The sequence below is a fragment of the Kitasatospora sp. NPDC001132 genome (assembly GCF_053598415.1).
Window position 1 is genome coordinate 1 of record NZ_JBSFKF010000001.1, and the last position, 461,373, is coordinate 461,373.

Sequence of the window (461,373 nt, forward strand, 5' to 3'; positions counted from 1 at the left end):
CCCCGGGGGCCGGACAGGGACCACCGGAGTGACCCACGAGGGCCCGTGCCGCGCAACCGCGCGACACGGGCCCTCGCCCCGTTCCCGACCGGCCGGGACGCAGCCGTCCGGGCGCATCATGCTCTACTGCCGGCATTCGCCGACCGCCGGCGAACCGGTGGCCGGCTCGCAGCATCCCCGCCGGCTGCCGCAAGCGCCCCGCTCGGGGCGCCGGGATGCCATGACATCAAAACGTAACGCTTCCGTGAAAAGTCGTCAGGCGTAAAGCCTTCCCCAACTCCTGTTCAATCTGGCATGTTTCCTTCAAATCCCGCGCGATCCCCCTCACGCACGGGTCGAATCGGAGGACACGTGTCACCCCTGATATCCCGGCGGCTCGGCCGCCCGGCCGCGGCCCTCGCCGTACTCTCGGCCATGGCGCTCGCCACCCCCACCGCGTTCGCGACCGCCGCCACCGCGACCACCACCCCCACCGTCCCCGGCGCGGTCTCCGCACCCGGCGCCCAAGCGTCCGGAGCCCAAGCGTCCGGCGCCCAGGCCCCCGGCGCCCAGACCCCCGCCGTCGCGGGCACCGCGGCCGGTTGGGCCGTCGGCACCCGCGCCTACCTGGTGATCAGCGCCCCGGCCGACGTCGCCGCCGCCAAGGCCGCCGTCGCGGCCAAGGGCGGTACCGTCTTCGCGAGTTACGACCAGATCGGCGTCATCGTCGCCCACTCCACCAGCACCGGCTTCGCCGCCGCGCTGCGGACGGTCACCGGCATCCAGCAGGTCGGCGCGACCCGCACCTCCGACGTGCCGGCCGATGCCTACAGCCCGGCCCTGCCCGCCAACCCCGCCCAGGCGGTCACCACGCTCACCGAGTCCAACCGCTGGGACATGACCCAGATCAAGGCCGACCAGGCCTGGAACGTCACCACCGGCTCGCCGTCCGTCAAGGTCGGCGTGCTCGACACCGGCGTGGACGACCAGCACCAGGACCTCGCGCCGAACTTCGACGCCGCCGACTCGGTCTCCTGCGCCTACGGCAAGCCCGACACCCGCAGCGGCGCCTGGCGCGACGTGGACACCCACGGCACCCACGTCGCCGGCACCATCGCGGCCGCGAAGAACGGCAAGGGCGTCATCGGCGTCGCGCCGGGCGTGAAGATCGCCTCGGTCCGGATCGCCGAGCCGACCAGCACCCTCTTCTTCGCCGAGAACACCGTCTGCGGCTTCGTCTGGGCAGGTGACCACGGCTTCAAGGTCACCAACAACAGCTACTACACCGACCCGTGGCAGTTCAACTGCCCGAACGACCTCGACCAGGCGGCCCTCATCGAGGGCGTCAAGCGCGCCCAGGAGTACGCCGAGGGCAAGGGCTCGCTGCAGGTCGCGGCGGCCGGCAACTCCAACTACGACCTGGCCAACAAGACCACCGACACCGCGAGCCCGAACGACTCCACCCCGACCACCCGGACCATCAGCAACGCCTGCCTCGACATCCCCACCGAACTCCCCGGCGTGGTGACCGTCGCTGCCACGGGCAGCGGCAGCGGCAAGGCCTCCTACTCCAACTTCGGCCGGGGCGTCATCGACGTCGCTGCGCCCGGCGGCGACGGCGCCACCGGCGTCTACTCGACCCTGCCCGGCGGCAAGTACGGCACCAAGAGCGGCACTTCGATGGCCTCCCCGCACGTCACCGGCGTCGCCGCGCTGATCGCCAGCGCCGACCCGACGCTCACCCCGGCCGACATCCGTGCCCGCCTCGCGAGCCAGGCCAACGACCTGGCCTGCCCCGCCTCCGACAGCCGCTGCACCGGCACCACCGCCAACAACGGCTTCTTCGGCGAGGGCCAGGTCGACGCGCTGAAGGCCGTCGGCGGCGCCACCCCGCCCACCGGCACGTACTTCGAGAACACCGCCGACGTGGCGATCCCCGACAACACCACGGTGGAGAGCCCGATCACCGTCACCGGCGTCACCGGCAACGCGCCCGCGACGCTCAAGGTCGGCGTGGACATCAAGCACACCTATCGAGGTGACCTCGTCCTCTCCCTCGTCGCCCCGAACGGCACGGTCTACCTCCTGGAGGACTTCGTCGACAGCGACAGCACCGACAACGTCGCCAAGGCCTACACCGTCAACGCCGCCGCGAGCGCGGCGAACGGCACCTGGAAGCTCCGGGTGAAGGACGGCGCCGCCGGCGACACCGGCACGATCGACGCCTGGAACCTCACCTTCTGAACCGCCTGAACCGTCTGAACCTTCTGAACCATGCGAACCGTCCCGGCCGCCCGACGCCCCACGGCGTCGGGCGGCCGGTGCCGCGAGCGGGACGCCGACGGCCACCTGGGTGGCGTACCCGGCGACGCCGCGTCGAGTCAGCGCGTTTCAGCGCGTTTCAGCGGGTCCCCACGTCCAGCGTCCAGTAGTGCTGGAACTCGGTGCTGCCCGTCGGCCGGGCCTGGTGGTAGTAGCCCACGCCGGCTTCCAGGGCCGCGCAGTTGAGGATGAGGTTGCGGTGCGCCCAGTGCCATGTCGAGTCCCGCTGCATCCAGTACTCCACGGCCTGGGCGGGACTGGGGGCGGGCTCGGGCTGCCCCTGCTGGAAGTAGACGTTCTCCCCGCGGTAGGTGTGGTAGCCCGCGAGGTCCATGGGTTCGCCGTCGTCCCACACCAGTTTCCCGTCGGGCCCCCGATGCATGTTCGTGTCCAGCTGGACCTGGGCGCTGGGAACGGTGGACAGGTAACTGCTGTGGTCGTACGCGGTGTTCCTGAGCTGCTGGGAGAACTGGAAGGGGCTGGGGCAGGCGCTCGTCTTCGCCTCTCCCTGCGGGTCCGGTTCGAGAAGGGGGTACAACTCCGGGTGGGTCCGTGCCCGGTTGACGAGGTCGAAGAGCTCCTGCTCCAGCGGATCCGGCGCGGGAGCGGCGCCCGAGGTGATCTGTCCGATCATGCCGCTGAAGTACTCGGCGAACCACAGGTTCCCGTCCGGTCCGGACGCGATGGCGTACGGGTGGCCGTCCGCGGTGGGCAGCGGGTACTCGGTGACGGATCCCGTCGAGGTGATGCGCCCGATCCGGTTGCCCGTGGACTCGGTGAACCACATGTTCCCGTCGGAGCCGAACGCGATGGCGTACGGGGAACTGCCCGGGTTGGGCAGTGGGTGTTCGGTGACGGATCCCTTCGATGTGATCCGCCCGATCCGGTCGGCCCTGGACTCGGTGAACCACAGGCTTCCGTCCGGGGCGGCCGCGATGCCGGTCGGCCCGCTGTCGGGGGTCGGCAGGGAGAATTCGGTGACGGATCCCGTCGGGGTGATCTGCCCGATCGTGCCACTCCAGTAGTCGGTGAACCAGAGGTTTCCGCCCGGTCCCGCCACGATCCCCAGCGGGCGACCGCCCTCGGTGGGCAGGGTGAATTCGGCGATGTCCCCGGCCGGGGTGATGCGCCCGATCGTGCCGTCCCAGTACTCGGTGAACCAGAGATTGCCGTCGGGCCCGGCCGTGATGCCGAACGGGAAGGCATCCGAATGGGGCACGCGGAATTCGGCGATGTCCCCGGCCGGGGTGATCCGCCCGACCGCACCGCCGAAGTACTCGGTGAACCACAGGTTGCCGTCGAGCCCGGCCGTGATGCCGAACGGGAGGCTGACCGGGGTGGGCAGCGGGTACTCGGTGACGGATCCCGTCGGGGTGATCCGTCCGATGCGGCTGCCGGTGGACTCGGTGAACCACAGGTTGCCGTCCGGCCCGGCCGCGATCCCGAGCGGATGGCTGTTCTGTACGGGCAAGGGGTATTCGGTGATGGACCCGCCCGGGGTGATCTGCCCGATCACACCGTTGTCGTATTCGCTGAACCACAGGTTGCCGTCCGGCCCCACGACGATCCCGGTCGGCCCGCTGTCCGCGGGGGGCAGATGGAATTCGGTGACGGACCCGTCCGGGGTGATCTGCCCGATCTTGCCGCTGAGGTACTCGGTGAACCACAGGTTCCCGTCCGGTCCCGCCACGATCCCCGAGGGCTGGCCGCCCGCGGTGAGCACGGGGTGCTCGGCGATGTCCCCGCCCAGGGTGATCCGTCCGATCTGGTTCCCGGCGCCCTCGACGAACCACAGGTTGCCGTCCGGCCCTGCCGTGATGTCCCACGGGGAGCTGTCCGAGGTGGGGACGGGGTGTTCCGTGATGTTCCCGCCGGTGGTGATCCGTCCGATCCGGTTGCCGGTGGACTCGACGAACCACAGGCTCCCGTCCGGCCCGGCCGTGATCCCCGTCGGGCCGCTGCCCGCGTCGGTCAGCGGGTGTTCGGTGATGGACCCGTCCGGGGTGATCTGCCCGATCACACCGTTGTTGTACTCGGTGAACCACACGTTGCCGTCCGGCCCGGCCGTGATGCCCCACGGGAAGCTGTTCGGGCCGGGGACGCGGTACTCGGTGACGGCACCGGCCGGGGTGATCCGTCCGATCATGCCGCCGTCGTACTCGGTGAACCACAGGTTCCCGTCCGGGCCGGCCGTGATCCCGGTCGGCCCGCCGTCCGGAGTGGGCAGGGGGTACTCGGTGACGGCCCCACCCGGGGTGATCCGCCCGACCAACCCCCGGTCGTACTCGGTGAACCACAGATTGCCGTCCGGCCCGACCGCCAGGTCCCAGGGGTAGGAGGAGCTGCCCGGGGTGGACAGGGCGTACTCCGTGACGACCCCGGGGAGCGCCGCGGCCGGCGCGCCCGCCCGGAAGGAGTGCGGCAGACGACCTCGACGAAGGCCGCGCAGGGTGAAGGGTGTGGGTGTGGGCATGGGAAAACCTCATCCGCGTCCAATGCGGCACCGGCCCCGGTACGGGGACGTCGGCGCGGCGCAAGTGGCCGAGTGGCCGAGTGGCCGGGTAACCGAGTGGCCGAGTGGTCGAGCAACCGGGTAACCGAGTGGCCGAGCCGGGCTCGGTGCCGAACGGCGGGGCCGATCCGGGACGAGCCGTTCGTGGTCGCATCCCCGGCCCGCCCCGCGTGCCCCCTGCCCGCACCGTGTGCGGCGAGCACGGCGGGGATCGACACCCGTCCTGCTTCCGCTTTCAGCCTGTTACCCCGTGTGGGTGATCGCAACTTGCGCGTTCCCGGGGCCGCTGAACGGAGCCCCGAGCGCACTCGATGAGGAAGCCGAAGTGCCGCGGCGAGCAGGTCCGGTCGCCACCGGCGCGTCGTGCGGCGTCCGCCGGCCCGGATGGTGAACGTGATCTGTCGAGGCCGACGTGGAGGTGGCGATGAGAGTTGTGTTCGTGCACGGGGCGTGCGTTCGGGACGGGTCGTGGTGGTGGCACCGCACCGCCGGGCTGCTGCGGGAACGGGGAGTGCCCAGCGCGGCCCCGGCGCTGCCCAGCTGCGGTGAGACGGGCGTGCCCGGCGGCCTCGGCGGGCCGGGTCTCCCGGAGGACGTCGCCGCGGTGCGGGAGATGCTGAGGGCGAGCGACGAGCCGACCGTCGTGGTCGCCCACAGCTACGGCGGTATCGTCACCGCCGAAGCCGCCGCAGGAGTCGGGTCGGTGCGCCACCTGCTGCTGGTCTCCAGCTACCTGCCCGAGGTCGGGCAGAGCCTGTCGCAGTTCGGCGACGGCCACCCCGCCCCCTACCTCGACGTCGACCCCGACAGCGGCACGTTCGGGGTCCGCCCGGAGTCGCTCGCGGGCACCTTCCTGCAGGACTGCGACCCGGAGGTCCAGGAGCAGGCGGCCGACCACCTCGCCCGGCAGAGTCTCCAGGCGACCGGGCAGCCGGTCGGCGCGGCCGCATGGCGGCAACTGCCCTCCACCTACCTCGTCTGCGCTCAGGACCGGGGCACCCCGCCGCGGCTGCAACGCGAGTTCGCCCGCCGCGCCGGCCGCGTCGTCGAGCTCGATGCCGGCCACCACCCGTTCCTGTCCCAGCCCGCGGCGGTCCGGGACCTGCTGCTGAGCCTGTGACGACAGCCGTGGGGGAGAACCGGGCCGGCGATCGGAGGAAGAAACCGGAGGAGGCCAGTCTCGGCGGCCGTTGGGTCGGTTGCGGGACCCTGCGTGCCCGAGGGCACGCCGGTGCTCCGGCCGGTCCGCGGTGGCTTGCCAAGCTCGGGGCGGTGTCTCGGCGGACGTGGTGAGCGAGGTTGTGAGCGAGGTGGCGAGCGTGGTCGAGGTCTGGGTCGGGGAGTCGTCGGGGCTCCGCGAGCACGCGACCGGGGCCGTCAAGGCGTTCGTCAGGCAGTATGGGCGATGTCCCCCGAAGCCGTTGCGAGAACACCCACGACGAGGACGAGTTGCTGACGTTCCATGACTTCCCGGCCGAGTGCCGGGCCCACCCGCGCTCGACCCGTCCGATCGGGTCGACGTTCGCCGGTGCGGGCCGCCCGGCCGTGGCGGCCCCGGCGGTGGCGGCATGAACAGGCCGACCAACGGGGCACTGCACCACGTCGAGATCTGGGTGCCGGACCTGGAGCGGGCCGTCGTCTCCTTCGGCTGGCTGTTGGAGGCCCTGGGCTACACGCTCTTCCAGAGCTGGAGCAACGGCCGCAGTTGGAAGCTCGGAGCGACGTACCTGGTCTTCGAGCAGTCTCCCGCCCTCACCGCCGGCCGGCACGACCGGTGCCGGCCCGGGCTGAACCATCTGGCGTTCCACGTCGAAGACCACCACACCGTGGAGGCACTGGCCGCCGAGGCGCCGCGGCACGGCTGGAACCTGATGTTCCCCGACCGCCACCCGCACGCCGGCGGCGAACAGAGCTACGCCGCCTACCTGGAGAACACCGACGGCTTCGAGGTCGAACTCGTCGCCGTCAACCCGCACGAACCGGACTGACGACGATCACCCCAGCCACAGGTCCGGACGACAGGCCCCGCCTCCCCGGGCCGGCTCTCCTGCCCGGTCCCCGTCCGGGGGCTTGCACGCGCGGCCGGAGGCGGCGCCTGGTACCCGGTGTCGAAGGACGGAACCACGGTGCAGTTGTGGGAGCTTGCGACACCGGGACGAGCCACGACACCGGCTCCGCACGCCCGGCAGCGGTCGTCCACGGCTCGCGGCCGTTCTTGACGAAGCCGCACGCGTGGCGGGTCTGCTCCCCTATCGTCGGGTGGCATGGGGAGCTTGGGGGACGGCGGGTTCGGCGGTGCGGTGCCCTACTCGGGCGTGCCGCCGGTGTTCGAGGACCGGACGCCGGACGCGTGCGTCGTGGTGCCGGGCATCATGGGCAGCGTCCTGGAGGACGCCGCGACGGGCCGCCCGCTGTGGGGTGTGGACCTCGGGATGCTGACGGGTGCGTCGGCCGGTGAGGGGCTGTTCGGTGCGCTGCGGGCGGACGAGTCGGAGCGGGCCGCCGACGCGGACACCTTCCGGCGGGCGCCGCTGACCCGCGTTCGGGCGACCGGGCTGCTGGCGAAGCCGTGGTGGCTGCCCGTCCTGGAGGGCCTGGACCCCTACGGCGAGGCCGTCAAGAGCCTGCGGCAGGTCACGCTGGCGCCGGAGGCGGTGGCGCCGTTCCCGTACGACTGGCGCCTCACCGTCGCCTACAACGGGGCGGTGCTCGCCCGCGCGGCCCGCGCGCACCTGACCGGTTGGCGGGAGCGGGTCGCCGCCCGGCCCGAGTGGCGGGCCGCCGGTGGGCGGCAGCCGCGGCTGCTGTTCGCCGCGCACTCGATGGGCGGGCTGGTGGTGCGGGCCGCGATGGAGCAGGACCCCGAACTCGCGGCCGACACCCGGGCGGTGGTCACCGTCGGGACCCCGTTCCTCGGATCCGTGAAGTCCGTCCTCACCCTCAACCTCCTGCACGCCGGGGCGAAACCGGCCAGGCTGCTGCGACAGGTGCAGGCGATGGCGGCGACCCTGCCGGGCGTCCATGACCTGCTGCCCGGCTACCGCTGCCTGGACCGCGGACTGGACGTCGACCGCCTCACCCCCTCCGATGTCGCCCGGCTCGGCGGCGACGAACACCTGGCCGCCCGCTCGCTCGACGAGCACACCCGCCGCTGGGAGCACCCGTTCGCGATGCCCGGGCACCGCGCGATCGTCGGCGAGGCGCAGGCCACCGTGCAGACCCTCGACGAACAGCAGCGCGCCGGGCAGGCGGTCGCCGTCGGACGGCACCACTCCTTCGACGCCGGCGAGGACGGCGAACTCGTCCGCGACCCGGCCACCGGCATCCCCGCCCGCCGAGACTCCCGCGGCGACGGCACCGTCCACACGCCGTCCGCCCAGGCCGGCGGCACCGAGGCTCGCACCTACGTCTTCGGCCAGCACGGCACCCTGATGCGCCACGACGACGTCCTGCGCCAGCTCCGCAACATCGCGCTGGAACGCCCCCAGGGGCCTCGCCTCTCCGGCACCAGCGCCGGGCCGGGCCTGGAGACCCCGCAGCTCGGCGGGACGTTCGGGCAGCCGCTCACCCTCCACGCGACCGGCCTCGACACCCCGGCCAGGGGGAGCCTCACCGTCCGCAGCGCCACCACCGGCCGCATGGGCCACCCCCTCACCCTCCGCCGCGACCCCGACCGCACGGACGGCGCCCTCGCCGCCCGCTTCACCGCCGACGCGCCCGACCTGTACCGCGTGACCCTGGACGTCGAGGACCACGTACCGATCACCCAGCTCGTCCTCGTCAGCCCACCCGACGCCTGAGCCGCAAACCCCGCCCGACGCCCGACCCCGCCCGACGCCTGAATCGGAAACCCCGCCTTGGCCACACCCGTCGGCACCGACCGGAACCCGACCGAACCGCCCCCCGAGGGCGGCGGGATCGAGCTGTTCCCGGTGAACTTCACCGCCTACCGGCAGCACCCCGCCCTGGACACCGAGGCCCACGTCCGGGCGATCGCCGACCTGCTCGCCCCCTATGGTCCGCGCGTCAACAGCTGGACCACCCCCGAGGACGAACGGGACCGGCAGGCCGTCGAGGACCGGCTCGGCGAGTGGAAGCGGCCCGCCGCCTCCCGCGGCGGCAACACGGTGCTCTACTGGGTCGGCCACGGCAGCGCCGAACACCTCGCCCATCACCGCACCCCGGCCCCCATCGACGACGGGATCTCCCCGGAGGAGGTCGCCCGCGCCATCGGCAGCCGCCAGATCCACCCCGAGAACGAGGACAGTTGGGCGATCGTCGTCATCGACGCCTGCTTCTCCCGGGACTTCGCCCAGGAGGTGCACCGGATCCTCCTCGACAGGAAGTACCGCGACGCCGGCCGCTACCTGCTGCTGTCCACCGCGGCCGAGGGCTACACCGAACTCGGCGCCTTCACCGGCGCCCTCCGCCGCGTCCTGACCGTCACCTTCCGCGGGAAGCCCGACATCGGCCTCGCCGAACTGGGTGTCGAACTCAACCGCGAACTCCGCGGCGGCTACCGCGGCGACCGGGCCGTGCCCGGCGACCGGCTGGTGCGGCTCACCCCCGATGCCGCCACCTCCGTGTCCGCGCCGCTGGACCAGCTCGCCGAACTCCAGGCCGTCATCGACCGGTTGCCCACCGACGAGCAACGCCACTTCCTCCCCAAGGCGTCCGGCGCCGAACTCGGCGAACTCGCCTGGTACTTCCACGGACGCACCGAGGAACGCGACCACATCCTGCGCTGGTTGGCCACCGCCACCCGTGGCGCCCTCGTCGTCACCGGTCCCGCCGGCTCCGGCAAGTCGGCCCTCCTCGGCCACGTCCTGCTGCACACCCGTGCCCGGCTGCGCGACGTCCTCGTCCGCCACGGCCACCTGACCGCGCTGCCCGCCGAAGTGCCGTGCCCGGACGACCCGTTCGACCTCGTCGCCCACCTCTCCGGCCTCAGCCTCGCCCGCACCGTCCGGCTCCTCGCCGAAGCCGCCGGCCTGCCCGACCTCGCCCGGCAGGCCGACGACGGCCAGCCACCCGCCGTCCTCGCCGCCCGACTCGTCGCCCGGCTGCGCGCCCGGCCGACCCGGCTGACGCTGCTGTTCGACGCCCTCGACGAAGCCGAGCAGCCGCTGCTCATCGCCGACCTCCTCCTGCGCCCCCTCGCCGCCCTGCCCGCCGTCCGGGTCGTCATCGGCACCCGCCGCTCCACCCACGAAGGCCCCGACCAGCCCGCCCCCACCGACACCGACATCCTCGACGCGCTCCGCCCCCGGCCGACCCGTCGCGAGGCCGGACCGTGGGCTGACGTCGAACCGTGGGCCGACGTCGAACGCGTCGAGGTGAAGCAGGACCCGAAGGCCCTCGCCGGATACCTGCGCGCCAAGCTCGCCGCCGCCAGACAGCGCGGCGCCCTCGACGCCGACGACACGACCATCGAGGACGTCGTCCACCGGCTCGTCACCGACCACCGGCAACACGGCGCCGAACCACAGCAGTTCCTCTACGTCCGCCTTGCCGCCCACGAACTCCTCAACGACCCGGGCCTGCTCGCCGACCCCACCCCCCTGATCGGCCGCACCCACCGCCACCTGTTCACCCGCGCCCTCCAGCGACTCCACCGCACCAACCCGGACTACGCCCCGCTCCTGCGCGCCCTCGGCCTCGCCCAGGGCCGCGGCCTGCCCGCCCAGGACGGCATCTGGGCCCTCGCCGCCGACGCCCTTGCCGCAGAAGCCCTCGCCGCCGCCGCCCTTGCCGCAGAAGCCCTCGCCGCCGACGCCCTCGACGGCCGCACCGACACCGGCGCCGGCATCCCCGAACTGCTACGGGACGCCGCTCCCTACCTCACCGTCGACCACGAACACGAGCAGAGCGTCTACCGCCTCGCCCACCGCACCTTCACCGAACACTTCACCGCCGCCCCGGACACGGCTCGTGGCCACGCCCTCCTCACCGCCGCCCTCGCCCGGCACGGCCGGCAGAGCCTGGGCGCACAGGAGGACGCCACCGCCCCGCCGGCCGCGGTCGTCAGCCCTTACATCCACCACCACCTCGCCGCCCACGCCCGCCTGGGCCACGCCGCCGGGGCCCTCCACGCCCTCGCCGACCACACCGAGGTCCTGGACGCCCTCGACCTCACGAGCATCACCGCCGCGGCCTTCGACCACGGCCTGCCCTCCCACGAACTGCCCCCGGCCATCGCCGGAACCGTCCTGCTCCAGCACCGCGCCCGCGACACCGCCGCCACCGAGCAGTCGGCGGGCAGTACGGCCGGCTGGCGGCGTTGGTGGCGCCGGCTCGGCACCAGCTACATCCAAGGCGCCCCGCCCCCGCCCGAAGCACCTCTCCGCAACCCGCGCGGATGGCCTCCGGAACTGACCGTCGGCGAAGTCCGGCAACGTCAACTCCACCTGCAACTCACCGGCCACACCGACAAGGTGACCGCGGTGGCGGTGTTCACCGCGCCCGACGGCACTCCGCGGCTGGCCTCGGCCGGCGCGGACCGGACGGTGCGGATCTGGGACCCGGCGACCCGCGCCCAGGACGGCCCCTCCCTCACCGGCCACACCGACAAGGTGCGTGCGGTGGCCGCGTTCACCGCGCCTGACGGCACCGTGCGGCTGGCCACGGGCGGCGACGACGGGGCGGTGCGGATCTGGGACCCGACCATCGGAACCCAGGACGGAGTACCCCTCACCGGCCATGGCAGCGCAGTCGCCGCGGTGGCGGTGTTCACCGCGCCCGACGGCACTCCGCGGCTGGCCTCGGGCGGCGCGGACCGGACGGTGCGGATCTGGGACCCGGCCACCCGCGCCCAGGAGGGCCGGACCCTCACCGGCCACACCGACGAGGTGAACGCGGTGGCGGTGTTCACCGCGCCCGACGGCACCGCGCGCGTGGCCACGGGCAGCGACGACAAGACGGTGCGGATCTGGAACCCGGCCACCGGCGCCCAGGAGGGCCGGACCCTCACCGGCCACAGCGGCGTCGTGCTCGCCGTGGTGGCGTTCACCGCGCCCGACGGCACCGCGCGCGTGGCCACGAGCGGCGGCGACGGGACGGTGCGGATCTGGAACCCGGCCACCGGAGCCCAGGAGGGCGACACCATCACCGGCCACAGCTTCGGAGTGGCGGCGATGATGGTGCTCACCGCGGCCGACGGCACGCCGCGCGTGGCCACCGGCAGCTACGACGGGGCGGTGCGGGTCTGGAACCCGGCCACCGGCACCCTGGAAGCCGTACCCGCCACCAGCGACGACCACTGGGTGAGCGCGGTGGTCCAGTTCACCGCGGCCGACGGCACTCCGCGCCTGGCCACCGGCGGCGAGGACCACTCGGTGCGGATCTGGGACCCGGCCGTCCGCCCCCAGAACGGCGAACCCGTCGACGACGGCATCTACGGAGTGATGGCGGTGGCGGTGTTCACCGCGCCCGACGGCACCCCGCGCCTGGCCACCGGCAGCCACGACAAGGCGGTGCGGATCTGGAACCTGACGACCGGCAGGCAGGAAGGCGCGCCCCTCACCGGCCACACCAGCTGGCTGCGTGCGGTGGCGGTGTTCACCGCCCCCGACGGCACCCCGCGCCTGGCCGCCGGCGACGGCGACGGGACGGTGCGGATCTGGAACCCCGCCACCCGCGCCCAGGAAGGCGTGCCCCTCACCGGGAACGGCAGGGGGGTGGATTCGCTGATGGTGGTCACCCCGGCCGACGGCACGCCGCGCCTGGCCGTCGGTGACGGCGACGGGAACGTGCGGGTCTGGAACCCGGTCACCTGCACCCAGGAGGGCGGCCCCCTCACCGGGAGCACCAGCGGGGCGCGGAAAGCGGCGGTGTTCGCCGCGGCCGACGGCACTGCGCGCCTGGCCGTCGGCGGCGGTGACGGGACGGTGCGGGTCTGGAACCCGGCCACCGGCGCCCTGGAAGGCGCACCCCTCACCTGCCACGACCACTGGGTGAGCGCGGTGGTGGCGTTCGACGCGCCAGACGGCACGGCGCGGGTGGCCAGCTGCAGCATCGACAAGACGGTGCGGATCTGGGACCCGAACACCCGGACCGGGCAGACGCTGTCCCTGGCGGACGGAGTCGAGGCACTGGCGGTGGGCCACGGGCTGCTCATCGCGGGCACCCGGTCGGGCTACTTCGCGATCGACATCTCGTCCCTGCCCACCGACCCCGCCGGCACCGGCACCCCGGACGCCCCGCTGTGACCACCCCGACATCCCGCACCGCGGCACCGGCGGCGGGGATCCGAGCGGTCGGTCCTCGGCCCGGGCGCATGCGCAGAGCCTCCTGACCCGCAGGACGCCGGGTCGGGAGGCTCCGTGCTTCGGGGAGTGCCGGGCGGGCTCAGCTGTCGTGCCGGAGCGAATCGCCGGTCGGCGCCGGTCATCCACCACGGGTTGGGCGGGTCAGCGTCCGCGGACGTTGACGACCGGCATTTGGGCCCGGTGAGCGGCTTCGATGCCTTCGGCGCTGTAGTCGAAGACGAGGCATTCGGTTGCGGGTACGGCGAGCCGCCGGGCAGCGGTCAGGAACAGCTCGGGGGAGGGCTTTCCGCGCGACACGTCCTCGCGGGTGATGACCGCGGAGAAGATCCCGTCGAGGCCGGTCGCCTTCATCGTGGGCAGGACGGTGTCCGCGGACGCCCCGGAGGCCAGGGCGAGGGGCAGGTGCCCGCTGAAGGACTCGACGAGCTGCTTGACCCAGTGGATCGGCTTCACCCGGTCGAGGTGTTCGAGGTAGGCCGCGCTGCAGCGGTTGTCGATCTCCTGGAACGGGGTGGTCACGACGACCTGCTGTTCGGCGGCGAGCATGGCGACGGCCTCGTCGAACGAGGCGCCGGCGTGGGCGTCGTACCACGCCTGGTCCAGGGTCAGGCCGAGCTCGCCGAGGGTCTGGCGGCGGGCGAGGAAGTGCGCCTCGTGGGAGTCGACCAGAGTGCCGTCGAAGCCGAAGATGGCGGCGGACACAGTCATGACGATGAGTTCCGTTCCTGGTGGGCGGTGGTGGCGGACTCCCGGGAACGTCCCCGGAGAGCGATGTGGTCGGGGACGGCCCTCGGCGGCTGCATCCGGGGGTCGGGCCCGGGGGCTCCCCAGACCACGGACAGGGGCTGAACGCCGGCCCAGACGGGAAGGGCGTAGTCCTCCTCGTCGTCCCCGGGCGGCCCGGTGCGGATCTTCACGGAGGCTTCCGCGAGCGGCAGGGCGAGCACGGTGGTGGCCGCGAGTTCCTTGGCGGTGGGGAGCCGGGCGGAGTCCCACTGGCCGGGGGCCAGCTGCTCGGTGATGGCCCGCAGGCCGGCCAGGCGCTCCTGCGGGTCGGTGACCGGGGGGGTGCCGTAGACCATGGCGCACCGGTAGTTGACCGAGTGGTGGAACACGGAGCGGGCCAGCACGATCCCGTCCAGGTGCGTGACCGTCCCGCAGACCTCGCCGCCGGTGTGCAACGACCGTGAGCCGGTGGAGCCGTGCAGGTAGAGCGTGTTCGGCTTCCAGACAGCTGATGACGGGACCGAGTGTGCGGCCCGAGAGCACGGAACATGCTCTCCAGCCGGCGGTCTTCGCCGGTCGGGACGCCCGGGAGGTCGACCTGCCGACCTACCCGTTCCAGCGCCGGCGGTACTGGCTGGAGACGGCCGAGCGGCCCGCCGGGCCGGTGGCGGCTTCGGAAGTGGACGCCGAGTTCCGGGCGGCCGTCGAACGCGAGGACCTGACGGCGCTGACCGGGGACCTGTGCCTGGCGCAGGACGCCACGCTGCGCTCGGCCCTGCCCGCGCTCTCCTCCTGGCACCGGCGCCGCCGTGAGGAGTCCGTGGCGGACGGCTGGCGCTACCGGATCACCTGGCAGTCCGTCCCGGACCCCGCGGCGCCCGTCCTGGCCGGCACCTGGCTGGTGGTCCTGCCGCAGGAGCCGTCCGCCGACCCCGCCGTCGAACTGGCGCTGGACGCCCTGGCGACGCACGGAGCCGACGTCGTCCGGCTGACCGTGTCCGACGGCGAGGACCGGCAGGCGCTGGCCGGGCGGCTGGCCGAGGCCCTCGCCGGCCTCGGCGAGGTCGGCCCCGGCGGCGTGCTGTCGCTGCTCGCGCTCGACGAGCGGCCCCACCCCGAGCACCCGGGCCTGCCGCTGGGCCTCGGCCGGACCCTGACCCTGGTGCAGGCGCTCGGCGACGCCGGAATCGCCGCCCCGCTGTGGTGCGCCACCCGGGCGGCGGTCTCCACCGGCGCCCAGGACCCGCTGCGCGGCACCGCGCAGGCGCAGGTCTGGGCCCTGGGGCGGGTCGCCGCCCTGGAACTGCCCGCCCGCTGGAGCGGCCTGGTCGACCTGCCCGACGGCGTGTCGGCCGCGGACGGCCGGATCGCCCGCCGCCTGGCCGCGGTGCTCTGCGGCGCCACGGCCGAGGACCAGGTCGCGGTGCGGGCCGGGGGCACCTACGCCCGGCGGATGGTGCGGGCCCCGCGCCCGGCCGGCGCCGCGCCGCGGCCCTGGCAGGTGCGCGGCACCGTGCTGGTCACCGGCGGCACCGGCTTCATCGGCGGCCGGGTGGCCCGCGCGCTCGCGGCCGACGGTGCCGAACACCTGGTGCTGGCCAGTCGCGCCGGCGCCGCCGCCGAGGGCGCCGAGCAGCTGCGCGGCGAACTGGAGGCGCTGGGCGCCAAGGTGACGATCACCGCGTGCGACCTGGCCGACCGGGCGGCGGTCGCCGAACTGGTGGCCACGCTGGACGACCTGGCGCCGCTGAGCGCCGTGGTGCACGCCGCCGGAGTGGGCGGCGCGCCCGCGATGCTCGCGGACACCACCGAGACGGACGTCGCCGCCCTGCTGGGCGCGAAGGCACTGGGCGCCGCGCACCTGGACGAATTGCTGGGCGAACGCCCGCTGGACGCCTTCGTGCTCTTCTCCTCTTCGACCACCGCACCCCGGTCGCGGACGTGGTGACCGGACACCGCGTCGGCCGACCACAGCGACCGGGGACCTTCGGCCTGGAAGACAGGTACCTCCCGGCCCCAGCGGACACCGGGCCGAGACGCTGGGATGAAGGCAGCGCGGTACCGGTGGACATCGGAACCGCGTTCGCCACCGTCCGAGGGAGCAGCGCATGAAGGCCGCCGTCGTCCGTGATTTCACCGCACCGTTGGTCGTCGAGGAGCGTCCGGTGCCGGAGCCGGCCGCGCACCAGGTCCGGGTGCGGATCGAGGCCTCGGGCCTGTGCCACACCGACATCCACGCCGCCCACGGCGACTGGCCGGTGAAGCCCGGCCCGCCGTTCGTTCCCGGGCACGAGGGCGTCGGCATCGTCGAGGCCGTCGGCGCGCAGGTCCGCCATGTCCGGGTGGGCGAGCGGGTCGCCATCCCCTGGCTCGCCGACGCCTGCGGGCGCTGCGACCAGTGCGTCTCCGGCTGGGAGACCCTCTGCCTCCAACAGCACAACAGCGGCTACTCCGTCGACGGCGCCTACGCCGAGTACGCGCTCGCCCACGGCGACTACGTCGTCCCCGTGCCCGACGGCATCGACCCGCTGGACGCCGCCCCGCTCTCCTGCGCCGGCGTCACCACCTACAAGGCCCTCAAGGTCTCCGGCGCCCGCCCCGGCACCCGCGTCCTGGTCTCCGGCATCGGCGGCCTCGGCCACCTCGCCCTCCAGTACGCCCGACTCTGCGGCGCCGAGACCATCGCCGTCGACGTCACCGACGACAAGCTCGCCCTGGCCCGCGAGCTCGGCGCCGACCACGTCCTGGACGCCCGCACCCAGGACGTCGCCGCCGAGGTCCAGGCCCTCGGCGGCGCCCACGCCGCGATCGCCCTCGCCGTCAGCAACGCCTCCTTCCAGGCCGCCTACGGCGCCCTGCGCCGCGGCGGCACCCTCGTCCTGGTCGCCCTCCCGGCCGGCGGCAAGCTCGAACTCCCCGTCTTCGAGACCGTGCTGAACGGCACCAGGGTGATCGGCTCGATCGTCGGCACCCGCGAGGACCTCGCCGAGGTCTTCCGCCTGCACGCCCTCGGCCGCACCCGGGTCATCCGCGAAACCCGCCGGCTGGAGGACGTCAACACCTGCTTCGACGAGGTCCTCAGCGGCAGGGTCTCCGCCCGCCTGGTCTTCGACCTGCGCTGACCGAGGCCCGGTCCGCGATCCACAACCCGGGGGAACAGGAAGGGAACGACATGAACGAGACGGTGGAACAGCGGCGGATCGTGGTGGGCGTCGACGGATCGGCTTCCTCCCGCGCCGCCCTGCGGTGGGCGGCACGTCAGGCCGCCCTGGTCGGAGCCGCGGTCGAGGCGGTGATCACCTGGGAGTACCCGGCCGTCTACCACTGGGGCGTGCCCGTGGCCGACGTGGACGACGGCGTCGTCGCGGGGTACGCCGGAAAGACGCTCGCCGAGGCCGTCGCGGAGGAGACGGGCCCGCAGTACCCGGTCGAGGTGCGCGAACGGGTGGAGTACGGCAACCCCGCCCAGGTCCTCCTGGAGGTCGCCGAGGGCGCCGAACTCCTGGTCCTCGGCAACCGCGGCCACGGGGGCTTCGTCGGGGCGCTGCTCGGCTCGGTCAGTCAGCACTGCGTCCAGCACGCCTCCTGCCCGGTCGTCGTCGTCCGGGACACCGAGCAGACCGAGCAGGCCGGGCGTGACGAGCAAGCTGACGGGCCGACCGCCGGCCGGTGACCCGTACCCGCGGCCGACGGGATCTCGGGCGGCCGGGCCGGCGGGGGTACCGCCGGCCCGGCCGCGTCAGGGGATCAGCGCTGTTGCCGTGAGCCTTGGACCGTCACCCGCCGGGCGCTGCGGCTTCGAGTTCCTCGATGGTGCCGGACATGACGGTGCGCAGGTGCTGTGTGAGGTGCTCGGTCGGCCAGTCCCACCAGGCCAGCGCGAGCAGGCGGGTGACGTCGGGCGCGCTGTAGCGGGTGCGGATGAGCCTGGCGGGGTTGCCGCCGACGATGCCGTAGTCGGGGACGTCGTCGACGACGACAGCGGCGGACGCGACGATGGCGCCGTGGCCGATGCGGACTCCGGGCATCACCACGGCGCCATGGCCGACCCAGACGTCGTTGCCGACCACCGTGTCTCCGCGGCCGGGCAAGCCGGTGATGAGGTCGAAGTGTTCGGCCCAGCCGCCGCCCATGATGGGGAACGGGAAGGTCGACGGGCCGTCCATGCGGTGGTTGGCCCCGTTCATGATGAACCGCACCCCGGTCCCCAGCGCGCAGAACTTCCCGATGATCAGTTTCTCCGGACCGTAGTGGTAGAGCACGTTACGCGTCTCGAACTCGGTCGCCCCGTCCGGGTCGTCGTAGTAGGAGTACTCACCGACCTCGATCAGAGGCGATGTCACCAACGGCTTCAGGAGGACCACGCGCGGCTGCTCCGGCATCGGATGAAGAGTCGAAGGGTCCGGCGGGACGGAACTCACGGCAGCACCACTCCGGATCACGTGCGAAGACATGGACGACGCATCCATGATCGCAGCCTGCACGGTCGCCCACGGCTTTTCGGCGAATGTCCGCTGCGCCGAACCCGCCCCCGGGGGTCATCGCTTCGCCGAGGATCGGCTCGACACGAAGGTACTGCTCGATCACGTCGGCATCGGGTGTGGCTCCGCGGCTTTGCCGGTGACTCAGCAAGCCCCGAGCACCGAGCCAGTGGCTCAGTGCTCCCTCAGTACCGAGGCCAGCAGCCCCGGGAAGCTGGCATCCAGTTCCGGGCGGCGCAGCGCCATGATGCGGTTCTTGCCCTCCTGGCGAGTGGTGGTGACGCCGGCCTCGCGGAGGATGCGCCAGTGGTTGGAGAGGGTGGACCGCGGCACCGTGAGCCAGTCGGGGCTGCAGGCGCTCTCGCCCTGGGCCGCCATCCAGCGGACCAGCGCGAGGCGCACCGGGTCACCGAGCGCGTGCAGCACGGCGGCCAGTTCCAGATCGTCTGTCATGGCAGTAGTATGCCGATCGTTTCGATATTTCGGGAAAGTCGAAACGATCTTCAGTGGCCCATCACGTCTGCCCTCCGGAGCGTTCGTCATGCCTGCACTCGACACCCTCGCCCGCGTCTACGTGGACGACCTGGACACCGCCCTGCCCACCTTCGTCGCCCTCGCCGGCGAGCCGCCCCGGTTGCGGTTCGAGTACCGCGACCTGGAACTGGCCAGCGTCGGCGGCTTCCTGCTGATCGCCGGCACACCCGAGGCGCTCGCGCCGTACCGGGACACCCACGCCACCGTGCTGGTCGACTCGCTCGACGAGGTCCTCGGCAGCGGCACCCTGCTCGACGGCCCCAACGCCGTACCCACCGGCCGCAACGCGACCCTCCGGCACCCGGGCGGCGCGATCATCGAGTACGTGGAGTTCGCTTCCGCCTGACCGACCCGCGCGCGCACCCGGGCCACCCGTCCGGTTGGCCCGTCTGAACGCCGAGATCGACTCCTCGGCCGTGCACGGCCTCCAGCTCGCCGAGTCGCTCCAGCGAGGGGCCCACTGGCAGGCCGGCTCGATCAAGTGCTGCCTCCGACTCCCCGCCGACCGTGCCGGGCGCCGGGAGGTTCTCCGGCGGATCCGGGCCGGGCCGAACTCGTACGCGCGGTGACGGCCCTGACGAGTCCGCGGTCCCGGCTTCGCACAGGCGGCGTCTCCGTGGCTGGTCAGGCCCTGGTGGCGGAGGTGTGGAAGTAGTGGCCCTTGTCGAGGGGGCGGCCGCCGGGTAGGGATTCCTGACAGCCGGGCCGAAGCCAAGGAGGACTCGCATGTTCACCACCCGTCCGACCCTGCAGGGCACCTTCGGCATGGCGGCCTCGTCCCACTGGCTGGCCACCGCGGCGGCGACGGCGGTGCTGGAGGACGGCGGGAACGCCTTCGACGCCGCCGTGGCCGCGGGGTTCACGCTCCAGGTCGTCGAACCGCACATGAACGGCCCGGCCGGCGAGGTGCCGATCATCCTCGCGCCGGCCGGGGGACGTCCGCAGGTGCTCTGCGGCCAGGGCGGAGCGCCCGCCGCGGCCACCATCGGGCACTACACCGCGCTCGGCCTGGACGAGGTGCCCGGTACCGGGCCGCTGGCCGCCACCGTCCCCGGCGCCTTCGACGCCTGGCTGCTGCTGCTCCGCGACCACGGCACCAAGCGGCTGTCCGAGGTGCTCCGGTACGCCATCGGCCATGCGGAACACGGCTACCCGGCGCTGCCGGCCATCGGGGCGGCGGTCACGGCGGTCTGCGGGCAGTTCGAGCAGCACTGGCCGAGCTCGGCCGCGCTCTACCTGCCGGACGGCCGTCCGCCGGCCGCGGGCACGCTGCTGCGCAACGTCCGTCTCGCCGATACCTGGAGGCGGCTGCTGGCGGAGGCGGAGGCCGCCGGGGCGGGGCGGGAGCAGCAGATCGACGCGGCGCGGCGGGTCTGGCGAGAGGGGTTCATCGCGGCCGCGCTGGCCGAGTTCGCCGCGCGCCCGGCGATGGACACCTCCGGCGTGCCGCACGCAGGGGTGCTCACGGGCGACGATCTCGCGGCCTTCGAGGCGACGTACGAGGAGCCGGTCAGCCACGAGTGGGGCGGCTGGACGGTCTGCAAGCCCGGGCTGTGGAGCCAGGGGCCGGTCTTCCTCCAGCAACTCGCCCTGCTGCCGGACGACTTCGGGTCGAAAGGACCGCAGTACGGCGGGGCGGAGTACCTCCACACGCTGATCGAGGGCGGCAAGCTGGCCATGGCCGACCGGGAGGCCTGGTACGGCGACAACCCCGAACGCGCCGGCGTCACCGTGGCCGACCTGCTCGATCCCGTCTACAACGCCGAACGCCGCTCGCTGATCGGCGAGTTCGCCTCCGCCGAGCTTCGCCCCGGCCGGCCCGGCGGTCGGCCGCCACGAATCGGCCGACGCGCCGTCTCCGCCCCGGGGGCCGGTGACTGGGCGATGGCGCTCGGCGGCGGCGAGCCGACCGTCTCCGGCCCCGGCGGTCCCGGCGAGCCGACCGTCTCCGGCCCCGGCGGCCCTGGCGGCCCCGGCGATCTGCGGGGCCAGGGTGGTTTGACCACCGCAGCCGACGGGGCCACCAACGGCGACACCTGCCACGTCGACGTGGTCGACCGCTGGGGCAACATGGTCTCCGCCACACCCAGCGGCGGCTGGCTGCAGTCCAGCCCCGTCGTCCCGGACCTGGGTTTCCCGCTCGGGACGCGACTCCAGATGGCGCGGCTCGAACCGGGACTGCCCAACTCCCTCACCCCGGGCCGCCGTCCGCGCACGACGCTGTCCCCCTCGCTGGCACTGAGGGACGGCGAGCCGGTGCTGGCCTTCGGCACACCGGGCGGCGACGCCCAGGACCAGTGGACCCTGCACTTCTTCCTGGCCGTCGCCCTCCGCCCGGCCGTGCGCGGCGGCCTCGACCTCCAGGGCGCCGTCGACGCCCCGAACTGGCACCAGGAGAGCTTCCCGTCCTCCTTCCACCCCCACGCCATGGACCCGGCCCGGGTCGTCGTCGAGGCGCGGATCGGCGACGCCGCCATCGCCGAGCTGCGCCGACGCCGGCACCGGGTGCGGGTCGCCGGGCCGTGGAGCGAGGGCCGCGTCTGCGCGGTGGCCCGCGATCCGCGCACCGGGCTCCTGTCGGCCGCCGCGGACCCGAGGGGCATGCAGGCCTACGCGGCCGGACGGTGACAGGCGCCGCCGGAATGCGCGGCGGCCCGAGGACGTACCCGTCGCCGTGGCGACACTTGCGGGCGGTGCGGGACGGGTAGGGATCCTCAGGGGTACGGCCCGAATTCCGGTGCGGGGTACGGGCCGAGGTGATGTGTCCGACCCGATGTGAGCCCAGGAGCAGGAGTATGGCGTTCTCGCGAGGAGATGTCGCCGTCGTCACCGGCGCTGCCGGCGGTATCGGCCGGGCGGCGGCCCTGCGGCTGGCCCGGGCGGGCTGGGTGGTCGCGGCGGTCGACGTGGACGAGGCGGGTCTCGACCGCCTGGCCGCGGCGGCGTCGGGGGTGCGCCCGTTCGTCTGCGACGTCACCGACGGGGCTGCCGTCGCCGCTGTGGTCCTCGACGTGGGGCGGGAGTTGGGCCCGCCGCGTCGGCTGGTGCACTGCGCGGGTGTCGCCGTGATGGGGCGGTTGCTCGACCGGGATCCGGCGGACACCCTCCGTGTGATGGATGTCGTGTACGGCGGCACACTGCGTGTGGTGCGCGCGGTGGTGCCGTCGATGGTGGCCCGGGGTGGCGGTGAGGTGGTGCTGTTCGGGTCGATCGGTGGCTGGGTGCCGGTACCGCTGGGCGGCGGGTACGGCGCGGCGAAGGCGGCGGTGCACTTCCTCGCCGAGATCGTCGCGGCGGAACACCGTGCGGACGGCATCCGGGTCCTGTGCGTCTGCCCGCCGGCCGTGGAGACTCCGATGCTGGACCGGATCCGCGTCGAGACCCCGCAACTCCTCGGCCCACGCCGGGGATTGAGTGCCGAGGCGGTGCTGGACTCGATGGACCGGGCGCTGGCGCGTGGCCGGTCGTGGGCGTTCCCGGGGCGTGGGACCCGGGCCCTGTGGACGGCCCGTCGCCTGGCGCCCGGGGCGCTCAGCGGGATCGTCGCCCGGGTGCTGGTCGGCAAGTAGGGCGCCGGCCGCGGCTACCGGTACCTCCCCGAGGCCGCGCAGACTTACGGGCTGCTCGCGATCGGCGTGGTGATCTCGGCCCCTCCGTCGGGGCCTTTGTCGCACTCACCCCCTCTGGTGGGCCATCCTTGTGCACCGGGCCTGCTTTCGGCAGGGCAGTCATCCTTCTGCGCGGCGAGGTGTCCCATCAGTAAGAAGAACGGATCGACGCTGGCCGTATGGCTTCGCGGTCTCGATGCGGCCGAGTTGGAGCGGGTCCTGGCGGCGCGTCCGGACGCCGTGTCGCGTCCGGAACCGCGGTCGGTAGGGGAACTGGCGGACCGGCTCCAGCGCCCGGCGTCCGTGGCGCTGGTCCTGCCCCGGCTCGCGCTGCCGTGCCTCCAGGTCGCGGAGGCCGTCGCCGCACTGACGGCCGTGAAACGGGACGATCTGGCGGTCCTCCTGGACGCCACGCACGGTGACCGCGCCCACGCCTTGGACGCCGTCCTGGAGGCGCTGGCGGATCGCGCTCTGGTGTGGCCGGCCGGCAACGGGCTGCTGCACATGGCCGCGCCGCTGCGGAACGCGTGGGGCGCGCCGCTGGGACTCGACGCACCGCTCGTACAACTGCTCGCGGGCTCGAACTCCGACGAGCTGGGCCGCATGTTGGCGAAGCTGGGCATCAAACCCGCCGCCAACAGGAAGGAGATGCGCCTGGCGGCGCTGATCGACCATCACAGCGATCCGGCCCGGGTCGCCGCGCTGGTGGCCGAGGCGCCCGCGGCCGTCCGAAAGCTCCTGGAGCGGTGGGCACATGAGGCACCGGAGCGACCCGGATTCATCGTGTTCGGGGCTCCGCGGGCCGGCTCCGAGCCCGGCGAACAGTGGGCGGTGGAGCGGGGGCTGCTGATCCGGGACCGGCACCGGTACGGGCCGGCCCGCATGCCCGCGGAGGTGGCACTCGCACTGCGCGGCTCCGACTGGCACGCCCCGTTCACACCCGCCCCGCCCAGCGTGCGGTCGGTGCCCGCCACCGTCTCGGACATCGACCGGGAAACCGCAGCCGCCTCGATGGCGTTCGCCGCCCACGCCGTGTCCGTCCTCGGGGTGTGCGCCGCCGCTCCGCCGGCCCGGCTCAAGGCCGGCGGGATCGGCGCCCGCGAGCTGTCCCGGATCGGCAGAGCGGCGAAGTGCGACGAGATCCTGGTACGCGTCGTGCTGGAGGCGGCGAGCGCGGCCGGACTACTGGCCCGGGACGGCGACCGGGTCGCGGCGACCGCGTCCTACGACAACTGGGCCGAGCAGGAACCGGCCGACCAACTCGCCGTGCTGCTCCAGGCGTGGTGGGCGCTCCCGCTGACCCCCGGCGGGAGCCGCGACGAGGACGGGAAGGCTCTACCGGCGCTCGCCGCGGCTCCGCCCTGCGGAGGCTGCGTGCAGGCCCGGCACGGGCTGCTCACGGCCGCGTCGCAGCTCCCGGTCGGTGAAGGCGCGGCGGACTCGGCGGACCTGGGAGTGCTCCTCGGGTGGCTCCGCCCGCTCGTCGACGAACTCCCCCAGGACACCACGCCGTTCGCCACCCTGATCCGGGAGGCGGAACTGCTCGGCGCACTCGCCCTCGGGGCCGTGTCCCCGATCGGGGCCGCCCTGCTCGCCGACGACACCCAGGCCCTGACCGACGCCTGCCGGCGACTGTTGCCCGCCGCCAGCGGGACCGCCCGCTTCGGCAGCGATCTCACGGCAGTGGTCGCCGGCACGCCGTCGGCGTCCCTCCTCGCGCTGCTGGACTCCGTCGCGGACCGGGAGACCGCCGGTGCGGCGTCCGTATGGCGGTTCAGTCCGGGAAGCGTCCGCCGCGCCCTCGACGCCGGCCTCACCCCCGACTCCCTCACAGCCGACCTGGCCGCCATCGCCGTCGACTCGCTTCCCCAGCCGCTCTCGTACCTGATCCACGACACCGCGCGCAGCCACGGTCGAGTGCGCATCGTCTCCGCGGCCTGTGTGATCCACGGTGAGGAGCCCGCTCTCCTGGCCGAACTGGCAGCGCACCGCAAGCTCACCCAGCTGGGCCTGCGGCTGTTGGCGCCGACGGTGCTGATCAGCCGGACCCCGCTCGACAAGACGCTCGCGGCACTACGGTCCGCGGGCTACGCCCCCGTCGCCGAGAAGCCCGACGGGTCCGTCCGCATCGAGCGGGCCCAACGCCCCCGCGCGGCGGGCACCCTCCCAACCCCGCGCCCGTCCGGTGGCGGGTCCCGCACCCAGCGGGCGGACGCCCGCACCACGGACGCCCGGACGGCCGTCGACCTGCCCTCCCTCGCCGTCCGGCTTCGGGGCGCCCCGCAGGACATCCCGGAGCCGGACCCGTGGGACGACCGCCCCTACGACAGCGACACCGAGGAGATCATCGCGGGGCACGCGCGCAATCTGTCCTTCACCGACGTCCGCCAGTTGGCCCATGCCGTCAACGACGGCCAGGCCGTCACGATCGAGTACGTCGCGACCTCGGGCAGCGCGACGGTCCGCACCCTCAGCCGACTCGAACTGGACGCCCCCTACCTGCACGCCTGGTGCCACCTGCGGAACGACGAGCGGATGTTCACCATCTCCCGCATCCACGGGGTGATGCCCGCGTAGCCCCGGGCGGGATCGACACCATCCCGAAGAAGCGCCCGGGTGCGGTTCCGGTGTGCGCTCAGCGTGGTCCGCCGCGAGAGCGCCCGGCTCTTCGGCGATGCCCGGCGACGGCGGTCCGCAGGGACCCGCCTCAGTAGTAACGGTGGTTCGGCTTGTCCATCCACCCCTGTAGGCACGCACGCCGAGCTTGCGGTGGAGCTGCTCGATGTGGATCCGGCGCGGGGGAGTCGGTCCGGGCCGCCGCGCAGACCCGCACGGCCTGGCCCCCGAGGGGCTGCGCGGCGTCCCGGACGTTCACCCGGTGTACGCGACGGGAAGCGCGAAAGCGTTGTCGTTCGGCGAGGTGGACGGGACCTTCCCGGGCCCGGCCCGCCACCTCGTCCGGTCGCGGACTCCGAGGTCGACGGGCGTTTCGACTCCGGGGTTCTGGGCAGCGGCTCGGCAACGGAGAAGTAAGGAGGGCCCGATGTCGACAGGAGAACTCGTCGCGATCATCGTGCCGATCGCCGTCGTGGTGGTCCTCGTTGCCGCGGTGCTGTGGTTCGTCAACCGCCGCCGCCGGCTGCGGGAACGATTCGGCCCCGAGTACGAACGGACCGTGAACCGGTCGGACAGCCGGATCGCGGCTGAACGCGAGCTGCGGGAGCGCGAGACGCGCCACCGGGAGCTGGACATCAGACCGCTGCCGACCGAGGCGAGGCAGCGCTACAGCCGGGACTGGATCCAGGTGCAGCAGGAGTTCGTCGACCGGCCGGGTACGGCGGTCCAGGACGCCGACCGCCTGGTCACGACGCTGATGCGGGACCGCGGCTACCCGACGGAGGACTACGAACAGCGGCTGCGTGATCTGTCGGTCGAGCACGGCCGCACCCTGGAGCACTACCGCGCCGCGCACGCCGTCAACACCCACGCCGGCCGCGGCGAGGCCACCACCGAGGAGCTGCGGGGGGCGATGGTGCACTACCGCGCGCTGTTCGACGAGCTCCTCGACGGCGAGCCGGAACGGGGCGGGACGGAACGGGGCGGGACGGAACGAGACGGAACGGAGCGACCGAGATGACTCCGATGGAACACGACGACGAGCGACGGACGTCGACCGAGGACATCCTCGCGGGCACGACGGCCGACGAGCAGCCGCAGACGCGGGAGACGCAGGAGCGGGCCGTATACCCCGGCGAGGCGACGGGGAAGGAGCCGGGCACGGACGACACGGCCGGTGGAACGGAGACGGCAGGGGCGGGGGCAGCCGGAGGAACGACCGGCCGGACGGCCGAGGGCGAGGTGCCCACCGACGGTGGGGGCGAGCGGGAGGAGCACAAGCGGGAGGAGCGCGAGTCCCTCCTGCCGCCGGACGAGGCGGACGAGCTGCGTTCGCGCTGGCAGGAGGTCCAGACGCGCTTCGTCGACGCGCCCCGCGAGGCCGTTCGCGACGCGGACGAGCTGGTCGCCGATCTGATGCGCCGTCTGGCCGAATACTTCGCCGGCCGCAAGCACGGGCTGGAGAGCCAGTGGAACCGTGACGGGGAGGCCGACACGGAGGAGCTGAGGGTGGCGCTGAAGCAGTACCGCGCCTTCTTCGACCGACTGCTCAGCAATTGAGGACCGGGCGGCGGCCTTCACCGGACCGGTGTCCTCCCCGTAGAGGCGCTGATCCGGTGGCGCAGGTGCTCGGCGAGCAGGCTCCCGGCACGGCTGCGAGTGTGAGAGCTCCCGCTTCCAGCAGTCCCCGCTCTTCCTGCCCCGGGCAGTGGGATTCGGGTACGCCGCCGGGCGCTCCACCACCCCGGTCCTGCGAGGCCGCGGCGGACACCGACGCACCCGGTCAGCCGGCCTCGGGCAGGCGGACGTGCAGGACGCCGTCACCGTCGGTGCGGGTCTCGAAGCGGGGCTGCGGGGCGGTGGCGGGCCCGCCGACGTTCCAGCCGTCGGTGAGCCGGAACAGGCTGCCGTGCCAGGGGCAGCGCACGCACCCGTCGACGACCTCGCCCTCGGTGAGCGGTCCGGCCATGTGGCTGCACCGGGCCGCCAGGACGTGGACGGTGTCCTCGGACTCGCGCACCACGAGCAGGGGGACGTCGCCGATGGTGCGCCGGACGGGCAGGCCCACCTGGAGGTCGGCCAGGCGGCCGAGCGGGTGCCAGCCGGGCCCGACCAGGTGGGCGACGGGTTCGGTCTTGTTCGTTCCCGCGCCCTGCCGGTAGGCGACGTGGCCGCCGAGGTAGGCCCCGGCGGTCGCGGCGGCGGCGCCGGTGAAGCCGAGCACTCGGCCGAGCCCGTGGTGGCCCCGCCCCCGGGCGGCCCACGAGCCGCCGTACAGGGCGATCGCCGCGCCGACGCCGAGGGCGTGCACCAGGCCGGTGCGCATCTGCTGTTCGTGCTGTTCGGCCCAGTCGACCCAGCCGCACCAGGCGGCGGGGACGGCGGTGATCACACCGAGCGCCACCAGGAGGTGGGCCGGCCGGCGGGCGCCGGGTGTCAGGTCGAGGACGGCCGCGCAGGTCCAGGCGCCGATGGGGATCTGGACCAGGGCGGGGTGCAGGGGATGGCCGAGCGGGAGCCCGTGCAGCACGTCGCGTGCCCGGCCCAGCGGCAGCGCCCGGATGATCCGTCTCAGCGGCTGGGTCACGGAGTCGAGTCCGTCGGCTTCCGCGAGCGCGTCGATCGCCTTCAGCAGGCGCTCGGTGGCGCCCCGGGAACGGTGGTCGGCGGTGTCGCCGACGCAGGTGAACAGGCTCCTCGTCATGGACCCCAGCCTGCGGGTGGGTCCGGCCGCGGGCACGGCGGCGTGGGCCGTGCGGAGCAAGCTCCGCCGGCCGGACGTTCCGGCGGGGCCCGGACCCGCCGATAGCTGTCGTCACCGCGTCGGCACGGTGTGGTGGCGGTCTCGGTGTCGGCCCGGTCGGCGTTGACTCGGTGTGACGGGGGTGGGGCTTCATCGCGAAGAACTCGTGCGAGCCGTGCGTGGCCTCACGCCCGACCTCGGCGTTCGGTGAGTCGATCCTCGCGTCGCCGGGGCCGCGGCGCGCTGGGGAGAACTGCCGTCTTCCCCGGGGGCAACCCCCCAGGTCGGATCCGGTGGCCGGCCCCCCGGCCGACGGCGGCCCGCCGAACGTTACGGCGCCGCCGCGCCCGCCCGGACCGCGGGGCACCCTCGGCGGGCAGGCCTCCCGGAGCGTCGGGCTGCCACCACGGGGGTGACGGAGCGCCGCGCGCCGTGTGGGGGCGGCCGGACCGGGGGAGCCTCGTGCGATGGAGAAGGACATCACCGTACGGGTCGACGGCGCCGTGCACCGGCTGACCGTCGACACGCGTACGACGCTGCTCGACGCGCTGCGGGAACGGCTCGGAGTGACGAGCCCGAAGAAAGGGTGCGACCACGGACAGTGCGGCGCGTGCACGGTTCTGTCCGAAGGACGTCGCGTACTGGGCTGCCTCACGCTCGCGGTCACCCAGGACGGCGCCGAGGTGGTCACCGCGCAGGGGCTCGCCGACGGTGGCCTGCACCCGGTGCAGCAGGCCTTCATCGACTGCGACGCGCTCCAGTGCGGTTACTGCACCCCCGGGCAGGTGGTCTCCGCGGTCGGGGCGCTGGAGGAGTTCGCGCGGGGCTGGCCGAGCGCCGTCACCCGGGGCCCGGGCGCACCGCGGCTGGAGCGCGCCGAGGTGGCCGAGCGGATGAGCGGCAACCTGTGCCGCTGCGCCGCCTACGTCAACATCGTCACCGCCGTGCTGCAGGCGGCCGGGCAGCTTCCGACGGGGCAGTCCCCGGCCCGGCGGGCCACCGAGCCGGAGGTGTCCGGATGAGACCGTTCGACCACCACCGCCCCGCCGACGCCGCAGCCGCCGTGCGCAGCGTCGCCGGCGACCCGGACGCGGTGTTCCTCGGCGGTGGGACGAACCTGGTGGACCACCTCAAGCTGGGGGTCGTGCGGCCCGCCCTGGTCGTCGACCTCGCCGGTGTCCTGCCGGCCGGGGTCGAGGAACTCGGCGGGGGAGCCCTGAGGATCGGTGCGGGAATGAGCAACAGCGCGCTCGCCGCGCATCCCCGGGTCCGTGAGTGGTTCCCGGTGCTGTCGCAGGCGCTGCTGTCAGGGGCATCGGGGCAGTTGCGCAACATGGCCACCACCGGCGGCAATCCGCTGCAGCGCACCCGCTGCGTCTACTTCCAGGACGTCACCACCCCGTGCAACAAGCGGGAGCCGGGCTCGGGCTGTTCCGCGATCCGGGGGTGGACCCGCCACCACGCGATCCTCGGCGCGTCCGAGCACTGCGTCGCGGTCCATCCCTCCGACATGGCGGTGGCGCTGGCCGCGCTCGGGGCACGGGTACGGGTGCTCGGGCCGGACGGCGAGCGCACGATCCCGTTCGTCGACCTGCACCGGCTGCCCGGCGACACCCCCGAGCGCGACACGGTGCTCGAGCACGGTCAGCTGATCACCGCGATCGACCTGCCGGCGCAGCCGATCGCCCGCCGCTCGGCCTACCGCAAGGTGCGCGACCGGGCCTCGTACGCGTTCGCCCTGGTCAGCGTGGCCGCCGCGCTCGACGTCCGGGACGGGGTGGTGGTGGACGCGCGGGTCGCCTTCGGCGGCGTGGCACACGTGCCGTGGCGCGCGTACCGGGCGGAGGAGGTGCTGCGGGGCGCTCCCGCCTCGGAAGACGCCTTCCGGGCCGCCGCGGACGCCGAGCTCGCCGCCGCCCGGCCGGCCGAAGGACTGGGCGGCGGCAACGCGTTCAAGATCCCGCTGCTGCGCCGCACCCTCGCCGCGACTCTGCGCGGCCTGGCCGGAGAGGACACCCCGTGACGTTCCCCCACGAGCCGGCCGCCGTCGGCCGCGACCTGCCCCGCCGGGACGGGGCCGTCAAGGTCCTGGGCACCGCCACCTACGCCCACGAGACTCCGTTGGCGGACGCCGCCCACCTGCACGCCGTCCAGGCCACCGTCGCCCGGGGACGCGTCACGGAGCTGGACACCGCCGCGGCCGAGGCGCTCGACGGGGTGGTCGCGGTGCTCACCCACGACAACGCGGAGCGCCTGGCGTCCACCGCGGACCGGGAGCTGGCGGTCCTGCAGGACGCGGAGGTCGCCTTCCGCGGCCAGGTCGTCGCGCTCGTCGTCGCGGACAGCTCCGAGGTGGCGAGGCACGCGGCCGCGCTCGTCCGGGTCGGCTACGCGCAGCAGGCGCACGACGCCGAACTGCGGGCCGACCGCGAGGACCTGTACGCACCGCGGAAGGTGAACCCGGATCTTCCCACCGACACCGTCGAGGGCGACGTGGACGCCGCGATGGCGGCCGCGCAGGTGAGCGTCGACGAGACGTACAGCACCGCGATGTACCACAACAACCCGATGGAACCGCACGCCACGTCGGCCCTGTGGGATCCGGCGGGTGAGGGCTTCCTCACCCTGTGGGACTCCACCCAGGGGGTCCATCCGACGCGGTCCGCGCTGGCATCGCTGTTCGGTCTCGACGAGGCACGGGTGCGGGTGGTCTGCCCGTACGTCGGGGGCGGGTTCGGTTCCAAGGGGCAGCCTCACGTCAACGTGGTGCTCGCCGCGCTGGCCGCGCGGGCAGTGCCCGGCCGGGCGGTGCGGCTGGCGCTGACCCGGCAGCAGATGTTCGCCCTGACCGGCTACCGCACCCCGACCATCCAGCGCTGCCGGCTCGCGGCTGACCGGGACGGCAGGCTCACCGCCGTCGCGGTCGACGCCGTCGAACAGACGTCGCGCATCAAGGAGTTCGCCGAGCAGACCGGCGTCCCCGCGCGCATGATGTACGCCTCGCCGAACCGGCGCACCACGCACCGGCTGGCCGCCCTCGACGTGCCGGTGCCGTCCTGGATGCGCGCCCCGGGCGAGTGCCCCGGGATGTTCGGCCCCGAGGTGGCGATGGACGAGCTGGCCGAGCGCCTCGGCCTGGACCCGGTCGACCTGCGGATCCGCAACGAGCCCGCCGTCGAACCCGGCTCGGGCAAGCCGTTCTCCAGTCGCGGCCTGGTCGGCTGCCTGCGGGAGGGCGCGGCGCGGTTCGGCTGGTCGCGGCGCGATCCCCGGCCGGGCGTGCGCCGTCGGGGTGACTGGCTGGTCGGTACGGGCGTGGCGGCCTCCACCTACCCGGTCAGCCGGATGCCGAAGTCGACGGCGACGATCCGGCGGGAGGGCGGGGGCTACGTGGCCGAGATCGGTGCGGCCGACCTCGGTACCGGCACCTGGACCACGCTGGCGCAGATCGCCGCGGACGCGCTCGGCGTGCCGGTGGCCCGGGTGGAGGTGCGGATCGGCGACACGGACTACCCGGTGGCGTCGGTGGCCGGGGGCTCCTCGGGCATGACGACGTGGGGCTCGGCCGTGGTCGAGGCCGCGCGCGCCCTGCGCAGCCGGTACGGGGCCGAGCCGCCGGACGGGGCGCGGGCCTCCGGCAGCGTCGGACCGCCGGACGAGCGCTACGCGATGCACGCCTTCGGGGCGCAGTTCGCCGAGGCGCGCGTCCATGCGGACACCGGCGAGGTGCGGGTGCCGCGCCTGCTGGGAGTGTTCGCGGCCGGCCGGATCATCAACCCCCGCACGGCGCGTTCGCAGTTCGTCGGCGGGATGACGATGGGGCTGTCCATGGCCCTGCACGAGAACGGAGTGCTCGACCCGCGAACCGGCCACGTGGTCAACCACGACCTCGCCGATTACCACATCACGACCAACGCGGACGTCGACGGGATCGAGGCGCACTGGCTCGCCGAGCACGATCCCCACGTCAACGCCGTGGGGTCCAAGGGCATCGGGGAGATCGGGATCGTCGGGACGGCCGCCGCGGTGTCGAACGCGGTGTGGCACGCCTGCGGGGTGCGGGTGCGGGACCTGCCGATCACGCTGGACAAGGTCCTGCCCGCGCTGGAGGAGCGGGCCGGGCGGTGACGCCGCGGGGCGCCGTCACAGCCGGCCCGGGCTCGCAGGGGGTCAGCCGCTGGAGCAGGTCCGCAGGCGGACCTGCTCCTCCAGGCGGGCCGGGCTGTCGCGGCCCGGCCCGCCTGGACCGTCGTGACGGCCCGGCCGGCCCGGCTCCTTGGGCGCCGGGCGGTCACGATCGTGGTCGACAACACATCTCTGCACCCCGACGAGGCCGCGGTACGGGACATCGAGCACCTCGCCCTCTGACCGGGGGCGGCCCGGCAGCTCCGCCGCCCTGCCCGTCGCCCCGGCCGGTACGCCCCAGCAACACGGCCAAAGTGGGGTGATGTCCCCGGTTTGGTAGGGTCGGACCACCACCGGGGGGTAGTCCCCGTTTTCCAGGGGGGAAGAACGTGCCGGCTCCGACACTTGCTCCGACGCTTCAGGACCTGTCTCCCGCAGACCTCGACGTCACCATCGACCCGTACCCCGCCTACGCGGCACTGCGCGAGAAAGGGCCGGTCCACCGGGTGCTCGTCCCGGGATCCGGCGAAGCGTGGCTCGTCGTCGCCCGTGACGAGGCCCGCGCCGCCCTCACGGATCCCCGGCTGAGCAACGACATCCGGCACTCCTCCTCCTGGACCGACGACGGGGGCCACGCCCTCGGGGTCAACATGCTCCAGAGTGACCCGCCCCAGCACACCCGGCTGCGCGAACTGGTCGCCGGCACGTTCACGGCCGGTCGGATCCGGGCGCTGCGCCCCCGCATTCGGGAGATCGCCGACACCCTGATCGACGCCCTGCCCGAAGCGGGTTCCGTGGACCTCGTCGCCTCCTACGCCCTGCCGCTGCCGATGACCGTCATCTGTGAACTGCTCGGCGTACCGGAGGCGGACCGCGCCGACTTCCACGCCTGGTCCACCGAACTGGTCGCGCCCAGCTCCCCGCAGGCCGCCGGCGCGGCGGCCGGCGCCATGACCGGCCACCTCACGGCCCTCATCGAGGAACGCCGGACCAGCCCGCGCCAGGACCTGCTCAGCGCGCTCGTCACCCCGGCCGCCGACGGGCTCTCCGCCGAGGAACTGCTCGGGATGGCCTTCCTCCTCCTCGTCGCGGGGCACGAGACCACCGTGAACCTCATCTCGGGGACGGTCCTCTCCCTGCTCACCCACCCCGAGCAGCTCGCCGCCCTGCGCGCCGATCCCGGCCTCGTCGACGGCGCGATCGAGGAGACCCTCCGGCATGACGGCCCGGTGGAGTCCGCGGCCTTCCGCTACGCCACCGAACCGGTACGGGTCGGCGACACCACCATCCCGGCAGGCGACAGCGTCCTCGTCTCCCTGGCCGCGGCCTCACGCGACCCGCGCCACTTCCCCGATCCGGACAGGTTCGACGTCCACCGCAAGCCCGCCGGCCACCTCGCGTTCGGCCACGGCATCCACCACTGTCTCGGCGCCCCCCTCGCCCGGCTCGAAGCCGCCATCGCCCTGCGCACCCTGATCGAGCGTCGCCCGCACCTCGCCCTCGACGCCGACCCGGCAGACCTCGTGCGGCGGCCGAGCACCATGCTGAGGGGACTGACGAGCCTGCCGGTGCGCTTCCACGACGCGAGCGACGCCGCAGGCTGACACGCTCCCGTGGGCGCGCCGGTCGCGGGGCTTCCGGCGCCGATCGCCACACCCCCGCGTGCGGAACCACTCGCCCACGGGCCCGTCACCCGGAGCCGCCGCCCACTGGACGGCGCACCGACCGGGAGCTACGCCGCCGTGGCGCCTTCGGCGTCCAGCAGCTCGGTGAGCGACGCCCGGTGCAGGGCCGTGACGGGTTCGAGCAGGTCGGGATGGCGCAGCAGCACGGCGGCTTCGCCGTCGTCGACTCCGGGGTCGATCAGGCGCCGCAGGCCCTGGTCGTGGGCCCGGGCCTGGGCGGGGAGCATGGCAGCGGTCAGCATCCGGTGGGCGCGGGCGGCGAGGGCCGGTTCGGCCAGGAGGCATGCGGCCCAGCTGACGACGGTCTCGTCCACCCAGGTGCGCCAGGCGGCGTCCGCAGGTTCGGCGTCGTTGCCGGTGAGCCAGTCCAGCCGGTCCGACCCGCCGGGGCCGAGCAGGTGCAGCAGTTGTACGTCGAGGTCGCCGGGGTAGCGCAGGTGGGCCGCGACGGTGGTGGCCTGAACGGCCTGGGCCTCGGCCAGCGCGGCGTTGAGCGCGCCTGCCGGTGGCGGGTAGGCGATCAGTAGCCAGCGGCTGGAGGCGGCTATGACGGGGGCGAGGTCGGTGGGCACGGCGATCGGTCCCTCGGGGGCGGGCTCGCCGGTGTCCGTGGGTCGGGGCCGAAGCGAGCTGCTCGGTGTGCGGGGCTTCGCTGCCCTGCTGCTCGCCGACCAGTGTAGGCGGGACGGCGCGGCCGGCGGCATGACCGGCGTCACGCCCTACCCCACCGGACGGTGCGGGGCCGTCCGGTCGGGCGGTCGGGCGGTGCGGCTCAGGACTTGCCGCGGCCGGTGACGAAGTCGCGGGCCCGGTCGACCAGCCCCGCGCCCGGGGCGAGCAGCTTGCTGGCGCCCGGGCTGCTCGGGGCGGCCGGGTGCGGGCGGGTGGGGGCCATCGCCTTCGCGCGGCGGATCTTGTCCCCGAGGTCGTTCAGCTGCTCGGGCGTACAGGCCTGGGCCAGCCTGGGGAACAGATTGTCCTCCTCGTCCTGGACGTGGGCGGACACCTCGTCCATGAGCTGCCGCAGTACGGGGCTCATCTGCGCGTCGGCCGTATCCATCCGCTCCAGCTTCTTGAGGATCTTCTCGACCCGGGCGTGGTCCTCGAGCTCCTTGTCCGCGAGCCCGTCCCCGCCCTGGATGTGCTCGCGCACCGCCGGGTAGAGGTACTGCTCCTCGGCCACCGAGTGCCGCACCAGCTCGATGGTGACCTGGTCCACCAGGTCCCGCAGCTCCTGTCCGTGCCCGGGCATCACCCGGATCCGGCCGAACATCTCCTCCACCTCCCGGTGGTCGGCCTTCAGCTCCTCGATCACGTTTCCGTCGTGCCCCATCGTGTTTCCGCCTCTCGTCGTGGCCGGGTCCGCACCCGGCCGGAACGAAGTGATCCCCGGCCCGGGCGGGCCCACGCGGGTGAGCCGCACGCAGCTCACCCGATCGGCTCCGCACCGCGCCTCGGACATGCGGCCCGCAGCGGCTCCTGCCTGGACGTGCCCACTTCGAGTACCGGTGCGGGCACGGACAGGATCAGCTGACTGTGCGTGCCGGTGGTGTTACTCTCCTAAGAGAGAGCTGACTCTCACTTGTCGGCCGGACGCCATGGCGCCCGTCCTGGCCCGGGCCCGCAGGGGAGAACGGTTCCGCCCAGCGTTCGCTGCTCTTGCGGCCCTTCGGCCGGTGAGGAGAGACCATGACCGCCCCCGCACCGCAGTTACCCTTCGAGCGTCCCAACGCCCTGGACCTGGCGCCGCTGTTCGCGCGCCTGCGCGAGGCAGGCCCGATCACGCGGGTGACGACGCCCGCCGGCGACCCGGCCTGGCTGGTGACCCGCTACGAGGAAGCCCGGGAGATCCTGAGCGACACCCGGTTCTCCCGGTTGCGCCCCGACGTCGAGGGCGCCCCGAGGATCTCCGCCTCGGCGCTGCACACCCGCCCCGCCCCCACCCCCGAGGAGGAGGACCGCGAGCACGCGCGGATGCGCCGGATGCTGGCGCCCGCGTTCAGCGCGCCGCGGATGCGCCGGATGGGGGAGAGGATCGCGGAACTCGCCGCATCCTGCCTGGACACGATGGAGGAGGAGCGTTCCCGGGATCCGCGACGCGCCGTCAACCTGCACGACCACCTGTCGTTCCCGCTGCCGGTCATGGTGATCTGCGAGCTGCTGGGCGTGCCGGTGGAGGACCGGGGCCTGCTGCGCGGCTGGTCGGAGCGGATCGCCGCGCTGTACGGCGGCGCCGACGGGGCCGCCGCCATGGCCGAGTTCGAGGAGTACGTGGCCGCGATCGCCGAGGAGAAGCGCCGGCACCCGGGGCAGGACGTGATCAGCGACATCCTGGCCGTGCAGGCGCAGGACCCCTCGTTCACCGAGGAGGAGATGACCCGCCTGGCGGTGGGGCTGCTGTTCGCGGGCCACGAGACCACGTCGACCCGGATCGACCTGGGGGTCCTGTTCCTGCTCAGCGACACCGGCCGCCGCGACCGCTTCGCCGCCGACCCCGACGGGTCGGCCCGCGCCACGGTGGAGGAGGTCCTGCGGATGGCCGCGCCCGGCGCCCTGGGCCTGACCCGCTACGCCCGCGAGGACGTCACCGTCGGCGGGGCGGCGATCGCTCGGGGCGAGGCGCTGCTGGTGTCGATCAACGCCGCGAACCGGGACGGGCGGGCGTTCGAGGAGCCGGACGCCTTCGACCCGTCGCGTTCCCCCAACGCGCACCTCGCCTTCGGGTACGGCGGCCACTACTGCATCGGCAACGCGCTGGCCCGTACCGAGATGCAGATCGCGCTGACCGGGCTGTTCCGGCGCTTCCCCGGCCTGCGGCTCGCGGTGGACGCGCGCAGCCTGCGCGACCACTCCGAACGGCTGGCGGGCGGCATCGGCGAGGTGCCGGTCCTGTGGTGAACGGGGATCAGCCGCGAGAGCGGCCGGCCGCGCGGGTGACGGCGGACGCCTCGCGGTGCGTGTCGTCGGGGCAGTGCGCGGTGACCGCGCCGTCGGTGTTCGACCAGGACGAGGCCGGGCAGGTCGTGGTGCTGGCCGCCGAGCCCGTCGGGCGGGCGGCGGAACAGGCCCGCGAGGCGGCCGCCAGGTGCCCGGTCACGGCGCTCCGGTGGCATCCGGCGGGCTGAGCGGCGGCGGTGCCGGCCGCCCGGCGGGGCGGCCGGCACCTGCCTCGACGTCAGGGCGTGCGGGGGCGCAGCGCGGGGGCGGGACAGGGCAGTGGACGGGCCCCGGCGGGGGAGAGGCCGTCGAGGACCAGGGCCAGGTACCGGCGCCAGCCGTCCTCGCCCGGGCCGATCGTCCACAGCACCGAGACCAGCATGACGACGATGCGGTGCAGGTCGTCGGGTACGAGGTCGGCGCGGATCGCGCCCGCGCCCTGACCGCGCGCCAGCAGGTCGTCGAGGGCGGCGAAGAACTCCTCGCCGGTCGCCGGGGTCAGGACGCCGGCGGCCCGGGCGGCGGCCAGGACGTTGAAGTCGCCGGCCACCGACTCCAGGGCCGCCGCCAGCACGCGGGCCAGCCCGGACGCGGGGTCGGGGTCGTGGGCGGCGGCCTGGATGACGGGACGGACGTTCTCGCCGAAGCGCTGCTCCAGCACGGCCCGCAGGAGCGCGGCCTTGTCGGGGAAGCGTCGGAAGAGCGTCGCGGGCCCGACACCGGCCCGGCGCGCCACCTCGTCGAGGTGGGCTTCGGGGCCCTGTTCGGTGAAGACCTCCCGGGCAGCCCGGATGATCTTCTCAGCGTTGCGGGCGGCGTCGGCGCGCAGCAGCCGGGGAGCGTCGGGGACCATCCCCGCACCCTATCCAAGGGCCGCCGGGCGGCTCGCCGTGGAGCCGCCGGGCCGTCGAGCTGTGGAGCTGCCGAGCCGTCGAGCTGCCGGGCGAACCGGCCCGCGGCCACGTCCGACCACGGCAGCGGAAATCCATTGGGAGACACCCGCCCCGAGCAGCCACACTGACCGCATGCCGCACGAAGCCGATCAGTTCCTCGCCGACCTCGACCTGCTCTCGCACCCGGAACGCCAACAGCTCGTCGCCCGCACGGCCCGGCAGCTCGCCTCCGACGGCGAGCTCCCCGGGCTGCTGTCCGACCTAGAACGCTCCGGCGTGTACGGCCGTCGGCTGGCCGCGCTCGCCGCGTCGGCCGGTCGCGCCACCGGCTACCTCACCGAGCGGCTGACCGACCCCGACCCGGTGGTCCGCGGGTACGCCCTGCGTGCCGCCCGCACCCACGGCATCCCGGACGAGGCGATCGAGGCGGCCTTCACCGGGGCCTCCTGCACCCTGCGCCGGCAGCTGGCCCGGGTGGTGCGGCAGGGCCGCCGGCACCGGCTCGCCGAGCGGCTGGTGGGCCGTCTGCGCGCCGAGTGGGGCGACGCCGAGGCCGCCCGGCTGCTCTCCGCCTGCAGCCCCGCGTTCGTCGCCCGGACGCTGCCCGACCTCGCGCACGCCGCGCCGCTCGCACCGCTGGCCGCACGCTTCCCGGACGAGGTCCTCGACCACCTGGAGCAGGTGATCGCCGAGCGCCCCGAGACGCTGCGGCTCGGTCAGTGGCCCGCGCTCGCCGACGTCCTCGGCACGATCGCGCGAACCCGCCCCGAACGGCTCCTCGGCCTCCTGGAGCGGTTCGGCCCGGACCTCCCGCTGCGCCGCCACCACCTGCCGGCACTGGCCGCCGCGGACGCCGAACGCACCGTCCGCATCCTCGCCGACCCGCGGCGCGGCGCACTCGGGCCGTACACCGCACCGCCCACGAGCGGCACACTGCGCCGACTGGTGCGCGCCGACCCGCCCTCGCTGCCCGCCCTCGGCCGCCACTGGCTGGCCGCGCCCCGCTGCTTCGTCGCCCTGCTGCGCACCCTTCCGCCGGGCCGGCGCGACGCGTTCCTCGACCTCGTGTACGACGGTGCCCTGCCGCGGGAGGGCGAACTGCCCGCCCTGCTACCGCTGTTCCCGCACGCCCGCCGCCACGCCGAGGCGCGGCGGCAGGCCGCCGCGCGCCTCGCCGAGGGCCGCCCCTGGGCCCGGATCGCCCCCGTCCTGGCCTACCTGCCCACCGAGGAGGCCCAGCCGCAGCTGCGGGCGGCCCTGTCCCGCCCGGACGCCGACGACCGCGCCGCCGCCTGGACGGGCCTGCTCGCCAACGCGGCCGCCTCCGACGACCGGGCCGCCGTCCAGGACGCGCTCGCACTGCTCCCGCGGCTGCGCCACGAGCAGGACCCGGTGCGCTGCGCGGCGCTGACCGCACTGGTCCAGGTGCCCGCCCGGTTGCTGACCCCGGCGGCGGTGCCCCACCTCGACGCCGCCGTGCAGGACGCGGTGGACGCCCGTGACTGCTCGTACGCCACCCGGGCCGCCCTGCAGCGGCTGGTCGCCGAGGTGCTGCGCGAGCACGCCCTCGCCGACGGGTCCGAACTGGTCGACTGGGCACTGCGGAGCCTGCGGCGGATCGCCGGGCAGAGCGGCACGGTCGAACTCGGCCCACTGGAGCACCGGCTGCGCCGGGGCCAGGAACACTCCGTGTTCGCGACCCTGCGGCCATGGCTGGACACCATGGCCGACACCGCGGAGTACTGGCTGCTGTTCACCCTGACCCGCTCGCTCGGCCGCCGCGCCCGGGGCATCCCCGAGCTGCAGGAACTCCTCCTGCACGCCCTGCAGTTCGGGTCGGACGCCGCGTTCACGAAGGCCGCCGGCCTGTGGCTGGACGACCCGCGCACCCGCGGCGCCCGGGTCGCCGAGATCCTCGAACTCGAGCCCTCCGCCGCCGTCCTGTCGCCGGTGTGCGAGGTGCTGGTCGAACAGCGCACCGACCTCCTCGACCCGCTCCTCGCCCCCGAACCGCCGTACGGGAGGTTCCTGAAGCACCCGCAGCGGGCGGCCCTGCCCCCCACCTGGTCGGCGAGCCGCTGGACCCCGCGCCAGTGGCGGGCCACCGCCCTGCTCGCCGCCACGGCGGCCGGCGACCCGACCCTGCCGCTGCACGCACGGGCCGCGGCCGTCCGCGCCGCCGCCGCGATACCCGAGTACGGCGAGGCGGTCGTCCGCGCCCAGCTGGACTCCGCCGAGGTGGTGCTCGCCGAGGCGGCGCTCGCCGCACTGGTCTGGACGGACCGGCCCGCCGACGCGCTGCGCGACCTGCTCGCCCACGCGGGCGGCGACCGCGCCCGGGTCGCGATGTACGCGGCCACCCGAGCCGCCCGGTTCGCCCCGCCCCACGAGCTCGCCGAGCAACTCGGCGCCCTGCTGTCCGGAACCCACGGCAGCAAGGTGACCAGCCGCAAGGAGGCGGTGCGGCTCGCTGCCGAGCACCTGCCGCCGCGGACCGCCGCCGACCTACTGGTGGCCGCGTGCCGCGTCGAGGGCCAGCACCACGACGTGCGCGCCGCCGCGGTCGCCTTCGCGGCCGGCCTGCTGGACGCCGAACCGGTCTGGGACCTGCTCGCCGAAGCCGCCGAACAGGCCCCGCCGCCCGTGCGCCGCGCCGTCCTGCGGGCCGACCCGGCGCACCTGCCCGAGGCCCACCGCGCCCGCTACGCCCGCCTGGTGGCCTCCGTCGCCGCCGCGGCCGACCCGGAGGTCGCGGCGCCGGCCCTGGCCGCACTGCCGCGGTGGGCCGTCTGGGCCCCGGAGACCGCCGACGTGGCCCGACGGGCCGTCACCGATCCGGCGAACCGCGGCGGCTGGCAGCAGGCCGCGGGCGCCGTCCGCGCGCTCGCCGCCTCCGGCCTGCCGCACCCGCTCGGCGGCGCCGCCCCCGGCAGCCTGCTGCACCGCACCCTCACCGAACTCGCCGCCGCCACACGGACGGACGACCTCCACGCCGCCGACGACCGGGACCTCCCGGCCCGCCGGAGGCTCACCCACCTCGCCGACCTCCCCGCCGACGACCACTACCGGCCACTGCTCGCCGGCACCGCCGACCTGCTCGCGGCCGAACCCGGCCTGGCGGGCGTCCGAGCGGCCGCGCTGCGCCGCCTGGTGGACCCGGCGGCCGGCCCCCAGGCACTGGCAGACGCGCTCGGCACCCTCGCCGACGCCCACCGGGGCCGCCCGGCGGCGGCCGCGCTCACCGCGCTGACGCTGCTGCGGGAGCACGCCTCCGGCCCGCTGCCGCCGCCCGGGACACTCGACGCGCTGGCGCACACCGCCCGCCGCGACGACACCGACCCGGCCGCCGGACTGTTCGCAACGGCGCTGACCGAGGCGTTCGGGGACCGCCTCGGCTGGCCCCGGGAATGGCGGGCCCTGCTGCGCGAACTGCGCAGCCACCCCTCGGCGGACGTCCGCGAGCGCGCCCTCGCGGCCGTCATCCACCGGGAGTGACCGACGGCCGGCCCACCCGACGTACGGCCACCAGCCGGGATCCCGGGGCTGTGACGGGACCGGGCGAGCAGGCTGTCCTCCGTCGACCGTCAGGTCGCCCTCCCCGACGTGTCTCACCCCGCGCCGGCCGCCCCGGCGGCCGGCGCGGACAGCACGTCGAGTTCGTGGCCGATCGCCTCGCGCAAGGCGTCGTGCTCCGGTCCGAGCACGCTCGCGGGATCGCGCCAGTTCTCCGGGGGATACCGCCACACCGGGTGGCCGACGAGGTCCGGGCTCTCCCACTCGAACCGGGGCCAGACATGTGCGTGGAGGAAGTCGTCGGTGTTTCCGAGGATCTCCAGGTTCACGCGCCGGAACTCCGGGTCCAGTCGCCGGCAGGCCCGCTCCACGGCCTCACCCAGCCGGTCCATGTCCGACAGGAAGGCCATCCGCTTGGTCCGGGGAAGATCGGACAGACGCCGCACAGCGGGCTCGTCCACCAGGAGAACGGAGTACCCGGGCAGGAACTGCACGTCACCGATCACCGCGAACCCGGCGTCAAGCCGCCGGAGCACAGTGGGGTTCACGCCTTTCAGGGCGCTGCCGATCCTGTCGTCCCGCCAATCGCCACCCATGACGGCGCAGCCTATACAGGCACGCGCTGTCGATCGCTTCCGACGCCCGGCGACTCCGAACGGGTCCCCCTCGACGCTCGTGCGAGTGACGACTCGTGGCGTGGAAGCGAGCTGAGGCTGTCCTGACGCGCCAGTGCGCAAGGGTTCGGCCACGACTTTTTCTTGCGGACGCGGAGGCGATCGTGACTGCCGGACGGAATGTTGGTGTGGGGTGGCTGGTTCGGGTGGCCGCGCCGGTTGTGCTGCTGGCGCTGGCGACGGGGTGCGGCGGTGGCGGTGGCTCGTCCTCCGGCACGACGCCCGCGTCGACCCAGTCGACCGCGGAGACGCCCGCGCCGACGGCGTCGTCCGGCTCGAATCCGAGTCCGAACGCGATCGCCACGCTCTTTCCCGGCAGCAATGGCGCCCCGGCGGTGACCAAGGCGCAACTCCCCGCCACGCAGCTCGGCGGGCACACCGTCGAACCCGTGGTGCTCGCCGGACGTCCCAGCACCCCTGAAAGCGGCACCGCCGCCGCCTCCGCCTCCGCCGCGGGCACGACGGCCGCCGCCGCCGCCTCCGCCGCCGGCACGACGATCGGGGCCGTGCATCTGTCGGCGGGAAGCTTCTCGGTGGCCGACAACCCGTGTACCGGAAGGACTCTTCACTCCGGGGACACCTGCACTCTGACGGTCGCGTTCCGTCCGACGACCGTCGGCACGCAGAGCGCCGAACTCACCGTCTACACGACGGCCGACGCGGTCTACCGCGTCGAGCTGGTCGGTGAGGGGCTGGAGCCTTCGCTTTCACCTTCGCCATCGGAGAACTCGCCCACGCACGAGAGCACGTCCTCGGCTGCGTCGCCCCCGGCTGTGTCGCCCCGCGCCACGTCGCCGGCGGCCACGTCGCCGCACGCCACGTCGCCCTCGGCCGTAGCAACGGAGAGCTGAGGCGTCAGCCGAGCGTCTCGATGCGGATGTCGTCGTCGTCCCGCAGGACCACGGTCACGTCCTCGGGCTGGCGGCGGTCGTACGAGACGAGGTAGTAGCGGGCGTTGGACTTGGCGAGCAGGATGAACCCCCGGTACTGGTAGCGGTACGGCCCGCCCGAATCGCCGAGGTCCGTGAAGTAGATGCCGCTGGCATCGTGGGTGATGAGGGAACGGGAGTAGATCAGGACGCTGACCCGTCCCGCGAATCCGGCTTCCGAGTCGCGAACGGCCTGGCCGTCCCCGGCTTCGTCCGCGTAGTGCGCCAGGGAGGTGGCCGTAGTACGACGACGTGTAGGTGCTGCCGATGTAGCACAGCAGGCCCACGACGACCGATCCCGGGGCCACGACGTAGGCGGCCTTCTCCAGGAACGCCTTGCTCCGGTCGTCCGGCGGCTTGGCCGCGGGTTCGGTGGCGGCCGCGGTGTCGCCGGTACCGCGGACGGTCCCGGCGCGTGCCACCGGCCGGCGGACCCGGCGAGCCGCGCCCCTGGCGCGAGAGGAACGCTCGGTACCGGTCATCCAGTTTCATGCCCCCACAACGAGACACCTCGTGCTTCGGTCGCGGACGGCCCGACGCCGGTGCGGGGGTCGGGGCTCCTGGTCGGTCGGGGAGGGTCAGCCGAGGGCGCTGACGACGGTCTTCGTCGCCTGGGCGATCAGGGCGTCGTCGGAGGTGGCGCCCGCCTTGCCGCGGTCGGACAGAACGACGATCACGATCGGGCTGCGCCCGCCCGATGGCCACGCCACGGCGACGTCGTTGCGGGTGCCGTAGCCCGCGTTGCCGGTCTTGTCGCCGATCCTCCAGTCGGCGGGCACCCCCGCGCGGACGTACGGGCCGCCGGTCGTGTTGCCGACCAGCCAGTCCGTCAGCAGTCCGCGCCGGTCCTCCGGGAGGGCGTCGCCGAGCACGTAGCGGCGCAGGTCGGCGGCGAGGACGCGCGGCGTGCTGGTGTCGCGGGTGTCGCCCGGGGTGGCTTCGTTGAGGGTGGGTTCGGTGCGGTCGACGTTGGTGGTCGAGTCGCCCAGGTCGCGCAGGGACCGCTGGACGGCGGCCGGGCCGCCGAGTTCGGCGGTGACGAGGTTGGCCGCGGTGTTGTCGCTGTACTGGATGGAGGCGGCGGCCAGGTCGCGCAGCTTCATGCCGGTCGCCACGTGCTGCGAGGTGACCGGCGCCCACGCCAGCACGTCCTCCTGGCGGTAGGGGACGACCTTGTCCAGGTCCGCGTCGGATGCCTTCCGTAGCAGGGCCCCGGCGGCGAGCGACTTGATCGTGGACGCGAACGCGAACCGCTCGTCGGCCCGGTGGGTGATCTCCCGGCCGCTGCCGGTGTCCACCGCGAACACGCCGAGCCGGGCGCCGAACTGCTGCTCCAGTGCCGCGAAGGAGGCTTCCGCCGAGTCGGTCGCGGGCGCGCTCGCCACCGCCGCGCTCGGGGCCGTCGCGCTCGGGGCCGTCGTGCCGGGGGCCGACGCAGTCGAGGCGCTGCCCGCCGGGCCGCACCCGCCGATCAGCGCGGCCACGAGCAGGGCCACCGCGGGCAGCGCGGTGCGGGGGCGGTGGAGGGCGTGCGTCATCGGTGGTCTCCCAGGTGGTTCGTGCCGTCGCGGTCACGTTGCCGTCGCGCCGTCGCGCTCAGCTAAACAGGCCGCCGACCCCCTAGTCCAAGACCGCAATCGTGAAGCGGACGATAGGAAAACACCTATGATTGCTGGCCATGGACCTGCTGGGGCACCTCCGCCACTTCCGCGCCGTCGCCGAGGAACGGCACTTCGGCCGCGCCGCCGAGCGCCTGCGGATCGCCCAGCCCTCGCTCTCCCAGCGGATCCAGCGCCTCGAACGCGAACTCGGTGTGACCCTGTTCGACCGCGGCCCGCGCGGCGTCGACCTCACCCCGGCGGGCCGGTTGCTGCTCGCCGAGGCCGAGGAGACGCTGGACAGCGCCGCCCGCCTCCTCGCCACCGCCGCCGACCTGCGCAGCGGACGGGCCGGCACCCTGCGCGCGGCCGTCCCGCCCGAACTCGGGCCGGCCGCCCTGGCCGCGCTGCTCACCGGCTTCGAGACCGCCTCCCCGGGCACCCGGCTCGAACTGCGGGAACTGCCGGTCGCGGCCGTGGTGCGCGAACTCGCCCAGCACACCGTCGACGTCGCCGTCGTCCGCCACCCCTGCCCGGCCGACGGACTGGCCTTCGGCCCCGTCCTGCACCAGCCGCTCGGCGTCCTGCTCGCCGCCCGCAGTCCGCACGCCGACCGCCCGGAGCTCGCGGTGGCCGAACTGACCGGCCTGCGCCTGGTCCTCTTCCCACGCGCCGCGGCCCCGGCCCTGTACGACGAGGTCCTCACCACGCTGACCAGGCACGGCTGCACCCCCGAGGCCGTCGTCGATCCGCCGGGACCGGACGTCGCGGGCGCGTTCGTGCTGACCGGCAGCGCCATCGCCCTGGTGCCGCGCACCACACCACCACCGGGTACGGTCTGGCGTCCGCTCACCGGCACCCCGCTGGCCTGGCGGACCTCCACGGCCTGGCCGGCCGGGCGGGGCGGGCCCGCCGTCCGGCTGTTCGCCCAGGCCGCCCACGAGGCGCTGACCGGACCCGGCGGCCTGCTGCCCCAGCCGCCCAACCGCCCGCTCTACCCCCGGCCCGCAATGGAGTTCCCGCTGTGACCAGCGACCGCACCGCAGCCGACCGCACGGCTGCCGACCGCACCGCAGCCGACCGGACCCGAGCCGACCGGGCCCCGCACAGCCGGGCCGCGCGCACCCGCATCGCCGCGGCCTTCGCCGACGCGGGCGTCACCGGCTGGCTGCATGCGCGCGACCTCGACACCGGCGCCGAGATCGCCCTCGGCGCGGACACCGTCGTCAGCACCGCCAGCGTCCACAAGGTCTGCCTGCTCGTGACGCTGTACCGCGAGGCCGCCGCCGGACGGATCGACCTGACCCGGCAGGTCGACGTGCCCGCCGCCGGCCGCACCCCCGGGGGGACCGGCCTCGGCGCCATGCTCGACCCGGCCCGCCTCTCCCTGCGCGACCTCGCCTACCTCACCGCGGCCGTCAGCGACAACACCGCCGCCGACACCCTGTGGGACGAGATCGGCCTCGACACCGTCAACCGCACCATGGCCGACCTCGGCCTGAGCCGCACCGTCGCCGTCCACAAGCTCCGCGACCTGATCGCCGCCCTCGCCGAGGACACCGGCCCGGACTCCCCGGTCGACCCCGCGGTCGTCGCCCGCCTCAGGGTCCTCGACCCCGCCTTCACCAACCACAGCACCCCCCGCGACATGACCACACTGCTCGCCGCCCTCTGGCACGGCGACGCCTGCCCCGGCGACCACGGCGCCGCGCTGCGACGTCTCCTCGGCCTCCAGGTCTGGCCGCACCGCCTGGCCTCCGGTTTCCCCTTCGACGACGTCCGCGTCCACGGCAAGACCGGCACCCTTCGCACGCTGCGCCACGAGGTCGGTGTCGTCGAGTACCCCGACGGCGGCCGCTACGCGCTCGCCGTCTTCACCCGCGCCGCCGCCACCGCCATCACGCTGCCCGCCGCCGACGCCGCCATCGGAACCACCGCCCGCCTCGCCGTCGACGCCCTCCGGGCACGGGCGGCAAGCGGCGCGACGGGCTGACCGCGGCGGAGCTGCCGGGCACGGGCCCGCCGGTGAATCGCGGACCGCCGAAACGCCGGTGCCGGCGCCTGCCCGGTCCTGAGGCCGTCGCGCGACCGCGACGAGTCCCGTCGTCCCGTCGGCGTTCTCGGCGGCGTGGGTCCGGGCCGTCCGCAGCGTGGTGATCAGCGCTGGCGGCCCTGTCGGAGTCCCCCGCGCCCTTGCGTGCCCGGTGGCAGCGCCGCCCGGGTCCTCGGCCGAGGCCACGCCACGCCGTGGCCTCGGCCGCCGAGTCCTTGACGCCCGCCACGACACGCTTCGGCGATGCCGGCCGGGTCGCGGGCTCCGAAGAGGACGGGTGATCCTGTTGCTCCGGTCCACTACAGGACCCGGCGGGCCGGGCCGGCCTTCGGACGAGGAGTCGAGATGGACACAGAGCGGGCCGTGGCGAGGCACTGCCTGGTGACCGGTGCGAGCGGCTACATCGGCGGCCGCCTGGTGCCCGAGCTGCTCGCCCGGGGACACCGCGTCCGCTGCTTGGTGCGCAACCCCGCCCGGCTGCGGGACCAGCCGTGGCGGGCGGACGTCGACATCGCCCCCGGCGACGTGAGCCGGCCCGAGACCCTCGCAGCGGCCTTCGAGGGCGTCGACGTGGCCTACTACCTGGTGCACTCCCTCGGCACCGGACCGGCCTTCGAGGCCACCGACCGGGCGGCGGCCCGTGCGTTCGGAGCCGCCGCCGCGGCCGCGGGCGTCACCCGGATGGTCTACCTGGGCGGTCTCGTCCCCGCCGGGGTGCCCGAAGCGGACCTCTCGCCCCATCTGCGGTCCCGCGCCGAGGTCGGTCGGATCCTGCGCGGCAGCGGTGTGCCCACGGCCGAACTGCGTGCGGCCGTGATCATCGGCTCCGGCAGCGCCTCGTTCGAGATGCTCCGACACCTCACCGAACGCCTGCCCGTGATGGTCACGCCGCGGTGGGTCTCCACCCGGATCCAGCCGATCGCCGTCCGGGACGTCCTGCGATACCTGGCCGGCGCCGCCGGTCTGCCACCCGGAGTGAACCGCACCTTCGACATCGGCGGCCCCGACGTCCTGACGTACGCGCAGATGATGCACCGCTACGCTCGGCTCGCCGGACTGCGACGGCGTCTCATCGTCCCCGTGCCGGTCCTCACCCCCCGCCTCTCCAGCCACTGGGTCGGCCTCGTGACCCCGGTGCCGAACTCCATTGCCCGTCCGCTCGTCGAGTCCCTGCGCCATGAGGTCGTCTGCGGCGAACACGACATCGCCCGGTGGGTGCCCGACCCGCCGGAGGGCCTGACCGGTTTCGACCGGGCCGTGGCCCTCGCCCTGCGCCGGATCAAGGACGCCGACGTCGCCACCCGCTGGTCCTCGGCCTCCCTGCCCGGCGCCCCCAGCGACCCGCTGCCCACCGACCCCGACTGGGCCGGCGGCAGCCTCTACCAGGACCTCCGGGAACGCACCGTGACCGCGTCACCCGCCGCCGTCTGGCGGGTGATCGAAGGCATCGGCGGCGACAACGGGTGGTACTCCTTCCCGCTCGCCTGGGCCCTGCGCGGCTGGCTCGACCGGCTGGCCGGCGGCGTCGGCCTGCGCCGGGGCCGGCGCGACCCCGCCCGGCTGCGGGTCGGCGACTCGCTCGACTTCTGGCGGGTCGAGGAGATCCAGCCGGGCCGGCTGCTCCGGCTGCGCGCCGAGATGCGGCTGCCCGGCCTGGCCTGGCTCGAACTGTCCGTCACACCGGACGGTGAGCACCGCACGCGCTACCGCCAGCGGGCGCTCTTCCACCCGCACGGCCTGGCCGGCCACGCCTACTGGTGGTCGGTCGCGCCGTTCCACACGGTGGTGTTCGGAGGAATGGCCCGCAACATCACCGAACGCGCCCGCCAGGAGCCGTGACACCGCCCGGACCACCCGGTCACGCCGGACCCGCCGTCGAGGCCGACCACCATCGCACGGTCCCGCGCGGCGGGGCGGTGGCCGCCGGGTGATCCGGTCGAACAGGTCCGTCAGCGCCTCGCTGACGTCCCGGCCGAACTCGGAGAGCCGTAGGCGACCCGGGGCGGCGTCGTCGGCCCCGCCTTCCGCCGGACCAGGCCGTCCCGGGCCCACGCGGTCCTCCCGCCCGGCGGTGGCCGGCTCTCGCGGGCCGGCTCCCAGGGGGACCGGGCGTCAGCTCCGGGGGCGCCGGGCGAGCCGGACGTCGGTGAGCGCGGTCGGGGCGCCGCCGAGCCACCAGGTGGGGTCGGCACTGCCGTCGGTGGTGCGGCCGTCTCGGTGGACGTAGTGGCGCACATCCCGCCCGGGCTCGGCGAACTCGCCGGCGAGGGCCCGCTGCAGCCACTCCGCGCCGAACCGGAAGACCTCGGCGGCCACGCCCCCGAGCGGGTGGAACTCGTCCTCGTAGACCCGCAGTTCCTTCGGCGCCCGGACGCGCTCGAAGCTCTCCAGCGCCTGGCCGAGGTCGGTGAGCTCGTCGAACTCGCCGATCCCGTAGAGCACCGGGCAGGTGATGTCGGCCACCAGGTCGCCCAGTGGCATCCGGTGGGCCAGGTCGCGGTCGAAGGCCGCTTCGTCGGTGTACCCGGCCATGTACATGTAGTTGTTCTTGAAGGTCGGCTGGGCGCGCTCGAAGATGGTCGCGAAGTCGCCGGTGACGGCCTCGAAGGCGGCGAGCGCGGCCAGGCGTCCGTCGACGGCGGCGGCCCGGGATCCCCAGTAGCCGCTCATCGAGATGCCGAACATGCCGATCCGCTCGGAGTCGACCTCCGGGAGCGCGGCCAGGTGGTCGAGGTAACGGCCTATCGCCCGCTCGTAGTTGCCGAGGTCGACGGTCAGTCCGCCGGCGCGGCTCTCGCCCTGGCCGGGCCCCTCGATGGAGAGCGCGACCATGCCGCGCGAGGTGTAGTAGCGTTCGGCGGCCCAGATGTAGTCCTCCTTGATCATGTCCATCCCGGGGCCGAGGATGACGGCCGGCGCGTTCTCGACCGGCCGGGCCGGCAGGTGCAGCAGGGCGTGGATCCGCGAGCCCTCGAAGTCCAGCTCCACCCGCCGCACCCGGCCGTCGCGCAGTGCGCCCAGGCGCTCCACGCAGTGGTTGGCGCGCGCACGCATGGCCGTCTTGCGCGGGTCCGCGGCGTCGAAGATCGAGTACTGGGCCCGGCCCCACATCACCGCCGCCCTCAGGTAGAGGTCGGCGGCGGTCTGGGCGAAGCCGCCGCGCTCGTGGTGGGCGGCACGCTCCTCGGTCTGACCGGCCACCGTCGCCCACGCCTTGGGCAGCATCGCACCGCTCCTGACCAGCGCGAAGACCTTGGCGAAGTCGGTGTGGTCGTGGCCCAGCTGCTCCATGGTCCCGACGGCCTCGGGGTGCAGCGCGTCGAAGCCGCCCTGGGCGAGGGCGGTGTCCAGGGCCCAGCTCTGGCCGGTCGATCGGATGGTCATGGGTCTCCTCCTGGGGCATTTGTTTAAGTACTTAATGAGTAAGTACTTAGTCATTAAGTACTTAAGTTAGGCTGGTTGTCAACCCGACGAAAGGACCACCATGAGCAGCACACCGCCCACCGAGGACCGTGCCGAAGCACTCGACCGCCTGGCCCGCGCCGCCTACCGCCTCAGCGCCGCCGACGCCCGGCTGCGCGGGCGCGCCACCCGAACCCCGGGCGCACTCTCCCTCACCCACGCCCGGGCCCTGCGCGTCCTGGCCGAGCAGGGCCCCCTCACCATCGGCGGGCTCGCCGCCGGCACCGAGACCACCGGCGCCGCCACCACCCAGCTGGTCAACGGCCTCGTCGCGGCCGGCTACGTCACCCGCACCCGCCAGCCCGAGGACAAGCGCTCCGTCCTGGTCGCCCTCACCGACGCCGGCCGGGCCCGGCACGGCCAGCGCCAGAAGGTGCTGACCGAGGCCCTGCACGCCGATCTGGACGACTGCGACGACGTCGCCCTCGACCAGGCCACCGAAGTGCTCCAGCGGCTGTCCGCCGTCTACGACCGGCTCTGAGTCCACCGGGCCCGCCATCGCACCCGGGGCGTCAAGTCCTCCGTCGGCGGACGAGGTTGACGGGGCCTCGCGGGCGCCTGCGGGCACCGCCGGCCCGGCGCCGTGCCGCGGGCCCGACGGCACCGGGTGCTACCGGGCGGTCTCTTCCTGCCCGTCCGGGACGACGTGCACCGCGGCTTCCTCCGCGCCCGCGGCGCCGCCGTCGACGCCGACGTCGGACGCGGGGAGGCCCTTCTCCGTGTCGGGGCGGGTGCCCTCGTCGGGGGCCACCAGCCGCCCGGCGCGGCGGGTCCCGGTGGCCCGGGGGTCGACCGGCTCGCCCTCTCCGTCGGGCAGGTCGCCGATTCCGTCGTCCTCGTCGGGCCGGACGTCGGGCTCCTCCTGGGCGAGGCGTTCGTCCAGCGTCTCGCCGTCTCGCTGCTCGGCGGCCGTCACCCCCACCTTGCCGACGCCCAGCGGTTTCTCCGGCGGCGAGTAGCCCTCGTCGAGCAGGTCGTCGTAGTCGCGCTCGTCCACCGCGTCGTCCATGTCCAGGGGCGCGGCGTCCGCCTGCTCCTCCATGTTCCCGGTCGGCTGGTAGACGTCGTCCCCCCTGGCTTGGTCGCTCATGTCCCCGCCTCTCCGTTGTGCGGCGCGCCTTCGCGCGCCGGCCTCAGCTCTCGCTCGGCTGTTCGGTCTTCCCCTCGGTCCCCTCGGCCGTCTCCTGCCGGTCGAGGTGCCGGCTTCTGCCCGGTTCGACGGTGGTGGCGTTGCCGTCCTCGCCGTCGTCCGGTGCACCGTCGCCGCCGGGCGGGTGGATCGGGTGCTTCTGGTCGGTGTCGTCGAGCGGAACACCACCGGCTCCGCCCTGCGGGATGTCCTCCACGACTCCTCCTCGTTATGCTCGAGTACGGGCGGTCCCGGACCGCGCCTCCGCGCGTGTACCCGGCCGACCTCGGCGAAACCACCTGGACCCGGCGGCGCGGAGCGGCCCTCGCCCGTGGCGGCGAGTCGTCCGCGGGGTTGACCAGCCGGGCGGCTACCCGGCGAACGACGGATCGGTGCCGGTCAGTTCGCGGCTGGCCGCCCACAGCCGGGCGGCGGTGGCGGTGTCCTTGAGGTGGTCCCAGACGGGTTCGGTTCGCGGGGTGCCGCGCAGTCCGAATGCCCGGGGGCTCCACATCCGGCCGCCGCGAACGCCCGGGTCGAGCACGGCCCGGACGGCGGGCCACGCGGCGGCGTCCTTGCCCTGCACGACGAGGCCGAGCGGCAGGTGGCGCAGCCGTTCGCCGGCGGTGCGGACGTGGAGGGGCGGGCGCGAGGGGGTGAGGGCGTCGAGCGCGCCGCCGGGGTGGACGAGGACGCTCAGCGTGCTGCTGCGGGCGGCGCGCAGGCGGCGGTCGAGTTCGAGGGCGAAGAGCATCTGGGCGAGCTTGGAGCGCGCGTAGGTGCGCTTGGGCCGGTAGTCGCGGGTGCTCTGGAGGTCGTCGAGGTCCAGGCGCTCGGACTTGGCGGCGAAGCTGCCGGTGGTGACGACCCGGCTGCCGGCAGTGGCCGCGAGCAGGGGCGCCAGGTGGTGGGTCAGCGCGAAGTGGCCGAGGTGGTTGGTGGCGAGCATCAGCTCGTGCCCGTCGGCGCTCTCGCGGCGCGGCGGGTGGTCGAGCGCCACGCCGGCGTTGTGGACCACGGCGTCGAGCCGGTCCGGCCCGAGCGCGTCCACGGATGCGCGGAGCGAGCCGAGGTCGGCCAGGTCCAGGGGCAGGTGCCGCACGTCGGCGCCGGGGACGCGCGAGCCGATGGACGCGATCGCCGCCCGCGCCCTCGCCGGGTCGCGGCTGCCCAGCACGACCGTGGCCCCGGTGGCGGCGAGCTGCTCGGCGACGAAGTACCCGATGCCCGCGTTTCCGCCGGTGACCAGGAAGCGCCGCCCCTCGGCGCGGGGCAGCCGGTGGACGTTCCACGGACGGGTCTCGGATACGGAGGGCATGGCGTGCTCCCGGTGGTTCGGCGTCGTTCGGTTCGGCGCGGTGCGGTTCGCGCGGTCCGTACGCTCCCAGGCGCCGCTCACAACTCACCGGCAGTCGGCTGTCCCCGCGCTGACAGCGGGTCGGCCCGCCGCCCGGGTTCGACGGCCCGCTCGGACGATGACGTCGCTCCGGGGCTGCGGAACCCGCCGAGGGCGGTCGCCCGGCCGTGCCCCGAAGCGTCGCCGGCATGACACCGGCCGAGGGACTCGGGTTCCGCCTCCGCTCCGACGAGGAACGGGCCGCTCGCGTGTGGACCCGTCCGCCGCAGGGCCGCCGTACCGGGATTGCGTCCGTGGCGTCGGGTAGGCGCACGGGTGCGCCCGAGAGGACCGGCACCGGCCGGGCCCGTCAGGGGCGTGGAAGGAGCGCCGGAACCATGGGCGAGGAGACCGGTCACATCACCGGAACCAAGGACAAGGACTACAACCTGATCTGGTACGTCGAGGCGTGCCTCAAGAACGCGCTGCGACTGGAGAGCTACCTGCGGGACGCCGAACGCGACGGCGACGACGAGGTGGTGGAGCTCTTCCGCAAGGCGCAGGCGGACAGCCGCAAGGGTGCCGAGCTGGGCAAGGAGCTGCTCGCGGCCCGCCTGGCCCCGGCGGGGGCCCGCGGTGACTCGGACCGCGTCGCCGCCGCGGGCACTCCGGTGCGCACCGCCGGGGACGCACTCGGGGGTGCCGGCGGGAACGCCGGCGACCTCCCGGCCGACGGAGGGAGCCGGACCGGTGACACGCCGGCGTCCGAGAGCCGTGCGGGTGATCTGCCGCAGGACCCGACGACCCCGTAGGCATCGCGGACGGTGCAGGGCGGGCTGCCGTGGTGGCCCGGCCTTCCGTACCCGTCGCCGTGCGCGGGGTGCAGGGCGGGCGCCGCCGCCCGGCCGGGCGAACCCCGTCCGGCCTCGGCCGGTCGTCCAGGAGCGGCAGCCCGGTCCGCGGCGTCGGTCCGGGGCCTCGCGGACCGAGCCCCGGAGCCTGCCCGACCGTCTGCCCGACCCCCGCTTCGGCCGCGAAGCCACCCGGGGCCCGTACGCCGTTTCCCCGGCCGGGGACCGGGCAGCCGCCGGTGGACGGCGGCGCGGGACGTGGGCGCCGGACGTGGGCGCCTGATCCGTTGGGGCGCCGAGCCCGGAGCCTTCGGCGCCTACCCTGCTTCCCGTCGGAGCAGCCGCGGCCGTCCCCGGGCCCCGCGTCGGCGACCCGGGCGCCCGTCCGGAACACGAGCAAGGCGAGGTGACGTGATGAAGGCCCTGACCTGGCACGGCAAACGGGACGTGCGCATCGACACGGTGCCGGACCCGGTGGTGGAGGACCCGACCGACGTGGTCGTGGAAGTGACCTCCAGCGGCCTGTGCGGTTCCGATCTGCACCTGTACGAGGTGCTGGGACCGTTCCTGGAGGAGGGCGACATCCTCGGACACGAACCCATGGGCATCGTGCGCGACACCGGCCGCGAGGTCACGGCGCTCGCACCGGGAGACCGGGTCGTCGTCCCCTTCAACGTGTCCTGCGGCACCTGCTTCACCTGCCGACAGGGCCTGCACTCCCAGTGCGAGACGACCCAGGTCCGTGAATTCGGCACCGGCGCAGCGCTGTTCGGCTACACGAAGCTCTACGGTCGGGTCCCGGGAGGACAGGCCGAGCTGCTCCGGGTGCCGTTCGGCAACACCTTGCCGATCAAGGTGCCCGACGGGCCGCCGGACGACCGCTTCGTGTTCCTCTCCGACGTCCTCCCCACCGCGTGGCAGGCCGTGAAGTACGCCGACGTCCCCGAGGGCGGCAGCCTCGTCGTCCTCGGACTCGGACCGATCGGCGACATGTCCGCGCGGATCGCCGCCCACCTCGGCGTGTCCCGGGTGATCGGCGTCGACCTGGTGCCGGAACGCCTGGAACGCGCCCGCGCCCACGGGGTCACCGCGCTCGACCTCGAGGAGCACGGCAAGGACCTCGCCGACGTCATCCGCGACCTCACCGACGGCCGCGGCCCCCACGCGGTGATCGACGCCGTCGGCATGGAAGCGCACGGCTCGCCCGCGGCCGCACTCGCCCAGCGGATGACCACGCTGCTCCCCAACCGGCTCGCCGCCTCCCTCATGGAGCACGTCGGCGTCGACCGCCTGCACGCACTGCACCTGGCGATCGACATCGTCCGGCGTGGCGGCACCATCTCCCTGTCCGGCGTCTACGGCGGCATGACCGACCCGCTGCCGCTGCTGACGATGTTCGACAAACAGATCCAACTGCGCATGGGCCAGGCCAACGTCCACCGTTGGGTGCCCGACATCCTCCCGCTGCTCCTGGACGGCGATCCGCTCGGCGTCGACGGCTTCGCCAGCCACCACCTGCCGCTGACGGAGGCGCCGCGCGCCTACGAGATGTTCCAGCAGAAGCAGGACGGCGCGGTGAAGGTGCTCTTCCGGCCCTGACGAGCCAGGACCGGCCCGACGGCGTCCCGAAGACGCCACGCTCGCGAACCCGGAAGGAGTTCCCCGTGGAGTACCGCCGACACGAGCACCACCGCCCGCCGGACCGAGGACGTGGCGGCGCCAGGACGGCCCGCACCGCCGACCGCACCGCCGTCGTCACCGGCGCGTCCCGGGGCCTGGGCCTGCTCATCGCGCGCGAACTGGTCCGCCGTGGCTGCCGGGTCATGCTCTGCGCCCGCGACCCGGCCGAACTGGCCCGGGCCGAACGGTACCTGCGCGACGAGGGAGCCGCCGTCGCCGCCTGTGCCTGCGACCTGAACGACTCCGATGCGCCCCGGCGCCTCCTGGCCGCCACGCACGAACGCTTCGGGCCGGTCGAGATCCTCGTCAACAACGCCGGTGTCATCCAGGTCGGCCCCTTCCAGGCCCTGCGCGAGGAGGACTTCCGCGAGGCCATGGAGACCATGCTGTTCGCCCCGCTGCGTCTGACGACCGCCGCGCTGCCCGACCTGCGGGCCCACGAGGGGACGCTGGTGAACGTCACCTCGGTCGGTGGCCGCGTCCCGGCTCCGCACCTGCTGCCGTACGTGGCCGCGAAGTTCGCCGCCACCGGGCTCTCCCAGGGCCTTCGGGCCGAGCTGGCGGCCGACGGTGTGCGGGTGACCACCGTGATCCCGGGCCTGATGCGGACGGGCTCGCACACGGCAGCCCGGTTCCACGGTCGCCCCGCGGCCGAGTACTCCTGGTTCGCCGCCGCGGCCGGCCTGCCGCTGCTGTCGATGGACGCCGAGCGCGCCGCCCGAGCGATCGTGCGCGCGGCCGACCGCGGCCGACCGGAACTCGTCCTCACCCCGGCGGCCAAGATCGGTGCCCGCGTGCAGGGCCTGGCTCCGGCGACGACCGCCCGACTGATGGGTCTGGTCGCCCGCCTCCTCCCCGGCCCCGGCGCCGATCCGGCGCACGGGGTGGTCGGCAGCCGAGCCGCCGGATCCGCTCGGCTCCCGGCCTGGGTCACCGTACTCGGCGACCGGGCCGGACGGCGGTTCAACGAGCCGCGACCCGACCGGTGACCCCGCCCGCCGGCAATGCGCGACCCTGATGCCTCGGCGGTGAGTCGCCGGTGAGGACGCGGGTCCGCTTCCGCCGTCCACAGCGTGGAGCCCCAGCCCTCCGAAAGGGGGCGTAGCCGGGCTCGGGCACCGCGCGCCGAGCCCGTGACACGCGCACGCGCATCCGGGTGACACGCGGTCCCTACGACTTCCGCCCCCAGCGCTTCCTCGACGCACCACCGGATCCGCAGCATCTGATCCCGCAGGGCGGCGGCGACGCGGCCACCGGCCACCGCTGCCCGGGCGAGGAGGTCGTGGTCGCCCTGCAGGAACTCCTCGCGCCGCGGCTGGCACGGCTCGACTACACGGTGCCCGACCAGGACCCCACCATCGCGCTCAGCCGCGTGATCGCCCGGCCCCGCAGCGGCTTCGTCGTCGACCTGGCCTGAGGTCCCGGGCGCACCGGCGCCGGCCGGCGTGTTCGTTCCGGAGCGGTGGTGCGAGTGCGTGCACTCGGGATGAAATGCAACAAGACAGGCTAAACGTGAATTCAATGTCGTATGTCGGGTACAACCCTCCTGTGGCGACCGTGTCGACGGTCCGGTCGTCCCGCACCCCGGTTGGGGTGCACCGGGACCGCGCTTGAAGAAGCCAGGCACAGGTCCTGGGGGAAGAGGCCCGGGGCGCACGAGGTGCGGCTCCAGCACACGTCGCCGGGCGTTCACCCCGATGCCCAGGAGCGATCACGTGTCCATCCACCTGGAAACCACCGACAGGGAAACCACCGACAGGGAAGCCGTGCCCGCGGGGCTGCCGCCGGACCTGCCGGGACGGCCGACGGCGGCCGCACTGCGCCGCATGGGGAAGTCCGAGGCAAGGGAGCTGAGCGACGCGCTGTTCGAGCGGCTGGCCGGGCTGGCCCGGGAGAGCCACGCCTACAGCTACGTCCGCGGCACGATCATCGAGCTGAACATGCCGCTGGTGCGTTTCATCGCGGCCCGGTTCCGGCACCGCGCCGAGGACATGGAGGACATCCTCCAGGTCGGCACGATCGGCCTGATCAAGGCCGTCGACGGCTACGACCCGCGGCGCGGCGTCGAGTTCGTCACCTACGCCATCCCCACCATCGCCGGCGAGATCAAGCGGTTCTTCCGCGACACCTCCTGGCCGGTGCGGGTGCCGCGCAGCATGCAGGAGCTCTATCTCTCCGTCACCCGCGGCTCGGACCGGCTCGAGCAGGAACTCGGCCGCCTCCCGCAGCCCGGGGAGATCGCGGAGGATCTCCACCTCACCGTGGAACAGGCCACCGAGGGCCTGATGGCGGGCCGGGTCTGCCGCCCGAACTCGTTGGACGCGCTGCGTGACGGGGACACCGACGAGGCCGGCAGTGCCCTGCTGGACCGCCTCGGCGGCTGTGATCCCGGTATCGAGCTCGTGGACTTCCGTATCGCGGTGCGGCCGCTGCTGGCCCGGTTGCCCGAACGCGAGCAGACCGTCCTGAAGCTGCGGTTCTGGGACGGTTGGACGCAGTCCCGGATCGCCGAGCGGATCGGGGTCTCTCAGATGCACGTCTCGCGGCTGCTCAGCGCCACGCTGGCCTGGCTGCGGGAGGAGCTGGAGGACCGCGGCGCCCCCGGGTGGGCGGACGAGCCAGAGGAGGGCTGAGGCCCCGGAGGTGGCCCACGCGCAGTGGCGTGGGCCACCTCGCCTCACCGGACGCCGGGTCCGCGGGTTAGAGGGCGCGCCGTCCGGGCACCCGCCCCGGACGAAGCAGGGGGCGGACCGCGAAGACAGGAGAAGACCCGGGAGCGGCTGGGCCGCCACCGACGACGAAGCGGAGAACACGATGGCCGTCCGTCATGTCCTGATCGACCGACCGCCCGGGGACGTGTGGAAGGTGCTGGCCGACCCGCGCTGCTACGCCCGGTGGGTCCCGGGCACCTCCCACACCGAACCGGCCGACGGCAGCTGGCCCCGGACAGGCGCCCGCCTGCGCTACACCGTCAGGGCCGGCCCCTGGCACCTGAAGGGGCACACCGTCGTGCGCCGCTGCGAGGAGCCGGAGCGCCTGGAACTGGAAGCCGTCGCCGGCCGCCTGGGCACCGCGCGCATCGCCCTCGAACTGCTGGCCTGGGGCGGCGGCACCCTCGTCATCGTCGACGAACACCCCTTGCAGGGACCGGGCAGCAGCCTGCACACCGCCCCGTCCGAGGCACTGCTGCACCTGCGCCACCGCAGCATGCTCTCCCGCCTGGCCGACACCGTCGAGAACGCCGGGCACCGGTCACCGGCACGAGGAGGCGCGGCATGAACGACGCCGTCGTGATCGGTGCCGGACCCAACGGACTGGTCGCCGCGAACGTCCTCGCCGACGCCGGCTGGCAGGTCGAGGTCCTCGAAGCCCAGGACCACCCCGGCGGCGCGGTCCACAGCGACCGCGGCGTGCACCCGGACTACGTCCACGACGTGTTCAGCTCCTTCTACCCGCTGGCCGCGGCCTCCCCCGCCATCCAGGCACTCGCCCTCCAGGACTACGGCCTGACCTTCAGCCGCGCACCCACCGTGCTGGCCCATCCCCTGACGGACGGGCGGTGCGCCCAGCTGCGTCAGGACGCGCAGGAGACGGCCGAGCTGATCGGCCGCGACTTCGGCCCCCACGACGCCCAGGGCTGGCAACGGCTGTCGGAGCTGTGGGAGCGCCTGGACCCGTGGCTGATCCGGGCGATGTTCGCCCCCTTCCCACCGGTGCGCGCCGGGCTCGTGCTGGCCGCCCGGGTGCGGGCCGCCGGTGGCCTGCGCCTGGCACGGTTCGCGACCCTGCCGGTGCGCCGCCTCGCCGAGGAGGAGTTCGACACCCAGGGCCCCGCGCTGCTGCTGGCCGGCTGCGCCCTGCACGCCGACCTGCTGCCGGAGTCCCCGATCAGCGGCGTGTTCGGCTGGTTGATGGCCATGCTCGGCCAGCAGTACGGCTGGCCCGCTCCGGTCGGCGGCGCCCGCGCGCTCACCGACGCCCTGGTGCGCCGCCTGGAAGCGCACGGCGGACACGTACGGTGCGACGCCCGCGTGGAAGGCGTCCTGGTACGCTCCGGGCAGGCGATCGGCGTGCGCACCGCCGGTGGCGAAACCGTCCGGGCCCGGTATGCCGTACTGGCGGACGTGGCCGCCCCCACCCTGTACGGCGGCCTCGTCGGCTGGGACCGCCTTCCCGCCCAGCTGCGCCGGGACCTGCACCGCTTCCAGTGGGACTTCTCCACCGTGAAGATCGACTGGGCGCTCGACGGCCCCATCCCGTGGAGCTGCCCCGATGCGGCCCGCGCCGGCACGATCCACCTGGGGGCGGACCTGACGGAGCTGAGCGACTACGCGCTCCAGGTCATCACCGGACGCGTCCCCGCCCGGCCGTTCGGACTGCTCGGCCAGATGACCACCACCGACGCCTCGCGCTCGCCCGCGGGCACCGAGTCCGCCTGGATGTACACCCACGTCCCCCAGCGGGTGTCGGCGGACTCCGGCCCGGACGGGCTCACCGGCCGCTGGGACGGGCACGAGAGCGCCGTGTTCGCCCGGCGGATGGAGGCCCAGGTGGAACGGTTCGCCCCCGGCTTCGGCGACCGGGTGGTGAACCGGCGCATCCTCACCCCGCCCGTCCTCCAGGGCCTGGACGAGAACCTGGTCGGCGGCGCCATCAACGGCGGTACCACCGCGCTCCACCAGCAAGCCGTCCTGCGTCCCGTCCCCGGCACCGGACGGCCCGAGACGCCGATCCAGGGCCTCTACCTCGCCTCCTCCTCCGCGCACCCGGGCGGCGGGGTCCACGGCGCCTGCGGCGCCAACGCCGCCCGCGCGGCCCTGCGGGCGCGCCGACCCGCCGTACGCCGGATCGCGGGGCCCGTGCTCACCGCCGCCCAGCGCGCCCTCGCCCGGCCGACAGGGGCCTGATGTCCCGGTCCCGCCGGGATGGCCGGGGTTTCGATGGGGCCCGCCCGTCGGTCCGGGGAGGTCACGCCGTGGAGCATCGGGCAGCGCCCAGGTGAACTGCCGACACGGTGCGAGATGGAACGCCGCACCCGGGGGAGGCTCGTCGGGCGACTGGTGGCACCTTTCGAAGCCGGGGCGCGGTGCTCCCGTCGAGGCGGGGCAGGGGCCGGCCATTTCTCGCAGCACCCCGGCGCGTGACGGCGAACCGTGCTCCGGCGCCCCGCCGATCCCGGGCGGGCCGAGTATCCGATCGGAGTACTGATGGACGAGTCCAACCGCGTGCGCAAGACGACCGAACAGCTGCCCGGTGCCCCCGGCCCGCAGGCGCCGCCCGTGGCGGAACCGACCGAGCCGCGTGCGCCGCTGCCGCCGAAGCCCGACCAGCAGGCGCCTGCGGCGGTGTCGGCGACAGGCCGTGCCGCTGGCACGGAGGCCGCGCGGGCCCAGAACGGCGGGTACCTGACCACCGCGCAGGGCGTCCGTCTGCCGGACAGTGACCACTCGCTCAAGGCCGGCCCCCGTGGCCCCGTGTTGCTGCAGGACCATCACCTGCGCGAGAAGATCATGCACTTCGATCACGAGCGGATCCCGGAGCGGGTGGTGCACGCCCGCGGCGCCGCGGCGCACGGCGTCTTCCGCGCGTACGGCACGGCGGCGGACGTGACCAGGGCGGCGTTCCTGGCCGAGGGCGTGGAGACGCCGGTCTTCGTGAGGTTCTCCACCGTACTGGGGTCACGCGGCTCGGCGGACACGGTACGCGACACCCGCGGGTTCGCCACCAAGTTCTACACCGGCCAGGGCGTCTTCGACCTGGTCGGCAACAACATCCCGGTGTTCTTCATCCAGGACGCGATCAAGTTCCCGGACATCATCCACGCCGGCAAGCCGCACCCGGACCGGGAGATCCCGCAGGCGCAGAGCGCGCACGACACGTTCTGGGACTTCGTCTCCCTGCACACCGAGGCCACCCACCACACCCTGTGGAACATGTCCGACCGCGGCATCCCGCGCTCCTACCGGATGATGGAGGGCTTCGGGATCCACACCTTCCGCCTGGTCGACGCCGAGGGCGCGACCACGCTGGTGAAGTTCCACTGGAAGCCGAAGGCGGGCGTGCACTCGCTGGTGTGGGAGGAGGCGCAGCTGATCGGCGGCACGGACCCGGACTTCCACCGTCGGGATCTGGCGGACGCGATCGAGGCCGGGGCGTTCCCGCAGTGGGAGCTCGGCATCCAGACGTTTCCGGACTCGCCGGAGCAGACCTTCGAGGGCATCGACCTGCTCGACCCGACCAAGATCGTTCCCGAGGAGCTCGCCCCGGTCCGGCCGATCGGCCTGATGACGCTCGACGCCAACCCCACCAACTTCTTCGCGGAGACCGAGCAGGTGGCCTTCCACCCCGGCCACCTCGTCCCCGGCATCGACATCACCGACGACCCGCTGCTCTCCGGTCGGCTCTTCTCCTACCTCGACACCCAGATCACGCGACTGGGCGGTCCGAACTTCGCCCAGATCCCGGTCAACCGCACCCACGCCCCGGTCAACGACATGCTCCGCGACGGTTTCCACCAGGACGCCGTCCACAGCGGCGTCGCGCCGTACAAGCCGAACTCGCTCGACGGCGGCTGCCCGTTCTTCGCCGGCCCCGCCGACCGCGCCTTCGTGGAGCACCCCACACCGATCGCGGCCGGAGCCAAGGTCCGCGAGGCGCCCGCCTCGTTCGACGATCACTTCAGCCAGCCCCGGCTGTTCTGGCTGAGCCTGAGCCCGGTGGAGCGCGAGCACGTGATCGCCGCCTACACCTTCGAACTGTCCAAGGTCTACGAGCAGGCGATCAAGGAACGCGTACTGACCGTCCTGGCGCGGATCGACGACGAACTCTGCCGGGAGGTCGCCACCGGCCTCGGCCTGCCGGCACCGACCGCCGCCGCGCCCGCCGACGTCACCCCCAGTCCGGCCCTGTCCCAACTCGGGCAGCGGTGGCCCGCGACCGGCCGGGTGCTGGGCATCATCGCGGACGGTGGCGGTGACCCCGCCGTGGTCCTCGGAATGCGCGACGCCGCGCGTGCCGCGGGCCTGCTGCCGCTGGTCATCGGTCCCACGGGAGCGCCACTGGCCGACGGCCTCGGCGTGCAGCGGACCTTCGCCGCCGCCCGCTCCGTCGAGTTCGACGCGCTCCTGGTGGCCCACGCTCCCGGGCCGGGGGCGGATGACCGCGGCGCACGGGACGCCAAGTCCGGCGCGGTGGCGGGCGGCCAGCGGACGGTCGACTCCCGGGTCGTCCTGCTGGTGAACGAGGCCTACCGACACGCCAAGCCGATCGCCGGTCTCGCGGACGCCCGCGCCCTGTGGGCCGCGGCGGGGGTCGATCCGCACGCACCGGGCGTGTCCATCGAGACGGACGGCGGGCGGGCCGTCTCGGCGCTGGTGGAGCAACTCGGCACGCATCGTGTCTGGGAGCGCTTCCCCGTGGCAGGTTGAACCCTTGCGGGCCCGCCCGCGCCGGAGACCACCGGTGCGGGCGGGAACTCGGCTGTCACGGGAAGCCGCTGCTACGGCGCTTGCGCGGCGGACGGCCGCGGCGGGGGACGCAGGTGGTCGTGCAGGAGTCGGAGGGCGGCGAGGACGCTCGCGTGCTGGATGTCCTCGCGCCGGTCACGGGGCGGGTCGGGTTCGGCCGTGACGGTGGTGCGGTCGGTGGCGAGGGCGACGTAGACCGTTCCCACCGGGCGGCCGTCCTGCGGGGCAGGGCCGGCGACACCGGTGGTGGCGAGGCCGTAGGTGGCGCCGGTGACGGCGCGGACCTCCTGGGCCATTCGGGCGGCGACCTCGGGATGGACCGCCCCGGTCGCGGCCAGCAGCGAGGCGTCCACGTGCAGGAGGGAGGTCTTGGTCTCGGTGGCGTAGGCGACGACGCCGCCGAGGAAGGTGCGCCCGGCGCCGGGCGCGTCCGCCAGCGCGGTGGCGAGACGACCCGCGGTGAGCGATTCGGCGACCGCGACGGTGTGGCCCGCTGCCGCCAGGGCGCCGGTGATGTGCCGCACCAACGTCCCGGTCGGATCGAGGCCCGCGCGGCCGACCGGGAGCCGGTCCTCACCGTCGGTGGCGGGGGAGTCGGGCTGTCGTCCGGTGCCGGGCCGGGGCGTCATGGGCTCGGCCGTTCAGCTTTCGACGAGGACCGCGGCCTCGACGAGGCCGCCCCGGAGGTGGAAGATGCCGGTGCCTGGGACTGGTCCATGGTGCCGCGTGTGCCCGGCGGGAATGACGGGAAACGCACCGCCCGTCGTGGCGTGAGGACGGGGGCGCGGACCCCCGGATCGCACAGCCTTGGGGGCCGCGGCGCTGAAGGAGACCTTCGGCTGCGACGGCCAGCCCGCGTCCCAGCACACGGTCGGCTTCGACGAGCTCGCCGAGTTCGGCGGCCTGCCCGACGCAGATGCGCTGGACCAACACCATGATCAAGACCCTGTCGCCCCAGCTGCTCACCAGCGTCTGATCCGCCGGGCTCCGGGGCGCGTCACCGGATCGTCCGGTCCCGGCGCCCCTCCGGTTCGAGTACGGCGGGCGGCAGCCCGTCGAGTGCGGTCAGGACGTCGACCGGGTGGACGGCCAGCAACCGAGGATCGGGTTCGTGGCCGCCGGCGTCGCCGGGGCGCGACCCACCGTCGGGTCCGCCCCGCCAGATGGCGATGTGGCGGGGCGAGGACGGCGGGCCCCAGAGGCGGGGAGCGACCGGACCGAACAGGGTGACGGACGGGGTGCCGAGGGCCGTCGCGAGGTGGGACAGGCCAGTGTCGCCGGCCACGACGGCGCGCGCTCCGGCGACCAGGGCGGCCAGGACGGGGAACGGGACGTCCCGCTCTCCGCCGAACACGGCCCCTTCCGGCAGCCCGGCGTCCCGGGCCACCCGGTGGGCGAGCGCCCCCTCGCCCGAGCCCGCAGTGATCACGACCGGCACGCCCGACGAGTGGACGGCTCGGGCGACGGCCGCGAACCGTTCGGCGGGCCAGCGTCGGCTGCCGGCGTCGGCTCCCGGATGCACGAGGACGGCGTGCGGGGCGGGCGAGGGCGACTCGGGGGCGGGAATCAGCAGGTCGGCCGGGTCCGCCGCGATGCCGTACCACTGCACCAGGCGGCACCAGCGCTCGCGTTCGTGCTCCTCCTCGTCCCACTGCGGACCGGCCAGTGCGGGCGGTCCGACGCGCCCGAAGCCCCACACCTGCCGTGGGCCGAGAGCCTGGAGCACGGCGTGGCTGGCGGGGCCGTTGCCGTGCAGGTCGACGGCGAGGTCGGGTGGCGGACCGGACCACGCCAGCCGGGAGGGGACCCCGCGCCCGGCGGCGGTGGTGCCGAGCAGCCGATCCACGCAGCCGGTTGCCAGGACGGCGCCGGAGAGCCGGGCGGGTGCGGCCAGCGTGATGTGGTGGTCGGGCAGGGCCCGACGCAGTCCGCGCAGGACGGGCACGCCGGTGAGCAGGTCGCCGAGGCCCAGGGCCCGGAGCACCAGGACCCGCGGACGGTGGGCGCCCTGCCGGGACGTACGCCGCCGGGGCACCGCCTGGCCGGGCGTCACCGCGCCGGCCACGGGCCGCCGCCCGTCGCGGCGGCTGCCCGCCGGGCGAGCGAGGTGGTCGAGTGTCCGTCGAGGTAGGGCAGTACGACGGCGTGGCCGCCCCAGCTGCGCAGGACGGCCCGTTCGGGCAGCGTCTCGGCTGTGTAGTCGCCGCCCTTGACCCACAGATGGGGCCGCAGCAGACCGAGCACGCGCTCGGGCGTGTCCTCGTCGAAGACCGCCACCGCGTCGACGCAGCCGAGGCCGGCCAGGACCCTGGCCCGGTCCTCCGCGGAGTTGATCGGACGCCCGCGGCCCTTGAGCCGCCGGACGGAGGCGTCCGAGTTGAGGCAGACGATCAGGCAGTCGCCGAGCCGCCGGGCGGATTCCAGGAGGGCCAGGTGTCCGGGATGCAGCAGGTCGAAGCAGCCTCCGGTGGCGACCACCGCGCCTCCGCGGGAGCGGACCGCACGGGCCAGCCGGGTCGCGTCGGGCGCGACCGGATCCTCGGTGGTGGAGGCCGGGGGCGTGTGCCGCCAGAGTGCGGGATCGCCCACGCCGCCGCGGGCGATGAAGTCCGTGGCGGCCGTGACCCCGCGCTGCACGGCCTCTTCGGGGAGGGCGCCGTCGGCGAGCGCGGTGGTCACGGTGGCGGCGAAGCAGTCCCCGGCTCCGCAGGTGTCGCCCGTCGCCTCGTACGGGGCGGGCAGCAGGATCGGGCTGTCGGGGCCGCGGCTGAGCAGTGCGCCGAGGGGGCCGAGGGTCACCGCGACTCCGGCGGCTCCCCAGCGCCGGGTGAGCAGGGCGGCTCGGCGGGTTTGCGAGGGAAGGTCCTCGCCGGGAGGCTCGTCGGGGGCGAGGGCGACCGTGAGCAGACGGGCTTCGGCTGCGTTCGGGGTGGCCAGCCGGACACCGGGCACCGGTGGGCCGCCACGGGGGTGGGGGTCCCACACCACCGGGAGGTGGCCGGTCGCGGTGGCCAGTTCCGGCCGGAGCCGGTCGGCCGTCCGCAGGCCGTAGTCGGAGACCAGGACCGCCCCGGCGGCCGCGATCGCCTGTCGGGCGGTGTCTCCGGGCGCGCCGGGCACGCCGCCGCCCCGGTCGATCCGCACCAGTGGCCGTCCGCCGACGCGGACCCGGGTCTTGACCGGCAGGTCGCCGTCCAGCGGGAGTTCGACGAGGGTGACCCGGTCCGCGAGCAGGTGGCGCAGCTCGGTCGAGGCGTCGCCGTTCCCGACCGCGGTCACCAGGACGACCTCGCGGCCGCTGCCGGCCGCGAGCCAGGCGGCCAGCGCCGCACCGCCCGGCCGGTGCCGTTCGGCCGTCACGTCCACCACCGGCGCGGGCGCGTCGGGGGCGAGCCGGGTCGCGTCCCCGTCGATGTCGCAGTCGAGCAGGCTGTCGCCGACGACGACCAGCGGACGGCGTCGGTTCGTGACCCGGGTCTCGGCGGTGCTCATGCCGACTCCCTGGAGGGGCGTCCCCCGTCGCCGCCGGTGCGCGCGACGGTGGTGCGGGTCGGCAGCAGGTACGGCCGTGGGCGGGCCAGCGCCGCGTCGAAGGCCTCGCACACCAGGTGGAGGGCGATCAGGTGGACCTCCTGGACCGTGGCGGTCCGGTCGGCCGCGACGGCGAGGACCTCGTCGGCGGCGGCCGCGAGCGGGTTGGGTGCGGGGCCGGTCATCGCCCAGACGTCGAGACGGCCGCGCCGGGCCGCCTCGGTGGCGCGCACCAGGTTGGGACTGCGGCCGGAGGTCGACAGCAGCACCAGTACGTCGCCCGGTCGGCCGTGGGCGGCCACCTGGCGGGCGAACACCTCGTCGAAGCCGTAGTCGTTGCCGATGGCGGTGACGCTGGACGTCTCGGCGTGCAGCGCGATCGCGGAGAACGGGGGCCGCTCGGCCGCGTAACGGCCGACCAGCTCGGCGGTGAGGTGCTGGGCCTGGGCGGCGCTGCCGCCGTTGCCGGCCGCCAACAGCCTGCCGCCGGCGGGCAGTCGCCCGGCGAGGGCGGCGCCCCATGAGGTGAGCAGGGGCAGCTGGTCGGTCCGCAGTCGACGGACGGCCTCCTCCAGGGCGAGGCAGTGGCCGGTGGCCGGCCGCACGTCGGGCTGGCGGTCACGGGATCGGGGTGTCATCGCACGACTCCCGTCATCGGGTGGACGGTGGGGCGGGCCGTGGCGAGGACGTCGAGGTAGACCGCCTCGCTGCGGTCGGCGACGGCCCGCCAGGTGTAGTTGGCGAGCACCCGGCGGCGGCCGGCGGCCCCGTAGGCGGCGCGGACGGCGGGTGCGGCGAGCAGTCCGGCCACGGCAGCCGCGAGCTCCTCCGCCGAGCCGGGCGGTACCAGTCTCCCGGTGCGGCGGTCGGCGACGGTGTCGAGGTGCCCGCCGACGGCGCTGGCCACGACCGGGACACCGCAGGCCATGGCCTCCAGCGGTACGATGCCGAACGGCTCGTACCGGGCCGGGCAGACCACGACGTCGCTGTCGCGCAGCAGTCGGGGCATCCGCTCGCGGGGTACGGCGCCGAGCAGGGTGAGGCGGTCGGCGACGCCCAGTTCCACGGCGAGAGCCCGCAGTCGGCGGGCCTCCGGGTCGGCGGGCAGCCGGTCGGCCGGGGGGCCGCCGGCGACCAGCAGGTGGACGCCGGGCAACCGGGTGAGCGCTGCCACGGCGGTGTCCGTGCCCTTGCGAGGGACGAGCCGGCCGACGGTCAGCAGCCGCGGCGGCCCTGCGGGCGGGCGGTGCCGGGCGGGGCCGAACCGGTCCGGGTCGACGCCGCAGGGCGCCACCCGGATCCGATCGGGTGGCAGGCCCATCAGGAGCAACTCCCGCACCTCGTCCCGGCAAGTGGCGATGACGGCGGCGGCCGACAGACCGACGGCGGTCTCGGCCTCGATCCGGTGGGGCGGGCTGGTGTCGGCCGACCCCTGGTACCGGCGCTTGACCGTGCCGAGCGCGTGGTAGGTGTGGACCACCGGCACGCCGCGGTCTCGGGCGCCGCGCAGCGCGGCCAGGCCCGACATCCAGAAGTGCGAGTGCACCACGTCGGGCGGGTCGCTGTCCCAGTGCTCCGCCAGACGGTCGCCGAATTCCGGTATGTGGGGCAGCAGTTCGTCCTTGGGCAGGGCGTGGGCCGGGCCTGCGGGGACGTGGTGGACGGTCACTCCGGGCCGCAGGCGCACGTGTGCCGGCAGGGTGGGCGAATCACGCCGGGTGTGGACGGTGATCCGGTGGCCCCGGTCGGCGAGCGCGTCGGCGAGGGCGGCGACGTGGACGTTCTGACCGCCGGCGTCGACTCCGCCCAACTCCGCCAGCGGGCTCGCGTGTTCGGAGACCAGGGCGATGTGCAGAGGGGGTGTCGTGGTCATCGGGTCAGCTCCTCGATCAGGTGTTCCCAGTCGTTCAGGAAGCGCTTGAGGCCGTAGCGTTCGAGTGCCGCCCGGCGGGCCCGTCGACCGTCCGCATCGGCGGCGGCCGGATCGCGAAGGTAGCGGCGGGTCGCCTCGGCGAGCGCTTCCGGCCGGGTGCAGAGCACTCCGGCACCGGGCGGTACGGCCCGCACCACCTCGGTGGTGGCGAGTGCCACCACCGGCATGCCGAGGTGCATCGCCTCCAGCAGCGACAGTCCCAGCGACGTCCACCGGACGGGGTGCAGATAGGCGCGGCGACGGGCGAGTTCGGTGTGCAGGCGGGCCTGCGGCAGCTCGTACGTCCGGCAGCGTTCTTCGGGGAGGCCCAGGTGCCCGGCCAGGCCGTCGGTGCGCATGCCGAACACATCGAGCGGGGCGGCGGCCGAGAGCATCGGCAACAGGTCGCAGCCGACGGTGCGCCCGCGCCGGACGGGCTCGTTGACCACCACGGCGGCTCGCTCCAGCTCGCCGGTGTACCGGTGGCCGGGGTCGACGATCCCGTGCTCCACGACGGTGGCCGGGGCCCGGCCGTTGTCCCAGAACAGGCGGTTGAAGTGGGTCACGTGGACGATCGGCACCCGGGCCTGGTCGGCGAGCGGATGGCGGGTGTCGGGCACGTTCCCGTGCGGGCTGTTGTGCTCCAGGTACAGGGCCGGCACGTCCCGTCCGGGCCGGCGTCCGAGCCAGCGCTCGGCGAGGTCCTGTTCGTGGGGCCGTTGGAGGACCACCAGGTCGACGTCGGCGCGGCGGAGCTCGTCCGGGGAGAGCTCGACGACCGAGGAGGGCCAGTCGAAGGTCAGGGCCCGCCCGAGCCCGTCCGGCCCCCGCCCCGGGAGGACCGGGACGAGGTAGCGGTGCGGTCCCTGGACGAACGCCGTCGTCCAGGATCCGTGGACGTGCCACAGCAGGATGTTCACGGGGCCTCCTCGGCGCGGCGCAGCAGATCATCGACGGCGCGGACGATCTCGGGCCCGGTCAGCGAGTCCAGACAGGGGTGGCCCGGAACCGGGCAGGTCCGGGCGCGGGTGCCGGCACAAGGGGCGTCCTGGTGCCCGAGCAGCACGTGCGGCACCCCGTGGGGGCGCCATCGCTCGGCCGGGACGACGGGAGCGAACAGGCAGACGACCGGCGTGCCGACGGCCGCCGCGAGGTGGGCGGGACCGGTGTTCCCGACGACCACGGCGTCGGCTCCCCGGAGCACTCCGGCCAGCTCGCCGAAGTCGGTGCGCCCGCCGAGGTCCAGAGCGTACGGGCCCGCCACCTCCGCGGTGAGTTCCTTGTCGCCCGGGCCACCGGTGACCACCACCCGGTGCCCCGCCGCGCTCAGGGCCCGGACCACGGCGGCGGCGGTGGCCGGGCCGGGAGCCCGGGCCGGGACGGCAGCACCGGGGTGGACCACCACGTACCGGCCGGGGCCGGTCAGCGTACCCGTGTCGGTGGCCCGCCGGATGCGCAGCCGGCCGTCGTCCCCGGGCGGGAGGGCGAACCCGGCCGCTTCGGCGAGGTCGAGCGCGGCCAGGGCCTCGTGCCGACCCTCCGCGCGCCGGTGCCGCAGGTCGAGCAGCATCCCCGGGTAGTCCTCGCCGTCGGCCGCGATGCCCCGCACGCCCGCGAGCCGCAGCACCAGGGCGGTGGGCAGCGGGCTCTGGTGGAAGGAGGCCAGTACCAGGGCCCGGTCGAAGCGGTGCGCGGCGAGGTCCGCGACCACCGTTTCGATGTCGTCGGCGCGGACCGGCGGCGGGTCGAATCCCACCCAGGGGGCGTCCCAGACCAGGATCCGGTCGACCCCGGGCAGCAGCTGGGCCGCCGGCAGGCCCCTCGGCCCGCAGAGCAGGGTCACCTCCTGCGAGCCGTGGGCCGCCGCGCGCACCGCGGGCCCGGCGAGCAGTACGTCGCCGGCGCTGTCCAGCCGCACCACCAGTGTCCTCATGACGGGCGCCCGGTGAGCGGTCCGAGCAGGAGCCGGACGGCGCAGACGAGGTCGGCCGCCCGTTCGTGGGCCGCGGCGATCTCCTCCGGTCGGGTGACCGGGCTGGGAACCAGCACGCCGCGGGCTCCGGCGGCCCGGGCGGCCTCCACGTCGGAGCCGATGTCCCCGATCACCGCGACCCGCGCCGGCGGGACGCCGAGCGCCTCGCACGCGGCGAGCACCAGCCCGGGCGAGGGCTTGCGGCATCCGCAGCCGTCCGACGGTCCGTGCGGACAGACCGCCCAGACCTCGAAGGGTCCGAGCAGCTCCTCGACCCTGGCCCGTACCGCGTCGTGGCGGGCACGGTCGAGCAGGCCGCGGGCGACGCCCGACTGGTTGCTGACCACGCCGACGGCCACACCGGCCGTCCGGAGCAGCGCCAGCGCGGGCCGCGCGCCGGGAACGGGCCGGACCAGGCCGGGGTCGCCGTTGTACGGCACGTCCTCGACCAGGGTGCCGTCGCGGTCGAAGAGCACCGCCGCCGGTGCCCCGGGCAGCTGTGGGGCGGGCCGTCCCGTGTTCGGACCGGCGTACAGCCAAGGGCCGGAGGCCGGGGTGACGAGGGCCATCACGTCGTACTCCTTGCTCCGCCCGGTTGCCGGGCCGCGGACGGAACGGGGGGCGCCCCGCCGGAGGGCCGACGTACCGCGGGCCCGTTCGCCGGGGAGTGCGTACGGCGCTCGGCCCCGCGGTGGCGCACCAGGCCGCGCACCCAGTGGTAGCAGGCGGCCGGCGGGATCGCGACGCTGGTGGCGAGCATGGCCGCGACCTCGTCGGCCGTCCGCGGACCCGGCGCGATGCGGGCGAGCGCGAACTCGCCGGTGCCCAGCAGCCACGCGCCGCCGAGCAGCGCCGCTTCCCGGTGGCGGCCTGCCAGGACGCAGACCACGGCCCCCGCCGCTGCCGCGGTGACGGCGAGGTGCCGGGGCAGCCGGCCCCGCGGAGCGTCGGCGCGTCGCCACCAGCCCCGGCCGTGCAGACGGGTCATCAGCACGTCGTCGCCGTTGCCCGCCTGGAGGCGCAGGGAGGTCCACGGGTCCGCGGGGCGCACCGGATGGGTGGTGGTCCGCCGCCCGCGCTCCAGCCGCCACCCGGCGTCGAGGACCCGCAGCGCCAGATCGGCGTCCTCGCGGAACGCCCGGCGGAAACGTTCGTCGAAGCCGTCGACCTGCTCCAGGGCCTCGCGCCGGTACGCCATGTCCGCGGTGATCCACGCGGCCCCGGCGAGGCCGGCCGTGGCCCGCTCCCAGTCGGTGGGGCGGCGGTCGGCCGGAAGCGGCACGACGATCCGGCCCTGGACGCCACCCGTCCGCTCGTCCGCGGCGGCGAGATCGGCGGCGAGGTCACTCGCCCAGGTCGGGCCGGGCACGGTGTCGTCGTCGAGGAACGCCACCCAGGGTTCGGTCGTCACCCGCCAGCCGGCGTTGCGCGCGGCTGCGGGACCGTTGCCGCCGCCGGCGACGGTCACGACGCGGTCGCGCAGGATCTCGGGGACGGAGGCGTCCAGTGGCGGGGGACCGGGGCGCGGCCGGTCGTCGACCAGGACCACTCGCTCGGGCGCGGGCCCTTCGGCCGCGGCCAGCGCGGTCAGGCAGGCGGCGAGGCTCGGCCGTCCGAGCGTGGGGATGACCACGGCGTAGCGCGTCACGGCCGCACCTCCCCGGTGCCGGCGAACATCGACGCCCGCCGGACGGCGAACGGCCCGAGCGCCAGCAGGTCGACGGGCGAGGAGCCGAAGCACTCCAGGGCGTCGCGGGGGCTGTCGACCATCGGGCGACCCGCCGTGTTGAGGCTGGTGTTGACGACCACCGGCAGGCCGGTGAGCAGTTCGAACTCCTCCAGCATGCGGGCGGTGGACGGGTCGTCGTCGGCGTCGACGGTCTGGATCCGCGCCGTGCCGTCCACGTGGACGACCGCGGGGATGCGTTCGCGCCACTCGTCGGCCACCCGGTGCACGAAGAGCATGTACGGGCTGGGCAGCGGCCCCTCGAAGATCTTGGCCGCGCGGTCGGCCAGGACCATCGGCGCGACCGGCCGGAACTGCTCGCGGCCCTTGACGTCGTTCAGCCGCTCCAGATTGGCGGCGTGTCCGGGGTGTGCGAGCAGCGAGCGGTGCCCGAGGGCCCGCGGCCCGAACTCGGACCGGCCCTGGTACCAGGCGACGATGCCGTTCTCGGCGAGCACCCGGGCGGCCTCGGCGGCGATCGAGGCCGGGCGTTCGTACGGTACTCGGGCCCGGTTCAGCCACGCCTCCAATTCGGTGTCCGGCCAGGAACGGCCCAGGTCCGCGCCGGGCATCGGTGCGGGTTCGTCGCCGTGGACGGCCGCCAGGTACAGGGCCGCGCCGAGCGCGGTGCCCGCGTCCCCGGCCGCGGGCTGCACCCAGACCCGGTCGAACGGCCCCTCCTGGGCGATCCGGGAGTTGGCCACGCAGTTGAGTGCCACGCCCCCGGCCATGGTGAGCAACCGGTCCCCGGTGCGCCCGTGCAGCCAGCGCGCCAGGTCGAGCAGGACATCCTCCAGCACCCGTTGTGCGGAGCAGGCGAGGTCGGCGTGGAGCGGTGTCCAGTCGCCGCCCGGCGGCAGCGCCGGCGCGAACTCCTCCCACGGCACGGCGGTGGCCCGGAAGCCGCCGTCCCCGGTCGGGTGGACGTGGCGGCGCAGCGCCTCCGCCATCCGCGGCCGGCCGTAGGACGCCATCGCCATGACCTTGTACTCGTCGCTGGAGCGCAGGAAGCCCAGGTGCTGGGTCAGCTCTTCGTACACCAGACCGAGCGAATGGGGCAGCTCCTGTCCGGCCAGTGGTTCCAGTCGATTGCCCCGTCGCCGGGCGGCCAGGTGCGAGGTCGCCTCGCCGCGCCCGTCGAGGACCAGCACGGAGCACGTGTCGGCTTCCCCGTCGGCCGCGAACGCGCACGAGGCCGCGTGCGCCACGTGGTGCGGTACGAAACGCACCTGCTCCGGGTGCAGGCCGGGCAGCGCCTCGGCGAGGAACGAGGGGGCCACCCGGGCGTAGTGCTGCCGCAGCTCGTCCCACGGGTCGTCGAGGCCCAGCGCGTCGGCCGGCCGGGCGAGGGCCGGGTCGTACGCGTAGGCGACGAAGTCGAGGTCGGCCGGCTGCAGGCCGGCTCGGGCGAGGCACCAGCGGGCGGCCTGTTCGGGGAGTTCCCAGGCGGAGAAGGGCAGTGGTCGTTTGCCGTGCTTGCGTCTGGAGAAGCGTTCCTCCTCGGCGGCGCACACCGTACGGCCATCGATGACCAGGGCCGCTGAGGGGTCGTGGAACAAGGCGTTGATACCGAGTAGGCGCATGCTTCCTCTTTCGGGCGGGGCCGTTCCCGCCGGGCCCCTCCTGCCCGGGCCTGCGGGATGGGACCTCGGACGGTCCGCGTCAGGCCTCGGGGTGCTCGCGGAACCAGGCGATCGTCCTCAGCAGCCCCTCCCGCACCGGGGTCCGCGGCTCCCAGCGCAGCTTGCCGCGGGCCAGGGTGATGTCGGGCCGGCGGACGGCCGGGTCGTCGATCGGGCGCTCGATGAACTCGATGGGGGAGCGGGAGCCCGTGAGCTCGATGACCAGTTCGGCCAGTGCCAGCACGGACATCTCGGCGTCGTTGCCGAGGTTGACCGGTCCGGACAGTTCGGACTCGGCCATGGCCACGATGCCCTCGACGGTGTCGTCGACGTACGTGAGCGAGCGCGTCTGGCTGCCGTCGCCGCTGACGGTGAGCGGTTCACCGGCCAGCGCCTGCCGGATGAACGTCGGCACGGCCCGGCCGTCGTGGGACCGCATGCGGGGACCGTAGGTGTTGAACAGCCGCACGATCGCGGTGTTCACGTCGTCCGCCCGGCCTTCCGCGGTGGTCAGCGCTTCCGCGAAGCGCTTCGCCTCGTCGTACACGCTGCGCGGGCCGATCGGGTTGACGTTGCCCCAGTAGCTCTCGCTCTGCGGGTGCTGGAGCGGGTCGCCGTACACCTCGGACGTGGACGCGAGCAGGAAGCGCGCTCCGTGCCGCCGGGCGAGCTCCAGTCCGTTGCGCGTGCCCAGGCTCCCGGTCTCCAGGGTGTGCACCGGCAGCCGCAGGTAGTCGGCGGGGGAGGCGGGGGACGCGAGGTGGAAGACCATGTCGGTGGGCTGTGCGATGTCCAGGCCGTCGGCGACATCGGCGCGGTGCACGACGAAGCCGGGCCGGTCCAGCAGGTGCGCCACGTTGGCCGGTGATCCGGTGCAGTAGTCGTCGACGCAGGTGACGGCATGGCCCCGGGCCAGCAGCGCCGTGCAAAGGTGCGAGCCGACGAAGCCGGCCCCGCCGGTCACCACGGTGTGTTTGCCGCTCGTTCGCACAGAGTTCATGGCGTGTCCATCCTCAATCGGGGACGTGGCAGCACGAACAGCATCTGTGGCTGCCGAGGAGGACGCGACCGGGGCCCGCGGTCGCCCGTGCGGAATGACGGTGCCCGCGCCCGCGCCGCGCGGCGAAACGGCCGCAGCGGCGGCGCGGGGGCGGGCCGCCACCCGGGTGATCCTGGCTGGAAGGGCCGACCCTCCGGGGGAGCGGTGGGGCAGGGCCCGTCCGGTCGGCGCGTCCGGTCGGCGCGCTGCCGGCGCTTTTCGGCGCGGTCAGTGGCACCCCGGGGTCCGGCGGCGACCTCGCGCCGGCCGCTGAGCCATGCCGGTCCGGTGGGCCGGCCCCCGCGGGATCAGGCGGGTGCCGACGCCACCCGGGGCAGGGCCGACGGCCGGCGCGCCAGGACGCCCCCGGCGACGGCGACCGCGACCACCAGGCCGCCCGTCAGCAACGCCGTCCGGGCTCCCAGCACCTGGATCAGCAGGCCGAGCAGCGGCGGGCCGCCGAGTGCCCACCCGGTGCTGATGCTGCGCCACGCACCGAGCACCCGGCCGCGCAGATGCGCGGGCGGGTCGGTCTGGAGAAGGGTGGAGACGGCGGTGTCGGAGAGCGACTCCAGGACCGCCATCGGCAGGACCAGCAGGAGCAGCGGGAGCAACGACGGTGCCAGCGCGGCGGTGGCCTGGAGCAGCGCACCGCTCGCCGTCACCCACGCCACCAACCGGACGGTGGGTCGGCGCAGCCGGCCGGCCAGGACCGCTCCGGCCGCACCACCGACCGCGAGTACGGCCGACACCGTGCCGTACGCCCCCGGACCGGCGTGCAAGGAGCCGGTGACGAGCGAGGCCAGTGTCAGCTGGTAGTTCCGGCCGAGGAGGGAACTCAGCGCGCACATGGCGGCGAGCGCCACCAGGCGGGGACGGCCGAAGAAGTAGCCGATGCCGTCACGCACGCCCCTGCCGCCTCGGGTCCGGCCGTCCGCCTCGTGGCCGGGGCTCGGGGCGTCCTGGTCGTCGGCCGCGCCGGGGAAGGGCCGCAGGAAGGGGATCGCGGTCGCGACGAGGGCGAAGGAGACGCCGTTGACCGCGTAGGCGACGACGGGGCCGAGCGGAGCGAAGGTGAGGCCGGCCAGGGCGACGCCGCCCAGACGGCCGACACTGTGGGCGACCGAGCCGACCGCGATCGCGGACGGCACGTCCTCCCGCGGGACCAGGTCGTTGCCGAGCAGCGCGCAGGCCGGACCGTCCACGGTGGCGACCAGGCCGGTGAGCAGCCCGAGCACCAGCAGCAGCGGCACGTTCAGCACACCGACCGCCAGCAGCACAGCGGTGGCGACGGCGATGGCGGCCAGGGCCGCCTGGCTCACCGCGGCCGTCACCTTCCGTGGCCAGCTGTCGACCACCGCGCCGCCGACCAGTCCGAGCAGCAGCGCGGGCGCTGCCTGCACGGCCAGGGAGAGACCCGTGACGGCCGCCGAGCCGGTCAGCTGCAGGACCAGGAGGTTCTGCACGGTCAGCTGCATCCAGGTGCCCGCGTTCGACAGGAGATTCGCCACCGTCCACCAGCGCATCGAACGGTGACGCAGCGAGCGCCAGGGCGCACGGTCGTTCCGGGGCGTCGGCAGGCCGGCGGCCGACGCCGATGCCGGGTCGGCCGCCTGGGCCGGTGAGGCGGATGTCCGCTGGTGGGGAGGGCATGCGGCCGGGGTCGGGTGGGCGGCGGGGGACGCGGGCGTGTTGGAATGCACGGTTCTCTGGGGGTCGGACGGGCAGGATCGGCCCCCGTCCGGCACGGCGTGGTCCCGCGAGCGGCACGGAGAACCGGGGCGGCCGTGGACGGTCGCTCCGAAGCGCGGCACGGGACGCCGCGTCGCCCATTGTCGGCAGCCTTCGCGTCAGAGGGAAGGGAAGGAGCCCCGTCGGCGACGAACACACCGTCAGTCCTCTTGCCAGGGCTGCCCTTGCGGTCGGGGTGGCCTTGCTCACACCGTCGTTGGTCGCTCTCCGTGACCTCCTGCTGTCCGGGCGGGGATGTCCGGGCGGGGACGGCCGGGCGTGAGCGGCGTGGTGCCGTCAGGCCTGCAGCAGCATGGCGACGGCCCGCCCCTGCCCGTCGCGGCAGGTGATCACGTTCAGCCCCTCCGGGTCGACGCGCAGGGCGAGGACGGGTCCGTCGGGCTCCAGCTGCCAGCCCTCGGAATGCTTCACGGCTCCGCAGGCGGCCCGTCCGTCCGGGCTCGCCTCCTGCTCCCGGTCTCCTGCCTCGGCGAAGTCCTGAGCGAACCGTACGGCGGACTGGTTGTCGGCCAGCGCGTGGACCAGGAGGACTCCGGAGCAGGTGTCGAGGAAGTCGACGTCCTCGTCCGCATCGACGGGGTAGGCGTCGTCCAGGCGCAGCAGGGCCGCCGTGATCCCGGGCTCGTCCGGGTCGGCGTCGAGGATCAGGTACGCCACCAACCGTGGGACCTCGAAGGCGTAGCCGTCGTTGCCCTGCGGGTCACCGACGTGCAGGGTCGCGCCGGCGGGAACGCGCAGCTCCGCTCGGCGCACCGGCCATGGCGCGGCGGGGTCGAGGCCGGCGTCGAGTGCCGGAAGCGCGGCGAACAGATCGGGCAGGACGTTCACGATCACTCCTTCGTCTGGTGTCCGACCAAGGACGGTGACCGGCAACGAATGGTTCCCGACGCCGTGACGGCCCACGAGCTGCCGGTACGGGGCGGAGCTGACCAGGGGACTCCTCCCGGGCGCGGGTCGAGGCGGGGCACCGGCACACGGCCCCGGTGAGGTTCGCACGGGGGCCATGCGGACGGGGTGGCCGGGCCGGTGCCTGAACGGCGGCTCAGGAGGCCATGGTCAGCCCTGCCGCGCCGCCGCCGCGGCTCAGCACGACCGACCGGATGTGGTCCAGGGCCTGGGCGTAGTCGGCTCGGCCCGGTTCGCGGCGGACGGCCTCGGTCAGGTCGAGGACCCTGTAGGGCGGACCGAGGTCCGTCAGCTGGGGGAGGAACTCGGCCTTGGTGACGGTCCAGCGCTGCCCGGGCGCGGCCGGCGGAGAGAAGGTGAACCGGGCGATCGAGCTCCAGTTCCCCCGCGGGTCCTCCGCGCCGGTGGGGTTGAACATGTGTCCGGCGAGCTGGTCGCCCAGGCCGTAGACGATCCAGGTGTCGTTGATCTTCTCGTAGGCCTGCGGGATGTGGGCGTGGGTTCCGAGGACCAGATCGATGTCCGGCCGACCGGGGCTCCGCCCGGCGGCCAGGTCGCGGGCGAGGGCGAGCTGCTGCTCGTCCGGGGTGTCCTGCCACTCGGTGCCCCAGTGGACACTGACCACCACGATGTCCGCCCCCTGTTCCCGGGCGGCCCTGGCGTCGGCGAGGATCCGCTCCCGGTCGATGAGGTTGACCGCCCAGGGGCGGTCCTTCGGCAGCGGGATGCCGTTGGTTCCGTAGGTGTAGGCGAGTTGGGCCACCGTGGCGCCACCTGCCGTGACCAGTGCGGGGCGGCCGGCCTCGTCGGCGCTGCGAGCGGATCCGGTGTGCTTCAGACCGACGGCGTCCATGGCGTCGAGCGTGCGCCGGATGCCGTCGGGCCCGTCGTCGAGGGTGTGGTTCGAGGCCGTGTCGCAGGAGGTGTAGCCGGTGTCCTTGAGCGCCTGGGCCACCTGCGGGGGCGACTTGAACGACGGGTAGCCGGTGAAGGGCCCGCCGTCGGCGCCGTACACCGTCTCCATGTGGCAGATGGCCAGGTCGGCGGCGCCGACGACCGGCTCGACTCCGGCGAGCATCCGGGTGAAGTCGTAGCCGTTGCCCCCGGCGTCCTCCCGGGCCTGCCGGATGATCTCGGTGTGTGGCAGCACGTCCCCGGTCGCGACCAGTGTGAACGCCCGTGGCCCCGGCGGGGTCGGCGCGGCCGTGGTGCCGGGATCCCGCGGCGGCGACGGCACGGCCTGCCGGGCCTGCGGTGCCCCGCACCCCGCGAGGGCGAGCAGGAGGGCGCCGGCGGTGGTGAGGATCTCTCGGCGCGGGAATCGCATCATCGGCTCATCTCATGATCGACAGGTGTGACGGTCCGACTATGCGAGCCGTCGACCGGCCGACGCGGAACCCGCGCCCTGGGATCACCCGACGGGGCCAGCCGCCCCGCGCGACGGCGCCGCGGCCGCACGACGCGGCGCCCGGGAGGACCGGCTCCCGCGACCGGTCCAGCCCGACGGTGTCGAAGCGGGCGGCGGTCTCGGTGCCGACCGGCCTCATGCTGCGGCGTTCCCCTGTTTGCCGGACGCCGGCGTCGGCCTGCCCGGCCTGCCCGCCTGCACGGCTGAAGGCGGGCGGGCGGGTCGACCGGGGCCGGCTGGTGAGGCCGTCGGGCGTCATGCGCTTGTCGGCGCGTTGCTGCGGGGTCTCGTCCTTGCTGCCGAGGGCGGTGAAGCTCTCGCCGGTGGGCGCGTGGACGCCTCGTCCGGCGGTGCGCGTGGCGCGGCGAGGAGGCGGCGCGGTTTCGTGCGCTGGGGGGCGTCCGCCAGTGCGCGCAGCGGCAACCTCCGCGACCACGACGGACGAGACTCCTCACTTGAACGGTCCGTGTGGAACGTCGAACGCCCCGTACGGAACGTCGGACGTCGCAGGTAAACGGCAGGGAGGTCGTTGTGTCCTTGGTTCGTCAGCGTATGGTCCGCGGCTGGCGCGCGGTGCTGGCCGCGTTCGCCGGGGTGGTCCTGGTACTGGCCGGCACGCCCGGTCCGGCGCAGGCCGCGGAGACGGAGTGGATCAGTCTCGACGGAAATCAGTCACGGGTGCTGTCGGCGGTGTACTCGGTGACGATCAGCGGTGCCACGTACGACGTCGCCCGGGGCACGGACAACAACATCTGGTTCCGCTACAACGGTGGGAGCTGGCACCCGCTCGGCGGAAACAACGCCTCCCGGACCACGTCGCCGCCGCGCATCGTCGAGTTCCCTCCGGGGCGCGCGATGGTCGTCATCCGAGGCACGGACGGGGAGATCTGGTACAGCCAGGCGAACAACGGGTCCCTGAACTTCTGGACGGACTGGGTGCGGCTCCCGGCCGGTGCCAACGCGATCGGCAGCCCGATCCTCACCATCAGCTCGGCCACCCGGGACCTCATGATCGAGGCACCGAACGCCTACCGGCGCATCAACACCACGTTCCTGAGGAACTACAACGGAACACTGACGTCCAGCGGCTGGCGGGTGGACTCGCACGCGCTCCTCGGCACCAACGCCACGGACATCGAGGGTGACAGCCAGATCGCCGTCTACGGCACCGAGTACTACCGATCGGTGCTGCGCAGCTTCTTCACGGGAACCGACCACCACGTGTGGCGCGAGACGACGGATCCCACGACCGGCGCGGTCCTGGATCTGTCCGAGGTGAACGGCGGTGGCGAGTGCGCCAGCGGCGTGGGGGCGGCGCGACTCGGGAACCAGTCCACCGTGGTCGGCCCCGGTCAGCCGGGCTACGCCGAGCAGCAGCGCGTCATGATCTCCTGCATCGGAAACGACGGATACGTGTGGGAGACCACGTCGAGCGACGGCGGCCGCACCTTCGACGGCTGGCGCCGCCCGGCCGGTTCTCTGGCCCCGTCGGCCTCGACACCGGCGGTGTACCCGACGCCCCTGGGGAACGCCTCGTGGACGATCACGATCAGGTGGAACGGCGCCAGGAGCGGCCTGTTCCCCGACAACGCGGCGGTCTCGAAGCGCATCTGGTAGATCTTGCCGGAAGTCCTGCGGAAGCACGGCCGGAAGCCCTTCCGGCCGTGCTTCCCGCTGTGCGGTGGATGCTCCCGGCGACCGCCGACGAGTGGCGCACGGGTGTACCGGTGAACCGCGCGGCGGTGGTCGGCCGTCGGATAGCTCTGTGATCGACCGCCAACACCCTTTCAGGTCCGCAGCGTGGAGGGTGCGCGCGCGGCGCTTCCGGGGCCGGGGGCCGACAGCGCCGCCGACCCCGGCCGTATCGAGGTGATCAGTACGGGCTCGGGCGGTTCTCCCGAGCCCAGTGCTGCTCGGCCTCGCTCGCCGGCGAGGGCGGGGCCATGCCGTCGATCATCCAGAGGTCCCGCGGCGTCTCGTCGATGTGGAATTCGCAGTACAGCCCGCGGTCCTTGGTGTGCGGCGCGAGGAGTGCGGCGAGCGCCTCCCGGGTGCGCCCGCGCATGTCCGGGTCGCTGGTGTGCCGGGCGATGTGCTCGACGACGATGCGTACGGCGTCCGGCGTGGGCTCGCCGCCCACGTAGAACGAGTCCGCGTCGATCTCGTGGAAGAGCACCACGACGTAGAACTTCGGCAGCCCGAAGCGGGTGTACAACCCGGTGATGTCGTCGGCGAGTTGCTTCTTCTGCGGCGGGGTGTAGGTGCCGGGAGGGTGGTAGACGTGCCAGAGCGGCATGGTTCTCCTCGGTGCGGTGGGGTGCGGCTTCGGACGTGCTGGCGGTTCAGCGGCGGATGGCGATGGCGAGGCCTTCCACCGGTCCGGACAGCGCGGCCTTGATCGCGCGGGTGGCGTCGTCGACGAGGATCTCGCTCTCCCCGCGCTCGACGCCGTCCAGGACGATGCGGGCGACGTCGGCGACCGAGATCTTCTCGACCGGGATGGCGGCGACCATGTCGGTGTCCGCGAAGCCCAGGTGCACGCCGACGACCTGGGTGCCCTGGGCGGCGAGTTCGAGGCGCAGGGAGTTCGTCAGCGACCACAGGGCGGCCTTGGACGCGCCGTACGCGCCGGCTCCGGCCCCCCAGGACAGCAGGGAGTGCATGTCGACGAGGGCGCCTCCGCCGCGGGCGGCGAGCACCGGCGCGAACGCCCGGGCGATCCGCAGCGGGCCGAAGATGTTGGTCTCGAACGTCTCCCGGACCAGCCGCAGGTCCGCGGTGAGCAGCGGCCCCGGGTGCAGGACGCCGGCGTTGTTGAAGACGAGGTCGACGTCTGCTGCGCGCTCGGCCAGGGCGGCGACGGAGACGTCGTCGGTGACGTCCAGGGGGAGGGCCTCGACCCGCTCGTCCGGGCTCGGGGCGGGCTTGCGGGCGGTGGCGTAGACCTTCTTGGCCCCGCGCCGGAGCAGTTCCTCGACGAATGCCTTGCCGATACCGCGCCGGCCTCCGGTGACCAGTGCGACAGAGCCTTCGATCACGGTCATGTGCGTTCTCCTCGCTCTAGGATGGCGTTTAGATTATTATCATCATCTATATGGTCGCGGAAGTAGGATCCTCAAGAGCTCCAGAAGGCTCAGGACGAAGAAGGGACCGCCGACCATGCCCCGCGTGTCACGAGCCGAGGCCCAACAGCACCGGCAGCAGGTGATCGACCACACCTCCCGGCTGATCCGGGAGAAGGGCGCCGACGGGGTCAGCGTCCCCCAGGCCATGGCCGCCGCCGGGCTCACCCATGGCGGCTTCTACCGCCACTTCTCCTCGAAGGACGACCTCGTCGTCCAGGCCCTCCAGGCAGCCTTCACCGAGCGCCGCGAAGCCATGGACCGGGTCTCCGAGGCCGCTCCCTCCGACCGGGCCGGCCGGTCCGAGTTCCTGACGCGCTACCTCTCCGACCTTCATCGCGACACCCCCGCCGGCGGCTGCGCCGCCGCCGCCCTGGCCGCCGACGCCGCCCGCGCCGAACCCGGCGCCCCGATCCGCACGGCCTTCACGGCGGGCCTGCTCGATCTCGTCGACGGCTTCCAGCAGCTCGGCGGCGACGCGGACGACCGCGGCACCGCCCTCGCCGAACTGTCCACCCTGGTCGGCGCCATCCTCCTCGCCCGCGCGAGCGACGACCCGGGCCTCTCCCAGGAGATCCTCACCGCCGCCCGCCGACACCTGGACGCCCCGGACTGAAGGGCAGATGGTTTGCTTTTCCAACCCTCCAGGCCTCTGGTAAGTTCGATTTTCCAACCCGATGCTCCGGTCGGTTGGCTCCCCGGCCCCCAGGTGGCGTGCCTGCCGTCACGAGGGGCCCGAACGAAGGAGTGGACATGTCCGTCGGCCGAGTGTCGACCCGTACCCGCATCACCGAGCTCCTCGGCATCGACCACCCGATCGTGCAAGGGCCGTTCGGTGGCGGCTACTCCACCGTCCGCCTGGCCGCCGCCGTGTCCAACGGCGGCGGCCTGGGCTCCTACGGCGCCCACGTCCTCGCCCCTTCGGACATCGCGGCCACCGTGGCGGAGATCAAGGCCCGCACCGCGCGCCCGTTCGCGGTGAACCTCTGGATACCGCAGCCCGGCGAACGCGAACTGGCCATGACCGAGTCCGAGTTCGCCACCCACCTCGGGCGGCTCCGTCCGTACCTCGACCGGCTCGGCCTGCCCGACCCGCAGTTCCCCGCGTCGTTCGGCCAGGACTTCGAGCAGCAGGTGGACGCGCTGCTGGAGGCCCGGCCGCCGGTCTTCAGCTTCGTCATGGGCATCCCGCCCGGGAACGTCCTGGCCGAGGCCCGGCGGCGCGGCATCGTCACCCTCGGTACGGCGACGACCGTCGACGAGGCGGTCGCGCTCGACGAGGCGGGGGTCGATGCCGTCGTGGCCTCCGGGGCGGATGCCGGGGGCCACCGAGGGGCGTTCCTGCGGCCGGTGGAGGAGTCCCTGGTCGGGACGTTCTCCCTCGTCCCGCAGGTCGTGGACGCCGTCTCGGTACCGGTCGTCGCCGCCGGCGGGATCGCCGACGGCCGCGGGATCACTGCCGCACTGGCACTCGGCGCCGACGCCGTCCAGATCGGCACCGGATTCCTCGCCACCGACGAGTCCGGCGCGAGCCCCGTCCACAAGCGGGCCCTGCACAGCCCGCAAGCCCGCGTCACCGTGCTGACCAGCGCCGTCTCCGGCCGCCAGGCCCGGACCATCGCCAACCGGTTCGTGCGGGACATGGCCCTGCACGAGGGCGACCTTCCGCCGTATCCGGTCCAGGGTGCACTCACCGAGCCCATCCGCCGCGCGGCCGTCGAACGGGGGCTCCCCGACTACCTCAACCTCTGGGCCGGGCAGGCCGCACCGCTCACTCGACCGCGCACGGCCCAGGAATACCTCGCCGCCCTCGTCGAGGAAATCCGGCCCCGCGTGTAACGGCACGTTCCCTCCCGTGCGGCCCCCGCGCGGCCACCCTCTCTCATCACACGGGACGGACCCCGTGCTGTCTTCGACGTCGGCCACCACTCCGACCGCCACGGAAACCGCCGCAGTCGACGAGTGGTTGGCGGACCTGGAGTTCCTGGTGACCGCGGACCCGGAACGGGTCATCGCGCTGCTCGATGTGGTGTCGAGTCCGGCGGCACGGGTGGGGGCCGCGGTGTACGGGTGTCGGCGGAGCTGCATCGTACGGCCGGTGCGGGCGTGCGGCGGCAGTTGCTGGCGCTGGACGCAGCCCGGTACGGGGAGCGGGAGTTGTCCGCGCGGATCGCCGCGGTCGTGGGGGAGGGCGAGCCCGCCGGGCGGTGGAGCGTCGAGTGGTCCAGCGGCTCCCCGCTCGACCCGCGGTGCGGGCCGACCCCGAACGGCTACCTGGGTCAGACGACGGTGATAGCGACGTCGGTCGTGGACGGTCGCACCCTGGCTGTCACGGGCCGTTACGGCGGGGCGGTGGCGGTACGGGATCCGGTGACCGGCCGGCAGGTCGGCGCCTGTCCGACCGGGCCCGGCTCTTGGATCATTCCGGCCCGGCGGCGGTCCAGCCGGGGGTTGTGAAGCGCGGGGTGAGGGAGTGGCTCTCCACCTCCGTGCCGCAGGCGCGGCAGACGACGGCCGGGTCGAGTGTTGCGCCGCAGGAGTGCTCGAAGACGGTCGGCGGCACGTCGTTGAGGTGGCGGTCGCCCCAGCGCAGCAGCATCAGCAGCACGGGGCGCAGTTCCTCGCCGGCCGGGGTCGGGCGGTACTCGTACCGGGTCGGGCGGTCGTTGTACTGGACCTTCTCCAGTACTCCGGCGTCCACCAGGCGGCGCAGCCGGGTGGTGAGGATGTCACGTGGCGCCCTGATGTTGCGGGCGATGCCGTCGAAGCGGTGCACCCCGAAGAAGACCTCACGCAGGACCAGAAGCGAGTACTTCTCCCCGACCACTGCGAGCGCGTCGGCGATCGAGCAGGGGCGGGGGGTTGCGGCTGTGGTCATGTCGTTCATTGTAAGGATCTCGGTTGGCTTTTCCAACCCGCTCTCCTATAGTGAGTCTGGTTTTCCAACTCGCTGGTGGAGGTGGTGGGCACGGACGGGCTGATGGTCAGTGTCCATGCCGCACAGCGGCCGGGCGGGGCCGAGAGCATCGCCGCCGTGAACGACTTCACCTCCGGCCTGCACAGCCCTGCTCGTCACCGGCATGGCTTGGCTGCTCAGCGCCGCGGCCGTCGTACTTTCCCGACCGATGACCACCTTCGCCCATGCCCTGCACCAGCGCGGCGCCCGCTGTGCCCCGCAGGCGATGTGCGAGGCCGACGGCCTCGCCAACGCCACCATCCTGGAGGTACTCACGTGAACGACCCCAGCACCCGGACCACCTTCACACGTGCCGGCGTCACCCTGACCGAGGGCACCGCCGCCGGCAACGGTCACTCGATCTCCTACCTCGCAGCCGGTCCGGAGGACGGTCCGATGCTCGTCTTCGTCCACGGCTGGCCGGCCCACGGCCGCACCTGGAAGCACCAACTGACCGCCTTCGCCGCGCTCGGTTTCCGCGTGATCGCGCCCGACCTGCGCGGCTACGGAAGCTCGACCGTGCACCAGCGGCGAGACGCGTACGCCCAGGAACACCTCGTGGGCGACATGGTGGCCCTACTCGACCGGCTCGGCCGCGAACAGGCCGTCTGGATCGGACACGACTGGGGCAGCGCAACCGTCTGGGGCCTCGCCGCTCACCATCCCGAGCGCTGCGCGGCCGTGGCCAGCATCTGCGTCCCGTACCGCACGCTCGAACGGGGGGTGCCGGCTCTTCTCGAACACGTCAACCGCTCGATCTATCCGCCGGACACCCACCCGTACGCCCAGTTCGACTACATGCACTACTACGCGTCCGAGGCGGAGCGAGCCGTGCAGGTCCTCGACGCACGGCCGGCCAACAGCGTGAGGGCCTTCTTCCGCGGGGGCGTTCCGGCCGTTCACGGCAAGCCGGGACCGACCTCGGAGATCACCCGCAACGGGGGATGGTTCGCAGGCGCGGACGCGGTCCCGGACCTCCCGCCCGACACCGGCGTCCTGGACGAGGAACTGCTCGCGGACCTGACGTCCTCGCTGACCGGAACGGGATTCGGGGCCTCGATCGCCTACTACCTCAACGACGAAGCCAACCGCGCCTACAGCGACACCTCGCTGAACGGCGGACGGCTGGACATGCCGGTCCTGTTCCTCGAAGCGTTCTACGACCAGGTCGCCGACACGTCCGTGTCCCGGCTCGCGGAGCCCATGCGGCGCTACTGCACCGACCTCACCGAGGAATCCATCGAGGCGGGCCACTGGGCCCAGCTCGAACAGCCCACCGCCGTCAACGCCGCGCTCGCTCGCTGGCTTGCCACAAAGACCCCGAGCCTGTGGCCCCAGCCGACCCACCCGCCCAGGACCTGACACCACGTCGGCGATCGCAGCCGCTGGGCCGGGCCACGCCGCCGTCGACCGGCGCCCTGCCACATGACTCCCGGACCCACCCTGAACGAGCTGATCGCCGTCGCGGGCGCCCGATGGGCGATCGAGGAGTGCTTCCAGACCGCCAAGGGCCAGTGCGGCCTGGACGACTGCCAGGTCCGCCGCTACCCCGGCTGGTATTGGCACATCACTCTCGCCAGGCGGCCCACGCCTACCTCACCGTCCTGCGCGCCCAGCAACTCGAAAAGGGGTCGGAGCCGCTCGAACGCCAGACCTGATATCGCTCACCGTCCCCGAGATCCGCCGGTTGATCACCGGCCTCACCCGGCCCGTCCGCCGCAGCATCGCCCACGTCCTGCACTGGTCCCACTGGCGCCGCCGACGCCAACACCAGGCCCGCACCAGCCACTACACGACGAGGCCACAGCCCAGGGGCTGAAGCCTCGTCACCCTAACCGCCGTTGCAGTACTAGGCCGTTCCGAACCACTCCTCGGCGAGGGCGTCCAGCGTTCGCGCCGAGGGATTCAACTCCCGTAGGTACCACGGCAGATCGCTGTACAAGTGGAGCAGGGTGTACGCCATCAGCAGCCGGGGCTCGAAGCGGCGGCCGTAGGCGTCCAGCAGCCGGCCGAGCAGGTGCGGGTCGGCCCGGGTGGTGAAGAGCCCGACGGCGACCAGGTCGTAGGCCGGGTCGCCGATCATCGCGGGCTCGAAGTCGACCAGGCCGGTCAGGCGCCAGCCGTCGGCCGGGTCGGTGAGCAGGTGCTCGCGCATGAACTCGGTGTGCAGCAGGGCGCGTTCGGGGGCGGCGGGGAGCGGGGCGGCGGCGAGGAAGTCCGGGATCTGCTCCAGCCAGTCCTCCGTCAACCCGCGGTCGCGCTGGCGGGCGACCGCGCCCGCCCGTTGGCCGGTCAGGAAGTCCGGCCAGTCACCGGGGCCGAGGGTGTCGGCGAGCGGCCCCGGGTCGAGGGCGTGCAGTGCGGCGAGCGCCTCGCCGCACTCGCGGGCGATCCGCTCGCGGTCGGCCCGCGGGATGCGCGGCCAGGCCGGGGCGAGGCCCTTGCCCGGCAGCCGGGACATCAGGACGTGCCGCCAGCCGTTGACGTACTCGCCGGCCGCGTGGACGGACGGGGTGGGGACGGGCAGTGCGCCGTCCAGCCGCGAGAGCACGCGTTCCTCGACGATGCCGTCCCGGGCACTGGCGGCCGGGAACAGCTTCAGCACGAGCGCGTCGCCGACCGCGTAGACCGGGACGGAGCCCTCCGCGAAGCGTTCCAGGGGTAGGCCCCCGACGCCCAGCCGGGCGCAGAGCGCCTCGGCGCCGGGGCGCATCACCGTCTCGTCAGGGACGACCGCGTCCCACTCCTCGTCCGTCAGCACCAAGGGCAGCACGGGTCCACCGTAGGCAGGCGAACGGGCTTGGCGCAAAGGCCTTTCAGCGCTCTTCCCGGCGGGTCCCGCAGGTCTCCACGTCCGACGGGACCGGCTCGGGACCGGTGTCCGGGTCGCGGGTGAGCGGATAGCGGGCCTCCGGGTCGGCCGCGCCGGCGCGGTCGGCGGCGTTGTATAGGGCGCAGCGGGACAGTGAGAGGCAGCCGATGCAGCCGGTGAGCTTGGCCTTGAGCCGCTGGAGTTCGGCGATCTGCTCGTCGATCCGGTCCTGCCAGGACTCGGCCACCCGGTCCCACTCGGTGCGGCTGGGGGCCGGGCGGTCGGGGAGGCGGTCGAGGGCGACCTTCGCCTCGTCCAGCGAGAGGCCGACCCGCTGGGCGGCGCGGACGAAGGCGATCCGGCGCAGTGTGCCGCGGGTGTAGCGGCGCTGGCCGCCGGTGGTGCGGTGGCGTGGATCAGGCCGAGGCTCTCGTAGTGCAGCGCGGAGGCGGCGAGGCCGCTGCAGTCGGCGAGTTGGCCGATGGTGAGCGGATCGCTGTGGTGAGGTCCGGGGGCGCGGCGGCCGTCTGGGAGGGCGGTCATGGGCACCCATCGCAGCCGCTGCCTCGAGTCGACTTGAAGTTGCACGATCGGGGGCATGACGACGAACCCGACGGCCGAGGCCGGGACCGGCACCCGTTTCGAGGACCTGCCCGCCCTGATGGGCCTGATGACCGGCGACGAGAAGCACGGCCCCGCCGCCACCTCCACCCTGGTCGCGCTCTGGGTGCTCTACGACCGGGTGCTGCGGGTGGCCCCGGAGACCGCCGACGCGCAGGACCGCGACCGCTTCCTGCTCTCCAAGGGCCACGGCCCGATGGCGTACTACGCCGTGCTGGCGGCCAAGGGGGGGGGTAGGCCGTCGGCCAGGGACCGAACTCGGAAGGCATCTTCCGCCACTGGGCGCTGCAGCGGAACCGCCAGGTCACGCCCTCGAACTGCTCCCGAAGCCGCTCGGGGTGCGGTCCGAACCTCCCGATCGGCAGATAGGAATCGATCAACTTCCGCTGCTTGTCCGTCAGTTGCCTGCGCGTCACGACCAACCGTTCTACCGGGCTCTGCTCTCAGGTGAGGGCAGAACCCGAAGACTGATCGCAACCTCACACAGCTAAGGCCGCCGGCCACCTGCGCGCGAACAGCCCCGCGCCCCGGTCCGCGCCCAAGCCCGTCCGGCCCGCCGTCGAGGCCGAACGCCCCTCCCGCGGGGTGGCTGCCCGTCTGCGGTCCGTCCTCGCCCGGCCGTTCCGCACCGGCCCCGACACCGGGCATTCCGCCACCGCGCCCGCCCCAGGCCCTTCCGCCGTCAAGCGGCTCTGACCCCGGAGTTCTCCCCTGCCCTCCCACCACCACCTGCCGACCGCCCTCACCGGGGTCTCCGAGCGAATCCGCAGTGCCCGCAGCAGCCTCGACGCCCTGCATCGGCCCGCCACCCTGGCCACCGCTCCCGCACACATCGAGGCGCTGCGCCACACGCACCTGGACATCGTCCTGCTGGCCGCCGACCTCACTGCGACCCGCGCTGTCGGCGAGACGCCGCATCCGGCCGTCACCGGGCTGGGGAGGATGGGGCGATGGGGAAGGCGAGGGGCTGGTCCAGGCGTCACGTCCGGCGTGTTTGAGGATTCAATTGCATGGTCCACAACTCCCAATCCCTGGCAGGACACTGGCCGGATCCGGACCTAGCGTGGAGGCAGAGGAACCGCAATTCCGAACACCACGCGCAGCGACCAAAGGAGAACCGACCATGGCGCCGCAGGACGACCGGGCCTTCCCCAGCTTCGCCAAGTTCATGGACTCCCTCGCTTCGGCCCGGCACGAGGACTTCGTGCTCCGGGCGGTGGCGGGTACGACCAACGCGGAGGACTTCTCCGCGGCGGCAGAACACGTCAGGAACCTCTACGCAGGTGTCGAGGTCACTCACAGTTTCGTCGACGACAACGGGCAGGTCTTCGACTGTGTCCCGATCGCCAGCCAGCCCGCCCTCAGGGGCGCCTTCAGCGTTCCGCCCGAGCCCCCCGACGCCCCGGACGCGGCCGGGCCACGGGGCGCCGGTCAGGGCACGCCGATCCAGCCGCAGCTGCGGTCCGACCGGCTGGATAAGTTCGGCCACGCCATGTCGTGCCCGCCCGGCACGATCGCGATGCGCCGCGTCACCCTGGAGGAGGTGGCGAGGACCGGCGGCGTGCAGAACTTCCACCGGAAGTATCCGCAGGGGAAAGGCCGCCACCCCCGACTGAGCCCTCCTGAGGCCGCCGCGGGCACCCACAAGTACGCGCACGCCTTCCAGGGGGTCGACAACCTCGGCGGTCACGACTTCATCAACGTCTGGGACCCCAACGTCGGGTCGGAGGTCTTCTCGCTCTCCCAGCACTGGTACGCCGGCGGCTCACCCGTGCAGACCGTCGAGTGCGGCTACCAGGTCTACCCGGGGAAGTACGGCACCACCCAGCCGGTCCTCTTCATCTACTGGACGGCCGACGGTTACCAGAACACCGGGTGTTACAACCTCGACTGCTCGGCGTTCGTCCAGACGAACAGCGCCTGGGCCCTCGGCGGCACGATCTCCCCGGTGAGCGTCTCGGGTGGCCCGCAGTACGAGCTCGAGGTGTCCTACTACCTCTCGGGCGGGAACTGGTGGCTCTACCTGGGCGGCACCCAGGCGAGCAACGCGGTCGGCTACTACCCGGGCTCGCTGTTCGGCAGCGGCCCGCTCGCGACCAACGCCCAGGACATCGACTACGGCGGCGAGGTGGTGAACAACGTGGCGTGGCCGCCGATGGGCAGTGGCGCGTTCGCCGACGCCGGCTGGCAGTTCGCCGCCTACCAGCGCGACATCTACTACTTCGCGACCGACAACACAGCCCAGTCGGCGAAGCTGACCGGCGTCCAGACATCGCCGAACTGCTACACCATCACGGTCGGCAATGCTCCCGATCCGTGGAACGAGTACTTCTTCTTCGGCGGCCCGGGCGGCACTGACTGCACCTGACCCGGCCGTTACCGACGGCGGAGCACCCCTCGCGCTCCGCCGTCCAGGCCTCCCCGCAGTGGGGGAGTGGGAAGTCGGCGGGCCCGACCTCCCACTCCGACCCTTGCGTATCGACTACCCGAGTCGGTGGCGTAGCCAGGTGCACCGCCCTACGGGACGAAGCTTTCGCCCTGGCTTTGTTCACGACTCGTGAAGTCAGATGTTCACGGGTTTGGGAGGCGCCCGCGGACCGGACGACCCGATGTTCACGAGGACGGGAGTCACCCGCCGGCGCTCGGCAGCGCGGTGGTGGCTGCCACCTGCGCCCGTGGCCAGCGCTTTTGTCCTGGGCCCCGAGCGGGCGGTAGTCGGCGTCCTACCGGTCACCAGCGAGGTGCTGCCCGTTCTCGTGAGCATCCGGTTCAGGTGCTGCCTCCCGAACTGCCGTCGAAACGCTGCTCTGCAAAGTGAACAGAGCCGAAGGCGTTCTTCTCCCGGCAGTGGCAGCAGATGCCCGCGGCCCAGTTCATGGCCGTCTTCGGTCCGTATGCGAGCCGGATTCAGCAGGTCCTGGACCGGTTCGACCCTACGGTGGTCGCACTGGCCGCTTCGCACGTCGGCGACCGGGACGACGAACTTCCCCTTCGGCCGGAGGAGTTCACTGCATGACCCATCCCGTTTTCCTTTCTGCCGCTGGTGCGCGGAAGTCGGTTTTCGCCGGCGCCGACATCTGCCGCGAGGCCGGCTTCACACTGTCGGCCGGCGGCAACCACCAAGGGCTGATCACCCCAGGCGACGGCCTGCTCGGCCCGTACTACGGCAACGGCCGGGCCAAGCCGGTCAGTGACCCGATGGGCACCCTCCCCACCCGCGACCGGTTCGCGTTCATCACCCCGAGCGGCGGGTACGACCTCTCGAAGGTCCTGTTCAGGATGCTCCAGCCGCACGAGATCGGCCGCGCGATGTCCTTCGCGGACGACTACATCGCCACATGACCGACCCAGAGAGGGATCACCATGAGCACCACCTCGACCGGCCCCGCTCCGCTCCGCTCCGCCCGCACCGTGCCGCCTCGGCGCACCCGCGCCGCCGCCGCAGGTTCGGCTGGCGCGTGCTCGGGAGGTGTTGGCCGGTCCGCGCCCCCAGGTAGCTGTCAGTCCGAGGTGGTCAGGTACTCGCCCGGCGGGATTCGGCTGATCGTGTCCATGGTGAATGCTCCCACGGCCATGGCGGCCGCTCCGGCGATCGCGCCCAGGGAGGCGAGCGTCGGGCCGTCGTGGTTCGGGATGTCGCCCGTGGACAGGTAGGCCCCGATCAACGTGCCCATCAGGACCCGCTCGATGTTCGGTGCGGCGTCCGGACCCATGCCTCGTGCACTGCCCTGGACGATGCCGGCGATGGTGACGGCCAGTTGACTGGCATCGGGTCGGCCTGCGATCTTGGCCGCCTGGTCCGCCGCCCGGTTCGGTGTCTGGCTGTTCTGGAACACCAGCCGACCGAGCTCGCCGAGTTCCTCGACGTCCTGTTCGGTCAGGCCGGCCATCGCCTGGAGCCGGAGCAGGTGGTAGCGGAATCTGTGGTTGTTCACGTCTTCGACGAAGAACTGGGTCATCAGGCCGAGGGAGTCGTCAGCCTGCGGGAAGTCGGACATGGTGCTGCCCCTCGGGTGCGGCGGCTCGGGCCGGTGCAGGTCATGCCTGCTCCCGGCGCGAGAGCGGGCGGATCGTCCGTCGAAGACACTATGGGCATCCGCCCGGCCCCGCCCGCTTGTCTGAGCCAACCGTGGGCACACCGTCAGGTCCAGCACCCGCCGCGGCTGCCGCCACTGGCCCGCAACGGGGCAGTGGCGGTGTTGCCGACGGTCGAGCACCACTGCACGACGTCCAGCGGGAACCGCAAGCTCGCCGCGGTCGGCACGTTCTACGAGTTTCACGCCCGGGGCGGCATTGAGGTCGCCGGGCTGCGCGGACGCCACCACGGGGAGGACGCGGCGGACGTCCTGGTCGGCGCGGTGAACGCGGTCTCGCTCGCCCTGGGAGCGGAGGCGGCCGTCGCGGGCCAGGCGGACGAGGTCCTGTCCGGTCTCCTCGAAGGCGTCGACCCAGTCGGTGTGTCCGGCGAGCGGTTCGCCGGGGCGGGAGAGTTGGCGGGTGTCGAGGGTCATGAGGCGGCGCATCCTGGTGGTCAGGGCGGTGGCCCGTTCGGGTGCGAGGGGTGGAGGCGTGGGGCGTTCGGCGGCGAACTTGGCCCACACGTCGCCCTGTTCGTACCAGTCGGGGCCGGCGGCGCGGAGCATGGCGGAGACGAGGACGACGAAGGTCTCGGTGCGGCCGAGTGCGGGCGGGTCGGGCTTGGCGGCACGGGCCATGAGGCATCGGCTGTCGGCGTGGAAGAGTCGGTGGGCGATCTCCATGGCCTCGGGGCCGCCGAACGCGTCGGCCTCCGGTTCGTGGACCACGGTGACCCAGCCCGAGACGAGTCCGACGTCGACGAGGGTGTCCAGGAGCGCGGTGGCGACGGGGGCGGGGGCGGCGGCGCGGTAGCGCAGCCGTAGTCCCTTCTTCCGCATGTACCACCAGTCCTCCAGCGCGCCGGAGTTCTGGGCGTGGGTGAGGACGGGGGTCAGGTGGTGGGCGGTGATCTGTTCGACGGCGCCGGGGGCGGCGAAGGTGAGGTTGTGTTGGATCCAGCCGGTGGTCATCGAAGGAGTCCTTGGTCAGGAGGTCAGGAGGTCAGGAGGCAGGCGTCCCAGCTGGTTGCGGGAGCGGTGCCGGTCGCGGGGGCGAGGAGGGCAAGCGCCGTGCCGGCGGCGCCCTCCAGGAGTCCGGGTCCGGCCGTTGCGAGGAGGTGGTGCGCCTGTTCGTCGGGGTCGGTGTGGGGCGGGTGCGCGGTGTCGAGCAGTAGGGAGGCCGCGGAGCGCAGACGGGCCGAGTTGTGCGGGAGGGCATCGGAGGCGGCGCGGTGGGCGATGTGGGCGAGCCCGGCGAAGCCGTGGCAGGCGGACAGGTCGGTGGTCGCGGCGAGCGCCTTCGGGTCCACCAACGCGGCAGCGAGGAAGCTCTCGGCATCGTGGCGCAGACGGGAGTCGTCGAGGGCGCGGGCGGCGAGCTGCTGGGCGCGTGCGACGCCGGCAGTGCCGTAGCACCAGCTCGGCCGCTGCGGGGCCAGTGGCACGCGGGCATCGTCGTCGCCGTCCAGGTGGCCGGGGGTGATCCAGTATGGCCAGGAGTGGCCGTCGCGCCAGTGCTCAAACCAGGCCAGGATGGCGCGGATCGCCTCGCGCTGGCCGTCCACCTCGACACCTCGCCGTAGCGCGCCCGCACCGCCGGGTCGGCGAGGCCCGGGTGCGGAACGTGTCGGGCAGCGGGAGCGGCCGTTTGGTCGACCAGGTCGGCCGGGCAGTCGTACGTGAAGCCCTCGGCGCGCAGGTAGTCGATCGCCCGCGTCACTGCCGCCCGGCGCTCTGCCGGGTCGGTCGTGGCGGAGGGAAGCCGGTGGTGGGTCTGCTGAGCTTGTCGTTTTACCTCCGGTGATCATCTTCTGTTGCGTTCGGACTCTCGCCTGCCTGTTCGCTACTGGTTGGTGCCCAGGGCGAGTCCGACGTCGTAGGTGGGGGCTTGGTGGCGGTTGGGCTGACCGGGTGGGCGTCCTGGGCCGGGTCGGGAGGGTCTCGCAACAGCAGTTGGACAGGGCAAGGTCGTGCGGATGTTGCGGAACCCTCGCCGGACCCGGGCGGGGGTGAGGCGTTCGGAGGGCTGGGGTCGCTCCCAAGGTCGGCGAAGGTCGGAGGACAGGGTTCTGGCGAGGCGGAGCTGGGTGTGGGCGGCCAGGACCAGGTGGGTCCAGCGGTCGGCCGCAGCGGGTTCGCGCAGGCGGGGACGGGTCCGGCCCAGGGTCTGCTTGAGGAAGCGGAAGGTGTGCTCCAGGTCGAAACGCCGCAGGAACGCGTGCCAGGCGGTGTCGGTGTCCGCGACGGAGGGTGTGGGATCGGAGAACCACAGCCAGACCGGCTTCGGGGTGCCGCCGGAGGGCAGGTGGTCGACGTCGAGGCGGATCAAAGTCCCCTCGATGGTTGGGAGTTGGCCCTGATGGTTGCTCCAGGCGGAGCGTCGCCACACGCGGGGGTGCAGACGGTGCCAGACGCGGACGCGGACGGTGCCGTAGCGGCGGGTGGTGTGCTTGCCGTCACTGTCGGGGTCGCGCCAGGTCGCGGGGTCGGCCAGTGCGAACCGGGCTCCGTGACTGCGGGGTTTGCCGCCTTTGGGGCCCACCCGGTAGTCGTCGGGCACGGGGTTGAAGAAGATCCGGTCGGAGCGCATCCGCACCACGATCTGGACAGGCAGGTCCCGCAGGAGGTAGGCCAGGCGCGGGCCGTCGTAGCCGGCGTGCGCCACGACCAGCACCGGCGGGTCGCCGGGCTTCCAGTGCCCGGCGTCGAGGATGCCGTGCAGGACCACTCGCAGTTGGTCGGCCGTGACGGCCGCGGTGTCCGAGCCGGGTCCGAGACGCTTGGCGTCCAGCAGGGCCGTCCACGACGTCGAGCCCGACTCCAGGGCGGCAACGAAGGAGTAGGGCCAACCGGGCACCATCTCGTGCGTGTTCTCACGACGGCCGTAGGTGTGACAGGAGGAACGGCCGTCGCTGGTGTTGGCGTCCGGCCGCAGCCAGGCGGACACGTCGACGGCGAGCACGATCCGTCCACCCGGGCCGCGGGGCACGCTTCGGGCCGCGCTCGCGGCCCGAAGGCGGTCAGCGTCAAGGTCGCCCCGGTTCAAGGCGGCGTAGAGGAAGGCATGCGAACGCCGGTGCTCGGGCGCCAGGGCCAGCTCGACCAGGGCGCGGACCGGACCGTCAGCGCACAGCAGGGCATCCGACAGCTCGAACAGCGCGTCCCCACGGCGGGGCATCGAGGCGTACAAGTCCATTCGAAAGGAGGACAGTTCCGAGATTGCCTGCTGGCGAACGGCTTCAGACCACAATCGATACCGACGGCCTCCGGCTCTGTTGTGCGACTCGACATCACACAGCGTGAGACGGAGGTCGTCGCCCTGTCCGGCAAATCCCCATGTGGGTGACCGGCTCGAACAATCTCGAGTTGATCACCGAAGGTAAAACGACAAGCTAAGCACATGCTCCGCAGCCGGTAGCCCGTTCAGGTTCCTGACGGTGGACGCCCCCGTGCCGGGCGGCGCTCCTTGGACGACCCCGCGATTTGGCGGAATCGGATCGGACAGGATATCACAAGTCACTGGCAGCAGCCGGAACTTGCGGACCGGCAGCCGGCCGGATGCGCCCGTCGAACCAGACGGGGAGGACAACAAGGAGATCTCCATGGATCGAGTTCCGGCGGACCGAGTCGACTACGAAGACGACGGTCTCCACTACCTGGACGGCGCTCCTTTCACCGGAGTCGCGTTCACGGAGAAGGGTGGCGCCCTCAGGTCCGAGGCGACCTACCGGGAGGGTCTGCGGTGGGGGCCGACGAAGGAGTGGTATCCGTCGGGGCAGCCCATGGTGGACTCGGCGTTCGTACGGGGGGCGCTGCATGGACGGGCTCGGGAGTGGCACAGGAACGGGCAGCTCGCGGAGGACGGCGAGTACGAGTACGGCATCGCGCTGTGGGCGAAGCAGTGGGATGAGAACGGTGTCCTCGAGGACGACCACACGCTTACGGAATCCAACTCGGACCATCAGACGCTGCTGCGCTTCCGGGCGCTCTACGGCGGAGCGTCGTGACCGTGACGGAGCTGCCACTCACCCCGACGCACGCCCCGAATGCCGGCCACGACACCCGCCCCTTCGCGCGAGTCGCCGGTTTACGGCGGCTTCATACCCCGGATGTCGGGTCCGATGAAGAACTTCGCGATCAGGACCAGTGCGCACAACTGGGCCAGTACATAGGCGATCTGTGCGGAGAAACCGCGGAGCTGGTAGATCCAGAGCAGCAGTCCGAGGCGGCTGGGCCACAGGCGCCGCTCGGCATGGAAGGTGTCCGCGTCCATGGCGAGGCCGGTGAGGGTCAGCACCAGGAGCATCTGGCAGATGGAGATGGCCCCGTTGCCGAGCGGCTGGTCGGTGATGAGGTTGCCCAGGATCCCCACGCCGATCAGCAGGGTGTAGACGGCGACCAGGCTCAGGGCGCGGGCCGGACCGCGGCGGCCGGGCAACAGGCGCCAGAGCCCTCCCAGGACCAGGCCCGCGCCTGCCGCGGCGAGCTCCAAGGTCAGGAACAGCCTGACCATGTTGGGTGCCCCGAAGGAGTCCTGCGCGGTGTACATCCATTGAGCCTCCTCCGCCCGGTAGGAGAACCAGACGATGACGAGAGTGCCCGGAAGGCCGAAGGCGGCCGCCAACAGGGAAGCCCGGCGGGCGTTCTCCCACCACCTGGCGTGTGGGCCCCAGCTCAGGGCGACGTCCGTGATCGTGTACTGGCCGGGTAGCCAGGTCCGTGCCGTGCCAGCGGTTCCGGTCGGCGTTCGCCAGCGGTGCAGCGCGCTCAGCTCCCGTTCCATCGCGTGCCGTTCCTTCTCCGCCGCCTGTCGGCTCGCGGCCCCCTCGATCTTCCCCATGTCATGGAGCTCGTCGGTCAGCTCCCGGTAGCGGCGGGCACGCATGATGAGGCTTTCGCGGCTCGCCTCCGTGATCGCTTCGCCCAGCGTCGGAGTGTCCCCCCTTCCCTCGAGGTGATGGGCCAGGACCGCCCACCGCTTCCCGACCGCCAACAGGGCGTAGAGCCCGACGATGTCCAGGACGAGCCAGAAGACAGCCACGGCCTGGCTGCCTGCGAATGAGTTCTGGCGGTAGGCGACCACGGCGCCGAAGAACACGACGAGCAGGAGGCGGTCCAGCCTGGTGGGATACGCGCGCGGCACGGGGAACGCCAAATCCCTGGCCCGTAGCAGGGCCACGATGGCGATGCCGGTCAGCACCCAGGTCGAGGAAGCGCACCACGAGGGGATCTGGATCGCGTAGGACACCAGACGCTCGCTCAGGAAGGACCGGTGCAGCCAGCCGTACTCCGGCACCGCGCGGTTGCTCAGCCAGCTGGCCCGCTCCCACCCGCGGGCCTGGGTCCACCACTGCCAGCCCAGCAGAAGGAGGGTGACCACGGCGAGTCCCGATCCGACCCGGCGCAGTCGCCAGGGTGACGCCTGTGGCCGGATCAGCCCGCCCTCACACGCGAGCCGCCAGATCCACAGCGCCAGGCCCGTCAGCCACAGCCACAGGAGCGCCGCGGTCATGGCCACCAGTGGGACGAAGCCGTGGACGGGCCCGGTCCCGGAGAGGGAGAGCTTCTGGGGAAGACCGAACAGGGACGGCCAGGTGGCCACCAGGCCGCCGGCCGCCGCCACCAGCGAGGCGGCCAGCAGCACCGACCTCCTCGGACGGGCGGTGGCCGTCAACGCCCAGCCGACCAGAATCCCGGTCAGGACCATCCAATGTTGCTCGAGGAACGCGTACTGCGGCAGCAGGAACGTCAGGATGATGACGGCGCTGACCACACCCCACTGCAGCAGGGCCGTGCTGCTGCAGATCTCCAGCCCGGTGGCCACGGAGTCCACCCCCGTGGCCTCGGCATGGGCCGGCCGGCGGCGGGCTCGTAGAGCGGCCACCGCGACGACGGCGGAAATGACCAGCCACCAGGCGGCCTGCCCGATCTTGTTGCTGACGAGAAACGGTGCGATTTTGCCGCTCACCGCCGCCCACGCGCGTTGCCACGGGGGAGCCACCTGAACCGTCAGCAAGGGGCTCGCCCCCTGAGGCCGGCCGAGGTCGGCCCACATCATCCTCCCCTGGCCGGCGGTCGAGGGTTCGGGCACCACGCGGAGTGCCTCCAGGCCGCCCAGATCGACCACGACCGAGTTCCAGCGGGCCCCTGCCAGAGCCGTCGGCGGAACGAGGGACAGCTCCCACTTGGGGCGCTGCACATCGACGTCCCACGGCCCGACGCGGAACGTGCCGCCGTGGTCGAACCAGAAGGTCGTCTTGTACTCGACCTTGACCGAGTCAGGCTCGATGCTCACCGCCGGGTTGGACGAGCGCCACTCGTATTGGCGCAGGTACTGCTTCGGGGGCCGCCCCGACTCCTGGCCGTCGCGCAGGAGACAGCGCATCGCGTCGCGGTAGGCAACGGAACTCTTCTGCAGCAGCAGACCGTCGGCGTACGCCCAGGACCTGGGTACGCGGACGGTCATGGTTCCCTGGGCCTCGGCCGTGTTGTGGGCGTGGTTGGCGAGCGTGAGATCGACGTCCACCTGGGCCGCGGTCAACTGCTCCGCATGGCAGCTGCTCGCGGACGGGGAATCCGCTCGGGCGGCGGACTGTCCGCCCCAGAAGATCAGGAGAACCAGCAACGGCACGGCGCACAGTCGCCACCGGTACACCACGGTGCTGCGGGGTCTCGGGTCGCGACCGTGCGACGGCGGCGAGGTGTTCGTGTCCACCTCGCCGCCGTCCTCGTTCTTCAACGCGGTGTGCTCCCGCTTCCCGGGCACCCGCTGATCGGGCTGCACTGCAGGATCACCTGGTAGGCGTGGCTCTCGGCCTCGCCACTGCCGCGCCCGTTCTTCACGAACCGCCACTGCGAGGGCTTGGTGTGACCGGTCGCGTCCGCCTTGTCGACCCGGATCTGGAGCGTGCGTGCCGCGAGGTCGTGGGTCTCGACCAGGACCTCGTCGCTCGCGACGGGAAAGTGTTCGTGCAGCAGGCACAGGCCGAAACGGTCGAGATTCCCGTGCTTTTCCAGTACGTCCACGAGATCGCGCACGAACTGTCTGTCCTGTGGACCCAGTCCCCTGGCTTCTTCGAACTTCGGAAGTGGCTGCCCGGGAGTGGTCGTCGGATTTCCCATGAAGTGCTCCTCAATGTCGTCTGAGTGGCTTTCGGAATCCTAGGTGGGGCGATAAACAGCGGCAAGCCAACACCCCGGTGGGATGGCCGGCACCCCCGGGCCGCCGCTCCTGGTAACGCTCGGCGACTCCGGGGTCCTGGCAGGCACGATGCCGGGCCGATCGCAGTGACGGCAAGCACACCACCCGCCGCTACGGCACCGTCCGCGGCCGCGTCTGGCACCGTCTGCACCCCCGCGTGTGGCGACGCTCCGCCTGGAGCAACCATCAGGGCCAACTCCCAACCATCGAGGGGACTTTGATCCGCCTCGACGTCGACCACCTGCCCTCCGGCGGCACCCCGAAGCCGGTCTGGCTGTGGTTCTCCGATCCCACACCCTCCGTCGCGGACACCGACACCGCCTGGCACGCGTTCCTGCGGCGTTTCGACCTGGAGCACACCTTCCGCTTCCTCAAGCAGACCCTGGGCCGGACCCGTTCCCGCCTGCGCGAACCCGCTGCGGCCGACCGCTGGACCCACCAGGTCCTGGCCGCCCACACCCAGCTCCGCCTCGCCAGAACCCTGTTCTCCGACCTTCGCCGACCTTGGGAGCGACCCCAGCCCTCCGAACGCCTCACCCCCGCCCGGGTCCGGCGAGGGTTCCGCAACATCCGCTTTGGACGACTGCACCGCGTCGGCCGGATGGAGCAGACGGTCACCCAGCTCTCGCCGGCCTGAGCCCTTGGCTGCGTGCGCGGCTTGCTGGAACACGAAGTCGGGCATGCCCCACGTGGCCGCGGCGTGGTGCGCTGCGGCTTCCGCGCCGGGGCCGGGGTCGATGTGGGAGGGCAGCGGCAGAGCGGGCGGTATGCGGCGCAGGTGAGGCCCCTGGGGCGTGTCGACGACGAGGGTGAGGCTGTTGGGGTCGTCGTGTTCCACGAAGCGGTACAGGGTCGATGTCGGCTGTTCGATCACAAGTGTTCATCAGACCTGCTGGTTGGCGTTCTGCGTGCCGGTTTTCGGTCCGACGTTCGGTCAGCGCAGCAGGTCGGTGATCTCGGTGACGGCCTGGCGGGCGGTGCGGCCCACGCCGATGAGGGTGGCGGAGGCGGGGCCGGTCCAGTCGCCGTAGCCGAGGAGGTGGACGCGCGGCTCGGAGGTGGCTCGGGTGCCGGTGGTGGTGATCCGGCCGCGTGCCTCGGTGCGCAGGCCGAGTGGGGCGAGGTGGGCGAGGGCGGGGCGGAAGCCGGTGCACCAGATGATCGCGTCCGCGGGCCAGACCTCTCCGTCCAGCCAGTACGGGCCGGTGGAGGTGAGGGCGGTGAACATGCGGTGGTCGGTGAGGAGTCCGGCGTTGCGGGCGGCGCGCACGGGTGGGGTGGCGACGATGTCGCCGAGGTCGGAGATGCGCGGGCCGCCGTCCTGGACGCGGCGGGTGGCGATCTCGAAGAGGGCGCGGCCGTCGATCTCGTCGGGCAGGAGGCGGGCGGGGCGGCGGGTGACCCAGCGGACGGCGGCCGCGGCCCCGGTGAGGTCGGCGGCGATCTGCGCGCCGGAGTTGCCGCCGCCGACCACGACGATGCGTTGGCCGGTGAAGTCGGAGGCCCGATGGTAGCCGGTGGTGTGGAGCTGGCGGCCGGTGAACACCTCGCGGCCCGGGACGGCGGGGACGAAGGGGCGGGTCCAGGATCCGGTGGCGCTGATCAGCGCGCGGGTGTGCCAGGTGCCGTCGTCGGTGTGCACGAGTAGGCCCCCATCGCCGGCTTCCGTCACCGAGGTGACGGAGACCGGGCGGTGAACGGGGAGTTCGTACCGCTTCTCGTACTCGGCCAGGTACTCGGTGACGTGCTCGGCGTCCGGCCACTCCGTTCCGGCCTGGCCCGGCATCGGGCGGCCGGGCAGCGACGAGTACGCGGCCGGGGAGAACAGGCGAAGGCTCTCCCAGTAGTGCTGCCACGCGCCGCCCGGCGCCTCGGAGGCGTCGAGGATGGCGAAGTCGAGTCCGGCGCGCCGCAGGTAGTAGCCGGCGGCGAGCCCGGCCTGGCCGCCGCCGACCACCACCACGTCGGTCGTCTCCGTCACGAAGGGATCCCCGCGCCGGATTCCACGGGTGCCGCGCAGGGCGGGCACAGGATCTGGCGGGCGACCGTCTTGCCGGCCGGACCGAGAGCCGGCCCGCGCCGCACCGCCGTCGCCTCGGTGCGGGCGTGGTCGGCGCAGACGCCGGCGCCGCAGCCGCGACAGACTCCGACGGCGGTGCTGGTCGTGTCTGCCGAACGGCACTCCAGGCAGTGCATGGGGGTCAGGACTCCTTCGCCGCGGTGGTGACGGCAGTGGGGGCGAATCGCTTGCGCCAGGCCAGGGAGACGTAGACGAGGGCGATGAGGACGGGCACCTCGATGAGGGGGCCGACGACGCCGGACAGGGCCTGGCCGGAGGTGACGCCGAAGGTGGCGATGGCCACGGCGATGGCGAGTTCGAAGTTGTTGCCGGCGGCGGTGAAGGCCAGGGTGGCCGTCCGGTCGTAGGCCAGGCCGAGGGCCTTGCCGAGCGCGAAGGTGCCGAACCACATGATCGCGAAGTAGGCCAGCAGCGGCAGGGCGATGCGGGCGACGTCCAGCGGCTGTGAGGTGATGGTCTTCCCCTGGAGGGCGAAGAGGATCACGATCGTGAACAGCAGGCCGTACAGGGCCCAGGGGCCGATCTTCGGCAGGAATGTGTGCTCGTAGGTCTCGCGGCCGAGCTTCTTCTCGCCGAGGCGGCGGGTGAGGAAGCCGGCGAGGAGCGGGATGCCGAGGAAGACCAGGACGTTGACGACGATCTTGGCGACGGAGAAGTGCAGGCCGTCCTGTTCGAGGCCGAGCCAGCCGGGCAGGACGTCGAGGTAGAACCAGCCGAGCACGCCGAACATGGCGACCTGAAAGACCGAGTTGAGCGCGACGAGGACGGCGGCGGCCTCGCGGTCGCCCCAGGCGAGGTCGTTCCAGATGATCACCATGGCGATGCAGCGGGCCAGGCCGACGATGATCAGGCCGGTGCGGTACTCGGGGAGGTCGGGCAGCAGGAGCCAGGCCAGGGCGAACATGACGGCGGGGCCGAGCACCCAGTTGATCACCAGGGAGGAGGCCATGAGCTTGCGGTCGCCGGTGACGGTGTGCAGGCGGTCGTAGCGGACCTTGGCGAGCACGGGGTACATCATGACCAGCAGGCCGAGGCCGATGGGCAGCGAGACGCCGCCGACCTCGACCTTGGCGAGGGCGTCGTTCAGGCCGGGGATCAGGCGGCCGAGTCCGAGTCCGAGGCCCATGGCGAGCAGGATCCAGACCGCGAGGAAGCGGTCCAGGAAGGAGAGCCTGCCGACCGGTCCGGCCTCGGGGTGGTCCGGGGGAGCGGTGGTCTTGGTGGCCGTCACGGGCAGGCCCTTTTCGTGTCGGCGCACGCGGTGGCGCGGGCGGTGGCGGCGAGGTCGCCGAGGAGGCCGGCGAGGCCGTCCAGGGCGTCCGCGCGGAGCTTGTAGTAGGTGAAGCGGCCGCAGGGCTCGGTGTCGACCAGTCCGGCTTCGCGGAGGATCCTGAGGTGGTTGGACAGGTTGGTCTGCCGGGCGCCGGTCTCCTCGACCAGGTGGCTGGTGCAGAGGGCCTCGCGGGCGAGCAGGGTGAGGATCCGCATCCTCAGTGGGTCGGCCACGGCCTTCAGCACGTCCACCAGGCTAGTTGTATCACTCTCTACTGACATCACCATGTAGTGATACGTTAGTCGATGTCGGCGGCACTTCCAAGCCCACCGTCGAGTTCACGGGTCGAACCGCCCGTAGGTGCCGCAGCCGCAAGGGTGTGGCGCCGCTGGGGGTCGAGGCTGGGCATCTTGCGCATTCGGCGCGTGGCCGGCTGCCGCAGTAGCCCAGGGCTGGACGCGGGGGAGCTCGCCGGGCCGGGGTGCCGTGATGAACCGGCCGGTGCGGGTGGGTGTCGACGATGGCGCCGTCGTGTGGGCGGCAGGGCAGGCCGGCCTCCGCCGCAGGAGGGGGTGGCGTGTCGGTTGGGGCTCTTGAGTGCCCGCTGCAGCCCTGGATGCTGCGCCGACGGTGCTGCTGCCGCCCGAAAGCCGACCGTGTGCGCCCTCTCAAGGGTGGGTGTCACCTATGCCGGGCCGGCTTTCGAGGCCGGCACTACGAAGACTCCCTGTGCCGCGCCGCCTCCGCGGGAGGGTGTCGGTCCATCGAGTACCGGCCCGGGGTGGGGTCAGTCGTGGGCGCGGCTCAGGATCCAGACGCCGTAGGTGTCGTTCGCGGGGTGTAGTTGGTAGGTGCCGGCCCGCAGGTCGACGCGCAGTCCGGCGGCGGTCAGGTCCGCCTCGAACTCCGCCGCGGTGTAGTTCCTGGCGTGCGGCGGCGGGTCTTGGAGGTGGAATCCGACCAGGATGCGGCCGTTCTCGCCGAGTACGTCGCGCATCGCGCGCAGCGCCCCGCGTTCGGTGCCCTCGGCGAGGTAGACGATGACGTTGCCGACGCAGACCACCAGGTCGAACGGGCCGTCGTCGGGGCCGAGTTCGAGGATGTCACGTTCCTCGATCGGCAGTCCGGGGTAGGTCTCCCGGGCCTGCCGGACCAGGCCCTCGTCGGGTTCGATCGCGACCACGTCGTGCCCCCGCCGCCGGAGCGCGGCGGCCACCCGGCCCATTCCGGCGCCGGCGTCGAGCACCCGGGCGCCGCGCGGCAGGAGCGTGTCGGCGAGCCTGGCCTCGCCGTCGACGTCCTCGCCGGCGGCGATCAGCTCGGCGAACCGCTTGCCGAAGCCTCCGCTGCTTCCCGCTTCCTGCCAGCGGGTTCGCCGCGTCGTCATCGGTAGGGGCTCTCCGTGTGGCAGCGTGATCCTGTCCATGTCCCGAATCCTAAGACGGTGCCGTCGACGCGGGTCATGGCGCCTGGGGCGCCTGCCACGGGCCCTGGAGCGTGCGGCCCCGGTTGCTGACCGGTGGCCTGTGGCGCACGCTCCCGATCTGTTGAACGGAGTGCCTGCGATGGAGGAAAGCGCGACCCCGCCGACCGTCTACCAGGTCCACGGCCACACCGCCCCCGGAGGCGATGCCCGGGTTCGGGCGGCCACGCAGACCATCCCCGTCGACGGCTGCTGGGGGAGCGCCCCGAGCGGCGCACCGGGCCCAGCCGACCTGCTCCACCAGAACCTGCGCCGGTTCGGCACCGTCTACAACACCCTGGCCGCCGTGTGCGACGTCGACGGCACCGTCGTACCCGTCGCCCCGCCCGCTGGGTGAACACGCGCCCGGGCGGTCTGGGCGGCCCACTGCCTGGTGGTCTCCTGCTTCGGCGTCGACCTGCCCTCGGAGGACTCGCCATGGCGGGTGGTGGCCTCGATCCGTGAGGATGCCTGTCGTGACCACCGACGCGGACCTCGCGCTACAGCGTTCGACGCGCTCGATGCCCCTAGTCTTCGGGGCCGGCACCGCCATCGGCGTGCTGGGCGGGAAGATCGGCCTGGGTGGCGCGGAGTTCCGCCTGCCGCTGCTGATCGGCCTGTTCGGGTTCGCCGCGCTCTCGGCGGTCATCCTGAACAAGGCGATGAGCCTGGTCGTCGTGCTGACCGCCCTGCCCGCCCGGCTCGCCGCAGTGCCGGCCTCGCAGCTGGCCGCGCACTGGCCGGTCGCGGTCAACCTGCTCGCCGGGAGCCTGCTGGGCGCCTGGGCCGGGGCAGGCTGGGCGGTGCGGATGCGCAGCGCCACCCTCTACAGGGTGCTGGCCGCCCTGATGGTGCTCATGGCCGCCGCCCTGCTGGTCACGCACGCCGCCACCCTGGGCGCGCTCGACCTTCCGCCGTGGGTCCGGGTGCCCGGCGGGGTCGTGGCCGGGTTCGGCATCGGGGTGGTCGCGGCGATCATGGGGCTGGCTGGCGGCGAGCTGCTGATCCCGACGATCGTGCTGCTGTTCGCGCTCGACATCAAGACCGCCGGGAGCCTGTCCCTGCTGGTGTCGCTGCCGACCATGCTGGTGGCCTTCGCCCGATACAGCCGCGACGGCAGCTTCGCCGTCCTCGGCGCCAATCTGCGCTTCACCGCCGTGATGGCCGCGGGCTCCGTCGCCGGCGCGGTGCTGGGCGGCCTGCTCCTGGGGGTGTTCCCCGACCTGGTCCTCATCCCCGCGCTGGGGGTGATCCTGCTCGTCTCCGCCGTCAAGCTCGCCCGGCACCACTGAGTCCGGGTGGCCGGTGCGTGTGCGGCTGGATGGGGGAACCCGAGGCCATCCGGGGCTTCGGGCGAGGGCGCTGCTCTCGTCATTCACATCACTGTCGACTGACATCACCATGTAGTGATACGTTTGTCGGCGTCGGCAGCCGTTCCGAGCAGACCGCCGAGTCCAGCAGCGCAATCGGTCTGCGGACACCGCAACTGCCGCAAGGCCGTGCCGCGGGTGCGACCGTCCCCGCCCGGTCGTGTCGTACGGCACCCCCGTCTTCGAGGAAGAGCGAGATGACCACCTCCGCCGTAGCCTCCGTGCTGTTCGTCTGCGTCCACAACGCCGGCCGCTCCCAGATGGCCGCCGGATTCCTGGCCCACCTCGCGGGCGACCGCGTCGAGGTCCGCTCCGCCGGCTCCATGCCGGGTGACCAGGTCAACCCGTCCGCCGTCGCCGCCATGGCCGAGGTGGGCATCGACATCTCGGACCAGAAGCCGAAGATCCTCACGACCGAGGCCGTCCAGGCATCCGACTACGTGATCACGATGGGCTGCGGCGACGCCTGCCCGTACTTCCCCGGCAAGAAGTACCTCGACTGGAAGCTGGACGACCCGGCCGGCCAGGGCGTCGAAGCCGTCCGCCCCATCCGCAATGAGATCAAGACCCTCATCGAGAACCTGATCGCCGAGATCGACGCCAAGTTGGAGGGCTGACCACATGAGCGACGTCCGTAACGTGATCATCATCGGTTCCGGCCCGGCCGGGTACACGGCCGCTCTCTACACGGCCCGTGCCTCCCTCAAGCCGCTGGTCTTCGAGGGGGCCGTCACCGCCGGTGGTGCGCTGATGAACACCACCGAGGTCGAGAACTTCCCGGGCTTCCGGGACGGCATCATGGGCCCCGAGCTGATGGACAACATGCGGGCCCAGGCCGAACGCTTCGGCGCCGAGCTGATCCCCGACGACATCGTCGCGGTCGACCTCACCGGTGACATCAAGACCGTCACCGACTCCGAAGGCAACGTCCACAGGGCCCGCGCCGTGATCGTCACCACCGGCTCCCAGCACCGCAAGCTCGGCCTGCCGAACGAGGACGAGCTCTCCGGCCGCGGCGTCTCCTGGTGCGCCACCTGCGACGGCTTCTTCTTCCGCGACCAGGACATCGCAGTGGTCGGCGGCGGCGACACCGCCCTGGAGGAGGCGACCTTCCTCTCCCGCTTCGCCAAGAGCGTCACGATCATCCACCGCCGGGACACCCTGCGCGCCTCCAAGGCGATGCAGGAGCGCGCCTTCGCCGACCCGAAGATCCGCTTCGAGTGGGACAGCGCGGTCGAGGCCATCCACGGCGACCCGAAGCTGAGCGGCGTCACCCTGCGCACGGTGACGAAGGACGGGGGCACCACCGGCGAGACCCGCGAGCTGGCCGTCACCGGCCTGTTCATCGCGATCGGCCACGACCCGCGCACCGAGCTCTTCAAGGGCCAGCTGGACCTGGACGCCGAGGGCTACCTCAAGGTCGAGGCCCCCTCCGCCCGGACCAACATCCCGGGCGTCTTCGCCGCCGGCGACGTCGTGGACCACACCTACCGCCAGGCCATCACCGCCGCCGGCACCGGCTGCTCGGCCGCCCTGGACGCCGAGCGCTACCTGGCCGCGCTGGAGGACGTGAGCAGCAGTGAACTCGACGAGGCAGTCGGGGAGTTCGAGCCGGCCATCTGACGGCTGCCGCTCCTCCTGCTCGGCCCGGGCGGGCAGCCGCCCGGGCCGCCGACAGGCTTGCGGAGCCACTCATGGCCGGTGCCGCCGTCACCATCATCGACGAGACCTCCGCCGCCAACGTCCTGGGCAGCGACAAGCACGTGCTGGTCGACCTCTGGGCCGCCTGATGCGGGCCTTGCCGTCAGATCACCCGGGTTCTGGAGTAGATCGAGATGCGAAGTGCGGAGACAAGCCCACCATCGCCAAGGTCGACGCCGACGCAAACCCGAAAGCACGCTCAACTCCCGGTGTGCTGTCACTGTCAACCCTGCTCGTCTTCCAGGGCGGGTAGACCGTCAAGATCATCAGTGCTGCCCGCCCCAAGGCTGCTCTCGTCGCCGAGTCGGCCGAGCTCATCTGACTGCCGTAGCCGAGCATGATCCCGGACTGCACGCCCACGCGGCCGTTGCCGGAAGTACTGCTCGGGCTGGGCCCTGACAACACGGTGATTCTGGTTTGCATCCGGTCATGCACGAGGCGTCCAGCTGACGGCAAGGCGCCACTCAGGTACCGGGAGGTCCCCGTGGTACTGGTCGCCCACCCACCTGAGGAGTTCTTCCGGTGGGGCCCACCTGTCCCGCACGGTGGAGTGGAGAGTGCGCTCAAGTTCCGGCGTGAATGCCTCTTCGGTGACGGCCTCGGCAGCGCTGTTGAGGAGCAGCAGTTCGGTCTGAGCCACCATGAGTACGTACTGGGCGTCGAGGTAGTAGCTCCGGCACCGGTAAACCTGTTCGTTGCTTTCTTCCAGTGTCAGACCGTGGTCGACCTCTAGGCGGTACATGACGGATTGCGCGAGGAGTTCGGGCTCGGCCGTGGGGATGAACCCGAAGGCCCCGTTGGGAAGCTTCTTATGGGCGCCCCGCAGCGCATCGCTGACGTGTTCGTTGTTCTTCTCCCAAGCCACCAGGGAGAATCGATGGGCGGTGTCCGGGCGCTTGCGTCGGGTCCGTGTGGTCACAGCGAGTCCGGACCATTTCGTCCGCTCGCCCATGAGGCTGGTGTCCCGTCGGCATGTCAGGCACTGTGGCGAGGACCAGGCGACCACTGCCAGCGACCGTCCTTCGGCAGCCGCCGAAGGGGCCGCGCCAGGGCATCCGCCGGTTCTCGCGGCGGCACCCGACGACTACCTCCCGGGCTCCGTGAGTACTCCGGTCTGTTCCGATGGACCGTCAGAAAACTCAGCATTGGGTCAGCGTCAGTCCTGTCAGGCGCTGTCGCGGATGGCCGAACGATGTCACGCGTCGAGTGCGGAAGCGAGTGCCGACAGGGGCACTTCTGGGTGAGCGCAGGGGGACTCCGGCTCGGGGTGCGGCGGGCCCGGCCGCCGCACCCCCGATTTGCAAACTCCCAGGTCAGCGCACGTTTCCCCGCGGCTTGAGGGGGATTCCCGGGAGCTCCGGGGCGGGCAGGCGGTCGCCCGGGTAGCCCTCGACGGCGCCGAAGCGGTCGGGGTTCGCGGAGCTCATCCACTCCTCGCGGGCTCGGGTAATGTCTTCGTGAGACCGCCCGATGAAGTTCCACCACATGACGATCCGCTCCTCGAACGGGGTGCCGCCGAGCAGGACCAGCCGGGCGTCGGTCGCCGCGGTGTTGGTGAGGGTGAGGGTGTGGCGGCCGGGGGCGACGTAGCCGAGGTCGGCGGGGTGCAGCGGGGTGTCGAGGAGGCGGATCTCGCCGCTGTCGACCAGCAGGCCGTGTTCGAAGGCGGGGTCGACGTCGAGGGTGACGGTGGTGTGCGGGCGCACGGTCAGTTCGGCGCCGAGCAGCGGGGTGAAGGTGGGGACGGGGGAGGTGTCGCCGGCGAGGGAGCCGAGGAACACCCGTGCCTCGCCGCCGTCGAGGGCGACCGGGGCGGGCACGTGGTGGTGGAAGTCGCGTCCGGTGTGGCGGTGCTCCTCGGGCAGGGCGACCCACAGCTGCACGCCGTGCAGGACGGTGGTGGCCGGGGTGGAGACCTCGGAGTGGGCGATGCCGCGGCCGGAGGTCATGAGGTTGACCTCGCCCGGGCGGACGTACGCGTGCACGCCGAGGCTGTCCCGGTGCTCGATCTCGCCGGTGAACAGCCAGCTCACGGTCTGCAGCCCGGTGTGCGGGTGCGGGGCGACGTCCATGCCGCCGGTGGTCGCGACGTCGTCGGGTCCGTAGTGGTCGACGAAGCACCAGGCGCCGATCGTGGTGCGGGAGCGCTGCGGCAGGGTGCGGCGTACGGTCATCGCGCGCGGGCCGCCGAGCGGTACGTCCCGGGCGGGCAGGACCTCCACCCGCGGGTCGGCGGCGGGGGTCCCGGCGCGGTCGGTCTGGACGCGGTCGGTCTCGGCGGTGCTCACGGGTGGGTCCCTCCCGGGTGTCAGTTAGTTCTATATTCAACTATCATGCCATGGCAGAGTGGCGGACGACAGTTGCGATCAGCCTAAGGAGTCCAGGTGAGTGATGTGACGGTGGTCCCGACGGACCGGCGGGTGTTCATCGACAAGGAGAGCCCCCAGGCGTACCGGGCGATGCTGGCGGCCGCCGAGGCGGCGCGCGAGGTCGCGGCCGCGGCGGGGCTGGACCGTCGGCTGATCGAACTGGTCAACCTCCGGGTGTCGCAGATCAACGGCTGCGCCTACTGTCTGCACGTGCACACCAGGGCCGCGATCCGCGAGGGCGAGAGCGCCCAGCGCCTGGGCGTGCTCGCCGCCTGGCGCGACACCGAGGTGTTCAGCGACCGCGAGCGGGCCGCGCTCGGGCTGGCCGAGGCGACCACCGCCCCGGCGGACGCGGCGCTCCAGGAGGCCGCGTACGGCGTGGCGCGCCAGGTGCTGAGCGACGAGGAGATCTCCGCGGCGGTCTGGGTGGCCATCGCCATCAACGCCTTCAACCGGGTGTCCATCCTGAGCAAGCACCCGGTCCGCCCGGCCGCGGCCCGGTAGCCGCGCGCGCCGGGGGGTCTCCACCCTCCACCGACGGGCCTCCGCCGTCCGGTGGAGGCCCTCCGTTGGCCGGTGTACGACCGACTCCTCCCGGCGGGGGATGACGGACCGTCAGCGATGCGGCGAGGCTGGGCGGCGAGGGCGAGGAACTGCTCGCCGACGGCGAAGGTGGGGTCGCATGGCACGTCGTACGCTTTCCGCGCTGGTGGGGGCGGTCTGTCTGGCGCTGGCCGGGCCGGTCGTCTCGGCCGGCGCCGTCGAGCCCGCGGGCGGGCAGCCGGGCGCCGGTGACCCGAGGGCGGCCGCCCTGCGGGCGGTGACGGGCGCCGGTGCGGTCGGGGCGATCGCGGAGGTCAGGGACGGCAACGGGGTCTGGCGCGGGGCGTCCGGCGTCTCCGACCTGGCCACCGGCGCACCGGTCCGCGCGGACGGGCGGTTCCGGGTCGGCAGCGTCACCAAGGTGTTCACCGCCACCACGGTGCTCCAGCTGGTCGGGGAGCGGCGGATCGGCCTGGACGACCCGGTCGAGCGGTACCTGCCCGGGCTGGTCCCGAACGGCGACCGGATCACCGTCCGCCGGCTGCTCAACCACAGCTCCGGCCTCTGGGACTCCACCAACGAGAAGGGCGGGGTGTTCCCCGACCGGACGGACCCGGCGGGCATCCGTGACTGGCTGGACCACGGCGGCCTGACGCGGCACATCACCCCGGCCCAGGTGGTCGCCTCCTCGGTGGCGCACCCGCCGGCCTTCCCGCCGGGCACCCGCTTCGGCTACTCCAACGTCAACTACACCCTGCTCGGCATGATCATCGAGAAGGTGACCGGGCACGGCTACGCCCAGGAGGTCACCGCGCGCATCCTGCGCCCGCTCGGCCTCACCGGTACGTACTTCCCGGGCACGGCCACCGGCATTCGGGGCCCGCACGCGCACGGCTACTGGACGCTGCCCGGAGGCCCCGGCCCGCAGGACCGCGGCGACCGGGACGTCACGGTCGCGAGCCTCACCTGGGCGAACTCGGCCGGTGAGCTGATCTCCACCCTGGGTGACCTGAACCGCTTCCATCGGGCCCTCCTGGACGGCCGGCTGCTGCCGCCGGCGCTGCTCGAGGAGATGACCACGACCACCCCGATCGTGGTCGACGGCGGACCGTCCTCGCTGGGCTACGGGCTCGGGCTGGCCCGCTGGGAGCTCTCCTGCGGTCCGGTCTACGGGCACGACGGCTCGGTGCCCGGCTACAGCACCCAGCTGTGGAGCTCGGGCGACCGGCAGGTGTCGCTGTCCGTCACCCCGCGCGGCGACGAGGCGCAGTTCGTCGCGCAGCTGCAGGCGGAGGGCGGCTTCCTGGAGCAGGCGTTCTGCGGCACCGGGCGGCGGGGGAGCGGCGCGGAGGCGGCGGGGGTGGCGGGGGTGGCGCAGGGGCCGACCGCCGTGGCGCCGAAGCTGGGCTGACCGCCCGCCGTTCCCGCGGCTCCGAAGAGGACGAGTGCCCGGGGGAAAACGGGTGGCGTCGGCGTGGCCGGGTGGTGAGACTGCACCGGTGAACGCCTTGCCGCTGCTGCCCGTACCGGACCCGCGCGCCCACTTCGTCGCCCCCGACTACGCGGGCATGGACGCCCTGGTCGCCGACCTGGCCCTGCCGGCCGGGGCGTTCAGCTCCGTGATGAGCGCGTTGGAGACCTCCCGGGAGCTCATCCGGCACTCGTACTTCCGCTACGAGTTCGCCACCGTCGCCGTCACGCACGCGCTCTTCGCCCTGGAGCAGGTCCTCGCCGAGCGGCTGGCCGTCGCCGGGCCGCTCCCGGAGCTGATCGAACGGGCCGTCGCCGAGGGGCTCCTCGGGGACGGCCCGGCCGCCGAACTCGGCCACGGCGTGCGGCTGCGCGACCGGCTCGCGCGGGGCGCGGCGACGAGTGCCGATGTGGGTCCGGAGCGGGCCGCCGGGCTGACCCTCGCCGTCTTCGCCGCCGTTACCGCGCTGCTCCGCCCGGTTGCGGCGGTGCGCCACCTCCCGCCCGCGTCCTGAGTCCGGCGTCCTGAGCCCCGCGAGCGGTTACGGGCCGGAGTTCCACCCGGTGGCCAGGGTGCGTACGGTGATCCACACACCATCGGAGAGGGGCTGGGGTCATGGCGGGAACGGAAGAGGGGCCGGAGACGGTGCTGACCACCGAACGGCTGGTGGTGCGGCAGTGGACCATGGCGGACCAGGACCGCGCCTTCGACATCTACTCCCGGTCGGAGGTCGCCCGGTGGATCGGCCGGACTCCGCGCGCCATGACCGGGCCCGAGGAGGCCCGGGCCTTCGTCGAGCGCTGTCGGAAGCGCTCCGTCGATCCGCGCTACGGCGCCTGGGCGATCGAACGGCGTGACACCGGGGTCGTCGCCGGTACCGTCCTGCTGGTGCCGCTGCCGGACGGCGACGGGGAGATCGAGGTCGGCTGGCACCTCCATCCCGACAGCTGGGGGCAGGGCATCGCCACCGAGGCCGCCCGGGCCGTCCTGGCCAAGGGATTCGCCGACGGCCTGACCGAGATCCGGGCCGTGCTGGCCCCGGACAACGCTCGGTCGGCGGCGGTGTGCCGGCGCCTGGGGATGACCAGCACCGGGCTGACCGACCGGTGGTACGGCCGGGAGTTGGCGGAGTTCCGCATCACCGCCGACCAGGCGGCAGGCATGGGGGACGTGGGTGCGATGACGGATCCGACGGATGTGACGCTCAACCTCTGGCGTCGGCCGCTCGACGAGGTACCGGCCGAGGTGTGGGACCGCACCGAGCTGACGGTGCTCATCCTCGCCGAGACCGGGATCAGTGAACTTCCCTCCGGCATCGGCCGGTTGACCGCGCTGCGGACCATCGACCTGGGGCACAACAGGCTCGCCGAACTGCCCGTCGAACTCTTCGACCTCACCGGGCTCGGGGACTTCCTCTACCTGCACGACAACGCGCTGACCGTCCTGCCCGAGGAGCTCGGCCGGCTCACCGCGCTGCGCTACCTCAACGTGGGTGAGAACCGGCTCGCCGAACTCCCCGCCGCCATCGGCGGGTTGGCCTCGCTGGTCGAGCTGCGCGCGCAGCACAACCGGCTCACCGCCCTGCCGGAGTCGATCGGCGAACTCCGCTCACTGCGTGAACTCTGGCTGCGCGGAAACGAGTTGACCGGCCTGCCGGAATCGGTCGGGCAGCTCGGCGAGTTGCGCGAGCTGGAGCTCCGGGAGAACGCGCTCGCCGAGGTCCCCGCCGTGCTCGCGGGGCTTCCCCAGCTGCGCCGCCTCGACCTGCGCGGCAACCGGATCACCGAGCTGCCCGACTGGTTGGCCGATCGGGGCGCGTTGCCCGCGCTGGAGAAGCTGGACCTGCGGTGGAACGACGCGCGGCCGTCGGCCCGGCTGGTGGCGGAGCTGGCCGCGCGCGGGTGCGTCACGCTCTTCTGAGCCGGGCGGCCTTCCGGGCCCGGGCGGCGCCGTCCGTAAAAGACCGGCACCCACCGGCGCGGAGCTGCTACCGTGGAACGCATGAAGCGCGCTGCACTCGTCACGACGACGCCGGAGAGAGTCCCGGCGCGCTGACTGCTGACCTAGTCCGAAGCCCCGGGGCGAGTGCCCCGGGGCTTCGCCGTTCCCGGACCCACTCGCCCGCAGACCCGAGTGGAGACCACCGCCATGCACGACCACCCGATGCACGACCACCGCAAGCTCGGCCGTGAACTCGACCTGTTCGACACCGACCCGCTGATGGGCTCCGGTCTGCCGTACTGGCTCCCCGACGGCGCCGCGATCCGCCACTCCCTGGAGGAGTTCATCCGCGGCCGCGAGCGCCGCGCCGGCTACCGCCACGTGTACTCCCCGGTGCTCGGCAAGCGGGAGTTGTACGAGATCTCCGGCCACTGGGCGCACTACCGCGAGGACATGTTCCCGCCCATGGAACTGGGCTCCGAGGAGATGGTGCTGCGCCCCAGCCTCTGCCCGCACCACGCGCTGATCTACCGCTCCCGCTCCCACAGCTACCGTGAACTACCCTTGCGCATGGCCGAGTTGGGTGGCATGTACCGCTCCGAGCTGTCCGGGGTGCTGGGCGGACTGACCAGGGTCCGGGCGATCCAGCTGAACGACGCCCATGTCTTCTGCACCCCCGAGCAGGCGGCCGACGAGGCCGTCGCCGCACTGGAGTTGATCCGCGAGGCGCACCGGGCGCTGGGTGTCGTCCCCGTCCGCTACCGGCTCTCGCTGCCGGGCGAGGGCGGCAAGTACGTGGCGGATCCGGCGCTCTGGGAGCGCGCCGTCGCGCTGCTCACCGAGGTGCTGGAGCGCTCCGGGGTGCCCTTCGAGGCGGCGGAGGGCGAGGCCGCGTTCTACGGGCCCAAGATCGACGTGCAGATCGCCGACGGCGCCGGGCGCGAGTTCACCCTCTCCACCGTGCAGATCGACTTCCATCAGCCCGAGCGGTTCAACCTGCACTACATCGGCGCGGACGGCGCCAAGCACCGCCCGGTGATGGTGCACCGCAGCGTGATCGGGAGCGTCGAGCGCGTGGTCGCCCACCTGATCGAGCTGTACGGCGGTGCGTTCCCGGCCTGGCTCGCGCCCGTCCAGGTGGCGCTGCTGCCCGTCTCCGAGGCCGAACTGCCGCAGGCCGAACGGTTCCGGCAGCGTTGTCTGGACCTCGGACTGCGCGCCGAGGTCGCCGGTCCCGAGCACGGCAGTCTGGGCGCCCGGATCCGGGAGGCCAGGCTGGTGCCGTACCAGGCGGTGATCGGGGCGAAGGAGGCCGTGGACGACCGGGTCGCGCTGCGGCTGCGGGACGGTCGCCGGCTGGAGCCGCTGCCGGCCGAGGAGGCGTGGGCGCGGATCGGCGCGCTGGTGGCGGCGTGCGACTCGGAACTCTGGGCGGAGGGTGCCGAGCGCTGAACCGGGGGCCGCGACGGTGGCGGCGGCGCCGCCACCGTCCGGCACGCCGGTGGCCGTCCGGCACGCCGGTGGCCGTCCGGCACGCCGGTGGCCGTCCGGCACGCCGGTGACCGTCCGGCACGCCGGTGGCGTCCGTACGACTAGTGCGGCGCGCGGTGTGTCGGCCGGGCGGCGGATGGCGGCCGACCGTCGAATGGGCCCGGCGGCCGAGGCGATGGCCGCCGCTGTCCCCACCCGTACGGAGGTACCCCGATGCGCAACCCCCGTGGCCTCGCCGTTCCCGCCCTGGTCGGCTCGCTCGCCCTTGCCGGGGCCGTGGCCGCCTCCCCGGCCGGCTCGGCGGAACTCCGCCCGCTGCCCATCCCGGCCGTCCAGTACTGCGCCGCCGTGCTCGGGCACGTCCCGGGGGCCGACACCGCCTCGCAGACCCTCGGGCGGGCCTGCTCCTCGGACTTCAGGACCGATCAACTCGCCCAGGCCGGTGCCGGCTTCGGGTCCTTCGGGCTGATGGGGCGGCCCTTCCCGCCGATGCAGTAGGTCCAGCGGGCGCGCCCCCCGGCCCGCACCGCGCCGCACGAGACACGAGCCCCGTGCTGTGCGGGCCGGGGGTCAGTCAGTAGGACGGTGCGACCGGGCGGCGGACCGCTCGCATGCGGCGCGGCGGCTCGGTGGCGCGGGCCCACGGGGCGGCGCTCGGTGACCGACGCCGGACGGGCGCTGCTCGCCGAACTGGATGCGCTGGCGCGGGCGGTGCAGGACGAGGTGCTCGCGCCGCTGGACGCCGGGGAGCGGCGGGCCCTGCAGGAGTTGCTGCTGCGGGTCCACGACGGGACGGGGGAGTGGCGCGGCGGCCCTTGACCGCCCGGGCCGGTCGGCCGGCTCAGGCCGTGGGCTGCCCCGGGCGGCGGGCACCGGCGAACTCGCCCGCCCAGCGCGGGACGTCGAGCACCTTCTCGACCCGGGCGACCAGGGTGCCGGTCCGCTCGGCGTGGATCATCGCGCCGTCGCCGACGTGGATCCCGACGTGGTGCAGCGGAGCGTCGGGGCGGGAGAAGAACAGCAGGTCGCCCGGGGCGAGCGCGTCGAGCTCCACCGGGGCGCTGAGGTTGAACTGCGCGCCCGTGTAGTGCCCGAGTTCGACGGTGCCGTGGCTGGCCCGGTACCAGCAGTAGAGCGACAGGCCGCTGCAGTCGAACCCGACCGTCTTCTCGCCCAGGCACACCCCGTTCAGCCAGCCGTTGTCGGCGTCGCAGAAGCCGAGGCTCGCGCCCAGTCGGTCGCCGCCGCCCCAGGCGTACGGCACGCCGAGCTGGCTCGCGGCCACGTCGGCGACCCGGCGGCCCAGCGCGGCGGCCGGCAGCGATCGGGCGGCGTCGGACGTGGCGTCGGACGCGGCCTGGGCGGCCGGGCCGAGCGCCGGAACGAGGCCGGCCCCGAGCGCGAGGCCGAGCATGCGGCGCCGACGGACTCCGGAGGCCTGGTCGAGGCCGGACGGTTGGGGCTGCATGACGGTGCCTCCCGGTGCTGTGGCGGTGGCGAGGGGTGGGCGCTCGGGGGGCGTGGTACCCGGGCGCACGTACCAGCATTCCGCTCCGGCGGGCCGCTCCGCCATCACCCGCAATGGTGAATCGCGGACGCAACGGCCCGAAAGCAGAGGGGAGTTCGCCGGTGAACGGTCCGGCGGCCGTTCAGAAGGGGCCGACGACGAGCGCGAACGTTCGGTCGGGGTCGAGGGCCGAGGAAGCCCCGGCGAACCCGTCGGGCCGGCCGTAACGGGTCAGCGGGCGGGGCCGTCGGACGGCCGCGTGAGGATGAGGCCGCCGGCGCGGTCGAGGACTTCGGCGCGGGTGCGGCCGGGGTGGTCGGCGGCGAGGAAGTGGTTGCCGATGGCGAGGCAGAAGGCGAGCAGGCTGCGGGCCTCGATCTCGTCGGGGTCGGTGCAGACGGTGCCGATGGCTTCGCGCAGCAGGTCCATGCGCCGGTTGTCCACGCGGCGCAGGCGTTCGGCGACGGTCCCAGGAGGCGTTCCAGGGGGCGTTCGCCGCCGTGGGCCGCGAGGCCGGCGAGGCGGTCGTGTTCGACGACCGCGAGGTCAGGCCCCGCGAGGTGCGCACCCTGCTGTCGCGGGGATGAGCGGCCGCCGGCGCCGGCGTGTGACCGGGCGCCCGGCGGGGGAGACGGCTGCTCCGTCGCGCAGTCCAGGACCCGGCCGTCGGCCGTGCCGACGAGCGGACGCCCGGGCCCGGGGACGGCGAGCAGGGGCGCGTCGGGGTGAAGGCCGGCGCGTGCACCGGGAAACGCGTCCGGAGCACGGCCCGGCATCCGAGGTCCCCGGTGCCGTACACCCCCACCGTCGCCGTCCGGGCGAACCCGCGTTCGACCGCCACGGCGAGCAGGCCCCGCCCCTCGTCGGGCACGGCGAGGACGGGGGGCCGACCTCGGCGAACGGGCGGTCGCCGAGCACGCGGAGGACACGGAGCGGGAGAGGTTGTGGGGAAATCCTCCCAACCGGCGCCGTCGTCAAGCGCGGTTGACGCTCGGCATGGCCATCGGGCCGTGGCGGCAAGGAAGTTGGCCGTGGCGACCCTACGCTTGGGCCATGAAGCAGCACATCGTCACGTTGGTCCTCGGCGGCCTCCTGCTCGGCATCGTCGCGTTCGGCGCGGGCTGGTTCGCGGCGGACTCCCGGCAGACGGCTCCGGCGCCGACGTACATCATGGTCACGCCGGAGCCGGTCGCCACGGGCGGCGCGGTCTCGCCGCCGCCTTCGGCCGGCGGCCGGTAGCGCGGCCGGTGGATCGGTCGGGGGGTCGGTCGGCGGCTACTGCCTGACGGCCCAGAAGCGGTCGGCCATGTTGTCGTAGGCGACCGACCCGGACAGCGCCTGGGCCGGCTCCTTCCAGAGCATCTGCCACTGGCCGTCGCCCGGGTCGTTGTCCACGATCACCTCCAGGCCGCGTGCCGTGTTCACCCAGCTGCTCGCCTGGTCGCGGAACCCGTAGTCGGCGAAGTACACGGCGGCGTCCTCGTGGAAGAGGTTGAACTGGAGGCGGCGGCCCCCCAGTTCTTGTCGGCGTAGAAGCAGTAGTAGGACGGTTCGGTGGCCGGGGTGGGGCAGTTCTTCCAGTCCGGGCCCCGGGGTGTGTGGCGGCGGTGGTCGCCGCTCCAGGCCGGCGCCTGCGCCTGGCCGGGGAGGGGGAGTACCACCACCGCCCCGTCGGGGTAGCTGACCTCGTTGGCGGCGGTCTGCCTGCCGCCCCGGCTGGGGGCGAGCTGGGCGTCCACCGATCGCTGCAGCGCGTCGCGGTCGCCGTCGCTGAGGGCGGTGATGACGGTCCGCTGGTCCCCGGGAGGGGTGTGCGCGGAGGCGGCCTGTACGCCGAGGGGCGCGGCCAGGAGTACGAGGGCCCCGGCCGTACGGACGAGAAGTCGGCGGACTCGAGAGTGCGTCATATGCCAAACGTAGCCGTGCACATACTGCCGGTAACCTGACTTTCTCGATCAGGCGGCGCGTGCGCGGCAGGGGCGCGCCGGTGCGTACGCGCCCCCCGATCGGGCGAACCTGCGCGTCACTCCCTGGGCGGGTGGCCGGCGGGTCCAGGAACGAGCGGCGCGACGACCCGCTCGGCCGGGCCGGTGGTGCCGTCGTCGTCGTTCTCGTCCGAGTTCACCGAGGCGGTGATCGAGCCCGTCGCCCAGGAGGCCAGGCCGAGGATCAGGAAGAGGACCAGCAGGCCGCGCCCGGCGCCGCTCAGGACCAGCGGCCGGGTGGCCGAGGCCGGGCCCTGCGGCTCGCTGCCCGGCTCGTCGCCGAACAGGCGCTTGGGGTAGGCGGACGAGATCATCACCAGGTAGGCGGCGTAGCGCATCCGGTAGCGCACGATCGCGGCCGTCGCCTCGAACAGCGGCTGCGGCATCCGGCCGAGGACCAGCACCACCAGCCAGACGACGAACGACACCGTCCACCACCCCGCGTTCACCAGGGCCTGCACGATCGAGGCCGGGATGACCAGGACGATGCGGAACAGCACGGCGAGCCGGTTCAGCTCACCGGGCCGCAGGCCGACCTGCACCGGGTAGTCGGGGACCTCGAACCGGAACGGCGGGTAGCGGTCCACGGTGAGCATCAGGTACGCGGTGACCCGCGTGTCGTACGGGAGGAACGCGGTCAGGTAGTCCGCCACGAAACCGGGCAGCCGGCCCAGCACCAGCGCGCCGAACCAGCCGATGACGGTGACGAAGAACCCCACCACCGACAGCACCCACACCACCACGAACTGGGGGATCAGCAGCAGCGCCCGCAGCAGCACCGTCCAGCGGTTCTGCGGGCCGGGGGCCGGCATGTCCAGGACCGGGAGCCACTCGCGGCTGACGGCGGCGGGGGGAGCCTGCCACATCCGGGCCTCCACGGTCTCGGGACGACGGGACCCGGCCGTCGGGCGTTGCCGGGTGCCCTCCGAAGATCGCAGCAACCCGCCCGTCCCGCCCGTCCTGCTGCGCCGGACGGGGCAGCAGGACGGGGCAGCAGGACACGCGGGACGGGCCGTGGCCGATCGGGGCGTGGCCGGTGGCGCCCTGCGGGTCGGCCGGTCAGCCGATCCTCGCGCAGAGCGGTTCGGCGGAGCCCCGCTCGATGCTCAGCGTGCGGTAGCCGGTGGCACTGATGTCGACGGTGTAGACGCCGTCGACGGTGTAGAGGTCGCGGGGCAGGTTGCCGCCGTCCGGGCCGACGCCGAGCAGGATCGGGCCGTGGGCGTGCCAGGTCTGGGAGTTGTCGGCGCGGTAGTCGACGACGGCCCGGCCGCCGGCGTCCGCGTCGTACGAGGCGCCGGTCGCCGTGTTGGTGAGCCGCAGGACGAGGGCGCCCCGGAAGGCGGCGCGGCGCACGGTGGTGCCGTCCGGGGCGTACTCCAGCACCCGCCGCTGGACCTCGTCGACGACGGGCTCCATGTGCACGGGGAAGTCGCAGCGGGAGCCGGCCGGGAGGTCGAACGCCCGTGTGGGCGAGGGCTCCCACCCGCCCTGGCCGGTGACGGCGCCGGCGGGGGCGACCGCCAGGCCGGTGAGGGTGACGGCGGTGACGGCGGCCAGCGCGGCGGACGCGGCGGTGGACAGGATTCGGCGCATGATCGGTCCTCCTGGCGAGGTGTCGGGCGTTCGGAGGCCCAGCGTGGCAGGCACCCCTGACCGGATTCTCACCACGAGCCCGGCACTGCTGCCGTCCGGCCCGCACGCCGATCGAGATCGTGCCTCCGGAGGTCTCCTCGTACGGCCGTTCGGGGTTCTAGGGTGGGCCGCCATGGAGTTCCGACTGCTCGGATCGTTCGAGGCCGACCACCGGGGTGAGCCCGTCCTGGCGGGCAGCCGCCGCCAGGAGCGGTGCCTGCTGGCCGTCCTCCTGCTGGAGGACGGCCGGGTCGTCAGCACCGACCGGCTGATCGACCTGCTCTGGAGCGGCAACCCGCCCGGCTCGGCCCGCGGCACCGTCCACACGTACATCGGACGGCTGCGGGCCCGGCTGCGCCCGTACGGCGTGGTGATCGAGACCCGGCACGACGGGTACGTCCTCGCTTCCGGTCAACACAACGTCGACGTACGGGAGTTCACCGACCTGACCACCCGGGCGGCCGCCACTGGCGACCCCGGTGAACGGCTGCGCTGCCACGACCGGGCGCTCGCGCTCTGGCGCGGGCCGCTGCTCGCGGACGTCGTCGACGAGGCGCTGCGCGGGCGGCTCGGCCGTCGGCTGGCCGAGCTGCGGCTGTCCGCCCTGGAGCAGCGGGCCGAGATCCTGCTCGCCATGGGCCGACACGAACAGGTGCTCGCCGACCTGACCGCACCCGACCTGACCGCACCCGCTCCGGCCGCGCCCGCTCCGGCCGCACCCGCCTCGACCGCCCCCGCTCCCGCCGCCCCCTCGGCCGGGCCGCCGCCCGCCGCGCCCGCCGAGACCCCGACCGGCCTTCCCGCCGACGACCTGCTGCCCCGCGAGCGCCTCGTCCTCGCCCTGATGACCGCCCTCTACCGGGCCGGTCGGCAGACCGAGGCACTCGCCCTCTACCGCCGCACCCGGCGCGTGCTGGTGGACGGCCTCGGGGTCGAGCCCGGCGCCGAACTCGCCGCCCTGCACGACCGCATCCTGCGGGCCGACCCCCGGCTGGACCGTCCTCCGGCGCCGCTGTACGCGGTGCGGGTCGGCGACCAGTGGCTGCCGTGGAGCGCGGGCGGCCACCCCGCGCTGGAGTTCTGCAACACCTACGCCGGCTGGGGCGCCGAGCCGGGTGCCGCGCCGGCTCCCGGGTCGGACTGGCTGCGCGGCTACCCCACGCTCGCCGTCTGGGCCGGCCACCACGACCTCGCCGACGAACCGGTCGTCGAGGCGTTGCTCCGCGGGGCGGCGGAGCGGCCCGAGGAGGCGGCCGGCGTGCTCGCCGACGCCCGCGCGTTCCGGTCGGCCCTCTACACGGCCCTGACCGACCCGCAGGACGGCTCCGCGTTCGGCGCGGTGGCGACGGTGGTGCAGGAGGCCGGGCGGTCGGCGGTCTTCACCCGGGGCGAGGACGGCCTGGCGCACTGGCGGCTGCCACCGGCGGCCGGCCTGCGACTGCCGCTGTACGCCGCCGCCCGTTCCGCCGCCGAACTGCTGGCCGACCCAAGGCGGTTCACCATCCGCCGCTGTCCCAGCACCGGCTGCGGCTGGCTGTTCCTGGATGCGAGCGGGCGGCGCCGCTGGTGCAGTCTGGCGACCTGTGGGACCCGTGCGGCCTCCTGAGTCTCCCGCGCCGTCCGCGCCGGTCCGGCGAGTGCACCCGGACTTTCCGATGCCTTGACGAATCCATGGCATTGACGGACCATCAAGCTGGCGCGCGCCACCTCCTCCACCGTTCCGCCCCCACGGACCCCCCAGGAGGACAGTCATGCGACTGCCCCGCCGAGGGAAGCCCGCCGCGGCCACCGCCGTGCTGCTGGCCCTCGCTCTCGCCGCCCCGCTCACCGCCCAGGCCGCCGCCACCGACCGCCCGCCGGCGCCCGCGTCCGTCACGGCCGACAGCGCCGCCGACACCGCGCGGCAGTACCGGCTGGACGGCCCCCGCACCGTCGCCGAGCGCACCGCCGTCGCCGCCACCGGCGCCTCCGTCGACGCCGTCCTGCCCGACGCGGTGGTGGTCACCGCCACCCCCGCCGAGGCCGCCCGACTGCGCGCGCTCGGCTGGTCGCCCGTCGCGCTGCCCGGCCCCCGCTACGGCGCCGAACCCGGGGACGAGGGCCTGGCCGCGCCGGTGTACGACTTCCCGCAGGCCGACGCCGGCTACCACAACTACGCCGAGGCCACCGCCGACATCGACGCGGTGGTCGCCGCGCACCCGGACATCATGAGCAAGCGCGTCATCGGCACCTCCTACGAGGGCCGCCCGATCGTCGCGGTGAAGATCAGTGACAACGTCGGCACCGACGAGGACGAGCCCGAGGTGCTGTTCACCGCCCACCAGCACGCCCGCGAGCACCTCACCGTCGAGATGTCCCTCTACCTGCTGCACGAGTTCGGCGACAAGTACGCCACCGACAGCCGCATCGCCGACGCCGTCAACAGCCGCGAGATCTGGGTGATCCCCGACCTCAACCCGGACGGCGGCGAGTACGACATCGCCACCGGCCGCTACCGCAGCTGGCGCAAGGACCGCCAGCCGAACATCGGCAGCAGCAGCATCGGCACCGACCTCAACCGCAACTGGAACTACAAGTGGGGCTGCTGCGGCGGCTCCTCGGGCTCCACCTCCAGCGAGACCTACCGGGGCAGCGCACCGGAGTCCGCCAAGGAGACCAAGGTGGTCGCCGACTTCGTCCGCAGCCGGGTCGTCGGCGGCAAGCAGCAGATCACCGCCGCCATCGACTTCCACACCTACAGCGAACTCGTGCTCTGGCCGTTCGGCTGGACCACCGCCGACACCGCCACCGGCATGACGGCCGACGAGTACAACACCTTCGCCACCCTCGGCCGCGGCATGGCCGCCACCAACGGCTACACGCCCGAGCAGTCGAGCGACCTCTACATCACCGACGGAGCGATCGACGACTGGCTCTGGGGCGCCCAGCGGATCTTCGCCTACACCTTCGAGATGTACCCCGGGGAGACCGGCAGCGGCGGCGGCTTCTACCCGCCCGACGAGGTGATCGACCGCGAGACCAGCCGCAACCGCGAAGCGGTCCTGCGCCTGGTGGAGACGGCCGACTGCGTCTATCGCGCGATCGGCAAGCAGCAGCAGTACTGCGGCATTCCGGCCTGACCCGGCGCCGCCGGTTCGGCCCGTTCCACGCGGGAAGTCGGCCGGTCCGACTTCCCGCGCGGCCTCGGTGGGTTCTCGGCCCGGACGGCCTCCCGCGCACGCAGGAGGCCGGCGCGGGTGTACGGGGACGAACACCTGGAAGAAACCCTTCATCCGGTTTCCGGGCGGTGCGAGGACGGCGGGCCGGAGATCGAACCGTCGGGCCAGGTCGGCGTGCGTGGCCGCCGAGCAGGTGGTCGGGTCTGACGGAATGTGAGGAAAGGGAGGGGTCGGCGGGATTCACCGACATCGCCGTGTCGGTCGCCGGTGGCGCGCAGCTAAGATACGGGGTGTTTGGTTTTGTTTTCCGGGAGTTCAGGGCGGGGTGGTTTCGGTGGTACGGCAGGAGCGGGCGCTCCGGACTCGTCGGCTGATCCTGGAGGCGGCGGCCTCGGTCTTCGACGAGTTCGGGTACGAGGGCGCGACCATCGGGGAGGTGGTCTCCCGGGCCGGGGTGACGCGTGGCGCGGTGTATTTCCATTTCGCCTCGAAGCGCGATCTGGCGCAGGGCGTGGTGGAGGAGCAGTTCGTCCAGGACGGAGTTCCCGAACGGAGCTGCAAGCTCCAGGAGTTCGTGGACACCGGGATGGTGGTCGCGCACCTGATGCCCCGTGACCCGCTGCTCAGCGCGGGTGCCCGGCTCTCGCTCGGCCAGGACCTCTTCGACGACCTGGGCAGCGGCGCCATCCCCGGCTGGGTCAGCCGGTTCGAGGTGCTGCTGACCGCGGCGGGTGAGCGTGGCGAGTTGCTTCCGCACGTCGTGCCGGCGGAGACGGCGTGGCTGCTCGTGGCCGCGTGGACCGGGGTGCAGATCCAGTCCCAGAAGCTCAGCGGCCGGGCGGACCTGGAGAAGCGGGTGTCCGCGCTGTACCAGCACCTGATGCCGAGCATCGCCGTGCCGGGCGTGCTCGGTTCGTTGCAGATGGGGCCCGACCGCGGGGCCCAGGTGGTCGCCGAGGCCGCGGCGGCCCGTGCGGCCGCGGAGGACGGCGGCCCGGTCGTCGACCCGGCCCCGGGCGGTGAGTCGCGCGGCAGCTCGCGCGGAACGGGCGGCCCCGTGCGCGCCGAGGTGCCGACGGAGATCGGCGTCGGCTGACGGCGGCCCACGCCCTCCTGCCCGCAGGACTCCTGACGGGTGCGGGCCGGCCGGCGGCGACGGGACCACGGGACCCGTGCGGAGCCACGCCTTCTGCAGTAACAAACAGCACGTTCGGTTTTCTACTGTCCCGGACACGGTCGGCGGTTGCGGCTGCCCGATCCCTGCCACACCGGACCGACAGCGGGCCGCCCCCGGTACCCGAAGGCACCGGGGGCGGCCCGACCGCCGTCACGGCGGGATTGTCGGCGTTACGCGACGGGCTGCTTGGCGGCAGCGCGGCGCCGGGACCGGTGGAGCGCCAGACCGCCGAGGGCGATCAGCCCGCCCCCGGCCAGGCTCGCGCTCGCGGCAGGGGTCGGGGAGCCGGTCGTCGGCAGCCCGCCCTTGCCGCCGCCCTGCGGCGGCACCGGGTGGTGACCCGGGTGGCTCGGGCAGCCGTGGCTGCCGCCGCCCTTGTGGTCGTGCCCCTTCGGCGGGCAGGGCGCGACGACGATGCAGAGCTCGACCGGCGGGCTCTCCACGACCTCACCCTGCGGGTCGCGGGCGGTGGCCCGGGCGGTGTTGGTGATGCTGCCCGCCTTCGCGTCCTCCTCGGTCACCGTATAGGTGCCCTGGCAGGTGGTGCTCTCGCCGGGGGCGAGGGTGGTCTGCTCGCAGGTCACGTTCTGGACCCGGTCGTCGTTGACGGCGACGTCGGTCAGCGTGGCGGAGCCGGTGTTGGTCACCGTGTACGTGTAGGTGACGATGTCACCCGGGAACACGGTCCCGTCGGCGTCGGACCGCTTGGTGACGGTCAGCGAGGACGCGCCGGCCGGAACCACCTTGACCGTGGCCTCGGCGGGCGGGCTCTGGACGGGTCGGCCGTGGGGGTCGGTGGCGTTGGCGTGGGCCGTGTTGGTGACGTGTCCGGCCTGGCCGTCGGCCGCCGTGATCACGTAGCTGCCGTGGCAGGTGGTGCTCTGGCCCGGGTTGAGGGAGGCCGCGCCACAGGTGACCGAGGTGACGTGGTCGTCGGTCACGGTGAGGTTGTTCACGACCGCGGTGCCGGTGTTGGTGACGGTGTACGTGTAGGTGACGGTGTCACCCAGGTGGAACGGCCCGGCACTGTCCGCCTTCTTCGCGAGGCTGAGCTGTGCCACACCCGCCACGGGCAGTCTCACCTCGCGCTGCGGGCTCAGCACCGTGTCGCCCAGCGGGTTGGTGGCGAAGGCCTCGGCCGTATTGGTGATGTGGCCGAGCGCCAGGTCGGCGTCGGTCACCACGTACGTGGAGTGGCAGGTGGTGCTCTGGCCGGGGTTGAGGGTGGTCGCGTCACAGGTCACCGGTGTGACGTGGTCGTCGGTGACGGCGACGTCGTGGAGCACCGTCGAGCCGGTGTTGGTGACCGTGTAGGTGTAGTGGACGGTGTCACCGACACGGACCGGTCCGAGGGTGTCCGCCTGCTTGGTCAGGTCGATGGAGGACGGCCCGACCACCGTGACCGTGGCCTCGGCCTCCGGCGAGGTGACCGGTTCGCCGTTGGACGTCCCGCCGGCGAAGACGTGGTTGGTGACCTTCCCGTCCTGGGCGTCGGCCGCCGTCACGACGTAGCTGCCGTGGCACTTGGTGCTGTCGCCGGGGCTGCCGCGCGGAGCCAGGGTGGTGGTGTCGCAGGTGATCCCGGTGACCCTGTCGTCCGTCAGCGTGAGGTTGGTGATCTCGGTTCCACCGGTGTTGTTGACCACGTAGGTGTACGGCACGGTGTCACCGACGTGGAACGGCTCCGGCGCGTCGACGTGCTTGGTCACCTCGAGCCCCGGTGGCGCCACCACGGGTACGTTCTCCGAGGACGGCGGAGAGGTGACCGGGCCTTCGTCGGTGGTCCCGGTGGCCTGCGCCGTGTTGTCGACGTGGCCGGCGGCGGCGTCCTCGGCGGTGACCAGGTACGTCGCCGTACACGTCGCCGTCTCACCGGGGGCCAGGGTGATCACCGGGCAGCTGATCGGCCCGACCTTGGGGTCGTTGACGGCCAGGTTGGTGATCGGCACGTTCCCGGAGTTGGTCACGACGAAGTCGTACTGGACCGGCGTGCCCACCGTGATCAACCCGGGCAGCGGCCGGTGCGCCTGCTTGACCAGGTTCAGCTCGGGCAGCGGCTGGTCGGTGCTGATCACCACGTTGCGGATCAGGTGCACGTCGGTGAACAGGCCGGTGGACCCGGCGAAGCCGAACTTGTACGTCGCGGGCAGCGGCTGCGGCGCGGGCGTCTGGATCACCTGGTGCGAGCCGGTGCCGTCGTTGAAGTCGACGGAGACGGTGAGCACCGGCGAGGGTGCCGGCGTCAGGTGCACGTTCACCCGGCGGCGCGAGGGCTCCAGCAGGGTCTGCGCCTGGTCCGGCGTCACACCGGGCGGCAGCGAGGTGAGCGGGCCCTGGAGGGTGCCGGGCAGGGTGGAGGGCCACGGGCCGGTGGTGGTGAAGTTGCTGGTCGTCGCGGTCAGGAAGCAGTAGCCGAGGAGGCCGTTGCCCGGCCCGCGGACGGTGACCATGTTGGCGCCCGGCGCGGGGATGCGGAAGCCCGTACCGGCGGGGGAGCGCTGGGAGCAGCCGTTGCCGCGCTGCTCCCAGTCGCCGAAGTAGTTGCCGAGCACGTCGAGCCCGACGCCCAGGTACCCGCTGTCGACGCCGGGCAGGAAGGTGAGGTTCGGGTTGTCGTCGGGGAGCTTCTGGGCGTAGCCGAGGCTGCCGCCGAAGGCGCCGGGGTGCTTGAGGGAGACATCGCCGTTGACCAGGAAGAAGGAGATGCCGTCGGCCGGGGTGGCGGGTGTGGTGCTGCCGTACTGCCACTGGTCGAAGGACACGTCCAGGCCGTTGCCGGCCGGCAGGGCCTGGTCGAAGAGGACCGCGCCGCTCTGGTCGTTGCCGGCATCGGTGATCCGCAGGTAGCCGAGGGGGGCGCTGTCCAGCGGGGGCACCGGGCCGATCTCGGGGACGGGGCAGCCGCCGAGCGGGCGACCGTCAGGCCCGAGCGTCGAGACGGGCGCGCCGGTGAGGCAGGCGGAGCCGACGGCGACGAACCGCGGGTCGGCGGTCGCACCGGTGAACGTCTCGTGGAGCAGCGGAGTACCGGTGGCCCGGACCCGCTCCGGCAGCGGCGCGGCGAGGTGGTGTGCGGGGGCGACGGCCTGGGCGAGTGAGGCGGTGAGGCCGGCGCCGACCAGGCCCAGGGTGGCCGCGGCGCTGATGAAGCGGGCCGTTCTGGCACGAAGCCGTGACGGTCCGCGGGAATGTCTGGTCATGCCGTTAATATGCGCGGTTGCTACGCACCGTTATCGCTGAAGTACTGTCAGTGGAGCTATCCAATCGCTCGGACGAGCGAGTCGGAGGGGGCGGCCTGATGGTTCACAGGGCGTCAGGGCGGCCCAGGGCCTTCCAGAATCATTCCCATGATCCTCGCTCGGTGGATGCGGTAGGGTGGCCGACGTCGATCGTGACCGCGACTCAGGAGGTGAGACCCATCAACGGAATGTCCGAGCGGGTGCTCCCGGAGCGCGGCCGAGCGGGCGCCGTCCGCGCATAGCGCGGCCGACGCGCCGACGCGGTGTCGGCCCTTGCGGGAGCCCTGACGGAGTCGTCAGCCCTCCTGTCTCCCCCAAGGGGTTCTCTTGCCGGTCTTCCCTTCCGCCTCCCTCCGTTCCTCGGTGGTCTCCCGGCTGCGCGCCGCCGGGTGCGTGTTCGCCGAGGACGAGGCGCGGATCCTGCTCTCCGCCGCCGCCTCGCCCGCCGACCTGGTCGCCATGGTCCGCTCCCGCGCCGACGGGCGGCCGCTCGAACACGTCGTCGGCTGGGCCGAGTTCGCCGGTCTGCGGATCGCCGTCGACCCGGGCGTCTTCGTCCCGCGCCGCCGCAGCGAGTTCCTGGCCGCCACCGCCACGGCGCTGACCGCTCCGGGCGCGGTGGTGCTCGACCTGTGCTGCGGCAGCGGTGCGCTGGGCGCCGCGGTGGCGGCCGCGGCGGCGCACCCGGTCGAGCTGTACGCGGCCGACATCGACCCGGGTGCGGTCCGCTGCGCCCGCCGCAACCTGGCCGGCGTCGCGGCGGGCGTCTTCGAGGGCGACCTGTTCGCCGCCCTGCCCGCGGACCTGCGCGGCAGTGTGGACGTGCTGATCGCCAACGTCCCGTACGTCCCGACCGGGGACATCGGCCTGCTGCCGCCCGAGGCGCGGCTGCACGAGGCCCGGCCCGCGCTGGACGGAGGGGCGGACGGGCTGGACGTGCTGCGGCGGGTGGTCGCCGAGGCGCCGCAGTGGCTGGCGCCCGGCGGGTCGCTGCTGTTCGAGACCAGCGAGCGGCAGGCGCCGACGGCCCTCGCGGTGACCGGAGCGGCCGGGCTGGCGGCGGTCGAGCAGTGGCAGGAGGACCTGGACGCCACCGTGGTCTCCGCGACGCTGTGCTGAACCGCCGGTCGGCGCAGGGGACTTCGAGTGCCGGAACCGGCCACCGCACCCCCGTGGCGGTGGCCGGCTCCGGAGCCGGTCAGATGTGGGCGCCGTACACGTGGTCGACCGGGATGGTGAGGAGCACCCGGCGGTCGGAGATCATCGCCTGGCGGTACTCCGCCCAGTCCGGGTGCTCCCCGGCGGCGCGGCGGTAGTAGTCCACCAGCGCCTCGACCTCCGGCCCGTCGGGGTCGGTGCCCGGGCCGGTCAGGGTGGCCACGCCCTCGGCGGTGGCCCAGGAGCGGCCGTCCGGCCCGGTCACCTCCAGGCTGGCCCGCGGGTCCCGGCGCAGGTTGGCGGTCTTGGCCCGCCCCTCCTGGGTGGAGATCAGGACGGCGTTCGCCGCCCGGTCGTAGAACGGCAGGACGGGGGAGAGCTGCGGCCGGCCGTCCGCCTTGATGGTGGCGAGGATGCCGAGGCGGCTCTGCTCGAGCAGCGCGTACGGGTCGAAAGGAGTGGCGGTCATGGGAGCATCATCGGCCTTCACACCGGTGTGAGGGCAAGGTCCGCCACGCGTGTTGGGCGAGGAGGCCCCGCATGACGGCACGGGCCGGCCGGGTCGGTGCGGGAGGTCGGGAATCCGTCTCGGCGTCCGGCGCGAGCCGCTGGGGTCGGGCGTGAGAGCGGCGTCGCGCACGCGGAGTTCCTGGACGGGCTGACCCACCGCGCGGGCGGTGCTACGGGCAGGGGGCGCACCCGTGATTCCGGACGGCCGGGGGCGGTGGCCGTAGCCGCTCCCGGAACGGGTTGTCGGTGGGGGCTGGTACGGTCCCGCGCATGAGCAACAGTGTGCCCTTCACGGGCGAGGAGAAGGAAATCCTTCATGCGGCGCTGGACCGGCACCGCGACGTGGTGCTGTGGAAGCTGGAGGGGCTGGACGACGAGCAGTTGCGCCGTCCGATGACGCCCTCCGGGACGAACCTGCTGGGGCTGGTGAAGCACCTCGGTGGTGCCGAACTCGGCTGGTTCCGGGAGGCGTTCGGCCGGGAGACGGGCCCGCTGCCGTTCGACATCGACGCCGATCCCGAGTCCGACATGCGGGTGGAGGCGCACGAGTCGACGGAGGATGTCCTGGCCTTCTACGCGCGGGCCCGGGCCGGTGCCGACGAGGCGATCCGGGAGCTCGCGCTGGACGACCTCGGCACCTCCTGGTCGGGCAACACCGTCTCGCTGCGCTGGGTGCTGGCCCACATGGCCACGGAGACGGCGCGGCACACCGGGCACATGGACATCCTGCGCGAACTGATCGACGGCGGGACGGGGGACCACGACCGGCGCTGACGGCTCGTCGGGGGCTCCCGTTCGACCTGTCCCCGGGTTCGAGCAGGGCACCCCGGTCCGGCGCTCAGGCCGTCGCTTTCCGGACGGCCCGGGCCAGCGCCCGCGCCGTCCGCCGGACGTCCGCCTCGGTGGTGCGCCAGTTGCTGAACGCCGCGCGCAGGGCGGGCCGCCCCGCGTAGTGGGTGGGGGTGAGGAAGGCCTCCTCGGCCGACTCGGCGGCGAGTTCGGCCAGCCGCTCCGGGGTCGGGTCCGCCGCCAGTGTGAAGCAGACCACGTTCAGCCGCACCGGCGCGAGCAGTTCCAGGCCGTCGATCCGGGCCACCTCCGCGCCGAGCGCCCGGGCACCGGCGACGCAGCGCTCCACGATCTCCCGGTGCCCGGCGCGGCCGTACGCCCGCAGGGTGAACCAGGCGGCGAGGGCGCGCAGCCGGTGGGAGTTCTCCGGCGTCAGGTGGACCAGGTCCGGGTGCTCGCCGAGAGGCCCGAGGTAGGCGGCGGCGTTCCGGAAGACCCTGGCCTGGAGGTCCGGGCGGCGGGTGAACTGCACGGCGCTGTCGTACGGCACGTTGAGCCACTTGTGCAGGTCGACGCAGACCGAGTCGGCGAGGTCCAGGCCCGCCACCAGCTCCGCGTGCTCCGGCGACAGCGCGGCGAAGGCGCCGAAGGCCGCGTCCACGTGCAGCCAGAACCCGTACCGCTCGCGGAGCGCGGCGATCGCCCGCAGGTCGTCGAAGTCGACGGTGTTGACCGTCCCGGCGTTGGCCACCACCACGCACGGCCCGTCCGCCTCGGCCAGCGCCCGCTCCAGCGCCGCCACGTCCACCGCCTCCCGGCCCGGCAGGACGGGCACCGCCCGCAGTGCCGCGCGGCCCAGGCCCAGCACCGACAGTGCCTTGGCGACGCTGGAGTGCGCGCTGCCGGACAGCACCTGCACCGGCCCCAGCGCGCCGGCGCCGTCCTCGGCGACGTCCACGCCGAGCCGCTCGCCCAGCCACTCGCGGGCGACCGCCAGCCCCACCGTGTTCGACATCGCCGCGCCGCTCACGAAGGTGCCGTGGTGCGCCGCCGAGAGGCCGAACAGCTCGCGCAGCCAGCCGACCGTCTCCCGTTCCAGCTGCTGACCGGCGGGATCCAGCGAGGAGTTGGAGTTCTGGTCCACGGCCGAGGTCAGCCAGTCGCCGGCGAGTGCCGCCGGTGTCGCCCCGCCCGTCACGAACCCGAAGTAGCGCGGCCCGGCGCTCGCCGACAGCCGGGGCTCCCAGCGCCGCTCGAACTCCGCCAGGGCGGCGCGCACCCCGCCGCCCTCGGTGGCGAGCGGGGTGACGGTGGGAGGTTGCGTCGGCCCGGCCTCGGGCCGTTCGGGCCGGGCGACCACGGGCCGCTCGTCGAGGCCGGCCAGGAAGGCGAGCGCGTGCCGCCGGGCCTCCTCCAGGATCTCGGGCAACCGGTGCAGATCGGCGGCGAGTTCGGGGTGCATGGCGTTTCTCCGTCGGTCGGTCGGGCGGTGTGCTGGAGGCTAGCCACCGGGGCGGGCGGCGTCGCGGTCCAATCCGGTGTGGGTGGCCTGAAACCTTCGACAGGTGGGGGGAATTCACGCCGCTCGGCTCGAAACCACCCCGGCAGTCGCAGTTCCAGCCGGTCCCTTGACCTCTCCGGAGGTGGCGAACGATGATCACCGTGCACCGCGAGCGAGTGAACGTTCCATTGTCCGACGAGTTCTCGATCCCAGGCTTCAGGGAGGTGCAGGGTTGTGCGTTCCACCACCGCTCCCGTGGCGGCGCCCGTGGCACAGGGGCGCGTTCCACTACTCGGTCACCTGCCGCAGCTGGCCGTCAGACGGGTCGAGTTCCTGCAGTCGATCAGGGCGCAGGGCGGCATCGTCAGGATATTCCTCGGGAATCGCCCGGTGTTCGTCCTGAACTCGCCGGAGGCCGTCCACGAGGTTCTCCTGACACAGAGCCGGAAGTTCGGCAAAGGGCTGCTGTTCGACGTCGCACGGCCTTTCATCGGCAACGGCATCATCACCTCCGAGCGGGATTTCCACATCCGCCAACGGCGGGCGCTCCAACCGGCTTTCCACCGGGACAGCATCGCCGCGTGCGTCGGCACGATGACCGACCTCGCCGAGGAGCAGGTGTCGGCGTGGCGCACCGGCGAGGTGATCGCCATGGACCTGGTGCTGCGCCGGATGATGACGGCCATGCTCGTGGCGACGCTGTTCAGCACCGAACGCCCGGACGGCGCCGCGGCCGTCGCCGAGCTGGGGGAACGCGTCGCCGAGCACCTGACCACGGTGATGCGCGGGGTCTTCGTGGGCACCCTGCTGCCCGCTCCGATCGCCTCCTCACCCGCGCTGGGGCACCGCAGGTACCTGGCCGCCGCCGAGGCGCTGCGCGAACTCGCGGACACCGCCGTCCGGCAGGCCCGACACGACCCCGACGACCGCGGCGACCTGCTGTCGATCATGTTCGCCGGCACCCCGGGCAAGCCCGAGGGGATGACCGACCTGGAAGCCCGCGACGAACTGCTCTCCCTGCTGATGGCGGGGGCGGAGACCACGTCCACCACCCTGGCCTGGGCGCTCCACGAGCTCGGCCGGCGCCGGGACCTCGCCGAACGGATGAAGGCCGAGTGCGACGCGCTGCCCGCCGGCGCCCTGCCCGGCCCGGCGACGCTCCCGTTCACCGACCGCTTCCTGCGCGAGGTGCTCCGGCTGCACCAGCCCAGCTGGCTGCTCATGCGGCGCGCCCTGGAACCGGCGCGGGTCTGCGGGGTCGACCTCCCGCGCGGGGCCGAGCTGATCTACAGCGCGCTGACGATGCACCGGGACCCGGCGTACTACCCGGACCCACTGCGGTTCGACCCGGACCGTTGGCTCGTCCGCCCGGAGAAGGACCTGCCGCCGGGCGCCTACGTCCCGTTCGCCCTGGGCAACCGGAAGTGCATCGGGGACCACTTCGCGATGACCGAGATGCTGGTCGTCCTGCGGTCGATCGTCTCCCGGTGGCGTCCGCGGCCGGTCGCGGGGCACCGGGTCCGGCCGGTGGTCCAGGCGCTGATCCGGCCCAACGCGCTGCCCATGCGCGTCTCGCCCTGGCCGGCCGGCTGAACCGTTCCCGTTCCGACCGGCCCCGTCCCGACCGGTCCACCGGCCCCGTCCCGACCGGCCGGCTCCGTCCCCGGGGCCGACCGGTCCCCTTCCCGGAGGTGCGCCACACCATGACATCGACGGCAGAGCCCCTGTCCCCGGACCAGGAGGCGCCGGCCCAGGCCGCGGACCTGGACTCCCTTCCCTTCCCGCCCCGGATCAGCCCGGACTTCCGGGACGCCCACGACCGCCACCTCGCCTGGCCGGAGTCCTTCGGCTTCCTGGCCACCGAAGCGGAGCGGGCCCACCACCTGAAGGGCCAGTTCCCGCTGATCGCGGCCATGTTCTATCCGAACGCGACCGGGAGCGAACTGGACCTCGGCGTCGACCAGCAGAGCTGGTACTTCCTGTTCGACGACGCGCTCGACGAACAGTGGGGCGCCTCGCCCGAGCGGGTCCGCCACCTGGTCGGACTCGTCCGGGAGGGCGTCACCGGCGAGGCGTCACCGCTGCCGCTGGCCGCCGCCTTCGCCGACATGCGCCGCCGCAGCTGCCAGGGCATGCCGGAAGACTGGATCCGGCGGTCCGAGGTCCACTGGTCCTCCTACCTGGAGCACCATGTCCACGAGGCGCGCAGCCGACAGTCCGGAGCGCCGCTGCCGCTGAGCACCTACCTGCGGGTCCGGCGCCACACCATCGGGGTCGCACCGGTCATCGACCTCGCCGAGCGGCTGTCCTCCTGCGTCCTGCCCGACCACCTGTACGCGCTGCCGCACCTGTCGGTCATGCGCGAGATGACGAAGACCTTCATCATCTGCGACAACGACATCGTCTCCCTGGAGAAGGACGCGACCCAGGGGGAGCAGAACAACCTGGTGCTCTGCCTGGAACGGGAACACGGCCTCACCCGGCTGGAGGCGGTGGACCGGGCGCTGCACCGCCGCAGCGAAGCCCTGGAGCTGTTCACCGGCGCCCACCGGGCCCTGCTCGACGCCACGGCGGCCGGCCGCCTCGACCCGGCCGAACGCGACCTGCTGCGGCGCTACTGCACCGAGACGCTGCAGACCACCATCCGCGGCGCCTACGACTGGCACCACGCCTCCACCCGCTACCACGGGTGAGGCCCCGCCGTTCCACGACCCGCGTTCCACGACCCGCGTTCCCCGGACCGATCCAGCTGAGGAGCCCGCACCATGCCCGACCGCCGCTCGGCGTCCTTCGTAGCCTCCGAACGGGACCGGACCTGCCCGTTCGACCCGTCGCCCGACCTCCGCCGGATGCGCGAGGAGGACGGCCTGCCGCGCCTGCGGGTGACCCACCCGGTGCGCGGCGACATCGAGGCCGTCGTCATCACCAGGTACGGCGACGTCCGGGCGGCGTTCGCGGACGAGCGCCTGGTGACGGGCAACGGCATCGACCCCTCGCTGCCGCGCACCCTGTTCAACCACCCGGGCTTCCTGCCCGCCTACAGCGGCCAGGAGCACAGCCGCCTGCGCCGGATGCTCACCGGCAGCTTCACCGTCCGTCAGGTCGAGCGGCTGCGCCCCGCGATCGAGACGATCGTCGCCGACCACCTCGACGCCATGGCGCAGCGCGGGCCGGTGGCCGACCTGGTCGAGGACTTCGCCCTGCCCATCCCCTCGCTGGCGATCTGCGAACTGCTCGACGTCCCGTACGGGACCCGGGCGATGTTCCAGCGCTGCTCCCAGGTGATCATGGACGGGACCGCCGACGCCGGGCAGCTGGTCGCCGCATCGGCCGAGTTGAACACGGCCATGGCGGAGATCGTCGCCCACAACCGGGCCACGCCCGGGGACGGCGTGCTGGGTGAGGTGGTGCGGCAGCACGGCGCGGAGCTCACCGACGAGGAGCTCGTCGGTTTCGGCACCACCCTGCTGGTCGGAGGGCACGAGACCACCGCGACGATGCTCGCCCTGAGCGTGCTGGCCCTGCTCCGCCACCCGGAGCAGCTCGCCGCGCTGCGCGACGACCCCGAGGTCACCGGCCCGGCCGTGGAGGAACTGCTGCGCCATCTCGCCATCCCCGCACCGCTCCTGCGCACCGCCGTGGCCGACGTCGAGGTCAACGGCCACCGGATCGCCGCGGGCGAGCACGTGCTGCTCTCCCCGCTGACCGCGAACCGCGACCCCGAACTCGTCCCCGAGCGCCCGGACGACCTCGATCTGCGCCGACGCCCGGTCGCCCAGCTGTCCTTCGGCTTCGGCGCCCACCAGTGCCTCGGGCAGCAACTGGCCCGGCTGGAACTGAAGGTGGCGCTGCCGGCCCTGCTGCGGCGCTTCCCCGCCCTGCGGCTCGCCGTCCCCGAGGCCGACCTCCGCTTCCGCGGGGGCTCGACGGTCTACGGCGTCGAGGCGCTCCCGGTCGCCTGGTAGCGGGTTCGTCGCGCAGGCCCGGCGGGGCTCAGCGGGCGGTGGCGCGCGGGAGTTCGGCGCGGCGGACCGCCGGGGAGGCGAGGGCCAGCGCGGCGCCGAGGCAGGAGAGGGCGCCGCAGCCGACGAAGACCGGGGCGGTGCCCCAGGCACCGATGGCGGCGCCGACCAGCGGATAGCTGAGCGGGGCGAGGCCGACCATGGTGAGCATCGTGACGGAGGTGACCCGGCCCAGGTAGGCGGGGTCGGCGGTGGTCTGGATCAGGGCGCCGTCCAGGCTGCCGAAGACGCCGGCACCCAGGCCCACCAGGGCGGCGAGGACGGCCGCCGTCCACAGCTGCGGCACGAGCGCCATGACCGCCGCACCGACGCTGCCCGCCAGCAGGGTGGCGGCCATGGTCAGGCCGGCCCGGGGAAGGCGCCCGACGACGGCGAGCAGCGCGGCGCTCGCGGCGGCCCCGGCGCCGAAGCAGCCGACGATCCAGCCGTAGCCGGACGGGCCCCAGCCGCGCTCGGCGTTGAGCAGCACCATGCCGACGTTGAGGGTGCCGGTGAGACCGAGTTCGCAGACGGCTCCGGCGGCGACCAGCGGGCCGAGCAGTGGGTGGCGGCGGATGTAGCGCAGCCCGTCGAGCAGGTCGGCGCGCGGGGTGCCGCGCCGGGGCGCGGCGGCGTCCGGATGTGCGTTGTCCGGGTGTTCGTCGTCTGACGGGGCTTCGAGCGGGCTGATCCGGACGGAGAGCAGGAGCGGCAGCGAGAGCGCGAACAGCAGTCCTGCGGTCGCGAAGGCGGCGGCCGGGCCGCCCAGGCCCATGGCCAGGCCGCCCAGCGGCGGTCCGGCGATCTGGCCGAGGCGCATCGCCAGCGAGCGCAGACCGGTGACCCTGGCCAGCTGGTCGGCGCGGGTGATCCGGGGCGGCAGGGCGCCGACGGCGGGGACGAACAGGGCGTCCACGCCACCGAAGACCAGCGCCACCGCGACCAGCAGCCAGAGCGCGGGCGCGGTCATCGCGATGGCGGCGGCCACCGAGAGGATCAGCAGACAGCGCAGGGCGTCGCTGCCGAGGATCACCCGGCGCGGGTCGAGCCGGTCGGCCAGGACGCCGCCGCCGAGCATGAGCAGGGCGCGCGGGGCGGCGCCTGCGGCCATGACCAGGCCGACCTCGGTGGGCCCGGCGGACCGCTGGGCGGCCCAGGCGAGGGCGGCGAAGTAGACGCTGTCGCCGATCAGGGAGGCGGTGTACGCGGCGAGCCAGCGCAGCACGTTGCCGTCGCGGTGGGCGGGCGGTGTGGCGCTCGCGCGGGGAAGGGTCGGTTCCGCGAGGGTCATCCGGGACTCCGGCGGTCGGGGACACGGCGGCGCCGGTGTCAGGGGCGGAAGGGGAACCCGTACAGGTGGACGGACACGTGCTGGCGGCCGGCGGTGTCGCCGGCCGTCCTCGCGGCCTTGCCGCGCTCCCGCCAGCGGCGCGAGAGGGCCTGCAACTCCTCGTTCAGTTCGGCGAGTTCGGGCGCGGTGAGATCAAGCATCCACTCGGAGCTGAACGCCGCGTCCGCCCATTCCCGGCCCCAGGCGGCGCTCTGGTCGAGGTAGGCGCGGTACTGGGCGGAGCGGGAGTCGACCAGGCCCTTGGTCACCGCGTTGACGGCGGCGGCGCCCTCGGGCGTGCCGGCGAGCTCGGACTCCCGGAAGCCCCAGCCCTCCTCGGAGGCGACCTGCCACCAGCGCTCCCGGCCGTCGGTGCTCCGGCCGCTCGCCTCGGTGACGAAACCCTGCTCGGCGAGCTTGCGCAGGTGGTAGCTGACCAGGGACGGCGCCTGGTCGGCCTGCTCGGCGAGCTGGGAGGCGGTCGCGCTGCCGGCGGCGTAGAGCAGGCGGTAGAGCTGCATCCGCAGCGGGTTGGTGAACGCCTTCAGACGGGACAGGTCGGTGATCCGGTCGGGCCGGGGCTCTTCGGGCATGCTTCGACGATAGATCTGAAAGAAAAATTGCGCAATGAAAATTTCGGATCTGGGGAGTGGGGCGGCCGTCAGCGCAGGGTGACCTCGCGGGGGCCGTTGAAGGGGGCCAGGGACAGGACGGTCCTCGGGGTGCGCAGGGCGTCGTGCTCGGCGAAGAGGCGGCGGACGGCGGAGAGGTCGACCGGGCCGACGGTCAGGTGGGCCACCTCGTCGTACGGCGCGTGGGGCGTGTTGGTGGAGCCGGTGCCCCAGGTGTCCCAGAGGAGGGTCTCGACCTTGTTCAGGGCGGCGAGGTCGAGCCGGGTGGAGTGGGCGACGAACCACTCGCCGTTGAGCGGGCCCTCCTCCGGCGGGTGGACGCCGAAGGAGTCGGCGGCGGCCCGGTCGGAGCGGATGGTGCGCCAGGCCCGGCCGGCGACCAGGAAGCGGTCGCGCGGGACGTCCATCGGGTCGAAGTCCACCCCCCAGGCGGCGGCGACCTTCGGGTCGGCCAGCTGAGGGTCGGCGAGCAGCCAGCCGCGACGGTCGTCCCAGTACTCGGTGGCCACGTGGTCGCAGTGGAAGCCGTCCGGGCCGAGGTAGTCCGCGAAGCCGCAGCGCAGCCGGGCCGGGACGCCGACGTGGCGGAGGAAGGAGCAGTGCAGCAGGGCCAGGTCCCGGCAGACGCCGACGAAGCGGTCGGCGGGCGCCCGGGGGTGGCTGAGCGGGGCCGGGTCGCGGTCGGCGATCAGGTGCAGGATGTCGTCGAGGTAGCGCGTCTCGGCGTCGTGGTGGAGCCGGTCGGCCGGGATGGGGTGGTGGAACAGTCGGCCTTCGAGCCGATGGATGATCAGGTTCCGGGCGATCCGGGCGAGTCGGCTCGGATCCTTGGGGAGTTCGGTGTAGCGGGGGAGGTGGGCGCCGGGGTCGGAGAAGACGCTCTGCCCGAGGTAGAAGGCGGGGAAGTCGGCGGAGGGCACGGGGGAACTCCCATGGGGCTTCGGCCGCATGATCGATGGCTGGGCCGCTGGTCCTCACCGTGGCAAATTTTGCGGGCGGTTGTCCAGAAGAGCCGGACGGGCAGGGGTGGTTCGGCTGGTCGGTGTGGTTCCTCGGGCGGGCGTCGTGCGGGCGATCGGGATGGGTCCGGCAGGCCGGCGGCGCCCGGTGGTCCGGCGGGCCGGGGGCGCCCGGTGGTTCGGCGGGCCAGGGCGTCCGGTGGTTCAGCGGGTCGGAGTGGGGACGCCGCCGCCGTCGACGTACTCGACCCGGACACCGGGCAGGCTCCGGGACCAGGCCTTGGCGAGCGGGGCGATCCGGGCGGCGGGGAGCGGGGCGGGGCCGAGGCCGATCGGGAGGTGGACGCGGCTGTCGGCGGTCCGGTACGGGTGCGGCCAGGCGTGCAGCCGGGTGGCCCCGGCCTCCTCCAGGGTGGTCAGCAGGGCGCGGATGCGGCCCCGGACCAGGCCGAGTGACTCCTCGTCGGTGTCGACCACGGCCCAGGCGGCGTGCCGGCGGTGCAGCGGGGGCGCGGCGAGCAGGGCCGGCCAGGGGGTTTCGGCGGCCGCACCGGCGGCTGCCTCACCGGCCTCGGCGGCCTCGGTGGTCAGTTCCCAGGCGAGGTAGAGCTCCTCGGCGAGCAGGTCGCGCAGCTCCGCGCCGACCTGGGTGGTGCAGCTGCGGACCGGGGCGGAGGGGGTGAGGACGGTGAGCGGGCCCGAGGAGGGAGGCGTCGGGTGGCCGGTGAGGGCGACGGGCCGGCGCCAGTCCCAGCTCGCCCAGGTCTCGGTGAAGCGCGGGAAGAGGTCGTCCTCGGGGTCGTCGGCCGCGTCCAGGACGGTCCGCGCGGCCAGCACCGACCAGGCGAGCGAAGGCAGTTGACCGAAGGGCGCGGAGTCCAGGCCGCGCGCCCGGGCCCAGGCCTTGACCTGGCGCGCCAACCGGACGAAGCGGGCGTGGCGGTCGCCGAGCGCCGTGAGGATCGCCTCGGCGTCCGTGACCGCGCTCAGCGCGACGGCCTCGGCCTCGCCCAGATCGGCACGGCGGTCGACGGCTAGGGCCGGATCGAGCGCGCCGGTGAAGACCACCACGAGGTCGACCGACAGGCCGTCGGCGGCCAGCCGGAGCCCCGGCACCCGGGCGCCGCGCACCTCGCGCAGCCCCCGGGCCCGCGGCAGCGCGGCCGCCACCCGGGCGCGGACGGCGGGCAGGTCGGCGGCACCGGGCAGCGCGACCACCAGGTCCAGGTCCCCTCCGTCGAGCTGGCAGCCCAGCCGCCGGGAGCCGACCGTGTGCACCACGCCCTCCGGCAGGGCCGCCGCGACGCGTCGGGCCAACGCCCGGGCGGTGTCGGTGTGTCGGGCCGACTCCGGGGCGGGCGAGGCGATCGGCTGCTCGGGCACCGTCCGCACCTCGCCCGTCCCCAGCGAGACCACCGCGCGCGGGCGCATCGGCTCGGCGCCCCGACGGGAGAGCACCACCAGCTCGCCCACCCGGGCCGGGACCGCGGTGAGCCGGGCCGCGCAGTCGGCGGCCGCGCGCTGCGGGTCCGCGCTGCGCCCGAGGGTCAGATGCGGGGTGAAGCCCTCCGCCCGGCCGCGGCAGCGGGGGAAGCGCCGCTCCAGCGCGTGCCGCAGCGCCGCCCACGGGGCGGGGGACGCGGCGGCCGGGTCCAGCCAGACGGTGGCGTCCTCGCGGTGCCCGAAGGTGTGCACGCCCTCCAGCCGCGCGGTGAACGGCGCCACCTCGGAGACCGCCGCGCCCAGCAGCGGCAGGGCGCGGTCGAACTCGGCCTCCGGGACGAAGCCGAACAGCAGGTTGACGTGCGGGGGCCAGCGGCGCAGCTGCGGGTCGTACGCCTCGCGCAGCCGCTGGATCGGCGGCCACAGCTCCTCGGGCGGCAGCCAGGCGACGGCGGTGCGGACGGTGGACGCGGCGTCCAGGACGCCCGGTGGGCGGCCGCCGGAGCCCTCGCCGTCGAGCATGAGGTCGACGGCCACGCCGTAGTGGTCGGAGGGGAGGAGCCCGTCCTCGGCCGGGCGGTCGCCGAGCAGGACGGCGGCGGTGGCGCGGGTGCCGTCGCCGCGGTGCAGGACGCGGTCCAGGCGGCCCGGCCGGCCGGTCAGCGAGGAGACCGCGGCGAGCGGGTTGGCCGTCGGGTCGAAGGTCGGGGTGTCGTCGGCGGGCCCGCGCACCTCGGTCCAGGCGTCCCGCAGGCCGAGCGCGGCGGCCGGTCCCGACGCGTCGGAGCGGGCGTCGTTGAAGTCCCCGAGCAGCAGCAGCTCGCCCTCGACCCCGGCCAAGCCCTCGGCCAGTCGGGCGAGTTCGGCCCGGCGCCGGCCGGCTCCGTCCGGTGAGTGGTCGCTGCTGAGGTGGACGGCGGCGACGGTCAGCGGTCCGCCGGCGGTCCGTACCGAGAGGGCGGTGACGGCCTTGTGCGGGCCCAGCGTGTGCCGTCCGGCCGCCAGCACCGGCAGCCGGCTGAGCAGCAGCAGGCCGTGGTCGTCGACCTCAGGTCCCATCGGGTCGGTGCCCAGGGTGTACCCGGCGCGGACCCAGGGCGCCGCCAGCAGCAGCGTGACCAGGGCGGGCTCGACCTCCTGGAGGGCGATGACGTCGGCGTCGGCGGCCGCCAGCGCGGCGAGCAGCAGGGGCCTGCGGCGGGCGGTGGCGATGCGGTCGGTGTCGTAGCGGTCCCAGAGGGTGTTCCAGGTGACCACGCGCAGGCCGGGGGCGGTCGGGGCCCGCGGACCGGCCTCCGCGGGCCGCCAGCCGCCGTCCGGGTGCCAGGCGTACGGGGTGGTCGCGGTGAAGAAGGGCGCGGGCAGCCGGGGCGGGTCGGTGCGGCGCCCGGCCTCGGTGCGGTCGAGCAGGTCGACGCCCGAGGCGCGGTCCCAGACCCGTACGCCGTCCGCCTCGACCCAGTGCACCCGGTGCCAGGGGATCTCGCCGGAGGCGGTGAAGGCCTCCAGCGGGACGCGCTCGGTGCGGTCGTCGCGCTGGCGCACGCCCAGGGTGAACCGGGCCGGGTCGAAGCGGGCGTCCCAGCGGATGCGCTGGCAGATCTGTTCGATGGGGCGCATCAGTCCTCCTGCTCGTCGAGCGTGCCCGCCGTGTCCTCCACCGTGCCACCGGGGCCGAGGTACCAGGTGCGGTGCGCCTGGCCGGGGTACGGCGGGCCGTAGCGGTGCAGCTGCGAGGCGAGCACCTCGGCGGGCACCGGGTGCGGCCGGACGGCGTTGCGGCGCAGCAGCTCCTCCGCGCCGACCACCGGCACGACCTGGGTGACCAGGGCGTCGCGGCGTTGGGCGACGGCGTGGACGAGGGAGCGCTGCTGTCGGTTGAGCGAGGTGGCGTCCCAGACGGCAGTGGGCCCGGTGGGGTCGCCGGGAACCAGGGCGGCCTCCAGTCGGGCCAGCCCGGCGCGCAGCACCTCGGCGTTGTCGCGCTGGTCGGCGCGCGATCCCCGGGCGGCACGCAGGTCGTCCAGGCTGATCCGGGCGGCGACGCCGCCGAGCCCGGCGGCGAAGCTGCTCTTGCCGCTGCCGGAGGGGCCGCAGAGGTGGACCAGCCGGGGGAAGCGGCCGTCGCGCCAGCGCCAGGTGGCCGCCACGGCCTCCTCGGCGGTGGCGATCCTTCCCAGGGCGTACGCCTCGCGAGCCTGGGCCCAGCAGCGGTCGGCGGCGTCGCGGTCCAGGCCGGCCAGCGCCTCGCGCAGGCCGGCCCGCAGCGGGGCGAGCGGGGCCTGGTCGAGCAGCCCGGCGTCCTCGGCGTACAGCGCCGACCAGGCGACCAGCTCGCGCTCCGCCCGGCCGGGGGCGGCGGTCGCGGCGACGGCGTGCAGCACCCCGAGGTCGGCAGCGGCGGAGAGCCTGACCAGCCCGGCGCGGCGCTCCTCGTCCGGGTAGGGCCGCTGGAGGGCCGGGTGCAGCCCGACCAGGTCGGCGACCCGCCGGGCCAGCGGCAGGCCGAGTGGCCCGGCCAGCCGAGGGGCCAGCGACTGGCGGGGGGCGGTGCGCAGCGCGGTGGCGAGCACGCCGGCCAGCCGGGCGTCGCCGCCCCGGCCGAGTTCGTCCAGCCGGGCCGATACCTGGGCCAACTCCTCGGGTGGGCAGGTGAGTTCAGGGAGCTCCAGGGCGGCTGCGAGGGCGGGGGGTTCGGGCAGCGCGCCGGACCGTACGGCCCAGAGCGCGGCGCCAGGGCCGAGCCCGTTCTCCACCACCGCGGCGTGCATCCAGTGGGTGTCGGTGCGCACGTGCCGCGGGCGCACCCACTTGGCGACCCGCTCGCCGAACTCGGCCCGGGGGAAGCCCCGGACGGTCCGCACCACGTACCCCTCCTGGCGGTCGAGGTCCAACCGCAGGGCGCGCAGGGCCCGTTCGTCGTAGCGACCGCGCCACAGCACCCGGGGGGTGGGGATGCCGAGGCGGCGCAGGAAGCGGACGGTGTCGTCCCAGTCCAGGCAATGGTCCCCGCCGTCGGGCCCGCCTGTCCCGCCCGTCGTGCCGCCCGTTCCGCCTGTCCCGCCTGTCCCGCCCGTCCAGACCGAGAAGCCGTAGAACCAGCTCTCCAGGTCGGTGTACGGGATCGAGTGCCGGGCGAACAGGTTCTCGCCGCAGATCCGCCAGCCGTCCGGGATGCGCGGGGCGATCCGGCCCTGGAGGCCCTTCACCCAGGCGCGGGAGGGGTGGTGGGCGGAGTCCAGCGAGCGGGCGTGCAGGCCGTCGCGGTAGAGGGTGGTGTTCTCGCCGTCCAGCTTCTCGGTGACGACGACCTCGGCGCCGGCCAGCGCGGACAGGTCCCCGGTCCGTACGTCGTCCGCCGCGGCGCCCGGTGACCAGGGCAGATGCGGCGTCCGGGGGTAGTGCACACGCATGTCCGGCTCCCTGGGCGTTCTTGATCCGGCGGACACTGTAGGAGCGGTCGCGAGGCCCGGGCCACCGATTAACCGGGGGGCCTCCGGTCGCAGGGGAGAGCCCGGCGGTACGCCATCGGCCACACCCAGGACATGCTCGTCATCCGCCGCGCCGCCCGCCCCTGACCCGCAGCCCGGGGGGCCGTCCCCGGTTGAACCGCCGCACACCCGTCGACGATGCCCTCGCACATTTCCGGACCTGCCCGCCCGCTCAGGGTGGAGGCCGCTCCGCCCGAGCGGCGGGGTCCGTCCGGCGCGGCGGGTCCGACCAGCGGCTGAGCCGGTTACGTCGCGGGCAGGACGCGTCGGCACCGGCCGTGAACCCAACGTGGCGTCATGTCGACAACTCCCCGGTGGCGGAACGCCGCCCGGTTCGCCGTACCCATGGCCGCCCTCCTCTCGCTGGCCGGCCCGCAGACCGCGTCGGCCGTCTCCCCGGCCGCCGGACCGCCGCCCTCCGCCGCGGCCTCTTGGGCTTCGCCGGGCTCATCAGCCCTGTCGGCCTCGCCCGCCGGCGCGGCGGCCGAGGTGCGGGTGCCCGCGCCCACCACGCGCCGCCCGATCGGCGCCACCTCGGTCCACCTGGTGGACACCGGCCGGCCCGACCCCTGGCGGCCGGACGCCGCCACCCGCGAACTGATGGCCACCCTCTGGTACCCGGCGCAGTCCGTGCGCGGCGAGCAACTGCCGTACCTCTCCCCGGAGATGTCCACCGCCCAGTACGGCACCCCGGACCTCGCCGCCGTGCGCACGGGGGTCAGGGCCCGCACGGGGGTCAGGGCCCGCACGGGGGTCAGGGCCCGCACGGTGCCGGCGCCCGGGCGGCACCCGCTGGTCGTGCTCTCGCCCGGCTTCGGCTACGACCGCTCCTCGCTCACCGCCCTCGCCGAGGACCTCGCGGCCCGGGGCTACGCGGTGGCCGCACTGGACCACACCTACGAGACGGCCCTGCAGTTCCCCGACGGGCGGATCGAGGCCTGCCTGATCTGCGACAAGGTGGACGACCGGCTGGCGGCCGAGGTGATCCGCAGCCGGGCGAAGGACATCGGCTTCCTGATCGACCGATTGACCGCGCCCGGGCCCGGCCTGGTCCGAGGCCTGCGGATCGACCGCGACCGGATCGGCGCGGCCGGCCACTCCATCGGCGGCGCGAGCGCCGTCGAGGCGATGCGCCAGGACGGACGGATCCGCGCCGCCGCCAACCTGGACGGCGACTTCTTCGTCCCGCTCCCGGTCGACGGCCTCTCCCGCCCGGTGCTGCTGCTGGGCGCGCAGCGCCACGCCGGCCAGTCCCCGACGGCGAACTGGGACGAGGCCTGGCGGCACCTGACCGGCTGGAAGCGCTGGCTGGACCTGCCGGAGGCCGGACGCCTGTCGTTCTGCGACGTGCACTGGCTGGTGGACGCCCTCGGCATCCGCGACCGACTGCCGCCCGAGGGCCTCGCGGAGCAGTACGGCAGCATCAAGGGCGACCGCGCGCTCGCCGCCACCCGGGCCTACCTCGGCGCGTTCTTCGACCGGCACCTGCTCGACGGCCCGGGCCGGCTGCTGGACGGGCCCTCGGCGGCCCATCCGGAGGTCCGCTTCGCCAAGTAGGCCCGCCGGCTCGGCGGATCCGTCCCGTTCTGCCCTGGTTCGCCCCGGTGCGCTCCGGCCCGCCCCGGGGGCCGGGGCGTCCTCGGCGAACGATTCCGGTCAAGATCGAGCCGGTCTCCGCCGGTCGTGTCCGGAGACGAACGTTCGGACGGGCGAAGAAGATCCGAACTCTTGCCCCGGTCGAATTAGTCATCTTAACTAGGCACCCATGGCCGTAGATCCACTGCGGTTCGTCATCGCCGGCCTCACCGGCATCCCTGTGCGCTGCCCCGGTTCGCCCATGCCCCGACGGGTGCCGACCACCCGTCATCCCAGAGCCCGGTGCGCGGTCGAAGCGGTCTGACCGGGCACCGATCGAGGCGATCCCTCCGTACCGCCGGGTCATCGACCCGCTGCCGCCACGCACCGCCGCCCCCACTGCGCCGTCGATCCCTGCAGTGACCCTCCCCTGGAAAGGTCCGGCTTTGTCGCAGACGCACCAGCCCCACGGCACCACCACCGACCAGGTGGACGCGCCTCCCGCGCGACAGGGCGGCGACCCGGCGGCGGCCGGAAGCCCGCTCCCGGAGCTGTCGCCGGGGCAGCGGCGGCTCTGGATGCTGGCACAACTGGACGGCGCCGACACGGCGTACAACGAGACCCTGGCCTTCGCCCTGCGCGGGCCGCTGGACCGCGCCGTGCTCGCCCGGGCGTTCGACGAACTGGTCTCCCGGCACGAGGTGCTGCGCACCCGGCTGGTCGCCACCGGGGGCGCCGTCCACCAGCTGGTCGGTCCGCCCGACTCCGGCTACGCCCTGGTGACGGACGACCTGACCGGGCTCCCGGACGCCGGGGCGCGCGTCGCCGCCCTCCAGCGGGCGGAGGCCGAGACGCCGTTCGACCTGGGCCGGGGCCCGCTGGCGCGCGGCCGGCTGATCGCCCTGGCCGAGGAGCACCACGTGCTGCTGCTGACACTGCACCACACGGTGTTCGACGGCTGGTCCATGAACGTGATCCTGCGCGAGGTCGGAACGCTGTACACGGCCTTCCGTGACGGCGCGGACTCCCCGCTGCCGCCGCTGTCCCTGCAGTACGCCGACTACATCCGCTGGCAGCGCGCATGGGCGGCCGGGGACGAACCCGCGGTGCAGGCCGCCCACTGGCGGGCGGCGCTCGCCGGCGCGCCGACCCTGCTCGAACTGCCCACCGACCGCCCCCGCCCGCCGGAACAGGACTACCGCGGCGGCCGGGTGCCGATCCTCGTCGACGGCGAGCTCGGCACCGCCCTCAAGGAGCTCGCGCGGCAGCAGGGCGCCACGCTGTTCACGGCCGTGCTGGCCAGCTGGTCCGTGGTGCTGTCGCGGTTGACGGGCCAGAGCGACATCGTCGTCGGCGTCCCGAGCGCCAACCGCCGCCGCGGCGGCTTCTCCGAGCTGGTCGGCTTCTTCGTCAACTCCCTCGCCGTACGGGTCGATCTGGCGGACTCGCCGACCGGATCGGCCCTGCTGAAGCAGACGCGCGCCGCGCTGCGGGCCGCCCTGCAGCACCAGGACCTGCCGTTCGAGCAGGTGGTGGAGCTGGTCAACCCGCCGCGCAGCACCGCCCACACACCGCTGTTCCAGACCATGCTCGCCTGGCAGCCCTCCCGGAACGGCGCGCTGGACCTGCCCGGGATCGAGGTCGAGCCGTTCCCGATCCCGTACGCCGCGGCCAAGTTCGACCTGGCCCTGTCGCTGGCCGAGGAGGAGGACGGCCGGGTGACCGGGTACCTGGACTACGCCTGCGCGCTGTTCGACCACGGGACGGTCGAGCGCTACGCGGGCTATCTGCGCCGGGTGTTGACCCAGCTGGTCGACCGGCCCGACCTGGGCGTGGACGACCTGGAGCTGATGGACGAGGAGGAACGCCGCCTGGTCCTGTCGCACTGGAGCGGAGCCGACCGCGCCCACCCCGACGACCGGGACGAGGCCCCGGCCGGGTTGGTCGAGCGCTTCCAGGCCCAGGTGCGGACCCGCCCCACCGCTCCGGCCCTGGTCTGCGCGGGGGAGCGGCTCGACTACGCCGAGCTGGACCGGCGCGCCAACCGGCTGGCGCACGCGCTGATCGCCCGCGGCGTCGGCCCGGACCAGGTGGTCGGCCTCCACTCCGGACGCTCGACCGAGCTGGTCGTGGGCGTCCTCGGCATCCTCAAGGCGGGCGCCGCCTACCTGCCGCTGGACCCGGGGCAGCCGGTCGAGCGGCTGGCCGCGATGGTCGAGGACGCGGCGCCGGCCCTGGTGCTCAGCGATGCCGACGACGCCGAACTCCCGTCCGAGGGCCGGCACTCCCTGCGCGCGGTCGAGGCCGAGGCGGGCCGCGACGACGCGCCGGAGGTCACGGCCGGGCCGTCGCAGCTCGCCTACGTCATCTACACCTCGGGCTCCACCGGCCGCCCCAAGGGCGTGGCGGTGACCAGGGGCAGCGTCACCAACCTCCTCGACACCTGGCTGGCGCGGTTCGGCGCCACCCCCGGCGAGGCGGCCTCCGCCTGGTCGAGCATCGGATTCGACGCCTCGGTGCACGAGTTGCTGCTGCCGCTCACCACCGGCGCCGTGCTCCACCTGGTCCCTGACGAGCTGCGCGGCGAACCGGAGGAACTGCTGGCCTGGATGCGCGAGCACCGCGTCGTGCAGGCTTTCCTGCCACCGTCCTACGTCACGTGGATCGACGAGGACCCCGGGGCCCGCCTGGCCGGGCTGGCGCTCCGTCAGCTGCTCACCGGAGTCGAGCCCCTGCCGGAGCGGGCGCTGCACCGCCTCCGGCAGGCGCTGCCGGGCCTGCGCGTCTGCTACGGCTACGGACCCACCGAGGCCACCCTCTACAGCACCGCCTACTCCGACCCGCAGCCGCTGGACCGGCCCTGCCCGATCGGCCGCCCCCTGGACAACACCCGCCTCTACCTGCTCGACCGCCGGCTGCGGCCGGTGCCGACCGGGGTGACCGGCGAGGTCCACCTCGGCGGGGCGAGCCTCGCCCGGGGATACCTGCACCGCCCGGACCTGACCGCCGAGCGGTTCCTCGACGACCCCTTCGTGCCCGGTGAACGCCTCTACCGCACCGGGGACCTGGCCCGCTGGCTCCCGGACGGCAACGCCCAGTACCTCGGCCGCGCCGACGACCAGGTCAAGCTACGCGGCTTCCGGATCGAGCCGGGGGAGGTCGAGGCCGCGCTGCTGGCCCTGCCCGGTGTGCGGGAGGCGGCGGTGCTGGCCGACCGCGACGCCACGGGCGAGCCGCGTCTGGTGGCGGGCGTGGTCCTGGGCGAGGGCCGGGAAGAGAGCCTGGGCGAGGGCCGGTACGACGGGCGGCCGCGCCGACCGCACGAGTGGCGTGCCGCCCTGGCGCGGCGGCTGCCGGACTACATGATCCCCGCGCTGTTCGTCGAACTGCCGCGGCTGCCGCTCAACCGCAGCGGCAAGCTGGACCGCGCGGCGCTGCTGGACGCCGCCCGCTCGGCGACCCGTACCCAGGTCAACACGGCGAGCCCGCGGGACCACGTGGAGATGGTGCTGCACACCATCTGGCGGCGGGTGCTGCTCCATCCCGGCATCGGGATATCCGACGACTTCTTCGAGCTGGGCGGCACCTCGATCTCCGCCATCAAGGTGGCCCTGGCCGTCCGCGAGGAGTTCGGCGATACCCTGCCGATCCGCGAGATCGTGCGGAACCCGACCATCGAGGCCCTGGCCGAACGGATCCGGGCGGGGGCGTCGGACACCGCGGCGGGCGCACCGGACGGCAGCCTGGTCGGGTTCCGCGCGGGGGACGGCCGGCAGCGGGTGGTCTGCGTCCATCCGGCCGGCGGCACCGCCTTCTGCTACCTGCCGCTGGCCACGGCACTGCCCGAGCGGGTCGGCGTCCTCGGGGTGCAGTCGCCCGGGATCAACCCCGGGGAGACGCCGCTGCCCACCGTCGAGGCCATGGCGGAACGGTACCTGGCCCTGGTCGACCCCCGGCCGGACGAGACGCTGGTGCTGTGCGGGCTCTCCTACGGCGGCCTGGTCGCCCACGAGATGGGGCGCCGGCTGGCCCTGGCCGGGCACACCCGGTTCAGCGTGGTGCTGCTCGACACCCACGGCACCGAGGACGCGGAGCGGCTCGCCTCGATCGAGCCGGTGCCGATGGCGGAGTTCCGCGACAAGCTCGTCCGGTTCAACGGGATGTACCCGGGGATCGAGGACGAGCAGATCGAGCGGTACTTCCGGATCTACAACCACAACCGGATGACCGCCCGCGACTACCAGGCGCCGCCCTCACCGGCCCGCCTGGTGCTGGTCGAGGCCGCCGGGGACGGGCCCGAGGAACAGGACCAGCTGCAACAGGCGCTGGATGTACGCGCGTTCTGGCAGCGGCGGGCCGGCGGCGGCCTGCTGGTCGAGCCGGTCGCCGGCGGCCACTGGGACCTGCTGGAGAGCGCGGCGGTGCCCCGGATAGCCGAGCTGATCGCCGCCGAACTGGACCGGTTCCCGGTGCCCCCGCCGCATGGACAGCCGTCCGCCGAGCCCGCCGTGGAGGCCTGATGCGCGCCGAGAGCGCCGCACCCGCCACGCCCCCGGCCACCGGCCTGGCCCGGGCCGTGCACGAGCAGGCCCTGCGCACCCCCCGTGCGGACGCGCTGGTCGACGGCGACGTGCGGCTGGACTACACGGGCCTGGACGCCGCCGCCGCGGCGGCGGCCCACGGGTTGCGCCGGGCCGGCGTCCGCCCCGGCCAGGCGGTGGCGGTCTCCCTGCCGCGCTCCTGGCAGCTGGTCTGCGTCATGCTGGGCGTCCTGCGGCTCGGCGCCCAGGTCGTCCCGCTGGACGCGCAGAGCCCGGCGGACCGCCGGCGCCACATCCTGACCGACTCGGGCAGCGTGGCAGTGGTCCACGGCGGGACGCCACCCGACGACCTGCCGGGCGGGCTGCTCGCGCTGGAGGCGGCGGCGCTGCTCGCCGCCGGACCGGCCGACGACGACACGGTCTCCACCGGGGCACCGGTGTCCTTCCTCTTCTACACCTCGGGCACCACGGGCCGCCCCAAGGGCGTGGAGGTGCGGGACGCCGGGATCCTGCGGCTGGCCGCCCCGGGGTACATCCGCATCGAGGAGGGGGCCCGCTACTCCTGCCTGTCCAATCCGGCGTTCGACGCCCTCAGCTTCGAGGTCTGGGTGCCGCTGCTGACCGGCGGCTGCTGCGTCGTCCTCGGTGACGAAGCCGTTCAGACGCCGCACCGGCTGGCGGCCTCCCTGCTGCGCGAGCGCATCGGCACGGCCTTCGTCACGGTGGCCCTGTTCAACGCGGTGGTGGACACGGAGCCGTCCTGCTTCGCCGGGGTCGGACAGCTGCTGGTCGGCGGCGAGCAGCTGAACGCCCGGCTGATCCGCCGCTGGTACCGGCACAACGCGACGGCCCCCACCCGGCTGCACAACGTCTACGGCCCCACCGAGGGCACCACCTTCGCGCTGTGCCACCCCGTCCCGCGCGACTTCGACGGGGACGTGGTCCCGATCGGGCGGGAGCTGCCGCAGACCGGGGCCGTGCTGGTCGTCCCGGACGGCGACCGGGCCGCGGCGCCCGGCGAGGTGGCCGAACTCCTCCTGTCCGGTGCCGGTCTGGCGGCCGGCTACCGCAACCTGCCCGAGGAGACGGAGCGCCGCTTCGTCCGGCTGCCCTGGTACGACGACGGCCGTACGACGCACTACCGCACCGGGGACCTGGTGCGCGCCGATGCCGACGGCCTGATCGAGTACGTCGGGCGCGCCGACCGCCAGGTGAAGGTCCGCGGCTTCCGGATCGAGCCCGGCGAGCTGGAGCGGCAGATCCTCGGGCACCCGGCGGTGCGGCAGGCGTACGTCTGCACCCGCAGGGCCGGGGAGCACGGCCCGAACGAGCTGCTGGCGTACGTCGTCCTCGGCGAGGACGTCCCGTTCGAGGAGTTCGACCGCCATCTGGCGGCCGGGCTGCCCGGCTACATGAGGCCGCATCACATCCACCTGGTGGACGCGCTCCCGCTGACCGCCAACGGCAAGGTCGACCAGGCCGCCCTGCTGCGCCGCGAGGACCGGCCCTGGCGCCGCCCGGAGAGCGACCGCGCGGGCGCCGAGGCCACCACCGACCGGCAGCGCGAGGTGCTGGCCCTGGCGGCCGAGGTGCTCGGGGTGCCGGACCTGCGGCTGGACGACCGCTGGATCGCCTCCGGCGGGGACTCGCTCAAGGCGCTGCGGCTGCGCTTCGAGGTGCGCCGGCGCTGGGGCTGCGAACTGCCCCAGGTCCGCGTCCTGACCGGGGACGTGGCCGGGATCGCCCGGGCCGTGGCGCAGGCCGGGCCGGCCGCCGGCTCGCCCTACCCGGTGCCGCCCGCACCCACCCGGGCGCGCTCGGCGCCCGCCACCAGCGAGCAGCAGCGCCTGTGGCTGCTGCAGCAGCGGGCGCCGCGCTCCCGGGCGTACGCGGTGGAGCTGGCCTTCCGGCTGGACGGCGCGGTCGACGCCGACGCCCTGCGGGCCTCGCTGCGGGAGCTGGTGCGGAGGCACGCGGCCCTGCGCACCGCCTTCCGGGCCGCGCCCGAGGGCCTGCGCCAGCTGGTCGGGGAGCCGTACGACCCGTGGACCCAACCCGAACCCGACTGCTCCCCGGAGGAGGTCGGGGTCGGCGGCGAGGACGGCGCGCGCGGCGAGGACGGTGTCCGCGCGGAGGACGGTGCCCGCGCCGAGGCGAATCGTTTCTTCGCCGCGTCGTTCGACCTGGCGCGCCCCCGGATGCTGCGCGCCCGCTGGCTGCCCCGGGACGGCGGCGGAGTGCTGCTGCTCCACCTGCACCACATCGCCGTCGACGGCTGGTCGCTCAACGTCCTGCTGGCCGACCTGTCGACCGGCTACCGGCACGCGCACGACGGCGCCGCCGAGGCCGCGCGCCCCACGGACGGCGCCCCGGCGCCCACCCCGCTCGACTACGCCGCCTGGCAGGCCGACTGGTTCGCCGACCCCGCCTACCAGGCCCAGCGTGCCGAACTGCGGGCCCACTACGCCCGGACGGACGACTCGCCCGACCAGGAGGCGCTCGACCACGACCCGCGGGACCCGGCCGACCCCCGGCCCGCCTCCGCGGCCCGCCTGCTGCACACCTCGCTGGACGTCGTACGGCGCGCCGCCGTGGACCGGCTCTGCGCCGAACTGGGCATGACCCGCTTCGAGTTGCTGCTCGGCGTCTTCGCCTGGAGCCTGTACGGGGTGACCGGCGCGGCCCGGCCGCGGATCGCCGCCCCGGTGGCCAACCGGCCGGTCCAGGAGTTCGAGGCCAGCGTCGGCATGTTCGCCAACACCGTGCTGCTGCCGCAGGCCGTCGCGCCCCGCGAGGACCTGCGCGGCCAGCTGCTGCGCCTGGGCGCCGACGCCCGCCGGGTGCTGGACCGCCAGGACGTGGCGCTGGCCGATGTCCTGGCCGACCGGGAGCCGGCCGGCGGCGACACCCCCTTCGACTACCTCTTCGTCCTGGAGAACACCGACTTCGCCGCGCTGGCCCTGCCCGGCTGCGCCTCCCGCCCGCTGTGGTGGGCCCCGGCCGAGGCCAAGTGCCCGATGACGCTGTCCGTGGTCGAGCACGAGGGCGGGCTCGACTGCCTGTGGGAGTACGCCGACGACCGCTTCGACGCCGCCGAGGTGGCGGCCGTGGCGGGCCTGTTCCGGCGCGGCCTGGACCTGCTCGCCGACGGTGGGACGGCGACCCCGGCCCAGCTCGCGGCACCCTACCGCCGCGGACTGCCGGAATCCGGCCGCGGCGCCTCGCCGGCGCTCGCCTGGACGACGGTGGCCGAGGGCTTCGCCCGGCAGGTCGCGCGTACACCCGCCGCACCGGCCCTGAATTCCGGAGGCCGGTCGCTGAGTTACGCCGAACTCGACGCCCACGCGGCGGCGCTCGCCGCCGAACTGCGGGCCGCCCACCCGCTGCCGGAGGAGGACGACCGCCCGTGCCGCGTCGCGCTGCACCTGCGGCCGTCGGTCGAGCACGTGGTGGCGCTGCTGGCACTGGCCCGGCTCAATGTGACCATCGTGCCGCTGGACCCGTCCTACCCGCCCGCCCTGCGCCGACAGGTGCTGGACCAGGCGGAGCCGCTGTGCGTGCTGCTCCCACCGGGCGGTGACCCGGAGTTCGACGCCGTCGACCCGGGCCGCGTCGCACGCCACCCGGTGGTGCTGTCACCCCTCACCACGGCACCCGCACCCGCCACCGCCCCGGCGCACCGCGGAGCCCGGCCGCTCTACACCCTGTTCACCTCGGGCTCCACCGGTGTCCCCAAGGGCGTGCAGGTGTCCGACCGCACCCTGGCCAACCTGCTGCAGTGGCAGGCCGAGTCGGGAGGACTGGCGGCCCCGGCGGCCACCCAGCAGTTCTCCATGCTCTCCTTCGACGTGTCCTTCCAGGAGGTCTTCGGGACGCTGTGCGGCGGCGGCTGCCTGCACCTGGTGCGGCCCGGCTGGCGCCAGGACGCCCCCGCACTGCTGGAACAGCTGGAGACGGCCGGGATCGAGCGCGTCTTCATGCCCTACGTCGCCCTCCAGCTCCTCGCCGAGCACGCCGTCCACCTGGGCCGCTACCCCTCCCGGCTGCGGGAGGTGGTCACCGCCGGCGAGCAACTGGTGTGCACCGACGCGATCCGCCGCTGGTTCGCCGGCCTGCCCGGCGCACGGCTGTTCAACCACTACGGTCCGACCGAGACCCACGTGGTGAGTGGCCTGTGCCTGGACGGCGACCCGTTCCGGTGGCCAGAGCGCCCCGCCATCGGCCGGCCGGTGGCCGGCGCGGTGCTCACGGTGGTCGACGAGGCCGACGAGCCCGTTCCCCCCGGCCGGGCCGGCGCCCTGCTGATCGGCGGCACCATGGTGGCGCGCTGCTACCTCGGGGACCCTCAGCTCAACGACACGCGCTTCGTCGAGCTGCCCGGCCTCGGCCTCCGCTACCGCAGCGGCGACCGGGCACGGTTCGACCGGCAGGGCCGGCTGCACTTCCTCGGCCGCGACGACGACCAGATCAAGCTCAGCGGACACCGGCTCGAACCGGGACAGGTCGAGGCGGCCCTGCTGCGGCACCCGGACGTCGTCAACGCCGTGGTGGCCCCCGACGGCGGCGAGCTGGTGGCCTGCCTGCAGTGCCGCGGCGAGGCGCCCACCGCCGAGGACCTCACCGCCCACCTGGCGCCGCTGCTGCCGGGACACGTCCGGATCGCCCGCTTCCGGGTCGTGGAGGAGCTGCCCAGGACCCCCAGCGGCAAGCTGGACCGCCGGGGCGCGCTGCGCTCCGCCGGGCGGGAACTGCGCCGGCCGACGGCCCGCGCGGCCGGCCTGACGGCACGCGAAGCCCTGCTGACCGAGGCGTTCGAGGCGGTCACCGGTCTGACGATCGCCCCGGGACAGACCTTCTTCGACGCCGGAGCCTCCAGCCTGGCCCTGATGCGCTTCCACCTCCACTGCACCGCCGAAGCGGGCCTGCGCTGCACCGTCGCCGACCTCTTCGAACACGTCACCGTACGGGCGCTGGCCGCCTTCCTGGACCGGCCCGCGACGGCCGCCGCCACCGCCCCGCCCGCCGCCACCGCCCCGCCCGCTGTGACCGCCCCGCCCGCCGAGGCCGCCCCGCCCGCCGTGGACGAGCCGATCGCGGTCGTCGGCATGGCGGTCCGGCTCCCGGGCGCGCCCGACCTCTCCGCGTTCTGGCGGATGGTCACCACGGGCGGCACCGGCATCGAACTCTTCGACGCCGCCGACGGCCTGGTCGGGGCGCGCAGCCAGTTGGACGGCCCACTGGACTTCGACCCGGAGCACTTCGGCATCAGCCGGCCGGAGGCCCGGCTGATGGACCCCCAGCAACGGCACCTGCTGATGACCTGTGTCGAGGCACTGGCACACGCCGGGATCGCCGACCCGTCGGGCCTGCGCGTCGGCCTGGTCGCCGGCGCCGGCGAGAACACCTACTTCCAGTCCATGCTCCGCGAGGCCGACCCCGAACGCCTGCCCGACGGCTTCCAGTTGGCCCTGCACCACGACAAGGACTTCCTCGCCACCAAGGCGGCCTACCACCTGGGGCTGACCGGCCCCGCCTTCACCGCCCAGGCGGCCTGCGCCAGTTCCCTGGTGGCCGTCCACGTCGCCGCCGGGATGCTGCGCCAGGGCGACGCCGAGGTGATGCTGGCCGGCGGAGTCCTGGTCGACCCCACCCTGACCGACGGATACCGCTACCAGCCGCAGCACATCTTCTCCGTGGACGGCCGCTGCCGGCCCTTCAGCGACGACGCGAGCGGCACCATCGGCGCCAGCGGCGTCGGCGTGGTGGTGCTCAAGCCGCTCCGCCTGGCCCGCCGCGACGGCGACACCGTCTACGCCCTGATCACCGGCTCGGCGCTGAACAACGACGGCTCCGACAAGCTGAGTTACAGCGCCCCCTCGCTCGCCGGGCAACGCGAGGTGATCCGCGCCGCCCTGCGCCGCAGCGGCCGCAGCGGCGCCGACCTCGGCTACGTGGAGGCCCACGGCACCGCCACCCGGCTCGGCGACCCGGTCGAGGTCGGAGCCCTGCGCCAGGCCTTCGACCTGGACCGCTCCGGCCACTGCGCGCTGACCTCGGTCAAGAGCCAGATCGGACACCTGGGCGCGGCGGCCGGAGTGGTCGGACTGGTACGGGCCGCGCTCGCCGCCCACCACGGCGTGATCCCGCCCAACGTCGGCTTCCACGCCCTCAACCCGCAGCTCGGCGCCGACCCCACGCCGTTCTACATCCCCACCGAGGCCCGGCCCTGGCCCGCCGACCGGGACCGCATCGCGGCGGTGAGCAGCTTCGGGATCGGCGGCACCAACGCCCACGCCGTGCTGGAGGCCGACCGGCCGGCCCCGGGGACGGCGGGCGCAGCGGCGCCGGACACCGCCGCGGCTCCCTGCCTGCTGCTCTCCAGCAGCAGCGAGGCGGGACTGCGCGCCGACGCCGCCCGGATCGCCGACTACCTGGAGGCCCGGCCCGCCGCCTATCCGCAGGTGCTGCGCCACCTCCAGGCGGGCCGTCCCGCCCGCCGCCGACGGCTGGCCGCGGTCTGCCCCGACGCCGCCTCCGCCGTCGCCTGGCTGCGCAGCGCGGGGCCGATCACGGACACGGGAGTGCAGGAGGCCCGTACCGGGGCACCCGTCCCGGGCGAAGGACTCACCGCCGAGGAGACGGCCGCGGCCTGGCTGGCCGGCGCGCGGATCGACTGGCCGGCCGGCCCCGCCCAGGCACCGTGGGACTTCCCGCCGCCCGCCTTCGCGCTGGCGGAGTTCGACTTCCCCCGCGCCACCGCGACCCCGGCCCCGCACCCGGCCCGCTCGGTGGTTCCGGCCCCCGTAGACGTCCCGCAGCGCCTGCCGGAGGACGCCTGGCTGCACCAGCCGCACTGGGCCCGGCTGCGCCGCGCGGGCACGGCGATCGGCGCGCCCACCTCCCGGCTGCTGGTGCTGCTCACCGACGGACCGGCGCCCCCGGACGCGGTCCGCGCCTTCGAGGCCACCCACGCCCGGGTGGTGCGGGTCCGCGCCGCCGAGGCGTTCGCCCGGCGAGGCGACGACTCCTACGAGGTCGACCCGGCCGACCCCGCCTCGCTCGGCCGGCTCCTCGACGCCCTGGCGGCCACCGGAGCGGGCGACGGCGGCGTCGACTGGCTGCACGCGCTCCCGCTCGGGATCGGCGGGCCGGTCGGCCGGGACAGCCTGGCCCGGGCCGGCTGGGCCTGCCTGGACACGCCGGCCGCGCTGCTGCGGGCCGCCGCCGAGTCCGCCGAGTCCGCCGGGCCACTCCGGCTCAGGCCGTGGTGGCTGTCCTACCGGGCGAGGCCGGTGGACGGCCCGGTGGGTCGGCCGGAAGCGGGCCTGCTGGCCGGCGCCGCCGAGGTGGCACCCCAGGAGGGAGCCCCGGCGGGCCACTGGGTCGACCTCCCCGGAGCCGACCCCGCCCACTGGGCCGCACCCCTGGCGGCGCTGCTCGCCGAGGCCGCGACCACGGAGGGCGCGGCCGGACTCCCGCGCCGGCTGGCGCTGCGCCGGGGCCACTGGTGGGAGCAGGTCATGCTGCCGGTGTCCACGGCCGGCCCGGGCCCCGCCGGACTGCCCGACCGGGGCGTGCACCTGGTCCTGGGCGGCACCGGGGGGATCGGCCGCGGCATCGCCGCCTGGCTGCTGGAGAACGACGCCGCCCGGGTCCTGCTGCTGGCCAGGCGCCCCCGGTTGCCGGAGGAGCTGACGCCCTGGGCCGGTCGGGTCGAACTGGTCGAAGCCGACCTCGCCGAGTCCACGCCCGAGGAGGTCCTGGCCCGGATCGGCCGTCACACCGAGCGGCTCGACGGCGTGATCCACGCCGTCGGGGTGGCGAGCGGCGGCATGATCACCCGGCGCGACGCCGGGGCGATGCGCCGCGGCTCCGCCGCCAAGCTGCAGGGCGCCCTGCTGGTCGAGCAGCTGATCGAGCGCTACCGGCCGTCGACGGCGGTGTACTGCTCCTCGATGTCCGCGGAGCTCGGCGGCGTCGGCCAGTTCGACTACGCGGCCGCCAACAGCCTGCTCGACGGCTTCGCCCAGTACCGGTCCGGCGACGCCGAGTCCACCGTCCGGCTCGGCGTGAACTGGGACGTGTGGAGCGAGACCGGTATGGCGCTGCGTGTGCCCCGGGTGGACGCGCGCCACCGGGCGCACCTCTCGGTCGGCCTGACGGTGGCCGAGGGCCGGCGGGTGTTCGCGCGGGCCGTCGGACTGCAGCTGCCGCAGGTGCTGGTCTCCACCACCGACCTCCACCAGTCCCGCGCGTTCTACGCGGCGCCCGGCGCCCGGGCCCTCGTGCCTGCCGACACGTCACCGGTGCCCGCCGAAGACGCCGACGCGCCCGACGCGTCGGGCGCGAGCGCGGCCGTCCTGCTCCGCGACTGGCTGTGCGACTGGCTGGACGTCGACCACATCGATCCCGACGCCCCGCTCTACGACCTGGGCGCCGACTCGCTGACCCTGCTCGACCTGATCGGCGTGGTGAAACGTCACCTCGACGTCGAGCTCGACGTCACGCGGTTCAGCCACCGGGTCTCCCTCACCGAGATCCTCACCCGCTTGTCCGAGGCGGCACCCACCGGGGCCGTCGCCACCGAGGACGTGGTCCCGGTGGTCTGGCAGCACGGCACCGGAGACGACGTGCTGTGCCTGGTGCACCCGGTCGGCGGCGACATCCAGGCCTACCGGTCCCTGGTGTCGGCACTGGGCCCCCGGCTGACCGTCTGCCTGATCGCCGATCCCGCGCTGGAACGGCCCGGGGCCGCGGACTGGACGCTGGCCGAGCGGGCCCGCCGCTACGCCGCCGCCCTGCGGTCCCGCTTCGCGGACGGCACCCGGCGGCTGCACCTGGCCGGCTGGTCCTTCGGCGCCTGGGCGGTGATGGGCATGGCCGCGGAGGCGGAGGCGATCGGCAGGCCGGTCCACGGCGTCCACCTGATCGACCCGCCGCCGCCCGGTTCCGGCGCGCTCTTCCAGGGCTACGACGACGCCCAGCTCCAGGCCGTGTTCGAACACGAACTCGGCCAGGGCGGGTCCGGGCCGGCCGGTCCCGAGGCCCACGGCTACGCCGAACGCCTGGTCCGGTGCTGCCGGGCCAACCTGCGGAGCATGGCCGAGTACCGGATGCCGCTGCTGAGCGCCACGCCCAGCCGGCTGTGGCTGGCCGGGCGACCGGTGCCGGGGCTGCCCTCGCCCGGGGCACCGGAGCGGCAGCGGGAGCTGTGGCGCCCGCACCTCCCGGAACCCAGCACCTGGCACCGGCTCGACACGACGCACTACGGCATCGTCCGCCCGCCCCATGTGCACGCGGTGGCGGCGGCGATCGACGCGGCCTCGGAGGACCCGCCCGGGGAGAGCGGCGACCACCCCCGGAGGTGATCCCGGCCCGCTCCCCGCCCCGGCGATCCGGGCCGCACCAGCCGCTCCCGTCCCGCACCGACGCCCCGCCCGACCATCGGAGACCGTCCCTCGTGAACCCCTACCAGTCCCTCCCCGCGCGCTCGTTCTGGCGCTCCGCCGTGGCCGAGCCCGACCCGCTCGCCATCGACGACCTGTGGACGCCCGCGTTCGAGATCGGGCAGGACGAACCGGTCCTCACCGCCGGGTCGTGCTTCGCCGCGCACATCGGCCGGGCCCTGCTGGAGCGGGGCATGAACTGGTACGACGCGGAACCGGCCCCGCCCGGGCTGACCGAGGAGGAACGCAGGGCGCGCCACTACGGGGTGTTCTCGTTCCGCACCGGGAACGTCTACACCGCCGCCATGCTGCGCCAGTGGCTCTCCTGGGCCTTCGGCCGCACCACCCCGCCCACCGAGGCGTGGCTGGAGGACGGCCGCTACCACGACCCCTGCCGCCCGTCCGTCGAACCCGGCGGCCACGCCTCCGCCGAGGAGGTGCTGGCCGCCCGGGCACGGACCCTCGCCGCCATCCGCGAGGCCGTCACCGAAGCAGGCTGCCTGGTCTTCACCCTGGGGCTGACCGAGGCGTGGCGGGACCGCGCCGACGGCACCGTCCTCCCGTCCTGCCCCGGCACCGTGCGCGGCACCTTCGACCCGGACCGTCACGTCTTCCACCAGTTCACCTTCGAGGAGGTCCGCCGCGACCTGACGGAGGCCGTGGCACTGGCCCGCGAGGCCAACCCGCGGCTGCGGGTCCTGCTGACCGTCTCACCGCACCCGCTGACCGCGACCGCCACCGGCGGCCACGCGCTCACCGCCAACACCTACTCCAAGTCGCTGCTGCGGACGGTGGCCGGGCAACTGACCCAGGAACTCGCCGACGTGGACTACTTCCCGTCGTACGAACTCATCACCGGCCTCCCGTTCCGCAGCCGGTTCTACGCGCCGAACCTGCGTGAAGTGACGCCCGAGGGCGTCGACTTCGTCATGCGCCACTTCATGGCCGGGCTGTCCCGGCCGGCGGCCGACGCGCGCCCGGCGGCCGACCAGCGCCCGGTCAGGACCGGCGCCCCGGCGGAGCCGAAGGGGGTGGACACCTGTGACGACGCCGTCCTCGACTACTACCGCCCCCGCTAGGTTCCTGCTGCTCGGCGACTCGCACGCGGGCCCGATCGGACGGGCCGCGAAGGCCGCCCGGATCCCCTTCCAGGGCGGTCCGATCGGTGCCGGACGCGAGTTCACCGACGACTTCTTCGAGCCGCGCGAGCACGACGTGGTGTTCCGCAAGGCCGAGGCCGACGCCCACTACCGGAGTTTCCTGGCGGACCTGGACGTGGACGGCCTCGGGCACCTCACGGTCCCGCTGGTGTGCACCTTCGGCCTCAGCTCGCACTTCGTCGCCACCCGGGAGAACTGGCACCTCTACCGCCGCGACGGCGGCTTCGCCCCGGGCTTCCTCACCGGACCGCTGTTCGACGCCGTCGTCCGCGCCACCGTCCGCGACGCACTGGCCTTCTACCGCCACGCACTCCGCCTCGGCCTGCGGGTGCTGGCCGTGCTGCCGCCGCAGCGGGTGCCGGAGCAGTCCGACCCGGCGGTGTTCATGGCCGCGCAGGAGACCGTCCGCAGCGCGCTCGACGAACTCGGCGTCGAACTCGTCGACCTCCGGGCCCGCACCACCGGACCGGACGGCCTCCAGCGCCCCGAACTGTGCGAGGCCGACGACTCCATCCACGGCAACCTGGCCTTCGGCCGGCTGGTCCTCGCGGACCTGCTGGCCCGCGGGCTGTGACAACACCGAACACCCCACCACAGGAGCAGGTCATGGAGCAGTACGAACTGGACGCCGTCAGGGCCGTCACCACCAGGCCCGCCAAGGAGTACCGGACCATCACCGTCGACCCCGTCACCCCGGTGATCGGCGCCGAGGTCACCGGCGTCGACCTCTCGCAGGAGCTGCCGGGCGAGCAACTGGCCGAACTGAAGCAGGCGTTCCTCGACCACCACGTGCTGGTGTTCCGCGACCAGCACCTGACGGACGAGGACCACAAGCGCTTCGCCGCGCACTTCGGCGAACTGCGCCCCGTCAACCCGCCCCCGGCCGACGCCGATCCGTACATCCTGGAGATCAGCACCGACGCGGCGGCCGAGAACGTCGCCGGCAACGGCTGGCACGCCGACGGCACCGCCGACGCCGAGCCCTCGCTCGGGTCGATGCTCCACATCACCCGCGTGCCGGAACCGGGCAGCGGCGGCGACACCCTGTTCGCCAACATGCACCTGGCGTACGAGATGCTGTCCCCGACGATGCGCGGACTGCTCGACGGCCTGACCGCCGTGCACGACGGCCTCGTCGCCTTCCAGGGCTACACGCCGCCACCGGGATACGTGATCCCCAAGAACGAGCACCCGCTGGTGGTGCGGCACCCCGAGACCGACCGCAGGATCCTCTACGTCAACAAGGCCTACACCGCGCGCATCCCCCAGCTGTCCGCCGACGAGAGCCGGGCCCTGCTCGACCTGCTCTGCGCGCTGCCGGCCCAGCGGCCCATGCTGACCTGCCGCATCCGCTGGACCCCCAACACGCTGGTGTTCTGGGACAACCGCTGCGTCCAGCACCACGCGACGTACGACTACCACCCGCACACCCGCTACGGCCGCCGGGTCGCCATCAACGGCGGGCCGCTCAAGGGCTGAACCGGCTCCGGCCCGGGCCGTTCAGCCCTTGAGCGGCCCGGCTCAGGCCGCGTCCGCGCGGGCCAGGCAGTCGGCGAGGCCGTCGGCCAGCCGCACCCAGGTGGCGCGCTCGCCGTGCTCGTCCCGCCGGTTGGAGTGCACCACCCGCACCACCGCGCGGACCCGGGCGAACGGGCAGGTCTCGGCATAGGCGTCCGGGTCCGCCGCCGCGTAAGCGGCCGCCAGGGCCGCCGAGTTGGCCAGCGCGTTCGCGTCGGCATGGGCCCGCACGTTGGCCGTGGTGTTGAGCTCCGCGTAGGTCTCGCCGTACCGGGTGGCCTCGGCCGCGTCGTAGCCGTTCGCCAGCGCGAAGGATCCGGCGGCGGCAGCGGCCGTGGCATGGGCCTCGGCGTACGGGTACGCGTGGTGGAAGAGCTCCCGCAACTCCGGTTCGAGGGCCGCACGCCACGTGGTCTCGTCGACCCGACGACCGCTCAGCGCACCCGCGTGCAAGGCCAGGACGGCCTCGATGGACGCGGCGGACCGGCCGTGCCGCTCGCTCGCCTCGGCCAGCACCGGGCCGACGGTGGAGCAGTGCCAGTCGTGGATCACTCTGAACGGCACCCGGCCGCTCAACCGCGCCAACTCCCGTTGCATCCGGCGCGCCCAGGCCCGGGCCGCGTCCGCGTCCATGCCGTCGCCCAGCACCTCCGACACCTGCGCCAGCCAGGCCGGCCCGGTTGGCCCGCCTCCTGTCGGGGCCGCGCCGCCGGAGGCCGGTGAGTCGGCGCCGAGTGAGGAGCGGGCGGCGGGAACGGTCTCGGCTGAGGTCATCTGGTCTGCTCCTGAGTGGTGGACGGTCCGACCCCTCGCCTACCCACGCGGACGACTCGGGTCACCTCGGCGTCGAGGTCCGCGCCGGAACGCACGAAGGGTGGTGGCCGGGCAGGACGCCTTCCCCGGCCACCACCCTTCTTCCGCTCAGGGCTGGTTCAGCCCGATCGGGATCAGGCCGCTCCTCCCTCAGCGGCCAGGAGGGGCATCAGCCAGTCGAAGTCGGTCAGCAGGAAACCGGTGGTGAGGTAGGGCAGCTCGGAGTCGAACTCTGCCGGTAGTGCCCAACCCTGGTGCTGGAGGTAGGGGTTGTTCCACGCCATCACGTGGCCGCCGCTGCCGGTGCTGTCCTGCTTCGGGCCTTCGGTGTGGTCCCAGCCGTCCCCGTGGCCGTGGCCGGGGTGGTGGTGGTCGCACTTCTCCTCGCACGGCGGGAGGCACCGGGCGAGCGCGGAGGACGGCGGGGTGGTCACCGGCGCGGTCCCGGGCGGGGAGTTCGGCGGCACGTAGGAGGCGGTGACGGTGTTGACGGTGTCCTCACTGATCAGGCTGGAGCAGTAGAAGGTCTTCTTCTCTCCCGCCGCCAGGTCGAACGACCCGGCCGCCACCTCGCAACTCCGCTCCTGGGCATCGTTCAGGGTGATGCCGGTCAGGTCCGCGGTGCCGTTGTTGGTGACGGTGATCTGCCAGAAGGCGAGGCACTTGTCCGGGTCGCACATGTCGGCGGGCCCGTTCCCCTTGCGCAGGGTCACCTCCTTGACCCACGGCCCGGTCCCGCCGGCACCGCAGTCAGCGGCATTGTCGGACTCGCAGACCTTCTTGTCGACGATCAGCGACGGGGTGCGGGTCACGTCGACGGTGGCCTCGGACGGGGGTGTGGTGATCGGCGTGCCGCCGGGGCCGGGGAACGACGCCGTCACGGTGTTCACCGTGCGCTGGGTGACGTTCGCCAGGTCGCAGAAGACCTGCCGCGACGCGCCAACCGCCAGGTCGAACGTTCCCGCAGCGGTCACGCAGGACGGCGAGACGCTGTCCGTGAGCGTGATCCCGGTGACGGGGACGTTGCCGGTGTTGGTGACGGTGATCCGCCAGTACGCGGTGCTGCCCGAAGGCACGGTGGTGCTCTTGGCCCACGGGCCCGGGCCACCCGCCATGCAGTCGGCGGCCTTGGTGGAGGTGCAGACCTCCTTGTTGATGCTGAGCGAGGGGACGGCGGGCGGGGTCACGTCCACGGTCGCCTCGGACGGCGGCGTGGTGATCGGCGTGCCACCCGGACCCGGGAACGACGCCGTCACGGTGTTGACGGTGTGTGCGGTGACGTTCGTCAGGTCACAGAAGACCTGGTGCGAAGCGCCCGGGGCGAGGCCGAACGTCCCGGCAGCGGTGACACACGACGGCGAGACGCTGTCCGTCAATGTGATCCCGGTGGCCGGGACGGTGCCGGTGTTGGTCACCGTGATCCGCCAGTACGCGGTGGCACCGGGTGTGAGCGTCGCGTTCTTCGCCCATGGTCCTGGGCCACCGTCCACGCAGTCGGCGGCGTTGGCCGAGGTGCAGACCTCCTTGTTGATGGTCAGCTGCGGCGCGCACTCCGGCCCGGGGGTGACCTGGAGGGTGACGGTGTTGGAGGTGACGGGGGTGCCGCCGTTGGTGACGGCGGAGGCCTGGTTGGAGACGGCGGTGACGGAGCAGTCGGTCGCGACCTTGGTCTCGAAGCAGATCTGCGGCGGGTCGCCGACGAAGGTCACCTGCATCTGCGGGTGGTTGTCGGGGGTGAAGGACGACTCGCTGGTCAGGGTGAGGTTGGCGATGATCTGGATCGGTGAGTCGCTGGTCGGTACGGACGAGATGTCCGCTGTCCCGGTGGCGGGGTCGAAGGGGAAGGTGCCGATGGTGGTCCCGTCGGCGGCCAGTACGGTCACCGAGGAGTGGGCGAAGTCGACGGTCGTCGGGTCGATGCCGATGAGGCTGACCGTTCCGTAGGACCTCACGTGTCCGGTCGCTCCGTCGCAGTAGTACGCGGAGGGGTTGATGGTGCCCCGGGCCTTGGTCTTGAGGCAGGGGGAGGCGCCGGTGACCGGGTCGATCGAGAACAGGTAGCCGGTGTCGCCGAGGCTGTACTTGCACTGGCCGTCGTAGGCGAAGCCGTACGGCCTGGTGTCGCCGCCGTTGACGTTGGGCGGGCCGTTGACGACGCCGTTGGTGCCGTACTGGGTGCAGGGGCCCTGGATCGTCCAGTCGTAGCAGTGCTCGGAGCTGTTGAGGGTCGGCGTGTTGCCCTGGTAGATCCAGAGCGGGAACTCGGTCTCCAGGTGGCCGTTGGGGGCGGTGATGGTCAGCGGCACCTGGAAGTTGGCCTCGCCGGGGGCGACGTTGGTGCTGAGCAGCGCTTCGAGGCCGGGGGGTGCGGCGGTGGGGTTGCCGGCCAGGTCGAAGCAGACGACGGTGCCGACCGGCGGGGTGACCTCCTGGTAGACACCGCCGACCACGGTGCAGACGCCGGTGACGGTGCCGGCCTGGTCGTACATCTCGAAGACGTTGTCGGCTCGGGCGGGGGCCGTGCCGAGCGGGGTGACCACGGTCTTGGGGGTGGTCCAGCCGCTGCACGCGGCGTTCGTCGACGGGTCGAAGCAGGACATCACCGTGGGCAGCGGGGCCAGTTGGTTGTCGGTGACGTAGATCTTGCCGTTGATGACCCGCATGATGCCGGCGTAGTCGCCGCTGAAGACCGCCTGGCCCTCGTTGGGCGGCAGACCGATGTCGAAGGTCCCGCAGGAGGCGTTGGTGGAGGGGTCGTAGCAGAGGATCTCACCGGTGCCGGAGACCGCGTAGATCAGCTGGTTCGGGGCCTGGACCACGCCGCCGATGACCAGCCCGCTGCCGCTCTGGAGGGCGGTGAAGCCGCAGCTGGCCTGGGCCTGGAGGTCGATGCAGCCGACGCCGATCAGGGCGAGGGTGACCCGGCTGATCGCGGCGTAGTAGAGCTTGGAACCGATCTGCACGTAGGTCGGGGTGCGGGTGCTGCCGAGGTCGCCGGTGGTCTCTCCGGCCACCGAGGAGTTCAGCGCCTGGGGCCAGGTGGCGGGGGCGCCGCTCGGTGTCGGGCAGGGGCCGTTGGTGAGCTGGTCGGTGCAGACCACGCTGGCGGGGTTGGAGAACCCGTGGTGGTAGATGTTCCAGATCTCGGGGGTGGCGACGCCGTTGATCGTCGCGGTGTAGAGGATGGGGGTGAAGCCGTCGCCGCCGGTGGCGGTGTTGACCGGGACGAACGGCGGCGGGATCTGGACCACCTGACCGGTCGCCGGTGCCGCGAGGGTCGGGTTGGTCGCCTGGACGACGTTGGTGGCGGCGCCCTGGTCGGTGCCGGAGAAGGTCGCGCCGCCGTCCGTGGACCACTGCTTGTCGAAGCCCGGGGGCACCTGGAGCGAACCGGGCACGTAGGACTGGGTCTGCGGTGTGCTGCCCGGCCCGCCCTGGATGGGGTCGGTGATCGTGGTGGAGACCGGGACCTTGTCGGGGTTGGTGGCGGAGACCACCCAGCGGACGGTGTCGCCGTGGGCGGTGTCGGTGGTGCTGCCGGTGGTGAGGTCGGTGCCGGTCTTCGTCAGGGTGACGGGCAGCTGACGGCCGCTGTGACGGCCGGCGCCGTCAGCGGCGTGCGCCGCGTGGCCGGCGGCGGCGGGGGTGCGCGCGGCACGGTCGGCCGGGTGGTCGGCGGCGTGTGCCGCGGCGGGCGCGGCGAAGGAGGCGGACGCGGTGGCGAACGCGAGGAGGAGGGGTAGCGCCGCCCGGGTGAGGCGGTCGCGGAGCGCTACCGGTCCGGGGCGTCTTCGCTCGCCTCCGCTGATGGGTGGACAGCGCCTCATGACGATTCCCTTCGATTGAGCGACCCGGTGTCACACGGTGTGCTGGGCAGTGGTGGTGATGCGGGCGGGCAACCGCAGGGCGGGTGCGTTCCGTGCACAGTCCGCCACCCAAGGTGACCGCACGGATGTAGTATGACTTCTGAAAGTGCGACAAATAGCTTTAATGCCTCCAAATGAGAAGGCATTCACTCCGGTGTGGGGGACAGCGGGCCGACCGGCCCCGGGGAGGCGGAAGGGCGGCCGGAGCAGTGCGCTCCGGCCGCCCTTCCTGTGGTGGTGTCAGACGAGGCCGGTGACCAGGAGGAGGTCACTGACCCGTTCGGCACCCGAGGTGACGGTGACTCGGTAGAGGCCCGGCCGGGGGAGGGTGACGACGGCTACCAGGGTCGCCTCGCTGAGGAGGAGTCGGGGCGTGGCGACGGTCGCCCCGGTGGCCTCGTCGACGATGCGGCAGGTGGTGCCCTCCGGCGGCGCGCCGTGCGCCATCAGCGGCCAGGGCTGCCCGGAGACGGCCGTCTCCGGGAGGGACAGACCGAGCCCGGGGCGCTGGAGGGCGCCCATGGCCGAGCGGGGCCGATGGGCGGCCGGCCGCCGGTCGGTGAGCGCGGACCGGACGAGCTCCAGGACGTTCGGATCCGAGGGGAGGGTGCCGTGCCGGCCGGACACGTACAGGACGGCGTTCGAGGCGGAGGGCGCGGCGGCGTCGCGGGGGACGAGACCGTCCCCGCCACGGTCCCAGCGGACGATCTCGCCGGAATCGCTCCGGTAAGGGCGGCCGTCGGCGTGGGTGCGCGGTGCCGTCAGCAGTGGCTCGACGCCGTCCTCGGTGAGCCGCAGGCCCTGGACGGTCGGCTGGCCGATGCCGACGACGGCGCGGGTGCGGGGGAGGAATGGTGCGCGCGACTCCGCGGCCCGTGCGGCCCGTGCGGCGGCGGCGAGGTCCGGGTCGCCGCCGAGGCGGCGGACGTCGTCGAGGTGGAGTCGACGCGGTCCGCCGTCGGTCTCGACGCAGCGGAAGTCCGGCAGCAGGTCGTACACCCCCGGCAGGGTGGCGGCCAGGCCGTGCAGCGAGCGCGGCAGGAAGCGGCGGCGGCCGCTGAGCATCTCGGCGACAGCGGGGGTGCCGTGGAAGGGCGTGCCGATGGTCACCAGGTCGCGGGTGAGCGCGGCGAGTCGGGAGTCGGCCGCCAGTGCCGCCCGGGCGACGAGTCCGCCGGTGGAGTGGGCGACGAAGACCAGCCGGGGTTTCTCGCCGGGCGCTGCTGCCCGGAGGCGGTGCGGGCTCGTCCGCCAGGCGGCCAGGTGGTGGTGGGCGGCCTCGGCCAGCAGCCGCGCGTTCACCTCGGCGGAGAGCCGCCAGTCGTAGGGGAAGGGTAGGACGGCGTCCTGGTGGGGGACGGTGGCGTGCAGGGCGTCGAGCAGGGGCTGGTAGGTCTCCAGGCCGCCGAGCGTCGAGAGCCAGGTCGGGGCGCGCAACAGGCCGTCGGGGCGCAGGCGCCCGGGCCTGCCCGCGCGCTCGGCGGGGGTGACCTGCAGCGGGGAGAGGTCCCCGAGAGTCAGCCGCAGGAGGTTGGTGGGTCTCAGATCGCCCCAGATGTGCCGGCCGGTCTCGGTGTCGAGGAGCGCACTGCCCATGAAGCCGGGAAGGAAGACGACGGCGTCGTGGGTGAGGTCGCGGGCCGCCGGGTGGCCGGCGGCGGGGGGCAGCAGTTCCTGGTCCACCTCGTACCGGAGCTGTTGGACCACCGCCGTGTTCCAGGCTTCGGGGTACTCGCCGTCCCGGCCGAGGTAGGTGTGGACGGCATCGCCGAAGTCCACGCTGGTGAGTGCGGGGCCCGACGGGTCGGTGTCGGTGTCGGCGTCGGTCGTGGTGACCGGGACGTCGACGCCGGTGGTCCGGGTGAAGTCCTGCAACTCCTCCGGGGTGAGGGTGTCGCGCAGGGCCGCGTCACCTCCGTCGGAGAGGTCGACGCCGGACTGCTGGGCGGCCAGGGCGACCAACTCGGGTGCGTCGTCGCCGAGTTCGGCGGCGATCTGTCGGACGAGGGCAGGACTCCAGGCAATGTCGCGCAGGTCCAGCCCGCTGACCGTGGCGAGGGTGCGGGCGCGAAGCTGCCGGGCATCGAGTGAGTCCAGCGAGCCGCCCGTCCTGTGCAGGCGCAGGAGGGCCACATTGATGGTGAGCAGGATGAACGTGTCCTGGATGGCTTCCGCCGCGAGCAGGGCTCGGTTGAGCAGATCGAAACCCAGGCCGAAGTCGCCACGGTTCGCGGCGATCTGGGAACGCAGGACGAGCATGGCCACGGTGAGGGTCGGGTCGCTCCCGTCGCCGAGAATGTCGTCGGTCATGGCGTCCGCTTCGTCCCAGCGCCCCAGGGAGCCCAGGGCGCCGATGTGCCGAAGGGCGAGTTGGGCATTCTCGGCCACCCGTTGGGGGCGTTCCTGGAGAAGCGCCACCGCCTCGTCCGGCTGGGCGTCGGCGAGGAGCCGGGTCGTTGTCCGCAGCGCCTGTCGGGCCCAGGTCTCGTCGTCGGCCTGCGCCCGGATCTCCGCGGGGGCGATGTTCCCCAACCGCTCGGCGAGGTAGGCCTGTGAGCGCGGTGGCAGCTCGTCGTAGGCCGGTTCCAGCAGTCGGCCCGCCTCTTCGTCCCACCGGTCGTCGAGGACCGCGGTCGGCTCGCCCAGGGCCAGCCGGTGGTACAGCTCCTCGACCCGGTCGCCGTTCTCCTCGTAGTGGGCGACGGCCCGCCGGTGGATCAGCTCCACGACCTCGGGATGGTCGTGCCGGAGCAGTGGCAGCATGACGGCGCGGACGTCCGCCCGGTGGACGACCGCGAACTGCCCCGGTACCTCCTCGACGAGGGAGACTTCCTTCCGGAACCGGTCGAACAGGTCCCATGCGCGGTCCTCGTCCACGGTGCCGAGGCCGCAGGGATCGGCCAGGACGTCGCGGATGACCTCCGGCGTGACCTTCCGGACGACCAGGCCAGGGCTGGCGATGCGGCGCAGGTCCGGGTCCTCCAGGTGGTCGAGGATGCGCCGGTACAGCACGCCCTGGACGGTCTCGGCCTCCAGCTTCTCCCGGAGCCGCTCGTGCAGCGCCGGGTCCCGCAGGGCGTCGGACTCGTGGCGTAGCAGGGCGGCGGCCAGCTTGAGGTTGAGCGGGCTCCGGCCGACCGTGTCGGTGACCAGGTCCAGCTCCTCGTCGGTGGCCCGGGTGAGTTCGGTGACGTGCCGGCGCAGGAAGCGGCGGGCCGTCGCCGGGTCGAAGCCGTCGAGCGGAAGGTGACGGAAGCGGGGATCGTCGACCGGCGCGCGGCCGGCGGCGATGACGCGCAGCTTCGGGCAGATCCAGCGCAGGCTGTCCAGGGCGTGCAGCAGGCGCTCCTGGGCGTGTCCGCCGCGGCGCTGCACCCGCTCGAAGGTGTCCAGGACGAGCAGCGGCGCCTGGCCGCCGAACTCGGACCCGAAGGCGGTCAGGAAGGCGCCGACCCTGCCGAGCAGCAGGTCGGTGTCCCGGGCCTGTGAGCTCCGGTGTTTGGACGAGGAGCTGCGGTCCTGCTCCGCACCGAGGTCGGCGGCGACGGCTCGGCGGAGGGAGTGCCCCAGGGCCTCGGCCCTGGGGGCCAACCCCGGTGCCAGCAGGGCGACCTGGCGGACGGCCTCGATGAGGACGGTCAGCGGGCGATCCGGCGCCAGCTCGGGACGCTCGAAGGTCAGGTAGAGGTGGGCGACGGAGCCCCATGTGGCGCGGTCCAGCAGGAAGCGCGACAGCAGGGTGGACTTGCCGACCCCGCCCGGCCCGTGGACCAGGAGCCAGGGGGAGTAGCCGTCCTGGCCGTCCACGTACCGGCCGAGTGCGCTCAGTTCGTCCCGCCGGCCCGTGAAGGTCTCGTCGGCGAGCGCCCGCAGCGGTTGCAGCAGCCGGGCGCGCTTGAGGTTCTGCTGCAGCTCGTCGGTGGACGGCAGGGTCAGTCCCCGGGCGGCGAGCGCGGTCCGGGTGCCGGGGGTGTCACGGAACCAGCCGACCACGGTGAGGGCGGCGTAGAGCTCGTCGAAGCCCTGTTGCTCCAGCGGGGGGTTCCGTTCGGCGAGGAACCGCTCGACCCAGTCGCGCGCGGCGTCGCGATCCGTGCGGGGCGCGGCGGTGAGGGCGGCCCGCAGGCGTTCCGGGCCGCCCAGGGCCTCGATGGTGAGGGTGCGCACCTCGGGGGTGAGCCGCCAGCGGCGGCCCTCCCGGGTGGTGACCCGTTCGCAGTCCCGGGTGAGGAAGTCCCGCAGGGACGCGTCGACTTCGTCCGCGCCCCTCTCGGCGGCGTCCGTCTCCACGGCGGCTGTCTCCACCGTGGCCGTCTCCAGGCTCTCGGCGGTGAACGCGCCGAGCAGGGCGGTCCGTTCGCGGTAGCCGGCGCGGGGCGGCAGGGTGATGGTCTCGGTCACCGTCGTCAACGTCCCTCGTAGAGGCTTCGGCCGAGGCCGACAGCCGTGTGCTGGATCGCGGCGGTCAGGGGGAGGCCATCGGGGAGGCAGGCGTCGAGGCCGGTCTCGTTCAGGAGCTTGGTGGTGAGGTCGCCGGCCGCCTCGGCGTCGATCGGGCAGCCGGCGTCCGCGGCGACCGCCTGGAAGTACTCGCGGAGGTCCTCGACGCCGATCGGGGCCAGCCGTTCCCTGGCCGCGTGCCACTCGATGTCGGGCGGCAGCCAGCCGTCGTAGGCGAGCAGGACGATCCGCAGCCGGTCCGCCATCTCCTCCTCGACCACCGCCTCGACCAGCCGGCTGACCGCGCGCAGGGCGGGCTCGGTGAAGCGGAGGGACTCCGAGTCGTCGAAGACGAGCCAGTGCCGGGGTCGCGCCGGGCCGGAGCGCTTCTCCTCGCGCATCAGCCCCCTGAGCTGGCTGACCAGCCGGTCGGCCTGCTGGTCCTCGGAGGAGTGGTGGTCGATGTTCATGTTCCACTCCCGGAACTCGTCGTTGAGGAACGCGGTCAGTTCGGCCACCCGGACCGGCTCGGTGTACTGGCTCATCCGGATCCGGCACGGGTCGATCCCCTGGCTGGTGAGCACGTGCTGGATGAGGAACCAGGTGAAGGTCCGCCCGGTCCGCGGACCGCCTTCGACGGTGAGCACGCGGTGGCCGCGGTCCTGGACCATCTCCCGCAACCGGTCACGGAGGGACTTCCGGTCGAAGAAGGCGCGCTGCCGGTCGTTGATCAGGCCGTGGCCGAACGGATCGGTGTGCTGCTCGGCCGCCTCCTCGCTGAGCAGGTTTCTGAAGACCACCGCGTTGGCCCGGGAGTTGGGATCGTCGGCGGCGGCCTGGACGAGCTTGCGCAGCCGCCCGGTCGCGGCTGCCAGCTCGAGGATTTCCGGCCAGGCGTCGAGCATCTTCTGCTGCCAGTGGATCTCCGCCGCTCCGATGCCCGCGAGGGCGGTGAGCTGCCGGGACTCGGGCTGGAGGCTGTAGGAGTCCATGAGTGCCTTGAGCAGCCACTTGGCTCTGAAGTCCTCATGGGGGAACGGGCGTTGGTCCAGCAGTGCCACCGGCTCACCTCACCCCGGCGGCGGCCAGGTCCGCGGCCACCCGTTCGATGCGCAGGCCCTCGTTGCGGAACTCCGACGCACTGAGCCGCCCTCCGGCGCGGGTGTAGCGCCGGTGCAGGGCCACCAACTGCCAGCGCTCGTCGAAGACGGGGGAGCCGGAGGAGCCGTACGCGGTGTCCGTCCAGTACTGCACGACCTGCTCGTCCACGTGCCGGACCACGTTGTGGCGGGCGGCGAGCTTCTTCACCAGCCCGTGCGGGTGCTGGATGATGCAGACCCGGTCGCCCTCGGCGACGGAGACCCGTTCGGGGAGCGGCACCACCAGGGCGTCCTCGGGCAGGGGGTCGGCGGCGCGGATCACGGCCCAGTCGGCCTCCGGCCGGCCGACGGCCGTGCCGGCGTCGCACCGGACGGTGCGGTAGGTGAGTTCCCTTCCGTCGAGGTCCTGCTCGTAGCCGAACCAGGCCTCGACCGCCTCGGCGGGTCGGCCCCCGGAGTGCAGCACGTGGTGGTTGGTCAGCAGCAGGTCGGGGCTGATCCGGAAGGCGGTGCCGTAGCAACTGCTGCCGTCGGCGTGGGTGACCAGCAGCCGACAGACGGCGGTGGCGAGTTCGGCGCCGCGGCGCAGGAACGCGACGTCCAGGAACTCGGAGGTGCGGAAGATCTGGCGTTCCTGCTCGTCCGGGTCCCGGAAGGCGGCCCAGGTGTCCGCCGGGGGCTCCGGTTCGGGGGCGGGGAGCACGGGTCGGGCGGCGAGCAGTTCGCGGATGCGGGTGGCGAGGGCCACGTCGGGGCCTGCGGCGATCCGTTCGAGCAGGGGGCGGAGCTTCTCCTGGTTCCGGGCGACGGTGATCAGGTCGAACCAGACGAGGGTCATCGGCTGGTCCCAGTTGATCGCGGCCGGGGGGATGCCCGCCTGTTGGGCCAGCTCCAGCACCGGGTTGACCCGGAAGTGGACGGACGCGAGCAGGTCGCGGAGCTCGACGGCACCGGGGTCGGTCCACCGGAAGGGGTAGCTGTCCAGGAAGTGGGGTCGCGGGGAGGGGGTCCCGCCCTGCGAGGGGATCGTCGTCGCCATGCCCTGTGTGTTCGCTCGTCGGAGAGGGGGGAGGGGGAGGAGGAGGGGAGGGACCGCCGCGTGGGAGGCTACGGTTGGAAGGCCCAGTACGCGCCGTCCGGGTGCGGGATCCGGGCCAGCCCGTAGCGCCGGGACGGTCCGTGGCCGTGGCGCAGCAGCCCGTGCAGGTCGGACAGGACGGACCGGTGGTCGCCGGGGTAGGAGTGGCCCATCAGGCCGGTGTCGAGGTGGGAGACGTCGACGGTGTCCAGGCCGGGGGCGACCACCAGGCCCGGTCCGGCCTGGCCCGCCCGCGGGTGTTCGGCCAGGCGGCGGGAGGCGGCGAGCGCCAGGTCGTTGGCGGAGACGTAGAGGGTGCAGCCGCGCGCCTGGCGGACGATCCGCGGCAGGAGCTGGCGGAACACCTCGGCGTCGACGTCGGGCGCGGTGAAGACGACCTGCCCGAGCCGGCCCGCTCCCGTGGGGAGGGCGGTGGTGTCCAGGTCTGCCAGGGCGTCGACGACCACTCGGTTGCCCATGCTGTGGGCGACGATGTGCAGCTCGTCGACGCCGGTGCCCGTCAGCACGTGCCGCAGGAACTCCTGGAAGTACGGGACGGCCCGGCGGGCGGCGTTGCCGTCGGCCGCGTAGTCCGTGACGGAGGCCTTGGACGGCCAGCTGTACAGCATGGGCAGGCCGGTGAAGTTCAGGTCGTAGGCGATCTGGGCGGCGCGGACGGCGGCGTCGGCGAAGGAGACGTTGTAGCCGTGGACGAACACCAGCGCCGACCGGGGACCGCCCCCGCCCTCCGGGAGGTGGTGGCCGCGGGCCAGCTCGGCGAACTCGTCGGCGGTGAGCGGGCTGACGTCGTCGAGGTGGGTGTCCCGGGCCGGGCTGGTGCGGAACCGAAGCCGCCACCAGCGGGGTTTCTCGACGGCGCCGACGCGGTGGTCGTCGGGGACGTTCACCCGGACCTGCCCGTACGACAGTTGCCCGCGCTCGCCGCCGTATGACGGCCGCGTCCGGGGGCCGCCGCTCCCGGTGACCGGCGCGCGGTCGGTGGCGTAGAGGACGGGGACGAGCAGCGACCGCGGCGTCGTGCCCCAGGAGGGCGGCGGCGCGTCCGGACCGAAGCGTTCCCGGCCCTCGGTGAGCGCGTCGAACTCGGCGGCCAGGAGGTCGCCCAGCGGCGGGTGCGCCTCGAAGGCGGCGGCCACCGCGTGGGCGGCCTCCTCGACGGCGTCCGGTGCGTCGGCCCCGGGCGCGCCGGGCCCGGCCGACGGCGCCTGGACGCGCGCGCTCTCCAGGGCGCGCAGCGCCACCAGGACCTCGGACTCCAGGCGTTCGCGCTCGGCTTCGGGCAGGCTGTCGGCCACCTTCGGCCAGACCCGGGCGACGGCCGGCTCGAGCACTTCCCACGCGTCCAACACCGGCCCCCAACTGGATCGTTCGCGATGAACCCGACGGTGCGACAACGGTATCGAACCGGATCGATCGCATCATAGGGCCCGGGTGGAGGGGCACTGTCACGAACGCGTGCCGGGTTCGACCTGATCGAGCATCAGGCAACCTGGCCGGCAGCCGGGAACTGCCCAAGCCCACCCGAGTGGAGTGGTGCACCGCGACCTCGGTCCGGGCGGTGAGCCGGTGCTGAGGGCGGCGGACGTTCGGTCGAAGCGGGTGCCGGGCCGGGTGTCAGAGCTGGCGGGAGTGCCCGGAGGCGTGGGCGAGGTCGTCCACGAGGGTGGGGGAGGGCTGGGGGATCTCGCCGTGGTCCTCGTCGTCGGAGTGGACGGGCAGCTGGTGGACGACGGCGGCGACGCGGGCCGGCAGGCGCAGCGTCAGGCCCTCGTGGCAGGCGGCGAGGGTCTCGGCCCACACGGCGGGCGGGAGCGGCCGGCCGGGCCGGGGCGCGGTCGGCGCGGCCCGGTCGCGGGGTTCGGCGGCGAGCCGGTCGGCCTGGTTGCGCCAGTAGTCGGAGTCGCGGAACTCGCCGCGGCTGGCATGCAGGAAGGACAGGCAGCTGGCGGCGGTGGTGCTGCCGCCACCGGCGGCGAACTGCAGCCAGAACTGGCAGCCGTCGTCGTGTCCGGTCAGGTGGAGCAGTGCCGCCAGGACGAGCGCGCCGCCGGGGTGGACGCGCTGCCGGTTGTTGGTGAGGGCCTTCAGGGAGTCGGCGGCCTCGGGCTGGGCGATGATCAGGGTCGCGGCGAGGTCGAGTTCGTGGCGGGCCTGGAGGTGTTCGGCGCCCAGGGGAGCCCGGGCGCGGACGAGACGGCGCAGGTCGGGGGCGGACACGCCGTCGGGCAGCTCGACCGGTTGATCGGGTTCGTCGTCGTACCCGTAGGGCCAGTTCCAGGGGGCGGCTGCCCGGCGGTCGTGTCCCCGTGTCACTTCATGTCCTCCGTGGTGGTTTCGGCGCCGAGGAGGCGGCGGAGCCTGGCCAGGCCCTGGCTGGTGGTGGTGCGGGCGTTGGTCTCGGTGATGCCGAGGTAGGTGGCGATCAGCGGGTAGTCGATCTCCAGCATGTAGCGGAGGACGATCATGTCGTACTGGCGCTCCGGCAGACGCAGGATCGCCTTGTAGAGCGCCTCGTAGTCGTTGTCGAGGTTCTCCAGGCTGATGCGGGCCTGGGCGTGGGCGCGCCGGATGGCGACGGCCCAGTCCGGGAGGACCGCCCTGGGCGGTGTCTGGCCGGTGCTCAACTCCCGGTCGGCGATGCACCGTTTGGCGATCATCCAGGCGTGGGCCTCGACGTCGGGCTGGCTCAGGACGCCGACCCAGTTCTGCCGCAGCTCCCGGCGGACGGCGCGGATCGCCTGGTCGACGAGTTCCGGGTCGTGCAGCCGCGCCCGGGCGACCGCACGCCAGGCCTTCTCGTGGCGCTCGCAGAAGGGTCGGTACGACAGTCGGTGGGTCGGCCGAACGGCCGCCCACTCGTCGTCACTGGTCAATGATCCTCCTCGTCGGCCCCAGGGGGGACGACGTTCGGCCGACCCGGGGTCGGGCACGGTGGGTCCGTGGAGGACTCGCCGTCCTCCTGCGGACATCCAATCGTTCCGGGGAGCCGAATGTGAAGGCAATCACAAAAAGGCTTATACGACCTGCCATATGACAAAAAGTTAAATGATGATCGGTCATATCTGACCGAAAGCGATCGGGTTAGGCTCTGGGTCGGCCGCACCGCGTCGAGCCGGGCAGCCCGCGCCCGGCGAGGCGGTCCGGCGCTTGATTGTCCGCGGCGAGGTGTGGGCATAGTGGACGATGGCCCGCGCCAGGGGTACGCCACGCCTCATCACGGGGTTCGTGGTGCGCGCCGGCCTGCGGGCGTGACAACAGCCGACGCAGGGGGAAACGCATGGCAGCAGAGCAGCACGACGACACCGTCACACCGCCGGACGCCGAGGTCACCCTCGCCATCCACCGCCCCCACACGGCACGGATGTACGACTACTTCCTCGACGGCACGACCAACTTCCCCGCCGACCGGGAGGCCGCCGGACACGCCCTCGCCGTCTTCCCGCAGGCCCCGTTCGCGGCCCGCGCCAACCGGGCCTTCATGCACCGCGCCACCCGCGCGCTCGCCCGGAGCGGCATCACCCAGTTCCTCGACATCGGCACCGGGATCCCCACCTCGCCCAACCTCCACGAGATCGCCCAGCGGACCGAACCGCGGGCCAGGATCGTCTACGCCGACAACGACCCCATCGTCCTCACCCACGCCCAGGCCCTCCTCCACAGCAGCCCCGAAGGGCGCACCGCGTACGTCCAGGCCGACGTCCGCGAGCCCGAGGCCCTGCTGGAGGCGGTCCGGGCCACCGGTGTGCTCGACTTCACCCGGCCGATAGCCCTGAGTCTCGTCGCCCTGCTCCACTTCGTCCCCGAGGGTGCCCACGAGATCGCCGAGACCCTCAGGAACGCGATGCCGGTCCGCGGTTCCGCCCTCGTGATGAGCCACTTCACCCCCGACTACGCCCCCCAGGACGCGGCCCGCATGGAACGGGTCTACCGCGACAACGGCAACCCCGTCCGGGCCCGCGACCACGACGAGTTCAGCCGGTTCTTCACCGGCTGGGACCTCCTCGACCCCGGCATCACCTCCACCCCCCGCTGGCGCCCCGAGCCGGACGACGAACGGATCAGCGACGCCCAGGCGTCCTGCCTGGCCGCCGTGGCCGTCCGTCCCTGACCGGCCCTCGACACCAGTCTGGCAGGCCGCCGCCCCCGATGTGAAAGGCCGTCGCGACGAATTCGCACCGGACCTCCGACCGCCGTCCGGAGGAGTCGGCGCCCCCGGGCCCGGACGGTGACGTCCGGGCCCGGACCGTGACGGCCTGGGTCAGGACCGGATGCTCGCTCCCGCCCAGGCGCGGTTGCCCAGGAGGGTCTTGATGTCCGAGGCGAGTCCGTTGTCCGGGTTCACCCGGAATCCGAGCTCGTAGAGGGTGTTCTTGTCCCAGTTGGTGGTGAGCAGCCGGACCGGGACGTCACCGGGGTGGGACTGGAGGGCGAGTTTGAGTTCGGCGACGACCCGGGGGTTGATCCGGGCGGCGGGGACGGTGATGTGGACGGGCGGCTTGGTGCCGAGCTCGGCGGAGGAGACGTCGAGGGTGGTGATCTCCTGCCCGAAGACGCTCAGTGACCCGTCGCGCTCGTTGAGCCGGCCGCGGATCGAGATCACGTTGTCCTCGATCATCTGCTCGGCCATCAGGTTGTAGGTCGCGGGGAAGAACAGCACTTCGACCGAGCCGTCGCGGTCGGCGAGGGTGATGATCGCCCATGCGTTGCCGGCCTTGTTGATCCGCCGGTCGACGCCGGTGATCAGCCCGGCGAGGCGCACCTCGCCCTCGGAGCGGCCGGAGCCGAGGAGTTCGGCGATCGAGGTGTCGCGGCTCTGGGACAGGATGTGCTCGGCGCCGTCGAGCGGGTGGCTGGAGACGTAGAGGCCGAGCATCTCGCGTTCCAGGGCGAGGAGTTGGCGGCGCGGCCACTCGTTCTCGGTGAGCTGGAAGTCCAGTCCGATGCTGGGCCCGCCGTCGCCGGTGTCAAGGGCGCCGAACAGGTCGTCCTGCCCGATGGCCTGTTGCTTCTTCACCCCGGTGACGGCGTCGATCGCGCTCTCGTGCACGGTGCTGAGCGAGAGCCGGGAGTGGCCGAGGGAGTCGAAGGCGCCGGCCTTGATCAGGGAGTCGACGGTGCGCTTGTTGCACACCACCAGTTCGACCTTGTCCAGGAAGTCGGCGAAGGAGGTGTACTTGCCCTGTTCGTCGCGGGTGCGCACGAGGGACTCGATCACGGGCACGCCGACGTTGCGCACCGCCTTGAGGCCGAAGCGGACGTCGCTGCCGACGGCGGTGAAGTCGACCACCGACTCGTTGACGTCGGGGGAGAGGATCTTGATGCCCATCTGCCGGCACTCGGCCAGGTAGACCGCCATCTTGTCCTTGTCGTCGGCGACCGAGGTGAGCAGGGCGGCCATGTACTCGGCGGGGTAGTTGGCCTTGAGGTAGGCGGTCTGGTAGGAGACCAGGCCGTACGCGGCGGAGTGCGACTTGTTGAACGCGTAGCCGGCGAACGGGACCAGGACGTCCCAGACCGCCTGGATGGCCTCGTCGGAGTAGCCGCGTTCCTTGCAGCCGGCGTGGAAGGGGACGAACTCCTTCTCCAGCACCTCCTTCTTCTTCTTGCCCATTGCCCGGCGGAGCAGGTCGGCCTGGCCGAGCGAGTAGCCGGCGAGGACCTGGGCGGCGCGCTGGACCTGCTCCTGGTAGACGATCAGGCCGTAGGTGGGGCCGAGGACCTCCTTGAGGGGCTCCTCCAGCTCGGGGTGGATCGGGATGATCTCCTGCTGGCCGTTCTTGCGCAGCGCGTAGTTGGTATGCGAGTTCATGCCCATCGGGCCGGGCCGGTACAGCGCGGAGACGGCGGAGATGTCTGCGAACTCGGTGGGCTTCATCAGGCGCAGCAGGGCGCGCATGGGGCCGCCGTCGAGCTGGAAGACGCCGAGGGTGTCGCCGCGGGCGAGCAGCTGGTAGGTGGTGGGGTCGTCGATCGGGATGTTGTCGATGTCGACGTCGACGCCCCGGTTGGCCTTCACGATCTTGATGCAGTGGTCGATGATGCCCAGGTTCCGCAGGCCCAGGAAGTCCATCTTGATCAGGCCCATGGCTTCGCACGACGGGTAGTCGAAGCCGGTGATGATGGTGCCGTCCTTGTCCCGCATGTGCAGCGGGATCAGGTCGAGCAGCGGCGTCGAGGAGAGGATCACCGCGGCCGCGTGCACGCCGGTGCCGCGGATCAGGCCCTCGATGCCGAGGCCGGTGTCGATGATCTTCTTGACGTCCGGCTCGTTCGCGTAGAGCCCCCGGATCTCGGTGCCCTCGTTGTAGCGGGGGTGCTTCTCGTTGAAGAGGTCGGCCAGCGGGACGCCCTTGCCCATGACGTCCGGCGGCATCGCCTTGGTGATCCGGTCGCCCATCGAGAAGGGGTAGCCGAGGATGCGGTTGGCGTCCTTGACGGCCGCCTTGGCCTTGATCGTGCCGAAGGTGTTGACCTGCGCGGTGTACGCGGAGCCGTACTTCTCGGTGACGTAGCGCACCATCTGGTCGCGCTGGCGGTCGTCGAAGTCGATGTCGACGTCCGGCGGGTTGATGCGCTCGGGGTTGAGGAAGCGCTCGAACAGCAGGTCGTGTTCCAGCGGGTCGAGCTGGGTGATGCCGGTCAGGTAGGCGACCATCGAGCCGGCCGCCGAGCCTCGGCCGGGGCCGACCGGGATGCCGTTGTCACGGCCGTACTGGCAGATGTCGGCGACCACGAGGAAGTAGGCGTCGAACCCCATCGGGGTGATCACGCCCATCTCCAGCTCGACCCGGTCCAGCACCTCCTGGCTCGGGTTGTCGCCGTAGCGGTGCTGGAGGCCGGCCGCGATCTTCTTGCGCAGGTACGAGGCCTGGGTCTCGCCCTCGGGCACGTCGAACTGCGGCATCCGGTCGACGTAGGTGAAGACCTCCTCGTACGACTCGACCCGCTCGGCGATCGCGAGCGTGTTGTCGCAGGCCTCCGGGAGGTCGCGGAAGAGCTCGCGCATCTCCTCGGCGGTCTTCACGTAGTAGCCGGTGCCCTGGAACTTGAAGCGGTTCGGGTCGTCCTTGTTCTTGCCCACGCCGACGCAGAGCAGGCTGTCGTGGGCGTCGGCCTGGTCGGCGGTCACGTAGTGCGAGTCGTTGGTGGCCAGCAGGGGGATGTCCAGCTGCTTGGCGAGCCGGAGCAGGTCCTCGCGGACGTCGCGCTCGATGTCCAGGCCGTGGTCCATCAGCTCCAGGAAGTAGTTCTCCTTGCCGAAGATGTCCTGGTACGCCCCGGCGGCCTTCACGGCCTCCTCGTACTGGCCGAGCCGCAGCCGGGTCTGCACCTCGCCGGAGGGGCAGCCGGTGGTGGCGATGATGCCCTCGGCGTTCGCGGCGATCAGCTCGCGGTCCATCCGGGGCTTCATGTAGTAGCCCTCCATCGACGCGAGGGAGGAGAGCTTGAACAGGTTGCGCAGGCCGGTGGCGTTCTGCGCCCACATCGTCATGTGGGTGTAGCGGCCGCCGCCGGAGACGTCCTTGCCGCCCTCGCCGTCCGCGCCGGTCGGGCGCTGGCCGCCGGGCGACCAGAACACCTGCTTCTTCAGGAAGCGCGAGGACGGTGCCACGTACGCCTCGATGCCGATGATCGGTTTGACGCCGGTCTTCGCGGCGGCGTGGAAGAACTCGTAGGCGCCGAACATGTTGCCGTGGTCGCTCATCGCGATGGCGGGCATGCCCTGTCTCTCCGCCTCGGCGAACAGCTTGCCGTTCTTCGCTGCCCCGTCCAGCATCGAGTACTCGGTGTGGACGTGCAGGTGCGCGAAGCTGTCGGACACGGCGCTGTGCTCCTGGGGCGGGTGTCGGGAGGGGGAGCGGTCCACGCTAGCCGATCGGCGGCGGCGACGCGCCGGGCGGGGGGTCGGTTGCGGGGACCTTGACGCATCCTTCCCGGTTCCCTGACGGGCTCTGCGCGTTCGCGGCGGATCCGGAACCACCGTCGACCGAACTCGCAGCGGGGAGTGGGCCGTTGCGCGCCGTGTAGGTGCCCGCGGAAGCCGGGGCGGGCCAAGTTCGCGGTTTTCCACGATGCCCGCGCGTGGTGGCCGCGTGCCGGTCTGTGACTGCCACCGCAGCCCGCACCGGGCCGGGCGGATCCGGCACAGGAGACCGGCCGTTCGCGGGCACTTCAGGAAGGACATTGCCATGAACAGGCGAATCCGTGCGGCCTCGCTCTGCGCCGTGCTCGCCGCCGCGGTCCTCGTCGGCGGTACGGCCCAGGCGTACGCGGCCTCCCCCGCCCAGGCGCCGGCCGCGGCGCCCGCGGCCGTCACGCCGGTGTCACCGCGAAGTGGGCGCGTGAGTCGGAGGGCTTCATGACCGGCACGGAGGGCTCGGTCACCTTCGCCGTGGCCGGGGAGCAGAACGGCGTCACGGTGCACTGGAACAACCCCACGGCCTCGTCGGCCGGGAACAGCTGTCGGACGAGCCCGAACGGGAACGCCGTCTCCTCCGGTACGCCGCGCGCGCGTCCGATGTGCATCGCGTCGCCGTCGGCCTGCTGCCGGACGATCGCCTCCAACGCGGTGCTCCGCCCTCTGCCGGCCACCGGCGCCGAGAGCAGGACCCAACGGCCGCCGCCCGCTCGGGCCGATGCCGCGACTGCCGCGGCCATGTCAAGCACCTCGTCGCGCTCCAAGAGCATGTGTCGACCAACCCCTTCGGCTGTTCGTCCCGCGGTGCCGGTCGGGGCTCGCGCCATCCGCCGGGATTCGGCCTCCGTGGCACCGGAGCCGATTTCCGCGGGAACACCGTGACGATCTCGTCCTGGGTCGATCTTCACCCGGGTGCGGGACTCGTCCGCTCATCGCGTGGAAAACGGCGCGATCGTGCGCGTGGCCGTGCTGGATCCCGCTGCTTCTATCACGTTTCACATACGAACTTTCCGCCGGCGGCGGTCCGCCGTGGAGGTGTGGTTCGGGTGGGAACGGTCCGGCCCGGCAATTCCTCGGACGTGTGTTCGGTGAGCGAGGGGGCGTCAGCCCGTCGGCCTGCCGCCCGTCTGCCAGTCCCTCGGGGACATGCCATAGGTCGCGCGGAAGGCGCGGCTGAAGTGGCTGGAGTTGGCGAAGCCCCAGCGCCGGGCGATGCCCGCCACGCCGAGTTCCGCGGCCATCGGGCGCAGCAGGTCCCGGCTGCAGCGCTCCAGGCGCTGGGTCCGGATCCACCCGCCGACCGTGAGGTCCTCCTGCTGGAACAGCTTGTGGAGGAAACGCACCGACATGAAGTTCGCCTCCGCGACGGTGGACGGCGAGAGGTCCGGGTCGCGCAGGTTGCGCAGGATGTGGTCCTTGACCCGCTCCAGCGAGGCCGCGCTCTGCGAGTCCTGCGGCCGGGTGCGCCCGGCCCGGTCGTCGATGAGCAGGGCCAGCAGGTCGAGTGCCGTGGCTGCGGCGCGGCGCCCGACGGCCTCCTCCAGCCCGGCCGCCTGGCGCGTCATCTGCCGGAGGTAGGTCGCCAGCAGCGCGGCACTGCCCTCGGTGCCGCTGAACGCCGTCGCGGTGAGCGCCCGCAGGTCCTTCTCCCGGACGTGGAGTTCCGCGCGGGGGAACTGGAAGGAGGTGAAGGCGAAGTCCTCGTCGATCCTCTTGCGGAACACCCGGGAGGTGTCGGTGAAGGAGAACTCGCCGGGCCGCACGAGCGTCTCCCTGCCGTCCTGCTCCTTGAGCGAGGTGCCGCGCTCCTGAACGGTGAGGATGAGCGTCGGCGAGTCGTCGTCGGTGAGCAGGTGCCGGTCGCGGGTCAACGTCTGGGGCCCCGCCTGGACCCGCGAGATCCGCACCGGGCCGAGTCGGCGGCCGGTGATCTCCCCGGGCGACGGCTCCTCCTCCAGGAGGTCCACCTCCAGCGGCACGAAGGTGTGGCACATCGCGTCGTGCCACGCCTCCGCCCGGTCGGAGGCGGACAACCGCGCGGTGGAGAGAGACGCGGGCACCGGGTTCCTCTCAGCTCGGTCGCCCCGGTTCGGGGATTCCGGGACAGCCTGCCGGTCGGCCCGCGGCGGGGCATCGCGTGAACACGTGAGATCAGGGAGGAACCGTCCCCACCCGCCTCACTTGAGGGCTCCGTCGGTCGCGGCGGTGGTGACGTGGCGCTGGGCGACGACCAGCAGGACGGCGGCGGGCACGGACGCCAGGACCGCGGTGGCCATGACGGCGTTCCACTGGTTGGTGTGGGCGCCGATGTACTGGTACACGCCCAGCGTGATCGGCCGGACCGTCTCCGTGGTGGTCAGGGTGAGGGCGAAGAGGAAGTCGCTCCAGGCGAAGAGGAAGGTGAACACCGCGGCCGTGACCAACCCGTTGGTGCTCAGCGGGAGCACCACGGAGCGGAGGATCCGCAGGCTGCCGGCACCGTCCACGCGCGCGGCGTCGACGATCTCCCGGGGGATGGTCCGCATGGACGCCCGCAGGATGACGATCGCGAACGGGACTCCCGCGGTGGAGTCGGCGAGGACCAGCCCGAGGTGGGAGTTCAGCAGCCCCAGGTCGCTGTACGCGCCGTAGAGCGCGTCGGCCACGACGACGCCCGGCACCATCTGGGTGACCAGGATGCCCAGCAGGGCGAGGTCGGTCCCGCGCGGCCGCAGCCGCGTCAGCGCGTAGGCCGCCGGGGCGGCGAGCGTGAGGCTGAACGCCGCGCTGCCGAGGGCCACGACGAGGCTGGTGACGAGGTTGCGCCCCTGGTCGCGCAGCGCGGAGGCGTAGCCGCCGAGGTCCGGACGGAGCGGGAACCACCCTCCCCGCAGGGTGTTGCCCGCGGGCTGGAGGGAGGCGTTGACCATCCAGTAGACGGGGAACAGCATCAGCGCGAGCAGGGCGATCCCGACGGCGGTGGAGAGCAGGCCGCGGCGGCGGCCGGACTCGCGTTTCACGGGCTCGCCTCCCGGGCGGCGCGGGCCCGCCGGTCGGCGCGCAGGTAGGCGAGGGCGCACACCAGCGACAGGACGACGAGCAGGTTGCCCGTCGCGGCACCGCGCCCGAAGTCGTACTGCCGGAAGGACAGTTCGTAGGACTGGGTGGCGAGGGTCTCCGTGGCGCCGGCCGGCCCGCCGCCCGTCACCACGAGGATGATGTCCAGCACCTTGAGCGTGTAGACCACGCCCAGCACCAGCACCACGCCCACCACGGGCCGCAGCAGCGGCCAGGTGATGTGGCGGAACGTCGCCAGGCGGCCGGCGCCGTCCAGCGCCGCCGCCTCGTACACGGGCGTGGGGATGTCCTGCAGACCGCCGTACAGGATCGCCGTGTTGAAGGGGATCCCGACCCAGATGTTGACGAGGACCACCGCCACCAGCGCCTGCGAGGTGCCGGTGAGCCAGGGGACGCCGGAGGACGAGAGGTGGAGGCCGCGCAGCACCGCGTTGACGACTCCGCTGTCGGGGTCGAGCATCCACCGCCACGTCGTCCCGGAGACGACCAGCGGCAGCAGCCACGGCAGCAGCAGGAGCGAGCGCAGCAGGCCGCCCAGCGGGAAGCGCCGCCGGAAGAACAGGGCGAGGGCCAGGCCGACGGCGAACTGCCCCAGGACCGAGCCGGCGGTGAACAGGACCGTGGTCAGCAGGGTCGTGGGGAACCGCTCCGAGGAGAGGACCGCCGCGTAGTTCCGCAGCCCCACGAACGGTGCCTCACCTGTGTAGAAGGTCGTGACGGTGTGGTGCCGGAAGCTCGTCACGACGTTCTCGGCGAGCGGGTAGCCGAAGAACAGCAGCAGGTACGCCGCGGCCGGCGCGAGGAACGTCCACCGGGCCCACCGCTCCCGGCGCCGTGGTGGGACCGGGTCAGTTGTCGGTCGCGAGCCGCTGCGCATGCCTGAGGGCTTCCTCCGGGGTCTGCTCGCCCGTCAGCGCGGACTGGATCGCGGTGTGGATCCCGGTCGCCGCCTGCGGCCACCTGACGCCGAGTTCGCCGGTACGGGCCCGCGCCGCCTCCACGCTCTTCACGAAGGCGGCCATCGAGGGGGTCCGCTCGGCGTACTGGGCGGCCACCGCGGTGCGGGACGGCACGGTGAAGTGCTGCCGGGCCGCGGTGAGCATGTTCGCCGGGCTGTTCAGGCAGGCGAGGACCTGGGCGGCCTTCTCCTGCCGGGCCTTGGAGGGGCCCTTCGGGACCGTCCACACCTCGCCGCCGAGCGGGGTGACCGGGGTCTGCCCCAGCTGGGGCACGGGCACCGGGGCCACTCCCCAGTGCAGGTTCGCGTCCTGGTCGAGGGCCGGGATCCGCCACGGTCCGTTGATCATCATGGCGGTCTTCCCGGCGACGAACTGGTCGTGGACGTCGGCCTGCGTCCAGTTCAGCACGGACTTCGACATGGACCCGCTGTTCACCAGGTCCACCCACAGCCGGAGCGCCTGCGCGGCCTGGGGAGTGTCCAGCTGCTTCTCGTCGCCGCCGTTGGACCACAGGAAGGGCAGGAACTGCCAGGTGCCCTCGAAGGTGGGGTTCGCGTCGACGGCCATGCCGTAGCGCCCGGGGCGGGTCAGCGCGGCGGCCGCCGCCTTCAGCTCGTCCCAGGTCCTCGGGACGGCGACACCGGCCTCTGCGAGCATGTCCTTGTTGTAGATCAGCGCGACCGTGCTGACGTTGGGGGCCAGCCCGTACACCGTGCCCTCGTAGGTGCCCGCGGACCGGATGCCCTCGGCGAAGCCGTCGGCGTCGATGCCGTACGCGTCCAGCGGGGTCAGCGCGCCGGTCCGGGCGATCTGCTGCAGGTCGGGGTTGTCGAGCATCAGCAGGTCGGGGAGGGTCCGCGACGACGCCTGCTGGAGGACCCTGGGGATGAGGGACGCCCCGGGGACGCTGGTCTGCTCGACCTTCACCCCGACGCTCCGGCCGCACGCGTCGAGCATCTCGCCCCACTGGGCGTGCTCGGACGCGTCGGTGTAGTAGTCGAGCGCGGTGATGGAGGTGACCTCACCCCCGGCCGAACCGGAGCCTGAGCCGGAACCGCTGCCGGAGCCGCACCCGGTGGCGGCGAGCGCCAGGAGGACGCTTGCGGTCAGGAGGGCGGCGGTCCGCCGCGCCGGCGGGCTGGCCGGTGAGAACATGCTGGTGCCTTTACCGAGTGACGGGGTGACCTGGTCGGTCGCCGGGAGGGACCGGACTGCGGGAACGCCGTCAAAAGCGGACCGACCGGCCCCTTCCGTTCGAACGCCCATTAAACAGGTCGCCGTCGGCGGCATGGTCGGCGCCCTCCTCGACGGCCCGCCCGCTCAGCCCTCGGGCAGCGACGCGACCAGGTTGGCGAGCTGGACCCGGGATCTGATCGACAGTTTCCGGAAGACGGCGGTCAGGTGGGTGTTGACCGTGTGCGGGGAGACGACGAGCGCCTCGGCGGCCGACCGGTTGGTGTGGCCCTGGGCGATGAGGTGCGCGACCTTCCGCTCCGAGGCCGTCAGGGCCCCCCACCCCTGGACGGGGCGCGGCGCGGCGGCCGCCTTCCGCCGGCCGGCCTCCGGTCCCTCCAGCGCGCGTCGCACCTCCTCGGCCGCGGCGTGGGCGCCCGACTCGGCGAAGGCGCCCCGGGCGTGAGCCAGCGCCGCCGTGGCGCGGTCCTTGCGCCCGACTGCCAGGAGCGCCCGGCCGAGGTCGGCGTACGCGGCGGCCCGGACCAGCCGGCGGGGGCTCTCCGCGAGCAGCTCCACGGCGTGTTCGAGCACGGCGGGGTCGTTCGCCACCAGCCCGCGGGCCTGGGCCGCGAGGCCGGCGGCGGTCGGCACCGACGGGTTGCGCCCGGCGTGGGCCTCGGCCTGCGCGGCCAGGTCCTCGGCGAGTTCGGGCGCCCCGCCGCGCAGGGACATCCGGACCGCGGCGTCGACCCAGTCCCGCAGCAGCCGCCAGCGCATGAAGAGTCCCTCCCGCTGGACCTGGCGGATCCGGTCGACGGCGAGCCCGAGGTCCCCGTCGGCCTCGGCGTGCACCGCCTCCAGGAAGCGCACCGCGGCCGTGTTGCCAGGGTTCGGCTTGACCGCCAGGCGTTCCCGCGCGGCGGCCAGGTGCTCCCTCGCCGCCTCCCGGTCGCCGCGCAGCAGGGCGAGCCGGGAGCGGATCACCCGGCCGTTCACCTGCTGGACGGGCACCCCCACCCCGTCCTCCAGGTGCTCCATGGTCTCGAAGCCGGCCTCTGCGTCGTCGAGCCGGCCGAGCCCCAGGTCGTGCTGGCCGCGGGCCCACAGCAGCATGGCCTGACGCGTCGTCCCGGCCTCGCCCGCCGGCCCCAGGAGCAGGCGTTCGGCCGCCGCGAAGTCGTCCACGTGCAGGTGCGCGACGATCTCCTCGGGGAGGAAGCCGGAGTCGATGGCGCTCAGCGCGGCGAAGCGCTCCAGCCCGAGCGCCGTCTCACCGGCGTTCAGCGCGATCTCGCCGAGCCCGGACAGGGCCAGGACGTGGGCCTCCCGGTCACCGGCGGCGGTGGCGGCGCGCAGTGCGGCCTCGCCGGCCTCCCGCGCCGCGACGAGGTCGCGGCCCCGGGACAGGGCCAGCGCGCGCAGGGCGGCCAGCCTGGCACAGATCTCCGGGGCGGAGCCGCCGGTGGTGAGCGCGGCCTCGGCCCGGCGGCGCAACTCCTCGGCGAGGTCCAGGGACCACAGCGTCCCGCCGAGGGCGGCCTGGAGCCGGCCGAAGGTCTCCAGTGGCGGCCGCTCGGCCAGCAGCCGGTCGCCCGCCGACAGCGCCTCCCGGTTCCGGCCGGCCCGGGTCAGGGTGAGGATCGCCTGCTCGCCCACGGCGAACTTCAGCGGCCCTGGCGACGGCACCAGTTCGAGGGCGCGCGTCATCAGGTCGGCCGCGAGGCCCGGCGTGACCGGCAGCACGTCCTCGGCCGCCCGCCGCAGCAGCGCCACGGCCTCCTCGTCCCCCGGCACGGCTCCCCGGAGGATGTGCGGCACCGCGTCGACCGGCCGCCCGCCCGCGGCGACCAGGTGGCGCGCGGCCTCGCGGTGCAGGGCCTTGCGGGCCGACGGCGGGACGTCGGCGTAGACCGCCTGGCGCAGCAGGTCGTGCCGGAACACCAGGTGGTCGCCGTCGTCGTCCAGGAGCCCGGCCCGTACGGCCTCCTCCAGCGCCGGGACCAGCGCGGCGGCCGGTCGGCCGCAGAGCGCGGCGGCGTCCTGGAAGCCGAACCCGCGGCCCAGCACCGCCCCCGTCCGGAGGAAGTGCAGGGTGTCGGGCCGCAGGGAGCTGAGCCTGCCGCGCACGCCCCCCACGAGCCCGGAGGGCACGGTCTGCTCCGCGGCGTCGGCGATCCGCAGCCCCGCCAGCGTCTCGACCGCCAGGAACGGGTTCCCGCCGGCTCCGTCGAGCAGGTCCCGTACCCAGGCGTCGGCCGCCGTGCCGAGGGCGTCGTCGGCCAGCTGGCCGATGGCCGCGCCGGACAGCGGGCCGAGGGCCACCGTGACCGTAGGAAGGTTGCCGGTCGCGGCCGCGACCACCTCCTCCGCCGGGCCGGCGGGCTCCTGTCGCGCGGTCAGCAGCCACAGCACCGGCGAGGTCCGCAGCCGGGTCGGGAGCTGCTGCAGGGCGAACCGGCTCAGCGCGTCGGCCCACTGCACGTCGTCCAGGCCGATCAGCACCGGCCCGCTGCCCGCCAGGGCCTCGACGGCCTCCGCCAGGCGCTCCACCAGCCAGATCCGCTGGTCGTGACGGCGGGCCAGATCGACGAAGGCGCCGTCGGACAACAGCGGCCGGTCGCCGTGCAGGAGACTGGCCGCCAGGGACGAGAGCGGCACGATGTGGTGCAGTTCCTCGGCCTTGCCCAGGCCGACCGCGAAACCGGCGGCCCCGGCCCGGGAGACGGCCTCGGCGAGCAGCGTGGTCTTGCCGATGCCGGGTTCGCCCTGGATCAGGGCCAGCCCTCCGCCTCCCGTGCGGGCCACCGAGGTGATCAGTGCCTGGAGCTGCTCGAGCTCGGCCTCCCGGCCGCGCAGTCCACTGCGGGACAGCGGACCGCCCGACCCTGCCATGTCCGCGCTCTCCCGTCGCACCCGTCCTGCTGCCGTTCGCAGCTTCCCGAGGGTACGCCGTTCGTGGCCGCCGCATCGTGGGCCCCGGGGCACCGCGGTCCGCGAAGGCCCGTCAGCGCGCCATGGTGGCGTGGGTGACGGTCGGCTCCCGGGTGAGCAGCGTGCGGGCGTCGGTCTCGAAGGCGTGGTCGGTGCCGGTGTAGCGCCCGTGGTGCTGGGCGCAGTGCTCCGACCACGACGTCACGGTGAACGTCTCGACGAACCGCTCCGGCCGGGCGGCGTCCCGGTACAGGCCCCAGGTGACCGCTCCGGTCCGGCGCCGGGAGGCCTCCACCCTCTGCATCGCCGCGGCGAAGGCCGGACGCTGCTCCGCCCGCACGTCGTACGTCACCGTCACCAGCACCGGCCCGTCCTGCGGCGCCGGCTCGACGGCCAGCCGGGGTTCGGGCCAGGCTTCCGAGAGCGTCGGGTCGTTCTGGCCGCCGAGCAGCGGCAGCAGCCGCAGCGTCAGCACCCCGCCGAGGAGGGCCACCGCCGCCAGGAGCATCGCCGGCGACACGCCGGCGTGCTGCGCCACCTGCCCCCAGAGCAGCGAGCCGAGGGCGCTGCCACCCTGGAAGACGAGCAGGTAGAAGGCGGAGGCGCGGGCCCGCACCCAGGCCGGCAGGGCGACCTGGAGGCTCGCGTTCAGGGTGGACAGCGCGGTGATCCACGCCGCTCCGGCCAGGACCAGGGCCAGGAAGGCCACCGGCACGCTGCCGCAGACGGCCAGGGCCACCAGCGCGCCCGCGAAGACGGCCCCGGCGAGCGCCAGCGAGCCGTTGCCGCCGATCCGTCGGGACACCGCCGGCAGCACCGCCGCTCCGGCGACCGCTCCCAGCCCGACGGCGCCCAGCAGCACGCCGTACCCGGCCGCACCGAGCCCGAGGGACTCGTGCGCGGACACCGGCAGCAGCGCCCACAGGGCGGAGGCGCCGGGCACGAACAGGGCGCTGCGCAGCAGGATCCGGCGGATCCGGGGTGCGCTGCGCACGTACCGGCCGCCGGCCCGCATGGCCGCCAGCAGGTGTTCGCGCTCCTGCCCCGGCCGCGGCGGCCGCTCCTGGTCCCCGGGCCGCCAACCGGCCAGCACCACCAGGATCGCGAGGAAGGAGGCGGCGTTGACGGCGAAGGTCCAGCCGACCCCGAGGGCGGCGACGAGGATCCCGCCGAGGGCCGGGCCGACGGCGCGCGCCAGGTTCATGTTCACCGCCCCCAGGGCCGCGGCCTGGCGCAACTCCTCCCGGGGGACGAGCGAGGGCTGCACCGCCTGCCAGGCCGGGCCGTTGAGCGCGTTCCCGCAGCCCAGGAGGAAGGTGAGGGCCAGCAGCGTCCAGGGCCCGAGCACTCCCGCGAAGGCCAGCGCGGTCAGCACCGCGGCCACCAGCGCCATGGCGGCCTGCATCGCCAGCAGCAGGCGGCGCCGGTTCACGAGATCCGCGAGGACCCCGGCCGGCAGGGCGAGGAAGAGCACCGGCAGGCCCGCGGCGAGCTGGACCAGGGAGACCTGGCCCGCGCCGTGGCCGACCAGCAGCCACTGCGCCCCGACGGTCTGCATCCAGCTGCCCACGTTCGAGGTGAACTGAGCCAGCCAGAGGTCACGGAAGACCCGTCGGCGCAACGGCGACCAGGCCGAACCGCTCGCGGTGCCGTGCTGTCCGCCGTCGGTCCCGGTCATCGACGCACCACTCGCTCGTCCTCTCTCACACGGCCCACCGGACGCCCGACGACGCGACGGTACGGGGGAGTCGACGTCGTCGGGCGGCCCCAGGAGAGCCCCTCGCTCCCTGTCCGGGGAACGCTAGGCGGCCCGGCGCCGACGGACTTGCCCGTCAGCGCCCACCGCTGTGCGGATTCTGCACACCTGCGTGCGCGCGGCCCCCGGAGCAGCGGGAACGTGCTTCGTGGGCACCCGTCCCGGTGGCCTTGCTACAGAGTGATGAAGCTTCGTGGGGCAATCCCTACGTCGGTCGGTGGTGACCCGGGCCGGTGCGCGGCGAGAATCGTCACGACGAGCCGCCGCCCATCTCCTCGGCGGGGCAGGCCCATGCCGCCCACGCCGACCGGCGCAACCCGGCCTGAACCCGCCCCCGCAGCCCAGTCGCGTCCGGCCGTCCGGCGCCAGTCGAAAGGTCGCCATGCCCTCCACCCGTCCCACCGTCGTGCTCGTCCACGGCGGTTGCTCCGACGCCAGTGCCTGGTTCGGCGTCGTCGTCGCGAGCGCGCCGGGGCCACCGTCCTCGAACTGCGCGACGCCTCGCACAGCGTGGCCGTCTCCCGGCCCACCGCGGTCGCGGAACTCATCCACGATGCCGGCAAAGCCGGTCGTGTACAGTCGGCGGATCTCCCGATCGAGGAAACCGCACCCGATGAACATTGAGGCGCTCGTCGTGGGCGCGGTCCACGTGCCGCTCGCCCCGGCCGGAATCCGTGCACGATCAGACCAGCGGCGCCGGCGCCCGGGCAGTACGGTCGATGGCGTGTTATCGGCTCGGGCGGACCGGAGTTCGGCTCGGCTCGGACCGGGTCCACGCCGGGGCGCGCAACGCCGTGCCGCGTCCCTTCGATCAGGTCAGGAGCGAAGAGTTGTCCGAGCCCACCCCGCAGCCTGACCGGCGCCCGGTGCTCGACCGGGCGCTCCAGGAGTTCCTGGACGCCGGAGCCGGCCGGTCCGCCGCGGAGCTGCCGGACCTCTCCTTCCTCGCCTGCGACCTCGCGCCGGGTGCCGGGTCGGACGGTTGGCCGGACGGCTGGCCGAGCGCTTGGTCGGACGAGTGGCCGGCCGACGGCGAGTTCGAGGACGAGTTCGAGGACGATCCGTGGGGCATCGAGTCGGAGTGGCTCGCCCTGCCCTGTGAGTCCGCGGGGCGGGTGCACGTCCAGGTGACCAGGCCCGTCGGCGCCGCCCGGCCCAGTCCGGTGGTGCTGTTCCTGCCCGGCCTGGGCTGGTCGCTCGGTGACGCCGACTGCTACGCCCGGCTGGTGCGGGAGTTCGCGCTGGGCACGGATGCCGCCGTCGTGTACGTGGACTACGCCCGGGCCCCGGCGGCGCGCTACCCGGTGGCCGTCGAGCAGTGTTACGCGGTGGCCCGGTGGATCCATGAGCACGGTCATGAGATCGGGTTGGCGGGGGAGCGGATCGCGGCTGTCGGGGATTCCGCCGGGGCGAACCTGGTGGCGGCGCTGACGCTGCTGGCCCGGGAGCGCGGTGAACTCCCGCTGGTCCACCAGGTGTTGCTCTGCCCGGTGACCGACGCCGACTTCGACACCCCGTCCTACCGCCGGTTCGCCACCGGCTACTTCCTGCACCGCGAGCACATGCGCCGGTTCTGGGACGACTACCTGCCCGAGCGGGACCGTCGGACGGAGGTGACGGCGGCACCGCTGCGGGCGTCCCTGGAGCAACTCGCCGGGTTGCCGCCGGCGTTGGTGGTCACGGCGGAGGCCGACGTGCTGCGGGACGAGGGCGAGGCCTACGCGGCCAGGCTCCGCGCGGCCGGGGTGCCGGTGGTGGCCACGCGCTACCAGGGGGTGATGCACGGCTTCCTGCTGATCGGCGGGATCCATCCCACGGGCACCACCCGGGCCGCGCTGATCCAGATCGTCGACACGGTGCACATGGCGCTGCACAGCCGGCCCTGGTGAGGTGAGGGCCGGCGGCGCCGGGTGTCAGAGCCGGTCGTCCGACGGCGCGGGGCGGTCCTCGGCCCGGTTGCCCAGCGCCCGCCGGGCCTCCTCGGCGGACGGGGTGTCACCGCCGGGCCGGGCCACCTCGGCCAGCCGCGCGGTGGGCCACCTCGTGGGCCAGGGCCGGGTCCGTCGCGGTGTCCGGGATCACGCCGGTGCCCTCCCGGTTGCCGCCCGAGACCGGGTTGATCGAGCGGGCCGTCGGGACGGTGGCCTCCAGGTGGGGGTGGAGGGTGAAGCCCCGGCGGGGGTTGGCGCCGCCGCCGCGAACAGGGCGGCGGGCGCGGTTGACCGGCCGCCCGGGACGGGACGCCGCCGAAGGCGTCGAGCGCCCTCGGCGGAGGCCCGACTTCGGTTCGGTGCGCGGACCGACCGCAGCCGGTGCACCGTCGGAACAGGCCCCGGCCGGCCACGTTCCTAGCCTGAGGACCGACACCGAGGGGCTCCGGAGGTCTGCTCCGGTGCCGCGCGTTCCAGTGGCGGCCAGTGCCGCGACCAGCAGGAGGAAGACCATGGAACAGACCGTCAGCGACAACGCGGAGAAGTCGCGCTTCGAGATCCGTGACGGCGGGGAGCTCGCCGGTTTCGCCGAGTACCACCGGTCCGGCGGCGAGATCGCCTTCATCCACACCGAGATCGACCCCCGGTTCGAAGGACGCGGCCTGGGCGGCGTGCTGGTGCGCGCGGCGCTGGACGCGGCGCGCGAGCAGGGGCTCGCCGTCCTGCCCTACTGCCCCTTCGTCCGGGGCTGGATCATCAGGCACCCCGACTACGCCGACCTCGTCCCGGCCTCGCACCGGGCGCGCTTCGGCCTCTGAGGCGTTCGGACGGTTCGCTTCCGGCGTGCCGGCAAGCGATCTCCCGCCGTTCTGCCGCCCTTATGACGCCGTTCTGACGCATGCCGACGGGCTCGGGCTCCGGGTGGTCCCCACCCGGGGTCCGAGCCCGTCCGGCGTCGCCCGCCCGGCGCGGCAGGAGCGGGCCAAGTGTCCACGGCCCCGGCCGGATCGGCGGGGCGTCACGCCGAGGACAGTAGCCCGCGGTCGGCGGGAGGTTCTGCCCGCTCCGCGCCGGGGACTGTTCCGACAGCGCACGAGCACGGCCACCCCGGCCCGTCGCCGACGGCAGTGCGCTGCCGGGCAACTGGCGATGCGTTGCGAAGTCCGTCCGCCCGTCGTCGGTTGCCTAGGTTTCGCTGGGCGGCCCGACCGGGCCGCGACCAGCCGAGGGATAGGCGAAACCCCATGCAGTTCGGGATATTCAGCGTCGGTGACGTGACGGTCGACCCGACCACGGGCCGGGAACCGAGCGAGCGCGAGCGCATCAAGGCGATCCTGGCCATCGCGCTCAAGGCCGAGGAGGTGGGCCTGGACGTCTTCGCCATGGGCGAGCACCACAACCCGCCGTTCGTCCCGTCCTCGCCGACGACCATGCTCGGGTGGATCGCCGCGAGGACCGAGCGGATCGTGCTCTCCACCGCGACCACCCTGATCACCACCAACGACCCGGTGAAGATCGCCGAGGACTACGCGATGCTGCAGCACGTCGCCGACGGCCGCGTCGACCTGATGCTCGGGCGCGGGAACACCGGCCCGGTCTACCCGTGGTTCGGCCAGGACATCCGCCAGGGCATCCCGCTCGCGGTGGAGAACTACGCGCTGCTGCGCCGGCTGTGGCGCGAGGACGTGGTCGACTGGGAGGGCCGCTTCCGTACCCCGCTGCAGGGCTTCACCGCCACCCCGCGCCCGCTGGACGGCGTGCCGCCGTTCGTCTGGCACGGCTCGATCCGCAGCCCCGAGATCGCCGAGCAGGCCGCCTACTACGGCGACGGCTTCTTCCACAACAACATCTTCTGGCCGCAGGAGCACACCCGGCGGATGGTCGAGCTCTACCGCGAGCGCTTCGCCCACCACGGCCACGGCACGCCCGAGCAGGCGATCGTCGGCCTCGGCGGGCAGGTGTTCATGCGGAAGAACTCCCAGGACGCGGTGCGCGAGTTCCGCCCCTACTTCGACAACGCCCCGGTGTACGGCCACGGGCCCTCGCTGGAGGAGTTCACCGAGCAGACCCCGCTGACCGTGGGCAGCCCCCAGGAGGTCATCGAGCGCACCCTCGGCTTCCGCGAGGCCGTCGGCGACTACCAGCGCCAGTTGTTCCTGATGGACCACGCCGGTCTGCCGCTGAAGACGGTGCTGGAGCAGCTCGACATCCTCGGCGAGGAGGTGGTGCCGGTGCTGCGCGAGGAGTTCGCCAAGGGCCGGCCCGCGACCGTTCCCGACGCCCCCACCCACGCCACGCTCCGGGACGACGCCCCCGCCGTGCCCGGGGACGACGCCCCCGCCACCTCCTGACCAGGACGGAGTTCTTCCCCATGGAACCGACCTCGCCGATCACCCTGGCCGTGGTCTCGGGCGGCCTCAGCCTGCCCTCCTCCACCCGCCTGCTGGCGGACCGCCTCACCGAGGCCACCTCCGCCGAGCTGGCCCGCTCGGGCCGTGAAGTCCGGGTGCTGGTGCACGAGTTGCGCCCGCTGGCCACCCCCGTCTCGCACCACCTGCTGTCCGGCTTCCCCTCGCCGTCCCTGGGCGACGCGCTGGAGCAGGTCAGCACGGCCGACGCGCTGATCGCCGTGTCCCCGATCTTCTCCGCCTCCTACAGCGGACTGTTCAAGTCGTTCTTCGACCTGCTCGACCCCGGCGCCCTGGAGGGCAAGCCGGTGCTGATCGGCGCGACCGGCGGCACCGCGCGCCACTCGCTGGCCCTGGAGCACGCGCTGCGTCCGCTCTTCGCCTACCAGCGCGCGCTCGTCGCTCCGACCGCCGTCTTCGCGGCCTCCGAGGACTGGGGCGGTACGGGCGACAGCCGCACCGACACCCTGCCGCGGCGGATCGAACGGGCCGGGGCGGAGCTCGCGGCGCTGACCCTCGCGGCCCTGGCGAATCCGCGGCGGGCCGACGGCCCGACCGTCACCCCCTCCGCGCTCGGCTTCCACTGACCCGGCGCGCACCCCGGGGGATCCGCTCCCGCCGTCACGAACCCGACGGCGGGAGCGTCCGCGTGTCCGGGCCGCCCGGTGCGGCCCCTGACCGCCGACCCGTCGACCGGGACTCTTAACATCATTTGGCACCGTTCGACGGACGCCGATGCCCGCGAGCCCGCGTGCCCGCCGTCCGACACCGAGGAGGAACGTCCATGCAAGCCCGGAAGATCGGCGCGGTCGCCGCGTCAGCGGTGGCGGTCCTGGCTGCCCGCGACCTCGTCCAGAAGAGGCACGCGCTGCTCCGGAACTTCCCGGTGGTCGGGCACGCCCGGTACCTGCTGGAGCGGATCGGGCCGGAGCTGCGGCAGTACATCGTGACCTCCAACGAGGAGGAGCGCCCCTTCAGCCGTGACCAGCGCACCTGGATCTACGCGTCGGCGAAGGAGGAGAACAACTACTTCGGGTTCGGGACCGAGGTCGACGTCGAGCACGTCCAGGGCCACGCCTACCTGAAGCAGCGCACCTTCGCCGGCACGCTGCCCGACACCCACGACCCGCAGGCCCCGCTGCCCTCGGCCAAGGTGCTGGGCGGGCCGCGCGGGCGCGCCAAGGCGTTCCGGCCGGCGAGCGTGGTGAACATCTCGGCGATGAGCTTCGGCTCGCTCTCCGGCGCGGCCATCACGGCGCTCAACAAGGGGGCCGCGCTGGCGGGCACGATGCACAACACCGGCGAGGGCGGCCTCTCCCCGTACCACCGCAACGGCGGCGACCTCGTCCTCCAGCTCGGCACCGCGTACTTCGGCTGCCGCGACGAGGACGGCAGCTTCAACCTGGAGAAGCTGAAGGAGGTGGTCGCCGGCGCCCCGGTCAAGGCGATAGAGATCAAGCTCTCCCAGGGTGCCAAGCCCGGGCTGGGCGGGATGCTTCCGGGCGCGAAGGTGACCCCGGAGATCGCCGGGATCCGCGGCATCCCGGTCGGCGAGGACTGCGCCTCCCCGTCGCGGCACACCGCGTTCGGCGACGTCGACTCGATGCTCGACTTCGTCGAGCTGCTCGCCGCCGAGACCGGCCTGCCGGTCGGGGTGAAGAGCGCGGTGGGGGAGACGGGTTTCTGGCAGGAGCTGGCCAGCCTGATGGCGCGCGGTGACCGCGGGGTCGACTTCGTGACGATCGACGGCGGCGAGGGCGGCACCGGGGCGGCGCCGCGGATGTTCGCCGACTCGGTGTCGCTGCCGTTCCGGATGGGCTTCTCCCGGGTCTACGGCACCTTCGCCGAGCTGGGGCTGACCGACGACCTGACCTTCATCGGCTCCGGCAAGCTCGGGCTGCCCGAGAACGCCGCGGTGGCCTTCGCCCTCGGCGCCGACATGATCAACGTGGCCCGTGAGGCGATGCTGTCGATCGGCTGCATCCAGGCGCAGAAGTGCCACACCGACAAGTGCCCCACCGGCATCGCCACCCAGAACCCGTGGCTGGCCCGCGGCGTCGACCCGGCGTCCAAGGCCGACCGGACCGCCAACTACCTGCGCGCCCTGCGCAGGGAGCTGCTGAAGGTCTCGTCGGCCGTCGGCGTCGCCCACCCCGGGCTGATCACCGCCGACGACGTCGAGATCCTCAACGGCGACTACGAGGCCCGCACCCTGGCCGGGGTCTACGGCTACAAGGACGGCTGGGGCGAGCTCGGCCCGCAGCTCGCCGAGGAGATCACGGCGCTGATGACCGCCCCGCGGACCGCCTGACGCCCCCTCACCGGAGCCGCGGTCGCGGCCCGAGCTCGGCCTCCAGGGCGCCCGCACCGACCCGGATCGGTGCGGGCGCCCTGCCATGACGGTCGGAAGCATGCGGGGAGATTGGTCCAGACCTCAAATGGTCCAGACCTATTGACGTGCCTTGCCGCCCCTCCTACGATCCGGTCCGGCACTGCTCCGCACATACCCCCACTTCACCCAGAGCCGGGCGTCACGCCCCCACGCGTCGGTCATGTCCATGACGCTCGGCGGAAAGGGAGCACAGCATGTTTCGTCGGAGATCACGCACGCCGCGCCCGTCGGGCGGGAGCGAGCCGCTCGGAACTCCCCGGCCGCGGCGGGCTGCCGTGGAGCGCGCGACGCGGATGGACCGGACCGGCCGCGCCCGGCCCGGGTCGACCGTCCTGCACCGCTCCCTCGCCGGGGTGAGCGCCGCCGCCGTCATCGGGGCCGGCCTCGCCGTGGCCGGCACCACCGTCACGGCCGGGGCCGCCACCCCCAACCTGGTGGCCAACCCCGGCTTCGAGAACGGACTCTCCGGCTGGACCTGCTCCGGCGGCACCGCCGCGGCCGTCGGCAGCCCGGTCCACTCCGGGGCCGCCGCGCTCCAGGCCACGCCGACCGGCCAGGACACCGCCCAGTGCAGCCAGACCATCAGCGTGCAGCCCGACTCCCAGTACACGCTGAGCGCCTACGTCCAGGGCAGCTACGTCTACCTGGGCGCCACCGGCACCGGCGGCGGCAGCGACCCGTCCACCTGGACGGCGAGCAGCGCCTCGTACGACCGGCTCAGCGTGGGCTTCACCACCGGGGCGAACACCACCTCGGTCACCGTCTACCTGCACGGGTGGTACGGGCAGCCCGCGTTCTACGCGGACGACGTGTCGCTCACCGGCCCCGGCGGCAGCAGCCCCTCGCCGACCGCCACCACGCCCACGACCCCGCCGCCCACCAGCACCCCGCCGACCAGCCCGCCGCCCACCAGCACCCCGCCGACCACCACCACCCCGCCGGGCGACACCTGCCCCACGAAGCCCAAGCCCCCCGGTAAGGTCCTCCAGGGGTACTGGGAGAACTGGGACGGCGCCTCCAACGGCGTCCACCCCGGCATGGGCTGGGTCCCCATCACGGACAGCCGAATGGCCGCTCACGGCTACAACGTCATCAACGCCGCCTTCCCGGTGATCCTCTCGGACGGCACCGTGCTGTGGCAGGACGGCATGGACACCAACGTCAAGGTCTCGACCCCCGCCGAGATGTGCCAGGCCAAGGCGGCCGGGGCGACGATCCTGATGTCCATCGGCGGCGCCGCCGCGGGCATCGACCTGAGCTCCAGCACCGTCGCCGACAAGTTCGTCGCGACCGTCGTCCCGATCCTCAAGAAGTACAACTTCGACGGCATCGACATCGACATCGAGACCGGCCTGTCCGGCAGCGGCGACATCAACACGCTGTCCGCCTCCCAGGCCAACCTGATCCGCATCATCGACGGCGTGCTCGCCCAGATGCCCGCCGGCTTCGGCCTGACGATGGCCCCCGAGACCGCGTACGTCACCGGCGGGAGCGTCAACTACGGCTCGATCTGGGGCGCCTACCTGCCGATCGTCAAGAAGTACGCCGACAACGGCCGGCTGTGGTGGCTCAACATGCAGTACTACAACGGCAGCATGTACGGCTGCTCCGGCGACTCCTACCAGGCCGGCACCGTCCAGGGCTTCACCGCTCAGACCACCTGCCTGAACAACGGCCTGACCATCCAGGGCACCACCGTCAAGGTGCCCTACGACAAGCAGGTGCCCGGCCTGCCGGCCCAGCCCGGCGCGGGCGGCGGCTACATGGACCCGGGCCTGGTCGGCCAGTCGTGGAACGCCTTCAGTGGCTCGCTGAAGGGGCTCATGACCTGGTCGATCAACTGGGACGGCTCGAAGGGCTGGAGCTTCGGCGACAACGTCAAGCGCCTCCAGGGGCGTTGACGTCCCGGTGGCACACTGCTGAGAGTCCCGCGGCGCGGGTCGCGGGCCCGGCGGTTGTTCGACGTTTTGTTCAATGACCGAGGGCCGAACCAGAACAACCCCGGTGCGCTACACCGGTAGCGCACGTCACACCCGTGAGGAGATGGTCGGGGACCTCACCGGGATGACGCCGCGGGAGCGGCTCTTCTCCGGGTGCGCGGCACAGCGGATGCCCTGGCCGGACCCGACGGAGGAGATCGACGGGATGGACGAGACGGACGAGAAGGACGAGGTGACCGTGGACGGGAGCGGGATGCGCGCGCTGGTGATCCACCGCTACGGCGGGCCGGAGGAACTCCGCGTCGAGACGGTGCCGCAGCCGCAGGCAGGACCGGGCCGGGTGCTGGTCGACGTCACCCTGGCCGGCCTCAACTACGCCGACCTGGAGTGCCGCACCGGCGAGTACCTCCGCTTCCCGCTGCCGGCGGTGCTCGGCGTCGACGTGGTCGGGCGGCGCCGCGAGGACGGCCGGAGGGTCGTCGCGCTGCTGCGCACCGGAGGCGGGTACGCCGAGGTGGCCGTCCCCGAGGCGGCGCACACCGTGGAGGTGCCGGACGACGTGGACGACGAGCAGGCGCTCGGGCTGCTGGAGCAGGGGGCGACGGCCTACGGCGCGCTGACCCTGGCGGGCCGGCTGCGGCCCGGCGAGGCCGTCGCGGTGACCGCGGCCGCGGGCGGGGTCGGCCACCTGGCGGTGCAGCTGGCCAGGGAACTGGGCGCGGGCCGGGTGGTCGGCCTGGCCTCCACCCCGGAGAAGCGGGAGTTCGTGCGCTCGCTGGGCGCCGACACCGTGCTCGACCCGGCCGACCCCGACCTGGCCGAACGGCTCGCGGAGTCGGGCGGGTTGGACCTGTTCCTCGACTCGGTCGGCGGCCCGGTGCTGCGCGCCGGGCTGGCCGCGCTGGCCCCCTTCGGGCGGCTGGTGTCGGTCGGGGCGCGCGAGGGGGTCGAGGACGGCTTCACGATGGGCGAGCTGACCGAGCGCTCGGCGGGGGCGCAGGGCTTCTGGCTCAAGCACGTCCTGACGGACCGGAAGCTGTTCGAGGGCGTCGCCGACCACATGTTCCGGCTCGCCGCCGAGGGACGGCTGGTGGCGCGGATCGACCGGACGGTGCCGCTGTCCGGGGTGGCCGGGGCGCACCGGGCGATGGCCGCGCGGGAGACCGTGGGCAAGGTGCTGGTGGACGTCCGCCGCGAGGACTGAGCGGTACGGGGGCGGCCGACCGGCCGCCCCCGGCGCACCGGGCCCGACGGCGCAGACCGTCGGGCCCGGTGCTGCGTCAGTACCCCGCGACCTCGTCCAGGCCGTGGCCGCGCAGCGGGACGAGGAAGCTGCGTTCGAACACCACCACGGTCTCGCCGGTGGACTTCGTCCCGGTGGTGCGGCAGCGCACGATGCCCTGCCCGGCGCGGCTCTTGGAGAGCCGCTTGGCGAGGGTCTCGGTCTCCGCGTAGAGCGTGTCGCCGGCGAACACCGGGTGGGTCATCCGGATGTTCTCCCAGCCCAGGTTGGCGATGGTGCGCCCGCTCGTCGAACGGGCGGTCATCCCGCCGACGATGCTCAGCGTCACCAGGCTGGAGACGATCGGCTTCCCCCACGGGGTGTGCTCGCTGTAGGCGGCGTCGATGTGCAGCGGGGCGTCGTTCATGCTCAGCATGCTCATCAGCACGTTGTCGAGCTCGGTGACGGTCCGCCCGGGGCGGTGCTCGACCACCTCGCCGACCTCGAACTCCTCGTAGTAGCGCCCGACCACCTCGCGGTAGCGGCGCTCGCCGATGCGCCGGTAGCCGGCGGGTTCGGTCGTGTCCATCGCGGCTGCTCCCGGGTCCTAGAGGTCTGCGGTGAGTTCCTTGACGTGGCCGGCGAAGTCGCGGATCATCCGCTCGTCCATGTCGGCGCGCATCATCAGTCGGAGCCCGGCCTCGCCCTTGGGCACGATCGGGAAGAACACCGCCGAGCTGTAGTAGCCGCGCTCGAAGAGCTGGGCGGACAGCTTGACCGCGCGCTCGGCGTCCCCGACGTCGACCCGGCGCACCGGCAGGCCGTTGCCCGCGAAGGCGGTCGGCAGCAGTTCGTCGAAGAGCTCGATGTTGCGGGCCAGCTTCGCCTGCAGGTCGGCCAGTTCGGGGGAGCGGTGGATGGCGGCGCTGGCCAGCGAGGCGCCGACCAGCGGCAGCGGGATGTTCTGCGACCAGCCGACCGGGCCGGCGTGCCGGTGCAGGAACTCGAACTGCTCGCGGTTGCCGAGCATCGCGACACCGCCGCTGGTGCCGAAGCCCTTGCCGAGGCTCGCGGTGATCACCGTCAGCGGGTTCATCTCCAGCCGGGAGCGGACGTAGCCCTCACCTCGCTCGCCCATGATGGACAGCGAGTGGGAGTCGTCGATGTAGAGGAACAGCCCGTAGCGGTCCTGGAGTTCGAGTAGTCCGTCGAGGGCCGCCGTGCCGCCCATCGAGTAGGCGCCGTCGGCCACGTAGGCGACCCGCGGGTACTTGCGGCAGATGTCCTCCAGGTAGTTCAGGTCGTTGTGCGGACAGGTCAGCACCAGCGACTCGTCCGCGCAGATCGGCTTCGTGTAGGCCATGCAGAAGTGGCAGAAGCGGTCGAAGACCATCACCCGGGGCCCGCCGCCGCCCTGACAGGTGCCGTCCAGGTGGCCGGAGGCGATCAGCGGCAGGATGCCGGCGGTGAGTGAGGTACAGGACGCCCCCGGCAGGATGTGGGCGCCGAAGAGTTCGCCCAGCTCCTCCTCCAGGCGGACCAGCAGGTTGTGCCGGATCCGGGTGGTGGAGATGACCAGCGAGGTGCTGCGGGACTCGGTCAGCGCCTCCACCGCGCCGGCCAGCAGCGCGGGGTGGTTGTTCAGGCCCAGGTACGAGCAGGAGACCATGTTGGCGAACTCGTGGCCGGTCTCGCGGACGATCAACCGGTTGTTCGACTCCGAGTCCGCCGTGATGCCGATCAGGCCGTTGGCGGCGGCCGCCTGCCAGACCGGGTCGGCGCTGGCCAGCATGGCCTCGGCGTTGCGGTACCGGCGTGGGCCGAGGATGGATTCTTCGGTCATCGTCACTTCTCCGTCGAGTGGTTCGGGGTGTCGGTGGGCGCGTGGCCCCGTGTGCAGGTGGTGGGGGGAGACCTCGGGCCGGGGCGGGTCGAACTGTTCGATCAGCCGCTGCGAGGCCTCGAAGAACGGCATGCCGACCATCACCCCGTCCACCACGGTGACCGAGCGGCCGTTCTCCAGACCCGCCGCGACCACCCGGCGGGCACGTTCCAGCAGCTCCTCGCCCGGGCTGAACACCTCGTTGATCAGAGCGAGTTGGCGCGGATGGACGGCGATCTTGCCGCTGAACCCGAAGTCCCGGGCGAGCCCGGCCTCCCGGCGCAGCCCGGCGAGGTCGGTGACCTCGAAGAACGGGGCGTCCATCGCCTCCACCCCGGCGGCGCGGGCGCTGTTGACCACCCGGCCGCGGGCGTGGGCCAGGGCCTCCCAGGAGAGCCGGGCGCCGACCGCGAAGGCGTAGTCGGCCGAGCCGAAGACCAGCCCGCGCAGCCGGTGCCCGGCGGCCGCGATGGCGGGCGCGTGCTCGATGCCCAGCGGGGTCTCCACGACGGCCAGGAACTCCGTCTGCGGGCAGTCCGAGGCGAGCGCGCCGGCGGCGATCTCGATGTCCCGGGCGGACTCCGCCATCGGGATCAGCACCAGGTCCGGCTTGACCCGGTACCGGGTGATGGCGATCAGGTCGCGCAGACCCTCCGGTCCGGAGAGGGTGTTGATGCGCACCGCGCTGCGCGCGAGCTTGGTGGACGGGAGGGTGAAGAACTCCTCGGCGAGCCGGCGGGCCTCCTCCTTTCGGGCGGGTGGGACCGAATCCTCCAGGTCGACCATGGCGATGTCGGCCCCGGACTGATGGCTCTTGGCGTACCGCTCCACCGCCATCGCGGGTGTCGACAGGAGGGAACGGCAGTACCGCGTGAACTTCATGGATATCTCCGAAGTCAGCGAAGGCTGCGGGTTCCGGTTCTATCCCACCGGCTTTGTTCGGCGCCGTGCGGCTGGACATTGAACACCAACTCGGAACAACCGACCCGCACGCACCATTGTTTGACGCCGACGGTCCTGTGCATGATGAATCAACGGGGGGGATGGCCGCGAGGCACGCGCGGCGCGCGTGGCGCGTGTGGCACACGAGGTTTTCAGGACACCGCTTCAACGGAGAAGGGGGCCGTAGTGCCGCGTCGGGAAAGTCCACTTGACCCCGGGGACGGGCCGCTGCTGCGCTTCGCGGGTGATCTGCGGGCCCTCCGGGAGCGGGCCGGAGGCCTGCCGTACCGTCAACTGGCCCTCCGCGCGCACTGCTCGGCGGCCAGTCTGTCGGTGGCGGCGGGAGGACGGCGGCTGCCCAGCCTGGCGGTCACCCTCGCCTACGTGCAGGCCTGCGGCGGGGACGTGCGGGAGTGGCAGCACCGCTGGCAGCTGCTCGCCGCCGAGCTGGCCGCCGAGACCGCGGCCCGGCGGCGCGCCCAGGACGTCGGACGGGCCCCCTATCCGGGCGCGGCCGCGTTCGAGGCCGTCGACGCCGAGCGGTTCTTCGGCCGGGAGGCGCTGCTGGGGCGGCTGATCGCCCTGCTGACCGAACGGCGGCTGGTGATCGTCTCCGGGCCGTCGGGGACGGGCAAGTCCTCGCTGGTCAGAGCCGGGTTACTGGCCCGCCTCGGCGGGGTTCCGGCCGCCGGTGCGGATCCCGGGAGACCGGCGGCCGGGGGCGGGGCGGAGCGGCCCCCGGCCGACGGCGGTGTCCCGGTGGCGCTGCTGACCCCCGGTGAACGGCCGATGGAGGCGTACGCGTTGGCCCTCGCCCGGCTCGGGCAGCGAGCCGGGGACACGGCGCGCGGCGGGGCGGGAGCGACGGCCGGGGATCCGGTGCTGGTGGTGGACCAGGGCGAGCAGCTGCTCACCCGCTGCCGGGACGCCGCCGAGCGGGCGCGCTTCCTGGACGCTCTGGTGGCGACCGCCACGGGCGGTCCTGGCGAGGCGCCGGACGGCCTGCCGCCGGCGGCGCCCGCCCGCTGCCGGGTGGTGCTGGTGCTCCGCTCGGACCAGTGCGGGCCACTGCTCGCCGAGCACCCGGGGCTGGCCGAGACGGCCGGGCGGCAGGGGATGCTGTCGGTGGGGCGTCCGGCGCCGGACGAGCTGCGGCGGGCGATCACCGAGCCGGCGGCACGGTCCGGCTGTACCGTCGAGGGCGCGCTGCTGGCCGTCCTCATCTCGACCGCCGCGCAGCAGCCGGGCGCGCTCCCGCTGGTGTCCGCGGCGCTGCTGGAGACCTGGCGGCGGCGCAGCGGCAACGCGCTCACCCTGGCCGGGTTCCAGGCCACCGGAGGCTTCGAGGGCGCGCTGGCCCGGACGGCGGAGACGCTGTACAACGGGCTGGACGTGTCCGACCAGGCGCGGGCGCGGTCGGTGTTCCTGCGGCTCGGCGGGGAGTTGGTCGGTGCCGGCGAGGAGGCCGCCGGTGGCGTGCCGGGCCTGGGCGAGGGGCTGGGGCCCGGCGGCGGGCCGGTGTCGGGCGGCGCGCTGGTGCCGGGCGGCGACGAGGGCACCCGCAAGCCGGTCCGGCGGGCCGAGTTCGACGACCCCGGGGTGCCGGAGATGGTGGAACGGCTGGTCCGGGCACGGCTCGTGGTGGTGGACCGGGACACCGTCGAGTTGTCCCACCACGCGCTGCCGCAGGCCTGGCCCAGGCTGCGCGGCTGGTTGGCGGAGGGCCGCGAGGCGCTGGGGGAGCAGCGCAGGCTCTCGGCGGCGGCCCGGGGCTGGGTGGCGTCCGACCGGGATCCGGAACTGCTCTGCCGGGGCGGCCGGTTGGAGCAGCTGATGCGGCGGGTGGCGGCCGGGGAGCTGGCCACGGCCGGGGTCGAACGGGCCTTCCTGGCCGCCTCGGCCCGGGCGGCCGTCGCCGACCGGCGCCGGGCGCAGCGGCAGAACCTGGCGGTGGCCGGGGTCGCCGCGGCGGGCGGGGCGCTGCTGGCCCTGGCGGGCGGGAGCCGGATCCGCCGGGCCTGGCGGTGGTGAGCGTCGGGCCGGGGCCTTCGCCAGGGGCGGCCGCGGGGCCTTCGACCCGGCCCGCGCGCCGACCGGCTCCGGGGGCGTCACACGGGTATTGATCAGTGCCGGAACAACGGAATTCGAACAACGGGCGAGGCGCGCGCGGGTGCGTCGGGAGAGCCCATTCGGTGCCGATCACGGTCCTTTCGCGGTTGTGGTGGTCCGGGCGGTTCGACAGTCGATCCCGGCCCTTCGAAAGGCGAATTCGACTGCCTGGCCGGTGAATTCCGGTACGCCGCGGTCGGCCGGAGCCGGTCCGGCGATTGATCCGCAGGAGATCGGCCGCTCCCGGATCGACGGGCCGCTCTCGTCCGCGGCGGAGCCCGGCCGCGCTCGGCTGACAGTGCCGCGTGGCAGAGTTCGCCCCATGAACATCGCTACCACGTTGCACAGTTGGGACGAGTCCGTGGCCCTCTTCGAGCGTCGCGGCCTGCCCGTCTCCTCGTACGAGAACCTCTACGAGGAGTCGTACGACGTCCACTCCGGCGCCCTGTCGATCGACGGGCACCTCGATCTCGACGCCACCGAGCCGTACGGCACCGGCTATGTCGTGGACGGCGACCTCGACGTCAGCGGCGCCGTCCTCAACCTCGACGACGGCTGCCCCGCGCTGATCGTGCTCGGCGACCTGCGGGCGGCCGCCGTCTACCTGGAGGGGGACGCCAAGTTGCTGGTCCGCGGCAGCGTCCACGTGGAGGCCTTCGTCGGCAACATGACCGACAAGCTGGTCATGCTCCACGGGGACCTGCACGCCCGGGTCACCGTGCTGTCCGCCGGATTCGAGCCCGATCTGGTCGAGGGCACCCTGTACGGCCCCGTCCTGGCGCCCGCCTACCTCGCCTCCGGCTACCCGGCGCTCGCCGGCGCCGAGGCGGTGCTGGTGCGCGAGGTCCTGTGCGCCGGCGCCGACGACGACCCCGACGGCCAGGGCGTCTTCGACACCCCGGGTGTCCACGGTGGCCGCCTGCAGAGCCGCATCGAGGCGGGCCTGCCCGTGACCGTGGCCGGCGGCCTTCCCGGTCGGTGAGCGGGATTTCGGGAGCGACCACCCCTCGCGGTGGCGCAGACTGGGGCGAGTACTTTTCACACCGGAGGATGGATTCTCATGGCTGACCGGCCCCTGACGCTGATGGCGGTGCACGCCCACCCCGACGACGAGGCCACCGGGACGGGGGGTGTCCTCGCCCGGTACGCGGCGGAGGGCGTCCGCACGGTCCTCGTCACGTGTACGGACGGCCGCTGCGGTGACGGACCGGGAGGGGTCAAGCCGGGCGAGCCCGGGCACGACCCGGAGGCCGTCGCCGCGATGCGCCGACAGGAACTGGATGCCAGCTGCGAGGTGCTGAAGGTCACTCACCTGGAGCTGCTGGACTACGCCGACTCCGGGATGATGGGCTGGGCGAGCAACGACGCGCCCGGGTCGTTCTGGCGCACGCCGGTGGAGGAGGGCGCCGCCCGCCTCGCCGAACTGATGCGGCGGTACCGGCCCGACGTGGTCGTCACCTACGACGAGAACGGGTTCTACGGCCACCCCGACCACATCCAGGCCCACCGGATCACGATGGCGGCGCTGGAGTTGGTCGAGGAGCCGGCGTCGAAGGTCTACTGGACGACGGCGCCGCGCTCGGCGATGCAGCGCTTCGGCGAGGTCATGCGGGAGTTCGGCGGGGACTGGGAGGAGCCGGACCCGGCGGAGGCGGCCGAGATGCCCGACATGTCGCAGATCGGCCTGCCGGACGAGGAGATCACCACCTGGGTGGACACCACCGCGTTCGGCGGCCGGAAGTTCGACGCCCTGGCCGCGCACGCCAGCCAGGGCGAGAACATCTTCTTCCTGAAGATGGGGAAGGAACGGTTCACCGAACTGATGGGCGTGGAGACCTTCGTGCGGGTCAAGGACACCACCGGCGCGGCCGTCCCCGAGAACGACCTCTTCGCCGGCCTGCGCTGACCCCGGAGCAGCGGTGTGCCGGCTGCGAGGCGGGCGGGCCTCGCAGCCGGCACGGCGTGGACGTGGTACCCGTGGGCGCATCCCGTCAGAGCGCCGCCAGGGCTATCGGGGCCACCGTCCTGAGAACCTTGAACGCGGTGTCCCAGAAGGCGTCGGCCTCGACGCCGGGGGAAGCACCCAGGGCCCCGCCGGCGCGGCCGCTGCGGTCGATCGACGGGGCGAGCGTCGGGAGCTGCGGGGTGGGGGTCCATGCCCGGTACTCTTCGCGGACGTCTTCCATGGTCATGGTCGCTCTTCCCTTCGTGGGTGGTGGTTCCGTCGGCCGGGCGGCCCGGGGCGGACCTGCTCGCAGGCCCGGGGCGGAGCCGTCCGGGACGGCCGGCAAGGGTCAGATGAAGCCTCCGATCACGGGGGGCGGGGCCGGCATGCAGCCGGGGGTGGGGGCACCGTCGCAGACCCAGGGCGCCGGGTCCGCGAAGCTGGGGCCGTAGAGCCCACCGGGGCCGTCCATGATCTGCGTGACCGGGTTCGCGTCGGTGGCCGCGCTCTCCTTGGCGGGGTTGGTCACCGGCTCGGACGGCTCGGGGCCGGCGATGAATCCGAGGTTCACGCTCAGGGACGACAGTCTCCCTCGCGGGCTGGGGTCGATGTCGGCGACTTCCTTGACCACCTTCAGGTCGGCGTCGTACCCCAGGGTGCGGTCGATCGGCGGCACCTGGGGCGGCGGCTGCTCGTACATGGTCCTGTCTCTCCTGTCCGGTGCTCCGGTGGCCGGTCGTGCGTGGCCGCGTCACCGGGCGGGGTGGCCGGCGCCGGACCTTCGAGGCCCGGCGCCGGCGCGGGGTGCCTCATCAGAGGAACGACTCGATCAGGCCGCCGCCGGCCTTGAGGAGGTTCGTCCAGTTGATGTCGGCCTCGACACCGGGGGAAGTGCCCAGGGCGCCGCCGGTGCGGCCGGTGCGGTCCACCGGCGGGGCCAGCTTGGGGAGCTGCGGCGTGGGGGACCACTCCCGCCGGTCTTCCTCGCGGAATTCTTCCTTGGTCATTTCTGCTCATCCCTTCTCGTCGTGTCGGTTGCACTCCGTTTGGTCGCGTTCCGTCCTCGGCGGGGCCCGTCGGGGCGGGGCGTCACAGGGCGGCGTAGCACATGCCCCGGGCCGGGCCGGGGAGGTCGGCACAGACCGACCGGGCCGGTGCGGCGCCCGGGTTGTCGGGCAGGCGGCCGGTGTCGTCCCGGCCGTCCCTGTGGACCGGCGGGGCGAGGACCGGCAGTCTGGGCGCGATCCTGGGGGCAGGTGCGGGGGTTCTCATGATCCGCCTCCTCCTGAGGGGTGGCGTGGGGCCGTTCCGTCGGCGTGGGTGCCGGCGGTGTCGGGGGTTCAGCTCTCCAGGAACTGGTGGGCCGGCGCCAGGGTGACGGGGTACTCGTCGCTGACGTCCATCGTGAACAGCATGGAGACCCGAGCACGCCTGTCGTTCTCGGGGTCGAAGAACGTCACCTTCACGTCCTGGCAGTCCGATCCCATGCGGCAGTACGGGCTCTTCTCGACCGTGATGGTGTCGATGCAGTAGAGCGAGATCGGCTCGCTGGGTGCCGTCGTGGTGCTGGGGACGGTCTGGCCCAGCAGAATGGCCTTGCTGATCGGACCGGCGATCGAGTAGGCATTCGTCCCGGCGGCGTTGAGCGCCCGGTCGGCGGAGGTCTGTCCGAGGTTGCGGAACTGGTAGTAGAGCTTGTCGAGGAAGGTGTCGATGGTCTTGCGGACGTAGTCCTCGTTGACCGTCAGGTGATCGTCCTGGGCCTGCTTCATGACGGCCTTCACCACCGCGTCCACCAGCTGCTTCTGGCGCCAGATGTAGATGCCACGGCTCTTGACCTCGATGACGGGCACGACCTGCCCGGAGAACAGCCGGACGGTCCGGTCGGTCAGCCGCCCGGGTATCGAGATCCGGGAGGCGTACTGGTCGTCCTTGTCCGGCTTGAGGTGCTGGCCGTAGTACGCGTCCCGGAACGACCGGTAGACCGTGGAGACCGGGCGAGCGGGCGAGGCGAGCGCCAGCAGGGCGTCCGCGAGCTTGGAGTGGTCGTCGATCATCGCCTGCACGTCCGCCTTCGTGGCCCCGAGGAACACGAGGGGGTCGCTGGCCCAGTCCATGCCCGCGGCGGGTTCGGCCTCCAACGCGTAGAGCGGCGTGCTGTCCAGGTTCAGCGTCCAGGTGACCTTGTCGGAGGCCCACGGGTTGGCGGTCAGGTAGTCGTGCAGCTGCTCGGCGCTGTAGGGATTGGCGGGCTGCTCCTTCGTCACGCCCGCATGGTCCGGGTCGGGCACCTGGACGGTCGGCATCAGCTGGCGGAAGCTGTCCCGGCGGGCCTCGGTGAGGAAGTCCACGCCGATCTCGCCGATCGCGTAGACCAGTGGGCGGTTGTTGGTGGAGGCGCAGGAGGGCCGGACGCCGCCGCCCGCGGGTGAGCCGCCCGGCGGCCCCGCCATCGACGGCCCGGCACCCGACAGCCCGGTCGTCGACGGCCCGCCGCCCTGGCACGCGCAGGGGGCCGCCGGGGCCTGCCCGAGCGCCGTGGCGCCGACTGGCGGCGGGGGCATGGCCGGGGCGGGCGCGTGCACCGCTTCGGGCGGCGGGACGGGGGCGGGGCTCGGGGGTTGGGCGCCCGCGGCGGTGGCGCCCGTCACCCCGGCGACGGCTGCGGCCGGAGTGACGGCTTCGAACGGTGCGCTCTGTGCGGCCAGGAAGGCCTGAACGGCCTCGGGGTCCGGCACGGCCTGGGCCGCGGCAGGGGCCGCTTGCGCGGCCCCTGCGGGCTGGGCGGCTTGAACGGCCTCGGGGGTGGCGGCGGGAACGCTCTGGGTGTCCATGGTGCTGGCTCCCTCGTGCGAGTCGTGTGGGGAGGTTCCGATTGGTGAGGGTGCGCCGACCGTGGCGACCCCGACCTCGGGGGAGAGGGTGGCGCGGCGGGTGGCCGCCGCCGTGGTTCCGGCGCGGACCGGGCGGTCCGTCAGGTCTTCCGCTCGGGTGATCAGCTCGTACGCCCGGGCCGCGTCCAGGTGCCCGACCAGCCGGCGCCGGCACTCCGGTGCCTCGGCGGGTGTACAGGGCACGGAGCGTGCGCCCCGCAGCAGGGCCCGGCCGACCGCCCGCGGGTCGGGCGTGCGCCCCGCCCGCACCTGCGCGCCGACCAGCACGGCGGCGACCCCGGACACCAGCGGTGTGGCGAAGCTGCTGCCGGTGAGGGCCGCGCTACCGCCGCCCGGGGCGGCGCCCTCGATGTCGCGGCCGGGGGCGAGCAGGCCGTGGGAGGCGTACGCGGAGCCCCAGTTGCTGATGTCCAGCGGCTCGCCGTCGGGGCCGGCCGCGCCGACGGCGAGCACCGTCGGGGTGGCGGCCGGCACCTGGGCGCAGTCGCAGCCGTCGTTGCCGACGGCCGCGACCACCAGGACCCCGCGCTCGTCGCACAGCCGCAGCGCCTTCGCCAGCATGGGCTCCGGCTCGGTGCCCCGGCCGATCTCGCCCCCGCTGATGTTGATGACGTGGGCGCCCTCCTGCACGGCGCGTTCGACGGCCCTGGCCAGGTCGAGTTGGGGCACCCGCCCCTCGCCCGCGTCCGTGAAGACCGGCAGGACCAGTCCGCGGCAGCGCGGGGCGATCCCGGCCAGCGGGCCGTCCGGCCGACCGAAGAGCAGGCCCGCGACATGGGTGCCGTGCAGCGACATCGGGCCGGAGCCGGCCGGTTCGGCGACGAGCGTGTCCAGCCGGGTGAGGTCCGCGCCCTCGAAACAGGGGTGCGACAGGTCGACGGGACCGTCCAGGACCGCGATGCACACCGCCGGGTCGCCGAGGAGTTCGTCCTCGGGGGCGCGGACGTCGCGCAGCACCGATCGGGCCTTCATGGGCATCGCCTTTCCGGTGTCGGGCGGGGCGTCGGGTGCGCTCCACCGGGGCGGCAGGTGGTGCCAGTCAACGGGCCGGGCGTCGCCCGGGTGTACCGGGGAGCGTCACGGTCGGCGGGCCGGTGCCGTCGCGGGCGCGTCGCGTCCCCGTGGTGAAGCCACCCCTGCCGTGCTCCGTGCCACGGGCCGGTGGATGCACGGACGGTGACCGTCGGCCAGCCCGTGGACCGGTCCGGGCGTCCGCGGTGAAACGGCAGCCGCCTCCAACACCCGTTCGGCGGCGGCCCATTCGGGTGTCGACCGGTCGGCCGGGGGCACGGTCGTGACGGTCGGCGACGACGGCCGTGACGCCTCCGCGACGTCACCGCGGCATCACCGCGATGCCGCCGCAACGTCCGTGCGACATCCGCGCGACGCCGGGCCGGGGCCGTACGGACACGGCGGTGACAGGCCTCGGCCGCAACCGGTGCACGCCCGAACGGGTGCGGGTGACGGCGCGGCGCGGCAGAGTGGGGGTGTGTTGTGGGACGGTCCGAGCATCGAACTGCTGCGGGGCTTCGAGGCCACCGACGCGGGGCACTGCGTCTCCCTCCCGGTGGGCGCGCAGCACCTGCTGGCCTTCCTCGCCCTGCACGACGACGGCGTCCAGCGCGGCGCCGCCGCCGAACGGCTCTGGCCGGACTGCACCCAGTACCGCGCGGCCGCGAACCTGCGCACGGCGCTCTACCACGCGCGGCGGCGCGGCCGGGCCATCCCGATCGAGAGCCCCGGGCAGTGGCTGCGCCTCGCACCGGTGGTCCGGGTGGACCTGCGCTCCGCGCGCCGCTCCGCGCAACGGGTCGTGGCCGGCGCGGACCGGTTGCCGGCCGGCTGCGACGACCTCGTGGACGACCTCTCCGCCGAACTGCTGCCGGGCTGGGAGGAGGAGTGGCTCACCCTGGAGCGCGAGCGCTGGGACCAGCTGCGGCTGTACGCCCTGGAGAGCCTGGCCCACCAACTGTGCGACGCGGAACGCTACTTGCCGGCACTTCAGGCCGCGCTGGCGGCGATCGCCATCGACCCCGTCCGGGAGACAGCCCACCGGATCGTGGTCGAGGTGCACCTCGCCGAGGGCAACCTCGCCAGCGCGCTGCGCTCCTACCAGCACTACCGCTCGTTCCTGCAGCGGGAGCTCAACGTCGCCCCGTCGCCGAAGATGACCGGGCTGGTGCGCAACCTCCAGCGGATGTGACGGCGCGAGTCCCTAGAGCGAGCGCAGGACGGAGAGCAGCAGGTCGACCTCCTCCGGGCTGTTGTAGACGTGCAGGCTCACCCGAACCGAGCTCTCGCTCTCGCCGGCCCGCGCCTGGCAGTGGCCGTCGGAGCGCACCATCAGGCCGTGGCTGGCGAGGACGAAGCCCAGGTCGTTGGAGCCGATCCCGCGGTGCCGGAAGGTGACGATGCCCTCGCGCTGCTGGACCGCGGAGTCCGCGGCCAGGCTCGACTGGCAGCCGAGGACCTCGTACGGGTCCAGGGTCCGCAGCCCGTCGGTGAGCCGGGCGGCCAGGGCGGTGTTCCACCGCCGGATGCGGTCCGGCCCGGCGGCGTCGAGCCAGTCCAGGGCAGCCTCCAGCCCGGCGATCCCACTGGTGTTGGGCGTGCCGCTCCAGCCGCCGGGGGCGAAGGCCGGGCCCCGGGTGTTGCGGGCCCAGACCGCGCCGGTGCCGGGCAGGGCCATCGCCTTGTGCCCGGAGAAGACCACGAAGTCCACGTCCAGCGCGGCGACGTCCACGGGCAGGTGGCCGACGCTCTGCGCGGCGTCCAGGCAGATCGGCACCCCGGGCCCCACCGCGGCCCGGATGCGGTGCACGTTCATGTCGCCGCCGTACACGTGGTGCACATGGGTGGCGGCGACGAACGCCGTGCGCCCGGTGACGAGTTCGGCCAGCGCGCGGTGGTCGTAGTCGTGCGAGGCCGGGTCGTACGGCAGCTCGTGCACCGTGATCCGCACGCCCTGGCGGGCCAGCAGCCGCTGCGCCTCCAGCCAGGGCAGGGCGTTCGCCTGGTGGTCGGCGAACGGCACGATGATCTCGTCGCCGTCCCGCAGGTGGCGGGGCAGCCAGTCCAGGGCCACCGCGCGCAGCCCCTCGGTGGCGCCGCTGACGAAGTGGACGCCGGAGCGCTGCTGCGGGGCCGGGTCGCCCAGGAAGCGGGCGACCCGCACGCGGGTGCGTTCCACCAGCGCGGTGGTGGCGTTGGCCCAGGTGTACGTCCCGCGGCCGGCGTTGGCGTTGCCGGTGGTCAGGTAGCGCTGGACGGTGTCGAGCACCGCCCGGGGCTTCTGCGAGGTGGCCGCGCTGTCCAGGTACGCCAGCTCGGGGTTGCCGGTGATGATGGGGAACTGTGCCCGCAGCCCGCGGTGCCAGTCACGGAGTTCGTCAAGGGTGGTCACGGCCGCCTCCGCTCAGTCCCGGACCAGCGGCGCGCCCGCGTCGCGCCAGGCGATGATGCCGCCGGCCAGGCTGCGCGCGTCCCGGTGTCCCATCCGGGTGAGCAGCGCCGCGTACGTGGCCGACTTCTCGCCGACCGGGCAGGCCAGCAGCACCGGCTGGTGGGTGCCGAACGGCAGGCCGCCGTGCAGGAGTTCGTCGAACAGCTCGTCGACGATGTTGATCGAGCCCTCGATGTGCAGCGCCGCGTAGGCGAAGGGGCCGCGCAGGTCGACCACCAGCGGGCGCTCCTCGGCGATCCACTTCCGTGCGGCGTCGACGTCGACGACCCGGGCGGCGGCCAGTTCGGCGGGGGTCACCGTGCCCACCGAGTTCGGCCGGGCGGGCTGGTTGAACAGCTCCGGCCGGCGCCGGCGGATGTAGCTCAGGTAGCTCTCCACCCGGTCGCAGACGATGAAGACGGCGGTGTGCCGCTCGCCCGTCCCCCGCTCGGCCAGTTCGGCGTCCACGGTGCGCAGGTGGCGCAGCGCGCCGAAGAAGGCACCGCCGCCGGTCGGACCGGCCGGCAGGCCGCAGCGGCGCGCCAGGGTGAGCATGCCGTCGATGGCCTGGTCGGCGGTCACGGTGGCGATGGAGTCGTAGGTGGCCGGGTCGAACAGCCCGACCTCGTGCACCTCGTCGATGGTGCGGATGCCCGGGATGAAGTCGGACTTGTGGGCGACGAGTCCGACCACCTCCACGCCCGGGTCGTGGGCGCGCAGCACGGCGGCGACGCCGGTGGACGAGCCGGCGGTGCCGACGCAGGCGATGAAGTGCTCCGGGGCGCGGCCGTCGAGGTCCCGGACGATCTCGGGGCCGGTGCCGGTGAGGTGGGCGTCGAGGTTGAGCCGGCTGTAGTACTGGTCGGTGTGCAGGTAGCCGGAGCCGGTCTCGGAGAGCATCCGGTGGATGCGGGTGAGCGGGTCGTCGGTGTCGGTCGGGTCGAGGCACTCGGTGCGGCCGGGCAGCTCCTCGATCTCCGCGCCCAGCAGCAGGAGCAGGTCCTTGATCTCGGGGACCTTCATCCGGTTGGTGACGCTCCTGAACGGCAGTCCGTGCATGCCGGCGATCAGCGCGAGCGCCTTGGCGGTGTTGCCGCTGGACAGTTCCACGATGGTCTCGCCGCGCTCGACGGCGCCGGGGAGGGCCTCGCGGGTCATGTTCCAGGCGGCGCGGTCCTTGACCGAGCCGAACGGGTTGAGCAGCTCCAGCTTGGCGTACAGGTCGACGTGCCGCAGGCCGGTGACCGCCGGGTCGATCCGGACCAGCGGGGTGTTGCCGATCGCGTCGGTGATGCTGTCGTACCTCATGCGTTTCCGTCCCCCCGGTGTCCTGCGGCCGCCACGTCGACGGGCCAGTACTGCTCGTCCAGTCGCCACCGCCAGGCGCCGTCCTGCCGGTACGCGGCGACCTTGCGCGCGACGGGCTGGCGCAGCGCCTCGCCGGCGCCGAAGTCCATCAGGTAGCCCGCGGTGTTGGCGAAGGCGAGCAGGTCGCCGGGGGCGGGGAGGCGGGGCAGGAAGACCGTCCGGCGGGTGATCAGGTCGGTCTCCAGGCAGAGGTTGCCGATCAGGTGGACCCCGACCGGCTCCTCGGGCGGGCCGCCGGGCGCGGACGGGGTACCCCGTCGGGGGATCAGCAGTGGGTCCATCAGCACCCCGTGCTCCTCCAGGCCCACGTCCCGCGCGTTCGCCTCCAGTCGCACGAGGCACGTGCCGGCCGGTGTGTGCCGGACCTCCAGGACGCGGGCGAGCGTCGCCCCGCACTGGTCGGCCAGGGCCCGGCCGGGTTCCACCGCCAGGTCGTACAGGTTCTCCAGCAGCAGGGTGCCGAGCGGCCGTCCGAGGGTGGGCGCCGGGTGGGAGAGCAGCTCGTCCAGGTAGGCCTCGGCGGCCACCGGGCGGTGCGCCGGGTAGAGGCCGAGGGCGCCGCGCAGCCGGCCGGCCTCGGCGCGCAGCCCGTAGCCGTGGCCCTGCCAGGTGAGCGGGGGGCGCCGGCCCAGGACGGCGTCGGCCAGCTCGGTGGTGTACCGCTCCCACTGGGCGGCGTCGGCCAGGTAGTCGACCCCGAACCCGCCGCCGATGTCGATGGTGCGGGGGTGCAGGCCGCGGCGCCGGCACTCGTTCATCACCGTGATGCAGGTTTCCAGGGCGGCGGCCTTCTCCGCGATGCCGGTGGTGTCCAGGTGGTAGGCGACGCCGGTGGTCTCGACGGCGTCGCGGTGGCGTTCCAGCGCGTCGAGCAGCTCGTCCAGTTCGGCGACGTCGGTGCCGAAGCGGCTCGGCCGGGTGAGCACGGTGACGCCCGGCGCCCGGAAGCCGGACAGCCGCGGCATGACGCGCACCGGGGGCAGGGCGTGCTTGCGCACCAGGTCGGCCAGCTCGTCGAGTTCGGCGCGGGAGTCCAGGTGGACGGTGACGCCGGTGCGGGCCGCCAGCCAGAGGTACTCGCGGTTCTTCGGCCCGGTCGCCATGATCCGGTCGGGTGCGCAGCCGGCCCCGAGCACGTGCTGGAGTTCGGCGAGCGAGGCGACGTCCAGTCCGGCCTCGGTGGCGGCGAGCCGGCGGACGAGGGCGCTGGAGCGGTTCGCCTTGTGGGCGAAGTGGATCCGGCCGGTGAGGTGGTGCTTGCGGTAGACGGCCTGGAAGCGGGCCAGGTTGTCCGCGATCTGTTCGGGCAGGAGCAGGTTGAGGGGGGAGCCCAGGGCGTCGGTCAGCGTGTGCAGGAGGTCGCGTTCCTGCAGGAGGGATCGGAGCGGGGCCTCCAGTCGTGGTTCGAGATACAGCGGTAAGGGCCGCATGCGAAACCAGCTCTCCCTGAGAAGTCGGCGTGCGGGGGCCGCAGCCGCCGACAGGCTGCCCCGTGTCGGCCCTCGTCCCCCCGGCGGTCCGCGCGTCGGTGTGGCGCGCGGGCGGTCGGACACCCGCGCGCGGCTCCCACCGCGGAGGCGTCGGCGACCTCGGGCAACGGTAACCCTTTCCCTGGGTGATCGACAGGGCGCTTTCTGTCACGCCATCGCAAAGACTGTGCCGATCCGGAACCCGCCTCCTTCACAAGGGCCGTGAGCAGGGCTCAGCGCAGCGCGACCAGGACGGAGCTGGTGCCGTACTGCCACACCGGTCCGGCCTGGCGGAAGCCCGCCTCCCGCAGCAGTTCGCCGTGCCGGGCCGCCGACAGGCCGTTGCCGGGGCCGTCGGTCGGGGGCAACTGCCGCTCGCGGGCCGTCAGCAGGTCGGCGAACTCGGGGACCCGCCCGGCCGCGGCCCACCACTGGGACCAGTCCTCGGCGGCGCCGGTGCCCTTGCGCCGGGCGCGGCGGCGGCCGATCGCGAGGGCGAGTTCGGCGAGCGGCCGGTCCTCGGGGATGAGGTGGTCGCCGTTGACCAGGACGCCGCCGGGCCGCAGTACACCGGCGAGGTCGCGGTAGATCCCGAGCAGCGCGTCCGGCAGCGGGTAGTGCAGCGCGGTGGTGGACACCACGGCGTCCAGTGGGCGGTCGAGGCCGAGGTCCTCGACCCAGCCGGGCCGCCCGATCAGGGTCTCGACCCAGCGCGCGATCTCGGGGTGCCGGGCGCGGCCGAGGGCGAGCAGCAGCGGGTCGATGTCGACGGCGAGGATCTCGGCGTGCGGCAGGCGGGCCGCGACCCGTGCCGACAGCGAGCCGGGGCCGCTGCCGAGGTCCGCGACGAGCGGCCGCCGCCGGCGGCCGACGGTCTGTTCCAGGACGTCGGCGATGACGGTGAACCGCTCCTCGCGTTCCACCGCGTACCGCTCCTGCTGGCGCTCCCAGCGGTCCACCCAGGCGCCGGCCAGGGCGGCGTCCACTCGCATCCCGACTCCCGCCGTGTCCGTGCGCATTCGAGGCTTCGCCTTCCGCCCATGTTTGTCATGTTCATCGGGCTCCGCAACCGGTTCGGTGCGGGAGCTCCAGCGAAACGATATCCGTTTTCATGTGAACCTTTCCACTCGAAGCGTCCGCAGCCGCTGCACCCCGGGAAGCGATCGCAGGACCGCCACGGCGCGGGCAGCTGCTGTTCCGGCGGTGTTCAACCGGGCGCTCCTGACGGCGGCAGGTCAACCCCCTAGGTTCCCTGGGGAACTGCGAGAAGGAGCCATGAAGGAAACCCAACCTGCCGTACGCGCCCGTGGACTGACGAAGTGTTTCGGCGACGTCGTCGCGCTCGACGCCATCGGGCTGGAGCTGACACCGGGGCGGATCCACGGGCTGGCCGGGCCGAACGGCGCCGGGAAGACCACCCTGCTCGGGCTGCTGCTCGGGCTGGCCGTCGCCGACGGCGGCGAGCTGGAGGTGCTGGGCAGCCCGGTCGGCCGGGCGCTGCCGGCGCCGCACGGGGTGGCCGGCTTCGTGGACGGGCCCGGGCTCTACCCCTCGCTGACCGCACGGAAGAACCTCGCCGCGCTCGCGACGCTGCGCGGGCAGAGCGACCGGGCCGACCGGATCGACGCGGTGCTGGCCGAGGTCGGCCTGAGCGAGGTCGCCGACGACCGGGTGCGGGGCTTCTCCCTGGGCATGCGGCAGCGGCTCGGACTGGCCGCGGCGCTGCTCACCGAACCCCGGCTGCTGGTCCTCGACGAGCCGTCCAACGGCCTGGACCCGGCCGGCAAGCAGCACGTGCACGGGGCGCTGCGGCGGCTCGCCGCCGACGGCGTCACGGTGGTGCTCTCCAGCCACCGAATGGACGACCTGGAGGCGCTCTGCGACGAGGTCACCATCCTGGCGACCGGGCGGGTCCGCTTCTCCGGCCCGCTCGCCGAGTTGGCCGCCGGGCACCGCGAACTCGACCACCGGCTGCTCACCTCCGACCCGGCCGCCGCGCGCCGGGTGGCCGCCACCGTCACCGGGGTGCGGGTCCTGGCCACGGCCGAGGCGGGACGCGCGGCCGAGGCGCTGGTGGTGCGCGCGTCCGGGCCGGCCGTCGAGGAGCTGGTGGCCGCGCTGGTGCGCGCGGGCGTACGGGTGCGCGAGGTCGCACCGGTGGTGCCGCCCCTGGAGGCGGCGTTCCTGGCCCTGACCGAGCAGCAGGAGGACGGGCGATGAGCAGTGTCGCAGCCGGACGTGCGGTCGCTGTCGTCGCCGCCGAACCCGGGGCCCGCCCGGTGCCGGTGGCCCGGGTGTACCGCTTCGAACTGGTCAAGCTGCTCTCGCAGTGGCGGATCAGACTGCTGATGCTGGCCTGCTGGACCGCCCCGGCGCTGTTCACCGCCGCCGTCGCCCAGCAGGGCACGCTGCCCTCCGACACCCTGTTCGGCCGCTGGATGCACGCCACCGGCTGGGCCGGGCCACTGGTGGTGCTGGGCTTCGCGGGCTCCTGGGCGCTGCCCCTGCTGACCTCCGTGGTCGCGGGCGACGTCTTCGCCGCCGAGGACCGGCTCGGGACCTGGCGGCACCTGCTGGTGACGGTCCGCTCGCCGCGGCGGATCTTCGCGGCGAAGGCCCTGGCCGGCGTCACCGTGATCGTGCTGCTGGTGGTCGCCCTGGCGGTCTCCGGCGCGGTCGGCGCTCTCGCCGCGGTCGGCGACGAGCCGCTGGTCGGCGTGGACGGGCACCTGCTGTCGCCGTCGGCCGCGGCCGGGAGCGTCCTGCTGGCCTGGGCCTGCGCGCTGGCGCCCACCCTGGCGCTGGCGGGGCTCGGACTGCTCGGCTCCGTCCTGCTGGGCCGTTCGCCGATGGGGCTTCTGGTCCCCGCGCTGGCGGCGGTCGCGATGCAGCTCGCCCAGGTGCTGCCGCTGCCGGTGGCGCTGCGCCTCGCCCTGCCCGGTTACGCCTTCGTCGCCTGGAACGGGCTGTTCGCCGAACCGGGCCGGCTCGACGAGTTGCTGGTCGCCGTCGCGGTCAGCCTGGTCTGGGCCGCGGTCGCCACCGCGGCGGCCTACCTGCTCTTCGTCCGGCGGGACTTCACCACCGGCAGCGAGGACGGGGTGGGGCGCCGCGCGCTCTCCCGCGGGGTGCTGCCGCTGGCCGGGCTGCTCGCGCTGACCACCGGTGCCGTCGCGGCGGCCACCCCCTCGACCGGCTCGGGGATCTCCCAGGCGAAGGTGCAGCAGGAGGTCGCCACCGTGTTCGCGCACCTGTACCGGCTGCAGACCGAGCAGCTGCACCGCCCCGCCGTGACGGAGGCCGAGCTGCGGGCCGGCGCGGCCTGCCAGCGGGGCGACGGCCAGGTCGACCCGGAGGGGCCGGGCAACGACTGGCGCTGCGTGGTCACCTGGCACCTGCCCGGGACGGACGCGCCGGGGACGGCCGTCTACCAGCTCGACGTGGCCTCGGACGGACGGCTGACGGCCGACGGCGACGGCCCGAAGGAGGTGAACGGCTACTTCCTGGTGCACACCCCGACCGGGGACGCACCGAACCCGCTGTGGCAGTTCGACGGTCAGGTCGCACTGCTCGCTTCCCCAACGAACGCACCGAATCCAACGAAGGGCTGACGCCATGCAGGTAACGCGTCGTCGACGCAGCCGGAACGAGCACGTGGTCCTCCTCGGCCGCCGGGTGGGCCGCCGGGCCGCACTCGCCACGGCCTGCATCACGGCGGTGGCCGTGGCCACCGGTACCGCTTTCGCGAGCACCCAGCAGTTCGGCACCGACCGGGTCGGCCAGACCACCGCCGACGGCCTGGTGATCTCCAGCGACCAGTACCTCGCCCCGTACGGCAGCCGGCAGGTGATCGACAACGGCAAGATCACGGGTTCCACGGTCAGCCCGGACGGCGGCCACCTGGCCGCCGCGGTCGCCGACGGCGACTCGGCACTGGTCGTGGTGGACCTGAAGACCGGCAGGGTGCAGCAGCGCGTCGGCACCAACAAGGCCGACGAACTGCGCATCCCCAACGGCTCGGTCGGCCAGGAGTCCCCGGTCTACTCGCCGGACGGAAAGCAGCTGTGGCTGGGCCAGCTGGACGGCTACACCCGGTTCACCGTGCAGCCCGACGGCACGCTCGCCAAGCCGGTGGCGGTGCCGATCCCGGCCGATGGCGACAAGCACGCGCTGGCCTCCGGCGCGGTGTTCTCCGCCGACGGCTCGACGGTGTACGCGGCGGTCAACGGACAGAACCGGGTGGTGGCGATCGACGCGGCCACCGGCGCGGTCAGGCGGAGCTGGACGGTCGGCAACGCGCCGCGCGGCGTCGTGCGGGTCGGCGGCAAGCTGTACGTCTCCGACGAGGGCGGCCGGGCGGCCACCGCCGAGGACACCACGGTCAACTCGTACGGCACCCAGGTGCCGGCCGACCCGGCGACCGCCGCCACCACCACCGGCACGGTCAGCGTGATCGACCCGGAGTCCCCGGCCGCGGCCGTCGGCTCCATCCCCGTCGGCCTGCACCCGACCGCGCTGTACGCGAAGAACGGCGTGCTGTTCGTGGCCGACACCGCGAGTGACGAGGTGTCGGTGATCGACACCGCGCACGACAAGGTCGTCCAGACCATCTCCACCAAGCCGTGGCCGGAGGCCTCCGTCGGCTACGAGCCCACCGCGGTGACGCTCACCGAGGACGGCCGCCTGCTGGTCACCCTCGGCCGGGCGAACGCGGTGGCCGTCTACCGCTTCGCCGGCGCGCAGGAGCCGGTGAGCTACGTCGGCCTGCTGCCCACGGACTACTTCCCGGCGGAGGTCGCCACCGTCGGCTCCACGGTGATCGTCTCCAACACCCGTGGCATCGACGCCCGTCGGCCCAACAGGACCGGTGCCCACAAGACCCACGACACCACCTCCAGCCTCACCTCCTTCACGCTGCCGAGCGACAAGGAGATCCGCGCCCAGACGGCCAGGGTGTTCCGGCAGAACGGCTGGACCAACAACGCGGTCAAGCTCGCCAACGGCCACAAGGCGAAGGCCGAGCCGGTGCCCAAGCGGATCGGCGACCCGTCGCCGATCAAGCACGTCTTCCTGATCGTCAAGGAGAACCGGACCTACGACCAGGTCTTCGGCGACGTCGCCCGGGGCAACGGCGATCCCAAGCTGGCCCAGTTCGGCGCCGACGTGACACCCAACCAGCACGCGCTGGCCGAGCAGTTCGGGCTCTACGACAACACCTACGACATCGGCACCAACTCCGCCGAGGGCCACAACTGGCTGATGCAGGCGGACAATCCGGAGTACACCGAGTCCTCGGCCGGCGAGTACGAGCGCAGCTACGACACCGAGGACGACGCCCTGGGCCACCAGCGCTCCGGCTTCCTGTGGACGGGCGCGCAGGCCGCGGGCCGGACCGTCCGCGACTTCGGCGAGTTCCACCAGTTCCTGGACAAGCCCGCCGACGCCACCTGGCAGAACCTGTACTGCGACGCCAAGACCATGGACGAGACCGGACAGGGCAGCGCCTACGCCCTCAAGTCCTCCTCGCCGATCCCCTCGCTCAACAGCGTCTCGGTGCCCGGCTTCCCGAAGTTCGACACCGACGTGCCGGACCTCTACCGCTACCAGATCTGGAAGCAGGACTTCGAGCGGAACGGCCCGGCCGACCTCAACATGCTGTGGCTCTCCAGCGACCACACCGGCGGCCCGGCGAGCCCGGCCGCCCAGGTCGCCGACAACGACCTGGCCACCGGGAGGATCATCGACGAGATCAGCCACAGCGAGTACTGGAAGGACTCGGCGATCTTCGTCGTCGAGGACGACTCCCAGGCCGGCCTCGACCACGTGGACGGCCACCGCGCCCCGATCCAGATCATCAGCCCCTGGGCGCAGCACGGGGCCGTGGACAGCCGCTACTACTCGCAGATCACGATGGTCCGCACCGTCGAGCAGATCCTCGGGATCCACCCGATGAACCAGAAGGACAGCGCGGCCACCCCGATGACCACGGCCTTCACCGACCGGCCGGACTACACCCCGTTCGACGCGGTGCCCAACCGGACGGCGCTGACCGACGGCCTGAAGACCCCGCCCTCCTGCGGCCTCGACGTGCCCGGGCAGCAGGACCTGCGGGCGGCGGCCGCGCCGGCCACGACCGCGCCGCCGGCGGCGGAGCAGGCCGTCGCGGCCCGCTGGGACGTCTGGAAGTCGCAGCAGCGGCTGACCGGCCCGAACGCGGTGCCGGACCACGCCAACCCGGCGCAGATGGAGCACCTGGTCTGGTACCAGACCCACAACTGGACCACGCCGCATCCGGGCGAGGACGCGGTCCTCGCCCCCGAGGACGTGCCCGGCGCCTACCTGCCGTCGCCGGAGAACGACGGCTGATCCCGTGCCGCAGCCGGGGCCCGGGTCGCGCTTTCGACCCGGGGCCCGCGCGCTCCCGGCCCGGGGCCCCACGCACCCGCCCGGACCAGCCGGACTGCGCACCCGGGGTGGTCGGCACCAGGCTGGACCCCGGAGCCCGGTGACGGCGGACCACCGATCGGTGCGATCCTCCCCGCCGTCGAGTCGAGGAGGAGTCATGGCCGACCAGCCTGAGGAGAAGGGCCGCATCGTGGTCGGGGTGGACGGCTCGGAGTCGTCCGAGCGGGCGCTGCGCTGGGCCGTGCGCCAGGCGGAGCTCACCGGCGCCGCGGTGGTGGCGGTGATCGCCTGGGAGTACCCGACGTACCACGGCGCGCGCGGCTGGTTCCCCCCGGCGGCCACCGACGAGCGGGAGCTGGAGGGCAAGGCGCGCCAGGAGGCCGACCGGGCCGTGCGGCAGGCCGTGGGGGAGGACCCGCCGGTCGAGGTGCGCACCGAGGCGCGCTACGGCTCCCCGGCGGGATCGCTGGTCGAGGCGGCCCGGGGAGCGGACCTGCTGGTGGTCGGCAGCCGCGGCCTCGGGGGCTTCAAGGGCATGCTGCTGGGCTCGGTGGCCCAGCACTGCACCCGGCACGCCGGCGTCCCGGTCGTGGTGGTCCGCGACGAGGGGCAGTGAGCGGCCCGCAGGCCCGGGAGCCGTCCTCCGGTGAGGGGGCCTCAGACGAAGAGCACGGTGGACGCCGACGGGACGGCCAGTGAGCCCACCCGGCGCGGGACGCCCGTCACGCCGTCCACGTCGAACCAGGTGACGTCGCCGGAGTGCTCGTTCGCCGCGTACAGCCGGGTGCCCGTGGGGCCCAGCACCAGGTCGCGCGGCCGGCGGCCCCCGCAGGGCACCGAGGTGAGCACCCGGGCCCGCTCGCCCGTCCCGTCCAGGGCGAGCACCACGATGGTGTCGGTGCCGCGCTCCGCCGCCCACAGGAACCGGCCGTCGGGGGAGACCACCGGGGCCGAGGGGGAGACCGGGCCCTGGACGCCGTCGGGGAACAGCGGGACCTCCGCGACCGGTTCGAGCGCCCCGGCCCCGGCGTCCCAGCGGCAGACCGTCACGACGGGGCGCAGCTCGCCGAGCACGTACGCGTGCCGCCCCGAGGGGTGGAAGGCCAGGTGGCGCGGCCCGGTGCCGGGCGGCAGCGCGGTCTCCCCGTGCGGGGTCAGCCCGCCCGTGGCCGGGTCCAGGGCGCAGATCCGTACCGAGTCGGTGCCGAGGTCGACGCTGAGCACCCAGCGCCCCGACGGGTCGGGGAGCACCTGGTGGGCGTGCGGGCCCCGTTGGCGGTCCGGGTCCGGGCCGCTGCCCCGGTGGCGCAGCACGCCGCTCGGGGGCCGCGGGGTGCCGTCGGCGGCGAGCGGCAGCACGCTGACGCTGCCGGAGCCGTAGTTGGCGGTCAGCAGGTGGCCCCGGCTGACGCTCAGGTGGGTGGGCTCGTCCCCGTCCACCGGTACGGGGCCGCCGAGCGGCCGGGGCACCGGACCGGCGATGTCGTAGGCGGTGACGGCGCCCGGCGCGGTCTCGGAGACGGCGTAGAGCACCGGGCCGCCGTCCGCGGCCCGCCCGAGCGCGAGGTAGGACGGGTCGACGGCGTCGACGACACCGGTGGCGGTGAGGGCGCCGGTGCCGGGATCCGGCGAGGCCAGGACGATCCCGCGCCCGCCCGTCGAGGTGAACGAGCCGATGAAGGCCCGCTCCGCGCCGCTGTCCGCCATCGCAACCTCCGCTGTCCGCCGTCCGTCGCCCGCCGTGCGCGCTCAGACGCTAGCAGCCGTCCCCGCCGCGCCCGGGGCAGGAGCACGCGTTCTTTCACCGGAATGCACCGCTGCCGGGGGCGGCCGGATCGCGCGGCGGCCCGATCCCCGGGAACGTGGGAGCCGTTGGCCGCGCGGCCGGTCACGGCCGCCCGGTGGGGCGGGATCCGTGCAGCCCCGTAGCCCCGTGGTGGTGCGACAGCCCCGTGGCGGCGCGGCAACAGGAAGGACGGGCCAGTGAAGGCCTTCGTGATGAAAGAGATCGGGCGGGTCGGCTTCCTGGAGAAGCCCGTGCCGGGGCCCGGTCCGAACGACGCCGTGGTGCGCACGACCCGGGCGCTCATCTGCACCTCCGACTCCCACACCGTCAAGGGCGGCATCGGCCCCCGGGAGAACCTGACCCTCGGGCACGAGGCGGTCGGCGTGGTGCACGAGGTGGGCAGCGAGGTGAAGGACTTCCGCCCCGGCGACCGGGTACTGGTCGGCGCCATCACGCCCGACTGGGGAGACCTCGCCTCCCAGAACGGCCACCCCTCGCAGTCCGGCGGGCCGCTCGGCGGCTTCAAGTTCGCGAACCTCAAGGACGGGGTCTTCGCCGAGTACTTCCACGTGAACGACGCGGACGCCAACCTCGCCCGGATCCCCGACGCCATCTCCGACCAGGACGCGGTCTACTGCGCCGACATGCTCTCCACCGGCTTCATGGGCGCCGAGCACGGCGCCATCCCGGTGGGCGGGACGGTCGCCGTCATCGCCCAGGGGCCGGTCGGCCTGATGGCGACGGCCGGGGCCAGGCTGCGCGGCGCCGGCCTGGTCATCGGGGTCGAGTCGGTGCCCAGCCGGCAGAAGCTCGCGCGGACGTACGGGGCGGACGTGATCGTGGACTTCACCCGGGAGGACGTGGTCGAGCGGATCATGGAGCTGACCGGCGGGCAGGGCGTCGACACCGCCATCGAGGCGCTCGGCGCGGACGCGACGTTCCAGACCTGCGTCAAGGTCACCAAGCCCGGCGGCACCATCTCCAACACCGGCTACTTCGGCGAGGGCGAGTTCGTCCGCATCCCGCGCGTCGAGTGGGGCGTCGGCATGGCGGACAAGACGATCGCGACGGGGCTCTGTCCGGGCGGGCGGCTGCGGATGGAGCGGCTCCTGCGGGTGCTCGCCGGCGGGCGCCTCGACCCGTCGCACATGACGACCCACGAGTTCGCCTTCGACGACATGGAACGGGCCTTCGAGGTGTCGGACAAGAAGCTGGAGGACGTCGTGAAGGTGATGATCACCTTCTGAACCAGCCCCCCGCGGACCGTGTCCGCGGTGATCGACCCCCCCGGCGCTGCGGAAGCGAGGCGGCATGTACGACCCCGATCCACCGTTCCGGCCGGTCCGCCGGCGCACGGGCTACCTGCCCCTGGAGGACCTCGGCCTGATCGGGAACGGCGCGACCGCCGCGCTGGTCGGCCTGGACGGCGCCATCCCGTGGATGTGCCTGCCCCGGTTCGACTCCGAACCGCTGTTCTGCGGCCTGCTGGACCACGCCCGGGGCGGGCACTTCACCCTCGCCCCGGAGGACCTGGTCGAGGCCAGGCAGCGCTACGAACCGGACACCGGCGTCCTGATCACCGAACTGCGCTGCCCCACCGGCCTGGTGCGCGTCACCGACGCGCTGACCGTGCGCACCGGCGCCGACCTCACCGACGACGCCCCCGCCGACCGCGGCGAACTGGTGCGCTCGGCCGTGGTGGTGGACGGGAGCGTCCGGCTGCGGGCGGAGCTGGAGCCGCGCGGCGGCGCCCAGGCCCGGGCCCTGTTCAGCGGACTGGAGGTCCGGCCGAACCGGCGCCCGGACCTGCGGCTCCACCTGCGCTCCAACCGCCCGTTGAGCGGCCTGCGCAGCACCCACGAGCTGCGCCGGGGCGAACACCTGGACCTGGTGCTCTCCTGGGGCCGCTTCCACCGGCACCACCGCTTCGACGCCGAGGCGACCCTGAAGGGCACCGCCGAGGCCTGGCGCCGCTGGATGGGGCACTTCGCGTACGACGGCCCCCAGGAGCCCCTGGTCCGGCGGGCCGCGATCACGCTGAAGCTCTGCGACGACTGGGCCAACGGCTCGCTGGTCGCGGCGCCCACCTCCTCGCTGCCCGCGCCGATCGGCGGGACCCGCAACTGGGACTACCGCTACAGCTGGATCCGCGACGCCGCGTTCGCGGTGTTCGCGCTGCGCCGGATCGGCTTCCGCGGCGAGGCCGACGCCTTCCTCGGCTGGGTCCTCGACGCCTTCGAGGCCAGCCGGGGGCCCCGGATCATGTACGACCTGCGGGGCGGCCTGGTGCCGGACGAGGTCGAGGACGGCGAACTGGAGGGCTACCAGCGCTCCGCGCCGGTGCGCTGGGGCAACGGCGCGGCCGACCAGCGCCAGCACGACGTCTACGGCGAGATCCTGGACTGCGCCGACCAGTGGCTGCGGGCGGGCGGCGAGATCCAGCCCGGGCTGTGGGACGGCCTGGCCGGGCTGGCCGACACCGCCGCGCAGGCCTGGCGGCAGCCGGACCAGGGCATCTGGGAAGTGCGCAGCGAGGGCCGGGTGTTCACCTACTCGGCGGGCCTGTGCCAGGTGGCCCTGGACCGGGCCGCGCAGATCGGCGAGCGGCTCGGCCTGTCCGCCCGGACGGACCTCTGGCGCGCCTCGGCCGAGGAACTGCGCCGGCTGATCCTGGAGCAGTCCTGGGACGAGGACGCCAAGACCCTCAGCGCCCACCTGGACGGCGGCGGCACGCTGGACGCGAGCCTGCTCGCGCTCCCGCTGCGCCAGGTGGTGCCGGTCGACCACCCGCGGATGGTGGCGACCGTCGCGGCCGTCACCGAGCGGCTGTCGGCGGGCGGCGGGCTGCTCTACCGCTACCTGCACGAGGAGTCCCCGGACGGCCTGCCGGGCGACGAGGGCGCCTTCGTGCTGTGCAGTTTCTGGCTGGTCGACAACCTGGTCGGCCAGGGCCGGATCGACGAGGCCGAGGAGCTGTACGCCTCGCTGTGTTCCCGGGCGAGCCCGCTGGGGCTGATGTCCGAGCAGATCAACCCGTCCACAGGAGAGTTCATGGGCAACTTCCCCCAGGCGTTCAGCCACATCGGGATCATCGCCGGCGGCGTCAGCCTCGGCCGGGCCAGGGGCGGGCGGGGATGATCGACCGGCTCGCGATCCTCGGCGCGACCGGGGACCTCAGCGCCCGCTTCCTGCTGCCGGCGCTGGCCGCGCTGCGGGCGGCGGGGCACGTCGGCGGCTCGCTGCGGGTGACCGGGGCGAGCCGGGAGGACTGGGACACCGGGCGGTACCGCGCCTGGGCCGAGGAGCGGCTCGACCGGCACGGCGGGGACCTCCCGGCCGGCGCCAGGAAGGCGGTGCTCGACGCCCTGGACTACCGGCGGGCCGACGTCACCGACCCGGCCGACGTCGCCGCGGTGGTCGCCGGCGAGGGGCCGGTGGCCGTCTACCTGGCGCTCCCGCCGGCGCTCTTCCCGGCCGTGGTCACCGCCCTGCACGCGGCGGGCCTGCCGGCCGGCAGCCGGATCGTCCTGGAGAAGCCATTCGGCGAGGACCTGGCGGGCGCGCAGGAGCTCAACCGGCTGCTCGCCGACCTGGTGCCGGAACAGGCGGTGTTCCGGGTCGACCACTTCCTGGCCATGACGACCGTCCAGAACGTGCTCGGCAGCCGGCTCGCCAACCGGGTGCTGGAGCCGATCTGGAACAGCACCCACATCTCCCACGTGGACATCGTCTGGGACGAGACGCTGGCGCTGGAGGGCCGGGCCGGGTACTACGACCACGTCGGGGCGCTCAAGGACATGGTCCAGAACCACCTGTTGCAGCTGCTCTGCCTGGTGGCGATGGAACCGCCGATCACGCTCGGCGAAAGGGACCTGCGCGACCGCAAGGTGGACGTGCTGCGCTCGGTGCGGCCGCTGACCGAGCACGACGTGGTGCACCGCACCCGGCGGGCCCGCTACCTGCCCGGCCGGATCGGGGAGCGTGAGGTTCCCGCGTACGCCTCGGAGGAGGGCGTCGACCCGGAGCGCCGCACCGAGACCTTCGCCGAGGTGGAACTGGAGCTGGACAGCTGGCGGTGGGCCGGCACGACGTTCCGGCTGCGCAGCGGCAAGGCCCTGGGCGAGGACCGCAAGGAGGTCGCGGTGCACTTCCGCCCGGTGCCGCACCTGCCGTTCGGCCACAGCGGGGAGGCCCGGCCCAACGTGCTGCGGTTCGAGCTGGAGCCGGAGGGGCTGGCCCTGGAGCTGACCGGCATCGGCGCCCACGCCCACGGGCTGGCGCCGATCCTGATGACCGCGGGGATGGAGCCGCAGCAGCTGCCCGCCTACGGCCGGCTGCTGCTGGACGTCCTGAACGGGGATCCGGCGCTGTCGATCCGCGGCGACGAGGCCGAGGAGGCCTGGCGGGTGCTGGAACCCGTGCTGACCGGCTGGGAGCGGGGCCTGGTTCCGCTGGACGAGTACCCGGCCGGGTCGCAGGGGCCGCCCGCGACGTGGCGGTAGGCGCTCCGATGCCCCTCGGTGGTGAGCGCCGCGCCCCGTGCGTCGTGGTCATGGGGGTGGCCGGCACGGGCAAGTCCACGGTGGCCAGGCTGCTCGCGGAGCGGCTGGGGGTGCCCTTCGCGGACGGGGACGACTTCCACCGTCCTGGCTCCATCGCCCGGATGGCGGCCGGCATCCCGCTCGACGACGCGCGGCGCGGGCCCTGGCTGAGGGCCGTCGGGCGGTGGCTGGGCGAACGGGACGCGGCGGGCGGCGGCGGGGTGATCACCTGTTCCGCGCTGAAGCGGCGCTACCGGGACACCCTGCGGGAGGCCAGCGCGGACGCCTTCTTCCTGCACCTGACGGGCAGCCGCGAGCTGCTGGCGGAGCGGATCGGCGGGCGCACCGGCCACTTCATGCCGCGGTCGCTGCTCGACTCGCAGCTCGCCGAGCTCGAGCCGCTCCAGCCGGACGAGCGGGGCGCGGTGCTGGACGTCGGCCCGGCTCCCGGCTCGCTCGTCGAGGAGGCCCTGGGGCTGCTGCCGGGGCCGGATGATGTCACTCGCGGCACATCCGATTGATTCCGTCGCGTTCCGCCCCATCCGTCACAGGCGCCCGGGAAATCACTCGGATATTGCCGCGAATGATTGTTCGAGTGACTGGTGAGATCTGAACCTTGTATTTTCAGCCAAAGAATGTGCGCCCTCATCGGCCGTTCCGGCCACGGTCGGGAGTCGCACCTGGGATTTTGGGGTTCCGATTACCGCTGGAGTCGCTTTCCGTTCAATCGGTAGGGGTTGCGAGCGGATGAGCCGCCGTGAAGACTGTTGCGCGTTCGCCGTCCGGACGTTCGGGACGGCAGGGATTGCGCGACTCCTCGGCCGCGTCGGCGCGTACCGCGCGGCGGGTGCGGGGGCGGATCGCGAATAAGGGGGATGGACATGCCGGATACGGCCATTGTGCAGGTGGGGGCCGGGAGAGCGGTCCGTCGGCGGGGGGCGGGTTTCTGTTGGACCGTTCCGGTGGGGTAGGGGTATTCGACCGGTTCGCGGTTCACCGCGCGCCCTTGTGCGGGGCCGCCGTTCACCGCCCGGCGGAGGAATTCCGGTCGCATTCGCACCGCCCGCTCCGGGCGCGACGGTGCGTCCCCGGAACGGCTCCGCGTGGCCGGTGCGGCGCCCGGTCGGCGGGTACCCGGGGAATCCCGTTCCCGGGGCGGCCGGCCGGCGCGGGCCGGGCGTGCGCCGAATCCCCTCGTTCCCGCGCGTCCTGAAGCGGGCGCATCGAGCAGTCGGCACCGAAGGCCGGGGAATTCCCGCTGTGCCGCACACCAATCCGCAATTCCACCGCGGCGCCCGGCGCGCCCGCGGCCGAGAACCAGTGGGAGCTTCCGCCATGCCGTACGCCAGCCCGGCGCCCGTCCGAGAACGGGCGTCGCTCCTCCCGCGCGGCGAGCTGCAGCAGCGGCTCGACGCGCTCGCGCGGACCCACCGGGTGCCCGGTGCCCAACTGGTGCTGGACACCGGCGCGGAGACCGTCGCCCTGCACACCGGGGTGGCGGACACCGGCACCGGCGAGCCCTTCACCGAGGACACCGCCGTTCCGGTCGGATCGCTCACCAAGCCCTACACCGCCGCCCTGGTGATGCTGCTCGCCGACGACGGCGACCTCGACCTCGACGAACCGGCGGCCGAGTACCTACCGGAGCTGAGACAGCTGCCCGAAGTAACGATTCGCCACCTGCTCGGCCACACCGGCGGACTGCCCACCGGACCGGACTCCGACGCCGCCGCCCGCACCACCGCGACGCGCTACCTCTCCGCCGTGTGCACCGCCCAGGACGCGCTGTTCCGGCCCGGGACGGACTTCTCCTACTCCAACGCCGGCTACGTCGCCGCCGGGCGCCTGGTCGAGACGGTGACCGGGATGCCCTGGCGCGAGGCGGTGCGCGCTCTGCTGCTCGAACCCCTCGGCACCACGGCCGTGTTCGTCGACACCGCAGCCCCCGGGCGGCCCGTCGCCACCGGCCACGCGCTCAACGCCGCGACCGGCCTGGCCCGGGCGGTCCGGCAGAACCTGGCCCCGCTGGAGGCCCCGGCCGGCGCCCTGCTGGCGAGCGCCGCGGACCTCGCCGCCCTCGGCGCCGCCCTGGTCGGCCGGGTCAAGGCACTGCCCCCGGACGTCGCCGAGCTGATGCGCCGCGCCCTGCCCGGCGCCCGGCCCGGAGCGCTCGCGGACGGCTGGGGCGCCGGAGTAGCGCTCTACCGGCAGGACGGCCGGCTCTGGTGCGGCCACGACGGCAACGCCATGGGCACCTCCTGCCACCTGCGGGCCGACCCGGACAGCGGCGTCGTGGTCGCCTTCACCGGCAACGCCGCCGCCGCCACCGCCCTCTGGCGGGAACTCGCGGCCGAACTCCAGGAGTCGGCCGGGGTACGGGTGCCCGCGGCGATCGATCCGGTGGGCGCGGCCGGCCCCGTGCCGCTCGCCGAGGCCGCGGCCCTGGCCGAGTGCGCGGGCGACTACCGCAACGGTTCGATCCGCTATCGGGTCGAGTCCGCCGGCGACGGACCGGCCACCCTCTCGGTGGACGGCGACCTGCCGCTCCCGCTGCGCTGCTACTCCGACCTCTCCTATGACCTGCTCGACCCGGACACCGGCCGCCCCGAGCCCGGCGGACGCTTCCACCGGGACGCGGCCACCGGCCGGATCGACCGGGTGCAGGTCTCCGGCCGCACGGCCCGCCGGGCCGCCGCCGGCTGAACCGGCCGGCCCCGCCGCCGCAACCCCGCACTCCCGTGCCACCGCCACACCGTTCCCCGGGCCCGAGGGGCGGCTACCGCCTGCCCCGGTGCCCTCGTCGTCGCCCCCATCGGAAGGACCTTCCGCCATGGCCGACCGGCCTGCCCAGCCCGTGCGCCCGCCCGCTCCGCCGCAGGCCGGCGGCACCGTCGAAGCCCCGGGAGCCGTCGCACCCCGGACCCTCGACGCGCTGTTCGCCGCCCAGGCCGCCCGCACGCCCCACGCCCCCGCGGTGACCGACGGCCGGCGCGCCTGGACGTACCGGGCCCTCGCGGAACGCGTCGAGCGGCTGGCCCGCGAGCTGCGCCGGCGCGGCGCCGGACCGGAGCGCACGGTGGCGCTGGTCCTGCCGCGCTCCATGGAACTCGTCGCAGCCGAACTGGCGGTCGTCCGGGCGGGCGCCGCCTTCCTGCCCGTGGACCCGGCCTACCCCGCCGAGCGGCGGGCGCTGATGCTCGCCGACGCCGACCCCGTGATCGTGCTGGACGACCCGGCCGCCGTCCGCGACACGCTGGAGACGGGCGACCCGGCCGCCGTCCACGACACGCCGGAGACGGGCGACCCGGGCGTCCCGGCCGTGGCGGGCACCGACCACCCGGCATACGTGATCTACACCTCGGGCTCCACCGGCACCCCCAAGGGCGTGGTCGTCACCCACCGCGGGATCGCCGGCTTCACCGCCGCCGCCGTCGAGAACTACGCGGTCCGGCCCGGGGACCGGGTGCTCCAGTTCTCCTCGCCCAGCTTCGACGCCTCCGTCCTGGAGCTGTTCGTCTCCGTCCTCACCGGCGCCACCCTGGTGATCCCCCCGGACGGCCCCTGGCTGGGCGAGGAACTCGCCGCCGTCCTGGACGAGCACCGCATCACCCACACCCTGATCCCGCCCGCCGCCCTGGCCACCGTCCCCGCCGGCGCCGGCCACCACCTGCGCACCCTGATCGTCGGCGCCGAGGCCTGCCCCGCCGAACTGGTCGACCGCTGGGCGCCCGGCCGACGCATGATCAACTCCTACGGTCCGACCGAGGCCACCATCGTCGCCACCTGGACCGGACCGCTCACCGCCGGCACCGGCACCCCCGGCATCGGCGACGCCCTGCCGCACGCCCGGGTGCACGTCCTCGACGAGGCCATGCGGCCCCAACCGGACGGCGTCGACGGCGAACTGTACCTCGGCGGCGAGGGCGTCGCCCGCGGCTACCTCGGCCGCCCCGGCCTGACCGCCGCGCGCTTCGTCGCCGACCCCTTCGGCCCGCCCGGCGCCAGGCTCTACCGCACCGGCGACCGGGCCCGCCGGAACGCCGACGGGGAACTGGAGTTCCTCGGCCGGCTCGACCGGCAGGTCAAGGTCCGCGGCTTCCGGATCGAGCCCGGCGAGATCGAGGCCGCGCTGCGCGCCCACCCCGCCGTCGACCAGGCCGTCGTCATCGTCCGCGAGGACGAGCCGGGACACACCCGGCTGGTCGGCTACGCCACGCCCGCCGACCCGGGGCACGCCCCCGACCCGGCCGAGCTGCGCACCGCCCTGGCCGCCGCGCTGCCCGCCCATCTGGTGCCCGCCGCCGTCGTCGTCCTGGACGCGTTCCCGCTCACCCCACAGCTCAAGATCGACCAGCGGGCGCTGCCCGCGCCAGCCCGGCGCACCGCCGCCGCACCGCTCGCCCCGCGCACCGGGCGGGAGCGGGACCTGGCCGCCATCTGGGCCGAGGTCCTCGGCCACGACGCGGTGGGCGCCGAGGACGACTTCTTCGACCTCGGCGGCGACTCCGTCCTCGCCGCCCGCACCCTGGCCCGGATCGCCGAACGGCTGGGCGCCCGGCTCACCCTGCGGGACGTCTTCACCGCCCGCACCGTCGCCGCCCTCGCCCCGCTGCTCGACCGGCCGGCCACCGCCGCGCCGAACGAGCCCGTCCCGCCCGCCCCGCGCGGCGAACCGCTGCCGCTGTCCAGCGCCCAGCGCCGGCTCTGGTTCCTGGACGACCTCACCCCCGGCGGCAGCGCCAACAACACCGGCGTGGCCCTGCGGCTGCACGGCCCCCTCGACCGGGCGGCCCTCGGCCGGGCCCTGCGGCGGCTCACCGCCCGGCACGACTCGCTGCGCACCACCGTCGCCACCGTCGACGGACGGCTCGTCCAGCGGGTCGCCGACCGGGCCGAACTGCCGCTGCGCACCGAGGACCTCGGCGCCCTGCCCGCCGGGGAGCGCGCCGCGGCGGCCGAACGCCTGCTCGCCGCGGAACTGGCCCGGCCCTACGACCTGACCACGGGCCCGCTCACCCGGCTGCTGCTGATCCGGCTCGCCGCCGACGAGCACCTGCTGCTGCTGGCGCAGCACCACATCGTCACCGACGGCTGGTCGGTGGGCGTCCTCACCCGCGAACTGGCCGAGCTCCACCGGGCGGAGGCCGCCGGCGAACCGGACACCCTGCCCGCCCCCGCCCTCCAGTACCCCGACTACGCCCACTGGGAGCAGCGCCGCCGCACCGACCACGCACCGGACCTCGCCTACTGGAAGCGCACCCTGGCAGGCCTGCCGACCCTGCGGCTGCCCACCGACCGCCCCCGGCCCGCCCAGCGCGCCGGCCACGGCGCCGCGCACCGCCACCACCTCCCGGCCGGGCTGGTCGAGCGGCTGCGCCACCTCGCCGCGGGCCGCGGCACCACCGTGTTCACCCTGTTCGCCGGGGCGTCCGCGCTGCTGCTCTCGCGTTACTCCGGCCAGCGGGACGTGGCCCTCGGTACCGTCACCAACGGGCGGGAGCGGTGGGAACTGGAGGAGGTGACCGGCTTCTTCGTCAACACCGTGGTGCTGCGCGGCGACGTGGACGAACGGGCCACCGTCGACCGCTTCGTGGAGAGCATGCGCACCACCCTGCTGGACGCCTTCGCCCACGCCGAGGTGCCGTTCGACCGGGTGGTCGAGGAACTGGCCCCGCCCCGCGACCCCAGCCGGACCCCGCTGGTCCAGGTCGTCGTCGTCCAGCAGACCCCCACCACCCCGGCGCCCACCGGCGGACTGCGCTTCACCGACCACCCGCTGCCCCGCCCGGCCGCCCGCTTCGACCTGGTGCTGGAGTTCACCCCCGACGAGGCCGGTGGCTGCACGCTGACGGTGGAGTACGACACCGACCTGTTCGACCGGCGGACCGTGACCGCGCTGGCGGACCGGCTGCACCACCTGCTGGCCGGGATGGCGGACGGGCCGCAGCGCACCCTCGCCGAACTGCCGATGATCCCCGAGGAGGAGCAGCGGGCGCTGCTCGACGCCCGGAAGGCACCCGTGGAACTCCCGGGCGCCCTGGCGGCCGCCCTGCCCGGGTGGACCGGGGCGTACGTCCTCGACCGCGGCCTGCGCCCCCAACCCATCGGCGTTCCAGGTGAGTTGTACCTCTCCGGTGACTTCCCCGAGCAGCCGGGCGAAGGCGATGAGCGGTTCGTCGCCGACCCGTACGGTGCGCCGGGGGAGCGACTGTACCGCACCGGGGAACTGGTGCGGTGGACGGCCGACGGCGAACTGGAGCACCTCGGCCGGGTCGAGCACCGGGCCGAGCCCCGGGGGCCACGGACCGACCCGGAGGAGGCGGCGGAGGCGCTGCGGCGCTGCCCGGGCGTGGCGGAGGCCGCCGCCGTCCTCGCCGAGGGCACCGGGCGGCTGGTCGGCTACGCCGTGCCCGTCCCCGGCGGCCGGATCGAGCCCGAGGCGGTGCGCCGCACCCTCGCCCTGACCCTGCCCGACCACCTGGTCCCCGCCGTCGTGGTGCCGCTGCCCGCCCTGCCGCTGGGCCCCGACGGCACCCTCGACCGCGGCCGGCTGCCCGCCCCGGGACCGGCCGCCTCCGCCACCCGGCACGTCGCCCCCCGCACCCCCGCCGAACGCGCGCTCGCCGGCATCTGGGCCGAGGTGCTGCGGCTGGAGCGGGTCGGCGCCGACGACAACTTCTTCGACCTCGGCGGCGACTCCATCCTCGGCATCCAGGTGGTGGCCCGCTCCCGGCAGGCCGGACTGGCGGTGACCTCCCGGGACCTCTACCGCCACCAGACCGTCGCCGCGCTCGCCCTGGCCGCGGAGGACGCCCAGGCCCCGGCCGCCCCCGCGCCGGTCGCCGCCACCGGTGACGCCGTACCGACCCCGATCCAGCGCTGGTGGTTCGAGCGGGCCGCCGGCCGGGCCGGCCACTTCGGCCAGGCGCTCTCCCTGCTGCTGCCCGAGGACCTCGACCGGGCGGCGCTGGAGGAGGCCCTGAACGACCTGGTCGCCCACCACGACGCGCTGCGCTCGGCCTTCACCGCCCCGGACGACACCGGGGCCGTCCGGTGGCGGATCCGGCAGCCGGCCGCCCGGATCACCCTGGCCCGGCACACCGGCCCGGACCGGGACACCCCGCACTTCGGCCCGTACGACCTGGGCGGCGGTGGGCCGCTGCTGCGCGCCGTGCTGCACGAGCGCGCCGAGGGGCGCCCGCCCGTCCTGCACCTGGCGGTGCACCACCTGGTGGTGGACGGGGTCTCCTGGCGGGTGCTGCTGGAGGACCTCGACACCGCCTACCGCGCCCGCCGGGACGGCCGGGACGGGGCCGCCGCGCTGCCGGCGAAGTCCTCCCCGCTGCGGCAGTGGGCCGAGCGGCTGAGCGCCTTCGCCGCCGGGGGCGGCTTCGAGGACGAGAGCGCCTACTGGGCGCGGGCCGTCCCCGCGCACGGCGCCGAGCCGTTCGCGGCGGAGCTCGCCGGCCCGGACACCTACGCCACCGAACGCTCCGTCACCGTCCGGCTGAGCGCCGCCGACACGGCCGCGCTGCTGCGCACCCTGCCCGACACCTACCGCACCCAGGCCAACGACGTGCTGCTGAGCGCGCTCGGCCGGGCGCTGTGCGGGGAGAGCGGGCTGGAGCGGGTCGTGGTGGACGTCGAGGGCCACGGACGCGAGGAGCTCTTCCCCGACCTCGACCTCAGCCGTACGGTCGGCTGGTTCACCACCCGCCACCCCGTCGCCCTGGCCGTCCCCGCCGGAGCCGACTGGGACACCGTCCTCAAGCAGGTCAAGGAGCAGCTGCGCGCCGTTCCCCGGCGCGGCCTCGGCTTCGAGGCGCTGCGCCACCTCGGCCGCCCCGGCACCGCGCCCGAGATCCCGCCGGCCCGGATCGGCTTCAACTACCTGGGCCGCATCGCCCTGCCGGACGACCCGGACGGGCTGTTCCGCGGCACCTTCCGGCCGCTGGAGCTGGACGCCGACCCGGCCGTCGAACGCCCCCACCCGCTGGAGGTGGTCGGCCGCCTGGACGGCGACGCGCTGGAGTTCACCTGGTTCCACTCAGCCGCCGTCCACCGCGGCAGGACCGTCGAGGCACTGGCCCGGCGCTTCGCCGCGGAGCTGGCCGACCTCGCCCGCCACGCGGCCGGCCCCGGCGCCGCCGGGCGCACCCCGTCCGACTTCCCGCTGGCCCGGCTCGACCAGGCGGCGGTCGACCGGATCACCGGCGCCGACCCCGGCGCGGTGGAGGACGTCCTGCCGCTCACCCCGACCCAGTCCGGCATGCTGTTCCACAGCCTCGCCGAGGAGGACAGCGGCGCCTACTTCCAGCAGCTGGACTTCGTCCTCGACGGGGTGCCCGACCCGGCGCGCCTCGCCGAGGCCTGGCAGTGGGTCACCGACCGCACCGCGGTGCTGCGCGCCCACGTCCGCTGGCAGGAGGTGCCCGAGCCGCTGCTGGTGGTGCACCGCCGGGTGGCCGTGCCGGTCACCCACCTGGACTGGCGCGAGCTGCCCGAGGAGGAGCGCCGCACCCGGACGGCCGAACTGCTGGACCGCGACCGGGCCCGGGGCCTCGACCTGGCGAAGGCCCCGCTGCAGCGGCTGCTGCTGATCCGGCTCTCGGAGGGCCGGGTGCGGGTGCTCTGGTCCTTCCACCACCTGGTGCTGGACGGCTGGAGCCTGTTCCAGGTGCTCTCCGACGTCTTCGCGGTGCACGCCGCCCTGGCCGGCCCGGGAGCGGACGTCCCGTACGGCAGCGTGCCGGAGCGCCGCCCCTACCGCGATTACCTGGCCTGGCTGGCCGAGCGCGACCACACCGAGGCCGAGCGGCACTGGCGCACCCGCCTCGCCGGACTGGCCGAGGCCACGCCGCTGCCGTACGACCGGGAGCCGGTGCGCAGCCACCGCGCGGAGTCCACCCGGGCCGTGCCGTTCGCCCTGCCCGCCGCCGCGACCAGGGCCCTGGAGGACCTCGCGCGCGGCTCCGGGCTGACCCTCAACACGCTCGTCCAGGGCGCCTGGGCGCTGCTGCTGGGCCGCCGGGCCGGGCGGGCCGAGGTGGTGTACGGCACCACCTCCTCCGGGCGGCCGCCCGAGCTGCCCGGCGTCGAGACGATGACCGGCCTGTTCATCACCACCCTGCCGACCCGCACCACGCTGCCCGCCGACGGCACCCTGCTCGACTGGCTGCGGACCCTCCAGCGCGAGCAGAGCGAGGACCGGCGGCACGGCTTCGTCCCGCTCGTCCGGATCCGGTCCTGCACCGAACTGCCCGAGCAGACCGCCCTGTTCGACAGCCTGGTGGTCTTCGAGAACTACCCGGTCGACGAGGACGCGGCCGACGCCCACGGCCTGCGGCTGCGCGACCTGGACGGCATCGAGACCACCAACTACCCGCTCGCCCTGCTGGCCTACCCGGGCCCGGAACTGTCGCTGCGGCTCTGCTACGACCCGCGGCTGTTCGACGAAGCCACGGTGCGCCGCCTCGCCGGGCAGCTCACCGCCGTCCTGGCGGGCCTGCCCGCGGGCGCCCACCGCCCGCCCGCGCGGCTGCCGCTGCTGACCGGGCAGGAGCGCCGGCGCGTCCTGGTCGACTGGAACGCCACCGCCGCCGAGGAGCCCGCCGCCGACATCGCCGAGCTGTTCGCCGCCCAGGTGCTCCGCACCCCCGGCGCGATCGCCCTGGAGGCCGGCGACCGACACCTGACGTACCGCGAACTCGACGCCCTGGCCGCCGAGCTGGCCGCACGGCTGAGCGCGCACGGGGTCCGGGTCGAGCAGCCCGTCGGGGTGCTGATGGAACGCTCCGTCGACCTGGTCGTCGCCCAGCTGGCGCTGGTCCGCACCGGCGGGGTGTACGTGCCGCTGGACGGCCGGGCACCGCGCGAGCGGCTGCACCGGATGCTGGCCGAGGCCGGCGCCGACCTGCTGCTCACCGACGCCCACCGGGCGGGTGCGGCCGCCGAACTGCGCCCCGCCGAGCGGGTGCTGCGGGTGGACCTGCCCGGCGACCGGCAGGCCCCTGCCCCGGCCCCGGCGGCCGTCCACCCCGACAACGTCCAGTACCTGATGTTCACCTCGGGCTCCACCGGCACCCCCAAGGGCGTCGCGGTGCGCCGCCGGGACGTCGCCGCACTCGCCCTGGACCGCGCCTTCGCCGGCCACGACCGGGTGCTGGTGCACTCCCCGCACGCCTTCGACGCCGCCACCTACGAACTCTGGGTGCCGCTGCTGCGCGGCGGCACCGCCGTCCTCGCCCCGCCGCAGGACCTGGACGCCGCCGCCGTCCGGCACGCCGTCACCGAGCGGGGCGTGCGCTTCCTGTGGCTGACCGCCGGCCTGTTCCGGCTGCTCGCCCAGGAGGACCCGGGCTGCCTGCGCGGCGCCCGCGAGGTGTGGACCGGCGGCGAGGCGGTGCCCGGCGCCGCCGTCCGCAAGGTCCTGGCGGCCTGCCCCGGCCTCACCGTGGTCGACGGCTACGGCCCGACCGAGACCACCACCTTCGCCACCCGCCGGGCCTTCCGGGCCGGCGACGACCTGCCCGCCGTCCTGCCGATCGGCCGCCCGCTGGACAACACCCGGGTGTACGTCCTGGACGGCGCGCTCCAGCCGCAACCCCCGGGCGTCACCGGCGAGCTGTACATCGCCGGGGCCGGCCTCGCCCGCGGCTACGCGGGCCGCCCCGGCGAGAGCGCCGCCCGCTACCTCGCCGACCCCTTCGGCCCGCCCGGCGGCCGGATGTACCGCACCGGCGACACCGTCCGGTGGAGCGAGGACGGCGAACTGCACTTCGTCGGCCGCGCCGACGACCAGATCAAGATCCGCGGCTTCCGGATCGAACCCGCCGAGATCGAGGCCAGGCTCACCGCCCACCCGGCCGTCGCCGAGGCCGTCGTCTCGCTGCACCAGGACGCCGGACGCAAGCGCCTCGCCGCCCACCTGGTCCCCGCCGAGGGCGCCGAGCCGCCCGGCGCCGCCGAACTGCGCGCCCACCTGGCCGCCGACCTGCCCGACTACATGCTGCCCGCGGCCTTCGTCACCCTGCCCGAACTCCCGCTCACCGCCAACGGCAAGGTGGACCGCCGCAGGCTCCCCGCCCCCGACTGGTCGGCGGGCGGCGACCGCCCCCACCGCGCCCCCGGCACCGACCGCGAACGGCTGCTCGCCACGATCTGGTCCGAGCTGCTCGGCGTCGAACGGGTCGGGCTGGACGACGACTTCTTCCTGCTCGGCGGCGACTCCATCCTGAGCATCCAGGTCGTCTCCCGGGCCCGCGCCGCCGGACTCGCGCTCTCCCCGCGCGACCTCTTCCGGCACCCCACCGTCGCCGCCCTGGCAGCGGCCGCCGGCAGCGCCGTCACCGTGGCCGGCACCGAACCCGTCAGCGGCGAGGTCGGCCTGACGCCGATCCAGCACTGGTTCCTCGACCCGAACCCGCCGCACGCCGGGCAGTTCGACCAGTCCGTCGTGGTGGAGGCCCCCGGTGCCGTCGACCCGCAGGCCCTGCGCCGGGCGCTGGCCGCCCTGTGGGCGCACCACGACGCGCTGCGCTCCCGCTTCACCCGCGCCGAGGACGGCACCTGGCGGCAGCACTGCGCCCCCGCCGACGAGGCCGCGCCCGAGCTGCTGGAGGTGTGCGCGCCGGGCGCCGCGGACGAGGCCGCGGACCGCTCCTTCCGGCTGGACGACGGCCCGCTGCTCACCGCCCGTCTCCTCACCGGCGACGGCACCCGGCCCGACCGGCTGCAGCTGGCCGTCCACCACCTGGCCGTCGACGGCGTCTCCTGGCGGGTCCTGCTGGAGGACCTGGAGACCGCCTACCGGCAGGCCGTCGAAGGCCGCCCGCTGCGGCTGCCCGCCCGCACCAGCTCCGTCCGGGAGTGGGCCCGCCGGCTGGCCGGGCACACCGCGGCCGGCGGCTTCGCCGGGCAGCGCGCCCACTGGGCGGCCGCCGCCCGGGCCTGCGCCGAGCCGCTGCCGGTGGACGGCGAGGGCGGCAACACCGCCGCCGACCTGCGCGAGGTGACCGTCCGGCTGGACCGCGAACGCACCGACGCCCTGCTGCGCCACGTCCCCGCCGTCTACCGCACCCGGATCGACGACGTGCTGCTCACCGCGCTCGGCCGGGTGCTCGCCGACTGGACCGGACGCCGCACCGTCGCCGTCGGCCTGGAGGGCCACGGCCGCGAGGACCGCCTGTTCGACGGCCTCGACCTGTCCCGTACGGTCGGCTGGTTCACCTCGCTCTTCCCCGTCGCCCTGGACGTCCCGGCGGGCGACTGGGGCACGGCGCTCAAGGCCGTCAAGGAACAGCTGCGGGCCGTGCCCGACCGCGGCCTCGGCTACGGCGCGCTGCGCCACCTCGCCCGGGACGAGGCGCTCACCGACGCGCCCGCCCCCGGCATCAGCTTCAACTACCTGGGCCGCTTCGACTGGTCCGCCGACGGCGCCGCCCTGGTGCGCGCCGTCCCCGGCGGCCTCGGCGGCACGGAGGCCCCCGGCACCGAGCGCCCCCACCTGCTGGACGTCGTCGCCCGGGTCGAGGACGGCCGGCTGGAGATCGGCTGGTACTTCAGCGCCGGCCGGCACCACGCGAGCACCGTCGACGGGCTGGCGCGGGCCATGCTGGGCGCGCTGGAGGAGATCGTCGCCCACTGCGCCGAGCCCGGCGCCGGCGGCCGCACCCCGTCCGACTTCCCGCTCGCCCGGCTCGACCAGGCGGCCGTGGACCGGATCGCCGGGGACGGCCGATCCGTCGCCGACGTCTACCCGCTGACGCCGATGCAGGCCGGGATGCTCTTCCACAGCCTGCTCGACCCGGACGGCGACACCTACGTCAACCAGGTGCAGCTGGTGCTGTCCGGGGTCATCGACCCGCACGCGCTGGCCGAGGCCTGGCAGCAGACCGCCGACGCCAACGCCGTCCTGCGCACCCGGCTCAGCTGGCAGGACGGCGCCGAACCGCTCCAGGTCGTCCGCCACCGGGCCGCCGTCCCGGTGACCCACCACGACTGGAGCGGCCGCCCCGCCGAGCAGGTCGAGCGGGACACCGCCCGGCTGCTCGCCGAGGACCGTGCGGCCGGGCTCGACCTCGGCGCCGCGCCGCTGCTGCGGCTGACCCTGATCCGGCTGACCCCGACCCGGGTGCGGGTGGTGTGGACCTTCCACCACGTGCTGCTCGACGGCTGGAGCGCCGCCCAGGTCTTCGACGAGGTCTGCGAGCGCTACGCCGCCCTCACCGCCGGCCGCGCCCCCGCCCCGGTGGAGCGCGCGCCCTACGCCGACTACCTGCGCTGGCTGGCCGACCAGGACCGGGCGCAGGTCGAGCGGTACTGGCGCGACACCCTGGCCGGCTTCCCCGCCCCCACCGAACTGCCCCGGGACCGCCGCCCGGCCGGCGCCCACCGCGCCTCCTCCTCGGCCTCGGTGCGGGTCGCGCTCGGCCCCGAGCTGTCCGACCGGCTGCGCGACACCGCCCGGCAGGCCGGGGTGACCGTCAACACCGTGCTCCAGGGCGCCTGGGCGCTGCTGCTCTCCCGCTACGGCGGCGGGCAGGACGTGGTCTTCGGCACCATCGTCTCCGGCCGGCCCGCCGAACTCCCCGGCGTCACCTCGATGGTGGGGCTGTTCATCAACGCCCTGCCGACCCGGGTGCGGATCGACGCCGCCCGCCCGCTGCTGGACTGGCTGCGGGAGGTGCAGGACCAGCAGTCCGAGGCCCGCCGGCACGACGCCGTCTCGCTGGCCCAGCTCCAGGGCTGGAGCGAACTGCCCGGCGGCACCGCCCTGTTCGACAGCATCGTGGTCTTCGAGAACTACCCCTTCGACGCCGAGTCGCTGACCAGGCACGGCCTCGGCGTGGAGACCGAGCACGTGCTGGAGCCGACCAGCTACCCGCTCAGCGTGGTGGTGGCACCCGGCGCGGACATCGAGGTCAGCCTGGACCACGACCCGGCCGCCTTCGACACCGCCACCGTCGAACGGCTCGGCGCGAGCCTGCGCACCCTGCTCGCCGGGATGGCCGCCGGCCTCGACCGGGCGGCCGGCGACCTGCCGCTGCTGGACCCGGCCGAGGGGCGCGCCCTGCTGGACCGCCTCGCCGGCCCGGTCCGCGAGGCACCCCGGCGGACCGTGCCGCAGGCCTTCGCCCGGCAGGCCGCCCGCACCCCCGACGCCCCGGCCGTCCGCTCCGGCGACGAACAGCTGACCTACCGGGAGCTGGACGAACGCTCCAACCGGCTGGCCCGGCTGCTGATCGAGGCCGGGGCCGGCCCCGAGCGCTTCGTCGCGCTCGCCCTGCCCCGCACCGTCGAGCTGGCCGTGGCACTGCTCGCGGTGCTCAAGAGCGGCGCCGCGTACCTGCCCGTCGACCCCGGCTACCCCGCCGAGCGGATCGCCTACCTCTTCGAGGACGTCCGGCCCGACGCCGTGGTCACCGGCGCCGACGCCGGGCAGCGGCTGCCGGACGGCCCGTACGCCCGGATCGTCCTGGACGACCCCGCCTGCCGGGAACGGCTCGCCGCCGCCCCCGCCGAGCCCGTGCGCGAGGAGGAGCGGCACGGCGCCCTGCTCCCGGAGCACCCCGCGTACGTCATCCACACCTCCGGCTCCACCGGCCGTCCCAAGGGCGTGGTGGTCGCCCACGCCTCGGTGCTCGCCCTGACCGACTGGGCCGCCGCCGAGTTCGCCGGCCACGGCCTGGAGCACGTGCTCGCCGCCACCTCGCTCAACTTCGACGTGTCGGTGTTCGAGATCTTCGCGCCGCTGCTCTCCGGCGGCCGCGTGGAACTGCTGCGCGACCTGCTGGCCCTGGCCGAGCGGCCCGGTCCGCTGCGGGCCGGCCTGCTGAGCGCGGTGCCCTCGGCCCTCGGCGGACTGCTCGCCGACGGCGCCGTCCACCTCGCCGCGGACACCGTGGTGCTGGCCGGCGAGGGACTGCCCGCCCGCACCGTGCGCCGGGTCCGCGAGGCCGTCCCCGGCTGCCGGGTGCTCAACGTCTACGGCCCCACCGAGGCCACCGTCTACGCCACCGCCCACACCTGCGACCCCGCCGACCCGGACCGCGACCCGCCGATCGGCCGGCCCCTCGGCGGCGCCCGCGCCTACGTCCTGGACGAGCGGCTGCGCCCGGTGCCCGTCGGCGCGCCGGGGGAGCTGTACCTGGCCGGCACCGGCGTGGCGCGCGGCTACCTGCGCCGCCCCGGGCTGACCGCCGGGCGCTTCCTGCCCGACCCGTACGGCCCGCCCGGCAGCCGGATGTACCGCACCGGCGACCGGGTGCGCTGGAGCGCCGACGGCGAACTCGACTACCTCGGCCGCGCCGACGACCAGGTCAAGGTGCGCGGCTTCCGGATCGAACTCGGCGAGGTCGAGGCCGCGCTGGCCCGCCACCCGAGGGTGGCGGCCGCGGCCGCCCGGGTGGTCGACCAGGACGGCCACAAGCGGCTGGTCGGCTACGCGGTGCCGCGCGACGGCGCGCTGCCCGGCCCGGCCCAGTGGCGGGACTTCCTCGGCCGCACCCTGCCCGACCACCTGGTGCCCGCCCTGGTGGTGCCACTGGAGCGGCTGCCGCTCGGCGCCACCGGCAAGCTGGACCGGCGCGCCCTGCCCATCCCCGTCCCCGCCCCCGCGGCCCAGGGCACCGGGAGCGACCGGCAGCCGGGCACCGACACCGAGCGGGCCCTCGCCGCGATCTGGCGCGAGGTGCTCGGCGTGCCCGAAGTGAACGCCGACGACAACTACTTCGCCCTCGGCGGGGACTCCATCCTCGGCATCCAGATCGTCTCGGCGGCCCGCCGGGCCGGCCTCGCGCTGACCCCCCGCCACCTGTTCGCCCACCAGACCCTGGCCGAACTCGCCCGCGCCGCCGAACGGTCGCCCCGCCCCGAGCCGACCGCCGACCAGGGCGCCGTCACCGGCGACGCCCCGCTCACCCCCGTCCAGCACTGGCTGCTGGACACCCTCGACGGCGACCCGGCCCGGCTCACCCAGTCCGTCTCCTTCACCCTCGCCCCCGACACCGACGAGCCCACCCTGCGCGCCGCCCTGGCCGCCGTACTGGACCACCACGACGCCCTGCGGATGCGCTACGAACCGCTCGCCGACGGCCGGTGGCGCCAGCACGGCACCGCCCCCGGCCAGGCCCCCGACCTGCGCGTCCACGAGGCCGCCGGGGGCGAGCAGCGGGAGGCCGTCCTGCGGGAGCTCGGCGAGCGCCTGGCCGACGGCTTCGACCTGGCCGCAGGACCGCTGCTGCGGGCCGCGCTCTGCCGCTTCCCCGGCGACCCCCGCCCGGTGCTGCTGCTGGCCGCGCACCACCTGGTCGTCGACGCGGTGTCCTGGCGGATCCTGCTGGAGGACCTGGAACGCGCCCACCGCGCCCTGGCCGCGGGCGAGCGGCCCGACCTCGGCGCCAAGACCACCTCCTTCCGGGCCTGGGCCGAGCGGCTCGCCGCGCACACCGCGGCCGGCGGCTTCGACCACGAACTCCCCTACTGGCAGGGCCTGGTGGACGACACCTCGCCCACCGACCCGGACGGCGCCAACACGGCCGACACCGAGGAGTCGCTGACCTTCGCCCTGGGCGCCGAGGACACCCGCCGGCTGCTCCAGGACGTCCCCGACGCCTACCGCACCCGGGTCAACGACGTCCTGCTCTGCGCCCTCGGCCGGGTGCTGGCCCGCTGGACCGGACGCAGCCGGGTGCTGGTCGCCCTGGAGGGCCACGGCCGCGAGGAACTCCTCGACGGCGTCGACCTGTCCCGCACCGTCGGCTGGTTCACCACGATGTACCCCGTCGCCCTGGAGGTGCCCCCGGGCGCCGACACCGGCACCGCCCTGAAGGCCGTCAAGGAGAGCCTGCGCGCCGTCCCGGGCGGCGGCCTCGGCCACGGCGCCCTGCGCCACCTGCGGCCGGTGCCGGGCCTGGCCCTGCCGCGGATCGGCTTCAACTACCTGGGCCGGCAGGACCGGACCGCCGCCCCCGGCGGCCTGCTGCACGCCCCGGCCGGTCCGCTCACCGGCGGCATGGACCGCACGGCCCGCCGCCCCCACCTGCTGGACGTGCTCGGGCAGGTCGCCGAGGGCCGGCTCTCCTTCACCTGGTCCTACTCCCGCGCGGTGCACCACAGCGGGACGGTCGCCAGGCTGGCCGCCGAACTGCTGGACGAGCTGCGCGAGATCGTCCGCCACTGCGCCGAACCCGGCGCCGGCGGCCGCACCCCCTCCGACTTCCCGCTGGCCGGCCTCGACCAGGCCGCCGTCGACCGGCTGGCCGGCAGCGGACGGGAGGTGACGCAGATCCAGCCGCTCACCCCCACCCAGACCGGCATGGTGGTGCACGGCCTGGACGAGGCCGAACACGGCCTGTACGTCGAGCAGATCACCTTCGTCCTGGACGGCGCCCGGGACGTGGGCCTGCTGGCCGCCGCCTGGCAGCACGTCGTCGACCGCACCCCGGTGCTGCGCACCTCCGTGGTGCTGCGCGACGTCCCCGTACCGCTCCAGCTGGTCCACCGTGAGGCCGCGCTGCCGGTCACCGAACACGACTGGAGCGCCCTGACCGCGGCCGAACAGCGCGACCGGCTGGAGGAGTTGCTCGCCGACCGCCGGGGCCGGCCGCTCGCCCTGGACCGGGCCCCGCTGCTGCGGCTCGACCTGATCCGGCTCGGCCCGGACGCCGTCCGGGTGGTGTGGGAGTTCCACCACGTGCTGCTGGACGGCTGGAGCGTCTTCCACGTCCTCTCGGACGTGCTGGCCGCCCACGCCGCCCTCGCCCGCGGCGAGCGGCCCGCCCTGCCAGAGCGCCGGCCCTTCGCCGACTACGTCGGCTGGCTCGCCGCCCGCGACACCGCCGCCGCCGTCGAGCACTGGCGCGGCGTACTGGCCGACCTCACCGCCCCCACCGCGCTGCCCTACGACCGCCGGCCCGCCCAGGGCGACACCGCCCGCTCCGGGGACTGGCTCTCGCACCGGCTGGACGAGGCGGCCACCGAGCGGCTCCAGGAGTTCGCCCGCCGCCACCGGCTGACCCTCAACACCGTGGTCCAGGGCGCCTGGGCGCTGCTGCTGTCGCGCTGGAGCGGCGAACGGCGGGTCTGCTTCGGCACCACCGTCTCCGGCCGGCCCGCCGACCTGCCCGGCTCCGACGGCATCGTCGGCCTGTTCATCACCACCCTGCCCGCCCGGGTCGCCGTCGACGGACGGCAGCCGTGCGCCGACTGGCTGCGCGCCCTCCAGGAGGAGCAGGCCGAAGACCGCCGCCACGACCACCTGCCGCTGGCGAGGATGCACGGGCTGAGCCAGGTCCCGCCGGGCACCGAGCTGTTCGACAGCCTGGTGGTCTTCGAGAACTACCCGGTCGGCGACGCCACGGCCGGCGCGCACGGCCTGCTGGTGCGCGAACTGGACGCCCGGGAGGCCACCAACTACCCGCTCACCGTGGTCGTCTCGCCCGGCGAGCGGCTCGCCGTGGAACTCGGCCACGACCCCCGCCACCTCGACCGGGAGACCGCAGGGCGCCTCGCCGACCAGCTGCTGCACACCCTGTCCGCGCTGGCCGCCTCGGACGGCACCACCCCGCTGGACGAGCTGGACCTGCTGCCGCCCGGCGAACGCGAGCGGCTGCTGCGCGGCCCGGCCCGCCCGGCGCTCGCCCCGGTGCCCCCGGCTACCCTGCCCGCCCTGGTCGAGGCCGCCGCGGACCGGTGGCCGCAGGCCGTCGCCCTGAGCGCCGCCGGCCGGGAGCTGACCTACGCCGAGGCCGAGGTCCACGCCGACCGCCTCGCCCACCGGCTGATCGCGCGCGGCGCCGGCCCCGGGGAGATCGTCGCCCTGCTGCTGCCCCGCTCGGCGGACACCGTGCTCGCCGAACTGGCCGTGGCGAAGACCGGCGCCGCCTTCCTGCCCGTCGACCCGCACTACCCCGAGGAGCGGATCGCGGCGATGCTGCGCGACGCGGCGCCCGCCCTGACCCTGGACGCCAAGGACGTCGCCGAACTCCTGGCCGCCTCGGACGGCGCCCCGGACCACCGCCCGACCGACGCCGACCGGACCCGCCCGCTCGACCCGGACGACCCGGCCTACGTCATCTTCACCTCCGGCTCCACCGGGACCCCCAAGGGCGTCGTGGTCACCCACCGCGGCCTCGCCGCCTTCGCCGCCGCCGAGGCCGAGCACTACCGGATCGCCCCGGGGGACCGGGTGCTGGCCTTCGCCACCCCCAGCTTCGACGCCTCGGTGCTCGAACTGTGCCTGGCCCTGCCGCACGGCGCCCGGCTGGTGGTGCCCGAGCCAGGGCCCCTGCTCGGCGCCCGACTGGCCGGACTGCTGCGGGCGGAGGACATCACCCACACCCTGCTGCCGCCCGCCGCCCTGGCCACCCTGCCGGCCGACACCCCCGGCACCCTGCCCGCGCTGAAGACCCTGATCGTCGGCGCCGAGGCCTGCGGCGCCGACCTGGTCGCCCGCTGGGCCCCGCACCACCGGATGGTCAACTCCTACGGCCCCACCGAGGCCACCGTGGTCGCCACCTGGTCCGCGCCGCTGACCGCGGACGGCGCCGCCCCGCCGATCGGCCGCCCGCTGCCCGCCACCGGCGCCTACGTCCTGGACGCCCGGCTGCGGCCGGTGCCCGACGGCGTCCCCGGCGAACTGTGGCTCAGCGGACCGGCCCTGGCCCGCGGCTACCTCGGCCGCCCCGGTCTGACCGCCGCCCGCTTCCCCGCCGACCCGTACGGGCCGCCCGGCACCCGGACGTACCGCACCGGGGACCTGGTGCGCCGCGACCGCCACGGCGAACTGCACTACCTGGGCCGCACCGACCACCAGCTCAAACTGCGCGGCCACCGGATCGAGGCCGGCGAGGTGGAGGCCGTGCTGACCCGCCACCCGGCCGTGCTGGACGCCGTGGTGAGCATCCGGGAGGACGAGCCCGGGCTGCCCAGGCTGGTCGCCCACCTGCTGGCCGCCCCCGGCACCGAACCGCCGACCGGCGCCGAACTGCGCGCCCTGGCCGCCCGCTCGCTGCCCGGGCACATGGTGCCCTCGGCCTTCGCCGTGCTGAAGCGCTTCCCGCTCACCGCGAGCGGCAAGACCGACCGCGCCGCCCTGCCCGCCCCCGCACCGGAGGAGACCGGGCCGGCCGGGCGGGTCGCGCCCCGCACCCCCACCGAGGAGGCGGTGGCGGAGATCTGGGCCGAGACCCTGCACACCGCCGTCGGCGCCACCGACGACTTCTTCCAGCTGGGCGGCGACTCCATGCGCGCCCTGCTGATCGCCTCCCGGGCCAACGACGCCTTCGGCGTCACGCTCACCCCCCGCGACGTGCTGGTCTCCCGCACCGTGGCCGCCCTGGCCGACCTGGTGGAGGACCTGGTGCTCAGCGAACTCGAAGCCGCCGCGCTGGACGGACCGGAGGAGTCCGCCCTCGGCAACCCCGACGAAGCCGCCGACTCCGGCCGCCCCGACGATGACGAACGGTGAGGAGCCGACCATGACGACGTCGAAGCGAGACCGCGCCGCCGCCCTGCCCGCGGACCTGCGCGAGGCCCTGCGCCAACGCCTGGCCGGCCGGGCCGGCGGGGCCCGGGCAACCGCCGAACGGGCCATCCCGCGTGCCGACCGCAGCCGTCCGCTGCCGCCCTCCTTCGTCCAGCAGCGGCTCTGGTTCCTGGACCGGCTGCGCCCCGGGGACCCGCGCTACAACAGCGCCGTCGCCCTGCGGTTCACCGGAGCACTGGACCGCGCGGCGCTCGCCGCGGCGCTCACCGCCGTGGTGGCGCGCCACGAGGCGCTGCGCACCACCTTCACGGAGGCCGACGGCCGGCCCGTGCAGACCGTCCGTCCGGCCGGCCCCGTGGAGCTGCCGGTCAGGGAGCAGGCCGCGGGGGAGAGCCTCGACGCGATCCTGCTCCAGGAGTACTCCCGGCCCTTCGACCTCGACCGGGGGCCGCTGCTGCGCGCCCTGCTGGTGGCCGAGTCGCCGCAGGCGCACGTGCTGCAGCTGACCGCCCACCACATCGTGACCGACGGCTGGTCGATGGGCGTCGTGCTGGACGAACTGTGCACCGCCTACGACGCCCTGGCCCGCGGCGCCGAGCCCGCCCTGCCCGAAGTCGCCGCCCAGTACCCGGACTTCGCGGTGTGGCAGCGCGAGCAGCTCGCCGGCGACCGGCTGGAGGGGCAACTCGCCCACTGGCGGGAGAAGCTGGCCGGCGCGGTGCCGCCCGAGCTGCCGCTGGACCACCCGCGGCGCGGCGAGGAAGCCGGCCCCGGCGCCCTGCACACCTTCACCGTCCCCGCGCCGCTCACCGCCCGGCTGCGCGAACTCGCGGCCGAACGGCAGGGCACCCTCAACACCGCGCTGGTGGCCGGCACCCAGGCGCTGCTGGCCCGCTGGTCCGGCCGGCAGGACGTCACCGTCGGCACGCTGATGGCCGGCCGCACCCGCACCGAGCTGGAACGGGCCGTCGGCTGCTTCGTCAACACGGTGGTGCTGCGCACCCGGGTGGAGCCCGACGCGTCCTTCCGCGAGCTGCTCACGGCCGCCACCGAGACCGGCAACGACGCCCTCGCCCACGGCGACACGCCCTTCGAGCGGCTCGTCGAGGCGGTCGGCGCGCCCCGCGAGGCCGGCCGCAACCCGCTGTTCGACGTGCTGGTGCTGCTGCACCCCGCCCCGCCCGCCGCCGGTGACCCGCACGGACTCGCCACCGCCCCGGTCACCGTGCCCCGGCAGGCCGCCACCTTCGACCTCAGCGTCGAGTTCGTCCCCGACGGCGAGGCGCTCACCGGCGTCCTGGAGTACCGCGCCGACCTCTTCGACGCCCCCACCGCCGGCCGGATGGCCGACCAACTGCTGCGGCTGCTGGAGGGCGCCGCCGCCGAGCCGGACCGCCCGCTCGCCGCCCTGCCGCTGCTCTCCGCGCGGGAGACGGAGCAGGTCACCCGGGAGTGGAACGGTCCCGCGCTGCCCGTCGAGGCGGTCGGCCTCCCCGAACTGTTCCGCCGCCGAGCGGCCCTGACCCCGCACGCCCCGGCCCTGATCGCCGGGGAGGAACGGCTGGACTACGCCACCCTCGACGCCCGCGCCGAGCGGCTCGCCCGCCGGCTGGTCGCCCACGGCGCCGGCCCCGAACGGCTGGTCGCGCTGCGGCTGCCGCGCACCGCCGAGCTGGTGGTGGCCCTCCTCGCGGTCTGGAAGGCCGGCGCCGGCTACCTCCCGCTGGACCCGGCACTGCCGGAGGAGCGCGTCCGCTACCTGCTGGAGGACGCCCGCCCGGCGCTGCTGCTGGACGAGGAGACCCTGCGCGCCCTCGCGGAGACCGACCCGGGCGACACCGACCCCGGCGACACCGGCCCGCTGCCCGAGCCCGACCTCTCCACCACCGCGTACGTGCTCCACACCTCCGGCTCCACCGGCCGCCCCAAGGGCGTCACCGTCCCGCACCGCGCCCTGGCCCACCTGCTCGCCGCCCACCGGGCCGGCTTCGTCGCCGACGCCGGCGGCGGGCCGCTGAACGTCGCGCTGACCGCCTCCTTCTCCTTCGACACCTCGCTGGAGGGCGTGCTGCTGCTGGCCGACGGCCACCCGCTGCACCTGGTCGACGAGACCACCCGGATGGACCCGGCCGCGCTGGTCGAGTACGTCGTCCGGCACCGGATCGACTTCCTCGACCTCACCCCCTCCTACCTGCGCCAACTGCTGCCCGCCGGGCTGCTCGACGACCCCCGCCACCGCCCCCGGGTGCTGATGCTCGGCGGCGAGGCCGTCGCCCCCCGGCTCTGGCGCGAACTCGCCGCCCGCCCCGGCGTGGCCGCCTACAACTACTACGGCCCCACCGAGTGCACCGTCGACGCGCTCGCCTGCCGGATCGACGGCGGGGACCGGCCGCTGGTCGGCCGCCCGCTGCCCAACGTCCGCGCCTACGTCCTGGACGGCCGGCTCCGGCCGGTGCCGCCCGGGGTGAGCGGCGAACTCCACCTGGCCGGCGAGCAGGTAGCCCGCGGCTACGCCGGCCGCCCGGGGCTGACCGCCGCCCGCTTCCTCGCCGACCCGTACGGGCCGCCCGGCACCCGGATGTACCGCACCGGCGACCTCGCCCGCTGGACCGCCGACGGGCGCCTGGAGTACCTCGGGCGCGCCGACGACCAGGTCAAGGTGCGCGGCCACCGGATCGAGCCCGGCGAGATCGAGGCCGCCCTGCTCGACCTGCCGGAGGTCGCCGCGGCCGCCGTGGTCGCCGTCCCCGACGCCCACGGGCGGAACCGGCTGGCCGCCTACCTGGTCTTCGCCGACGGCGCCGCCCGTCCCTTCGCCGAACTGCGCGCGGCCCTGCGCCGGGTGCTGCCCGACCACCTGGTGCCGTCCTCCTTCACCGTGCTCGACGCGCTGCCGCTCGGCACCAGCGGCAAGCTCGACCGGCGCGCCCTGCCCGCCCCCGAAGCGGAAGGCCGGCAGGGGGAGTTCGTCGCCCCGCGCACCCCCGAGGAGGAGATCCTCGCCGCGATCTGGGCCGAGGTGCTCGGCGTGCCGAGGGTCGGCGTCACCGACAACTTCTTCGAACTCGGCGGCGACTCGATCCTGAGCATCCAGGCCGTCTCCCGGGCCCGCGCCGAGGGCCTGCGGATCGGCTCCCAGGACGTCTTCCGCCACCAGACCGTCGCCGACCTGGCCGCCGCGGCCCGCACCGCCGAGGCGCCCGCCGCCGCGCCGCACCGCCAGGACGGGCCCGCGCCGCTCACCCCCGTCCAGGAGTGGTTCTTCGCCGCCCACGGCCCGCTGCGGCACTTCACCATGTCGATGCTGCTCGACCTCCCGTACGAGCTGGACGAACCCGCCCTGGAACGGGCCCTGACCGCGCTGGTGGCCGCCCACCCGGCGCTGCGCACCCGCTTCACTCCCGGCCCTTCCGGCCTGCTTCAGGAACCGGTCGCGGACGCCGGAAACCTGCTCGGCCGGCTCGACCCCGGCCACGACCCCGAGGCCACCCGGCTGCGGGCCGCCGAGACCGCCCGCGCCGAACTGGACCCGGCCACCGGCGCCCTGCTGCGCGCCGTCCTGTTCCGCGCCGCCGACGGCGCCCGCCCCCAGCTGTTCCTGACCGCCCACCACCTCGCCGTGGACAGCGTCTCCTGGCGGGTGCTGCTCGCCGACCTGGAGCAGGCCTACCGGCAGGCCGCCGCGGGCACCGCCCCCGAGCCGGAACCCGAGCCCACCGCGTTCACCGACTGGGCCCACCGGCTCGCCGAACTGGTCCGGGCCGGCGGCCTGGACCAGGACCTGCCGTACTGGAGCGCCGAGACCGCCACCCCCGCCGAGCCGCTGCCCGTCGACCGGCCCGGCACCCCCACGGCCGGCTCGGTGCGCACCCTGCGCGGCCGGCTCGACCGCGCCACCACCGCAGCGCTGCTGCGCAAGGTCCCCGAGGTCTACCGCACCCAGGTCAACGACGTGCTGCTCAGCGCGCTCGGCCGGGCCCTCGCCGACTGGACCGGCACCGGGCGCGCCACCGTCGCCCTGGAGGGCCACGGCCGCGAGGACCTCTTCGACGACCTCGACCTCTCCCGCACCGTCGGCTGGTTCACCACCCAGTACCCCGTCACCCTCACCCCGGCCGGCCCCGCCGACGCCCCCGACTGGGCCGCCACCCTCAAGCAGGTCAAGGAGCGGCTGCGCGCCGTGCCCCGCCGCGGCCTCGGCTACGAGGCCCTCGCCCGGCTCGGCTCGCCCTCGGCGGGCGCCGCCGCCCTGCGGGACGTCCCGCTGCCGCAGGTCTCCTTCAACTACCACGGGCAGTGGACAGCCCCCGCGGCCGGCGACTTCGCCCCCGCAGGGCAGGCCCCCGGCCGGGACCTCGCCCCCGACGAGCCCCTGGACCACCTGCTGGACGTCTCCGCCGTGGTCGCCGACGGCGAACTGGAACTCACCTGGCACTACAGCGAGGAGGTCCACGAGGCCGACACCGTCCGCGGCCTGGCCGAGGCCGTGCTCACCGCCCTGACCGCCATCGTCGAGCACTGCGCCGAGCCCGGCGCCGGCGGCCGCACCCCCTCCGACTTCCCGCTGGCCGGCCTCGACCAGGAACAGCTGGACCGACTGGTCGGCGACGGCCGGGACGTGACGGACCTGCTGCCGCTCACCCCGCTCCAGGAGGGCATGCTCTTCCACCGCCTGGTCGGCGGCGAGGACGACGTCTACCTGGACCAGGCCGCCCTGCTGCTGGAGGGCGTCGCCGACCCGCAGGCCCTCGCCCTGGCCTGGCAGCGGGTCGCCGACCGGACGCCCGCACTGCGCACCTCGGTGGTCTGGGAGGGCGTCCCCGCCCCGCTCCAGGTGGTGCGCCGGGACGTCCGGCTGCCCGTCACCCACCTGGACCTGCGGGCCGCGGACCCGGCCGAACGCGCCGAACGGCTGGCCCGGCTGCGCGCCGAGGACCTCGCCCTCGGCCTGGACATCGCCACCGCCCCGCTCACCCGGCTCACCCTGGTCCGGCTGCCCGAGGCCCGGCTCCAGCTGCTGTGGACCTCCCACCACCTGATCCTGGACGGCTGGAGCCTCGCCCAGGTGCTCACCGACGTGTTCGCCGAGTACGCGGCGATCACCACCGGCGGCGCGCCCGCCCCGGCGGTGCGCCGGCCCTTCGCCGACTACGTCCACTGGCTGGCCGGGCAGGACGCCGAGGCCGCCCGGGCCCACTGGCGGTCCGTCCTGGACGGCTTCGCCACCGCCACCCCGCTGCCCGCCGACCGGGTGCGGCGCGAGGCCCACCGGGCCCGCTCGGCCGGCTCCCACAGCGCCGCCCTGACCGAGCAGGCATCCGAGCGGCTCGCCCGCACCGTACGGCAGTCCGGGCTGACCCTCGGCACCGTGGTGCAGGGCGCCTGGGCGCTGATGCTGTCCCGCCACAGCGGCGAGCCCGACGTCCTGTTCGGCACCACCGTCTCCGGCCGGCCCGAGGAGCTGCCCGGCGTCGAGTCGATGATCGGCATGTTCATCAACACCCTGCCCACGAGGGTCCGGGTGGACGGCTCCCGCACCGCCGCCGACTGGCTGCGGGAGCTCCAGGACGACCAGGCCGAGGCCCGCCGGCACGCGGCCGTCTCGCTCGCCGAACTCACCGGCTTCAGCGACGTCCCGTCCGGCAGCGCGCTCTTCGACAGCATCGTCGCCTTCGAGAACTACCCGTTCGACGACGCCGACGCCGCCGGCACCGGGGTGCGCCTGGCCGAGGTGTCCTCCCGGGACGCCACCAACTTCCCGCTGGTGCTGCGCGCCTACCAGGGCGGTCAGGTCGGCTTCGACCTCGCCTACGACCCCGAGCTGTTCGACGCCGCCACCGTGCGCGGCCTCGCCGAGCGGCTCTGCCTGCTGCTCACCGAGCTGGCCGCCGGCCTCGACCGCCCGCTGCGCGCCCTGGCCCGGACCACCGAGGAGGAACGGCGCCGGCTGCTGGTCGACTGGAACGGCACCGCCCAGGGCCGCCCCGACCGCACAGTGGTCGAGCTGTTCGAGGAGCAGGCCGCCCGCACCCCGGGCGCCGTGGCCGTCACCTGCGGCGCCGAGCAGCTCTCCTACGCCGAACTGGACGCCCGGGCCGACCGGCTCGCCCACCGGCTGGTCGAGTACGGCGCCGGCCCCGAACGGTACGTCGCCCTCGCGCTGCCCCGCAGCACCGAGCTGGTGGTGGCCGTCCTCGCCGTCCTCAAGACCGGCGCCGCCTACCTGCCGCTGGACCCGGCCCTGCCCGCCGGACGCCGCGCCGAACTGCTGCGCGACGCCGCCCCGGTGGCCCTGGTGACCTTCGAGGAGCCGGCCGGTGTCGAGGTGCCCGTCCTCGCCCTGGCCCGCCCCGAGGTGCGCGCCGACCTCGCCCGCCGCCCGGCTGGCCCGCTCGGCGCCGGCCGCCGTCCGCTGCCGGACAGCCCCGCCTACGCCATCTTCACCTCCGGCTCCACCGGCCGCCCCAAGGGCGTCGTGATACCGCACGCCAACGTCGTCCGGCTGTTCGAGCAGACCCGGGAGCAGTTCGGCTTCGGCCCCGAGGACGTCTGGACGCTCTTCCACTCCTACACCTTCGACTTCTCGGTCTGGGAGCTGTGGGGCCCGCTGCTGCACGGCGGCCGGCTCGTGGTGGTGCCCGAGGACACCGCCCGCTCCCCGGAGGACTTCCTGCGGCTGCTCGCCGACGAGCGGGTCACCGTCCTCAACCAGACCCCGTCCGCGTTCCACCAGCTGGCCCGCGCCGACGCCCAGCACCCGGACGTCTCCGCCCGGCTGGCGCTGCGCACCGTGGTCTTCGGCGGCGAGGCGCTGGACGTCACCCGGCTCACCGACTGGTACCGGCGCCACCCCGAGGACGCCCCGCGCCTGGTGAACATGTACGGCATCACCGAGACCACCGTGCACGTCACCCACGCCGAACTCGACCGGGCCACCGCCGCGGCCACCGCCGGCGGCCCAGGACCGATCGGCACCGGCATCGCCGACCTGCGGCTGTACGTGCTCGACGACGACCTGGCCCTGCTGCCCCCGGGCGCCGTCGGCGAACTGTACGTGGCGGGCGAGGGCCTGGCCCGCGGCTACCTCAACCGGCCGGGACTCACCGCCACCCGCTTCCTCGCCGACCCGTTCGGCGCCCCCGGCAGCCGGATGTACCGCACCGGCGACCGGGCCCGCCGGCAGGCCGACGGCACCCTGCGCTACCTGGGCCGCGCCGACCAGCAGGTCAAGATCCGCGGCTACCGGATCGAACCCGGCGAGATCGAGGCCGCCCTCCAGACCCACCCCGGCGTGGGCCTGGCCACCGTCGGCGTCTACCAGGACACGGCCGGCACCCGCCGGCTGGTCGCCCACGTCGTCGGCGAGGGCCAGGAGCGGCCCCCGGGCGCCGCCGAGCTGCGCGCCCACCTGGGACGGCTGCTGCCCGCCTACCTGGTGCCCGCCGCGTACGTCCCGCTGGCCGCGCTGCCGCTCACCCCCAACGGCAAGCTCGACCGGCGCGCCCTGCCGCTGCCCGGGCCGGACGGCTTCGCGGCCGGCCGCGAGCGCACCGCCCCCCGCACCCCCGCCGAGCGGCTGGTCGCCGAGGCCTGGACGGAGGTCCTGGACACCGGCGAGGTCGGTGCCGAGGACGACTTCTTCGCCCTCGGCGGGGACTCCATCCTCGCCGTGCGGGTCACCGCCCGGCTGCGCACCGCCTTCGGCTCCGCGGACCTCTCGCCCCGGCTGCTGTTCACCCACCCCGTGCTCGCCGACCTCGCCGCGGCGCTCGGCGAGCCGGGCCGCCCCGGCACCGCACGGACCGTCATCCCCGCCGCCGACCCCGGCACCGAGCCGCCGCTCTCCTACGCCCAGCAGCGGCTCTGGTTCCTCGACCGCTTCGAGCCCGGCAGCACCGAGTACACCTCGCTGTCCGTGCTGCGGCTGCGCGGGCCCCTCGACCGGGCCGCGCTGGGCGCCGCCCTGGACGCCCTGGTGGAGCGGCACGAGGCGCTGCGGACCGGCTACGCCGAACGGGACGGCCGGGCCCGCCAGGTGGTGCGCCCGCCGTACCCCGTCGAGCTGCCCTGCGAGGACGTCCCGCCGGCCGAGCTGGACGCCCTGCTGGAGCGGATCGCCGCCACCCCCTTCGACCTGGAGGCCGGCCCGGTACTGCGCGCCCACCTGGCCCGCACGGCCGCCGAGGAGCACGTCCTCGCCCTGGCCGTGCACCACATCGCCACCGACGGCTGGTCGATGGGCGTGCTCGGCCGTGACCTCGGCGAGCTGTACGCCGCCGCCCTGGCGGGCCGTGGCCCGCGGCTGCCCGAACTGCCGCTGCGGTACACCGACTTCGCGGCCTGGCAGCGCACCCGTACCGCCGCCGCCGAGGCCGACCTCGACCACTGGCGCCGGGCCCTGGACGGCCTGGAACCGCTGGAGCTGCCCACCGACCGGCCGCGCCCTGCGGTGCGCACCCGGGAGGGCGCGCTGGTCACCTTCGCGCTGCCCGCCGAGCTGACCGCCCGGCTGCGCGAGCTCGGCCGGGAGGCCGACGGCACCCTCTACAGCGTCCTGCTGGCCGCCTGCCAGGTGCTGCTGGCCCGCTGGTCCGGGCAGCGCGACATCGCCGTCGGCACCGTCACCTCCGGCCGCGAGCAGGGCGAACTCCACGACGTGGTCGGCATGTTCGTCAACACCCTGGTGCTGCGCGGCGACATCCGCCCCGAGCGGTCCTTCCGCGAGCTGCTGACCGCCGCCCAGGCCACCGTCCTGGACGCCCTGGCCCACCAGGAGGTGCCCTTCGAACGGCTGGTGGACGCCCTCCAGCCGGAGCGCGACACCAGCCGCACCCCGCTGTTCCAGGTGATGGTGGCCCTGCACAACCTCGGCGCCGAGGTGCCCCGGCTGCCCGGTCTGACGGTGGAACCGATCACCCCGCCGGTCCGCAACGCCACCTTCGACCTCTCCTTCGACTTCGCCGAGCACGACGGCGGCCTGACCGGCTACCTGGAGTACAGCACCGGCCTGTTCGACGCCCGGACCGCCGAGCAGCTCGCCGCCCGGCTGGCCATCCTGCTGGCCGCCGTCGCCGAGGAGCCGGGGACGGCCGTCGGGGCGTTGCCGCTGATGACCGGGCAGGAGCGGTGGCAGGTGCTGCGGCAGGGGCGGGTCGAGCCGCTGCCCGGTCCTGACACCACCTTCACCGCCCTGTTCGAGGAGCAGGCCGCCCGTACCCCCGGCGCCACCGCGCTGGTCGCCCGGGACGCCACCCTGGACTACGCCGCGCTCAACGCCCGGGCCAACCGCCTCGCCCGCCACCTGGTGGCCCTCGGCGCCGGCCCGGAGCAGGTGGTCGCCGTCCGGCTGCCGCGCACCTCCGAGCTGGTGGTGGCGCTGTTCGGGGTGCTCAAGGCCGGGGCCGCCCTCCAGTTCGTCGACCCCGACCTGCCCGAGGAGCGGGCCGCCCTGCTGCTCGACGACACCCGGCCGCGCACGGTGCTGACCGAGCGGTCCCTGCGCGAGGTGCCCTGGGAGGCCCTGCCCGGCCACGACCTGACCGACGCCGAGCGGAGTACCCCGCTGCTGCCGGGGCACGCCGCCTACCTGATCCACACCTCCGGCTCCACCGGCCGCCCCAAGGGCGTGGTCGTCGAACACCGCCAGCTGGTCAACCTCTGCCGCGACCACCGGGAGGGGATGCTCGCCCCGCACACCGCCGACGGCAGCCGGCTGAAGGTCGCCCTCAGCGCCTCCCTCTCCTTCGACACCAGCTGGGAGGGCCCGCTGCTGCTGGTGTCCGGCCAGGAACTCCACCTGATCGACGAGGACGTCCGGCTGGACCCGCAGGCCTTCTGCGCCCGGATCGTCGAACAGCGGCTCGACGTCGTCAACGTCACCCCCTCCTTCCTGCGCGAACTCACCGCCGCCGGGCTCTTCGCCCCCGCCGCCCACCACCCGCGGCTGCTGCAGCTCGGCGGCGAGGCCGTCCCCGCCGCCACCTGGCGGGAACTGTGCGCCGCGCAGGCCGAGTTCGGCATCAGCACCTACAACCTGTACGGGCCCACCGAGTGCACCGTCGACGCCGTCTACGCCCGCTGCGCCGACCACCCCGGGCGTCCGGTGATCGGCCGGCCGGGCCGGGGCGTCACCGCCTACGTGCTCGACGGCGCGCTGCGCCCGGTGCCGCCCGGCATGCCGGGGGAGCTGTACCTGGCCGGCGACCAGCTCGCCCGCGGCTACCTGGGCCGGCCCGGGCTGACCGCGAGCCGCTTCCTCGCCGACCCGTACGGCCCGCCCGGCACCCGGATGTACCGCACCGGGGACCTCGCCCGCTGGACCGCAGGGGGGTCCCCCCGGCCGGTGGGGGCACCTCCCAGCCGCCAGGCCGGGGGCGCCGGGGAAGGACAGCTGGAGTTCCTCGGCCGCGCCGACGAGCAGGTCAAGATCCGCGGTTTCCGGATCGAGCCCGGTGAGGTGGAGGCCGCCCTGCTGACCCACCCCGACCTCGCGGACTGCGCCGTCGCCGCCCGCGACCAGGGCGGCCGGACGGTGCTGGTCGGCTACCCGGTGCCGACCGGGGAGCGGGTGCCGCCCGCCGAGGAGTTGCGGTCCTGGCTGCGCCGCACCCTGCCCGACCACCTGGTGCCCACCGCGTTCGTCCCGCTGGCCCGCATCCCGCGCACCACCAGCGGCAAGACCGACCGGCGCGCCCTGCCCGCCCCGCCCGCCCAGCCGGACCGCACCACCCCGTACGTCGCCCCGCGCCCCGGCACCGAGGAGCTGCTCGCCGCGATCTGGGCCGAGGTGCTGGGCGTGGAGCGGGTCGGCGCCCGGGACAACTTCTTCGCCCTCGGCGGGGACTCCATCCTCAGCATCCAGATCGTCTCCCGGGCCCGCGCCGCCGGACTCGCCCTCACCACCAAGGACGTCTTCCGCTACCAGAACGTCGCCGAACTCGCCCTCTGCGTCGGCCAGTTGTCCGACCTCGCGCAGCCCGGGGAGGAGGCCGAGCCCGCCGAGGCGCCGCTCACCCCGATCCAGCACTGGTACCTCGACGGCCGCCGGCCCGGCGAGGCACTGCGCTTCACCATGACCCAGCGCCTCGCGCTGGCCCCGGACACCGACCCGGCCGCCCTGCACCGGGCGGTGCTCGCCCTGGTGGAGCACCACCCGGCGCTGCGCACCCGCTTCCGCCACGGCGAGTCCGGCTGGCACCAGGAAGTCCTCCCCGCGGGCCCGGACGGCGTCTTCACCCGCCACCGGGGCGTGGCGGAAGCCGAGGTGCAGCAGGCCGCCGAGCAGGCCCAGCGCTCCCTCGACCCGGTCGAGGGCCGGATGCTGCGCGCCCTGTTCTTCGACGCCGGCGAGCGGCAGCCGGGCCAACTCGTGCTGACCGTCCACCACCTGGCCGTGGACGGCGTCTCCTGGCGCATCCTGCTGGCCGACCTCGAAGCCGCCTACCGCGCCGCCCGGACCGGCGCACCCGTCCGGCTGCCCGAGCCCGGCACCTCGTACACCCGGTGGGCCGCCCGGCTGGAGCGGCACACCCGCTCCGGCGCCCTGGACGCCGACACCGCCTACTGGACCCGCACCGGCGAGGCCCCGGCCGAACTGCCCGCCGGGCGGCCGGGCCCCAACACCCACGGCACCGCCGCCACCCTCACCGTCACCCTGGACGAGGAGACCACCGAGGCCCTGCTGCGCCGCGTCCCGGAGGTCTACCGGACCCAGGTCAACGACGTCCTGCTCAGCGCACTCGGCCGCACCCTGGCCCGCTGGTGCGGCCGCGACTCCGTGCTGATCGGCGTCGAGGGCCACGGACGCGAGGACCTCTTCGCCGACCAGGACCTCTCCCGGACGGTCGGCTGGTTCACCGCCGAGTTCCCGCTCGCCCTGCGCGTCGACCCCGCGGCCGGCTGGCACGCCACCCTGCGCTCGGTCAAGGAGCAGCTGCGCGCCGTCCCGCTGCGCGGACTCAGCCACGGCGCCCTGCGCCACCTCCACCCGTCCGCCCTGCCGGCCGACGCCGCCGCGCCGCGGATCGGCTTCAACTACCACGGCCAGTGGGACACCCGCGGCAGCACCGACGGGCTGCTGCGCGGCTCGCTGCCCCCGGCCGGGCGGGACACCGACCCCGACGAGCCCCGCCCCTACCTGCTGGACGTCATCGGCGCGGTCCAGGACGGCCGGCTCGAACTGGGCTGGACCTATCCCGCCGCGGTGTACGAGGAGTCCACCGTCCGCGCCCTCGCCGAGCAGACCCTGCACGCCCTGCGCGAGCTGGCCGAGCACTGCGCCGCCCCGGGCGCCGGCGGCCGCACCCCGTCCGACTTCCCGCTGGCCGGCCTCGACCAGGCTGCGCTGGACCGCCTGGTCGGCGACGGCCGCGAGGCCGAGGACGTGCTGCCGCTCACCCCGCTGCAGTCCGGCATGCTCTTCCACGGCCTGGTCGACGAGGACGGCGCCTACGTGGACCGGATCGCCGTCCGGCTGGCCGGCGTCGCCGACCCGGTGGCCTTCGCCGAGGCCTGGCAGCTGGTCGCCGACCGCACCCCGGCGCTGCGCACCGCCGTGCACTGGCGCGGCCTGCCGCACCCCGTCCAGCTGGTCGCGCGCCACGCCGCCCTGCCCGTGCGCCACCTGGACTGGCGCGGCCTGACGCCCGGGCGGCGCGCCGCCGCGACCGAGCGGCTGCTCGCCGAGGAGCGGGCCGCCGGGCTGGACCTGGGCACCGCGCCGCTCACCCGGCTGGCCCTGGCCGCGCTGCCCGGTGACGAGGTGCTGCTGCTCTGGTCCACCCACCACCTGATCCTGGACGGCTGGAGCACCGGGCAGCTGCTCACCGAGGTGTGCGAGGAGTACGCCGCGCTGACCGGCGGACCGCAGGCCCCCCGCCCGGTCCGCCGCCCCTTCGCGGACTTCCTCGACTGGCTGCGCGAGCAGGACGGGCGGGCCGCCGAGGAGCACTGGAGCGCGGCCCTGGAAGGGTTCACCGAACGGAGCGCGCTGCCCTACGACCGCCGGCCCGCCGGGGCCCACCGGGCCCGCGCCACCGCCGCCGTCCACCGCGAACTCGACGAGGCGCTCTCCGCCCGGCTGCGGGAGAACGCCGCGGCCGCAGGACTGACCGTCAACACCCTGGTCGAGGGCGCCTGGGCGCTGCTGCTGGCCCGCTACGGCGGCACCGGGGACGTCGTCTTCGGCACCACCGTCTCCGGGCGGCCGGCCGAACTGCCCGGTGTCGAGACGATGATCGGCCTGTTCATCAACACCGTGCCGGCCCGGGTCCGGCTGTCGAACGGGAGCGTGCGGAGCTGGCTGCGGGACCTCCAGGACCGGCAGAGCGACGGCCGCCGCCACGACCACCTGGCCCTGCCCCGGATCCAGGGCCTGAGCGAACTGCCCGCCGGGGAGGCGCTGTTCGACAGCATGCTGGTGTTCGAGAACTATCCCGTCGACGAGTCCGCCGCGGACCGCACCGGCGTCCGGGTGGTCGAGGTGCGCGCCGACGACGCCACCACCTTCCCCTGGTGCCTGCGCGCCCACCTCAGCGGGCAGCTCGCCTTCGACCTGGCGTACGACCCCGCGCTGTTCGACGAGAGCACCGCCCGGGACGCCGCCGACCGCCTCGCCCTGCTGCTGACCGCCCTCGCCGACGGCCTGGACGGCGACCTCGCCGCGCTCGACCCGCTCACCGCGGCCGACCGCGCCCTGCTCGCCTCCTGGCACACCACCGCCCGCCCGCCGGCGCCGGACAGCCCGCTGCGGATCTTCGCCGAGCAGGCCCGCCGCACCCCCGATGCCCCCGCCGTACGCGACGGCGAACGGGAACTGACGTACCGCGGGCTCGACGACTGGTCCGACCGGCTGGCCGCCCGGCTGCTCGCCGACGGCCTGGCCCCCGAGGGCCGGGTCGCGCTGGCGATGGACCGCGGCGCCGAACTCGTCGTCGCCGAACTGGCCGTCCTCAAGGCGGGCGGCGCCTACCTGCCCGTCGACCTGCGCGCCCCCGATGAGCGCCGCCGCGCCCTGCTCGACCGGGCCGGCGCGGCCCCGCTGCTCACCGCCGAGCAGGTCGCCGCCGCACGCGACGAACCGGCCCCGGCGGCGCCCGCACGGCCGAGCGCCGACCCCGACCGGCTGGCGTACGTGATGTACACCTCCGGCTCCACCGGCGAGCCCAAGGCCGTCGCCGTCCGCCACCGCGACGTGGCCTCGCTCGCCACCGACAGCCGCTTCGCCGACGGCAGCTGCGCCCGGGTGCTGCTGCACTCGCCGGTCGCCTTCGACGCCGCCACCTTCGAGGTGTGGGCGCCGCTGCTGAACGGCGGCTGCGTCCTCGTCGCCCCCCGGGGGCCGGTGGACGCCCCCCTGCTGCGCCGGCTCGCCGGACCGGACGGGCCGACCGCGCTCTGGCTCACCGCAGGCCTGTTCCGGCTGCTCGCCCAGGACGCGCCGGACTGCTTCAGCGGCCTGCGGGCGCTGTGGACCGGCGGGGACGTGGTGCCCGCCGCGGCCGTGCGCCGCGTCCTCGCCGCCTGCCCCGGGCTGACCGTGGTGGACGGCTACGGGCCCACCGAGACCACCACCTTCGCCACCGCCCATGCCCTGTCGGACGCCGCCGCGGTGCCCGACACCGTGCCGATCGGCCGCCCGCTGGACGACCGGCGGGCGCACGTCCTTGACCGGCGGCTGCGGCCCGTCCCGCCGGGGTGCGCGGGCGAGCTGTACCTGGCCGGCGAGGGTGTGGCCCGCGGCTACCTGGGCCGCCCCGGTGCGACCGCCGCCCGCTTCCTCGCCGACCCCTGCGGCCCGCCCGGCGCCCGGATGTACCGCACCGGGGACCTCGCCCGCCGCCGCGCCGACGGCACCGTCGAGTTCCTCGGCCGCGCCGACGACCAGGTGAAGATCCGCGGCTTCCGGGTCGAGCCCGCCGAGGTGGAGGCCGCACTCGCCGCCCACCCGCTGGTCTCCGACGTCGCCGTGGTCGTCCGCGAGGACCGGCCCGGCGCCCGCCGACTGGTCGCCTACCCGGTCGGCGCCGCCGACCCCGAGGAGCTGCGGGCCTTCGCCGCCCGCACCCTGCCCGACTACCTCGTCCCGGCCGCCTTCGTCCCGCTGGCCGCCCTCCCGCTGAGCCGCAACGGCAAGGTCGACCGGGCCGCCCTCCCGGCGCCGGAACCCGGCGGTGAGCGCCGTGCCCGCACCGAACCGCGCACCGCGGCCGAACACCGCACCACCGAGGTGTTCGCCGAGGTCCTCGGCATCCGCCCGCCCGGCGTCGACGAGGACTTCTTCGCCCTGGGCGGCGACTCCATCCTCAGCATCCGGCTCGCCGCCCGCCTCGCCGAGGCCTTCGGCACCGACCTCGGCCCCCGCGCGGTCTTCGACCACCCCACCCCGGAAGGCCTGGCCCGACTGCTCACCTCCGAGCCGGGCACCCCGGCCCGCCCGCCGGTGCTCCCGGTCGCCCGCCCCGGCGCCGCCCCGATGTCGTACGCCCAGCAACGCCTCTGGTTCCTGGAGGAGTTCGCGCCCGGCGGCGCCGAGTACGTCACCGCGCTCGCGCTGCGGCTGCGCGGCACCCTGGACACCGACGCGCTCGGCGCGGCCCTGGGCGCCCTGGCGGCCCGGCACGAGTCGCTGCGCACCACCTTCGACAGCGTCGACGGCCACGGCGTCCAGTTCGTCCACCCGCCGCAGGACATCCCGCTGCCGCTCCACGACCTCGCCGAACTGCCTTACGGGGAAAGGGAGGAGGCGCTGCGCGAGCTGCTCGCCGCCGAACGCGCCCGCCCCTTCGACCTGCGCCGCGGACCGCTGCTGCGCCCCGCCCTGGCCCGGCTCGCCGACGGCGAGCACGTGCTCGCGCTGACCCTGCACCACATCGTCACCGACGGCTGGTCCACCGCCGTGCTGCTCACCGACCTCGCCCACCTCTACCGCGCCGAACTCGACTCCACGCAAGGCCCGTTGCCGCCGCTTCCGGTGCAGTACGCCGACTACGCGCACTGGCAGCGCACCGCCGGCGCCCCCGCCGAGCGGCAACTCGACTACTGGAAGCGGCAACTGGACGGCCTCGCCCCGCTGCGACTGCCCACCGACCGGCCCCGGCCCGCAGTGCGCACCAGCAACGGCGCCACCGCCCGGCTGGAACTGCCCGCCGACACCGCCGGCCGGCTGGCCGAGGTCGGCCGCGAGCGCGGCACCACCCTGTTCACCACCCTGGTCGCCGCCGCCCAGGCCTACCTGGCGCGGCTCGCCGGGGACACCGACATCGCCGTCGGCACCGTCACCTCGGGACGCGACCGCCCCGAGGTCCAGAGCCTCGTCGGGTTCTTCGTCAACACCCTGGTGCTGCGCTCCCGGGTCGAGCCCGGGCAGCCCTTCGAGGCGCTGCTCGGCGAGGTCCGGCAGACCGTCCTGGACGCCCTCGCCCACCAGGACGTGCCCTTCGAGAAGGTCGTCGACGAGGTCCAGCCGGTGCGCGACACCAGCCGCAGTCCGCTCTTCCAGGTCCTCGTGGTGCTCCAGAACGCCCCGTCCGCCGCACTCGACCTGCCCGGCCTGGACGTGCGCGACGTCGAGACCGACAACACCCGCACGGCCTTCGACCTGGTGGTGGAGTTCGCCGAGGCCGACAGCGGAGCGCTGCACGGCCTGCTCACCTACAACACCGACCTGTTCGACCCGGCCACCGTCGAGCGGATGGCCGGCCAGCTCGCCACCCTGCTGACCGCCGTCGCCCAGGACCCGGCCCGCGCCGTCGGCGCGCTGCCGCTGACCGCCCCGGACGCACCGCCCGTCGAGCCGACCGGCACCTTCCGCCCGGTGCCCGAGGCGACCCTGCCCGAACTCTTCCAGCGGCAGGCCGCCGCCACCCCCGACGCGCCGGCCCTGCTCGACGGCGAACGGGAGCTGAGCTACGCCGAACTGGACCGGGCCGCCAACCGGCTGGCCCACCAGCTCATCGGGCGCGGCGTCGGGCCCGAGCGGCTGGTCGCCCTCGCGCTGCCCCGCTCGGCCGCCATCGTCGTCGCCCAGCTCGCCGTCGCCAAGGCCGGCGGGGCCTTCCTCCCCGTCGACCCGGACTACCCGGCGCCCCGGCGGGAGTTCATGGTCCGCGACGCCGGCGCCCACCTGCTGCTCGACGACCCGGCCGCGGTGTGGGCCGCCGACGGGCCGGACACCGCGCCCACCGACGCCGACCGCACCACCGCCCTCACCCCCGCCCACCCGGCCTACACCATCTACACCTCCGGCTCCACCGGCAACCCCAAGGGCGTCCTGGTCACCCACGCCGGCCTCGCCGTGTTCGCGGCCGCCGCCGCCGAGCAGTACGCCGTCGGCCCCGGCGACCGGGTGCTCCAGTTCGCCTCGCCCAGCTTCGACGCCTCCGTACTGGAACTGTGCATCGCCCTGCTCACCGGGGCCGCCCTGGTCACCGGGGAGGAGGGGCCGCTGGTCGGCGAACGGCTCGCCGAGGTGCTGGCCGCCCGCCGGATCAGCCACACCCTGATCCCCCCGGCAGCCCTGGCCACCCTGGAACCGGAGACCGCCGCCGCCCTGCCAGGGCTGCGCACCCTGGTGGTCGGCGCCGAGGCCTGCCCGGCCGACCTGGTCGACACCTGGGCCCCCGGCCGACGGATGATCAACTCCTACGGCCCCACCGAGGCCACCGTCGTCGCCAGCTGGACCGACCCGCTCGCCCCCGGCGGCGCCGGCCCCGCGATCGGCCGCCCCAGCGGCGCCACCCGCGCGTACGTCCTGGACACCGCCCTGCGGCCGGTACCGCCCGGCATCACCGGCGAGCTCTACCTGGCCGGCCCCGGCCTCGCCCGCGGCTACCTCGGCCGGCCCGGCCTCACCGCCGCCCGCTTCCTCCCCGACCCGTACGGGGCGCCCGGCACCCGGATGTACCGCACCGGCGACCTCGCCCGCCGCGACGCCGACGGCCAACTCCGGTTCGCCGGACGCGCCGACGAGCAGATCAAACTGCGCGGCTTCCGGATCGAACCGGGCGAGATCGAGAGCGCCCTGCGCCGCAGCCCCCTGGTGCGCGACGCCGTCGTCACCGTCCGCCCCGACGGCCCGGGCGGCGGCCGGCTGGTCGGCTACGTCGTCCCGGCCGACGCCACCGCCGGAGCCCCCGCCCTCGAACTGCGCCTCCACCTCGCCGAGTCACTGCCCCCGCACCTCGTCCCCGCGGCCTTCGTCCCGCTGGAGCGCCTCCCGCTCACCCCCAACGGCAAGCTCGACCGGCGGGCCCTGCCCGACCCCGGGCCCGCCCACGCCACGGCCGGCGGCCCGGGCCGGGCGCCGGAGACCGACGTCGAACGCCGGATAGCCCGGATCTGGGCCGACGTCCTCGGCCTCGACGAGGTCGGCGCCGACGACAACTTCTTCCTGCTCGGCGGCGACTCCGTCCTCAGCATGCAGGTGGTGTCCCGGCTGCGCCGTGACGGCCTCCACCTGGCCACCCGGGACCTGTTCAGCCACCAGACCGTGGCCCGGCTCGCCACCGTCGTCACCGCCGTCACCGAACGCGCCGACGACGGCCCGGTGACCGGCGACGTGCCGCTCACCCCCATCCAGGAGTGGTTCCTGACCACCCCGCGCGCCGCCCACCACCACTTCAACCAGTCCACCCTGCTCGAACTCGCCGCCGACCCCGACCCGCAGGCGCTGCGCGCCGCCCTCGACGCCCTGCTGGAACACCACGACGCGCTGCGCATGCGCTACACCCACGACGAGGCCGGCTGGCACCAGTTCAACCCGCCGCCCGCCCCCGCCGAGGACCTCCTGGCCCACCACGACCTCACCGGGCAGGGCACCGAGGCCGCCGACGCGGCCCTGGCCAGGGCCGCCGACGAACTCCACGCCGGCTTCGACCTCGCCCGCGGCCCGCTGCTGCGCGCCGCCCTGTTCACCGGCCACCCGGACCACCCCGCCCTGCTGCTCCTGGTCGCCCACCACCTGGTCGTCGACGCCGTCTCCTGGCGGGTGCTGCGCGACGACCTGGAGAGCGCCCACCGGCAGGCCGTCCGCGGCGAGAAGATCGACCTCGGGGAGCGCGGCACCTCCTTCCGGGACTGGGCGCACCGGCTCTCCGCCCACGTCGCCGAGGGCGGCCTGGACCACGAACTCCCGTACTGGGAGGAGGCGGTGAACACCCGGACGGACCTGCCCGGCGCCGCCTTCGGTGACCACTCCGAGCGGGGCGCGGTCACCGTCGAACTCGACGAGGCGGACACCGAGGCTCTGCTGCGCGCCGCCCCCGCCGCCTACCGCACCCGGGTCAACGACGTGCTGCTCGCCGCCCTCGCCCTCGCCCTGGCCCGCTGGAGCGGCCGGGAGCGGATCGCCCTGGACCTGGAGGGGCACGGCCGGGAGGACCTGCTGGAGGGCGTCGACCTGTCCCGCACGGTCGGCTGGTTCACCACCGTCCACCCCGTCACCTTCCACGTCCCCGACCCCGCCGACCTCGGCCCGGGCCGCGACTGGCGCGCCCTGGTGAAGTCCGTGCGCCGGCAGCTGCGCGCGGTGCCCGGCAACGGCCTGGGCTTCGGCGCCCTGCGCACCTTCGGCGGCCCCGAGGTCCGCGAGCGCCTCGCCGCCGGCGGGCACGGCCAGGTGGTCTTCAACTACCTCGGCCAGTGGGACGCCCGGCCCGAGACCGCCGGCGACGGCCTGGTCCGCGCCGAACTCGGCTCCTTCGGCAGGGACCACGACCCCCGGGACGGCGGCTCCCACCCGCTGGAGGTGGTCGGCGCGGCCCAGCACGGACGCCTCGCCTTCACCTGGCACCACCGGCCCGCCGTCCACGACACCGCGGCCGTCCGCCGGGCGGCCGAGGACTTCGCCGCCGCCCTGCGGCAGATCGCCCGGCATGCCAGGGAAGGACGGTGACCACGCCACCACCCACCCGCACCGACCCCGTACCGACCCCGTGACGACCGACCGACGATGACGAAGGAGCCCGACATGGACGAGAACACCCGCTACCAGGTGCTGCGCAACGACGAGGAGCAGTACTCGCTCTGGCCCGCCGACCTCGACGTACCGGCCGGCTGGCAGCCCGTCGGCACCGAGGGCACCGAGGCCGAGTGCACCGCGTACGTCGACGAGGTGTGGACCGACATGCGCCCCAGGAGCCTGCGCGAGCGCATGGAGAACGCCGGAGCCTGACCGGCCCCCGGCCCCCGGTTGGGGGCGGGGCCCGCGAGCCCCGCCCCGGCCGCCGCACCACCGAACCACCACGACCCGAGGAGAGCACCGTGACCCCTCCGCTGCGCACCGAGCACCTGGAGTTCATCCCCTACCGGACCGAGGACGAGGACGCCTTCGTCTCCCTGCTGCGCAACGCGGACGTGTGCCGCTGGATGGGCCAGGACCTCGTGCCCGAGCCGGACATCCGCACGCTGTTCCGCGCGATCCTGACCGACGTCTACCCCCAGAACCTCTTCGACGTCTGGGGCCTGTGGCTGGACGGGACGTACGCGGGCCACGCCGAGGTCAAGCGCACCGGGAACGTCGACGGCCACGAGCTGGTCACCGCGCTGGCCCCGGAGTTCTGGGGCCGGGGCCTGGGCGGCGAGGTGGTCCGCGGCCTGATCCGCTACGCCGGTGACGAGCTGGGGCTCAAGGAGGTCTACGGCATGGTCGGCGCCGAGAACACCCCGAGCCTGACGATGTGCCGCCGGCTCGGGTTCCGGCACCTGCGCGACGTCCCCGGGGACGACGGCTCGGTGACGAAGCTGCTGGCCGTCTCCACCACCGACCCGGCCTGACCGTCTACCGCCCGTGCGCCTCCCGGCCGGGCCCGCCACCCCGGCCGGGCGGTTCCGGTCGGGGTGGCGGTGCGACCCGCAGCGCCGGCAGGGCGATGTCGTCAACAGCGGCGTCGTCAACAGCGGCCCTGAAAGGCCAAAGCGGCGTCCCTCGCGGGCGCCGCCCCGGGACCGTGGTGCCGTGGCTACCGGCGGCCCGGGCCTGTCGGCCCTGCTGCCCCCGCACGGCGGACGCACGCGGGGTGGTCCGCGGTCAGAACGCGGCGCGCAGGGCCGGCAGCAGGGTCTCCTCCGCCCAGCCCAGGAAGGCGGGCTGGGAGTCCCCGCCCACCTGCACGAGGGCGACCTCGTCGAACCCGGCGTCGACGAACGGGCGGACGGCCTCGACGAAGTCGTCGACCCGGTCGCCGCACGGGATGGCCCCGGCCACGTCCTCGGGCCGGACGAACCGGCTCGCGGCGGCGAAGCCCGCCGTCCCCGGCAGCTCGGCGTTGACCTTCCAGCCGCCGCCGAACCAGCGGAACTGCTCGTGGGCCCGGCGCACGGCCTCGTCCCGGTCGCGGTCCCAGCACACCGGCAGTTGGCCCACCGCGGGTTTCCCGGCGCCGCCCCGTTCGGCGAAGCCGGACACCAGCCCGGCGTCGGGCTCCACCGCGATCACCAGGTCGGCGAGCCGTCCCGCCAGGGCGCACGACTCCGGGCCGGACACCGCCATGCCGATCGGCGGGGGCCGGTCCGGGAGGTCCCAGAGGCGTGCGCCGACCACGTCGAAGTGCTTCCCGTGCCAGGTCACGTACCCGCCGTCGAACAGCGCCCGGATGATCTCCACCGCCTCGGCGAACATCTCCAGGCGCACCGGAGCGGTCGGCCAGCCCCGGCCCACCACGTGCTCGTTGAGGTTCTCCCCGCTGCCCAGGCCCAGTCGGAACCGGCCGCCGGACAGCAGCTGGAGGGTCGCCGCCTTCTGGGCCACCACCGCGGGGTGGTAGCGGAAGGTCGGGCAGGTCACGTAGGTCATCAGGGGGATCCGCGAGGTGGCCTGCGCCGCCGCGCCCAGGACCGCCCAGGCGTACGGGGCGTGGCCCTGTTCGTCCAGCCACGGGAAGTAGTGGTCCGACACCACCGAGAAGTCGAAGCCCGCGCGTTCGGCGAGCACCAGGTCCGAGACGAGGCCGCGCGGGCCCCGCTGCTCCGTCATCATCGTGTATCCGATCTGCACCATGTCCCCGCGTCTGCCCGATGGGCCCCCGGTCGTCACGCGGGGAAGCGGGACTTCCCCCGATCGCCGCAGCGAACCGGCGCGGCGCGGGGCGAGCCGTGGACGCGGCGGCGCGACCGCGGGCCGAGCCGGCCCCGGATCCCACGGTGTTCACCGACCCGGCGCGAGCGGTACACCACGGGGCGCCCGCCTCGGCCGCGCGCCCGGCCGTCGGGTGGCGTCCGGCCGGTTCAGTCCAGGCCCCGGGCCCGGCGGAACCGCTCCGTGAGGGCGTCCGGCGCGATGAGCGGCGGCGGGTAGTCGGGGGCGGGGTCGAGCAGCCAGGGGCGGTGGACGGCGGGCCCGGGCAGGTGGGCGAGTTCGGGCACCCAGCGGCGCACGTACGCCCCGTCCGGGTCGTACCGGTCGGCCTGGCGCAGCGGGTTGAGCACCCGGTTGGGGCGGGTGTCGGTGCCGGTGCCCGCGACCCACTGCCAGTTCAGCTGGTTGTCGGCCACGTCCCCGTCGACCAGCAGGGACAGGAAGTGGGCGGCGCCGGTCCGCCAGTCCAGGTAGAGGCACTTGGCGAGGAAGCCGGCCGTCAGCAGGCGGGCCCGGTTGTGCATCCAGCCCTCCGCGGCGAGCTGGCGCATCCCGGCGTCGACGATCGGGTAGCCGGTGCGGCCTTGCCGCCACGCCTCGGCCTCGCGCTCGTCACGGTGCCAGCGGTCGTTCCTGGTCCGGTAGTCGCGGTGCGCGGCGTCCGGGCGGGCGGCGAGGACCTGGTGGTGGAAGTCGCGCCAGGCGAGCTGCCGGACGAAGGCCCGCGCCCCCTCGCCGTCCCGCCGCAGGGCGCGCTCGACGAGTTCGGTGGGGGACAGGCAGCCGAAGTGCAGGTACGGGGAGAGCCGGGAGGTGGCGTCGGCGGCGAGGTCGTCGTGCACCCGCGCGTACGCGTCGACGTCCCAGCGCCGCCACCGCTCCCTGGCCGCGCTCTCGCCCCCGGGCGGCAGGGCGGGCGAGAGCGGCCCGGTGAGCAGCAGGTTCTCGCTGCCGATGCCGTCCGGGGTGTCGATCGCCCGGGGCGCGCCCAGCACCGTACGGCGCGGCGCCTGCTGCCAGGCCCGGTGGTACGGGGTGAAGACGGCGTAGTGGTCCCGGCCGGCCGGGGTGATCCGGCCCGCCGGGACGACCGTCACCGAGGCGTCGTGGACGTGCAGGCGGTCGCCGAACACCGAGCGCAGCCGGGCCTCCCGCCGCTGCGCGAAGGCGCTGACGCCCGCGGCGACGTGCACGGTGGCGGCGCCGGCGCCGCCACCGGCTCCGGCGTCCGCCTCGGCCTCGGCGGCGACCCGGGCGGCCTGTTCTGCGGGCTCGCCGCGCCGCACGACCAGCCGGGAGCCGATCCGGCGCAGCGAGGCGTCCAGGTCGGCGAGGCAGTCGGCCAGGAACGCCTGCCGGTTGGGCGCGGCGAACCCGGCGGCCTCGACGGCCGGGTCCAGGACGAACAGCGGGACGACCCGGTCGGCGGCGGACCGGGCGGCGTGCAGCACGGGGTTGTCGTGCAGCCGGAGGTCCTGGGTGAACAGGGCGATCGATACGGTCACGGGTGGGGCCTCGCAGGGGGGTGCCGTCGGAGTGCGGACAGTCCTACCGGATGTGCGCGGCCGCCTGCCGCCAGGATTGGACCGAACGGCCCAGCGGGTCCCGCCCGGCGTGCCCCCGGACGAGTGCCGGAGGCGGCGTGCTGCGGCGCGGCGCCGCACGAGCGGCTCGACCTGGTGCCGCTGCGGAGGGCCGGATCGCCGCCTACGGGGTGGGCGTGGAGACCTGCGCCGAGGCGCTGACCGCGATCGCCCGCCCGAACGCCGCGAGCGTCCGGATCACGACCGCTGGTGACGGCGGGCGTGCCTCACGACGGCCGTCGGGGCGACCGCGGGCGCTGAGACCGCCCGCCCGGGGACCGGTCCTCCTCACGACCGGTGGGCTTCCGCTCCGAAGGCCGCGGACCGTCTCCGTCAGGCGTGCGCCAGGAGTCGGCGCGGGCCGCGGGGGCTCCTCGGGACGGCCTCGGCCGTCGGCGGTTCAGGTGGTGGCTGCCCCAGGCGAACGCGCCGATGAGCAGCACGGCGATGGCCAGGGCGGGCACGGCGACGGCGATCAGGGAAGGTCCGTCGGCCGTGGCCGGGGGTGGTGGGACGGGCACGGTCCGCTCCTCTCCTTGTGGTCCTTTCCTCGTGGTCCGGTCCTTGTCCGGGCCTCGTGGTCCGGTCCTTGTCCGGGCCTCGTGGTCCGGCCGCGGGCCCGGCCCCGGGGGGAGGACCGGGGCCGGGGCGCCGCGTGGCGCCCGCCTACCCCACCTGCCCGGGGGCCATGCCCTCCGCTCCGGTCAGGGCATCAGTCGGGCGAGGGCGGCGTCGATGTCCAGGTGCTCGGCCTCGGCACCGGCCGGTACCAGGCGGAAGGAGTCGAGGAGGAACGCCGACACGACGGCCGCCGGGACGCTGATGAGGGCCCGCGCCTCCGGGGACCGCAGGGTGATCAGCACCCGGCCCTCCGGCCCGGGGGAGACGGTCACGTCCCCGCAGCCGACGGGGGCGTGCTGCCCCCGGTCCAGCAGCTCGCGCGCGAAGGTCCACTGTGCCCGGTCGTCCTCGCCGAGCGGCGGGAACGCCAGGCACACCGCGTACGGCGACGCGGTGTCGAACCGCAGCTGCGCCTCGACGGCCAGGTCGGGGCACGGACCTTCGGGCAGGGTGACGGAGGTGGACCAGGAGGTGGCGACGGTCATGCGGTGGACTCCCGTTCTGGCGGTGGCACCGGTCGGCGCCCCGGCCCGGACGGCCGGTGGCGGCAGCGCTCGGTTACCCGCCCGCCCGGAGAGCATTCCTCATCCGCCGGTGCGAGCGGTTCGCCCGGCGTGATGCGCTCGGTCCGGGTGGTTTCCGGGCCGTGGGATCGGGCAGTCGCGGGACGATCCCGCCGCCCGGGCGGTCGGTCGCAGACCGGGCCGGCCGATCCGGTCAGTTAGGACCTGCTGATCGGCCTCACGGCCGAACTCGAGAAGCACAGCTGGATGTTCCAGGCGGAGAACCGGAGTTGAGAGCACGGGCTGCTCCGGGCCGTCCGGCCCGGACTCCCGAACCCCGTCCCGGCGACCATGTGCCGGAGCGGGGCTCGGGAGTCACCGCGTGACCGCGCGGAGCCTCACGGCGCCACGGCGTCCGCCGCGGGCGGCTCGGGCCCCTCGTCCTCGTCCGGCTTCGCCTTCCGCCGGACGTCGGCCGGGGTGGGCACGCTGATGGAGCGCTCCTCGGCGGAGCGCTCCCGGGCCCCGACCCGGCCCTCGGCCTTCGCTCGGACATCGCGCGGAGTCGGGGCCGTGATCGCGCGCTCCTCGGCGGACCGTTCCCGCGTCGGCTCGTCCGGCTTCGTACCGTGGTCGTCGGATGTGGTCATGGGCTCGTTCCCCTTTCCGGGTCCTGGGCTTCGACGGATGGGATACCGGACGGCTGCCCCGGATGCCCGGTTTCGAACCGGTGTGGGGCGGTGTCGGGGGGCCCGGTCCCGCGCGGCGCCGGTCGGGCCGGCGGCCGGCCTTCCGACCGTAACCCGGGTCCGGGAGCCGCGCCGCCGGACGTGACCGTGACGCCGTCGGCGCCGCCAGGGCCCCGCTGCCGGCGACGGGCGGCGATCCGGGCGCCGACCAGGACGGCAGTCGTGAGCCGTACGGTGCTGAAGAGCGTCAGCACACCGGTCTCCTGCACCCGGCTCCCAACCCCGGGGGAGCGGTCGGTGCCGACGGCGGTGGACGGCGTGCCGCGACGCGGGCCCCGCGGCCCCCGCGTCAGGGCTGCGGGCCCCGGTCGTCCCGGAGCTCCTGGTGGTCCCCGGCCTCCCGGTCGTCCCCGGGCTCCTGCTCGTCCCCGGGCTCCTGCTCGTCCCGTCCCGGGGTGCGGGCGGCGGACCTGTGGCGGCGCAGGTGCCAGACGGCCAGGGCGATGACGACGCCCGCGGCGATCACGAGCGCGAGGACCGGGCCGACGGTGCTCTCGACCCGGGTGTAGGCCGCCCCGGCGAAGTAGCCGAGGAGGGTGAACCCGACTCCCCAGAGGAGGCCGCCGAGGGCGTTGAACAGGAGGAACCGGCGATACGGCATGCGGGCCATCCCGGCCAGGGTGGGCACCATGGCGCGGAGGAAGGCGACGAAGCGCCCGAAGAACACGGCGGCAGGCCCGCGCCGGCGGATCAGCTCCTGAGCGCGGTCGACCCGGTTCGCATGGCGTCGCATCGGGCGGGTGTCGAGGATCCTCGGGCCGATGTGGCGGCCGATCTCGTAGCCGGCGGTGTCGCCGAGGACGGCCGCGCAGACCACGAACAGGACGAGCCAGCCGAGGGAGATCCGGCCCTGCTGGGCGAGGAACCCGCCGAGCACGGCCGCGGTCTCACCGGGGACGACGAAGCTGAAGAACAGGGCATCCTCGACGAACACGAGGCCCGCGACCACCAGGTACCCGACCGGGCCGGACAGGCCGCTCAGCCAGTCGGTGATCGAGTGCATCAGCCACCCCGTTCCGGACCGGCGCCCCTCTCCGCCTCACTGTGACGCCCGCTGTTCCTCGGCGATCTCCGGCTGCTGTTGGTCGCTCCCCGCCACCTTCGGCGTTCCGCCCTTGCCGATCGGCGACGGCCGGCGCGCCGGCGCCTCCGCCGTCTCCGCAGCCTCCTCGGCCGTCTCCGCCGTCTCCCCGGCCGTCTCCGCCCCGGCGGTGTCCGCCGGGCCGATCGCGCCGCCCATGTCGTGCAGCGGCCGTTCGTTCGGTGAGCCGTTCATGCCGTCCTCCTCGGGGTACCGGGCCCGACCGGCCGGGCCCGGTGACGCGCCATTCCGCCGTGGAGCCGCTCACACACCGACCGTCGGCCGGCGGTCTCGGGGCCGTGGTCAGCGCTGCAGCACCAGGTCGGCGGCCTCGGCCGGGCCGTCGGCGGACGGGCAGGCCGTCAGGGTGCAGGGAGAGCAGGAGAAGTGGGCCGGCCGACTGGCCTCGGGGACCCGGATCGCGTGCGCGCCGGCCGCCAGCGCGGCGGCGATCACGGAGTCGGCGCAGCCGATCACGGTGACGCGCCCGGGCGGCAGGCCGAGGGCCCGGCAGGCGGCCGTGACGAGGCCGGGGGCGGGCATGTGGCACGCGCAGCCGTCGTGCGGGCCGTGCGGGCAGACCGCCCACACGTCGACCGGCCCCAGTAGCAGCTCGGTCCGGGCCTGGACGGCCTCGACCTGGCCGCGGCCCAGCAGGCCCCTGGCCACGGCCGGCTGGTTGCTCAGCGCGCCGACCGCGAAGCCGGCCGTGCGCAGGGCGGTGAGGGCGGCGCGGATTCCGGCCGTCGGGTGGACCGTGGCGGGGTCGCCGTTGCAGGAGACGTCCCGCAGGAGCGTGCCGTCGCGGCCGAACAGCACGGCGCAGGTCCGCTCCGCAGGGCCCGGGCGGATGGTCAGCCAGGGCCCGGACCGGTCGCAGGGGCCGGACGGCCGGGGTTGCGGAACGGTCGGTACGGGTTCTCCGAGGTACGCCATACCGACGCGGGTTGCCACCGGCGGGGCGGTCAAACCGCCGTCGGGCGACGGATCGTGAGCGGCTCCCCGCCGGTAATTCGGTTGACCGCAGCGCCTGGTGCGGCTGCACTTCGGGGGGCGCCGCACGAGGTGGCGCCGGCGGACCGGGGAGGCAGCACCACCACATGGAGATCCGTTCCACGACCGACCAGGAGCTCGGCGCCTTCGTCGACACCTTCCACGCCGCGCTGGGCCGCTTCCCGGACGCTCCGAACGCGGACGGCGGCGGGGTCTGGTGGGCGGCGACCGAGATGGACCGCAACCTGCTCGCCGTGACGGCGGACGGCCGGCCCGTCGGCACCGCCGGTGCGTACAGCTTCGAGCTCACCCTGCCCGGGCAGGCCGTCGTCCCGGTCGCCGGGGTGACGTCGGTCGGCGTCCTGCCCAGCCACCGGCGCCAGGGCCTGCTCACCGCGATGATGCGGCGTCAGTTCGCCGACTTCCGGGCCCGGGGCGAGTTCCTCTCGGTGCTGCTGGCCGCCGAGGCCGGGATCTACGGCCGGTTCGGCTACGGCCCGGCGACGTACACCCAGCGGCTGACGGTGCAGCGCCACCAGGCCGCCTTCGACCCGTCCCGGACGCAGCGGGTGGCCGGGGCCCCAGCGGGCGGCTCGGTCGAACTGCTGCGGCGGGCCGAGTGCGGGGCGATCATCGAGGAGGTCTACGACCGCTACCGCCGCGCCCAGCCCGGCGCGCTGTCCCGCCCGCGCCGCTGGTGGGAGCTGGGCGCCGGACAGGTCCCGATCGCCCGGACGCCGCGCTACGTCGCCGTCCACCGGGACGCCGACGGCACCCCGGACGGGTACGCCAGCTACTGGAAGGACGGCGACACCCTGACGGTGGACGAGACCATCGCCCTGGACGACGCCGGCTACACGGACCTGGCCCGGTACCTGCTCGGCCACGACCTGGTCGGCGAGGTCGTGTTCCGGCACTGCCCGCCCGATCACCCGCTGCGCTGGCAGTTCGCCGACTTCAACGCCGGCCGGTTCGAGAACCACACCGACTGGCTCTGGGTGCGGATCCTGGACGTGCCGCGGGCGCTGACCTCGCGCGGTTGGTCCACGGACGGCGAACTCGTCCTGGACGTGGACGACCCGTTCCTCGGCGAGCACCACCGGTACCTGCTGACCGTCCGGGACGGCAAGGCCGAGTGCGTCCCGACGGACCGGGAGCCCGATCTGTCCCAGGACGTCCGCGACCTGGGCGCGGTCTACCTCGGCGGTACCGCCCCGAGCAGGCTCGTCCGGGCCGGGCACATCCGCGCCCACCACTCCGAGGCGGCCGCCCGCGCCGACGCCCTGTTCCGTGCCGAGCGCGAGCCGCACTGCCTGCACTGGTTCTGATCGGGAGGCCGCCGAGCGAACGCAGTCCCAGGGAAACGCCGAACGCCGTCCCCGCCCTTTCACGGGCGGGGACGGCGTTCGGCGTTTCGCGCGCTTCCGGACGGATCATCAACGGTGCGGGCAGGCCCGATGGTTCACGGGGGCCGATCGGTTTGCCCCCGCGGACCAGGCGGATTGCCCTCGGAGGACAGACCGTGGCATGGCGAGGGCGGGTCGGTTTGGTCGTACGGGTGCACTCTGCAACAGTGTCCATCTGTATTGACATGGTCACGAGACGTGAGAGGCGAAGCCGGAGAAGAAGGACGTCAGGGACGTCGGGGGCGAACGGGCCGGAACGGGCCCGTCGGTATCAACGGGGCAACCGGTGCGCCCTTCCCGCCCGGTCGCCGGGGAGAGAAGGGCATCATCCTGCGCGCGTCGGTTCAGTTCCCCTGGCGGATGTCGCTCAACGTCCCGCTGATGTTGAGGAGTTCGTGGCACGTGGGCGCCTGCTTGCCGGAGGCCGGGGTGCCCGGCACCTCGCAGGTCACGTTCGCCGTCACGGCCTGGTCCTCGGGGACCTGGATGGGAGTCACCCAGTGGTAGTCCTGGTTGCGGAAGGTCTCCAAGGCGATGGTGGTGATCGTCTTGTTTCCGGCGGTGATGGTCACCACACCCTGGTCGCCCTGGAAGTTGGCGACCACGAGGTCCGTGATGTCGAACACCTTGCCGTGCGGCACCTGGTAACTGCCCGTCGTGGCGGCGCCGTTCTCGGTCTGCACGTCGATGGTGGCGGAACTCTGCTGCCCGGTGCCCGGCACCGCCAGGCCGCCCGGGCCGGGGCCGCCCTGGCCGCCGGTGCCGGCGCTCGGCTTCCCGCCGCCCGGCTTGGCCTGGCCGCCGGGCGTGTTCCCCGCGGGCGGCGCCGAGGGGTTGTCGCCGGCCGGGGCGCCGGCGGGCTGGGCCGGAGTGGCGCTCTGCTGGGCGACGGCCTGCTCGGCGGCCTGCTTGGCGGAGCTGCGCACGGCCGGGCGGACCAACGCGAACCACGCCAGCAGCAGCGCGATCAGCAGGGCCAGGAGCGCCAGCAGCCACCGGGGGAAGATCGGCAGCTGGACGAACTCGCCCTCGAGGACGGGCTTCTGAACGGTCGCCGCCTCGGCCTCCGGCTTTCCGGCCTTGGCATCCTTGTCGTCCTTGCCCTCCGCCCGCTCCTCCGGGCCCACCGTGACCTCGAACGGCCAGGTCGCCTGCTTGCCGAACCAGATCAGCTTACGGGTGCGCGCCTGTACCCGCACCTCCCCGGACTCGTCGGGCTCCAGCCGCAGCTTCTCCGGTGCGACGGCGAACCGCAGGTCCTCGCCGGCCTGTCCGGGCGTGAACGTCACAGCGGTGGGCGCGTTCCCGAGGTTGCGCACCGAGGCCCGGTAGCGTCCGCGCAGCCAGCCACGGCGACGGCGCGGGGCGAGCGCGGCCCGCAGCTCGTGGAACGGCGTCACGGTGACGGTGGCCTCCGGCACCGCCACCAGCTCGGGGCGCTCCACCGGCAACACGCGGATGCCGAGCGGGAACTCGCCGGCCCGGGTCGAAGCGGAGCGCGGCGGAGCCAGTCGGACCGTCACCGTCTCGGAGGTCCCGGGGAAGAGCGAGATCCGGGCCGGCTCGACCGTCGTCCACGCGGCGCAGTCGCCGACCGCCTCGAAGGTGTAAGCCTCAACGATGTCAAGATCGTTGCGCACCGTCAGGGTCGTGGTGGCCACGCCACCGGGGGCCACCGTGAGTGCTGGCAGGCCGAGTTCGGCGGATGTGGTCATAGCGTGACGGTAGGGCGGTTTGCCGCCGAAGAAGAGGGCCGTACGGGCAAGCTGTGGGCCACACCCCTTGCCCGTGAGGACCGACCGGAGACCCCGCACGGTGCCGCCTCGGAAACGGCCCGGCGCCGCGACGCCCGCCGCCGCCCCCAGATACCCCCGGCCGGACCTGCCTCGCGGCGGCCGGCCGTCACCCTCGCAGGAACAGAGAAATGGAGTAGTCGATGACGTCGACCGATACAACCCGTGAGGAAGCCGTCACCGCGCGCCGGACCGGAGTCGCCCCGCGCTCCGGCATTGCCGCCGCCCCGCGCATCCCCGAGCAGTCGCGCGGCAGGAGGGGAGTGCGGGTGGCGGTGTTCGCGGAAGACCTCATCCTGCAGACCGGCGTGGTCCAACAGTTGCGCCAGCGGCCCGAGGTGGAGCTGCTGAGCGAGGCCGAGGCCGGACGGGCCGAGGTTTCCCTGCTGGTGGTGGACGCGCTGAGCGAGACGGTCACCGAGCACCTGCGCCGACTGCGGCTCGCGACGTCGGGCCGGATAGGCCTGGTGGTGGGGCAGTTCGAGGCCGGCGGGCTGCAGACCATAGTCGAGAACGGGGTCGCGGCCGTGCTGCGCCGGTCGGAGGCCGACCAGGACCGGCTGGTGCACCTGATCACCGCGCTGGCGAACGGAGAGGGAGTGATGCCCGGGGATCTGCTGGGCGAACTGCTCGACCGGATCGGCATGCTCCAGCGCACCATGCTCGACGGGCGGGGGCTGACCCTGTCGACGTTGACGGCGCGGGAGGCGGAGATGCTGAAGCTGGTGGCCGAGGGCTTCGATACGAGTGAGATCGCGACGAAGACGTCGTACTCGGAGCGCACGGTGAAGAACGTGCTGCACGAGATCATTACGCGCCTCGGCTTGCGGAACCGGGCCCACGCCGTGGGCTATGCGATGCGCCGGGGCCTGATCTAGGCAGGAGACGAAAGCGGTGCCTTGCCCGGGCTCGGGCGAGGCACCGCTTGGGAGTCGCTAGAGGAGCCCGAAGTCGAACTCCCCGGCGGCAAGGGCGGCGATGAAGGCCGCATGGCTCGCCCGGTCGAAGGCCAGAGCGGGTCCGGAAGGATCCTTGCTGTCTCGGACTGCGACGGCCCCGGGGAGGAGCGCGTACTCGACACAGTCCTCGTTGCCGCCACTGTAGCTGGACTTCTTGTAGGTCAGCTGCGTCACTTGATCCTCCCTCACTGGATGAAGCGTTCAGAGTAGGCCGAAGTCGAACTCGCCGGTGGCAACCGCTGCGATGAAGGCCGCATGGGCCACTCGATCGAAGGCCAGGGCGGGACCGTTCGGGTCCTTCGAGTCGCGGATGTACGAGACCGGCTCACCCATGGCGAACTCAACGCAGTTCGTGGACTCGTTGCTGTGTGATGACTTGCGCCACCTGACAGCGATGGCGGCTGCATTCGGAATGAAACTCATGTGGCCTTGTCTCTCGCTCGATGACCAGAGTGTGCCCAGCCGGCAGCAGCAACTACGTGGAGAGCGAAGGCAGAGCCTCGCCCGAGCTCGGGCGAGGCACCGCTGGGAGAATGCTCAGAGGAGCCCGAAGTCGAACTCCCCGTCGGCGACGGCGGTGATGAAGGCGGAGTGGGCCGCCCGGTCGATGGCCAGGGTCGGGCCGTTCGGGTCCTTCGAGTCGCGGATGTAGGAGATTGGGCCGTCTGGGATGGCAACCTCGACGCAGTTGTAGTCTCCGCCGCTGTAGCTGGACTTCCTGAAGGTCAGCTGAGTCACTTGATGCTGTCTCTCTGTGCGGTGATGAACTCGATCGAGGAGTCGACAGAAAGGGCTTCAGCCGTGATCTCCTGGAACTTCGCCCGGTACAGCTCGACGTCAGCGGGTTCCTCGACCCAGCAGCCGGCGTGCAGTCCTTCGGCGAACACGACGTCGAGGTCCTTCCGCTGAGGGAATCCAAGCAAGCTGAACGCACCGTTCATGCCCGGATGAAATGCCGCACCCGCAGGCATCACCTGGATGTTGACGTTCGCCAAGCGGCTCAGCGTGAGCAGCTTGTCGAGTTGCGGCCCCATGATGTCGGGGCGATTCGCGAGCGCGCGGAGTGCGGTCTCATGGATGACCGCCCAGACCTGAACGGGGTCAGGGCGAGTGAGGATGGACTGTCGCGCCATGCGGACCTGGACAAGGTCGTCTACCGTGCCGCCCGTCATCGTTCGGAGCCTGTCGATGACCAACCGAGCGTATTCGGCAGTCTGGAACAAGCCCGGGATGAACGCTGGCTCGTAGGTCTTGTACGTGGTGGCGTCGGCTTCGAGAAGGATCAGGTCGATCGCGGTGGAGTTGATGACATCGCGGTAGCTCAGCCACCAGCCGCGCTTGCTGCCGTCCTTCGTGATGGCGATCAGCCCGGCGCGGTACTCCTCGTCCTCGCATCCGTAGTAGTCGAGGAGCCTGTTGACGTCCTCGACCTTGGCCGCCGTATGGGCGGTCTCGATGCGGGTGAGCTTGGCCTGACTCATCCCCGTCGCCTCTGCCACCACCTCAGCGGTGAGCTTCCGCTCTTCACGGAGCTTTCGCAGCACGCCTCCGAGCCGACGTCGGCGAACGGTTGACACCACCATGTGTTGTCCCCTCCAGAACTTTCAGTTGACCAGTCTGCCTGTGCGGTGGTCGGCGGCGCTACCGACAACTGGCATTCAGTGAGGCCGAATTCAGGTTCGATTTGCAAATATGCGATGTGCTGCGAGTGAGTTGCGCCTCACACCGCAAAGGCTGCATGCTGAGCGTAGCGGGTCGAGCGCACTGAGTAGGCATCGATCTGCGATCTCGCCGTTTCCTGTCTGGCGGCGAATGATCCACTTCACCCCCCTCACGGAGGTTCCTTCGTGTCTCCCCTTGGACTCCCCCCTGACTGGTCGGCCGCGCGCGAAGAGTTGCGCGAGCTCACGGCGCGCGCCGGGTGGATGCCCGACCTGGTCGCCGATGCCGAGACCGCGCTCCTCGAACTGTTCGTCAATGCCTGGCGCCACGGCGGCAGTGCGGCGCCGCTCGTCGTCATCGCGCTGCTCGACCACGTGCTCCGGGTCTCCGTCAGCGACGGGAGTCCCATCCGTCCGGTCAGCCGCGACGGTTCGGACCTCCTCGCGGTCTCCGGCCGGGGCCTGCGCCTCGTCCGTTCCCTCACCGACCGCTTCGGCACCGAGGACCGCAAGACCGGCAAATCGGTCTGGTTCGAGCTGGACGCCGCCGCGTGACCGCCGACCACCGCCGGCCGACCGGGCCGGCCGACCCGATCATGCGCACCTACACCGAGCCGGAGGTCGCCTCCCTGCTCGACGAACTCCGCGAGCGCGGCCGCAGGTTCGGCCTCATCTGGCCCTCCCTCGCCACGGACCGCGTGGTCGACGGCCGCGTCCTGGTCCGCTTCGGCGCGGCGCCGGCCAGCACCGTGCTCAACCTCCTCGCGGTCCTCCGTCACTACGAGTACGAGAAGGCCGAGGCTCCGTGCGACTCCTGATCGACCTCGCCCTTCCCCTTCTCATGCCCTTCGCCATCGCCGTCGTCGGCCTCGGCGCGGTCGCCGTCCTGCGGATGCCCAGCCGCCCGGACTCCATCCGGGGCCACCGGCCGGCGTCCTGAAGTTCCATGCAGGAAGTCGGCCCCGCCGACTTCCTGGTCCGCCGAACTACCGTCCCCGGCTACGGATCGAGGCCGATCCCGCCGGGGGCGGCCATCACCCCCTACCTGTCGAACCGAGAGAGGATGCTCACCATGAGTGACGAGAACAAGGGTGGCCCGAACGACGGCCGGAGCCCCGGGCACGCCAAGCCCAGCGGCCCGGTCATCGGCCCGAAGCCGTCGTCGGACAGCCAGAAGCCCGCCCCCGACCCGAAGCACAAGAAGTGAGCCCCGACGAGCAGCGGGCCGCGCTGGTGGCCGCGCTGACCGAGAAGGGGTCGCTGACCGCGGATTGGGCTCCGTCCGTGGCGGCCGTTCCGCGGCACGCGTTCCTCCCGGAAACCATCTGGGTGAACGAGGCGGACGGCGACGCCGAGTGCAGCCGATCCACGGAGCCCGAGCGGTGGATGCGGCTCGCCTACAGCGATCTGCCGATCATCACGCAGTGGGACGACGGAGTCGAAGGCCGCGCCCGCATCACGCCCACGTCGTCGGCGTCCATGCCCACGGTGGTCGTCGAGATGCTGTCCGATCTGGACGCGGAGCCCGGTCATCGGGTGCTCGAAGTCGGAACGGGCACCGGGTACAACGCGGCGTTGCTGGCGCATCGCCTGGGAGCCGAGATGGTGTCCACCGTCGAGGTGGACGCCCAGGTCACCGCCCGGGCGCGCACCGCACTGCGCGGCGCCGGCTACGCGCCGGAGGTCGTGTGCGGAGACGGGGCGCTCGGGTGGGGGGTGCGCGCTCCGTACGATCGGATCATCTCCACCGTGTCGCTGCGGCACATCCCGCCCGCCTGGCTGAACCAGACCCGTCCGGGCGGGGTGATCGTCAGCCCGGTCTCGCCGCTGTTCGGCGGCGGCGCGGTCGTCCGCCTCACGGTGGACGAGGACGGAACCGGCGCGAGCGGCCGGTTCACCCGCTCGTCCGCCTTCATGATGCTCCGTCAACAGCGTTACGAGGCAGCACCGGTGGACGACTACCTGCCGGGGGAGTGGCCGGGTGACTCCGATCGGTCCTGGACGGAGCTCGACCCCGAGGCCATCGGGGACGACTGGTTGGCGCAGTTCGCCTGTGCCCTCGCCCTGCCGGACGTGTACTACCGGCGCAACGGGTTCGGCGAGGGCTGGACGTGGTGGCTGTTCGACACGGCCGTCACCTCCTGGGCGACCGTGGACTCCGTGCCCGGGGAATCCCGGTTCGAAGTCCGCCAGTCCGGGCCGCGCCGACTCTGGGACGAGGTGGAGGCCGCCCACCACCGGTGGGAGTCCGCCGGACGCCCCGGGTACGAGCGGTACGGGCTCACGGTGACCCCCGCCGGACAGACCGCCTGGCTGGACGAGCCCGCCAACCCCCTGAGGTGACGGCCGGGGCGCGGGGTCCATGCGCTGACGACCCGCCACCTCCCCGCGCCCTCCAGCAGCCGTCCGGCCGATCATGTCACCGTCGCTTGATCTACTCGTTGTGCCGGGCATGGGGCGAGGAGAACGCGGCGAGCTGTCGGACGCGGAGTGGGAGCTGCTGCGGCCGTTCCCGCCGGTGTCCGCCACGCCGGCCCGGAAAGGAGAATGACGGCCGGGCCGCCCGCCGGCGCAGGGGATCACGAGACGGACGGCCGTCGGGCTTGGACGAGGAGCGGGCAAGGCGGTTGGCGAAGGTGTCAGCAGGGCCGAGCGCGATCTCCAGCAGTGACCCGGGGGCCTCCTGCATCTCGGCACCCCCCGCCGGGCCGTGACTGCTCTCCGATCGGCCACCTGTACCGATTCGGCAGCAGACTCAGTAGCCGACGGTGAACCGGCGCTGGATGAAGCGGGGCAGCTCCGCCTCGTCCACCAGCGCGACCGCGGCGTCCTCCGCCGAGATCCGGCTCACGCCGTCGGCGTCCAGCACGGGCTGGTCACCGCCGATGCGGAAACGGCCGGTGCGCTCGCCGGGGGCGATCTGCTCGGCGGGGCTGAAGTAGGTCCAGAGCCGGTCCGAGAGGCGCAGGACGTTCAGCGCCTCCCGGTGGCCGCGCACGGCGGCAGCGTACTCGCGGGGCAGGCCGAGTTCGTCGAGCGACGCGTGGAGGAGCTCCTCGTGGTCGGCGCGGACGACGCCCGGTTCGATCTCCAGGCTGCCGGCGCCACCGATGACGATCAGCCGGGTGCGGGGGTGACTCTCCAGGGCCTTGAGCAGGTTCCGGGCGGCGGTCGCGTAGACGGTCGGGTCGGCGATCGAGCGCTGGACGGTGTCGGTGAAGTCCTTCGCCGCGTTGCCGGGCTGGAAGCCGCTGATCAGGACGTCCAGACCGGCCAGGGCGGCGGTGATGCTCGTGTCGTCCAGAACGTCGATGCTCGCCCAGCCGAGATTCTCCCGCCGGTCGGTGATCGCGGAGGCGTCCCGGCTGAACGCCGTCACACGGTGTCCGCGCCGGAGGGCCTCGGTGACGACCCGGCTGCCGATGGTGCCGGTGGCTCCGATGACGCCGATGTGCATGGTTCTCCCCTTGGTTCATGCCGTGGTCAGGTCGGACGGCACGAGGCCAGAAGGCCTCACGCCATGCGGAAACTATACGGCGTGAAGTTTCTATACGGCAATCAGTGCAGTGACACTGTAGAGTGACGCCGTGGCAGGCACCCGAAGCACTGGACGACGCGAGCGACTGCGGGCCGAGACGACCGCCGAGATCAAGCGCACGGCACTGGAGTTGATGCGATCGGGCGGCCCCGACGCGATCACCCTGCGGGCGATCGCCCGCGAGATGGGCATGACCGCCAACGCCATCTACGGCTACTTCGCCACCCGCGACGACCTGGTCACCGTCCTCGTCGCGGATGTCTACACGGCGCTCGCCGACGCCGTCGACGCCGCCTGGGCCGCCTCCGCCCAGGACGCCCCGGCGGAGCGGATCCAGGCCTGGGCGCACGCCTTCCGCAACTGGGCGCTGGCCAACCCCGAGGGTTTCCGGCTGATCTACGGCGACCCGGTCCCCGGCTACCGGGCCCCGGACGGCGGTGCCGCGCCGGACGCCGCCCGGCGGATCTGCATCGGCATCGCCGCGCTGGCGGACACGGCCTGGTGCAGCGCCGAACGAGTTCATGGGAACGGCGACTTCGACTGGGACGACTTCGACGCCGGCCTGCTCGACAAGGTCCGCCCGGCGTTCCCTGCACTACCGCCGGCCGGGGTGGCCCTGGCACTGCGGATCTGGGGGCACCTGCACGGCCTGGTCGCGCTGGAGATCTATGGTCACCTGCGCGCCCAGACGCTCTCGCCGGGCAAGCTCTTCCACGCCGAACTCACCCAGTTGGTTCGATCGTTGAATATCGACGCTGCCAAGTGGTCGGCTTCGTGATTCCTTCGCGCTGGAGAGCTCTGGGCACTACCGTGCGGCGGCGTGGACGTAGAAGATCCCAAGGACGTGGTCCGGCGCGGGTATGACCTGCTGTCGGTGCGCTACGAGCGCGCATTCGGCGGTGAGACGAAGTACGGCCAGGACTGGCTCGGCGGCGGGGTCGCGATGTGGTGGAGCCACGCGGACGCCGCCACGAACCGCTCCTGGCTCGTGCGGGCCGGCCTTGACGTGGTCCACGAAGAGTTCGTGCCCCAGGGGAACAGCGGGCATGTCCTGTTCTGGGCTCGGCGAACCGCAGCGTGAGCAGGTGACACTTGGCCAGCTCGCCCTCGGGCGCCTTCCCGCCGGATCAGCTCGAACATCTGGACACACGACGGCAACCCCCCGGCCCGCTGACGCGACCACGGCGAGATCCCTGGAGCCGGGCAGTCCGAGGAGTCGACTCCTTCGGGCCGCCCCGACATCCGACATCCCCAACCTCACGGGACACAACAGCTAGGTCCGGGACCACCAAAGCCGAACGCTCCCACGGGGGTCACCGCGCCGTCCGGATGTCAGTAGGGTCGGGGCATGCTCCTGTGGATCAACGGCCCGTTCGGCACGGGCAAGACCCAGACCGCCCACGAGATCAGGTGGCGCCTGGCCGGCAGCGTCGTCTGCGACCCCGAGCACGTGGGGTTCGGCCTGCACCGGATGATGCCGCCGTCGCTGCGCGGGGACTTCCAGGACCTCCCCGCGTGGCGGCAGGGCGTCTTCGAGGTGCTGGACCGGGTGCTCACCGGGCATGACGGTGTGGTGATCGCGCCGATGACGGTCGTCGAGCCGGCGTACTTCCGCGAGACCGTCGGCCGGCTCCGCGAGCGTGGCCACGACGTCCGCCACTTCGCCCTGCTGGCCGAGCGCGCGACGGTGCTGGAGCGGCTGCGCGGGCGCGGGTTCGGACACGTCCTGGGGTTCGTGGCCGGGAAGGACGCCCCGCTGCGCCGGGAGAGCTTCGCCGTGTCGAAGCTCGACCTGTGCCTGGAGCGGCTGCGCGAGGAGGAGTTCGCCCAGCACGTGTGGACCGACCGGCTGTCGATCGCTCAGGTCGCCGAGCACGTCGCCGCCTCCGCGGGACTGAAGCTGGCTCCGAACGAGGACAGCGCGCTCCGAGGGCGGCTGCGCCGCACCTGGACGGGGGCCAAGCACATCCGGTTCGACTGAGACCTGACGCGGGCCCGCACAGGAAGTCGGCCCGGCCGACGTCCGGTGCGAGGTGCGAGGCGAGCGGTGCATCGGCCGGTGCGGGCCGGCTGCCCTTTGGGGACACCACCTCTTACCCCCGCCGAGGGTGCCCGGGCTCTCCCGCGACGCGCCCGGAGCGGGGACACTGCGGGGAGACCGCCCCTGCAACCTGTGAGGTCGAGCGTGATCGGCGCCACCGCCACCCCCCGCTCCGTCCGGCGGCCGGCCCGGGCCGCCGTCGCGGTGCTGCTCGCGCTCGCGGCGGCCCTGGTGACCCTGGCCGGCGCCGCCCCAGGTGGGCCGGGCGCCGCGGCCCCGGTGGCCGCGGTCGACCCGGCGGCCGGGCGGATCCTCTTCGCCGGCACCGACCACCGCGGCCTCGGCAAGGTCACCGGCACCGAGTCGAGCACCCCGCTGTTCGGGCCCGGCCCGATCCACTTCGACCGGGACCCGTCGGCCCGCGGCGACGAGGTGGTCTTCACCAGCCTGCGTGACAGCCCGCTGCCCCAGGTGTACCTGCGCGACGCGGCCGGTGCTGTTCACCGGCTCACCACCGGCATGGACACCGCCCACCCCGCGCTCGCCCCGGACGGCAAGGGCGTCGTCTTCGAGGCGCTGGAGGACCGCGGCGGCGACAGCAAGCCCCAGCACGTCCTGTGGGCCGTCAACCGGGACGGCAGCGGGCTGCGCCGGATCACCGACGGCGCGGCCGACGAGACCCATCCGACCGTCTCGCCCGACGGGAAGTGGATCGCCTACTCCTGCGACGGCGAACCGTCGCACCGTCAGATCTACCTGCGGCCGTTCACCGGCGGCGCGCCCGTCAAGGTCACCAACGTGACCAACGGGGACGCGGTCGACCCGACCTGGAACCCGGTCGACGACGACGCCCACCGCAACGAGATCGTCTACACCTGGGACCAGGGCGCCCAGGGCCGGACCCTGATGCTCACCTCGCCCACCGGCGGCGACAAGGCCTTCTTCCCCGGCACCGGCTCCACCTGGAAGACCGGCTCCGCCGCCTGGACGGCCGACGGCACCGGTGTCGTCTTCCTCAGCGCGGACCTGCTCGACCCCAACAACCCGAGTCCGCAGCCCGACCCGACCCGGCCGCCAGTGGTGAACCTCTACAGCGCGCTGACCTGCAACTGCAAGGCGCCCGAACTGCTCTACCGGGCCGATCGGTTGATCTCCTCGCCGACCTGGCTGGGCCCGCAGCAGGGCGGCGGCCCCGTCGTCGAGCAGACCAGCGCCTCGGGCTCCAACGTCGCCGACGTGGAGGACATGCGCCCCGACGGGTCCGACCCGCGCGACCTCGGCATCAGCGTGCTCCGCGAGGACCCGGCCGCTGACGCCAACACCAGCACCGACCCGGCCGCCGACCCGCTCTTCCACCCCCGCCCCGGCTTCGACCCCTGGTACGAGCGCCAGACCTACACCCCCGACGGCCGCCAGATCGTGGTGACCCGCTACGAGGACGGGCCCGCCGGGCGGATCCAGCGGATCTGGATCGCCGACGGCGACGGGGCGAACCCGCAGCCGATGAACCTCGCCGGGCGCGGCCCCGACGACCGGGACACCGACCCGTCGCTCTCCCCGGACGGCAAGCTGATCGTGTTCAGCCGCAGCGCCCCGGCCATCGACGGGCAGCCCGCCCGGCCCGGTCGCGTCCTGATCGCCGAGGTGGCCACCGGGCGGATCGTCGGCACCGTCCAGCCGCCCGCCGGCCAGCAGGGCGCCTCCGACGGCCAGCCGTTCTGGTCGCCCGACGGCAAGCTGATCGCCTTCTCCCGGACCGCCGTGATCGACGGCAACGCCGGCAACCTGCACGTCTGGACCGTCTCCGCGGACGACCTCACCCGGCAGACCGACCTCAGCCGGACGGCCTGCCCGGGCAACTGCGACGTCATCGACGACAGCCCCGCCTTCGCCCCCGACGGCCGTCGGATCGCCTTCAACCGCAAGGCCGGTGACGGCGGGAACAACCACCAGGACGGGGTGGTGGTCACCACGCCGACCGGCGCCGACTGCACGGTGATCGTGCCCGCCGGGCTCGGCCAGGGCGCCTGCACCCGGCCGCTGCCCGACCGCCCCACCACCGGGCCCTTCCAGCCCCGCGACGTCGCCTGGACGGCGAACAGCGCGCAACTGCTGATGACCTCGCGCCGCGACGCGCCGCCGAGCTCACCGGAGGGCCTCAAGGTCTACGACTTCGCGAGCACCAAGCTCACCGAACTCGACTGGCGGCTGCCGGGCCGCCAGAAGGAGCCGGCCGTCCAGCAGTCCGTCGACCTGTCGGTCAGCGTGCCCGAGCGGACCCCGGCCGTCCCCGTCGACGGCAGCACCGACGTGACCGTCACCGTCACCAACAAGGGCCCCGCGCCCTCGCCCGGCACCGTCCTCACCGTCTCGGTGCCGACCGGCGCCAGGCTCGGCAAGCTGACCACCCCGACCGGAACATGCGACGCCGCGGCGCTGCGCTGCGAACTCGGCACCATGGCACCGCGCGCGGTGATCCGGATCACCGCCACCCTGATCGGCACCCGGCCCGGCTCCCCGGACTTCGGCTGGAGCGTCACCGGAGCGGTCCAGGACCCGAACCCCGACGACGACTCCGCCCGGACCTTCCTGCCGGTGCTGGAGCCGCCGACTCCGACCCCGACTCCGACTCCGACCCCGTCATCGACGGCCACGCCGACCCCGACCCCGACACCGACCCCGACCACCCCCGCACCCAGCCCGACCGCCACGCCCGCCCCCGCACCCAGCCCGACCGCCACGCCCGCCCCCGCCCCGGCGCCCGCCCCCGTACCGCCGCCCCAGGCCGGCCCCACGATCGCGGTCGACGCCCAGCCGACCCCCGGCTACGTCGGCGGCCACGTGACCGTCAGCTACACCGTCCGCAACACCGGCCAGGCCCTCGCCACCGGCCTGCGCCTGACCCTCGGCCTGCCCGCCGGGGTGCCCACCGAGGCCCTGCCCCCCGGCTGCCGGGCCGGCACCTGCACGGTGAGCGACCTGGCCCCGGGCCGCAGCGCCGTGGTCCGCGTGGTGCTCTCGCCCCTGGCGGCGCTGGACACCACCATCACCGCGGAGCTGACCACCACCGGCACCGACGCCACCCCGGGACCGCACCGGGCGAGCACCCCGCTGCGCATCCTCCAGCCCCGCATCGTCGCCGTGCCGCCGATCGGCAAGCCCGGCTTCGTCACCTCGGTGCGCGGCGTGGACTTCCCGCCCGGCACGCCCGTCCGGTTCACCTGGAACCCCGGCATCACCGCCGCGGCCGCGCCCACCCGCCCCAAGGGCGACGGCACCTTCGCCGGCCAGTTGCTGATCCTCCCCAAGGACGAGACCGGCCCGCGCACCATCACCGCCGAAGGCCCCGGCTTCTCCCCGGTGACCTGCCCCTTCCTGGTGGTGGAGGGCAGCATCGGCCCGCCCGGGGAGGTGGAGCGGCGGTGATCCACGAAGTCGACGAGGCACTGCGACAGCTGCTCGCCGAGACCGGCCTGCCCGAGCGCGGGATCGAGGTGGTCTTCGACGCGCCCACCCGGGACTTCGCGGCCCGGCGCAACGCGCCCACGGTCAGCGTCTTCCTGTACGGGCTGCGCGAGGACACCGGCCGCCGGCAGACCGGCACCGTCGCCGAGTACGACGCGGACGGCCTGGTGACAGGTCACCGCCCGGCGCCCCGCTGGTTCGAGCTGGCCTACCTGGTCACCGCCTGGACCAACCGGCCGCAGGACGAACACCGGCTGCTGGCCGAGGTGCTGCAGTGCCTGACGGCCACCGACACCCTGCCCGCCCGGCTCCTCACCGGCAGCCTCGCGGAGCTCGGACTGACCGTCGCGCTGGACATCGCGGGGCGTGACACCGGCCTGCCGTCGGTGTCCGACGTCTGGTCCTCGCTCGGCGGGGAGCTGCGGCCCTCCGTCGACCTCCGGGTGCTCGCCCCGCTGCCCGGCGAGCGCGGCCCGGCCGGGCCGCCGGTCACCGAGGGGCTGGTGCTGCACGCCGGCGACACCACCCAGGCCGGGCCGCCGCCCACCGACGGGCCGGGCCGCCGACTGCGCTACCGGGGCACCGACGACCCGGGGCCGGACGGCTTCGCCGCGCCCAGGGAACGCGGGCTGCCGCCCGGCCGCCGGCCACGGGGCAGGGCGCGATGACCGTCGACCTCGAACAGCCGGTGAACGACGCGCCGCCGAGTGACCGACCGGCCGGACCGCACCACGACCACCTCTGGGAGCGGCTGCACCGCGTCGAGCAGAAGGTCCGCGCCGCGGTGCGCGAACGGCGGGCCGACGACCCGGACCCGGACGACCCGTACCGCGGCCAGTACCTCGGCCCGGAGGCGGTGGAGCGCATCCTGGCGGCCTCCGCCACGGTGCACGGGGCCGCCGGGGACCTCGGCGACGGGCCGGCCCCGCCGCCCGACTCCCGGCTCGGCCGGCTCGCCGCCGCCTTCGGGCTGCTCCCGGTGGACCTCGACCTGCTGCTGGTCGCCCTCGCCCCCGACCTCGACTCCCGCTTCGAACAGCTCTACGGCTACCTCAACGACGACCTGACCCGCCGCCGGGCGACCATCGGCCTCGCCCTGGAGCTGTGCGGACAGCCCGGGGCCGGCGCCGGCCGCTTCCGGTTCTCCGTCCGCGCCCCGCTGGTCGCCGGCGGCCTGCTGGAGGTCACCGAGCCAGACCGCCCGCTGCTCTCCCGCACCCTGCGCGTCCCGGACCGGGTGACGGCCCATCTGCTCGGCGACGACGAGCCGGACGGCACCCTCGCCGGGCTGGCCCGCCGCGCCGAGCCCCGCTTCCGGCAGCTCGACGAGCGGCTCCACGAGCGGTCCGACGAGCGGCCCGATGCGCGGCTCCACGAGCAGCCCGACGAGCGGTTGCGCGCGCTGGCCGCCAACGGCGGGTTCGTCCACCTGCTGGACCGCAGCGGACACGCCGCCCCGATCGCGGTGGCCGCCCTCGCGGCCGACGGCCCGCCACCCCTGCTGGTCGACGCCGCCGCGCTCGCCGCCGGCCCACCGGAGGCCACCGTACGGGTGCTCGCCCGCGAGGCACGTCTGGCCGGGGGCGGCGTGGTGCTCGGACCGCTGGACCGGCTCGAACCCGAACGGCCCGAGCGGGCCGCCCTGCTGCGCGAACTGTGCGCGGCACTCGACGGCGTCCCGCTGGTCGTGCACGGCCCGCAGGTCTGGGACCCGACCTGGGCGGCCCGGAGCCCGGTGGTGGTCACCGTCCCACCGCCGGACGCCCGGACACGGGCCGAGCAGTGGGCCGGCGCACTGAACACGGAGCTGGACGAGGAGCTGACCGAGGCGGTCGCCGCCTACCGGCTGGACCGGGAGCAACTGGCCCGCGCCGCCTCGGTGGCGGCCAGGACGGCGGCCGCCGAGCGGCGCCCGGTGCGGGCCGAGGACCTGCGGACGGCGGTGCGGGCGCAGAACGCCGCCGGCCTGGCCCGGCTCGCCCGCCGGATCGAGCCCGGGGTCGGCTGGTCCGACCTCGTGCTGCCCGCCCCCACCGCGGGCCGGCTGCGGGAACTCGTGCTGCGCGCCCGGCACCGCGACCAGGTGCTCCGGCAGTGGCGGATGCGCCCGGGCGGCGGCCGGGGCAACGGCGTGATCGCCCTGTTCGCCGGGGAGTCCGGCACCGGCAAGACGATGTCCGCCGAGGTGGTCGCCGCCGAACTCGGCATGGAGCTGTACGTGGTGGACCTCTCCACCGTGGTGGACAAGTACATCGGCGAGACCGAGAAGAACCTGGAACGGATCTTCACCGAGGCCGCGCAGGTCAACGGCGTCCTGCTGTTCGACGAGGCGGACGCGCTGTTCGGCAAGCGCTCGGAGGTCAAGGACGCCCGCGACCGGCACGCCAACGTGGAGACGGCGTACCTGCTGCAGCGGATGGAGTCCTTCGACGGGATCGCCGTGCTGACGTCCAACCTGCGGGCCAACCTCGACGAGGCGTTCACCCGCCGGCTGGACGTCATCGCCGAGTTCCCGCTGCCGGACGAGGCGCAGCGGCGCCTGCTGTGGGACCGCTGCCTGGGGCCGCTGGTGCCCCGCGGCGACGACCTCGATCTGGACTACTGCGCCCGGAACTTCGAGCTCACCGGTGGCTCCATCCGGGCCTGCGCGGTCTCCGCGGCCTACCTGGCCGCCGGGACGGGCGCCCCGCTGGGCATGGCGCAGCTGGTGTCCGCAGTGGTCGGCGAGTACCGCAAGCTCGGCCGGCTGGTGCTGGCGAGCGAGTTCGGGCCGTGGCTGGGCCGGCTCGGGGACGCCGGGCACGGCTGACCGGCTGACCAGCTGCCGAGGTGCCGAGGTGCCGGGGTGCCCGAGGTGCCGGGGGATGGCGGGGCGGCCGGGGCGCCCGGGAGACCCCTGCGGGTGTCCGCCGGGGGCAGTGGTTCCTGCCCCCGGTCCGGGACCTGCGGACATGTTCCCGGGAGGTGCCCGGGCAGCAGACTCGGAGGCGAATGACCGGCGAATAGCGGTGGTCCAGCCGAAGGAGCGCGTATGCCGTCGTACCTCACCCCGGGCGTGTACGTGGAGGAGGTCCAGTCCGGTGCCCGGCCGATCGAGGGCGTCGGCACGGCCGTCGCCGCCTTCGTCGGCTTCGCCGAGACCGGACCCTTCCACGAGCCCACACTGGTGACCAACTGGGACCAGTACGTCCAGCGGTTCGGCGGCTTCACCGAGGGCACCTACCTGGCGCACTCGGTGTACGGCTTCTTCGCCAACGGCGGCGGTTCCGCCTACGTCGTGCGGGTCGGCGACCCGGCCCGGCAGGCGCCCGGCGCCGCCCCCGCCGTCACCGCGGCCCCGCCCGTCGAGATCGCCGGGTTCCTGTTCTCCGCCCTGCCCGGCGCGGGCGGCGAGGTGTCCGTCGAGGTCGCCGACTCGGAGGGGGAGAACGTCCCCGAGGACCGCTTCCGGCTGCTGGTGCGCCGGGGCGCCGAGGTCGTCGAGACGTACGACGTCTCGACCCGCAAGAGCACCAAGGGCTACGTCGTCACCCAGCTGCGCGAGTCGAAGCTGGTCGCCGTCGCCGAGAAGCCCGGCACCGCGCCGAGCCGCCCCGAGCGCCGCACCCACGCCCTGGCCACCGCGCCCGCGCCGGCCGCCGTCCCGGCGGGCCGACTCGACCCGGCCGAGTACGTCGGCGACGCCGCCGCCCGGACCGGCTTCGGCGGCCTGGAGGCGATCGACGAGATCACCATGGTCGCGGTGCCGGACCTGATGAGTGCCTACCAGCGCGGCGACATCGACGACGAGGGCCTGCGCACCGTCCAGCTGGCCGTGATGTCGCACTGCGAGCAGATGGGCGACCGGATCGCCGTCCTGGACCCGCCGCCCGGCCTGAACGCCCAGCGGATGCGCACCTGGCGCAACGAGGAGGCGGGCTTCGACTCCCGCTACGCCGCGCTCTACTACCCGTGGATCAAGGTGTTCGACCCGGCGAGCGGCCGCAACGTGCTGGTCCCGCCGAGCGGCCACGTCGCCGGGGTGTGGGCGCGCAGCGACGCCGAGCGCGGCGTGCACAAGGCGCCCGCCAACGAGGTCATCCGCGGCGCGGTGGACCTGGAGCTGCGCCTCAGCAAGGGCGAGCAGGACCTGCTGAACCCGATCGGCGTCAACTGCGTGCGGGCGTTCCCCGGGCGCGGCATCCGGATCTGGGGCGCGCGCACCCTCTCCTCCGACCCGGCGTGGCGCTACCTGAACGTGCGCCGGCTGTTCAACTACCTGGAGGAGTCCATCCTCCTCGGGACCCAGTGGGTGGTCTTCGAACCCAACGACGACCGGCTGTGGTCCAGCATCCGCCGGAACATCACCGCGTTCCTCACCGAGGAGTGGCGGCGCGGGGCCCTGTTCGGCCAGACCGCAGCCGAGGCCTTCTACGTCAAGTGCGACCGCGACAACAACCCGCCGGAGTCCATCGACCTCGGCCAGGTGATCTGCGAGATCGGCGTCGCCCCGGTGAAGCCCGCGGAGTTCGTGGTGTTCCGGCTGTCCCAGTTCTCCGACAGCACGAGCCTCGTCAACGAGTGACCGGCCCGGTCGGCACCACCACCCCTCGGCACCCCTCGCATCGGAAGGTGACAGAAACCCATGGCTGAAGGCGATCCGCTCTCCACACATATCTTCGGCGTCCAACTCGGCGGCTACAACGTCGAGTCCGTCAAGGAGATCAGCAACCTGACGGTCGAACAGGACGTCGTCGAGTACAAGCAGGTGACCCAAGAGGGCAAGCTGATCGTCCGCAAGCAGCCCGGCGCCCGGCTCCCCGGCGAGGTGACCATCACCCGCGGCCTGGACAAGAGCGGCGCGTTCACGGACTGGATCAAGGAGACCCTCAACAACGGGGCGATCAACACCGCGCGGCAGAACCTGACCATCGAGGTCAAGGACACCACCGGTGCCACCCTGCGGCGAATCCAGCTGACCAACGCCTGGGCGAGCCGCTGGGAGGGCCCCACCCTCAGCGCCGGCGAGTCCAGCGCCGCGACCGAGACCGTGACCATCGTGTTCGAGGAGATCTCGGTCGAGTGAGGCGCAAGATCGGCCTGGAGGAGCTGCTGGAAGGGGCTCCGGCCCCGCAGAACGCCGTGCCCCAGCAGCAGGCCCCGGCGGCAGCGGCGGCGTCGCAGCCCCGGGGGCGGGCGCCGCACACCGAGTTCGAGTTCGAGCTGCCGCTCGGCTACGTCGACGACGAGGGCACCGTCCACCGGCACGGCGCCATGCGCCTGGCCACCGCCCGCGACGAGCTGATGCCGCAGATCGACCTGCGGGTCAAGGAGAACCCGGCGTACCTCAGCGTGGTGCTGCTCAGCCACGTGATCACCAGGCTGGGCGACATCACCGACGTGCACGCCGGGGTCGTCGAGCGGATGTACGCCACCGACGTGGCCTTCCTCCAGGACCTCTACCAGCGGATCAACAGCGAAGGCCACACGCGCGCCGCGGTGACCTGCCCGCACTGCGACGGCGCCTTCGAGGTCGACCTCGCCGGTGGGCGCCTGGGGGAATCGTGACGTACGCGCCTGCTCGGCTGTACGAGGAGATCGCGTACATCGCGTACCACTTCCACTGGCAGCGGGAGGACATCCTGGACCTGACCCACCGCGAACGCGGGCAGTGGGTCAGGGAGATCGCGCGGCTCAACACCCGCATCAGCGAAGGCGGGTGAGCCCGGTGGGGCTTCGGGACTGGATCGGCCGCCGCAGGGGCGGCGAGACCGGTGCGCCGGTCGGCGTGGAGGCCGGTGCGCCCGTCGGCGTGAAGGCCGGTGCGCCGGTCGGCGTGGAGGTCGGTGCGGAGGCCGGCGCCGCCGCCGGGGAGGCTGTTCCCCGGCGGCGCCCGGCGGCCGGGGACGGGGGCTGGCGCGCCGTCGCGCCGCTGGTCCCGACCCTGGCCGGGCCGGCGCACGGCGTCAGCGACGGCCTGACGTTCCGCTCCCGGCTCACCGCCTGGCAGGACCCTTCGCTCTGCGGCCCGCTCGGCCACGCGGTCCTGCCGACCGCCCCGGTCGGCATCCTGCGGGCCGTGGCGAGGCCGGGCCTGCCGGACCCCGCCCGCACGGGCGGGGACGACCTCGTCGTGCCGGTGCTCCCGGTCCAGGCCCGGGCCGAGGAGCCGGCGCAGGACGGGCCGTCGGGCCCGGCGCGGTCGGCCGCGCCGGTCCAGCGCTCCGTCCGGCTGCGGCGACTCCCGGTGCGGTCGGGGCCGCGCCCGCCGCGCGCGGGCGGGGGCGAGCGTCAGCCGGTCGCGGCCGGGGCCGACGGCGGTGCGCCGAAGCCCGCTGAGGCGGCGCCCGTTGCACCCGTGCCCAGCAGGTCGAAGTCCGCCGCGGCGACGGCCGGTTCGCCGAAGGCCGGTTCGCCGAAGGCCGCGGCGCCGCAGTCCGCTGCCGCAACGCCCGGTGCCGCAGCGGCGCCGGGTGCGCCGACTGCCGTCGGGGCGGCGCCCGAGGCGGTCGCCGCCTCCCCGCGGCCGAACGATTCCGCGGCCCGGACCGTCGAGCGTCCGGTGCGTCCGCGCTCCGTAGGCGCTCCGCTGGTCGTGGCGAGGCGCCCCAGGTCGCTGCCCGCACGCACGGTGGCGGCCGTCCCGGGAACGGTCAGGGCGCCGGGCGTCACCACCGAGCCGACGGCCCGGGGCACCGACACACCGACGCCCGCCGCGATGACGCAGACACCGCCCGACGGCACGCACCCTCCCGCGAGCGGCGAAGCCGCCGTACGGACGGCGTCCGGCCCGGCCGCGACGTCCGCGTCCGCGCGGAGCGGGCGGACCGAAGGGGTGGTCCAGCGTGCCTCCGCGACCGGCCCCGCCGCGGCACCCGCCCGCCCGGTCCTCGGCGCGCCCCTGACCGCGCTGCCCGCAAGCGCCACACCGCTGGCCACCGACGGCCCCCGGGCCGCTGACACCGCCCCGGGGGCACCGGCCATGCCCGTCGTCCCCGCCGCCGAGGCCGGGTCTCCCGTCGCCGGGACGAGCCGGCCCGACGGCGCCCTGCCCTCCGGAGGCGGGAGCCGTGACGCCACCGCCCCGGCCCGTCGCACCCGTACGGCCGGCGGCCCGGCGGGCCAGGCGCCGAACCGGCCCGAACGCGAGAACGCCGGTGGCGTGTCCGTGCAGCGCACGCCCTCCTCGTCGCCGGCCCCCGAACGCGCTGCGCCGGCCCGGCCCGCGCCGACCGCTGCCGGCGCGAGCGGGCCCGTCGATGGCGTGTCCGTGCAGCGCACGCCCTCCGGGGCCGCCACTCCCTCGGTGCCGCTCCGGCCCGAGCCGGCCCCGGCCCGTACGCGCGGGGGCCTGGGCGCGCCGCTCGACGCGCTGCCGCCGACGGCGGCCGTGCCCGGCGCCGCCGCTCCGCTGCTCGGCGGGCGCCGACCGGTGCAGCGGATCGCGGCCCCGGCGGTGGACGGCGGCGTGCCCGCCGTCGTCTCGCCGGCGGGTGGCGAGGGGCTGCCCGTGCAACGCGCCACCGGGCGCCCGGGCGGCACCCCGTCCGAGAGCCCGATCCAGACCGGTCATGACGGGCGACCGGCAGGCCCGGCGGCCCAGGTCGCCCAGGTCGCCCAGGTCGCCCCGGCCACCGATGGCAGCGGGCGCCGCAGGCGCGGACTGGCAGCCAGCCGCCCCCTGCCCTCCGCTGCCCCACCGGGGACCGTGGGTGCCTCCGCCGCATCGCCGTCCGGAAGCGGCAGTGGCAGTGGCAGTGGCCCCGAGCGGCGGCCGAACGCCTCGGTGCAGCCGGCCGTTCCCGGGGCGCGCCCGTCGAGTGCCCCTCCCCGAGGTGGCATCGGTGCGATGCCTACCGTGACGGTGCCCGCCCGTCCGGCCCCGGGCGGGCTGGGCGTGCAGCGCGCCGTCCAACTCATCGGCGCGCGGCGCGGGTTGCTCGGCGACCGCCGGATGGCGGTCTCCCTCGCCACTGCGCCGGCGCCGTCCGCGCCCGCTGGGGCCGCGTCGGCCGGGCCGTCCAGCGCCGGTCCGGCGTCGACGCCACCCGTGGTCCGGGCTGCCTGGCCGAACGCCCTCACCTCCCACCCGGACGCTGCACCGTCGGCCGCTGCCGCGCCGCAGCGCTCACGGACACAGGACCGGCCCTCACCGGGCGGCCGCGACGGCGGCCCGGCAACCGGGCAGTCGGCCGCACGGACGTCCCCGGGGCGGTTCCCCGCCCCGGGGACGGCCGCGCCGCGCGGGGTGGTGGCCGCCGTGCAGCGGGCGTTCTCCCGACGGTCCTCGGACCGGGCCGGTCACCGGTCAGCGCAGGGAGGTCCGCCGGTGCACGGCGGCACCACCCCGACCGCAGCCGTGCCCGCGCACGCGCCGCAGGTGCTGCCCGGTCGAACCCGTGCGGCAGTCCCGAACGCGGGCGCCCCGGCGTCGCCTCAGCCAGACGTCACGATCCCGGGGCGATCGGTCCTGCAGCGAGCCGCGGTGCCGACGTCCGCCGCGCGCCCGCCGGTCGTCCGGCTCCGGCCCGTGACGCCCCCGGCGGCCCGGTCGATCCAGCGCCTCCCGGCCACCTCCCACCCCCCGCAGCCGTCCCCGGCGCAGCCGCCCACCCCGGCGTCCCCGGCGGGCGCGCTCTGGTCGGCGGGCCCGCAGTACGCCGGCGCGTCCGCGGCCGCGTCAACGTCGGCGTCCGTACCCGTGGTGTCCTGGTCCCTGCCGACCGGGCAGGCCGCGAACGCCCCCGCCGTACGGTCCACACCGCCCGCGCGGCCCGTTCCGCCCACGCCCGGCACGGCTCGGGCGCTGCAGCGCGTGGCCGAGCAGAACGGCCTGGCCGGGATCCCGCTGACCGCCGTGCCCGCGCGCACCCCCACCACGGTGCAGCGGGCCGCGGAACCCCCGGCGAAGGCCCCCGACGGGCCGCACGCCAAGTCACCCGCCGACCCGTCCGACCTCGACGAACTGGCCCGGCGCCTGGTCGAACCCGTCGGCCGGCTGCTGCGCACCGAGTTGCGCAGGGGCCGGGAGCGCAGCGGCAAACCGTACGACATGCGCCGCTGAGCGCGGGCCGCGACGCGGACCAGGTGAACGGCCGTCAGAAGGCCGCAGCAGCGACGTGACCGGAAGCAGGGAGCAGAAGCGATGACCGACAACATCTTCGCGTCCAGCGTGTTCTTCAGTCTGACCATCGGCGGCAACGACCTCGGCGAGTTCACCACCTGCTCGGGGCTCGGCGCCCAGGTCGAGATCGAGCAGTACGCGGAGGGCGGCAACAACGGCTTCGCGTGGCAGCTGCCGGGGCGCATCACCTGGTCGAACATCACGCTGACCCGCGCGGTCACCGCGGACACCACCAAGATCGCCCGCTGGCTTTCCGAGATCGTCCGCAAGGTCGAGCCCAAGGACGGCGAGATCGTGGCGCTGCGGCCGGACCTGAGCCGGATCGTCGGCTGGCAGGTGCTGGGGATCGTCCCGGTGCGCTGGGAGGGGCCGTCCTTCGACCCCGCCAACTCCCAGGCCGCGATGGAGACCCTGGAGATCGCCCACGCGGGCCTGCGCCCCTCCTGACCCCACCCCTCCCGAACCCCCGTCCACCCCTCCCGAACCCCCGTCCATGCCCCCGACCCGCGGAAGGAGCACCAGGATGTCCCCGGCGGTCCCCGCCAGCGTCACCCGGGCCCAACTGACCATCATGGAGCCACCGTCCACGGTCGGCGCCCAGCCCGGCGGCACGCTCGCCCAGCTGCGCCTCCAGTTCAACCCGGCGACCCTGCGGCTGAGCAAGACCACCGAGTGGCGGCGCACCCCGTCCCGGATGGCGGGGGAGTCCGCACTGCCCGAGTTCGTCGGCAGCGGTCCGCGCTCGCTCTCCCTCGACGTGTTCCTGGACTCGACCGCGACCCACGACAACTCGGTGGAACGGGCGGTGGAGCAGCTGATGACGGCCTGCGTGCCCACCCCGGCCAGCCTGGCGCGCAAGACACCGGCCAGCCCGTGGATCCGGCTGGACTGGGGCACCCTGAAGACCACCTCGTTCAACGGGGTGCTGACCGGCCTCTCTGTCACCTACTCGCTCTTCGACGTCGACGGGAAGCCGCTGCGGGCGGTCTGCTCGCTGACCATCGACGAGGCCAGCGTCGACCCGGCCGGGCAGAACCCCACCTCCGGCTCCCCGGAGGCCCGCAGCACCCACCGGGTGATCGCCGGCGACAGCCTGCCGCTGCTCGCCTGGCGCGCGTACGGGGACGCCACCGCCTGGCGCACCATCGCCGAGGCCAACGACATCGACGACCCGATGGCGCTCGTCCCCGGCGCGGACCTGATCGTGCCGGGCATCGAGGAACTCACCCAGAGCCGCGCCGGGAACCACACCCGGAGCGAACCCACCCAGGGCGGACGGCCATGACCACTCCCGAGGCCCGCGGCGGCCGCTCCTTCGCCGCCGATCCCGTCGTCGAGGCGCCGGGCCCGCTGCCGCCGATCTGGGTGACCCAGCTGGTCTCCTGCGACATCGAGGAGAGCGTCGGCCTGCCCGACACCGCCGTGCTGTCCTTCCGGGACGCCGACCACGCCTTCCTCGCCGCCACCGGGATCACCATCGGCACCCCGCTGAAGGTCTCCGTGGTCACCGTGCAGGGCAACACCCGGGCGCGGCTGTTCACCGGCGAGGTGACCGCGCTGGAGCTGGAGGTGGACACCACCGGCTCGTACACCGTGGTGCGGGCTTCGGCGGTCACCCACCGGCTGATGCGCGGGCGCCGGGTGAAGGCCTTCCGGAACATGACGACCGCCGACATCGTCCGCGAGGTCGCCACGGGAGCGGGCCTGACCTGCGGGAGGATCGACTCCTTCCCGGTCGTCCACCAGCAGCTCTCGCAGGCCAACGTCCCGGACTGGGACTTCCTCCAGTTCCTGGCGCAGGAGAGCGGCGCCCAGGTGCGGGTGGACGACGACGGGAAGCTGGAGTTCGTCCGGCCCGATCCGGCCTCCGGCGCCCCGGCCCCCTCCACCCCGGCCCCGCAGAACCCGCTGGTGCTGGAGTACGGCCGCAACCTGCTGGAGCTGCGCGGCGTGCTGACCGGTGCCGCGGGGGTGGACACGGTCGAGGCGCGCGGCTGGAACGTCACCACCAAGAGCGCCCTGGTCGCCACCGAGCCCGCGGTGACCTCCCGTACCGTGCAACCGGGCATGAGCCCCTCGGTGGTGGCCTCCGCGTTCCCCGGCCAGGCCCGGCTGACCGTCGCCGACACCCCGTACCGCACCCAGGCGGAGACCGCCTCGGTGGCCAGGTCGCTGGCCGCCTCGGTGGCGGCCGGCTTCGGCGAGCTGGAGGTCGTCGCCGAGGGCAACCCACGGCTGCGGGCGGGCACCGCCGTCGCCCTGGGCAACGTCGGCGCCGCCTTCTCCGGCCGCTACACCGCCACCGGGGTGCGCCACCTGCTCGAACCGTTCCGCGGCTACCGCACCACCGTGGTGGTCAGCGCCGCCCCGGACCGCTCCCTGGCCGGGCTGACCAGCGGCGGCAACGCGCCGCCGCGCGGGCCCCGGATGCCCGGCCTGGCCGTCGCCGTGGTCACCGACGTCCGGGAGCCGGGCGGCGGGCAGCGCGGCTGGGTGAAGCTCAAGTTCCCCTGGCTGGACGACACCTACGTCTCCGACTGGGTGCGCACCGTGCAGTGGGGCGGAGCCGGGGGCGGCGGCGTGGTCAGCCCCGAGGTCAACGACGAGGTGCTGGTCGGCTTCGAGCAGGGCGACCTGGACAGCCCGTACGTCCTGGGCGGGCTCTACAACGGCGTCGACCGGCCCTCCCCGCACGACGTGCCGCTGGTCGACGGGGCCTCCGGCAAGGTCAACCGCCGTTCCGTGGTGTCCCGTTCGGGCCACCGGATGGAGCTTCTGGACGTGCCGGGCGGCAAGTCCGGCGTCCATCTGGCGAGCGGCGACGGGAAGTTGGAGGTCAGCCTGGACCAGCAGCGCGGCGAGATCGTGCTGACCGTCCACGGCCTCGGCGGCGCGGCCGGCAGCACGGTGCGGCTCACGCCCTCCGGCATCACCCTGGACGCGGGCACCGGCGCCGTGAACGTGCGCGGCGGATCGGTCACCGTCCGGGGGACGACCTCGGTCACCGTGGACGGCGGTGCCGAGGCGGTGCTCAAGGGGGCCTTCGTCAGGATCAATTGACGGAACGTCAAAGCGCCATGGCAGTATGACGAGTGCCCACGACCAGCGGGGCACCATCGGAAACGGAGACCGCACATGCCCCCCGCAGCCCGGACCGGCGACCTCACCGACCACGGCGGCGCCCTGACCACCCCGCCGCCGGGCGCCCTCAGGGTGGCGACCGTGCTGATCGGCGGCCGCCCCGCCGCGGTGGTCGGCAGCGTCCACGCCTGCGTCGTCCCCCCGCACCTGGCCCTGGGCCCCGGCAACGTGGTGCTGCCCTCCCCGGGCGCCGTGACCGGCGGGATGGTGCTGATCGGCGGCCTGCCCGCGGCCCGCATGGGCGACAAGACGACCTGCGGCGCCACCATCACCGCCGGCGCGTTCAACGTGCTGATCGGGGGCTGAGCATGAGTGGGAGCTTCATAGGCCGCGGCTGGGCCTTCCCGCTGCGGGTGAACGCCACCGGCGGCATCGGCATGGTGGAGCGGGACCAGGAGCTCGCGGAGGCGATCCGGCTGATCCTCGGCACCGCCCCCGGCGAGCGGCCGATGCGGCCCGAGTTCGGCTGCGGCATCCACGAGTACGTCTTCGCCCCGGGCGACAGCACCACCGCCGGGCGGATCGCCCGAGAGGTGCGCATCGCGCTGGAGCGCTGGGAGCCGCGGATCGAGGTCGACGACGTGGTGATCGCCTTCGACAGCGTCGAGGAGGGCACGCTCTACATCGACGTCCACTACACCGTGCGGGCCACCAACGACCGCCGCAACCTGGTCTTCCCCTTCTACACCATCCCGGAGCACCCGGAGGCCGAGCCGCTGAGTGCGACGAGCGGAGGTGCGTACTGATGGCCCTGCCCTCCCCGAACCTGGACGACCGCCGCTTCCAGCAGCTCGTCGACGAGGCCAAGCGCTACGTCCAGCAGCGCGCCCCGGAGTGGACCGACCACAACGTCTCCGACCCGGGCGTCACCCTGATCGAGACCTTCGCCTACCTGGTGGACCAGCTGCTCTACCGGCTGAACCGGGTGCCGGAGAAGAACTACGCCGCCTTCCTCGACCTGCTCGGCATCCGGCTGTTCCCGCCCGCCGCGGCCCGCGCCGAAGTCGACTTCTGGCTCTCCGCCCCGCAGCCCGAGACCGTCCTGCTGCGGGCCGGCACCGAGGTCTCCACGCTGCGCACCGAGACCGACGACGCGGTGGTCTTCGCCACCGCCGAGGACCTGCCGATCGTCCCCAGCTCGCTGGAGCGGCTGGTCACCGTCTCCGCCTCCGGCGAGCAGTCCGACGGCACGGCCCGGCTGGCCGACGGCGCGGACGTGCCGTGCTTCCAGCCGCGCCCGGTCGCCGGGGACGCCATGCTCTTCGCCCTGCCCGCGGTGGTGCCGCGCTGCATCCTGATCGTCCGCCTGGACAGCCGGGTGGAGGGCGTCGGCGTCGACCCGCGCCAGCCTCCGCTGGCCTGGGAGGTCTGGGACGGCGCGCGCTGGATCGCCTGCGAGACGGGCAGCGACACCACCGGCGGCCTCAACCGGCCCGGCGAGGTGGTCGTCTTCGTGCCCGCCGGGCACACCGCCTCGGTGGTCGCCGGCCGGCGGGCCGGCTGGCTGCGCTGCCGGGTCACCGAGCCGCAGCCGGGCCAGCCCTTCTACTCCGAGTCCCCGACCATCCGGCGGGCCGAGGTGTTCACGGTCGGCGGCACCGCCACCGCCGCCCACGCGCGGACCGTCACCGACGCGCCGCTCGGCGCCTCCGAGGGCGTCGCGGGCCAGCGCTTCCGGCTCGCCCGGCCGCCGGTGCTGCTCGACGGCGAGCCCCCGGTGGTCGAGGTCGCGGCCGGCGAGGGCTGGGAACGCTGGACGGTCGTCGAGCACTTCGGCGACTCCTCGCCCGCCGACCGGCACGTGGTGCTGGACGCGACCACCGGCGAGTTCCTCTTCCCGCCCGCGGTCCGGGAGCCCGACGGCAGCCTGCGCGCCTTCGGCGCCGTACCGCCCAAGGGCGCCCAGCTGCGCGTCCCGCGCTACCGCACCGGCGGCGGGATCGCCGGCAACGTCGCCCGCGGCACCATCACGGTGCTGCGCAGCTCCGTCCCGTACATCGCCCGGGTGGACAACCGGGAGGCGGCCCGCGGCGGGGTCGACGGCGAGACCGTGGAGAACGCCAAGGCCCGCGCCCCGCACCAGCTGCGCCTGCAGGAACGTGCCGTCACCGCCGGGGACTTCGAGCTGATCGCCCGCCAGGCCGCGCCGTCCGCCGCCCGGATCAGCTGCGTGCCCGCCGACGGCGCGGAGGCCGGGGCGGTGCGGGTCCTGGTGGTCCCCGACGCCGTCGCGGACGAGGGCGACCGGCTGCGCTTCGAGCAGCTGATCCCCGACGAGCAGATGCTGGCCGCCGTCGCGACCGCCCTCGACGAGCGGCGGCTGATCGGCACCCGGCTGGTCGTGCAGCCCCCCTCCTACCAGGGCGTGACGGTCGTCGCCCGGCTCACCACCCGCTCCGCCGACCCCGACCGGGTCCGCGAGGAGGTGCTCGCCGCGCTGTACCGGTACCTCAACCCGCTGCTCGGCGGGGCGGACGGCACGGGCTGGCCGTTCGGCCGGGCGGTGCAGTACGGGGAGGTGTTCGCCGTGCTCCAGCGGGTGTCCGCCGTCGCGGGCGTCGAGGAGGTGCGGCTGTTCCCGGCCGACCCGATCACCGGACGCCGGGGCGCCCCCGCCGAGCGGGTCGAGGTCCCGCCGGACGCCCTGGTCTTCTCCCACCAGCACCAGGTCGTGGTCACCACGGCCACCGAGGGGATCTCATGACCCGGGCTGCCGTACCGGGGCTGCCCAGCCCGCACCCGATCGGCGAACTGCTGCCGGCGCTGTTCGCCGACGACGACTTCGCCCAGCGGTTCACCGCGGGCCTGGACACCGTCCTCGCCCCGGTGTTCGCGACCCTGGACAACCTGCCCGCCTACTTCCGGCCCGGCCTCGCTCCGGCCGACTTCCTCGACTGGCTGGCCTCCTGGGTCGCGGTGGAGGTCGACCCGGCCTGGCCGGTGGAGGTGCGCCGCGCCGTGGTCGAACGCGCCGTCGAACTGCACCGCTGGCGCGGCACCCGCCGCGGCCTGACCGAACGCCTGCGACTGGTGCTCGGCGCCGGAGCCGAGATCGTGGACGGCGGCGGCGCCTCCTGGTCCACCGACCCGGACGCCACGCTGCCGCCCGCGCCGGGCGGCGAGGTGCTGGTCCGGGTCTGGCCGCTGCGCGGACCGGCGCCGGACGAGGACCAGGTGCGGTCCGTCGTCAGGGCGGGCTGTCCCGTCCACCTGACCTGCCGGGTGGAGATCCTGCCCGGCCCACCCGGGCGAACGGAGGGCTGACGGATGCCGGTGTGCCCCGAATGCGGAACGGCCAACGGGGAGGGGGACGACTTCTGCGGCAACTGCGGCGCCTACCTCGGCTGGTCGCGCGGCACCCCCGCCACCCCGGCGGCGGCGCCGACAGCCGCGCCCGCGGCGGTGCCCGCACCCGCGAAGGCCGAACCCGAGCCCGAGCCGACGCCCGTCCCCACGGCGGAGCCCGCGCCCGCGCCCGCCGAATCCACGCGGCGGAGCGCCTCGCGCCGGGCCGCGCGCAGCGAGCCGACAACCGAACCGCCGGCCACGGCGGAAACCACGGCGGAAGCCAGGACAGAAGCCAAGGCGGAGCCCAAGCCGGAGCCCGAACCCGAGGCACAGCAGCTGCCCGCCCGGCCGGCGCCCGTCGAGCCCCCGGCCCCCGCGTCCGCCCCCGAGCCCACCCGCCCGAGCCCCGCCCCCGTACGGCCGGCCCCCGCGCGGACCGCCGCCCCCGCCCCGCAGGCCGACCCGGTGGCCGTCCAGCCCGCCAAGCCCGTGGCCCCGCGCCCCGTCAGCCGGTCGGCCGAGACCGTCGAGACCCAGGACGGCCCGCCCTGCCCCCGGTGCGGCACGCCCAACCTGCCCGAGCGGAAGTTCTGCCGCCGCTGCGCCGCACCGCTGACCCCCACCGCGGCCGCGCCCGAACTGCCCTGGTGGCGCACCCGCTGGCCGTTCCGGCGCCGGGTGCGGATCGGCGGCTCCGGCAACGCGCTGCGCCGCACCATCGCGGCGCTCGTGCTGGTCGCGCTGGTCGTCGCCGGGATCCTGCTCTACCCGGCCGGCAAGGTCGCCTTCCAGGACGTGCTGGACAAGCTCCGCGGCACCGCGCCGATCACCCCCTCCGCCACCACGGCGAGCGCGGCCGTCGAGGGCCATCCGGCCGGCGCGGCCGACGACGGCCTCACCAACACGTACTGGGGCGCACCCGCGGTCGGGGACTCCGTCACCTTCTCCTTCCGCACCCCGTTCCGGCTGGTGGACCTGATCGTCCACACCGGCCCTTCGGTGGACCAGCAGCAGTTCCGCCAGCAGGGCCGCCCCGTCGTCGTCTCCATGGAGGTCACCTCCGAGGACGGCAAGGTGCACACCGAGCAGGTCGCGCTCAACGACCAGCCGGGCCCGCAGACCGTGCCGACCGGGATCAGCGACGTCACCCAGGTGAAGCTCACCGTCCGGGAGGCCGCCGGGACGGGCCCCGGCCGCGCCATCGCGCTCTCGGAGGTGGAATTCTTCAAGCGCACCTGACCCCGGCGCGCGCTACCGGAGGGAAACGATGGTCTACCGGATCCACTTCACCGCCGAGGACCTGGCCAGGACCCGGCCCGCGGAGCCGATGCCGTTCTCCGAACTCATGGCCGCGGCAAGGGCCCTGCAGGAACGGAGCCGGGCGGCGCGGCTGGATCCGTGGCGGCGGAGCGTCCTCGCGGGCCTGCCCGACGGCGCCCGCATGGCCCTGTCCCTGGTCCCGGCGGACGGCTGGGGGCCGACCTTCCTCATGCCCGCGGTGGCGGGCCACCCGGAGGAACTGCTGGAACGCGTACGGGCCACCCCGCGCCGGCTCGTCGAGGCGGAACTCGCCGCGATCGCCGAGCACCAGCCCGTCCCGGGGTGGGCCCGGCACCTGGCGGACGACCGGGCGCTGCGCGAGGAACTCGCCGACAGCCTCGGGCTGCTCTACGAGCACCTGGTCGGCGGCCACTGGCCGCGGCTCGTCGACCGCCACGCCGCCGACCGGTCCGTGCGGCTGCGGCAGTTCCTCGGCGGAGGCGTCGAACTCCTGCTGGCCGGCGCCAACCCCCGCTGGATGCGCTGGAACCCGCCGGTGCTCGAAGTCCGCAGCGGCGTCGACCACGATCTGCACCTGCGGGGGCAGGGCGTCCTGCTGGGCCCGTCCGTGTTCGCCACCCGGGCCATGGTCAGCGACGACACCCACGGACTGCCCCTGCCCGTGATCACCTACCCGATCGACGACAGCCGGCCGGCGGGCTGGCCGGCCCTGCTCGGGCCCGACCGGGCCCCGGCGGGGACGGCGGCCGCCCTGTCCGCGCTGCTCGGACAGACCCGCGCCGCCGTCCTGCTGACGATCGCCGAACACCCCGGCTGCACGACGAAGGAACTCGCCGCGCTCGCCGGGACCACCCCCTCCAGCGCCAGCGAACACGCCACCGTGCTGCGCGAGGCCGGCCTCATCCGCACCGCCCGGTACCGCAACACCGCCCTGCACAGCCCGACCGCCCTCGGCCTCGGCCTGCTCGGCGACGGCACCGAACCGCCCGGTTCCGATCCGTCCTGAGCGGTGTGGCCCGCGCACTCACACCGGCAGCAGCCCCCCGCACCGCTGGGCGCCGTCCTTCATCGCGATCAGGTTCGCGGTGACGTAGGAGGTTGAGGTGTCGTTCCGTGCGTGCCACTCGGTCGCCCGGGGTACGGCGGCGGCCTTCCAAGGAGTTCCTCATCTGCGCCGCGTACGGTCACCCGTCATGGCACGACGGCGGGTGGTGGCGGGCATGGGGAAGCTGGGGCACGGGACGCGGCTGATCGCGGTGAGCGTGGTCGCCGGGGTGGTGGCGGCGGGGATGGTGCTGCCCGCGGTGGCGGCGGTCGGGCTCGGCGCCCGGTCGGCGGCGGACGACTTCCAGGGCCTGCCCGACGACTTCAGGACCCCGCCGCTGTCCCAGGCGACGACCGTCCTCGACGCCGAGGGCGGCACGATCGCCACCGTGTACGACCGGGACCGCACGGTCGTCCCGGCGGACCGGATCTCCCCGCTGGTGAAGACCGCGCTGGTGGACGTCGAGGACAACCGCTTCTACGAGCACGGCGCGATCGACCTCAAGGGCGTGCTGCGCGCCCTGGACAACAACGCCTCCTCGGGTACCACCCAGGGCGCGTCCACCCTGACCCAGCAGTACGTGAAGAACGTCTTCGTCGAGGAGGCGGGCGACGACCCGCAGAAGGTCGCCGAGGCGCAGCGGCAGACGGTGGGCCGCAAGATCCAGGAGCTGAAGTACGCGATCAAGGTCGAGGAGACCCTGAGCAAGGACCAGATCCTCACCAACTACCTGAACATCACCTTCTTCGGCGAGCGGGCCTACGGCATCGAGGCGGCCGCCCGGCGCTACTTCGGTGTGCACGCAGCGGACCTCACCCTGCCGCAGGCCGCGCTGCTGGCGGGCCTGGTGCAGTCGCCGACCGGCTACGACCCGACGGTCAACCCGACGGCGGCGAAGGAGCGGCGTGACACCGTGCTGCGCAAGATGGCCGCGTACGGGCACATCACCCAGGAGGAGGCCCGGCAGGCCATCGCCTCCCCGCTGGGCCTGAACGTCCAGGCGCCGCAGCAGGGCTGCATCCTGGCCAAGCAGGGCGAGGGCTTCTTCTGCGACTACGTGCGCAACGTGGTGCTCACGGATCCGGCCTTCGGGAAGTCGGCGGCCGAGCGGCAGGCGCTCTGGAAGCGCGGCGGCCTGCGGATCCGCACCACGCTCGACCCGAAGGCGCAGGCGGCGCTGCAGGCCTCGGTCACCGGTCACGTCGACGCGGGCGACCAGGCGGCGACGGCGATGAGCATCGTCCAGCCGGGCACCGGGAACATCCTGGCGATGGGCCAGAGCCGCCCGTACGGGGTGGACGACAGGCAGCACCAGACCCAGATCAACTACAACGTCGGCAAGGCCCTGGGGGGCGGGCTCGGGTTCCCGACCGGTTCGACCTTCAAGCCGATCGTCGCGGCGGCGGCCCTGGAGGGCGGCATACCGGCCGATCAGAGCTACACCACCGACTACAGCATCCCGTGGCCGGCCATGACGGACTGCTCGGGCGGCCGGTTCCCGTCCGCCGGGCAGGTGCACAACGACAGCCAGAGCCTCACCGGCCGGTTCGACATGAAGTCGGCGATGGCGCAGTCCGTCAACACCTACTTCGCGAAGCTGGAGGCCGACACCGGCCTGTGCTCGGTCGCGCGGATGACCGAGAAGCTGGGCGTCACCCAGCAGGCGGGCGGCGAGAAGCTCCAGGTGGTCCCGTCGATGACGCTGGGCAGCAACGACCTGACCCCGCTGGGCATGGCGGCCGTCTACGCGGCCTTCGCCGCCCACGGCACCTACTGCGCGCCGACCGCGATCGCCTCGGTGACCGGTCCCGACGGCAAGCCGCTCGCGGTGCCGCAGGCGAACTGCACGGCGGCGATGTCGGCCGGCACCGCCGACACGGTCAGCGCGATGCTCAAGGGCGTGGTGGAGGACGGCACCGGCCGGACGGCCGGCCTCACCGGCCGGGACAGCGCGGGCAAGACCGGCACCACCAACGACAGCCGCCAGGTCTGGTTCGTCGGCTACACCCCGGAGATGGCGGGTGCGACCGTGGTCAGCGACACCGACGACCCCAAGCCGCTGGACGGCCGGCGGATCGGCGGCACGGTGGTCGGCCAGGCCTTCGGCGGCACCCTGGCCGGCCCGATCTGGCGCGACGCCATGGACGGCGCTCTGGCCGGCACCCCGGCCGGGACCTTCACCCCGGTGCAGTTGCCCTGAGCCGGTGACCGGGGCCTGTCTCCCGGACCGGGCGAGGCTCCGGGAGGCAAGCCCCGGGGGCAGCCTGCCGCCGACTCACCCGTAGAGCGCCACCCGGGGCTCGACCGTCCCCTGGGCGGGGGCCGCCCCGACGACGGTGACCCGGTAGCGCTCGCTCAGGGTGTGGTGGCCGTGCAGGACGAGCTTGGCCGGGACGAGCTTGGTGTACAGCGTCCCGGTCTGGCTGGCGAGCGGCGTGGTGCGCCAGTGGCCGTCCGGGGAGAGCATCTCGAGCCGGATGCTCGCCGGGTCGAGGAAGGGGCCGTTCTGGGGGGACTCGATGAGGATCTGCGGGGCCACCGTCCGGTCCGCCGAGGAGTCGTTGCGGTAGGTGACGGTGACCACCCGCTGCGCGTCGCCGCTCGGCAGGGGGGAGGTGGGCAGCTCCACGAAGCCGGTCGGCGGGGCGCCGGCCGCGGTGCCGGTCGCGGCCTGGGCCGGGGCGGTGAGCAGGGCGGTGGGCACGGCGGCGACGGCCGCGGCCAGGGCCACGCTCCGACGGGGGATCTTCCGGGTGCGCATGGCGCCTCCTTCGGCCGACGGCCAGGGCACGCAGGTGCGCCGACTGGCCCGGGCAGGTCCGTACGGCACCACCCTGCCCCCTCACCCGGAGGGCCGCACGCCGGGCCCGGCCGGAGCGCCGGGAACGGCGCCGCGAATGGGCCGAACGTGCGACGACCGGGGCCGCCGGGCCCGGGGCGTCGCCCGCGCCGGGAGCGGGCCCCTTACCTTGGGCGCAGCCTCCGCCCGGCGTCCTCGTCCGCGCGGGGCGTCCGGAGGCCGGGGCAGGTCGCGAGAAGGGGAGGGACGGCGTGTGGGCGCGTTCGGTGGAGGAGCCGGGGCAGCGGACGCCGATCCTGATCCAGTACGGCCACCGCTCCTGGCTGGTGCCCCTGGCGGTGCTCGCGCTGGTGGTGGGGGTGGACGCGGCCACGCCGGTGACCTTCGCGTCGGTCAGCTGGCTGGTCATGGTCCCGGTGGTCGCCGCCGGGCTCTGCGGGCCGGCCGCCACCGTGCTGTTCGCCCTCCTCGCCATCGCCGCCTATCCCGCCCTGGACAGCATCTGGGGGAAGTCCCAGGGGACCGAGGACTTCCTGCTGGTGATCGCGGGAGCCGCCCTCTCGGTGCCGATCAGCATCTTCCGCGTCCGCGCCGCCGACTATGTCCGCCACCTCCAGGGCGCGGCCGAGACCACCCGGCAGGTGGTGCTGCGCCCGGTGCCTCCGGGGTGGGGCGGGGTGGACTCGGCGGCGCGCTACCTGGCCGCGGACGTCGAGGCCCGGGTGGGCGGCGACTTCTACGACGTGCTGGCCACCCCGTTCGGGGCGCGGGTCATCCTCGGCGACGTCCAGGGCAAGGGCCTGCCGGCCGTCTCCGCGGCGGCGGCCCTGGTCGGCTGCTTCCGGGAGGCCGCCTTCCACGAGGGCGACCTGGCCACCGTCGCGGCCTGGCTGGAGGAGCGGCTGCACCGGCAGAACCTGCTGGCGGAGCGGCTGGGGGAGAGGGAGGAGCGGTTCGCGACGGCGGTGGTGGTCGGCTTCCCCGCCGACGCGCCGGGGGAGGTGGAGGTGGTCAACTTCGGCCATGACAGCCCCCACGTGCTCGGCTCCGAGGGCGTGCGGCAGCTGCCGCCGGGCGGCGGCGCCCCGATCGGGCTGGCCCAGCTGGCCGGCGGGCTGCCGCCGGTGCGGCGGCTGCGGCTGGGCCCGGGGGAGACGGTGCTGATCGTCTCGGACGGCGTGACGGAGGCCCGTGACCGTACGGGCGCGTTCTTCTCCCTGCGCGCCCACCTGGACCGGCTGGCCGATCGCCCGGGGCCGGTCGACCCGGGGCGCCTGGTCGACGAGGTGGCCGCCGCGGTCCTGCGGCACACCGGCGGCCGGCTGACGGACGACACCGCCCTGCTCGCCGTCCGGACGCCGCCGGTGGAGCCGGTGGAGCCGGTGCGCTGAGCCCGCGGCGGGGTGGACGGCGCCGCCGACGGGGATCCTCCGTCCGACGCCGAGTCACCCCGCCGCACCAGCCCCGGTTCTGAGCCCGCGGGGCCGCTCCGGCGGGGCGTGGGGCCGTCAGCGGCCTTCCATCAGGCGGTACATGCCGATCGAGTCGTGGGTGGCGGTGTCCGCGAAGCCGAACTTCTCGTAGAGGAAGCGCGCGGGGCCGTCCGCGATCAGCGAGACGTACGCGGTGGCGGGGGCCCGGCGTTCCAGCTCCTCGGTGAGTGCCGCCATGATGCGCTTGCCGAGGCCGTGGCCCTGGTGCGCGGGGTGGACGCAGATGTCGGTGATCTGGAACGCGGTGCCGCCGTCGCCGATGATCCGCCCCATGCCGACGGGCTCGCCCTCGTGGTGGAGGACCACGCCGTACCAGGTGTTGGGGAGGGCGAGCGCGACCGCCTCGGGCGCCTTGTCGGAGAGTCCGGCGTCGGTGCGCAGGCGGCGGAAGACCTCGACGGTGGGCACGCCGGGGCGAAGCTCGTAAGGGCCGCTTATCGGAGTCATGGCTTACATGCTACCCGCTCGGCCCTGCCGTCCGGCTCCGGCCGCTCGGGTGAACGCGCGGCGCGACATGCCGGACCGGGCGGGGGGTCGTGGAGGCGGAGGTGATGATCGCCGGGTTCCCCGGAGCCCCACCCCCTCGGAGGCGGACATGCGGATTCTTCTCCTCGTCAGCGCGTTCAACAGCCTCAGCCAGCGGCTGCACGCCGAACTGCGCGACCGGTGCCACACCGTGGACGTCCAACTGGCCGGTGATGAAGAGGAGTTGCTCGAAACGACGGGCCGGCTGAAACCCGACCTGGTGCTCGCGCCGATGCTCCGCACGGCGATCCCCCGCACGCTCTGGTCGCGGCTCACCTGCCTCGTCGTCCACCCCGGACCGCCCGGCGACCGCGGCCCCTCCTCCCTCGACCGGGCGATCCAGGAGGGCCGCACCGCCTGGGGCGTGACGGTGCTCCAGGCCGAGGCGGAGATGGACGCCGGCCCGGTCTGGGCCTGGGCGCCCTGCCTGCTGCCCGAGTACGGCAAGAGCGACCTGTACCGCAACGAGGTCGCCGACGCGGCGGTGGCGGCCGCGCTGCTCGCCGTGGAGCGGTTCGCCTCCGGCACGTACGCGCCGCAGCCGCAGTCCGGGCCCGGCTGGATCGCCGCGGTCCGCACCCGGCCCGTCCTGCGCCAGGAGGAGCGCCGGATCGACTGGGCGACCGACCCCACCGAGGAGGTGCTGCGCAGGCTCCGCGCCGCGGACTCCCGGCCCGGGGTGCTCGACGAACTGTGCGGCGGCACCTGGTACCTGCACGGCGGGCACCGCGAGCCGGAGCTGCGCGGCCGCGCGGGTGAGCTGATCGCCACCCGGGCCGGCGCCCTCTGCCGGGCCACCGTGGACGGCGCGGTGTGGATCCCGGAACTGCGCCGCCACACCCCCGGCGGCCCCGCGGGCGTCAAGCTCCCCGCGGTGACGGCGCTCGGCGGCCTGCTGCCCGCCCTGCCGGAGGCGCCGGCGCCGCTGATGCCGGAGGAGGAGGACGGCCCGGTCTGGTCGGACCTGCGCTACCGCGAGGAAGGCCCGGTCGGCTTCCTGCGGTTCTCCTACCCCGGCGGCGCGATGTCCACCGGCCACTGCCGCCGGCTGCTGGCGGCCTACCGCTTCGCCCTCGCCCGCCCGACCTCGGTGCTGGTGCTCGGCGGCGGCCGGGACTTCTTCTCCAACGGCATCCACCTCAACGTGATCGAGGCCGCGGCGGACCCGGCCGTCGAGTCCTGGGACAACATCACCGCGATGGACGAGCTGGTCGACGCGGTGCTCACCACCACCGACCGGCTGGTGGTCGCCGCCGTCGGGGGCAACGCCGCGGCCGGCGGGGTGATGCTGGCGCTGGCCGCGGACGAGGTGTGGTGCCGCGGCGGCTCCGTCCTCAACCCCCACTACCGGCTGATGGGGCTGTACGGGTCGGAGTACTGGACGTACACCCTCCCGCGCCGGGTCGGCGCGGCGGCGGCCGAGCGGCTGACCCTCCAGGCCCTCCCGGTCTCCGCGGCCACCGCCGAGCGGATCGGCCTGGTCGACCGGGTGCTCGCCTGCGGGCCGGAGGAGTTCGGGCCGCGGGCGGCCCACCTGGCCGGGCTGCTCGCCGCCTCGCCCACCACCCAGCAGCGGATCGCGGCGAAGAAGGCCGCGCGCGAGGCCGACGAGCGGACGAAACCGCTCGACGCGTACCGGGAGGAGGAACTCGCGGTGATGCACCGGCAGTTCTTCACACCCGAATCGCCGTATCACGCGCTGCGTTCCGCGTTCGTCCACAAGCGCCCCGTGGCGACGGGGCCGACCGCGCGGGCATGACCCGAACGGCCCCGCCGGGCTTGCCTCCCCGGGCCCCGGTTCGCGCCGCGCGGACCGGCGCCCGGCCCGGACCGTTGCTATGACTGGCTTTCGAGCCATTCCCTCCGGCTCCCATCCCCGAGGAGGCATCCTCATGGGTGCTGCAACAGCTCCAACCACCGACACCGACGTGGTGCACGTTCTCTGGATCAACGCGGGCCTCAGCTGCGACGGCGACTCCGTCTCGCTGACCGCCGCGATGCAGCCCAGCATCGAGGAGATCGTCACCGGCGCGCTGCCCGGCCTGCCCAAGGTCGCGGTGCACTGGCCACTGATCGACTTCGAGTGCGGCCCGGTCCAGGGCGCGGACAACTTCGTCGAGTGGTTCTTCAAGGCCGACCGCGGCGAGATCGAGCCGTTCGTGCTGGTCATCGAGGGGTCCATCCCCAACGAGAAGATCAAGAAGGAGGGCTACTGGTGCGGCTTCGGCGACGACCCCGCCACCGGTCAGCCCATCACCACCAGCGAGTGGCTGGACCGGCTCGCCCCCAAGGCGACCGCCGTGGTGGCGATCGGCACCTGCGCCACGTACGGCGGCATCCACGCGATGGCCGGCAACCCGACCGGCGCCATGGGCGTGCCGGACTACCTCGGCTGGGACTGGAAGTCCAAGGCCGGACTGCCGATCGTCTGCGTGCCGGGCTGCCCGATCCAGCCCGACAACTTCGCCGAGACGCTCACCTACCTGCTGTACCAGCTGGCCGGCTCCGCGCCGATGATCCCGCTGGACGACAAGCTGCGGCCCGCCTGGCTGTTCGGCGCCACCGTGCACGAGGGCTGCGACCGCGGCGGCTACTACGAGCAGGGCCAGTTCGCCACCGACTACGGCACCCCCGAGTGCCTGGTGCGGCTCGGCTGCTGGGGCCCCGTCGTGAAGTGCAACGTCACCAAGCGCGGCTGGACCAACGGCATCGGCGGTTGCCCGAACGTGGGCGGCATCTGCATCGCCTGCACCATGCCGGGCTTCCCGGACAAGTTCATGCCCTTCATGGACCCGCCGCCCGGCTCCCGGGTCTCCTCCAACGCGAGCAGCGCGTACGGCACGCTGATCCGCCGGCTGCGCGCGATCACGCTGAAGACCCTGGACAAGGAACCGAAGTGGCGCCACACCGGCCGCCACCTGACCACGGGCTACCGACCGCCCTGGTGACGACCGCCGGAGGGCCGCACACCACCCGGTGTGCGGCCGCCGCCGACCCCTCTCCCGCCCGCCGAGGGCCCCGCACCCCCACCGATCCCGCCCGCCGAGGGCCCCGCTCCCAGAGACAAGGACACGACAGCAACGATGGCAACTCCGACCACCAGGGCGGCCGGCGACGGCAGCGGCCTGACCGAGATGTCCTGGGACCCGATCACCCGGATCGTGGGCAGCCTGGGCATCCACACGAAGATCGACTTCAAGCAGAAGAGGGTCGCGGAGTGCTACAGCACCTCCTCCGTCTTCCGCGGCTACAGCGTCTTCATGCGCGGCAAGGACCCGCGCGACGCCCACTTCATCACCAGCCGGATCTGCGGGATCTGCGGCGACAACCACGCCACCTGTTCCGTCTACACCCAGAACATGGCGTACGGGGTGAAGCCCCCGCACCTGGGGGAGTGGATCATCAACCTCGGCGAGGCCGCCGAGTACATGTTCGACCACAACATCTTCCAGGAGAACCTGGTCGGGGTCGACTACTGCGAGAAGATGGTCCGCGAGACCAACCCGGGCGTCCTGGAGCAGGCCGAGCGCACCGAGGCCCCGCACGCCGGCGACCACGGGTACCGGACCATCGCCGACATCATGCGCTCGCTCAACCCCATCGAGGGCGAGTTCTACCGCGAGGCGCTCCAGGTCAGCCGGTACACCCGGGAGATGTTCTGCCTGATGGAGGGCCGCCACGTGCACCCCTCCACGCTCTACCCGGGCGGGGTCGGCACGGTCGCGACGGTGCAGCTGTTCACCGACTACCTGACCCGGCTGATGCGCTACGTCGAGTTCATGAAGAAGGTCGTGCCGCTGCACGACGACCTCTTCGACTTCTTCTACCAGGCCCTGCCCGGCTACGAGGAGGTCGGCCGCAGGAGGGTCCTGCTCGGCTGCTGGGGCAGCCTCAACGACCCGGACCACTGCGACTTCACCTACCGCAACATGACGGACTGGGGCCGGCGGATGTTCGTCACCCCCGGCATCGTGGTCGACGGCAAGCTCGTCACCAACGACCTGACGCAGATCAACCTGGGCATCCGCATCCTGCTCGGCAGCTCCTACTACGAGGACTGGCAGGGCAAGGACCTGTTCGTCACCCACGACCCGCTGGGCAACCCCGTCGACCCCCGGCACCCGTGGAACCAGCACACCATCCCCGCCCCGCAGAAGCGCAACTTCGACGACAAGTACAGCTGGGTGATGTCCCCGCGCTGGTTCGACGGCAAGGAGCACCTCGCCCTCGACACCGGCGGCGGCCCGATCGCCCGGCTGTGGTCCACCGCCCTGTCCGGGCTGGTCGACATCGGCTACGTCAAGGCCACCGGCCACAGCGTGCAGATCAACCTGCCCCGCTCGATGACCAAGCCCGAGGTCACCTTCGAGTGGAAGATCCCGCAGTGGAGCAACGCCATCGAGCGCAACCGCGCCCGCACCTACTTCCAGGCGTACGCGGCCGCCGCCGCCCTGCACTTCGCCGAGAAGGCGCTCGACGAGGTCCGCGCCGGGCACAGCCAGACCTGGGAACGCTTCGAGGTGCCGGACGAGTCGATCGGCTGCGGCTTCACCGAGGCCGTGCGCGGCGTGCTCTCGCACCACATGGTGATCCGCGACGGCAAGATCGCCAACTACCACCCGTACCCGCCCACCCCCTGGAACGCCAGCGTCCGGGACAGCTACGGCACGCCGGGCCCGTACGAGGACGCGGTGCAGAACACCCCGATCTTCGAGGAGAACCCCCCGGACACCTTCAAGGGCATCGACATCATGCGCACGGTGCGCAGCTTCGACCCCTGCCTGCCCTGCGGCGTGCACATGTACGTCGGCGGCGGGCGCACCGTGCAGACCATGCACGTGCCCACCGGCCTGAGCGGGCTCACCGCATGACGGCCGAGCGGACCGGGCAGCGGATCCAGCAGGCCCTGGACGACCTGGCCGGCAGCGGCGCCGAGCAGGCGGGCGAGCAACTGGTCAGGGAACTCATGGAGTTCTACGGCCAGGGCCTGGCCCGGATGGTCCCCGCGCTGCCCCCGCCCGCGCTGGAGCGGATGCTGGACGACCCGGCCGTGGCCGGGCTGCTGCTCCTGCACGACCTGCACCCCGAGGACCTCCCCGCCCGGATCGACCGGGCCCTCGCCAATCTGCCCGAGCGGGTCGAGGTGGCCGGCTTCGACCAGGCCACCGGCGTCCTGCGGCTGCGCCGCACCGCCACCGGCTGCGGCTGCGGCGAACAGGAGGCGGAGGCCGTCCTCGCCTGCCACGCGCCCGAGGTGACGGCCGTGGAACTGGAACGCGCTCCCCAGCTGCTGCAGATCGGCACCCGCCCGCCGCAGCCCGCGGAGGCGCGATGAACACCCGCCGGATCTCCCGCGACGGCACGGCCCTGCTGCACCGGCTGCGCGAACCGGCCCCGCCGCGCCCCGAGCAGTGCGCGTTCTGCGGCCGGGACCTGCCCGACGGCCACCGCCACCTGGTGGACGTCGAGGAGCGCGCCCTGGCCTGCGCCTGCACCGCCTGCGGCCTGCTGTTCCAGCAGCCGGGCGCGGCCGGCGGCCGCTACCGCACCGTGCCGGACCGCTACCTCACCGACCCGGACGGCGAGTTGGACCAGCAGGCCTGGTCGGTGCTGGGCATCCCGGTCGGCACCGCCTTCCTGTTCCGCAACGCCGTGCTGGACCAGCTCCTCGCCTTCTACCCCGGCCCGGCCGGGGCCACCGAGAGCGAGCTGGACGAGCAGGCCTGGCGGCGCGCCCTCGGCGGCAGCCGGCTGGCCGACGCCCTGGAGCCGGACGTGGAGGCGCTGCTGCTGCGCCGCACCGAGGAGCGCGTGGCGTGCTTCCTGGTGCCGATCGACGTCTGCTACGAACTGGTCGGCCGGCTGCGGCGGTGCTGGCACGGCTTCGACGGCGGCGCCGAGGCGCGCGCCGAACTCGACGCGTTCTTCGCGCGGCTGGCCGAGCGGGCCCGCCCGCTGCCCGCGGAGGTGACGGCGTGACGGCGCTCGCCTTCGCCTGCACCGGCGTGCGCTCCGACCCGTACGCGGCCGGGCCGACCCTGGTGTTCCGGCTGCGGATCACCGCGTCGGCCGGCACCCGGGTGCACGCCCTCGCCCTCCAGTGCCAGCTGCGGATCGAACCGGGCCGCCGGCCGTACGGCGACGCCGAGGGCGAGCGGCTGGCCGACCTGTTCGGCGGCCGGGAGCGCTGGGCGACCACGCTCAACCCGGTCCAGTTCGCCACCGTGCCGCTGCTGGTGCCCGGCTTCACCGGCGGGACGGAGATCGACCTCGCGGTGCCCTGCACCTACGACCAGGACGTCGCCTCGGCCCGCTACTTCCGGGCGCTGGACGGCGGGGAGGTGCCGCTGCTGCTCCTCTTCTCCGGCACCGCCTTCGCCGGCCCCGCCGGGTTCCAGGTCAGCCCGGTGCCCTGGGACCGGGAGGCCAGGGTGCGGATGCCGGTCGGGGTCTGGCGGGAGGCGATCGACCGGCACTTCCCCGGCAGCGGCTGGCTGCGGCTGCCGGACGAGGTGATGGACGAGCTGCTGGCCTACCGCTCCCGCCGGGCCCTGCCCTCCTGGGAGGCGACGGTGCGCGAGCTGCTCGCGGCGGCGATCGAGGGGACGGTCCGGTGAGCGGCTTCCCGGAGCGGATCGAGCGCGGCTTCGCGGCCGCCCGGCAGATCGCCGACGCGGTGCTGCTGGAGGGCTACGTGCTCTACCCGTACCGCGCCTCGGCGGCCAAGAACCGGCTGCGCTGGCAGTTCGGCGTCCTGGTGCCGCCCGAGTACACCGTGCAGGGCGGCGAGCACTCCCACCAGCGCACCGAGTGCGTGATGGAGGCGCGCGGCGGGGACCTGCTGGCGGTCGAGCTGCGCTTCCTGCGGGTCCAGCGGCGCACCGTCGAGCGGGCCACCGGGGCCGGCTTCGAGTCGGTCGAGCGGCTGGCGCTGGCCGACCGGGACCTCGTCGAGTGGGATGAGGGCGTCGAGGAGCGGATCGAACTCCTCATTCCGGTCGAGGAGTTGGAAGGCGACGGGGTGCAGCGGCCGTTCCGGCTGCCGGGCGTCGGCGAGACCGGGCTGGTGCGCGAGGACGGCAAGGTCGTCGGCCGGCTGGTGCGGCGGCGCGAACAGGTCGACGGCCTGGTCTGGCTGCGGGCCGAGGACGTGCCCGGCCCGTACCTGGCGCGGCGGCTGACCGTCGAGGTGGAGAACACCTCCGACTGGACGCCGCCCAGGCGGGCCACCCGCGACCAGGCGCTGCCGCGCTCACTGGTCTCCGCCCACTTGCTGCTCGGGCTCGAGCACGGCCGCTTCCTGTCCGTCACCGACCCGCCCGAGTGGGCCCGTCCGGCCGTCGAGCGGTGCCGCAACGCGCGCACCTGGCCGGTGCTGGCCGGACCGGACGGTGAGTGCGGCGTCGTGCTGTCCTCGCCGATCATCCTGGAGGACCACCCGCGGATCGCCCCCGAGAGCCTCGGCACCCTGTACGACGCCACCGAGATCGACGAGATCCTGGCACTGCGGACGGCGGCCCTGACCGAGGAGGAGAAACGGGAGGCCCGCGGCACCGACGAGCGGGCCGGCGCGGTGATCGACCTGGCCGAGTCCATGCCGCCCGAGGTGCTGGAGCGGCTGCACGGGGCCATCCGCGGGCTGCGCGAGGTCACCGGTGGCGCCGGAGGGGCCGAACAGCCGTGGTGGGACCCGGGCGACGACCCGGGGGTCGACCCCGAGCGGGACCGGGTGCTGGTCGACGGCCGGGAGGTCGGCGCCGGCAGCCGGGTCCTGCTGCGGCCGGGCCGTCGGCGCACCGACGCCCAGGACCTCTTCCTGGACGGGCGCACCGGCGTCGTGGAGGCGGTACTGCACGACGTCGACGGCTCGGTGCACCTGGCCGTCACGGTCGAGGACGACCCGGGCGCCGACCTGTGGCGCGCCCAGGGGCGCTTCCGCTACTTCCAACCCGACGAGGTCACACCGCTGGAGGAGTCGTGACGGGCGCCACGGTGCTGGTCGCCGGGGTGGGCAACATCTTCCTCGGTGACGACGGCTTCGGCGTCGAGACCGTCCGGCGGCTGGCCGCCCACCCGCTGCCGGCCGGTGTCGAACTGGTCGACGTCGGCGTGCGCGGCGTGGACCTGGCGTACCGGCTGCTCGACGGCCACCGCACCGCCGTCCTGGTGGACGCCACCTGCCGCGGCGGAGCGCCCGGCACCGTCTACCTGATCGAGGCGGACGCCGAACAGCCGCTGGAGGTACCGGTCCTGGACGGGCACCGGATGGGGCCGGACGCCGTACTGGCCCTGCTCGCCACGCTCGCCGCCGGCACCGGCGGCGAGCCGCCCGAACGGGTGCTGGTGGTCGGCTGCGAGCCGGCCTCGCTGGAGGAGGGCATCGGGCTGAGCGAGCCCGTCGCCGCCGCCGTGGAGGAGGCGGTCCGAATGGTCCTGCGCGTCGTGGACGAGGCCGCGCAACCGGAGAAGGAGACGACACCATGCTGAGGAAACTGTTCTGCGCCGCCCTGCTGGCGGGGATCGGCGCACTGCTCTGGCAGAGCCTGCCGGACATCAAGCGGTACCTGCACATCTCCCGGATGTGACGGGGGACGACCCGTGCGGTGCGGATTGCTGCGAACGGTGCAGCCCCGCACCCGGTGGCGGCGCGGCTTCGGGCCGACGCCGCCACCGCGCCCTGTAATGGGGCGCGTTGCCGCCCGCTCCGGGAAGGGGACCCATGCACGAGATGTCGATCGCCGAGGCCGTCGTCGAGCAGGTGGACACGGCCGCGCGCGAGCACGGGGCCCCCGGGGTGGCACTGGTGCGCCTGCGGGTGGGCGAGCTGGCCGGTGTGGTGCCCGAGGCCCTCGACTTCTGCTTCGAGCTGGCCTGCGCCGGAACGCTGGTGGCGGGCGCGGTGCTGGACACCGAACCCGTCCCGGCCCGGGCCCGCTGCACCCCCTGCGCGGTCGAGTGGGCGGTCGGCATGCCGCCGGACCTCGGCTGCCCCGGCTGCGGCGGCGGTGGCGGAGTGGAGCTGCTGTCCGGCCGTGAACTGCAGATCCTCGACGTCGAGTGGTCACGGAGCCCCGGCGTCCGGGCCGAACAGAAAGGCTGATGCCGATGTGCCGCACGGTCGACCTCCGTCAGGCGGTCCTCGCCCGCAACGACGACAGCGCCCGCCGACTGCGGGCGACGCTGGCGGAGCGGGGCACGGTCGCGGTGAACCTGCTGTCCAGCCCCGGCAGCGGGAAGACCGCGCTGCTGGAGGCCGAGCTGACCCTCGCCCGGCGGCGCGGGGTGGCGGTCGCCGCGCTCACCGCCGACCTCGCCACCGAGAACGACGCCCGCCGGCTGGCCCGCTCGGGCGCCCCGGTGAAGCAGGTGCTCACCGACGGGCTCTGCCACCTGGAGGCGCGGATGCTCGCCGGGCACCTGGACGGCTGGCTGCCCGCGGAGTGCCGGCTGCTGTTCGTGGAGAACGTCGGCAACCTGGTCTGCCCGGCCTCCTACGACCTCGGCGAGACGCTGCGGGTGGTGCTGGCCTCGGTGACCGAGGGCGAGGACAAGCCGCTCAAGTACCCGACGGCCTTCGGGCTGGCCAACCTGGTGCTGGTGACCAAGGCCGACCTCGCCGAGGCGGCCGAGTTCGACGAGTCGGCGTTCCTGGCGAACGTCCAGCGGGTCAACCCCGGGGTGACGGTGCTGCGCACCTCCGCCCGGACGGGCGCGGGCGTCGGGGCGCTGCTGGACCGGGCGCTGGCCGTGCTGGACGGGGCCGAGCCGCACCGGCCGGTGATGTCGGCGCCGGCGCCGCACGACCACGGGCACGAACACGAGCCCGAACACGGGCACGGGCACCACCACGGCCACTCCGCCGTGGGGGAGGACGCGTGACGGCCGGTCACCCCGGGCTCGACCGCGAGCGGCGGCGGGTCGCCGTCCGCGGCCTGGTGCAGGGGGTCGGCTTCCGGCCGTTCGTCCACACGCTGGCCGGTGAACTCGGACTGGCCGGCACCGTCACCAACACCGGCGAGGGCGTCCTGGTCGAGATCGAGGGCAGCCCGGACGCCCTCGCGGCCTTCTGCCGACGGGTGGCCGGGGACGCGCCGCCGCTCGCCCAGGTGCACTCGGTGGAACACGCGCCGCTCGCCGTCACCGGCGCCACCGGCTTCCGGATCGTCCCCTCCCGCCCCGACGGCCCCCGCACCACCCTGATCCCGCCCGACACCGCCGTCTGCGCCGACTGCCTCGCCGAACTCGCCGACCCGGCCGACCGCCGCCACCGGCACCCCTTCATCAGCTGCACCAACTGCGGCCCCCGGCACACCATCGTCACGGGCCTCCCGTACGACCGGGCCAACACCACCATGGCCGGCTTCCCGATGTGCCCGGACTGCGCCCGGGAGTACGCCGACCCCGCGAACCGCCGCTTCCACGCCCAGCCCGTCGCCTGCCACGCCTGCGGGCCCAGGCTCGCGCTGACCGTGCCCGGACACCCCGACCTCCACGGGGAACAGGCCCTCACCGCGGCCCGCCGACTGCTCGCCGACGGCGCGATCCTCGCCGTCAAGGGCATCGGCGGCTACCACCTCGCCTGCGACGCCCGCGACGCCGCGGCCGTCGCCCTGCTGCGCCGGCGCAAGCGCCGCGGCGACAAGCCCTTCGCCGTGATGGCCCGCGACCTCGCCACCGTCGAGCACCTGCTGCCCGTCGACCCGGTCGAACGGGAACTGCTCACCGGGCCCGTGAAGCCGATCGTCCTGCTCCGCCGCATGGGCCTGCCGGTGCCCGAGGGGCTCGCGCCGGGCAGCCCCGACCTCGGGGTGATGCTCCCGTACACGCCGCTGCACCACCTGCTGCTCGCCGCCCCCGGGCCGGACCTGCTGGTGATGACCAGCGCCAACCTCTCCGGCGAGCCGATCGTCACCGAGGACCGGGAGGCACTGGAGCGGCTCGCCCCGCTGGTCGACGGCTGGCTCACCCACGACCGGCCGATCCACGTCCCCTGCGAGGACTCGGTGGTGCGGGTGGTGGACGGTGAGCAGCTGCCGCTGCGCCGCTCCCGCGGGTACGCGCCGCTGCCGGTCCCGCTGCCGGTGCCCGTCCGTCCCGCGCTGGCCGTCGGCGGCGACCTCAAGAACACCTTCGCCCTCGCCCGGGACGGCTATGCCTGGCTGTCCGGCCACATCGGCGACATGGACGACCTGGCCACCCTGCGGGCCTTCGACCGGGCGGTCGAGCAACTCGGCACGGTCAGCGGCGTACGGCCCGAACTGCTGGTCGCCGACCGGCACCCCGGCTACCGCTCGCTGCGGCACGCCGAGCGGACCGCCGCCGGCCGGCCGGTGCACCGGGTGCAGCACCACCACGCCCACATCGCCGCGGTGATGGCCGAACACGGCCTGGACGGCGGCCGGCCGGTGCTCGGGGTGGCCTTCGACGGCACCGGTTACGGCGAGGACGGTGCGATCTGGGGCGGCGAGGTGCTGCTGGCCGACTACGACGGGTTCCGCCGCCTCGCCCACCTCGGGTACGTGCCGCTGCCGGGCGGCGACGCGGCCGTCGAGCGCCCGTACCGGACGGCGCTCGCCCACCTGCGCGCGGCCGGGCTGCCCTGGCTGCCCCAGCTGCCACCGGTCCGCGCCTGCGCTGAGGGCGAACTCAACGTTCTGGGGCGGCAGTTGGAGCGCGGGCTGAACTGCGTGCCGACCTCCAGCATGGGGCGGCTGTTCGACGCGGTGTCCGCGCTCGCCGGGGTCTGCCAGCGGGCCGGGTACGAGGCCCAGGCGGCGATCGAACTGGAGGCGGCGGCCTGCGCCTTCGTGCGGACCGGCGACTACGCGTTCGGCCTGTCGGAGCGGGCGGACGGCTGGATCGCCGACCCCTCGCCGGTGCTGGCCGCCGTGGTGGCCGACGTGATCGCGGGAGCCCCCGCCGGGCTGGTCGCCGTCCGCTTCCACCACGCGGTGGCCGAGCTGGTCCGGCGGATCTGCGCGGCCGTCCGGGAGCGGCACGGCACCACCACCGTGGCGCTCAGCGGCGGGGTCTTCGCCAACGCGCTGCTCTCCTCGGCCTGTGCGAGCGGGCTCGGGGAGGACGGCTTCACCGTACTGCGGCACCGCCGGGTGCCGCCCAACGACGGAGGGCTGGCGCTGGGCCAGCTGATGGTGGCCGCCCGGTCGTCGGCCATCCGGGAGGAGTGAGAGCGGATGTGCCTGGCGGTGCCCGGAAGGGTGACGGAGATCGGGGAGCGGGACGGGACCAGGATGGCGGTGATGGACTTCGGCGGCGTGGTCAAGGACGTCTGCCTGGAGTACCTGCCCGACCTGGCGGTGGGGGACTACGCGATCGTCCACGTGGGTTTCGCGCTGCAGCGCCTGGACGAGGAGTCGGCCCGGCGCACCCTCGCCCTCTTCGAGGAACTCGGGCTGTTGCAGGAGGAGTTCGGCGACCCGTGGGAAGCCGCCGGAGCGGCGGGAGAGGCTGAGGAGGCCGGACGGTGAAGTACCTGGAGGAGTTCCGCAACCCCGAGCTGGCGGCCGGGCTGCTCGCCGACATCAGGGCGACGGTCACCAGGCCGTGGGCGCTGATGGAGGTCTGCGGCGGCCAGACGCACAGCATCATCCGCCACGCCATCGACCAACTCCTACCGGAAGAGGTCGAGTTGATCCATGGCCCGGGGTGCCCGGTGTGCGTCACCCCGCTGGAGGCGATCGACCGCGCGCTGGCGATCGCCGCCCGGCCCGGGGTGGTCTTCTGCTCCTTCGGGGACATGCTGCGGGTGCCCGGCACCGACCGGGACCTGTTCCGGGTCCGCGGCGAGGGCGGCGACGTGCGGGTGGTGTACTCGCCGCTCGACGCGCTGCGGATCGCCCGGGAGAACCCGGACAAGGAGGTGGTCTTCTTCGGCATCGGCTTCGAGACCACCGCCCCGCCGAACGCCATGGCCGTCCACCTGGCCAGGAAGCAGGGGCTGCGCAACTTCAGCATGCTGGTCTCCCACGTCCGGGTGCCCCCCGCGATCGACGCCATCATGGACTCGCCGGACTGCCGGGTCCAGGGCTTCCTCGCCGCCGGGCACGTCTGCAGCGTGATGGGCACCGCCGAGTACCCGGCGCTGGCCGAGCGCCACCGGGTGCCGATCGTCGTCACCGGCTTCGAACCGCTGGACATCCTGGAGGGCATCCGGCGGACCGTACGGCAGCTGGAACGCGGGGAGCACACCGTCGACAACGCCTACCCGAGGGCCGTCCGCCCCGAGGGCAACCCGGCGGCCCGCGCCATGCTGGAGGACGTGTTCGAGGTGGCTGACCGCTCCTGGCGGGGCATCGGGGTGATCCCGCTCAGCGGCTGGCGGCTCTCGCCCCGCTACCGGGACCACGACGCCGAGCACCGCTTCGACGTCGCGGGGATCACCACCCGCGAACCCGCCGCGTGCCGCAGCGGCGAGGTGCTGCAGGGGCTGCTCAAGCCCCACCAGTGCGAGGCCTTCGGCACCGTCTGCACCCCGCGCACACCGCTCGGCGCCACGATGGTGTCCAGCGAGGGGGCGTGCGCGGCGTACTACCTGTACCGGCGGCTGGGCGTGCCGCACACGTCCGTCCGGGGCCGGGAGGCCCAGCAGCCCCGGGAGGCGGGTCGCGTTGGCTGACATCGAACTGCGCACCGAACCGCGCACCGAACTGCTCGGCGAACTTCCTGTCGGACTTCCCGGTGAACTTCCCGGTGAACTTCCCACCGAGCGGCCGGACTTCTCCGGCTGGAGCTGCCCGCTGCCGCTGCGCGACCACCCCCGGGTGGTGATGGGCCACGGCGGCGGCGGGGCGCTGTCCGCCGAGCTGGTGCAGAACCTCTTCGCGCCGGCCTTCGGCGGCCCGGTGCTCGCCGGACTCGGCGACTCCGCCGTGCTGGAGCTGGGCAGCGCCCGGCTTGCCTTCTCCACCGACTCCTACGTGGTGCGGCCGCTGTTCTTCCCCGGCGGCTGCATCGGCGACCTCGCCGTCAACGGCACGGTCAACGACCTCGCCATGAGCGGGGCCAGGGCGGCCTACCTGTCCTGCGGCTTCATCCTGGAGGAGGGGGTGGAGATGGCCGTGGTGGACCGGGTCGCCCGGGCGCTCGGCGCCGCCGCCCGTACCGCCGGGGTGGAGGTCGCCACCGGGGACACCAAGGTGGTCGAGGCCGGGCACGGGGACGGCGTCTACCTGAACACCGCCGGGATCGGACTCGTTCCGGCCGGGGTCGACATCCGGCCGCAGCGAGCCCGGCCCGGTGACGTGGTGATCGTCAGCGGGCCGATCGGGCTGCACGGCGTGGCGATCATGAGCGTCCGGGAGGGCCTGGAGTTCGGCGTCGAGGTGCGCAGCGACAGCGCGGCGCTCGGCGGCCTGGTCGAGGCGATGCTCGTGGCCACCGCCGACCTGCACGTGCTGCGTGACCCCACCCGGGGCGGCCTGGCGGCGGCGCTCAACGAGATCGCGGTCGCCGCCGGGGTCGGCGTCGTGATCGGCGAACGCGACGTCCCCGTTCCGGAGCCGGTGGCCAACGCCTGCGCGGTGCTGGGCCTGGACCCGATGTACATCGCCAACGAGGGCAGGCTCGTCGCCTTCGTCCCGCGCGGTTCGGCGGACGCCGTGCTCGCCGCCATGCGCGCCCACCCGCTCGGCGCGGAGGCGGTGGTGATCGGCGAGTGCGTCGAGGAGCATCCGGGGATGGTCGTCGCCCGGACCGGTTTCGGCGGCACCCGGGTGGTCGACCTGCCGATGGGTGAGCAGCTGCCGCGGATCTGCTGACGCCGCGTACGCCGGTGCCGCCCCTGGGGACTGCTCCCCGGGGCGGCACCGGCGTTCGTGCGCCCGGCTCGGCGCGGCGCGTCCGTCAGGGCGGTCACACGGGCCGTTCCGCCGGGAGGGGATCCGCCCCGCCGCCATCCCTACCCCGCCGGCGACCCGAAGGCATCGCCGTTCAGCGCACTCTCGCGGGCGGTTTGGCCGGGCAGTGGTTGACAGCGGGATTGAGGCGGTCGACAGGGGTGAACAGAGGTGTTACACCAGGTGCGTTCAGCGCCTTCGGGAGAGTGGTCCGCGTCGGACGCTCCGTCCTGCGTGGCGGCAGGGAGGCGGCCGTGACCCTTCGTCGTACGGAAGTCGGAGTATGAGCCCACTGAATTCACCGGACTGGGAGGACGTCGTTGTCGGAGCGGCGGCCGTGGACGAACTTCCCCTGTGGGGTGGTGAGTTGATCATCGATCGGCCGACGGGCCGGTCGGCGGCGGAAGGCATGGACCTACCGGACCTCAGGGCGCAGCTGTGTGAGGTGGCCGAGGCCTGGGAGGAGGTCGCGCCCGAGGAGCTCGACGCCTGCGACGACCTGCGGGCCGTTCTGGAGGCCGACGTGGAGGCGCTCCAGGCCCGGTGGCAGCACGTCGCCGGGCTCCCCGACGCGTCGGAAGCGGTGGCGGCCGGCGTGTCGGGGCACTCGGGCGTTCGGGGCGCGGCGGTGGCCGTGAACGCCGCGCTCCGCGGGGCGGACCGGGACGACCTCGCCCTGCGCGGTGTCCCCGAGTGGCAGCAGCTCCGGGCGGTGCGTGACGCGGTCTCCCGGGTCTGGCAGACGCTCGTCGCGCGGGCCCGCGAGGCGGCGGGCCGGCTCCTGCGCGACCGGCGCGTGGCGGAGTTCCTGCGCACCATGTCGATCCGCGCCTGCGAGACGATCGCCCGGCTCGCCCGGCTGGCGGCCGACCGCCTCCGCGGTGGCCGGGCGGTGCCGGCGTGCGCGGAGGCGCTCCTCGCGCTCGGCCGCGCGGCGAGTGCCTACGGCAGGTCCGCGCGGCAGTCGGGCGATCCGGCGGCGGCGGAAGCGCTGCTCGTCCTCGGCGCCGGACCTCGCGAGGACCCGGCCTGGCACGTCGTGTGACCTTCCGGGCCCGCTCTCAGGTGTAGAGGGCGGCGGCGCGGCGGGTCGCTTCGGTGAGGCGGGCGCGGAGTTCGGGTGGATGGAGGACCTCGGCTTCCGGGCCGAGGCGGAGGAGTTCGAAGTAGCCGATCTCCCAGGACTCGATCGGCAGGGTCACGGTGACCCAGCCGTCGGCGTCCGGGGAGCCCGCCGTGGCGAGGGCGTCGGAGGCGGCGGTCGGTTCCAGCAGGACGGCGAGGTTCTCGACGGCGAGCGGGCTCAGGCGCACCACCGCCCGCTCGCGCAGCATGGCGCGGGTGAACTCCCGTGCCGCCGCGGCCCAGTGGTCGGCGAGGTCGAACTCGGGGTCGCGTTCGAACCGCTCGTCGCCGGCCTCGGCGGTCTCGAAGCGGTCGACCCGGTACGAGCCGAACCGGCCGGACGGGCCGCGCGCCACGAGGTACCACTGCCCGGCCTTCAGGACCAGGCCGTACGGCTCCAGCCGGCGCTCCCGGGTGCCGCCGCGCGCGGCATAGCGGGCGTGGAGGACGCGGTCCTCCCACACGGCGCGTGACACCTCGGAGAGGAGCGGAGGGGCCCCGGCGTCGCGGAACCAGGCCGGTGCGTCGAGGTGGAAGCGCCGGGTGGCGGCGGCGGGGGCGTCGCCCAGGGCGGCTGCGACCTTCAGGCGCGCGGCGCGGGCCTGCCCGGCCAGACCCATGTCGCGCAGCGGGCCCGGCAGCCCGGCCAGGTGCAGGACCTCGGCCTCGGCCCGGTCGAGGCCGGTGAGGCGGGTGCGGTAGCCGTCGACGAGCCGGTAGCCCCCGTCGCGGCCGCGTTCCGCGTACACCGCGATGCCGGCCTCGGCCAGGGCGGCGACGTCCCGCTGGACGGTGCGCTCGGAGACCTCCAGCTCGGCGGCGAGTTCCGCGGCGGTCATCGTCCGCCGGGACTGCAGGAGCAGCAGCAGCGCGATGGCCCGGCTTGCCCGCACGTGGTTCCCTCCGATCGTCCGTCGTCGTCGCGCGCCCGGTGGTCCGGAGGCGGTGCCGTCACCATTCTCACGGGTTGGTCCGACAGGCGGGCTTATGTCTCGTCGGCCTTGTCCGTCTCGTCCGTCTCCCCGACGAGCTTGGCGTAGTCGGGGGCGAACACGGTCATCCACTGCGGGTGCAGCCGGTAGTAGACCACGTCGTTGTCCCAGTCGAAGGCGTCGGCGCCGTAGAAGTCCCGGAAGTACGCGAGCAGGTCCGGCCAGTCGGCGGCCGGCTCGCCGTCGTGGGGGTTGAGGATCTCCACGGTGCCGTGGGTGAACACGCCCAGGTCCTCCCCGCGCATGTGCGCGACGCTGGCGGCGGGCCGGGCGGCGAGGTGCCGGGCCTTGGCGGCACCTCGTGCGGTACCGAAGTGCCACTTCCCGTGCAGGAAGTGCCCGTCCGCGCCGCTGATCCGCGGCTCGCCCTTCGCCGTCACGGTCGACAGCGCCAGCGTGCACATGCCGGTGAGCACGCGCGTGAGCTGCTCGGCGGTGAGCGTGGTCTCGCTGCTGATGATCGACCGCAGGTGCGCGGTGGAGCGGGAGAGCGAGGCGTCGAGGAGCGCCTGGAGCCGGCGGAGCTCGTCGGGTGTTTCGCGCATGGGGGTCCTTGTCTGTGCGGTGTCCGGTCCGGCGCCACCACGACGCCGGCCGGTGAACCCCACTATCCCGGCCAATCCCGACATCTTCTGTCGTGATTCCCGGACTTCTCCGGACGGATCTTCCCGGACGGACCTCTCCCGGAACGACCGCCCCGCCTGCCGCCCGGCCCTCCCTACCGCAGCACGGACTCCAGGAAGTCGCTGCCGAGCCGCGTCACGACCGGGATGTCGAGCTGGTGGAGGACGTAGCGGCCCCGGCGCTGGGTGATGACCAGCCCGGCCTTCTTCAGGACGGCGAGATGGCGGGAGACCTCCGGCGCGGTGATGCCGTACGCGTCGGCCAGCTCGCTCGTCGAGTACGCGCCGCGAGCGAGGTTGCGGCACAGGCTCATCCGCATCGGATGCGTCAGCGCGTCCAGGCGCAGCTTGACCGTCTTCACGGACTCGGTGCCGCCGACCTCGTGGGCGGCGGCCGGGTACTGGATCACCGGCTGCCAGCCCGCCCCGTAGAGGGTGAAGAGGTGCGGCCAGCCGAAGACGGTCGGCAGCAGCGTGACGGCGATGCCCCGGGCTTCGGTGCGGCCGTGGAGCAGTTTGTCGACGACGATGCGGCTGCCGTGCTCGTCCTCCTCCAGACTCATCGCGGGTGACGCCGCCCTGAGCGCTTCCGCCAGGCCCTTGCGGCGCAGCAACTCGGTCTTGTGCTGGGCGTCGGCGGCGAGCTGGACGCGGACCCGGCGCCAGGTGTCGGCGAAGAACGCCTGGTCGCAGTCCTCCAGGAGACGCCGGATCCAGGCGCGGGTGGCAGTGGGCTCGGCGAGCATCCGCTCGACGAAGGCCGCCTGGCGCGGGCCGCGGGCCGCCGCCAGGTCGAGCGCGCGGCGCCGCGACCACTCGTCGACCAGCGGCGACGGCAGGCCCCGGGGGTAGTGGCTGGTGCTGCACGAGATCTCCAGGGCCGCGCCCACGAACTTCTCGTCGTCCATGCGGTCGAGGTCGTCGAGCTCCTCGGCGAGGGTCTCCCGGGGCCGGGGCGGCATCAGGAAGTCGGAGCGGGTCGAGCGCCACATGAAGTCGGCCTCGAGCAGCCGGTCGGCCAGTTCCGGTGTGAGCGCGGCGGAGGTCGTCGTCGTCCACGCGTGCAGCCGGGCGTGGTGGGCGGGCTCGGCGAGCGCGTGCAGCGCGTTGCTCAGCTCCGCCAGGGGCGAGGGGCGGAAGATGATCCGCTCGTGCGGCAGTCCGGTGATGTCAATGGTCACGCTCACCCGCCCATGGTGCCTGGCGCCCCTGCGGCCGGGGCGGGCGGGGGGAGTGGTTCCGTCATTTGACGGGGGTCGTCAATCGACGGGACTCGTGGGGCGGCCGGGGTGCACGGTGGGCGCATGAACGCACTGCACCAGCACCTCTTCGACAGCTACCGGGCCGCCCAGCACGACGAGCCGGCTCCGCCCGCTCCCGGTACCCACGACGTCGCTGTGCTGCGCGCGGCCCGCGACCACCGCCGCTTCGAAGCCGTCCTCGCCGGCCGCCCGACCACCGGCCGGCTCCGCCTGGCCCTCCGGCTGGCCCTGCGCCGCCGGCGGCGGGCCGGGGCGTGCTAGCCACTCCTCGGAGGGGCGTTCAGGACCGCGTCGGGAACGCTGGAGGACCCGGGAGCGTAGCCTGCTCCCGGGTCCCTTGTTGCCGCCCAATTGCGCACACCGGCACGTTGAAGGGTCGCGGATCAGATTGAAATCGACGCGTTCTGCCTTTGAACTACCGTGCCACGGAGCGGCACAGACAGGACTCGAACCTGCATTCGTCGATGGTCGTCCACACCCGGTCGATCCGGTGTTCGGCGGCGAATGCTGAGACTGGAGCGAGAGTCTGAGATTCACGGGGTCTGCCTCTGCCTGCTTGGGCTACCCCGGCCGGTGGTGCCGGGGGGAGGACTCGAACCTCCACTGTGACCCCTGGTCAGCTTCAACATCAGTGTCAGCTTTTCGCACCGCGCAGCCGCACCCGCCCGGTTTCCCCGGGCAGGAGCCTCGGCGCTCGGTGCACCCGCCCGGCTCCCCGGACGGGCGATCACGAGGCTACCGGAAGAGGTAGCCGAAGACGGCGTCGCCCACCCGCTGGTCGGTGACCTCGGTGGCGTTGGCCTCCTCGCGGGCGAACTTGACCGCCTGCTGGAGCTTCTCCACCCGCTCGGCCAGCTCGTTCACCCGGCGGGCCGGCAACGCGCCGGAGAACTTGACCGTGGTCCAGTAGCCGACCGCGACGTCCTCGTAGTAGACCTCGACCTGGGCCGGGTGCTTGTCCGTGGCCTCGGCCTTGACGTGGTTGCGCGGCACCTTCTTGGTCCGGATGGTGCGCACCGGCTCGGTCTTCCAGGAGTCGGTGGACGGGTCGAGGTTCCAGGACTCGGAGGCGTCCAGCACCGGGAGCTTCTTCACGAAGGTGAACAGGTCGGTGAGCTGCTTCTCCAGGAAGAGCAGGTACGGCACCGGCACCCGGGCGAGGAGGACCTGGCCGTCCACCACCACGTCGGCGGAGGCGCCGACGTTGGCCCAGTCCTTGGTGGCCGTCACGTCGAAGAGCCGGGTGAGGGTCTGCGCGGTGGAGCGCAGGATGTCCTCGGCCTTCAGCTGCACGCGGGTGGACTCCGGCGGCAGCTGCTCGCCCTCCTCGTCCTTGGGCTGGTAGGTGCGGGAGATCCCCGCCAGCAGCGCGGGCTTCTGCAGGTCCTGGTGGGCCTGGGTCAGCTCCTGGAAGGACTTGGACTTGACGCCCTTTTCGACGGCGATGATCTGGTTCAGCTTTGCCACGTCCGGGACGCTAGCAGGATCGAACTGATCAGCGACACCGAATTACTGACCGGGCGCCGGCCCGGAGTACCCGGTCGGCCCCCGGCGGCCGGGGACCGTACGGGCGCTCCTCGCCGGTTGCGCGGCGTGCTGGGCCGATCGGATGGAGCCTCGCGGTTCGCGGTCCGCCCCAGTGGTGGGAGCGCGGGTGGGCGGCGGTGCGCGGGCTAGGTTCGTCCGCGTGACCGGCAACGACGTAGTTCTGGCGCTGGTGGTGGTCACCGCGCTGGGTTTCGACTTCACCAACGGCTTCCACGACACCGGCAACGCCATGGCGACCTCGATCGTCACCGGAGCCCTCCCACCGCGCGTGGCGGTCGGGGTCTCGGCGGTACTGAACCTGGTGGGCGCGTTCCTGTCGACCGCGGTCGCCGCCACGATCGCCGGCGGTCTGGTGCAGAGTGCCGACGTGACGCTGACCGTGGTCGTGGCGGGCCTGACCGGCAGCATCCTGTGGAACCTGGCGACCTGGTACGCCGGGATCCCGTCCAGTTCCTCCCACGCGCTGGTCGGCGGCGTGGTCGGGGCGACCATGGCGGCGGCCGGGGCGTCCGCCGTCAAGTGGCAGGGCCTCGTCTCCAAGGTGATCGTGCCGGCCGCGCTGTCGCCGGTCATCGCCGGGTCGGTCGCCGCGCTCGGCACCTACCTCGTGTACCGCTTGACCCGCGGCGTCGCCGAAGGCTCGCGGACGCGCGGCTTCCGCGGCGGCCAGGTCGGTTCGGCCTGCATGGTCTCGCTCGCCCACGGCACCAACGACGCGCAGAAGACCATGGGCGTCATCACCCTGGCCCTGATCGCCAACGGAACGCTGCACGCCGGGGCGAAGGCGCCGGACTGGGTGATCGCCTCCTGCGCCACGGCCATCGCCCTGGGCACCTACACCGGCGGCTGGCGGGTCATCAGGGCCCTGGGCAAGGGGCTGGTGGAGATCGAACCGCCGCAGGGGATGGCCAGCGAGTCGGCCTCGGCCGCCGTCATCCTCTGCTCCGCCGACTTCGGCTACTCGCTCTCCACCACTCACGTCGCCACCGGGTCGATCCTCGGATCGGGGGTCGGCAGGAGCGGCGCGGTCGTGCGGTGGAACATCGCCCGCCGCATGGTGGTGGCCTGGGCGCTCACCCTCCCGGCCGCGGGGCTGGCCGGGGCGCTGGCCTACTGGGCCGCCAACGGGATCGGCGGCACCGTCGGTGTGGTGGTCGTCTTCATCGTGCTGGTGGCGGCCTCGGTCGCCTTCTACGCCGCGTCCCGCCACCCGGCCGTCACGCCGGAGAACGTCAATGCCGCCTGGACGGGCTCGGTCGTCCCCGAGCCCGTCGTCGACGAGCCGGCCCGCACCGACGAGGTGGCCTCGTGAACCCCTGGATCGATCTGAGCGCGGTCTGGAAGATCGTCGTGGTCGGCTTCCTCGCCGGCGCCGGCCTGCCCGCGGTGTTCGCCGTCGGTGTGCGTGCCCTCTACCCCCCGGTCGGGCCGGTCGGGGGCGGGGCCGGCGGTGCGGTCGGGGCGCCACGCGCCAGGGCGGGGGCGTTCGGCGTCACCGTCGCCGCCGTGTGCTTCGCGGTGATCCTCGCCGCGATCGGCTGGGGCATCTCCATCATCGTCAACCACAGCTGAGCGCCGGGGTCCGGTTCATCCGCCACCACCTCGACGAGTACCACGAGGCGCTGCCCGCTCACGAGGGGGCCTGCGGCTGCGCCAGGCCGTCGGCGACACCGAGGCGGCCCGGGCCCGGCCGAGTGCTCCTGCCGGGTCTCAGCCGCCCCGCTGAACCTCGGCCCGGAAATCCCCGACGGTCGTTCCTCGGAGGGGGGAGCGAATCCGGAGTTTTGACATTCCGCTTAAAGTCATACAGTCTTCTCGGCATGTCTGACCGTCACCCGATCGAGTGCGCCGCCATTGAGCTGGCGCTGATCGGCGTGGCCGCGCACTGCGTTTCCGACAATCTCTGTCGCTGAATCCGCCTGTCCCGAAGCCTCCGCGGTGATCGCCGCGCTTCGGGGCGTCGCCCCTTCCCGCGGGCGCGGTGCCGCTCAATCCTTCCGTGGCCTCACTGTCGCCCGCCTTCCTCCGTACACCATCGGTAGCGAAAGGCTCCCTTTCCGATGTCTCGAACCACCTTCACCCCTCGCCGCCTCGCCCTGGCGACCGTCACCGCCGCGCTCGTCGTCGGACTGGCGGCGTGCGGACCGAAGGCCGACGGCGGTGGGGGCACCGGCAAGGACGCCGCACCGCAGCAGGGCGGCACCCTCACCGTCCTCAACCAGCTCCCGCAGGAGCAGTTCGACCCCGCACGGCTCTACACCTCCGGCGGCGGCAACGTCCCCTCCCTGGTCTTCCGCACCCTCACCACCCGCAACCGGGTCGACGGCGCGGCGGGCACCAAGGTCGTCCCCGACCTCGCCACCGACACCGGCACCCCCTCGGAGGGCGCCACGGTGTGGACGTACCGCCTCAAGGACGGCCTGAAGTTCGAAGACGGTTCGCCGATCACCACGGCCGACATCAAGTACGGCATCGAGAGGTCATTCGCGCCCGAACTCTCCGGTGGCGCACCCTTCCTGAGGGACTGGCTGGTCGGCGCCGCCGACTACCAGGGACCGTACAAGGACGGCCGCACCCTGGACGCCATCGAGACGCCGGACGAGAAGACCATCGTCTTCCGCCTCAACAAGCCCGAGGGTGACTTCCCCTACCTCGCCACCCAGACGCAGTTCGCGCCCGTCCCCAAGGCCAAGGACACCGGGACCAAGTACCAGGACCACCCCGTCTCCTCCGGCCCCTACCAGGTCGTCAAGAACGAGAACGACGGCACGCACCTCGTCCTCAAGCGCAACCCCAACTGGTCGGCGGCGACGGACGACCAGCGCAAGGCGTACCCCGACACCGTCGACGTGCAGTCCGGGCTCGACCCGGCGGTGATCAACCAGCGGCTCACCGCGAGCACCGGGGCCGACGCGGCCGCCGTCACCACCGACACCAACCTCGGCCCCTCCGAACTGGCCCAGGTCAAGGACGACAAGGCCCTCGCCGCGCGGGTCGGCACCGGCCACTTCGGATTCGTCAACTACCTGGCGTTCAACCCCAAGGTCAAGCCCTTCGACGACCCCAAGGTCCGGCAGGCCGTCGCCTACGCGATCAACCGCACCTCGGTGGTCAACGCCGTCGGCGGCTCCTCGCTCGCCGAGCCCGCCACCACCTTCCTGCCCAACCAGGAGACCTTCGGGTACACGCCGTACGACCCGTTCCCGGCCGGCGCCACCGGCAACCCGGAGAAGGCCAAGGAGCTGCTGAAGGAGGCCGGTTACCCGGACGGCCTGACCATCACGCTCACCCACTCCACCGCGACCGGCAAGGCCTACGGCCCGGACGTGGCCACCGCCGTCCAGGACGGGCTGAAGGCGGCCGGGATCACCGTCCAGCTGGAGCCCCTGGACTCCACCAGGTACTCCAAGACGATCCACGGCGTCGGCACCGAGCCCGGACTCTTCCTCACCGGCTGGGGCGCCGACTGGCCGTCCGGCGGCCCGTTCCTGGCGCCGATCTTCGACGGCCGGCAGATCGTCACCGACGGCTCCAACTTCAACACCGCGCAGCTGAACGACCCCTCGGTGAACGACGAGATCGACCAGATCAACAAGATCACCGACCATGCCGAGGCCGCCAAGCGCTGGGGCGCCCTGGACAAGCGCATCGGCGACCAGGCCCTGACCGTCCCGCTGTACCACCCCGTGTACAAGCGGCTGTCCGGCAAGGACGTCCGCAACATCGTGATCAGCGACTGGACCGGCGTGCTGGACATCTCCCAGGTCGCGGTCAAGTAGCGGCCGGAACGGACGGATCGAACGGACCATCATGGCTCCACAGGAACCCAGCGTCGGGGAGGCCCTCGCGGTCTCCCCGGCCCCCGGGGGACGGCAGGTGTGGCGGCGGCTGCTCGCGCGGCGCACCACCCTCGCCGCCGGCCTCGTCATCGTCCTGCTCGTCCTGATCGCGGCGGCGGCACCGCTGCTCAGCGCGCTCGAAGGGCAGGACCCCACCAGCTTCCACAACGACCTGCTCGACTCGGCGGCCGGCGGCGTGCCCACCGGCTCCTTCGGCGGCATCAGCGCCGACCACTGGCTGGGCGTCGAACCGGGCACCGGGCGCGACGTCTTCGCCCGGCTCGTCCACGGCGCACGGATCTCGCTGCTCGTCGCCCTCGGCGCCACCGTCGTCCAGGTCGCCATCGGCGTCCTGGTCGGCCTCGCCGCGGGCCTCGGCAGCCGGGTGCTCGACCAGCTGATCGGCAACACCACCGAGGTGATGCTCGCGCTGCCCTCGCTGGTCTTCGCCATCTCGCTGATGGCCGTCGTGCCCTCCGACTTCCCCCGCCCGCTCCTGCTGACCCTGGTCATCGGGCTGCTGGGCTGGGCCGGCACCTCGCGGATCGTCCGGGCGCAGACGCTCGCCCTGCGGCAGCTCGACTACGTGGCCGCGGCCCGGCTGGCCGGCGCCACCCGGTGGAGGATCGCCCGCCGGGAACTGCTGCCCTCGCTTGCCGCGCCGGTCGTCACCTACGCGGCGGTGCTGCTGCCGGGCAACGTGATCGCCGAGTCCGGGCTGTCCTTCCTCGGGGTGGGCGTCAAGCCGCCGACCTCGTCCTGGGGCCAGATGCTCTCCGGCGCCACCACCTGGTTCCGCGCGGACCCGACGTACGTGCTGCTCCCGTCCGCGCTGCTGTTCGTCACCGTGCTCTCCTTCACCGTGCTCGGCGACGCCGTCCGCACCGAGCTCGACCCCCGTGCGGCCTCCCGGCTGCGGGTCGGGGCGTCGAGCGGCGGCGCGGCCTCGGCGGGCACGGGGCCCTCCGGCGCCGGTTCGTCGAACGCGGGCCGCCCCGGCCCGTCGAACGCCACCGAGGAGGCCACCGCATGACCCGCTTCCTGCTCCGCAAGGCCCTCGGCATGCTCGTCGTGCTGCTCGCCCTCTCCGTGATCATCTACGCGGTGTTCTACATCGCCCCCGGCGACCCGGCCCAGCTGGCCTGCGGCGAGAAGTGCAGCCCCGCCCAGGTCGCCCAGGTGCGCGAACGCCTCGGCCTCGACGCCCCCGTGTACCTCCAGTACGCCCACTTCCTCCAGGGCATCGTCGCCGGCCGCGACTTCAGCGCCGGCACCGGACTGCTGCACTGCCCGGCCCCCTGCCTCGGCGTCTCCTACCGCAGCGGCGAGCAGGTCACCGACATGATCACCGCCCGGCTCCCGGTGACGGCCTCGCTGGCACTCGGCGCGATGGTGCTCTGGCTGCTCCTCGGCGTCGGCACCGGACTGCTCTCCGCGCTGCGCCGCGGCCGGCTCAGCGAGCGCCTGCTGACCGCGCTGACCCTGGCCGGAAACTCCGTCCCGGTCTTCGTCCTCGGCCTGGTGCTGCTCATCGTCCTGTGCGCCCAGCTCCAGTGGCTGCCGTTCCCGAGCTACGCGCCGCTCACCGAGGACCCGGAGCAGTGGTTCTGGGGCCTGCTGCTGCCCTGGATCACGCTCGCCCTGTACGAGTCCGCCAAGTACGCCCGGCTGACCCGCTCCTCCCTGCTGGAGACCCTCGCCGACGACCACATCCGGACCTTCCGGGCGTACGGCGTCAGCGAACGGCACCTGGTGACCAGGCACGCGCTGCGCGGCGCGCTCACCCCGGTGATCGCGCTCACCGCCATCGACCTCGGGACGATGTTCGGGGGAGCGGTGCTGACCGAGTCGCTCTTCGGCCTCCCGGGGCTCGGCAAGCTGCTGGTCACCTCCGTCGGCCTGATCGACCTGCCGACCGTCGTCGGACTCACCCTCGTCACCGGGTTCTGCGTGGTCCTCGCCAATGTCGTCGCGGACGTGCTGTACGCGGTGACCGACCGAAGGGTGGTCCTGACGTGAGCACCGAACCCCTCGTCGACGTCCGGGACCTGGTCGTCGACTTCCCGGTCGGCGACGGCCACGTCCGCGCCGTCGACGGCGTGGGCTTCACCCTGGGGGCCGGGCAGGCGCTCGGCATCGTCGGCGAGTCCGGCTCCGGCAAGAGCACCGTCGCCTACGGACTGCTCGGCCTGCACCGCGGGAGCGGCGCCCGGGTCGGCGGCTCCGTCCGGGTCGCCGGCGTCGACGCCGTCACCGCTGAGGACGCGGAACTCCGGCGGCTGCGCGGCGGACTGGCCGCCATGGTGTTCCAGGACCCGCTCTCCGCGCTCGACCCGTACTACGCGGTGGGCGACCAGATCGCCGAGGTCGTACGGGTCCACCGGCCCGTCTCGCGCCGGGCCGCCAGGGCCCGGGCCGTCGAGGTGCTCTCCCGCGTCGGCATCCCCGACGCGGCGCGGCGCTCGCGGTCGCGTCCGCACGAGTTCAGCGGCGGCATGCGCCAGCGGGTGCTGATCGCGATGGCCCTGGCCTGCGAGCCCCGGCTGCTGGTCGCCGACGAGCCGACGACCGCGCTGGACGTCACCGTCCAGGCCCAGATCCTCGACCTGCTGCACGAGTTGCGCGCGGAGACCGGCGCCGGACTGGTCCTGGTCACCCACGACCTGGGCGTGGTCGCCGGGAGCGTCGACCGCGTGCTGGTCATGAAGGACGGCCGGGCGGTGGAACACGGCCCCGTCACCGAGGTGCTGGGCGCCCCGCGCGAGCCGTACACCCGGGCGCTGCTGTCCGCGGTGCCCCGGGTCGACGCGCCCGGTGCCCCGGAGACGACGGGTCGTCCGAGCGAGTCGGCCGGGGGCGACGTCCTGCTCGAAGCGACCGACCTGCGCCGGGAGTTCGCCCCCCGCGGCACCCTCAGCCGGCGCACCGCCCCCGTCACCGCCGTGGACGGCGTCTCGCTCACCGTACGGGCCGGCGAGACCCTGGGCATCGTCGGCGAGTCGGGCTCCGGGAAGACCACCCTCGGGCGGATGCTCGTCCGGCTGCTGGAGCCGACCGGCGGGCAACTCCACTACCGGGGGCGCGACATCGGCGCGCTCGGCGACAAGGAACTGCGCCCGCTGCGGCGCGAGCTGCAGATGGTCTTCCAGGACCCGGTCTCCTCGCTCAACCCGCGCCGCACCATCGGGGAGTCCGTCGCCGACCCGCTGCGCATCGCCGGAGAGCGCGACGAGCGCCGCATCCGCGCCCGGGTCGGCGAACTCCTCGAACGCGTGGGGCTCGACCCCGACTGGTACCACCGCTATCCGCACGAGTTCTCCGGCGGACAGCGGCAGCGGGTCGGCATCGCCAGGGCGCTCGCACCCCGGCCGCGGCTGATCGTCTGCGACGAACCGGTCTCCGCGCTGGACGTCACCACGCAGGCCCAGGTGGTCGAGCTGCTGGGCGAGTTGCAGCGCGACCTCGGCCTCGCGCTGGTCTTCATCGCCCACGACCTCGCCGTGGTCCGGCAGGTCAGCGACCGGGTCGCGGTGATGCGGGCCGGGCGGATCGTGGAGCAGGGCGACGCCGACACGGTGTACGACTCGCCCCAACACGCCTACACCAAGGGGCTGCTGGCCGCCGTGCCGGTGCTGGACCCGGCCGAGGCCACCGCCCGGCGCGACGCCCGGCTGGCGGCCGCCGGAGTCTGAACTGACACCGGAGACCGACCTGACACCGGAGTCTGACCTGGCACCGGAGCCTGACCGGGCCGGCCCGCATCTCTCGGGGTGCGGGCCGGCCCGGGGGCGTGCGGCCGGCGGCGGGAAACCGGAGGCGGCGGTGCGGGGCGGCCGACAGCTCTGCGTGTGGGTTCCGTCACCCTAAGGTGGTCCCATGCGCGGATCGAAACTCCTGTACGCGGCAGTGGTCCTGATCCTGGGTGCGGCCTCCGTGGCCGTCGCGAGGAACTCCCGGAGCGACACCGCCGAGACCCGCATGGCGCCGGCCATCCTGCTGTCCGACGAGTACCACGAGAACCGCCTGCGGCCCGTCGCCGACGAGATCCACCGGCTCGTCGACACCGGCCGCGTCGACGGCGGCGACTTCACCTCGATCGTGTTCCACGGCGACGAGCACCGCCTCGACCTCTACTGGAAGGGGCCCGTCCCCGCCGGGATCACCGAGGCCGTCGACTCCTGGCGCACCCGCACCCGCGAGCAGGTGCGGCACGACCCCGCCGGCCCGGTGAGCCCCGACTACGACGTCCGCTACCACCAGGCCGCCTACTCCCGCTCCGAGATGGACCGGGCCGTCGAACGGTTCGTCACCGCCGTCGGCAACGACACCTCGGAGTGGTCCTCGATCTCACCCGCCAACGACGGCAGCGGCCTCCTGCTGACGTACCAGCCGAAGACCACCAGGCGCCTCGCGCCGGCGAACGCCCCGGCACGCGACTACGAGACCCGGGCCGGGCAGCTCGCCGGCATCCCCGTCCACGCCGGGACCGGCTCCCCGGAGACCTCCACCAGGGGCGGCCGCACCGGCGAGGCCCCGCCCTGGTACGCCGGAGCCGACCTCGCCCTGAGCGACAACTCGCGCTGCTCCACCGGAATCCCCGGCTGGGTCGGCAACCGGCGGGTGCTGCTCACTGCCGCCCACTGCCAGACCAGCGGGAACGTCTACAACGGGCAGCGCGTCGTCGGGGAGGTCACCGCCCACGACGCCGGCCTCGACGTCGCCGTCGTCACGACCGGCCATGAGACCGCGGCCCGCTTCTACAGCGGCTCCCGGAACAGCGGCGACTCCCGTCCGCTGTACGGCCCGGCGCGCCTGGACCCGGGCCAGTCCGCCTGCTTCAGCGGCGCCATGTCCGGATTCCACTGTGAGCTGGAGGTCACGCGTGTGGGCGTCCACTCGTCGTCCGGTCGTACCGACGCGACCGAGGTGAGGTCCCGCAGTGGCGGCGTCGCCGTCGCCCAGGGCGACAGCGGCGGGCCGGCGGTGGCCAACCCGCAGGGCGACGCCATGGCGCCGGTCGGCGTCATCACCGCCGGGAACACCGACACGAAGGTCCCGTGCGGCGCGACGGCGATCCCGACGACCTGCTTCTCGACCGGCTACTACACGCCGCTCGACCCGGTCGCGTCCAGGTTCGGGTTCTCGGCGTCCTGACCGCGCCGGGGGCCTCTCCTGCGGCGTGCTCAGGGGCCCTGCTAGAAAGCGGAGTTGGTGAACCAGAGGTCCAGCAGTTCCTCGTCTCCGGCGACGGCGACCCCGGGCGCCGAGCGGTCGATCCGGCCGTAGAGGAGGAGCAGCAGGTCGGCGGCGGTGGCCGAGACGGTGGCGTCGGCGGTCGGGTCGGTCGGGTTGTTCGGGTCGGCGGCGTCCAGGCCGAAGCCCTCGGGGCGCAGGCGCACCAGCCAGTCGCCGTCCCCGTCGGTGCGGGTGAAGCGGACCGTGCGGTCGTCGCCGCGGAGTTCGGCCGTGCGCGGGGCGAAGAAGGCGGCGTACGGCAGGTTGGTGAGGAACTCGTCGACGCCGTCCGCGGCGAGGTCCGGGTCGATCTCGGGCTTCAGCCCCAGCGCGAGTTCGGCGTCGGCGCGGTGGACGAGCGTTTCGAAGAGCATCCGGCGCACCCAGAACCGGGCGTGCTGGTCGGCGCCCCAGGCCCACATCGGGGCGTCGAGGTCGGTCTCGGCGAACGTCGCCCCGGCCTCCGCGCCGGCCTCGGTGAGCCACGCCGGGTAGTCCTCCGCCCGCTCGGGGAGCTTCAGGTCGACGTCCCGGCTGGTGGGCGGTGCCTGGATGCGCTGCCGCAGCAGGACGGTGAACCAGCGCTGGACGCTGCCGGCGTGGCGGAGGAGGTCGGTGAGGGTCCAGTCGGGACAGCTGGGGACGGGGGTGGTCGGGTCGGCGGACCGGACGGCGGTGGCGAACCTGTCGGTCTCGGCGGCCACGGCGGTGACGTGCTCGTTCGGGGTCATGGGCGGAAGCTCCGGGGGCTCAGGGCGCAGGGGTGGCGGGGGTCGGTGCGTTCTCGGCGGGACGGCGCGGGTCAGGCGAGGGGCTTGTCGACGACGGCCTTGGTGTGGCTGAACGTGTCGATCGAGTACTCGCCGTGGTAGCGGCCCATGCCGCTCTCGCCGACGCCGCCGAACGGCAGCTCGGGCATCGCCAGGTGGGAGACCGGCAGACCGAAGCTGAGCGCGCCGGAGGAGGTCTCCTCGGCGAGTCGCCGCTTGGTGTCCGCGGACTCGGTGAAGGCGTAGAGGGCGAGCGGCTTGTCGCGCTCGTTGATGAACGCGATCGCCGCGTCGAGGTCGGGCACCGGCAGGACGGGCAGGATCGGGCCGAAGATCTCGGTCCGCATCACCGGGGCGGTCGCGGGCACGTCGGCGAGGACGGTCGGGGCCAGGTAGCGGGTGGCGCGGTCGTGCTCGCCGCCGACGACGGTCCGCCCGTCGCCGAGCAGCGCGGTGAGCCGGTCGAAGTGACGCTCGTTGACGATCCGTCCGTACTCCGTGCTCGCGGCCGGGTCCTCGCCGTACAGCTCCCGCACCGCGTCGGCCAGTTCGCGTTCCAGGGCGGCCGCGGTGTCGCCGACGGCGAGGACGTAGTCGGGGGCGACGCAGGTCTGTCCGGCGTTGAGGAACTTGCCGCTGGCGATCCGCCGGGCGGTGACGGCGAGGTCGGCGCCGGGGTCGACCACGACCGGGCTCTTGCCGCCGAGTTCCAGGGTGACCGGGGTGAGGTGCCGGGCGGCGGCGGCCATGACGATCCGTCCGACGGTGCCGTTGCCGGTGTAGAAGATGTGGTCGAAGCGCTGCTCCAGCAGGGCGGTGGTCTCCGGGACGGCGCCCTCGACGACCGCGACCGCCTCCTCGCCGAGGTAGCGCGGCAGCAGTTCGGCGATGGCCGCGGAGGTCGCGGGGGCGAGTTCGCTGGGCTTGACGAGGGCGGTGTTCCCGGCCGCCAGGGCGCCGACCAGCGGGGCCAGGGCGAGCTGGAGCGGGTAGTTCCAGGGCGCGATGATCATCACCACGCCCAGCGGGTCGCGGACGACCCGGGCTTCGGCGGGGCGGAAGAACTCCGGTACGGCGGCCGGCCTCGGCTCCAGCCACTCCGCCAGGTTTCTTACGGTGTGGTCGAGTTCGTTGAGGGTGAAGCCGATCTCGGTCCGGTACGCCTCGGTGGCGCTCTTGCCGAGGTCGGCGTGCAGGGCCTGCTGGAAGACCTCGCCCTGTTCGGTGAGCAGGGCGCGCAGGGCGGCCAGCTTGTCCAGGCGCCAGGCGAGCGGCCTGGTGCGGCCGGTGGAGAATTCGGCCCGCAGGCGGGCGACCACGGAAGGGATGGCGTCGGTCATGAGGGTCTCGCGGTCTTGAGATGGGGAGACGGTGCTTGCTGGCAGAAATTTTCACTACCTGAAGCAATGGTGACCCTAGGGATGAAAGGTTGAGATTGTCAAGCATCCTCCGTCGGGCGGGTTGACCGGCCGGCCGGCCGCTCGGCGGGCCGGGCCCCAGGGGCGGTAGCCGGTGAGGCCGTGGGCGGCCGGCAGCGGCAGCAGGCCGTGCCGCGTGCGGGCGAGCGACCGTGGGAGGAGGTGCGGGTCGCCCGGGCCGTGAGGGTGCGGGGGCGCAGTACGACGGCACCGGCTGCCAGGGCGAGCCGTTCGGCGGCCGCTTGGTGCGTCCGTAAGCGTTGAGGTGGTCGGCGGCGGGGTGGTCCTCGCTGAGGACGGGGGCGGCGGTGCGGCTGCCGCGGACCATGATCTCGTCGGGTTCGAGCCCGGGGACGGCGGCCGTGTCGGCTGCGGAGGTGTGGAGGCTGGAGAGCGCGAAGTGGACGTACCGGTCGACCGCACGGGGGAAGGAGAGGTGCGTCCGGCCGGGCCGTCAGTGGCGAGCCGTCAGCGCCGGGCCGTAAGTGCCCGACCCCGCCGACGTGTTGCGTCCGCGGTGGGGTCGGGCACTCGGGTGGTGGTCAGCTCAGGGTGCGGAGCGAGGCGGCGTCGTAGGGGCGCAGGTCGGCGAAGCGGCCGGAGAGGACCTTGGCGGCCCACTGCGGGTCCTGGAGGAGGGCGCGGCCGACGGCGACCATGTCGAACTCGTCGCGCTCCAGCCGGTCGAGCAGGTTGTCGATGCCCCGGACCGGCGCGCCCTCACCCGCGAACGCGCGGACGAAGTCGCCGTCGAGGCCGACCGAGCCGACGGTGATGGCGGGGCGTCCGGTGAGCTTCCTGGTCCAGCCGGCCAGGTTGAGGTCGGAGCCGTCGAACTCGGGGATCCAGTAGCGGCGGGTCGAGGCGTGGAAGGCGTCGACGCCGGCCTCGACGAGCGGGGTGAGGATCGCCTCCAGTTCCTCGGGGCTCTCGGCGAGGCGGGCGTCGTAGTTGTCCGACTTCCACTGGGAGTAGCGGAAGATCACCGGGAACTCCGCGGAGACGGCCTCGCGCACCGCGGTGACGAGTTCGGCCGTGAACTTCGTGCGGGCGACCGGGTCGCCGCCGTAGGCGTCGGTGCGGCGGTTGGTGCCCGCCCACAGGAACTGGTCGAGCAGGTAGCCGTGGGCGCCGTGCAGTTCGACGCCGTCGAAGCCGATCCGCTCGGCGGCCGCGGCGGCCTCGGCGAACGCGCCGATGACGGCGTCCAGGTCGGCCCGGGTCATCGCCCGCCCCGTGCCCTCGGTGCCGTTCAGCCGGATGCCGGACGGGCCGATGGCGGGGGCGTCGGCGAACGGCGGGTCGCCCTGCTTGCGGACCATGCCGATGTGCCAGAGCTGCGGCACGATGGTGCCGCCCGCCGCGTGGACGTCCTCGGCGACGCGGGCCCACCCGGCCAGCTGCTCCTCGCCGTGGAAGCGCGGGATGTCGTCGCTCTGGCCGGCGGACTCGTGACCGACGTACGTGCCCTCGGTGACGATCAGGCCGACGCCGGCGGCGGCGCGGCGGGCGTAGTACGAGCGCACGTCCTCGCCGGGCACGCCGCCCGGGGAGAACTGGCGTGTCATCGGCGCCATCGCGATGCGGTTGGGCACGGTCAGCCCGTTGATCGTGACGGGTCGGGACAGGATCCCGGCCGCGCGGTCGGCAGCGGTCTCGGTGACGGTCATGGGATTCCTCGCGGTCGCGGTGGCGATGGGGGCGGCGACGTCGATGGCGCACGCCGGGGCGGAAACGGTTGCCCGTACCAACCACCTCGATGGCCTCGGCATTTCTTCGTGCGCGCTCGGCTCGCTGTGATCCGCGCCACTGTGCGCCGCTGCGCTGGCCGCCGCCTGGTCGTCCTGCCCCTGAGGCAAATGTACGGACAATAGCTTGCGGTCGACGGCGGGTCTCTCTACTTTAATGTCCGTACATTTCGTCAGGGAGGGACCCCTTGATAACCAGGCATCACCGGATCGTGATCATCGGCGGCGGGACCGCGGGAATCACCGTCGCGGCCAGGCTCCGCCGCGCGGGCGAGCAGGACGTCGCGGTGCTCGATCCGAGCGATCGTCACTACTACCAGCCGCTCTGGACCCTGGTCGGCGGCGGCCGGGCACCGCTGTCGGAGAGCATCCGGTCGCAGGCGTCCGTCATGCCGAAGGGCGTGGAGTGGATACGCCGCGCCGCGGTCGCCGTCGACCCCGAGGCCCGGGAAGTGGCGCTGGACGACGGCGGCACCGTCTGCTACGACCACCTCGTGGTCTGCCCCGGCATCCAGCTGGACTGGGACCGGGTGCCCGGCCTGGAATCCGGGCTCGGCAAGGACGGCCTGTCCAGCAACTACCTGCCCCAGTACGCCCCCGCGACCTGGCGCTTCATCCGCGAGACCCGCTCCGGCAGCGCGGTGTTCAGCATGCCGACCGGCGCCGTCAAGTGCGGCGGCGCCCCGCAGAAGATCGCCTACCTGGCCGCCGACTACTGGCGCCGGCAGGGCGTGCTCGGCAAGATCGACGTCCACCTGGTGATCCCCGGCGCCGCCATCTTCGGCGTCCCCGAGTTCGCCCGCGTGCTCGACGGCGTGGTGCGCCGGTACGGCATCAAGGTCCACTACGGGAGCGAGGTCTCCGAGGTCCGCCCGGACGCCCGCGAGGTGGTCGTCACCGACCTGGGGAGCGGGGGCACGACGACCCTGCCGTACGACGTCGCCCACGTGGTGCCGCCGCAGAGCGCCCCGGACTGGGTCAAGCGCAGCCCGCTCGCCGGGGCCGACGACCCGGCCGGCTACGTCGAGATCGACAAGCACACGATGCGGCACGTCCGGTACCCCAACGTGTGGGCGCTGGGCGATGCCGGCTCGTCCCCGAACTCCAAGACCGGCGCCGCGGTGCGCAAGCAGGCGCCCGTGCTCGTCGAGAACCTCCTCGCCGCCCTCAACGGCCGGGTGCCCAAGGCCTCCTACGACGGCTACTCCTCCTGCCCGCTGACCACCGCCCGCAACAAGATGCTGCTCGCGGAGTTCGACTACAGCGGGCGGCCCACCCCGTCGATCCCGGTGATCGACACCATCCGCGAGCGCACCGACATGTGGTACCTCAAGCGGCGCGGGCTGCCGTTCCTCTACTGGAACCTCATGCTCCGCGGACTCGCCTGACCGGTACGGGTCGCACCCCGGCCCCCACGCAGCCCGCACGGCCCGCCGCACCGCCGCGACACCCCACCCCATGCCCCGCCCGTACGGCCGCGGGGCTCAACCACCGCCCACCCTCAGGAGCTTGAGATGACGACCGCCGGACCCCTGGTCTTCGTGCAGTTCTACCTGGACTGCCTCTCCCACGCCTCGTACCTCGTCGGCGACCGCACCACCGGCCGGGCCGTCGTGGTCGACCCCCAGCGCGACGTCCACGACTACCTCGCCACCGCCGAACAGCACGGCCTGACCATCGAGCGGGTCATCGAGACCCACATCCACGCGGACTTCCTCTCCGGCCACCTGGAGCTGGCCGAGCGCACCGGCGCGCGCATCTCCTACGGCTCCGCCGCCGTGCTCGACTTCGACACCGACCCGCTGGGCGACGGCGAGCACCTCAGCCTCGGCGCCGTCGACCTGGAGATCCTGCACACCCCGGGCCACACCCCGGAGTCGATCTGCGTCGTCGTGCGCGAACAGGCCGGTGACGCCGTCCCGTTCGGCGTCCTCACCGGCGACACCCTGTTCATCGGCGACGTCGGCCGCCCCGACCTGCTCAGCTCGCGCGGCCGCTCCGCCGAGGAGATGGCCCGGCTGCTGTACCGCTCCACCCGCGCCCTGCTGACCCTCCCCGACGACACGCGCGTCTACCCGGCACACGGAGCCGGCTCGGCCTGCGGCAAGAACCTCTCCACCGAACTGAGTTGCACGATCGGCAACCAGCGCGGCGGCAACTACGCCCTGGCCGACATGACCGAGGACGAGTTCGTCGCCGTGGTGACCGACGGCCAGCCCGCCGCGCCCGCCTACTTCGCCTTCACCTCGGTGCGCAACCGCCAGGCCCGCCCGGTCCTCGACGAGGACACCCCCGTCCCGTCGCTCACCCCGGAGGAGTTCCTCCAGGCCCGGGCCGGCGGCGCCACCGTGCTCGACACCCGGGACCCGGAGGCGTTCGCTGCCGCCCACCTGCACGGCGCGGTGAACATCCCGCTCGGCGGCCGCTTCGCCGAACTCGCCGGCCAGGTGCTGGACGCCCAGGAGGCCGTCATCCTGTGCGGCGACGCGGACACCGCGCTCGAGGCCCGGAACCGGCTGGCCAGGATCGGCTTCGACCGCGTCCTGGGCGCCCTGGCCGCGCCGGTGGACGCCGTTGGCGCCGCGCACCTGACCGAGGTCGTGCGGGTGGACGCCGACGAACTCGCCGACCGACTCACCGAGGGCGCGGACGACGTCGAACTGCTGGACGTGCGCGGCCCCGGCGAGATACGCGAGAAGGGCACCATCCCCGGCGCCCGGCTCCTCCCGCTGCCCGAACTGCTCGCCCGCCTCGGTGAGTTGCCGACCGAAATGCCGCTGACCGTGGTCTGCGCCGGCGGCAACCGCTCCTCGGTGGCCGCGTCCGTGCTGCGCGCCCGCGGCTTCGAGGCCACCGATCTGCGCGGCGGCTTCGCCGCCTGGCACGGTGAGGTCCTCCACCCCGCCGACCAGGCCTCGGACGGCGTCACGGCGTGAGCGTCCTGATCACCGCTCTGCTCTGCGGAGCCGTGGTCGGCGTGGCGCTCGGCGCGCTGGGCGGCGGCGGGGGAGTGCTCGCGGTCCCGGCCCTGGTGTACCTGCTGGGCCTGCCGCCCTCCGAGGCCGGGACCACCAGCCTGGTCATCGTGACCGCCACCACCGTCACCGCGCTCGTCCGCCACTCCGGCACCGGCAACGTCAAGTGGCGCACCGGTGCGCTGTTCGCCACGGCCGGCGTCCTCCCCGCCATCGGGGCCTCCCTGCTCGCCCACCGCATCCCGCAACCGGTGCTGACCGCCGCGTTCGCCGTCCTGGCCGCGCTGGCCGCCGCGGCGATGCTGCGCGGCACCCGAACCGCGGGGCGGACGCCGGCCGAGGAGGGCGGCGCCGAGGAGGGCGGCGCGGACGGAGCGTCCGCGAAGCCGGCCGGCCGGGAGGGGTACGCGAGTACGGTCGCGGCCGGAGCAGGCCTCGGGGCGGTGACCGGACTGCTGGGAGTCGGCGGCGGCTTCCTCGCGGTGCCCGCGCTGGTGTCCGTGCTCCGGCTGCCGATGCGCAAGGCCGTCGGCACCAGCCTGGTGGTCGTCCTCATCAACTCGGTCGTCTCCCTCGCCACCCGCCTGACGGTCACGGGCGTGTCCATCGATCCGGCGATCTTCGGGCCGTTCGTGGGCGCCGCAGTCCTCGGCGCCTGGGACGGCAAGCGACTGGCGGCGAAGCTCTCCGGGGCCGCGCTGCAGCGGGCCTTCGCCGTCGTCCTGCTCGCGGTGGCGGCGTTCATGCTGGTCGGCGCCTTCGCCTGACGGCCGCCGCACGACGACCGCGGCCTGCGCGACCGCTGCCCGTGGCACCCCGCCCGGGCGGCGGTCGCCGCCCGTCGTGCCCCGTCGCCGCCCGATCGGCGCGCCCGGCGGGACCGGCGGCCGTCGATTTTGTGCTATCCCCCCGGAGGTACGAACATTCACCTCGTGTCCCGCACCACCCACCCGACCCCTGATCCCCAGGAAGGCGCCGTGACCTCCGAGCCCGGCCCCAGGACCCTCGCGCGAGCCCCGGGCAATCCGCTCTGGGCGCAGCTGCGCGCCGACCTGCTGCGCCGGCTCGACGAGGGCGAGTTCCGCGACGTCTTCCCCGGCGAGCACGACCTCGTCGCCGAGTACCAGGTCAGCCGGCACACGGTTCGCGAGGCCCTGCGCAAGCTCCGCGAGGAGGGCCTCGTCACCGCCCAGCGCGGCAAGGCCTCGCGGTTCACCGCGAGCCGCCCCCTGGAGCAGGACATCGGTGAGGCGTACAGCCTCTTCCGCTCCGTCGAGGAGGTCGGCGCCGTCCAGCGCAGCGTCGTGCGCGCGCTCGACCGGCGTGCCGACGGCGTCATCGCCGCCCGACTGGGACTCGAGGAATCCACGCCGCTCGTCTACCTCGAACGCGTCCGCCTGGCGGACGAGGAACCCCTGGCCGTCGACCGGATCTGGCTCCCCGCCGACCTGGCCGACCCGCTGCTCCACGTCGACTTCACCCACACCGCGCTCTACGACGAGCTCGAACGCCACTGCGGCACCCGCATCCGCGGCGGCTGGGAACGCATCCGCGCCGTGGTCCCCGGCCGGGGGGAGCGCATCCTGCTCGACTGCCCCGAGACCACGGCGCTGCTTGCGATCGACCGGCTCGGCCGCGACGCCGACGGGCGTGCGATCGAGTGGCGGCAGACGCTCGTCCGCGCGGACCGCTTCGCCGTCGCCGCCGCGTTCTCCGCCCATGACTACCGGCTGGGCGCCCCGGTCCAGACACCCTGACGGGACCGCACCCTCCCGGCCGAACCCGCCCGGACCCGGGGGGGGGCTCCACCGGCGGGTGCGCGCGGCGCGGGGCCGTCCGGACGAAAACGTGGACGGCAGGGACCAGCGGCCCCCGGTGTCCGGTGGGATGTGGCCCGTCGGGCCCTGAGCAGGCTCCGGCCGAGGGGCGACGACGGGACCGGCCGGCCGCCGGCGGCCTGGTCGGCGCGCTCGGCCCGGTCGGCCATGCCGTCCTGCACCACCGCTCTGCCCGGTCGCCGTCGTCCCGGAGTCCTGACCTCGTCCCGGAGTCCTGACCTCGGCCCAGACTCCTGACGTCGCCCCTGGATCCTGACCGGGACCTTCGGGCCACCCCAGGGGCTGCTCGGCCCCTGGGAACGGCCCGCGGCAGCCGCGATCGTGGATCGCACACCGGGTCGTCGGCGTCCTCGCCGCGACCGTCCAACGAGGAAGGCCCGTCATCATGCCGCACGCCGTAGTGGTCGGAGTCGACGGATCGGAACCGAGCGCGGCCGCCGCCGAGTGGGCCGCCCAGGAGGCGCACCGCAGCGACCGGCCGCTGCGGCTGCTCCACGTCGGGGGCACGGGCTCGCCGGCCCCCGGGGAGCCCGACACCGGCGGCGAGCCGCTGCCACCGTCGGTGCTCGCCACCCGGAACCACATCGCGAGCGTGCTGCCCGGGCTGGAGCTGACCTGCGACCAGGTGCCCGGGAACCCGGCGGACGCGCTCGCCGCCGCCGGAGGGCGCGACGGCCTGCTGGTGCTCGGCTCGCGCGGCCTGGGAGGGTTCGCCGGGCTGTTGGTCGGTTCGGTCTCGCTGCGGGTGGCGGGCCACGCGAACTGCCCCGTCGTGGTGCTCCGGGCCGGGGCCGACGGTCAGGGCGAGGGCTCCGGTGACGTGGTGCTCGGGCTGGACAGCGACCAGGCCTGCCCGGACCTCATCGCCTTCGCCTTCGAACAGGCGGCGGCGCGGGGCGCGATGCTGCGCGTGCTGGAGAGCCGGAAGGTGCCCGCCGGGCCGTACTCGGCCGAGGGCGTGGTCTACCAGCCGGAGGTCAGGGAGGCGCTGGAGGCCGCGGAGCTGACGAGGCTCCAGGAGGCGCTGGCCCCCTGGCGGGAGAAGCACCCGGAGGTCCGGGTCCAGGCCGAGCTCACCGCCTGGTCGGCCGGACGGGCGCTGGTGGAGGCCTCCCGGAGCGCCTGCCTGACGGTGGTGGGGCGCCGCCGGCCCAGGCTCCACCCGGCCGCGCCCTGGTTGGGCTCCGTCACCCATGCCGTCCTCCACCACGCGCACGGCCCGGTCGCGGTCGTGCCGCACGACTGAGACCGACCCAGCGGACGGCCGTGGTGCGGACCGACAGCGGTCCGCACCACGGCCGTTGGCGTGCCCGTCGCGACCGCGCGACGACACTCAGGGTTTGATGGCAACGGCCGCGTAGAAGGAGACCTGGGCGTCGGTGACGGTGGCGGGGAGGGTGTCCGCGGGGGTGTCGGTGTCGTCGCCGTGCCAGCGGTGGGCGGGGACGATGCCGGGGCCGAGGAGGTCGAGCCCGTCGAAGAAGGTCGCGAACTCGGCCTTGGGGCGCAGCCGGAGGGAGGTGCCGGCCTGGTTGTAGATCTCCTGCACCTTGGAGGCGCCGGCCGGGTCGAGCTCGGCGGTGGCGTGGGAGAGGACGAGCGCGGAGCCCGCCGGCAAGGGGTCCAGGAGGTGCTTGACGATGGCGTGGGCGTCGTCGAGGTCGGGGACGAAGTGGAGCAGGGCCACCATCGAGAGGACCACGGGCCGGGTGAGGTCGAGCGTCTCGGCGACCTGGGGGGTGGACAGGATGCCGGCCGGGTCGTGGACGTCGCCGTGGACGTACGCGGTGCGGCCCTGGGGGGTGCTGGTCATCAGGGCGCGGGAGTGGGCCAGGACGACGGGGTCGTTGTCGGCGTAGACCACGCGGGCCGAGGGCTCCACGGCCTGGGCGACCTCGTGGAGGTTCGGCGAGGTGGGGATGCCGGTGCCGATGTCCAGCCACTGGCGCAGGCCGCGTCGGGCCAGGGCCCGGGTGGCGCGGTGCATGAAGGCGCGGTTGGCGTGGACCGCGGTGCGCATGGTGGGGAAGACGGTCAGGACGCGTTCGGCGGCTTCGCGGTCGACCGCGAAGTTGTCCTTGCCGCCGAGGAAGTAGTCGTACATCCGGGCGCTGTGCGGAATGTCCTGACGTATCTGCAGGGCTACCGACTCTTCGGACCCGAACTCGGCGGCCGTCGCCATGGTCTCGTCGGTGCTCATTCCCCGCCCCTTCATTGGTGATCACGCCAGGCCCGCGCATTCTAGCCAACTCGCCCGCGTCGCGCGGGAAGTCCGCCTCACGTCCCTCTGCGTCGCGCGCTTTCGGCATTCGGACCCGCGAACTTGCTTGCTGTGACACGATGGTGACGTTTCGTCCACAACCTGAGTGCGGAGCGTGGCGTCTCTACGGATGACAGCGCCCGAGTCGCACCGCTCATGTCTTGGGCCGGACCCTCCGTTGAAAGAGGTGTACCCGTGATCGTCTCCAAGCGGAACTCCCTGCGCCTGGCCGCCGTGGCCACCCTCAGCGCCATCTCCCTCGCCCTGGCGGGCGCCGCGATGGCGGCCGCCCCGGCCTCCCAGCCCGCCCCCGCCCCGTCCGTCGCCACCGCCCCGTCCGCCCTCGTCGCCCAGCCCGTCGCCGTCGCCCCGGCCGTGCCGTCGGCGGCCGCCGTGCGGGCCGGCATCAGCGCCACGCCGTCGGTCGACTCCGTCCAGGCGTGGCAGTTGTTCCGCGTCACCGGCACGACCACCGGCCTCAAGGCGGGAACCACGGTGACCCTGCAGCAGAAGCAGCGCGGCGCGTGGGTCAGCCTGCCCGCGTCCGTCGCCACGACCCGTACCGGCTCCTACTCCCTCGGCGTGAAGCTCGGCATCAAGGGCCTGAACGAGCTGCGCGTCATCAGCGGAACCGCCGCCTCGCCCGTCTTCACCGTCACCGTGCGCTGACCTCCGACCCATCGACACCCGCCCGCGCGGCGCGCCGAGGCGACCCGATCCTGACGTCGGGGAACCGGCTCGGCGCCCGTGCGGGCTTCGGCGTGCCGTCACGGCGCGGCCGGGCCGTCCGGGGAGTCGCGGGGGTGAACGGTCGACGCGAGGACACAAGGTGTCCTAAAGTGAAGGACGTGTCCTCGATCGAGCGTCCTGAGGACCGCCGCGACCGTAGAGCGAAGGAGAACCACGGCATGGCCGACACGTTCCAGACGGACAAGTCCGACCTCGTGAACCTGGCCCATCACCGGATGCGGGCCGCGATACCCGACAGCGGCTGGACGGTGCGACAGAAGCTCGCACTGACCTGCCGCATCCTGTTCGACGCAGGGCACGACTCCGGGCTGGCCGGCCAGATCACCGCCCGGGCCGAGCGTCCGGGCACCTACTACACCCAGCGCCTGGGCCTGGGCTTCGACGAGATCACCGAGGACAACCTGCTCCTCGTCGACGAGGACCTCGACGTCCTGGAGGGCGACGGGATGGCCAACCCGGCCAACCGGTTCCACAGCTGGGTCTACCGGGCCCGCCCGGACGTCAACTGCATCATCCACACCCACCCGCTGCACATCTCCGCGCTGTCGATGCTGGAGACCCCGCTGGTCGTGTCGCACATGGACATGTGCCCGCTGTACGACGACTGCGCGTTCCTGGAGAAGTGGCCCGGCATCCCGGTCGGCAACGAGGAGGGCGAGATCATCGCCGCCGCCCTCGGCGACAAGCGCGCCCTGCTGCTCGCGCACCACGGCCAGCTGGTCGCCACCGGGACCGTCGAGGAGGCGTGCACGCTGGCCCTGCTCTTCGAGCGGGCCGCGAAGCTGCAGCTCCTCGCCAGTGCCGCCGGGAAGATCCAGGAGATCCCCGAACTGCTCGCCCAGGAGGCGCACGACTGGATCTCCACCCCCAAGCGCGGCCAGGCGAACTTCTCGTACTACGCCCGCCGCGCCCTGCGGGCCGGCCACGGCGACGCCCTCGTCAACCGGAAGGACTCCTGAGATGCCCATCGCCACTTCAGTCAGTACCGCCCTCGAGGGGATCATCGCCTACCCGGTGACCCCGTTCTCCGCCGCCGACGGCGGCCTGGACCTCGCCCGGCTCACCGAGCTGATCGACCGCCTGGTCGGCTCCGGCTGCCACGCCATCGCCCCGCTGGGGTCCACCGGCGAGAGCGCCTACCTCGACGACCAGGAGTGGTACGCCGTCACCGAGGCGGCGGTGTCGGCCGTCGCGGGCCGGGTGCCCACCGTCGTCGGCATCGCCGACCTCACCACCCGCAGCGCCGTCCGCCGTGCCCGGTTCGCCGAGAAGGCCGGCGCCGACGTGGTGATGGTGCTGCCGCTGTCGTACTGGAGGCTGGACGAGCGAGAGGTCACCCGGCACTACACCGAGATCGCCGGCGCGATCGGCATCCCGCTGATGATCTACAACAACCCCGCCACCGCCGGGGTCGACCTCAGCCCGGAACTCATGCACCGGCTGGTCGACCAGGTGGAGAACATCACCATGGTCAAGGAGAGCAGCGGCGACATTCAGCGGATGCACCGGCTGGCCCAACTGTCCGACGGCGCCCTGCCGTTCTACAACGGGTCCAACCCGATGGCCCTGGAGGCGTTCGCGGCCGGCGCGGCCGGCTGGTGCACGGCGGCACCGTGCGTCATCCCCGAACTCACCCTCGAGCTGTACCGGGCGGTGCGCGACGCCGACCTGGACGCGGCCCGCCGGGTGTTCTACCGGCAGCTGCCGCTACTGCAGTTCCTGGTCGGCGGCGGTCTGCCGACCACGGTGAAGGCGGGTCTGGCGCTGTGCGGCCTGGACGTCGGCGAGCCCCGGCGCCCGTTGCTGCCGCTGGACGAGGCGCGGACGGCGCGGCTGGCCGCGTTGCTGTCGGAGGCGGGCGTCGCCCTGGCGGCCGACGCCGGGGCGAAGGCCTGACGCTGAGGGCTGAGCGTCGGGGCCTGAGCGTCGGGGCCTGAGCGTCGAGAACGGGGCGCCGAGGGCCGTCAGGGCAGGGTGGGAACCCGGTCCGAGGAGCCGTCCGGGTCGTCGTGGATGACCACGAGGATCTCGGCCGGCTCCGGCCCGGTGCTCCGGCAGCGGTGGGGCAGGGCCGAGTTGAAGTACACGCTGTCCCCGGGCCCGAGTTCGACGCTCCGCTCGGGGAACTCCAGGACGGCGGTGCCCGCGTGGACGAAGAAGAACTCCTCGCCCGTGTGCGACTTGAAGGGCGAGTCCGCCGGCTCGGTCGGCGGGTACATCATGAACGGCACCATCTGCTTGCCGCTGAGGCCGGTCGCGATGCCCTCGTAGCGGGAGGCCTCGGAGCCGGCCCCGGTGCCGACGGGGGTGCGCTCGCCGGCCCGGACGACGGTGACGAGCTCGGGCTCCACCTCCTCCGAGAAGAGCCGGCCGACGTCGACCTTGAGGGCGTGGGCCAGCTTGAGCGCGGTCGAGATCGACGGATCGCTGATGCCGCGCTCGACCTTGGAGAGGTAGCTCTTGGTGACGCCGACCTGCTCGGCGAGTGCCTCCAGGCTGAGCCTGTTCTGCTTCCTCAGCACCCGCAACCTGCTGGCCATGCGTCACCTCTCACCCACGGAATCGTTCGGTCCATTATCGGTCCGGCCGCCCGACCGGCGACGACCGGGCCGTCGGCCGGCGCTCCGCCGCCGTGTCAACCCCCCCGGTCAATCGCCCGGTGCCCGCGGCCCCACGGACGGGTGACAGTCGGGTGCGGCGGTGGTCCCGCGCCTGCGGCTGCCCGTAGACAGGTGCCGTACCGACCTGCCGGACAGGAGAGTTGAAGGGCCGGGGCCTCCCCGCTCGCACGGTCCGCACATACGGCAAGGAGCCTTGTCATCACACCCGCCAGCGCGGGCACCGTCCTCCCGCCCGGGCTGGGCCGGGCGCACCGCGCACCCCGCGCACCCCGCGCACCCCGCGCGCCATGCGCGCCATGCGCACCGGGGGGCGCCGGGGGGCGTCGAGTCGCCCCCGGTTTGTCCCATGCCCGAAACCTGCTCGGGTAGCTGACCAGCCGAACGGATGAATCCGGCGACGGCTGTGCGCCGTGGGCCATCCTCACCTGCCGCGACCACCTGGAAGCCTTCCGGAGGCGGCGCTCGAACAGGCTCTCGCCGTCTGCCCACTGGGCTCCGGGGCCCTCCCGATCCCGTGCGCGACCGACGGGAGTACGGCCCCTGCCGCGCGCGGAGCGTGCTCGAAATGTCCCTGTTCGGCCCGGGCTCGCCCGGAGGTAATCCACTTGAGCGCCGGATTCGAACAGCACCATCATCGGACGCCGTCAGTCCCTACCGGCCGACTCCTTCGAAATCGTCAACTCGGCTTTGGGGAAGCCGACTTGTGTTCTCCCCTCGGTCGGATCCGGCGCGTCCGCGCGCCGCTCTGCGTCTGGAGGATCTGTGGCCTGTCACCCCGCCCCCGCGATCCACGTCCCGCCCGCGCCGGAAGCCCTGGTGGCCCGCGCGCCGCGGAAGGAGGCGACCGCTTGAGCGCCGCGACGACGGCGGCCGGGGCCGCCACCGCCGACGAGGAACTGCGGTGGCTCGCCGACGGACGCCGCATCGAGGCGATCGAGGCGATCAGCGTCAGCGCGATGGCCCGCCGCCTGCCCGCACTCGTCGTCCGCGCGTTCCGCCTCGGCTGGCGCATCGACCGGACCGCCGTCGCGCTGCTCCTGACCTGCCAGGCCGTGTCCGCGGTGCTCGGCGCGGCCGGGCTGTTCGCGACCACCGGCACGATCTCGGCGCTGTTCGGCCCCGGCCGGGTCGAGGACAAGCTCGCCCACGCGGCGCCGTCGATCCTCGTCATCGCGGCGGCGGCCGGCGCCCGCTCCCTGCTGGGCATCACGATCAGGACCGTCACCATCCACCTGTCGCCGCGCATCTCCCGGGCGGCGGAGGCCGAGGTGCTGCGCGCCACCGTGGCGGCCGAACTGGCGGCCTACGACCACGCCGGCTACAACGACGAGCTGGAGGCCGCGGACCGCGGCGCCGAGGTCTGCGTGGACATCGTCGGGGAGGCGCAGAACCTGCTCGCCTCCCTCGCCTCGCTGCTCGGCGCAGCCGGCGTGCTGACCGTGCTCCACCCCGCCCTCCTGCCGCTGCTGGTGCTCGCGGCACTGCCCCAGGGCATCGCGTCGGTGCACGCCGCCCGGGTGCAGTTTCTGGCGAACCGGGCCACCATCGGCGACCGCCGGATCATGGCCAACCTGCGCTGGTACATCCACGTCAAGCGCAACGCCGACCAGGTCCGTTCCGACACCATGGGCGAGTTCCTCCTCGCCAAGTACGACCAGGTCGGCCGGCGGCTGGACGCCAGCTCGCGGCGGGCGGCGATGCAGAGCGCCCGGGTGTCGGTGATCGGTGCCGCCGCCTCCGGCCTCGGTGGCGCGGTGGTGTGGGCGGCGATGCTGTGGCTGGTGAGCACCGGCCGGATGAGTCTGCCGCGTGGAGGAGCGGCCGTGTTCGCCCTGACGGCCGTCGGCACCAGCCTGCGGGGCATCGTCGGCTACGGCGCGGACCTGTTCCGCACCGGCATGTACCTGGACGACTGGTCGAGCTTCCTCGACACCGCCGGCGGACACCGGCTCGAACGCGGCACCGACACCACCGGGGCACCGCGCCGGATCGCGGTGGAGAACCTCGACTACGCCTACCCCGCCTCCGACCGCAAGGTGCTGGACGGGGTGAACCTCCACGTCGAGCGGGGGGAGATCCTGGCCCTGGTGGGGGAGAACGGATCGGGCAAGACCACCCTCGCCAAGCTCCTGTCAGGGCTCTACCTGCCCGACGCCGGCACGGTGCGCTGGGACGGGCGCGACACCCGTGACCTCGATCCACACTCCCTGTGGCGGCAGGTCGCCGTGGCCCCGCAGGACTACGCGCGCTGGCCGCTGACCTGCCGCGAGAACATCACACTGGGCCAGCCCACCGCCGAGGGCGACGCGGCGGTGCTGCGCGCCGCGGACGCCTCCGGAGCGGCCGACGTCGTCGCCAGGCTCCGCCGGGGTCTGTCCACCCTGTTGGCGGTGGAGTGGATGGGCGGCGAGGAGCTGTCCGGCGGCCAGTGGCAGCGCCTGGCCATCGCGCGGGCGTTCCACCGCGAGGCCGGGCTGCTCGTCCTGGACGAGCCGACCGCCGCCCTCGACCCGCGCGCCGAGCACCGGATCTTCCAGAACCTGCGGGCGGTCGCGCGGGAACGGGCGGTCGTCCTGGTCACCCACCGGCTCACCAACGTGGCCGTCGCCGACCGGATCGTGGTCCTCGAGAACGGAAAGGTCCTCCAGGAGGGCACCTTCGCCGAGCTGGTGGCCGAGGAGGGAGGCCGCTTCAGGGAACTGTGGAACCTGCAGAACGAGCGCACCGGCATCCCCGCGCAGCGGACCCGGCCGGGCCGGCGGACCGTGCCGGTCCGGGAGGGCGAGGGGAGCGGCGGGTAGGACAACCGCTGTTCGGGGTTCGGCGTTCGGTTCCCGTTGGTCGAGGCCAGGACCTCGACCACGGGAACGATTGCGGGCCGACGCCCCCGTCAGGACGGGTCGTCGGCGGTGCGGCGGCCGTCGGCCAGTTCGGCGGCGTAGCGGGCGGCGGCCTCCTCCAGGGGGGCCGTCGACCGGCCCTGCTGGTCGGCGAGGTGGTCGGCGACGGCGCGGCGGGCGGCGTCGAGGTCGCCGTCGAGCAGTTCGCGGGTGATCACCAGGCCGTTGTCCGAGAACAGGTGGTGCCGGGTCATCCAGTGCTGGACCTTGTCCATGCCCTCGGCGGCCAGCATCGTCCGCAGTTCCTCCGTCACCGGGGCCAGCCACCGGGCGCGCAGTGCGTACTCGCCGAGGCCCGCGAAGGTCGGCCGGAGGGCGGTGAGCAGCCGGCCCGGGTACTCCTCGACGGGCTCGGCGAACCGCGGGTAGTCCTTGGCGAACTCGTCCCAGTCGACGTCGAGTTCGGCGATCGACCTGGGGAGGACCGGCCAGCGCGACCAGCTCTCATCGGACTGGGTGAAGACCTGCCGCAGCAGGTCGTAGGGGACCTCGGCGGTGCGCGAGAGCAGGAGCGCGTCGTAGAGGTCCTTGCCCTGCGGGTGGTTGTCCGAGACCAGCCAGAGGATCTTCCAGGCGAGGGAGAGCTGGGGCGTGGCCCCGAACAGCGGGCCGGTGACGCCGGGGAGCCGGTAGGACTGCGGCGGGACGGGCAGGTGCTCGGTGAAGACGAAGTCGAGCTGGACCGTCCCGCCGGGGACGCCCGGCGCCGTCCACGGCAGGACGAGCCGGCGGCCGGGGATCCTGCTGTACGTCCAGATCTCCTCGCTGAGCGCCTGGTCGGCGTGCAGCCGTACCGTGCCCGAGAGCCGCTCGGCGCCGGCCGCGAGCTCATGGAGCATGCGGTCGGTGCGCTCGTCCTCCAGCTCCCAGTCCGTCGGGCGGACCACGAAGTCCAGGTCGCCGGGCTCCCGCGCCTGCTCGCCGTACCAGGCCCGGAGCAGGACGCTGCCGCGCAGCACCAGGTGCTCGGCCCACGGCGAGGCGGCGACGGCGGACAGCGCGGTGTTCAGCGCCTCGCGCCGCGCCGCCGACCAGCGCTCGGCGAGCTGCGGGTCGGCGAAGGCGGGCTCGCTGGGGCGAAGGGCCCGGACGTACCCGGCGAGTGCGGGATCGAAGACCGGTTGCTGGCTCACCGACTCGTCGTCGATCGGCCGCAGGCTCCTGGGGAGGTCCTGCTCCTCGCGGACGTCCTCCGACGGCGGCTGCCCGGGCAGCCGGAGGCCCTCCCACGGCCCGTACTGCAGTTCCTCCCACGCCACCGGCGACTGGGACTGGCTCTCGGTCATATCGACTCTCCCTCTCCGTACGGCCCGGTGCCGTGTCCGTGCTCGGTGATCCACCCCGCGTCCAGCGCCTCGTCGCTGTCCACGACGACGAACTCGCGTTCCGCCGACACCACTTCGTGGCCGTCGGCGGCGAGGTCGTGCAGCAGTGCCTCCAGCCGGCGGCCCGCGGTGCCCAGACCGACCAGTCGGCAGCGCTGGGTCACGAACCACTCGCAGCGGCCGTCCTCGCGCACCCGCCGCGGATTGCGCGACAGGTGCGCGCCGTGCCGCACGGCCAGCTCGGTGAGGGCGGTGAGGGCGGTGAGGCGGGCCGGGTCCGAGGCGGGGGCCGGGCCCGGGAGCAGCAGTTTGACGTGGTGCTCGAAGTACCGGCCGGGCCCGTGCGCGGCGGCGTCCTCGTCGGAGGCCGGGACGCCCTGGGCCCACGGCGTGGCCTCGATCTTCGCCCGCAGGACGGTGAACCCGGCCCGCGCCAGGCGGCCGCCGGCCCGGGCGGTCTCCGTGGCGACCTCCGCCAGTGTGCCGCCGGCGCGCAGGGTGAGCATCGGCTGCGACGGCGCCGCGCCGCGCGCCAGCAGGATCTGGGTGAACTTCACGCCGTGGCGCTCGGCCCAGGCGGCCAGCGCCTCGGCGGCGCCGGGTTCGACGGTCAGGTGCACCTCGAAGTCACCCCGGACGTCGGATGGTGCGGGCGGGGTGTCACGGCACTGGTCAGGACGGGTGGCGAGCATGGCGATCATCCTGCCAAGCGCCTCTGACAACGGGGCACGCGCCCGGGTGCGCGGAGCCGCTCCACGGCGGACGCGGACGGGGCGAGAGCGTCAACCGGAAGCGCGGACACGCCCTCGATCCGGTGGGTTGCGGCGCCTCCGGGGCGCGTGGCGGCCAGGGTAGCGGTTGTGATCAACATTCGAATTCGCACTGCCGCCAGCGCAGTTGCCCTCGCCTGTGCCGTCGTCCTCACCCCCGGGAGCCTCGCCGTCGCGGCCCCCGCGGCCCCCGCGGCCACCGCCGGTGCCGCGCCGTTCCGCTGCCTCGACCCCAGCGGGAAGGCGCTCTGGAGCGGCCCCCAGTGCGACGGACTCATCGTCCGCGAACTCGGCACCAAGGCCGTCGCCATCGTCCTGGACGGCCGCCGGATCGACTTCACCGACGAGGCCGAACTGCGCGCCGACGACTGCGCCACCCGGCCGGCCCTCACCCTCCCGCCCGGCAGCCTCCGGAGCATCCCGGAAGGTCCGGACCCGCTCTACGCCGCCGTGGACCGCCAGGTGGACGTACCCCGCATCACCCCCGCACCGCACTGGCGCAAGGACTGCCACCCGCTCTTCCGCTCCGACGGCCGCGATCCGTCCGTCATCTTCGAGCAGGGCTTCGCCGCGAAGGACACCGTCAACGGCCAGTACGACATCACCAGTTACGTCCTGCAGAACCAGCCCTCGCCGTTCGTCAGCACCACCTACGACGCCGCGCTCTACAAGAAGTGGAAGAAGGTGCCCTGGGACTACTTCATCGACGCCCCCGGCGGCATCGTCGTCAACGAGACCATCGGTGACCAGCACCAGTACGCCGACCAGGTGGAGGTCGCGTTCCCCGGCGGCGTGGACCGGCACTTCATCCGCCGGGCCTGCCCGGTCGACCGGGCCACCGCCTCGCTGGTCGAGTCCGGCTGCGTGGACAACCCCAACTACCAGCCCTGGCTGCACTGACCGCAGGGTGCCCGTGTGTATCCACCGGAGCCGAGCAGTACGTCCGCGCGGCCATCAAGATCAGCGACCATCACATGGAGCTGCTTTGACCGTCACCTCCCCCGAGTTCGTGGTCGGCCTGGCGGCCACTTCGCGCGCCGCGCCGCCTGACGCCAGCCATACGATCTCCACATGAGCGATCAGCACCCGGTCGGTGAAGAGCTGACGACCGTTCGACTGTCTTTGCGGCGCCCGACCACGGGCGACATCGACGCCATCTTTGCGATCCACAACGATCCTGCCACCTGTGTCCACAACCCCTCAGATGCGCTTGCTCAGCGTCACGAAGCCCAGGAGCTCTACCAACGCTGGAATGACCAGTGGCAACGCTTCGGCTACGGATACTGGGTCGTCCGACATCATGAAGCACCTCGCCAACTGGGCTTCTGCGGAGTAAAACCAATGAACCTGGCGGGGATGGAGATCCTCAATCTCTTCTACCGCTTCGACGCCGCTACTTGGGGCCAAGGCTTGGCCAGTGAGGCTGCAGCGGCCGTTGTCGCTTGGACAGCTCAGCAGGTTCCGGACCTGCCACTGATCGCCCGAGTTCGCCCGGCCAACGTCGCTTCCCAGCGCGTGGCGCTTCGTGTCGGCCTGAGTCGAGCAGCACATCTTGACGGACCTGGCTACGACGGCTTCGACTGGATCTTCGCTACGAATCTGCCTGACGGTCACGAACCGCGATAGCCGTCCAACGTTCGAGCAGAGCCACCAGTTGTCACATCGGCGTCGCCTGGTTCAGCCCTTGACGGTGGCGAGCCAGTCGGTCAGCAGGCTGTTGACTTCGTCCGGGCGTTCCTGCTGGACCCAGTGGCCGCAGCCCTCCAGGAGGTGGGAGGCGGACAGGGCGGGAAGAGTGGTGGGGTAGGCGTCGATGGCGTCGGCCATCCAGGTGGTGGAGGCGTCCAGTGCGCCGCCGATGAACAAGGCGGGCTGTTCGATCGGGGCTCCGCGGTAGGGGGCGAGGTCTTCCCAGTCGCGGTCCATGTTGCGGTAGCGGTTGAGCGCGCCGGTCAGGCCGGTGCGCTCGAACTCCCCGGCGTAGACGTCGAGGTCGTCCTTGCCCAGCCAGGCCGGGAGGACCCCGCTGGGGAAGCGGTCGCGCAGTCGGCCACCTCCGCGGGCGACGAAGTGGGGGTCGGGCTCCCCTCGGGCAGGCATGGTGTCGGCGGACAGGGCCGCGTAGAAGCCCGCGAGCCAGCCCCGGACATCGGGCTCGATCTCCGCCTCGGCGCGGCCGGGCTCCTGGAAGTAGGAGACGTAGAACTCCTGCTCGGGGCCGCCGATCCGGTCGCCGGGCTTCGGCCGTCACCCGGGGGCGGTTGGGTCGTTGGTCCGGACGTGCTGCTCCGTGAGCGCCCGCCGTAGCAGCGGGGCGGCAGCGGAAGTCGGAAACGGCCTGGAGGAGTTCGCGGTGTCCACCGTCACCAATCCGTTCACCGGGGCGTACACGCCGGTGGCCGAGGAAGTCACCGCGTTCGACCTGCCGGTCACGGGGACGCTGCCGCCCGAGCTCAACGGTCGGTACCTGCGCAACGGGCCCAACGGGATGCGGGCGGAGGACCGCCGGCCGCGGCACCTGTTCGGCGGGTACGCCATGGTGCACGGGGTGCGGCTGCTCGACGGGCGGGCCCGGTGGTACCGCAACCGGATGGTGCGCAGCGCCGCCGTGGCCGAGGCCCTGGGGGAGCGGCCGCGCTCCGGCGCCGTGCCGCGGATCGCCGACGTCGCGCCCAACACCCACGTCATCGGGCACGCGGACCGCACCTTCGCGCTGGTCGAGGGCGGCTTCCGCCCGTACGAACTCTCCTACGAGATCGAGACGGTGGGCGCGAGCGACTTCTGCGGCACGTTGCCCGAGGGGTTCGCCGCCCACCCCAAGTTGGACCCGGTCACCGGCGAGCTGCACGCCGTCACCTGGCAGCGGGACGGCGAGACGCTGCGCCACCTGGTGGTCTCCCCGCAGGGCGCCGTCGTCCGCGCCGTGGACGTCCCGGTGCCGCACCGGCCGGTGGTCCACGACATGGCGCTGACCAGGAACTTCGCCGTCGTCCTCGACCTCTCGGTGAGCCTCAGCCTGCCCGACAACCGGGCGCGCAGGACCTATCCGGCGGTCTGGGACGAGAGCCGCGGCGCGCGGATCGGGCTGCTGCCCCGCAACGGCACCGAGGTCGCCTGGTACGAGGTCGGGCCCTGCTTCGTCTTCCACACGCTCAACGCCCACGAGGACGGCCACCGGGTCGTCATCGACGTCGTCCGCTACCCGCGGATGTTCGTCGGCGGCGCGCTGCACGGCCAGAGCAGCCCCACCCTGGACCGCTGGACCGTCGACACCGTCTCCGGCAAGGTCACCGAGACCCGCCTGGACGACCGCCCGCAGGAGTTCCCGGCGGTCAGCCCCGCGGTGGTGGGCGGCGCCCACCGCTACGGCTACTCCACCGTGACCACCGACCTGCTGGGCCACCTGGCCCGCCCGGTCGGCCTCGGCGCACTGCCCCCGGAGGCCGTCGGAGACGCGCTGATCAAGCACGACCTGCGGCGGAACTCCAGCGTGGTGCGGCGGTTCGGCGTCGGCAGCTACGCCGGCGAGGTCTCCTTCGTCCCGAGGCAGGGTGCCCGCGACGAGGACGACGGTTACCTGCTGGTCTACGTCCACGACCCCGAGCGGGGCGCGAGCGACCTGGTCGTCCTCTCCGCCGAGGACTTCACCGGCGCGCCGCTCGCCACCGTCCACCTGCCGGTGCGGGTGCCGGCCGGCTTCCACGGCAGCTGGATCCCCGACCCCGTCCGGGAGGGATGAGGGGCGCTCCGGTCGTCTGTTTTTCGCCTGCATTGCCTGTCTTCTGGCGGTGCATTACCTCGACATTACGTCTATGGCGAAGCATTTCGGCCAACTTGTTGCCGTACGGGTGACGCGTTCTCAACAAAGCTGGCACTGTACCGTCCCATCACCGCAGAGACCCTTGCGGTCGCACGCGTACCGCCCGACGCGGCGAATCACGTCGGACACCGTTCCACCCGTTCGAACCACCAGCTCTACCGGGCGGCACCACCCTCGGCCGCCCGGCTGACTCCGGCCGCCCCAACCCGGCCGTCGCAGAAGGAGTTCAGTGTGACTCGATCCCCCAGGAAGACCACTGCCGCAGGCGCGTTGATAGCCGGCGCCGCGATGATCGTGGCTGCTCTGACGTCCGGTGTCGCCATCGCCGACGAGACCCCCGCCGAGGCCCCCGCCGAGGTCCAGGCCATCGCCGGCGCGCTGCCGGTGCAGCTGTCGCCGGAGCAGCGCGGCGAGTTGCTGGCTTCGGCGGACGCGGCGCTGGCGGAGACCACCAGGTCACTGAACCTGGGCTCGAAGGAGGCACTGATCGTCAAGGGCGTCACCAAGGACGCCGACGGCACCCTGCACACCCGCTACGAGCGGACCTTCGACGGACTGCCGGTCCTCGGCGGCGACCTGGTCGTCCACACCGCCGCGGACGGCTCCACGAAGGGCGTCACCAAGGCCACCGAGGCGGACATCGCCGTCGACACCACCGCGAAGGAGAGCGCCGACTCGGCGAAGGGCCTCGCGCTCGACAGCGCCGGGAGCGCGAAGGTCGCGGAGCCGGCGGCCGACGACGCCCGCAAGGTGGTCTGGGCCGCGTCCGGCACCCCGCGACTCGCGTGGGAGACGATCGTGACGGGCACGCAGGAGGACGGCACGCCGTCCGAGCTGCACGTCATCACCGACGCGAACTCCGGCAAGAAGATCTTCGAGTACCAGGGCGTCGAGACCGGCGTCGGCAACAGCAAGTACTCCGGCCAGGTCACCATCGGCACCTCGGCGGCCGGCGGTGGCTTCGCGATGACCGACAACACCCGCGGCGGCCACAGCACCTACGACCTGAACGGCACCACCGGCTCCACCAAGAAGCTGTTCACCAACCCGACCGACACCTGGGGCGACGGCACCGTCGCCAACCGGCAGACCGCCGCCGTGGACGCCGCCTACGGCGCCCAACTCACCTGGGACTACTACAAGAACGTCCACGGCCGCAACGGCATCAAGGACGACGGCGTCGGCGCCTACACCCGGGTCCACTACGGCAAGAACTACGTCAACGCGTTCTGGTCCGACAGCTGCTTCTGCATGACGTACGGCGACGGCGCGGGCAACGTCAAGCCGCTGACCTCCATCGACGTCGGCGCCCACGAGATGACCCACGGCGTCACCTCCGCCACCGCGGGCCTGATCTACAGCGGCGAGTCCGGCGGCCTGAACGAGGCCACCTCCGACATCATGGCCGCCGCCATCGAGTTCTGGGCGGGCAACTCCGAGGACCAGGGCGACTACCTGGTCGGCGAGAAGATCGACATCAGGGGCGACGGCACCCCGCTGCGCTACATGGACAAGCCCTCCAAGGACAGCCGCTCCAGGGACTACTGGTCGGCGGACCTCGGCTCCGTCGACGTCCACTACTCCTCCGGCCCGGCCAACCACTGGTTCTACCTGGCCTCCGAGGGCAGCGGCGCCAAGACCGTCAACGGCGTGGCCTACGACTCCCCGACCTCCGACGGCCTGCCGGTGACCGCCATCGGCCGGGACGCGGCCGCCAAGATCTGGTACCGGGCACTCACCACCTACATGACCTCGTCGACCAACTACGCGGCGGCCCGCACCGCCACCCTCCAGGCCGCCGCCGACCTGTACGGGCAGACCAGCGCGACCTACATGAACACCGCCAACGCCTGGGCGGCCATCAACGTCGGCCCGCGCGTCGTCGACGGCCTCCTGATGGACCCCGTCGCCGGCCAGATCACCGCGATCGGCGCCTCCGCCGATCTCCAGATCAAGGCCGTCAACTTCAACCCCGGCATCGTCACCTACCACGCGACCGGCCTCCCCGAGGGCCTGACGCTCCACCCGGTCACCGGCCGCGTCACCGGCGTCCCGGCCCGTACCGGCACGTACACGGTCACCGTCACCGCCAAGGCCTCCCACCACAGCAGCCTTGCGACGACGTTCACCTGGAAGGTCTCCCGGGGCATCTACACGAACTCCACCCCCCTGCCGATCCCGGACGGGGGCCCGGCGGTCTTCTCGGACATCGTCGTCGACCGGATCCCGGGCCAGGCGCCGAGTGACCTCAAGGTGGCCGTGGACATCAAGCACACCTGGCGCGGTGACCTGGTCATCGACCTGGTCGGCCCGGACGGCACGGTGTACTCGCTGAAGAAGGGCAACCTCGGCGACTCGGCCGACAACGTCATCGAGACCTACACCGTGGACGCCTCCGCCCAGCCCGCCAACGGCACCTGGCGGCTCCGGGTGCAGGACACGTACCGCAGCGACTCGGGCCACCTCGACGGCTGGAAGCTCATCTTCTGACCGCGTCCGCACTGAGCGCTGAGCACTGAGCGCTGAGTACTGTCCACTGAGCTGATCCGGTCGGCGAAGGCACCCACTCCGCCGGCCGGATCACCTCGGAAGGAGGGGCCGTGGCGGCGGACGGGCGGCGTCATCCCCACGGGACCGATGGGCCGGTCTCGTAGCCGACTTGCGGGATCCCGCAACGGGACGGAGCCGGACCGGTGGCCGGGCCGGGCGCGGGGGGCGGGCCGCGTAGATTGCCGGGCATGACGACCTCCGAACCGCTCAGCCCGGTCTCCCGCACCGCCCTGTCCGTCGCCCGGGTGCGGGCGTACGAGAGCTCCCGTCCCGACCCGCTCTTCGTCGACCCGTACGCCGCCGCGTTCGTCACCGCCGCCGGCCTCGAACCGGCCCCCACCCGCCCGGAGAGCGCACTCGCCAGGGCCCTCGTCGCCCACGGCATCCTGCGGACCCGCTTCTACGACGACCGGCTGCTCGCCGCCGGCGCCGATCAGGTCGTGCTGCTGGCGGCGGGCCTGGACACCCGGGCGTACCGGCTGGACTGGCCCGCCGGCACCCGGGTGTTCGAGATCGACCTGGCCCCGGTGCTGGCCTTCAAGGCGCAGGTCCTGGACGGGCTCGACGCCGTGCCGCGCGCGGAGCGCACCGCCCTGCCCGCCGACCTCCTGGACGCGCGGTGGCCCGAGCGGCTGGTCGCGGCCGGGTTCGACCCGGCGAGGCGCTCGGTCTGGCTCGCCGAGGGCCTGCTGGTCTACCTCACGGCCGAGGAGGCGGCCGCACTGCTCACGGCCGTGACCGGGACGGCGGCCCCGGGCAGCCGGCTGCTGGTGGAGCAGGGCGGGGACCTGAGCCGCGTGCCGCACGACCCGGCGCTCGCCCGGCTGACCGGGCTGTGGCGGGGCGGGCTCGGCCCGGGCACCGACGGGTGGCTCGACGGGCACGGTTGGACCACCGGGATCACCCCGCTCGTCCGGATCGGGGAGGCCTACGGGCGCCCGCTCCCGGACCTCTCCGGCACGAGGGCCTTCATCGAGGCGCAGCGGCGCACCGCGGACTGACGTCCCGGCAGGCCGCACCGGACCCGATGCCCGTCCGGTCACACCGGACGAGCCGGCCGCGGCGGCCAGGTGTCCGGCGCCAGGACGCCGGTGGCGTACGCCCGGGCGACCAGGGCGGTGCGGTTGGGGACGCGCCAGCGCCGGGTGAGCCGGGTCAGGTGGTAGTTGACCCCGTCGGGGGTGACCCCGATCTCCCGGGCGATCTGCGCCGTGGTGTCGCCCCGGGCCGCCGCGGCCAGGATCCGGGCCTCGACCGGGCTGACCTCGGCCTGCGGGCCGGGCGGAGCGGCCGCGCCCGCAGGCGCCGCCTGCAGCGACAGCAGCATGCTCGGGGTCTGCTCCGGAGTGTCGCCGACCAGGGCGACGGTCATCTCTCCGTACCGCTCGCGGCCGTCCACGGGCGTCCAGGAGACCCGCGCCGGGTACTGCGAGCGCCGGTGCAGCCGGACGGCCTCGGCGAGCGCCTCCAGGGTGCCGGCGTCCCGCAGGGTGAAGAACTCCAGGATCCTACGGTTGCGCAACTGTCCTGGCAATCGGCCGAATTCGGCCGCCATCGCACGGTTGACGATCAGGATCTTCCCGCCGAACTCGCACATCGCGATCGGCAGCGGCATGTGGTCCAGCAGCCGCAGTGCCCGGTTGCGCCAGATCACCGCCGCCTCTCGCGGGTCGTCCGGCACCGGGCCGCAGCCCTCGGTCGTCCTCATTGGTGGTTCTCCTTTCCCGGGGCCATGACTGACGGTCCGTGGGCAAGCCCGCGACACCCCCGGGTACTACACAATCATGTAGTGATCGGGGCCTGGCCTCCCGCCCGATGGGCGCACAGTGGTGGAAGCAGAAAGTTTCCTGCCGTGGGAGGGGCACAGCGATGACCGAGACCGTGGAGACCGTGGAGAGCACGACCGAGGACGAGCGGGGAGGCGGGGCCGCGGCCCGGGCCGTCCCCCTGGTGGACGTCTCGTCGATGCCGCCGGTCGCCGCCCCGGTGCTGCGCATCATGGAACTGGCCAGAGAGCACGGCCCGGCGTACGTCCAGCGGCTGTACGGCCGGGACCTCCTGGTCGTCAGCGGCCTGGAGCTGGTCGAGGAACTGGCCGACGAGGCCCGCTTCACCAAGTCGATCAGTCCGACGCTGGAGCTGGTCCGGCTGTTCACCGGCGACGGCCTGTTCACCGCCTACAACGACGAGCCCAACTGGGCCCGGGCGCACGACATCCTGATGCCGGCCTTCGCGCTCGGCTCGATCCGCACCTACCACCCGGTGATGCTGAGGGTGGCCCGCCGGCTGCTCGACTCCTGGGACCGCCGGGAGGCCGCCGGGCTGCCGGTGGACGTGCCCGGCGACATGACCCGGATGACCCTGGACACCATCGGACTGGCCGGCTTCGGCTTCGACTTCGGGTCGTTCGAGCGGGACGAGCCGCACCCCTTCGTCGAGGCCATGGTGCGCTGCCTGGACTGGGCGATGACCAAGCTGACCCGGGACCCGGACGCCGACCACCGCGAGCGCGACGAGGCGTTCCGGGCCGACGCCGCCTACCTGGCCGGCGTGGTGGACGAGGTGATCGCCGCCCGCGCCGGGGAGGACGTCCAGGGCCCGGCCGAGGACCTGCTCGGCCTGATGCTCGGCGCGGTCCGGCCCTCGGACGGCTCCCGGCTGGACGCCGAGAACATCCGCAACCAGGTGATCACCTTCCTGATCGCCGGCCACGAGACCACCTCCGGCGCGCTCTCCTTCGCGCTGTACTACCTGCTCAAGAATCCGGTCGTGCTGCGCCAGGTGCAGCGCGAGGTGGACGAGCTGTGGGGCGACCGGACCGATCCGGAGCCCTCCTACGAGGACGTCGGACGGCTGCGTCACACCCGCCAGGTGCTCAACGAGGCGCTGCGGCTGTGGCCGACGGCGCCCGCGTTCAACCGGGAGGCCCGCGAGGACACCCTGCTCGGCGGCCGCATCCCGCTGCGGGCCGGGCAGACGGTGGTCGTCACCACGCCGATGCTGCACCGCGACCCGGCGTGGGGCGACAACCCGGAGCTGTTCGACCCGTCCAGGTTCGACCCCGAGCGGGAGGAGGGCCGCTCCCCGCACGCCTTCAAGCCCTTCGGAACCGGCGAACGCGCCTGCATCGGACGGCAGTTCGCGCTGCACGAGGCCGTCATGCTGCTCGGCATGGTGGTCCACCGCTACCGGCTGATCGACCACGCCGACTACCGGCTGAGCATCAAGCAGACGCTCACCATCAAGCCCGACGGGTTCACCCTCGGCCTCGCCCGGCGCACCCCCGCCCCGGCCCCCGTCTCCGCCTCCTCCGCCGCTTCCCCCCTCGCCACCGGCGCGCCGGCCACCGGCCTCCCCGGGCGGGTCCGCCAGGGCACCGGGCTGCTGCTCCTGCACGGCTCCAACTACGGCGCCTCCCGGGAGCTCACCCGGCAGCTCGCGGAGGCCGCCGCCGACCTCGGCTGCGAGACCGCGGTCGCCCCGCTGGACGCGTACGCGGACGGGCTGCCCACCGACCGGCCGGTGGTGATCACCGCCGCCTCCTACAACGGGCAGCCGACGGACGACGCGGCCCGGTTCTTCCGCCGCCTCCAGGGCGACCCGGAGTCCGGCGAGAGCCCTGCGGCCGACGGCGTCGAGTACGCGGTCCTCGGCATCGGCGACCGCACCTACGCCGCGACCTACCAGCGCGTCCCGGCGCTGATCGACGACCGGCTCGCCGCGCTCGGCGGCACCCGGCTGCTGGCCCGCGCCGAGGCCGACGCCTCGGGCGACCTGGCCGGCACCGTACGGCAGTTCACCGAGGCGCTGTGCGAGACCCTGCTGGCGCGCTACGGGGACGCCGACGCACCCGCCGCGGCGCAGCCGGAGGCCGCCTACTCGGTGACCGAGGTGACCGGCGGCCCGCTGGCGGCGCTGGCCGCCCGGCACGACATGGCGGAGCTGACCGTCACCGCCGTCGGAAGCCTGACCGACCCGGCCTACCACCGGGTCAAGCGGCTGGTGCGGCTGGCCCTGCCGGAGGGCGCCGAATACCGGACGGCGGACCACCTCACCGTGCTCCCGGCCAACGACCCGGCGCTGGTGGAGCGCGCCGCCAAGCTGTTCGGCGCCGCCCCGGACACGGTGCTGTCGGTCGTGGCGCACCGGCGCACCGGCCTGGCCGTCGACCGTCCGCTGACGGTGCGCGAGCTGCTCACCCGCCACGTCGAGCTGCAGGACCGCCCGAGTGCCGAGCAGCGCGCCGCGCTGGCCGCGCTCAACCCCTGCCCGCCCGAGCAGGCCGCCCTGCGGGCGGTGCCCGAGGACGACCCGCGCACCCTGCTGGACCTGATCGAGGACCACCCGGCGCTGCAGGAGCGGCTCACCTGGCCGGTGCTGCTGGAGCTGCTGCCGCCGATGCGGTCGCGGCACTACTCGATCTCCTCCTCGCCCGCCGGCGACCCGCGCCAGGTGGAGCTGATGGTCTCGGTGCTCAGCGGGCCGGCCCGCTCGGGCCGGGGCACCTTCCGCGGCTGCGGCTCCGGCTACCTCGAGCGGGTGGCCGTCGGCGACACCGTGCTGGCCCGGGTCCGGCCCTGCCGGGAGGCGTTCCGGATCGGCCACCGCACCCCGGTGGTGATGATCGCGGCCGGCACCGGCCTGGCGCCGTTCCGGGGTGCCGTCGCCGACCGCCGGGCGCTGCTCGCCGAGGGCGCCGACCTCGCCCCGGCGCTGCTGTACTTCGGCTGCGACGACGAGGCGGCGGACTACCTGCACCGCGGCGAGCTGGAGACCGCCGAGCGGGCCGGGGCGGTCTCGCTGCGGCCAGTGTTCAGCGAGCGGCCCCGGCACGGGCGGCGTTTCGTGCAGGACCGGATCGCCGCCGAGGCGGCCGAGGTGTGGGAACTGCTGGAAGTCGGCGCCGAGGTGTACGTGTGCGGCGACGGCGCCCGGATGGCGCCGGGCGTCCGGGAGGCCTTCCGGACGCTGTACCGGGAGCGCACCCCGGGCGCCGACGAGCAGCGCGCCCAGGCCTGGCTGCAGGGGCTGATCGAGGCCGGTCGGTACGTCGAGGACGTGTACGCGGGCTGACCGGCCGCCCCCGGACAGGCCTGTGGGCCCACCGCACCCGGTGCGGTGGGCCCACAGGCGTCGGGTCAGTACACGCTGACCTGGTACGCGGAGAGCGCCGCGTTGACGGGCTGGTAGAAGGTCGTCCCGCCCGAGGTGCAGTTGCCGCTGCCGCCCGAGGTGAGGCCGAGCGCCTTGGTGCCGTCGAACAGCGGGCCGCCCGAGTCGCCGGACTCGGCGCAGACGTTGGTCTGGATCAGACCGCTGACGATGCTGCCGTCGGAGTAGCGCACGGTGGCGTTGAGGCCGGTGACGGTGCCGCCGTGGGTGCCGGTGGTCGAGCCGGTGCGCTTGACCGCCTCGCCGACGAAGGCGTTCGGGGCGGAGGTGAAGCCGCCGGGGTTGCTGAGGGCGCTGTTGTCGTAGCGGACCAGCGCGTAGTCGTGGCCGGGGAAGGTCGAGCTGATGGTCGGGCCGATCCGGGTGGTGTGGTTGAGATCGGTGTACCAGTCGGAGGCGACGTTGCCGCAGTGCCCGGCGGTGAGGAAGTAGTGGGTGCTGCCGCTCACCACGTTGAAGCCGAGCGAGCAGCGGTACTGGCCGCCGTAGATGGCGTCGCCGGCGGCGAACAGCGGGGCGAACACGCCGGGGACGCGGTGGACGTCGACGGTGGGCGCGTCGGGTCCGACGGCGCTCATCAGCTTGGCCAGCGCGAGCGGGGTGACGGTGCTGTCGGCGGTCACCACGACGCGTCCGGCGGTCTCGTCGACGTACCAGGCGGTGCCGTTGACCTCGGCTTTCAGGATGGTGTCGCTGATCGCCGAGAGCTGTTCCGGCTTGGCGGTGCCGACGGGACCGGTGGCGGCGGCGACCGGCGTGGCGACCGCCGTGGCGGTGAGCAGGCCGAGGGCCGCGGCGAGCAGGCGGAAGCGGCGCGTGGTGCCGGTGCGGGCGGTGGTGCGCATGGTCCTCACCGATGTCCTCCTGAAGGGGTGACGGCCCTGAGGGTTGGGGCCGTGAAGCGCGGTCAGGCGGTGGGCGGACCCCGGCCGGTGCTCTCCGGAAGCACGACGGATGATCTGCTCCTGACAGGCGCTGACCGGAAGTATGAGGAAACGGACCGTTCGGTACAAGCTTTCTGATGGGGTGTCGGCGGACCCGCGGGCCCCGGGGTGACCTCGCGGATCCGCCGTTCGGAGGCCCCTACCGAGCGGGCACCGGCTCGGGGCCGATGAGCCGCCGACCCCGGTGGAGGGCGTGCAGCGAGAGCGCGCAGATCACCCCGAGGGCGCACAGCGCCAGCCAGGGGAGCGCGGCCAGCCCGGCCGCGCGGGCGGCGTCCAGGGCCGCGCCGGTCAGCAGGTTCCCCACGGTGATGCCGATCCCGCAGACGGTGTTGTAGAGCCCGTAGTGGGTGGCGACCAGGCGGTCCCCGGAGAGTCGGACCACGGTGTCCATCTCGAACGGGTAGGCCAGCATCGTGCCCAGGGCCAGCAGGAACGCGGCCAGCGCCGGCGGCCCGGCGGCCAGCGCCCAGCGCCCGGGGCCGGCGCCGGGGACGGGCAGCGCCGAGGCGGCGAGCAGCGGCAGGAACGCCGAGCCCATCACGGCCACCCCCGCGACCAGGGCGGTGCCCGGCGCGATCCGGGCCCGGCACCAGGCCGTCACCCGGGTCTGGAGCACGATCGTGCCCAGCCCGGACACCACGAACAGCACCGCCGTCGCCACCGTCCCGCCGGTGCCGTCGCCGCCCAGCCGGCGGACCTCCAGCGGCAGCGCCAGGTACACCTGGAAGGACAGCACGTACGAGCCGGTCATCGCGCCCGCGAAGAGCAGGAACGGGCGGTTGGCCAGCACCCCGCGCCACTGCGCGAGGACACCCGTGCGCTCCGGGCCCCCGGCCGGCCCGTCGCCCCGGCGGGCCGGCAGCGAACGGATCTGCACCGCGCTGAGCCCCGCGAACACCCCGGCCGCGACCAGGCAGGTGGAGCGGAAGTCCACCGCGGTCAGCGCCATGCCCACCAGCGGGCCGAGCAGGATGCCCGCCTGGTAGAAGACGTTGAACAGCGCGAACGCGGCGACCCGCTGCTCGCCCGCGTCCCGTGCCAGGTACGCCCGGACGGCCGGGTTGAACAGCGCCCCGGCCAGGCCGGTGGCCGCCGAGGCCGCGACCAGGGCGGGCAGCGAGGAGGAGAGGCCGAGCGCGGCGAAGCCGGCGGTGCGCAGCAGGCAGCCCGCCACGATCAGCGGCTTGTAGCCGAACCGGTCGGCCAGCGTGCCGCCGACCAGGAACATGCCCTGCTGGGTGAAGTTGCGCACCCCGAGCACCAGCCCGACCGTCCAGCCGGCCAGGCCCAGGCCCCCGGACAGGTGGGCGGCCAGGTAGGGCATCAGCATGTAGAAGCCCAGGTTGATGGTGAACTGGTTGACCATCAGCAGCCGGACGCTGCGCTCGTGGCCGCGGAACTGGGCGGTCAGCTCCCTCACTCGGCACCGCCGCGGGTGCTCGCCAGGGTCAGCGGGTCGACCACCTTGGCGCAGCGGGTCCAGCGGGTCACCTCCCGTTCGTCCGGCCGGGCGAGTTCGTCCGGTTCGTCGGCCGGCGGGCGGTCGAGCAGGTCGTGCGCGGCGCCGTACTCGTCGTCGTAGACGGTGCCGAGGTAGCGCTGCGGCCCGTCCGGGAAGACCGCCGCGATCCGGGTGCCGGCCGGCTGGGTGCGGGCCAGCCAGCCGGCCACCAGGGCGACCGCGCCGACGCTCCAGCCGCCGGTGGCGTAGTGCGAGGCGGCCAGCCGGCGGCAGGTCCAGACGGCCTCGGCCGGAGCGACCCAGTGGACCTCGTCGAAGGTCTCGTAGGCGACGTTGCGCGGGTAGATGCTGGAGCCGAGGCCGCGCATCAGCCGGGTGCGGGCGGGCTGGCCGAAGATCGTGGAGCCGACGGTGTCCACCCCGACCACCCGCAGGCCCGGGTAGAGCTGACGCAGCACCCGGGAGGTGCCGGCCGAGTGCCCGCCGGTGCCGACGCTGCACACCAGGACGTCCAGGTGGCCCAGCTGGGCGGCGAGTTCGAGCGCCAGCGGGGTGTAGGCGGTGGTGTTGTCGGGGTTGTTGTACTGGTCGGGGCACCACGAGCCGGGGTGGCGGGCCAGCAGCTCGGCCACCCGGTTGCGCCGGGCCTGCTGCCAGCCGCCGCTCGGGTGCGGGCTGGCGACCGTCCGCACCTCGGCGCCGTACGCGGTGAGCAGCCTGGTCATGGCCGGCTCCAGACCGGGATCGGTGACCAGCGTGACCGGGTGCCGGTACACCATGCCGGCCAGCGCGAGGCCCAGGCCCAGGGTGCCGCTGGTGGACTCCACGATCCGGCCGCCCGGGACCAACTCGCCCCGGGCCCTCGCGCGTTGGACCATGTGCAGGGCCGGGCGGTCCTTGATGCCGCCGGGGTTGAAGCCCTCCAGCTTGGCCCAGAAGCCGCGGCCCGCCGGGGCGAGCGGCTCGCCGATCCGCAGGACCGGGGTGTTGCCGACCAGGCCGCCGAGGGCCGGGTGGTCGTCCGTGTGATGGGTGAGGGACGTCATGTCTCGTCTCCTGTCGGGAGGTTGGCGGAAGTTCGACGGTTCGGACGAACGCCGAACCGGCTATATCCGCCACCGACCGGTGACCAGCAGCGGGCCTCTCGGCCCGGGCGCACGGGCGGCGCGCACGACGGCCGCCGCCGGATGCCGCGCCGGAAGAGCCGCCCGGCCGTCGCCGCTGACGGCGAAGGGGCAGGGCGCGGGAACGCAGACGGAGCGGACGGACCGGGACGGCCGCTGCGTGGGAACGGCGGCCTCCCCGACCGCGCAGTGCAGCTCCGGGGATCCGGAGGAGGACTCGTGCGGATCGACCGGGACGCTCACCCCGGCCGGATGGAACTGCCGGGCGTCGAAGTGCTGCTGGGGGCAGCCGACGGGCAGCAGGGAGAACAGGCCGAGCAACAGCGCGGCCAGGAGCCTGATCGGCATGACGGGACTCCGCGCGGCCGCGCGACGGCGGCAGCGGATCGGCGAGGACGGGGGGCGGACGCGGGCAGCGCGCACCGGCCCGCACCGCGAGGCGGGCGTGGCGGGGCGCGGCCCGGAGGCCGGTTTAGATCCTCAGCAGGGCGATCCGGTGCGGGAGTTCGGGCACGCCGGACTCGGCGCTCCTGGCTGTCGGCGCCACCCGGCCAGGGGCCGGTGCGGCGTCCCCGAAGGTGGGCTGGACGGCGACGGCCGACCGGGCGGCGTCGGCGCGGGGAGCGTCCTCGGGCTTGCCGGACAGGCATTCGCCGCCGGGGTGGTCGGCGTCCTCGTCGTGCTCCTGGTGCTGCGCGGGCAGGGTGGGTTGTGGGGCCTGCGGGGCCTGTGGGGCCTGCGGGCCGTCGTCCGTCGGTACGGCCTGTTCGGTCTGGGCGGACCAGACGATCCGGATCGGATCGGTGTGCCCGGCGCCGTTCTCGACACCGAACCCGTGCGCCGCGAACACGGCCGCCAGCAGGGCGCCCAGCCAGAACAGCCGCGCCGCCACCCCTCGGGGGCGGGCGCGTCGTGTGCGCAACGGAGACCGGCCGGTGACCATGCCGTGATCCTAGCCCGACTTCCTGCTCCGCCATAGCGTGCCTCAGTTGATGTGATGAATCGTCAACTGACCTCTCCGTGAAGCCGGAGGGCGGTGCCCGGTCACCCGGCGGAGGCCCGCTCCCAGGCGAGCGCCTGGTCCCTGGTGAGCCGCCACACCAGCTCCTCACCGGTCTCGCTGGGGGCGAGCGCCTCGGCGGGGCGGCGCCGGTGCTCGGTGAAGCCGAGGCGGGCCGGTACGGCGCCGCTGGCCCGGTTGGCCGGGTCGTGCACGATCTCGACGCACTCCACTCCCGGCAGGCGGAAGGCCTCGACGGCCAGGGCCCGCGCGGTCCGGGTGGCCAGCCCGTGCCCGGTCGCGGCCGGGTGCAGCCAGTAGCCGATCTCGCGGGCCTCGGCCGGGGTGTCGTCGCGGCGGAACAGGTCGCAGGCGCCGACGATCGCGCCGTCCCGCACGATCGCGTAGGTGAAGTCCCGTCCGCTCGCCCAGAGTTCGGCGCGGCCGGCGAGGAACTCGGCGGTCTTGGCGCGGCTGTGCTCGGCCACCCAGGGCATCCAGGGCCGCAGGTGCTCCAGCGACTCCTCGATGACGGCGAAGTACTCGGGCAGGTCCGACTCGCCGTCGAAACGGCGCAGGACGCCCCCGTCCAGGGCGATGACGTGCGGCGGATGGTTCATGGCGGAAGGATGGTCCGTGCACCCTTCTCCCGGCAACGGGTTTTGGCGGGGCCCGGCAACCGGCCTTGACGGGGGCGGACGCGGCTCAGCTCCGGGCGGCGTGCCCCGGCGTGCGGCCGGCCCGGGGGTGGTCGCCCGGCGGGGTGAGCCGGTGCAGGAGGACGGCCGCCTCGCGGTCGGTGACCTCGTGGAACTCGCCGTACCAGGGCCCGGCGGCGTGCGCGTAGCGGGGCAGGTGGAGGCAGACCACCGCGTCCGCGTCGTGGCGCAGGTCGGCCGCGACCCGGGCGTCGCCGACCGGCGCGGCGAGGATCAGTCGCTCCGGCTGGTCGGCGGCGAGGGCGTGGAGGGCCGCGCGGGTGGTGAGGGCGTCGGTCAGTCCGTCGGAGACCAGGACGGCGGTGCGGCCCTGCAGCGGCAGCCGGTCCCGGCCCTGGCGGTACAGCGCCTCGCGGCGGTGCACCTCGACCCGCTCGCGCTTGACGCTCGCGCCCAGCTCGGCCGCGGTGACGCCCAGGCTCCGCAGGGTGTACCGGTCGAACAGCGGCGGGTCACCGTCGGCGATCGCGCCGACCGGACGGTCGTGGCCGCGCACGGCCAGCGGCCGGACCACGGTGGCGTCGAGCGGGGCGCCCAGGGCCTCGGCGACCTCGGCGGCCACCGGCAGCCCGCCGGGCGCGAGCCCGAGGACCACCACCGCGCCACCGGGCGGCCCGTCCAGCAGCGGGGCGAGCCTGCGAGCCAGTTGGTGTCCGGCGGTGCTGCGGTCGAGGAATATCACGGGCCTGTCCTTGTCCTCCAGGTGTCCGAGCGCCCCGGTCGGGGCCAGGGTCTGTCTCCAAGGGGCGGTACGAACCGGCGAGCGGCCCATGGGCCCCGCCACAGGGCGGATTCCCGGTCGCGGCGGGCTCTAACACCCGGGGCGCGAATCAGGGCGAACCGGGGCGGGCGATCCGGTGGTCCGGGGGCGCGAATCAGGGTGAACCGGGGGCGCGGACCGGGACCTGCGGTGCGATGCGTCCGTCCCGGCGGGTGTGTCCCGGCGGTGTCGGGGCAGGCGCGCAGGCATGGACGGTCGACGAACGGTGCCCCCGCCCGTACCCGCGGTGCTCACGGGTACGGCGGTCCGCGCGGCCCGGTACGGTGCGCGCGATGATGGTCGGGACGGCGCCCCGCCGTCCTCACCGTCCCCGTCGCACCGGGAGCGAGCCATGGCAGGGTCACCCGAGCACGAGCCCGTCGGCCAGGACGGCCCGGGGCGGGGCAGCCCGGGTGGGAACGGTGGCGGCGAGTTGGCGTCCGGCGATCTGCGCGTCGCGGTGGGCGACCGCGGCCCGGTACGGATCGTCACCGTCGCCGGGGAGCTGGACCACGACAGCGCGGACGGGCTGCGCGCCGTGCTGGCCCGCCCGCCGTCGGGGATGGGCATCGAGCGGATCGTGGTCGACCTCGCCGGCCTGCGGTTCTGCGACTCGACCGGGCTGAACGTCCTGCTGCGCGCCCGGCTGGATGCCGAGGCGGCCGGGCTGCGGCTGGAAGTGGCCGGTCCCCTCCCGCCGGTGGCGCGGCTGTTCGCGATCACCGGGGCCGACGGTGTGCTGAGCGTCCACCCCGACCTCCGCACGGCGCTGGCGGCCTCCGGTGAGGGCCCCACCGGGCCCGGCGCCCCGCCCGAGCCGAGCTGAGGAGGCAGGCCGTGAACCGCCCCGGGAACAGTGGCCCGCCAGACCGGGAGGAGACCAGGCGACTGGTGCTGGGCGGCATCGCCGGCGCGGTGCAGCGCAGCCGCGAGTTCAGCCGGCGGGCACTGGTGTCCTGGCACTGGCTGCCGGCCGTCGACGAGAACCGGCGGGCCGCGGCCGAGGACGTCCTGCTGATGGTCTCCGAGTTGGTCACCAACGCCTGTCTGCACGCCCCCGGCGGCCCGCGCGAGCTGCGGCTCCACTGGGACGGCGCCCGGCTGCGCGTGGAGGTCGCGGACGCCAGCCCCGTCCCGCCGCGGCTGCGCCCGTCCGCCGCGACGAGTCGGCCGGGCGGCCACGGGCTGCGGGTGGTGGACCGGCTCGCCGCCGCCTGGGGCTCCCGGCCCGAGAACGGCGGGAAGCAGGTCTGGCTGGAGGTGTCGCGCCCGCCGGCCCTGACGGTCGCCGGTGCGGACGGGGACAGGGCGTCGGGGCGGTCGGACTGGGGCTGATCGCCGCCCTTCCCGTCGCGCCGTCCTCGCGTCCTCCTCGTCGCGTCCCCCTCGTGCGTCCTTCTCGCCGCGTCCTTTCGCGCCGTCCGGAAGGGGTTTCCGGCGCCCCGCAGCGGATAACCGCGTGGATGTGGGAGTGCCGGTCGCGAACCGGCGCGGGATCCGGGCGGCGCGAGCGGCCGGACGGAGCGAGAGGAGCGCGCAGCCATGACGCAGCGCCGGTCGAACCACGGGGGCCCGGTTGCCGACCGGTCCGAGGAGCTCACCATCGAGAGCCGGCCGTGGGCCCTGGGCACCGTGCTGGTGCTGCTCGGCGAACTGGACCTCGATTCGGTGGCCGTTCTGCGGTCCGCCCTCGACCGGGCCCTCGCCGAGCCGGCCACCGTGGTGGTGGTGGACTGCGCCGGGCTGGAGTTCTGCGACTCCACCGGGCTCAACGTCCTGCTGCGCGCCAAGGCCAGGGCCGAGGTGGACGACAGCCGGATCGAGCTGGCCCGGCCCCGGCCGCTGATCCTGCGGATGCTCGAACTCACCGGCGCCACGGATGCCTTCCCGATCCGCGAGACCGTCCCGGGCTGAGGCACTGACGCACTACGGCGCCGGGGCCCGCCGGTCCCGGCGCCGTAGTGCCGGGCCTCCTCCCCACGTGTCACCCCCGGCCCGCGGTGGCAGAGTGGGAGCAGGGCGGCGGCCCGCCGCCCTCGGTGCCGAGGTGCCCGGACGGCGCACCCCGGCCGTGCGAGCGATCCGGACGGTGGACGGATGGACGAGCACCCGGTAGCCGGAGCCCCCGCGTCCGACCCGGCCGAGCAGGCGCTGCGGCAGCTGCTCGCCGGGCTGACCGCCGTGCGCGACGGGGACTTCCGCACCCGGCTCTCCCCGGACCGGCCGGGGGTGCTGGGGGAGATCGCCGCGGTCTTCAACGGCATGGCCGACCAGCTGGCCCGGGTGACCTCCGAGGTGACGCGGGTGGCCAGGGAGGTCGGCACCGACGGGCGGCTCGGCGGCCAGGCGCAGGTGCCGGACGCGACCGGGACCTGGCTGGAGCTGACCGACGCGGTCAACGCGATGGCCGGCAACCTGACCTGGCAGGTGCGCAACATCGCCCAGGTGACCACGGCGGTGGCCCGCGGCGACCTCACCCAGAAGATCGAGGTGGACGCGCGGGGCGAGATCCTGGAGCTCAAGAGCACCGTCAACACCATGGTGGACACCCTGTCCTCGTTCGCGGACGAGGTGACGCGGGTGGCCCGGGAGGTCGGCACCGAGGGCCGGCTCGGCGGCCAGGCGCAGGTGCCGGGCGTCGCCGGGACGTGGCGCGACCTGACCGACTCGGTGAACGCGATGGCGGGCAACCTGACCTGGCAGGTGCGCAACATCGCCCAGGTGGCGACGGCCGTCGCCGAGGGGGACCTCACCCAGAAGATCTCGGTCGCCGCCCGCGGGGAGATCCTGGAGCTCAAGACGACCATCAACACCATGGTCGACCAGCTGTCCTCGTTCGCCGCCGAGGTGACCAGGGTGGCCCGGGAGGTCGGCACCGAGGGCCGGCTCGGCGGCCAGGCGGACGTCCGGGACGTCTCCGGCACCTGGCGGGCGCTGACCGAGTCCGTCAACGTCATGGCCGACAACCTCACCGCCCAGGTCCGCTCGATCGCCGAGGTGACCACCGCCGTCGCGAAGGGCGACCTGACCCAGAAGATCCGGGTCGACGCGCGCGGCGAGATCCTGGACCTGAAGGAGACCATCAACACCATGGTCGACCAGCTGTCCTCGTTCGCGGACGAGGTGACCCGGGTGGCCCGGGAGGTCGGCACCGCCGGGAACCTGGGCGGCCAGGCCACCGTCCGGGGCGTCTCCGGGACGTGGAAGGACCTCACCGACAACGTCAACGTGATGGCCTCCAACCTGACCGGCCAGGTCCGCTCGATGTCCGAGGTGGCGACGGCGGTGGCGCGCGGTGACCTCTCCCGGAGGATCACCGTCGAGGCCAAGGGCGAGGTGGCGGCCCTCGCCGACGCCATCAACACCATGGTGGACACCCTCTCCGTCTTCGCCGACGAGGTCACCAGGGTGGCCCGCGAGGTCGGCACCGAGGGCATCCTGGGCGGCCAGGCCCGGGTGCCCAACGTCGCCGGGACCTGGAAGGCGCTCACCGACAACGTCAACTTCATGGCGCACAACCTGACCAGCCAGGTGCGCAACATCGCCCAGGTCACCACCGCCGTCGCCGACGGCGACCTGACCCGCAAGATCGACGTAGACGCGCGCGGCGAGATCCTGGAGCTCAAGACCACCGTCAACACCATGGTCGACCAGCTCTCCTCCTTCGCCGCCGAGGTGACCAGGGTGGCCCGGGAGGTCGGCAGCGAGGGTCGGCTCGGCGGGCAGGCCCGGGTGGAGGGCGTCTCCGGCACCTGGAAGAGGCTCACCGAGAACGTCAACGAGCTGGCCGGCAACCTGACCCGGCAGGTCCGGGCGATCGCCGAGGTCACCAGCGCCGTCGCGGCCGGGGACCTGACCCGCTCGATCAGCGTGGACGCCTCCGGCGAGGTCGCCGACCTCAAGGACAACATCAACGCGATGGTCGGATCGCTGCGCGAGACCACCCGGGCCAACCTGGAGCAGGACTGGCTCAAGAGCAACCTGGCCCGCTTCTCCGCCGCCATCCAGGCCCGGCGGGACATCCGTGCCGTCGCCCGGATGATCGCCGACGAGCTGACCCCGCTGGTCGGCGCCCAGTACGGCGCGTTCTTCCTCGCCGAGGAGGGCGCGGACGGCACCGAACTCGCCCTGATCAGCGCCTACGGCCGCCCGGCGGGGGAGCACCTGCGGCTGCGCCTGGGGGAGTCCCTGGTCGGCCAGGCCGCCCGGACCAGGCGGACCGTCGCCGTCGACGACCTGCCGCCCGGCTACGCCACCGTCTCCTCAGGCACGGGCGGCACCCACGTCCGCTCGGTGGTCATCCTGCCGATCGCCCTGGAGGAGTGGCTGATCGGCGTGATGGAGTTCGCCTCCGTCCACCCGTTCACCCAGGTGCACCGCGACTTCCTGGGCCAGTTCGCCGAGGCCTGCGGGGTCAACCTCGGCAACCTGCTGGCCAACGCCCGCACCGACGAGCTGCTCGGTGAATCCCAGCGGCTCACCGCCGAACTCCAGGCCCGGTCCGAGGAGTTGCAGGAAGGGCAGGAGGAACTGCGGCGCTCCAACGCCGAGTTGGAGGAGAAGGCCGCACTGCTCGCCCAGCGCAACCGGGACATCGAGGCGAAGAACCTGGAGATCGAGCAGGCTCGTCAGGAACTGGAGGAACGGGCGCGGGAGTTGACCCGAACCTCCATGTACAAGTCGGATTTCCTGGCCAACATGAGCCACGAGCTGCGCACCCCGCTGAACAGCCTGCTCATCCTCGCCCAGCTGCTCGCCGAGAACAGCGGCGGCAACCTCACCCCCAAGCAGGTCGAGTACGCGGGCGTGATCCACTCGGCCGGCACCGACCTGCTCCAGCTCATCAACGACATCCTCGACCTCTCCAAGGTGGAGGCCGGGAAGATGGAACTCGCCATCGAGTCCTTCGCGCTGCGGGAACTGCTGGAGTACGTGGAGTCCGGGTTCCGGCCGCTGGCCGACCAGAAGGGGCTCGCCTTCGAGGTGTCCGTCGACCGGGCCGTGCCGGAGCGGATCGCCACCGACCAGGCGCGGCTGCGCCAGGTCCTGCGCAACCTGCTCTCCAACGCCGTCAAGTTCACCGACACCGGCCGGGTCGAGCTACGGATCGAACGCGTCGAGGAGGCGGAACTGCCGCCCGGACTCGGCCGGACCCACGCCGCGGTGGCCTTCCACGTGGACGACACCGGGATCGGCATCGACCCGGACCACCTGGACACCATCTTCGGTGCCTTCCAGCAGGCCGACGGCTCCACCGCGCGGCGCTACGGCGGCACCGGCCTCGGGCTGTCGATCAGCCGGGAGCTCGCCCGGCTGCTCGGCGGCACCATCACCGTCCGCTCCGCGGCGGGGCAGGGCAGCCGGTTCACGCTGTACCTGCCGCTGGGCGAGCAGGCGACGGCGGGCGGGGAGTCCGCGGCGGACGGGGCCGAGGCGCGGGTCCTGGTGGTGGAGCCCGACCCGCCGGGGCTGCTCACCCAGCTCGCCCGGGCGGCGGTCGGGGCCCTGGCGACCTCGTCGGACGGCGCGTCACTGTCGAGCGGTGCCTCCTCGCCGGGCGGTGCGTCGCCACCGGACGGCGCATCGGAGGGCGGGACGGCGGAGGCGGTGCGGGTCGACGGGGTGGGCGACGAGGCCGGGCTGCGGGCCGCGCTCACCAGCGGGCCGTACCGGTGCGTCCTGCTGGACCTGGTCGCCTCCGCGGACCTCGCCCCGCTGCTCGGCGAACTCGCGGCGGGCGGCACACCGGTGCTCGGGTACGGGCCCGGCGGCGCGCCGCCCGAGGGCGTCGAGCAGGTCGGCGGACTGGACGAGCTGCGGGTGCGGGTGATCCGGGCGCTCGGCGGCGAGCCTCCCGCGCCCGTCGAACGGCCCCCCACGGCCACGGCCCCGGCGGGACCGCTCGCCGGACGGACCGTACTGATCGTCGACGACGACATCCGCAACGTCTTCGCGCTCACCGCCGCCCTGGAACGGCACGGGCTGAGCATCCTGCACGCCGCCGACGGCCGTGCCGGGCTCGACCTGCTGCGCAGCCACCCGGAGACCGACCTGGTGCTGATGGACGTGATGATGCCCGGAATGGACGGCTACGCGGCCATCGCGGCGATCCGCGACGACGCGCGCTTCGAGCGGCTGCCGGTCGTCGCCGTCACCGCCAAGGCCATGCCCGGCGACCGGGACCGCAGCCTGGCCGCCGGTGCGGACGACCACGTCACCAAGCCGGTCGACACCGGCCGGCTGCTGGAGCGGATGCGGGACTGGCTGGGCGCGTCATGACCGCTCCTCGGCGTGGGGGAACCGCGGCCCGGCGCGCGGGTGTCGCAGATCAGTGCCCCGGCACCCTGCCCCGGATCAGGGGTGCGCCGTGAGCGCCGGGCAGGCGTCCTCCGCCCAGGAGGCCGCGGAGCGCACCGCCCGGGCCCTGGCCGAGACCGTCCGCCGCCTCCAGGCGGCCACCGCCCGGGCCCACGCCGAGGCGCGGACCAGGGCCGCCGTCGACCTCGCCACCGGCATCCTGGCCGAGCGGCTCGGCCTGCCCGTCACCGAGGCCGCCGCACACCTCGCCCGGCTGGCCCGGGAGGCCGGCGTGCCGGTGCTCGTGCTGGCGGCGGACATCGCGGGGCTGCCGGAGCCGGAGCCGGAGCCGGGGCCCGGGTTCGATGCGGGCACCGGACCTGGCCCCGGGCCCGCGGCCTTCGGCCTCCCCGTCGCCGAACCGCCCGAAGCCGGCCCGCCCGTCGCGCCCGCGCTCGCCGCCGCGCCCGACCTGCAGCACGCCGCCGGGGCCGTGCTGGACCAGGCCGCGGCGGCGCTCGGCGTCCGCGCCGTGGCCGTCTGGCAGCGCCTGCCCGGCGGTGCGCTCGCCCTCGCCGCGCACGCCGGGCTCTCCGCCGAGGAGGCCGCCGACTGGGCCCGGGTGCCGCCCGGCGTCCCCACCCCGGCGCAGCGGGTCGTCGGCGGCGCGGCCGAACTGTGGCCCGGCGAGCCGGAGACGGACGGCCCCTCGGTGGGCGCCGGCGCCGCCCGGGCCGTCCTCCCGCTGCTCGACCGGCGCCGCCGCCGGGGCGCGCTGGAACTGCTCTGGCCGGCCGCCGGACCGGACCCCGCCGTCGGCTCCGTCCCCGTGCTCGGCCCGGCCCAGCGCCGCGAGCTGTACGCCCTCGCCGACCTCTGCACGACCCTGCTCGGCCGGCCCCCCGAGCCCATCGCCCCCGAGCAGGCCGGCGCCCTCCTGGACGGGCAGCTCACCCCCGCGCTGCTGCTGGCACCCGTCGTCCGGGCCGACCGGATCGCCGACTTCACGGTGCTGCGGGTCAACGCCAGGTTCCGCGACCCCCTCGGCCGGCCCCGCGAGGCACTGGAGGGAGCCTCGCTGCTGGAGACGTACCCCGTCGCCTGCGCCGCCGGGTTGCTCGACCGCCTGCTGCGCGCCTACGAGACGGGCGTGCCGTCGACCGCCGAGCCGGTCCGGCTGGCCTTCCGGGACCAGGGCCCGGCCGTCCCGGTGGCCGTCCTGCTCTCGGCCGTCCCGGTCGGCGGCCGGCTGCTGGTGTGCTGGCAGCTGGACGACGAACGGGAGCAGGACGAGCGCGTCGCCCTGCTGCGCCAAGCCCAGCGGCTGGCCCGGGTGGCCGGGTTCGAGGAGCGCCCCGCCGAGGGCCGGATCCGCTGGAGCGACGGGCTGCGCGAGCTGTACGGGCTGCCGCCGGACGCGCCGCCCGTACCGCTGGACCGCCTCGCGCGGCACACCCACCCGGACGACCGGCCGGCGATCCGTCGTCTGCTGGACACCGTCCGGCACCACCACCGCACCGCCTCCGCGGTGGTCCGGCTGGACCGCCCCGACGGCACCCACCGCTTCACCCGGGTGATCGCCGAGCCGGAGGTCGACGAGACCGGCCGGCTGGTCGCCGTCCGCGGCGCCTACCACGACGTCTCCGCCCAGCACTGGACGGAGGTCGCGCTCGGCGCCACCCGGGAGCGGCTGGCCGACAGCGAGCAGGAGTCGGCCGAGCGGGAGCAGCTGGCACTGCGGCTGCAGCAGGCGATCCTGCCCGCCGCCCCGCCCCCGCTCGGGGTCACCGGCCTGCACGCCGCCGTCCGCTACCGGCCCGCCGCCCAGCGCGACCGGGTCGGCGGGGACTGGTACGACGTGCTGGTGCTGCCCGACCGGCGGGTGCTGCTCGCGGTCGGGGACGTGGCCGGGCACGGCGTCGGCGCGGCCACCGGGATGGTCGCACTGCGGCACGCGCTGCGCGGCCTCGCCGTCACCGGCGCCGGCCCCGGCCGGCTGCTGGCCTGGGCCAACACCGTCGCCCTGCGCGAACCCGGCCAGGTCACCGCGACCGCCGTGTGCGTGCTGCTGGACCCGCTCGGCGGCGAACTGCGCTGGGCCAGGGCCGGCCACCTGCCGCCGATCCGGCTCGGCGCGGACGGAGCCCAGGTGCTGCCGCTGCCGCACGGCGTGCTGCTCGGCGCGCTGGACGACGCCGAGTACGAGGAGCACACCGCCCGGCTCGACCCGGGGGACGTCCTGCTGCTCTACACCGACGGGCTGGTCGAACGCCGGGACCGCCCGGTGGAGGAGTCGGTGGAACAGCTGCTCCGGGCGGCCGGCGCTCCCGGCCCGGACCTGGAGCTGTACCTCGACCGGCTGCTGGAACTCAGCCCCGCCGACACCGACGACGACACCTGCCTGATCGCCGTCCAGCCCGAATAGGAGTCGCCCCAGGCGGGTAGGCGCGAGCGGACGAGGGGGGCCGAGAGTAGGACGGAAGCGATCCCCATGTTGCTGCTGGGACTTCTGCTGATGGCGGCGTCCGGCGCGTTCGTCGGACTGCTGATCGCGGACAACCTCTCCGGCGGGCCCGACTACCAGGTGATGATCCTCGGCCACCGCCTGGTGGTGCTGAACAGCCTGAGCATCTTCCTCGCCGGCGTCGCGCTGGCGCTGCTCTTCTGCCTCGGCCTCGCGCTGATCCGGCTGTCCGGGCGGGTCCGGCGGTCCTCACGTGTGGTGCGCGCCGCGCCCGCCGAGCGTACGGACCCCACCGGCCGTACGGACCCCACCGAGCCCGAACAGCGCGCCGCCACGCAGGGCGGCCGGATGCGGCACCGACCCGGACACTGAGCACCGACCGGGGGCCGACGGGCGCGCCCCGTCACCCCCGCCCACCGACCCCTCACCCCGTCCCGGGAGGCCACCATGGACCTCGCCCTCCTCACCCCGCTGCTCGACCGCCCCGGCCCCTGGGCGTCCGTCTACCTCGACACCTCCCGCGCCACCGAGGACGCCGCCCGGCGCCGGGCGCTGCTCGACCGGGCCGCCGTCCAGCGGCTGGCCGACGCCGGGGCCGACGACTCCACCCGCGCCGCCGTCCGCGACCACCTGGCCGCGGCACCCGCCGCAGGGTCCCCGCCCGGACGGGCGCTGTTCGCGGCGGACGGCGAGGTGGCGCTGGACGTCCCGCTCGCCGCCTCCCCGCCCGACGTCGCCGCCACCTGGGCCCCGCTCCCGCACACCGGCCCGCTGCTCGGCCTGCTGGACGACGCGGTGCCCGCCTGCCTGGTCGCCGCCGTCGACCGCACCGGGGCGGAGCTGGAACGCTACGAACTCGGGCGCGGCGCGCCGATCGGCACCGTCGAGGGCCCGCAGTGGCAGGGCCGGGGGCACCGCGCCCCGCCCGCCGACCGCTACGAGTGGCACTACCGGCACCGGGTCGAGGACACCTGGGAACGCACCGCGGGGATCGTCGCCGAACACCTCGGCCGGACCTGGCCGCGCAGCGGCGCCCAGCTGCTCGTCCTCACCGGCGGAACCAGGGAACGCCGGGCCGTCCAGGACCGGCTGCCACCCCGACTCCGTGCGGTGACCCTTGAGTTGGACGGCGGCACCGGAGCCGCCGGCACCTCCCGGGAGGCCTTCGAGTGCCGTCTCCGCGAGGCCTGGGCCCGGCACCGCGCCCGGCACCTGGCCGAGCTGCTCGACGCCTTCCACGCCGGCGTCGGCCGGCCCGGCGACCACCGCACCGACGCCGCCGGCACCCAGACCGCGCCCGGCCAGGCCGCCCAGGGCATCCCCGCCGTACTGAGTGCCGCCCGGCAGCACCAGCTCGCCGCGCTGCTCGTCCAGACCGGCGGCCACGACCCCGAGCGCCCGGTGTGGACCGGCCCCGAACCCGAGCACCTCGGCGTCCAGCGGGCCGACCTGCGCGACATGGGCGTCCGCCACCCGGCCCAGGCCCCCGCCGCCGACGCGCTGCTGCGCTCCGCCACGGCCTCCGGCGCCGAGGCCGTCCTCGTCCCCGAACTCGCCGACGGCCCACCCGGCGGCCTCGGCGCCGTGCTGCGCTGGCCCGCCTGAGCCGCGCCGCCTGACGCCCGGTCCGGTGGTCAGACCCGCCGTGGCACCTCGGGACCGTGGAAGCCGCGCGGCTTCCGCCTTCCACCTGGGTGGGCGAGTGCGGGCAGAGCCGGGAGGCCGACGCGACTCCTCGGCCCGGCGCGGTGGGTGCGTCATTCCGTGGCGGCCGCCGGCTCGGGTACGACGCGCCAGGTGGGTTCGAGGGGGAGCAGGTGGCCCGTCAGCGTCCGGACGTCGGCGGGGACGTCGGCGCGGGCGAGGAGGGCGGGGAGGTGGTGGACGGTGTACGCCCGGTGGGCGGCAGGGGTGGTCCAGAGGGTGGTGACGAGGTAGCGGTCGGCGGCGAGGCGGGCGACGGTGCCGCCGAGCATGCCGTCCGCCGCGGCCATGCCCGGGGCCCAGACCTCGTGCTGGACGGCGAGGAAGCGGTCGGCGCGGCCGGGGCGGAGGAGGCAGTCGGCGGCGCGCAGGGCGGTGGCCCGGGCGAGGGCGGAGGGGAGGGAGGGGGCCGCGCCCGGCATGGTGAGCACGACCGGGCCGGTGGCGACCGCGATCTCCGTGTAGCTCGAGCGCTGGTCGGCGTGGGCGGCGGCCGGGTCGTGGCGTTCGCGCATGAAGCGGGCGTACGCGGGCTCGTCGCTCCACAGGGCGAGCAGGAGGGCCCGATCGCCGTCGGGCGCCCAGCCGCCGGCCTGGCCGATCAGGCCCGGCTGGTCGGAGATCGCCGACCAGCGGCGCTGGCCGGCGGCGAACGCCTCGCGTGCTCCGGGTCGTACCCGGCAGTCGATCCACTTGCCGTACATGTGGGTCATCATGCTGCGGGGAGGCGGCGGGGCGTCAATCGGGCGCTGGTCCGGGGGAGGGTCGGGCCGGAGGCGTAGGGCCGGTGGCCGAGCAGCGGCGGGGCAGCGCGCCGGGTAGTGGCCGAATCCTGCAGAGTCCCGTCATTGCCGCCACCGACGCCGCCGGGCGAGGGTAGGGGCATGAACGACGCACCCCGCCTGCCGCATCTGGTCGTGATCCCGGTGTTCCCCGGAGTGAACGCGCTGGACGTGACCGGGCCCGCCGAGATCCTCGCGCTGGCCGGACGGCTGCTGCCGGCCGGGCGGCCTGGGTACGACGTGCGGATGTGCGCGGAGCGGCGCGGTCCGGTGGCGACCTTCTCGGGGGTGCCGCTGTACGTGACCGACACCCTGGCCGAGCAGCGGGTGGGGCCGGACACCGTACTGGTGCCGGGGCGGGTGGACCTGGGGCCGGACGGGCCGGTGCCGCAGGTGGACCGGGCGGTGGTCGGCTGGCTGAGGGAGGTCGGGTCACGGGCCGGGCGGATCGCCTCGGTGTGTGCGGGCGCGCACGTGACGGCGGCGGCCGGACTGCTGGACGGGCACCGTGCGACCACCCACTGGGCGACCGCCGAGCGGCTGGCCGCCGACCACCCGGCCGTCGAGGTGGACGCCGACCCGGTGTTCATCCGCTCCGGGCGGATGTGGACCAGCGCCGGCCTGACCACCTCGATGGACCTCACCCTCGCGCTGGTCGCCGAGGACCACGGCGACGACCTGGCCCTGGAGATCGCCCGGGTGATGGTGATGTACCTTCAACGCCCGGGCGGCCAGAGCCAGTTCAGCGTCCCGTTGGCCCACCGTACGGGCGGCCGGGCGGACCTGGGCGACCTGCGCCGCTGGATCGGCGAGCACCTGGAGGCCGATCTGTCGGTGCCCGTGCTCGCCGCGCGACTCGCCATGAGTGAACGGCACTTCGCCCGGGTCTTCCGCGCCGAGACCGGCACCACGCCCGGGACGTACGTGGAGGCGCTGCGCGTGGAGGCCGCCCGCAGGCTGCTGGAGCGCAGCGACCACCCGCTGCCGGGCGTCGCCCGGGCCTGCGGCTTCGGCTCCGTGGAGACCCTGCACCGGGTATTCAGGGACCGGCTTTCCACCACGCCGGGGGACTACCGACGCCGCTTCAGGCTTGCCGGCCACACGACTGACTGACCGTCAATTGACCAGTAGAGAAGGAAGACTGTGAAGATCGAGGCCACCCACATCGGAACCGCGACCGTCCTGCTGGAGGTCGGCGGCCTGCGGCTGCTCACCGACCCGGTCTTCGACCGGGCCCCCGCCGAGTACCGGCACGACCCGGTCGTGCTGCGCAGCACCGGCGGCCCGGCGATGGGCGTGCACGAGCTGCCGCCGGTGGACGCCGTGCTGCTCAGCCACGACGAGCACCCGGACAACCTGGACGCCACCGGCCGCACCCTGCTCGCCGGGCGTCCGGTGCTGACCACGGTCAGCGGCGCGGCCAGGCTCGGCGGCGGCGCGCTCGGCCTGGCCCCGTGGCAGACCCGCGAGCTCACCGTGGACGGCCGCACCCTGCGGGTGACCGGCACGCCCGGCCTGCACGGGCCGGTCGGGGACGTCACCGGGTTCGTCGTCGAGGTGCCGGGCGAGCAGGAGGCGCTGTACGTCTCAGGGGACACCGTCCACATCCCCGAACTGGACGAGGTGGGGCGGCGGTTCCGGATCGGCACGGCGCTGCTGCACCTCGGCGCCGCCCGGATCGAGGCCTTCGGCGGCGGCGAGCTGATCACCATGGACGCGGCGCAGGCCGCCGCCCTCACCGCCTCGCTCGGCGCCCGCCGGGTGGTGCCCGTCCACTACGCCTCGTGGGAGCACTTCACCGAGGGGCGGGCGGAGACCACCGCGCGGTTCGCGGCGGCGGGCCTGGCGGACCGGCTGCACTGGCTCACCCCGGGCGTCGCCGAACAGCTGGGCTGACGGGCAGGTGACCGGCCGGCCGGTGGACCGAGGGGCCTTCAGAGCGCGGCGACCGGGGGCAGACGGTCCAGGATGCGTTCCATGCCGCTGGTCCAGTTGGCCTCCAGCGCGGTGACGGCCTGGTCGAGGTCGCCGTCCAGCAGGCACTGGGCGATCCGTTCGTGCTCCTCGGCGGCGCGTTCCAGGATCTCGTGGTCGCCGACCACCACCCGCTCGTAGCGGTGCAGGGTGAGCTTCAGCGAGTCGATCATCTCGCGCAGCCGGGCGTTGGAGCAGCCGGAGAGCAGCAGGGCGTGCCAGGCGTCGTCGTAGCGCTCTATCGTGCCGTGCGGGGCCTGGGGGGCGGAGAAGGCGCGGGCCTCGGCGAGCAGCCGGGGGGCGATCTCGGCCAGGTGGGCCGGGTCGGAGGTGCGCAGGGCCAGCGACTCCAGGGCGATCACGATCGCGGTGAGGTCGAGGAACTCCTGTTTGCCGGTGGGGGCGAAGCGGAAGCCCTTGCCGCGCTCGCTGGTGATGATGCCCTCGCGCTCCAGGCTGATCAGGGCCTCGCGCAGGGGCGTCCGGCTGACGCCCAGTTCCTCGGCGAGCTGGACCTCGTTGATCGACTCGCCGGGGGTGAACCGGCCGCGGCCGAGCTGCTCCAGCAGTTCGTCCTTCACCTGCTCGCGCAGCGGACGCCGCTCGATCGCCATCAGGCTTCCCTTCTTCCCTCGGTCCGTAGCGTACCGGCCGGGCGGCGCACGCCGTCGCCCGGCCGCCGTACGGGGGCTGCGGTGCTGTACGGTGTGCGGTCGTCAGGCGGTGCCGGCGCCGTCCACGGCGATGACCGCGCCGCTGACGAAGGCGGCGGCGTCGCTGGCCAGGAAGGCGACGGTCTGGGCGATGTCCCGGGGTTGGCCGATCCGGCCGAGCGGGCGGTCGGCGGCGCCGGTGTAGAAGGCGTCCGGGTTCTCACCGAGCTGGCGGGCCTCCTCGGCGAGCATGCCGGTGTCGGTGTCGCCCGGGCAGACGCAGTTGACCCGGATGTTGTCCGGGCCGTGGTCGATGGCCATCGCCCTGGTCATGTTGACCACCGCGCCCTTGGAGGCGCAGTAGGAGACGGCCCGGCCGCCGCCCTTGATGCCCCAGCCGGAGCCGGTGTTGACGATGCTGCCGCCGCCGTTCGCGGCCATCAGCGGCACCACAAGCCCGCTGAGCAGCATGATCGAGCGGACGTTGACGGCCATCACCTGGTCCCAGTCCTCGTCGGTGATCTCGGTGACGGTGGAGCGGCGGATGATCCCGGCGTTGTTGAACAGCACGTCCACGCCGCCGTGTTGTTCGACGGCGGTGCGGACGGCGTGCTCGCAGTCGGGGCGCCGGGAGACGTCGCAGCGGACGAAGGTGCCGCCGATCTCCTTGGCGGCCCGTTCGCCGCGCTCGGCGTCGAGGTCGAGGAGGACGACGGCGGCGCCGAGTTCGGCGAACAGGGCGGCGGTGGCCCGGCCGATGCCGGAGGCGGCGCCGGTGACGATCGCGCGCTTGCCGTGCAGGTCGATCATGGGGGCTCCTTCAACTGGCCTGGGAGAGAGGGGGGTCAGGCGGGTGGGCGGGCTCGGACGAGTGGGCGGGTTCAGGCGGAGAGGCGGTAGACGGCGCCGGAGCGGCGGCCGGTGATCACCCGGACGTGGCCGGCCAGGGCGTCGTCCAGTTCCGGGTCGCCGGTGTCCAGTAGCAGGGGCCGCCCCGCCAGGGCGGCGAGCTTCGCCTCGGTGGCGAGCACCAGCAGCCGCTCCCGGCCGGCGGCGCGCAGCAGTTCGGGGGTGAGCTGCTGGTTGCCGCGGCCGAGCAGGAAGCCCTGGCCGCCGATCGGGGAGAGCACGATGTGCGGGGTGGTGGGCAGGATGCGCAGCTGGTCGGCGCGGGCGTCGCGGATCAGCACCCGGGCGGCGCGGGCGAGGCCGTCGGCGTGGCCGGGGCCGAGGGCGCCCTCGGGGCCGAGCCGCAGCAGGTCGACGCCGGTCAGGCTGGCGCCCGGTGCGCCGAGCGCGGTGGCCACCGCGTAGGTGGTGCTGCCGGGCCCGAGGAGCAGCAGCCCGCCGGGGCCGACCCGTTCGGCGACCTCGGCGGCGATGCCGGCCGGCGCCCCCGGGTCGGGCCCGGAGCTGCCGGTCTTGCGCTGCTGCACCCGGGCGGGAAGCACCGGGACGGTCAGCCGGCCGTACAGCCGGGCGGAGACCCGGCCGGCCCGCAGTGCGGCCTCGTCCCGGTCCACCACCTCGCCGGCCTCCAGGCGCACGCCCCGGCCGGCCGCCCAGGCCGCCGCGACCTCGGCGGCGGCCCGGGGGTGGACGGCGAACACGGCGGAGTGCATCTTGACCCCGGCCGGGATGCCGAGGGCCGGCAGGCGGGGCTCGGGCCCGAGCGCGTCCAGGACGTCGCGGGCGGTGCCGTCGCCGCCGCAGAACAGCAGCAGCCCGGCGCCGGCCGCGACCAGGGCGCGCACCGCGGCCCGGGTGTCGGCGGCGGTGGTCGGCGCTCCGGCGGGCCGGTGGACGATCCGCGCGGGCCGGCCGGCCGCCCGGGCGGCGTCGGCGCCCATCGCCCCTTCGGTTGTGATCAGCTCGATTTCCGGAGGGAGTTGACGAAGTGTCAGTTCGGCGCGGGCGGGGGCCTGGGGGCGGGCACCGAGTGCCAGCGCCCGCCGCTGGACCTCGGCGCCGTCGCTGCCCTGGAGGCCGACCCGGCCGCCGAGGCCGGCCACCGGGTTGACCACGAGCCCGATCCGGGCGCCCGGGGCGGGCGTCACGGCTGCTCGCCGAGGACCTTGCGGCGGTAGGCGCGCCAGCTGACCGCCCAGAGCGCCGGATCGTCCAGCGGCTCGTGCCGGATCCGGTGCACGGTGGAGTGGTGCGGCGCGGTGCGGACGGTCTCCGGGGCCTCGTACGCCTCGCGGGCGACCTCGGTCAGGATCGCCGCGTACTCGTCCAGGTCGGCCCGGGAGTAGGACTCGGTGGGCTCCAGGGTCATCGGCTCGGGGACGACGTACGGGTGGTGGCTGGTCCAGTAGTGGGTGCCGAAGTCGGCGGCGCGGTAGCCGAGCTCCTCGCTGTGCAGGCCGGTGTCCTCGTTGAGCTGCTGCCAGCTGTAGCGGACCTGCTCGACCCGGGGGCGGCCCTCGGCGTAGGGGACGGAGACGCCGCGGATCTGCCGCACCCGGTGCAGCAGGTAGTTGTTGTTGAGCACGGCGGTCTCGGCGACCTCGCGCAACCCCTCGGCGCCCAGTGACATGATCCAGGCGTAGGCGCGCACCAGGTTGGGCACGACGCCCAGGTACGGGCGGATCTTGCCGACCGATCCGGGCCGGTCGTCGTCCAGGACGTACCGCTCGCCGTCGAACTCGACGGTGGGGCGCGGCAGGTAGGGCGCCAGCTCGGCGGTGACGCCGCAGGCGCCGGCCGCCGGACCGCCGCAGGCGTGCGGGGTGGAGAAGGTCTTGTGCAGGTTGAAGTGGCACAGGTCGAAGCCGGCCTCGCGGGCCCGGGTGATGCCGAGGATGCCGTTGGCGTTGGCCTGGTCGTAGGCGCACAGGCCGCCGGCCTCGTGGACGATCCGGACGAACTCGGCGATCCGCGGGTTGTAGATGCCGGTGTCCTCGGGGTTGGTGATGAGCAGCGCGGCGGTGCGCGGGCCGACGGCGGCGCGCAGCGCCTCGATGTCGGGGTAGCCGTCGGCGTCCGGGTGCAGGGTGATCACCCGGAAGCCGGCGGTCTTGGCGCAGGCGGCATTGGAGGGGTGGGAGAAGGCGGTGGTGATGATCTCGTCGCGCTGCTCCAGCTCGCCGCGGGCGGCGTGGTGGGCGCGGATCACCGAGACGTTGGTCCAGATCGCCGCCGAGCCCGCGCCGGGCTGGAGGCTGACCCGGTCCATGCCGGAGATCTCCTTGAGCAACTGCTCCAGCCGGTGGACGAGTTCGAGCACGCCCTGGACGGTGGAGGCGTCCTGCGCCGGGTGCAGGGCGGCGATCCTGGGGTCGCGGACGAAGGTGTCGTTGACCTTCGGGCTGTACTTCATGGTGCAGGTGCCCTGGCCGACGTCCACGTTGAGGTCGGCTCCCAGGTTCTCCTGGGAGAGCCGCAGGTAGTGCCGGAGCACCTGCTGCTGGCCGAGTTCGGGCAGGGCGGGCGGTGTGCGGCGGCGCAGCGCGGCGGGCAGCCGCTCGGCCGGGTCGCCGACGGCGGCGGTGACGGCGGGCTCGGGCAGCGGGGGCAGGATGCCGCGCTCGCCGGGGGTGCCCAGCTCGAAGATCAGCTTCTCGTCCCAGCGGGCCTGGTGGAACCGCCGCAGGGCCGGTTTGGGGGCGATGAGGGGGTTTACCGGGGCGGAGTCATGGCTGGTCGTCACTTGACGGTCTCCTCAAGCGCGTCGGCGAGGCGGTCGATGTCCGCCGCGGTGTGCAGCTCGGTCACGCAGTAGTGGCCCTCGTCCGGGCCGGCCGGGGTGCCGCCGTGCAGGCCGTGGGCGAGCAGGGCCTCGGCGATCTCGGCGGCGCCGCGCTCGCCGGTGTAGCGGACGGTGAAGTCGGCGAAGTGCACGGCGTGCGGGTCGGCCAGTTCCACGCCGGGGACGCGGGCCAGGCGCTGCCGGGCGTAGGCGGTGTTGGCGAGGATCGTCTCGCCGATCTCGCGCATGCCGTGCGGGCCCATCAGGGCGAGGTAGACCCCGGCGGCGATGCCGTGCAGGGCGGCGGCGGTGCCGACCCACTCCTTGCCCTCCTCGCGCAGCGCGAAGGAGGTGCGCTCGTATGCGACGTCGCCGAAGCCGTACTCGCCGGGGACGTCGGTGGGTGTGAGGCCGAACAGCCGGCTCGGGTACTCGGCGACCAGGTGCTCGTCGTCCGGGCTGCCGATGAAGCCGGCGTTGCCGCCGCCGAAGCTCGGGTGGATGCCGAGCGGCTGGAGGTCGCCGCAGGTGAGGTCGGCGCCGAGTTCGGCGGGCGGGGTGAGCACACCGAGGCTGAGCGGGTTGACGTGGGCCACCGCCAGCGCCCCGGCCCGGTGGGCGAGTTCGACGTACTGCGGCAGCTCCTGGTCCACCCGCCCGCGGTGGTCGGTCAGTTGGGCGTAGACGGCGGCCACGTCGCCCTCGGCCAACGCTGCCCGGACGGAGGCGGGCTCGGCCGGGACGGGCACCAGCTCGTGGACGCCCCGGACGTAGTCGTGGATCCGGGAGAGCCGGTCCGGGTCGATCGCGCCGACCAGGACCAGCCGGCGCCGCCCGGTGGCCCGTCCGGCCATCCGCAGCGCCGTCGCGGCGGCCTGGAACCCGTCGTACGTCGGCACGTTGACGACCTCGACGGCCAGCAGCTCGGCCATCAGCGACTGGTACTCCCACAGCGCCTGGAAGCGGCCGTGGTCCTCGTAGGGCTCGCCCGCGTAGGCGGTGAGGAACTCGCTGCGGTTGACGATCTCGTCCACCACGGCGGGCACGTGGTGGCGGTAGCAGCCGGCGCCGAGGAAGCTGCGGCCGGGCGGGACGGCGGTGTTGCGGGAGAGGAGCTCCTCCATGTGCGCGACCAGCCGGGCCTCGGAGCCGAGCGGTTCGGGCAGGCGCAGTGGGCGGTCCAGCCGGAGGGCGGCGGGGATGTCGGCGTAGAACTCCTCGACGTCCTGGGCGCCGACCGCCGCCAGCATCGCTTTCCTCACCTGCGGCGCGGAGTTGGGGATGTACGGGTGGGTTCGGGGGACGCGTGTGCTCATGCTGGCACCTTCCGCGATTTCAGTCACAAGCCTTGACGGGGTTGTGAATGCTGAGTTCTGTATACAGCATTCGGCATTCACCAGTCGGGAGGCAAGATGTCCGCACCAACCCGGCCCGAAAAACATCCCCAACTATCCGGTGATCAGGGCGAATTCACTGGCCGACCGGCCCGCCGGCGGATCCTCTCCGCCGGACTTGCGGGCGGCGCGCTACTGCTGACCGGCGCCACCGGCTGCGCGACCGGCGGGGCCGGCGGCACCAGCGCCAAGCAGCTCACCGGAAGCCCGGGCGCCGCCCTCGCCGGGAAGGTCACCATCTGGTCCTGGGACGTCGCCGCCAAGGCCATGCAGCGGCTCGGCAAGGCCTTCGAGCAGGCCCACCCCGCAACGACCGTCGAGGTGGTGGACATCGGCTACGACAACGCCTACGACAAGATCACCGTCGGGCTCGGGGCCGGCAGCGGCCTGCCCGACATCCTCACCGTCGAGGGCAGCAGACTGCCCACCTACATCGGCAACTTCCCGAACGGCCTGGTCGACCTCACCAGCCGCTTCGCCGGCCTCAAGTCCCAGTACGCGGACGCCTCCTGGCGCACCGTGACGGACGCCAAGGGCAAGGTCTTCGCGCTGCCCTGGGACAGCGGGCCGTGCGCCCTGTTCTACCGGCGCGACCTCTTCCGACAGGCCGGCATCGACCCGGCGAACCTCGGCACCTGGGACGACTACCTCACCGCCGGCACCACCCTCAAGGCCGCCACCGGAAAGAAGCTGCTCATCCTGGACTCCAAACAGGACAGCCTCTTCGCCATGCTCCTCCAACAGCAGGGCCAGCGCTGGTTCACCGACGGCAAGGTTGCCGTCGCCACCCCCGCCGCCGAACGCGCCCTCACCCTGATGAAACAGCTCGTCGACCGCGACCTGGTGGACTTCGAGAACGGCTGGGACGGCTTCGTCTCCGGCACCCACGACGGCAAGGCCGCCACCACCCCCACCGCGGCCTGGTGGGACGGCACCCTCACCGCCGAAATGGCCGACCTCAGCGGGAAGTTCGGCGTCGTCCCGCTGCCCGCCTTCACCCCCGGCGGCACCCGCACCTCCAACAGCGGCGGCTCCACCCTCTGCGTCACCGCGCAGAGCCGCAACCCGGAGACAGCATGGGCGTTCCTCTCCTTCCTGCTCGCCGACAAGGCCAACCAGGCCTCGATGATGCAGCACGAAGGACTCTTCCCCGCCTACCTCCCCGCCCTGGACGACCCGTACTTCCAGCAGCCCGCGCCCTACTACGGCGGCCAGCCCACCATGCAGCTGTTCGCCGGGCTCACCCGGAGCGTCCCCACCGTCGAGTTCACGGCGGACGACTCCAAGGCCGGCGACATCGTCAACACCGCCGTCAACCAGGTGCTGCACAACGGCGCCGACCCGGGCGCCGTGCTGCGCTCCGCCGCCCGCCAGATCGCCACCGCGACCGGCCGCCAAACGGTCGCGTAGGGGCGGGCCCGATGACCAGTCCTCCGGCGTCCCTGCGCAAACCGGCGGTCACGGCCCGAGCCACCCCCGCCCGCCGCCGGCGCTCCCCACGGACCGCGGCCTGGCTGTTCGCCGGGCCCACCACCGCACTCTTCGTCGCCTTCTTCGCCTACCCGCTCGGCGCCAGCCTCTACCAGAGCTTCACCGCCCGCCGCGACGGCGTCGACGTCTGGGTCGGCCTGGACCAGTACCGGCGGATGTTCCACGACCCCGCCTTCCTGCACTCCCTGGTCAACACCGGCCTGATCCTCGCCGTCCAGGTGCCCGTGATGATCGGCCTCGCCCTGGTGCTCGCCGTCCTGCTCAACCAGTCCTGGCTGCGCTTCCGGGCCGGCTGGCGGGCGGTGTTCTTCCTGCCCGCCATCACCACCCTGGTCGCCTACGCCGTGGTCTTCCAGGTCCTGCTGCGTACCGACGGCGGCCTCGCCAACCAGCTCCTCCAGGCGCTCGGCCTCGGCCCGGTCGACTGGCTCAACTCGCCCACCTGGGCCCGGATCTCGCTGATCGGATCGGTCACCTGGCGGTGGACCGGCTACAACGCGGTGATCCTGCTCGCCGGGCTGCACGCCATCGGCCGCGACCAGTACGAGGCCGCCTCCCTCGACGGCGCCGGCGCCGTGCGCACCTACACCGGTGTCATCCTGCCGCAACTGCGCCCGGTGGTGCTGTTCTGCGTCATCACCTCCACCATCGGCACCCTCCAACTCTTCGACGAGAACTACGTGCTGACCCGCGGCGGCCCCGGCGACGCGACGCTCACCCCGGTGGTCTACCTCTACAAGGTCGGCTTCCAGCAGCTCGACTTCGGCTACGCGGCCGCCATCGCCTGGGTGGTGGTGCTGATCATCGCGGCGGTCTCGCTGATCCAGTTCCGGCTCTACGGAAGGGAACGCCGCCGATGAGCAGCATCCCCACGACAGGGCCGGCGGCCCGGCCCGGCCGCACCCCGCTGCCCGCCAGGATCGGCCGCGCCGCCGTCCTCGCCGCCCTCACCCTCGGCGCCGTGGTCAGCCTGGTGCCCTTCGCCTGGATGCTGATCGCCGGCACCCACAGCAGCTCCGAACTCTTCCACTCCCCACCGCCGTTCCTGCCCGGCGGCAACCTGCTGCGCAACCTGGCGCACCTCCAGGAGACCATCGGCTTCGGCCGGGTGCTGCTCAACAGCCTCGGCATCGCCGTCGTCTACACCGTGCTCAGCTCGCTGCTGTCCGCGATGTGCGGCTACGGGCTCGCCAAGTACCGCTTCCGTGGCCGGGGCCTGCTGCTCGGCCTGGTGCTGGCGACCATGATGATCCCCCTGCAGGTGCTGCTGGTCCCGCTGTTCCAGATGATGGCCAGCCTCGGCTGGATCGACAGCTACCAGGCCGTGATCGTGCCCTTCCTGGCCAACTCCTTCGGCATCCTGCTGATGCGCCAGGGCTTCCTCGACTTCCCCGACGAACTGCTGGAATCCGCCCGGATCGACGGCTCCGGCGAGCTGCGCACCTTCTACCGGGTCGTCCTGCCCTGCGTGCGGCCGCAGCTGGGCGCACTGGTGATCTTCACCTTCATGGGCCAGTGGAACAGCTTCATCTGGCCGCTGCTGATGCTCAACACCGAGGACAGGTACACCGTGCCGGTCGCGCTCAACACGCTGACCGGACTGACCCACGTCGACTACTCCGGCCTGATGCTCGGCTCCTTCCTGGCCACGCTCCCGCTGATGGTGCTCTTCCTGCTCTTCCAGCGGCAGTTCGTGGCCGGCCTGCTGGGCGGAGCCCTGAAGGGATGACCACGACCGTGACCACGGACCGCCTCACCCGGGTGCCCGGCCTGCTGTACGGCGGGGACTGGAACCCCGAGCAGTGGCCCGAGCAGGTGTGGGCCGAGGACGTGAAGCTGATGGCCGAGGCCGGGGTCAACCTGGTCACCGTCGGCGTTTTCTCCTGGGCCCGGCTCCAACCGGACGCCGACAGCTGGGACTTCGGCTGGCTGGACCGGCTCCTCGACCTCGTCCACCGGCACGGCATCGCCGTCGACCTGGCCACCGCCACCGCCTCCCCGCCGGCCTGGTTGGTGCGCGCCCACCCCGAGCTGCTGCCCGTCACCGCCGACGGCGTACGGCTGGAGTTCGGCTCGCGCCAGCACTACTGCCCCTCCTCGCCCGCCTACCGACAGGCCGCCGTCCGCCTCACCCGGGCACTCGCCGAGCGCTACCGCGACCACCCCGCGCTCGCCCTGTGGCACATCCACAACGAGTACGGCGACCACGTCCAGGAGTGCTTCTGCCCCGCCTCGGCCGCCGACTTCCGCCGCTGGCTGCGCGAACGACACGGCGACATCGAGGAGTTGAACCGCTCCTGGGGCACCGCCTTCTGGTCCCAGCACTACAACTCCTTCGAGCAGATCGAGCCTCCCCGCACCGCGCCCGGCCCGGTCAACCCCACCCAGCTGCTGGACTGGCGCCGGTTCTGCTCGGACGCGCTGCTCGCCCTGCACCGGGCCGAGAAGGCCGTCCTGGACGAGGTCTCGCCCGGCGTCCCGGTCACCACCAACTTCATGTCGATGCTCAAGGCCCTCGACTACTGGGAGTGGAGCCGGCACGAGGACTTCGTCTCCGACGACGCCTATCCCGACCCGGCCGACCCGCGCGCCCACGTCAACGCCGCGATGAACTACGACCTGATGCGCTCGCTCAAGGGCGGCCGCCCCTGGCTGCTGATGGAACAGGCCCCCTCCGCGGTCAGCTGGCGGCCGGTCAACGTGCCCAAGACCCCCGGCCTGCACCGCCTCTGGTCGCTCCAGGCGCTGGCCCGCGGCGCCGACGGCGTCCTGCACTTCCAGTGGCGCGCCTCGGTGGCCGGAGCCGAGAAGTTCCACAGCGCGATGCTCCCGCACCGGGGCACCGCCGCACGCGGCTGGCAGGAGACCGTCCGCTTCGGTACGGAACTGCGCCGCCTCGGCGAACTCGCCGGCTCCCGGCTGCGCGGGCAGGTGGCCGTCCTGCTCGACTGGGACAGCTGGTGGGCGCTGGAACTGGACGACCACCCCTCCGCCCGGATGCGCTGGCTCGACCTGCTCCGCCCCTGGTACGCGGCGCTGTACGAGCGCGGCGTCACCGTCGACTTCGTCCCGTCCACCGCCGACCCCGACGGCTACCCGCTGCTGCTCGCCCCCAACCTCTACCTGCTGGACACCGCCACCGCCGACCGGCTCACCGCCTACGTGCGCGGCGGCGGCCGCCTGGTCTGCGGCCCGTTCAGCGGCATCACCGACCGGCACGACCACATCCACCCCGGCGGCCACCCCGGGCCGCTGCGCGAGCTGCTGGGGATCGTGGTGGACGAGCACTGGCCGATCCCGGACGGCGCGACCACCACCCTCACCCCGGCGGGCACCGAGCCTCCCGCGGAGCCGCGGACCGAACTGCGCGCCGAACGCTGGAGCGAGTGGATCGAGGCCGAGACCGCCGAGACCCTCGCCCGCTACGACTCCGGCGCACTGGCCGGCCTCCCCGCCGTCACCCGCAACCGCCTGGGCGCCGGCAGCGCATGGTACCTGAGCTGCCACCTCGGCACCGACCTCGGCGCCGTGCTCGACCCGGTGCTCGCCGAAGCCGGGGTGGGCGCCGAACTCCCCGGCCTGCCGGAGGGCGTCGAGGCCACCCGCCGGCACGCCGCCGACGGCACCGGCTACCTCTTCCTGCTCAACCACGGCCCCGTCGAGCGCCGGGTGCCGCTCGACGCGCCCGGCACCGACCTGCTCACCGGCACCGAGGCCGCCGCGGCCGTCACCCTCGCGCCGCTCGGCGCCGCCGTCCTCCGACTCCCCGCCGCCCAGGAGCGCGCATGAACCCGCTGACCCGCCGCCACGTCCTGGCAGGCTCCGCCGCCCTCGCCGCGGCCGGCGTCCTCGCCGCCGCCCCGGCCGCCGCCGCACAACCCCAGGACCCGGCCGCCCCCCAGGACCCGGCAGCCCTCCATGACCTGGCAGGCCCCCAGGACCGCTACGCCGACCTCCTCGACCTCCACGGCACCCCAGCCCAGGCCTACCCCGGCGACGCCCACGGCAACAACCCGATCAACGTCTTCGCCGACCTCGGAGCCTGGCACGCCTACGCCCTGCCCCGCCCCGCCGACCCGCAAGGAGGTTTCACCGGCCCGCTGTACCTCGCCCAGGAGTACCCCTGGTGGCTCAGCGACGGCCTGACCCGCCTCCAGCTCACCGAACACGGCCGCCCCCTGGACCTCACCGCCGGCGCCCCCGCCGCCGGCACCTCGCTGCCCGGCCTGCTGCGCCTGACCCACGACCTCGGCGCCGGCCTCGCCCTCACCCTGGAACTGCGCTTCGCCGGCAACCGCACCGCCCTGATCCGCGCCCGCCTCGCCAACACCGGCCCGGCCGTACGCACCCTGGCCGTCGCCTGGACGGGCCGGCTGCTGCGCCCCGCCACCGGCCCCCAGCGCGAGGCCCCGCGACTGGTCGCCGCCGACCGCGGCGTGGAGGTGCGGTTCGCCAGGGTCCGGCAGACCTGGGACTACCTCACCGACGGCACCGAGCGCTTCGCCGTCCGCCATGTGCGGCCCGTCCGGGTGGAGCTGAGCGCCGACGGCGACGGCCACCGCACCGAACTCGCCGAGCCCGTACGACTGGCGCCGGGGGAGAGCCGCAGCCTTGACTGGACCGAGAGCTACACCTTCACCGAGGCCGAGTACGCCCGGGCCGCACAGGAGGCCGACGCCGCGCTGCGCGCCCCGGAGCGGGTCGCCGCCGAGGGCACCGCCCGCTGGCACGGGTACCTGACCCGGGCCACCGAGGGCGTCCCCGCCGCCCGCCGCCGCACCGCCGCCAAGTGCGTGCAGACCCTGGTCACCAACTGGCGCGGCCCGGCCGGGCGGATCCGGCACGACGCCGTCACCCCGACGCTCTCCTACAAGTGGTTCAGCGGAGTCTGGGCCTGGGACACCTGGAAGCAGGCCGTCGGCACCGCCGCCTTCGCCCCCGCGCTGGCCGCCGACCAGATCCGGGCCGTGTTCGACCACCAGGCGCCGGCCGGAGCGCCGGACGCCGGCATGGTCCCCGACTGCGTCTTCTACAACGACCCGAGCACCGGCGGCGGCAACTGGAACGAGCGCAACTCCAAGCCCCCGCTGGCCTCCTGGGCGGTCTGGGAGGTCTACCGGCGCAGCGGCGACCGCGCCTTCCTGCGGGAGCTGCTGCCCAAGCTGACCGCCTACCAGGACTGGTGGTACCGCACCCGCGACCACCTCGGCGAGGGCCTGTGCGAGTACGGCGCCACCGTGGACCCTGCCAACGCCACCGCCCAGGACCGCGTGGAGGCGGCGGCCTGGGAGTCCGGCATGGACAACGCCCCGCGCTTCGACGCCGCCGGCGTGGTCCCCAACCAGGACGCGAACGGGACGCTGCTCGGCTGGTCGCTCGACCAGCGCTCGGTCGACCTCAACGCCTACCTGGCCGCCGACCACCGCCACCTGGCGCTGATCGCCGCCGAACTGGGCGACCGGCCCGTCGCCGAGCGGCTGCGCGCCCGCGCCGAGCGGATCGACGCCGCCGTGCGCGACACCATGTACGACCCGGCCGGCGGCTGGTTCCACGACACCGACCTGGCGACCGGCGCCCGGCTCACCGCCCGGGGCCGCGGCATCGAGGGCGCGATCCCGCTCTGGTCCGGCACCGCGACCGCCGCCCAGGCCCGTACCGTCCGCCGGCTGCTGCTCGACCCGGCGGAGTTCGGCACCGCCATGCCGTTCCCGACCGTGGCCCGCAGCTCGCCGTCCTTCGACCCGGCCGGCTACTGGCGCGGCCTGGCCTGGCTCGACCAGACCTACTTCGCGATCGAGGGCCTGCGCCGGTACGGCTGGGAGCAGGACGCCCGGCGGACGGTCGAGCGGCTGCTGGCCACCGCCGCCGGGCTGGCCGGGGACGGCCCGGTGCGGGAGAACTACGACCCGCTGACGGGGGAGGGGCACAGCTCGACCAACTTCAGCTGGTCGGCGGCGCTGCTGCTGCTCCTGCTGCGGGGCTGAGCGGCCGAGCGGGCCGAGCGGGCCGAGCAGGCCGAGCGGGCCGAGCGGGCCGAGCGGCTTTGGCTCCGGGCCCGCGACCAGGCATGATCGGGGCATGGTCGAACGAGTCATTGCAGCGTGTGACGGAGCAGCCAAGGGCAACCCCGGTCCGGCGGGCTGGGCGTACGTGGTCGCGGACGCCGCCGGGGTGCCCCAGCGGTGGCAGGCCGGCGCGCTCGGGCACAGCACCAACAACGTGGGCGAGCTGACGGCGCTGCGGCAGCTGCTGGCCTCGACGGACCCGGCGGTCCCGCTGGAGGTACGGCTGGACAGCACCTACACCCGCGACTCGGTGACCAAGTGGCTCAAGGGCTGGAAGCGCAACGGCTGGAAGACGGCGGCCGGCAAGCCGGTCGCCAACCAGGAGCTGATCCAGGCGATCGACGCGCTGCTGGAGGGCCGGGACGTCACCTTCGTGTACGTGCCGGCCCACCAGGTCGACGGCGACCCCCTGAACGCCATCGCCGACAAGGCCGCCAGCGACGCCGCCCGCACCCAGCAGGACGCCTCCGGCACCGCCGCCGACCTGCCGGTCCCCGATCCGGCCGCCGCCACGAAGGCCCCCGGGGCGCGCGCCGCCCGTACCGTGTCCGCCGGCTCCTCCGCCGCCGGAAGCGGCGGCACCGCCCGGCGGAGCGGCGGCTCGCGCACCCTGAACGCCCGCTTCCCCGGCACCTGCCCGTGCAGCCGCCCGTACGCCAAGGGCGACAAGATCACCAAGGTCGGCGGCTCCTGGGGCCACCCGGAGTGCGCCGCCGCCCACGCCTGACGAACCCCGAGCGGCAGGCCACCGGACGCACGACGGCGCGGAACTTCCGGCCCCCTCTCGGGAGCCGGGAGTGCCGCGCCGGTCCGGTGGGAGCCGGAGGGGTGGACGTCAGGCCTTGGCCGGGGCGTCCTTGAGGGCGATCTCCTTGATCTCCTCGAAGGTGAAGCCCGCCCGGTTGAAGGCGCGCGCCTCGATCTCCGTGACGCCGAGGCCGGCGAGCTCCTTGAGCTGGGCGTCGGTCAGCGGCGGGGCGGTCGGGGCGTCCGGGACGCCGCCGGCCGGGTCCTCGGGGTCGAGGTCGTCCTCGGCACCCGCGGTGGCCAGGCCGAGCACCGCGTCCATCAGCTGGTCGTCGGTCACCTTGACCGCGTCGGCCGGCACCTGGACGTTCGGGGCCGACTGGCTGAAGGCGAGCTTCACCGGGAAGTTGACGCCCGGCTGTACCTTGTCGGCCAGCTGCGCGAGGTCGAAGGTGGCGGAGGAGAAGGCGCCGTTCTTCAGGTAGAGGTCGACGCCGATCCTGCGGTCCGGCACGTCGCTCGGGGCCTGGTCGGGGAAGTCGCCCAGCTGCTTGGGGAACTTGGCGGACAGCGGCTTGACGGCCTTGTACATCTCGTCGACCAGCTGCCGGGCCGGGGCGCTGACCCAGAGGTGCTCGGCGCCGTCCTTCTTGCCCTTGTCCTCGTACGTGACGGTGCGGCCGATCACGTCCTTGACCGAGTTGAGGAGCTGGTTGGCGAGCTCCGGGTCGGCGGTGGGCGCGGCGCTCGGGGCGGCCTTCTTGCCGTCGGACTCCTTGGCCTGGTCCGCGAGCGACTGGAGGTCGAAGGACACCCACTTGCCGGCCAGCACGTCGCCGAGCGGCTTCAGCTGCTCGGGCAGGTCCTTGCGCATCTCGTCGACCGTGGACGGGTCCTCGCCGGTCAGCTTCATCAGGCCCTTGGCGTCGGCGTGCAGGTACCCCGTGGCGTCGACCTGGCGGTACTCCAGCAGCGCGGTGCCGCTGCGGTCGGAGAGCAGGTAGGAGACGCGCACCGACTTGTCGAGCGTCAGGTCGCCGTTCTTGCCGGCGTCGCCGCCCTTGCCGGCGTTCTTGAAGGCCTCGATGTCCTTGAGCGGCTTGTCCGCGGAGATCGAGACCGAGACGGAGAGGCCGGAGATCGCCTTGGCGGTCTTCTCGTCCATCTGGTGCTCGCCGCCCCGGGCGGAGCCGATCAGGCCGCTGCCGGCCTTGTGGTCACCGGAGTTGGCGAAGGCGACGACCTGCTCGGGGGTGGCGTCGATGGAGAGGGTGAAGCCGGCCGCCTTGCCGTCACGGACCTTGTCGAAGGCCTTCGACACCTTCTGCGCGGCGGACAGCTGCTGGACGGTGCCGCAGGCGGTGAGGCCGGTGGCGAGCACGGAGGCGGTGACGGCGACGGGCATCGCCCCACGGGCGGCCTTGCGGATGGCGGTGTTGATGGTGCGACTCCTGTTGATCGGGCCCGCTCGGTGAAGCGGACCGCTCCCTCCCCTGTGACGCGCGAACGCCACAGTGCCTGCACATGTGATCACATTATCGGCAAGAGGGCATGCCAATTCTTGGCCCGGCCTTTAACCACATTGGCCAAAACCATGACCAAAGGTCGTAAATCCTCCGCCGGAAGCCCACCGAGCGGGGCACGGTCCCGCCGTCGGTGGGCAGCCGGGGAATTCCCGGATTCCCCCACGCGAACCGGCCGCCGTCCCTACGATCGGCTCGGTCCGGGTCCGCTGGAGTGGCCGCCGGACCGGTGGGTCTGCGGGAGGGGATCGATGGGGCCTGTGGGCTGGATCGCGGTGATCGTGCTGGCGCTCGCCGCAGCGGTGGTCTGGCTGATGCTGCGCTACCCCGGGGGATGGCGGTACGCCTTCACCGCGCAGTACGCCGAGAACCGGAGCGACCTGGACGCCGCCCGCGCCAAGCTCCGCACACTGGAGCGCGAGGCCCGACGCGAACGCGACCGGGCCAGGGCCGACGTCACGGCGGCCGAACAGGCCCAACGGGAGCGGGTCGACCGGGCCCGGGCACACCTGGACCGGCTCCGCTCGCCGGGCCGGGGCGAGTTGCGGTCCTCGCTCGGAGACGGCCTGCGGCTGTACGACCACGCGCTGGAGGTGACGGCGGAGGGCCGCACCGCCGAGTACCCGCTCCACGAGGTCTCGGTCCGCGACGACTACTCGGACGAGCAGGGCCACGTCTACGTGGCGCTGCCGACCGGTCGTCAGGCGATCGTGACCGTCGCGCTGGAGAAGACGCCCGAGGCCGAGGTGCGGAAGTTCGTCGTCGAGGTGTTCAACGCCGGCGCCGACGCCAAGGCGTCCGCGGTCGAACGCCAGGCGCTCGTACCCGAGGCCGAGGCCGAACTGCGCGACGCGCTGGCGGACACGGCCGGCCAGGAGGAGGCCCGGCAGCGGCTCACCGAACTCCTGGCCCGCCAGAAGGCGGACCCGCGCATCCCCCAGGCCCGTCTCGAACTGGAGGCGGCGAAGGACCGGTGGCAGCAACTCACCGGCAGCCGACCGGCGTAGCACCGGACGGTGAGTGGCGGGGTGCTCCTCTGCCGACGGCGAAGACCGGGCCGACGGGGGCGCGACCGGTACTACGGTCCTGTCCCATGACGATGGTCACGACCCGCACGGTCGAATATCCCGCCGACGGACTGACGATGATCGGGCACCTCGCACTGCCCGGCGGAACCGGCCGCCGGCCCGCGGTCCTGATCGGCCCCGAGGGGCCGGGCCTGAACGACTTCCAGCGCCGCCGGGCCGACGCCCTCGCCGAACTGGGGTACGTGGCCCTGGCCTTCGACCTCCACGGCGGGCACTGGTTCGCCGACCCGCAGGAGATGCTGGCCCGCGTGCTGCCGCTGCTCGACGACCCCGACCGGATGCGGGACATCGGCGGTGCGGCCCTCGACGTGCTGCGCGCCGAACCCCGGACCGACCCCGACCGGATCGCCGCCGTCGGCTACGGCACCGGCGGCGCGATCGCGCTGGAACTCGGGCGCGCCGGCGTCGACCTGCGGGCGATCGGGACGGTCAACGGACTCGTCACGGGCCGACCGGGTGAGGCGGCCCGCATCCGGTGTCCGGTCTGGGCCGGGGTCGGCTCGGAGGACCCGATCATGCCCGCCGGACAGCGGGACGCCTTCGCCGCCGAGATGCAGGCCGCGGGCGTCGACTGGCGCCTCGTGGTCTACGGCGGCGCCGAGCACGCCTTCCACCACCCGTCGGTCGAGCACGCCGTCCTGCCCGGCGTCCGCCACCACCCGCTGCACGCCGAGCGGGCCTGGCGCGACGTCCTCGCCCTGCTCGCCGAGTGCCTGCCCGTGGCGGACTGAGCCCGGGCCCCGGCTCCCACCCCGGGAGCCGGTGGCGCGGTGGAGCCGGGCACTACCGCAACTGCGTCGCGATCACGGCGGCCAGGAGGCCGCCGAGGAGCAGGCCGATCACGACGGGGGACACCTTGTCCCAGAGCCGCGCCCGCGGTTCGACGCGCCCCGGCGGCCGATCGTGTCCCTCGGTTTTTGCCGCTCGGGCGAGGTCGGTGCGGCCGCCGCGGGGACCTCCGGGCTACACGGTGCCCGCGATCCAGCCGATGGTCTCGAAGGTGTGCGGTCCGTCGGACAACGCCCTGCCCCTGCCCACGAGTTCGTTGAAGCGGATCTTGAAGCCGGTGGTGGTGACGTCGGCGATCCGCAGGCCCGGGGTGTCGGGGCCGTTGAACGTCTGGACGAACGGCACCACGATCACTGCCGCGTCGTCGGGGAAGGGCGTGGGGAAGGTGACCTGGGTGAAGGTCGTCGTGGCTCCGCCGGTCAACTCCGAGGCGTTGGTGGAGTTCAGCTCCAGCTTGCCGGTCTGGATCATGCTCATCGCTGCTGCCTTCCGCTCGACGGCACGGGCGCTGCCCCTCCGTGAGGCAGCCACGGGTGGGATGCCCGTGTTGGTCCGTGTTTAGCGCGGATGCCACCGGTTCGGGGCGCCCGTGGCGGTCGGGGTCGGGCGACGTGGGGCCGGTGAGGCCTCCCGGGCGGGGCGGTTCCCGGACCGGTCCGTGCGCACGGTGCGGGCCCGCTGTGTGCGGGAGTTGGCGAAATCGTGCTCATGTCGGGTCGGTCGGGTTGACCGAGGCCACGACCGGGCGGTTGGCTCGGCCGCAGCGACGGGGAGCAGACGGGGGCGAAAGGGGAGGGGAACCCATGAAGAGGACGGTACGGCTGGCCTGCGCACTGGCGGCCGCGCTGCTGGCGGGCACCGGGGCGCCGACGGCGCACGCCCGGCCCGCGCCCGCGTCCGCACCCGGGTCCACGCCCGCGCTCGCGGCTACCGGCGGCGACACGGTGCGGGTGAACGTGAGCCCCGACGGCGCGCCCGCCGACGACTGGTCCGAGCCGCTCGGACTGAGCGCCGACGGCCGGTACGCCCTGTTCACCTCGCTGGCCTCGAACCTGGTGCCCGGTGACACCAACCGCCTCTACGACGTCTTCGTCCGCGACCTGTGGACGCGCCGGACCGAGCGGGTCAGCCTCGCCGACGACGGCGCCCAGCTGGACGGCTCCAGCAGCCAGGCGGCGATCAGCGCCGACGGCCGGTACGTCGCCTTCAGCAGCGACGCCGCCAACGCCGTCCCCGGGCACGGCAGCGGGCGCACCGACGTCTACGTCCGCGACCGTGGCACCGGCCGCACCGAGCTGCTCACCGCCGGCACCGGCGTCGGGAACTCGGTCAGCCCCGCGATCAGTGCCGACGGCCGCTTCGTCGCCTACTCCTCGGACCGCGCCGACCTCGCCCCCGGGGCCCGGGCGGGCACCGCCAACATCTACCTGACCGACCGCCGGACGGGCACCACCCGGCTGGTCACCGCCGGGCAGGGCGGCGCCCCCGCCGACGGCGGCTCGGTGGAGCCCTCGCTCAGCGCCGACGGCCGGGCCGTCGCCTTCCGCTCGAAGGCGGCCAACCTCCTGGCCCCGGCCGCGACGGCCCCCGCCGGAACGGCTCCCGCGGTGAAGGCCCCCGCCGCGACGGCCCCCACCGCGACGGCCCCCGCCCCGACCGCGCTGAAGCCGCCGCCCACCCGCCAGCTCTTCCCGCTCTACGTCTACGACGCCGCCACCGGCCGGATCGAGGGCGCGAGCGTCGACCCGAGCGGCACCCTGCGCGACGCCGCCCGCCAGGGGCGGCTGAGCCCCGACGGCAGGTTCGCGCTGTTCCGGGTGTTCCAGCCGGACCAGGGCGGCGCCTCCCGGGTCGCGCTCTACGCCCGCGACCTGCGAACGGGCACGGTGACGGAGGTGGCCCCCGCCGGCACCCAGCCCGCCGTCATGACGGCGGACGACCGCTGGGTCCACTTCCCCTCGGACGACGCCGGGCTGGTGCCCGGCGACACCAACGGCACCACGGACGTCTTCCGACGGGACCTGTGGACCGGCCGGGTGGAGCGGGTCGCCGAGGCCGTCGGCCCGTCCGCCGCGCCCGCCGTGGACGCGCTCGGCACCACCCTGCTGTACGGCGCCCTGGACGGCACCCGCGCCGACGTCCTGGTGCGCCACCCGCTGCCCTTCTGACCGCCCGTCCGACCACCTTCCGACCGCCCGCCTCCCGCAGGGGATGGCGGGCGGCAGCCCCGGTCGTCAGGAGTTCGCCGAGGGAGTTACCGGCGAGTTCACCGAATGCTCGCCGGATGTCTTGCGGGCCGTGTCGACAGCCGAGTTGGATGCACAACATCCCTCGATCCGTCGGGTCCACGACAACGCTCCCTCACGGAGGCCCCATGCCCCTGTCGTCCGTCCGCCGCGCCCTCGCCGCCGGCGCCGCCGCCACCGTCCTCGCCGTGCTGGGCGCCGTCCCGGCCTCGGCCGAGACCGCCCCGACGACCGCGCCCCCGCTCGACGTGCTGACCTACAACACGTTCCTGATGAGCACCTCGCTCTACCCCAACTGGGGCCAGCAGTACCGGGCGCAGGCCATCGCCTCGGCGGACTTCTTCCAGGGCCACGACGTGGTCGTGCTGGAGGAGGCCTTCGACAACGCGGCCTCCGACGCGCTGACCGCCAAGGCCTCGGCCGCCTACCCGTACCACACGCCGGTGGTCGGCCGCTCTACCAACGGCTGGGACGCCACCTCCGGCAGCTACAGCTCCACCACCCCCGAGGACGGCGGCGTCACCCTGCTCAGCAAGTGGCCGGTCCTGCGCAAGGAGCAGTACGTCTACAAGGACGCCTGCGGCTCGGACTGGTTCTCCAACAAGGGCTTCGTCTACGCGGTGCTGGACGTCAACGGCCGCCGCACCCACGTGGTCGGCACCCACCTCCAGTCCACCGACTCGGGCTGCGCGAGCGGCCAGGCGGCGGACATCCGGGCCAGGCAGCTCACCGCGATGCGCTCCTTCCTGGACGCCAAGCGGATCCCGGCCGACGAGCCGGTCCTGGTCGCGGGCGACCTCAACATCGACTCGCACGGCGCCGAGTACCAGGCGCTGCTGGCCAACGGCAACCTCGCCCCGGCCGCCGCCCGCACCGGCTGGCCGTACTCCTTCGACACCGTCGACAACTCCGTCGCCGCCTACCGCTACCCGGGCGAGCCCAAGGAGGACCTCGACTACGTCCTCTACCGGGCCGACCACGCCCGCCCGCAGCAGTACACCAACGAGGTGGTCCGGGTGCACAGCGCGCCCTGGACGGTCAGCAGCTGGGGCAAGAGCTACACCTACACCGACCTCTCCGACCACTACCCGCTGGCCGCGCGCTGACGGTCCTGACCCCCCGGGCGTGTGGGATGCGTCACCCGTGACACCACGTCGGCGGTTCGGCCCCCTACGATCCTGAACGCCGAGTTCGGCCGCCGTCGTACCACGGCGGCGGCCGAACCGGCAGCCAGCGATCCGGCCAGAGGAGAAGCGCACGTGACCACCCCCACCGCCGCGCCCGACAGCTACTACCAGCGCACCGGCGAGCACAGCTACAAGCCCACCCTGCAGGCGCAGGGCGCCTGGCACGCGGACGAGCAGCACTTCAGCCCGCTCGGCGGCCTGATCGTGCACGCCATCGACCGCCACCGGGCCGACCGCCACCGGACCGGTCAGGAGCGGGCGGGGCAGGAGCAGGCCGACCAGGGGCGGGCCGGCCGCCCAGCCGACGGCCTGGCACTGGCCCGGATCAGCTACGACATACTCGGCCTGATCGCCCTCGAGGAGTTCGAGATCACGGTGGAGACCGTCCGCCCCGGTCGCACCATCGAGCTGGTCGAGGCCACCGTGGTGATCGGCGGTCGGGCCGTCGTCCGGGCCCGCGCCTGGTTCCTCGCCGAGCTGGACACCTCCGCCGTCGCCGGCACCCACGACCAGCCGCTGCCCGGGCCCGAGGAGTTCGAGCCCTGGGCGATGGCCGGGCTGTGGGGCGGCGGCTACATCGCCTCGATCGACGTCCGCCGCCGGGAGACCGCCCCCGGCCGCGCCGCCGCCTGGATCTCCAGCCCGGTCGAGCTGGTCGCGGGGGAGCCCAGCGGGCCGCACGCCTCCTTCGTCATGATGGTGGACACCGCCAACGGCATCGCCGTGCGGCAGGACCCGACCGAGTGGATGTTCCCCAACACCGACCTGACGATCCACTTCCACCGCCGCCCCGAGGGCAGCTGGACCGGCCTGGACACCAGCGTCAGCTTCGGCCCGTCCGGCCACGGCGTCACCAGCACCGTGCTGCACGACGTCCGCGGGCCGCTGGGCCGGGCCGAGCAGATCCTCACCGTCCGTCCGATGCCGTCCGCCGGCTGAAGGCGAGTCGCCGGATCCGGGAGCCGCCGGATCCCGGTGGCGCCGGCCCGCCCGGGCCGGCGCCACCAGGTCGTACCTCAGCCGGTCAGCGAGTCCATGAAGGAGCTCACCGAGAACACCGCCTTGCCCGGGCCGGCCGGGCCGTAGCCGGGCGGGGAGGAGAGGCCGAACTCCTCCAGGGTCGCCCGGTAGGTCTGCAGCAGCCGGATGTGGTACTCCAGCGGCGCGCCCTGCGGGTTGGCCTTGCCGAGCGGGGTGGTGGGCTCGGGGCACCAGGTGGTGAAGCGCGGCACCACGCCGTGGGACATGAAGAAGCGCAGGCCCTCCTCGGTGGAGGCGATCGCCTCGTCCACCGTGGTGAAGCCGAACGGCTCGGCCATCTCCACGCCCGCGACGAAGTTGGGGATCACGTTCTCCGGGCCGAACACCTCGGTGGAGTCGAGGATCCTGCGGTGCCACTCGTCCCGGCCGACGTAGCGCTCCTTGCCCGGGCAGTAGAGCTCGAACAGCCGCTTGTCCCACACCTCGAAGTTGGGGTGGTAGATCCGCACGCCGTAGTCGTGGAAGCGCTGGACGTCCTCGCGCGGCAGCGCCTGGGCCACCACCTTGCCGATCCAGCGGCCGGGGAAGCGCTCCTCGATGGCCTTGGCGTACTGCCCGTAGAAGTCGGCCTCGTCCCGGCCGCCGACGTGCGAGGTGATCGCCCCGCCGGTGAGGGTGTACGCCTGGGAGGCGCGGGTGGTGTCGTGCTGGTCGATCAGCGCCAGCGCCTCCAGCACCTCCTCGACCGGCTTGACCCCGGTGTACGGGCGGCCGGCGGCCTTGTGCTGGCGCCAGTTGTGATTGATGTCGCAGTACTGGCACTCCTCCTTGGCACCGAAGTACTGGCAGACCCGGAACACCGTGAGGTAGATCAGGTAGCCCCACTGGATGGTCGGGGCGACCTCCATCACCGACTTCCCGTTGGCCAGGGTGTGCCGGTAGTAGTCCGGCATCGGCGGCAGGCCGACGTCGGCGATCCGGGCGCCGTCCAGGTACAGGCCGAGCGTGCCGTCGTCCCCGGCGCCGACCCGGTACGGCGAGTCCGGGTTCACCCGCACCGACACCACCGTGCGGCGCAGCCCGTACGGCCCGCCGGTCAGCACGACCTCCTCCGGCGGCCGGTTGAGCGCGGCGGCGCCCAGCTCGGGCAGGGTGCGGTGGTCGAAGGAGAAGATGAAGTACGACTTCGGCTTGACGTCGCCGCCCCCGTCGGCGCCCGCGCTGCCACTGAGCGCGGACTCGTCGAAGGCCATGCCGCCGCGCAGCAGGTCCTCCTTGATCACCGCCTCCCGGGGCACGTCCGGATAGCGCTCCATGAGCGCCTCGACGAGTGCGGTGCGGCTGCGGGCCTGGCTCTCCATGCGCTGGTCTTCCTTCCTGGCCCCGTGCTCACGGCGCCGCGCCCATTCTGGTCCCCCGCACCGGAGCGGTCGTGCACCGGGCCCGGAGCTGACCGACCGGTCCGTGCTGCGGGCCGAGGCCGGGCGGCGCCTCGGCCCGCGGTGTCCCGGCGTACGGGGCTCCCAGGGCGCGGGCGTCAGGCCCCGTGGATGTGCGACCAGCACGTGGCAGGCGCCGCCGGCCGGTCATGTCGCATTCGAACAGCCACCGCCAGGAGGGGCACGACGCCGTCGGCCGGAGCGGGACACGGCCGGGTTTCGACGGGTTGACGCGAGTGGCGGCGGGGTCGGGCGGCCGGGTCGGGCGGCCGGGTCGGGCCGGGGGCGCCAAGGCGTGGGGCGGGGCGATGCACGACTGTGGCGCATCCAAACGCCGTCAGCGCGAACGTTCACCCTATCGGGTGAGGAAGATCGTCCGTTGCGATGCGGAACCGGCCTTCGCGCCTACGGTGGGGAACCGAGCGAGACGGGGTCCGGAAACCGGTTTTCCCCTTCGCGACGGGGAATCTGACGTCCCGTCATATTGTGCGACCCCTTTCCAGAGGAGGCTCCATGCCCCTGCGTGCCAGACCGGACACGGCATCCGGGCCCGTCACCGCTCCGGTGGTGGGCCCATGAGCTCGCCGGCGATCGAACAGATCCTGGGCGGGCCCACCGGACTGGGCACCTCCGGGCTGCGGTTCCGGCCGCAGGTCCCGGCCCCCGACGCCCCGGCGGCCGGGGTGCCCGAGCTCGCGGTCTCGGCTGCGGAGACCGCGGTTCCCGGCAGTGCCGCGGCGCCCGGCACCGCGGCGGCGCCCGACATCGCGGCGGCGCCCGACATCGCGGCGCCCGAGGTCTCGCTGCCCGAGATCCCCGGGTTCCAGGTGCCATCCGGCCACGTCCTGCCCGTCCCGTCCGCGCTGACCGCGACGCCGCGTCCGGCCAGGGTGGGCCCGACCGTCCACGGCCCGGCCGCCGCGGCCACGAGTGGCAAGCCGAAGAGCGGCGACCCGATCCCCGGCCTGTACCACCACCCGATCGCCGAGCCCGACCCGGTGCGGGTGGAGGCGCTCAGCGCGGAGCTCAAGGTCTGGGCGATGGAGGAGGTCGAGCTCTACCCGCCGGAGTGGGAGAAGGACTTCGACGGGTTCTCCACCGGGCGCTACATGGTGGCCTGCCACCCGGACGCGCCGAGTGTCGACCACCTGATGCTCGCGGCCCGCCTGATGGTGGCCGAGAACGCGGTGGACGACTGCTACTGCGAGGACCTCGGCGGTTCGCCGATCGGCCTGGGCAGCCGCCTGCTGCTCGCGCACACCGCGCTGGACCCGCTGCACACCACGACGGAGTACCACCCGCACTGGGAGGCCTCGCTCTCCTCGGACGCGCCCCGGCGCGCCTACCACTCCGCGATGGAGTACTTCACCCGGGCCGCCACGCCCTCCCAGTCGGACCGGTTCCGGCACGACATGGCGCGGCTGCACCTCGGGTACCTGGCCGAGGCCTCCTGGGACCAGGCGGACCACGTCCCGGAGGTGTGGGAGTACCTGGCCATGCGCCAGTTCAACAACTTCCGCCCCTGCCCGACGATCACCGACACCGTCGGCGGCTACGAGCTGCCGGCCGAGCTGCACGCGCTGCCCGCGATGCAGCGGGTGATCGCGCTGGCGGGCAACGCCACCACCATCGTCAACGACCTGTACTCGTACACGAAGGAGCTCGCCAGCCCCGGACTGCACCTGAACCTGCCGGTGGTGATCTCCGAGCGCGAGGGCGTCTCCCGCAAGGAGGGCTACCTGAAGGCGGTCGAGGTCCACAACGAGCTGATGCTGGCCTTCGAGGCCGAGGCGGCGGCCCTGGCCGTGTCCTGCCCCGTGCCCACGCTCGTACGGTTCCTGCGCGGGGTGGCCGCGTGGCTCGACGGCAACCACTACTGGCACCAGACCAACACCTACCGCTACACGCTGCCGGACTTCTGGTGACACCACCCCTTCCGGTGGACCCACCCCCACCGGCGGCGCGACTGCCTTGACGACCGATCCCTTGACCACCGATCCCTTGACCACCGATCCCCTGACCATCCGCTAGGAGCTGACCCATGTCCGTGACCGACGACATCACCACCCCCGGCAACGCCATCCCCGGCCCGGCGACCCCGTACCAGGGCGACATCGCACGCTATTGGGACCACGAGGCCCGTCCGGTCAATCTCCGCCTGGGTGACGTCGACGGCCTCTACCACCACCACTACGGCATCGGTGCGATCGACCAGGCCGCGATCGGCGACCCGGCCGACAGCGAGCGCGAGAAGAAGGTGATCGCCGAGCTGCACCGCCTGGAGTCCGCCCAGGCCGACGTGCTGCTGAGCCACCTGGGCGACATCCGCGCCGACCACACCCTGGTCGACGCCGGTTGCGGCCGTGGCGGTTCGATGGTGATGGCGCACCAGCGCTTCGGCTGCCGGGTCGAGGGCCTGACCCTCTCCGCCCAGCAGGCCGACTTCGGCAACAAGCGCGCCGCCGAGCTGGGCATCGGCGGGTTCGTCCGCTCCCGGGTCGCCAACATGCTGAACATGCCGATCGAGACCGGCTCGGTCGCGGGCTCCTGGAACAACGAGTCCAGCATGTACGTCGACCTGCACGACCTGTTCGCCGAGCACTCCCGGGTGCTGAGCGTCGGCGGCCGGTACGTCACCATCACCGGCTGCTGGAACCCGCGTTACGGCCAGCCGTCGAAGTGGGTCTCGCAGATCAACGCCCACTTCGAGTGCAACATCCACTCCCGCCGCGAGTACCTGCGGGCGATGGCCGACAACCGCTTGGTGCCGCAGGCCGTCATCGACCTGACCCCGGACACCCTGCCCTACTGGGAGCTGCGGAACACCACCTCGCTGGTGACCGGCATCGAGGAGGCGTTCATCGAGTCCTACAAGGACGGCTCCTTCCAGTACGTGCTGATCGCGGCCGACCGGGTCTGACCCGGTAGCGCCGCTGCGGAGGCCGTGATCCGGAGGTCGTGATCCGGAGGCTGTGATCCGGTAGCGACGCGACGCACCACGACGGCGGCGGCCTCCCCGTACCCGCGGGGAGGCCGCCGCCGTCGTTCCGTGACCGGGCCCTACGGCCGGGTGAAGGTCAGGTGGGTGACGCCGCTCGGACTCGCCACCGCCTCGGTGCGGAAGCGCCGCTCCAGCCCCTCGAGTTCGGTCCACAGCGGCTCGCCCCGGCCGAGCAGCACCGGCACCACGACCACGTGGAGGTGGTCGACCAGATCGGCCTCCAGGAAGGCCCGGACGGTGCTAGGGCCGCCACCGATCCGCACGTCCAGTCCGCCGGCCGCCTCCCGGGCCCGGCGCAGCGCCTCCTCGGGTGAGGCGTCGACGAAGTGGAAGACCGTCCCGCCCTCCATCTCCAGCGAGGGGCGCGGGTGGTGGGTGAGCACGAAGACCGGGGTGTGGAACGGCGGGTTCGGCCCCCACCAGCCCCGCCATTCCTCGTCCTGCCAGGGGCCGCGTTGCGGGCCGAACTTGTTGCGTCCCATGATCTCCGCGCCGATGCCGTCGCCCCAGGTGCGGGCCAGCGCGTCGTCCACGCCGGTGTCGCCGCCCTCCTTGCCCTGCATCCGCCGGAACGCCCGGGTGCGGAAGAACCAGGTGTGCAGCCGGTCGGCGGCGTGGCCGAACGGCGCGTCGAGGCTCTGCCCCTCACCCGTGCCGTAACCGTCCAGGGAGATCGAGAAGTTGTGGACCCGGACCAAGGACATCGCTTCCTCCGCAGCTGGTGCCGGGGTTCGGACCGGCCGCCCGCACCCCGCTCGCGGGACACGCTAACCAGGTGTCGTGGAGCATTGACGGTCCGTCACCGTCCCGTGGGCGTGGCGGGTGCGACGGGCGGGGAGCGCGTGGAGGAAGGGGAGGGGCGCGGGGGAGAAGCTGTGCAGCCGTCACGCTATTGTCGTGCCTTCTTCATCCGGAGCACGCCCCGGCGGGCGATGCTTCGTCAGGCTGCCCGGGAGCAGGGCGGCCGGCATCCCACGACTTGGGGGGACCGTTCCGATGACCGTACGCCGCACCCTGACCGGATTCCTGGCCGCCGGCCTGCTCGCCGCCGCGGCGGCGCTGATCCCGACCGCCCCGGCGGACGCCACCACGGCCGGGCCGGGCGACCTGCCGTTCGGCTCCGCGACCACCGTCGGCATCCACAACACCTACGACCCGGCCGCCTTCCCGTACCTGGCCCAGGGCCTGGACACCGGCACCGGGATGATCGAGCTGGACCTGTGGCCGAACGTCATCACCAAGCAGTGGCAGGTCAGCCACTCCAACCCGTTCGGCAACTCCAACAACTGCACCGCCGCCAGTACCCCCGGGCAGCTCTACACGGGCGGCACCGACCAGAACCTGGAGAGCTGCCTGGACGACGTCCGGGTCTGGCTCGCCGCGCACCCTGGCGCCGGACCGCTGGTGATCAAGCTGGAGCTGAAGCTCGGCTACTCGGCCAACCTCGGGATGGGCCCGGACCAGCTGGACGCGCTGATCGCCCAGCACCTCGGTTCCGCCGTGCTGCGCCCGGCCGACCTGCTGGCCAAGCCCGGCGGCGGCTCGTACCCGAACGTCGACGAGGCGGTGCGGGCCGGCAACTGGCCGAGCCGCTCGGCGCTGGCCGGGAAGGTGCTGCTGTACGCGATCCCGGGCACGGTCGAGCTGGGCAACCCCTTCGACACCCTGCACACCGACGTTGAGCAGGGCCGGCACCTGCGGGACCTCGCGGCGGCCGGCCGGATCGGCCAGGCCGAGGTGTTCCCGTCCGTGCTCGGCGCCGCCACCGGCGACCCGCGCGGCCAGTACACCGGTGGCGACACGTCGATCCGGCCCTGGTTCGTGGTCTTCGACGGCGACGCCTCGACCTACGTCAGGACCATCGACACCGCCTGGTACGACAACGCCCACTACCTGCTGGTGATGACGGACTCCCACCTCGTCGCCCCGGAGATCAGTGCCACCGACCCGACCGCCGACCAGGCGCGGGCCCGCACCGAGCAGCTGGCGAAGGCGCACGCGAGCATCGTCTCCAGCGACTGGCGCCGGCTCCCGTCGGTGCAGTCCCTGGTGCTCTCCCGCGGCTGAGGCCGGCGCGGCGGCCGGATCAGGGCCCGGCGGCTGACCGGGTCAAGGCACCGGAGGGTACGCCGAGTTGACCGGAGATGAAGAATCGGAACGGGGCTTCCGATGGCCCGGGACGGTCGCCATCCTGATGGTCATGACCCGAACTCTACGCGCGTGGAAGACCCGCGTCGCCGCCACCGCCGCTGTCGCCCTGGTCACCCTCGCGCCGATCGCCGTCGCCAGCGAGGCGCACGCCGCTGTGAGCGGCTCGGTGTGCCTCTCCGCGCTGCCCTCGCAGGCCCACACCACCCTCGACCTGATCGCCTCCGGCGGTCCCTTCCCGTACAGCCAGGACGGCGTCGTCTTCCAGAACCGGGAGCGCGTGCTGCCCGCGCAGACGTCCGGCTACTACCACGAGTACACCGTGGTCACCCCGGGCTCCCCGACCCGCGGCGCCCGCCGCATCGTCACCGGCAAGCAGTACCACGAGGACTACTACACCGCCGACCACTACGTGACCTTCCGCAAGGTGAACTTCGGCTGCTGACCCGGCCATTCCACCTGTCACACCCCCCTGGGCCCCGGCGCGGCACCCCGCGCCGGGGCCCAGGGCGCGTCCGACAGCGTCGTCGGCGTCGGGCGAGGTGTCCGGAGACGACTCCTGGAGGTTCCGTGCAGCAGTGCGAAAGCGGCGGCGCCGGGCTCGCAGGCCCGGCGCCGCCGCCGCTGGGTGGGTCGAGCGGTCAGTCCGTCGGGCAGTGGATGCCGGCGGCCGGGACGGTGCCGTCCAGCAGGAAGGCGTCCACCGAGGCGCGGATGCACTTGCTCGCGCCGTACCCGGTGTGGCCCTCGCCGTCGCGGCTGAGCAGGACGGCGTTGCCGAGCTCGGCGGTGAGCTTCTCGGCCCAGGCGTACGGCGTGGCCGGGTCGCCGGTGGTGCCGACGACCACGATCGGGGTGGCGGCGGCCGACTTGATCGTGTGCGGCTTCTCGGTGGCGCGGAACGGCCAGATCCGGCAGTCCGGGTCGAACAGCGCGGCCGTCGGGTCGTGCCGGCTGACCAGCGGGGCCTTGGCGGCGAGGTCGGTCAGCGCGGCCTGCAGGGCCTCTCCGGCCGGGGCGTCGGTGGCGCCGTCGGCGCAGTGGATGGCGGTGTAGGCGTCCGCCGAGGGGCTGTAGTGGCCGTCCTTGTCACGGCCGTTGTAGCCGTCGGCGAGGTCGAGCAGGTAGTCGCCCTTGCCGCGGACCATCGCCCAGCCGATGGAGTTGCGCAGGCCGGTCCAGGCCTTCTCGCCGCCGTAGAGCCGGCTGAGCACACCGGTCCAGGCGATGCTGGAGGTCAGGGTGCGGCCCTTCTCCGTCTTGAGCGGCTTGTCCTTCAGCCCGTCGAGGAACGCGGCGAGCTTCTCCGCCGCCTGGTCGGGGTCCTTGCCGAGCGAGCACGCGTCCTTGGTGACGCAGTCCGCGGCGAAGGCCTTCAGGGCCCGCTCGAAGCCGGCCTGCTGCTCGATGTTGTGCTGGACCAGCGAGGTGGAGGCCGAGGTGGCGCCGTCCAGGACGACCCGGCCGACCTTGTCCGGGAACTCCTCGGCGTAGAGCGAGCCGAGGTAGGTGCCGTAGGACAGGCCGAGGTAGCTGAGCTTCTGGTCGCCGAGGGCGGCGCGCAGCACGTCCATGTCCCGGGCGCTGTTGCGGGTGCTGACGAACGGCAGGACCTGGGCGTACTTGGCCTGGCAGGCGTCGGCCAGCTGCTTGCCGTGGTCGGCGGTGGCCTGGTCGGTGTCCAGCCAGCCGTCCCGGGCCTGGTCGTCCAGGCAGTTGAGCGGGCTGGTGCCGGCGGTGCCGCGCGGGTCGAAGCCGACGATGTCGTAGCGGTCGTGCACCGGGCCGTCGAAGCCCTTGGGGTCGAAGGTGACCATCTGGACGCCGGAGCCGCCCGGGCCGCCGGGGTTGATCAGCAGCGAGCCGATCCTCTGGTCGGGCTTGGTGGCCGGGTTGCGGACCACGGCGACGTCCAGGGTGCCGGTGGCGGGGGCGGTGTAGTCGAGCGGGACCTTGAGGGCCGCGCACTGCAGCGCCGAGGTGTCCGCCTCGTTCCGCGCGTCCTTCGCGCACGGACCCCAGGCGAGCTGCTGGCCGTAGAAGGCCTTGAGCGCCGGGTCGGCGGCGCCGGTGGGCTTGACCGTCGGGGTCGGGGCCGCGGCGGCGCTCGGTGTCGTGGCGGCGGCCGAGGTGGTCGCGGGTGCGGCGGTGCCGCCCCCGCCGGTGCAACCGGCCAGCAGGGCGGCGGTGGCGACGGCTGCGACGGCGGCGGGCAGGGCGCGCCGCGGGGTACGGGTGATCATGGAGTGCACCGCACACAAATATCACCTGCCCGTCACGTCAGTCACATGGGATTCTCAGAGTGCTCCGCAAGGGCGGCGCGCGACGTCGTGCACCCGGGTGCGAGGAGTGATTCCCCGGGGGTCCGAACGGTGCCATGCTGAGGTCATGACAGAAAGCAGTGCGATGGCCCCGCTCCGTCAGCAGGCGCAAGCCGACGGGCGGCGAAGGGAGTTGGCCGCGGCGACGGTCGGCTCGGTGGTCGAGTCCTTCGACTGGAGCATCTACGCCGTCCTCGCGCCCTACTTCGCGGCGGACCTCTTCGGGCACGGCAAGCACGGCGTCAGCGGCGTGCTCGGCGCGTACGTCACCTTCGCGGTGGGTTTCGTCGCCAGGCCGGTCGGCTCCTACCTGATCGGGCGGATCAGCGACACCCGGGGGCGGCGCTTCGCGCTGAGCCTCGGCATGGCGGTGATCGCCGTCGCCAGCCTGGGCATCGCCGTGATCCCGGGCCACGGCACCATCGGGATCTGGGCGGCGCTGCTGGCCGTGCTCGCGCGGATCGTCCAGGGCCTCGCCTTCGGCGGGGAGGCGCCCAGCGTCGCCGCGTACGTGACCGAGACCGCCCCGCCGCGGCACCGCTTCGCCTTCAGCTCGGTCTCCTACGGCGGGATCATCATCGGCTCGCTGCTCTCCTTCGGGCTGCTCACCCTGCTGCTCCACACCGTCGGCAAGTCCGGCCTGGAGAACGGCGGTTGGCGTTGGGGCTTCGTGGTCGCCGCGCTGCTCGGGCTGGCCGCCGTCTGGGTGCGGCGGTGGGCGCCGGAGAGCGCGGAGTTCCGCCGCGCCCGGGAGCGCGCGCGCCGCTCCGCCCGGCCGTCGATCCTGCGGACCCTGCGCGAGCACCGCTGGGCGGCACTCACCGTCTTCCTCAACACCCTGGGCGGGACGGTCGGTTACTACTTCGCGCTGGCGTACCTGCCGCAGTACGCCGCCGCCTACCACGTGATCGCCAAGGAGGAGGCGGCCTCCTTCATGACCGTGGTGCTCTGCGTCGTGCTGGTCACCATGCTGCTCACCGGCGCCGCCGCCGACCGCTTCGGCCTGCTGCCGATCGCCCGGCTGGGATTCGGCCTGCCGATCCCGCTGGTCGGGGTGCTGCTCGCGGGGCTGCGCCAGGGCTGGCTGCCGTTCCAGGTCGTCGCCGTGGTGCTGGGGATGCTGGTGGCGACGGTGCTCGGCACGCTCAACGTCTTCACCGGGCTGCTCTTCCCGACGGAGGTGCGGGCGGTCGGCCTCGGCGTGGTCAACGCGGCCACCATCGCCGCGTTCGGCGGCACCTTCCCGCTGCTCGCCGAGTGGCTGGGCTCCAGGAACCTGCTGGGCGTCATCCCGGTGTACGTCACCGTCTGCACGGCGGGCCCGGCCGTCGCGCTGCTGACGGCGATGAGGGTGCCGTCCTTCGCGGCGGCCGTCCGAGGGGCGGAGCGGGCGGTCCAGCGGACACCGGGAACCGCCTGACGGACGGTCATCCGCTGTGGTTGAGTGGTCCGGACCATCGCTGAGCGGGGAGGGCGAGCGTGGACACGGACGCATCGGGTACCGACACATCGGGTACCACCACACCGGGTGACGGCACACCGGGTGACGGCATGTCGGACTTCGACCTGCCGGACTTCGACCTGCCGGACTTCGACCTGTCGGACGACTGCGCGCCGGGGGCCGACCTGTCGGAGAGCTGGCTGACCGAGCCCGGGTTCGAGGAGCGGCCGCCGGTGGACCTGCACACCGACCGGGCGCACTCCGCCCGGGTCTACGACTACCTGCTCGGCGGCAAGACCAACTTCCCGGCGGACCGCGAGGTCGGCGACCGGGTCCTCGCCGAGTTGCCGGGCGTGCGCGCGGACGCCACCGCCGCCCGCGCCGTGATGCACCGGATGGTCCGCCGGCTCGCCGAGGTGCACGGCGTCCGCCAGTTCCTGGACGTCGGCACCGGCATCCCCACCGCGCCCAACCTGCACGAGGTCGTGCAGGCCGTCGACCCGGCCTGCCGGGTGGTCTACGTCGACAACGACCCGATCGTGCTCGCCCACTCGCGCGCGCTGCTCACCAGCACCCCCGAGGGCCGTACCGCCTACGCCCAGGGCGACCTGCGCGAACCGGAACGGTTCCTCGCCGACCCGGCGGTGGCCGCCACCCTGGACCTGCGCCGGCCGGTCGCCCTGACCCTGATCAACATCGTCCACTTCCTCTCCGACGAGGCCGTGCACCCGCCCGTCCGCAAGCTCATGGACGCCCTGCCCGCCGGCAGCTTCCTCGCCCTCTCCGCCGCGACGGCCGACCTCGCGCCGGAGCGCGCCGAGATCGCCTCCCGCCGCTACGCGGAGGCCGGGATCACGCTCCACTTCCGCTCGCGGGAGCGCGTCGAGCGCTTCTTCACCGGGCTGGAGCCGGACGACCCGGGCGTCGTGCCGGTGAACCGCTGGCACCCGGAATCCGCCGGGGCCCCGGGCGGCGACGAGGTCGGGGTGTACGGAGGAGTCGGTCGCAAGGCGTAGTCGAAGCCCACCGTTTCTGACGTTCCGTCAAATCGATCCGTCAAAACGATCGTCTTTGCGTGAACATGTCATTAAAGTGACTGCCCGTCGAACCCCCCACTCGACAGGCGGAGTTTTCATGACCATTGCACGCAGGTCCATCCTCAAGGGCACCTCGGCGGCCGGAGCCGCCCTGGTGGCGGCGGGCACGACGGCGGCCGCGCAACCCGCGGCCGCCCAACCGGCCGACGACGCCCCTACCAGCCCGCTGCTGCTCGCCACCCCGCACCGGGCCGGAACGGCCGGAGTGGCCGGACTGCACCTCCAGTTCGGCACCGACGCCGGCACGGAGATGACCGTCTCCTGGCTCACCCCGCAGTCCGTACGCCGCCCCCAGGTGCGGTACGGCTCACCGGACGGCGGCCTCGGCCGGGTCGTCCAGGCCGAGACCCGCACGTACCGGGACTCGATCGACAAGGTCGAGGTGTACGTCCACCACGCGCGGCTCACCGGCCTGCGCCCGGGCACCACCTACCTCTACAGCGCCGGCCACGACGGCGCCACCGCCGAGACCGGCACCTTCACCACCGCCCCGCGCGGCCGCGCCCCCTTCACCTTCACCAGCTTCGGCGACCAGGGCGCGCCCAACCTCCGCCGCCGGATCACCTTCCCCGACGGCATGCCCTCCCCGCTCGGCAAGTACCCGGTGTACATGAGCAGCCAGGTCGGCACCTCGGCCTCCGCCGACATCGTCGCCGCCGTCGAGCGCGTCGGGCCGCTGTTCAACCTCGTCAACGGCGACCTCTGCTACTCCTCCTACGCCGGCCGCCACGGCCAGAGCCGCACCGCGACCTGGGCCGACTGGTTCATCAGCAACAGCCGGTCCACCCGGCTGCGGCCCTGGATGCCGTGCGTCGGCAACCACGAGAACGAGGGCGGCAACGGCCCGATCGGCGCGCTCGGCTACCAGGCCTACTTCGACCTCCCCGAGTCCTCGGCCTCCTCCGACGAGGAGACCAGGGGCATGTGGTACGCCTTCACCGTCGGCTCGGTGCGGTTCATCAGCCTCGCCAACGACGACGAGGCGATCCAGAACTCCGGCGACGTCTACCTGCGCGGCTACTCCGGTGGCGCCCAACGGCGCTGGCTGGAAAGGGAGTTGCGGTCGGCCCGGAACAACTGGGGGATCGACTGGATAGTCGTCTGCATGCACCACCCGATGATCTCCAGCTCCATGCACGGCTCCGGCAGCGACCTCGGCCTCCGGGAGGCCTGGGGCCCGCTGTTCGACGCCTACGGGGTCGACCTGGTGGTGTGCGGCCACGAGCACTACTACGAGCGCTCCCACCCCGTGCGCGGCACCCTGCCCAACGACACCCGCACCCCGGTGCCGACCGGTACCCGCACCGACCTGATCGACACCGGGCGTGGCACCGTCCACATGATCATCGGCGCCGGCGGCAACACCGCCACCACCCAGGACGACCTCTTCCAGCAGCCCAGGGGCCGGGTGGTGGTCGGGCTGGAGGAGCCGAAGCCGGGTGCGCCGTACCGGGAGTCGATCTGGCTCACCGAGGACGCGCCCTGGGCCGCCGTCCAGGACCGCGAGCACGCCCACGGCTTCGCGGCCTTCGAGGTCGACCCGGGCGACCGGCGCGGCGGCACCACCACGATGAAGGTCACCTACTACACCTTCGACGGGCCGCACGGCGACCTCAGCCCGGTGGACACCTTCACCCTGTACCGGCGCCGCACGGACGGCTGACCGGGCCCGTCCCTGCCGACCCGTGCGACCGGGCCGCTCAGCGCCGGAACAGTCCGGTGAGCGCGGCCCACCAACCGCGGCGCTGCGCCGGGACCGTCGGGGCCCCCTGCCCCGACGGCCCGGCACGCTCGGCACCCCGGGCCGCCGGGACGGCCGGTTCCGGCGCGGCGTCCGGCCGGTCCGCGTGCGCCCGGTTCGCGTCCGCCCGGCCCGGTGCAGCATCCGCTTGCTCCGCCCTGGCCTGGTCCGCCTCCGCCTGCTCGGCCTCCGCCACCGAGACCGGGTCCGGTTCGATGTCGCGGGCCGTGAACTCCACCGGCAGCGCCGTCAGATGACGGGAGATCCAGGCCGAGCTCCAGGTCAGCTCCTCCTCGGGCACCGCGAGCCGGACGTCCGGCAGCAGGGTGAGCAGGATGTCGATCCCGGCCTCGGCGACGTGCCGCCCGATGTCCTGGCCGGGGCACTCGTGCGGCCCGGCGCCGAAGGACACGTGGGAGCGGTTGCCGTACAGCGGTGCCGTCAGGTCGGGCCGGACCACCGGGTCCACGTTGCCGGCCGCGAGCCCGAGCAGCAGCAGGTCCCCGGCGCTGATCCGCTGCCCGCCCAGCTCGGTGTCGGCGGTCGCCCAGCGGCCGGCCACCAGGGACATCGGCGGGGAGTCCCAGAGCACCTGGTCCAGCGCCTCGCCCAGGGTCATCTGGCCGCCGGAGAGGTGGGCGCGGAAGCGCGGGTCGGTGAGCACCATCTTCAGCGAGTCGGCGATCAGGTTGACGGTGGTCTCGTTCGCAGCCAGCAGCACCACCCGCAGGTGCTCCATCACCTCGTCCTCGGTCAGCCCGGCCGGGTGCGCCAGCAGGCGGCTGGTCAGGTCGTCGCCCGGGCTCTCCCGCTTGATGGCGATGGTCCGGCGCAGACCGGCGACCACGTACTCGTTGCTGGCGATCGCCGTCTCGGTGCCCTTCATCAGGTCCCGGGCGGCGGTCACCAGCTGCGGCCCGTACTCGTCCGGCATGCCGAGCAGCTTGGTCATCACCAGCATCGGCAGGTGCTCGGCGAACTGGGAGATCAGCTCGGCCCGCCCGGTCGGCCCGACCACCTGGACCAGGTCGGTGGTGAAGCGGCGGACGTGGCGGCGGATGCCGCGCCGGTCGAAGCCGTTCAGACCGTCCAGCAGGGCGCCGCGCAGCCGGCGGTGCTCGTCGCCGTCCGCGAACACGCAGATCGGCTGCCAGGCGACCACCGGCAGCAGCGGGGAGTCCGCCGGGACCTCGTTGTTGCGGAAGGCGCTCCACAGGCGCGAGTCCCGGGAGAACAGCGAGGGGGTGCGCATCACGGTGATGTTGGCGCCGTGGCCGAGCACCAGCCAGGCCCGGTGGTCGCCGTGCAGCAGCACCGGGGCCACCTCGCCGTGCTCGGCGCGCAGCTTCTCGTACAGGCCCGCGGGGTCGGTCTCGGCCTCCGGGCCGTACAGCCGGCGCAGGCCGCCGGGGCCGGTCGGGGAGACGGCGCCGCCGCCCGCGTGGGCCGGGCAGCCGGGCGGCGGGACGGCGGCCGACGCGTGGGCGGGGCCGGCGGGTTCGGGGTACGGGGTGGTCAAGGGGGTCTCCGGTCGCGGATGGGGTTCGGTGACGGGCGGTCGTACGCTCACACGCTCGCCCGGTCGTACGGGCTACGGGGCCGGGGCCGACGGCGCCGGGACTGACGGGGCGGCCAGCTCGTACAGGTAGTGCATCAGGGTCATCAGGGTGTCCCGGCTGGACTCCCGGCTGCGCGCGTCGCACGTGACGATCGGCACCTCGGGCGGCAGGTCCAGCGCGCCCCGCAGCTCGTCGACCGGAACGGCCGGCGCCTGCGCGAAGCCGTTGACGGCCACCACGAAGGGCACGCCGCGCTCCTCCAGCCGCCCGATCACCTCGAAGCTGACCTCCAGCCGGCGGGTGTCCACCAGCACCACCGCGCCCAGGGCGCCCTCGAACAGGCCGTTCCAGAGGAACCAGAACCGCTCCTGGCCGGGGGTGCCGAAGACGTACAGCACGAGCCGGTCGCTGAGGCTGATCCGGCCGAAGTCCATGGCCACGGTGGTGGAGGTCTTCTGCTCCACCCCGGTCGGGTCGTCCACCCCGATCCCGGCCTGGGTCATGGTCTCCTCGGTGGTCAGCGGGCGGATCTCGCTGACCGAGCTGACCAGCGTCGTCTTGCCGACGCCGAAGCCGCCGACGACCACCACCTTGACCGCCATGGTGACGGTGTCCGGCAGCACGTCCGCGCCGGCCGGCCCGACCACCGTCTCAGAGTCGTTGAAGTCCATGGATCACCGCCTCCAGCAGGGCACGGTCGGGGAGTTCCGCCGCGGGCACGGCGGCGCTGCGGGCCTCGATCAGCCCGTCGTCGAGCAGGTCCGCCAGCAGCACGATGACCACGCTGACGGGCAGTTCCAGGTACGCGGAGACCTCCGCGACCGAGAGCGGGGAGCGGCACAGCCGCAGGATGGCGGCCTGCTCCGGCTGGTGGGCGGGGGTCGGCTCCGCGCGCGAGACGATCAGGGTGACCAGGTCGAAGACCCCCGGTCCGGCGGGGCCGCTGCGGCCCCGGGTGATCACGTACAGCCGGTCCGGCTCAGGACCGTCCCAGCCACCCTGCTCGGCCGTCATGCCACCGCCTCACTGTGCTCGTTCATGTGCCCGTCCCGCCGCCGGAACCCGTCGCGGCGGGACGGTCCGGGCGCCCGTTCACGCGACCGCCTCGGGGTTGCGCGGCGGCGTGGAGAGGTGCTCGCCGATCCGGGCGACCAGGTCGCGCATCTGGTGGCTCACCAGCCCGGCGTCCACGCCCTCTTCGGCGAGCACCGCGAGGTAGGCGCGGTCGCCGGCCGCCATCAGGTAGAAGTAGCCGCCGTCCACCTCGATCACCACCAGCCGCATCGAGCCGTCGCCGTGCGGGAACTCGTGGCCGATCGCGCCGGCCAGGCTCTGCAGCCCGGCGCAGGCGGCGGCGAGGCGGTCGGCGGTGTCCGGGTCGGTGCCGTACTGGGCGATCCGCAGGCCGTCGGCGGACAGCACGATGACGTGGCGCACGCACGGGACGCTGTGCGCGAGGTCGTTGAGGATCCAGTCCATGTTGCTGCGGTGCGGAATCACTGCTCGCCTTTCCCTGCCGTGTCTTCACTGGTGTCTGCGGCGCCGGTGTGTCCGGATCCCGTGCCGCGTCCGGTGCCGCCCGGCCCGGACGGGCTCGGACCGGTGCCCTTGATGCCGTTCATGAACTCCTCCAGCCACAGGCCGGGCTGCTTCGGCTCCCTGGCGGGGCGCGACGCCTGGGCCGGCGGTCCCGCGGTCGGCCCCGCCGACGGACCGGGCATCGACCCGGCCATCGGCCCGGCGGGCTGGGCGGCGGCGCGCGCGGCCCCGCCGTAGCCGCCCCGGGGCACCAGCGGGCGGCTGCGCCGGCGCTGCGGCAGGCCGTTGGGCGTCCACTCGGTCACGATCACCTCGTCGTCCCCGGCGCCCGGGCCGGAGGGGCCCCACGGGTTGGTCGAGCCGTAGGACGGCCCGACGCCGGCGGAGGTCGTCCGGGCGCCCCAGGGGCGGCCGGGGGCCGCGTGCCGGGGCGGGTTCGGGGGGAGCGGGCGGGGGCCGGAGAACGCGCCGATCCCGTGCGCCCGCCCGGTCGGCGGCGCGGTGGTGAGCAGGGCCTGCGGCACGACCAGCACCGCCCGCACGCCGCCGTACGCGGAGCGGCGCAGCGAGATCTGGAAGCCGTAGGCCTGGCAGAGCCGGCCGACGATGGCGAAGCCCAGCCGGGGGGACTCGGTGAGGTCGTCGAAGTCCTTGGAGACCATGGCCTCGCGGATCGAGCGCTCGGCGCGGAACCGGGCCTCGTCGGTGAGGCCGAGGCCGCCGTCCTCGATCTCGATCGCCATCCCGCTCTGCACCTCGGAGGCGCTCAGGTGCACGTGGGTGTGCGGCGGGGAGTAGCGGGTGGCGTTGTCGAGCAGCTCGGAGACGGCGTGGATCAGCGGTTCGACGGCCGGTCCGGTGACCGAGATCTGGGCCACCGGGTGCAGGTCCACCCGCTGGTACTCCAGGATCCGGGACATGCCGCCGCGCAGCACGCTGTAGAGCGCGATCGGACGGGTCCACTGGCGGCCGGGGCGGGCGCCGGACAGGACGGCGATGCTGTCGGCGAGGCGGCCGGTCAGCGCGTTGCCGTGGTCCAGGCGCAGCAGGTCGTCGAAGACCGCAGGGTCGTTGCCGTGCCGGTCCTCCATCTCCCGCAGGTCCTTGGCCTGCCGGTGGATGATGGCCTGCAGCCGGCGGGAGATGTTGACGAAGGCCCGCTCGGCCGAGTCGCGCCGGCTGACCTCGTCGTCGACGGCCTTGGCGACGCCCTCGGCGACGGCCACCAGGGAGCGGCGGAACCTCGGCGAGACGGGTGCGTCGCCCTCCTCCAACGGGCGGGTCAGGATGTCGAAGGAGTAGCCGTACCGGGCCCCGGCGACCACCCTGCGCATCTCGCCCCGGGCGAGCCGGTCCAGCTCGTCCTCCTGCCCGACCAGCCGGCGTTGGAGGTCCTCGACCTGTCGGGCGTGCCGATCGCGCGACTCACTCAGCGCCCGCCCGCGGCGGGCCGACTCGGCGGCCACCACGGCCACCAGCACGGTGCCCGTCGCCCCGCACCACAGCACCTCGGCCCGGGCCCCGGCGGACACCACCGCCGCGGCGACCGCCACGGCCGCCGCCATCACGGCCGTCGGCAACAGCCAGCCGAGCAGGGGCGCTCGGCGCCGTCTGGTGGGCGACGATCCAGCTCGAAGCATTCAGCATCCTCAGACAATCGGAACAGTACGGGGGACAAACGGGGGACCGGCTCCGGAGGCGTGGTGGTGCAGCATAGCCAAGTTCAGGACATCCTGACCGAAAGTCAAAAATACTGTCTCTCAACCGACTTGTCGCAACCTGTCGGACAACACCGACATCCCGCACACCAGTCGCAACCCGGACCGGCCACCCTCGCCCCACCAGGCTTCTCGCCCCGCCGCCCGCGCGCCGCCGACCCGCCCCGGATTCGCTCATGCGGAGGGTTTCCACACCAAGTCCGGCCACCCGCCCGCGAGTTCGTGCTACGGCGGCCAACTCCTGTCAACCGTGGTCCCGGCAATCACCCGCACGTGGGACACCGGCCGCGGCCGGTCCGGGGTGAGCCGCACCAGGAGGCCTTCATTCGGATGCGTGCGGTCCGGGGTTCCTCCCAGGGCCTGTTTCAGAAGTGATCTTTGTGGGACCCGCACTCAGGAGCGTGCGGGAGAATGTGGACCGTGGAGGGGAAATACAGGCTGCTGCGCCAGACGAGTCGGTGGGCGCGGTTCGCCCAGGTCACCGTGCACGGAGCCGTGGCCACCGAGCCAGAGGTCCGGATGGGCCCCGACGTGTTCGGTTGGCGCGGCCGGTCCTACGGCACCGCGCCGTGCGCCAGCCGTTCCGATGACCAACGCATCCGGCAGAGGTGCGGAAAGGTGCTTGGTACGCGCTCATGCGCCTTCCCGAAGAGGCCCGTGGCGTGACCGTTTCCGTCGTCGAGATCGTCACGGCACCAGCGGACACGGGCCGCGGCGATGTGAAGTTCGCTGCGGCGCATGCTGTCTGGCAACCCGTCGGCCAGAAGCCGGACCAGCATCCATGGATCGGTGAGGACGGGAGTCCTGTCTTCCCAGAGCGACTCAGGTCGCTGTCACACGAGCAGTGCCTCGAGCTCCGGAAGTCGGCCGAACAGGACCGGGAGGCCGCGCACGCCGTTGCGCGCGGACTCGTGCGACAGCGCGAGGTCAGGGCCGGTGCTTGCCTCGACAGCGGCGAGGCACCGGAGGATGTTCCACCTCGTGTGCCCCAGCCAGCCGCCGATCATGTACGCGAACCAGCTTGGACCTGACGGGGGCAGCGATCCGCCCCCCGCGACGTAGCCGTCGAGGACCGAGCGGAAGATGGCGGGCTTGATGTCGTCGAAGCCAGGCCCCTTGGCGAGGCTCAGCGCAGTGGAGCCGAGCTCACCGGACAGGTCGAGCATCCCCGAGAGCTCCCAGTCGAGCACCACCGGCCGACCCTCTCGGGCCAGCAGGTTCCACGGCTGGATGTCCCCGTGGGTCAGCACGACGGGGCCTGGCCGTTCGCAGGTGTCGACGAAGTGGGCGATCGCGAGGAACGTCTCGACGCGGGAGGCGAGTTCGTCGGCCCACGGCTGTCCGGTCGCCACCGCCCGCGCGGCGAGCTCGGGCCAGTCCCGTGGCGTCGGGTCCTCGATCGACGCATGGGTCCACGCGACGTCGAGCGCGTGGATGCGCGCGAGGATCTCACCGATCTCGAACGCGTACGCCGCCGACACCGGTGCTTCGGGCACCTTCTCTCCCTCGACCCATCGGTGAACGAGCGTGTCGTGGCTGGCCGAGATCGGCTCCGGCATCGGGACACCGGCGGCGAAGGCCGTCCGCTCAAACCTGAACACCTCCTCGACGCGATAGGTCCAGCGACGGTCGACGAGGTTCAACTCCTTCACGGCGAACGACCCTTGGTCGGTGTCGAGCCGGTGCATCCGGTTGGCGAACCCGCCATGGACGCGGGTCATCGGCCCGATCGGCACGCCGAGATGCGAAAGGTTCACCCACGCATGCTAGGGTCTGTTCAGAAGTGGATCAAGGTCGTGCGGTGATCACGTACCATGGCCCGGGGAGATCTGACAGACGCGCAGTGGGCGGTGCTGGAACTTCTGTTGCCACGGGGCGTCAAGGCCGGTCGGCCGCCGGTGCACACCAAGCGGCAGCTGATCAACGGCATACGGTTCCGCACACGCATCGGCATACCGTGGCGGGATCTTCCCGAGTGGTACGGGCCGTGGGAGACGGTGTACGGATTCTTCCGTCGCTGGCAGCGCGACGGCACGTGGCACCGATCCCCGAGCAGCTGCAGGCCCGCGCCGATGCGAAGGGCCTGATCACCTGGGACATCTCCGTCGACTCCACGATCGCCCGCGCGCACCAGCACGCGGCCGGCGCGCGCAAAAAGGGGATCTACAGGTCGAGCCACCCGGCGGCGTCTTCGCCGAGCCTGATGACCACGGACTCGGACGCTCTCGCGGTGGACTGACCACCAAGATCCACCTGGCCGTCGAGCAGACCCAGAAGCTGATGTCGCTCGTGATCACCGCCGGACAACGGGGTGACTCCCCGCAGTTTCAGGTCGTCCTGGGCCGCATCCGGGTGCCGCGTCTCGGCCCGGGGCGCCCTCGTACCCGGCCGGACAAGGTCCGTGCTGACAAGGCGTACGGCTCCCGCGCGAACCGCGTTTACCTGCGCAGACGTCGTATCGGCTGCACGATCCCGGAGAAGCGCGACCAGATCGCCAACCGCAGGAAGCACGGCTCCCGCGGCGGTCGGCCGCCGAAGTTCGACAAGGACGACTGTCGCGAGCGCCATGCCGTGGAGTGCGGCATCAATCGCCTCGGCGCCACCGCGCGGTCGCCACGAAATACGACAAACTCGCTGTCCGCTACGAAGCGACCGTGCTGATCGCAGCCATCAACGAGTGGCTGTGACCAGCACTTTCGAAACACGCCCTAGGGTCGTCGCATGGACGATCACGACAGCCGCACACCCGGCCCGCTGGGCCGGACCCTGCGCCACCTCATGGGCGACGCGGCCTGGACGGGCATGCTGGACGGCGCGTTCGAGCGCAGGCACCCGATCGGCACCACCCTCCTGCGCCAGGGCGAACCGGGCACCCACGTCCTCGCCCTGCTGGCCGGAGTGGCCAAGGTCAGCCGCCGGGAGCGCGACGGGAGCGTCCGGCTGCTGGCCTTCCGCGGCCCGGGCGAACTGCTCGGGGAAGTGGCCGTCCTGGACGACGGCGTCCGCTCGGCCAGCGTCCAGGCGATCTCGGACTGCACGGTCGCGGTCCTCGCCAAGGCCGCCTTCCTGCGTTTCGTCGCCGATCGTGAGCTGTTCCCCGTGATGGTCCGCTACGCCATGGGTCGGCTGCGCGAGTCCGACCTGGCCCGCACCGGCGGTGACATCGTCCCCCGGCTGGCAGCCGCCCTGGTGGCCCTCGCCGATCTCTCCGCCGGCCCCGTCCCGGCGGTCGGCCGCCGGATCGAACTCGCCCTGACCCGCGACGAACTCGCCCAACACCTCGGCGTCTCCCGCAACACCGTCACCACGGCCCTCGCCGCCCTGGCCGCCCACCGCGTCGAGACCGGCCGGAAGTCCATCACCCTCGCCGACCTCCCCGCCCTCCGTCGAGCGGCGGTGCCTGTGGACTGAAGAGCCAACTCCTCGATGTGTCCTTCGTCACATGTTTTCTGCACTGAGCGAGCACACCGGAGCACGCTGTGTCGCGAAGCTGGGTGACGCAAGGTCAGTACGGGAACCCGCGAGGAGCAGAGATGACGGAGTTCGACCAGCCGATGCCCGAGGCCAGCGCCCTGCCGTACAGCCGCAGCCGACACCTCCCGCCGTACCGGGGCATCGTCGCCGTGGACGCCAAGGACTTCACGGGGTACCCCGCGATCGAGCACGGCGTGATCAGCAGGTCCGTGCCGCAGGTGCTCCAGTGGTCCTTCGAGCGGGCCGGACTGGGTGAGGTCTGGCAGGACCGGCGGTTCCCCGACTCGACCGGCGACGGGTACGTGTTCGGCTTCGACCCGGGCTGGATGCCCTTCCTGATCCACCCCTGGCTGAACACCCTCCAGGAGGTGCTGACGGAGTTCAACGTGCACTCGGTCGGAACGGTGCGCATCCGACTGAGGGTCAGCCTCAACATCGGCCCGCTCCCCGACGCGGGCGGCGAGTTCGACGGCAACGGCACCCCGCGCAACGACACCCACCGGCTGCTCGACTCCCGGCCGGTGAAGGCCGTGCTGGCCGCGTCCAACGAAAGCATCACCCACGTCGCGGCCATCCTGTCCGACCGCTGCTACCAGGACGCGGTGGCCGGCGGTTACACCGGGCGCCACCCCGACCACTTCATCGAGGTGCCGGCGACGGTCGAGGGCAAGCGCTTCGACCAGCAGGCGTGGCTCTACGTGCCCGCGCCGTCCGGGAACCTCTACGACCGCCGGATCCTCGGCGACGCCGTCGTCGGGGAACAGGAGGGGCGGGACGGCCGGAAGGCGGACCGGCCGGCGGAGGGGCGTCGGGCGCCGAGGACGGTCGTGAACCAGCGGGCCGACGGAGGAAACCTGAACAGCGGCACGGTGCACGGTGGGCAGAACATCACCAACGTGCGTGGTGACTCCATCAGTGGCTTCGGCGGCGACTACGTTCGGGGCAACAAGGACACCGTCCACGGCGACAAGAACGAGCACCACCGGTGAGGCCCGACGAGCGCCCGGCCATCGAAGGGCCGCCTGGCGTGCCGGGCTCCGGCCCCGGCCCCGACTTCGATGACTTCGACGACGAGTTCGCGGGCCGGTTCGCCGCCTGGGGACCGGGCGGCCAGTTCATCTTCGCACCGAACGGCAACATCAACACCGGATCGGTGCACGGGGACCAGCGCGTCGAGAACGGTGCCGCCGGAGCGGCGCCGGGCAGCGGCGAGCGGGTCGAGGCGCAGGACGGACCCATCTCGGAGACGGAGATCCTGGCCGCCCGGACCGGGTACGCGAAGCCGGACTGCTTCCCCGAGGCGCTGAGGACGCTCGGCACCCGCCTGCTCTTCCTCGCCGGTGAACCGGGCACCGGGCGTCGCACCACTGCCCTCAACCTGCTGTTCGAGAGCAGCGGGAAGAGCCTCGCCCTGCGCGCGCTTGACAGCGACTCGGACCTGACGTCCTGGCGGCCCACCGACAGCGAGGCGCGCGGGTACCTGGTACACGGTCTGTCGCCTGCGGTGCGGTTGGGGCCGGCGGCGGTCGCCAAGCTGCGCCAGCGGTTGGAGGAGGCCAAGGCCGTCATGGTGGTCCTGCTGCCGCATGACGCGGACCGTCTCCGCGGTGTCGTCCGCGAACTGGACGTCAGCCCGGTGCGCTACACACCCCCGTCGCCGCGTGCGGTCTTCGACGCCCGTCTGGAGGCGGTGGTGCCCGATGCGAAGCGACGCGAGGCGCTGCTGGCCCGGCTGGAAGCGGATCTGGACGATCTGCTGGCCCCTGAGCTGGTGCCGGCCCAGGTCGCCGAACTCGTCGACGAGGTAAGCCGGGCCGGTGATGAAGGACCCGACCCGGTCGACCTCGGCCAGCGGCTCAGCTTCCTCGCGGAGGAGGAGGTCCCGGAGCTCCTGAAGGCGCTTCGCGAGGACCCGGACGCGCTCGCGTTCCTGCTGGTGACGAGCGTCCTGGAGGGTGTCGACCACCGGATCATCCGGGACGAGACGGACCGCTTGCTGGCACTGGCCGACGGCCGCCTGAATGCTGTGCTCGGGGCGGGCCCGGAAGGGCAGAGCGAGCAGAGTCGGCTCACGCCGGGCGAGGCCCTGCAGCCGAATCCCCGATTCGTGTTCCGGCGGTCGCTGGACGACCTGTTGGCGACTGTGCGGGCCGAATGCGCTCCGGGCGGGACGCGGAGGACGTCGAACTACGCCTACACGGTGGAACCGATCCGGTTCAAACGCCATCGGCAGGCGGAGACGGTGCTGCGGCACGTATGGCGCCAGTACGGGCAGGTGTCGGGACTGCTGACCGAGTGGATCAACACGGTTCCCGCCACCGAGTCCGACCTGGCCGTCCCGATGGGCCGTGTGGTGGGTATGGCTGCGGGCTGGAGCGGTGCCCGTCGGGCCCTGACCCACATCGGCACTCTGGCCAAGGCAGAACAGGCGCGGAGCCGGAGCATCGCCGTGTACGCGCTGGGGATCACGGCCCAGGACCCGATTCTCGTCGGCGAGGTGAAGCACCGCCTCAACAGCTGGAGCGTCAACGGCGGCTGGCAACTCCGGTGGACGGCGGCCGGTGCCTGCGGTGGAGATTTCGGAGCAGCCCGGCCGGAGTTCGCGCTCTCTCTGCTCCGGCGTTGCTTCCGCGGAGAGGACGGGAAGGAAACCGAGGTTGCCGCGACGGTGGTCTGGTCACTTCAGCGCCTCTTCGACGGCGGAAACCAAACGGCCGTGTTCCGGAAGCTCATGGACTGGGTGGACCGGCCGGGGCCGGACACCGAACTCGCCCTCATCGCCTTCCTCAACCTGCTCCATGCCCCGTTCTGGTTCCTGCAACAGTTGGGCCCCGACGGCGAGTTCGGTGATGGCGTGGTCGAGTTCGTCCGCCGGTCCCTGAACCACCAACGGATGTTCGCCGGTGTCAGCCGCAGGCTGCTCGACTGGTGCCGGCAAGCGGTTTGGGACGAACCGCTCCGCGCACCCGTGGAGACGCTGCTCATTGCGCTCGCCCAGAAGATGCGCCCCGGCGAGCTGGGGCTGCTGACCGCGATCGACCGCAGCGACGACCCCGGCCTGGTCGGCCGCGACATCGCCCGCCGCGCCCTGGAGGCCTGGCGGCGGGGCGAGCCCCAGCCCTACCAGCCCACCCCCGCCTTCGGAGGACCCGATGACCCTCGACACTGACCCGCCCGTCTACACCCAGGCCACCCGCGCCCCCTGGCGGGAGGTCCTCTGGCACCGCTGGTCCGGGCGGCGCGACCGCGCCCTGGTCGTGGGGGACCGCCACGGGCTCTACCAGCAGCTGGGGAAGGGCCGTCCGGGAGTGGCGGCCTTGGGGGAGAAACGCGGGGTCGGCGCCCGGCTGGGACTGCGCGGTTTCGACCAGGCGTTCCTGGTGGACCTCGCGGAGCGGCCGGGGGTGAGGGCGGTCCGTCTCCGTACCTCGTACGGCACGGAGTCGCTGGAGGTCCACTTCCTGTGGTGGGTCCACGACGCCGCCCGGGTCGTGCAGACCCGGACCAGCCAGGGCGGGCTGCCGGTCCGCAAGGACATCGACGGACGGCTGCACCACCTGAAGGAGCAGTTCGCCACTGCGGGGGCGAGGTTGGGTTCCGAAGAGCTGCTGCAGTACCTCGCGGCTCCGTACGTGTTGCCCCACTGCGGCCTCGGCTACCGCGTCACGGACGTCTCCGCGCGCGAGCGCGGCAACGAACTGCGGCTCGGGGAGCCTGACGCGACGGACGTGCCGTTCGACTGGACCGTCAAGAGCGAGGAGGAGTACGCCTTCTGCCGGCGAGCGGTCCAGGACGGTCCGCTCGCGCTCGCGGGGCTGTGGCTCGCCAGGAAGCCCGATGAGGTGCGCGACGTCCTGGACTGGGTGGTCAACCACGCCGACCTGCTCCGGGGTGAGACCACCTGGCAGGACCAGATGGCGCTCATGCTGGGCAAGGTGACGGACCAGGAACAGGAGGAGCTGTCCAGGCTCCTGCGCGATCGCCTGGTCGCCCTCGGGCGGCAGGTCCCCGGGCCTGCCCAGCAGCCGCCGGCGCCTCCGCACCCTCCGGGGCCGGGCTTCACCAAGCTCCACACCCACGTCAACGGCTGGGCCGGCAGTGTCCCGAACGGAGTCCCGAACGGGGTGCCGCGATGACCCGGGCAGCCGTACGCCGCGAGCCGCCGCCGTGCGGGACCCGCAGGCGGTCCGTGGGCAGAAGCCCTCGGAGGCCGACCCCTCGGCGGCCCCGCCGGTCCGCTGCGCCGATAGCGGTGTCCCATACGTCCTCCGTGTCGGCGATGGAGCGCCTGATGGCGGCCAACAGCGCGGAGCTCGTCCGGGCCGACACCAAGGCCGCCGTGTTCCTGGCCTTCACCGGGGCGGTGTTGGCCACCTTCGTCCCCCTGGACGGCGGCGCCGGTTCGGGCTCCCCGGCTTGGCTGGCTCCGCTCCTGCGGTGGAGCGCCGTGGTCAGCGCCCTGTTGGCAGTCGGCTGCTTCGTCTCCGCGCTGGTGCCCCGCCACCGCAAGGGGCGGAGCAGCGGGGCGGCCGGGCCGGGGTACTTCGAGCACATCGTCCCGGGGGCGTGCTCGGATGGGCTGCGCCGGGCATTCGAGCGGGTTGGGCGCGATCCGGCGGGGCCGTTGCTGTCGGCGCTGGCCGGTACCAGTGCGATCATCCGGGCGAAGTACCGCTGGATCGAGGCCGGGACCGTGCTGCTCCTGCTGGCGCTTCCGCAGTTCGTGCTCACCCTCCGACCCTTGTGACGGCGGGTCGTTGACGGGCCCCGGCCGCATCACGGCCGGGGCCGGTGGCATGGCTCTGAGGCAACAGATGTTGCATGACGGGGCAATAAGTGTTGACGGTCTCCGTCGGCGGTCCGTACAGTGCCGGGCCATGGAGACGGGTGATCTTGGTCGGCGGGTGGCGGAGGATGTGGCCGGTGGCGGCGGGGTGGAGGGGTTGCGGCGGCTGTCGGGGGTGGTTGAGGCGCTGGAGGAGCGGCGGACGGAGCTGGTGGAGGAGCTGCGGCGAGGGCGGGAGGCGACCTGGGAGGAGATCGGGCGGGCCTGTGGGATGACGCGACAGGGGGCGACCAGGCGGTGGGCCGGGCGGCTGCGGGCGCGGTCGTTCGGGGTGGCGGCGGACGCGTACCAGCACGGTCGGCCGGGCTATCCGCGGGCGCTGATCGGTTCGGCGGTGCCCCGGGAGGCCCGCCGGGTGCTCGATCTGGGCGCCGGAACGGGCAAGTTGACCGGGATGCTGGTCGAGGCGGGCCTGGACGTGGTGGCGGTCGAGCCCGACGAGGGGATGCGGGCGCGGCTGGCCGCGGCGGTGCCGAAGGCGGCCGTCCGGGCGGGCTCGGCCGAGCGCATCCCGCTGCCGGACGGCAGCGTGGACGCCGTGGTGGTGGCGCAGGCCTGGCACTGGTTCGACCCGGCGGCCGCGTTGCCGGAGATCGCCCGGGTGCTCGCCCCCGGCGGGACGCTCTCGCTGGTGTGGAACGTCCGGGACGAGAGCGAGCCCTGGGCCGCCGCGCTCGGGGTGCTGATGCACCGTTCGGCGCGACAGCGGATCGACACCAGGCCCGTCCTCCCGGCGCCGTTCGGCGCGCCCGAGCGGCTGGAGATCGGCTGGGAGCACCTCACCACCCGGGCCGGGATCGTCGACATGGTCGCCTCGCGCAGCTACGTGATCGCGCTGCCGGAGCACGAGCGGGTCCGCCTGCTGGCCGACGTCGAGCAGCTCCTGGCCACCCACCCCGACCTGGCGGGCCGCGACGAGATCGCGCTGCCGTACGTGACGAGGTGCACCCGTGTCCGTCTCGGCTGAGCACGACCGGCGGCCCGTGGTGCGCTCCGTGGCGAACTCCGTGCTGCTGCGCCGCCTGGGCGTCGCGGACGCTGAACCGTACCGGGCCTTCCGGCTCGCGGCGCTGCGCGAGACGCCGAGCGCCTTCACCTCCAGCCACGCCGAGGAGGCCGGCAAGCCGTTGTCCGCGACGCTGCGCCGGCTGGCCGGCGCCGAGGACGGTCCGGGCGCCCTGATCGGCGCCTTCGACGGCAGCGGCGCGCTGGTCGGCACCGCCGGGCTGAAGGTTTCGCAGCGCAGCCAGGAACGGCACAAGGGCACGCTGTACGGCATGGCGGTGGCCCGCGGCGCGGGCGGCCGGGGGATCGGCCGCGCCCTGGTGCGGGAGGTGCTGCGCACCTCGGCGGACGACGGGCGGCTGCGGCAGGTGCTGCTGACCGTCTCGGAGGGCAACGAGCCGGCCCTGCGGCTCTACACCGCCTGCGGCTTCGAGGTGTGGGGGCGGGAGCCGAGGGCGGTCCTGGTGGAGGGGCGGGCGGTCGCGAAGCTGCACATGGTGCGCCTGCTGGACGGGGAGCGGGCGGCGGCCGTGGACTGACGAGCCGGCCGATGACCGCGCGGAAAGCCCGCCGGGCCGGCCTCACCGCTGGAGGACGCGTCGCAGCCAGCGGGTGCGGGCGTCGTGGGCGTCCCGGCTGATGGCCGCGTGCGGGGCGAGGCTGTCGAAGCCGTGGCAGGCGCCGGGCCACACGTGCAGTTCGGCCTCGCCGCCCGCTCGCCAGATCGCGTCGGCGTAGGTGACGGCCTCGTCCCGGAACGTCTCGGCGGACCCCACCTCGACGTACGCCGCGGGCAGTCGGGACAGGTCGGTGGCGCGGGCCGGGGCGGCGTACGGCGAGAGGTCGGCGGCACCGTACCGGTGGCCGAGCACCGCCTGCCAGGCGGTGGCGTTGGACGTGCGGTCCCAGGTGTCGTGGCCGGCGAGCTGGTGGCTGGAGAAGGTGTCGCCGCGGTCGTCGAGCATCGGGCTCAGCAGCAGCTGGCCGAGCGGCGCCGGACCGCCCCGATCGCGGACCAGCAGGGCCAGCGCCGCGGCGAGCCCGCCTCCGGCGCTCTTGCCGCCGATGACCACGCGTCGCGCGTCCACGCCCAGCGCGCCCGCGTGCTCGGCCGCCCAGACGAGTCCGGCGTAGCAGTCCTCGACGGCGCCGGGGAAGCGGGTGTGCGGAGCCAGCCGGTACTCGACGGAGACGACCGCCAGCCGCAGCGGCAGCGCCCAGCCGCGCAGCAGCCGGGGCAGGACGGACCAGGCGTTGCCGGTCACCATCCCGCCGCCGTGCAGGTAGTACAGCAGCGGCAGCTCCTCGCGGATCCCGGCGGGCCGCGCGCTGACGAGCGTGATCTCGCCCCCGCCGTCGGCCCGCGGCACGCGCAGCTCCGTCACCTCGAACCGGTCACCGTCGCGCAACTGGTCCGGGGTCGGGCGGGGCCGGGCGGCGAGGTCGCGTTGCTGCCAGGCCGTCAGGTCCTCCGGGGTGAGCACCTGCCGCGCCCGGTCGCCGGCGGACGCCAGCGCCGCCCGAACCTCGGGATCCAGCGGAGGCACGCCCCCGACCGCCGACCCACCCATCACCGGTACCCCCTCGCCGTGCGGCGCCGGTCGGCGCCGATCTCCCCAGCTTGCCAGCACCACCGGCACGGGGCCGCGGCGCCCCCGGACCGCCCCGGACCGCCCGCGATCAGCGGGTGCCCCGGCGGTGCGTCCACCCCATGGTGGCAGGGGAGTTGTCGGTCCCGCCCGCGAGGATCGCGCCCATGGACCTCACCGCCGCCCTCGCCGGGCTCGAAGGTACGGCACCAGCAGGGCCTGACACCCCGGCTGGAAGCGCTGCTCGACGGAGGGCGACCGCCTGATCGTCACCTCCGGCCTCGCGTACCACACCGTCCGCGAGGACGAGCGGCTGCGCGCCCTCCTGGCCGAGCTGTACCGACCTCGGCGTTCCAGTCCCCAGCCCCCCCGCGGAGCCGATTGTCAGTGACGGGCCGTAGCTTTGGAGGTGTCGGCAGGCCTCCCCGCCGGCACCCCATCTCCGATGCCCGAAAGGGGACCGCACCGTGTCCGTCGCCGTGGAAGAGCAGGTCACGTACCTCGAACTGTCCGAGGACGAGGGGAGCGCGCACAAGTTCTACGAGGTGCGGCTCGCCGGCCAGGTGGTGACGGTGCGGTACGGGCGGATCGGCGAGCCCGGGCAGAGCAAGTCGACGACGTACCCGAGCCCGGAGAAGGCGGCCGCGTCGGCGGCCAAGAAGATCGGCGAGAAGGTCCGCAAGGGCTACGCCCCGGCCGTCCAGGGCGTGCGCCAGCGCCGGGCGGTGACCAGGCGCCAGATCGTCAGCACCCGCTCGACCGCCAACCAGGCGCCGCTGCTGTGGCGCTTCCGCTCCGGCTCGCCCGCCTTCGGGATCTTCGTCGGCGAGGAGCACGCCTGGGTCGGCAACGAGCGCGGCGATGTCTACACCCTCACCCACGACGGCGAGGTGACGGGCCGCTACGGCCTGCCGGACGGCGTCAAGTGCATCGTCGCCGACGACTGGTGGATCTACGCCGGCTGCGACGACGGCAAGGTGTACGACCTGGGTGGTAAGGTTCCGCGCGTCGCGTACGAGATAGCCCAGGACGTGGACATCTTCTGGCTCGACATCCACGACGGCGTGCTCGGCGTCGCCGACGAGCGCGGCGGGCTGACCACGGTCGACCACGAGGACGAGTTCCAGTGGCGCCGCCAGGCCGACGGCCGGGCCGGCTGGATGGTGCGCTGCGACGCCGACGGTGTCTACCACGGCCACTCGCGCGGCGTCGCCCGCTACGACAACCGCAGCGGCGACCAGCGCTGGCACACCCCGACCCAGGGCGAGGTGCTGTTCGGCTGGCAGGAGGCCGACGAGGTGTTCGCCGGCACCGCGCGCGGCTGGGTGCACCGGCTGCGGAAGTCGGACGGCGCCGAGGTGGCCGCCTACCGCTGCGACGCCGCGGTCTTCTCCTGCGCGGCCTCCCCGGACGGCGAGTACGTCTTCGCCGGGGACAACCACTCCTCCGTGTACTGCTTCGCCGCCGACGGCACCCGGCTGTGGAAGCTCGCCACCGGCTGCGGCTCGGCGTACAGCATGCAGTACCGGGACGGCCGGCTCTACCTGGTGACCACGGACGGCTCGCTGGCCTGCCTGGACGCGAGCGAGCAGGCGGTGCGGGCGGCCGAGAACGGCACGCTGCCGAAGACCGCCGAGGTCAAGGGCGCGGGCTGGGAGCCGGTGCTGGCCGGCGCCGGGCTGGAGACGGTCACGGTGGCCACCGCCCGGACCGGCGGCGAGGTGGAGGTCGAGTGCGTCCAGGACGGCGCCCGGCTGCGGATGCGGGTGGTCTCGCAGGGCTACGACTCGTCGTGGCGGGTGCAGTTCCCCAAGGACATCCGGATAGCCGGGGCACGCTACCTGGTCGCCGAGGTGCGGGAGTCCGCCTCGGGCGGCTTCTACCGCGCGCGCGGGGAGATCAAGCGCCTGCTCTGAGCCGGTGGCCCGGCACCTGCCGCACGCGGCAGGTGCCGGGCCTCGGTCGGCCGCGTAGGCCCCGCCCCGTGGGGACCGAGATCCTGGTGGACCGACGGTTCCGAGTCAGTACCGGTCCGCGAGGTGGCCGTAGCCGCCGGCCGTCCAGACGAGGCGGCGGAACTCCGGGAGGCTGAGGGCGGTGGAGGCCTGGCCGGGGGAGGGCGGGAAGTGGACGGTGCCGCAGCGGGCGCAGTACCAGGCCTGGGCCCAGAGCTGTTCGGCCCGGGCACGGTCGGAGAGTTCGCGGTTCGCGGCGGCGCGGAGCGCGGCGGCGGTCACCAGGAGGACGGCGGCGGCGAGGACGGCGGTGACCGGGATCGCCACGGGGATCTCGAAGGCCTGGTGGTCCCGGACCGGGGTGGCGAAGGCGGGCGTGTCGTCGTTGAACTGCCGTGCGAAGGCCCCGGCGAAGAACGTGAAGAAGGCGATCGCGAGGGCGGTCACGCCCAGGCCCGTCGCCACGCGGCCGGGTGGCTGTTCGCGGATCGGTGCGGGTGCCAGGGCCCGGGCGAGGTCGGACACGACCTCGCGGGTCCGGTGGCTGCCGGCCCCCTGCTGCGAGGGCCGGACGATCACCCTCGTCCGCCCGGCGTGGTAGACGGCCGGGACGCCGCGGACCTGGTCGGTGAGCCGGCATCTCGGGCAGGGGTGCAGGGTCGGCGGCGGTGCGGGTGCGGCTTGGTACGGGCCCATCACGGTCTCCCCCCGTGTCGGCGTCCGGCCGGGCGGCCGTCCGTCCGCACTGGCCCGTCCGTCCGTACCGGCCCGTGAGGCCGTACCGGCCTGGGAGGACGAATCGGTACGGGAGGCCGTGCCGGACGCCGTGGTTGCTGCGGATTCCCTTGCCCGGTAGGCCGGTTGGGGAAACCGCGAGGCCGCCCGGTCAGCGCTCCCCGGGGCCTGCTGCCGAAGCCGAAGCCGAAGCAGAAACCGAAGCCGGACGCCAGCCGAGCGCGGGCCCGAGGCGGGTGGCCAGGTCGGTGAGGATCTGCACGTAGTCCTCGTGATCGAAGGAGAACGGCAGCGCGAAGGCCACCTCGTCGACCTCGCGGTAGCCGGCGTGGGCGTGCAGCCGCTGGACGAGTTCCTCGGTCGTCCCGACCAGGTCGGGGGCGAACAGCAGCCGGGCCGGGCCCTGCGGGGCGAGGGTGCGCGGAGTGCGGGCGAGGGCGTAGGCCCGGTACTTGGCGCGCTGTTCGGGGGTGGCGCTGTCGGTGGGGACGACGACCAGGCCCTGGGAGACCCGGGCGCGTTCGCCGTCGGGGTGGCGCTCGCGGAAGGCGCGGATCTGGGCGGCCTGGATGGCGGCGAAGTCGTGCGGCCCCTCCTGCTCCTCCGGCTTCACCACGCTGCTGGTGAGCAGGTTGATGCCCCGCTCGCCGGCCCAGCGGGCCGAGCGCAGGCTGCCGGCGCCGTACCAGAGCCGGGAGGCCAGGCCGGGGGAGTGCGGCTGGACCCGGCGCGAGTACTCCTCGATGCCCTCGGTGCCGGCGAAGCCGGAGGCGTCCTCGCCGCGGACCAGGGCGAGCAGCCGTTCGGCGCGCCGGGGGCTGAAGTCCTCCTGCTCGCCGGTGTCGGGGTAGAGCGCGCCGCGCACGTGGTCGTAGTGGGTGGGCGGGCCGACGCTGAAGCCGGGGTTGAGCCGGCCGCCGGAGAGCACGTCCACGGTGGCCAGGTCCTCGGCGAGCCGCAGCGGGTTCTCCCAGCCGAGCGGGGTGACGGCGGTGCCGAGCTGGATGCGGCTGGTGCGCTGGGTGGCGGCGGCGAGCACGGCGATCGGCGAGGAGATGCCGTACTGGAGGTGGCGGTGGCGCAGCCAGGCGCTGTCGAAGCCGAGCCGCTCGCCGAGGGTGATGAGGTCGAGGGTGGACTCGTGGCCCCGGCGGGGGTCCGTCTCGTCGAAGAGCCCGATGGTCAGGAAGCCGAGTTTCCGCAGCGGGCGAGGGGTCGGCGACATCGTGGGCTCCACGTGGTGAGGGGCGGGCCGGGCGGGCGGTGCGTTCCGAACGTACGCAGCCGCCGCGCCGCCCGACAAGATCGACGCGCGATCCGGACACCGGCCGCCACGGGGCGCAACGCGGGTGCAATGCGGGGTCACGTGCGGCGGCTCCCGCCCCGTCGAGCGAGGCGGGAGCCGACGCGATCGGATCACCGCCGAACAGCATCCGAGTGGCATCCGGACCAGTCGTCCTGACCGTGCCCGGCCGCGGTCAGCAGCTGCGCAGCTCCGGGCTCTGGTTGCGGATCTGGTTGTGCAGCGAGGTGAACTCGCGGTACGCCGCACCGTCCTCGGTGCCGGGGCGGAAGGCGCCGACCCGGTGGCAGTTGACGAAGGCGAGCTTCACCCCGAAGTGGCTCTCCAGGCTGCCCCGGATCGCGTTGCTGGCGAGCGCGCGCAGCAGCTGGGCCCGCTCCTCGTCGCTCGGCGTGGTGTTGTCGGTGGTGAACTCCTGCCCACTGGCGGCGAGTTCGGTGCTGAGTCCGGCGACGACCCGGTAGGCGTACGGGAGCGAGGCGCGGACGGTGTCGAGGAAGTCGGCCTCGTCGACGCGGCCCTGCTGGGCCTGGGCGAGGAGAGCGGGGGAGACGTCGAGCGACATGGGTGTCCTCTTTCGGGGAGGCGTGAGGATTCGACCCGTGGCGGGCGGCACCGACCTGCGTACGGGCGGCGCTCACCCGCAACGGCTATCGAAGATGAAAACCATTTCAAGAAAGACTCTCCCGGTCACCCTGACGCCCTGTCAAGCGCCGCCCTTCGAAGGGCTGACGGCGGGTGGCACCGGCAGACGGACGACCTTGATGACGAACACCGCGATCGTCACCGCCAGCGCCGCGAACACCAGGCCCATCTGGAACGCGCCGGCGATGCCGTGCACCAGGATCTGCGAGGAGTACGGCGCCGGGAGGCGCCCGGTGGCCCGGAACTGGGCGGCCTGCTGCGGGGAGGCCTGCCGGAGGAACGCCCCGACCTGCTGCCGGGCCTCGTTGCGGCTGGCCGTGCCGAACACCGTGACCAGGATCGACAGCCCGAGCGAGCCGCCCACCTGCTGGCTGGTGTTGAGCATGCCGGTGGCGGCGCCGGTCTCGTGCGGGGAGACCCTGGAGACGACGGTGAGGGTGGCGGGGACGAAGATCGATCCCATGCCGAGGCCGAACAGCATGGTCGGCCCGAGGACGCCGCCGACGTAGCTGCTGTCGACGTCGATCCGCGTCGCCCAGGCCACCCCGCCCAGGACCAGCAGCGAGCCGGTCACCAGGAAGGGTTTCGGCCCGAAGCGCAGCTGGGTGCGGGCAGCGAACTGGGCGGCCGCGACGATCGCGACGCTGATCGGCAGGAACGCGAAACCGGCCCTCAGCGGGCTGAATCCGAGGATCTCCTGCACGAACAGGGTGATGAAGAAGAAGATGCTGAACATCGTCGCGGCCACGCAGAGCATCAGCCCGAACGCGCCCGAGCGGTTGCGGTTGCGGAACAGGTGCAACGGGGTGATCGGCTGCCGCGCGCGCCGCTCGTTCGCCACGAACACCAGGGCCAGGACCAGCGCGAGGGCGAACGAGGTCAGCGTCACCGGGTCCGTCCAGCCGTGGTCGGAGGCACGGATGAAGCCGTACACCAGCGAGACCATGCCGGCGGTGGCGGCGAAGGCGCCGAGCAGGTCGAAGCGGCCGGGGTGGCGCTCGGACTCGTTGATGTAGAGCGGCGCCAGCAGGGCGATCGCGCTGCCGATCGGCACATTGACGAACAGCACCCAGCGCCAGGACAGCCAGGAGGTCAGCATGCCGCCGAGCAGCAGCCCGATCGCGCCGCCGGCCCCGGCGACGGCGGAGTAGACGCCGAAGGCCCGGTTGCGCTCCTGGCCCTCCCTGAAGTTGGTGGCGATCAGCGCCAGCGCCGTCGGCGAGGCGATGGCCCCGCCCATGCCCTGGAACGCCCGGGCGGCCAGCAGCCAGCCGGCGGACTGCGCGACGCCGCCGAGCAGCGAGGCCAGGGCGAACACGAGGACGCCGACGATGAACACTCGACGCCGCCCGAGGATGTCGCCCGCCCGCCCGCCGAGCAGCAGCAGCCCACCGAAGGTGAGGGTGTAGGCGTTGATGACCCAGGACAGGTCGGTGGTGTTGAACCGCAGCGCCTGCTGGATGTGCGGCAGCGCGATGTTCACGATCGTGATGTCGAGAACGACCATGAGTTGCGTCGCCGCGATGACGGTGAGTGCTAACCCCGGGTGCTGTCCCCGACGTGCGGTCCCGGGCGAAGCCTCGGCCAGGGCGCGCGAGGTGGCCATGGCAGGTCCCCCTATGGGTGAGGGGTCAAGGGCGGGCAGGGGAGACGGATCCGTTCAGCCCTACCGACGGTATCCCCGGCAGATAGGGAACACAGTCGTTCATTACTGGCACACGGGGGCGTTCCGGACAAGAGGCGGTCAAATATGCGAAGCCGGGCCGGGTGAAGCCGCGCCGGGCTAAGCCCCCGTGCGCGGCGGCGCGGGATCCAGCCCTGTTTGGCCGGGTCCCAGCGGGCATACGCCCTACCGGGACGAGCGGACGCAGGCCCTCGGGAGTCGGTCCGCACGTTCGAACGCGCTGATCGGAAACAACCATGAACGAGCACGCATCCTCACCGGTACGAGGGCGGGCAAGCCGGCGCAGAAGCCGACCGCTGGAACGTCGCGGGCGTCGAAGGCGGCCTCCCGGCCGAGCGGCAGGACGAGCACCGAGCCGAGCGGCAAGTCGGCCGCCAAGCCGAGCGGGAAGGCCCCGGTCAAGCGCCGTGCAACCGCCGCCGCGTCCGCCGAGCGGAAGGCTGCGTGACGCGGCCGCCCGAAGGTGAACCATGGCCCTGCGTACACTGACCCGTCTGCCGGCGCTCGGCATCGGAGTGACCCTGGCCGCGCCGGTCGTCCTCGCGCGCGCGGCGCTGCCCACGGCGCGGACTGCTGCCCGGGTGGCGGTCGAGGCCGCCGGCGCCGGAGTTCGCGCCACGGCGCACACCGCCACCGCCACCGCCGAAACGGCGCGCCGCGTGGGCCGGGTGACCCGTGGCGCGGCAGAGGCCGGCCGCGGGTACTGGCAGGCGGGCACGCGGATTCAGCTGGCGCTGCGCCCTCGCGCTGCCGGTCGGGTGCGGGACGTGGAGGCGGCGGCGCGAAGGGTGGCCCTCGGGCTGGCCCAGCGGCCGGATGTGGTCGCTGCCTACTGGGACGGCGGACTCGCCCGGCTGGTGGTGCAGTTGGCTCAGGACGCGGCCACCGACCGCGTGGTGGAACGTGCCACCGAACTCGCGGCCGAGCAGCGGTTGGAGCGGGTGGAGGACGACGTCCTGGAGTCCGCGCACCCCGGCCGGACCGGCAGCGTGCGCGCGCAGGCCCTAGCCCTCGGGTGCGACGCCGTGGGTATCGCGACCGCCGTGGGCGCGCGGGTGATCCCGCTGAAGGCCGCACCCCGGTTGGCCACCGCCGTGACCGGCCTGGTGCGCGAGGACCCTGGGGTGCGCACGCTGCTGCGCCGCCGCCTCGGTGACTCCGGCGCCGACCTGGTGCTGGCGGCGGCCGGGGTGGCGGCGTACGGCGTCGGGCGGTCGCCCACCGCGCTGGCCCTGGACGCGGTGCTGCGGACCGGCCGGCTGATGGAGACGATCGCCGGTGCCGCCGCCTTCGACGCCGCGCACGACACGGTCTGCGCGCCCGCACGGTTGAGTCTGGCGGGCGAGGGCGTCGCTCGCCCGGCGTTGCGCCCGTTGCCGTGCGAGGAGTTCGCCGGTCAGGCGGTGGGTGGCACTCTGCTCGGCTCCGCTGCGGCCCTGCTGTTCACCCGTGACAGCGCGGAGGCGGCCGAGGGGCTGGTGGCCGGCAATCCCAAGGCCGCGCGCTACGGCCCGGCCGCGTTCACCGCCGTGCTGGGCACCGAACTCGCCCGTGAGGGTGTCCTGGTCCGCCGTGTGGAGCGGTTGCGCCGGCTGGAACTGGTCGACACCCTCGTCCTGCACCCCGACGCCCTGCGCGGCACGGGGAGGACGGTCCTGGAGGTCAATCCGAACGCACCCGGCTGGGACCACGACCGGTTGTGGCAGGCCGCCGCGGCCGCACTGGACCCGTCCGGGAGCGGACCGGGCATCGAACTGCGCCCGGTGCCGGACCAGTTGGACGCGCCCGACGGGAAGGGCCCGGAGACGGGCCTGATGATCGCGGCGGCCGGCGGGACGGACGTCGGCACCGTCCTGGTCGGTCGGGAGATCGCCCCGCTCGCCGAAGCCGCGCTGGACGCCGCCCGGCGGGCCGGACTGCGCGTCGTGCTGGCCGATGACGGCACGCTCGGCGACTTCGGCGTCCTCGCCGATCAGCTGATCGGTGACGAGCGGCCGTTGGCCGAGGTGGTGCGTCAACTCCAGCGCAGCGGTCGGGTGGTGCTCGCCGTCGTACGCGTACCGGCAGACGGCGCAGCGGAGTTGACACCGAGCGGCCGAGAGCTGCTCGCCGGACTGCTGCGCAGCGACCTCGCGGTCGCGGTCACCGACGACGACAGCGCGGTGGTGTGGGGCGCGGACCTCCTCGTGCTGAACGGACTCGAATCCGCGTGGCGGCTGCTGGCCGCGATTCCCGCCGCCCGCACCGTGTCCCGGCACGCCAAGACCCTGGCCGAGGCGAGCGCCGCGCTGTCCGGCCTCCTGGTCCTCACCCGGGGGCGCCGGCCCCACGGTGCCTTCCCGGTCGGGATCCGCCTCTCGCCCGTCAACGTGGCGAGCGCCGCGGCCCTCGTATCGGGCTGGCGGGCCGCCCTGCGCGTCAGCGCCCGCAGTGCGCCCCACCCGCCACCGCGCATACCCTGGCACGCTCTCGCGCCCCGGGAGGCACTGGCGCGGCTCAAGGCCGTCCGCCGGCCGGCGCGCTCCGAGGGCCTGCGGGCCCTGTCGGGCGCCGTACGGCGTGTGGGGGCGCTGCCGGCCTTCGGCCCGGCGCGCCTGACGGGCCGCCTGATCGGTGCGGTGCGTTCCGAACTCGACGACCCACTGACACCGGTCCTGCTCGTCGGGGCGACCGCGTCCGCCCTACTGGGTTCGACGGTGGACGCGCTGCTGGTCGCCGGAGCGCTGACGATGAACGCGCTGATCGGGGCGGTCGAGCGGATGCGAGCCGAACGTGCGCTCTCAGCCCTGGAGGTGACGCAGCATCAGGAAGCTCACGTGGTCGACGGGAACCGGATCCGCAGGGTCAGGTCCACGAATCTGGTGCCCGGGCAGGTGATCGAGCTGAACACCGGCGACGTGGTTCCGGCAGACGCCCGGCTGCTCGACGTCGACGACCTGGAGGTCGACGAGTCGTCGCTGACGGGCGAGTCCCTCCCCACCGTGAAACAGGTGGACGCCACGCCGGAAGCGGCAGTCGCGGACCGCCGGTGCATGGTCTTCGAGGGCACCACGGTCGTGGCAGGCCAGGCCCGGGCCGCCGTGGTCGGCACCGGGGACGACACCGAGGCCGGGCGGGCCGCCCACCTCGCCGCCCGCACCCCACCGGCGGCGGGCGTCCAGGCCAGGCTGCGCGAACTGACCAACCGCAGCCTGCCGTTCACCCTGCTCGGCGGAGCCGCCGTCGCGGGCCTGGCCGTCGTGCGCGGCCGCCCGGTGCGCCAGGCCGTGAGAGGCGGACTCGCCGTCGCGGTCGCCGCCGTGCCGGAGGGCCTCCCGCTGGTGGCCACGGTCGCCCAACTGGCCGCGGCACGCAGGCTCAGTCGGCACGGCGTGCTGGTGCGGACTCCGCGGGCGCTGGAGGCGCTCGGCCGGATGGACACCGTCTGCTTCGACAAGACCGGCACGCTGACCGAGAACCGCCTGCGGGTCACCCGCGTCGCCGCGGCCGACGGGGCCGTGCACTCCGCCGACGCTCCCGAGGCGGTGCCCGTCCTGCGCCTGGCGGCCCGAGCCTGCCCGCCCGCCGACGACCGCGCGGCCGTACACGCCCACTCCACCGACGAGGCGGTCCTCGCCGCGGCACCGGACGACCTCGGCTGGACACCCGACCGGGAGCTTCCGTTCGAGGCCAGCCGTGGCTACGCCGCCGCGACCGGGGCCGACGAGGACGGTCGCGCTCTGTACGTGGTGAAGGGCGCGCCCGAGAGCGTCCTGCCGGCCTGCGCCGGTGCCGGGGACGCCGAGGCCGAGACCGTGGCGGCTCTCGGCGCGGACGGCCTGCGGGTCCTCGCCGTCGCCACCCGGCCCGTCGCGGACGGCGGCGAGACGATCGACGCCCCCTTGGAACGGTTGGACCTGGTCGGCTTCGTCGCCTTGGCGGACACCCCGCGCGCCGGGTCCGCGGCGCTGGTCACCGGACTGCGGCAGGCCGGGGTGCGGCCAGTCATGCTCACCGGCGACCACCCGGCCACGGCCCGGGCGGTGGCGCTCGCGCTCGGCTGGCCGGACGACGTCGAGCTGGCCACCGGCGAGGAGCTGGCCGGACTCGACCGTACGGGCCGCGCCCGCCGGCTGCGCGACTGCGGCGTCGTCGCTCGGGTCGCCCCGGAGCAGAAGGTGCTGGTCGTCGAGGCGCTGCGGGAGGCGGGACGCGTCGTGGCGATGGTGGGGGACGGGGCCAACGACGCCGCCGCCATCCGCTCCGCCGACATCGGGATCGGCATCGCCGCGCGCGGCTCGGCGGCGGCCCGCAACGCGGCCGACCTGGTGATCACCGACGAGGAGCTGACCGTCCTGACCGGCGCCGTGGACGAGGGCCGCGCGCTGTGGCGCAGCGTGGCGGACGCGATCACCATCCTGATCGGCGGCAACGCCGGCGAGATCGGCTTCTCCCTGCTCGGCACCCTGCTGTCCGGGCGCGCCCCGATGTCCACGCGCCAGATCCTGCTGGTCAACCTGCTCACCGACATGTTCCCGGCGATGGCCGTCGCGGTCACCCCACGGGACGACCCGCCGAACGGGGAGAGCGCCCCACGAGCGGGCACCGCCGCCCTCGACGCGCCGTTGGCCCGCCAGATCCGCCACCGGGGTCTGGTGACCGCGCTCGGCGCCACCACCGCCTGGCTCATCGGCACCTCCACGCCCGGCTCCGCCCGGCGCACCAGCACCATGGCCCTGTGCGGCGTCGTGGGAGCCCAGCTCGCCCAGACCCTCACCGGACGACGGCGCAGCGCGCTGGTCCTCGTGACCGTTCTGGGCTCCGCCGCCGTGCTGGCGGCCGTCGTCCAGACCCCGGGTGTCAGCCGGTTCTTCGGATGCACCCCGCTCGGGCCGGTGGCCTGGGCCGGGGTCGCCGCGTCGATCGCCGTCGCCGTCGCGGCGCCGCCCCTGATCCCGCGAGTCGAGCGGGTGCTGCTGCTGGCCCTCGCCCGAGCCGTGGCAGCCGTACGGACGGCCGGGCCAAGGAGCGCGCCCTGAAGGACGACCTTCGGAAGGACGACCTTCGGAAGGACGACCTTGCGGCGCGGCGGTTCCCTCGGACCCGCCGGCCGGCGTGTTCGTTCCGGAGCGGTGGTGCGAGTGCGTGCACTCGGGCTGGACGGTAACAAAGCGGGTTAAACGTGAATTCAATGTCGTATGTCGGGTACAACCCTCCTGTGGCGACCGTGTCGACGGTCCGGTCGTCCCGCACCCCGGTTGGGGTGCACCGGGACCGCGCTTGAAGAAGCCGGGCACAGGTCCTGGGGGAAGAAGTCCGCAGCGCGCGGGCGTGGGTCCGCAGGCGTTGCGGGGTGTTCCACCCCGATGTCCTGGAGCGATCACGTGTCCACCCACCTGGAAACCACAACCGACCGGGAGCCGGTGCCCGCGGGGCTGCCGGCGGACCTGCCGGGACGGCCGACGGCGGCTGCACTGCGCCGCATGGGGAAGTCCGAGGCCAGGGAGCTGAGCGACGCGCTGTTCGGGCGGCTGGCCGGGCTGGCCCGGGAGAGCCACGCCTACAGCTACGTCCGCGGCACGATCATCGAGCTGAACATGCCGCTGGTGCGTTTCATCGCGGCCCGGTTCCGGCACCGCGCCGAGGACATGGAGGACATCCTCCAGGTCGGCACGATCGGTCTGATCAAGGCCGTCGACGGCTACGACCCGCGGCGCGGCGTCGAGTTCGTCACCTACGCCATCCCCACCATCGCCGGCGAGATCAAGCGGTTCTTCCGCGACACCTCGTGGCCGGTGCGGGTGCCGCGCAGCATGCAGGAGCTCTATCTGTCCGTCACCCGCGGCTCGGACCGGCTCGAGCAGGAACTCGGCCGCCTCCCGCAGCCCGGGGAGATCGCGGAGGATCTCCACCTCACCGTGGAACAGGCCACCGAGGGCCTGATGGCGGGCCGGGTCTGCCGCCCGAACTCGTTGGACGCGCTGCGTGACGGGGACACCGACGAGGCCGGCAGTGCCCTCCTGGACCGCCTCGGCGGCTGTGATCCCGGTATCGAGCTCGTGGACTTCCGCATCGCGGTGCGGCCGCTGCTGGCCCGGCTGCCCGAACGCGAGCAGACCGTCCTGAAGCTGCGGTTCTGGGACGGTTGGACGCAGTCCCGGATCGCGGAGCGGATCGGGGTCTCCCAGATGCACGTCTCGCGGCTGCTCAGCGCCACGCTGGCCTGGCTGCGGGAGGAGCTGGAGGACCGCGGCGCCCCCGGCTGGGCGGACGAGCCCGAGGAGGGCTGAGGCCCCGGAGGTGGCCCACGCGCAGTGGCGTGGGCCACCTCGCCTCACCGGACGCCGGGTCCGCGGGTTAGAGGGCGCGCCGTCCGGGCACCCGCCCCGGACGAAGCAGGGGGCGGACCGCGAAGGCAGGAGGAGACGATGGATGGGCGGGAGCGGGAGGAACTGCTCGGGATCGAACGGGGACTGCGGCGCGACCGCGCGCTCGACGCCCGGTTGCGAGGCTTCGGGCTCGGGTTGCGCGCCAGGGGCTGGGAGCTGATGCGCGGGGTACGGCCTCGGGCCGTCCTGGGGCTCGCCCTGCTCTCGCTAGGCCTGCTGGTCGCGGGGCTGCGGACGTCCTCCGCGCCCGTCCTGTGGGCGTTCAGCGGCTGCTGGGCGCTGACGCTCGCGATCGCCTTCGCGGTGCTCTGTGCCTGCGCCGACGGGCGGGGGAGGTCGCGGTGAGCGGGCTGCCCGCTCCGCGGGGACCGCTGTCGGCGTCGGTGCTGGCCCTGCTCACCACAGGACCGCCCGGGGCCGGCCGCCTGCGCGCTGCGCCCGGCTCCCTCGCCGAGCCGTGGGGTGAGGACCACCAGCTCGCCCTCCACCTGTGCTACGAGCTGCACGACCGGGGGTTGCCCGGGGTGTCGGACGACTGGGAGTGGGACCCCGAACTCCTCCGGTTCCGCCAGGAGTTGGAGCGCCCGTTCCTGGCCGCGGTGCGCGCGGAGGCGGAACCCGTGCCGCCGTTGGGGGAAGCCCTGGAGGCGCTGCTCACCGAGCCACCCGACGGCACCGGCCCCTCGCACTTCCTGGCCGCCGAGGGCGAGCGCCGGCACGCCCGCGAGTACCTGGTGCACCGCTCGGTCTACCACCTCAAGGAAGCCGATCCGCAGCTGTGGATGCTGCCGAGGATCCACGGGTCCGCCCAGGCGGTGCTGACGGCGATCCTCTACGACGAGTACGGCGCCGGACGGCCGGAACGGGCCCACGCCGTGCTGTTCGCCCGGATGATGACCGCCTTCGACCTCGACCCCGGCTACGGGCACTATCTGGACCTCGTCCCGGCCCCGACCCTGGCGGTGGTCAACCTGATGACGCTCCTCGGCCTGCACCGGGCGCTGCGCGGCGCGGCCGTCGGCCACTTCGCCACCGTCGAGATCACCTCCTCGCCCGGTTCGGCCCGCCTGGCGGCGGCGCTGGAGCGGCTCGGCGGGGGACCGGACGGCACCCTCTTCTACCGTGAGCACATCGAGGCGGACGCCGTCCACGAGCAGCTGGTGCGGCGCGGGGTCATCGAGGAACTGGTCGCCGCCGAGCCGGAGTCCGCCCGCGACGTGGCGTTCGGCACCGCCGCGGCCGGGGTGGTCGACGGACGCTTCGCGGACCACCTGCTCGACCGCTGGCGGGCCGGGCGCACCTCGCTGCGCTCACCCCTGCCCGACGATCCGGTCTGATTCCCGCCCGTCCGCCTCTTCCCGCCCGTCCGCCTTCCGCTCCCGCGCTCCCCGTCCTTCTGCTTCGCCCGCTCCGCCTGCTTCGCCCGCTCCGCGTTCCCGCGATCCCCGGGCCGGGCGGCCGTGCCGTCGGTGGCTGGTGTCGCAGAACGGGTAGTTGCGGCTGCGGCGGCAGGCGCAGAACGCCACCACCGGGCGCTCGCAGACCCGCACCGTACCGTTCGGCAGGACCACTTCCACCGGCCCCTCCACCAGCAGCGGGCCGCCGGGGACGACGACCACCCGGGTCGTCGGCCGGTCACCGTTCGCGGACACCACGGACCACCACCAGTTCCTCCTCGCGCCGGCCCGGCCGGATCAGCCCGCGCTGCTCGAACAGGGCGGCCCGGGCGGTCATCACCGGTCCGAACGCCTGCCGCCGCCGTGCCGCGACACCGGTGCGCAGCCCGCCCGCGCGCAGCTGCGAGAGCGTGGCGCGGATGTCCGCGAGCGAGGACTGCACGACCAGGAGCACGCCGCCGCGGGCGAGCAGACCGGGCACCTCGCGGCAGATCCGGTCCAGCACCAGCCGTCCGTCCGGTCCGGCGTCCCAGGCCAGGGCGGCGCCGCGGCCGGCGGTGGCCGCCGTGGCGCGGACCGGGACGTACGGCGGGTTCGCGGTGATCAGGTCATAGCTCCGTCCGGCGACCGGGGCCAGCAGGTCGCCCCGGCGGACCCGGACACGCCGGTGGTGCAGCCGGCTGTTGACCCAGGCGGTGGCGACGGCCCGGGCGGACAGGTCCACGGCGGTGACCCGCGCACCCGTCCGGGCCGCCACGAGCGCGACGGCGCCGGTTCCGGTGCAGAGGTCGAGCACCCGGCTGGAGCCGTCCAGTGCTTCCCTGAGCACGCACGAGGCCAGGAGCTCGGTGTCGCCCTGGGGCGGGTAGACCCCGGGCGGTCGGACCAGGAGCATGGCGGTTCCTTCCCGGCGCGGCGGTCGCGGCCCGTCACGCGCGGGCCGGCAGGGCCCGGTGGATCCCGCGGCGGGACCTGGCCGGCCACTGGCGCTCGGCGGCGCGGCGGACCAGGCCGGCCCGGCGCTCGGTGCGGTACCGGTGCTCGGGTACGGCAGGTCGGACCGGGAGATCGGGGACGACGGCGGTCATGGCTCCTCCAGGGGTCTACGCCGGCGCGGCTGCCCCGGACGGCGGGGGCGAAACGCAGGGCGGCGACGGCTGGCCGGGGGCACCGGGGAGCCCGGACGAGCCTGTACCGGCCGCGGCGGGTGCCCGTCAGCAGTGGGCCTGCCGAGCCGTGCGGAGGGCCGGTCAGCCGTTGGTCCGTCCGGTCCAGGCGAGGAGTCGTTCGCGTGGCCAGGTGGTGATCAGCCGCTCGGGTTCGAGACCGAACCGGGCCGCCCGGGCGTAACCGGAGCCGAACCAGTGCAGCTGGTCGGGTGCGTGGGCGTCGGTGTCGACGGCGAACAGGCAGCCCATCCGCGCGGCCAGGCGCAGCAGGTCGTCGGGCGGGTCGCGGCGTTCGGGGCGGCAGTTGATCTCCACCGCCGTCGCGTTCGCGGCGCAGGCAGCGAAGACCGCGTGGGCGTCGAAGCGGGACGGCGGCCGGCCGCGCCCGGTGACGATCCGGCCGGTGCAGTGCCCGAGGACGTTGGTGCGGGGGGCTTGGACCGCGGCCAGCATCCGGTCCGTCATCGGTCCCGGCTCGGAGCGGAGCTTCGAGTGAACCGAGGCCACCACCAGGTCGAGCCGGTCGAGCAGCTCCGGCTCCTGGTCGAGCGAGCCGTCCTCGAGGATGTCGCACTCGATCCCGGTCAGCAGTCGGAACGGACCGTCGAGGGCGGCGTTCCAGGCCGCCACCTCGTCGAGCTGGCGCCGCAGGCGTTCGGGGCTGAGGCCGTGGGCGATGGTCAGCCGGGGCGAGTGGTCGGTGAGCACCGCCCAGTCGTGCCCGAGCCCGCGGGCGGCGTCGGCCATCTCCTCGAACGGGTGGCCGCCGTCGGACCAGTCGGAGTGCAGGTGGCAGTCCCCCCGGGCGGCGGCCAGCAGCTCCCAGCCGGCCAGCGCCGCAGGCCCGGCCTCGGCCTCCAGCCGGGCCAGGTACGGCGGCGTCGCACCGGTCGACGCCTGGGCGATCACCTCGGAGGTGACCGGTCCGACGCCCCGCAGGCGGCGGACGCCGGCGGCGTCCACCACGCCGGGCGGCAGGCCGCGGACGGCCTCGGCGGCCGTGTGGAACGCCCGCACCCGGTACGGGGAGGCGCCCTTCCACTCCAGGAGGAAGGCGATCCTTC

General features: G+C 74.0%; 349 protein-coding genes and 9 pseudogenes (1 of these 358 only partly in view). 207 read left to right on the forward strand and 151 right to left on the reverse strand.

What is annotated here, in order from left to right:
• Nucleotides 1-414: 414 nt before the first annotated feature.
• A complete protein-coding gene (locus tag ACWDBE_RS00005; protein ID WP_449806976.1) occupies nucleotides 415-2,223 on the forward strand; it encodes a S8 family peptidase in 1,809 nt (602 codons plus the stop codon).
• Between the two features lie 157 nt (nucleotides 2,224-2,380).
• On the opposite strand, the gene ACWDBE_RS00010 is transcribed toward ACWDBE_RS00005, so the two are convergent.
• The gene (locus ACWDBE_RS00010; RefSeq protein ID WP_449806602.1) at nucleotides 2,381-4,774 is read right to left on the reverse strand and encodes a virginiamycin B lyase family protein; all 2,394 of its coding nucleotides are present in this window, start codon (nucleotides 4,772-4,774) and stop codon (nucleotides 2,381-2,383) included.
• 463 nt (nucleotides 4,775-5,237) lie between these two features.
• Between ACWDBE_RS00010 and ACWDBE_RS00015 the strand changes: the two genes are divergently transcribed.
• The 4 genes from ACWDBE_RS00015 to ACWDBE_RS00030 all read left to right on the forward strand — a co-directional run bounded on the left by ACWDBE_RS00015 (nucleotide 5,238) and on the right by ACWDBE_RS00030 (nucleotide 13,020).
• Nucleotides 5,238-5,933: an alpha/beta hydrolase gene (locus ACWDBE_RS00015; protein ID WP_449791348.1), complete on the forward strand. Its 696-nt coding sequence runs from the start codon at nucleotides 5,238-5,240 to the stop codon at nucleotides 5,931-5,933.
• Between the two features lie 448 nt (nucleotides 5,934-6,381).
• Nucleotides 6,382-6,801, forward strand: a complete 420-nt coding sequence (locus ACWDBE_RS00020; RefSeq protein WP_449791349.1) for a VOC family protein — start codon at nucleotides 6,382-6,384, stop codon at nucleotides 6,799-6,801.
• Between the two features lie 276 nt (nucleotides 6,802-7,077).
• Nucleotides 7,078-8,613 carry a lipase/acyltransferase domain-containing protein gene (locus ACWDBE_RS00025; protein WP_449806603.1) on the forward strand — a complete coding sequence of 512 codons (1,536 nt, stop codon included), beginning with the start codon at nucleotides 7,078-7,080 and terminating at the stop codon, nucleotides 8,611-8,613.
• A gap of 57 nt (nucleotides 8,614-8,670) precedes the next feature.
• Complete coding sequence (locus tag ACWDBE_RS00030; protein ID WP_449806604.1) at nucleotides 8,671-13,020, forward strand: hypothetical protein; 4,350 nt, start codon at nucleotides 8,671-8,673, stop codon at nucleotides 13,018-13,020.
• 201 nt (nucleotides 13,021-13,221) lie between these two features.
• Here ACWDBE_RS00030 and ACWDBE_RS00035 read toward each other — a convergent pair whose 3' ends face one another.
• Nucleotides 13,222-13,788, reverse strand: a complete 567-nt coding sequence (locus ACWDBE_RS00035) for an HAD family hydrolase (protein ID WP_449791352.1) — start codon at nucleotides 13,786-13,788, stop codon at nucleotides 13,222-13,224.
• Nucleotides 13,785-14,288: a pyridoxamine 5'-phosphate oxidase family protein gene (locus ACWDBE_RS00040; protein WP_449806977.1), complete on the reverse strand. Its 504-nt coding sequence runs from the start codon at nucleotides 14,286-14,288 to the stop codon at nucleotides 13,785-13,787. Before ACWDBE_RS00040 ends, ACWDBE_RS00035 begins: the two co-directional genes overlap by 4 nt.
• 29 nt (nucleotides 14,289-14,317) lie before the next feature.
• On the opposite strand from ACWDBE_RS00040, the gene ACWDBE_RS00045 reads away from it, so the two are divergent.
• From ACWDBE_RS00045 to ACWDBE_RS00055, 3 genes are all read left to right on the forward strand, one after another.
• Nucleotides 14,318-15,754 carry an SDR family NAD(P)-dependent oxidoreductase gene (locus tag ACWDBE_RS00045; RefSeq protein ID WP_449806605.1) on the forward strand — a complete coding sequence of 479 codons (1,437 nt, stop codon included), beginning with the start codon at nucleotides 14,318-14,320 and terminating at the stop codon, nucleotides 15,752-15,754.
• A gap of 160 nt (nucleotides 15,755-15,914) precedes the next feature.
• Nucleotides 15,915-16,928, forward strand: coding sequence for an alcohol dehydrogenase AdhP (adhP, locus tag ACWDBE_RS00050; protein WP_449791355.1), 1,014 nt, complete (start codon nucleotides 15,915-15,917; stop codon nucleotides 16,926-16,928).
• 50 nt (nucleotides 16,929-16,978) lie between these two features.
• Entirely contained in the window at nucleotides 16,979-17,479 is a 501-nt protein-coding gene (locus ACWDBE_RS00055) for a universal stress protein (protein ID WP_449791356.1), read from the forward strand.
• A gap of 103 nt (nucleotides 17,480-17,582) precedes the next feature.
• Here the strand turns inward: ACWDBE_RS00055 and ACWDBE_RS00060 are convergent, their stop codons facing one another.
• Complete coding sequence (locus ACWDBE_RS00060) at nucleotides 17,583-18,260, reverse strand: CatB-related O-acetyltransferase (RefSeq protein WP_449791419.1); 678 nt, start codon at nucleotides 18,258-18,260, stop codon at nucleotides 17,583-17,585.
• A gap of 201 nt (nucleotides 18,261-18,461) precedes the next feature.
• A complete protein-coding gene (locus ACWDBE_RS00065; protein ID WP_449791357.1) occupies nucleotides 18,462-18,740 on the reverse strand; it encodes an ArsR/SmtB family transcription factor in 279 nt (92 codons plus the stop codon).
• 88 nt (nucleotides 18,741-18,828) lie between these two features.
• Between ACWDBE_RS00065 and ACWDBE_RS00070 the strand changes: the two genes are divergently transcribed.
• The 7 genes from ACWDBE_RS00070 (at nucleotide 18,829) to ACWDBE_RS00100 (ending at nucleotide 26,605) form a co-directional block, all read left to right on the forward strand.
• A complete protein-coding gene (locus tag ACWDBE_RS00070) occupies nucleotides 18,829-19,167 on the forward strand; it encodes a VOC family protein (RefSeq protein WP_449791358.1) in 339 nt (112 codons plus the stop codon).
• A 34-nt stretch (nucleotides 19,168-19,201) separates the two neighbouring features.
• Complete coding sequence (locus tag ACWDBE_RS00075) at nucleotides 19,202-19,390, forward strand: hypothetical protein (RefSeq protein ID WP_449791359.1); 189 nt, start codon at nucleotides 19,202-19,204, stop codon at nucleotides 19,388-19,390.
• A gap of 157 nt (nucleotides 19,391-19,547) precedes the next feature.
• Nucleotides 19,548-21,449 carry a gamma-glutamyltransferase family protein gene (locus tag ACWDBE_RS00080; RefSeq protein WP_449806606.1) on the forward strand — a complete coding sequence of 634 codons (1,902 nt, stop codon included), beginning with the start codon at nucleotides 19,548-19,550 and terminating at the stop codon, nucleotides 21,447-21,449.
• Between the two features lie 167 nt (nucleotides 21,450-21,616).
• Complete coding sequence (locus tag ACWDBE_RS00085; RefSeq protein ID WP_449806607.1) at nucleotides 21,617-22,390, forward strand: SDR family NAD(P)-dependent oxidoreductase; 774 nt, start codon at nucleotides 21,617-21,619, stop codon at nucleotides 22,388-22,390.
• A 342-nt stretch (nucleotides 22,391-22,732) separates the two neighbouring features.
• Nucleotides 22,733-25,006, forward strand: coding sequence for a helicase C-terminal domain-containing protein (locus ACWDBE_RS00090; protein WP_449806608.1), 2,274 nt, complete (start codon nucleotides 22,733-22,735; stop codon nucleotides 25,004-25,006).
• 466 nt (nucleotides 25,007-25,472) lie between these two features.
• Nucleotides 25,473-26,066 carry a hypothetical protein gene (locus tag ACWDBE_RS00095; protein ID WP_449791363.1) on the forward strand — a complete coding sequence of 198 codons (594 nt, stop codon included), beginning with the start codon at nucleotides 25,473-25,475 and terminating at the stop codon, nucleotides 26,064-26,066.
• The gene (locus tag ACWDBE_RS00100; protein WP_449791364.1) at nucleotides 26,063-26,605 is read left to right on the forward strand and encodes a hypothetical protein; all 543 of its coding nucleotides are present in this window, start codon (nucleotides 26,063-26,065) and stop codon (nucleotides 26,603-26,605) included. The genes ACWDBE_RS00095 and ACWDBE_RS00100 overlap by 4 nt, the downstream gene beginning before the upstream one ends.
• Nucleotides 26,606-26,828: 223 nt before the next feature.
• On the opposite strand, the gene ACWDBE_RS00105 is transcribed toward ACWDBE_RS00100, so the two are convergent.
• A complete protein-coding gene (locus tag ACWDBE_RS00105) occupies nucleotides 26,829-27,749 on the reverse strand; it encodes a Rieske 2Fe-2S domain-containing protein (protein WP_449791365.1) in 921 nt (306 codons plus the stop codon).
• Nucleotides 27,750-28,255: 506 nt separating this feature from the next.
• On the opposite strand from ACWDBE_RS00105, the gene ACWDBE_RS00110 reads away from it, so the two are divergent.
• The 4 genes from ACWDBE_RS00110 to ACWDBE_RS00125 all read left to right on the forward strand — a co-directional run bounded on the left by ACWDBE_RS00110 (nucleotide 28,256) and on the right by ACWDBE_RS00125 (nucleotide 33,517).
• A complete protein-coding gene (locus tag ACWDBE_RS00110) occupies nucleotides 28,256-28,810 on the forward strand; it encodes a (2Fe-2S)-binding protein (protein ID WP_449806609.1) in 555 nt (184 codons plus the stop codon).
• Nucleotides 28,807-29,811: an FAD binding domain-containing protein gene (locus ACWDBE_RS00115; RefSeq protein ID WP_449806610.1), complete on the forward strand. Its 1,005-nt coding sequence runs from the start codon at nucleotides 28,807-28,809 to the stop codon at nucleotides 29,809-29,811. Before ACWDBE_RS00110 ends, ACWDBE_RS00115 begins: the two co-directional genes overlap by 4 nt.
• On the forward strand, nucleotides 29,808-31,916 hold the full coding sequence (locus ACWDBE_RS00120) for a xanthine dehydrogenase family protein molybdopterin-binding subunit (RefSeq protein WP_449791368.1): 2,109 nt from the start codon (nucleotides 29,808-29,810) through the stop codon (nucleotides 31,914-31,916). Before ACWDBE_RS00115 ends, ACWDBE_RS00120 begins: the two co-directional genes overlap by 4 nt.
• A 422-nt stretch (nucleotides 31,917-32,338) precedes the next feature.
• The gene (locus ACWDBE_RS00125; protein ID WP_449791420.1) at nucleotides 32,339-33,517 is read left to right on the forward strand and encodes a cytochrome P450 family protein; all 1,179 of its coding nucleotides are present in this window, start codon (nucleotides 32,339-32,341) and stop codon (nucleotides 33,515-33,517) included.
• Nucleotides 33,518-33,645: 128 nt separating this feature from the next.
• Here the strand turns inward: ACWDBE_RS00125 and ACWDBE_RS00130 are convergent, their stop codons facing one another.
• Nucleotides 33,646-34,170: a hypothetical protein gene (locus ACWDBE_RS00130; protein ID WP_449791369.1), complete on the reverse strand. Its 525-nt coding sequence runs from the start codon at nucleotides 34,168-34,170 to the stop codon at nucleotides 33,646-33,648.
• Between the two features lie 200 nt (nucleotides 34,171-34,370).
• Nucleotides 34,371-34,931 (reverse strand): hemerythrin domain-containing protein, encoded by a 561-nt coding sequence (locus ACWDBE_RS00135; RefSeq protein WP_449791370.1) that lies wholly within the window; start codon nucleotides 34,929-34,931, stop codon nucleotides 34,371-34,373.
• A gap of 356 nt (nucleotides 34,932-35,287) precedes the next feature.
• On the opposite strand from ACWDBE_RS00135, the gene ACWDBE_RS00140 reads away from it, so the two are divergent.
• Nucleotides 35,288-36,496, forward strand: a complete 1,209-nt coding sequence (locus tag ACWDBE_RS00140) for a cytochrome P450 (RefSeq protein ID WP_449791371.1) — start codon at nucleotides 35,288-35,290, stop codon at nucleotides 36,494-36,496.
• A complete protein-coding gene (locus ACWDBE_RS00145) occupies nucleotides 36,493-36,723 on the forward strand; it encodes a ferredoxin (protein WP_449791372.1) in 231 nt (76 codons plus the stop codon). Before ACWDBE_RS00140 ends, ACWDBE_RS00145 begins: the two co-directional genes overlap by 4 nt.
• A 50-nt stretch (nucleotides 36,724-36,773) precedes the next feature.
• On the opposite strand, the gene ACWDBE_RS00150 is transcribed toward ACWDBE_RS00145, so the two are convergent.
• Entirely contained in the window at nucleotides 36,774-37,388 is a 615-nt protein-coding gene (locus ACWDBE_RS00150) for a TetR/AcrR family transcriptional regulator (protein ID WP_449791373.1), read from the reverse strand.
• A 172-nt stretch (nucleotides 37,389-37,560) separates the two neighbouring features.
• Here ACWDBE_RS00150 and ACWDBE_RS00155 point away from each other — a divergent pair, with 172 nt between their 5' ends.
• Nucleotides 37,561-40,923 carry a hypothetical protein gene (locus ACWDBE_RS00155; RefSeq protein WP_449806611.1) on the forward strand — a complete coding sequence of 1,121 codons (3,363 nt, stop codon included), beginning with the start codon at nucleotides 37,561-37,563 and terminating at the stop codon, nucleotides 40,921-40,923.
• A gap of 113 nt (nucleotides 40,924-41,036) precedes the next feature.
• Here the strand turns inward: ACWDBE_RS00155 and ACWDBE_RS00160 are convergent, their stop codons facing one another.
• On the reverse strand, nucleotides 41,037-41,537 hold the full coding sequence (locus ACWDBE_RS00160; protein ID WP_449791421.1) for an HIT family protein: 501 nt from the start codon (nucleotides 41,535-41,537) through the stop codon (nucleotides 41,037-41,039).
• A 182-nt stretch (nucleotides 41,538-41,719) separates the two neighbouring features.
• Here ACWDBE_RS00160 and ACWDBE_RS00165 point away from each other — a divergent pair, with 182 nt between their 5' ends.
• Nucleotides 41,720-42,466 carry a hypothetical protein gene (locus ACWDBE_RS00165; protein WP_449806612.1) on the forward strand — a complete coding sequence of 249 codons (747 nt, stop codon included), beginning with the start codon at nucleotides 41,720-41,722 and terminating at the stop codon, nucleotides 42,464-42,466.
• A 656-nt stretch (nucleotides 42,467-43,122) separates the two neighbouring features.
• On the opposite strand, the gene bla is transcribed toward ACWDBE_RS00165, so the two are convergent.
• Nucleotides 43,123-44,082 (reverse strand): class A beta-lactamase, encoded by a 960-nt coding sequence (gene bla / locus ACWDBE_RS00170; protein WP_449806613.1) that lies wholly within the window; start codon nucleotides 44,080-44,082, stop codon nucleotides 43,123-43,125.
• 140 nt (nucleotides 44,083-44,222) lie between these two features.
• On the opposite strand from bla, the gene ACWDBE_RS00175 reads away from it, so the two are divergent.
• From ACWDBE_RS00175 to ACWDBE_RS00185, 3 genes are all read left to right on the forward strand, one after another.
• A complete protein-coding gene (locus tag ACWDBE_RS00175) occupies nucleotides 44,223-45,170 on the forward strand; it encodes a LysR family transcriptional regulator (RefSeq protein WP_449806614.1) in 948 nt (315 codons plus the stop codon).
• Between the two features lie 101 nt (nucleotides 45,171-45,271).
• Nucleotides 45,272-46,135, forward strand: coding sequence for a serine hydrolase (locus tag ACWDBE_RS00180; RefSeq protein ID WP_449791422.1), 864 nt, complete (start codon nucleotides 45,272-45,274; stop codon nucleotides 46,133-46,135).
• 405 nt (nucleotides 46,136-46,540) lie between these two features.
• Nucleotides 46,541-48,034 (forward strand): SDR family oxidoreductase, encoded by a 1,494-nt coding sequence (locus tag ACWDBE_RS00185; RefSeq protein WP_449806615.1) that lies wholly within the window; start codon nucleotides 46,541-46,543, stop codon nucleotides 48,032-48,034.
• Between the two features lie 273 nt (nucleotides 48,035-48,307).
• Here the strand turns inward: ACWDBE_RS00185 and ACWDBE_RS00190 are convergent, their stop codons facing one another.
• On the reverse strand, nucleotides 48,308-49,579 hold the full coding sequence (locus ACWDBE_RS00190; RefSeq protein WP_449791379.1) for an alpha/beta hydrolase: 1,272 nt from the start codon (nucleotides 49,577-49,579) through the stop codon (nucleotides 48,308-48,310).
• A gap of 100 nt (nucleotides 49,580-49,679) precedes the next feature.
• On the opposite strand from ACWDBE_RS00190, the gene ACWDBE_RS00195 reads away from it, so the two are divergent.
• Nucleotides 49,680-50,138: a MarR family winged helix-turn-helix transcriptional regulator gene (locus ACWDBE_RS00195; protein ID WP_449806616.1), complete on the forward strand. Its 459-nt coding sequence runs from the start codon at nucleotides 49,680-49,682 to the stop codon at nucleotides 50,136-50,138.
• A 129-nt stretch (nucleotides 50,139-50,267) separates the two neighbouring features.
• Here the strand turns inward: ACWDBE_RS00195 and ACWDBE_RS00200 are convergent, their stop codons facing one another.
• The 3 genes from ACWDBE_RS00200 to ACWDBE_RS00210 form a co-directional block, all read right to left on the reverse strand.
• Entirely contained in the window at nucleotides 50,268-50,747 is a 480-nt protein-coding gene (locus ACWDBE_RS00200; RefSeq protein ID WP_449791381.1) for a DUF5709 domain-containing protein, read from the reverse strand.
• Between the two features lie 43 nt (nucleotides 50,748-50,790).
• The gene (locus ACWDBE_RS00205; RefSeq protein WP_449806617.1) at nucleotides 50,791-51,003 is read right to left on the reverse strand and encodes a hypothetical protein; all 213 of its coding nucleotides are present in this window, start codon (nucleotides 51,001-51,003) and stop codon (nucleotides 50,791-50,793) included.
• Nucleotides 51,004-51,156: 153 nt separating this feature from the next.
• Nucleotides 51,157-52,104 (reverse strand): SDR family NAD(P)-dependent oxidoreductase, encoded by a 948-nt coding sequence (locus tag ACWDBE_RS00210; protein ID WP_449806618.1) that lies wholly within the window; start codon nucleotides 52,102-52,104, stop codon nucleotides 51,157-51,159.
• A gap of 416 nt (nucleotides 52,105-52,520) precedes the next feature.
• Between ACWDBE_RS00210 and ACWDBE_RS00215 the strand changes: the two are divergent.
• The 8 genes and pseudogenes from ACWDBE_RS00215 to ACWDBE_RS00250 all read left to right on the forward strand — a co-directional run.
• Nucleotides 52,521-52,739: pseudogene (locus tag ACWDBE_RS00215) on the forward strand (hypothetical protein); the annotation flags it as partial.
• A gap of 648 nt (nucleotides 52,740-53,387) precedes the next feature.
• Complete coding sequence (locus ACWDBE_RS00220) at nucleotides 53,388-54,572, forward strand: alcohol dehydrogenase catalytic domain-containing protein (protein WP_449791384.1); 1,185 nt, start codon at nucleotides 53,388-53,390, stop codon at nucleotides 54,570-54,572.
• Nucleotides 54,573-54,637: 65 nt separating this feature from the next.
• Complete coding sequence (locus ACWDBE_RS00225; RefSeq protein WP_449806619.1) at nucleotides 54,638-55,642, forward strand: SDR family NAD(P)-dependent oxidoreductase; 1,005 nt, start codon at nucleotides 54,638-54,640, stop codon at nucleotides 55,640-55,642.
• Nucleotides 55,643-55,809: 167 nt separating this feature from the next.
• Complete coding sequence (locus ACWDBE_RS00230) at nucleotides 55,810-56,070, forward strand: hypothetical protein (RefSeq protein WP_449791386.1); 261 nt, start codon at nucleotides 55,810-55,812, stop codon at nucleotides 56,068-56,070.
• 280 nt (nucleotides 56,071-56,350) lie between these two features.
• Nucleotides 56,351-57,286 (forward strand): SigB/SigF/SigG family RNA polymerase sigma factor, encoded by a 936-nt coding sequence (locus ACWDBE_RS00235; protein WP_449806620.1) that lies wholly within the window; start codon nucleotides 56,351-56,353, stop codon nucleotides 57,284-57,286.
• Between the two features lie 181 nt (nucleotides 57,287-57,467).
• On the forward strand, nucleotides 57,468-57,932 hold the full coding sequence (locus ACWDBE_RS00240) for an SRPBCC family protein (RefSeq protein WP_449791388.1): 465 nt from the start codon (nucleotides 57,468-57,470) through the stop codon (nucleotides 57,930-57,932).
• Nucleotides 57,929-59,560 (forward strand): phytoene desaturase family protein, encoded by a 1,632-nt coding sequence (locus tag ACWDBE_RS00245; RefSeq protein WP_449806621.1) that lies wholly within the window; start codon nucleotides 57,929-57,931, stop codon nucleotides 59,558-59,560. The genes ACWDBE_RS00240 and ACWDBE_RS00245 overlap by 4 nt, the downstream gene beginning before the upstream one ends.
• Nucleotides 59,561-59,860: 300 nt before the next feature.
• Nucleotides 59,861-62,080: a catalase gene (locus ACWDBE_RS00250; protein ID WP_449806622.1), complete on the forward strand. Its 2,220-nt coding sequence runs from the start codon at nucleotides 59,861-59,863 to the stop codon at nucleotides 62,078-62,080.
• Between the two features lie 71 nt (nucleotides 62,081-62,151).
• On the opposite strand, the gene ACWDBE_RS00255 is transcribed toward ACWDBE_RS00250, so the two are convergent.
• The 14 genes from ACWDBE_RS00255 to ACWDBE_RS00320 all read right to left on the reverse strand — a co-directional run bounded on the left by ACWDBE_RS00255 (nucleotide 62,152) and on the right by ACWDBE_RS00320 (nucleotide 77,909).
• On the reverse strand, nucleotides 62,152-62,748 hold the full coding sequence (locus tag ACWDBE_RS00255; protein WP_449791391.1) for a CinA family protein: 597 nt from the start codon (nucleotides 62,746-62,748) through the stop codon (nucleotides 62,152-62,154).
• 368 nt (nucleotides 62,749-63,116) lie between these two features.
• Nucleotides 63,117-64,184: a glycosyltransferase family 9 protein gene (locus ACWDBE_RS00260; RefSeq protein ID WP_449791392.1), complete on the reverse strand. Its 1,068-nt coding sequence runs from the start codon at nucleotides 64,182-64,184 to the stop codon at nucleotides 63,117-63,119.
• A complete protein-coding gene (rfaE2, locus tag ACWDBE_RS00265; RefSeq protein WP_449806623.1) occupies nucleotides 64,169-65,611 on the reverse strand; it encodes a D-glycero-beta-D-manno-heptose 1-phosphate adenylyltransferase in 1,443 nt (480 codons plus the stop codon). Before rfaE2 ends, ACWDBE_RS00260 begins: the two co-directional genes overlap by 16 nt.
• On the reverse strand, nucleotides 65,608-66,288 hold the full coding sequence (locus tag ACWDBE_RS00270; protein ID WP_449806624.1) for a D-sedoheptulose-7-phosphate isomerase: 681 nt from the start codon (nucleotides 66,286-66,288) through the stop codon (nucleotides 65,608-65,610). The genes rfaE2 and ACWDBE_RS00270 overlap by 4 nt, the downstream gene beginning before the upstream one ends.
• On the reverse strand, nucleotides 66,285-67,523 hold the full coding sequence (locus ACWDBE_RS00275; protein ID WP_449806625.1) for a glycosyltransferase: 1,239 nt from the start codon (nucleotides 67,521-67,523) through the stop codon (nucleotides 66,285-66,287). Before ACWDBE_RS00275 ends, ACWDBE_RS00270 begins: the two co-directional genes overlap by 4 nt.
• Nucleotides 67,520-68,482 (reverse strand): glycosyltransferase, encoded by a 963-nt coding sequence (locus ACWDBE_RS00280; protein WP_449806626.1) that lies wholly within the window; start codon nucleotides 68,480-68,482, stop codon nucleotides 67,520-67,522. The genes ACWDBE_RS00275 and ACWDBE_RS00280 overlap by 4 nt, the downstream gene beginning before the upstream one ends.
• On the reverse strand, nucleotides 68,479-69,495 hold the full coding sequence (locus ACWDBE_RS00285; protein ID WP_449806627.1) for a glycosyltransferase family 9 protein: 1,017 nt from the start codon (nucleotides 69,493-69,495) through the stop codon (nucleotides 68,479-68,481). The genes ACWDBE_RS00280 and ACWDBE_RS00285 overlap by 4 nt, the downstream gene beginning before the upstream one ends.
• Entirely contained in the window at nucleotides 69,492-70,103 is a 612-nt protein-coding gene (locus ACWDBE_RS00290) for a D-glycero-alpha-D-manno-heptose-1,7-bisphosphate 7-phosphatase (protein ID WP_449791398.1), read from the reverse strand. The genes ACWDBE_RS00285 and ACWDBE_RS00290 overlap by 4 nt, the downstream gene beginning before the upstream one ends.
• Nucleotides 70,103-71,182 carry a glycosyltransferase family 2 protein gene (locus ACWDBE_RS00295; RefSeq protein ID WP_449806628.1) on the reverse strand — a complete coding sequence of 360 codons (1,080 nt, stop codon included), beginning with the start codon at nucleotides 71,180-71,182 and terminating at the stop codon, nucleotides 70,103-70,105. The genes ACWDBE_RS00290 and ACWDBE_RS00295 overlap by 1 nt, the downstream gene beginning before the upstream one ends.
• Complete coding sequence (locus tag ACWDBE_RS00300; protein ID WP_449791400.1) at nucleotides 71,179-72,843, reverse strand: carbamoyltransferase family protein; 1,665 nt, start codon at nucleotides 72,841-72,843, stop codon at nucleotides 71,179-71,181. The genes ACWDBE_RS00295 and ACWDBE_RS00300 overlap by 4 nt, the downstream gene beginning before the upstream one ends.
• A gap of 79 nt (nucleotides 72,844-72,922) precedes the next feature.
• Nucleotides 72,923-73,882, reverse strand: a complete 960-nt coding sequence (locus ACWDBE_RS00305) for a UDP-glucuronic acid decarboxylase family protein (RefSeq protein WP_449791401.1) — start codon at nucleotides 73,880-73,882, stop codon at nucleotides 72,923-72,925.
• 347 nt (nucleotides 73,883-74,229) lie between these two features.
• On the reverse strand, nucleotides 74,230-75,501 hold the full coding sequence (locus ACWDBE_RS00310) for an MFS transporter (protein ID WP_449791423.1): 1,272 nt from the start codon (nucleotides 75,499-75,501) through the stop codon (nucleotides 74,230-74,232).
• Between the two features lie 448 nt (nucleotides 75,502-75,949).
• Complete coding sequence (locus tag ACWDBE_RS00315; RefSeq protein WP_449791402.1) at nucleotides 75,950-76,501, reverse strand: hypothetical protein; 552 nt, start codon at nucleotides 76,499-76,501, stop codon at nucleotides 75,950-75,952.
• A gap of 214 nt (nucleotides 76,502-76,715) precedes the next feature.
• Nucleotides 76,716-77,909 carry a CapA family protein gene (locus ACWDBE_RS00320; protein ID WP_449806629.1) on the reverse strand — a complete coding sequence of 398 codons (1,194 nt, stop codon included), beginning with the start codon at nucleotides 77,907-77,909 and terminating at the stop codon, nucleotides 76,716-76,718.
• Nucleotides 77,910-78,524: 615 nt separating this feature from the next.
• Between ACWDBE_RS00320 and ACWDBE_RS00325 the strand changes: the two genes are divergently transcribed.
• Entirely contained in the window at nucleotides 78,525-79,604 is a 1,080-nt protein-coding gene (locus tag ACWDBE_RS00325) for a hypothetical protein (protein ID WP_449791404.1), read from the forward strand.
• 256 nt (nucleotides 79,605-79,860) lie between these two features.
• Here the strand turns inward: ACWDBE_RS00325 and ACWDBE_RS00330 are convergent, their stop codons facing one another.
• Both ACWDBE_RS00330 and ACWDBE_RS00335 read right to left on the reverse strand, forming a co-directional pair.
• Entirely contained in the window at nucleotides 79,861-80,283 is a 423-nt protein-coding gene (locus tag ACWDBE_RS00330) for a tautomerase family protein (protein ID WP_449791405.1), read from the reverse strand.
• A 46-nt stretch (nucleotides 80,284-80,329) separates the two neighbouring features.
• Nucleotides 80,330-81,031 (reverse strand): SDR family oxidoreductase, encoded by a 702-nt coding sequence (locus ACWDBE_RS00335; protein WP_449806630.1) that lies wholly within the window; start codon nucleotides 81,029-81,031, stop codon nucleotides 80,330-80,332.
• 115 nt (nucleotides 81,032-81,146) lie between these two features.
• Here ACWDBE_RS00335 and ACWDBE_RS00340 point away from each other — a divergent pair, with 115 nt between their 5' ends.
• Together ACWDBE_RS00340 and ACWDBE_RS00345 are read left to right on the forward strand one after the other, a co-directional pair.
• On the forward strand, nucleotides 81,147-81,725 hold the full coding sequence (locus ACWDBE_RS00340; RefSeq protein ID WP_449791407.1) for a TetR/AcrR family transcriptional regulator: 579 nt from the start codon (nucleotides 81,147-81,149) through the stop codon (nucleotides 81,723-81,725).
• 137 nt (nucleotides 81,726-81,862) lie between these two features.
• Nucleotides 81,863-82,948, forward strand: a complete 1,086-nt coding sequence (locus ACWDBE_RS00345) for an NAD(P)H-dependent flavin oxidoreductase (protein ID WP_449791408.1) — start codon at nucleotides 81,863-81,865, stop codon at nucleotides 82,946-82,948.
• A 580-nt stretch (nucleotides 82,949-83,528) separates the two neighbouring features.
• On the opposite strand, the gene ACWDBE_RS00350 is transcribed toward ACWDBE_RS00345, so the two are convergent.
• Nucleotides 83,529-83,987: a winged helix-turn-helix transcriptional regulator gene (locus tag ACWDBE_RS00350; RefSeq protein WP_449806631.1), complete on the reverse strand. Its 459-nt coding sequence runs from the start codon at nucleotides 83,985-83,987 to the stop codon at nucleotides 83,529-83,531.
• 354 nt (nucleotides 83,988-84,341) lie between these two features.
• On the opposite strand from ACWDBE_RS00350, the gene ACWDBE_RS00355 reads away from it, so the two are divergent.
• Together ACWDBE_RS00355 and ACWDBE_RS00360 are read left to right on the forward strand one after the other, a co-directional pair.
• Entirely contained in the window at nucleotides 84,342-85,427 is a 1,086-nt protein-coding gene (locus ACWDBE_RS00355) for an alpha/beta fold hydrolase (RefSeq protein WP_449806632.1), read from the forward strand.
• Nucleotides 85,428-85,514: 87 nt separating this feature from the next.
• Nucleotides 85,515-85,723 (forward strand): annotated as a pseudogene (locus ACWDBE_RS00360) (IS701 family transposase); the annotation flags it as partial.
• A gap of 191 nt (nucleotides 85,724-85,914) precedes the next feature.
• Here the strand turns inward: ACWDBE_RS00360 and ACWDBE_RS00365 are convergent.
• Both ACWDBE_RS00365 and soxR read right to left on the reverse strand, forming a co-directional pair.
• Nucleotides 85,915-86,838: a phosphotransferase family protein gene (locus ACWDBE_RS00365; RefSeq protein WP_449791411.1), complete on the reverse strand. Its 924-nt coding sequence runs from the start codon at nucleotides 86,836-86,838 to the stop codon at nucleotides 85,915-85,917.
• Between the two features lie 43 nt (nucleotides 86,839-86,881).
• Nucleotides 86,882-87,430 carry a redox-sensitive transcriptional activator SoxR gene (soxR, locus tag ACWDBE_RS00370; protein ID WP_449791424.1) on the reverse strand — a complete coding sequence of 183 codons (549 nt, stop codon included), beginning with the start codon at nucleotides 87,428-87,430 and terminating at the stop codon, nucleotides 86,882-86,884.
• A gap of 45 nt (nucleotides 87,431-87,475) precedes the next feature.
• Here soxR and ACWDBE_RS00375 point away from each other — a divergent pair.
• Nucleotides 87,476-87,727 (forward strand): annotated as a pseudogene (locus tag ACWDBE_RS00375) (transketolase); the annotation flags it as partial.
• A gap of 4 nt (nucleotides 87,728-87,731) precedes the next feature.
• Here ACWDBE_RS00375 and ACWDBE_RS00380 read toward each other — a convergent pair.
• Nucleotides 87,732-87,914, reverse strand: a pseudogene (locus ACWDBE_RS00380) (transposase); the annotation flags it as partial.
• A gap of 707 nt (nucleotides 87,915-88,621) precedes the next feature.
• On the opposite strand from ACWDBE_RS00380, the gene ACWDBE_RS00385 reads away from it, so the two are divergent.
• Entirely contained in the window at nucleotides 88,622-89,866 is a 1,245-nt protein-coding gene (locus ACWDBE_RS00385; protein ID WP_449791412.1) for a neprosin family prolyl endopeptidase, read from the forward strand.
• A gap of 644 nt (nucleotides 89,867-90,510) precedes the next feature.
• Nucleotides 90,511-90,840 (forward strand): hypothetical protein, encoded by a 330-nt coding sequence (locus ACWDBE_RS00390; protein ID WP_449791413.1) that lies wholly within the window; start codon nucleotides 90,511-90,513, stop codon nucleotides 90,838-90,840.
• 158 nt (nucleotides 90,841-90,998) lie between these two features.
• Here the strand turns inward: ACWDBE_RS00390 and ACWDBE_RS00395 are convergent, their stop codons facing one another.
• Genes ACWDBE_RS00395 through ACWDBE_RS00405 form a run of 3 tightly spaced genes read right to left on the reverse strand, consistent with a single transcriptional unit; the run spans nucleotide 90,999 to nucleotide 94,770 of the window.
• Nucleotides 90,999-92,546, reverse strand: coding sequence for a thiopeptide-type bacteriocin biosynthesis protein (locus tag ACWDBE_RS00395; protein ID WP_449806633.1), 1,548 nt, complete (start codon nucleotides 92,544-92,546; stop codon nucleotides 90,999-91,001).
• Nucleotides 92,547-92,569: 23 nt separating this feature from the next.
• Nucleotides 92,570-93,382: a lanthionine synthetase LanC family protein gene (locus ACWDBE_RS00400; protein ID WP_449806634.1), complete on the reverse strand. Its 813-nt coding sequence runs from the start codon at nucleotides 93,380-93,382 to the stop codon at nucleotides 92,570-92,572.
• 35 nt (nucleotides 93,383-93,417) lie between these two features.
• On the reverse strand, nucleotides 93,418-94,770 hold the full coding sequence (locus ACWDBE_RS00405; protein WP_449806635.1) for an NF041680 family putative transposase: 1,353 nt from the start codon (nucleotides 94,768-94,770) through the stop codon (nucleotides 93,418-93,420).
• Between the two features lie 406 nt (nucleotides 94,771-95,176).
• Here ACWDBE_RS00405 and ACWDBE_RS00410 point away from each other — a divergent pair, with 406 nt between their 5' ends.
• Nucleotides 95,177-95,581, forward strand: a complete 405-nt coding sequence (locus tag ACWDBE_RS00410) for a toxin-antitoxin system YwqK family antitoxin (protein ID WP_449806636.1) — start codon at nucleotides 95,177-95,179, stop codon at nucleotides 95,579-95,581.
• 80 nt (nucleotides 95,582-95,661) lie between these two features.
• On the opposite strand, the gene ACWDBE_RS00415 is transcribed toward ACWDBE_RS00410, so the two are convergent.
• Complete coding sequence (locus ACWDBE_RS00415; RefSeq protein ID WP_449806637.1) at nucleotides 95,662-98,313, reverse strand: DUF6185 family protein; 2,652 nt, start codon at nucleotides 98,311-98,313, stop codon at nucleotides 95,662-95,664.
• Entirely contained in the window at nucleotides 98,310-98,612 is a 303-nt protein-coding gene (locus ACWDBE_RS00420; RefSeq protein ID WP_449806638.1) for a hypothetical protein, read from the reverse strand. The genes ACWDBE_RS00415 and ACWDBE_RS00420 overlap by 4 nt, the downstream gene beginning before the upstream one ends.
• Before the next feature lie 266 nt (nucleotides 98,613-98,878).
• Here ACWDBE_RS00420 and ACWDBE_RS00425 point away from each other — a divergent pair.
• Nucleotides 98,879-99,349: pseudogene (locus ACWDBE_RS00425) on the forward strand (NF041680 family putative transposase); the annotation flags it as partial.
• Nucleotides 99,350-99,709: 360 nt separating this feature from the next.
• On the opposite strand, the gene ACWDBE_RS00430 reads toward ACWDBE_RS00425, so the two are convergent.
• From ACWDBE_RS00430 to ACWDBE_RS00450, 5 genes are all read right to left on the reverse strand, one after another.
• Complete coding sequence (locus ACWDBE_RS00430; protein WP_449806639.1) at nucleotides 99,710-100,756, reverse strand: ArsO family NAD(P)H-dependent flavin-containing monooxygenase; 1,047 nt, start codon at nucleotides 100,754-100,756, stop codon at nucleotides 99,710-99,712.
• Nucleotides 100,753-100,971, reverse strand: a complete 219-nt coding sequence (locus tag ACWDBE_RS00435; protein ID WP_449806640.1) for a DUF2180 family protein — start codon at nucleotides 100,969-100,971, stop codon at nucleotides 100,753-100,755. Before ACWDBE_RS00435 ends, ACWDBE_RS00430 begins: the two co-directional genes overlap by 4 nt.
• A gap of 5 nt (nucleotides 100,972-100,976) precedes the next feature.
• A complete protein-coding gene (gene arsB / locus ACWDBE_RS00440) occupies nucleotides 100,977-102,092 on the reverse strand; it encodes an ACR3 family arsenite efflux transporter (protein WP_449806978.1) in 1,116 nt (371 codons plus the stop codon).
• On the reverse strand, nucleotides 102,083-102,415 hold the full coding sequence (locus ACWDBE_RS00445; protein ID WP_449806641.1) for an ArsR/SmtB family transcription factor: 333 nt from the start codon (nucleotides 102,413-102,415) through the stop codon (nucleotides 102,083-102,085). Before ACWDBE_RS00445 ends, arsB begins: the two co-directional genes overlap by 10 nt.
• Before the next feature lie 500 nt (nucleotides 102,416-102,915).
• Nucleotides 102,916-103,515, reverse strand: coding sequence for a class I SAM-dependent methyltransferase (locus ACWDBE_RS00450; RefSeq protein WP_449806642.1), 600 nt, complete (start codon nucleotides 103,513-103,515; stop codon nucleotides 102,916-102,918).
• 178 nt (nucleotides 103,516-103,693) lie between these two features.
• On the opposite strand from ACWDBE_RS00450, the gene ACWDBE_RS00455 reads away from it, so the two are divergent.
• The 4 genes from ACWDBE_RS00455 (at nucleotide 103,694) to trxB (ending at nucleotide 106,583) form a co-directional block, all read left to right on the forward strand.
• Nucleotides 103,694-103,948 (forward strand): hypothetical protein, encoded by a 255-nt coding sequence (locus ACWDBE_RS00455; protein WP_449806643.1) that lies wholly within the window; start codon nucleotides 103,694-103,696, stop codon nucleotides 103,946-103,948.
• A gap of 118 nt (nucleotides 103,949-104,066) precedes the next feature.
• Nucleotides 104,067-104,882 (forward strand): sulfite exporter TauE/SafE family protein, encoded by an 816-nt coding sequence (locus ACWDBE_RS00460; protein ID WP_449806644.1) that lies wholly within the window; start codon nucleotides 104,067-104,069, stop codon nucleotides 104,880-104,882.
• A 275-nt stretch (nucleotides 104,883-105,157) separates the two neighbouring features.
• The gene (locus tag ACWDBE_RS00465) at nucleotides 105,158-105,577 is read left to right on the forward strand and encodes an arsenate reductase ArsC (RefSeq protein ID WP_449806645.1); all 420 of its coding nucleotides are present in this window, start codon (nucleotides 105,158-105,160) and stop codon (nucleotides 105,575-105,577) included.
• 4 nt (nucleotides 105,578-105,581) lie between these two features.
• Nucleotides 105,582-106,583, forward strand: coding sequence for a thioredoxin-disulfide reductase (gene trxB, locus ACWDBE_RS00470; RefSeq protein ID WP_449806646.1), 1,002 nt, complete (start codon nucleotides 105,582-105,584; stop codon nucleotides 106,581-106,583).
• 505 nt (nucleotides 106,584-107,088) lie between these two features.
• Here trxB and ACWDBE_RS00475 read toward each other — a convergent pair.
• Nucleotides 107,089-107,526, reverse strand: a complete 438-nt coding sequence (locus ACWDBE_RS00475; RefSeq protein WP_449806647.1) for a hypothetical protein — start codon at nucleotides 107,524-107,526, stop codon at nucleotides 107,089-107,091.
• 448 nt (nucleotides 107,527-107,974) lie between these two features.
• Nucleotides 107,975-108,949 (reverse strand): pirin family protein, encoded by a 975-nt coding sequence (locus ACWDBE_RS00480; protein WP_449806648.1) that lies wholly within the window; start codon nucleotides 108,947-108,949, stop codon nucleotides 107,975-107,977.
• A gap of 96 nt (nucleotides 108,950-109,045) precedes the next feature.
• On the opposite strand from ACWDBE_RS00480, the gene ACWDBE_RS00485 reads away from it, so the two are divergent.
• The 7 genes from ACWDBE_RS00485 to ACWDBE_RS00515 all read left to right on the forward strand — a co-directional run bounded on the left by ACWDBE_RS00485 (nucleotide 109,046) and on the right by ACWDBE_RS00515 (nucleotide 115,295).
• A complete protein-coding gene (locus ACWDBE_RS00485; protein WP_449806649.1) occupies nucleotides 109,046-109,534 on the forward strand; it encodes a carboxymuconolactone decarboxylase family protein in 489 nt (162 codons plus the stop codon).
• A 178-nt stretch (nucleotides 109,535-109,712) separates the two neighbouring features.
• Complete coding sequence (locus ACWDBE_RS00490) at nucleotides 109,713-110,984, forward strand: serine hydrolase domain-containing protein (protein ID WP_449806650.1); 1,272 nt, start codon at nucleotides 109,713-109,715, stop codon at nucleotides 110,982-110,984.
• An 88-nt stretch (nucleotides 110,985-111,072) separates the two neighbouring features.
• Nucleotides 111,073-111,558 carry a hypothetical protein gene (locus tag ACWDBE_RS00495; protein ID WP_449806651.1) on the forward strand — a complete coding sequence of 162 codons (486 nt, stop codon included), beginning with the start codon at nucleotides 111,073-111,075 and terminating at the stop codon, nucleotides 111,556-111,558.
• Between the two features lie 101 nt (nucleotides 111,559-111,659).
• Nucleotides 111,660-112,964, forward strand: a complete 1,305-nt coding sequence (locus ACWDBE_RS00500; protein WP_449806652.1) for a GNAT family N-acetyltransferase — start codon at nucleotides 111,660-111,662, stop codon at nucleotides 112,962-112,964.
• 243 nt (nucleotides 112,965-113,207) lie between these two features.
• Nucleotides 113,208-114,437 carry a threonine--tRNA ligase gene (thrS, locus tag ACWDBE_RS00505; protein ID WP_449806979.1) on the forward strand — a complete coding sequence of 410 codons (1,230 nt, stop codon included), beginning with the start codon at nucleotides 113,208-113,210 and terminating at the stop codon, nucleotides 114,435-114,437.
• Nucleotides 114,438-114,689: 252 nt separating this feature from the next.
• A complete protein-coding gene (locus tag ACWDBE_RS00510; protein WP_449806653.1) occupies nucleotides 114,690-114,974 on the forward strand; it encodes a hypothetical protein in 285 nt (94 codons plus the stop codon).
• Between the two features lie 159 nt (nucleotides 114,975-115,133).
• Nucleotides 115,134-115,295 carry a hypothetical protein gene (locus ACWDBE_RS00515; protein WP_449806654.1) on the forward strand — a complete coding sequence of 54 codons (162 nt, stop codon included), beginning with the start codon at nucleotides 115,134-115,136 and terminating at the stop codon, nucleotides 115,293-115,295.
• Nucleotides 115,296-115,317: 22 nt separating this feature from the next.
• On the opposite strand, the gene ACWDBE_RS00520 is transcribed toward ACWDBE_RS00515, so the two are convergent.
• Both ACWDBE_RS00520 and ACWDBE_RS00525 read right to left on the reverse strand, forming a co-directional pair.
• Nucleotides 115,318-115,944, reverse strand: a complete 627-nt coding sequence (locus ACWDBE_RS00520) for a C40 family peptidase (protein WP_449806655.1) — start codon at nucleotides 115,942-115,944, stop codon at nucleotides 115,318-115,320.
• Between the two features lie 270 nt (nucleotides 115,945-116,214).
• Nucleotides 116,215-116,448 (reverse strand): annotated as a pseudogene (locus tag ACWDBE_RS00525) (TetR/AcrR family transcriptional regulator); the annotation flags it as partial.
• Nucleotides 116,449-117,036: 588 nt separating this feature from the next.
• On the opposite strand from ACWDBE_RS00525, the gene ACWDBE_RS00530 reads away from it, so the two are divergent.
• On the forward strand, nucleotides 117,037-117,222 hold the full coding sequence (locus tag ACWDBE_RS00530; RefSeq protein WP_392882222.1) for a hypothetical protein: 186 nt from the start codon (nucleotides 117,037-117,039) through the stop codon (nucleotides 117,220-117,222).
• Between the two features lie 36 nt (nucleotides 117,223-117,258).
• On the opposite strand, the gene ACWDBE_RS00535 is transcribed toward ACWDBE_RS00530, so the two are convergent.
• From ACWDBE_RS00535 to ACWDBE_RS00550, 4 genes are all read right to left on the reverse strand, one after another.
• Entirely contained in the window at nucleotides 117,259-117,408 is a 150-nt protein-coding gene (locus ACWDBE_RS00535; protein ID WP_449806656.1) for a hypothetical protein, read from the reverse strand.
• Nucleotides 117,405-117,890 (reverse strand): hypothetical protein, encoded by a 486-nt coding sequence (locus tag ACWDBE_RS00540; protein WP_449806657.1) that lies wholly within the window; start codon nucleotides 117,888-117,890, stop codon nucleotides 117,405-117,407. The genes ACWDBE_RS00535 and ACWDBE_RS00540 overlap by 4 nt, the downstream gene beginning before the upstream one ends.
• A gap of 116 nt (nucleotides 117,891-118,006) precedes the next feature.
• Nucleotides 118,007-118,834 (reverse strand): DUF4389 domain-containing protein, encoded by an 828-nt coding sequence (locus ACWDBE_RS00545; protein WP_449806658.1) that lies wholly within the window; start codon nucleotides 118,832-118,834, stop codon nucleotides 118,007-118,009.
• Nucleotides 118,835-119,027: 193 nt separating this feature from the next.
• Entirely contained in the window at nucleotides 119,028-119,564 is a 537-nt protein-coding gene (locus ACWDBE_RS00550) for a hypothetical protein (RefSeq protein ID WP_449806659.1), read from the reverse strand.
• Nucleotides 119,565-119,736: 172 nt separating this feature from the next.
• On the opposite strand from ACWDBE_RS00550, the gene ACWDBE_RS00555 reads away from it, so the two are divergent.
• The 3 genes from ACWDBE_RS00555 to ACWDBE_RS00565 all read left to right on the forward strand — a co-directional run bounded on the left by ACWDBE_RS00555 (nucleotide 119,737) and on the right by ACWDBE_RS00565 (nucleotide 123,857).
• Nucleotides 119,737-121,209, forward strand: coding sequence for a BTAD domain-containing putative transcriptional regulator (locus ACWDBE_RS00555; RefSeq protein WP_449806660.1), 1,473 nt, complete (start codon nucleotides 119,737-119,739; stop codon nucleotides 121,207-121,209).
• A 145-nt stretch (nucleotides 121,210-121,354) separates the two neighbouring features.
• Nucleotides 121,355-122,722 carry a M14 family metallopeptidase gene (locus ACWDBE_RS00560; RefSeq protein WP_449806661.1) on the forward strand — a complete coding sequence of 456 codons (1,368 nt, stop codon included), beginning with the start codon at nucleotides 121,355-121,357 and terminating at the stop codon, nucleotides 122,720-122,722.
• 364 nt (nucleotides 122,723-123,086) lie between these two features.
• Nucleotides 123,087-123,857, forward strand: coding sequence for a ScbR family autoregulator-binding transcription factor (locus tag ACWDBE_RS00565; protein ID WP_449806662.1), 771 nt, complete (start codon nucleotides 123,087-123,089; stop codon nucleotides 123,855-123,857).
• Between the two features lie 251 nt (nucleotides 123,858-124,108).
• Here ACWDBE_RS00565 and ACWDBE_RS00570 read toward each other — a convergent pair whose 3' ends face one another.
• Nucleotides 124,109-127,138, reverse strand: a complete 3,030-nt coding sequence (locus ACWDBE_RS00570) for a DUF7507 domain-containing protein (RefSeq protein ID WP_449806663.1) — start codon at nucleotides 127,136-127,138, stop codon at nucleotides 124,109-124,111.
• A 366-nt stretch (nucleotides 127,139-127,504) separates the two neighbouring features.
• Between ACWDBE_RS00570 and ACWDBE_RS00575 the strand changes: the two genes are divergently transcribed.
• The gene (locus tag ACWDBE_RS00575) at nucleotides 127,505-128,296 is read left to right on the forward strand and encodes a putative protein N(5)-glutamine methyltransferase (RefSeq protein WP_449806664.1); all 792 of its coding nucleotides are present in this window, start codon (nucleotides 127,505-127,507) and stop codon (nucleotides 128,294-128,296) included.
• A gap of 79 nt (nucleotides 128,297-128,375) precedes the next feature.
• On the opposite strand, the gene ACWDBE_RS00580 is transcribed toward ACWDBE_RS00575, so the two are convergent.
• Nucleotides 128,376-128,804 carry a PPOX class F420-dependent oxidoreductase gene (locus ACWDBE_RS00580; protein ID WP_449806665.1) on the reverse strand — a complete coding sequence of 143 codons (429 nt, stop codon included), beginning with the start codon at nucleotides 128,802-128,804 and terminating at the stop codon, nucleotides 128,376-128,378.
• Between the two features lie 311 nt (nucleotides 128,805-129,115).
• Between ACWDBE_RS00580 and ACWDBE_RS00585 the strand changes: the two genes are divergently transcribed.
• The gene (locus ACWDBE_RS00585) at nucleotides 129,116-129,619 is read left to right on the forward strand and encodes a DinB family protein (protein ID WP_449806666.1); all 504 of its coding nucleotides are present in this window, start codon (nucleotides 129,116-129,118) and stop codon (nucleotides 129,617-129,619) included.
• Nucleotides 129,620-129,683: 64 nt separating this feature from the next.
• Here ACWDBE_RS00585 and ACWDBE_RS00590 read toward each other — a convergent pair whose 3' ends face one another.
• Nucleotides 129,684-131,096: a pyridoxal phosphate-dependent decarboxylase family protein gene (locus tag ACWDBE_RS00590; protein WP_449806667.1), complete on the reverse strand. Its 1,413-nt coding sequence runs from the start codon at nucleotides 131,094-131,096 to the stop codon at nucleotides 129,684-129,686.
• Between the two features lie 273 nt (nucleotides 131,097-131,369).
• Between ACWDBE_RS00590 and ACWDBE_RS00595 the strand changes: the two genes are divergently transcribed.
• The 3 genes from ACWDBE_RS00595 to ACWDBE_RS00605 all read left to right on the forward strand — a co-directional run bounded on the left by ACWDBE_RS00595 (nucleotide 131,370) and on the right by ACWDBE_RS00605 (nucleotide 135,100).
• Nucleotides 131,370-132,728 (forward strand): cytochrome P450, encoded by a 1,359-nt coding sequence (locus ACWDBE_RS00595; RefSeq protein ID WP_449806668.1) that lies wholly within the window; start codon nucleotides 131,370-131,372, stop codon nucleotides 132,726-132,728.
• Between the two features lie 110 nt (nucleotides 132,729-132,838).
• Nucleotides 132,839-133,828 carry a terpene synthase family protein gene (locus ACWDBE_RS00600; RefSeq protein ID WP_449806669.1) on the forward strand — a complete coding sequence of 330 codons (990 nt, stop codon included), beginning with the start codon at nucleotides 132,839-132,841 and terminating at the stop codon, nucleotides 133,826-133,828.
• Between the two features lie 72 nt (nucleotides 133,829-133,900).
• On the forward strand, nucleotides 133,901-135,100 hold the full coding sequence (locus ACWDBE_RS00605; protein ID WP_449806670.1) for a cytochrome P450: 1,200 nt from the start codon (nucleotides 133,901-133,903) through the stop codon (nucleotides 135,098-135,100).
• A gap of 28 nt (nucleotides 135,101-135,128) precedes the next feature.
• Here the strand turns inward: ACWDBE_RS00605 and ACWDBE_RS00610 are convergent, their stop codons facing one another.
• The 5 genes from ACWDBE_RS00610 to ACWDBE_RS00630 all read right to left on the reverse strand — a co-directional run bounded on the left by ACWDBE_RS00610 (nucleotide 135,129) and on the right by ACWDBE_RS00630 (nucleotide 142,913).
• Nucleotides 135,129-136,427, reverse strand: a complete 1,299-nt coding sequence (locus ACWDBE_RS00610) for an MFS transporter (RefSeq protein ID WP_449806671.1) — start codon at nucleotides 136,425-136,427, stop codon at nucleotides 135,129-135,131.
• 38 nt (nucleotides 136,428-136,465) lie between these two features.
• A complete protein-coding gene (locus ACWDBE_RS00615) occupies nucleotides 136,466-137,059 on the reverse strand; it encodes an ArsR/SmtB family transcription factor (protein ID WP_449806672.1) in 594 nt (197 codons plus the stop codon).
• A gap of 68 nt (nucleotides 137,060-137,127) precedes the next feature.
• Nucleotides 137,128-138,048 (reverse strand): transglutaminase-like domain-containing protein, encoded by a 921-nt coding sequence (locus ACWDBE_RS00620; RefSeq protein WP_449806673.1) that lies wholly within the window; start codon nucleotides 138,046-138,048, stop codon nucleotides 137,128-137,130.
• Between the two features lie 213 nt (nucleotides 138,049-138,261).
• Nucleotides 138,262-141,120, reverse strand: a complete 2,859-nt coding sequence (locus tag ACWDBE_RS00625) for an RNA repair domain-containing protein (protein WP_449806674.1) — start codon at nucleotides 141,118-141,120, stop codon at nucleotides 138,262-138,264.
• Entirely contained in the window at nucleotides 141,120-142,913 is a 1,794-nt protein-coding gene (locus tag ACWDBE_RS00630) for an RNA ligase family protein (RefSeq protein ID WP_449806675.1), read from the reverse strand. Before ACWDBE_RS00630 ends, ACWDBE_RS00625 begins: the two co-directional genes overlap by 1 nt.
• Before the next feature lie 375 nt (nucleotides 142,914-143,288).
• On the opposite strand from ACWDBE_RS00630, the gene ACWDBE_RS00635 reads away from it, so the two are divergent.
• From ACWDBE_RS00635 to ACWDBE_RS00660, 6 genes are all read left to right on the forward strand, one after another.
• Nucleotides 143,289-144,548 (forward strand): alpha/beta hydrolase family protein, encoded by a 1,260-nt coding sequence (locus ACWDBE_RS00635; protein ID WP_449806676.1) that lies wholly within the window; start codon nucleotides 143,289-143,291, stop codon nucleotides 144,546-144,548.
• A 596-nt stretch (nucleotides 144,549-145,144) separates the two neighbouring features.
• On the forward strand, nucleotides 145,145-149,086 hold the full coding sequence (locus ACWDBE_RS00640) for a non-ribosomal peptide synthetase (protein ID WP_449806980.1): 3,942 nt from the start codon (nucleotides 145,145-145,147) through the stop codon (nucleotides 149,084-149,086).
• Nucleotides 149,086-158,475: an amino acid adenylation domain-containing protein gene (locus tag ACWDBE_RS00645; RefSeq protein ID WP_449806677.1), complete on the forward strand. Its 9,390-nt coding sequence runs from the start codon at nucleotides 149,086-149,088 to the stop codon at nucleotides 158,473-158,475. The genes ACWDBE_RS00640 and ACWDBE_RS00645 overlap by 1 nt, the downstream gene beginning before the upstream one ends.
• 92 nt (nucleotides 158,476-158,567) lie before the next feature.
• On the forward strand, nucleotides 158,568-159,632 hold the full coding sequence (locus ACWDBE_RS00650) for a GSCFA domain-containing protein (RefSeq protein ID WP_449806678.1): 1,065 nt from the start codon (nucleotides 158,568-158,570) through the stop codon (nucleotides 159,630-159,632).
• Nucleotides 159,595-160,287: a hypothetical protein gene (locus tag ACWDBE_RS00655; protein ID WP_449806679.1), complete on the forward strand. Its 693-nt coding sequence runs from the start codon at nucleotides 159,595-159,597 to the stop codon at nucleotides 160,285-160,287. Before ACWDBE_RS00650 ends, ACWDBE_RS00655 begins: the two co-directional genes overlap by 38 nt.
• A 32-nt stretch (nucleotides 160,288-160,319) precedes the next feature.
• Nucleotides 160,320-161,192 (forward strand): TauD/TfdA dioxygenase family protein, encoded by an 873-nt coding sequence (locus ACWDBE_RS00660; RefSeq protein ID WP_449806680.1) that lies wholly within the window; start codon nucleotides 160,320-160,322, stop codon nucleotides 161,190-161,192.
• Between the two features lie 42 nt (nucleotides 161,193-161,234).
• On the opposite strand, the gene ACWDBE_RS00665 is transcribed toward ACWDBE_RS00660, so the two are convergent.
• The 8 genes from ACWDBE_RS00665 to ACWDBE_RS00700 all read right to left on the reverse strand — a co-directional run bounded on the left by ACWDBE_RS00665 (nucleotide 161,235) and on the right by ACWDBE_RS00700 (nucleotide 175,422).
• A complete protein-coding gene (locus ACWDBE_RS00665; protein WP_449806681.1) occupies nucleotides 161,235-162,005 on the reverse strand; it encodes a SpcZ in 771 nt (256 codons plus the stop codon).
• A 173-nt stretch (nucleotides 162,006-162,178) separates the two neighbouring features.
• On the reverse strand, nucleotides 162,179-165,871 hold the full coding sequence (locus ACWDBE_RS00670; RefSeq protein WP_449806682.1) for a DUF7617 domain-containing protein: 3,693 nt from the start codon (nucleotides 165,869-165,871) through the stop codon (nucleotides 162,179-162,181).
• A gap of 279 nt (nucleotides 165,872-166,150) precedes the next feature.
• Nucleotides 166,151-170,311 carry an AAA family ATPase gene (locus tag ACWDBE_RS00675; protein WP_449806683.1) on the reverse strand — a complete coding sequence of 1,387 codons (4,161 nt, stop codon included), beginning with the start codon at nucleotides 170,309-170,311 and terminating at the stop codon, nucleotides 166,151-166,153.
• A gap of 5 nt (nucleotides 170,312-170,316) precedes the next feature.
• The gene (locus tag ACWDBE_RS00680) at nucleotides 170,317-171,411 is read right to left on the reverse strand and encodes an effector-associated domain EAD1-containing protein (RefSeq protein WP_449806684.1); all 1,095 of its coding nucleotides are present in this window, start codon (nucleotides 171,409-171,411) and stop codon (nucleotides 170,317-170,319) included.
• A gap of 4 nt (nucleotides 171,412-171,415) precedes the next feature.
• Complete coding sequence (locus ACWDBE_RS00685; protein WP_449806685.1) at nucleotides 171,416-172,489, reverse strand: trypsin-like peptidase domain-containing protein; 1,074 nt, start codon at nucleotides 172,487-172,489, stop codon at nucleotides 171,416-171,418.
• A 68-nt stretch (nucleotides 172,490-172,557) separates the two neighbouring features.
• Nucleotides 172,558-173,880, reverse strand: a complete 1,323-nt coding sequence (locus ACWDBE_RS00690) for an alpha/beta hydrolase (protein WP_449806686.1) — start codon at nucleotides 173,878-173,880, stop codon at nucleotides 172,558-172,560.
• Nucleotides 173,881-174,163: 283 nt separating this feature from the next.
• On the reverse strand, nucleotides 174,164-174,862 hold the full coding sequence (locus ACWDBE_RS00695; RefSeq protein WP_449806687.1) for a hypothetical protein: 699 nt from the start codon (nucleotides 174,860-174,862) through the stop codon (nucleotides 174,164-174,166).
• Nucleotides 174,859-175,422: an RNA polymerase sigma factor gene (locus ACWDBE_RS00700; protein WP_449806688.1), complete on the reverse strand. Its 564-nt coding sequence runs from the start codon at nucleotides 175,420-175,422 to the stop codon at nucleotides 174,859-174,861. The genes ACWDBE_RS00695 and ACWDBE_RS00700 overlap by 4 nt, the downstream gene beginning before the upstream one ends.
• Nucleotides 175,423-175,826: 404 nt before the next feature.
• Here ACWDBE_RS00700 and ACWDBE_RS00705 point away from each other — a divergent pair, with 404 nt between their 5' ends.
• Complete coding sequence (locus ACWDBE_RS00705; protein ID WP_449806689.1) at nucleotides 175,827-176,657, forward strand: SAM-dependent methyltransferase; 831 nt, start codon at nucleotides 175,827-175,829, stop codon at nucleotides 176,655-176,657.
• A gap of 150 nt (nucleotides 176,658-176,807) precedes the next feature.
• Here the strand turns inward: ACWDBE_RS00705 and dnaE are convergent, their stop codons facing one another.
• The 8 genes from dnaE to ACWDBE_RS00745 form a co-directional block, all read right to left on the reverse strand.
• Nucleotides 176,808-180,371 (reverse strand): DNA polymerase III subunit alpha, encoded by a 3,564-nt coding sequence (gene dnaE, locus ACWDBE_RS00710; protein WP_449806690.1) that lies wholly within the window; start codon nucleotides 180,369-180,371, stop codon nucleotides 176,808-176,810.
• A gap of 491 nt (nucleotides 180,372-180,862) precedes the next feature.
• Nucleotides 180,863-181,207 carry a hypothetical protein gene (locus ACWDBE_RS00715; RefSeq protein WP_449806691.1) on the reverse strand — a complete coding sequence of 115 codons (345 nt, stop codon included), beginning with the start codon at nucleotides 181,205-181,207 and terminating at the stop codon, nucleotides 180,863-180,865.
• A gap of 363 nt (nucleotides 181,208-181,570) precedes the next feature.
• Nucleotides 181,571-182,527: an AraC-like ligand-binding domain-containing protein gene (locus ACWDBE_RS00720; protein WP_449806692.1), complete on the reverse strand. Its 957-nt coding sequence runs from the start codon at nucleotides 182,525-182,527 to the stop codon at nucleotides 181,571-181,573.
• 117 nt (nucleotides 182,528-182,644) lie between these two features.
• Nucleotides 182,645-183,466 carry a carbohydrate ABC transporter permease gene (locus tag ACWDBE_RS00725; protein WP_449806693.1) on the reverse strand — a complete coding sequence of 274 codons (822 nt, stop codon included), beginning with the start codon at nucleotides 183,464-183,466 and terminating at the stop codon, nucleotides 182,645-182,647.
• Nucleotides 183,463-184,401: a carbohydrate ABC transporter permease gene (locus tag ACWDBE_RS00730; protein ID WP_449806694.1), complete on the reverse strand. Its 939-nt coding sequence runs from the start codon at nucleotides 184,399-184,401 to the stop codon at nucleotides 183,463-183,465. Before ACWDBE_RS00730 ends, ACWDBE_RS00725 begins: the two co-directional genes overlap by 4 nt.
• A complete protein-coding gene (locus ACWDBE_RS00735; RefSeq protein ID WP_449806695.1) occupies nucleotides 184,373-185,638 on the reverse strand; it encodes an ABC transporter substrate-binding protein in 1,266 nt (421 codons plus the stop codon). Before ACWDBE_RS00735 ends, ACWDBE_RS00730 begins: the two co-directional genes overlap by 29 nt.
• 165 nt (nucleotides 185,639-185,803) lie before the next feature.
• A complete protein-coding gene (locus ACWDBE_RS00740; RefSeq protein WP_449806696.1) occupies nucleotides 185,804-188,551 on the reverse strand; it encodes an ATP-binding protein in 2,748 nt (915 codons plus the stop codon).
• 112 nt (nucleotides 188,552-188,663) lie between these two features.
• Nucleotides 188,664-190,268 carry an MFS transporter gene (locus ACWDBE_RS00745; protein ID WP_449806697.1) on the reverse strand — a complete coding sequence of 535 codons (1,605 nt, stop codon included), beginning with the start codon at nucleotides 190,266-190,268 and terminating at the stop codon, nucleotides 188,664-188,666.
• A 908-nt stretch (nucleotides 190,269-191,176) separates the two neighbouring features.
• On the opposite strand from ACWDBE_RS00745, the gene ACWDBE_RS00750 reads away from it, so the two are divergent.
• From ACWDBE_RS00750 to ACWDBE_RS00785, 8 genes and pseudogenes are all read left to right on the forward strand, one after another.
• Nucleotides 191,177-192,235, forward strand: coding sequence for an alpha/beta hydrolase (locus ACWDBE_RS00750; RefSeq protein ID WP_449806698.1), 1,059 nt, complete (start codon nucleotides 191,177-191,179; stop codon nucleotides 192,233-192,235).
• Nucleotides 192,236-192,789: 554 nt separating this feature from the next.
• Nucleotides 192,790-193,095, forward strand: coding sequence for a GNAT family N-acetyltransferase (locus tag ACWDBE_RS00755; protein WP_449806699.1), 306 nt, complete (start codon nucleotides 192,790-192,792; stop codon nucleotides 193,093-193,095).
• A 426-nt stretch (nucleotides 193,096-193,521) separates the two neighbouring features.
• The gene (locus ACWDBE_RS00760; RefSeq protein WP_449806700.1) at nucleotides 193,522-194,628 is read left to right on the forward strand and encodes an LLM class flavin-dependent oxidoreductase; all 1,107 of its coding nucleotides are present in this window, start codon (nucleotides 193,522-193,524) and stop codon (nucleotides 194,626-194,628) included.
• 20 nt (nucleotides 194,629-194,648) lie between these two features.
• Nucleotides 194,649-195,272, forward strand: a complete 624-nt coding sequence (locus ACWDBE_RS00765; protein ID WP_449806701.1) for a CE1759 family FMN reductase — start codon at nucleotides 194,649-194,651, stop codon at nucleotides 195,270-195,272.
• A gap of 197 nt (nucleotides 195,273-195,469) precedes the next feature.
• Nucleotides 195,470-196,996 carry an FMN-binding glutamate synthase family protein gene (locus tag ACWDBE_RS00770; protein ID WP_449806702.1) on the forward strand — a complete coding sequence of 509 codons (1,527 nt, stop codon included), beginning with the start codon at nucleotides 195,470-195,472 and terminating at the stop codon, nucleotides 196,994-196,996.
• 374 nt (nucleotides 196,997-197,370) lie between these two features.
• Nucleotides 197,371-197,844, forward strand: a pseudogene (locus tag ACWDBE_RS00775) (carbohydrate binding domain-containing protein); the annotation flags it as partial.
• A 42-nt stretch (nucleotides 197,845-197,886) separates the two neighbouring features.
• Nucleotides 197,887-198,978, forward strand: coding sequence for a chitinase (locus tag ACWDBE_RS00780; protein ID WP_449806981.1), 1,092 nt, complete (start codon nucleotides 197,887-197,889; stop codon nucleotides 198,976-198,978).
• A gap of 103 nt (nucleotides 198,979-199,081) precedes the next feature.
• Nucleotides 199,082-200,221 carry a quinone oxidoreductase family protein gene (locus ACWDBE_RS00785; RefSeq protein ID WP_449806703.1) on the forward strand — a complete coding sequence of 380 codons (1,140 nt, stop codon included), beginning with the start codon at nucleotides 199,082-199,084 and terminating at the stop codon, nucleotides 200,219-200,221.
• Nucleotides 200,222-200,297: 76 nt separating this feature from the next.
• On the opposite strand, the gene ACWDBE_RS00790 is transcribed toward ACWDBE_RS00785, so the two are convergent.
• Both ACWDBE_RS00790 and ACWDBE_RS00795 read right to left on the reverse strand, forming a co-directional pair.
• Nucleotides 200,298-200,828, reverse strand: a complete 531-nt coding sequence (locus ACWDBE_RS00790) for a MaoC family dehydratase (protein WP_449806704.1) — start codon at nucleotides 200,826-200,828, stop codon at nucleotides 200,298-200,300.
• Nucleotides 200,829-200,846: 18 nt separating this feature from the next.
• Entirely contained in the window at nucleotides 200,847-203,003 is a 2,157-nt protein-coding gene (locus ACWDBE_RS00795) for an aldolase/citrate lyase family protein (protein ID WP_449806705.1), read from the reverse strand.
• Between the two features lie 246 nt (nucleotides 203,004-203,249).
• Between ACWDBE_RS00795 and ACWDBE_RS00800 the strand changes: the two genes are divergently transcribed.
• The 3 genes from ACWDBE_RS00800 to ACWDBE_RS00810 all read left to right on the forward strand — a co-directional run bounded on the left by ACWDBE_RS00800 (nucleotide 203,250) and on the right by ACWDBE_RS00810 (nucleotide 207,078).
• Nucleotides 203,250-205,094: an nSTAND1 domain-containing NTPase gene (locus ACWDBE_RS00800; protein ID WP_449806706.1), complete on the forward strand. Its 1,845-nt coding sequence runs from the start codon at nucleotides 203,250-203,252 to the stop codon at nucleotides 205,092-205,094.
• A 400-nt stretch (nucleotides 205,095-205,494) separates the two neighbouring features.
• Nucleotides 205,495-206,154, forward strand: a complete 660-nt coding sequence (locus ACWDBE_RS00805) for a hypothetical protein (RefSeq protein ID WP_449806707.1) — start codon at nucleotides 205,495-205,497, stop codon at nucleotides 206,152-206,154.
• A 78-nt stretch (nucleotides 206,155-206,232) separates the two neighbouring features.
• Nucleotides 206,233-207,078: a PIG-L family deacetylase gene (locus ACWDBE_RS00810; RefSeq protein ID WP_449806708.1), complete on the forward strand. Its 846-nt coding sequence runs from the start codon at nucleotides 206,233-206,235 to the stop codon at nucleotides 207,076-207,078.
• Between the two features lie 85 nt (nucleotides 207,079-207,163).
• On the opposite strand, the gene ACWDBE_RS00815 is transcribed toward ACWDBE_RS00810, so the two are convergent.
• The 5 genes from ACWDBE_RS00815 to ACWDBE_RS00835 all read right to left on the reverse strand — a co-directional run bounded on the left by ACWDBE_RS00815 (nucleotide 207,164) and on the right by ACWDBE_RS00835 (nucleotide 210,983).
• Complete coding sequence (locus ACWDBE_RS00815; protein WP_449806709.1) at nucleotides 207,164-207,364, reverse strand: hypothetical protein; 201 nt, start codon at nucleotides 207,362-207,364, stop codon at nucleotides 207,164-207,166.
• A gap of 102 nt (nucleotides 207,365-207,466) precedes the next feature.
• Complete coding sequence (locus ACWDBE_RS00820) at nucleotides 207,467-207,817, reverse strand: hypothetical protein (protein ID WP_449806710.1); 351 nt, start codon at nucleotides 207,815-207,817, stop codon at nucleotides 207,467-207,469.
• Between the two features lie 112 nt (nucleotides 207,818-207,929).
• The gene (locus ACWDBE_RS00825) at nucleotides 207,930-208,124 is read right to left on the reverse strand and encodes a hypothetical protein (RefSeq protein WP_449806711.1); all 195 of its coding nucleotides are present in this window, start codon (nucleotides 208,122-208,124) and stop codon (nucleotides 207,930-207,932) included.
• 82 nt (nucleotides 208,125-208,206) lie between these two features.
• Nucleotides 208,207-208,389 carry a hypothetical protein gene (locus tag ACWDBE_RS00830; RefSeq protein WP_449806712.1) on the reverse strand — a complete coding sequence of 61 codons (183 nt, stop codon included), beginning with the start codon at nucleotides 208,387-208,389 and terminating at the stop codon, nucleotides 208,207-208,209.
• A gap of 68 nt (nucleotides 208,390-208,457) precedes the next feature.
• Complete coding sequence (locus ACWDBE_RS00835; protein ID WP_449806713.1) at nucleotides 208,458-210,983, reverse strand: cyanobactin maturation protease PatG family protein; 2,526 nt, start codon at nucleotides 210,981-210,983, stop codon at nucleotides 208,458-208,460.
• Nucleotides 210,984-211,500: 517 nt separating this feature from the next.
• Here ACWDBE_RS00835 and ACWDBE_RS00840 point away from each other — a divergent pair.
• Nucleotides 211,501-212,214: an AfsR/SARP family transcriptional regulator gene (locus ACWDBE_RS00840; RefSeq protein WP_449806714.1), complete on the forward strand. Its 714-nt coding sequence runs from the start codon at nucleotides 211,501-211,503 to the stop codon at nucleotides 212,212-212,214.
• A 12-nt stretch (nucleotides 212,215-212,226) separates the two neighbouring features.
• Here ACWDBE_RS00840 and ACWDBE_RS00845 read toward each other — a convergent pair whose 3' ends face one another.
• From ACWDBE_RS00845 to ACWDBE_RS00860, 4 genes are all read right to left on the reverse strand, one after another.
• Nucleotides 212,227-213,414: an aminotransferase class V-fold PLP-dependent enzyme gene (locus ACWDBE_RS00845; RefSeq protein ID WP_449806715.1), complete on the reverse strand. Its 1,188-nt coding sequence runs from the start codon at nucleotides 213,412-213,414 to the stop codon at nucleotides 212,227-212,229.
• Between the two features lie 12 nt (nucleotides 213,415-213,426).
• Complete coding sequence (locus ACWDBE_RS00850; RefSeq protein ID WP_449806716.1) at nucleotides 213,427-214,761, reverse strand: pyridoxal-phosphate dependent enzyme; 1,335 nt, start codon at nucleotides 214,759-214,761, stop codon at nucleotides 213,427-213,429.
• Nucleotides 214,758-216,251: a Y4yA family PLP-dependent enzyme gene (locus ACWDBE_RS00855; RefSeq protein ID WP_449806717.1), complete on the reverse strand. Its 1,494-nt coding sequence runs from the start codon at nucleotides 216,249-216,251 to the stop codon at nucleotides 214,758-214,760. The genes ACWDBE_RS00850 and ACWDBE_RS00855 overlap by 4 nt, the downstream gene beginning before the upstream one ends.
• Nucleotides 216,252-216,523: 272 nt before the next feature.
• Entirely contained in the window at nucleotides 216,524-217,282 is a 759-nt protein-coding gene (locus ACWDBE_RS00860) for a class I SAM-dependent methyltransferase (protein ID WP_449806718.1), read from the reverse strand.
• 283 nt (nucleotides 217,283-217,565) lie between these two features.
• Here ACWDBE_RS00860 and ACWDBE_RS00865 point away from each other — a divergent pair, with 283 nt between their 5' ends.
• The 4 genes from ACWDBE_RS00865 (at nucleotide 217,566) to ACWDBE_RS00880 (ending at nucleotide 223,311) form a co-directional block, all read left to right on the forward strand.
• Nucleotides 217,566-218,510 (forward strand): ABC transporter ATP-binding protein, encoded by a 945-nt coding sequence (locus tag ACWDBE_RS00865; protein ID WP_449806719.1) that lies wholly within the window; start codon nucleotides 217,566-217,568, stop codon nucleotides 218,508-218,510.
• Nucleotides 218,507-219,901, forward strand: a complete 1,395-nt coding sequence (locus tag ACWDBE_RS00870; RefSeq protein WP_449806720.1) for an ABC transporter permease — start codon at nucleotides 218,507-218,509, stop codon at nucleotides 219,899-219,901. Before ACWDBE_RS00865 ends, ACWDBE_RS00870 begins: the two co-directional genes overlap by 4 nt.
• A 4-nt stretch (nucleotides 219,902-219,905) precedes the next feature.
• Nucleotides 219,906-222,656 (forward strand): alkaline phosphatase family protein, encoded by a 2,751-nt coding sequence (locus ACWDBE_RS00875; RefSeq protein ID WP_449806721.1) that lies wholly within the window; start codon nucleotides 219,906-219,908, stop codon nucleotides 222,654-222,656.
• 196 nt (nucleotides 222,657-222,852) lie between these two features.
• Nucleotides 222,853-223,311 (forward strand): universal stress protein, encoded by a 459-nt coding sequence (locus ACWDBE_RS00880; RefSeq protein ID WP_449806722.1) that lies wholly within the window; start codon nucleotides 222,853-222,855, stop codon nucleotides 223,309-223,311.
• A gap of 41 nt (nucleotides 223,312-223,352) precedes the next feature.
• Here ACWDBE_RS00880 and ACWDBE_RS00885 read toward each other — a convergent pair whose 3' ends face one another.
• Entirely contained in the window at nucleotides 223,353-224,402 is a 1,050-nt protein-coding gene (locus ACWDBE_RS00885) for a lactonase family protein (protein WP_449806723.1), read from the reverse strand.
• 276 nt (nucleotides 224,403-224,678) lie between these two features.
• On the opposite strand from ACWDBE_RS00885, the gene ACWDBE_RS00890 reads away from it, so the two are divergent.
• The 9 genes from ACWDBE_RS00890 (at nucleotide 224,679) to ACWDBE_RS00930 (ending at nucleotide 270,282) form a co-directional block, all read left to right on the forward strand.
• Nucleotides 224,679-225,728, forward strand: a complete 1,050-nt coding sequence (locus ACWDBE_RS00890; protein ID WP_449806724.1) for an NAD(P)-dependent alcohol dehydrogenase — start codon at nucleotides 224,679-224,681, stop codon at nucleotides 225,726-225,728.
• 64 nt (nucleotides 225,729-225,792) lie between these two features.
• A complete protein-coding gene (locus ACWDBE_RS00895) occupies nucleotides 225,793-227,619 on the forward strand; it encodes a glycoside hydrolase family 15 protein (RefSeq protein WP_449806725.1) in 1,827 nt (608 codons plus the stop codon).
• Nucleotides 227,616-228,983 carry a glucose-6-phosphate dehydrogenase gene (locus ACWDBE_RS00900; RefSeq protein ID WP_449806726.1) on the forward strand — a complete coding sequence of 456 codons (1,368 nt, stop codon included), beginning with the start codon at nucleotides 227,616-227,618 and terminating at the stop codon, nucleotides 228,981-228,983. The genes ACWDBE_RS00895 and ACWDBE_RS00900 overlap by 4 nt, the downstream gene beginning before the upstream one ends.
• An 8-nt stretch (nucleotides 228,984-228,991) precedes the next feature.
• Nucleotides 228,992-229,543, forward strand: a complete 552-nt coding sequence (locus tag ACWDBE_RS00905) for a gluconokinase (protein WP_449806727.1) — start codon at nucleotides 228,992-228,994, stop codon at nucleotides 229,541-229,543.
• 814 nt (nucleotides 229,544-230,357) lie between these two features.
• Nucleotides 230,358-231,725: a serine hydrolase domain-containing protein gene (locus tag ACWDBE_RS00910; protein WP_449806728.1), complete on the forward strand. Its 1,368-nt coding sequence runs from the start codon at nucleotides 230,358-230,360 to the stop codon at nucleotides 231,723-231,725.
• A gap of 127 nt (nucleotides 231,726-231,852) precedes the next feature.
• A complete protein-coding gene (locus ACWDBE_RS00915; RefSeq protein WP_449806729.1) occupies nucleotides 231,853-249,492 on the forward strand; it encodes a non-ribosomal peptide synthase/polyketide synthase in 17,640 nt (5,879 codons plus the stop codon).
• Between the two features lie 10 nt (nucleotides 249,493-249,502).
• The gene (locus tag ACWDBE_RS00920) at nucleotides 249,503-269,401 is read left to right on the forward strand and encodes a non-ribosomal peptide synthase/polyketide synthase (RefSeq protein ID WP_449806730.1); all 19,899 of its coding nucleotides are present in this window, start codon (nucleotides 249,503-249,505) and stop codon (nucleotides 269,399-269,401) included.
• Between the two features lie 75 nt (nucleotides 269,402-269,476).
• The gene (locus ACWDBE_RS00925) at nucleotides 269,477-269,680 is read left to right on the forward strand and encodes an MbtH family protein (protein ID WP_392881993.1); all 204 of its coding nucleotides are present in this window, start codon (nucleotides 269,477-269,479) and stop codon (nucleotides 269,678-269,680) included.
• 89 nt (nucleotides 269,681-269,769) lie between these two features.
• Complete coding sequence (locus ACWDBE_RS00930) at nucleotides 269,770-270,282, forward strand: GNAT family N-acetyltransferase (RefSeq protein ID WP_449806731.1); 513 nt, start codon at nucleotides 269,770-269,772, stop codon at nucleotides 270,280-270,282.
• A gap of 253 nt (nucleotides 270,283-270,535) precedes the next feature.
• Here ACWDBE_RS00930 and ACWDBE_RS00935 read toward each other — a convergent pair whose 3' ends face one another.
• The 7 genes from ACWDBE_RS00935 to ACWDBE_RS00965 all read right to left on the reverse strand — a co-directional run bounded on the left by ACWDBE_RS00935 (nucleotide 270,536) and on the right by ACWDBE_RS00965 (nucleotide 276,938).
• Complete coding sequence (locus tag ACWDBE_RS00935; protein ID WP_449806732.1) at nucleotides 270,536-271,504, reverse strand: LLM class F420-dependent oxidoreductase; 969 nt, start codon at nucleotides 271,502-271,504, stop codon at nucleotides 270,536-270,538.
• 227 nt (nucleotides 271,505-271,731) lie between these two features.
• Nucleotides 271,732-273,087 (reverse strand): cryptochrome/photolyase family protein, encoded by a 1,356-nt coding sequence (locus tag ACWDBE_RS00940; protein ID WP_449806733.1) that lies wholly within the window; start codon nucleotides 273,085-273,087, stop codon nucleotides 271,732-271,734.
• A gap of 782 nt (nucleotides 273,088-273,869) precedes the next feature.
• Nucleotides 273,870-274,271, reverse strand: coding sequence for an SsgA family sporulation/cell division regulator (locus ACWDBE_RS00945; RefSeq protein WP_449806734.1), 402 nt, complete (start codon nucleotides 274,269-274,271; stop codon nucleotides 273,870-273,872).
• Between the two features lie 416 nt (nucleotides 274,272-274,687).
• Nucleotides 274,688-274,939 (reverse strand): hypothetical protein, encoded by a 252-nt coding sequence (locus tag ACWDBE_RS00950; RefSeq protein WP_449806735.1) that lies wholly within the window; start codon nucleotides 274,937-274,939, stop codon nucleotides 274,688-274,690.
• A gap of 388 nt (nucleotides 274,940-275,327) precedes the next feature.
• Complete coding sequence (locus tag ACWDBE_RS00955) at nucleotides 275,328-276,041, reverse strand: DedA family protein (protein WP_449806736.1); 714 nt, start codon at nucleotides 276,039-276,041, stop codon at nucleotides 275,328-275,330.
• A 36-nt stretch (nucleotides 276,042-276,077) separates the two neighbouring features.
• Nucleotides 276,078-276,314 (reverse strand): hypothetical protein, encoded by a 237-nt coding sequence (locus ACWDBE_RS00960; RefSeq protein WP_449806737.1) that lies wholly within the window; start codon nucleotides 276,312-276,314, stop codon nucleotides 276,078-276,080.
• A gap of 108 nt (nucleotides 276,315-276,422) precedes the next feature.
• On the reverse strand, nucleotides 276,423-276,938 hold the full coding sequence (locus tag ACWDBE_RS00965; protein ID WP_449806738.1) for an HAD-IIIA family hydrolase: 516 nt from the start codon (nucleotides 276,936-276,938) through the stop codon (nucleotides 276,423-276,425).
• A gap of 281 nt (nucleotides 276,939-277,219) precedes the next feature.
• On the opposite strand from ACWDBE_RS00965, the gene ACWDBE_RS00970 reads away from it, so the two are divergent.
• Nucleotides 277,220-278,440 (forward strand): GNAT family N-acetyltransferase, encoded by a 1,221-nt coding sequence (locus tag ACWDBE_RS00970; RefSeq protein WP_449806739.1) that lies wholly within the window; start codon nucleotides 277,220-277,222, stop codon nucleotides 278,438-278,440.
• A 422-nt stretch (nucleotides 278,441-278,862) separates the two neighbouring features.
• Here ACWDBE_RS00970 and ACWDBE_RS00975 read toward each other — a convergent pair whose 3' ends face one another.
• Entirely contained in the window at nucleotides 278,863-280,233 is a 1,371-nt protein-coding gene (locus tag ACWDBE_RS00975; RefSeq protein WP_449806740.1) for a COG1470 family protein, read from the reverse strand.
• Nucleotides 280,234-280,454: 221 nt separating this feature from the next.
• Between ACWDBE_RS00975 and ACWDBE_RS00980 the strand changes: the two genes are divergently transcribed.
• Nucleotides 280,455-281,189, forward strand: coding sequence for a LuxR C-terminal-related transcriptional regulator (locus ACWDBE_RS00980; RefSeq protein ID WP_449806741.1), 735 nt, complete (start codon nucleotides 280,455-280,457; stop codon nucleotides 281,187-281,189).
• 57 nt (nucleotides 281,190-281,246) lie between these two features.
• Here ACWDBE_RS00980 and ACWDBE_RS00985 read toward each other — a convergent pair whose 3' ends face one another.
• The 4 genes from ACWDBE_RS00985 to ACWDBE_RS01000 all read right to left on the reverse strand — a co-directional run bounded on the left by ACWDBE_RS00985 (nucleotide 281,247) and on the right by ACWDBE_RS01000 (nucleotide 282,814).
• Nucleotides 281,247-281,444: a DUF397 domain-containing protein gene (locus tag ACWDBE_RS00985; RefSeq protein ID WP_449806742.1), complete on the reverse strand. Its 198-nt coding sequence runs from the start codon at nucleotides 281,442-281,444 to the stop codon at nucleotides 281,247-281,249.
• Nucleotides 281,445-281,471: 27 nt separating this feature from the next.
• Nucleotides 281,472-281,693, reverse strand: coding sequence for a DUF397 domain-containing protein (locus ACWDBE_RS00990; protein ID WP_449806743.1), 222 nt, complete (start codon nucleotides 281,691-281,693; stop codon nucleotides 281,472-281,474).
• Nucleotides 281,694-281,807: 114 nt separating this feature from the next.
• Entirely contained in the window at nucleotides 281,808-282,008 is a 201-nt protein-coding gene (locus tag ACWDBE_RS00995) for a DUF397 domain-containing protein (protein WP_449806744.1), read from the reverse strand.
• Complete coding sequence (locus tag ACWDBE_RS01000) at nucleotides 282,005-282,814, reverse strand: helix-turn-helix domain-containing protein (RefSeq protein ID WP_449806745.1); 810 nt, start codon at nucleotides 282,812-282,814, stop codon at nucleotides 282,005-282,007. Before ACWDBE_RS01000 ends, ACWDBE_RS00995 begins: the two co-directional genes overlap by 4 nt.
• A 303-nt stretch (nucleotides 282,815-283,117) precedes the next feature.
• On the opposite strand from ACWDBE_RS01000, the gene ACWDBE_RS01005 reads away from it, so the two are divergent.
• The 5 genes from ACWDBE_RS01005 (at nucleotide 283,118) to ACWDBE_RS01025 (ending at nucleotide 285,274) form a co-directional block, all read left to right on the forward strand.
• Complete coding sequence (locus ACWDBE_RS01005; protein ID WP_449806746.1) at nucleotides 283,118-283,486, forward strand: ATP-binding protein; 369 nt, start codon at nucleotides 283,118-283,120, stop codon at nucleotides 283,484-283,486.
• Complete coding sequence (locus ACWDBE_RS01010) at nucleotides 283,483-283,749, forward strand: OTU domain-containing protein (protein WP_392881944.1); 267 nt, start codon at nucleotides 283,483-283,485, stop codon at nucleotides 283,747-283,749. The genes ACWDBE_RS01005 and ACWDBE_RS01010 overlap by 4 nt, the downstream gene beginning before the upstream one ends.
• Complete coding sequence (locus ACWDBE_RS01015; RefSeq protein WP_449806747.1) at nucleotides 283,737-283,871, forward strand: hypothetical protein; 135 nt, start codon at nucleotides 283,737-283,739, stop codon at nucleotides 283,869-283,871. The genes ACWDBE_RS01010 and ACWDBE_RS01015 overlap by 13 nt, the downstream gene beginning before the upstream one ends.
• A 132-nt stretch (nucleotides 283,872-284,003) precedes the next feature.
• Nucleotides 284,004-284,138 carry a hypothetical protein gene (locus ACWDBE_RS01020; RefSeq protein WP_449806748.1) on the forward strand — a complete coding sequence of 45 codons (135 nt, stop codon included), beginning with the start codon at nucleotides 284,004-284,006 and terminating at the stop codon, nucleotides 284,136-284,138.
• Nucleotides 284,135-285,274, forward strand: a complete 1,140-nt coding sequence (locus tag ACWDBE_RS01025) for a methyltransferase domain-containing protein (protein WP_449806749.1) — start codon at nucleotides 284,135-284,137, stop codon at nucleotides 285,272-285,274. Before ACWDBE_RS01020 ends, ACWDBE_RS01025 begins: the two co-directional genes overlap by 4 nt.
• A gap of 412 nt (nucleotides 285,275-285,686) precedes the next feature.
• Here the strand turns inward: ACWDBE_RS01025 and ACWDBE_RS01030 are convergent, their stop codons facing one another.
• The gene (locus tag ACWDBE_RS01030) at nucleotides 285,687-286,388 is read right to left on the reverse strand and encodes an NAD(P)-dependent oxidoreductase (protein WP_449806750.1); all 702 of its coding nucleotides are present in this window, start codon (nucleotides 286,386-286,388) and stop codon (nucleotides 285,687-285,689) included.
• Between the two features lie 130 nt (nucleotides 286,389-286,518).
• On the opposite strand from ACWDBE_RS01030, the gene ACWDBE_RS01035 reads away from it, so the two are divergent.
• The 10 genes from ACWDBE_RS01035 to ACWDBE_RS01080 all read left to right on the forward strand — a co-directional run bounded on the left by ACWDBE_RS01035 (nucleotide 286,519) and on the right by ACWDBE_RS01080 (nucleotide 297,677).
• Nucleotides 286,519-287,247 (forward strand): TetR/AcrR family transcriptional regulator, encoded by a 729-nt coding sequence (locus ACWDBE_RS01035; RefSeq protein WP_449806751.1) that lies wholly within the window; start codon nucleotides 286,519-286,521, stop codon nucleotides 287,245-287,247.
• 42 nt (nucleotides 287,248-287,289) lie between these two features.
• Nucleotides 287,290-287,550 carry a hypothetical protein gene (locus ACWDBE_RS01040; protein ID WP_449806752.1) on the forward strand — a complete coding sequence of 87 codons (261 nt, stop codon included), beginning with the start codon at nucleotides 287,290-287,292 and terminating at the stop codon, nucleotides 287,548-287,550.
• Between the two features lie 267 nt (nucleotides 287,551-287,817).
• Nucleotides 287,818-288,450: an AAA family ATPase gene (locus tag ACWDBE_RS01045; protein ID WP_449806753.1), complete on the forward strand. Its 633-nt coding sequence runs from the start codon at nucleotides 287,818-287,820 to the stop codon at nucleotides 288,448-288,450.
• A 192-nt stretch (nucleotides 288,451-288,642) separates the two neighbouring features.
• On the forward strand, nucleotides 288,643-291,936 hold the full coding sequence (locus ACWDBE_RS01050) for a hypothetical protein (RefSeq protein ID WP_449806754.1): 3,294 nt from the start codon (nucleotides 288,643-288,645) through the stop codon (nucleotides 291,934-291,936).
• Nucleotides 291,933-292,643, forward strand: coding sequence for a Pvc16 family protein (locus tag ACWDBE_RS01055; RefSeq protein WP_449806755.1), 711 nt, complete (start codon nucleotides 291,933-291,935; stop codon nucleotides 292,641-292,643). The genes ACWDBE_RS01050 and ACWDBE_RS01055 overlap by 4 nt, the downstream gene beginning before the upstream one ends.
• On the forward strand, nucleotides 292,640-294,784 hold the full coding sequence (locus ACWDBE_RS01060) for an AAA family ATPase (RefSeq protein ID WP_449806756.1): 2,145 nt from the start codon (nucleotides 292,640-292,642) through the stop codon (nucleotides 294,782-294,784). The genes ACWDBE_RS01055 and ACWDBE_RS01060 overlap by 4 nt, the downstream gene beginning before the upstream one ends.
• Before the next feature lie 222 nt (nucleotides 294,785-295,006).
• Entirely contained in the window at nucleotides 295,007-296,539 is a 1,533-nt protein-coding gene (locus ACWDBE_RS01065) for a phage tail sheath family protein (RefSeq protein ID WP_449806757.1), read from the forward strand.
• A gap of 60 nt (nucleotides 296,540-296,599) precedes the next feature.
• Nucleotides 296,600-297,040, forward strand: coding sequence for a phage tail protein (locus tag ACWDBE_RS01070; protein ID WP_030290301.1), 441 nt, complete (start codon nucleotides 296,600-296,602; stop codon nucleotides 297,038-297,040).
• A complete protein-coding gene (locus ACWDBE_RS01075; protein ID WP_449806758.1) occupies nucleotides 297,037-297,522 on the forward strand; it encodes a hypothetical protein in 486 nt (161 codons plus the stop codon). Before ACWDBE_RS01070 ends, ACWDBE_RS01075 begins: the two co-directional genes overlap by 4 nt.
• Nucleotides 297,519-297,677 (forward strand): DUF6760 family protein, encoded by a 159-nt coding sequence (locus ACWDBE_RS01080; RefSeq protein ID WP_181970396.1) that lies wholly within the window; start codon nucleotides 297,519-297,521, stop codon nucleotides 297,675-297,677. The genes ACWDBE_RS01075 and ACWDBE_RS01080 overlap by 4 nt, the downstream gene beginning before the upstream one ends.
• A 568-nt stretch (nucleotides 297,678-298,245) precedes the next feature.
• Here ACWDBE_RS01080 and ACWDBE_RS01085 read toward each other — a convergent pair.
• Entirely contained in the window at nucleotides 298,246-298,698 is a 453-nt protein-coding gene (locus tag ACWDBE_RS01085) for a hypothetical protein (protein ID WP_449806759.1), read from the reverse strand.
• A gap of 2,071 nt (nucleotides 298,699-300,769) precedes the next feature.
• On the opposite strand from ACWDBE_RS01085, the gene ACWDBE_RS01090 reads away from it, so the two are divergent.
• From ACWDBE_RS01090 to ACWDBE_RS01140, 11 genes are all read left to right on the forward strand, one after another.
• Nucleotides 300,770-301,018, forward strand: a complete 249-nt coding sequence (locus ACWDBE_RS01090) for a hypothetical protein (protein WP_449806760.1) — start codon at nucleotides 300,770-300,772, stop codon at nucleotides 301,016-301,018.
• A gap of 81 nt (nucleotides 301,019-301,099) precedes the next feature.
• On the forward strand, nucleotides 301,100-301,525 hold the full coding sequence (locus tag ACWDBE_RS01095) for a phage tail protein (RefSeq protein WP_359830489.1): 426 nt from the start codon (nucleotides 301,100-301,102) through the stop codon (nucleotides 301,523-301,525).
• A 76-nt stretch (nucleotides 301,526-301,601) separates the two neighbouring features.
• Nucleotides 301,602-302,363, forward strand: a complete 762-nt coding sequence (locus ACWDBE_RS01100; protein ID WP_449806761.1) for a CIS tube protein — start codon at nucleotides 301,602-301,604, stop codon at nucleotides 302,361-302,363.
• On the forward strand, nucleotides 302,360-304,138 hold the full coding sequence (locus ACWDBE_RS01105; RefSeq protein ID WP_449806762.1) for a VgrG-related protein: 1,779 nt from the start codon (nucleotides 302,360-302,362) through the stop codon (nucleotides 304,136-304,138). The genes ACWDBE_RS01100 and ACWDBE_RS01105 overlap by 4 nt, the downstream gene beginning before the upstream one ends.
• A gap of 75 nt (nucleotides 304,139-304,213) precedes the next feature.
• Nucleotides 304,214-304,525 carry a PAAR domain-containing protein gene (locus ACWDBE_RS01110; protein ID WP_449806763.1) on the forward strand — a complete coding sequence of 104 codons (312 nt, stop codon included), beginning with the start codon at nucleotides 304,214-304,216 and terminating at the stop codon, nucleotides 304,523-304,525.
• A gap of 2 nt (nucleotides 304,526-304,527) precedes the next feature.
• On the forward strand, nucleotides 304,528-304,965 hold the full coding sequence (locus ACWDBE_RS01115) for a GPW/gp25 family protein (RefSeq protein WP_392921661.1): 438 nt from the start codon (nucleotides 304,528-304,530) through the stop codon (nucleotides 304,963-304,965).
• Nucleotides 304,965-306,923 carry a putative baseplate assembly protein gene (locus ACWDBE_RS01120; protein ID WP_449806764.1) on the forward strand — a complete coding sequence of 653 codons (1,959 nt, stop codon included), beginning with the start codon at nucleotides 304,965-304,967 and terminating at the stop codon, nucleotides 306,921-306,923. Before ACWDBE_RS01115 ends, ACWDBE_RS01120 begins: the two co-directional genes overlap by 1 nt.
• A complete protein-coding gene (locus ACWDBE_RS01125) occupies nucleotides 306,920-307,483 on the forward strand; it encodes a phage tail protein (RefSeq protein ID WP_449806765.1) in 564 nt (187 codons plus the stop codon). The genes ACWDBE_RS01120 and ACWDBE_RS01125 overlap by 4 nt, the downstream gene beginning before the upstream one ends.
• Before the next feature lie 3 nt (nucleotides 307,484-307,486).
• Nucleotides 307,487-308,746: a zinc ribbon domain-containing protein gene (locus tag ACWDBE_RS01130; RefSeq protein ID WP_449806766.1), complete on the forward strand. Its 1,260-nt coding sequence runs from the start codon at nucleotides 307,487-307,489 to the stop codon at nucleotides 308,744-308,746.
• Nucleotides 308,747-308,774: 28 nt separating this feature from the next.
• The gene (locus ACWDBE_RS01135; protein WP_449806767.1) at nucleotides 308,775-309,794 is read left to right on the forward strand and encodes a winged helix-turn-helix domain-containing protein; all 1,020 of its coding nucleotides are present in this window, start codon (nucleotides 308,775-308,777) and stop codon (nucleotides 309,792-309,794) included.
• A 187-nt stretch (nucleotides 309,795-309,981) separates the two neighbouring features.
• A complete protein-coding gene (locus tag ACWDBE_RS01140) occupies nucleotides 309,982-312,033 on the forward strand; it encodes a transglycosylase domain-containing protein (RefSeq protein WP_449806768.1) in 2,052 nt (683 codons plus the stop codon).
• A gap of 75 nt (nucleotides 312,034-312,108) precedes the next feature.
• Here the strand turns inward: ACWDBE_RS01140 and ACWDBE_RS01145 are convergent, their stop codons facing one another.
• Entirely contained in the window at nucleotides 312,109-312,594 is a 486-nt protein-coding gene (locus ACWDBE_RS01145; RefSeq protein WP_449806769.1) for a signal peptide protein, read from the reverse strand.
• A gap of 290 nt (nucleotides 312,595-312,884) precedes the next feature.
• On the opposite strand from ACWDBE_RS01145, the gene ACWDBE_RS01150 reads away from it, so the two are divergent.
• Nucleotides 312,885-314,024: a PP2C family protein-serine/threonine phosphatase gene (locus ACWDBE_RS01150; protein ID WP_449806770.1), complete on the forward strand. Its 1,140-nt coding sequence runs from the start codon at nucleotides 312,885-312,887 to the stop codon at nucleotides 314,022-314,024.
• A gap of 117 nt (nucleotides 314,025-314,141) precedes the next feature.
• Here the strand turns inward: ACWDBE_RS01150 and ACWDBE_RS01155 are convergent, their stop codons facing one another.
• Nucleotides 314,142-314,573: a GNAT family N-acetyltransferase gene (locus ACWDBE_RS01155; RefSeq protein ID WP_449806771.1), complete on the reverse strand. Its 432-nt coding sequence runs from the start codon at nucleotides 314,571-314,573 to the stop codon at nucleotides 314,142-314,144.
• A gap of 148 nt (nucleotides 314,574-314,721) precedes the next feature.
• Between ACWDBE_RS01155 and ACWDBE_RS01160 the strand changes: the two genes are divergently transcribed.
• From ACWDBE_RS01160 to ACWDBE_RS01235, 16 genes are all read left to right on the forward strand, one after another.
• The gene (locus tag ACWDBE_RS01160) at nucleotides 314,722-316,410 is read left to right on the forward strand and encodes an enoyl-CoA hydratase-related protein (protein ID WP_449806772.1); all 1,689 of its coding nucleotides are present in this window, start codon (nucleotides 314,722-314,724) and stop codon (nucleotides 316,408-316,410) included.
• Between the two features lie 133 nt (nucleotides 316,411-316,543).
• Nucleotides 316,544-317,599, forward strand: coding sequence for an NADH-quinone oxidoreductase subunit B family protein (locus tag ACWDBE_RS01165; RefSeq protein ID WP_449806773.1), 1,056 nt, complete (start codon nucleotides 316,544-316,546; stop codon nucleotides 317,597-317,599).
• Between the two features lie 135 nt (nucleotides 317,600-317,734).
• On the forward strand, nucleotides 317,735-319,522 hold the full coding sequence (locus ACWDBE_RS01170; RefSeq protein WP_449806774.1) for a nickel-dependent hydrogenase large subunit: 1,788 nt from the start codon (nucleotides 317,735-317,737) through the stop codon (nucleotides 319,520-319,522).
• The gene (locus ACWDBE_RS01175) at nucleotides 319,519-319,986 is read left to right on the forward strand and encodes a thioredoxin (protein ID WP_449806775.1); all 468 of its coding nucleotides are present in this window, start codon (nucleotides 319,519-319,521) and stop codon (nucleotides 319,984-319,986) included. The genes ACWDBE_RS01170 and ACWDBE_RS01175 overlap by 4 nt, the downstream gene beginning before the upstream one ends.
• On the forward strand, nucleotides 319,983-320,630 hold the full coding sequence (locus ACWDBE_RS01180) for a DUF5947 family protein (protein WP_449806776.1): 648 nt from the start codon (nucleotides 319,983-319,985) through the stop codon (nucleotides 320,628-320,630). Before ACWDBE_RS01175 ends, ACWDBE_RS01180 begins: the two co-directional genes overlap by 4 nt.
• On the forward strand, nucleotides 320,627-321,268 hold the full coding sequence (locus ACWDBE_RS01185; RefSeq protein WP_449806777.1) for a DUF6084 family protein: 642 nt from the start codon (nucleotides 320,627-320,629) through the stop codon (nucleotides 321,266-321,268). Before ACWDBE_RS01180 ends, ACWDBE_RS01185 begins: the two co-directional genes overlap by 4 nt.
• Nucleotides 321,265-322,632, forward strand: coding sequence for a hypothetical protein (locus tag ACWDBE_RS01190; RefSeq protein WP_449806778.1), 1,368 nt, complete (start codon nucleotides 321,265-321,267; stop codon nucleotides 322,630-322,632). Before ACWDBE_RS01185 ends, ACWDBE_RS01190 begins: the two co-directional genes overlap by 4 nt.
• Nucleotides 322,629-323,138 (forward strand): hydrogenase maturation protease, encoded by a 510-nt coding sequence (locus ACWDBE_RS01195; RefSeq protein WP_449806779.1) that lies wholly within the window; start codon nucleotides 322,629-322,631, stop codon nucleotides 323,136-323,138. The genes ACWDBE_RS01190 and ACWDBE_RS01195 overlap by 4 nt, the downstream gene beginning before the upstream one ends.
• Complete coding sequence (locus tag ACWDBE_RS01200) at nucleotides 323,132-323,236, forward strand: DUF6893 family small protein (protein WP_449806780.1); 105 nt, start codon at nucleotides 323,132-323,134, stop codon at nucleotides 323,234-323,236. Before ACWDBE_RS01195 ends, ACWDBE_RS01200 begins: the two co-directional genes overlap by 7 nt.
• A gap of 134 nt (nucleotides 323,237-323,370) precedes the next feature.
• A complete protein-coding gene (locus ACWDBE_RS01205) occupies nucleotides 323,371-323,751 on the forward strand; it encodes a hydrogenase maturation nickel metallochaperone HypA/HybF (RefSeq protein ID WP_449806781.1) in 381 nt (126 codons plus the stop codon).
• A 5-nt stretch (nucleotides 323,752-323,756) separates the two neighbouring features.
• The gene (gene hypB, locus ACWDBE_RS01210; RefSeq protein ID WP_449806782.1) at nucleotides 323,757-324,530 is read left to right on the forward strand and encodes a hydrogenase nickel incorporation protein HypB; all 774 of its coding nucleotides are present in this window, start codon (nucleotides 323,757-323,759) and stop codon (nucleotides 324,528-324,530) included.
• Entirely contained in the window at nucleotides 324,527-326,839 is a 2,313-nt protein-coding gene (gene hypF, locus ACWDBE_RS01215; protein ID WP_449806783.1) for a carbamoyltransferase HypF, read from the forward strand. Before hypB ends, hypF begins: the two co-directional genes overlap by 4 nt.
• Before the next feature lie 6 nt (nucleotides 326,840-326,845).
• Complete coding sequence (locus ACWDBE_RS01220; RefSeq protein WP_449806784.1) at nucleotides 326,846-327,139, forward strand: HypC/HybG/HupF family hydrogenase formation chaperone; 294 nt, start codon at nucleotides 326,846-326,848, stop codon at nucleotides 327,137-327,139.
• Nucleotides 327,136-328,287 (forward strand): hydrogenase formation protein HypD, encoded by a 1,152-nt coding sequence (hypD, locus tag ACWDBE_RS01225; RefSeq protein WP_449806785.1) that lies wholly within the window; start codon nucleotides 327,136-327,138, stop codon nucleotides 328,285-328,287. Before ACWDBE_RS01220 ends, hypD begins: the two co-directional genes overlap by 4 nt.
• A gap of 121 nt (nucleotides 328,288-328,408) precedes the next feature.
• On the forward strand, nucleotides 328,409-329,428 hold the full coding sequence (gene hypE / locus ACWDBE_RS01230) for a hydrogenase expression/formation protein HypE (protein WP_449806982.1): 1,020 nt from the start codon (nucleotides 328,409-328,411) through the stop codon (nucleotides 329,426-329,428).
• A 487-nt stretch (nucleotides 329,429-329,915) separates the two neighbouring features.
• Nucleotides 329,916-330,551, forward strand: coding sequence for a hypothetical protein (locus ACWDBE_RS01235; protein ID WP_449806786.1), 636 nt, complete (start codon nucleotides 329,916-329,918; stop codon nucleotides 330,549-330,551).
• 16 nt (nucleotides 330,552-330,567) lie between these two features.
• On the opposite strand, the gene ACWDBE_RS01240 is transcribed toward ACWDBE_RS01235, so the two are convergent.
• The 3 genes from ACWDBE_RS01240 to ACWDBE_RS01250 all read right to left on the reverse strand — a co-directional run bounded on the left by ACWDBE_RS01240 (nucleotide 330,568) and on the right by ACWDBE_RS01250 (nucleotide 333,433).
• Entirely contained in the window at nucleotides 330,568-331,524 is a 957-nt protein-coding gene (locus tag ACWDBE_RS01240) for a helix-turn-helix transcriptional regulator (RefSeq protein WP_449806787.1), read from the reverse strand.
• 92 nt (nucleotides 331,525-331,616) lie between these two features.
• The gene (locus ACWDBE_RS01245; RefSeq protein WP_449806788.1) at nucleotides 331,617-332,168 is read right to left on the reverse strand and encodes a pyridoxamine 5'-phosphate oxidase family protein; all 552 of its coding nucleotides are present in this window, start codon (nucleotides 332,166-332,168) and stop codon (nucleotides 331,617-331,619) included.
• 173 nt (nucleotides 332,169-332,341) lie between these two features.
• Entirely contained in the window at nucleotides 332,342-333,433 is a 1,092-nt protein-coding gene (locus tag ACWDBE_RS01250) for a DUF5937 family protein (RefSeq protein ID WP_449806789.1), read from the reverse strand.
• Between the two features lie 117 nt (nucleotides 333,434-333,550).
• Here ACWDBE_RS01250 and ACWDBE_RS01255 point away from each other — a divergent pair, with 117 nt between their 5' ends.
• Entirely contained in the window at nucleotides 333,551-333,769 is a 219-nt protein-coding gene (locus ACWDBE_RS01255) for a hypothetical protein (RefSeq protein ID WP_392877486.1), read from the forward strand.
• Between the two features lie 474 nt (nucleotides 333,770-334,243).
• Here the strand turns inward: ACWDBE_RS01255 and ACWDBE_RS01260 are convergent, their stop codons facing one another.
• Nucleotides 334,244-334,975 carry a DUF7873 family protein gene (locus tag ACWDBE_RS01260; protein WP_449806790.1) on the reverse strand — a complete coding sequence of 244 codons (732 nt, stop codon included), beginning with the start codon at nucleotides 334,973-334,975 and terminating at the stop codon, nucleotides 334,244-334,246.
• 220 nt (nucleotides 334,976-335,195) lie between these two features.
• On the opposite strand from ACWDBE_RS01260, the gene ACWDBE_RS01265 reads away from it, so the two are divergent.
• The 8 genes from ACWDBE_RS01265 to ACWDBE_RS01300 all read left to right on the forward strand — a co-directional run bounded on the left by ACWDBE_RS01265 (nucleotide 335,196) and on the right by ACWDBE_RS01300 (nucleotide 344,049).
• Nucleotides 335,196-336,368, forward strand: a complete 1,173-nt coding sequence (locus tag ACWDBE_RS01265) for an anion permease (RefSeq protein WP_449806791.1) — start codon at nucleotides 335,196-335,198, stop codon at nucleotides 336,366-336,368.
• Nucleotides 336,365-336,628, forward strand: coding sequence for a hypothetical protein (locus tag ACWDBE_RS01270; protein ID WP_449806792.1), 264 nt, complete (start codon nucleotides 336,365-336,367; stop codon nucleotides 336,626-336,628). Before ACWDBE_RS01265 ends, ACWDBE_RS01270 begins: the two co-directional genes overlap by 4 nt.
• A gap of 248 nt (nucleotides 336,629-336,876) precedes the next feature.
• Nucleotides 336,877-336,969, forward strand: a complete 93-nt coding sequence (locus ACWDBE_RS01275) for an Ms4533A family Cys-rich leader peptide (RefSeq protein WP_317620150.1) — start codon at nucleotides 336,877-336,879, stop codon at nucleotides 336,967-336,969.
• Between the two features lie 147 nt (nucleotides 336,970-337,116).
• Nucleotides 337,117-338,835, forward strand: coding sequence for an ABC transporter substrate-binding protein (locus tag ACWDBE_RS01280; RefSeq protein ID WP_449806793.1), 1,719 nt, complete (start codon nucleotides 337,117-337,119; stop codon nucleotides 338,833-338,835).
• A 31-nt stretch (nucleotides 338,836-338,866) separates the two neighbouring features.
• Nucleotides 338,867-339,928: an ABC transporter permease gene (locus ACWDBE_RS01285; protein ID WP_449806794.1), complete on the forward strand. Its 1,062-nt coding sequence runs from the start codon at nucleotides 338,867-338,869 to the stop codon at nucleotides 339,926-339,928.
• Nucleotides 339,925-340,914, forward strand: a complete 990-nt coding sequence (locus ACWDBE_RS01290; protein ID WP_449806795.1) for an ABC transporter permease — start codon at nucleotides 339,925-339,927, stop codon at nucleotides 340,912-340,914. The genes ACWDBE_RS01285 and ACWDBE_RS01290 overlap by 4 nt, the downstream gene beginning before the upstream one ends.
• Nucleotides 340,911-342,587, forward strand: a complete 1,677-nt coding sequence (locus ACWDBE_RS01295) for an ABC transporter ATP-binding protein (RefSeq protein WP_449806796.1) — start codon at nucleotides 340,911-340,913, stop codon at nucleotides 342,585-342,587. Before ACWDBE_RS01290 ends, ACWDBE_RS01295 begins: the two co-directional genes overlap by 4 nt.
• 184 nt (nucleotides 342,588-342,771) lie before the next feature.
• On the forward strand, nucleotides 342,772-344,049 hold the full coding sequence (locus ACWDBE_RS01300; RefSeq protein WP_449806797.1) for a hypothetical protein: 1,278 nt from the start codon (nucleotides 342,772-342,774) through the stop codon (nucleotides 344,047-344,049).
• Nucleotides 344,050-344,090: 41 nt separating this feature from the next.
• Here ACWDBE_RS01300 and ACWDBE_RS01305 read toward each other — a convergent pair whose 3' ends face one another.
• The 3 genes from ACWDBE_RS01305 to ACWDBE_RS01315 all read right to left on the reverse strand — a co-directional run bounded on the left by ACWDBE_RS01305 (nucleotide 344,091) and on the right by ACWDBE_RS01315 (nucleotide 347,988).
• The gene (locus ACWDBE_RS01305; RefSeq protein ID WP_449806798.1) at nucleotides 344,091-344,861 is read right to left on the reverse strand and encodes a maleylpyruvate isomerase family mycothiol-dependent enzyme; all 771 of its coding nucleotides are present in this window, start codon (nucleotides 344,859-344,861) and stop codon (nucleotides 344,091-344,093) included.
• 71 nt (nucleotides 344,862-344,932) lie between these two features.
• Nucleotides 344,933-346,240: an aldehyde dehydrogenase family protein gene (locus ACWDBE_RS01310; RefSeq protein WP_449806799.1), complete on the reverse strand. Its 1,308-nt coding sequence runs from the start codon at nucleotides 346,238-346,240 to the stop codon at nucleotides 344,933-344,935.
• A 620-nt stretch (nucleotides 346,241-346,860) separates the two neighbouring features.
• Nucleotides 346,861-347,988: an NADH:flavin oxidoreductase gene (locus ACWDBE_RS01315; protein WP_449806800.1), complete on the reverse strand. Its 1,128-nt coding sequence runs from the start codon at nucleotides 347,986-347,988 to the stop codon at nucleotides 346,861-346,863.
• On the opposite strand from ACWDBE_RS01315, the gene ACWDBE_RS01320 reads away from it, so the two are divergent.
• From ACWDBE_RS01320 to ACWDBE_RS01345, 6 genes are all read left to right on the forward strand, one after another.
• On the forward strand, nucleotides 347,987-348,118 hold the full coding sequence (locus tag ACWDBE_RS01320) for a hypothetical protein (RefSeq protein WP_449806801.1): 132 nt from the start codon (nucleotides 347,987-347,989) through the stop codon (nucleotides 348,116-348,118). The genes ACWDBE_RS01315 and ACWDBE_RS01320 overlap by 2 nt on opposite strands.
• A 136-nt stretch (nucleotides 348,119-348,254) precedes the next feature.
• A complete protein-coding gene (locus tag ACWDBE_RS01325) occupies nucleotides 348,255-349,454 on the forward strand; it encodes an FAD-dependent oxidoreductase (RefSeq protein ID WP_449806802.1) in 1,200 nt (399 codons plus the stop codon).
• A gap of 126 nt (nucleotides 349,455-349,580) precedes the next feature.
• The gene (locus tag ACWDBE_RS01330) at nucleotides 349,581-351,002 is read left to right on the forward strand and encodes an MBL fold metallo-hydrolase (RefSeq protein ID WP_449806803.1); all 1,422 of its coding nucleotides are present in this window, start codon (nucleotides 349,581-349,583) and stop codon (nucleotides 351,000-351,002) included.
• Nucleotides 350,999-351,808 (forward strand): sulfite exporter TauE/SafE family protein, encoded by an 810-nt coding sequence (locus ACWDBE_RS01335; protein WP_449806804.1) that lies wholly within the window; start codon nucleotides 350,999-351,001, stop codon nucleotides 351,806-351,808. The genes ACWDBE_RS01330 and ACWDBE_RS01335 overlap by 4 nt, the downstream gene beginning before the upstream one ends.
• 210 nt (nucleotides 351,809-352,018) lie before the next feature.
• Nucleotides 352,019-352,798, forward strand: coding sequence for a GntR family transcriptional regulator (locus ACWDBE_RS01340; protein WP_449806805.1), 780 nt, complete (start codon nucleotides 352,019-352,021; stop codon nucleotides 352,796-352,798).
• Nucleotides 352,799-353,264: 466 nt separating this feature from the next.
• A complete protein-coding gene (locus ACWDBE_RS01345) occupies nucleotides 353,265-354,125 on the forward strand; it encodes a universal stress protein (protein ID WP_449806806.1) in 861 nt (286 codons plus the stop codon).
• A gap of 87 nt (nucleotides 354,126-354,212) precedes the next feature.
• Here ACWDBE_RS01345 and ACWDBE_RS01350 read toward each other — a convergent pair whose 3' ends face one another.
• Nucleotides 354,213-355,079 (reverse strand): SAM-dependent methyltransferase, encoded by an 867-nt coding sequence (locus ACWDBE_RS01350; protein WP_449806807.1) that lies wholly within the window; start codon nucleotides 355,077-355,079, stop codon nucleotides 354,213-354,215.
• Between the two features lie 258 nt (nucleotides 355,080-355,337).
• Between ACWDBE_RS01350 and ACWDBE_RS01355 the strand changes: the two genes are divergently transcribed.
• From ACWDBE_RS01355 to ACWDBE_RS01365, 3 genes are all read left to right on the forward strand, one after another.
• The gene (locus ACWDBE_RS01355) at nucleotides 355,338-355,808 is read left to right on the forward strand and encodes a hypothetical protein (RefSeq protein ID WP_449806983.1); all 471 of its coding nucleotides are present in this window, start codon (nucleotides 355,338-355,340) and stop codon (nucleotides 355,806-355,808) included.
• A gap of 239 nt (nucleotides 355,809-356,047) precedes the next feature.
• On the forward strand, nucleotides 356,048-356,848 hold the full coding sequence (locus ACWDBE_RS01360; protein ID WP_449806808.1) for an aldolase: 801 nt from the start codon (nucleotides 356,048-356,050) through the stop codon (nucleotides 356,846-356,848).
• 1 nt (nucleotide 356,849) lies between these two features.
• Nucleotides 356,850-357,785 (forward strand): dihydrodipicolinate synthase family protein, encoded by a 936-nt coding sequence (locus ACWDBE_RS01365; RefSeq protein WP_449806809.1) that lies wholly within the window; start codon nucleotides 356,850-356,852, stop codon nucleotides 357,783-357,785.
• A gap of 68 nt (nucleotides 357,786-357,853) precedes the next feature.
• Here the strand turns inward: ACWDBE_RS01365 and ACWDBE_RS01370 are convergent, their stop codons facing one another.
• Nucleotides 357,854-358,429 (reverse strand): helix-turn-helix domain-containing protein, encoded by a 576-nt coding sequence (locus tag ACWDBE_RS01370; protein WP_449806810.1) that lies wholly within the window; start codon nucleotides 358,427-358,429, stop codon nucleotides 357,854-357,856.
• Nucleotides 358,430-359,358: 929 nt separating this feature from the next.
• On the opposite strand from ACWDBE_RS01370, the gene ACWDBE_RS01375 reads away from it, so the two are divergent.
• Complete coding sequence (locus ACWDBE_RS01375) at nucleotides 359,359-361,311, forward strand: ABC transporter ATP-binding protein (protein ID WP_449806811.1); 1,953 nt, start codon at nucleotides 359,359-359,361, stop codon at nucleotides 361,309-361,311.
• Between the two features lie 89 nt (nucleotides 361,312-361,400).
• On the opposite strand, the gene ACWDBE_RS01380 is transcribed toward ACWDBE_RS01375, so the two are convergent.
• Together ACWDBE_RS01380 and ACWDBE_RS01385 are read right to left on the reverse strand one after the other, a co-directional pair.
• Complete coding sequence (locus ACWDBE_RS01380) at nucleotides 361,401-362,696, reverse strand: nucleotidyl transferase AbiEii/AbiGii toxin family protein (RefSeq protein ID WP_449806812.1); 1,296 nt, start codon at nucleotides 362,694-362,696, stop codon at nucleotides 361,401-361,403.
• Nucleotides 362,693-363,427, reverse strand: a complete 735-nt coding sequence (locus ACWDBE_RS01385) for a hypothetical protein (protein WP_449806813.1) — start codon at nucleotides 363,425-363,427, stop codon at nucleotides 362,693-362,695. Before ACWDBE_RS01385 ends, ACWDBE_RS01380 begins: the two co-directional genes overlap by 4 nt.
• A 168-nt stretch (nucleotides 363,428-363,595) precedes the next feature.
• On the opposite strand from ACWDBE_RS01385, the gene ACWDBE_RS01390 reads away from it, so the two are divergent.
• Nucleotides 363,596-364,405, forward strand: coding sequence for an ADP-ribosyltransferase (locus ACWDBE_RS01390; RefSeq protein WP_449806814.1), 810 nt, complete (start codon nucleotides 363,596-363,598; stop codon nucleotides 364,403-364,405).
• Between the two features lie 171 nt (nucleotides 364,406-364,576).
• On the forward strand, nucleotides 364,577-365,131 hold the full coding sequence (locus ACWDBE_RS01395; protein WP_449806815.1) for a GNAT family N-acetyltransferase: 555 nt from the start codon (nucleotides 364,577-364,579) through the stop codon (nucleotides 365,129-365,131).
• Nucleotides 365,132-365,182: 51 nt separating this feature from the next.
• Here ACWDBE_RS01395 and ACWDBE_RS01400 read toward each other — a convergent pair.
• Nucleotides 365,183-365,737: pseudogene (locus tag ACWDBE_RS01400) on the reverse strand (alpha/beta fold hydrolase); the annotation flags it as partial.
• Between the two features lie 121 nt (nucleotides 365,738-365,858).
• On the opposite strand from ACWDBE_RS01400, the gene ACWDBE_RS01405 reads away from it, so the two are divergent.
• From ACWDBE_RS01405 to ACWDBE_RS01415, 3 genes are all read left to right on the forward strand, one after another.
• Nucleotides 365,859-367,244, forward strand: coding sequence for a carotenoid oxygenase family protein (locus ACWDBE_RS01405; RefSeq protein ID WP_449806816.1), 1,386 nt, complete (start codon nucleotides 365,859-365,861; stop codon nucleotides 367,242-367,244).
• Between the two features lie 369 nt (nucleotides 367,245-367,613).
• Complete coding sequence (locus tag ACWDBE_RS01410) at nucleotides 367,614-369,815, forward strand: M4 family metallopeptidase (protein ID WP_449806984.1); 2,202 nt, start codon at nucleotides 367,614-367,616, stop codon at nucleotides 369,813-369,815.
• Nucleotides 369,816-370,063: 248 nt separating this feature from the next.
• A complete protein-coding gene (locus tag ACWDBE_RS01415; protein WP_449806817.1) occupies nucleotides 370,064-370,876 on the forward strand; it encodes an SAM-dependent methyltransferase in 813 nt (270 codons plus the stop codon).
• Between the two features lie 38 nt (nucleotides 370,877-370,914).
• Here ACWDBE_RS01415 and ACWDBE_RS01420 read toward each other — a convergent pair whose 3' ends face one another.
• Nucleotides 370,915-371,583: a helix-turn-helix transcriptional regulator gene (locus tag ACWDBE_RS01420; protein ID WP_449806818.1), complete on the reverse strand. Its 669-nt coding sequence runs from the start codon at nucleotides 371,581-371,583 to the stop codon at nucleotides 370,915-370,917.
• A 161-nt stretch (nucleotides 371,584-371,744) separates the two neighbouring features.
• On the opposite strand from ACWDBE_RS01420, the gene ACWDBE_RS01425 reads away from it, so the two are divergent.
• Nucleotides 371,745-374,948 carry a cytochrome P450 gene (locus tag ACWDBE_RS01425; RefSeq protein ID WP_449806819.1) on the forward strand — a complete coding sequence of 1,068 codons (3,204 nt, stop codon included), beginning with the start codon at nucleotides 371,745-371,747 and terminating at the stop codon, nucleotides 374,946-374,948.
• A 65-nt stretch (nucleotides 374,949-375,013) separates the two neighbouring features.
• Here ACWDBE_RS01425 and ACWDBE_RS01430 read toward each other — a convergent pair whose 3' ends face one another.
• From ACWDBE_RS01430 to ACWDBE_RS01460, 7 genes are all read right to left on the reverse strand, one after another.
• A complete protein-coding gene (locus tag ACWDBE_RS01430; protein WP_449806820.1) occupies nucleotides 375,014-375,901 on the reverse strand; it encodes a S1 family peptidase in 888 nt (295 codons plus the stop codon).
• 229 nt (nucleotides 375,902-376,130) lie between these two features.
• Nucleotides 376,131-377,360, reverse strand: a complete 1,230-nt coding sequence (locus tag ACWDBE_RS01435) for an MFS transporter (RefSeq protein ID WP_449806985.1) — start codon at nucleotides 377,358-377,360, stop codon at nucleotides 376,131-376,133.
• Between the two features lie 50 nt (nucleotides 377,361-377,410).
• On the reverse strand, nucleotides 377,411-378,502 hold the full coding sequence (locus ACWDBE_RS01440; protein ID WP_449806821.1) for a PLP-dependent cysteine synthase family protein: 1,092 nt from the start codon (nucleotides 378,500-378,502) through the stop codon (nucleotides 377,411-377,413).
• Between the two features lie 60 nt (nucleotides 378,503-378,562).
• Entirely contained in the window at nucleotides 378,563-378,928 is a 366-nt protein-coding gene (locus tag ACWDBE_RS01445; RefSeq protein ID WP_449806822.1) for a hypothetical protein, read from the reverse strand.
• Between the two features lie 124 nt (nucleotides 378,929-379,052).
• Complete coding sequence (locus ACWDBE_RS01450; RefSeq protein ID WP_449806823.1) at nucleotides 379,053-379,523, reverse strand: hypothetical protein; 471 nt, start codon at nucleotides 379,521-379,523, stop codon at nucleotides 379,053-379,055.
• A gap of 101 nt (nucleotides 379,524-379,624) precedes the next feature.
• Complete coding sequence (locus tag ACWDBE_RS01455) at nucleotides 379,625-380,200, reverse strand: GNAT family N-acetyltransferase (protein WP_449806824.1); 576 nt, start codon at nucleotides 380,198-380,200, stop codon at nucleotides 379,625-379,627.
• Nucleotides 380,201-380,285: 85 nt separating this feature from the next.
• The gene (locus ACWDBE_RS01460) at nucleotides 380,286-380,981 is read right to left on the reverse strand and encodes a phosphoribosyltransferase (RefSeq protein ID WP_449806825.1); all 696 of its coding nucleotides are present in this window, start codon (nucleotides 380,979-380,981) and stop codon (nucleotides 380,286-380,288) included.
• Nucleotides 380,982-381,411: 430 nt separating this feature from the next.
• Between ACWDBE_RS01460 and ACWDBE_RS01465 the strand changes: the two genes are divergently transcribed.
• The 7 genes from ACWDBE_RS01465 to ACWDBE_RS01495 all read left to right on the forward strand — a co-directional run bounded on the left by ACWDBE_RS01465 (nucleotide 381,412) and on the right by ACWDBE_RS01495 (nucleotide 391,425).
• Nucleotides 381,412-381,885 carry an STAS domain-containing protein gene (locus ACWDBE_RS01465; RefSeq protein WP_449806826.1) on the forward strand — a complete coding sequence of 158 codons (474 nt, stop codon included), beginning with the start codon at nucleotides 381,412-381,414 and terminating at the stop codon, nucleotides 381,883-381,885.
• 11 nt (nucleotides 381,886-381,896) lie between these two features.
• Nucleotides 381,897-382,394: an ATP-binding protein gene (locus tag ACWDBE_RS01470; RefSeq protein ID WP_449806827.1), complete on the forward strand. Its 498-nt coding sequence runs from the start codon at nucleotides 381,897-381,899 to the stop codon at nucleotides 382,392-382,394.
• 207 nt (nucleotides 382,395-382,601) lie between these two features.
• Nucleotides 382,602-382,973, forward strand: coding sequence for an STAS domain-containing protein (locus ACWDBE_RS01475; RefSeq protein WP_449806828.1), 372 nt, complete (start codon nucleotides 382,602-382,604; stop codon nucleotides 382,971-382,973).
• Nucleotides 382,974-383,156: 183 nt separating this feature from the next.
• On the forward strand, nucleotides 383,157-387,338 hold the full coding sequence (locus ACWDBE_RS01480; protein WP_449806829.1) for a HAMP domain-containing protein: 4,182 nt from the start codon (nucleotides 383,157-383,159) through the stop codon (nucleotides 387,336-387,338).
• An 88-nt stretch (nucleotides 387,339-387,426) separates the two neighbouring features.
• Nucleotides 387,427-389,781: a PP2C family protein-serine/threonine phosphatase gene (locus ACWDBE_RS01485; protein ID WP_449806830.1), complete on the forward strand. Its 2,355-nt coding sequence runs from the start codon at nucleotides 387,427-387,429 to the stop codon at nucleotides 389,779-389,781.
• Nucleotides 389,782-389,847: 66 nt separating this feature from the next.
• Complete coding sequence (locus tag ACWDBE_RS01490; protein WP_449806831.1) at nucleotides 389,848-390,192, forward strand: hypothetical protein; 345 nt, start codon at nucleotides 389,848-389,850, stop codon at nucleotides 390,190-390,192.
• Nucleotides 390,193-390,267: 75 nt separating this feature from the next.
• Nucleotides 390,268-391,425 (forward strand): baeRF2 domain-containing protein, encoded by a 1,158-nt coding sequence (locus ACWDBE_RS01495; RefSeq protein ID WP_449806832.1) that lies wholly within the window; start codon nucleotides 390,268-390,270, stop codon nucleotides 391,423-391,425.
• Between the two features lie 152 nt (nucleotides 391,426-391,577).
• Here ACWDBE_RS01495 and ACWDBE_RS01500 read toward each other — a convergent pair whose 3' ends face one another.
• Complete coding sequence (locus tag ACWDBE_RS01500; RefSeq protein WP_449806833.1) at nucleotides 391,578-392,228, reverse strand: DUF4937 domain-containing protein; 651 nt, start codon at nucleotides 392,226-392,228, stop codon at nucleotides 391,578-391,580.
• 180 nt (nucleotides 392,229-392,408) lie between these two features.
• Between ACWDBE_RS01500 and ACWDBE_RS01505 the strand changes: the two genes are divergently transcribed.
• Together ACWDBE_RS01505 and ACWDBE_RS01510 are read left to right on the forward strand one after the other, a co-directional pair.
• A complete protein-coding gene (locus ACWDBE_RS01505; protein ID WP_449806834.1) occupies nucleotides 392,409-393,419 on the forward strand; it encodes a GlxA family transcriptional regulator in 1,011 nt (336 codons plus the stop codon).
• Nucleotides 393,420-393,449: 30 nt separating this feature from the next.
• Nucleotides 393,450-394,202, forward strand: a complete 753-nt coding sequence (locus ACWDBE_RS01510; RefSeq protein ID WP_449806835.1) for an MBL fold metallo-hydrolase — start codon at nucleotides 393,450-393,452, stop codon at nucleotides 394,200-394,202.
• 38 nt (nucleotides 394,203-394,240) lie between these two features.
• On the opposite strand, the gene ACWDBE_RS01515 is transcribed toward ACWDBE_RS01510, so the two are convergent.
• The 5 genes from ACWDBE_RS01515 to gcvPA all read right to left on the reverse strand — a co-directional run bounded on the left by ACWDBE_RS01515 (nucleotide 394,241) and on the right by gcvPA (nucleotide 399,940).
• Nucleotides 394,241-394,894, reverse strand: coding sequence for a GntR family transcriptional regulator (locus ACWDBE_RS01515; RefSeq protein ID WP_449806836.1), 654 nt, complete (start codon nucleotides 394,892-394,894; stop codon nucleotides 394,241-394,243).
• Between the two features lie 102 nt (nucleotides 394,895-394,996).
• The gene (locus ACWDBE_RS01520; RefSeq protein WP_449806837.1) at nucleotides 394,997-395,743 is read right to left on the reverse strand and encodes an SDR family NAD(P)-dependent oxidoreductase; all 747 of its coding nucleotides are present in this window, start codon (nucleotides 395,741-395,743) and stop codon (nucleotides 394,997-394,999) included.
• 71 nt (nucleotides 395,744-395,814) lie between these two features.
• On the reverse strand, nucleotides 395,815-396,990 hold the full coding sequence (locus ACWDBE_RS01525) for an ATP-NAD kinase family protein (RefSeq protein WP_449806838.1): 1,176 nt from the start codon (nucleotides 396,988-396,990) through the stop codon (nucleotides 395,815-395,817).
• Nucleotides 396,987-398,585, reverse strand: coding sequence for an aminomethyl-transferring glycine dehydrogenase subunit GcvPB (gcvPB, locus tag ACWDBE_RS01530; protein ID WP_449806839.1), 1,599 nt, complete (start codon nucleotides 398,583-398,585; stop codon nucleotides 396,987-396,989). The genes ACWDBE_RS01525 and gcvPB overlap by 4 nt, the downstream gene beginning before the upstream one ends.
• Nucleotides 398,582-399,940, reverse strand: coding sequence for an aminomethyl-transferring glycine dehydrogenase subunit GcvPA (gene gcvPA / locus ACWDBE_RS01535; RefSeq protein ID WP_449806840.1), 1,359 nt, complete (start codon nucleotides 399,938-399,940; stop codon nucleotides 398,582-398,584). The genes gcvPB and gcvPA overlap by 4 nt, the downstream gene beginning before the upstream one ends.
• A 96-nt stretch (nucleotides 399,941-400,036) precedes the next feature.
• Here gcvPA and ACWDBE_RS01540 point away from each other — a divergent pair, with 96 nt between their 5' ends.
• From ACWDBE_RS01540 to ACWDBE_RS01565, 6 genes are all read left to right on the forward strand, one after another.
• Complete coding sequence (locus ACWDBE_RS01540) at nucleotides 400,037-401,428, forward strand: ABC transporter substrate-binding protein (RefSeq protein WP_449806841.1); 1,392 nt, start codon at nucleotides 400,037-400,039, stop codon at nucleotides 401,426-401,428.
• A gap of 11 nt (nucleotides 401,429-401,439) precedes the next feature.
• Nucleotides 401,440-402,369 (forward strand): carbohydrate ABC transporter permease, encoded by a 930-nt coding sequence (locus ACWDBE_RS01545; protein ID WP_449806842.1) that lies wholly within the window; start codon nucleotides 401,440-401,442, stop codon nucleotides 402,367-402,369.
• A complete protein-coding gene (locus ACWDBE_RS01550) occupies nucleotides 402,366-403,238 on the forward strand; it encodes a carbohydrate ABC transporter permease (protein WP_449806843.1) in 873 nt (290 codons plus the stop codon). The genes ACWDBE_RS01545 and ACWDBE_RS01550 overlap by 4 nt, the downstream gene beginning before the upstream one ends.
• The gene (locus ACWDBE_RS01555; protein ID WP_449806844.1) at nucleotides 403,235-405,298 is read left to right on the forward strand and encodes a beta-galactosidase; all 2,064 of its coding nucleotides are present in this window, start codon (nucleotides 403,235-403,237) and stop codon (nucleotides 405,296-405,298) included. Before ACWDBE_RS01550 ends, ACWDBE_RS01555 begins: the two co-directional genes overlap by 4 nt.
• Entirely contained in the window at nucleotides 405,295-407,493 is a 2,199-nt protein-coding gene (locus tag ACWDBE_RS01560) for an MGH1-like glycoside hydrolase domain-containing protein (protein WP_449806845.1), read from the forward strand. Before ACWDBE_RS01555 ends, ACWDBE_RS01560 begins: the two co-directional genes overlap by 4 nt.
• Nucleotides 407,494-407,587: 94 nt before the next feature.
• Entirely contained in the window at nucleotides 407,588-408,301 is a 714-nt protein-coding gene (locus tag ACWDBE_RS01565) for a ribonuclease H family protein (RefSeq protein WP_449806846.1), read from the forward strand.
• Nucleotides 408,302-408,409: 108 nt separating this feature from the next.
• On the opposite strand, the gene ACWDBE_RS01570 is transcribed toward ACWDBE_RS01565, so the two are convergent.
• Nucleotides 408,410-409,726: a hypothetical protein gene (locus tag ACWDBE_RS01570; RefSeq protein WP_449806847.1), complete on the reverse strand. Its 1,317-nt coding sequence runs from the start codon at nucleotides 409,724-409,726 to the stop codon at nucleotides 408,410-408,412.
• A 369-nt stretch (nucleotides 409,727-410,095) separates the two neighbouring features.
• On the opposite strand from ACWDBE_RS01570, the gene ACWDBE_RS01575 reads away from it, so the two are divergent.
• Both ACWDBE_RS01575 and ACWDBE_RS01580 read left to right on the forward strand, forming a co-directional pair.
• Nucleotides 410,096-410,851, forward strand: a complete 756-nt coding sequence (locus ACWDBE_RS01575; protein ID WP_449806848.1) for a hypothetical protein — start codon at nucleotides 410,096-410,098, stop codon at nucleotides 410,849-410,851.
• An 86-nt stretch (nucleotides 410,852-410,937) separates the two neighbouring features.
• The gene (locus ACWDBE_RS01580) at nucleotides 410,938-411,663 is read left to right on the forward strand and encodes a dienelactone hydrolase family protein (RefSeq protein ID WP_449806849.1); all 726 of its coding nucleotides are present in this window, start codon (nucleotides 410,938-410,940) and stop codon (nucleotides 411,661-411,663) included.
• Between the two features lie 232 nt (nucleotides 411,664-411,895).
• On the opposite strand, the gene ACWDBE_RS01585 is transcribed toward ACWDBE_RS01580, so the two are convergent.
• Nucleotides 411,896-412,198: a hypothetical protein gene (locus ACWDBE_RS01585; protein ID WP_449806850.1), complete on the reverse strand. Its 303-nt coding sequence runs from the start codon at nucleotides 412,196-412,198 to the stop codon at nucleotides 411,896-411,898.
• Nucleotides 412,199-412,524: 326 nt separating this feature from the next.
• Between ACWDBE_RS01585 and ACWDBE_RS01590 the strand changes: the two genes are divergently transcribed.
• The 3 genes from ACWDBE_RS01590 (at nucleotide 412,525) to ACWDBE_RS01600 (ending at nucleotide 416,093) form a co-directional block, all read left to right on the forward strand.
• On the forward strand, nucleotides 412,525-413,889 hold the full coding sequence (locus ACWDBE_RS01590; RefSeq protein WP_449806851.1) for a hypothetical protein: 1,365 nt from the start codon (nucleotides 412,525-412,527) through the stop codon (nucleotides 413,887-413,889).
• Nucleotides 413,890-414,095: 206 nt separating this feature from the next.
• Entirely contained in the window at nucleotides 414,096-415,073 is a 978-nt protein-coding gene (gene sph, locus ACWDBE_RS01595; RefSeq protein WP_449806852.1) for a sphingomyelin phosphodiesterase, read from the forward strand.
• 153 nt (nucleotides 415,074-415,226) lie between these two features.
• Nucleotides 415,227-416,093 (forward strand): thioesterase family protein, encoded by an 867-nt coding sequence (locus tag ACWDBE_RS01600; protein ID WP_449806853.1) that lies wholly within the window; start codon nucleotides 415,227-415,229, stop codon nucleotides 416,091-416,093.
• 77 nt (nucleotides 416,094-416,170) lie between these two features.
• On the opposite strand, the gene ACWDBE_RS01605 is transcribed toward ACWDBE_RS01600, so the two are convergent.
• Nucleotides 416,171-417,496 carry a radical SAM protein gene (locus ACWDBE_RS01605; protein ID WP_449806854.1) on the reverse strand — a complete coding sequence of 442 codons (1,326 nt, stop codon included), beginning with the start codon at nucleotides 417,494-417,496 and terminating at the stop codon, nucleotides 416,171-416,173.
• A 653-nt stretch (nucleotides 417,497-418,149) separates the two neighbouring features.
• Between ACWDBE_RS01605 and ACWDBE_RS01610 the strand changes: the two genes are divergently transcribed.
• Nucleotides 418,150-419,499: a family 2 encapsulin nanocompartment cargo protein terpene cyclase gene (locus ACWDBE_RS01610; RefSeq protein WP_449806855.1), complete on the forward strand. Its 1,350-nt coding sequence runs from the start codon at nucleotides 418,150-418,152 to the stop codon at nucleotides 419,497-419,499.
• 116 nt (nucleotides 419,500-419,615) lie between these two features.
• Entirely contained in the window at nucleotides 419,616-420,494 is an 879-nt protein-coding gene (locus tag ACWDBE_RS01615) for a geranyl diphosphate 2-C-methyltransferase (protein WP_392877311.1), read from the forward strand.
• 140 nt (nucleotides 420,495-420,634) lie between these two features.
• Here ACWDBE_RS01615 and ACWDBE_RS01620 read toward each other — a convergent pair whose 3' ends face one another.
• The gene (locus tag ACWDBE_RS01620; protein ID WP_449806856.1) at nucleotides 420,635-421,279 is read right to left on the reverse strand and encodes a dihydrofolate reductase family protein; all 645 of its coding nucleotides are present in this window, start codon (nucleotides 421,277-421,279) and stop codon (nucleotides 420,635-420,637) included.
• Nucleotides 421,280-421,571: 292 nt separating this feature from the next.
• On the opposite strand from ACWDBE_RS01620, the gene ACWDBE_RS01625 reads away from it, so the two are divergent.
• Both ACWDBE_RS01625 and ACWDBE_RS01630 read left to right on the forward strand, forming a co-directional pair.
• A complete protein-coding gene (locus ACWDBE_RS01625) occupies nucleotides 421,572-422,642 on the forward strand; it encodes a phosphatidylinositol-specific phospholipase C domain-containing protein (RefSeq protein WP_449806857.1) in 1,071 nt (356 codons plus the stop codon).
• Between the two features lie 133 nt (nucleotides 422,643-422,775).
• The gene (locus tag ACWDBE_RS01630; protein ID WP_449806858.1) at nucleotides 422,776-423,168 is read left to right on the forward strand and encodes a ribonuclease domain-containing protein; all 393 of its coding nucleotides are present in this window, start codon (nucleotides 422,776-422,778) and stop codon (nucleotides 423,166-423,168) included.
• A 196-nt stretch (nucleotides 423,169-423,364) separates the two neighbouring features.
• Here ACWDBE_RS01630 and ACWDBE_RS01635 read toward each other — a convergent pair whose 3' ends face one another.
• Nucleotides 423,365-424,966, reverse strand: a complete 1,602-nt coding sequence (locus tag ACWDBE_RS01635) for an alpha/beta hydrolase (RefSeq protein WP_449806859.1) — start codon at nucleotides 424,964-424,966, stop codon at nucleotides 423,365-423,367.
• Nucleotides 424,967-425,111: 145 nt separating this feature from the next.
• Between ACWDBE_RS01635 and ACWDBE_RS01640 the strand changes: the two genes are divergently transcribed.
• The 3 genes from ACWDBE_RS01640 (at nucleotide 425,112) to ACWDBE_RS01650 (ending at nucleotide 429,245) form a co-directional block, all read left to right on the forward strand.
• The gene (locus ACWDBE_RS01640) at nucleotides 425,112-426,464 is read left to right on the forward strand and encodes an MFS transporter (protein ID WP_449806860.1); all 1,353 of its coding nucleotides are present in this window, start codon (nucleotides 425,112-425,114) and stop codon (nucleotides 426,462-426,464) included.
• A gap of 131 nt (nucleotides 426,465-426,595) precedes the next feature.
• Complete coding sequence (locus tag ACWDBE_RS01645; RefSeq protein ID WP_449806861.1) at nucleotides 426,596-427,501, forward strand: SAM-dependent methyltransferase; 906 nt, start codon at nucleotides 426,596-426,598, stop codon at nucleotides 427,499-427,501.
• A gap of 118 nt (nucleotides 427,502-427,619) precedes the next feature.
• On the forward strand, nucleotides 427,620-429,245 hold the full coding sequence (locus ACWDBE_RS01650) for a purple acid phosphatase family protein (protein ID WP_449806862.1): 1,626 nt from the start codon (nucleotides 427,620-427,622) through the stop codon (nucleotides 429,243-429,245).
• 37 nt (nucleotides 429,246-429,282) lie between these two features.
• On the opposite strand, the gene ACWDBE_RS01655 is transcribed toward ACWDBE_RS01650, so the two are convergent.
• The 6 genes from ACWDBE_RS01655 to ACWDBE_RS01680 form a co-directional block, all read right to left on the reverse strand.
• A complete protein-coding gene (locus tag ACWDBE_RS01655; protein WP_449806863.1) occupies nucleotides 429,283-430,842 on the reverse strand; it encodes a cytochrome P450 in 1,560 nt (519 codons plus the stop codon).
• Between the two features lie 72 nt (nucleotides 430,843-430,914).
• Nucleotides 430,915-431,553: a GTP-binding protein gene (locus tag ACWDBE_RS01660; protein WP_449806864.1), complete on the reverse strand. Its 639-nt coding sequence runs from the start codon at nucleotides 431,551-431,553 to the stop codon at nucleotides 430,915-430,917.
• Nucleotides 431,534-431,896 carry a DUF742 domain-containing protein gene (locus ACWDBE_RS01665; RefSeq protein ID WP_392877276.1) on the reverse strand — a complete coding sequence of 121 codons (363 nt, stop codon included), beginning with the start codon at nucleotides 431,894-431,896 and terminating at the stop codon, nucleotides 431,534-431,536. Before ACWDBE_RS01665 ends, ACWDBE_RS01660 begins: the two co-directional genes overlap by 20 nt.
• A 78-nt stretch (nucleotides 431,897-431,974) precedes the next feature.
• Nucleotides 431,975-432,361, reverse strand: coding sequence for a roadblock/LC7 domain-containing protein (locus ACWDBE_RS01670; protein WP_392877274.1), 387 nt, complete (start codon nucleotides 432,359-432,361; stop codon nucleotides 431,975-431,977).
• A gap of 17 nt (nucleotides 432,362-432,378) precedes the next feature.
• Complete coding sequence (locus tag ACWDBE_RS01675; protein WP_449806865.1) at nucleotides 432,379-434,061, reverse strand: sensor histidine kinase; 1,683 nt, start codon at nucleotides 434,059-434,061, stop codon at nucleotides 432,379-432,381.
• A gap of 911 nt (nucleotides 434,062-434,972) precedes the next feature.
• Nucleotides 434,973-435,896: a phosphotransferase family protein gene (locus tag ACWDBE_RS01680; protein WP_449806866.1), complete on the reverse strand. Its 924-nt coding sequence runs from the start codon at nucleotides 435,894-435,896 to the stop codon at nucleotides 434,973-434,975.
• A gap of 57 nt (nucleotides 435,897-435,953) precedes the next feature.
• On the opposite strand from ACWDBE_RS01680, the pseudogene ACWDBE_RS01685 reads away from it, so the two are divergent.
• The 8 genes and pseudogenes from ACWDBE_RS01685 (at nucleotide 435,954) to ACWDBE_RS01720 (ending at nucleotide 444,003) form a co-directional block, all read left to right on the forward strand.
• Nucleotides 435,954-436,826, forward strand: a pseudogene (locus tag ACWDBE_RS01685) (IS5 family transposase).
• A 34-nt stretch (nucleotides 436,827-436,860) separates the two neighbouring features.
• A complete protein-coding gene (locus tag ACWDBE_RS01690) occupies nucleotides 436,861-437,550 on the forward strand; it encodes a Crp/Fnr family transcriptional regulator (protein ID WP_449806867.1) in 690 nt (229 codons plus the stop codon).
• Between the two features lie 122 nt (nucleotides 437,551-437,672).
• The gene (locus ACWDBE_RS01695) at nucleotides 437,673-438,602 is read left to right on the forward strand and encodes a hypothetical protein (protein ID WP_449806868.1); all 930 of its coding nucleotides are present in this window, start codon (nucleotides 437,673-437,675) and stop codon (nucleotides 438,600-438,602) included.
• Nucleotides 438,599-440,782 (forward strand): hypothetical protein, encoded by a 2,184-nt coding sequence (locus ACWDBE_RS01700; protein ID WP_449806869.1) that lies wholly within the window; start codon nucleotides 438,599-438,601, stop codon nucleotides 440,780-440,782. The genes ACWDBE_RS01695 and ACWDBE_RS01700 overlap by 4 nt, the downstream gene beginning before the upstream one ends.
• Entirely contained in the window at nucleotides 440,766-441,749 is a 984-nt protein-coding gene (locus tag ACWDBE_RS01705; protein ID WP_449806870.1) for a hypothetical protein, read from the forward strand. Before ACWDBE_RS01700 ends, ACWDBE_RS01705 begins: the two co-directional genes overlap by 17 nt.
• Nucleotides 441,750-441,904: 155 nt before the next feature.
• Nucleotides 441,905-442,360 (forward strand): Pycsar system effector family protein, encoded by a 456-nt coding sequence (locus tag ACWDBE_RS01710; RefSeq protein ID WP_449806871.1) that lies wholly within the window; start codon nucleotides 441,905-441,907, stop codon nucleotides 442,358-442,360.
• Between the two features lie 130 nt (nucleotides 442,361-442,490).
• The gene (locus ACWDBE_RS01715) at nucleotides 442,491-443,426 is read left to right on the forward strand and encodes a class I SAM-dependent methyltransferase (protein ID WP_449806872.1); all 936 of its coding nucleotides are present in this window, start codon (nucleotides 442,491-442,493) and stop codon (nucleotides 443,424-443,426) included.
• Nucleotides 443,410-444,003: a GNAT family N-acetyltransferase gene (locus ACWDBE_RS01720; RefSeq protein WP_449806873.1), complete on the forward strand. Its 594-nt coding sequence runs from the start codon at nucleotides 443,410-443,412 to the stop codon at nucleotides 444,001-444,003. Before ACWDBE_RS01715 ends, ACWDBE_RS01720 begins: the two co-directional genes overlap by 17 nt.
• A 42-nt stretch (nucleotides 444,004-444,045) precedes the next feature.
• Here ACWDBE_RS01720 and ACWDBE_RS01725 read toward each other — a convergent pair whose 3' ends face one another.
• Nucleotides 444,046-445,035, reverse strand: a complete 990-nt coding sequence (locus tag ACWDBE_RS01725) for an alpha/beta hydrolase (RefSeq protein ID WP_449806874.1) — start codon at nucleotides 445,033-445,035, stop codon at nucleotides 444,046-444,048.
• A 485-nt stretch (nucleotides 445,036-445,520) separates the two neighbouring features.
• Between ACWDBE_RS01725 and ACWDBE_RS01730 the strand changes: the two genes are divergently transcribed.
• On the forward strand, nucleotides 445,521-446,969 hold the full coding sequence (locus ACWDBE_RS01730; RefSeq protein ID WP_449806875.1) for a WGR domain-containing protein: 1,449 nt from the start codon (nucleotides 445,521-445,523) through the stop codon (nucleotides 446,967-446,969).
• A 105-nt stretch (nucleotides 446,970-447,074) separates the two neighbouring features.
• Here the strand turns inward: ACWDBE_RS01730 and ACWDBE_RS01735 are convergent, their stop codons facing one another.
• The 4 genes from ACWDBE_RS01735 to ACWDBE_RS01750 form a co-directional block, all read right to left on the reverse strand.
• Nucleotides 447,075-447,704: a hypothetical protein gene (locus tag ACWDBE_RS01735; RefSeq protein ID WP_449806876.1), complete on the reverse strand. Its 630-nt coding sequence runs from the start codon at nucleotides 447,702-447,704 to the stop codon at nucleotides 447,075-447,077.
• 190 nt (nucleotides 447,705-447,894) lie between these two features.
• Nucleotides 447,895-448,968 (reverse strand): LLM class flavin-dependent oxidoreductase, encoded by a 1,074-nt coding sequence (locus ACWDBE_RS01740; protein WP_449806877.1) that lies wholly within the window; start codon nucleotides 448,966-448,968, stop codon nucleotides 447,895-447,897.
• Nucleotides 448,969-449,221: 253 nt separating this feature from the next.
• Nucleotides 449,222-449,611: an SCO5389 family protein gene (locus ACWDBE_RS01745; protein WP_449806878.1), complete on the reverse strand. Its 390-nt coding sequence runs from the start codon at nucleotides 449,609-449,611 to the stop codon at nucleotides 449,222-449,224.
• Between the two features lie 141 nt (nucleotides 449,612-449,752).
• Entirely contained in the window at nucleotides 449,753-451,297 is a 1,545-nt protein-coding gene (locus ACWDBE_RS01750) for an MFS transporter (protein ID WP_449806879.1), read from the reverse strand.
• A gap of 548 nt (nucleotides 451,298-451,845) precedes the next feature.
• On the opposite strand from ACWDBE_RS01750, the gene ACWDBE_RS01755 reads away from it, so the two are divergent.
• The 4 genes from ACWDBE_RS01755 to ACWDBE_RS01770 all read left to right on the forward strand — a co-directional run bounded on the left by ACWDBE_RS01755 (nucleotide 451,846) and on the right by ACWDBE_RS01770 (nucleotide 459,080).
• The gene (locus tag ACWDBE_RS01755; protein WP_449806880.1) at nucleotides 451,846-456,393 is read left to right on the forward strand and encodes an HAD-IC family P-type ATPase; all 4,548 of its coding nucleotides are present in this window, start codon (nucleotides 451,846-451,848) and stop codon (nucleotides 456,391-456,393) included.
• Between the two features lie 444 nt (nucleotides 456,394-456,837).
• Nucleotides 456,838-457,644, forward strand: a complete 807-nt coding sequence (locus ACWDBE_RS01760; protein ID WP_449806881.1) for a SigB/SigF/SigG family RNA polymerase sigma factor — start codon at nucleotides 456,838-456,840, stop codon at nucleotides 457,642-457,644.
• A gap of 138 nt (nucleotides 457,645-457,782) precedes the next feature.
• On the forward strand, nucleotides 457,783-458,088 hold the full coding sequence (locus tag ACWDBE_RS01765) for a DUF3040 domain-containing protein (RefSeq protein ID WP_449806882.1): 306 nt from the start codon (nucleotides 457,783-457,785) through the stop codon (nucleotides 458,086-458,088).
• Complete coding sequence (locus tag ACWDBE_RS01770) at nucleotides 458,085-459,080, forward strand: iron-containing redox enzyme family protein (RefSeq protein WP_449806883.1); 996 nt, start codon at nucleotides 458,085-458,087, stop codon at nucleotides 459,078-459,080. Before ACWDBE_RS01765 ends, ACWDBE_RS01770 begins: the two co-directional genes overlap by 4 nt.
• Here the strand turns inward: ACWDBE_RS01770 and ACWDBE_RS01775 are convergent.
• From ACWDBE_RS01775 to ACWDBE_RS01790, 4 genes are all read right to left on the reverse strand, one after another.
• Nucleotides 459,054-459,395, reverse strand: a complete 342-nt coding sequence (locus ACWDBE_RS01775) for a CDGSH iron-sulfur domain-containing protein (protein ID WP_449806884.1) — start codon at nucleotides 459,393-459,395, stop codon at nucleotides 459,054-459,056. The genes ACWDBE_RS01770 and ACWDBE_RS01775 overlap by 27 nt on opposite strands.
• Nucleotides 459,379-460,035, reverse strand: a complete 657-nt coding sequence (locus tag ACWDBE_RS01780; RefSeq protein ID WP_449806885.1) for a HemK2/MTQ2 family protein methyltransferase — start codon at nucleotides 460,033-460,035, stop codon at nucleotides 459,379-459,381. Before ACWDBE_RS01780 ends, ACWDBE_RS01775 begins: the two co-directional genes overlap by 17 nt.
• A gap of 34 nt (nucleotides 460,036-460,069) precedes the next feature.
• Nucleotides 460,070-460,228, reverse strand: coding sequence for a hypothetical protein (locus tag ACWDBE_RS01785; protein ID WP_449806886.1), 159 nt, complete (start codon nucleotides 460,226-460,228; stop codon nucleotides 460,070-460,072).
• A 162-nt stretch (nucleotides 460,229-460,390) separates the two neighbouring features.
• Nucleotides 460,391-461,373, reverse strand: the 3' portion of a protein-coding gene (locus tag ACWDBE_RS01790) for a PHP domain-containing protein (protein WP_449806887.1). 22 nt of this gene lie beyond the right edge of the window; the window shows 983 of its 1,005 coding nt (coding positions 23-1,005); its start codon lies beyond the right edge, outside the window — the gene reads right to left on this strand; it ends in the stop codon at nucleotides 460,391-460,393.

What these genes read in the sequence shown, in the direction of transcription:
- ACWDBE_RS00005 (WP_449806976.1), top strand. Translation starts at nt 415, where the DNA reads ATGGCGCTCGCCACCCCCACCGCGTTCGCGACCGCCGCCACCGCGACC.
- ACWDBE_RS00010 (WP_449806602.1), bottom strand. Translation starts at nt 4,774, where the DNA reads ATGCCCACACCCACACCCTTCACCCTGCGCGGCCTTCGTCGAGGTCGT.
- ACWDBE_RS00015 (WP_449791348.1), top strand. Translation starts at nt 5,238, where the DNA reads ATGAGAGTTGTGTTCGTGCACGGGGCGTGCGTTCGGGACGGGTCGTGG.
- ACWDBE_RS00020 (WP_449791349.1), top strand. Translation starts at nt 6,382, where the DNA reads ATGAACAGGCCGACCAACGGGGCACTGCACCACGTCGAGATCTGGGTG.
- ACWDBE_RS00025 (WP_449806603.1), top strand. Translation starts at nt 7,078, where the DNA reads ATGGGGAGCTTGGGGGACGGCGGGTTCGGCGGTGCGGTGCCCTACTCG.
- ACWDBE_RS00035 (WP_449791352.1), bottom strand. Translation starts at nt 13,788, where the DNA reads ATGACTGTGTCCGCCGCCATCTTCGGCTTCGACGGCACTCTGGTCGAC.
- ACWDBE_RS00045 (WP_449806605.1), top strand. Translation starts at nt 14,318, where the DNA reads ATGACGGGACCGAGTGTGCGGCCCGAGAGCACGGAACATGCTCTCCAG.
- adhP (WP_449791355.1), top strand. Translation starts at nt 15,915, where the DNA reads ATGAAGGCCGCCGTCGTCCGTGATTTCACCGCACCGTTGGTCGTCGAG.
- ACWDBE_RS00055 (WP_449791356.1), top strand. Translation starts at nt 16,979, where the DNA reads ATGAACGAGACGGTGGAACAGCGGCGGATCGTGGTGGGCGTCGACGGA.
- ACWDBE_RS00060 (WP_449791419.1), bottom strand. Translation starts at nt 18,260, where the DNA reads ATGTCTTCGCACGTGATCCGGAGTGGTGCTGCCGTGAGTTCCGTCCCG.
- ACWDBE_RS00065 (WP_449791357.1), bottom strand. Translation starts at nt 18,740, where the DNA reads ATGACAGACGATCTGGAACTGGCCGCCGTGCTGCACGCGCTCGGTGAC.
- ACWDBE_RS00070 (WP_449791358.1), top strand. Translation starts at nt 18,829, where the DNA reads ATGCCTGCACTCGACACCCTCGCCCGCGTCTACGTGGACGACCTGGAC.
- ACWDBE_RS00080 (WP_449806606.1), top strand. Translation starts at nt 19,548, where the DNA reads ATGTTCACCACCCGTCCGACCCTGCAGGGCACCTTCGGCATGGCGGCC.
- ACWDBE_RS00085 (WP_449806607.1), top strand. Translation starts at nt 21,617, where the DNA reads ATGGCGTTCTCGCGAGGAGATGTCGCCGTCGTCACCGGCGCTGCCGGC.
- ACWDBE_RS00095 (WP_449791363.1), top strand. Translation starts at nt 25,473, where the DNA reads ATGTCGACAGGAGAACTCGTCGCGATCATCGTGCCGATCGCCGTCGTG.
- ACWDBE_RS00100 (WP_449791364.1), top strand. Translation starts at nt 26,063, where the DNA reads ATGACTCCGATGGAACACGACGACGAGCGACGGACGTCGACCGAGGAC.
- ACWDBE_RS00105 (WP_449791365.1), bottom strand. Translation starts at nt 27,749, where the DNA reads ATGACGAGGAGCCTGTTCACCTGCGTCGGCGACACCGCCGACCACCGT.
- ACWDBE_RS00110 (WP_449806609.1), top strand. Translation starts at nt 28,256, where the DNA reads ATGGAGAAGGACATCACCGTACGGGTCGACGGCGCCGTGCACCGGCTG.
- ACWDBE_RS00115 (WP_449806610.1), top strand. Translation starts at nt 28,807, where the DNA reads ATGAGACCGTTCGACCACCACCGCCCCGCCGACGCCGCAGCCGCCGTG.
- ACWDBE_RS00135 (WP_449791370.1), bottom strand. Translation starts at nt 34,931, where the DNA reads ATGGGGCACGACGGAAACGTGATCGAGGAGCTGAAGGCCGACCACCGG.
- ACWDBE_RS00140 (WP_449791371.1), top strand. Translation starts at nt 35,288, where the DNA reads ATGACCGCCCCCGCACCGCAGTTACCCTTCGAGCGTCCCAACGCCCTG.
- ACWDBE_RS00150 (WP_449791373.1), bottom strand. Translation starts at nt 37,388, where the DNA reads ATGGTCCCCGACGCTCCCCGGCTGCTGCGCGCCGACGCCGCCCGCAAC.
- ACWDBE_RS00155 (WP_449806611.1), top strand. Translation starts at nt 37,561, where the DNA reads ATGCCGCACGAAGCCGATCAGTTCCTCGCCGACCTCGACCTGCTCTCG.
- ACWDBE_RS00160 (WP_449791421.1), bottom strand. Translation starts at nt 41,537, where the DNA reads ATGGGTGGCGATTGGCGGGACGACAGGATCGGCAGCGCCCTGAAAGGC.
- bla (WP_449806613.1), bottom strand. Translation starts at nt 44,082, where the DNA reads ATGACGCACGCCCTCCACCGCCCCCGCACCGCGCTGCCCGCGGTGGCC.
- ACWDBE_RS00175 (WP_449806614.1), top strand. Translation starts at nt 44,223, where the DNA reads ATGGACCTGCTGGGGCACCTCCGCCACTTCCGCGCCGTCGCCGAGGAA.
- ACWDBE_RS00185 (WP_449806615.1), top strand. Translation starts at nt 46,541, where the DNA reads ATGGACACAGAGCGGGCCGTGGCGAGGCACTGCCTGGTGACCGGTGCG.
- ACWDBE_RS00190 (WP_449791379.1), bottom strand. Translation starts at nt 49,579, where the DNA reads ATGACCATCCGATCGACCGGCCAGAGCTGGGCCCTGGACACCGCCCTC.
- ACWDBE_RS00195 (WP_449806616.1), top strand. Translation starts at nt 49,680, where the DNA reads ATGAGCAGCACACCGCCCACCGAGGACCGTGCCGAAGCACTCGACCGC.
- ACWDBE_RS00200 (WP_449791381.1), bottom strand. Translation starts at nt 50,747, where the DNA reads ATGAGCGACCAAGCCAGGGGGGACGACGTCTACCAGCCGACCGGGAAC.
- ACWDBE_RS00210 (WP_449806618.1), bottom strand. Translation starts at nt 52,104, where the DNA reads ATGCCCTCCGTATCCGAGACCCGTCCGTGGAACGTCCACCGGCTGCCC.
- ACWDBE_RS00220 (WP_449791384.1), top strand. Translation starts at nt 53,388, where the DNA reads ATGAAGGCCCTGACCTGGCACGGCAAACGGGACGTGCGCATCGACACG.
- ACWDBE_RS00235 (WP_449806620.1), top strand. Translation starts at nt 56,351, where the DNA reads ATGCCCAGGAGCGATCACGTGTCCATCCACCTGGAAACCACCGACAGG.
- ACWDBE_RS00240 (WP_449791388.1), top strand. Translation starts at nt 57,468, where the DNA reads ATGGCCGTCCGTCATGTCCTGATCGACCGACCGCCCGGGGACGTGTGG.
- ACWDBE_RS00245 (WP_449806621.1), top strand. Translation starts at nt 57,929, where the DNA reads ATGAACGACGCCGTCGTGATCGGTGCCGGACCCAACGGACTGGTCGCC.
- ACWDBE_RS00250 (WP_449806622.1), top strand. Translation starts at nt 59,861, where the DNA reads ATGGACGAGTCCAACCGCGTGCGCAAGACGACCGAACAGCTGCCCGGT.
- ACWDBE_RS00255 (WP_449791391.1), bottom strand. Translation starts at nt 62,748, where the DNA reads ATGACGCCCCGGCCCGGCACCGGACGACAGCCCGACTCCCCCGCCACC.
- rfaE2 (WP_449806623.1), bottom strand. Translation starts at nt 65,611, where the DNA reads ATGAGCACCGCCGAGACCCGGGTCACGAACCGACGCCGTCCGCTGGTC.
- ACWDBE_RS00270 (WP_449806624.1), bottom strand. Translation starts at nt 66,288, where the DNA reads ATGACACCCCGATCCCGTGACCGCCAGCCCGACGTGCGGCCGGCCACC.
- ACWDBE_RS00275 (WP_449806625.1), bottom strand. Translation starts at nt 67,523, where the DNA reads ATGACCACGACACCCCCTCTGCACATCGCCCTGGTCTCCGAACACGCG.
- ACWDBE_RS00285 (WP_449806627.1), bottom strand. Translation starts at nt 69,495, where the DNA reads ATGAGGACACTGGTGGTGCGGCTGGACAGCGCCGGCGACGTACTGCTC.
- ACWDBE_RS00290 (WP_449791398.1), bottom strand. Translation starts at nt 70,103, where the DNA reads ATGGCCCTCGTCACCCCGGCCTCCGGCCCTTGGCTGTACGCCGGTCCG.
- ACWDBE_RS00300 (WP_449791400.1), bottom strand. Translation starts at nt 72,843, where the DNA reads ATGCGCCTACTCGGTATCAACGCCTTGTTCCACGACCCCTCAGCGGCC.
- ACWDBE_RS00305 (WP_449791401.1), bottom strand. Translation starts at nt 73,882, where the DNA reads ATGAACTCTGTGCGAACGAGCGGCAAACACACCGTGGTGACCGGCGGG.
- ACWDBE_RS00320 (WP_449806629.1), bottom strand. Translation starts at nt 77,909, where the DNA reads ATGATGCGATTCCCGCGCCGAGAGATCCTCACCACCGCCGGCGCCCTC.
- ACWDBE_RS00330 (WP_449791405.1), bottom strand. Translation starts at nt 80,283, where the DNA reads ATGCCGCTCTGGCACGTCTACCACCCTCCCGGCACCTACACCCCGCCG.
- ACWDBE_RS00335 (WP_449806630.1), bottom strand. Translation starts at nt 81,031, where the DNA reads ATGACCGTGATCGAAGGCTCTGTCGCACTGGTCACCGGAGGCCGGCGC.
- ACWDBE_RS00340 (WP_449791407.1), top strand. Translation starts at nt 81,147, where the DNA reads ATGCCCCGCGTGTCACGAGCCGAGGCCCAACAGCACCGGCAGCAGGTG.
- ACWDBE_RS00345 (WP_449791408.1), top strand. Translation starts at nt 81,863, where the DNA reads ATGTCCGTCGGCCGAGTGTCGACCCGTACCCGCATCACCGAGCTCCTC.
- ACWDBE_RS00350 (WP_449806631.1), bottom strand. Translation starts at nt 83,987, where the DNA reads ATGACCACAGCCGCAACCCCCCGCCCCTGCTCGATCGCCGACGCGCTC.
- soxR (WP_449791424.1), bottom strand. Translation starts at nt 87,430, where the DNA reads ATGGGTGCCCATGACCGCCCTCCCAGACGGCCGCCGCGCCCCCGGACC.
- ACWDBE_RS00385 (WP_449791412.1), top strand. Translation starts at nt 88,622, where the DNA reads ATGGCGCCGCAGGACGACCGGGCCTTCCCCAGCTTCGCCAAGTTCATG.
- ACWDBE_RS00390 (WP_449791413.1), top strand. Translation starts at nt 90,511, where the DNA reads ATGACCCATCCCGTTTTCCTTTCTGCCGCTGGTGCGCGGAAGTCGGTT.
- ACWDBE_RS00395 (WP_449806633.1), bottom strand. Translation starts at nt 92,546, where the DNA reads ATGACCACCGGCTGGATCCAACACAACCTCACCTTCGCCGCCCCCGGC.
- ACWDBE_RS00400 (WP_449806634.1), bottom strand. Translation starts at nt 93,382, where the DNA reads ATGATCACCGGAGGTAAAACGACAAGCTCAGCAGACCCACCACCGGCT.
- ACWDBE_RS00405 (WP_449806635.1), bottom strand. Translation starts at nt 94,770, where the DNA reads ATGGACTTGTACGCCTCGATGCCCCGCCGTGGGGACGCGCTGTTCGAG.
- ACWDBE_RS00410 (WP_449806636.1), top strand. Translation starts at nt 95,177, where the DNA reads ATGGATCGAGTTCCGGCGGACCGAGTCGACTACGAAGACGACGGTCTC.
- ACWDBE_RS00435 (WP_449806640.1), bottom strand. Translation starts at nt 100,971, where the DNA reads ATGCACTGCCTGGAGTGCCGTTCGGCAGACACGACCAGCACCGCCGTC.
- ACWDBE_RS00445 (WP_449806641.1), bottom strand. Translation starts at nt 102,415, where the DNA reads ATGGTGATGTCAGTAGAGAGTGATACAACTAGCCTGGTGGACGTGCTG.
- ACWDBE_RS00450 (WP_449806642.1), bottom strand. Translation starts at nt 103,515, where the DNA reads ATGACGACGCGGCGAACCCGCTGGCAGGAAGCGGGAAGCAGCGGAGGC.
- ACWDBE_RS00455 (WP_449806643.1), top strand. Translation starts at nt 103,694, where the DNA reads ATGGAGGAAAGCGCGACCCCGCCGACCGTCTACCAGGTCCACGGCCAC.
- ACWDBE_RS00465 (WP_449806645.1), top strand. Translation starts at nt 105,158, where the DNA reads ATGACCACCTCCGCCGTAGCCTCCGTGCTGTTCGTCTGCGTCCACAAC.
- trxB (WP_449806646.1), top strand. Translation starts at nt 105,582, where the DNA reads ATGAGCGACGTCCGTAACGTGATCATCATCGGTTCCGGCCCGGCCGGG.
- ACWDBE_RS00490 (WP_449806650.1), top strand. Translation starts at nt 109,713, where the DNA reads ATGGCACGTCGTACGCTTTCCGCGCTGGTGGGGGCGGTCTGTCTGGCG.
- ACWDBE_RS00500 (WP_449806652.1), top strand. Translation starts at nt 111,660, where the DNA reads ATGGCGGGAACGGAAGAGGGGCCGGAGACGGTGCTGACCACCGAACGG.
- thrS (WP_449806979.1), top strand. Translation starts at nt 113,208, where the DNA reads ATGCACGACCACCGCAAGCTCGGCCGTGAACTCGACCTGTTCGACACC.
- ACWDBE_RS00510 (WP_449806653.1), top strand. Translation starts at nt 114,690, where the DNA reads ATGCGCAACCCCCGTGGCCTCGCCGTTCCCGCCCTGGTCGGCTCGCTC.
- ACWDBE_RS00520 (WP_449806655.1), bottom strand. Translation starts at nt 115,944, where the DNA reads ATGCAGCCCCAACCGTCCGGCCTCGACCAGGCCTCCGGAGTCCGTCGG.
- ACWDBE_RS00530 (WP_392882222.1), top strand. Translation starts at nt 117,037, where the DNA reads ATGAAGCAGCACATCGTCACGTTGGTCCTCGGCGGCCTCCTGCTCGGC.
- ACWDBE_RS00540 (WP_449806657.1), bottom strand. Translation starts at nt 117,890, where the DNA reads ATGACGCACTCTCGAGTCCGCCGACTTCTCGTCCGTACGGCCGGGGCC.
- ACWDBE_RS00545 (WP_449806658.1), bottom strand. Translation starts at nt 118,834, where the DNA reads ATGTGGCAGGCTCCCCCCGCCGCCGTCAGCCGCGAGTGGCTCCCGGTC.
- ACWDBE_RS00550 (WP_449806659.1), bottom strand. Translation starts at nt 119,564, where the DNA reads ATGCGCCGAATCCTGTCCACCGCCGCGTCCGCCGCGCTGGCCGCCGTC.
- ACWDBE_RS00555 (WP_449806660.1), top strand. Translation starts at nt 119,737, where the DNA reads ATGGAGTTCCGACTGCTCGGATCGTTCGAGGCCGACCACCGGGGTGAG.
- ACWDBE_RS00560 (WP_449806661.1), top strand. Translation starts at nt 121,355, where the DNA reads ATGCGACTGCCCCGCCGAGGGAAGCCCGCCGCGGCCACCGCCGTGCTG.
- ACWDBE_RS00570 (WP_449806663.1), bottom strand. Translation starts at nt 127,138, where the DNA reads ATGACCAGACATTCCCGCGGACCGTCACGGCTTCGTGCCAGAACGGCC.
- ACWDBE_RS00580 (WP_449806665.1), bottom strand. Translation starts at nt 128,804, where the DNA reads ATGACCGCCACTCCTTTCGACCCGTACGCGCTGCTCGAGCAGAGCCGC.
- ACWDBE_RS00585 (WP_449806666.1), top strand. Translation starts at nt 129,116, where the DNA reads ATGAGCAACAGTGTGCCCTTCACGGGCGAGGAGAAGGAAATCCTTCAT.
- ACWDBE_RS00590 (WP_449806667.1), bottom strand. Translation starts at nt 131,096, where the DNA reads ATGCACCCCGAACTCGCCGCCGATCTGCACCGGTTGCCCGAGATCCTG.
- ACWDBE_RS00600 (WP_449806669.1), top strand. Translation starts at nt 132,839, where the DNA reads ATGACATCGACGGCAGAGCCCCTGTCCCCGGACCAGGAGGCGCCGGCC.
- ACWDBE_RS00605 (WP_449806670.1), top strand. Translation starts at nt 133,901, where the DNA reads ATGCCCGACCGCCGCTCGGCGTCCTTCGTAGCCTCCGAACGGGACCGG.
- ACWDBE_RS00610 (WP_449806671.1), bottom strand. Translation starts at nt 136,427, where the DNA reads ATGACCCTCGCGGAACCGACCCTTCCCCGCGCGAGCGCCACACCGCCC.
- ACWDBE_RS00615 (WP_449806672.1), bottom strand. Translation starts at nt 137,059, where the DNA reads ATGCCCGAAGAGCCCCGGCCCGACCGGATCACCGACCTGTCCCGTCTG.
- ACWDBE_RS00620 (WP_449806673.1), bottom strand. Translation starts at nt 138,048, where the DNA reads ATGCGGCCGAAGCCCCATGGGAGTTCCCCCGTGCCCTCCGCCGACTTC.
- ACWDBE_RS00625 (WP_449806674.1), bottom strand. Translation starts at nt 141,120, where the DNA reads ATGCGCCCCATCGAACAGATCTGCCAGCGCATCCGCTGGGACGCCCGC.
- ACWDBE_RS00630 (WP_449806675.1), bottom strand. Translation starts at nt 142,913, where the DNA reads ATGCGTGTGCACTACCCCCGGACGCCGCATCTGCCCTGGTCACCGGGC.
- ACWDBE_RS00635 (WP_449806676.1), top strand. Translation starts at nt 143,289, where the DNA reads ATGTCGACAACTCCCCGGTGGCGGAACGCCGCCCGGTTCGCCGTACCC.
- ACWDBE_RS00640 (WP_449806980.1), top strand. Translation starts at nt 145,145, where the DNA reads ATGCTGGCACAACTGGACGGCGCCGACACGGCGTACAACGAGACCCTG.
- ACWDBE_RS00645 (WP_449806677.1), top strand. Translation starts at nt 149,086, where the DNA reads ATGCGCGCCGAGAGCGCCGCACCCGCCACGCCCCCGGCCACCGGCCTG.
- ACWDBE_RS00660 (WP_449806680.1), top strand. Translation starts at nt 160,320, where the DNA reads ATGGAGCAGTACGAACTGGACGCCGTCAGGGCCGTCACCACCAGGCCC.
- ACWDBE_RS00665 (WP_449806681.1), bottom strand. Translation starts at nt 162,005, where the DNA reads ATGACCTCAGCCGAGACCGTTCCCGCCGCCCGCTCCTCACTCGGCGCC.
- ACWDBE_RS00670 (WP_449806682.1), bottom strand. Translation starts at nt 165,871, where the DNA reads ATGAGGCGCTGTCCACCCATCAGCGGAGGCGAGCGAAGACGCCCCGGA.
- ACWDBE_RS00685 (WP_449806685.1), bottom strand. Translation starts at nt 172,489, where the DNA reads ATGGCGACGACGATCCCCTCGCAGGGCGGGACCCCCTCCCCGCGACCC.
- ACWDBE_RS00705 (WP_449806689.1), top strand. Translation starts at nt 175,827, where the DNA reads ATGGCAGCAGAGCAGCACGACGACACCGTCACACCGCCGGACGCCGAG.
- ACWDBE_RS00715 (WP_449806691.1), bottom strand. Translation starts at nt 181,207, where the DNA reads ATGGCCGCGGCAGTCGCGGCATCGGCCCGAGCGGGCGGCGGCCGTTGG.
- ACWDBE_RS00730 (WP_449806694.1), bottom strand. Translation starts at nt 184,401, where the DNA reads ATGCGCAGCGGCTCGCGACCGACAACTGACCCGGTCCCACCACGGCGC.
- ACWDBE_RS00735 (WP_449806695.1), bottom strand. Translation starts at nt 185,638, where the DNA reads ATGTTCTCACCGGCCAGCCCGCCGGCGCGGCGGACCGCCGCCCTCCTG.
- ACWDBE_RS00740 (WP_449806696.1), bottom strand. Translation starts at nt 188,551, where the DNA reads ATGGCAGGGTCGGGCGGTCCGCTGTCCCGCAGTGGACTGCGCGGCCGG.
- ACWDBE_RS00745 (WP_449806697.1), bottom strand. Translation starts at nt 190,268, where the DNA reads ATGACCGGGACCGACGGCGGACAGCACGGCACCGCGAGCGGTTCGGCC.
- ACWDBE_RS00755 (WP_449806699.1), top strand. Translation starts at nt 192,790, where the DNA reads ATGGAACAGACCGTCAGCGACAACGCGGAGAAGTCGCGCTTCGAGATC.
- ACWDBE_RS00760 (WP_449806700.1), top strand. Translation starts at nt 193,522, where the DNA reads ATGCAGTTCGGGATATTCAGCGTCGGTGACGTGACGGTCGACCCGACC.
- ACWDBE_RS00765 (WP_449806701.1), top strand. Translation starts at nt 194,649, where the DNA reads ATGGAACCGACCTCGCCGATCACCCTGGCCGTGGTCTCGGGCGGCCTC.
- ACWDBE_RS00770 (WP_449806702.1), top strand. Translation starts at nt 195,470, where the DNA reads ATGCAAGCCCGGAAGATCGGCGCGGTCGCCGCGTCAGCGGTGGCGGTC.
- ACWDBE_RS00790 (WP_449806704.1), bottom strand. Translation starts at nt 200,828, where the DNA reads ATGGACACGACCGAACCCGCCGGCTACCGGCGCATCGGCGAGCGCCGC.
- ACWDBE_RS00795 (WP_449806705.1), bottom strand. Translation starts at nt 203,003, where the DNA reads ATGAAGTTCACGCGGTACTGCCGTTCCCTCCTGTCGACACCCGCGATG.
- ACWDBE_RS00805 (WP_449806707.1), top strand. Translation starts at nt 205,495, where the DNA reads ATGAACATCGCTACCACGTTGCACAGTTGGGACGAGTCCGTGGCCCTC.
- ACWDBE_RS00810 (WP_449806708.1), top strand. Translation starts at nt 206,233, where the DNA reads ATGGCTGACCGGCCCCTGACGCTGATGGCGGTGCACGCCCACCCCGAC.
- ACWDBE_RS00815 (WP_449806709.1), bottom strand. Translation starts at nt 207,364, where the DNA reads ATGACCATGGAAGACGTCCGCGAAGAGTACCGGGCATGGACCCCCACC.
- ACWDBE_RS00820 (WP_449806710.1), bottom strand. Translation starts at nt 207,817, where the DNA reads ATGTACGAGCAGCCGCCGCCCCAGGTGCCGCCGATCGACCGCACCCTG.
- ACWDBE_RS00825 (WP_449806711.1), bottom strand. Translation starts at nt 208,124, where the DNA reads ATGACCAAGGAAGAATTCCGCGAGGAAGACCGGCGGGAGTGGTCCCCC.
- ACWDBE_RS00830 (WP_449806712.1), bottom strand. Translation starts at nt 208,389, where the DNA reads ATGAGAACCCCCGCACCTGCCCCCAGGATCGCGCCCAGACTGCCGGTC.
- ACWDBE_RS00835 (WP_449806713.1), bottom strand. Translation starts at nt 210,983, where the DNA reads ATGAAGGCCCGATCGGTGCTGCGCGACGTCCGCGCCCCCGAGGACGAA.
- ACWDBE_RS00850 (WP_449806716.1), bottom strand. Translation starts at nt 214,761, where the DNA reads ATGAGGTACGACAGCATCACCGACGCGATCGGCAACACCCCGCTGGTC.
- ACWDBE_RS00855 (WP_449806717.1), bottom strand. Translation starts at nt 216,251, where the DNA reads ATGCGGCCCTTACCGCTGTATCTCGAACCACGACTGGAGGCCCCGCTC.
- ACWDBE_RS00860 (WP_449806718.1), bottom strand. Translation starts at nt 217,282, where the DNA reads ATGCGAGTGGACGCCGCCCTGGCCGGCGCCTGGGTGGACCGCTGGGAG.
- ACWDBE_RS00865 (WP_449806719.1), top strand. Translation starts at nt 217,566, where the DNA reads ATGAAGGAAACCCAACCTGCCGTACGCGCCCGTGGACTGACGAAGTGT.
- ACWDBE_RS00870 (WP_449806720.1), top strand. Translation starts at nt 218,507, where the DNA reads ATGAGCAGTGTCGCAGCCGGACGTGCGGTCGCTGTCGTCGCCGCCGAA.
- ACWDBE_RS00875 (WP_449806721.1), top strand. Translation starts at nt 219,906, where the DNA reads ATGCAGGTAACGCGTCGTCGACGCAGCCGGAACGAGCACGTGGTCCTC.
- ACWDBE_RS00880 (WP_449806722.1), top strand. Translation starts at nt 222,853, where the DNA reads ATGGCCGACCAGCCTGAGGAGAAGGGCCGCATCGTGGTCGGGGTGGAC.
- ACWDBE_RS00885 (WP_449806723.1), bottom strand. Translation starts at nt 224,402, where the DNA reads ATGGCGGACAGCGGCGCGGAGCGGGCCTTCATCGGCTCGTTCACCTCG.
- ACWDBE_RS00895 (WP_449806725.1), top strand. Translation starts at nt 225,793, where the DNA reads ATGTACGACCCCGATCCACCGTTCCGGCCGGTCCGCCGGCGCACGGGC.
- ACWDBE_RS00900 (WP_449806726.1), top strand. Translation starts at nt 227,616, where the DNA reads ATGATCGACCGGCTCGCGATCCTCGGCGCGACCGGGGACCTCAGCGCC.
- ACWDBE_RS00905 (WP_449806727.1), top strand. Translation starts at nt 228,992, where the DNA reads ATGCCCCTCGGTGGTGAGCGCCGCGCCCCGTGCGTCGTGGTCATGGGG.
- ACWDBE_RS00910 (WP_449806728.1), top strand. Translation starts at nt 230,358, where the DNA reads ATGCCGTACGCCAGCCCGGCGCCCGTCCGAGAACGGGCGTCGCTCCTC.
- ACWDBE_RS00915 (WP_449806729.1), top strand. Translation starts at nt 231,853, where the DNA reads ATGGCCGACCGGCCTGCCCAGCCCGTGCGCCCGCCCGCTCCGCCGCAG.
- ACWDBE_RS00920 (WP_449806730.1), top strand. Translation starts at nt 249,503, where the DNA reads ATGACGACGTCGAAGCGAGACCGCGCCGCCGCCCTGCCCGCGGACCTG.
- ACWDBE_RS00925 (WP_392881993.1), top strand. Translation starts at nt 269,477, where the DNA reads ATGGACGAGAACACCCGCTACCAGGTGCTGCGCAACGACGAGGAGCAG.
- ACWDBE_RS00935 (WP_449806732.1), bottom strand. Translation starts at nt 271,504, where the DNA reads ATGGTGCAGATCGGATACACGATGATGACGGAGCAGCGGGGCCCGCGC.
- ACWDBE_RS00945 (WP_449806734.1), bottom strand. Translation starts at nt 274,271, where the DNA reads ATGACCGTCGCCACCTCCTGGTCCACCTCCGTCACCCTGCCCGAAGGT.
- ACWDBE_RS00950 (WP_449806735.1), bottom strand. Translation starts at nt 274,939, where the DNA reads ATGACCACATCCGACGACCACGGTACGAAGCCGGACGAGCCGACGCGG.
- ACWDBE_RS00955 (WP_449806736.1), bottom strand. Translation starts at nt 276,041, where the DNA reads ATGCACTCGATCACCGACTGGCTGAGCGGCCTGTCCGGCCCGGTCGGG.
- ACWDBE_RS00960 (WP_449806737.1), bottom strand. Translation starts at nt 276,314, where the DNA reads ATGAACGGCTCACCGAACGAACGGCCGCTGCACGACATGGGCGGCGCG.
- ACWDBE_RS00970 (WP_449806739.1), top strand. Translation starts at nt 277,220, where the DNA reads ATGGAGATCCGTTCCACGACCGACCAGGAGCTCGGCGCCTTCGTCGAC.
- ACWDBE_RS00975 (WP_449806740.1), bottom strand. Translation starts at nt 280,233, where the DNA reads ATGACCACATCCGCCGAACTCGGCCTGCCAGCACTCACGGTGGCCCCC.
- ACWDBE_RS00980 (WP_449806741.1), top strand. Translation starts at nt 280,455, where the DNA reads ATGACGTCGACCGATACAACCCGTGAGGAAGCCGTCACCGCGCGCCGG.
- ACWDBE_RS00990 (WP_449806743.1), bottom strand. Translation starts at nt 281,693, where the DNA reads ATGAGTTTCATTCCGAATGCAGCCGCCATCGCTGTCAGGTGGCGCAAG.
- ACWDBE_RS01020 (WP_449806748.1), top strand. Translation starts at nt 284,004, where the DNA reads ATGAGTGACGAGAACAAGGGTGGCCCGAACGACGGCCGGAGCCCCGGG.
- ACWDBE_RS01030 (WP_449806750.1), bottom strand. Translation starts at nt 286,388, where the DNA reads ATGCACATCGGCGTCATCGGAGCCACCGGCACCATCGGCAGCCGGGTC.
- ACWDBE_RS01045 (WP_449806753.1), top strand. Translation starts at nt 287,818, where the DNA reads ATGCTCCTGTGGATCAACGGCCCGTTCGGCACGGGCAAGACCCAGACC.
- ACWDBE_RS01060 (WP_449806756.1), top strand. Translation starts at nt 292,640, where the DNA reads ATGACCGTCGACCTCGAACAGCCGGTGAACGACGCGCCGCCGAGTGAC.
- ACWDBE_RS01065 (WP_449806757.1), top strand. Translation starts at nt 295,007, where the DNA reads ATGCCGTCGTACCTCACCCCGGGCGTGTACGTGGAGGAGGTCCAGTCC.
- ACWDBE_RS01070 (WP_030290301.1), top strand. Translation starts at nt 296,600, where the DNA reads ATGGCTGAAGGCGATCCGCTCTCCACACATATCTTCGGCGTCCAACTC.
- ACWDBE_RS01095 (WP_359830489.1), top strand. Translation starts at nt 301,100, where the DNA reads ATGACCGACAACATCTTCGCGTCCAGCGTGTTCTTCAGTCTGACCATC.
- ACWDBE_RS01100 (WP_449806761.1), top strand. Translation starts at nt 301,602, where the DNA reads ATGTCCCCGGCGGTCCCCGCCAGCGTCACCCGGGCCCAACTGACCATC.
- ACWDBE_RS01105 (WP_449806762.1), top strand. Translation starts at nt 302,360, where the DNA reads ATGACCACTCCCGAGGCCCGCGGCGGCCGCTCCTTCGCCGCCGATCCC.
- ACWDBE_RS01110 (WP_449806763.1), top strand. Translation starts at nt 304,214, where the DNA reads ATGCCCCCCGCAGCCCGGACCGGCGACCTCACCGACCACGGCGGCGCC.
- ACWDBE_RS01115 (WP_392921661.1), top strand. Translation starts at nt 304,528, where the DNA reads ATGAGTGGGAGCTTCATAGGCCGCGGCTGGGCCTTCCCGCTGCGGGTG.
- ACWDBE_RS01120 (WP_449806764.1), top strand. Translation starts at nt 304,965, where the DNA reads ATGGCCCTGCCCTCCCCGAACCTGGACGACCGCCGCTTCCAGCAGCTC.
- ACWDBE_RS01125 (WP_449806765.1), top strand. Translation starts at nt 306,920, where the DNA reads ATGACCCGGGCTGCCGTACCGGGGCTGCCCAGCCCGCACCCGATCGGC.
- ACWDBE_RS01130 (WP_449806766.1), top strand. Translation starts at nt 307,487, where the DNA reads ATGCCGGTGTGCCCCGAATGCGGAACGGCCAACGGGGAGGGGGACGAC.
- ACWDBE_RS01135 (WP_449806767.1), top strand. Translation starts at nt 308,775, where the DNA reads ATGGTCTACCGGATCCACTTCACCGCCGAGGACCTGGCCAGGACCCGG.
- ACWDBE_RS01140 (WP_449806768.1), top strand. Translation starts at nt 309,982, where the DNA reads ATGGCACGACGGCGGGTGGTGGCGGGCATGGGGAAGCTGGGGCACGGG.
- ACWDBE_RS01145 (WP_449806769.1), bottom strand. Translation starts at nt 312,594, where the DNA reads ATGCGCACCCGGAAGATCCCCCGTCGGAGCGTGGCCCTGGCCGCGGCC.
- ACWDBE_RS01155 (WP_449806771.1), bottom strand. Translation starts at nt 314,573, where the DNA reads ATGACTCCGATAAGCGGCCCTTACGAGCTTCGCCCCGGCGTGCCCACC.
- ACWDBE_RS01160 (WP_449806772.1), top strand. Translation starts at nt 314,722, where the DNA reads ATGCGGATTCTTCTCCTCGTCAGCGCGTTCAACAGCCTCAGCCAGCGG.
- ACWDBE_RS01165 (WP_449806773.1), top strand. Translation starts at nt 316,544, where the DNA reads ATGGGTGCTGCAACAGCTCCAACCACCGACACCGACGTGGTGCACGTT.
- ACWDBE_RS01170 (WP_449806774.1), top strand. Translation starts at nt 317,735, where the DNA reads ATGGCAACTCCGACCACCAGGGCGGCCGGCGACGGCAGCGGCCTGACC.
- ACWDBE_RS01175 (WP_449806775.1), top strand. Translation starts at nt 319,519, where the DNA reads ATGACGGCCGAGCGGACCGGGCAGCGGATCCAGCAGGCCCTGGACGAC.
- ACWDBE_RS01180 (WP_449806776.1), top strand. Translation starts at nt 319,983, where the DNA reads ATGAACACCCGCCGGATCTCCCGCGACGGCACGGCCCTGCTGCACCGG.
- ACWDBE_RS01200 (WP_449806780.1), top strand. Translation starts at nt 323,132, where the DNA reads ATGCTGAGGAAACTGTTCTGCGCCGCCCTGCTGGCGGGGATCGGCGCA.
- ACWDBE_RS01205 (WP_449806781.1), top strand. Translation starts at nt 323,371, where the DNA reads ATGCACGAGATGTCGATCGCCGAGGCCGTCGTCGAGCAGGTGGACACG.
- hypB (WP_449806782.1), top strand. Translation starts at nt 323,757, where the DNA reads ATGTGCCGCACGGTCGACCTCCGTCAGGCGGTCCTCGCCCGCAACGAC.
- ACWDBE_RS01220 (WP_449806784.1), top strand. Translation starts at nt 326,846, where the DNA reads ATGTGCCTGGCGGTGCCCGGAAGGGTGACGGAGATCGGGGAGCGGGAC.
- ACWDBE_RS01235 (WP_449806786.1), top strand. Translation starts at nt 329,916, where the DNA reads ATGGACCTACCGGACCTCAGGGCGCAGCTGTGTGAGGTGGCCGAGGCC.
- ACWDBE_RS01245 (WP_449806788.1), bottom strand. Translation starts at nt 332,168, where the DNA reads ATGCGCGAAACACCCGACGAGCTCCGCCGGCTCCAGGCGCTCCTCGAC.
- ACWDBE_RS01255 (WP_392877486.1), top strand. Translation starts at nt 333,551, where the DNA reads ATGAACGCACTGCACCAGCACCTCTTCGACAGCTACCGGGCCGCCCAG.
- ACWDBE_RS01275 (WP_317620150.1), top strand. Translation starts at nt 336,877, where the DNA reads ATGTCTGACCGTCACCCGATCGAGTGCGCCGCCATTGAGCTGGCGCTG.
- ACWDBE_RS01280 (WP_449806793.1), top strand. Translation starts at nt 337,117, where the DNA reads ATGTCTCGAACCACCTTCACCCCTCGCCGCCTCGCCCTGGCGACCGTC.
- ACWDBE_RS01285 (WP_449806794.1), top strand. Translation starts at nt 338,867, where the DNA reads ATGGCTCCACAGGAACCCAGCGTCGGGGAGGCCCTCGCGGTCTCCCCG.
- ACWDBE_RS01290 (WP_449806795.1), top strand. Translation starts at nt 339,925, where the DNA reads ATGACCCGCTTCCTGCTCCGCAAGGCCCTCGGCATGCTCGTCGTGCTG.
- ACWDBE_RS01300 (WP_449806797.1), top strand. Translation starts at nt 342,772, where the DNA reads ATGCGCGGATCGAAACTCCTGTACGCGGCAGTGGTCCTGATCCTGGGT.
- ACWDBE_RS01305 (WP_449806798.1), bottom strand. Translation starts at nt 344,861, where the DNA reads ATGACCCCGAACGAGCACGTCACCGCCGTGGCCGCCGAGACCGACAGG.
- ACWDBE_RS01310 (WP_449806799.1), bottom strand. Translation starts at nt 346,240, where the DNA reads ATGACCGACGCCATCCCTTCCGTGGTCGCCCGCCTGCGGGCCGAATTC.
- ACWDBE_RS01320 (WP_449806801.1), top strand. Translation starts at nt 347,987, where the DNA reads ATGGGATTCCTCGCGGTCGCGGTGGCGATGGGGGCGGCGACGTCGATG.
- ACWDBE_RS01315 (WP_449806800.1), bottom strand. Translation starts at nt 347,988, where the DNA reads ATGACCGTCACCGAGACCGCTGCCGACCGCGCGGCCGGGATCCTGTCC.
- ACWDBE_RS01330 (WP_449806803.1), top strand. Translation starts at nt 349,581, where the DNA reads ATGACGACCGCCGGACCCCTGGTCTTCGTGCAGTTCTACCTGGACTGC.
- ACWDBE_RS01345 (WP_449806806.1), top strand. Translation starts at nt 353,265, where the DNA reads ATGCCGCACGCCGTAGTGGTCGGAGTCGACGGATCGGAACCGAGCGCG.
- ACWDBE_RS01350 (WP_449806807.1), bottom strand. Translation starts at nt 355,079, where the DNA reads ATGAGCACCGACGAGACCATGGCGACGGCCGCCGAGTTCGGGTCCGAA.
- ACWDBE_RS01360 (WP_449806808.1), top strand. Translation starts at nt 356,048, where the DNA reads ATGGCCGACACGTTCCAGACGGACAAGTCCGACCTCGTGAACCTGGCC.
- ACWDBE_RS01365 (WP_449806809.1), top strand. Translation starts at nt 356,850, where the DNA reads ATGCCCATCGCCACTTCAGTCAGTACCGCCCTCGAGGGGATCATCGCC.
- ACWDBE_RS01370 (WP_449806810.1), bottom strand. Translation starts at nt 358,429, where the DNA reads ATGGCCAGCAGGTTGCGGGTGCTGAGGAAGCAGAACAGGCTCAGCCTG.
- ACWDBE_RS01380 (WP_449806812.1), bottom strand. Translation starts at nt 362,696, where the DNA reads ATGACCGAGAGCCAGTCCCAGTCGCCGGTGGCGTGGGAGGAACTGCAG.
- ACWDBE_RS01385 (WP_449806813.1), bottom strand. Translation starts at nt 363,427, where the DNA reads ATGCTCGCCACCCGTCCTGACCAGTGCCGTGACACCCCGCCCGCACCA.
- ACWDBE_RS01395 (WP_449806815.1), top strand. Translation starts at nt 364,577, where the DNA reads ATGAGCGATCAGCACCCGGTCGGTGAAGAGCTGACGACCGTTCGACTG.
- ACWDBE_RS01410 (WP_449806984.1), top strand. Translation starts at nt 367,614, where the DNA reads ATGATCGTGGCTGCTCTGACGTCCGGTGTCGCCATCGCCGACGAGACC.
- ACWDBE_RS01415 (WP_449806817.1), top strand. Translation starts at nt 370,064, where the DNA reads ATGACGACCTCCGAACCGCTCAGCCCGGTCTCCCGCACCGCCCTGTCC.
- ACWDBE_RS01420 (WP_449806818.1), bottom strand. Translation starts at nt 371,583, where the DNA reads ATGAGGACGACCGAGGGCTGCGGCCCGGTGCCGGACGACCCGCGAGAG.
- ACWDBE_RS01425 (WP_449806819.1), top strand. Translation starts at nt 371,745, where the DNA reads ATGACCGAGACCGTGGAGACCGTGGAGAGCACGACCGAGGACGAGCGG.
- ACWDBE_RS01435 (WP_449806985.1), bottom strand. Translation starts at nt 377,360, where the DNA reads ATGGTCAACCAGTTCACCATCAACCTGGGCTTCTACATGCTGATGCCC.
- ACWDBE_RS01440 (WP_449806821.1), bottom strand. Translation starts at nt 378,502, where the DNA reads ATGACGTCCCTCACCCATCACACGGACGACCACCCGGCCCTCGGCGGC.
- ACWDBE_RS01445 (WP_449806822.1), bottom strand. Translation starts at nt 378,928, where the DNA reads ATGCCGATCAGGCTCCTGGCCGCGCTGTTGCTCGGCCTGTTCTCCCTG.
- ACWDBE_RS01450 (WP_449806823.1), bottom strand. Translation starts at nt 379,523, where the DNA reads ATGGTCACCGGCCGGTCTCCGTTGCGCACACGACGCGCCCGCCCCCGA.
- ACWDBE_RS01455 (WP_449806824.1), bottom strand. Translation starts at nt 380,200, where the DNA reads ATGAACCATCCGCCGCACGTCATCGCCCTGGACGGGGGCGTCCTGCGC.
- ACWDBE_RS01465 (WP_449806826.1), top strand. Translation starts at nt 381,412, where the DNA reads ATGGCAGGGTCACCCGAGCACGAGCCCGTCGGCCAGGACGGCCCGGGG.
- ACWDBE_RS01475 (WP_449806828.1), top strand. Translation starts at nt 382,602, where the DNA reads ATGACGCAGCGCCGGTCGAACCACGGGGGCCCGGTTGCCGACCGGTCC.
- ACWDBE_RS01480 (WP_449806829.1), top strand. Translation starts at nt 383,157, where the DNA reads ATGGACGAGCACCCGGTAGCCGGAGCCCCCGCGTCCGACCCGGCCGAG.
- ACWDBE_RS01490 (WP_449806831.1), top strand. Translation starts at nt 389,848, where the DNA reads ATGTTGCTGCTGGGACTTCTGCTGATGGCGGCGTCCGGCGCGTTCGTC.
- ACWDBE_RS01495 (WP_449806832.1), top strand. Translation starts at nt 390,268, where the DNA reads ATGGACCTCGCCCTCCTCACCCCGCTGCTCGACCGCCCCGGCCCCTGG.
- ACWDBE_RS01500 (WP_449806833.1), bottom strand. Translation starts at nt 392,228, where the DNA reads ATGTACGGCAAGTGGATCGACTGCCGGGTACGACCCGGAGCACGCGAG.
- ACWDBE_RS01505 (WP_449806834.1), top strand. Translation starts at nt 392,409, where the DNA reads ATGAACGACGCACCCCGCCTGCCGCATCTGGTCGTGATCCCGGTGTTC.
- ACWDBE_RS01515 (WP_449806836.1), bottom strand. Translation starts at nt 394,894, where the DNA reads ATGGCGATCGAGCGGCGTCCGCTGCGCGAGCAGGTGAAGGACGAACTG.
- ACWDBE_RS01520 (WP_449806837.1), bottom strand. Translation starts at nt 395,743, where the DNA reads ATGATCGACCTGCACGGCAAGCGCGCGATCGTCACCGGCGCCGCCTCC.
- gcvPA (WP_449806840.1), bottom strand. Translation starts at nt 399,940, where the DNA reads ATGAGCACACGCGTCCCCCGAACCCACCCGTACATCCCCAACTCCGCG.
- ACWDBE_RS01540 (WP_449806841.1), top strand. Translation starts at nt 400,037, where the DNA reads ATGTCCGCACCAACCCGGCCCGAAAAACATCCCCAACTATCCGGTGAT.
- ACWDBE_RS01545 (WP_449806842.1), top strand. Translation starts at nt 401,440, where the DNA reads ATGACCAGTCCTCCGGCGTCCCTGCGCAAACCGGCGGTCACGGCCCGA.
- ACWDBE_RS01550 (WP_449806843.1), top strand. Translation starts at nt 402,366, where the DNA reads ATGAGCAGCATCCCCACGACAGGGCCGGCGGCCCGGCCCGGCCGCACC.
- ACWDBE_RS01555 (WP_449806844.1), top strand. Translation starts at nt 403,235, where the DNA reads ATGACCACGACCGTGACCACGGACCGCCTCACCCGGGTGCCCGGCCTG.
- ACWDBE_RS01560 (WP_449806845.1), top strand. Translation starts at nt 405,295, where the DNA reads ATGAACCCGCTGACCCGCCGCCACGTCCTGGCAGGCTCCGCCGCCCTC.
- ACWDBE_RS01565 (WP_449806846.1), top strand. Translation starts at nt 407,588, where the DNA reads ATGGTCGAACGAGTCATTGCAGCGTGTGACGGAGCAGCCAAGGGCAAC.
- ACWDBE_RS01570 (WP_449806847.1), bottom strand. Translation starts at nt 409,726, where the DNA reads ATGCCCGTCGCCGTCACCGCCTCCGTGCTCGCCACCGGCCTCACCGCC.
- ACWDBE_RS01575 (WP_449806848.1), top strand. Translation starts at nt 410,096, where the DNA reads ATGGGGCCTGTGGGCTGGATCGCGGTGATCGTGCTGGCGCTCGCCGCA.
- ACWDBE_RS01580 (WP_449806849.1), top strand. Translation starts at nt 410,938, where the DNA reads ATGACGATGGTCACGACCCGCACGGTCGAATATCCCGCCGACGGACTG.
- ACWDBE_RS01585 (WP_449806850.1), bottom strand. Translation starts at nt 412,198, where the DNA reads ATGAGCATGATCCAGACCGGCAAGCTGGAGCTGAACTCCACCAACGCC.
- ACWDBE_RS01590 (WP_449806851.1), top strand. Translation starts at nt 412,525, where the DNA reads ATGAAGAGGACGGTACGGCTGGCCTGCGCACTGGCGGCCGCGCTGCTG.
- sph (WP_449806852.1), top strand. Translation starts at nt 414,096, where the DNA reads ATGCCCCTGTCGTCCGTCCGCCGCGCCCTCGCCGCCGGCGCCGCCGCC.
- ACWDBE_RS01605 (WP_449806854.1), bottom strand. Translation starts at nt 417,496, where the DNA reads ATGGAGAGCCAGGCCCGCAGCCGCACCGCACTCGTCGAGGCGCTCATG.
- ACWDBE_RS01610 (WP_449806855.1), top strand. Translation starts at nt 418,150, where the DNA reads ATGAGCTCGCCGGCGATCGAACAGATCCTGGGCGGGCCCACCGGACTG.
- ACWDBE_RS01615 (WP_392877311.1), top strand. Translation starts at nt 419,616, where the DNA reads ATGTCCGTGACCGACGACATCACCACCCCCGGCAACGCCATCCCCGGC.
- ACWDBE_RS01620 (WP_449806856.1), bottom strand. Translation starts at nt 421,279, where the DNA reads ATGTCCTTGGTCCGGGTCCACAACTTCTCGATCTCCCTGGACGGTTAC.
- ACWDBE_RS01625 (WP_449806857.1), top strand. Translation starts at nt 421,572, where the DNA reads ATGACCGTACGCCGCACCCTGACCGGATTCCTGGCCGCCGGCCTGCTC.
- ACWDBE_RS01630 (WP_449806858.1), top strand. Translation starts at nt 422,776, where the DNA reads ATGACCCGAACTCTACGCGCGTGGAAGACCCGCGTCGCCGCCACCGCC.
- ACWDBE_RS01635 (WP_449806859.1), bottom strand. Translation starts at nt 424,966, where the DNA reads ATGATCACCCGTACCCCGCGGCGCGCCCTGCCCGCCGCCGTCGCAGCC.
- ACWDBE_RS01640 (WP_449806860.1), top strand. Translation starts at nt 425,112, where the DNA reads ATGACAGAAAGCAGTGCGATGGCCCCGCTCCGTCAGCAGGCGCAAGCC.
- ACWDBE_RS01645 (WP_449806861.1), top strand. Translation starts at nt 426,596, where the DNA reads ATGTCGGACTTCGACCTGCCGGACTTCGACCTGCCGGACTTCGACCTG.
- ACWDBE_RS01650 (WP_449806862.1), top strand. Translation starts at nt 427,620, where the DNA reads ATGACCATTGCACGCAGGTCCATCCTCAAGGGCACCTCGGCGGCCGGA.
- ACWDBE_RS01660 (WP_449806864.1), bottom strand. Translation starts at nt 431,553, where the DNA reads ATGGACTTCAACGACTCTGAGACGGTGGTCGGGCCGGCCGGCGCGGAC.
- ACWDBE_RS01665 (WP_392877276.1), bottom strand. Translation starts at nt 431,896, where the DNA reads ATGACGGCCGAGCAGGGTGGCTGGGACGGTCCTGAGCCGGACCGGCTG.
- ACWDBE_RS01670 (WP_392877274.1), bottom strand. Translation starts at nt 432,361, where the DNA reads ATGGACTGGATCCTCAACGACCTCGCGCACAGCGTCCCGTGCGTGCGC.
- ACWDBE_RS01675 (WP_449806865.1), bottom strand. Translation starts at nt 434,061, where the DNA reads ATGCTTCGAGCTGGATCGTCGCCCACCAGACGGCGCCGAGCGCCCCTG.
- ACWDBE_RS01690 (WP_449806867.1), top strand. Translation starts at nt 436,861, where the DNA reads ATGGACGATCACGACAGCCGCACACCCGGCCCGCTGGGCCGGACCCTG.
- ACWDBE_RS01695 (WP_449806868.1), top strand. Translation starts at nt 437,673, where the DNA reads ATGACGGAGTTCGACCAGCCGATGCCCGAGGCCAGCGCCCTGCCGTAC.
- ACWDBE_RS01705 (WP_449806870.1), top strand. Translation starts at nt 440,766, where the DNA reads ATGACCCTCGACACTGACCCGCCCGTCTACACCCAGGCCACCCGCGCC.
- ACWDBE_RS01710 (WP_449806871.1), top strand. Translation starts at nt 441,905, where the DNA reads ATGGCGGCCAACAGCGCGGAGCTCGTCCGGGCCGACACCAAGGCCGCC.
- ACWDBE_RS01715 (WP_449806872.1), top strand. Translation starts at nt 442,491, where the DNA reads ATGGAGACGGGTGATCTTGGTCGGCGGGTGGCGGAGGATGTGGCCGGT.
- ACWDBE_RS01725 (WP_449806874.1), bottom strand. Translation starts at nt 445,035, where the DNA reads ATGGGTGGGTCGGCGGTCGGGGGCGTGCCTCCGCTGGATCCCGAGGTT.
- ACWDBE_RS01735 (WP_449806876.1), bottom strand. Translation starts at nt 447,704, where the DNA reads ATGGGCCCGTACCAAGCCGCACCCGCACCGCCGCCGACCCTGCACCCC.
- ACWDBE_RS01740 (WP_449806877.1), bottom strand. Translation starts at nt 448,968, where the DNA reads ATGTCGCCGACCCCTCGCCCGCTGCGGAAACTCGGCTTCCTGACCATC.
- ACWDBE_RS01745 (WP_449806878.1), bottom strand. Translation starts at nt 449,611, where the DNA reads ATGTCGCTCGACGTCTCCCCCGCTCTCCTCGCCCAGGCCCAGCAGGGC.
- ACWDBE_RS01750 (WP_449806879.1), bottom strand. Translation starts at nt 451,297, where the DNA reads ATGGCCACCTCGCGCGCCCTGGCCGAGGCTTCGCCCGGGACCGCACGT.
- ACWDBE_RS01755 (WP_449806880.1), top strand. Translation starts at nt 451,846, where the DNA reads ATGGCCCTGCGTACACTGACCCGTCTGCCGGCGCTCGGCATCGGAGTG.
- ACWDBE_RS01760 (WP_449806881.1), top strand. Translation starts at nt 456,838, where the DNA reads ATGGGGAAGTCCGAGGCCAGGGAGCTGAGCGACGCGCTGTTCGGGCGG.
- ACWDBE_RS01765 (WP_449806882.1), top strand. Translation starts at nt 457,783, where the DNA reads ATGGATGGGCGGGAGCGGGAGGAACTGCTCGGGATCGAACGGGGACTG.
- ACWDBE_RS01780 (WP_449806885.1), bottom strand. Translation starts at nt 460,035, where the DNA reads ATGCTCCTGGTCCGACCGCCCGGGGTCTACCCGCCCCAGGGCGACACC.
- ACWDBE_RS01785 (WP_449806886.1), bottom strand. Translation starts at nt 460,228, where the DNA reads ATGACCGCCGTCGTCCCCGATCTCCCGGTCCGACCTGCCGTACCCGAG.